This window comes from Klebsiella variicola, from assembly GCF_000828055.2.
In the GTDB taxonomy this organism is placed as follows: Bacteria; Pseudomonadota; Gammaproteobacteria; order Enterobacterales; family Enterobacteriaceae; genus Klebsiella; species Klebsiella variicola.
The window spans coordinates 2785310-3240757 of sequence record NZ_CP010523.2; the positions used below are offsets into that span (position 1 = coordinate 2785310).

Consider the following 455448-nt stretch of genomic DNA (forward strand, 5'->3'; position numbering starts at 1 on the left):
CATCCCGGCGCTGGCCGCGCTGGTATGGTCTCTGATGATCTTCCGCCGCTGGCCGGTATCGCTGGAAGACCATCAACCGCACCACTCCTGAGTTACCGCGATAAAAAAGCCTGCCGGCATGGCTACCGGCAGGCTGTTGTCTCTCATCCCATCCGGGGCGATCAGGGGTGCCAGGTCGAAATGATCTCCAGCACGCCATTAATAATAAACTGCACGCCCATACAGACCAGCAGGAAGCCCATCAGCCGCGAAATGGCCTCGATGCCGCCTTTGCCTACCAGACGCATAATCGCGCCGGAACTGCGCAGACAAGCCCACAGAATCACCCCTAACAGCAAAAAGATGATCGGCGGCGCCGCCAGTACCACCCACTCCGGGAAGTCCACGCCGTGCTTAACGGTCGAGGCGGAGCTAATAATCATCGCGATGGTTCCCGGACCGGCGGTGCTTGGCATCGCCAGCGGCACAAAGGCGATATTGGCGGTCGGTTCATCCTGCAGTTCTTCCGATTTGATCTTCGCTTCCATCGAATCGTGGGCTTTTTGCTGGGGGAACAGCATGCGGAAACCGATAAAGGCCACAATCAATCCCCCGGCGATACGCAGCCCAGGTATTGATATGCCGAATGTATTCATCACCACCTGACCGGCATACCACGACACCATCAGAATGGCGAACACATACACCGATGCCATCAACGCCTGCTTGTTCCGCTCGGCGTTGTTCATATTGCCCGCCAGGCCGAGGAACAGCGCCACGGTTGTGAGTGGGTTTGCCAGCGGTAAAAGCACCGCCAGGCCAAGCCCTATTGCTTTAAACAAATCGAACATAGTTAATTAAAGTCCCGTTAATATTCATTTTTTAAGTATTGTTTCGTTCCGTGAGTATACCGGCTTCGACACTTTCGCCGCCAGCCTGCTGATAAACCACTTCCGCTAAAAATTAACAAGCGTTAGCAAAACCACAAACAGTGACCCACGTCAGATTTTTTTATTTTAGCAAATCGTGGCATCGGCCAATTCATAATGTTGACTTATGATTGCCTGGGCAATAGTATCACCTGCAACTAATTACTTGCCTGGGCAACCATCATGAAAAGTACCAGCGACCTGTTTAATGAAATGATCCCGTTGGGCCGCTTGATCCAGATGGTTAACCAGAAAAAAGATCGCCTGCTCAACGACTACCTCTCACCCATGGATATTACCGCGACCCAGTTTCGCGTGCTCTGTTCCATTCGTTGCGAGGTATGTATTACCCCCGTTGAGCTGAAAACCGTGCTTTCCGTCGACCCGGGCGCGATGACGCGTATGCTCGACCGCCTGGCGTGCAAAGGCTGGATTGAACGGTTACCCAACCCCGCTGACAAGCGCGGCGTGCTGGTGCAGTTGACACCGGACGGCGCAGCCCTTTGCGAGCAGTGTCATCAGGTTGTGGGTCAGAAGTTACACCAGGAGTTAACAAAAAATCTGTCGGCGGACGAAGTCGTCGCGCTTGAGCAACTACTCAAGAAGGTCCTGCCGTAAAATAAGAAGAGGTAAGATGATGTCCAGACGTAATAATGACGCCATCACTATCCATAGTATTTTGTCGTGGATCGAGGATAACCTGGAATCGCCCCTGTCGCTGGAAAAAGTGTCTGAGCGTTCAGGTTACTCCAAGTGGCACCTGCAACGTATGTTTAAGAAAGAGACCGGCCATTCCCTCGGCCAGTACATCCGCAGCCGCAAGCTGACGGAGATTGCGCAAAAGCTCAAGCAGAGCAATGAGCCCATTTTGTACCTGGCGGAACGCTACGGTTTCGAGTCGCAGCAGACCCTGACGCGAACGTTCAAGAACTATTTCGATGTTCCGCCCCACAAGTATCGCATAACGAATGTACCTGGCGAATCCCGCTATCTGCATCCGCTAAATAACTGATGTTAATCGCCTGTATTATCAAAGACGTATTGAGGAAATCATGAAACTATTCGCTGCCGCAGCTATCGTACTCCTGTCGCTGGTCTCCAGCCTCAGCTATGCGGAGCAAAACACCACGCCGGTGCGTCAAAACCAGCGTGATACAATGATTATCCCTTCGGAACATAACGATTCGCCATTTGATTTCAATCATATGGCGGCTGGCAGTGATAAATCCGACGAACTGGGCGTGCCGTACTATCAGCAGCACGACCTGTGATGCCATTACACGCATAATTGTGTAGCCCCTTCTTCGGGGCTTTTTTTATCCGCGCGCCATACCCGGCCGCACCAGACGTAAGCCGAAGACGTTAATATAGAGCCCGGCCATAATCAGTACCGCCCCGGTGAGCTGCAGTCCGCTCAGCGTCTCCCCCAGCAACAGCGCAGCGCTGGCCATCCCCACCACCGGCACCAGCAGCGACAGCGGCGCCACCCGCCAGGTCTCATAGCGCCCCAGCAGCGATCCCCAGATACCATAGCCGACGATAGTGGCGATAAACGCCAGATAGAGCAGCGACAGTATCGTCAGCAGATCGATGTGTTGCAGGCTAGCCAGCATGGTCTGCGGGCCATCAATCAGCCATGAGGCCAGCATAAACGGCAGCACCGGGATCAACGCGCTCCACACCACCAGCGACATAATGGGCGGCCGGGCGGCATGCGACATGATTTTCTTGTTGAAGATATTACCGCAGGCCCAGCTGAGCGCCGCCGCCAGGGTCAGCATAAAGCCCACCAGCGGCACATGCTCCCCGCCAAGGCTGCCCTCCACCAGCACCAGCACGCCAAAGATCGCCAGGGCGATCCCCGCCAGCTGCTTGCCCTGCAGACGTTCGCCAAAGACGAAGGCGCCGAGAATGATGGTGAAGAAGGCTTGCGCCTGCAGCACCAGCGATGCCAGCCCGGCAGGCATACCCAGGCCGATAGCGCAGAACAGAAAGGCAAACTGACCAAAGCTAATGGTCAGGCCATAACCCAGCAGCAGGCGCAGCGGGATGGCAGGCCGGGACACAAACAGCAGCGCCGGGAAGGCGACCAACATAAAGCGCAGCCCCGCCAGCATCAGCGGCGGCATATTGTGTAATCCCAGCTTAATCACCACAAAGTTAAGCCCCCACACCACCACTACCAGCAGCGCCAGCAGTCCATCTTTCCTCGTCATACCCTGCCTCTGTCGTTATTAGAATTTTTGTGAACAAAATCAAAGTAACCAAAAAGCGGCCGTCGGGATAGATCATTATTTTTGGCAGGCCAGGAAGTGCGCCCGGCGACCGGGCTGACCTGTACAAGGCGTAATGAGCGTGTTATTTGTGATCGAAGACATAAAATTATAACAACATGACAGGCAAGGAAATCATGATCACCACTCTCAGGCGCTCCACCATCGCGCTGCTGGCATCGTCGTTACTGCTAACTATTGGCCGAGGGGCCACACTGCCGTTTATGACTATCTACCTCACCCGACGTTATCAGCTGGATGTCGATGTGATTGGCTACGCGTTGTCGCTGGCGCTGGTGGTCGGCGTGCTGTTCAGCATGGGCTTTGGCATCCTCGCGGATAAGTTCGACAAAAAGCGCTATATGGTGTGGTCAGTGCTGGTGTTTATTCTGGGATTTAGCGCGATACCGCTGGTCAATAACGCTATCCTGGTGGTGATCTTCTTTGCGTTGATCAACTGCGCCTACTCGGTGTTTTCCACCGTGCTAAAAGCCTGGTTCGCCGACCGACTGACGCCGGAGAAAAAAGCGCGTATCTTCTCGCTGAACTATACCATCCTCAATATCGGCTGGACCGTCGGGCCGCCCATCGGCACACTGCTGGTGATGCACAGCATCAATTTGCCGTTCTGGCTGGCGGCCGCCTGCGCCGCCTTTCCATTGGTGTTTATTCAGCTGTTTCTCCAGCGGGAGGTGGTCGTGGCCCAGCCGGGCGCTGTCGCCTGGTCTCCCTCGGTGTTGCTGCATGACCGGGCGCTGCTGTGGTTTACCTGTTCCGGGCTGCTGGCCTCCTTCGTCAGCGGCGCTTTCGCCTCCTGTCTCTCGCAGTATGTGCTGGTGGTCGCCAGCAGTGACTTCGCCGAGAAAGTGGTGGCCGTGGTGCTGCCGGTTAACGCCGCGGTGGTGGTCGCTTTGCAGTACGCGGTTGGCCGGCGGCTGAGCGCCAGAAATATTCGCCCGCTGATGACCTTCGGCACCGTCTGCTTTGTTATCGGCCTCGTGGGCTTTATGTTCTCTGGCGCCAGCCTGTGGGCGTGGGGGATCTCGGCGGTGATCTTCACCCTCGGGGAAGTGATTTATGCCCCCGGGGAGTATATGCTGATTGACCATATTGCCCCGCCGGGGATGAAGGCTAGCTACTTCTCCGCCCAGTCGCTGGGGTGGCTGGGCGCGGCATTCAACCCGATGTTCACCGGGATGATCCTCACCCATCTGCCACACTGGTCGCTTTTTGTCATTCTTATCGTGGCGATTGTCGCCGCCTGGCTGATGATTTTCCGCGGGATGAATGCCCGTCCCTGGCAGCCGGATTGTCCGCTGGCTAACGCCTGACACCAGCTGGCATGCGGCTGTCGGGTTGATGTCGGGCCGTTGTCGGGTCGCTGTCGTGGTGGCTGGCGGCCCGGTTCACCATACTCCATCACAGGTTTACATCCGCAGAACGTCATGGAGCATACGAATATGAACAGCAACAATCAGGTCAAACAATTACGGCTACAGCGCGCCTGGTCCCAGGAGCAGCTGGCCGAAATGGCGGGTCTCAGCGTCCGCACGATCCAGCGCATTGAGAATGGCGAACGCCCGGGGCTGGAGACCCTCAGCGCCCTCGCCGCGGTCTTTGAGGTCACGGTGGCCGAGATCGGCGGCGAAGCCTCGCGGGAGGGTGCGCCGGGCCCGGAAGCCTCGCTGGATCTGCGCATAGAGGAAGCCAAAGCGCGGGTGCATCAGGAGAGCCGCTTTTTCCGTTCGCTGTCGGTGGCGCTGGTGGTTTGCGTGCTGCTGGCGGTGCTTAACCGCTTCACTAATCCGCAGTACTACTGGTCCGGCTGGGTCGCCCTGATCTGGGGCGCCCTGCTGGTGGTGAGAGGATTACGCCTGTTCGTGTTCGGCGAATGGATCAAAAACTGGCGCCAGGCGCGCCTGCAGCGGCTGTTGCGCAAATAGCCCGCAAACCGGCGGCGCGCACGCCGCCGGCCTGGTCAGATGGTCACCATGGCGCGCACGCCGTCGCTCTCCATATCACCGCCCTTGCCCTGCTGGACGATGGCGCCGCGCGACATCACCAGGTAGTGGTCCGCCAGCCCGGCGGCAAAGTCATAGAACTGCTCCACCAGCAGGATTGCCATATCCCCGCGGCTCGCCAGCTGGCGGATCACCTCGCCAATCTCTTTGATAACCGAAGGCTGGATCCCCTCGGTGGGTTCATCGAGGATCAGCAGCTGCGGACGGCTGGCCAGCGCGCGGCCAATCGCCAGCTGTTGCTGTTGACCGCCGGATAAGTCACCGCCCCGCCGCTGCTTCATGGTCTTGAGCACCGGGAAAAGCTGGTAGATCTCCTCCGGCACCTGCTGCGCTTCGCGGGCGGGAAAGCGCGACAGCCCCATCAGCAGGTTTTCTTCCACCGTCAGGCGCGGAAATATCTCGCGCCCCTGGGGGACGTAGGCGACCCCGGCCTGCACCCGCTGGTGCGGTTTGCGATGGGTGATGTTCTGATCCTGCCAGCGTACCTCACCGCTGCGCGCCGGGATCAGCCCCATCAGGCATTTCAGCAGCGTGGTCTTACCGACGCCATTGCGCCCCAGCAGGCAGGTGACTTCGCCCTGACGGGCGGAAAAATCCACCCCACGCAAAATATGGCTGCCGCCGTAGTATTGATGTAGCTGACTCACCTGTAACATTGGCGCTCCTTAACGTCCCAGATAAACTTCAATGACCTGCTCATTGGCCTGCACCTCCCGCAGCGATCCCTCCGCCAGCACCTGGCCCTGATGCAGGACCGTCACCCGGTCGGCGATGGTCTCGACAAATCCCATGTCGTGCTCCACCACCATCAGGGAGTGCTGTCCAGCCAGGGTACGAAACAGCTCCGCCGTATACTCCGTTTCCGCATCGGTCATGCCGGCCGCCGGCTCATCAAGCAGCAGCAGATGCGGCTCCTGCACCAGCAGCATGCCGATCTCAAGGAACTGTTTCTGGCCATGGGACAGCAGACCGGCCTGGCGGTAGCGCTCGCCGTCGAGACGCAGCAGGCGCAGTACCTCATTCAGCCGATCGTCCTGTTCGCTGCTCAGCCGGGCGCGCAGGCTGGCCCACACCGATTTATCTCCCTTCATCGCCAGGGCGAGATTTTCCGCCACCGTCAGCGCTTCGAAGACCGTCGGCTTCTGAAACTTGCGCCCGATGCCCTGGCGGGCGATGGCCACCGGGTCAAGAGTGGTCAGATCCACCGACTGGTCATAGAGCGCTTTGCCGCTTTGCGGCCGGGTCTTGCCGGTGATCACGTCCATCAGGGTAGTCTTGCCCGCCCCGTTGGGGCCGATCACGCAGCGCAGTTCGCCGACGCCTATCGCCAGCGACAGATCCGTCAGCGCCCGGAAACCGTCAAAGCTGACGTTGATATTCTCCAGCTGCAGCACCGGATCGGTTTGTTCGCGAAAGCGATCGCCGGGCAGCTGACGGGTAAACAGTCCTTCATCCGGTTGCATTAGCGGTCTCCTCGACGCAGCAGGCCCATCACTCCGCGGGGTAAAAACAGGGTCACGATGATGAAGATGAGGCCCAGAAACAGCTGCCAGTACTCTGGCATCGCCACGGTGAAAATGCTTTTCGCGCCGTTGACCAGACCGGCGCCAAGCACCGGGCCGATCAGCGTGCCGCGGCCGCCGAGCGCCACCCAGATGGCGGCCTCGATGGAGTTGGTCGGCGACATTTCGCTGGGGTTGATGATCCCGACTTGCGGGACATATAACGCCCCCGCCAGACCGCAGAGCACCGCCGACAGCGTCCATACCAGCAGCTTGAAGCCGCGCGGGTCGTACCCGCAGAACATCAGCCGGTTTTCGGCGTCACGTACCGCGGTGAGGATCCGGCCAAACTTACTCTGCGCCAGCGCCGAGCCCAGCCACAGGGTCAGCAACAGCAGCAAAACCGTGGCCATAAACAGGGTGGCGCGGGTGCCGGTGGCGGTGACCGGAAAACCCAGCAGCGTGGTAAAACCGGTGAAGCCGTTGTTGCCGCCAAACCCGGTCTCGTTGCGAAAGAACAGCAGCATACCGGCATAGGTCAGGGCCTGGGTCATGATCGAGAAATAGACCCCTTTGATCTTCGAGCGAAAGGCAAACCAGCCGAAAACCAGGGCCAGCAGACCGGGAACCAGCACCACCAGCGCCATCGCCCAGGCGAAATGCTGCGTGCCCCACCAGAACCAGGGCAGCTCGCTCCAGGAGAGAAAAGACATAAACGCCGGCAGACCGTCGCCCGCCGCCTGGCGCATCAGGTACATCCCCATGGCGTACCCGCCGAGGGCAAAGAAGATCCCGTGCCCCAGCGACAGCATGCCCGCATAGCCCCAGACCAGATCCAGCGCCACCGCCACAATGGCGTAGCAGAGGATTTTGCCGCTCAGCGTCAGCAGCCAGCTCGGCACCGCCAGCGGATGCGAGGCCGGCAGCAGCGCCAGGAATGGCATACTCAGCAGCCCCAGCACCAGCAGGATCCCCAGCCAGCGCAGAGGCCGCGGCGCGCGCTGCGCCAGCGTTAAGGTGATTGGTTGGCTCATCAGTCAATAACCCTCCCTTTCAGCGCGAACAGACCCTGCGGGCGTTTCTGAATAAACAGAATAATCATCACCAGGATCAGGATTTTGCCCAGCACCGCGCCCATTTGGGGTTCGAGAATTTTGTTGAAAATGCCCAGTCCAAAGGCCGCCGCCACGCTGCCGGCCAGCTGGCCGACGCCGCCCAGCACCACCACCAGAAACGAGTCGATGATGTATCCCTGACCCAGTTCAGGCCCGACGTTGCCAAGCTGCGACAGCGCCACGCCGCCCAGCCCGGCAATACCGGAGCCGAGGCCAAAGGCCAGCATATCCACCCGCCCGGTAGGCACGCCGCAGCAGGCGGCCATCGCCCGGTTCTGCGTCACGGCGCGGACGTTCATCCCCAGACGGGTACGGTTCAGGATGAGCCAGGTAAAACACAGCACCAGCAGGACGAACGCCAGCACCGCCAGCCGGTTCCACGGCAGGATCAGGTTCGGCAGGACCTGCACGCCGCCGGAGAGCCAGGCCGGGTTTGCCACCTCCACGTTCTGCGCGCCAAACAGCATCCTCACCAGCTGGATAAGCATCAGGCTGATCCCCCAGGTGGCGAGCAGCGTTTCCAGCGGCCGACCATACAGATGACGAATAATGGTGCGCTCCAGCGCCATGCCGATCCCGGCGGTCACCAGAAACGCCACCGGCAGCGCGACCAGCGGATAAAAGGCCAGCCATTGCGGCGCGAGCTGCGCCAGCGCCTGCTGTACCAGCCAGCAGCTGTAGGCGCCGATCATTAACATCTCACCGTGGGCCATGTTAATCACCCCCAGCAGGCCATAGGTGATCGCCAGCCCCAGCGCGGCCAGCAACAGCACCGATCCCAGCGACAGCCCCATAAAGGCCTGACCCAGCAGATCGCCGAGCAGCAGACGATGTTTGATCTTTTGCAGGCTGTCGCTGGCCGCCTCGCGCACCGCCGCATCCGGCTCATGCTGGGCATCGGTAAAGGGGATCAGCAGCGCCTGGGTTTCCGGGTCCGCGGAATGGCCGAGCAGCGTCACGGCGGCCAGCCGCGCGCTGGCCTCAGGCTGAGTGAGCTGCAGGCGCGCCAGCGCCACCTCCAGCAGACCCCGCACATTATCATCGGTTTCCGCCTGCAGCCGCTGTTGCAGCAGCGCGGCCATGGCCGGGGTCGCTTCCCGCTGTAGCGTTCGTGCGGCGGAAGCTCTCTCCGTGACGTTGTCACTTAAAATAAGGTGGCTGGCCAGCGCGCCAGCAGCCAGATTGCGTAGCCGGTTGGTCAGACGGACCGGTCGGGTTTCGCCCTGCGGCGCGGCGGCAGCGCCCAATGGCTGTAATCCGCCCTGTCGGGTGCGGAAAGCATGTTTTCCGTCGTCCATCACCAGGCTCTCGGTGGTCAACGCCCGCAGCAGCGGCAGACGATCCGCCTGCGGCGCTGCCGCCCACTGGGTCAACAGCTGCGCCTGCTGGCTGCGGCTGGCGGCAACAAAGTCGTCCGCCTCCGCGGCCTGCGCCCGCCATGGCAGCAGGATCAACAGTAGCGCCAACACATTCATGAGACGCAATGCGTTCATGTCGTTCTCCTCTGGTCAGCAGCCGACGGGCGCTATGCTCCAGCCCCGTCGGCCCTGGCGCTTACTGGCTGACGGTTTTCACCGGATGGTCAGGTTTCTTATCGTTACCGGGGATCCACGGACTCCACGGCTGCGCGCGGACGGGTTTATCGGTTTGCCAGACCACGTTGAACTGACCGTTGCCTTCAATTTCACCGATCATCACCGGCTTATGCAGATGATGGTTAGTGGCATCCATGGTCAGGGTAAAACCGGACGGCGCGTTGAAGGTCTGCCCGGCCATCGCCTCGCGCACTTTATCGACATCGGTGGTGCCCGCTTTGGTCACCGCCTGCGCCCACATATGCAGACCCACCCAGGTCGCTTCCATCGGATCGTTGGTTACCACCGTATCGGCATTCGGCAGCTTGTGCGCTTTGGCGTACGCGCGATAGTCGGCGACGAAGGCTTTGTTGGTCGGATTATCGACGGACTCAAAGTAGTTCCATGCCGCGAGGTTGCCGACCAGCGGTTTGGTATCGATGCCGCGCAGCTCCTCTTCCCCCACCGAGAAGGCCACCACCGGCACATCGGTCGCTTTCAGACCCTGGTTAGCCAACTCTTTGTAGAACGGCACGTTGGAATCGCCATTGATGGTGGAGACCACTGCCGTTTTGCCACCGGCGGAGAATTTTTTGATATTGGCGACGATGGTCTGGTAATCGCTGTAGCCGAACGGGGTGTAGACCTCCTCGATATCTTTGTCCTGGATCCCTTTGGCATGCAGGAAGGCGCGGAGGATCTTGTTGGTGGTGCGCGGATAGACGTAGTCCGTCCCCAGCAGGAAGAAACGTTTGGCGCCGCCGCCATCCTCACTTAGCAGGTATTCCACCGCCGGGATAGCCTGCTGGTTAGGCGCCGCGCCGGTATAGAAGACGTTGGGGGACATCTCTTCCCCTTCATACTGCACCGGGTAGAACAGCAGGCCGTTCAGCTCCTCAAACACCGGCAGCACCGATTTACGTGAGACCGATGTCCAGCAGCCAAACACCACCGCCACTTTATCCTGGGCCAGCAGCTGGCGTGCCTTCTCGGCAAACAGCGGCCAGTTGGAGGCCGGGTCGACCACCACCGGCTCCAGCTTCTTGCCCAGTACCCCGCCTTTGGCGTTGATGTCGTCGATGGCCATCAGCGCGACGTCCTTCAGCGGCGTTTCGGAAATCGCCATCGTTCCCGAGAGCGAATGCATGATCCCGACTTTGATGGTGTCGGCGGCATAGGCCTGGAATGAAAGACCCATAGCCATTACAGAGGCGGAGAGTGCAAAAGCTTTTAATAACGTTCTACGTTGCATGATTCACTCCTGAGTAGCGCAAAAATAAAGAATTAACAGCTAACCAGAGGTGATAAGGCAAAAACGGTGCCAGGTTGTGAAAACAGCAGGATGCGGGACAGGTGGGCGGCGGAGACGGTGGGGACGGCAGCGTTGCCTCATCACGGTGCAACGCTGCGCTAAGAAAGTTATTACCAGACGTCGGCGGCGATCGACGTCACCAGTCGGACTTTTTGCCACTGCTGGTCTTCGCTGAGGGCATTGCCCTCTTCCGTAGAGGCGAAACCGCACTGCGGACTCAGGCAAATCTGCTCGAGCGGCACATACTGCGCGGCCTCAGCGAGACGCGCTTTCACCCCCTGCGGATTCTCCAGCTCGCCATTTTTGGTGGTGATCAGTCCGAGAACCACCTGCTGATGGCCAGGACGAATAAAGCGCAGCGGCGCGAAATCCCCGGAGCGGTCGTTGTCGTACTCAAGGAAGAAGGCATCGACATTGACGCCGCCAAACAGCACCTCGGCCACCGGCTCGTAACCGCCTTCCGAGATCCAGGTTGAACGGAAGTTACCCCGACAGACGTGCAGGCCCACCGTCAGATCGGCCGGCTTACCTTCCAGCGCCTGGTTCAGCACCCGGGCATAAATGCGCGCCAGCGCATCCGGATCGTCGCCGCGCTCGCGTACCTGCTGACGCTGGGCATCGGAGCACAGGTAGGCCCACACGGTATCGTCCAGCTGCAGATAGCGGCAGCCGGCGTCATAAAACGCGCGGATCGCGTCGCGCCAGGTGGTGGCCAGATCGTCGAAGTAGTCGCTAAGATCCGGGTAAACGGTGGCATCAATATCTTTCCGCCCGCCGCGGAAGTGCAGCACGCTCGGGCTGGGAATGGTCATCTTCGGCTGCGCGTCGCCGCTGATGCTTTTCAGATAGCGGAAGTCCTCCAGCATCGGGTGGTCGCCAAACGCCAGCTTGCCGGTGACGCGAACGCCGTGCGCTTTGGTCTGCACGCCGTTAAACTGGATCCCCTGCTCGGCATCGTAACGTTCAACGCCCTGCAGGCCATCGAAGAAATCGAAATGCCACCATGCGCGCCGAAACTCACCGTCGGTGACCACATGCAGGCCGCAGTCGCATTGCTGCTGAACCAGATGACGGATCGCGTTATTCTCAATTTCGCGTAGCTGACCGGCGTCGATAATCCCCTCAGCCAGCTGCTGACGCGCCTGTTTAATGCTGTCCGGGCGCAAAAAACTGCCGACGATGTCTGCGCGGAACGGGGCCTGTTGACGTTGCATGCTGTCTCCTTAGCGGTGGGCGCGTTAGTTGCCCACCGTGATAGTTCATTATTTGAATTCTTAGACTTCTGGATGGCTATATGTCCAGATACTGGCATGCAGAGTGGTGGGTCGCAAACGAGAATATTTCATGGTGCATGAAATATTTTCATTTACCGGAAACAAACGCATAGCCCTCATCTTCCCAGCCGGTGAGTCCGCCGAGCATCATTTTCACCGGCCGCCCGAGCTCAGCTAGCTTCAGCGCGGCAACGTCAGCACCGTTGCAGTGCGGCCCGGCGCAGTAGACCACAAAGAGGGTCTCCGCCGGCCAGGCGGCCATTCGCTCGGCGGTGATCTGGCTGTGCGGGAGATGCTCCGCGCCTGGCAAGTGACGTCTGGCGAAGGCTTCCTCGCTGCCGACCACGTGCAGCAGGACAAAGTCGACCTCGCCGGCACGCTGGGCGCTGTGCACATCGGCGCAGTCGGTCTCAAGATGCAGCTTATGGCGGAACCAGCGGATAGCCTCAGCGGAAGCGGCAGGGGGAAATTGGGTTACTACACTCATGGCGTCTTCTCCTTGTCTGTGATAACACTACTTTACTGACGCCCATCACCCTGATCTGCCGACAACCATGACAGAAAACGCTAACATCCTGACAACCCCTTCTGTGACACCGTCACGTCATCAGGTGGTCGCCCTCGCCTACGATGGCCTGTGCACCTTTGAGTTTGGCGTAGCCGTGGAGATCTTCGGCCTGCCGCGCCCGGAAATGGGCGACAACTGGTACCACTTTGCCGTCGCCGCCGTCGATGAAGGGCCGCTGTGCGCTACCGGCGGCATCCGCCTGATGACTGACGGCGGCCCTGAACTTCTCGCCCAGGCGGATACGATTGTGGTCCCCGGCTGGCGCGGTGTCGACGCCCCGGTCCCCGAGGCGCTGTGCGCCGCCCTCGTTGCCGCCCACGCCCGCGGATGCCGGATTATTTCCATCTGTTCCGGGGTGTTCGTTCTCGCCGCCGCCGGGCTGCTCAATGGCCGCCAGGCAACGACCCACTGGCGCTACACCGCGGCGCTGCAGTCGCGTTTCCCGCAGATCCAGGTGGTGGAAGATGTGCTCTACCTGGGCGATGCTTTGCTGATGACTTCCGCCGGCAGCGCGGCGGGGATCGACCTTTGTCTGCATCTGGTGCGCGAGGATTTCGGCAGCGAAGCCGCCAACGTCGTCGCCCGCCGCCTGGTGGTCTCTCCCCATCGCGACGGCGGTCAGACGCAGCAGGTCCTGCGCCCGGTAGCCCGCAGCCGGGAGAGCCAGCGCCTTGGGCAGCTGTTTGACTATCTGCACCAGCATCTTGCCGCCAGCCATACCGTCGCTTCCCTCGCCCAGCGCGCCGGCATGGGACCACGCACTTTCCTGCGCCGCTTTGAGGAGGCCACCGGTAAAACACCCGCCCGCTGGCTGCTGGACGAGCGGCTGCTGCGCGCCCGCCAGCACCTGACGGAGAGCACGATGTCCATCGATCAGATCGCTGAGCGCTGCGGGTTTGCCAGCGCCGGCACCCTGCGTCACCATTTTCGCCAGCACTTCGCGCTCAGTCCGCTGCAGTACCGGAAACAGTTTGCTACTTCTCCGATTGCAAAATCGTCGCGGCAACGGACAATAGACGGCCACAGTAAACGGGTCGCCAGGAGGGTCGATGATGAAGAAAGAGTGTCGGGTAGTGATCTATAAAGAGGGGCTGCTGGGCAGCCTGTTTTTTGGCGAAGCCAAGGCTGACCCTGACAAGATGAGCCAGTTTCTCAGCAGCTATACCCGTGAGGGATGGGAAGTGAAAACCATGTCGGTGGAGCGCCGCCGCACCGCCCTGTTCTGGTCGCGGGAAGCGTATCTTTTCGTGCTCGAACGCCCCCTCTGACAGCCTGCGCCTGGTTTACCCGCTTAAGCCAGGCGTTCCTGAGCGCCTGCTTTCAGGGCCGACGGATATAGCCCTGCTCCTGCATGTTGTGCATGCCCTCTTCGCTGGCGCAGACCATGCCAGTGGTCAGCATGGCAAAACCAAAGCGCTGATAAAACGTAATTTTATCGGCGACCGCATAGATAAAAATTTTGCCAAAGGGAAGCAACTGCTCCCGGATGGCCAGCATCAGCTGTTGCCCGTAACCCTGCCCCTGACGTTCGGGGACGATCGCCACATCCGCCAGATAGCTGCTCCAGGTGCAATCGCTGATGGCTCGCGCCACGGCAATCAACTGGCCGTTCTCATAGCCAAACCAGCAGAAGGTGCTCTGGCGGAACGCCTGCTCCAGTTGCTGAACATCGCGCTCATTCAATCCGGCCTCGGCGATAATGGTTCGCACCCGCTGCCAGTCCACCCGCGCGATCGCCTCTTTACCCTCTATCACCATCATACCCTTGCCTCCCGTCGTCTCCCGGATGGAGCCCCGGAAGCAAGATCTAGCATGCCGCGGCAGGATATGCCAGGCGGAAAGGCGAACGGAAGAAAACGGTAGAGGCGGGCGACGGCAAAAAAAAACCGCCATATGACTGGCGGTAAATCAATGCTTGCATGGATAGATTGTGTTTTGCATTTTTCGCAGACAGATAATCCTGACCTCTCTACGTTTGATGACGAGGTTAACAGAGTCAACCTCAATAAAGCCTCAACGGCCTGCGCTAAAGTTTTTCCACCAGCGCTTTCAACTGCGCGAGGGTCTGCTGCTGATCCTCCGCGACGGCGGCGGGCCAGGCCGACTGGCGCACAATAAGCCGGGTCGGCAGCAGCTCGCGGATCCGCAGCTGCGGGGCCGCCATCAGGGCAATCAGCCGTTCCACCGCCCGCTTGCCCAGTAGATCGAAGTCCTGCGCCACCGTAGTGAGCGGCGGCTGGAAATAGAGGCTGTCGGCAGTGTCGTCATAGCCGGTCACCGATACCGCCCGGCTACCGCTGCGATTAAGCTGGGCCAGCGCGCTGAGCACGCCGAGCGCCATTTGATCGTTCGCCACCACAATGGCGCTGATTCGCGGCTGCAGATGCAGTAGCTCGAACGTTTTTTGCCAGCCGCTGGCGGCGCTCCAGTCGCCGAACACCGTTGTTGAGCGAGCGATATTCAGACTGTGCAGCGCCTCGCGCCAGCTGGCGAGGCGCAGACGGGCGGAAACCGAACTTTCCGGCCCCGCCAGCAGGCCGAATTCGCGATGCCCCAGCTCCCACAGGTGGCGTACACAGGCTCCGCAGCCGTCGCGGTGGTCGAAGCGCACGCAGCAGACATCGGCCTCCGGGGAGACGTCAAGAAACAGGCAGGCCATATCCGGGTTCTCTTGCACCAGCCGCTCGGCGGTGGCGCTCTCCAGGGGCAGACTGACGATCACCCCGCGAATATGCTGGGCGCGCAGCTCATCCAGCCGCGCCTGCAGCGCGACAAAATCGGCCTGCGCCGGCATCGCTATCGCCACTTCCAGCTGATGCAGGCTGGCATGGCTTTTTATCGCGGCGGCGATCTGCGAGGGGGCATGCAGCGTCAGCGAGGCGGTAATCAGCCCGATGGAGGGCGCTGCCTTGCCGGCAAGCAACTGCGCCGAGCGGTTAGGCACGTAGTGCAGCGTCTGCATCGCGCGGATCACGTGCTCCCGGGTGCGGGCTGACACCACCTCAGGACGGTTCAGCACCCGGGAGACGGTCTGTTGGGAGACACCCGCCGCGCGGGCGACGTCCTCAAGGGTTGCGGTACGACGCGGCATCTTTTCTCCTCAGCGATAACAATGTCGTGCGCTAACATTTTATGTTTAACGCGCGACAAAAAACAGCGTTTTGCCCTCGCTTTCGTGATCGTCTGTTCATTTCATTTCCAGCGTGATTGCTGGAAAAAACAAATTACCCGATAACGTTAATCATCCTGTTTAGCGAACGACATTTTCTGACTTACCGGGGATTAAAATGCAAATTAGCGATACCGGCCACAGCCACATGCCCAACTTTGACGCCGTCCTCGCCCGTGAAGACTGGCAGAACCAGACCATTACCCACCTTAACCGCCTGCCGGCGCATCCCGCTTTCGCCAGCTGGCGCGATGAGCTTGCCGCCCGGGATAACCATCTCTCCACACGCCGTCGTCAGCTGGACGGCGAGTGGCAGTTCGTTTATGCCCGCAGCCCGTTTGCCGTCGATGCGCAGTGGCTGACGCAGGATCTGCCGGACAGCCGCGGCACGCCAGTGCCTTCCAACTGGCAGATGGAGGGCTATGACGCGCCGATCTACACCAACGTCCGCTATCCCATCGATACCACGCCACCGCGGGTGCCGGAGGATAACCCGACCGGCTGTTATTCCCTGCACTTTACGGTTGAGGACACATGGCGCGAGAACGGGCAAACGCAGATTATTTTCGATGGCGTCAACTCGGCGTTTCATCTGTGGTGCAATGGCGTCTGGGTCGGCTATTCGCAGGACAGTCGCCTGCCGGCAGCGTTCGATCTCAGCCCCTTCCTGCGCCCGGGCGACAACCGCCTGTGCGTGATGGTCATGCGCTGGAGCGCCGGCAGCTGGCTGGAAGACCAGGATATGTGGCGGATGAGCGGCATTTTCCGCTCGGTGTGGCTGCTGAATAAGCCGCAGCAACGGCTATGCGACGTGCAGTTGACGCCAGCCCTCGACGCCCTCTACCGCGATGGCACTCTGCAGGTCCAGGCGACCGTCGAAGCGACAGAGGCGGCCCTTGCCGGGCTCAGCGTCGGGGTTAGCCTGTGGCGTGGCGAGGAGCAGGTCGCCGCCGGGCGGCAGCCGTTAGGCACCCCGGCGGTGGATGAACGCGGCCACTACGCGGAACGGGTCTATTTTGCTCTGGCGGTGACGGCGCCGGCGCACTGGAGCGCGGAAACTCCAAACTGTTATCGCGCCGTGGTCACCCTGTGGCGCGGCGACGAACTGCTGGAGGCCGAAGCATGGGACATCGGTTTTCGCCGCATCGAGATTGTCGATGGCCTGCTGCGTCTCAACGGCAAACCGCTGCTGATCCGCGGCGTTAACCGCCATGAGCATCATCATTTGCGCGGTCAGGTGGTCACCGAGGCGGATATGGTGCAGGACATTCTGTTGATGAAGCAGAACAACTTTAACGCCGTGCGCTGCTCGCACTACCCCAACGCGCCGCGCTGGTATGAACTCTGCAACCGCTACGGTCTGTACGTGGTCGATGAAGCTAATATTGAAACCCACGGGATGGTGCCGATGAATCGGCTGTCCGACGATCCGGCGTGGCTGCCAGCCTTCAGCGCCCGCGTCACCCGGATGGTACAGAGCAACCGCAACCATCCGTGCATTATCATCTGGTCGCTGGGCAACGAGTCCGGCGGCGGCGGCAACCACGAAGCGCTGTACCACTGGCTGAAACGCAACGACCCGAGCCGTCCGGTGCAGTACGAGGGCGGCGGAGCGGATACCACCGCCACCGATATTATCTGTCCGATGTACGCCCGCGTCGAACGCGACCAGCCGATCCCGGCGGTACCGAAATGGGGGATCAAAAAATGGATCAGCCTGCCCGGCGAGCAGCGGCCGCTGATCCTTTGCGAATATGCCCACGCGATGGGCAACAGCCTCGGCAACTTCGCCGATTACTGGCAGGCCTTCCGCGAGTATCCGCGGTTGCAGGGCGGGTTTATCTGGGACTGGGCCGACCAGGCGATCCGCAAAATCTTTGACGACGGCAGCGTCGGCTGGGCCTATGGCGGCGACTTTGGCGATAAGCCTAACGATCGCCAGTTCTGTATGAACGGTCTGGTGTTTCCCGATCGCACGCCGCATCCGTCGCTGGTGGAGGCGAAGCACGCCCAGCAATATTTTCAGTTCACGCTGCTGTCGACCGCGCCGCTGCGGGTGCGCATCACCAGCGAATACCTGTTCCGTCCAACCGATAACGAAGTGGTGCGCTGGCAGGTGCAGTCGGCCGGTGAAACCCTGTATCACGGCAACCTGACCCTGGCGCTGCCCCCTGAGGGCAGCGACGAGATAACGCTGCTCGACAGCCTGATCCTGCCTGAAGGCGCCCGCGCGGTGTGGCTGACGCTGGAGGTGACCCAGCCCCGGGCGACCGCCTGGTCAGAAGCGGATCACCGCGTCGCCTGGCAACAGTTTCCCCTGCCCGCCCCGCTGGCGCTGCCGGCGCCCACCGTGCCTGCCGGCGCTCCGGATCTTATCGTCAGCGACGAGGTCTGGCAGATCCGCGTCGGTTCGCAATGCTGGACCATCGATCGCCGGACGGGTCTGCTGAGCCGCTGGTCGGTTGGCGGTCAGGAGCAGCTGTTGACCCCCCTGCGTGACCAGTTTATTCGCGCGCCGCTCGACAACGACATCGGGGTCAGCGAAGTAGAGCGCATCGACCCCAACGCCTGGGTGGAGCGCTGGAAAAGCGCCGGCCTGTACGATCTTGAGGCGCACTGCGTCCAGTGCGATGCGCAGCGCCTGGCAAATGAAACCCTCGTCGACTGTCGCTGGCACTATCTGCGCGGCGAAGAGGTAGTGATTGTCAGCCACTGGCGCATGCACTTCACCGCGGACGGTACGCTGCGGCTGGCGGTGGACGGCGAACGGGCAGAAACCCTGCCGCCGCTGCCGCGGGTCGGGCTGCACTTCCAGGTGGCGGATCAGCAGGCGCCGGTGAGCTGGCTGGGGCTGGGGCCGCATGAGAACTACCCCGACCGGCGGAGCAGCGCCTGCTTCGCCCGCTGGGAGCAGCCGCTGGCGGCGATGACGACGCCCTACATCTTCCCGACGGAAAACGGCCTGCGCTGTGATACCCAGGCGCTGGACTGGGGACGCTGGCACGTCAGCGGTCATTTCCACTTCTCCGTTCAGCCGTGGAGTACCCGTCAGCTGATGGAGACCGACCACTGGCACAAGATGCAGGCCGAAGACGGCGTGTGGATCACCCTCGACGGCCTGCATATGGGGGTGGGCGGCGATGACTCCTGGACCCCCAGCGTGCTACCGCAGTGGCTCCTGAGCCAAACGCGCTGGCAGTACGAGGTCTCATTGCGTTGCCTTTAATCCGTGGGGGCGACAGCCCCCACCCTACAAACAGAATAACAAGGGATCATGGTGATGAAATTCTCTGAACTGGCGCCACGAGAACGGCATAATTTTGTCTATTTCCTGCTGTTCTTTTTCTTTTACTATTTCATTATGTCGGCCTACTTTCCGTTTTTTCCGGTATGGCTGGCGGACGTTAACCATTTAACCAAGACGGAAACCGGGATCGTTTTCTCGTCTATTTCGTTATTCGCCATTATTTTTCAGCCGGTGTTTGGCCTGATGTCGGATAAGCTCGGCCTGCGCAAACATCTGCTGTGGACTATTACGGTGCTGTTAATTCTGTTCGCACCGTTCTTTATTTTCGTTTTTTCACCGCTGCTGCAAATGAATATTATCGCCGGGGCGCTGGCGGGCGGGATCTATCTGGGGATTGTTTTCTCCAGCGGCTCCGGGGCGGTGGAAGCCTATATCGAACGCGTCAGCCGGGCCAACCGCTTTGAATATGGCAAAGTGCGGGTCGCAGGCTGCGTCGGCTGGGCGCTGTGCGCCTCGATAACCGGCGTGCTGTTCGGCATCGATCCCAACATCACCTTCTGGATCGCCTCCGGTTTTGCGCTGGTGCTCGGTCTGCTGCTCTGGTTGTCGCGACCGGAAAGCAGCAACAGCGCCGAGGTTATCGAGGCGCTGGGCGCCAATCGCCAGGCCTTTTCGCTGCGCACGGCGGCAGAGCTGCTGCGTATGCCGCGCTTCTGGGGCTTTATCGTCTATGTGATCGGCGTCGCCAGCGTCTATGACGTGTTTGACCAGCAGTTCGCCAACTTTTTCAAAAGCTTTTTCGCCAGCCCGCAGCGCGGGACCGAAGTGTTTGGCTTTGTTACCACTGGCGGCGAGCTGCTCAACGCGCTAATTATGTTCTGCGCCCCGGCCATCGTTAACCGCATCGGCGCCAAAAACGCCCTGCTGACCGCGGGGATGATCATGTCGGTGCGTATTCTCGGGTCGTCTTTTGCTTCATCGGCGGTGGAGGTGGTGATCCTCAAGATGCTGCATATGTTTGAGATCCCCTTCCTGCTGGTCGGGACCTTTAAATATATCTCCTCCGCCTTTAACCCGCGGCTCTCGGCCACCCTGTTTCTGATCGGCTTTAACCTGTCGAAACAGCTTTCCGGGGTGGTGCTTTCCGCCTGGGTCGGCCGGATGTACGACACCGTCGGCTTCCATCAGGCTTATCTGATCCTCGGGTGTATCACCCTGAGCTTCACCCTGCTCTCGTTCTTTACCTTACGGGGCGGGAAAAATCTGCTGCCAGCAGCGGGGACGCAGACCCCCGCCTGACTCCGGCTCCCGTCAGGGGCGACGGGACTCACTCGACAATCCGCGTCTCCCCGCCGCGATTCTCCAGGGCATACCGCTGACAAGGCGCCCCGGCGGCAATCAGCTCCGCCAGCTCTGCCGAGTGGCTGGTCAGCCAGATCTGGCTGTAGCGCGAGGCCTCGATAATCAGCCGGGCCAGCGCGGGCAACATGTCGCGATGCAGGCTGTTCTCCGGTTCATTGATCGCCAGAAAGGCCGGCGGGCGCGGGCTGAGCAGCGCAACGGCGAGGCACAGAAAGCGCAGCGTACCGTCAGACATCTCCGCCGCCAGCAGCGGGCGGCGGATCCCCTCGCGACGCATTTTCAGGGCGAAACGTGACTGCTCGTTTTCACAGTAAAACTGGCAGCCAGGAAAGGCGTCGGCGAGGATCTCGTGCAAAATCTCTTCCGCGCCAATTTCGACAATGGTCTGAAAGGCGGCCGCCAGATTATGGCCATCGCTGTCGAGCACTGGCGAACGGTATCCCACGGCCGGCTGACGCAGCGGCGAATGGCGGCCGATGGCGAACTCATGGTAAAACCGCCAGCGGCGCAGGGTCTCCCGCACCCGCGACACCTCGGGAAAACGATGCGGTTCGCCGAGCTGACCGAACACCGACTCGTTTTCATAGATGCTCTCAGTGAACGTACTTTTCTCCCCCGTCACATCGACGAGAAACGCCGCCTGATTCTTACGCTGCAGTACGCGGGAGGAAGGCCGGCGGGAGTAGCCGGCCAGCCAGATGTTCTCTTCTTTAACGATGGGATCGAGCATGAACTGCGTCGGATAGGGCAATTTTTCCGGGAAACCTATCTGCAGCTCATAATCGAAGCTGTCGGTCCGGCAGGCGATCTGCAGACGGCGGGGATGACGATCAACGGGCGAACGCTCCCCGGACCACATCATATTCTCCAGACCGCCCTCTTCGCTGATAAACCCCGACAGCCTGCCGTCAGCGGCGGCGGTCAGCAGGTGGATAGCGTTATAAATATTGGATTTGCCGCAGCCGTTGGGGCCGAAGACAATGTTCAGCGGCCCGAGCTCCAGCGCGATATCCCTGACCGAGCGAAAGTTTTGAATACGGATGTACTGAATCATCATGGGTCCTGCCCTGGAAATAGAAGGCTGCCACAGTAGCAGAGCGGCGCCAGGGATACCCTCTCACGCCCTCATTCGGGCAGGGTTTAACAGAACATTTTTTTCATTCCACGGGTCAGGGCGACCCGCGTCAGCTTGTCGCTATCCTGATGGGCTTCACTGAAGACGCCAAAATAATAGCGTTCATCGTCAATGGTTTGACTGACAATACGATAGCTCAGCGGTTGCCCGGATGGGGCACCGTACTGAGCAGGCGTCACCGAGACCTCGGTCGCGTCATCGGCGACGCTGACCAACAGCCCGTCGGCCTTACCTCCCACCAGCATGACCTTAATTATCGGGTGCACCAGTTCCTCCCGGGATGGCGTATATCATTGGCGAACCGCGGAGTCCGGCGGGCATTGTCGTCAACAAACGGCGCCAGCCTGAGTGCGGCATTACGTACTTTCTTATAGTTCATCGCGGCCTTGAGTCAAAAAATAGCGTGCTGAGGCTGGGCTAAATATTGATTATTCGAAATAAAAGATGACAAATGATGAAGGAAAAAAGAGGAATTGTGAATCAGCAAAACGCCGGGTTATTCTTATTTGTCGCTCCTTTGCTCGCCTTTATCGGCCCTCACTCAAGGAAGTATTGCGGTTATGCGTTATGTTCGCCTGTGTGTTATCTCCCTGTTAGCCACCCTGCCACTGGCGGTAGACGCCGGTCCACAGCCGCTTGAGCAGATTAAACAAAGCGAAAGCCAGCTGTCGGGCCGCGTGGGGATGGTGGAAATGGATCTGGCCAGCGGCCGCACGCTGGCGGCCTGGCGCGCCGATGAACGCTTTCCCATGGTGAGCACCTTTAAAGTGCTGCTGTGCGGCGCGGTGCTGGCGCGGGTGGATGCAGGGGTCGAACAACTGGATCGGCGGATCCACTACCGCCAGCAGGATCTGGTGGACTACTCCCCGGTCAGCGAAAAACACCTTACCGACGGGATGACGGTCGGCGAACTCTGCGCCGCCGCCATCACCCTGAGCGATAACAGCGCTGGCAATCTGCTGCTGGCCACCGTCGGCGGCCCCGCGGGATTAACTGCCTTTCTGCGCCAGATCGGTGACAACGTCACCCGTCTTGACCGCTGGGAAACGGCACTGAATGAGGCGCTTCCCGGCGACGCACGCGACACCACCACCCCGGCCAGCATGGCCGCCACGCTGCGCAAACTACTGACCGCGCAGCATCTGAGCGCCCGTTCGCAACAGCAACTCCTGCAGTGGATGGTGGACGATCGGGTTGCCGGCCCGCTGATCCGCGCCGTGCTGCCGCCGGGCTGGTTTATCGCCGACAAGACCGGGGCTGGCGAACGGGGTGCGCGCGGCATTGTCGCCCTGCTCGGCCCGGACGGCAAACCGGAGCGCATTGTGGTGATCTATCTGCGGGATACCCCGGCGAGCATGGCCGAGCGTAATCAACATATCGCCGGGATCGGCGCAGCGCTGATCGAGCACTGGCAACGCTAACCCGGCGGTACCGTGCGTTAGCCGGCCCGCAGCACCTCGCAGGCGTGCCGGGCGATATGACTGGCGGCGGCATCGGACAGATGCCGATCGGTAATAATAGTGCTGAACCGGGTCAAGGGTAACGCCATAAACGTGGCCACCTGATTGTATTTCGAACTGTCGCACAGCAGGATGCTTCTCGCGCTGACCTGGCTGACGGTCTCCTTGACGGTAACCTTGTTCTCATCAGGGGTGAAAATACCGCGGCTGTCCCAGCCGCTGGCGGAGATAAAGGCCGTATCGATAGCCAGGTGGCGTAACGTTCGCGCCGCCGATTCGCCCACGCAGGAGCGATTCTCCCGGCACAGCGTGCCGCCGGTGTGGATCACGCCGCACTGGCTGGCATCGATCAGCAGTTGGGTTATCTCAAAATCATTGGTCACCACCTGCAGATCATCCCGGTCGAGGATCGCCCGCGCCAGCGCCAGGGTAGTGGTCCCGGCATCGAGATAGATACAGCTGTTTTTGGCGATGTGACTCGCCGCCAGCGCGCCAATCGCCTGTTTCTCCTCGCTCTGCAGCGTGCTTTTCACCAGATGACTGGGTTCCGTGGCCAGCCTGCTGACGGCGCGCACGCCGCCTGAGACGCTGACCAGCAGCCCCTGTTCCTCCAGTTTACTGACGTCCCGACGGATGGTCATATGGGACACGCCGAGGATCTCCGTCAGCTCATTGATGCTTACCGCCCCACGCTGCTCCACCAGGGCTAAAATACGCTGATGTCGTTCTATTGGAATCACCGCTCTCCCCTTACCATTTTTTCACACCAGGCGTCACCACTCGGGCTGCGGACCTGGCGACACCCTGTGTTGTTATCGCGCTTTGCCGCTGTTTTTACGCTATTTTAGGGCAAGAATCGCCGTTGTGCAGCCTCTTTCCGCCTGTGAATTTTTTATATTCATGTAGGTTATTCGTGATAGCTCTCACATAAATTCACATGATAACGCTTTATTCTATCATTAAATCACATTAATTAACGAATATTCACAAGGAGACCATCATGGCTGCACACACTAACGTCTGCGTGATTGGACTGGGTTCAATGGGCATGGGCGCCGCCCGCGCCTGCCTGCAGGCGGGCCTGAACACCTGGGGCGTTGACATCAACCCCGACAACTGTCGCGCACTGCTGGCGGCGGGCGCCAAAGGCGCGGGCCCCAGCGCGGTGCCTTTCGCCGCTGACCTGGATGCGGTCGTCTTGCTGGTGGTCAATGCCGCCCAGGTGCGGGGGATCCTGTTCGGCGAAACCGGCCTCGCCGCCCATCTGAAGCCCGGCACCGTCGTGATGGTGTCGTCCACCATCGCCTCCGCTGATGCCCAGGCGATAGCCGTGGCGCTGGCGGAATACCAGCTATTGATGCTTGACGCGCCGGTATCGGGCGGCGCAGTGAAAGCGGCCGCTGGCGACATGACGGTGATGGCCTCCGGAAGCGATGCCGCCTTTGCCCGCCTCGCGCCGGTACTGGACGCCGTGGCCGGCAAAGTCTACCGCATCGGCAGCGACATCGGCCTTGGCTCGACGGTAAAGATTATTCATCAGCTGCTGGCTGGGGTGCATATCGCTGTTGCCGCCGAAGCGATGGCGCTTGCCGCCCGCGCCGGGATCCCGCTGGAGACGATGTACGACGTGGTGACGCACGCGGCGGGTAATTCCTGGATGTTTGAGAATCGCATGCAGCACGTCCTGGATGGCGATTACTCGCCAAAATCCGCCGTCGATATTTTTGTCAAAGATCTCGGTCTGGTGAATGACACCGCCCGGGCGCTGACCTTCCCGCTGCCGCTCGCCACCACCGCGCTAAATATGTTCACCTCCGCCAGCAATGCCGGATTCGGCCGGGAAGATGACAGCGCGGTGATCAAGATTTTCAACGGCATCACCCTACCGGGCCACAAACAGTGAGGAGAGACAACATGCAGCTTGGTGTCATTGCCGATGACTTCACCGGCGCCACGGATATCGCCAGCTTCCTCGTGCGCAACGGCATGCCGACGGTGCAACTGAATGGCGTGCCGACCCGCGATCTTCCGCTGACCAGCGAGGCGGTGGTCATCAGCCTGAAAACCCGCTCCTGCGCGGTGGAAATGGCCGTCAGCCAGTCGCTGGCCGCGCTGCGCTGGCTGCAGGCCCAGGGCTGTCAGCAATTCTACTTCAAGTACTGTTCCACGTTCGACAGCACCGCGCAGGGCAACATTGGCCCGGTGCTGGATGCTCTGCTGGCCGAGCTGGGTGAAACGCGGACGGTGATTTCCCCGGCGTTGCCGGTGAACGGCCGCACGGTCTATCAGGGGTATCTGTTTGTCGGCGAGCAACTGCTGAATGAGTCCGGGATGCGCCACCATCCGGTGACGCCGATGGAGGATGCGCACCTGGGCCGCTTAATTGAGCGCCAGGGGCGCGGAAAAGCCGCGCTGATTGCCTGGCCGATTGTCGCCCGGGGGCCGGAGGCCGTCGCCACCGCGCTGGCGACAATCAGCGATCCGGCGGTGCGCTATGTGGTGCTCGACGCCCTCAGTGAACAGGATTTGCTCACCCAGGGCGTGGCGCTGCGAGAGATGAAGCTGGTCTCCGGCGGTTCCGGTCTCGCCATCGGCCTCGCCCGCGACTGGGCGCAGCGCCATGGCGCCCGGGGTGAAAGCGCTCAGGCGGGCATGCCGCTGGCCGGCCCGGCGGTGGTGCTCTCGGGCTCCTGCTCGGTGATGACCAACAGCCAGGTGGCGGCCTATCGTGAACAGGCCCCCGCCCGCGCCGTCGACTTAAGCGCCTGCTTTACCGATCTGGAGAGCTATGTCGCGACGCTGACAGACTGGGTGGACGCGCAGCGCGATGCGCCGCTGGCGCCGATGATCTATGCCACCACCGAGCCGCAAACGCTGCAGCGGATCCAGGCGCAGTATGGCGACAAGGCCAGCAGCGAACGGGTGGAACAGCTGTTTGCCGCCCTTGCCGCCGCCCTGAAGGCGAAAGGATTTACCCGGTTTATTGTGGCCGGAGGGGAAACATCGAGCATTGTGGCGCAGACGCTGGGGGTCGAGGCGTTCCATATTGGGCCGACCATCTCCCCCGGGGTGCCCTGGGTGCGTGACACCCGCCAGCCGCTCTCCCTGGCGCTGAAGTCAGGTAACTTCGGCGATATCCACTTCTTTGCCCGTGCCCAGCAGGAGTTTCGTCATGACTGAGCAACAGCTGCGAGATGAAATGGTGCAGATTGGCGCCTCGTTGTTTAGCCGCGGCTATGCCACCGGCTCCGCCGGCAATCTGTCGCTGCTGCTGCCGGACGGCAACCTGCTGGCGACGCCGACCGGCTCCTGCCTCGGCGAACTGCAGGCACAGCGGTTGTCGGTGGTGACGCTGCAAGGTGAATGGATCTCCGGCGACAAACCGTCGAAAGAGGTCACTTTTCACCGGGCGGTCTATTTGCACAACCCGGCCTGCAAGGCGATCGTCCACCTGCACAGCCACTATCTGACCGCGCTCTCCTGCCTGCAGGGGCTCGATCCGCACAACTGTATTCGTCCCTTTACCCCCTATGTGGTGATGCGTGTCGGCGACGTCCCGGTGGTTCCCTACTACCGGCCGGGCGATGACCGTATTGCCCAGGCGCTGGCCGGTCTGGCGCCCCGCTATAACGCCTTTTTACTGGCCAACCACGGTCCGGTGGTCACCGGCTCATCGCTGCGCGAAGCCACCAACAATACCGAAGAGCTGGAAGAGACCGCGCGGCTGATATTTACCCTCGGCAACCGTGAGATCCGCTACCTGACCACTGACGAAGTGGATGAACTGAGATAAAACCATGCCAAAATTTGCTGCTAATTTAACCATGCTGTTTACCGAACTGCCGTTCCTGGACCGGTTCGCCGCCGCTGCCCGCGCGGGTTTTGAAGCCGTGGAGTTTCTGTTTCCCTATGAGTATGACGCCGGGGAAATTAAACAGCGCCTGCAGGAAAACCAGCTGCAGCTGGTGCTGTTCAATACCCCACCTGGCGACGTCAACGCCGGAGAATGGGGGCTCGCCGCGGTGCCAGGCAGAAGCGCCGAGGCCCGCCAGCAGATCCAGCTGGCGCTGGAGTATGCCTGCCAGCTGGATTGCCCGCAGGTACATATCATGGCCGGCGTGGTACAGCCGGGGATGGATCGCGCAGCCTGCGAGGCCGTGCTTATCGATAATCTGCGCTACGCGGCGGAGTGCTTTGCCCGCCACGACAAGCGGATACTCATCGAAGCGCTGAATCCTCAGACCAAACCGGGCTATCTCTACCACAGCCAATATCAAACGCTGGAGATGGTGAAACGGGTCGACAGGCCAAACGTCGCGGTGCAGTTAGATCTGTTTCACGCGCAGAAGGTGGACGGCAATTTAAGCCATCTCATTACCGAATATGCCGGCCAGTATCGCCATATTCAGATTGCCTCCCTGCCCGACCGTCATGAACCGGATGAGGGCGAAATAAACTATCCGTGGCTCTATGCGCTACTGGATAAAACCGGTTATGACGGCTGGATCGGCTGCGAATATATCCCCCGAGCAGACACGCTTTCCGGGCTAGGGTGGTTCTCGCCCTACCGGAAAAAATAAACGCCGTTTTCTAAAAAAATAACTCTCTGTACACCTGTTAATACCCGAGGCAAACCTATGTCGACATCGGCGCTGTTACTTATTGCGTTAGCCAGCGTAGTGCTGTTGCTCCTGTTGGTGATCAAGGCGAAAGCGCATCCTTTTGTGGCGCTCCTGATCGTCAGCCTGCTGGTGGCATTCGCCACCGGTATTCCGGCAGATAAAATTATTACCACCATTGAAAAAGGCATGGGCGGCCTGCTTGGTCACATCGCCAGCATTATTATTCTGGGCTCAATGCTGGGGGTGCTGATTGAAATGTCCGGCGGCGCCGAATCGCTGGCGAAAACGTTGACCGGCGTACTGGGCGCAAAACGGACCATTGCCGCCTTAACCATCGTGGCTTTTATTCTCGGCACGCCGGTCTTTTTTGAAGTCGGCTTTATCATCATCATTCCGTTAATTTACGGCTTCAGCAAAGTCGCCCACGTGTCGCCGCTGAAGTTTGGCCTGCCGATGGCCGGAGTGATGTTAACCGTGCACGTCGCGCTGCCCACCCACCCTGGCGCAGCGGCCGCGGCAGGCATTCTGCATAGCGATGTGGGCTGGCTGATGCTGGCGGGGATTGGAGTATCGATAGTCGTTGGTATCGTGGGTTATTTTGTCGCCCGGTTTATCAATCGGCGCCATTATCATCTGTCGATTAACGTGCTGGAACAGCAGCAAACAGCTGAAGTGCCAGACCTCTCCGTTAACGCGCAGCAGACCCGTCTGCCGCCGCCGAATGCGCTGGTTATCGGTGGACTGATCGTGGTGCCCATTATGCTGATTGTTTCCGGGACGCTGTGTCAGGCACTGCTGCTGCCGGAAAACGCGGTTCGCCAGCTGATGACCGTCATTGGTACTCCACCGGTCGCCCTGTTGATCTCCCTGGGCCTGGCCAGCTGGACGCTGGGCATCCGTCGGCGGATGAGCCTGAAAAAGCTGGGCGAAGTCACCGGCAGCGCGATCCCCTCGTCGGCGGACGTGATCCTCGTCGCCGGCGCCGGCGGCGCCTTTGGCGGCGTACTGGTCGCCTCCGGCATCGGCAATGCCTTAGCCGAGGCGCTGGAGACAATTCATCTGCCGCTGATGCCCGCCGCCTTCCTGCTCTCGCTGGTACTCCGGGCCTCGCAGGGATCGGCCACCGTGGCGATCCTCACCACCTCCGGTCTGCTGTCTCAGGCGGTCATCGGGCTGGATCCGATTCAGCTGGTGCTGGTAACGCTGGCGACTTGCTTCGGCTCGCTCGGGTTATCGCACGTCAACGATGCCGGGTTCTGGGTCGTCACGCGCTATCTCGGGCTCTCAGTGCCGGACGGGTTAAAAACCTGGACCGTATTGACGACCATCATGGGGGTGACGGGCTTTCTGATCACCTGGCTGCTGTGGTTTGTGTTGTGATATTCGTGAAAGGTGGCCACCGGGCCACCTTTATTTGTCATCTGTCAGTTAGCCGGGCGCTGGCCGCGCTGTCACCTCACCAGACAGCGTCACCGGAATAAAATAGCGTACGCGATAGCGCCTTTCCGCCGCTGGCCCACCTTCCGTATGACGCTCGAGAAAGCATTCAATGTCGACTCCCTCCCGGCGGCTTGCTCCCAGCGCTGGCAGCAACTCCATATACAGATCGCTGGATAAACGGGCGTAACGCGCCCAACTGCCATAGAATTCAACGCCAACATACAGCCCAGGCCTTGTCGTCAACGTGCTGTTCGTCGTCAGCGCGGGCAGCGCCCCTCGCTCCCGATGACAACCGACAAAAGCGTTAACCTCGACGTTAAGCTCATTGTTACTCGCCGCATAATAATCGGATAACACAGAGAGACGGCCACCGCCGGCGGTAAAAAAACGGTCAACCTTTTGTCTGACAGCCGTCTTCGACGTGCTTTGCAATACCATATCCGACAGGCGCAGCTCATACTTCATTGGAGAGCCACGATAGACCCTCTCGGGCAGTGAACAGAAACGGGCCTGAGGCAGGCTCTCACCCTCCGGGTCGAATTTCTTTAACAGCAAAGCCGTGTCCCAGTGCACGGCGCAACGGTATTCCCGTGGCGAGAGCGAGAAGCGCTTCTTAAACTCCCGGGAAAAAGTCTGCGGCGAGTCATAGCTTAACTGCCAGGCAATGGCGGCGATCGGTTGCCGTGTTAATCGCAGACTCACCGCCGCGATGGTCAACCGCCGCAGCCGGATATACTGCCCGATGGGTAACTGACCATACTGATAAAACACCTCATAGACAAACCGGCGCGAATACCCCATATACTGCGCCAGGTCATCGATAGACGGGTTACAGTAGATATTATCTTCCAGCCACGCCAGCATTTTTAAATAGAGCATCTGCTTCATAGATACCGCATACTTCCTGTAGTCTTATCCTCCTCTAATTTTAACAACAGGCGGCGGACAGCACTAAGCTTTTTATGCACGGCAAAAATAAAAAAATAATTATCAGTGAAAAACCTAACAGACATATGTTTAACGTTTTGTTTATTAGGAACTTTCGTATGCTCACCTGCCGTTATCCCACTTTCTCCAGCGAATATTGCATTAGTGTAAAACATCCCTTAGATTATCTCGTCTAAAAATAATCGGCGTATTGCCATTATATGTTTTAATTTATCCTGATATCATTTTAATACCCAACAGGGAAGTTATATGACGAATTTTTTGTTCAATATAAAAAATCACTATCTGCGGGTTGCGATTGCCGAACTGGTTAATGAAACGATGCAGGCGTGCGAGCGATCGCATTATCAGTTTTCTCAGCAATGGAAGCCGGCGTCGATTGCACAAGCCGATGTCATATTCACGGAAATGGTGGCGGGAGAATGGTACTTATGCCATGAACTTTTACAGCACGCTACAGAGAATTATCAACTTTTTATTTTCCTGAATGATGAAGAGGTTACCGTCATCGATCACTTACCCAACTGTTTTAAGCATGCGGTATTTATACACCCGCACACCGCCGTTCATCTTCTTAAGGAGGTGATAGGTCATGCAATTCAACGTCCCTTAACGGAACAGCATGGCTCTCCCTTTAATCGTCTGCGTCGCTGCATAAATTGTCCCTGTAAGTCATTGAGCGACGCGCAAACCAAAGTCATCTACGCGTTCAGCATTGGCCTGAGCCCGCATGAAGTTGCCACTGTACTTAAAATTAGTCACAAAACGATCCATTCGCATAAAAAGAACATTATGAATAAGTTCCATTTAAAGAGTCGACAGCAATTCAACAATCTTGTCCAGATACTCGCCAGACGTTAACCTCATAAAATATTATTATGCTAACTCATTATCTTCTGGAACGGAAGACATAACGTCTTTTGCGCCTCTCTTTAATATAGGAAATACCGCTCCACAAAGAAATAATGGGGCAAAAAATCAAACATAAAACAATAAGCAAATCACCCATGACAACCTCGAAAAATAAAAAGAATTTGATTGGCATAGATAATATTGACCTCATATTATCCATGCAAGCTCATTTCTTTTTTTCCAGAACACGTCATAGCGTGGTAGGATAATTCCTGACAGCCATTATTTAATCGCTAAGTTCAGTCTCCGCCCCCGAGTTTTAGAAGAAATGTATGGCCTGTTATTGTCTTTTAGCAACGATATTGAGAAAAAGATAGCTAAACATCCGATTCCCTGTAGAGTGAAAGGAATCACCATGTGAATCTCCCGTTCCGCGTAGCGGACATCACGGTTGGTTGAATGTCAGAAAAACGGGCCTCCTCCTTGTGGACAAAGCCAAACCTCCCTTTTTACGCTCTGTACAGGCCATCGCGCTCTGCCACAGCGAACGGAATGACTATGCTAACCACCCTGATTTACCGCAGCCAGGTTGATCCAGCCCGGCCACTGACCGATCTTGACGCCCTTATTCATCGCGCCAGCGGAAAAAATATGCCCCTCGGGATAACCGGGATTCTGCTGTTTAATGGTCAGCAGTTTTTCCAGGTACTGGAAGGAAATGAGGAGATCCTCGAGTCGTTATTCAGCAAAATACAGTTCGACCCACGACATCGCGATGTGGTGGAGCTGATGCGCGACTACTCGGCCTATCGCCGTTTTCGGGACGTCGGTATGCGGATGGTGGATCTCCGCTATCATGAGAATGATGCTGCGGTAGAAGAGATCCTGCGCTTCAGCACCTTTGGTGAAAGTGAGCCGATCAATGACCGCATGTTCAGACTGATTAGCGCCTTTATCGCCGACGGCGGGCGCTATTGCCTGCCCGAGTCTCTGCAGCCTTCTCGCTGGTCGATGACTCCCGCAGTGGGCAATGCCTCGCCGCGCAACCTGACGGATCAGCCCTGCCAGTTCGCCCTGCAGGCCATCGTCGAGCCGGCCAAAAGGCGGGTCTCTTCCTTTGAAGCCCTGATCCGCAGCCCAACCGGCGGCTCACCCGTGGAAATGTTTGCCGCCATTGCAGCGGAAGATCGCTACCGTTTCGACCTTGAGAGCAAAGCGTTCGCCTTCTCTCTCGCCGCCCGCCTTCCACTCGGCAAACAGCAGCTGGCGGTCAATCTGCTGCCGGGCTCGCTGTATAACCATCCTGACGCCGTTGGCTGGCTGATGGACAACCTGCTGGCGGCAGGTCTCAGGCCAGAACAGGTCTTGATCGAGGTGACTGAGACGGAGGTTATCTCCTGTTTCGACCAGTTCCGCAAAGTACTCAAAGCGCTGCGCGTGGCCGGCATGAAACTGGCCATCGACGATTTTGGCGCCGGTTACTCCGGTCTGTCGCTCCTGACCCGCTTTCAGCCTGATAAAATCAAAGTGGATGCGGAGCTGGTGCGCGATATTCATATTAGCGGCACCAAACAGGCGATTGTCGCCTCGGTCGTGCGCTGCTGTGAAGATCTCGGCATCACCGTGGTCGCCGAGGGCGTCGAAACCATTGAGGAGTGGTGCTGGCTGCAGTCGGTAGGCATTCGCCTGTTTCAGGGATTTCTCTTTTCCCGACCCTGCCTTAACGGCATCGGGGAGATCTGCTGGCCGGTAGCGCGCCAGGCAACGGACCTGTAAGGACGCGCACCCGGGCATCGTCATTGCCAGTGGGCAAGCTTTTCGCTCAGTGCCGCCAGGGCATATCGTACCGCTTTCGCCACCACGGTCTCACAGTCGCCGGCAAAGCACATCCGTTTGGTTTCAGTCTGGCCGCGAAAATTCCAGGCAAACCATACCGTGCCGGCGGGGGTACCATCTTCCCCGCCCTCCGGTCCCGCGTAGCCGCTGATGGCGATGGCGATATCGGCGTCAGCCATTGCCAGAATACCGGTCGACATCTCCTGGACGCACGCTTCGCTGACGGCGCTGTGTACCGCCAGGGTTTCCGCACGAACCTGCAGCACGTTTCGTTTGGCTTCATCGCTGAAAGTGACGACGCCGGTATCATAAAACGCCGCGGTATCCGCCTGAGCACAGAGCGCCGCCGCCAGATTGCCCCCGGTGCAGGACTCTGCCGTGGTTAGCCGCCAGCCCCGCGCAACCAGCATCTGAGCCACTTCCGCCGTTAGCGCTGAGGTCGGTTTTGCATCGTAACTCATCTCGTCTGTCATTCAGACCCCTCACAAAATATCAAAGGAATAACAGCAGCATCGCGCCAGTTAAAAGAATAGCATATCGATTTCTCTCGTCGGCAGTAGACCGATCGCGTCAGTTCGGGTGGAAAAATAAAGGCCCGCTGCGCGGGCCTTAGCGAATACTCGTCTGAACTGTCGCCGAATCAGACCTTGTGTTCAATCACCCGGCCGTGACTCTCAATGGCAATTTTGCGCGGTTTTTCGCTTTCCGGGATCTCCTGATGGATAGTCACCTTTAAGATCCCACTATCCAGCTGTGCCTGATTAATCTGGGCATGTTCAGGAAGCGAGAAACTCAGCTGGAAATCAGCGCGGCGGATGCCTTTATATATCCAGCGCTGGCTACCGTCGGTCCCGGGATCAGTTTCTCCACGTTTGCCGGTAATATGCAGATTACCGCCGACGGTCTCTATTTCCAGTTCCTCATCTTTCCAGCCGGGCACGCTGACGCTGAGCAGGAAATTACTGTCATCTATTTTCTGCAAATCATAGGCCGGCAAGGCGCCCACCGGCGTATCGCCAGTTAACTGGCTGAAAAGACGGTCAATGCGGTTGAAACGATCGGCAAAAAGCGAATCAGCGAAAACAGGGAGTGCTGACAAGGTTTTGAGTGCCATAATTAACCTCCTGAATATCCATTCAAAAGCTCAACATAAAGGCAAGCATTGCTTGTCCGCTATATAAAATAATATCTGCAGTGCATTTTTCAAGAGCGAAAATAAAATTTTTTATCACTCGCCACAGGAAAAAATAACCAGGCCGGGTGGCAGAGTGACCCCCGCCCGACGGCGGGGGCAGTGGCGCTTCTGAGTCCCATAACTGATGCTGTTTAACATTCAATAAACAGAAGCGACATGTATATATAACTTGTTCAAAAGGATGTCAACGCCCGGACCGCGCCACCATCCCCACCGTCCGTTTTGCCCTTTACGACTGCAGTGATAAGCGCGTTCCTCACCAGCGGCTCGCTCCGCCGCCCGAGGCGCGCTGACAAGCCATTACCTTGCTGGCATCAGCCGGCAAACCCTGACGGAAAAATAGTCAGCCCTGCAAGGAACCTTTCTGGCCGTCCCGTGCCTAATAACCTGCATACGCACTTTCTGAGGCACCACCATGACCGGTATTTTTATCTCCACCACCCTGTTCGCCCTCTTCGCGTCGATGTTGCTCGGCCTGGGGATGGTCTGGAAAGGCATTTCCAACAACCCCGATAACTGATTCTTTTGTACGCCGTTGCTGTTCACCCTCCGCAGCGGCGGGACAATACCTCGCTTCCTTTTTGTCAAAGACAACTCCTGGCTTCGCTCAGGCGCGATCTCATCGAGGATCCGCGCCTGCACAACGTATTTTTGAAATAGCAATTCACACAGTGAATAAATTACTTTGATTAATATATTTGAGACCAGAATTAACGCATGCAATATAAGCAATTTAAGCAGTTTGTGCCAAATTGCCGACAACTTCTATGCGACCCATATACGTAACTCACTGATTTTAAAAATCTTATATCATCCGCACAGCAATAAGTCCAATTTTGGACTTATTGCTTTTGTTTGTTATTAGAAATATCCTAAGCCCATATTCGCAAAACAAATTTGCTTCAAAGAATTTTATCAACCTTAATCCATTTCGCGTTCATCATCACTATGCCTGATTTTTTAATTAACACTGAAAATATTTATCTGAAACGGGGAATTTGCGAGCTACTGATCGAGATCGCAATCGAAGAAAATATCTGTACGCCCTTTTCCCTTCACGAATATTCATCTGACATCATTAGCCAGACTGATGTGCTTTTTACGGAAATGGAAACCGGTGAACATTACCTGTGTCACCCGTACTTCAAGAAGATACCGCAACAGACGCCTGTCTTTGTTTTTGTCCCCAGCGACAGCTGTGCCCGGGTTGACCGTTTGCCGCTTTGTCTGCGTGATGCCTGTTTTATCAGTATCAACGCCGATCTCCGCAGCATTAAAAAGCAAATTGCAAACCGTCTGACGGCATTAAGTAAACCCGTCTCTGGGGTGGCGGAAAAAGACAGCAGACGCTGCCTTAAATGCCCGCGACTAACATTGACCAAATCGCAGCTTTATATTATCGATGCGATAAAAACGGGAATGAACAATCAACAGATAGCGCAAGAGCTGGGCATCAGCCATAAGACGGTTTTTTCACACAAAATAAACATCATGAAAAAATTCCAGATTGATACTAAGCAAGAGCTGGCGCGATTCTCGGCCATCGCTCTTGCGCTATCCTCAATAGCAACCCATTAACGCCGGGTTTTGTTAAAACGCATCTTAAGCTTCCTTCTGTCTTTAACATATGACAGACCACAAAATAATGATGTTAACAATAACACCACCGCCAGGGCTAATAGCAGAAAATTACTCATACACGACCTTTTCAGAGATAAAGATGATTATCAAATAATACGGGGTATAAGTTTTCAAAAACAACTATCCCTCAGCCATTTCAGATTAAGGTAAGACCTTGTGCGATAATTCTGAAAATGAATAAAGCTGAAGAAATTATTTTTATTATTACGCGCGCATTTAGCTAATAAAAAGCACATCGCTGCACGGGGTAAACCGGGCGTGACGCGCAGCGGTTACTCCCATAATACCAGCATAAAATTGGGGGCGGATGTCTAAGAGTATCTTCGTGGGCATGCCAGCAGGTTTTGCCGGAAAGATCGCCCAAGGCGACCGCGTCATTACCCGTCGCCAGGGTTAACCTAAACGTTATGTACAGCCACTGATCTGGCTTAACCACTCGTTTAACGTCAATGAATAAAGCAGGCTTGGCGGCGCATCTTTTATATCAGCAATATCGTTAATGTACCTCATCCCGGCTTTCTCGAGAACTTTCTGCGAAGCCAGATGGTTAGCCCGGACAACCGCTGACATCTCCGCAAGTTTAAGCACCTCGAAGCCATATCTCATCGCGCCAATCGCAAACTCGGTGGCCAGGCCTTTTCCCCATGCCTCAGTAGAAAACCGATATCCAAGATTGTTAATGGTGACATCGTTATAACTGCGTAGACTGACGCCACCAAAGCCAATGATGTGTTCAGGGGTATTGCGCATTGATATTGCCCAGTTTCCGAATCCGTGCGTTTGCCAGTGCGCGAGCCAGCGCCGCAGGACAACTTCCGCATAGTCTATATTCGGGTACGGTCCTGCGGGGTTGAAGGTATTGGTCGCGGGATCGCCATAAATTCGGTACAGATCGTCGACATCGGAAGCCATGACCGGGCGAAGATGCAAACGATGGGTATCAATGTGCAAACTTACCTCCTGACGGGGAATATTACCGATGATGCTTCGAGGATTTCTGCCTGCCCATTGAAGCACAAATCTCCATACCGGGGAACCGGTTAGCCAGCGTTGAGAAGCATTTGAAAAATTATGCTGCCGATGATGAAAATAGGATATGTTAATTCTATGATGGATTAACGCTTTTGCTGGCTCCACGCCCAGCATTACTGAGTGAACACAGGACTGTAAATGATCGATGACATCCGCTACCTGATAGTATTTGCCAAAATTGTAGAACGAGGTTCTATCTCAGGTGGCGCCGCAGCGTTAGGCCTGACGACCGCAACAGCAAGCACACATTTATCCAGACTCGAGAAAAACCTCAATAGTGCCTTGCTGTACAGAAATACGCGAAAAATTTCTCTAACCCAGGATGGCATCAGTTTGCTGGAGACCGCCAGATCGATGCTGGAGCTGTATGAAAAGGGCGTCATTGAATTTAAACAACGCTCTATCTCTACCGTCGGCAAGCTGCGCATTTCCCTCCCTGCTGTTTTTTTAAACGGTCCATTCACCCGCCATCTGGCGAATTTTATTAAAGAAAATCCGGATATTTCCCTGAGTATTTCTTATAGTGATCTGCGCGAGGACATCATCGCCGATAGCATTGATGTCGCCTTCCGTATTGGCGAACTCCCGGACAGTTCACTCAAAGCAAGACACCTATTTGTTCTACCACGACAACTGGTGGCGTCTAAGGACTTGCTCATGCAGCACCACCCCATTAAGCATCCCGTTGAGCTGGGATCCCTGCCGTGGATTGGGTTAACAATGAGAGAGAACATTCGAGAGTTCAGGCATAAAAATGGCGAACTGGCGGTCATTAAATATGCTCCTATGGTATGCGTTGATAACATTGAAGCTGCCTATGTCCTTGCCAAACAGAACATAGGGCTTGCCGTACCTCCCCGTTTCCTCTGCGAAAATGATGTTAAACTCGGGGAGATGCATGAAGTACTTCCTGACTGGTCATTAGAGCCGCTAAAAGTTTATGCCATTTGGCCCGCCAATATATCAACCAGCAGCGCCGCCTATAAACTAATTAATTACATTTATAACGCTATGGAACAACATAAGCTTTGAACAGCTAAAATCATTGTGGGTAAAGCATATAACATGCGATAACGCATAAAAACCCGCCCATCAATAAATTAAAGATACGCATTTGTGCCCTTCCCTGAAGAAATGTTGACATTTTATCACCGAATATTGCCCAAATTGATAATGATATATAACAGATAAAAAAGTAAATAATAATGAATAGTATTAGGGGCAGACTGGTTGATGGCTCAGAAAACAAGGTAGTTCCAGAGGTACAGGCAGCCCAGGCTTTTGGGTTGAACCATTGCATTAACACTCCCTGAACAAATCCGGGTGCATTTCCCTTTTTTAATGACCAATCAGGTTGCGATGTGGCAATTTTATAGCCCTGATACAGTATAAAAATAGAGCCGAGAACATTCAGGTATTTAAAAAATGATGGGTGCGAGGCAATGACTGTGTATAACCCAAAACTAACAAAGATAAGCAACAGGGTGAAACCCAGAGTCGCACCGGATACGAAGGCGAATGTTTTTCTAAAGCCATGCATAACACCTGAAGAGATAATGACCATATTGACTGGCCCGGGCGAAAACGACAGAGCCAGAGAATACAGAAACATAGTAGCCATCAAAACCATTTTTTCGTCCACGTTGCCAATGAAAGATATCGTTGTAGCGAGATCTATATAACAAGTTATTTCGCTATATTTAAAGACTACCCCGATATGGACGTTAGATTAAATAGCTCATTCTCTAAAGGTGTGTTTGATAATTTAGCAATTTTACAGCAGTACCTGCCCGGCTATGCGCCCAATCCCCATCGAAAAAAGCATGGCCAGCGTGCTCCAGAACGTAATTCTGCTGATAGCTCTGACAGGCGGTGCGTTACTCACCACGGAAGAGAAATAGCCAAGAGCAGCCAGTGAACAGAGAGTGGATAGGAAAATCGCGATAACAGTCAGTTTTGCTGGCGATAGCACTGCAACGATCAAGGGTAACCCCGCCCCGGCTGAAAAACTCACGGCCGAAAAAATGGCCGCCTGCAAAGGTCGCGCAGAATGAGTATCCGTTAATCCCAACTCTTCGCGGGCATGGGCCTCGAGGGCATCTTTAGCCATCAGTTGCTCTGCAACCTGGCGGGCAAGCGCAGGCTCCACTCCGCGTTGGATATAAAGAGACGTCAGCTCCCGTACCTCTCCCTGATAATCTGCGTCCAGCTCACTTTTTTCCTCGGCAAGCGCGGCGGTTTCCGTATCCGCCTGGGATGATACCGAAACATATTCCCCTGTTGCCATCGACATGGCTCCCGCAACCAGCCCGGCGACACCGGCCAGCAACACGCCCGAAGGGCTGGTATTTGCAGACGCCACGCCGAGCACCAGGCTGGCGGTTGAGACAATCCCGTCATTCGCTCCCAGGACCGCCGCCCTTAACCAACCGACGCTTTCAATGCTGTGTCGTTCAAGATGCATGCCTTTTTCCTTTTAATACGCACTCTCATCGGGATTAGCGAGAGACCAGAACCTTATCCAACAACGGGATGTTTCTTTTGACTGCGAAAGGTGAGGAAGATATGCAGCAACCCCATCGCACCATGCGCCCAGAAATAGGTTTCAATGAACACCGTCAGAAATTTATGCAAATGCAGGCCCGCTTCTGCCAGCGCCGTTGACGTCCCTGGCGCGGTGTCCAGTACAAACCAGAGCCCTCCACAGAGTGCGACCGCCAACAAAGCAAGTACGCCAAGCCCCTGGATCATCGCCGCTATGCCACCGGCATGTGCTTCAGGAAGACGAAATGTCATTAGCATTTTAATGTCTTCAACTACACCGCGAAAATCAAGGGACGACCAGGCAAAATAGTAACGAAACCCACGTTGTTTAAGCATCCATACCAGCATCACTACACCAAGAACCATCAGCGCGAATCCAGAGATAACATGGAACCATGTCACGACTCCGGTCAGAGTTACGTCGCGAAGCGCCTCACTTTCGGTGAGATTAGAGCTAATGATCTGCAGCAGAATCAGGGTGGCGACAATAATATGCAGCATGCGGAAAAAAGGGGTGTCTTTGTGCGGAAGCGCATTGCGAAGTTGTTCGTTCATCATTTGGCCATTTTATAAGGGGATCGGCCACATCAGTATTGCGTCTGTTTGTTAACGCAACCTTAACGCCTTGATGTTGAAGTGCACTGAATGATGTATGAATAAAAGGCAAACCATACCGGCTATCTCAGCAGCTAATAGCATCCATGGACTTACTCGTGAAACTGATGCGCCTGTCTCCTCCGCCTTATTTCCTCGTGGAGCGACAGAAGAAGACGCTGCCTCAATGGGTAAACATTATCGTGGTTCGTTTGGCACTGGCTCATGTTGATCCTGGTGCTTCAGGCAAAGCTACCCAGACTCATCTGGGTTGGTTACCAGAAGGACCTGGTTTGCCAGAAGACTTACGTAATATGAATAAAGGCTAAACAGACCATTTTCAACCAAAAGACTTAACCTTCAACACACGAATTAATAATCGTCCTGTTGAAGGGTCCCTCCTGTGAACGCACACAGCGTGTGCTTTAAAAACAGGCATATAGCTTTTCCTGAATAAAGGGAGAAACACAAGCAACAGAATTCCTGCGCCAAATGCAGCCAAGCCATGTAACCAGTCAATCATAGTCAGCGGAATGATGAACAGGCAGTAGTGCAAAACACAGAATACCGTCGTGCATGTCTTCGCCCATCCAGGGACTAAAACATTTGGATCCACTTCGTAAAATTTACTCTTTCTGAGAATGTCCTCAGAGGCTATCCGCATGCCTACGAACCAGAACAAAGGCAGGTACGTCGCTGAAAATAGAGACAGCACAATAATATTCCAATCAGACACTCGCGCACTTCCTTATTCATTGCTTCCCTGGATAAAAATCATTAGCGCGAATATATCATTTTAACGATATAACCCACGCTATAGACGGCTTTATTTCATCTGGCATAATACACTACGATGAGAAACATACCGAGCAATCTTATGCAAAGTCAAGATTAAAAAGGGACGCACGTTCTTAATCATGACATCTAAACCTTCATCTGCCATATCCATCGATTTATCGCTCAGCACCAGGTCTACTGCCATATCAGTCCATTCAATAAGAAACTGAGCAGTAACAGGCGAAAGCGCATGGACCCCAAAGGAGACTGGGCAACCTACTCTCAGTTTTCCACGTGGCTTCTGGTGAAGAGCAAATGCCTGTGACTCGCTATCTTCAATATCAGCTAATATCCGGCGGCAACTCTGATAATAAACCTGACCAAAATCGGTCAGACTTTGCCGACGCGTTGTGCGATTAAGTAAGCGAACGCCGAGATGTTCCTCTAACGCTTTGATATGCAGCCCAACCATGGTTCCGCTGATTCGCATCTCTTCAGCAACAGCGCTAAAGCTGCCCCTGTCCACGACGCGGACAAACACCGCCATACTTTCCAGTTTATTCACTATTATCAAGCCTGGCTTGTTAAAGATAAAAACATAACGCTGTTTATCAAATTTCACCAGCGGGTTTTAATCTGTTTTCACTTAGTGCAGGAGGGTTAAAAATGATGACCAATACAGAGCTCCGTGAGCGAGGAATGAGATTGTTTAATGAGCTGTATGGAAATGGCGCAGGAGAAGAACTACGAAAGGACATGGCCGATTTGTGCCCTGATTTTACTGATATCTCGATCGAATGGGCTATGGGAGGCATCCTTGCACGCCCGGGGCTGGACGCTAAAACTCGGGAGCTGGTTGTCATTGCTTCCTGCGTCACTCTGGGTCATACGGTTCCACAATTGAGGGCACACGCTCAGGCAGCGCTAAATGCAGGGGCAACCAGAGAAGAAATCATCGAGGTTGTCCTGCAATTACTGTTTTATGCAGGAGGTGCCGCGGTGCGCAATGCACTCGTCAATATACGCGATATTATAAATGCTGAGTTAAACGTCGAAGCGAAAATGTCCTGAAGACAATCGCTGTTTGCCATTCTAGCCATCCCATTTGACAAGCGTGCTGGCTCGGGTCATTGCCTGGCGCGTTTTTTGGATTGTCTGCATCACATTCCTAACCAGGCGTCACTGATTAAGGGAATGGGATGGCTAACTCGATTTCAGAGACGGTATCTCATCACTACATGCTGTCAGATACAAGGAAAGCGGGGAGGCAGAACCTGTCTTCGTCCAGTGCTAAAAATCCCACGCTATTAAAGGGATTTGTCTAAACGGTAGAATTTAAATCAACAACATACATGGCCATTTAATGATGCAAGTGATACTTGTTCGACACGCGGAAACAGAGTGGAATATAAAAGGAATAATTCAGGGACAGAGTGACAGTGCGTTAACCCCCCGCGGGGAGCGCCAAACATCAGCTTTACTTGCCGCGTTTGCAGCGAGTGATTACCGGGTAGACTACGTTTACACGTCTCCGCTTGGTCGTGCCTGGCAAATGGGACAGCGCCTGGCTGACCGTTTTCGTTGCCCATTGATAGCTGAGCCGGCCCTCAAAGAACAGGCCTTTGGCCAGTTCGAAGGTATGTTAACGTCACAGCTCATGCAACAACGTCCCCACGATGCGCATGCGTTATTCACACTTGATGCCGAGTATTGCCCACCAGAGGGGGAGTCATTAGCACAAGCAACCCGACGAGTAACAGGTTTCATACACAACCTACAAGAAACCACAGAATATCAGCGCATCTGTATTGTCACGCACGGGCAAGTCAGCCAGGGCGTGCTGGCGGTGCTTAAAGAAGGGACTATTGATAATTTTTCGCGGTACGCTCACCCTAATGCAAGTTACTCGGTGTTCGATTTCCGGGATGGGAAATGCCTGGCAATCAGATGGGGAATTGCCACACACCTGCTTCAACTCGAACGCCAGAACGCTTAATTTCATATGCCTCTCTGCGGCAAACAAGTGATACCCTGGAAGGTATGAACCCGCTTCAGGAATGCTTATGAAACCAACCCTTAATCAGTTGATTAACTTTTGCACTGTTGCTGAAACCGGAAACATTGGCAAAGCCGCCAGTAAACTTAATATTTCGCAGCCTCCCTTAAGCCGGCAAATAGCCCAGCTGGAAACTATCCTCGGTGCAAAGCTATTTAACCGGGCCGCAAAAGGGGTCAGTTTAACCCTTGCCGGGGAGCAATTTCTGCTGGACTGCCGCGCGATGCTGGCAATGCTGGAGCAGGCCTGTAATAACGTACGGGCAATAGAATCAGGACAGAAAGGGGTTCTGAAATTAGGCGCAACAATGTATGCCAGCTATAGCGTTGTGCCGCATGTTGCGATGCAGCACAGGAATACCTGTTCCGACGTGGAATTGCATTTTCAGGAGAGGGTCCCCTCTGATTTACACGCCGCATTACAGGATGGCAGATTGGACGCGGCAATCAGCTTCTCCGAGACGGCCACGCCGGGGATTCATTCACTGGTGCTCTTGCGTGAGCCGCTCATTGCCGCCCTTCCTGCCAACCACCCCCAGGTTCAACGCGAGCATTTCAGGCTTGAATCACTCTGTGATGACCCGTTCATCACGGTTCCGCGCGAGAGCGCGCCGATGCTCTATGATTCCATCCTTCATCAGTGCCTCAAAGCTGGATTTAGTCCGCAAATAGGTCTGGAAGCCTCCGTGCAGCAGACTGTGATGAATTTTGTGGCCCATGGTGTTGGTGTCGCGCTTATTCCCGCCAGTATGGAGAATGCTCAATTACGCGGTGTGGTTTACCGGAAGCTGGAAAATCCGAATATGGTGGAGAATATGCTGATGTGGTCGGCAAAGAACACTAATCCGGCTTTACCGGGTTTTGTGAACCTGTGCCGCAGTATCAGGGATAAACTGGATGCGGCACAGTCCGGACGGATTAACGATTAACTTTTACTGATGATGATTTCGATCACGTTAGGCTTGCCACTCGCCAGTGCGGCCTCAACGGCCGGGCCGATATCGCCGGCACGGATAACTTTTCTGGTCTCCAGCCCCATCGAGGCACCCAGTGCCTGATAATCCACTGCCGGATTAACCAAATCCATTGCGATGAAGCGATCTGTTTGGGCCGACGTATAATCCGCCTGAGAACGCATGAAGTTTTTCAATACGTTATATTCCGTATTATTCATGACAATAAAGGTGACTGGCAGTTTTTCATGTGCGGCCGTCCAGAGAGCCTGAGGGGAGTACATCGCCGCGCCGTCTCCCACAAAGCACACCACAGGCGCTTTTCCCAAACCGAGTGAATAGCCGACAGCCGCGGGCATTCCCCATCCCAGGCCACCGCCGCGTAAAAAGGCATATTGATCCGCGCGGTGACTGTTGAGAGATTTGCGAAGCGAACCGCTGGTGGCAATCGCCTCGTCAACAATGGCCACATCTGGTCCGATCGCCCTTGCTGCCTCAAACGCCGCCACCAGCGGCGTAATTACCGTAGCAGATTGTTGTTCCTGAACCTGCCCGAGCAGACTTTCTTTGCTCAATTTAAACTCATAAACCGCCTTTTCAAAACGGCGTTGATAATCACGGCGATGGTTTGCCGTGGCTTTCTCCAGTTCAGGTAGTAGCACCTTTAACGATGATTTAATATCGCCAACCACTGAGAGTTCACTACTGTAGGTGCGTCCCAGGTCGCCTGCATCAGCTGATAACTGGAACACTTTACACTGGTCCGGCACTGCCTGACCTTCGGTATAAAGAATAGTGATAAGCGACTTACCGCCAAGGGCAAAAATAGCATCGTACTGGCTTAATGCTCGGTTAATTTCCGTCGCTTTCGTGGACAGATTGCCCCGCCAGAGAGGGTGTGCTGTTGGGTAGGGGATCCGGTTCGGCCATGTTGAACCGTACACGTCAGCGGCAAGCATCTCAGCAAGAGCAACAACCTCATTGGCCGCTTCACTTTGATAGATTTCGTCGCCGGCAATCAGTGCGACGCTACCCGGAGTAAATGCCGCCAGCTTACTCGCCAGCAAAGGTAACGAACCCGCGACTGCATTGCGGTCGATAGTAGAAGGCGCGCCGATGCCGATAGCACTCATCGCCTCCATCACATCCATCGGAAGCGACAGGAAAACGGAGCCTTTCGGTGCAGCGTCAGAATCGTGGAAAGCCCGGCGAACTAATACCGGTAGCTGGTCAACGTGGGTAACCTCCTGTGACCATTTTGCGAACGTTTTACCCATACCGACCAGATCACCCAACAATAATGGGTCGGTTGTCGTGTGGCGTGAATCCTGCTGCCCCGCCGTCACCACCAGTGGTGTCTGTGAGCATTTTGCATTCAACAGATTTCCCATGCCGTGGCCTAAACCACCGGCGGTATGCAGATTCAGAAAGCCTGGTTTTTTTGCTGCCTGCGCATAACCGTCCGCCATGGCGACTGCACTCGCTTCCTGCAGAGCTAACACGTACTGAATTGACGGTTTTCTTAACAGCGCATCCATAAACGGCAGTTCGGTGGTACCTGGATTACCAAACACATATTCCACCCCTTCACTTTCCAGAACTTCTAACAATACATCACCGCCGCGGCGTGCATTGGCATTCTGGACTTTAGTTATTGCGTAACTCATAGAATGATCACCTCTGTCTGGGTATTCGTTCGCCCTGTCTGGCGGGTGATTCAATCTTAATAACAGGTATAACACCCTTTCCAATACTATATTGATGCCCAGTCATACCCTTTTAGGTATGGGAAGTCATTCGCTGTCCGCCAGGAGATGGAAAGCTATGACGGACTGAGACACTGACACTCAATCAAAGCCAGCCACATTATCGAAACCCTCTCTGATGTTTGCTATTCGCTGAATCTCGCCGCCGCAGTGCGAGCATAATGTCGGATTTTCTTTAGCCATCTACTCTGGCTCACCTGGTGCTGGAACCCCTTCTGGCGGGCATCAGACAAGATGACAGCGCAATATCACAACGATCGCGGTTTGACTCGATGAACGTGGAAGATGTCGTGACGTGAGAAATGGAGCTCTATCACCCTGCAATTTTTCAGCATTGAAGGATTCATGTTGGCGAGGAATTTTGCTGCGGTTTTGGGAAAGAAAAAATCGAAATAACCGGGCATCGCGCCCGGTTATCGTGTCAGTCCGAAATGGCCCTACGCATTCAACCCGCGATTTTTCAGCATCGGCTCAATCTGTGGATCGTGCCCGCGCCACTGGCGATAAAGTTCAGCTAAATCAGTGCTATTGCCGCGCGACAGAATCGCTTCCCGGAAGCGCTGACCGTTCTCACGGGTCAAACCGCCGTGCTCCACGAACCACTGATAGCCGTCGTCGGCCAGCATCTGGGTCCACAGATAGGCGTAATAGCCTGCCGCATAGCCGCCGCCAAAGATATGGGAGAAATAGCTGCTGCAATAGCGCGGCGGAACGGCCGCCAGATCCAGGTGTTCTTCCTGCAATATCTTCTGCTCAAACCCATCCACGTCCTCCGGTATCGCCGAGGTCGACAGGCTATGCCAGCGCATATCGAGTAACGCAGCAGCCAACAGCTCGCTCATGTCGTAACCTTTATTGAAGGTTGCCGCACGCAACATATTGTCGCGTAGCGCCTCCGGCATCGGCTCCCCGGACTGGTAGTGCTTCGCGTAGTGGGCAAACACCTGCGGCTGGCTGGCCCAGTGTTCGAAGATCTGCGAAGGAAATTCAACAAAATCGCGCGGGGTATTGGTTCCGGAGAGACTGGCGTAACGCTGGCTGGCGAACAGCCCATGCAGGGTATGGCCAAACTCATGGAACAGAGTGATCACCTCATCCCACGACAACAGCGCGCTCTGCCCTGCCTTCGGCCGGGCGTAGTTGCAGACATTGTAGATAACCGGTCGCTGCTCCCGCAGGGTAGACTGTTCGACAAACACATCCATCCAGGCGCCGCCGCTTTTTGAGTCGCGTGCGTAGTAGTCACCGTAAAACAGCGCCATCCCTTCGCCGTTGTGATCGAAGATCTCCCAGACCCGAACATCCGGGTGATAGACGGGGATATCGAAGCGCTCGACAAAGCGGAGGCCAAAGAGCTGCGTGGCCGTCCAGAAGACGCCATCCTGCAGCACGCGCTCGAGAGCAAAATAGGGTTTAAGCTGCGCATCATCAATGGCAAAGGCAGCTCGCCGCACCTGTTCGCTGTAATAGAGCCAGTCCCATGCTGCGGCGTGAAACGTCCCGCCCTCGTTGTCAATCACCTGCTGGATGTCAGCCAGCTCTCGTTCCGCCCGCGCCCGCGCTGCCGGCGCGATCCGGCGCATAAAAGTTAATGCCTCCGCCGGAGAGGCGGCCATTTGATCGGTCAGCGCCCAGCTGGCGTAATCGGCCGCGCCCAGCAGTTCCCCCTGCTGCGCGCGGATCGCCGCCAGTCGCAGCACCAGGCGACGTGTATCATGCTCATCGCCCTGCTGATTGCGCGTCCAGCCGGCGGCAAAGAGATTCTCCCGCGTCTGTCGGTCGCGCAAAGAGAGCAGCGGCGGCTGCTGGGTGGTATTGGTCAGCGTCAGCAGCCAGCGGTCACTGAGCCCTTTTTCCCGCGCCGCGTCGGCGGCCGCCGCTATCTCCTCATCCGCCAGGCCATCCAGTTGATGTCGGTAATCAACCACCAGTCCACCGTTTTTGGCCGCCCCCAGCAACCGCTGCTGGAACTGACTTTGCAGGGTCGCCGCTTCGGTGTTCAGCGTGCGCAGCACCGCCTTCTGCGCTGGCGCCAGCGTCGCCCCGGCATGGACAAAACGTTGCCAGGTGAGGGTCAGGAGACGATGAGATTCGCTGTCTAACGCCAGCGCGTCACGCTGCTCATAGACGCTGTTCACTCGCTGAAATAAGGCCTCGTTAAGCCAGATGTCATTCCCCAGCTCGGCGAGCTCAGCGGAAAATTCTTCATCCAGAGACTGAATGAACGGGTTGGTGTGGGCGCCAGCCATGGCGAAAAAGACCCGCGTCACTCGCGCCAGCAGCTGTCCGCTCTGTTCAAGGGCCTCAAGAGTGTTGGCAAAATTCGCCGGCTCCGGGTTGTCGATTATCGCGCGGATCTCCGCGCGCTGCTGCCGGACACCCTCATCAAACGCCGGGCGATAGTGGCAGTCCTGGATGAGATCAAACGGGGGTGCCTGGTAAGGCAGCAAACTGACGCTAAAAAAAGGATTTTGTTCAGACATCTTTCTCTCCTGCACAGGCTAATCCTGTAAGATTAGGCTTCTCCTTAAGGGGTCGCAATGATTTCCGTTACCGGTCGCCGTCTGTGCGTGCTATGGTATGAAAACACAAAAAGCGTTGAGGAACAGTAAGATGATTATCATGGTTACCGGTGCCACCGCCGGTTTTGGTGAAAGTATTACTCGCCGTTTCGTCGCTAACGGCCATAAAGTGATTGCCACCGGACGTCGTGAAGAGCGCCTGAAGACGCTGAAAGACGACCTCGGTGACAATCTTTATATCGCCCAGCTTGACGTCCGTAACCGCGCCGCCATTGAGACGCTGATTGCCGATCTGCCCGCCGAGTGGCAGGCGATTGACGTCCTGGTGAATAACGCCGGTCTGGCGCTGGGTCTGGAGCCGGCGCACCGCGCCAGCGTGGAAGACTGGGAAGATATGATCGACACCAATAATAAAGGGCTGGTGTACATGACCCGCGCGGTCCTGCCGGGTATGGTGGAGCGCAATCGCGGGCATATCATTAACATCGGCTCCACGGCAGGTAGCTGGCCTTATGCCGGGGGCAACGTCTATGGGGCGACCAAAGCCTTCGTCCGTCAGTTCAGCCTGAATCTTCGTACCGACCTGCACGGCACCGCGGTGCGCGTCACCGACATCGAGCCGGGTTTGGTGGGAGGCACCGAGTTCTCCAACGTCCGCTTTAAAGGTGATGACGCCAAGGCCGGGAAAACTTATGAGAACACCGAAGCCCTGACGCCGGAAGATGTGACCGAGGCGGTCTGGTGGGTGGCCACCCTGCCGAAGCACGTCAACATCAACACCCTGGAGATGATGCCGGTGAGCCAGAGTTTTGCCGGACTCAGCGTTCACCGCCAGGGCTAACCGTCAGCCACCCGGCCTGCGGGCCGGGTATGGGCGGAACCGCAAAAAACGCGTAAAATAGTGCGCATAATCCCTTAAAAAGTAACCATCAATGGCCGCAGAATCGCAACTGAATCCGACGCAACCCGTTAATCAGCAAATTTATCGCATCCTCCGCCGGGATATCGTTCACTGCCTGATCCCGCCTGGCACACCGCTGTCTGAGAAAGAAGTCTCCGTGCGTTTCGATGTGTCGCGTCAGCCGGTGCGCGAGGCCTTCATCAAGCTGGCGGAAAATGGGCTTATCCAGATACGTCCCCAGCGCGGCAGCTACGTCAATAAAATTTCCTTGTCGCAGGTGCGCAATGGTTGCTTTGTCCGCCAGGCGATTGAATGCGCGGTGGTCCGCCGCGCCGCCGGCATGATTAACGATGAGCAGGTTTATCAGCTGGAGCAGAATCTCCATCAGCAGCGTATTGCCGTCGACAGACAACAATCAAACGACTTTTTCCTGCTTGATGATGAGTTTCACCAGAAGCTGTCGATCATTGCCGATTGTCAGTTGGCGTGGGATACGGTGGAAAATATTAAAGCCGCCATCGACCGCGTGCGCTACATGAGCCTGGACCATATCACCTCACCGGAGATGCTCCTGCGTCAGCACCATGAGATTTTCACCGCGCTGGAAAAACGCGACGCGGAGGCAGTAGAGCAGGCAATGAATGTCCATCTACATGAAATCAGCGAGTCCGTGTTACTGATCCGCCAGGAGAACCGCGACTGGTTTAGCGAAGATTAATGGTCAGACGGCTGCCCAGCGTGGCTGACGCAGCCGTCGTCATTGAGGGGATTAACGGACGACCAGCACCGGCGTTTTGGCGTAGCGCAGAATCGACTCGGCGTTGGAGCCCAGCAGATGGGTGGAGATGCCCGGTTTGCGGGAACCAACCACTATCACATCGAACTCTTCGTTATTACTGATAGCCAGAATTTCGTCGCGCACGTTACCAAAGACCACCCGGGTATGGATCCGCGACATCGGAATGTCGAACAGTCGCGCCACCTCGCGCATCTTTTTCTCCGACTCTTCTTTCATATAGGCTTCAAATTTACGAATATCCGCCGTAAAGCCGCGTAATAGTGAACGACTGCTGTTCGGCAGAACGTTGAGCAATGTGATTTCACCGTTTTCTGCAGTGGCGAGGAATTCCGCGTGACGCACAGCTTTATCGCTTAAATCCATTTCAAAGACATCAACAGGCAATAAAATTTTTTTATACATGGCCCGTACTCCTTTTCCAGAGAAAGTTCTTTTTCAATGACTTAACTATGCCATTATGGCAGTAAATTACCAGCCATTATTCGGAAAAATAACAGCTAATTATCTTTAGTAAATCAGGGAAATATAGAGTTATGTATAGACATTGCGTTCGATCATCTTTTCAGCGCGCTAAAACCGATCGACAGCAAAAAAGAAATATCAGCGGAAGGTGGCAGAGATAACAAAATATCCGGTGTCGACGACGAGGCCGACACCGGAAGCGGATTATTGCTCGGCAGCCCACGCGGCGACAGTGGCTTTGGCCCCCAGCCGCTGCAGCGCCAGATAGGCGCGGGTCACCGCCGAGACGAAACGGGGCTCCTGCGGCAACGCCAGGCCGAAGATCGCCTCAATACCCAGCAGCGCTTTCACCCGCGCTTCACCCTCGGCGCTGGCCGCCACCGCCTGTTGGATAACCGGCAACAGCGGATCGCAAATCTCAATCGCCTGGCCGGCATCGTCAACGCCGCCGACATAGCGCATCCAGCCCGCCACACCGAGCGCCAGCAGCGTGAAATCTTGCTGGTGCGCCAGATGCCAGCGTACGGAGTCCAGCATGCGCTGCGGCAACTTCTGGCTGCCGTCCATGGCTATCTGCCAGGTACGGTGCTTCAGCGCCGGATTGCAGTAGCGGTCAATTAGCAGACTGGCATAGCGCGGAAGATCCACCCCCTGCACTTTCAGCGTCGGCGCCTGTTCGTCCAGCATCAGCGCCAGCGCCGCGCGGCGGTAGTTGTCATCCTGCATACAGTCGTTGATGTGCTGATAACCGGCCAGATAGCCCAGGTACGCCAGGAACGAGTGGCTACCGTTGAGCATCCTCAGCTTCATCTCTTCAAAAGGCACTACATCGGCGACCAGTTCCGCTCCCGCTTTTTCCCACTGCGGACGGCCGGCAACAAAGTTATCCTCAATCACCCACTGACGGAAAGGTTCGCAGGCCACCCCGGCCGGGTCGCGCACGCCGGTCAGTTGCTCAATTTTATCGAGGGTTTCCGCGGTAACGGCCGGGACAATGCGGTCCACCATGGTCGATGGGAAGGTGACGTTCTGTTCAATCCAGGCCGCCAGCTCCGCGTCCAGCGCCCGGGCGTAGGCGCAGACAACATTGCGCATGACGTGACCGTTTTCCGGCATGTTGTCGCAGGACATCACGGTAAAAGCCGGCAAGCCTGCCGCCCGACGGCGAGCCAGAGCCTCCACCACCACGCCCGGCGCCGATTTTGGCTGGTGTGGGTTGTGCAGATCGGCGACGATCAGCGGGTGATCGAGCTGCAGCTCGCCGCTGGCCGGCGAATGACAATAACCTTTCTCGGTAATGGTCAGGGAGACAATGGCTACCTGTGGCTCACACATCGCCGCCAGCACCGCGTCGAGGCCATCAACCTGGGCGTGCAGCGCCTGCTTCACCACCCCAACCACGCGTGCGGTCCAGGCGTCGGCGGACATTTCGGCCACAGTGTACAGCCGATCCTGCTGGCGGAGGTCGGCGATCTGCTGCTCGCCGCCGATGAGATTGACTTCGGTATAGCCCCAGTCGCTGCCATGTTCACTGGCAAGAATATCGGCATATACCGCCTGATGGGCGCGGTGGAATGCGCCAAAACCAAGGTGCACGATACGGGGGATCAGCGCGCTGCGATCGTAGCCTGGCAGCATGGCGTTGGCGGTTAAAAGGGTGTTTTCCATGATGACTCTCGTTGTTATGTGTCTCATCAACCATTCTCGGGGAGAACTCTCGAGGAGAATGCCTTTGTGTCTCAACCATCGCACGCAATTGGTATAACATCTTTGATTTCTGTCAACTACCATACAAGAAGATATGGCCGGTTCGCTGTCGGGAGTGAACCGTCACAAAATCATCGCTGATAGAATGGGAAACAGGCGCCGCGAGGAAATAAAAGAAGTCGACGAATGACACACCAGCCACGCGTCCCTGCGGGCCTGTCGCTTAACCGGGAGTCCGGTCTGGCAGTTAGTCGATACGGGTTTTAACGATAAAGAAGTAGCACAACGCCCCGGTGAAGGTCACGCCGGCGGCGATCACCAGCGCCAGATTAAAAGAATGAGTGGTATCCACCACCCACCCGGTGACGATCGGCGCAAAGGAGGCAAACACAAAGCTGCCAAAGTTCTGGATCGCTGCCACCGAAGCCACTTTATGCTCTGCCACCAATACCTGCACCAGCCCCCAGGCCGACGTCCCGGCAAAATGGACGCAAAACAGCGCCATGGAGATAAAAGCCACCGCCTGGGTCGGCGTGGAGGATTGCACCACCAGCAGGGTGCCCAGGGCCGACAGCACCAGACCGATCACGATCGCCGTTTTCCGGGTTTTCGCCAGATCGTAACCTCTGCGCGCCAGGGCATCGACCACCAGGCCATTGACCCACATCCCCACCGCCGCCGCAAGGAACGGGATCGCCGCCACCCAGCCGGTACGGGCCAGGCTTAATCCCTGCTGTGCCTGCAAATAGCCGGGCAACCAGGCGATATACAGCCAGCCGGTGTAGTTCACACCGGAAAAGCCCAGAATCATCCCCCAGGTGGTGCGCCGTTTAAACAGAGCCAGCCATTCGCTAAATTTCAGCGCCGGGCGGGCCACCTCCTCGCTGGCCAGATACTGCTGCTCCTCTTCCTGAAGGGTGAAGTGCCGGCGATTTCGGTAGCCCACATACCAGCACAGACCGACCACGATACCGGCTAAGCCAATCACCACAAACATCGTTCGCCAGCCCCAGGCCAGTTGCATAATAACCAGAGCCGGTGGCGCAATGGCCTGCCCCAGCACCGTCGAGGAGTTAAATATCCCCACCGCCGTACCGCGCTCTCTTTGCGCATACCAGTCATTGATTGATTTCACACCGGCGGGCATAAATGGCGCTTCACCAATCCCGAGGCCAATGCGCAGCAGAATAAAATGCGAGAACGAATTGACCATCCCGGTCAGGGCCTGCATTGCGGACCAGAAAATCAGTCCGGCGCCGAGCACAATGCGCGGTCCAACGCGATCCAGCAATATTCCCGACGGCAATTGTGCGAAGCCGTAGGAGAGCGAAAAGGCGGAGAGCAGCACCCCAAACTCGGTGGCGCTGAGTCCCAGGTCGGCGCGTATCGCCTCCCCGGCGACGCTCAGCGAAGAGCGGTCAAGAAAGTTGACGATACCGGCGATAAACAGCAGCGTCAGGGTGATCTTCTGCACCCGACGGATACGCAGCGGCGTCGCCCCCGTCCGGGCGGCAAGTGTCTCGATAGCCATCGTTGTTCCTTACAGAGTCATAACAAAAGAGAATGTCTGATAAGTAAGGCAACAGGTCGACTACCATACAAGAATTAAGGTTTAAAAAAGTGGCAGCGATCACACAAGGCGAGCTCAGGCCCGCCCCCAGCCCGCTACGATGATCAGCATGCCGCACAGGGCGATGATCGCCCCGGCCCAGTCGTAATGGCTGAGCTTGACGCCATCCACGACCCGCAGCCAGAGTAAGGCGGTACAGACGTACACCCCACCGTAGGCGGCATAGACCCGCCCGCTGGCGGCAGGATGGAGCGTCAGGAGCCAGACGAACAGCGCCAGCGCCAGGCCGGTGGGGATCAACAGCAGCGGCGTGGCCCCGCGCTTTAACCATAGCCACGGCAGATAGCAGCCGATGATTTCGCACAGGGCGGTGGCAAAGAACAGGAGCGTTGTTTTGAGCATTAAAAGATTCGTAAATGAGACAAAGCGTTGAACTATTCTACGCGATAATAGCCCTTTCCCTAGGCTGTTTTGTCGGCTATGCCCGGCAAAAGAGCTGTAGTAAACTTAACCTGAGGGTTAACCCATCACTTAAAGGAAATCGTGATGAACATGACACTGAACAAACGCTGGTGCCTGACCGCCATTCTGGCGTTGAGCGCCGTGGTCTATACCTCCAGCTCCTTCGCCGCCACCGACCGGCTGGTGATTGAATCTGGCGACAGCGCGCAAAGCCGTCAGCAGGCGTCGATGGAAAAAGAGCAATGGAACGACACCCGCAGCCTGCGCCAGAAGGTCAATAAGCGGGCGGAAAAAGAGTGGGACAAAACCGATGTCGCCTTCGACGCGCAGGATAACTGCCAGAAGAGCGCCAACGTCAATGCCTACTGGGAGCCGAACACTCTGCGCTGCCTTGACCGCCGCACCGGCCGGGCAATCAATCCCTGATCCGCTTCCTGTCAACGCTGGCGCCTGCGGGCGCCGCCTTTCATAACGCGCTGTTCAGCTTTAACCACAGGATTACCCATGACCGACGCGCTACACGTCAAACTCCGCCCCCTAGAACGGGAAGATTTGCGCTTTGTCCACCAGCTCGATAACAACGCCAGCGTCATGCGCTACTGGTTTGAAGAGCCGTACGAGGCCTTCGTTGAGCTCTCCGATCTGTACGACAAACATATCCACGATCAAAGCGAGCGTCGCTTTGTCATCGAATGCAATGGCGATAAAGCCGGGCTGGTAGAGCTGGTTGAAATCAACCATGTTCATCGGCGGGCCGAGTTCCAGATCATTATCTCACCGGACTTCCAGGGAAAAGGCCTTGCCACTCGCGCGGCGCGGCTGGCCATGGACTACGGTTTTACGGTTCTTAATCTGTATAAGCTGTATTTGATTGTCGATAAAGAGAATGAAAAAGCGATCCATATTTACCGCAAGCTTGGCTTTATCGTCGAGGGTGAACTCATCCATGAGTTTTTCATTAACGGCGAGTACCGCAACACCATTCGCATGTGTCTGTTCCAGCACCAGTATCTGGCCGAACACAAAATCCCAGGACCGGCCCTGCTGAAGCCGACGGCTCAGTAATAATCAATGCGGTTCTTGATGGTGTAATGGCGTGTCAGCGGCGGCTGCACGCTTTCATCAATCACCTGCAGCTCACAGCTCAGCGGATTGTCGTGGCGATCGTAGTCGCAGGTCTGGCGTACCGTGCCCAGCGTGCGTTCGTTGAAGGTGCTGATGGCGGTATAGTCCATTTTCTTGCGCGGATCTTTCGACGGCGTGGAAGCGACGGTAAATTGCTCTTCTTTGGCGGTGGTGGTTTTTCCCAGCGGATAGCCATCGCTGTCATAGCGGTAGGTGGCGGTGGTCTCTTTGCCGCGGGCGCGAATAATAAAACCGTTATCATCCGTCTCCCAGCTCACCCCCGTGGCGGGCATCTCTGCCAGCTGACACTTGCCCTGCAGGCGCAGTCGCTTCTCGTGGGTGCGCCCATCGACGTAATAGTTGGCATCCAGCAGCAGCGTGGCGCCGGTATTGTTCTCCACATCTTCCAGGGTCAGCAGATCGAAACATCCCTCTTTTGACAGCTGAGCGCTCACCTTCTTGACCACCACATCGTGTTCATCCAATAGCGTCTGGCTAAAATCTTTCACCGGCCCGCGCAGCGGATCGAACTCAAACTCATTGGAAAAACTCGCCATCTCCGGGGTGAAGGCTTCCGGGGCGCTTTGGCGGTCGCACGCCGTCAGCAGCAGCGCTGCCGGGATCAGCCAATACAATCTTTTCACAGGCGATTCCTTTTGTGTACATCAGATCATATTAGCAAATACAATTGTTTACACCAGTTCTGCTATGCTTAATTCTGGATAACATCGATAAGGAGTGTAAGATGAAACTATCCCTCTGGACAGGCGCTGCGCTACTGCTGTGCTCCACGGCCGTGCTGGCGGCCCCCGACTCTTGTGAACGGGTCAAAAGCGACATCCAGCAGAAGATCATCAACAATGGCGTACCGGAAACCGCCTTCAGCCTGGCCATTGTGCCAAACGATCAGGCAGACCAGCCCGGGGTTCAGGTGGTCGGTCATTGCGCCAATGACACCTTCAAAATCACCTATACGCGTAACAGCGACAGTCCCGCCGAAAACGACGCTCAGTAAGCCCACTTCGGTTTCAAATGAAAGATCTTATCCCTGCATTGACCAGGGATAAGATCTGCTGGCTACCCATAACGTATTATCGCTCACCCCTGCGTCTGTTAATGACGTGGCGGCCCTTCTCCGCACAGCATAACTATCATGGAGTGAGCAATGTCGAATCAGGAATCCCCCGGCGGCGTCTCCCGACGCGCGCTACTCAAATCCACAGCCCTCAGCTCTCTGGCGCTGGCCGCCGGCGGGCTTACCCTGCCCTTTACACTGCGCAGCGCCGCGGCAGCAGTACAACAGGCTACCGGCGACAACACCCGCATTGTCTGGGGCGCCTGTTCGGTCAACTGCGGTAGCCGCTGCGCCCTGCGGCTGCACGTGCGGGATGATGAAGTGGTTTACGTCGAAACGGATAATACCGGCGACGACCGCTACGGCGACCACCAGGTCCGCGCCTGCCTGCGCGGGCGCTCTATTCGTCGGCGCATCAATCATCCGGATCGCCTTAACTATCCCATGAAGCGCATCGGCAAGCGCGGGGAAGGCAAATTTGAACGCATCAGCTGGCAGGAGGCGCTGGATATCCTCGCTGACCGTCTGAAAAGCACCGTTGCCCAGTATGGCAATGAAGCCGTGTACATTAACTACTCTTCGGGGATCGTCGGCGGCAACATCACCCGTTCGTCGCCTTCAGCGTCGCCGGTAGCGCGGCTGATGAACTGCTACGGCGGCTCGCTTAACCAGTACGGTACCTACAGCACCGCACAGATTGCCTGCGCGATGCCCTATACCTACGGCAGCAACGACGGCAACAGTACTTCGGATATTGAAAACAGCAAGCTGGTGGTGATGTTCGGCAATAACCCAGCGGAAACCCGGATGAGTGGCGGCGGCATTACCTGGTATCTGGAGCAGGCTCGCGAGCGCTCTAACGCGCGGATGATCGTTATCGACCCGCGCTACACCGATACCGCCGCCGGTCGGGAAGATGAGTGGATCCCTATTCGTCCCGGCACAGACGCCGCGCTGGTCGCCGGTATCGCCTGGGTGCTGATAAACGAGGATCTCGTCGACCAGCCATTCCTCGACAAATACTGCGTTGGCTACGATGAGAAAACGCTGCCGGTCGGGGCACCGGCAAACGGCCACTACAAAGCGTATATTCTTGGCGAGGGTGACGACGGCGTCGCCAAAACGCCGCAGTGGGCCTCGCGTATTACCGGCATCCCCGCCGATCGCATCATTAAGCTGGCGCGCGAAATCGGCATGAGTAAACCGGCTTATATTTGCCAGGGCTGGGGACCGCAGCGCCAGGCCAACGGCGAACTCTCCGCCCGCGCGATCGCCATGCTGCCGATCTTAACCGGCAACGTGGGCATCAACGGCGGCAACAGCGGCGCCCGCGAATCAACCTACACCATCACTATCGAACGTCTGCCGGTGCTGGAAAATCCGGTGAAGACCGCCATCTCCTGCTTCACCTGGACCGACGCCATCGCTCGAGGCCCGGAGATGACCGCCACCCGCGACGGCGTGCGCGGCAAAGAGAAGCTGGATGTGCCGATCAAGTTCCTGTGGAACTACGCGGGCAACACCATCATCAACCAGCACTCCGACATCAATAAGACCCACGAGATCCTGCAGGACGAAAGCAAGTGCGAGACCATTGTGGTTATCGACAACTTTATGACCTCGTCGGCGAAATACGCCGACCTGCTGCTGCCCGATCTGATGACCGTTGAGCAGGAAGATATTATTCCCAACGACTACGCCGGCAATATGGGCTATCTCATTTTTATCCAGCCTGCTACCTCGGCGAAGTTCGAACGCAAACCGATTTACTGGATCTTAAGTGAAGTGGCGAAACGGCTCGGCGACGACGTGCATCAACGTTTTACCGAGGGGCGCACGCAGGCGCAGTGGCTGCAGCATCTGTATGCCAAAATGATGGCGAAAGACCCCGCGCTACCTGGCTACGACGACCTGAAACAGATGGGCATCTACAAGCGTAAAGATCCGAACGGCCACTTCGTCGCCTATCGCGACTTCCGCCGCGATCCTGAAGCGCATCCGCTCAAAACCCCGTCCGGAAAAATTGAAATCTACTCCAGCCGGCTCGCCGAGATTGCCGCCCACTGGCAGCTGGAGAAAGACGAAGTTATCAGCCCGCTACCGGTCTACGCCTCCACATTTGAAGGCTGGGACGATCCGCTGCGCAGCCAGTATCCGCTGCAGCTGTTTGGTTTCCACTATAAAGCGCGCACCCACTCCAGCTACGGCAACGTCGATGTATTACAAGCGGCCTGTCGCCAGGAAGTGTGGCTCAATCCGCTTGACGCGGAAAAACGCGGGATTAAAAACGGCGATATGGTGCGCGTCTTTAATCAGCGCGGCGAAGTCCGTCTTCCGGCGAAAGTGACGCCACGCATCATGCCGGGCGTGTCGGCGATGGGCCAGGGCGCCTGGCACGACGCGAATATGGCCGGAGACCGGATCGACCATGGCGCCTGCATGAATACGCTGACCACCCACCGCCCATCGCCGCTGGCGAAGGGGAATCCACAGCATACCAACCTGGTCGACATCGAAAAGGTTTAAGGAGTAAACCATGAGCACGCAATATGGATTCTTTATCGATTCCGCTCGCTGTACCGGGTGTAAAACCTGCGAACTGGCCTGTAAGGACTACAAGAATCTCACCCCGGAGGTCAGCTTCCGCCGCATCTATGAGTATGCCGGCGGCGACTGGCAGGAGGACAACGGCGTCTGGCAGCAGAATGTGTTCGCCTACTACCTCTCCATCGCCTGTAACCACTGCGAAGATCCGGCCTGCACCAAGGTCTGCCCAAGTGGGGCGATGCACAAGCGCGACGATGGTTTTGTGGTGGTCAACGAAGCGGTGTGCATTGGCTGCCGCTACTGCCATATGGCCTGCCCGTACGGCGCCCCGCAGTACAACGCCGACAAAGGCCACATGACCAAGTGCGACGGCTGTCACGAGCGCGTCGCCGAGGGGAAAAAGCCGATCTGCGTCGAGTCCTGCCCGCTGCGCGCGCTCGATTTCGGGCCGATTGCCGAGCTGCGCGCCAAGCACGGCCAGCTGGCCGCAGTGGCCCCGCTGCCGTCGGCGCACTTTACCAGGCCGAGTATCGTGATCAAACCTAACGCCAATGCCCGTCCGTGTGGCGATACCACCGGTTATCTGGCAAATCCAAAGGAGGTGTGAGATGGGAAGCGGATGGCATGAATGGCCGCTGGTGCTGTTTACGGTACTGGGGCAATGCGTGGTCGGCGCGACCCTCGTCAGCGGGCTGGGCTGGCTATCGCTGACAGACCAGCGCGAAGCGCAGCAGCGGCTGGTGCGCAGCATGTTTTTTATCTGGCTGCTGATGGGTATTGGTTTTCTGGCTTCGGTGATGCATCTCGGTTCGCCGCTGCGCGCGTTTAACTCGCTGAACCGCGTCGGCGCCTCGGCGCTGAGCAATGAAATCGCCAGCGGCGCCTTGTTCTTCGCCGTGGGAGGATTCTGGTGGCTGCTGGCGGTAGTGGGCAAAATGCCAGCGGCGCTGGGTAAAGTCTGGCTGGTGATCGCCATGCTGTTGGGGCTGCTGTTTGTTCTGGCGATGACCCGGGTTTACCAAATCGATACCGTGCCAACATGGTACAATGGCTACACTACCAGCGCGTTCTTCCTGACGGTGCTCCTCAGCGGGCCGCTGTTCGCCGCCCTGCTGCTGCGGCTGGCGAAAGTCGACTTTAACGGCTGGTTTTTTGCCGGACTCAGCGTGGCCGCGCTGGCGATCGGCGCCGCCGTTATCATCATGCAAAGCGCCGGACTCAGTACCATTCACAGTTCAGTCCAGCAGGCAGCCACCCTGCTGCCAGATTACGGCACACTCCAGGCGTTACGCCTGATACTGCTGGCTCTCGGTCTTGGCTGCTGGTTGTGTCCGCTGATCCGCCGCCAACCGCCGCGCGCTACGGCGCTGCTGATCGGCCTGCTGCTGGTCTTGATCGCGGAATGTATTGGTCGCGGCCTGTTTTATGGTCTGCATATGACCGTCGGTATGGCGGTTGCCGGTTAATGAGACGGCGCGCTGGCGCGCGCCGCAGAAAGGAATAAGTAATGATGCCGATCCCAAACCGCGACGCTGTCGCGTTAAGCGCTCGCACCCTGGGCGCGCTGTTCTCTTATGCGCCGAATAGCGCGCACATTGCGCCGCTGGTCGCCGCCTTCCAGGACGGCAGCTGGCAGCAACAGTGGCCCTTCCCGGTAACCGCCCCGCTGGCGTCAGCCTTTGCCGCGTCGACGGAAGAGTCATTACCGGAAGCCTGGCAACGCCTGTTTATCGGCCCGTGGGCCCTGCCGGCGCCGCCATGGGGATCCGTCTGGCTGGATAAAGAGTCAGTGCTGTTTGGCGATTCCACGCTGGCCCTGCGCGAGTGGATGCGCACGAACGGCATCGCACTGGACGCCGAGCGTAACGAACCGGAAGATCATTTCGGCACCCTGCTGCTGCTGGCGGCATGGCTGTGCGAGACGGAGCAGGATGCGTTGTTTGCCCAGCTGCTGGCCTGGCACCTGCTGCCGTGGTCCGGGCGCTTCCTGAGCGTCTTTGTCGACCATGCCGCCCACCCCTTCTACCAGGCGCTGGGTCAGCTGGCGCAGGCAACGCTGGCGCAGTGGCAGGAGAATCTGCCGATCGCCGTGGCGGAAAAAGCGCTCTATCGTTAACCCTTCACCGCGCCGGTATCCGGCGCGGTTTTATTTCGTCGCTTCCCAGCCCCTCACCCGCACTTATCGCTTTTGCATCTAAGGTTATTCCCTATCACAATAAGGCCATGTTTTCCGAACCTCGCCGTAACTGATGCACCGTCTTCATCCCTATCCTGATGTCCAGGTGATGTTTCGCCGCCTGCTGATCGCCACGCTGATTGGCCTTCTCGCCGCCCTGGCGGTGGCGCTGTTTCGCCATGCGATGGTGGTGCTGGAAACGCTGTTTCTTGGCAATGACAGCGGGAGCCTGGTCAACGCGGCGCAGTCGCTGCCGACGTGGCGGCGGCTGATTACCCCGGCGCTGGGCGGCCTAGCGGCAGGGACACTTCTCTGGCTGTGGCAGCGACGCAGCATCGCGCGCCCGCATGCCGCCACCGATTATATGGAAGCCCTGGAGACCGGCGACGGTTGCTTCGATACGCCGGCAAGCCTGGTGAAATCGCTGGCGTCATTGCTGGTCGTGGTCACCGGCAGCGCGATTGGCCGGGAAGGCGCCATGATCCTGCTGGCCGCGCTGGCGGCGTCGCTGTTCGCCCGCCGCTTCACGCCGCAGACTGAATGGAAGCTGTGGGTCGCCTGCGGCGCCGCTGCCGGGATGGCCAGCGCCTATCATGCCCCGCTGGCCGGCAGCCTGTTTATTGCTGAAATTCTCTTTGGCACGCTGATGCTGGCCTCGCTCGGGCCGGTCGTTATCTCGGCGGTGATCGCCCTGCTGTTGACGCAGTTTCTCAACGGCGGCGCCACGCCGCTGTACCACGTCGTCCTGCAGCAGAACCTCAGCGCGCTGCACTATGGTTTAATGTTGGCGACTGGCCTGCTGGCCGGGCTGTGCGGCCCGCTGTTTATCTGGCTGATGGACTACAGCCACCGCGGGTTCGTCAAACTGAAACTGACGCCGCCGTGGCAGCTGGCGCTGGGGGGGCTGATTGTCGGCGGCTTATCGCTCATCACCCCGGCGGTGTGGGGCAACGGCTACAGCGTGGTGCAAAGCTATTTGCAGATGCCGCCGTCCGGCGTACTGCTGGCCGGCGTTTTCCTGTGCAAACTGCTGGCGGTGCTGGCCAGCAGCGGCTCCGGCGCGCCGGGCGGGGTCTTTACCCCCACGCTGTTTGTCGGCCTGGCGATGGGCATGCTGTTTGCCAGCGTCAGCGGGCTATGGCTACCGGGGAATGAAGAGATGGCTATGATGATCGGTCTGACCGGCATGGCGGCGTTTCTGGCTGCCACCACCCATGCGCCAATCATGTCGACCCTGATGATTTGTGAGATGACCGGGCAGTATGCGCTGCTGCCCGGCCTGCTGATCACCTGCGTGGTGGCGTCGGTGCTGTCGCGGACGTTACGCCGGGATTCGATCTATCGCCATCACGTTGCCGAGCATGTCTAAGTCGACGTAGCGGCTCAGCTCACGCTGTTCGGCGCGCGGCAGGTACGGCAGCTCGCCAATCAGCGGCGCCGGCAGCTTCTTACTGAGGACATCGATGATTTCAGCGTAGTGCGCGAGACCGGGGTTGATGCGGTTGGCCACCCAGCCGATCAGCGGCAGCCCGTCATTGGCGATCGCCTGGGCCGTCAGCAGCGCATGGTTGATACACCCCTCCTGGATCCCCACCACCATCAGCACCGGGAGCTGCTCCTGTACCACCCATTCGGAGAGCGGTCGCAGGTCGTTCATCAGGCTGCGCCAGCCGCCGGTGCCTTCAACCACCACGTGATCGACCTGACCGGCCAGTCGCTGCAAACCATCCGACAGCAAACCGTAGTTGATCGGGCAGCTGTGCGCCACGCTGCTTTCGTCTTCACTTAACGCTATGGGATTGACAGCCTCATACGGCAACGCCAGCGTGGAGACGCTCTGCAGCACCAGCGCGTCTTTGTTACGCAAACCGTCTGGCGTCTCTTTGCTGCCCTTCGCCACAGGCTTGTACCCGGCCACGCTTTTGCCTCTGGCAGCAAGTGCCTGCAACAGCGCACGGGAAACCACTGTCTTCCCGACAGAGGTGTCTGTACCTGTAATAAAGAAACGCTTAAACATCACTAACCCCACAGTTTTGTCGATGAAATATACGGGAGAGAAATAATCAACAGTGGGCAAAGTCTACGTGATGCCGCCAGAGGTCGGCTTGAGATAGCGCAATTTTTGGTGTGACTATGAAAAAATGTTAACCCTGTAACAGTCGTATGAGTAAGGATCCGTTATAGAGCGCATCCTTGACCAGCGCCGCGCCAGCCATCGTGCCACGATTAGAAAACTGGGTGCTTTCAACCGCGATATGCTGGCTGTAGGCCGGGAGCGATTGTTGCCGAATGCAGCTGGAAATTGCCGGAAAAAGGATATCTGCCGCCAGATTAAACGGCGAGCCAATCAGAATTTTCTGCGGGTTAAACAGATTGACCATGATCGCCAGAATCCGCCCGACGTGGTTACCCACGCCGCTGATAATGTCTCTGGCCAGCAGATCGCCCTGCAGCGCGGCCTGGCACAGCCACTCCACGCTCAGCGGACGCTGGTGCAGCAGCGAGCTCATCGACTGGGCCATGCGCATCTGCGCCAGCTCCAGCACGCTCTCTACGCTGGCAATGGTTTCCAGACAGCCATGGTTGCCGCAGTAGCAGCGCTTGCCGTAGGGATCGACCTGAGTATGGCCGATCTCCACCAGGCTGCTGCTGCCAGCATGCAGCAGGCGTCCGTCGGTGATAACCCCGGCGCCGACGTTATGATCGATGACCACCTGAATGACATCCCGGGCGCCGCGCGAGGCGCCGAACAACGATTCCGCCATAGTCCAGGCGCTGATGTCATGCTGAATGTAGACCGGCACCCCGGTATGGTTGGCCAGCACATCGCCCAGCGGCACATCTTTGACATCCTCATAAAACGGCATGCGATGAATAATGCCATTTTCGGTATCAATAATACCCGGCATCGTCATGGCGATGGAGGTGAGCCGTTCCAGCTTCTTCTGGTGGCGAATAAAGAACCGATCGATATGATCAATAATACGGGTCAGAAACGGCGTGCTGTCGGTGAGGGCCAGCTCCAGCTGATCCTCCACCACCAGCTGACTGCTTAAATCACGCAGCGAAAGGTGGATTTCGCCGCGGCTGATGCGCACCGCAAGATAGTGCCAGGCCTCGGTTTCTACCATCAACCCCACCGCCGGGCGGCCACGGCTGCCGGGCTCCTGGATCTCCGTCTCCTGCACCAGATGCGCTTCCAGCATCTCGCGGACAATCTTGGTGATGCTGGCGGGAGCCAGTTGCGCAAATCGGGAGAGGTCGATACGCGATACCGGGCCGAGCTGATCAATCAGGCGATACACGGCGCCCGCATTGGTCTGCTTAATTTGATCGATATGGCCTGGTTGACTATCCGCTACCACCATTGACTCCCTTTATTTTCGCGCTTCGAAATAAACTTTCGGCTATGGTGAAGCACTTCGATGGTGAACGTCAAATTTTTACTTAGCCTTGTGATTTACCGCACATTTCCAGCCTCTTTTCGCCTCAATTGTGCTCGGTTCTCCAGGCCAGCAGCGACTCGCGAAAGCGTTTTGCCAGCGCTCCCTGTTCATGATGTTTCGACCACACCAGCCACATCTCCGACACCGCATCCTGTTCGTCGATCGGCAGCCAGCGCATTTCACTGAGCTGTACGCGCTGAAAGGAGGCCGGCAGGATAGACACCCCCAGTCCGGCGGCCACCAGACCAATAATGGTCATCGCCTCCCCCACCTCCTGGGCAATCACCGGCGTATGACCGTAACGACGCAGCAAGCCGAGGATATCGTCATACAGGCCGGTACCCACGTGCGGGTCGAAAAAGACGAAGGGTTCGCGCGCCAGCGCCGCCAGGCTGACCGAGGGCTGGCGGGCCAGCGGATGGTCGGCCGGGACCATCGCCAGCAACGGCTCGCGCAGCACCCGCTCCCACGCCAGGGTGTCCGGCAGTTGGGTATTGCGCAGGAGCCCCAGATCGAGAGCCCCCTCGCTCAGTGGCACAATCTGTTCGCGAGTGTTGGTCTCGCGGGTCAAAATATGCACATCCGGGTAGCGCTGACGAAACATCGACAACGTATCGGATACCGCCTTGATAAAGGGGGCCGAGGAGGTAAAGCCGATACGCAGTTCGCCGGTTTCACCGTGATGCAGACGCGCAGCGCGGGCGGCCGCGTCATCCACCTGGGCAAGAATTTGTCGGCTATCGGCGAGAAACTGCTTTCCGGCCGCCGTCAGACTGACGCTGCGATTGGTGCGCGCGAACAGGCGGGCGCCGGTCTGCTGCTCGAGGATCTGAATTTGCTGGCTTAACGGCGGTTGAGAAATATTCAGTCGCGCTGCGGCCCGGCCAAAATGTAATTCCTCCGCGACGGCGACAAAATAGCGCAGATGACGCAACTCGATATTCATATTTAAAACGTCTTATTTGAGATTATTAATATATTAGACAGAATATTTACATTTTCATACCCTAAAAATGTGAGCTGAATGGTCACAACATTCTGTTGGTAAGCAGCAACTTCTACGCAAGGAATTCTCTGTGAGTCGTACAACAACCGTTGACACCGTGCCGGCGGGCGAGGTCAGCGTCGCTGGTGCATCCCGCCCGGATCAGTTTATTAAGCGCGGCACCCCGCAATTTATGCGCGTCACCCTCGCGCTGTTCTCCGCCGGTTTGGCCACTTTTGCTCTGCTCTACTGCGTGCAACCGATCCTGCCGGTGCTGTCGAACGAGTTCGGCGTCTCCCCGGCCAGCAGCAGTATTTCACTCTCCATTTCCACGGCGATGCTTGCGGTGGGCCTGTTGTTTACCGGCCCGCTATCCGACGCCATCGGGCGCAAGCCGGTGATGGTCACCGCCCTGCTGCTGGCCGCCTGCTGCTCGCTGCTGTCGACCATGATGACCAGCTGGCACGGCATCCTCATTATGCGTGCCCTGATCGGCCTGTCGCTGAGCGGCGTGGCGGCGGTCGGCATGACCTACCTGAGTGAGGAGATCCACCCCAGTTTCGTCGCCTTTTCGATGGGGTTATATATCAGCGGCAACTCCATCGGCGGCATGAGCGGCCGCTTGCTGACCGGGGTCTTTACCGATTTCTTCGGCTGGCGCGTGGCGCTGGCGGTGATCAGTGGCTTCGCGCTGGCCGCGGCCATCATGTTCTGGCGCATTCTGCCCGAGTCGCGCCATTTCCGCTCGACCTCGCTGCGACCGAAAAACTTGCTGATCAACTTTCGTCTGCACTGGCGCGACCGCGGTCTGCCGCTGCTGTTCGTCGAAGGTTTTCTGCTGATGGGCGCTTTTGTCACCCTGTTTAACTATATTGGCTACCGGCTGATGATGTCGCCATGGTCGCTAAGCCAGGCGGTGGTAGGCCTGCTGTCGGTAGCTTATCTCACCGGGACCTGGAGTTCACCGAAGGCAGGGGCCATGACCGTACGCTTTGGCCGCGGACCGGTGATGCTCGGCTTTACTGCTGTCATGCTCTGCGGCCTGCTGCTGACGCTCTTTTCTTCCCTGTGGCTTATTTTCATCGGTATGCTGCTGTTTTCCGCTGGCTTCTTCGCCGCGCATTCCGTCGCCAGCAGCTGGATTGGCCCACGCGCCCGCCGCGCCCGCGGTCAGGCGTCATCGCTGTATCTGTTCAGCTATTATTTGGGTTCAAGTCTTGCCGGGACGTTAGGCGGGGTATTCTGGCATCACTACGGCTGGAACGGCGTCGGTGGGTTTATCGCGCTGCTGCTCCTTGCCGCGCTGTTGACCGGCACCTGCTTACATCAACGACTGAAATAGTCGCGTGTGACGTGGCCTGCGGGCCACGTTTCACCACATGCCCATAATGGAAGACAAGCCCATCAACTCTCTGACGGCATCAACGGACAGCAGTGCAATAAACAGCCAGGTGAACGGATTCATAACCCCCCCCCGAACCTCCAGACCTGTGTAATCGATCACAGTTTAGTACCGATATGTTACCGTTTTCTGTCACACCGATCACAGAGGTGAGCTTATTCTCCCGCCATGTGTCTTTCCCTTCCCCTGTGCGCAACGCTCGACCCGCCGGGCGTATCAGGATAGTGTAGATGGATACCGATAACCTGTTCATTCACCTGTCACGGACCGAACGCCACTATGACTGAAAATACGCCTTATCAGCAGCTTACTCGTACCTTTCAGCGCCTGTCGCGCTTTTCGCATCTCTCCGCCATCGCTGGCTGGGATATGTTTGCGATGATGCCCCCAGGTGGCAGCGCCGCCCGGAGCGAAGCGCTGGCGGAGCTCGGCGTGCTGCAGCATCAGATCCTGACCGATAAAAAAGTGGGCCAATGGCTGCAGGAGGCCCGCCAGCAGGACCTCAACGACGTCGAGCAGGCCAATCTGCGGGAGATGCAGCGTCAGTACGATCAGGCCGCGCTGTTACCGGAGAGCCTGGTGGAGGCAAAATCCCTTGCTGGCAGCCGCTGTGAGCATGCCTGGCGCAGCCAGCGTCCCGCTAACGACTGGGCTGGCTTTGCCGACAATCTTCGCGAGGTGGTCAAGCTGAGCCGTCAGGAAGCGCAGATCCGCGCCGATGCCAGAGGCGGCTCACGCTACGACGCGCTGCTCGATATTTTCGAACCAGATATGACCAGCGCCCGGCTGGATAGCCTGTTTGCCGACCTCAAGTCCTGGCTGCCTTCCCTGCTGCGGCAAGCGGTCGCTAAGCAAGCGACGCAGACATTACTCGCCCCGCAGGGGCCTTTCCCGATTGCCGCTCAGCGCGAGCTGGGCCTGCAGGCCATGCGCATCCTCGGCTTTGACTTCGACGGCGGGCGCCTCGACATCAGCGCTCACCCGTTCTGCGGCGGCGTCCCCCAGGATGTGCGCATCACCACCCGCTACAACGAAAACGACCTGCTCAGCGCCCTGTTCGGCGTGATCCACGAAACCGGCCACGCCCGCTATGAACAGAATCTGCCTCGCCCGTGGGTCGACCAGCCGGTAGGACTCGCTCGCTCCACCGCTATCCACGAGTCGCAGAGCCTGTTTTTTGAAATGCAGCTGGGACGTAGCGAGCCTTTCCTCAACCGCCTGTTACCGGCGGTGCGTGAGCGTTTTGGCGATCAACCAGCCTTTAGCAGCGACAACTTTGTCGCCTGGAATCAGCGGGTGAAACCGGGCTTTATTCGCGTCGATGCCGATGAGGTCAGCTACCCGGCGCATGTGATCCTGCGTTATGAAATTGAACGCGCGCTGATTGACGGCGAGATTGAAGTAGATGATATCCCGGCGCTGTGGGACGAGAAGATGCAGCACTGGCTGGGGCTGTCGACCACCGGCAACTACCGGGACGGCTGCATGCAGGATATTCACTGGACCGACGGCGGATTCGGCTATTTCCCTTCCTATACGCTGGGTGCGATGTATGCCGCCCAGCTGATGGCCGCCGCCCGGCGCGCGCTGCCGACGTTAGACCGCGATATTGCGGAGGGCGATTTCAGCGCCCTGTTCGACTGGCTGCGGCAGAATATCTGGCAGCATGGCAGCCGCTTCTCCACCTCGCAGCTGATCCAGCAGGCCACCGGCGAGGATCTCAACAGCCGCTACTTCCGCGAACACCTTACCGCCCGCTATCTGTGATCGTACGCGCCGGGCTACCCGGCGCGTCCTTCCACTCCCCACGGCCAGGCGTGTTGTACATTCGGTTACACGCCGATACCAAACACTCACGGAAAGCTCGAAAAGACAAGCATATAGTGATTTCACCGGCCCCGCAGTGGGGTTGAAATTAAGAAAACTTTTCGAGGATATCAGAATGAAAAAAGTATTAGCTCTGGTCGTTGCCGCTGCTATGGGTCTCTCTTCTGCCGCTTTCGCTGCTGACGCAGTAAGCACCACTCAGGCACCGGCTGCTACCCACAGCACTGCTGCCAAGACCACCCATCACAAAAAACACCACAAAGCCGCGGCAAAACCAGCTGCAGAGCAGAAAGCTCAGGCTGCCAAAAAACACAAAAAAGCAGAAGCTAAACCAGCCGCTGCCCAGAAAGCCCAGGCCGCTAAAAAACACAAAAAAGTAGAAGCTAAACCCGCTGCTCCGCAGAAAGCTCAGGCGGCTAAAAAGCACCACAAAGCTGCGGCTAAACCGGTAGCACAGAAAGCGCAGGCTGCAAAAAAACACCACAAAACCACTAAACACCAGGCCGCTAAACCTGCTGCACAGCCGGCAGCATAATTCCTCCCGGTGAACTAACCTTCTTAATAATCGGCGCTGTTTCAGCGCCGTTTTTTCTGGAGAGCACTATGCTGCGGCGCTATCGTTTCGAGCTCATCCTGATCCTGTTAATCATTTGCGCAGTGGTTGCTACCCGCTTTTTCCTCTATTAATCATTTCCGCCACGCTCTCATTTACTGCTTCTGCTGGCTTTGCAGAATAATAAATACCGTACGGCGATCGCTGACGACACCTTCCCGCGTCTCATTACCCTGAAATTCCTGCGGCACAAAAAATGCCCGGCGCCCGAAGACGCCAGACACTGTAGTCATAAACTAGCGCGCGCCGGCCACCTCGCGGTGACCAGACGCTTCACAGTACGCGCACCGCTTCCATCACCAGATAACCGGTCGCGCCCCAGATAGCGACTGAGACCAGGGAAACATAAACCAGTGCGCGAATACCTTTTTTAGACATATACCCTCCCAACGTCGGGGAAATAGAATTCAGGCTATCATCGCCGGTATTACCTCTCTATTTACTCAACGGCGGAGTGACGGTAACAACGTTTTCGGTGAGAAAATGTTTCGCATTGAAAATAATTACGAGAGGCGTAAAGAAGTGCGAATTCTGGTGAAGTTTTGGCGGGTAAGCGCATTATTTTTCAGCGAATCGCTGGCAAACCAGGAATAATCTCAATGCCAGACTGATGAATTATTCGCCGGGTTCAGTACGTTCTGATACACGAATTTTGTTGCGTCGGACGTCGCTTTCTGCGGAAATAGCTAAAGCAATCAGCTGGCATTAACCGTTTGAAATCAGACGGTTTTGCCAGCGGCAGTGTCAGCCCGCCTCGCCTGATGGCAGCGGTTTGGTCTGATTAGAATTATTGTTTACTTTCAAAAACTTAAATCTCCTGCTACTGTCAATAGACATCATAGCCTCCCCAGAGAGTGATATGCGTAGAGACGTTCTGTTATTGCTGTGTTCATTTTATCTGTTACCTCTGGGCGCACATGCCGATGATAGCGGACTGAGCGCCAAAGATATTAAGACGCTGTTTTTCGGCCATGATGACCGAAAAGCGGTGAGCCACCCCGAGGAAAGCCCGTGGGATGCGATCGGCCAACTGGAAACCGCCAGCGGCAATCTGTGCACAGCGACGCTTATCTCCCCTCACCTGGCGCTGACCGCTGGCCACTGTCTGTTGACGCCTCCGCGCGGCAAACCGGACAAAGCGGTTGCTCTGCGCTTTATTTCGCGCAAGGGCGGCTGGGTATATGAAATTCACGGCATTGAAGGGCGAGTGGATCCGGCCTTAGGTAAGCGCCTGAAGGCCGATGGCGATGGCTGGATCGTGCCCTCCGCCGCGGCGCCGTCAGATTTTGGCCTGATCGTACTGCGCTATGCTCCCTCGGGCATCACGCCGATCCCACTCTTCCCGGGTAGCAAGGCCGATCTCACCGCTGCGCTGAAGGCAGCGGACCGTAAAGTGACCCAATCGGGATATCCGGAGGATCATCTGGATAATCTGTACAGCCATCAGGATTGCATCGTGACCGGCTGGGCGCAAAACAGCGTGCTGTCGCATCAGTGCGATACGCTGCCAGGTGACAGCGGGTCGCCGCTGCTGTTGAAAACGGAGGACGGCTGGCAAGTGATCGCCGTGCAAAGCTCCGCTCCCGGTCCGCAGGATCGCTGGCGGGCTGACAACCGCGCCATTTCGGTTACCGGCTTTCGCGATAAGCTGGAAGCACTGGCCGGAGAGTAATCACCCCTGCGACTGACGCCGCTGCAGCAGATCGGCGATCGGCATCGGTTTACTGAAATAGTACCCCTGAAGCCGGTCGCAGCCGGCCCGCCGCAGCAGCGTCAGCTGCTGCAGATCCTCAACCCCCTCCGCCACGACCGTCATCCCCAGCGCGCGGGCAATGCGCACCGTCCCGCGCACCATCTCCGCCGCCTGTTCATCGCTGTCCACCCGCCCGGCGAGAGATTTGTCGATCTTCAGGCTATCAAAGCGAAAGCGGCGTAAATAGCCAATACTTGAGTAGCCAGTGCCAAAATCGTCCAGCGCCACGGCAATACCCTGGGCCTTCAGATTCTCCACCACCGCCTGCGAACGTTCCGGATTTTCCAGCACATAGCTCTCCGTCACCTCCACCTGCAGGCGCGACGGCGGAAAGCGGCAGGCCGCGACGGTCTTCATCACCCGGTTTTCAAAAGCCGGGTCGCGAAATTGCGCCGGCGAGATGTTCACCGACAAAAGGAGATCGTCCACCGGCTGCAGGTCGCTGCAGGCGCGTTGCAGAACGAACTGCCCGAGGGCATCAATCAGGCCGCTGCTCTCGGCGATGGCAATAAACGCATCCGGCGCCAGCGCCCCCTGCGGGCGTCGCGGCCAGCGCAGTAGCGCCTCCACGCCGGTCATCGCCAGGGTATCGGCATCGACCACCGGCTGATACCAGACCTCAAATTCATCCTGCTCCAGCCCCTGGCGGATGCCGTTCTCAATCATCAGTTGATGACGCCGCACAGCATCCAGCGCATCGTCATACCAGGCCGTCCGCCCCTTCCCGCTCTTCTTGGCGTGGTACATGGCGATGTCGGCCCGGCGAAACAGCTCGGTACTGGAACATTCCGCCGGGGCGCCGCTGGCGATGCCAATGCTGGCGCCGATATAAATTTTGCGTTTGCTGAGCGTCACTGGCGCTTTCAGCAGCTCCAGCGCTGCCCAGGCGAACGCCGCCGCCCGGTCAATCGCCTTTGCGCCGCTCACCGCCATGGCGAACTCATCCCCGCCCATCCGCGCCAGCATGGCCCCCGTCGGTACCCGCGTCTGTAGGGCGCTGGCGATATGGCGGATCAGGGCGTCGCCGACATCATGACCATAGTTATCATTGACGTCCTTAAAACCATCCAGATCGATAAACACCACGCACTGAATATCGTGTTTCCCCGTCTCGCATACCTGGCTTAACCGCAGCAGAAGCGCTCGCCGGTTAGGCAGACGGCTCAGCCAGTCAATCATGGCTATCTCCCGCGCCTGACGCTCCCCGCGCGCCAGCTTATACATGCCCAAACTGCTAAAAAGGATAAACAGCAGGATCAGGCTGGCCGCCACCCCGGCGATCAGTCCCATGCTGCCTGACGAGGCCTGCGCCGCTTCAGCGCCAGGCAGGCGCGGCTGCCAGGCCAGGTATCCCAGCACCTCATCCGCCTGCGTTCGCAGCGGAATACGGTAGGCGCCAGGACCCTCGGCGAGATGCAGATGACGAATCTGAAAGGTGTCACCCAGGCGCTCCAGCAGTTGGGGGTTGATATGCCGGGTTATCACCAGATAGCGCCGCGTCGCATCAAATACCTGAAGCCGACCTGTCGTTGGGCGTATCAGGCCGATGCCGACAAAGGCGATCCCGGCCTCCGTGCGCGTGATGCCGGCAAAGGCATTTTTTCCCTCACGCAATGCCTGTGCGTGAGAGCGGATCAGACTGGTCAGGCCAGACCCTAGAAATGAGAGGTCAGTCCGGGGCAGCACCTGGCTCTGAAAGGCGCCCCACAGGATACGATAATGTTCATCGAGGACAAAGGTGCCATCGTACAGGTTATTGATTTTGAAGCCTGATCCCCAGGAATCGTACAGCCATTTCTGATCGAGTGACGGGGCGTAGGTCTGCGTTACCGCGTCATCCCAGATGGCATTGTCCAGCACCAGCGACAGCACCCGATTGACCGAGGTCTGTACCGCCCCTTCCACCGACAGCACCGAACGCTGCTGATCGATTTCATTAGATTTGCTGGCAATCAGGTGTTGTGAGAGATACAGCAGAGAAATGACCGACGCGGTAAGTCCAAGGCCGGCGAGGAATATCATTATTGACAACGTCCTGGCGGAAGGAATTTTCCGCCAGCCGAAAGCAGTGAACATGCGCAGTCCTCATCGTCACCAGGCACACTATCAGCGAGGGGCTGATCTTGAGTTAAGCATACTACAGAGGACCTGTTTTGCCGCCTGGCTTTGCAGGCGGCGAGACGTCAGGCGAGTTTAATTAACACCATGCCGGCCACCAGCAGGATGAGCCCCGCCCAGCCTTTGTTATTCAGGCGCTGACCAAACAGCACCCAGCCGGCGGCGATGGTCGCCGCGATACCGAAGCCGCCCCACAGCGCATAGGCGACCGAGAGATCGATCCCTTTAACCGCCTGCGACAGGGCGCTGAACGCGCCCAGCACCGCCGCCAGGGACAGGATGCCGTAGACTTTGCGGCGGAAGCCATCGGAAAACTTCAAAAAGACGTTGGCAATGATTTCAAGCACGATGGCGACGGCCAGCCACGCGGCGTGGATCCACTCAAACTGCTGCATGGGCCACCTCCTGCTTTGACGACGCTTTTTTCTGGGTGCCGGACTTAATTAAGACGATCCCCACCACCAGGGTGGTCAGGCCGGCGATCTTCAGCGGCGACAGGCTTTCATCAAACAACAGCACGCTAAACACGGTAATCAGCAAAATGCCGATCCCTTCCCATAGCGCGTAGGCCACACCCAGGGCAATTTTTTTAACCGCAAAGGCAAGAAAAATATATGACAGAGCAATCATGGCCAGCATTAAAATAAAACCGGTATGACCACCGCTCACGCTCGCCCATTTCATCGACAAGGTGCCGGTAATTTCAGCAACAATAGCTAAAGCTAATAAAACCCAATAAAACATGATCCCTTCTCCTGCTTGAGAATATAATCCATTACCGTTTACGCGAGGCGTAAACAGGAAAATTTCTGACGTAGATTTCGCTGTGCGCTTGGCGCCAGCTCAGGCAGAGAGAAGGTGACTATAGCGCCGAATGCCAGTGCTGCTCGCCGGCAAAACGGGAAAAAGAGAGAGAGACTGCGGGGTGGTTTAAAATATACATCCTGAACTGATTGTCCATAAAATTACAATTATCCGCGGTGTTGCTTCTCGTCCGTTGCGGATGAAAATTGTCCTCATTAGTTATACACAGATAAATTTGTAGCATAGTGCTACATTTAATTCAAAGAATTTGCAATTCTTTACGCCGCCGTTTTGCTTCAATGCGTTTTTTCTGCAAAAAAACGTCATTATGCTAATGTAACGCAACCTGTTAATAGGCAAGGAAGATTGAGGTCGGGACCTATGGCTAAACCCATTATTACACTTAACGGATTAAAGATGGTCATCATGCTGGGCATGCTGGTGATCATCCTTACCGGCATTCGCTTTGCGGCGGACATTATTGTCCCCTTTATTCTCGCCCTCTTTCTGGCGGTGATCATTAATCCGTTGGTACAACTGCTGGTCCGCTGCCGGGTCCCGCGCGTGCTGGCGATCTCGATGCTGATTGGCCTCATCGTCATGCTGGCCATTGTGCTGCTGGCCTCGCTGGGGACCTCGCTTAACGAGCTGGCGCGCACCTTACCGCAATATCGCAACTATCTCTACGAGCCGATGCAAACCATCGCCCCCTGGCTGCAGCGCATGGGGTTCACCGTCTCGGTGGTGGAGCTGAATAAATACATCGACCCTAACGCGGTGATGACGCTGGTCACCAGCCTGCTCACTCAGCTGTCGAACGCGATGTCCTCGATTTTTCTGCTGCTGCTGACGGTGGTATTTATGCTGCTGGAGGTCCCCCAGCTTCCCGCCAAGCTGCAACAGCTCATGTCCCGTCCGGTTGAAGGGATGGGCGCCATTCAGCGGGCCATCGACAGCGTGTCGCATTATCTGGTGCTGAAAACCGCGATTAGCCTGGTGACCGGCCTGGTGGTCTGGGGCATGCTAGTGCTGCTGGACGTGCGCTTCGCCTTCATGTGGGGACTGCTGGCCTTCGCACTCAACTATATTCCCAATATTGGCTCCGTGCTGGCGGCCATCCCGCCGATCCTGCAGGTACTGGTGTTTGGCGGGCTGTACGAGGCGCTGGTGGTCCTGGCCGGCTACCTGATCGTCAACCTGGTGTTCGGCAACATTCTGGAGCCACGGGTGATGGGACGTGGCCTGGGGCTCTCCACGCTGGTAGTGTTTCTGTCCTTGATCTTCTGGGGCTGGCTATTGGGCCCGGTCGGCATGCTGCTGTCGGTGCCACTGACGATTATCGCCAAAATTGCCCTCGAGCAGACCAGCGGCGGTCAGAGTATTGCTTTCTTATTAAGTGATGTCAGCAAAGAATAACCCCTTCTCACGGCCGGCCGAGTGCCGGCCGGCTTGCTCACCTGCGCTCTTCCCTTAGACCACTACGCCTTTCGTATTATTGATCCCTATCACAAACGGTAAGACCCAATCGTTACTCTAAAGCTAACAATTAGCCGCCGTGCTTAATTGATGCGCAGCGCCGCACATCGCACACTAACTTCCACCAGGACAAACAAAACGATTTGTCGAATCAGGAGGTTAACAATGAATGCTGAACAAACGACGGCGCGGGTCTGGAACCGTCGCCGGACGGAAAAACAGCGGCGGCTGGCCGAAGCGAAGATCGCCGGCAAAGTCATCCCCACTGACCAGCTGGTCAGCGTACTGGAAAATCTGCTCGCCCCGGGCGATCGGGTGGTGCTGGAAGGCAACAACCAGAAACAGGCTGATTTCCTCTCCCGCATGCTCGCCGAGGTCAATCCGCAAAAAATTCACGACCTGCATATGATTATGCCCAGCGTCGGGCGCAGCGAGCATCTGGACCTGTTTGAAAAAGGCATTGCCCGTAAACTGGATTTCTCTTTCTCCGGCACCCAGAGCCTGCGCATTTCGCAGCTGCTGGAAGATGGCCTGCTCGAAATCGGCGCCATCCACACCTATATCGAACTCTACTCCCGCCTGTACGTTGATCTGTCGCCAAACGTCGCGCTGATCGCGGGCTATAAAGCCGACCGCAAAGGCAACCTGTACACCGGGCCAAGTACTGAAGATACCCCGGCGCTGGTCGAAGCCGCCGCCTTCCACGATGGCATTGTGATAGCCCAGGTCAACGAACTGGTGGACGACGAATGCGATCTGCCGCGCGTGGATATTCCCGGCTCGTGGATTGATTACGTGGTGGTCGCCGACAAACCGTTCTTCATTGAACCGCTGTTCACCCGCGACCCGCGCCTGATTAAGCAAGAACACATTCTGATGGCGATGATGGCGATCAAAGGCATCTACGCGGAGCATCAGGTGCAGTCGCTTAACCACGGTATCGGCTTTAATACCGCTGCTATTGAACTGCTGCTGCCCACCTACGGCGAACAGCTCGGCCTGAAAGGCAAAATCTGTAAACACTGGACGCTGAATCCGCATCCGACCTTAATCCCGGCCATCGAGAGCGGCTGGGTGGAGAGCGTGCACTGTTTCGGCGGCGAACTGGGGATGGAAGAGTACATCCGCGCCCGCCCGGATATCTTCTTTACCGGCCCGGATGGCTCAATGCGCTCTAACCGCGCCTTCTGCCAGCTGGCAGGTCAGTACGCGGTAGATATGTTTATCGGTTCGACCCTGCAGGTTGATGGCCTGGCTAACTCCTCCACCGTCACCCGCGGCCGCCTATCCGGCTTCGGCGGCGCGCCGAACATGGGCCACGACCCGCACGGTCGCCGCCACGCCACCCCGGCCTGGCTCAATATGATCACTGAACCAGACCCGATGCAGCGTGGGAAAAAACTGGTGGTGCAGATGGTCGAAACCTTCCAGGCCGGCGTGAAACCGACCTTCGTTGAAACCCTCGACGCGGTTGAGGTGGCGAAAACCTCCGGCATGCCGCTGGCGCCGGTGATGATTTATGGCGATGACGTGACTCACGTGCTGACCGAAGAAGGTATCGCTTACCTGTACCGCGCGGAGAGCCTTGAAGAGCGCCGGGCGATGGTCGCCGCGGTGGCCGGGATCACCGATATTGGCCTCGGGGTGGACGCCAAACGCGTCGCCGCCCTGCGCCAGAGCGGCAAAGTGGTCTACCCGGAAGATATCGGCATTCGCCGTAGCGATGCCACCCGCTCGCTACTGGCGGCCGGCAGCGTCGCCGACCTGGTGGAGTGGTCCGACGGACTGTACAACCCACCGGCAAAATTCCGGAGCTGGTAATGAAAAATCTCTCCCCCCTGCACGCAGAAAGCCGCGTCAGCTGGCTGGCGCATACCGCCAGCGCGTGTCTGATTGACGAAGCCCGTCTGAGTCCGAAACCGGGCCTGGTCGATAGTCGCGGCAACGGCGCGCATCAGGATCTCAATCTGGACCTGATGGAACGCTCCGCCCGCAGTCTGCAGCCGACCTTTCACGCGCTGGCGCAGCAAAGCTGGCAGCGTCCGGCGGATATCGCCCTGCGCGAAACCGTCGGCCGCCTCGGTCGCGAAGGTGAAGCGCAGATGATGATGGCGACGGGTGGAGTTAACACCCACCGCGGCGCTATCTGGGCGCTGGGCCTGCTGGTCAGCGCGGTGGCGATGTTGGGTGGAGAGGGTCAATCACAGGCGATCGCCGCCGCCGCCGCCACCCTCGCCCGCCTGCCTGACGGCTTCGCGCCGAAAAGCTTTAGTAAGGGGCTGCGCGCCAGCCGCCGCTGGCAGGTGCCGGGCGCACGCGAGGAAGCGCAGCGCGGATTTCCGCATGTTACCACCCTGGCGCTGCCGCAACTGCGGCAGAGCCGGGCGCGAGGCGCCAGCGAGCCGCAGGCGCGCCTTGATGCGCTGATGGCCATCATGACCTCGCTGAGCGATACCTGTGTGCTGTCGCGCGCCGGCATGAACGGCCTGCACGCCATGCAGCAAGGCGCTCGCGAGGTTCTGGCGGCGGGCGGTTGCGCCAGCGTCGCCGGTCGCGCCGCGCTGGCGCGCCTTGATGCGCAGATGCTGGCGCACAACGCCTCGCCGGGTGGCGCGGCCGATCTCCTTGCCGCCACCCTGTTTCTCGACCGGGTTGCCGGCTAACGCATTCAGAGGATGTTATGGAACAGATTACATTGTCATTTCCTGCCAACCGCGCCCTCAGCGGCAAAGCATTGGCAGGGGTCGTAGGTTCAGGCGATATGGAAGTGCTTTATACCGCCGCACAGAGCGCCACGCTCAACGTACAGATCACTACCTCCGTGGATAACAGCCAGGCGCGCTGGCAGGCGCTGTTCGACAGGCTGAACCTGATCAACGGTCTGCCCGCCGGGCAGTTGATTATCCACGACTTCGGCGCCACGCCGGGCGTCGCTCGTATTCGTATTGAACAAGTCTTTGAGGAGGCCGCTCATGCGTAACGATCGCAGCTTTATCGAACTGCGCGCTCGCGAACACGCCCACGCCCTGCTGGACGACGGCAGCTATCGCGAACTGCTGGATCCGTTTGAAGGCATTATGTCGCCGTGGCTCGGCGCGCAGGGCATCGTCCCGCAGTCCGACGACGGTATGGTGGTCGCCAAAGGCACGATCAACGGCCAACCTGCGGTGGTGATTGCCATCGAAGGCACCTTCCAGGGCGGCAGTATGGGCGAAGTCTCCGGCGCCAAAATGGCCGCCGCACTGGAGCTGGCGGCGGAAGATAACCGCAACGGTATCCCGACCCAGGCGGTACTGTGCCTCGAAACCGGCGGCGTACGTCTGCAGGAGGCCAACCTCGGTCTGGCCGCCATCGCCGATATTCATGCCGCGATTGTCGACCTGCGCCGCTACACCCCGGTGGTCGGCATTATTACCGGTACCGTCGGCTGCTTCGGCGGCATGTCCATCGCCGCGGCGCTGTGCAGCTACCTTATCGTCACCCGTGAAGCCCGTCTCGGCCTCAACGGCCCGCAGGTTATCGAGCAGGAAGCCGGCATTGAAGAGTACGACTCCCGCAACCGGCCGTTTATCTGGAGCATGACCGGGGGTGAAATTCGCGCCGCCAGCGGACTGGTCGACGCGCTGGTTAACGATGGCGTTAACGCCGTTAAAACCGCAATGAACGAGGCGATCGCCAAAGGCGTACCGGCCCAGCACCGTAGCGACAACTATGACGATTATCTGCGTCGCTTGAGCCAGTTCGATACCCGCCAGCAGGCGGATACCGCGCAGATTAAACAGCTTTTTGCCCGGGAGGATAAATAATGAGTCAGTTCCCAAACCGCGCCGCGCTGTGGCTGAATAAACTGGCGCCCGACGCGCCGCTGATGAGTGGTCTGTGCCCTTCGGTGCAGGTCGCAGATGGCCAGATTGATGGTGAAAGCGTCCGCTTTATCGCCGTGGTGCCTGACGCCAACAACCACTACCCGCGCGCCGCCGGCGGCGAAGTCGGCTTGCTGGAAGGCTGGACGCTGGCGAAAGTGGTCAACGAAACCATCGCCGCTGACGCCGACCAGCCTGTGAAACGGCCGATCGTCGCGGTAATTGATGTCCCGAGCCAGGCCTATGGCCGCCGCGAAGAAGCTTTCGGCATCCATCAGGCGCTGGCCGGGGCGGCAGGCGCCTACGCCAAAGCCCGTCTTGCCGGCCACCCGGTGATTGGCCTGATTGTCGGAAAAGCGATGTCCGGGGCGTTTCTGGCCCACGGCTACCAGGCCAACCGCCTGATCGCCTTTAACGATAGCGGTGTGCTGGTCCACGCGATGGGTAAAGAATCGGCAGCGCGCATTACGCTGCGTACCGTGGAGGCGCTGGAGAAACTGGCGGCGACAATCCCGCCGATGGCCTACGACGTCAGCAACTATGCGACGCTCGGCCTGCTCTCCGCCCTTCTGGATATTAATAATCCGGATGCGCCAGACGAAGGCGATCTGTCGCTGGTCAGCCGTACCCTGCGCGACGCCATCGCTGACGCGCGCAAAGATACCTCGCTGAAGTGCCGCCTGGGCGCGGAAAACCGCCGTAGCTCACAATTGGTTCGCGATCGCATGCGCGCCAGCTGGTAAGACGTTCGTACGTAAGTAGTAGAAGAAAACCTGCCGGAAGCTGTCCCCCGGAGCGCGGAATACACGCTCCGGGAAGGGACGGCTTTTAGAAAAAATAACAATCGCGCCAGTACTCTATTTTATTTACAGGTGATTTATGACTTATGTGATTATTCATGCTCTTGCCCCGATTTTCGTCATTATGCTGCTGGGCTTCTGGGCCGGTAAGGCCGGGATGGTAGATAATAAAAATGTCTCCCTGCTCAATATCTTTGTAATGGATTTTGCCTTACCCGCCACGCTGTTTAGCGCCACGGTACAAACGCCGTGGGCCGGTATCGTCGCCCAGTCGCCGCTGGTGCTGGTGCTGACCGGCGCGATGTGGATCACCTATGCCGCGATCTACTTCCTCGCCACCAGCGTGTTCAAACGCACGCCGCAGGATGCCGCGGTGCTGACCCTCACCGTCGCCCTGCCAAACTATGCCGCGTTGGGTCTGCCGATCCTCGGCAGCGTGCTGGGTGAAGGCGCGTCAACCTCGCTGTCGGTGGCGGTCTCTATCGCCTGCGGCTCGGTACTGATGACCCCGTTCTGCCTGCTGATTCTGGAACGTGAAAAAGCCCGCGCCGCAGGTGAAAACAGCGGTTCTACGTTGGCGATGTTGCCGGTGCTGATGTGGCGTTCGGTGAAAAAACCGATCGTCTGGGGCCCACTGCTTGGGGTGGTGCTTTCCGCGATCGGCATAAAAATGCCGGAAATGCTGCTGGCCTCCATTAAACCGCTGGGCCTGGCCGCCACCGCCGCCGCGCTGTTCCTCACCGGGGTGATCCTGTCGGCACGTAAACTGCAGCTCAATGCGCTGATCGCCACTTCCACCATCGTGAAACTGCTGGTGCAGCCGTTTATTGCCTGGGGTCTGGTGATGCTGCTGGGTCTGCACGGCTCTATCGCCATTACCGCGATCCTGATGATTGCCCTGGCCGCCGGCTTCTTCGGCGTGGTCTTCGGCAACCGCTTCGGCGTCCAGTCTCCTGATGCTGAAGCCGTGCTGCTGTTAAGCTCGGTTCTGTGTATCCTGTCGCTACCGCTGTTTATCTCTTTGACTTCAGGACTGTAAACCATGTCATCAACGCCGCGTCCCCACGATTTACTCTGGTTAAACCACGCCAGCGCCCTGGAGGCTATTGCCGAGCCGTGGGTGGCTCAGCAGTGGCGAGCCGCGCTGCCGGTGGTGGTGAGACGCGACGTTGATAACCAGGCCCGCATCCCGGTGGGGGTGCGGGGCATGAAGCGCGAGCAGCGCGCCGCCGGCTGGGTCCAGGCGCACAATATCGTGCGCTGCGTTACGCCGGAAATGCTGGTGGAGCGCGAGCGTCTGCTGGGCTCCCCTTTTGTTTCACAGCCGCCGGTTCAGGCGGCTATCGCCCTTACCTTACACCCCTGGTCCTGGCGCTGGGGCGTCACCGGCAGCACCGGCTATGCGCTGGCCACTGAGATCCCGGTACTCCATGCGGCAAGCGATCTGGATCTGCTGATCCGCGCGCCGCAGCCGCTGGATCGCGAGGCGCTGCGCGAGTGGCTGGCCCGTGTGGCCCAACTGCCGTGCCGCGCCGATACCCAGGTAGAAACGCCCTACGGCGCCTTCGCCCTTAATGAGTGGCTGCGCGATGGCCGTGCGCTGCTGAAAACATCCCATGGCGCACGCTTAACCGCGACGCCGTGGCACAGGGAGGAATGATGAAGATTTTATTTACTTTTCCCGGTCAGGGCGGCCAGCGCCCCGGCATGCTGGCGGCCCTCCCCGATCGCGAGGCTATCTTCACCCAGGCGCGCGCCGTGCTGGGGGATGAAGTCGCTACTCTCGATAGCGCCGACGCGCTAAAACACACCCGTGCGGTACAGCTCTGTCTGCTGATCGCCGGGGTCGCCTGGGCGCGCGAGCTACAGCGCCAGGGCGTGGATCCGCAGATGGTCAGCGGCCTCTCTATCGGCGCGTTTCCGGCCGCGGTGATTGCCGGCGCGCTCGATTTCGCCAGCGCGTTGCGGCTGGTGGCGCTGCGCGGCGATTTAATGGAGCAGGCTTATCCCGAAGGTTACGGGCTGACGGCGATTATGGGGCTGACCCGCCCGCGGGTTGAGGCGCTGATGCAGGGCCACGAGGTTTATCTCGCCAACCTCAACGCCGAAACGCAGATCGTGATCGCCGGGCGCGATGAGGCCATGGCCGAGGTGGCGCAGCTGGCGCTGCGGGCTGGCGCCAGTAAAGCCCAGCGGCTGGCGGTCAGCGTACCCTCGCACTGCGCACTGCTGGATAAACCCGCCGCAGCGCTGGCAAAAGCCTTTGCCGACGTCACCTTAACGCGCCCTCAGCGCGCCTATTTAAGCGGCTCGACGGCGCGCGTGCTGTGGGATCCACAGCGGATCGCTGACGATCTGGCGATGAACATGGCGCGCACCGTGCACTGGCAGGAGGCGATGATCGCCGCCGATGAACGCGACGCCAGGCTGGCAATCGAGATGCCGCCCGGCGGGGTGCTCACCTGCCTGACCCGCCAGGCGGGCTGGCGCGGCGAGACCATTTCGCTGGAGCGCAGCGGCGTAGATGTCGCCCGCCATCTGGCGCAGCGGCTTAGCGATTAATACTGCGGGCGTACATCCGCCCTTCCGCCGCCAGCGCCAGCAGGTCGGCATCGCGCTCGCGATGGTGCGAATAGACGATAGAGATCAGCTGGCGCATCTGATAGGGTTCCGCCAGCTTTAACAGCTGCACATCGTTTTCATAGACTTTCTTCATGCGTCCCGGCAGCAGCGCGAAGCCGACGCCTGCCTGCACCAGACTTATCATCGAAAAGATATCATTCACCCGGGTCACAATTTCCGGCTCAAAACCGGCCACCTGAAAGGCCTCCTGAAACCCGGCATAAGTCGCAAACCCTTCCGCCAGCGAAACAAACTTACGATCGGCATAATCGCGCAGGTCAGCGAGCTGAGTGGTATTCAGCTGTTCCGTCGCCGGCGCGGCGAGGAAGATATCATCTTCAAACAGCGGCACCACGTCGAAGGCCGAATGATTGTACTCGCCTTCATTGGTGGCGATTAAGATAGCATCCAGCGCATCGTCCTCCAGCATATCCAGCAGCATCTGGTTAGAGCCCATGGTCAGATCCAGCTCCAGCTCCGGGCGACGCAGCTTCATCCCCATAATGATGCGCGGAACGGTTTCCAGGGTCAGCGAATAGAGGGTACCGATGCGCAACCGTCCCTGACCGACGCCGGCGACTTTACGCGTCGCCTCAAGCCCACGGCTCATCAGACTCATCACATCCTGGCAGTATTCAAGCAGCGTCCACGCCGCCTGCAGCGGCAGCAGGTTGCGCCCTTTGTGGATAAACAGCGGGCAGCCGACCCCCTCTTCGAGCGTATGCAGCGCGCGGTGCACGCTAACGCTGCTGAGCTTCATGGCTTCGGCGGTTCTGGCGATATTGCCCTTCGCCATAAACATCATAAAGACCGATAGCTTGCGGAAGGTGATCTCCTGGTTGATATCGTCTTTCATAGCCCTTCCACACTCCTGGTTATCGTTTTTCTGTAGTAATTCAAGGCAGTATAACAATAACCCTCACGTCCGTTTTGACCGCAATCGCTAATTATCGTCAATATCCCCCGCGTAGTCGGTTCGCTTACTCGCCAGCCGGGAAATCGACTTGTCTCTATGAGCTCAATTCATTAATCAACGCGCCGATGGAGCCACGCCAAAAGCAGGCTGGCGAGCGTAAAAGCGGCCATGATCCACGCCATCGTCCACGGCGTACCGTCGTGGAGCCATGCCAGCAACAGCGAAGAGATAATGCCGCTGCCATACTGCAGCGAGCCGATCAGCGCCGAAGCGGAACCGGCATATTCACCGGCCTCATCCAGCGCCGCGGCGGTTGAGGTGGCGGCAATCACCCCATTCATTGAGAAGAACAGGAAAATACTCACCACAATCAGCGCCACGCCGCCGATATGCAGACGCACGCCGGCTGCCAGCACGACGACGGCAATCGCCGATACCGCCAGCGCCGCCTTCAACAGCGAACCTAACGCATGGCGCTGCACCAGACGACGATTGACCACGCTCATCAGCATAACCCCAACGATATTGACCGCGAACAACCAGCCGTAGTGCTGCGGCGCAATGCCGTAATAGCGAATATAGACATCCGGCGAACCGGTGATAAAAGCGTAAGCCGCGACGTAAAAGAAAGTCAGACTGAGGGTATAACGCATAAACGTCCGGTTTTTTACCAACGCGGCGTAATTGCGAAACGCGCTAAGCGGCGATCCTTTCTGCCGACGCTCTGGCGGCAGAGTTTCCGGCAGCCAGCACAAGGCGATAAACATCAGAGCGCCAATCACCACCAGCAGCCAGAAAATAGTGTGCCAGCTGGTGAATTTAATCATCTGCCCGCCGATCAGCGGCCCGGCAATCGGCGCAATCGCCATCACGATAGTCAGCGTCGAGAGCATCTGCGCGGCGCGAGTACGAGCAAACAGATCGCGAACCATCGCCCGCGCCAGCATCGGCCCAGTGCAGGCGCCAAGCGCCTGAAACACGCGCCAGAAAACAATCTGATCGATGGTGGTCGACAGCGCGCAGCCGGCGGAGCCGATAATAAATAGCACCATGCCGATGAACAGCGGCGTGCGACGCCCCAGCCGGTCGCTTATTGGCCCCCACACCAGTTGCGCCAGTGCAAAGCCAATCAGAAATCCGGTGATCGTCAGTTCGGCATCGCCGTGCAGTTGCGCGGCCATCATCGGCATGGCCGGCAGATAGATATCGGTGGAGAGCGAAGTAAAGGCCATCAGGCCGCTTAAAATCAAAATAAAAAGCGCCCCGCTGGTGGCGCGCTGATGCGATGAAGTCATTATGGTATCCGTTAAGGAGAGGAAAGCGGTGAAGTGCCTGGCTATTTTAGCCGGTTTCGGGGCAACGGATAATCCCCGGAAATCATAACAGGGTGATGAGCATCATTCATAAATAGCGGCAGGGAAAAGTGGATGGAAAAAAGGGAAGACCGTGGTCTTCCCTTTTGTTCACTGCACGAATGTGCTTTTACAGCGCCATATCATGCTGCGGCGAGGCGTCGCGCGGCGGCTCTGCCGGTTTGGCGGTCGCGGTTGGCGCAGCCGCTGGCATCTGGATCACCGGCGGCTTAGTCAGCTGCAGCGCCGCGGCGGTGTCATCCCATACCTGCTGGGTTAGCGCCACGTTACCGTTCAGCTTCTGACCGTAGCTCGGCACGATAGCGTGAATACGGCTCTGCCACTCCGGCGAGTTAAACTGCTGCGGGAACATCTGCTTGAGTACGTTCAGGGTGATCGGCGCGGCGGTGGAAGCCCCCGGCGACGCCCCGAGCAGCGCAGAAATCGTTTTCTGCTGATCGACCACCACTTCGGTACCCAGCTTCAGAACGCCGCCCTTCTCCGCGTCTTTCTTGATGATCTGCACGCGCTGACCGGCCTGGATCAATTTCCAGTCTTCTTTACGCGCGTCCGGGTAGTACTCTTTCAGCGCAGCAAAACGGTCATCATCACTGAGCATCACCTGGCTGACGAGATATTTCACCAGATCGAAGTTGTCGAGACCGACGTGGGTCATCGGCAGCACGTTATCGGTGGTGGTGGTGCTGAGCAGGTCAAAGAACGAACCATTTTTCAGGAACTTGGTCGAGAAGGTGGCGAATGGCCCGAACAGCACCACGCGCTTACCGTCGAGGTAACGAGCGTCAAGGTGCGGCACCGACATCGGCGGCGCGCCGACCGAAGCCTGACCGTAGACTTTCTCCAGATGCTGCGCGGTGACCGCCGGGTTCTCGGTCATCAGGAACGAGCCGCCCACCGGGAAACCGGCATAGTTATCCGCTTCCGGAATACCGGTTTTCTGCAGCAGCTTCAGCGCGCCGCCGCCGGCACCGATAAAGACGTATTTGGCGTCAATAGTCTGCGCGTCCCCGCTCTGCACGTTCTTAATCGTCACGTGCCAGGAGTTGTCGGCATTGCGTTTGAAATCGGTCACCTCGGAGGAGGTTTGCAGGGTGAAGTGGTTATTTTTCTTCAGGCTGCCGATCAGCTGGCGGGTAATTTCGCCGTAGTTGACATCGGTACCCACCGGCGTCCAGGTGGCGGCCACTTTCTGCTGCGGATCGCGACCTTCCATCACCAGCGGCGCCCACTGTTTAATTTGCGCGTGATCGGTGGAGAATTTCATCCCCTGGAATAAGGTAGTCTGCTGCAGCGCGTTATAACGTTTTTGCAGGTAATCCACATTATCGCCCCACACGAAACTCATATGCGGTGTGGAGTTAATAAAGGAGTGCGGGTCGTGCAAAATACCGCGTTTCACCTGTGCCGACCAGAACTGACGGGAAATCATAAACTGTTCGTTAATATCCAGCGCTTTGCTGACGTCAATCGACCCGTCCGCTCGTTCCGGGGTATAGTTCAGCTCCATATTCGCTGAGTGGCCGGTACCGGCGTTATTCCAGCCGTTGGAAGATTCCAGGGCAACGCCGTCCAGTTTCTCCACCATGGTCAGGTTCCAGTCCGGCTGCAGCGCCTGCAGCCAGGTGCCGAGCGAGGCGCTCATGATCCCGCCGCCAATCAGCAGGAAGTCGGTTTTTTTCGAGGTATCCGCTTCAGCATGCGTCGCCGCGCTGACGAACATCGCTAATGCGGTAAAGGAAATAATCGTTTTTTTCATTGCAGGCATAATAGAATTATCACGTAGCACACGGTAATAAGAGGCAGCATATTAACGCACTTTTACTTTATTTTAAAATATCATTTACACTCTGGCATTTTTAATCAAATAATTATTTAACTTAAAAAAGCAAAGCGAGACATCAAAATGATACCTGGTGAAAAATAACATCGAAAATTCAGCCTGATTGCTGAGAAAAATAAAAAAGAGAGTTTTTTTAGTTAATAAAGTCCAGGCGCGTACGACAATCGCGCGCGCCTGGCAGAGGGGTTAATGGGCGGGAGTGGTCGTGCTGCTGCGCTGTGCTTCGCGCAGGGCGAGACGCAGGTGATTATGATGTTGCGTCAGCAGCTCGCGCGCGTGCCAGGCATCCAGCCCGCTGAGCAGCATCAGGATCGCGGTGCGGCAGTGCTGATGGCAGCTGGCCAGTGCCGCTTTTGCTTCACTGCGCGTGCAGTCGGTGGCCGCCATGACAATCGCTATCTGCCGCTCCGCCCAGTGCGAATTGTCAGCCTGCACGTCCACCCGCAGATTGCTGTACACCCGACCGTCACGGATGGCGAGCCCGGTCGTCAGCATGTTGACGATCTGCCGCTGGGCCAGTTGAGCCTTCGGATTGGCTAAGCCTGCCACCGCTTCCGGCCCGGTCTGTGGGGCAATAATGATATCCGCCAGTTGCGCCGCCTCGCTGGCCGCCTGCTGAGTGACGACAGCGATAGGGGCCCCCAGCGACCAGGCGTGGCGCATCGCGCCCCACACCCACGGCGTCTTGCCGCTGACGGTCAACGCCAGCAGCATATCGTGGTTGGAAAAGTCCAGCGACTGCAGTTCAAAGGCGCCCAGGTCATAATTATTTGCTGCGGTTTCCCGCTCGGCCATCGCCGCCGTCTGCCCACCGGCAATCAGTCCCACCAGCGCGTGTTTGCCTTCCGGCGAATAGTCGCTGACCGCCTCGATGGCCGTCCGGCCTGACGCTCCAGCGCCGATAATGACCAGGCGCCCTCCCCGGCCCATCGTCGCGGTGGCGACATCAATCAGCCGGGCGATGTCCGGCAGGCAGGCGCCGACCGCCTCCGATATCTGCTTATCATCCTGATGCAGCATCGCCAGCATGTCTGCCGTGGCGAGACGATCGATGTGAGTGGTATCCGGGTGACGGCGGGCCTGCATTGCAGCGGTTAGCGAACTGTTCATAACAACCTCCATTTACAACAGAAAAAGCGCATCTCGGCGACATCAGCGGCCTGATGCATATCCTTATATTCATCAGGCCTATTTAACCTCTGCCGCCACTATAAGTGGAATGTTCTGTGCTTTACCGCCGTCGGGGTCACAGTTTACCCTCCCGACCGCCCCGTCAGGGGGCGATTGCCGGTTATCTGAGCAATCCTGTCTTACGTCTCATCTTCGCCGCCCGCTGGCATGGCCAGTCAGAAGGATTGCTGGCAGAGCATGTGAAACGGTTTACGTATCGGCTAAACCGCCTCGATTGGCTTTGATTACACGGCTTTATGAAAACCGTCCTATCGGCGATAATATGCCTTCACTGAATCTATCCGGGATCGTCATGAAGGCATCAGAGCAGCAGCCTCGCGTTCGCCAACGCGCCTTACCGTTAAAGCTGAGCACCGCCGTATCCTTGATGATCGGCAGCGTCATCGGCGCCGTGCTCCTGCTGGTGTATGCCTTGTGGTATATGCAGATCAGCAATGCCACCCGCGACGGTCTGAAAGAGACCGCGCTGGCGGTGGCGCGCACCATGGCTGATATGCCGCAGGTGAAGCGCGGACTGGAGGCGCCCCCGCAGCAGCAGATCATTCAGCCGCTGGCGCAGGCCATCACCCGGCGCAACGACCTGCTGTACGCTATCGTCACCGATATGCACGGTATTCGCTATTCGCATCCGGATACCTCTATCATCGGTAAGCGGTTTATCGGCCGGGATATCCTGCCCACGCTGCAGGGAAAAGAGAACGTTGCCATTAACCACGGCGTGCTGGCCCCGGCGCTGCGGGTATTCACCCCGGTGTTCAACGACCAGCGCCAGCAAATTGGCGTGGTGGTGGTCGGCATTTCGCTGAGTAAAGTGGACGAACAGATCGCCAACAGCCGCTGGGACGTGCTCCTGACAATCCTGTTCAGCGCGCTGGTCTGCGCGCTGGGCACCTGGAGCCTGGTGCGCGGCCTGAAGCGCGTCCTGCTGGGGCTGGAGCCGCAGGAGATTTCCACCCAGTTTCAACAGCGTCAGGCCATGCTTCACGCCCTGAAGGAGGGCGTCGTTGCCGTCGATGCCCACGGCGAAGTCAATTTGATCAACCCGGCGGCGCAGGAGATCCTCTTTTCCGGCCCGGACAAAACCCTCGCCCACACGCCGCTACTGGCCGACCTGCAGACCGTCTTGCAGAGCGGCGAGCCGATGTACGACCGCGAACTGGGATGCAATGGCCTGTTGCTGATCGGCAATACGGTGCCCATTCGCAACCAGGAAGCGGTGGTCGGCGCCATCTGTACCTTCCGCGATAAGACCGAGGTGAGCCAGCTGCTGCAGCGGCTGGACGGCATGATGAGCTATGTGGATGCCCTGCGCACCACCTCTCATGAATTTATGAATAAACTGCACGTGATCCTCGGCCTGCTGAATATGAAAAGCTATGGCAAACTCGAGGAATACGTGCTGCAGACCGCCCACCGCTATCAGGCGGACATCGGCGACATTCAGCACCGCATTAAATCCCCGGTGGTGGCGGGCTTCCTGATAAGTAAAATTCAGCGCGCCACCGAGTGCGGCTTTACGCTGACGCTGGCGGAAGAGAGCCAGGTGCCGGATTGCCCGAATGAGAAGCAGGTCACGGTGCTGGTGACGGTGCTGGGCAATCTTATCGAGAACGCGCTGGACGCCATGAGCGGCCAGGCGGAGGGTGAGATCGGCCTGCTGCTGCACTACCAGGACGGCTGGCTAAGCGGTGAAGTGAGCGATGACGGACCGGGGATCCCGGAAAATAATATCGACGCTATCTTTAACAAAGGTTTCTCCACCAAAGGCGAGAATCGTGGCGTCGGGCTGTTTCTCGCCAACCAGCAGCTGCGCGAACTGGGCGGCACCCTCGCCGTCGAGTCGGAACCCGGCGTATTTACCCAATTTTTTGTTCATCTCCCCTGGGATAGTAAAAGGAAACGTGCGTGATAAATGTGTTGATTGTTGACGATGATGCGATGGTGGCCGAACTGAATCGCCTGTACGTGGCAAGAGTTCCCGGCTTTCGTTGCAGCGGGAGCGCTTCGACGCTCAGTCAGGCCCAGGAGATGATTAACGATAAGCAGCGGGAGATCGATCTGGTGCTGCTGGATGTCTACATGCAACAGGACAGCGGGCTGGATCTACTGCCGACCATCCGCGAGTCGGGGCGCGCTATCGATGTCATCATGATCACCTCGGCGGCAGACGCCGCCACGGTGCAGACCGCGATGCATTACGGGGTGGTTGATTACCTGATCAAACCTTTCCAGTTTCCGCGCTTTGAAGAGGCGCTCACCACCTGGCGGGAGAAGCGTAAACTGATGACCGGCCAGCCGTATTACGAACAGGCCGACGTCGACCGTCTGCTGCACGGCGGCGCGCCGGAGGCCAGCGACGCGCGCAAGCTGCCCAAGGGGCTAACCGCGCAAACGCTGCGTACGCTCTGCCAGTGGATTGACGCCCATCCGGACGTTGAATTCTCTACCGATGAGCTGGCGGCGGCCGTAAATATCTCCCGCGTCTCGTGCCGCAAATATCTGATTTGGCTGGCGCAGATCAATATCCTCTACACCACTATCCACTACGGCGCTACCGGGCGACCGGTCTATCGCTACCGCCTGGTCGCCGAACAGTACAGTTTGCTTAAGCAGTACAGTCAATAACCTGATAGCCGCTGTCCAGCGGCGAAAAACGCAGCCGCTGCCGCGATGAGAGAATGATGTCGCGATTTTTGGTGACGAAAATCGCGTCGATATCCTCACGCTGACGCAGCGCTGCGCAGCCCTTCTCTACGCCGAGGCCGAACAGCAGCGTAGTCCAGATATCGCCGTCTAAAGAATCCGTGGAAATCACCGTCACGCTGTCGAGTTCGTTATCCAGCGGATAACCGCTGCGCGGGTCGAGAATATGGTGCCAGCGTTTGCCGTCCTGCTCAAAATAACGTTCATAGGTTCCGGAAGTGACCACCGACTGCCCGTTGATCGTCAGGGAGCCAATCAGCGCCTGCGCGTCGGCAAACGGTTTTTTCAGGCCAATGGTCCATTCGCCGAGGGTATGCACATTGCCGCCGAGATTGATCAGCGCCTTCGCCACCTGCTGCTGACGGAGATAATCGCGCACGCGGTCAGCGATATAGCCTTTGGCGATCGCCCCAAGATCCAACTCCATCCCCGGCTGCTGGAGAAACACACTACAGGTAGTCTCATCGAGGATCACCTCCTGTGGGCGGGTCAGCGCCAGTCGGGCTCTGATATCAGCCGCGTCAGGCACGCTGTGCCCGTGAAAGCCAATTCGCCACAGCTTCACCAGCGGGCCGATGGCAAGATTAAAGGCGCTGTCGCGCACCATGCTGGCGGCTTTGGCGCACTGAATCAGCTGAAAGACCGGGCGACTGACCGTGACCGGATGGCGTCCGGCGGCATGGTTGATATCCATCACCTGCGACTCGGCACGGTTAACGGTAAGCAGATCTTCGTAGCGTTTAATTAACTGAAATACGCGGGAGGCCAGTGCCTCATCGTGGGAATAAAGTTTGAGCAGAATGGGGGACCCCATCAGGACGGCGGAGTAGCTATAGACACGGTTATCGGACATCGGGCTCTCCTTCAGAAGGGATAAGCCGGGCGGCAAAAGCACCAGCCCGGCATCAGCAATTACCTGTTATCCTCTGGCACGTTTCGCCGCCTGGTGGCCCGCGAGGGTACCGAAGATGATGATATCCGCGACCGCGTTACCGCCGATGCGGTTGCCGCCGTGGATCCCACCCACCACTTCACCGGCGGCGTAGGCGCCGCGGATCGGCTGCTGGTCAACGTTCAGCACTTCGCCATCGGTGTTAATGGTCACGCCGCCCATGGTGTGGTGCACCCCGGGGGCGATGCGAATGGCATGGAACGGGCCTTCGTTAATCGGCGCGCGCAGCGCGGTGGTCCGGCCAAACTGTTCATCATGCTGTTTTTCCACTGCCCCGTTGTAACACTCGAGGGTGGCGAGGAAGGCATGGTAATCCATCCCCAGTTTCTCCGCCAGTTCACGCGGGGAGCTGGCGCTGGTGACGAAGCCTTTGGCGATGTACTCATCGGCAGCTTTGTTTTTCGCCCGCACATGCTCGTCAAAGACAATGTACGCATAGTGTTCCGGCAGGGCGATAATCGCCGCCGAGACTTTATCGCGGGTCTCCATTTCGTTAAAGAAGCGGTTCCCCTGCTGGTTAACAAGAATAGCGCCGCCGCCGCGAATCGATTCGGAAATCAGGTACGAAGTCTGCTGTTCGACGGTGGGGTGAATCTGAATTTCGCCCATATCCACGGTGCCAGCGCCGATGCGTTCCAGCAGCGCGATACCGCTCCCGGTCGCCCCTTTGTGGTTGGTGGTCACGAAACCGTCGAGGTCCGGACGATACTTCACCACCATCGCGCTGTTGGCGCTGAAGCCGCCGGTGGCCACTACGATGCTTTTGGTCTGCACTTCGATGACTTCTTTTTCGTCGTTGACCAGACGTACACCGCTCACCTCATCCCCGCTCATCAGGATCTCTTCCACCGAGGTATCCAGCAGGACGTCGATGCCGCGTTTGGTGATGTTGCGCACCAGGCCGCTAATCAGATAGCCGCCGACCGCTGATCCGTCGCGCGGACGGTGGGTACGGTCAATGCTCATCCCGCCGGTGGTGGTGATGTCGTTGAGCATAATGCCGCGGTCCGCCAGCCACTCAATGGCTTGCGGCGCATTCTCCACGAAGCGACGCAGCAGCTGCGGGTTGTTTTTGTTGTGGCCGCCCTTCAGGGTTTCCTGATAGAACAACTCTTTACTGTCCTGAATACCTTTGACCCGCTGGAAGCGAGTTTCCGCGGCGTTCATCCCGGCGGAAGCCTTGATGGTGTTGCCGCCAATGGTCGGCATTTTTTCGACGATCAGGACGCTGGCGCCTTCGTCGTGAGCCTGAATGGCTGCCGCCAGGCCGGCGCCGCCGCTGCCGACCACCACCACGTCATAACTTTTCGGCGCGGCGTCATTGCCGCCCTCTTCCGCTGCCAGCGCTTTGCTGGATTTCAGCATCGCTTTAGCGACCGCTTTTTTCACCGCTTCGCTCTGGCTGGTAGCACCGGAAATGGCGTCCACGTGCGGGGTGTTGGCGGTCAGAATACGTTCGCGGATCTCTTCGAAGCTGGTGGTGAACTCGACGGTCTGCACCGGGCTCGCCGCCAGTTCAATATCGGCAATATGATCATTTTCGAGGCTAACGTTGATCACCAGTTCATTGGCGTCATCCTGAACGGTTTCAACAAACATCCCCGGCTTAAATTTAGCGTCGCCCATGCTCATGTCGCGGATCATCGCTTCCACCAGCGAGAAGCGCCACAGCGGTTCCGGAATATGAAGCGCCTCGCGCTGGGTGCTGTCGATAAACAGCTCCAGCTCTTCACCGGCGGCGATACGAGCCGCCCAGTCCGGATAGGCGATGCAGGCGCGGCCCACGGCGATCAGGTCATAACCGTGATCGAGGCCCAGCTCGGCATCAGCAACGTTCACCACCCCGCCGACGCCCATCACCGGCACCTGGGCGAGGGTTTCAGAGCGCATCGCGCAGTATTTCTCGATCAGCGGTGTTGGATCGCTGGTATCGACGATAGAGGGACGCAGGGTCGCGCCCACCGAGAAGTGCAGATAATCGACACCGCGGGCAGCCAGCTTTTCCAGCAGATACATGGTGTCGTCGAAGCGGATCCCCGGGACCTCCATCTCTTCCGGCGAGAAGCGATAGCCGATGATAAAGGCATCGTCAGCGTACTGGCGGGCCATTTTGTGGGTGATGTCGAGGACCGCCAGCGGGAAACGGGCGCGATTGTCGCGGCTACCGCCCCACTCGTCGTCGCGCTGGTTGGAGTTCGGCGAATAGAACTGCTGGATAAGGTAGGTGTTGGCGCCGTGAATTTCGACGCCGTCGAAGCCGGCGAGAATGGCGCGACGGACGCCGTCGCCAAACTTGGCGATCATCCCTTCCACTTCTTCTCCGCTCAGCGCCCGCGGCATCGCGGCGCCCTCACGCGGCGCGGCAATAGCGCTTGGCGCCACCGGCTGGCGCCCCCCGATCAGCTGCGGGTCGACCATGCGTCCGCCGTGATAGATCTGCAGAATCGCTTTTGAACCTTGCGCTTTGATCGCCTCGGCGATTTTCGCCAGGCCGGCAATTTTTTCATCATTATCGATGCCGATCGCGCCCGGGAAGGCCAGGCCGTAGTCATCAATAAAGCAGCACTCGACAATAATGGTGCCGATGCTGCCGGCGCGAGCGCGATAGTACTCCACCAGCTCGCTGGTGACAGTCCCATCGAAATAACCGGTGCAGGTGGTCATCGGCGCCATGAGCAAACGGTTTTTCAGCTCCGTACCATTTGGTAAAGTAAATGGCTGCAGAATTCGTTCGTTACTGGTCATAAGTTACGCTCCAGATTTTAAAATATTAAAAACTCAGAATGGGGTGACGGAATCATTAATGGTTTTGGTTTTTTAATTCCTGTTGTCATGCCAATAATATAGCGTGTTTTTTAGTTACTAAATCAATTACGTTAGTTATAAAACTATTTAACCCCAACAATAACATCGCTACCTCTATTGTATTATTAAAATAATAAATAGCATTTACATAATACAAATGCACGATAACATTTCAGATACTTATGTTAACATTAAAAACGATCGCAAATTTCAATAAAACCATTTATTTTCATGCAGTTACGAAAATAATGGATAAATTCAGCATTAAATGTTCATTTTTATTTTAACATTTATCGATATTTTAGCCAAATTAACACCTCATCATATAGGGTTATACTGATAATAAAAAAATAGTGAAATCACCTGCTTTTCTTGATCTCGATCAATTGCAACGGCCATTGAAAGCGCAATATATAAATAACCAACAAATTTAATTTAACGCCCAGACAAACGCGTTAAATAAACGCCCTGACGATACTCAGAAACGAAAAATAAAAACTAAAGTAACTTTTGTAATTAAAGAAATCACTGAGCATGTCGCTGGCGTAAACGCTATTTTCAACAACTTGCAGATACTCATTATGAAAGAGAAAAAGACAACCATACCGCCTGCCGGTGCAGTCAATCCAACGACTGCGACTAAAAAACGTCTCCTGATGATGGCGCTGCCGATTATCGTTGCCGTACTGTTATTGTTCGTTCCGGTCCCGGACGGCCTGCCGCCGTACGCCTGGCACTACTTCGCCATCTTCGTCGGGGTGATCGTCGGGTTAATTTTTGAACCGCTGCCTGGCGCCGTTATCGGCATCACCGGCGTGGTGGTGATCGCCCTCTGTAGCCAGTGGCTGTTGTTCAGCCCGGAACAGATGGCCGCCCCGAGCTTCAAGCTGGCCGGCGCCTCCTTTAAATGGGCGGTGAGCGGCTTCGGCAACTCCACGGTCTGGCTTATCTTCGGCGCCTTTATGTTCGCCGCCGGCTACGATAAAACCCAGTTTGGCCGCCGCCTGGCGCTGATCCTGGTGAAATATCTTGGCCGTCGCAGCCTGACGCTGGGCTACGCCATCACCTTCGCTGACCTGTTGCTGGCGCCGTTTACGCCGTCTAACACCGCACGCAGCGGCGGTACCATCTACCCGATTATTGCCAACCTGCCGCCGCTGTACGGTTCAAAACCAAACGACCCGAGCGCGCGTAAAATCGGTTCCTATCTGATGTGGGTGGCGATCACCGCCGCCTGTATCACCAGCTCGATGTTCCTGTCAGCGCTGGCACCGAACCTGCTGGCCCTGGCGCTGGTAAAAAGCATCGTCGGCATCAACATCTCGTGGGGGACCTGGTTCATCGCCTTCCTGCCGCTCGGTGTCCTGCTGATCCTGACTATGCCGCTGCTGGCTTACTGGTTCTATCCGCCGGAAGTGAAAATCAATAACGAAGTGCCGCTGTGGGCCGCGCGTGAGCTGGAAAAACTGGGCAAACTGTCGCGCAATGAAATTCTGCTGCTGGTGTTCGTCTGCTTCGCGCTGATGATGTGGATCTTCGCCGCCGACTGGATTGAACCGGCGCTGGCCGCCCTGCTGGTTATCGTGCTGATGCTGTGGACCGGCGTGCTCTCCTGGAGCGACATCACCAACAACAAAGCGGCGTGGAACACCTTTGTCTGGTTTGCCACCCTGGTGGCGCTGGCCGACGGCCTCTCCTCCACCGGTTTCATCGCCTGGCTGGGTAAAGAGGGCGGCGCGCTGATGGGCGGTATCTCCCCAGGCGTGGCGACCATCGTCCTGCTGCTGGCGTTCTACCTGCTGCACTACCTGTTTGCCAGCACCACCGCGCACACCACTGCCCTGCTGCCGGCCATGCTGACTATTGCGGCCACCATTCCGGGTATGAATATGGAAGTGTTCGTCCTGCTGATGGTCACCTCGCTGGGCGTGATGGGGATTATCACCCCGTACGGTACTGGCCCAAGCCCAATCTACTACGGCAGCGGCTACCTGCCGACCAAAGACTACTGGCGCCTCGGCACCATCTTTGGCGCCATCTTCCTGGCCGCCCTGCTGCTGATTGGCTATCCGTGGATGTCCATGATGTTCTGATTCATAACCGCCGGGACCACCCCGGCGGTTTTTATCTTTATGGAGTAAGTGACTATGTCGACTAAACCGTTTGTTTATCAGGATCCGTTCCCGCTGGCGCACGACGATACCGAATACTATCTGCTCAGCAAAGAGCACGTCTCTGTCGCCGAATTTGACGGCCAGCCGGTTCTGAAAGTAGAGCCGCAGGCGCTGACCCTGCTCGCCCAGCAGGCCTTCCACGACGCCGCCTTTATGCTGCGCGTCTCCCATCAGCAGCAGGTCGCCTCGATTCTGCTCGACCCGGAAGCTAGCGAAAACGACAAATACGTGGCGCTGCAGTTCCTGCGCAACTCCGAAATCGCCGCCAAAGGTATTCTGCCGACCTGTCAGGATACCGGCACCGCTATCATCATGGGTAAAAAAGGCCAGCGCGTCTGGACCGGCGGTGGCGATGAAGCCGCCCTGGCGCAGGGCGTTTACAACACCTATACCGAAGATAACCTGCGTTACTCACAGAACGCGCCGCTGGATATGTATAAAGAGGTCAACACCGGCACCAACCTGCCGGCGCAGATCGATCTCTACAGCGTCGACGGTGACGAATATAAATTCCTGTGCATGGCGAAAGGCGGCGGTTCCGCCAATAAAACCTATCTCTATCAGGAAACCAAAGCGCTGATCACTCCGGCGAAGCTGAAAAACTATCTGGTCGAGAAGATGCGTACCCTCGGGACCGCCGCCTGCCCGCCATACCATATCGCGTTTGTGATCGGCGGCACCTCGGCAGAAGCGACGCTGAAGACCGTGAAGCTGGCCTCCACCCGCTACTACGACGGCCTGCCGACCGAAGGCAACGAGCACGGTCAGGCGTTTCGCGACGTCCAGCTGGAGCAGGAGCTGCTGCAGGAAGCGCAGAACCTCGGCCTCGGCGCGCAGTTTGGCGGGAAATACTTCGCTCACGATATCCGGGTGATCCGTCTGCCGCGTCACGGCGCCTCCTGCCCGATCGGCATGGGCGTCTCCTGCTCCGCCGACCGCAACATCAAAGCGAAAATCAACCGCGACGGCATCTGGATCGAGAAGCTGGAGAGCAATCCGGGGAAATATATCCCTGAACATCTGCGTCAGCAGGGTGAAGGCAATGTCGTCAGCATCAACCTGAATCAGCCGATGAGCGAAATCCTGGCGCAACTGTCGGCGCACCCGGTCTCCACCCGCCTGAGCCTCAACGGCACCATCATCGTGGCCCGCGACATCGCCCACGCCAAGCTAAAAGAGCTTATTGATAACGGCGAGGCGCTGCCGCAGTACGTCAAAGATCACCCGATCTACTACGCGGGCCCGGCGAAGACGCCGACCGGTTATGCCTCCGGCTCCCTCGGTCCGACTACCGCAGGCCGCATGGACTCTTATGTCGATCTGCTGCAGTCGCACGGCGCGAGCATGGTAATGCTGGCGAAAGGCAACCGCAGCCAGCAGGTGACCGATGCCTGCCATAAACACGGCGGCTTCTACCTCGGCAGCATTGGCGGCCCGGCAGCAGTGCTCGCCCAGCAGAGCATTAAGAGCCTCGAGTGCGTGGCCTATCCGGAACTGGGGATGGAAGCTATCTGGAAAATCGAAGTGGAAGATTTCCCGGCGTTTATTCTGGTTGATGATAAAGGTAACGACTTCTTCCAGCAGATCCAGAATAAGCAGTGTGCCGGCTGTCAACAGCACGGCTAACGCTCACTTCTGACGCTGATATCAGGCCGTCGCCGTTTGGGCGACGGCTTTTTTTATGCCCACGCCGCGCCAGCTTGAATTCATTTCGCGCCAGGCTATGCTCAACTACAAGCCGTCCGTTGTTTGCTGAAAAATAACAATAATTCTCTTTCTCAGGTGCCTCTATGAACAGGATGAGCGTGGTGATCCTCTGGGCGCTGGCGCTGCTGGTGCTAAAGCCGGCGCTGGCTGCCGAACCGCGACAGCAGCCGACCGCCCGCGAGCAGGCACGCACAGTCACGATTTTCCATCAACCTGTCGTCATGTTGCAGGCTACTTTCGGCCAGACCACGCCCGAAGAGCGCGTCCTGCGTACCCGCAGCGCCTTACGCGCCTTTACTGAAGACGATATTCGCCAACCGCTGCGGGTCGTTGCGGTCAACCGCTATGGTCAGCCGGGCCGGCTGTTTCTGATGAACGGCAAACCGGTGCTGCTGCTGAGCCAGGCGGATCTCGATGAGGGCGATGATTTAACCCTCGACCAGGCGGCCCAGCGGGTGCTGGCGCGAATGGAGGCCCAGCGCACCAGCCTGCAGGAACAGTTCAACGACCGTTATCTGCTGCTTTCAGCCGGCAAAGCGCTGGCCGGAGGGCTGCTGCTGGCGCTGTTTTACTACGGCGCCTTCCGCGCCTGGCGGCGGGTGCGGCGCTTTTTCCTGCTGCGGATCCTTGAAAAACGCAGCGCCATCCCGCAGCACTGGCGGCGCTATCTCGGCAATATTGAAGTTCGACTCTATGCTGTGCTGGTCATTCTCGTCGGCATGCTGGCCAGTTATCTCTGGCTGAGCTGGGCCTTCAGCCTGTTTCCCTGGACACGGGTGTGGAGTGAATCGCTGGGTGACTGGTCGCTGGGCGTGATCCGCGATCTCTCCCTGTCGATTGTCGCCTCCCTGCCGGGGCTGATGATCGTGGTGCTTATTTTCCTGATCACCTGGCTCATCATTCGCCTGGTGAAAGTGGCTCTCGACCAGGTCGCCGCCGGCCGCATTCAGGTGCCGGGCATCCATCCGGAAACCGTCAGCGCCACCCGCCGGTTGATCTCGGTGGTCATCTGGCTGTTTGCCCTGTCCGCCGCCTACCCGTTCCTCCCCGGCGCCAACTCCCTCGCCTTCAAAGGCATTAGCGTGTTCTTCGGCCTGATGCTGACTCTCGGGTCGACCGGGGTGATGACCCATGCGATGAGCGGCCTGGTGCTGATCTACTCCCGGGCGCTGCGCAAAGGCGACTGGATCCGCCTCGCCGACAATGAGGGACAGGTCAGCGAGATTGGCGTGCTGGCGACCAAGATCCTCACCCGTGAGAATTACATTGTCACCGTCCCGAACGCCGTGGTGGTGAGCGGGAAAATTATTAATCTCAGCGCCGAGAGCACCGACGGCGGGTTCAATCTCACCACCAGCGTCACCATCGGCTACGATACGCCGTGGCGTCAGGTGCATGCGCTGCTGGAGCTGGCGGCAAGACGCACCCCTGGGGTGGATCAACAAATCGCCCCGATAGTTCGCAAGCTGGGGTTGCTTGACTGGTACACCGCGTATGAGCTGCAGGTGCGCTTGCTCCCCACAACTAAGCTGCCGGATGGCCGCAACGCGTTGCATAGCAGTATTATTGATGTGTTTAACGAATTCGGCGTGCAGATTATGTCGCCGAACTTTGTGATGCAGCCCAAGGCGGCGGTGGTGGTGCCGCAGGAGGCCTGGTACGCCGCCCCAGCCGTCGCGCCGCAGGAGCCTGAGAAATAAGGGCTAATATAGCGGCATTTCCGCCGGGTGGCGGCTTCACCGCTGAGCAAGAACAGCCAGCGCAGAGCCGCGTTTGTGCCGGGCGGTGGCTAACGCCTTGCCCGGCCTACGGATCGTGCGACCTGTCACTCATTTACCCACTTGCGCGACTGAAACTGCCGATGCTGGCGGCCTCAAAATCGCTGAGACGTTCCCGGAAGGCCGGGGCAGCCCGCATGGATGCGGGCTGAGGGCCGTGTCTTGCAGGGACGCTGCCTCGGCCCGACCCGCAGCCTGCAGGGATAAGTCGAAGGGACCGCGCAGCGGCGATTTTGCTGGCCGGAGCCCGGGGGTACAGGGGGCGGCGGCGACTGGCCGCCCCCTGTGCGCTCCCTGCGCCATAAGAGACATAACGCAGAAGATCAACCGGGAGCGCAATCTGCCCGGAATTAACATAGAGGTTGTCGCCCAGCCAAACGTTGTGGCTCTGCCAAACATAGTGCGAACAGGGACATTTCCGGTTGTGCCGTGATTTCGCCGGGTGGCGGCTACGCCTTACCCGGCCTGGGGTTCGTGCGACCTGTCACTCATTTACCCACTTGCGCGACTGAAACTGCCGGTGCTGGCGGCCTCAAAATCGCTGAGACGTTCCCGGAAGGCCGGGGCAGCCCGCATGGATGCGGGCTGAGGGCCGTGTTTTGCACGGACGCTGCCTCGGCCCGACCCGCAGCCTGCAGGGATAAGTCGAAGGCACCACGCAGTGGCGATTTTGCTGGCCGGAGCCCGGGGGTACAGGGGGCGGCGGCGACTGGCCGCCCCCTGTGCGCTCCCCGCGCCATAAGAGACATAACGCAGAAGATCAACCGGGAGCGCAATCTGCCCGGAATTAACATAGAAGTTGCAGCCCTGCCAAACATAGTGCGAACAGGGACATTTCCGGTTGTGCCGTTATTTCGCCGGGTGGCGGCTGCGCCTTACCCGGCCTACAACGACTGCCGGGCAATCCGACTCGGACGACGACTCAACCCTGAGCGGCGTCGATGTCGTCAAACACCTGCTGCGCCAGATGCATCGTGGCATTCGCCGCCGGCAGCCCACAGTACAGCGCAGAGTGCATGATCAACTCTTTCAGCTCATCGCGGGTGACCCCGTTGTTAAACGACGCGCGCAGATGCATCTTCAGCTCCGCCTCGCGATTGAGAGCAATCAGCATGGCAATGGTGATCATGCTGCGGGTGTGGTGGTCGAGCCCCGGACGGGTCCAGGTCTCACCCCAGGCGTAGCGGGTGATAAAGTCCTGAAACTCGTCATTCAACGGCGTCAGATGCTGCAGGGTACGGTCGACGTGGGCGTCGCCCAATACTTTGCGCCGTACCGTCATTCCGTCCTGATAGCGCTGTTTATCCTCCATGGCGTTCCCCCTGGAAAAAGCTTAGCAGCGCCGAAGTAAAGCTTTTCGGCGCCTCAATGTTTGACAGATGCGATGCCGCCAGCACCACCACCTGGGAAGAGGGGATCTGCTGCTGCAGGAAACTGGCGTCACTGACCGTAGTGACAGGGTCACTTTCACCGGCGATAATTAATGTCGGCAGCGGGATCTGCCCCACTTCGCCCCGCAGGTCGGCGGCGGCCAGCGCCTCGCAGCAGGCGGCATAGCCTTCGACGTCGGTATGGGTTAACTGGTGGCATAGCGCCTCCACCACCTCCGGCGCCTTCTGGCGAAACGCATGAGTGAACCAGCGATCCGCCGCCCCGGCAGCCACCACCGCCATTCCCTCCTGGCGTACCGCCCGCGCCCGCGACAGCCAGCTGGCCTGATCGCCAATGCGCGCCGCGGTGTTGGCAACGGCCAGACCATAAAAACGTTCTGGCGCAAAGCGTCCCAGCCACAGGCCGGTCAGACCGCCCATCGAGATCCCGCAGAACCAGGCGCGGTCGATATTCAGGTGATCGAGCAGCGCAATCACATCTTCCCCCAGCTGGGCGAGGGTCACTTTGCCATTTTTCGTCGTATTACCGTGACCGTGGGTGTCATAGCGCAGCACCCGAAAATGGGCGGTTAACGCCTCGATCTGCGGCTGCCACATCGCCCGGGTGGTGCCCAGCGAGTTGGAGAGGACGATAACCGGCGCGCCCTCCGGCCCGTCGAGTTGATAATCAAGATTCATCACGTTGCTCCTGATAACGCGCCAGTACCTGGCGCACAAAGCGTTCGGCGCTGCCGGTCGCCGTTGCCGGGTCCAGCAGCGTGGTTAAGCGTTCACGAGAGAGATACTGACTGACCTGTGGGTCAGCCGCGAGCAGATCGACCAGCGGAGAGTGACGGTCCAGCGCCTGACGGCACAGCGCCTCGATATGATGATGCGCCTCGGCTTTGCCGATGAATTCCGCCAGCGCCAGGGTCACCGCCTCGGCCATGATCAGCCCGTGGGTGATATCGAGATCGGCACGCATTTTCTGCGGGAAGACCTGCATATCGCGCACCAGCGCTTCACTTTGCGCCAGCGCCCCGCCCACCAGAGTAATCAGATCCGGCAGCGTCTCCCACTCCGCCTGCCAGCCGCCCAGCGCCCGCTCGTGCTGCTGGAGCTGGCTGGCGTAGAGGGTCGCCATCAGCCCCGGCGTACGCTGGGCGGCGGTCAGGATCGCCGCGCAGGCCACCGGATTGCGCTTATGCGGCATCGTCGATGAGCCGCCGCGGCCTTCCGCCACCGGCTCGCCGACCTCAGCCACTTCGGTCTGCATCAGCAGGGAGAAGTCGTTAGCGAATTTCCCCAGGGTACCGCAGACACCGGCAAACCAGGCGCCCGCCTCCAGCAGCCGATCGCGCTGGCTGTGCCACGGGGTATCCGGCAGCGACAGACCGAGGATCTGCGCCAGCGCCTGGCCAACCGCCGGCCCTTTCTCTTTTAGCGCGTCCAGAGTGCCCGCGGCGCCGCCAAACTGCAGCACCAGCAGCCGCGGACGCATCTCGCGCAGCCGCTGCTGCCAGCGCAGGAGCGCGTCGAGGGTGCCCGCCAGCTTCAGGCCAAAGGTCACCGGCAGCGCATGCTGCATCCAGGTCCGACCCGGCATGACAGTATCGCGATAACGATCCGCCTGGAGAGCCAGGGCAGCCAACAGCTGCTCAAGCAAGGTCTCAGCGGCATCCAGCGCCCCGCGCAGCTGGAGCACCAGTCCGGTGTCGATGGCGTCCTGACTGGTGGCTCCCCAGTGGACGTAGCGCGCAGCCTCGGGATCTCGCGCTTTTACCTGTACCGTCAGCTGTTTCACCAGCGGGATCGCCAGGTTACCGGCCCCCACCGCCGCCTCGCCCAGCGCGGCAAAATCGATGGTCTCGTGGCGGCAGGCCGCGACAATCGGCCCGACCGCTTCCGGCGGCACCATCCCGCAGACGGCCTGCGCCTGCGCCAGCGCCGCTTCAAAATCCAGCATGCCCTGCACCCGCTGCGCGTCGCTGAACCAGTCGGTCAGCGGACTGCTGCGCAGCATTGGGGTCAACAAACTCATTCTGGCTCCTTAAACACGTTCAATAATCAGGGCGATCCCCTGTCCGACGCCGATGCACATGGTGCACAGGGCGTAGCGGCCGCCGGTCCGTTTCAGCTGATAAGACGCGGTCATCGCCAGCCGGCCGCCGGAGGCACCGAGCGGGTGGCCCAGCGCGATCGCCCCGCCGTTAGGGTTCACGTGGGCGGCATCATCCGGTAAGCCCAGATCACGGGTCACCGCCAGCGCCTGAGCGGCGAAGGCTTCATTCAGTTCGATGACATCCATCTGGGCTAATGTCAGGCCGGTCTGCGCCAGCACCTTACGCACCGCGGGCGCCGGGCCAAAGCCCATGATCCGCGGCGCAACACCCGCCGTCGCCACGCCGACCACCCGGGCCAGCGGTTGAAGATCGTGAGCCGCCAGCGCCGTCTCGCTGGCCAGCAGCAGCGCACAGGCGCCATCGTTAACGCCGGAGGCGTTACCGGCGGTGACGCTGCCGTCGGCGCGCACCACGCCGCGCAGTTTAGCCAGCGCCTCCAGCGAGGTACTGCGCGGGTGCTCATCGCGGCTAAACAGCAGTGGCTCGCCTTTACGCTGCGGCACCTGGATGGCGATCAGCTCATCGGCAAAACGCCCCGCCTCCTGCGCCGCGGCGGTACGCAGTTGACTGCGTAAGGCGAACGCGTCCTGATCGGCACGGGAAATGGCAAACTCATCGGCGACGTTTTCCGCCGTCTCCGGCATGGAATGCACGCCGTACAGGGCTTTCATCTGCGGGTTAATAAAGCGCCAGCCGATGGTGGTATCCTCCATCTGCATGCTGCGGCTAAAGGCGCTCTCTGCTTTCCCCATCACAAACGGCGCGCGGGACATGCTCTCCACGCCACCGGCGATCATCAGCTGCGTCTCGCCGCTTTTAATCGCCCGCGCCGCGACGCCGATCGCATCGAGGCTGGAACCGCACAGGCGGTTGATGGTGCTCCCGGGCACGCTCTCCGGCAGCCCGGCCAGCAGCAGCGCCATCCGCGCCACGTTGCGGTTATCTTCCCCGGCCTGGTTGGCGCAGCCAAAGATCACATCGTCAATGCGCGAGGGATCCAGTCCCGGGTTACGCTCCAGCAGGGCTTTTAATGGCAGCGCCGCGAGGTCGTCGGCGCGCATCGTCGCCAGGGTACCACCGAAACGGCCAAAGGGTGTACGTACCGCATCACAGATAAATGCCTGATTCATCATAGGTTCCTTACGCGCTTTCCGCCAGTTGTTCAAAGGTCAGCGCCACCGGAGTGATGCGCTGCAGCTCTTCAAAAGAGAGACCGTTAAAGATTTCACGTACCACCGGGCCGCGGTCGGTGATGTCGATCACCGCCAGGTCGGTATAGATCCGGCTGACGCAGCCGACGCCGGTCAGCGGGTAGCTGCACTGCGCCACCAGCTTGCACTCGCCGTCACGGGTCAGGTGGTCCATCATCACGAACACCTGGCGGGCGCCGATGGCCAGATCCATCGCCCCGCCAACGGCCGGGATCGCATCCGGCGCACCGGTGCTCCAGTTCGCGAGGTCGCCGCTGGCGGAGACCTGATAGGCCCCCAGCACGCAGATATCGAGATGGCCGCCGCGCATCATGGCGAAGGAGTCGCCGTGGTGGAAATAGCAGCCGCCCTGCAGGAGGGTGACATACTCTTTACCGGCATTGATCAGCTCGGGATCTTCTTCCCCGGGCTGCGGTTTCGGCCCCATCCCCAACAGGCCGTTTTCGCTGTGCAGGAACACTTCTTTGTCGGCGGGCAGGTAATTGGCAATGCGGGTCGGCAGGCCGATGCCGAGGTTGACGTAAGCGCCTTCGGGAATATCGCGGGCCACGCGCTGGGCCATTTCGTCACGGGTCAGTTTTTGCATCTCGGGCTCCTCAGGCGCGTTGTGCGGCAGTCAGGTTTTCCAGCGAGAAGACACGCTGGACGAAAATGCCGGGGGTGATGATGTGTTCCGGGTCGAGGTCGCCCAGCGGCACCAGCTGCGAGACCTCGACGATGGTGGTTTTCGCCGCCGTCGCCATGATCGGGCCAAAGTTGCGCGCCGCCTTGCGATAGACCAGGTTGCCCCAGCGGTCGCCCTGATGGGCCTTAATCAGCGCGAAATCGGCTTTAATCGGATATTCCAGTACGTAATGGCGACCATCGATTTCCCGCGTCTCCTTGCCTTCCGCCAGCGGTGTGCCGTAGCCGGTGGGGGTAAACACTGCCCCCAGCCCGGCGCCAGCCGCCTGGATCCGCGCCGCGAGGTTACCCTGCGGCACCAGCTCCAGCTCCACTTTGCCGCGGCGATAGAGGTCATCGAAAATCTGGGAATCCACCTGGCGCGGGAAGGAGCAGATCATCTTGCGTACTCGCCCGGCTTTCAGCAGCGCCGCGAGACCCACTTCCCCGTTGCCGGCGTTGTTATTAATGATGGTCAGGTCGCGGGCGCCCTGGTCAATCAGGGCGTCAATCAGAAAGGTCGGCTGGCCGGCGGGACCAAAGCCGCCGATCATAATAGTCGCCCCGTCGTGGATCCCGGCGATGGCCTCGCTCAGCGTCGATACGCTTTTATCAATCATCAGGTCGCTCCAGTGATGTGCGGTAATCGCACTTTTATTCGTTGTTCGCACAAAATGTGACCCGCTTAACGATGTCGGTCAAGGGCGATAATCGAAATATGGTGCGATAATCGAACATCGGTTATCTTTAGCGAAAGAATGTGATCGATGGCAAATATGGGGAACAGAAATGGACAAGCATCCAGACGATTTACTGACCGGCGACGGCGATCCGTTTAAGGGCGATCCTAACTTTATGGCCTCCCTGGCGCGCGGCCTGGAGGTGATTCAGGCGTTCACGCCGCAGCGGCCCCTGCTGTCTATCTCGCAGATCAGCCAGAAGACCGGCATTCCGCGCGCGGCGGTGCGCCGCTGCCTGTATACCCTGAGCAAGCTGGGGTTCGTGTATGCCGAAGACGGTAAGAATTTCCAGCTGCGACCGCGGATCCTGGCGCTGGGCCACGCCTGGCTGGCCTCGACGCCGCTGGCGCGTTCGGCGCAGCCGGTGCTGCGACATCTGAGCGAAATGCTCAACGAGTCCTGCTCCATCGCCACCCTCGACGGGGACGATATTCTGTATATCGCCCGCGCCTCCAGCTCGCGGATTATGACCATCGACCTGGATATCGGCAGCCGCCTTCCGGCCTGGGCGACCTCGATGGGCCGGGTGCTGCTCAGCCATCAGCCGGAGGAGAAGCTCAACGACATGCTGGCTCGGGTGACCATGATCCGCTACACCCCGCAGACGGTGGATTCGGTGGCGAAGCTGCGCACCGAACTGAAACGGGTGCATCAGCAGGGGTATGCCCTCAACGACCAGGAGCTGGAGATGGGCCTGCGCTCCCTCGCGGTACCGCTGTTTAACGCTCAGGGGCAGGTCCAGGCGGCGCTGAACGTTGGGGTGCATGCGGGCCAGATGTCGGCCCGCGAGATGATCGATCGCGTGCTGCCGGAGCTGCAAAAAGCCGCCCGCGAGCTGACGCTGCTTCTGCGCTAACGACTGCGCTTGGCGTGCTGCTCCCAGGTCTCCTGCTTCGCCTCGGCCGATTTACGCAGCGCGACATAGCAGGCGCCGCTGCCGCCATGATGTGGAAGCGCGGCGCAGAAGGCCTGCACCTCCGGCAGCTCTTCCAGCCAGCGCGCCAGATAGCTGCGGATAATATTGGCGTGGGACTGGTCGTCGCGGCCTTTGCCGTGAACGATCAGCACATTACGTAACCCCTCTTTCTGCGCCTGCACCATAAAGGCGAAGAGCATCTGTCGGCACTGTTCCACCGGCTGGCGCAGCAGGGAGAGGCTCGCCTGCTGGCTGTATTTCCCCCGCCGCAGCTTATCCAGCACGCCGCTCTGCAGCCCTTCACGCTTAAACTCCAGCGGCGTGGCGAGCGGCACGATATCGAGATAGCCGGTGGTGAGAAAATTATCCAGTTGCAGGGTATCGACGCGCTGCGGGGCCCGGCTGTTGCGCCCGGGATGCCAGTGCACGTCATTTTTACGTTTCAGAGGCTGGACATCTTCCATGGCGTCAAGAAACAGGGATTTGTCATCAAGGTTCATGGGCTCTCCTCCAGCGGCTGTCGCCAGCTACTATAGCCGCCCGGCGCTCCCCCCTCAACGCGTTTAGCCGCGTTCGCTGGCAAAGTGAGCGCGACGGCGATTAAGGAAACAATTGTCGGCTCTGGCGGCGAAACAGCGTGATTAACGACGCCGTTAATGGCGTCTGCCGGGTATCGCGCCGCTGGATCAGATAATAGGTGGCCGTCGGCAAGACGTCGCGGACAGGGATCATCACCAGCTTGTCCGCCATCAGCGGATCGTTGCCGAGCTCCACCGGCAGGATGCTGAGAAAATCACTTTTCACCACCAGGCTAATGCACGACGAGAAGGTTTCGCAAACAATATCTACCTTAGGCGCTAACCCGGCCTGATTAAGCCGGTCCTGCAGCTGTTTAAAGTAGCTGCCGCGCGGCGTCGGCATGGTCCAGTGGTGATCCATCAACTCCCCCAGCGAGGTGGCCTGCGCCGCAGGATGTCCTGCGCGGGCGAACACCGCGAACGGTTTCTCAAACAGTTTCTCAAAGCTGAACTCATGGTCGTACGGCCCGGGGTAATAGGTATTGATGGTGAAATCCAGCTCTCCCTGGCGCAGCTCATTGATCATCGCCAGCAGCTGGCCCTCCATGATCCGCACCTTTACCTGCGGATGCTGCTGATGAAAGCGACAGATCACCGACGGCATCAGCGACCGGGCGACGCTGGCGCCAAGGCCAATATTAATTTGCCCGGCCTGCTCGCCCTGACGCTGCAGCAGTTCGTCCTGCGCCGCCCGCAGCTCCTCAAGGATCAAGCTCGCATGTTGGTAAAAGCTTTCGCCGTTTTCGGTCAGCGCCACCCCCTGACTGCGGCGCACGAACAGCTGGGCGGAAAGCCCCTCCTCCAGCTCTTTAATCGCTTTGGTCAGGGCCGGCTGCGAGACCGCCAGCGCCCGGCTGGCGCCGCGAATACTCCCTTCCCGGGCCACTTCGACGAAGGCGCGGATATGATGAAATTTAATCTGAAATGCCATGCTTTAGGTGATAACCATTGTTTATCAGACAGAAGAAAATCACATCTACTGTAATCCATCAGGCTATGGCAGGTTAAGTGGGATACGGCCTGTAAAACGTAAGTGATAAACAAAAGCTATCACATCGTGAACGCCGTCACATTTTTTACTTATGACAGGATGAGCTATGCCGCAACTTGATGAATACCTCCACCAGCTGGCGCCGGCCATGATCCAATGGCGCCGTGATTTTCACCTGCACGCGGAATCCGGCTGGCTGGAATTCCGCACTGCCAGCAAGGTGACGGAGATCCTCGACGGGCTCGGCTATCAGCTGGCGCTGGGGCGCGATGTCATCGATGCCGATAGCCGGATGGGGCTGCCGGACGAGGATACCCTGGCCCAGGCTTTCGAGCGCGCCCGCGAACAGGGCGCGCCGGAGCGCTGGCTGCCGGCGTTTGAAGGCGGTTTCGCCGGCGTGGTCGCCACGCTCGACACCGGACGTCCCGGCCCAACCCTGGCCTTCCGCGTCGATATGGATGCCCTTGACCTCAATGAACAGCACGACGACAGCCACCGCCCTCATCGCGACCATTTCGCCTCCTGCAACGCCGGTATGATGCACGCCTGCGGCCATGATGGCCATACCGCCATCGGGCTGGGCCTGGCGCATGTCCTGAAGCAGTATGCCGCGCAGCTCAACGGGGTGATCAAACTGATTTTCCAGCCCGCTGAAGAGGGCACCCGCGGCGCCCGGGCGATGGTGGCCGCCGGCGTGGTGGATGACGTGGATTATTTCACGGCGATCCATATCGGGACCGGTGTGCCGGCAGGTACCGTCGTCTGCGGTGGCGACAACTTTATGGCCACTACTAAATTCGACGTGCAGTTCAGCGGCGTGGCCGCCCACGCCGGCGGCAAGCCGGAGGAGGGGCGCAACGCGCTGCTGGCCGCCGCCCAGGCCGCTCTTGGCCTGCACGCCATCCCGCCGCACAGCGCCGGCGCCTCGCGGGTCAACGTCGGGGTGATGCAGGCGGGCACCGGGCGCAACGTGGTGCCCTCTTCCGCGCTGTTAAAAGTGGAAACCCGCGGTGAAAGCGAAGCCATTAACCAGTACGTGTTCGAGCGGGCGCAGCACGTCATCGCCGGGGCGGCGGCGATGTACGAAGCCCGCTACGAACTACGCATGATGGGTGCTGCGACCGCCAGCGCGCCGTCGCCGGCGTGGGTGGACTATCTGCGCGAACAGGCCGCCCGTGTGCCCGGCGTGCAACAGGCGGTGGATCGTATCGCCGCCCCGGCGGGCTCGGAAGACGCCACCCTGATGATGGCCCGGGTCCAGGCGCGCGGCGGCCTCGCCTCGTACATGATCTTCGGCACCCAACTGAGCGCCGGTCACCACAATGAGAAGTTTGACTTCGACGAGAGCGTCATGGCGCTAGCGGTAGAAACTCTGGCGCGTATCGCGCTTAACTTTCCCTGGCAGCGGGGGGTGTAATGGAAGCCATTTTTCAGTTTGTGGACGAGATGATTGAGACGCGACGCGAGGCGTACTGCGCCATCGCCGATGACATCTGGGATCACCCGGAGACCCGCTTTGAGGAGTACTGGTCCGCCCAACGCCTGGCGGATGCGCTGGAGGCAGAAGGTTTCCAGCTCACTCGCGATGCGGGTGGGATCCCGAATGCCTTTATCGCCAGCGTCGGCGAAGGCCAACCGGTGATTGCCCTGCTCGGCGAATTTGACGCCCTGGCGGGCCTCAGCCAGCAGGCGCACTGCGCGGAACCGACACCCTCGACACCGGGAGCCAACGGCCACGGCTGCGGGCACAATCTGCTCGGTACGGCGGCATTCGCCGCGGCGGTCGCCGCCAAAGCCTGGCTGCAACAGCATGGCGGCGCGGGCACGCTGCGCTTCTATGGTTGTCCCGGCGAGGAAGGCGGATCGGGAAAAACCTTTATGGTGCGCGAAGGGTTGTTTGATGATGTCGATGCGGCGCTGACCTGGCATCCGGAAGCCTGGGCCGGGATGTTCAGCACCCGCACCCTCGCCAATATTCAGGCGGCATGGCGTTTTACCGGCACCGCCGCCCACGCTGCGAATTCGCCGCACCTGGGCCGGAGCGCGCTGGATGCCGTCACTCTGATGACCACCGGCAGCAACTTCCTCAATGAACATATCATCGAGAAGGCGCGGGTCCATTATGCCATTACCGATACCGGCGGTGTCTCGCCCAACGTGGTGCAGGCTCAGGCGGAAGTGCTGTATCTGATCCGTGCGCCGGAGATGGCCGACGCGGAGGAGATCTTCGCCCGCATCGAGAAGATTGCTCAGGGGGCCGCGCTGATGACCGAGACCCAGGTCAGCTGCCGCTTTGAAAAAGCCTGCTCCAGCTATCTCCCCAACCGCACGCTTGAGGCGGCGATGTATCAGGCGGTCTGTCATTACGGTACCCCCGCCTGGAGCGACGAGGAGCGCGCTTTTGCCGCGGCGATACGCGCCACCCTCAGCGCCAACGATATTAACAACAGCCTGAACAATATTGCCGGCACCAGTGGGGAGGAAGGCAAAACGTTCGCTCGTCGCCACCGCGACACGCTGCTGATTGATGAGGTGGCGCCCTGGGCGGCCACGGATAACGTCCTCGCCGGCTCCACTGACGTCGGCGATGTCAGCTGGAAAGCGCCGGTGGCTCAGTGCTTCAGCCCGTGCTTCGCGGTGGGAACCCCGCTGCACAGCTGGCAGCTGGTGAGTCAGGGCAGAACCTCCATCGCCCATAAAGGGATGTTGCTGGCGGGGAAAGTGCTCGCGGCGACCGCGATCCGTTTATTCAGCGACAGCGCCCTGCTGGCGGCCAGCCAGCAAGAACTCAGGCAGGTACTGGCCGAACGCCCCTATCGTTGCCCGATCCCGGCGGAGGTGAGTCCGACCGTTTTACGATAACCACTTAAGACAGGCTACTCCTGGCCAACGCTGACCGGCATCGCGGCACGCACCGACCATAATAACCGCCGGCAGTACGGGAGCAGGCCTGCCCAACACAACAACGACAACAGAGGAACGCCCATGAGTATGTCATCCATACCGTCGTCTTCCCCCGGCGGAAAGCGCTATGGCTGGGTAGAGAAGATCGGTAACAAAGTCCCGCACCCGTTTTTGCTGTTTATCTATCTTATCGTGGCGCTGATCGCGGCCACGGCGATACTTTCCGCCTTCAACGTCGGGGTGCAGAACCCTACGGATGGTTCACGGGTGGTGGTCAAAAATCTGCTCAGCGTGGAAGGGTTGCACTGGTTTTTGCCCAACGTCATTAAAAACTTCAGCGGTTTCGCGCCGCTGGGGGCGATCCTCGCCCTGGTGCTGGGCGCTGGCTTCGCCGAGCGGGTGGGTCTGTTACCCGCGCTAATGGTGAAGATGGCCTCTCACGTCAGCGCCCGCTATGCCAGCTATATGGTGCTGTTTATCGCCTTCTTCAGCCATATCTCTTCCGACGCGGCGCTGGTAATTATGCCGCCGCTGGGCGCGCTGATGTTCCTCGCCGTCGGTCGGCATCCTGTCGCCGGCCTGTTGGCGGCGATTGCCGGCGTGGGCTGCGGCTTTACCGCCAATTTACTGATTGTCACCACCGACGTACTGCTCTCAGGGATCAGCACCGAGGCGGCAAAATCCATCGATGCCTCTTTGCACGTCAGCGTGATCGACAACTGGTACTTTATGGCGACCTCGGTGATCGTTCTGACGCTCGTCGGCGGACTGATCACCGATAAGCTGGTGGAGCCTCGGCTGGGGCAGTGGCAAGGCAGTCGTGATGAAAAGCTGCAGACGCTGACGCCCGAGGAGCGTTTCGGCCTGCGCATCGCCGGCGTGGCAACGCTGGTATTCGTGGCGGTCGTCGCCCTGATGGTGGTCCCCGAGAACGGTATTCTTCGCGACCCGGTTCAACATACGGTCATGCCCTCGCCGTTTATCAAAGGCATCGTGCCGCTGATTATCTTTTTCTTCTTTGTCGTGTCGCTGGCATACGGCATCGCCACCGGCAAAATTCGCCGCCAGGCCGACCTGCCGCAGCTGATGATTGAGCCGATGAAAGAGATGGCCGGGTTTATCGTGATGGTCTTCCCGCTGGCGCAGTTCGTGGCGATGTTCAACTGGAGCAACATGGGCAAGTTTATGGCCGTCGGTCTGACGGACCTGCTGGAGAGCGCCGGGATGAACGGCGTCCCGGCGTTTGTCGGGCTCGCGCTGCTGTCGGCTTTTCTGTGTATGTTTATCGCCAGCGGCTCGGCCATCTGGTCGATTCTGGCGCCGATCTTCGTGCCGATGTTTATGCTGCTGGGCTTTCACCCGGCCTTTGCGCAGATCCTCTTTCGCATCGCCGATTCATCGGTGCTGCCGCTGGCGCCGGTGTCGCCGTTTGTGCCGCTGTTTCTCGGCTTCCTACAGCGCTACCGACCGGATGCCCGCCTCGGCACCTACTACTCGCTGGTGCTCCCTTACCCGCTGATTTTTCTCGCCGTCTGGCTGCTGTTGCTGGTGGGATGGTATCTGGTGGGACTGCCGATCGGCCCTGGCATCTATCCGCGGCTGTCTTAACCCGCCGATGCGCCAGGGACGGCCGCCTTAGCTTAACGCGATATCTTCACTTTGAATTTGCGGGTCGCTTCCCCGGCTCCGGCGAATATGCCGAAAAGCGCGCGATACCCTCGCTCAAGCAACAGCGACATACCATGAATAACCAGACCGCTGAAGATCAGTACGATTACGCCAGTCAGTATATATTGCATAGCTCCACCTCTGAGTTATTAACCGCGCCGCGCCGACGCGGTAGCACTTTCCCGAGCGCGCACAGCGGCGCGGAGGACCTACGTCGTCAGCTTAAAAGTAGCAAAAACCCTGTCCGGTAACCCGCCAGGATCGATCCAAAAATAAATCATCGTGGCGATCGCAGAATGCCTCCACGGCGGATAGCCCGCCGTGCTATTTGGCGATGCGGTTTTACCTTTTGGGAGTATAGTTGACTGTCGTCAGCGCGTGGTATCGTGTGCCCCTCATGTACGATGGTGGATGACAGAAACGATGTTGACCTTGCTGCAGGATAAAATGGATACCCCGCTGGGGCCGCTGTGGGTACTTTGCGACGAACAGTTTAATTTGCGCGCCGTCGAGTGGGACGAGCACCGCGATCGGATGGAAACCCTGCTCGACGTTCACTATCGACGGGAAGGCTATCAGCGCGTCGACTGCCGCAACCCAGGCGGCCTCAGCAGTAAGCTGAACGACTATTTCGCCGGCGATCTGGCGATTATCGATACCCTGGCTACCGCCACCGCCGGCACCCCGTTCCAGCGCCAGGTCTGGCAGGCGTTACGCGATATCCCCTGCGGCCAGGTGATGCACTATGGCCAACTGGCCGAGGCGCTCGGACGCCCCGGCGCCGCTCGCGCCGTGGGGGCCGCCAATGGCGCCAATCCGGTGAGTATCGTGGTGCCCTGTCATCGGGTCATCGGGCGTAACGGCACCCTGACCGGCTATGCCGGGGGCGTGCAGCGAAAAGAGTGGTTATTGCGCCATGAAGGGTATCTTTTACTTTGACTGAAAATGCCTTTTCTGGAATCTTCAGGTAATTTTACAATCAAATATAGCGAAATAATCTATTGCTTATCAATCAGATATACAGCCATTTTGATTTACCCTGCTGATATTACGTGTTTCCGGGTCTGAAGACTTACCTGCTGATCAAAAAGATGTTAAAATTGACCAATATCAATTAAGGCCTGAGCAGACATATGATCCCTGAGAAGCGAATTATTCGACGCATTCAGTCTGGCGGTTGTGCTATCCATTGTCAGGATTGCAGTATCAGCCAGCTCTGCATCCCCTTTACTCTGAACGAGCATGAGCTTGATCAGCTGGATAATATTATCGAGCGGAAAAAGCCAATCCAGAAAGGTCAAACCTTGTTCAAAGCCGGTGATGAGCTGAAGTCGTTGTACGCTATTCGCTCCGGGACCATCAAAAGCTACACCATCACTGAGCAAGGTGATGAGCAGATCACCGGCTTCCATCTGGCGGGCGATCTGGTGGGCTTCGACGCCATCGGCACCGGTCTGCACCCGAGCTTTGCGCAGGCGCTGGAAACCTCGATGGTCTGCGAAATCCCCTTTGAAACCCTTGACGATCTTTCCGGAAAAATGCCGAATCTGCGTCAGCAGATGATGCGCCTGATGAGCGGTGAGATTAAAGGCGACCAGGATATGATCCTGCTGCTTTCCAAAAAGAATGCCGAAGAGCGTCTGGCGGCGTTTATCTATAACCTCTCTCGTCGTTTCGCCCAGCGCGGTTTCTCACCGCGTGAGTTCCGCCTGACCATGACCCGCGGCGATATTGGCAACTATCTCGGCCTCACTGTCGAAACCATCAGCCGTCTGCTGGGGCGTTTCCAGAAAAGCGGCATGCTGGCAGTGAAAGGCAAATACATCACTATTGAAAACAGCGATCTGCTGGCCCAGCTGGCCGGTCAGGCTCGCAACGTCGCTTAATCTCTGCGCACCACCTGGTCACGATCGGCAATTTTTTAAGATTTGTTGATCTGACCAGGCTCCTCCCCTGTTTCAATTCATCCATATAGGTTATCTTTTTAGTAACTGACGGTAGCTGCAGTTGTAAGGAGACCCTGTATGGCGAAGTATCAGAGCATGCTGGTAGTAATCGATCCTAACCAGGACGACCAGCCGGCACTTAGGCGCGCGGTGTACCTGCACCAACGGATTGGTGGACGCATCAAAGCCTTTTTGCCGATCTATGATTTTTCTTATGAAATGACCACCCTGCTGTCGCCGGACGAACGCACGGCGATGCGTCAGGGCGTTATTGCCCAACGTACAGCCTGGATACGCGAGCAGGCGAAATTCTATATTGAATCGGGTGTGCCGATCGACGTAAAAGTGGTGTGGCACAACCGCCCCTTCGAAGCCATTATTCAGGAAGTTATTAGCGAGAAACACGACCTGCTGTTGAAGATGGCCCACCAGCACGACAAACTGGAGGCAGTGATCTTCACACCCACCGACTGGCATCTGTTGCGTAAGTGCCCCTGCCCGGTGTGGATGGTAAAAGACCAACCGTGGCCGGAAGGTGGCAAAGCGCTGGTCGCGGTCAATCTCGCCAGCGAAGAGAATTATCACAACACCCTGAACGAAAAGCTGGTTCGGGAAACGCTGTCTCTGGCGCAAGAAGTTAACCATACCGAAGTACATCTCATCGGCGCCTACCCGGTGACCCCCATCAATATCGCGATTGAGCTTCCGGATTTTGATCCCAGCGTCTACAACGACGCCATTCGCGGTCAGCACCTGCTGGCGATGAAAGCGCTGCGGCAGAAGTTTGGCATCGATGAGAAATTCACCCACGTGGAAAAAGGCCTGCCTGAGGAGGTGATCCCGGATCTCGCCGAGCATCTGCAGGCGGGGATCGTGGTGCTGGGAACGGTCGGACGTACCGGCCTGTCAGCGGCGTTCCTCGGCAATACCGCGGAACAGGTGGTCGATCATCTGCGCTGTGACCTGCTGGTACTCAAACCGGAGGCCTACCAGACGCCGGTGGAACTGGACGACGACGACGACGATTAACCCTCTTCTCGTACCGCTCATCTTCCCCCGCCTCGCGGGGGATTTTTTTTGCTTGCTGCCAGTCAGGCACAAAAAAAGGGCCGCTGGCGGCCCCTGTCACTGTCCAGCGAGAATGGCTTAGTGGATACCCAGACGCCAGGCCAGATCGATCTCTTCTTTCAGCTCCAGCGATGAGAGCGCCATCAGGTCAGCAAACTCCAGCTCCAGCAGTTTCAGCTTTTTCAGATACTGCGCTGGGGTCATGACGGTAGTGTCGCGGCGTAAGAATTCGATGGCCATCTGCGTTGGGGTTAACTCGGTATCCATAATATCCTCTGTCTGATGTAATAACCGGGACATTATATCATCTCTCACCGCTTATTTTATGAACAATTCCAGGTACCGCCCCGTATATAAAAAAGCCGTCTCACAGGAGACGGCTTATAAACAAACGTTGTAAAACAAGCGTGCTACATTACAGCGCTTTCAGGATCGCATCGACGCTGGCTTTCGCATCCCCAAACAGCATATGGGTGTTCTCTTTGAAGAACAGCGGGTTCTGTACGCCGGCGTAGCCAGTGTTCATCGAACGCTTAAAGACCACCACGTTCTGCGCTTTCCAGACTTCCAACACTGGCATACCCGCGATAGGGCTCTTCGGGTCGTCCTGCGCCGCCGGGTTGACGGTGTCGTTGGCGCCAATCACCAGCACGGTGTCGGTATCGCTGAAATCATCGTTGATCTCATCCATCTCCAGCACGATGTCGTAAGGCACTTTGGCTTCCGCCAGCAGCACGTTCATATGCCCCGGCAGACGCCCGGCCACCGGGTGAATACCAAAGCGTACTTTGATACCCCGCGCCCGCAGCTTCTCGGTAATTTCTGCCACCGGATACTGCGCCTGGGCCACCGCCATACCGTAGCCAGGGGTGATGATCACCGACTGCGAGTTTTTCAGCATCTCCGCTGTCTCTTCCGCGCTAATCTCGCGATGTTCGCCCACTTCTTCATCGCCGCCGCTGGAAGACCCATCGGTGCCGAAGCCGCCAGCAATCACGCTGATAAAGGAGCGGTTCATCGCCTTACACATAATGTAAGAGAGGATGGCACCGGAAGAACCCACCAGCGCGCCGGTGACGATCAGCAGGTCATTGCTCAGCATAAAGCCCGCTGCCGCTGCCGCCCAGCCCGAGTAGGAGTTGAGCATGGAAACCACCACCGGCATATCCGCGCCGCCGATAGAAGCCACCAGGTGCCAGCCGAAGGCCAGCGCGATCGCGGTCATCACCAGCAGGCACAGGACCTGGGTACCAGTGCTGTCGGCGCGAACAAAAATCACCATCAGCACGAAGGAGACCACCAGCGCCGCCAGGTTCAGCTTATGGCGATTCGGCAGCATCAGCGGCTTCGAGGAAATTTTGCCGCGCAGTTTACCAAACGCCACCACCGAACCGGTGAAGGTGACTGCACCGATGAAGATGCCGAGGAACACTTCGGTCAAATGGATATTGACCAGAATCTGCTCCATCCCGGTTTCATGCTGCAGGTAGCTGTTAAAACCCACCAGCACCGCCGCCAGGCCCACGAAGCTGTGCAGGATAGCCACCAGCTCCGGCATCTCGGTCATCTCGACCTTCTTCGCCAGACGAATACCGATCGCCCCGCCGATCACCATCGCGAGGATGATCCAACCGACGTTGCCGGCGTCCGGCCCCAGAATCGTGGCGATCAGGGCGATAGCCATCCCGGCGATGCCGAAATAGTTGCCCTGCTGCGACGTTTCGTGTTTCGACAGACCCGCCAGGCTGAAAATAAACAGGATTGCGGCAACAATGTATGCAGCTGTAACTAATCCACCAGACATGTGCTACCCCTTATCCTTTGCGAAACATTTTCAGCATGCGCTGAGTCACGGTAAAACCACCGAAAATATTAATGCTGGCGATCAGTACCGCGATAAAGCTCAGGAAGCTGACCCAGCCCCCGTGGCCTATCTGCAACAACGCACCAACAACGATAATGCCCGAAATCGCGTTCGTCACCGACATCAGCGGCGTATGCAGCGCATGTGAGACGTTCCATACCACGTAGTAACCTACTACGCAGGCCAGCGCGAAGACGGTGAAATGGCCAAGAAACTCTTTTGGCGCGACGTTTGCCAGCCAGCCGAAGAGGATAATCGCCAGCGCTATCAGGGCATATTTACGCCATGGGGACACCGGTTTTGCCGCTTCTTTCGGCGCTTCCACTTTTTTCGCTGCAGCCTGCGGCTGAGCGGAGACCTGAATCGGCGGCGCCGGCCAGGTGATTTCGCCTTCGCGCACTACGGTCACGCCGCGCACCACCACGTCATCGAAATCGATAACAATGTTGCCATCTTTCTCTTTGCACAGCAGCTTCAGCAGGTTAACCAGGTTGGTACCGTAGAGCTGGGAAGACTGGGTCGGCAGACGGCCCGGCAGATCGGTGTAACCGATAATTTTCACGCCATTGCCGGTGGTGACCACTTCGCCGGGCACGGTGTACTCACAGTTGCCGCCATTTTGCGAGGCGAGGTCGACCACCACGCTGCCCGACTTCATGGAGTCGACCATCTCGCGGGTGATCAGTTTCGGTGCCGGTTTACCCGGAATTAACGCCGTGGTGACGATGATATCGACATCTTTCGCCTGGGCGGCGAACAGCGCCATTTCGGCCTTAATAAAGGCCTCAGACATCACCTTGGCGTAGCCGTCGCCGCTGCCGGCTTCCTCTTTAAAGTCCAGCTCGAGGAACTCGGCGCCCATACTCTGCACCTGCTCCTTCACTTCCGGACGAGTATCGAAGGCGCGGACGATAGCGCCCAGGCTGTTGGCGGCGCCAATCGCAGCCAGACCGGCCACCCCGGCGCCGATGACCATCACCTTCGCGGGCGGAACTTTGCCTGCCGCCGTAATCTGTCCGGTAAAGAAACGGCCGAATTCATGGGCCGCTTCCACGATTGCACGGTAGCCGGCAATGTTTGCCATTGAACTGAGCGCATCCAGCGACTGGGCGCGAGAAATACGCGGCACCGAATCCATCGCCATCACGTTGATATTACGGGCCGCCAGTTTTTCCATCAGCTGCGGGTTTTGCGCAGGCCAGATAAAACTTATCAGCGTGGTTCCCGGATTCAGCAGTGCAATTTCATCGTCATTTGGAGCATTGACCTTGAGGATGATGTCAGACTGCCAGACCTCGTTGCCCGCGACGATCTCAGCCCCTGCCTGGGTAAAGGCGGCATCGTCAAAGCTGGCCAGTTTCCCGGCCCCGCTTTCTACCGCGACGCTAAAGCCGAGTTTAAGCAATTGCTCAACGGTCTTCGGCGTGGCGGCGGCCCGAGTCTCCTGGGCTAGCCTCTCTTGTGGTACACCAATACGCATAGTTTTCCCTTCCATCGGTTTTTGATGATGGTTTACTTTTCTGACCAACAACGACAAGACGGCGAAATCTTCCTCGCCATCTTCCGCTGTCTGCAAAATGAAACAGTAACAAACTTTTTATAACCTACTGAAAATAGCGATTGTGATCTACAGCGATAAAACAGAAATTTTGATTTTATTGCTTATTGTCAGCACAGATGGTTTCGGGCAGCAATATTTACCTGAATTTCTCACTCAGGCCTGATAATCCGCTTATCCAGCGTGATAAAACGCCATTTATCGCCATTGAGATCATTGTATTAACATTACGTTAACTAATAAAAGTGGTATCGATTATCGTTTTTGCTGGTCAAGCGGCTGTTTTTTCAACATATCGAAAAATGTTATCTTTCCGTAGTATACGATCCGGGCGGCAAGCAAAAAATGACGCAGACAGTCACAACGATTAAATGCAATAATCAAACGTTTTCAGTCAACAACAACACCAGTATATGGTTTGCGCAAGGCAAAGGATTATTTTTATGAAGCTTAAAAACACCCTCCTGGCGTCTGCTCTCCTGACAACCGCTACGTTGTCTGCCCATGCAGCGACCGAGTTGACCCCGGAGCAGGCGGCTGCGCTGAAGCCCTACGATCGCGTTGTCGTCACCGGCCGGTTTAATGCCATTGGCGACGCGGTACAGGCGGTATCGCGTAAAGCCGACAAAGACGGCGCGGCCTCATTCTATGTTGTCGACACGTCGGACTACGGCAATGGCGGCAACTGGCGCGTCACGGCTGACCTCTATAAAGACAACGCGCCGCAAGCGGATGCGCCGAAAAATCGCATCATCAATGGCGTGGTAGAACTGCCGAAAGATCAGGCCGTGACGCTGATGCCTTACGACACTGTCACCGTTCAGGGCTTCTATCGCAGCCAGCCGGAAGTCAATGATGCCATCACCAAAGCGGCAAAAGCGAAAGGCGCCTATGCGTTCTTTATCGTGCGCCAGGTGGATGCCAACCAGGGCGGCAACCAGCGCATTACCGCTTATATCTATAAAAAAGATGCTGAAAAACGCGTGCTGCAGAGCCCGGACGCCATCCCGGCAGACTCTGACGCCGGTCGCGCGGCGCTGGCCAAAGGCGGTGAAGCCGCGAAAAACGTGGAAATCCCGGGCGTCGCCACCACCGCGGCTGTGGGCTCAGGCACTGGCGTCGGTCGTTTCTTCGAGACCCAGTCTTCCAAAGGCGGGCGTTACACTGTCACGCTGCCGGACGGCACAAAAGTGGAAGAAGTGAACAAAGTGACCGCGGCGCAAATGGTGCCGTTCGATAATATCCAGTTCACCGGCAACTACGGCAACATGACGGAAATCTCCTATCAGACGGCGAAACGCGCGGCGAAGAAAGGGGCGAAGTACTACCACATCACCCGTCAGTGGCAGGAACGCGGCGGCAACATCACCATCAGCGCTGATTTGTACAAATAATCACTGCTGACTGGCTAAAAAGGCGGCGCAATGCCGCCTTTTCATTTTTTTTCATCCCCCGCCATTGCATGGCTCCCGGACACTCCGTAAAATCCCGCGCCTTAGCGCAATCCTCCATTTTTATGCGATTTCGCAAAATAAATATTCTGGAACAGCCATTTTCACCTCGGGAATGCAATGGAAAAGAAACTGGGCCTGAGCGCCCTGACCGCCCTGGTCCTTAGCTCAATGCTCGGCGCTGGCGTATTCAGTTTGCCGCAAAATATGGCTGCCGTAGCCAGCCCCTCCGCTTTGCTTATCGGCTGGGCCATCACCGGCGTCGGGATCCTGTTCCTCGCCTTCGCCATGCTGCTGTTAACCCGCATTCGCCCCGACCTCGACGGCGGGATCTTCACCTACGCCCGCGAAGGGTTCGGTGAGCTGATTGGCTTCTGTTCCGCCTGGGGATACTGGCTCTGCGCGGTGATCGCCAACGTCTCCTATCTGGTCATCGTCTTTTCGGCGCTCAGTTTCTTCACCGATACCCCTGAGCTGCGCCTGTTTGGCGATGGCAACACCTGGCAGTCTATCGCTGGCGCTTCGGTTTTGCTGTGGGTTGTCCATTTTCTGGTCCTGCGCGGCGTGCAGACGGCGGCGGGGATTAACCTGGTGGCCACCCTCGCCAAACTCCTGCCGCTGGGCGCGTTTATCGCGCTCGCCGCCCTGGCCTTCCAGCTGGATACGTTCCGCCTCGATTTCCGCGGACTGGCGCTGGGAATCCCCGTGTGGGAGCAGGTTAAAAACACCATGCTGATCACCCTGTGGGTGTTTATTGGCGTGGAAGGTGCCGTCGTGGTTTCTGCCCGCGCCCGACACAAGCGCGATGTCGGTCGCGCAACGCTGCTGGCGGTGCTCTCCGCCCTCACGGTCTATCTGCTGGTCACCCTGCTGTCGCTGGGCGTGGTGCCGCGCAGCGAACTGGCCGGTATGCGTAACCCGTCGATGGCGGGACTGATGGTCAACATGATGGGTTCGTGGGGAGAAATCGTGATTGCGGCGGGCCTGATCGTGTCGGTGTGTGGCGCCTACCTGAGCTGGACGATTATGGCTGCGGAAGTGCCTTTCCTGGCCGCCACGCATAAAGCCTTCCCGCGCCTGTTTGCCCGCCAGAACAGCAACAATGCCCCGTCCGCCTCGCTGTGGCTGACCAATATCAGCGTTCAGGTATCGCTGGTGCTGATCTGGTTGACCGGGTCGGACTACGGCACCCTGCTGACCATCGCCTCAGAGATGATCCTCGTTCCCTATCTGCTGGTCGGCGCCTTTCTGCTGAAAATCGCCACTCGCCCGCTGCACAAAGCGGTGGGTATCGGCGCCTGCATTTATGGCTTATGGTTATTATACGCGTCGGGACCTGTGCATTTGCTGTTGTCGGTGGTACTTTACGCTCCGGGTCTTCTGGTCTTTTTGTACGCTCGACGTACGCACCAGCACGATCGTTCGCTCAAACGCCGCGAATTGGCGCTAATTGGTTTATTGCTGGTTGCCGCTGTGCCGGCAACGTGGATGCTGGTGGGGTAAGCGCTCGCCCTGCCGCAGAACGCATAGGAGATACCCATGGCTGAACAACAGCCCCGCCCGGTTCTGATCACAGGAGGAGGCCGCCGCATCGGTCTCGCGCTGGCACACCATTTTCTGCTGCAACACCAGCCGGTCATCGTCAGCTATCGCACGCCCTATCCGGCAATCGATGGCCTGCGCGACGCGGGCGCCCTCTGTCTGCAGGCCGATTTCAGCAGCGATGACGGCATACTGACCTTCGCCGAAGCGGTCAAATCGCACACCAGCGGCCTGCGCGCCATCATCCACAACGCCAGCGACTGGATGGCGGAGAAGCCGGGAGTTGCGCTGAGCACAGTGATCAACCGCATGATGCAGATCCACGTCCATGCCCCCTACCTGCTCAACCACGCGCTGGAGGATCTGCTGCGCGGCCACGGCCATGCCGCCAGTGATATTATCCATATTACCGATTACGTCGTGGAGCGCGGCAGCGATAAACATATCGCCTACGCCGCCAGCAAAGCCGCGCTGGACAATATGACCCGCTCCTTCGCCCGCAAGCTGGCGCCGGAGATCAAGGTCAACGCCATCGCCCCGTCGCTGATTATGTTTAATGAGGGTGACGACGAAGCCTATCGTCAGCAGGCGCTGGATAAATCGCTGATGAAAATCGCCCCAGGCGAAAAAGAGATTAGCGACCTTATCGACTATCTGTTTACCAGCCGCTACGTCACCGGCCGGTCCTTCGCCGTCGACGGCGGCCGCCCGCTGCGCTAGTGGAAGTGGTTCCAGCCCAGGATTAACAGCCAGGCGCATAGCCCCCAGCATCCCACCGCGCCTGCCAGCGCCAACGGCAGGCGCATGATCCCGGTGAAGTACCACAGCGATACCAAATAGACAAAATAGGGAATAATCGACCACATGCCGAACACGATGGTGGCGCGCAGGGCTTCAATACCGCGCTCGCTGGCGACGATATAGTGGGCGATGAGCGCAAAGGTAGGAAACAGCGGGATCAGCCCGGCGAGAGCGTAATTTTTCGTTTTTGCCAGCACGCCAATCAGCACCACCACCAGCGCACCCAGCAGCCCTTTGATTAACAGCCCCATGTCCTTATGCCTTAACAATGAATCAACAAGTTAGCGCAGCATAGCGGAAATAGCGCTGTTTATAAAAGAGTAATGGCGGGTAAAATAGACGCAGTGTATGTTACTTCTTTTACTGATGTGCAATAGACATGAATAAAATCGTTTTTGTTGAGGATGACCCTGAGGTTGGGGCGCTGATCGCCGCCTATCTCGGCAAGCATGATATGGAGGTGGTGGTCGAGCCTCGCGGCGACCGCGCAGAGGACGTGATCGCGCGGGAGAAACCGGACCTCGTGCTGCTGGACATTATGCTGCCCGGCAAAGACGGGATGACGCTCTGCCGCGATCTGCGCGGGCAATGGCAAGGGCCCATTGTCCTGCTGACCTCACTCGACAGCGACATGAACCATATCCTCTCCCTGGAGATGGGCGCCAGCGATTATATCCTGAAAACCACACCGCCAGCGGTGCTTCTCGCGCGACTGCGTCTGCATTTACGCCAGCATATCGCTCCGGCGGGCGCCGGCGCCGGTACCCCGGCAACGCTCACGCCGCACAAAACCATCTCCTTTGGTTCGCTGACCATTGACCCGGTCAACCGCCAGGTGCTGCTCGGCGGAGAAAGCGTCGCATTGTCGACGGCCGATTTCGATCTGCTGTGGGAGCTGGCCACCCACGCCGGGCAAATTATGGACCGCGACGCGCTGCTGAAAAATTTACGCGGCGTCACCTACGACGGGATGGATCGCAGCGTTGACGTGGCTATCTCCCGCCTGCGCAAAAAACTGCTCGACAACGCCACGGAGCCCTATCGTATTAAGACCGTTCGCAACAAAGGCTACCTGTTCGCCCCACACGCCTGGGACAACTAAGCTCCTCCCGCGGCCCTGCGAGGGGCCCGTTTTATGGCGCACTCCCCGACAGTAACCACCTCAACTTTTACTGCTTAGGGCAACTGCGCGGGTTTCCCTCTGCGCGCCCGCTGCCCGCTGCGAATTAGTCATATTGCGTAAATCAATAGATTTAGCCGTACAGTTCCCCATCACATAAGCCTTCAATATGATTGTGCTCAAGGACTTACTGTTATCAGAGTGGCATAAAGCCTGAAAACACAGGACTTTTGCATGATGAAATACGTTGTACTTTTGGCACTCTCACTCTTCACTTCACTCTCTGGTTGGGCTTTTTCCCTCGACAACGCCGATATTCGACTCCTCTGTCCACAGCGCGGGCAAATCGAGGTGATCCTCCACCGCTATGAACATACCCAGCAATCCTGGGGACAGCATCACTTTGAAACGGGAGGCGGCCACGTTCGCCAGGGACCGCTGCTGGTGATCCCGTTTGCCAACCTCGATCAGATGATTTACCACCAGACCACCGGCGAATTTGCTTACTGGTATGCCAAAACGGAAAAGCTGGTGCGCTGTCGTCTGCTGAGTCTGACGACCCTCTATCCGGTGGATATTCCCTACTTTCGCGAGTAGCGATACCCCGCTCAACGCTCCAGGGTAATGCAGGTCTGGTGGTTATAATTAATTTGTGACAACGTCACTAATTCAGATATTCCCGGCCGATATCATCCCGGATGACGCGACCTATACCGGGTATACCGGCGCCACAAAGATGGCAAAGCGCAACACGCCGGGCCCCCAAAGATGGTCGTTTTACAATAAATTTTCATTGTTCTAGTGTGAGTTAACTCAACACTCACGCGGTACGGGAGAGACAATGGGACGGTTCTCAGGTAAGAAAATTGTGATTACAGGGGCGAGCAGCGGTATTGGTCTGGCGGGGGCAATGCGCATTATTGATGAAGGGGGCGAAGTGATGCTGACCGGACGCCATCAGCAAAAACTGGCGTCGTTACGCACATTGCTGCCCGAGCGCGCCTGGTTTCTTCAGAACGATGGCGCGAAACCTGAGGCGGCGCATGCCCTCGCCGAGTCTGTAGAATCATTTGGCATGCTGGATGGCCTGTGGCTGAACGCCGGGCAGCTCGCCTTTTCTACGGTGGAAAATACCACCGAAACGCAGTTCGATACCATCATGGCCAACAACGTCCGTTCCCAGTATGTGGTGGATGGCGGACTGCTGCGCTTATAAGGGCTCCGTCATTATTTATGCGTAAGGGATGTTGTCAGTGAGGGTGAACCCTGCTTTGATAGCGCATTAAACCGGGCGTGAAACGTAGAAGTGATTTTGCGGTATATTCTGCCGTGACAAACGCCCTGGACTGCGGTCTGGTTTCGTTCCTGCATCACCGCTTTAGCGGAAAGACACATACCACACCGCGCCATGAAGGCAAAAGATAGGTAATTAACATTCTGATTTAAGTGAGATTTAATGAAAAAGCTGTTTGTGCAGTTCTATCTTTTGCTCTTCGTTTGTTTTCTGGTAATGACCATGCTGGTCGGTCTGGTCTATAAATTTACCGCTGAGCGCGCCGGACGACAGTCGCTGGACGATTTGATGAAAAGTTCGCTGTATCTGATGCGCAGCGAGCTGCGGGAAATTCCGCCGCGCGACTGGAGCAAGACGCTCAAAGAGCTGGATCTGAACCTGTCGTTCGATCTGCACATCGAACCAATGAGCAAATTTAAGCTGTCGGAAAGCTCGATGCAGCACCTGCGCGCCGGCGATATTGTCGCGCTGGATGACCAGTACACCTTTATTCAGCGCATTCCCCGCAGCCATTATGTGCTGTCGGTGGGCCCGGTGCCTTATCTCTATTTTCTGCATGAAATGCGCCTGCTGGACGTGGCGCTGATGGCGTTTATTGCTATCTCGCTGGCCTTTCCGGTGTTTATCTGGATGCGTCCGCACTGGCAGGACATGTTGCGCATTGAAACCGCTGCCCAGCGCTTTGGCGAGGGCCACTTCAGCGAGCGCATTCATTTTGACAGCATGTCCAGCTTTGAACGGCTCGGCGTGGCCTTTAACCAAATGGCCGATAACATTAACGCCCTCATTGCCAGCAAGAAGCAGTTGATTGACGGTATCGCCCATGAGCTCAGGACGCCGCTGGTCCGCCTGCGCTACCGTCTGGAGATGAGCGAAAACCTCACCGAGGCGGAATCGCAAGCGCTGAACCGCGATATCGGCCAGCTGGAGGCGCTGATTGAAGAGCTCCTGACCTACGCCCGCCTCGACCGCCCGCAGACGGAACTCAGCCTGACGACGCCTGACTTTCCCGCCTGGATCAGCGATCACGTCGAGGATATCCAGATGGTCAACCCGCAGCGCGAGGTCGCTCTGGCGACGCTGACCCACGGCAACTACGGCGCGCTGGATATGCGGCTGATGGAGCGGGTACTGGATAATCTGGTGAATAACGCCCTGCGCTACAGCACCCAGCGGGTGGCGGTCAGCCTGACCCTGCAGGGTCCGCGCGCGTCGCTGCAGGTCGAGGATGACGGCCCGGGAATCGCTCCCGAAGAGCGCGAGCGGGTGTTTGAGCCCTTTGTCCGTCTTGACCCCAGCCGCGATCGGGCGACAGGAGGTTGTGGCCTCGGCCTGGCGATTGTGCACAGTATTGCCCAGGCGATGGGCGGTGACGTGCGCTGTGAGGCCAGCCCTCTCGGCGGCGCCCGCTTCTGCTTTAGCTGGCCGGTTTATCATCAGTTGCCCGATTTTACCTCTGCCTGAATAAAACTTGCGCAGCGGCCGCGCGCTGCGTATGCTGTAAAAATCAAATAGTATGTTGTAACTAAGGTGAAATGATGGCCAGCTACGATCTTGTTGAACGTCTGAATGATACCTTTCGCCAGATCGAGCTGGAGCTGCAGACGCTCCAGCAGACATTAAGCAGCTGTCGGCTGCTGGCGGCCCGGGTATTTGAACTGCCGGCGGTCAGTAAGGATGCCGAGCACGATCCGCTGGCGAACATACCGGTGGTGCAGCACAGCGGCAAGGCGGCGCTGGCCCTCGCCCTGCGCCACTACAGCCATCTGTTTATCCAGCAGCAGTCGGAAAACCGCAGCAGCAAGGCCGCCGTCCGTCTGCCAGGGGCTATCTGCCTGCAGGTCACCGCCGCGGAGCAGCAGGATCTGCTGGCGCGCATTCAGCATATTAACGCCCTGAAGGCTACCTTCGAGAAAATCGTCACCGTCGATTCTGGCCTGCCCCCTACTGCCCGTTTTGAATGGGTGCATCGCCACCTGCCGGGCTTGATCACCCTCAGCGCCTACCGCACGCTGACGCCCCTTATCGACCCGAGCACCATCCGCTTCGGCTGGGCTAATAAACACGTGATCAAGAACCTGACCCGCGACCAGGTATTGATGATGCTGGAGAAAAGCCTGCAATCACCGCGGGCGGTGCCGCCGTGGACCCGTGAGCAGTGGCAGAGCAAGCTTGAGAGGGAGTATCAGGACATCGCCGCCCTGCCGCAGCGGGCGCGGCTGAAAATCAAACGGCCGGTGAAAGTGCAGCCGATTGCCCGCGTCTGGTACGCCAGCGAGCAGAAACAGGTGCAGTACGCCTGCCCCAGCCCGCTGATCGCGCTGATATCCGGCAGCCAGGGGGTCAGCGTCCCGGATATCGGCGAATTGCTGAACTATGACGCCGACAATGTCCAGTACCGCTACAAACCGGAGGCGCAGTCGCTGAGATTACTTATCCCGCGCCTGCACCTCTGGCTGGCTAGCGAGTAGCCAGGCTGCCAACCATCTCCTCAGGGCGCACCCAGCTGTCGAATTCGGCTTCCGTCAGGTAGCCCAGCGCCAGCGCCGAGGCTTTGAGGGTCAGCCCCTCATGGTGCGCTTTTTTAGCGATTTCCGCCGCCTTGTCGTAGCCGATATGGGTATTCAGCGCAGTGACCAGCATCAGCGACTCATTGAGCAGCTGGCTGATCCGCTCGCGATTCGGTTCAATACCCACCGCACAGTGCTCGTTAAAACTTGCCATGCCGTCCGCCAGCAGACGCACCGACTGCAGGAAGTTGTGGATGACCATCGGGCGATAGACGTTAAGCTCAAAGTTGCCGGAGGCGCCACCGATATTCACCGCCACGTCGTTGCCCATCACCTGGCAGCAGACCATGGTCAGGGCTTCGCACTGGGTTGGGTTAACCTTGCCGGGCATAATCGATGACCCTGGCTCGTTTTCCGGGATGGCGATTTCGCCAATGCCGCAGCGGGGGCCGGAGGCCAGCCAGCGGACATCGTTAGCGATTTTCATCAGGGACGCCGCCAGGCCTTTCAGCGCGCCGTGGGCATGGACCAGGGCATCCACAGTGGCCAACGCTTCGAATTTGTTTGGTGCGGTGACAAATGGTTGTCCGCTGAGCGACGCCAGCTCGGCCGCCACCCGCACGGCATACTCCGGATGGGTATTCAGCCCGGTTCCTACCGCCGTCCCGCCCAGCGCCAGCTCGGCAAGATGCGGCTGACTGGCTTCGATGTGCTTCAGGCTATGGTCCAGCATCGCCACCCAGCCGGAGATCTCCTGGCCTAACGTGAGCGGCGTGGCGTCCTGCAGATGGGTGCGGCCGATCTTGACGATATCCCTGAAGGCTACCGCTTTTTCATTGAGCGTCGCCCGCAGCGCCTGCAGCGACGGGATCACTTTTTCCCGCAGGGCAATCAGCGCCGCGACGTGCATGGCGGTGGGGAACACGTCATTTGAGCTCTGGCTCTTATTCACATCGTCATTGGGATGAATTTTTCGCGCCATCCCCCGTTCACCGCCCAGCAGTTCACTGGCGCGGTTGGCCAGCACCTCGTTCATATTCATATTGCTTTGGGTGCCGGAGCCGGTCTGCCAGATAGCCAGCGGGAACTCCTGCGCGTGCTTTCCGGCGAGGACTTCGTCAGCGGCAGCGACGATCGCCCCGGCTTTCTCCGCCGTCAGCAACCCGAGATCCTGATTAACCTTCGCCGCCGCCCGCTTGGTCAGCGCCAGGGCGTAAATCAGCTCCCCGGGCATTTTTTCGCTTGATATGCGGAAATGCTCCAGCGAGCGTTGGGTCTGGGCGCCCCAGAGCTTATCGGCCGGGACGTCGATGGCGCCCATCGAGTCTTTTTCACTGCGATGCGTTGTCATTACTTTCTCCTTGGATTCAAAGTGCGTCATAGCGACAAAGCTCACCTGCTTAAAAGACTAAGTATTGGCCAGATTTATAAGTTGTTTTGGTGGTTCGTGCCGCGAAGCGACATAAAAAAGCCGCCCGAAGGGCGGCCCAGACCGCTGACAAAATGCAATCGTCGGGATTGCCCGGCGGCGCTGCGCTTGCGCGGGCCTACAGAGAATTGCCTAACTGTTTAATATTGCTGTTTTTCGCAGGCCGGGTAAGGCGAAAGCCGCCACCCGGCAGAAAGGCGATCACAATAACGAAAACCGGTTTGTCATCGGCCAGAGCCGCCCCGAAGGGCGGTCTGGGTTACTTCACGCAGCGGGCGCACTGCGACGTCTGGATCTGCTGGAAGAAGTCATTGCCTTTATCATCGACGAGGATAAACGCCGGGAAATCTTCCACTTCAATTTTCCAGATAGCCTCCATACCCAGCTCCGGATACGCCACGCACTCGAGGCTACGGATGCTCTGCTGGGCCAGTACCGCCGCCGGGCCGCCGATACTGCCGAGGTAGAAGCCGCCGTGTTTGTGGCACGCGTCGGTGACCTGCTGGCTGCGGTTGCCTTTCGCCAGCATGATCTTGCTCGCGCCGTGCGACTGCAGCAGATCAACATAAGAATCCATGCGCCCTGCGGTGGTCGGTCCCAGAGAGCCGGAGGCGTAACCGTCCGGTGTCTTGGCCGGACCGGCATAGTAGATCGGGTGATCTTTGACGTACTGCGGCAGTGCTTCACCGCTGTCGATAAGCTCCTTCAGCTTGGCGTGGGCAATATCGCGGGCCACGATAATAGTGCCGCTCAGCGACAAACGGGTGGACACCGGGTACTGCGACAGCAGCGCCAGGATCTCGCTCATCGGCTGGTTAAGATTCACCTTCACCGCTTCGCCTTCCCCGGCCTGGCGCAGATGCTCAGGGATATATTTCCCCGGATTGCTCTCCAGCTTCTCGATCCAGATGCCGTCGCGGTTGATTTTGGCTTTGATGTTGCGGTCGGCGGAACAGGAGACGCCCATCCCTACCGGGCAGGAAGCGCCGTGACGCGGCAGACGGATCACCCGGATATCGTGGGCGAAGTATTTCCCGCCGAACTGCGCGCCGAGGCCAAGGTTCTGCGCTTCCAGCAGCAGCTCCTGCTCCAGCTGAATGTCGCGGAACGCCTGGCCATGCTCGTTACCTTCGGTCGGCAGGCCATCGTAGTATTTGGTGGAGGCCAGCTTGACGGTTTTCAGCGTCGCTTCCGCCGAAGTCCCGCCGATCACAAAGGCGATATGGTACGGCGGACAAGCGGCGGTCCCGAGGGTGCGCATCTTCTCAACCAGATAGTTTTTCAGCTTCGCCGGGGTGATCAGCGCTTTGGTTTCCTGGTACAGATAGGTTTTGTTCGCCGAACCGCCGCCCTTGGCGATGCAGAGGAATTTGTACTCATCGCCATCGGTAGCATAAAGATCGATCTGCGCCGGCAGGTTGGTACCGGTGTTAACCTCTTTATACATATCCAGCGGCGCGTTCTGCGAGTAGCGCAGGTTGTCCTGGATATAGGTGTTGTACACACCCTGCGCCAGAGCGGCTTCATCACCGCCGCCGGTCCACACGCGCTGGCCTTTTTTACCCATGATGATCGCGGTGCCGGTGTCCTGGCAGGTGGGCAGAATGCCTTTGGCGGCGATATCCGAGTTGCGCAGGAACTGCAGGGCGACGTATTTGTCGTTTTCGCTGGCTTCCGGGTCGTTAAGGATATCCGCCACCTGCTGCTGATGCGCCGGGCGAAGCATAAAGGAGGCGTCGTGGAAAGCATGCTGCGCCAGAAGGGTTAGCGCCTGAGGGTCGACTTTTAGCACTTCCTGGCCGGCAAATTCGGCGACGGAGACGTAATCACTGCTGAGGAGATAATACTCGGTGTCATCCTTTTTGAGGGGAAAAGGATCCTGGTAAACAAACGGTTTATTCGACATTGTACTCTCACTTACTGCTTTGGCTGATTATGTTTCAGGCAGGGACTCCATGTGCCTGTAGAAAAGCGAGTCGATCAATCTTACACAATTTTTTAACAAAAACTGAGACAGGGACGACTTTTTCTTTCAGCAGTTGCTTCTCCACGGTTTACTGGTTTAATAGAGCAATAATTTTTACTTTGATTGATACAGGGAATGAGAATGCAAAAGCTGATCAACGCCGTACAGAACTACGCATGGGGAAGCCACACCGCTTTAACTGAACTGTATGGCATTGCCAACCCGGACAACCTGCCGATGGCGGAGCTGTGGATGGGGGCGCATCCGAAGAGCAGCTCGCAGATCCTGGCGGCCGACGGCCAGCCGCGTTCGCTGCGCGAGGTGATTGACGCGGATAAAACCGCCCTGCTCGGCGACAAGGTTGCCGCCCGCTTTGGTGAGCTGCCGTTCCTGTTTAAAGTGCTGTGCGCCGCTCAGCCGCTCTCTATTCAGGTCCATCCCAACAAGCAGGCCTCGGAAGAAGGTTTCGCCCGCGAGAACGCCGCCGGCATCCCGCTCTCCGCCGCCGAGCGTAACTATAAAGATCCAAACCACAAGCCGGAGCTGGTTTTTGCCCTGACGCCGTTCCTGGCGATGAATGCGTTTCGCGAGTTCAGCGAGATTGTCACCCTGCTGCAGCCGGTGGCTAGCGCGCATCCGGCGATTGGCGCCTTCCTGCAGCAGCCGGACGCGACTCACCTGAGCCAGCTGTTTGCCAGCCTGCTCAATATGCAGGGTGAGGAAAAAGCCAAGGCGCTGCAGGTGCTGCGCGACGTACTGGCCCGTGAACAGGGCGAACCGTGGCAGACTATCCGTCTGATCGCTGAATTCTATCCGGACGACAGCGGCCTCTTCTCGCCGCTGCTGCTGAACGTGGTGAAGCTGAACCCTGGCGAAGCCATGTTCCTGTTCGCCGAAACGCCGCATGCCTATCTGCAGGGGGTGGCGCTGGAGGTGATGGCCAACTCGGATAACGTACTGCGTGCCGGTCTGACGCCGAAATACATTGATATTCCTGAGCTGGTCGCTAACGTCAAGTTCGAAGCCAAACCGGCGGGTGAGCTGTTGACCCAGCCGCAGCAGCACGGCGCAGAGCTGGACTTCCCGATCCCGGTGGAAGATTTTGCCTTCTCGCTGCACGACCTCTCCGCCGAGGCCAGCGATCTGGCTCAGGCGAGCGCGGCGATTATTTTCTGCGTCGACGGCGAAGCCGTACTGCACAAAGGTGACCAGAGCCTGACGCTCAAGCCGGGCGAGTCGGCTTTCGTGGCCGCCAACGAATCACCGGTGCAGGTCAGCGGACGCGGCCGCGTGGCGCGCGTGTTCAATAAGCTCCAGTAAGTGACTGACCTTTCAGGTCGCGCTTACTGAATGATGACAACTCAGCCAGGCGGTCTCTCCGCCTGGCTTCATTTATGGACAAATGCTATGAAAAAATCGCTGGTCGCAGCAGGCATCATCGTGGCGCTGGGCGTGGTATGGACAGGCGGCGCCTGGTACACCGGCAAACAGCTGGAAGGCCGGATCGCCGATATGGTGCAGCAGGCTAACGCGCAGCTACGCAGCAGCGCGCCGGAATCAGGTCTGGAGCTGAGCTATCAGAATTACCAGCGCGGGCTGTTCAGCAGCCATCTGCAGCTGGTGGTTAAGCCGATCGCCGGTCAGGCCAACAGCTGGCTGGCCACCGGACAGAGCGTGGTACTTGACGAGGTGGTCGATCATGGACCCTTCCCGCTGGCCTCATTAAAAACCTTTAATCTGGCGCCGGCGATGGCCTCGGTCCACACCACGCTGGTGAAAAATGATGCCAGCCAGGCGCTGTTCGAGATCGCCAAAGGCAACACTCCCTTTACCGTCGATACACGCATCGCCTACAGCGGCGACAGCCAGTCGGCGATCGTGCTCAATGCCCTCGACTATGCCAAAGGTGATGAGAAAGTCACCTTCAGCGGCGGTCAGTTCCAGCTCGACGCCGACCGCGACGGCAAAAACATCAGCCTGAAGGGCCAGGCCGGCAGCGGGCAGATCGATGCGCTCAACGAATATAATCAGAAGGTACAGCTGCGCTTCGTCAACCTGACCACCGACGGCGCCACCGAACTGGCCAGCTTCAACGAACGTATCGGCCAGCAAAAAATGACCCTCGATAAACTGGCCATCAGCGTCGAAGGCAAAGAGCTGGCGCTGGTTGACGGGATGGCGCTGGACGGCGGCTCGACGCTGACCCAGGACGGCAAAGGCGTGAACAGCCAGGTGAACTACACCGTGAACAGCCTCAAGCTGCAGGGGCAGGATATGGGCAGCGGCAAACTGACGCTGAAAGTGGATAATGTCGACGGTCAGGCGTGGCACCAGTTTAGTCAGCAGTACAGCGCACAGTCTCAGGCGCTGCTGGCAAAACCGGAACTGGCGCAAAACCCGGAACTGTACCAGCAGGCGTTAACCGAAACCCTGTTCAATGCGCTGCCGATCCTGCTTAAAGGCAACCCATCGGTGACCATCTCTCCGCTGAGCTGGCGCAATGCCAAAGGGGAAAGTACCCTGAATCTGTCGGTTCTGCTGAAGGATCCGGCTCAGGTGACCACCCCACCGCAGACCCTGGCGGACAGTCTGGATCGCGTGGTGCAGTCCCTTGACGGCAAGGTGGTGATCCCGGTGGATATGGCGACGGAGTTGATGACCAAAATCGCCGGTCTGGAAGGTTACCAGCCAGCCGATGCGGCCAAACTCGCCGATCAGCAGGTCAAAGGCCTGGCGGCGATGGGCCAGATGTTCCGCATCACCACCATGGAAGATAACGCCATCAGCAGCAGCCTGCAGTACGCTAACGGCCAGGTGACGCTGAACGGACAGAAAATGCCGCTGGAGGATTTTGCCGCGATGTTTGGTCTGGAAGCGCCTGCTCAACCGGACGCGGCGCCGCAGGAAGGACAGCCGCAACAGGATGACGCCGCTCCTCAGCAGGACGACGCCGCCCCGCAGCCGTAACTTATCGTCTCAGGAGACGGCCATCGCGCGCCGTCTCCCTCACTTCCGTGTCACCAGCCGCGGCGGCATAATCTGGTTTCGCGCCTCGCCGGTGCCTTCCTCCAGCCGTCGCAGCATCGACTCTGCCAGGGTTTTCCCCATCTCGCGCGCCGGGGTCGTTACCCAGGTGAGCGGCAGGTCATCCAGCGCCGCCTCCGGCACGTCGGCGAAGGCCGCCAGCGCCACCCGCTGTTCGAAATAGCTCTCGACGCCATCCTCTCCGCTCTGCCTTCCGGCCCGCAGTAAACCAAACCACGCGCCGGTGGCCACCACGTTGTTGTAGCACAGCACCGCGGTGATGGTCGGGTTCTGGCGCAACAGCCCCGCCATCGCCTCCGCCGCCTGCTTCTGGCTCGACTCGCACTCCAGCACCCATTCGCTGTGAAACGGCAGACCGTATTTCAGCAAGGTGGCGCAATAGCCGCCGACCCGCTCGGCGCGCGTCAGCGACGAGCTCTGCCCGCCAAGCCAGGCGATCCGCTGATGGCCGCGGCGGATAAGATGCTCGGTCACCAGCTGCGCCGCCTGCATGTTGTCCGGGCGGATTAGGTCGACATCGTCAAGGTAGCTGGCGCGGGAAGCAAACACCAGCGGCACGCCGGCCTGCGCGGCCCGCTCGCGCAGTTCGCTCCCGCGATCGATCGACCCGGCGATGATCACCCCGTCGACCCCCTGCGCCGCGAGGGTATCAAACCGCTGATCTATCTTCTCGCCGCTGCGCCCGCCCTGGGTGAGGAACACCATTTTCCCCTGCCTTTCCAGGGCGTCGGTGAGGCCGGCGGTTAATTCGGCGTAAAACGGCTTTGACAGATCGCTAACGATAAGGCCAATCACCCCGCTCTGCCCGCCACGCAGCGAGGCGGCCTGGCGGTTGCGCACAAATCCCAGTTGTTCGATGGCCTGATTAACTCGCTCGCCGGTGGCGCTGGAGATGCGCCCTTTACCGCTCAGCACCAGCGAGACGGTGCTCACGGAGACCCCGGCGGCCTGCGCCACATCATTGATGGTGATCTTTTTTGCGATAGCCATAACGTGCTGGCTGACTCCCTTGCCTGTCGATAAAACGTTTTATCATTGTGCGATCTTTATAAACCTTATTATCGCTTGATTATGTGATTTTTATCGCACTAAAAAGTGGTAAAACGTTTTATCTTGCCGTGGCGTTAGTTCTTCCCGACCACTTGAGAATCAGGAACCGTGTTATGACGGCGAAAACAGCACCAAAAATCACTTTATGGGAGTTTTTCCAGCAGCTCGGAAAAACCTTTATGCTGCCCGTAGCGTTGCTCTCGTTTTGTGGGATCATGCTGGGGATCGGCAGCTCATTAAGCAGTCACGATGTTTTGACGCTGCTGCCGTGGCTGGATATGCCGCTGCTGCAGGCCATCTTTATCTGGATGAGCAAAGTCGGCTCCTTTGCCTTCAGCTTCCTGCCGGTCATGTTCTGTATCGCCATCCCGCTGGGACTGGCGCGGGAGAACAAAGGCGTCGCCGCCTTCGCCGGCTTTGTCGGCTACGCGGTCATGAACCTGGCGGTCAACTTCTGGCTGACGGCGAAAGGCATTCTGCCCACCACCGACGCCGCGATCCTGAAGGCCAACAATATCCAGAACATCATCGGTATTCCGTCGATCGATACCGGGATCCTCGGCGCGGTTATCGCCGGGATTATCGTCTGGCTGCTGCATGAACGCTTCCATAACATTCGCCTGCCGGACGCCCTGGCCTTCTTCGGCGGCACCCGCTTCGTGCCGATCATCACCACCGTGGTGCTGGGTCTGGTCGGGCTGGCTATCCCGCTGGTGTGGCCAGTCTTCGCCATGGGGATCAACGCCCTCGGGAAGATGATCAACAGCGCCGGGGATTTTGGCCCGATGATCTTCGGCACCGGCGAGCGACTGCTGCTGCCGTTTGGCCTGCACCACATCCTGGTGGCGCTGATCCGCTTCACTGAAGCCGGCGGTACCCTCGACGTCTGCGGCCACAGCGTCAGCGGCGCGCTGACCATCTTCCAGGCGCAGCTAAGCTGCCCAACCACCCACGGCTTCTCCGAAAGCGCCACCCGCTTCCTGTCGCAGGGTAAAATGCCGGCCTTCCTCGGCGGCCTGCCGGGAGCCGCGCTGGCGATGTACCACTGCGCCCGACCGGAAAACCGGCATAAAATTAAAGGCCTGCTGATCTCAGGGGTCATCGCCTGCGTGGTCGGCGGAACCACCGAGCCGCTGGAGTTCCTGTTCCTGTTCGTCGCGCCGGTGCTGTATGTCATCCACGCGCTGCTGACCGGTCTCGGCTTTACCATCATGGCGGTGCTCGGGGTGACCATCGGCAACACCGACGGCAATATCATTGACTTCGTGGTGTTTGGCATCCTGCATGGCCTGGCGACCAAGTGGTATCTGGTGCCGGTGGTGGCGGCTATCTGGTTCGCGGTCTACTATGCCATCTTCCGCTTCGCCATTACCCGCTTCAATCTGAAAACGCCGGGCCGCGATATCGACACCGCCGCCAGCGTGGAGAAAGCCGTCGCCGGTACCATCGGCAAATCCGGCTATAACGTGCCGGCGATTCTGGCGGCGCTCGGCGGCGCCGAGAACATTGTTTCGCTGGATAACTGCATTACTCGTCTGCGTCTGTCGGTACACGATATGAGCAAAGTGGACGCCGCCGCGCTGAAAGCCCATCGCGCCATCGGGGTGGTTCAGCTCAATCAGCATAACCTGCAGGTGGTTATTGGCCCGCAGGTGCAGTCAGTAAAAGATGAAATGGCCGTATTGATGAATACTGTTCAGGCCTGACCCCACTGGTCCCCCTTCCGCGCGGAGGGGGACATTCGCTAAGGAAGTTCCGATGTTTGATTTTGCCACCCCCATCGACCGCCACGGTACCTGGTGCACACAGTGGGACTATGTCGCCGACCGGTTTGGCGCCGCCGACCTGCTGCCGTTCACCATCTCCGATATGGATTTCGCCACCGCGCCCTGCATTCTCGACGCCGTCAGCCAGCGGCTGGCCCACGGGGTGTTCGGCTACAGTCGCTGGCGGAACGAGGCGTTTCTCGGGGCGATTGCCCACTGGTACGCCAGCCGGTTTAACAGCGTCATCGATCCGCAAACGGTGGTCTACGGGCCGTCGGTTATCTACATGGTGGCGGAAACCATCCGCCAGTGGTCGAGCGAAGGCGACGGCGTCGTCGTCCATACCCCTGCCTACGATGCATTCTATAAGACCATCACCGCTAACCGCCGGGAGATTGCCCCGGTGCCATTGACCCTGACGAATAATCAATGGCACTGCGATATGGCCCGCCTGGAAGCCGTGCTGGCGGAACCGAAGAATACCCTGCTGCTGCTGTGCAGCCCGCACAACCCAACGGGGAAAGTCTGGCGTCGCGAGGAGCTCCAAACCATGGCGGCCCTGTGTCAAAAACATGGCGTCAGGGTGATTAGCGACGAAATTCATATGGACATGGCCTGGGGCGAACACCGCCATATCCCGTGGAGCGAGGTCGCTCAGGGGCCATGGGCGCTGTTCACCTCCGGTTCGAAGAGCTTTAATATTCCGGCCTTTACCGGGGCCTATGGCTTTATCCCCGAGGCGAACGCGCGCGACAGCTACCTGCAGGCGCTGAAGGCCCGCGACGGGCTCTCTTCTCCCTCCGTGCCGGCGCTGGTCGCCCATATCGCCGCCTACCGCGACGGGGCTCCCTGGCTCGACGCCTTGCGTGACTATCTGCAGGCGAATATGCGCTATGTCGCCGCTACGCTTAACAATGCCTTCCCCGCACTCTGCTGGCAGCCGCCGGAGGCCACCTACCTGGCGTGGATCGACCTGCGCCCCCTGAACATCGACGACCACGCGCTACAGCAGGCGCTGATCGCCGAACAGAAGGTGGCGATTATGCCGGGTTATACCTATGGTCCTGAGGGCAACGGCTTTCTGCGCCTCAACGTCGGCTGCCCGCGCGAGAAGCTGGAACGCGGTGTCGAAGGACTGATTGCCGCCCTGCGCAGCCTCAGCTGATTCGACGCGCAATCTACAGGTCATCGCGCCGGCGGAATGCCAGGTAGCCGGCGCCGAGGGTAAAGATGGCGACTATCACCACCAGCAGAATAAACCCGTGGTGGTTGCTCGCCAGCGGGATCCCGCCGACGTTCATGCCGAAGAAACCGGCGACGATGTTAATCGGCAGCGCGAGAACGGTGATCACCGTCAGGGTGTAGAGGGTGCGGTTGCTCTGCTCCAGCTGGCGGGCGCCAATCTCCTCCTGCAGCAGACTGATACGCTCGATCAGGCCGGACAGGTCGTTGAGCACCACGCTAAACTCTTCGGTGAACTGACGAAACGCCTGCACCACTGCACGATCCATCCACGCCGGCGGCCGGTTAAGCAGACGGAACATCGCCGCCGGCTCCGGCGCCAGCAGCCGCTGAAAACGCAAAAGCATCCGCCGCAGCCGTGCCAGATCGGCCCGGTTGCGCTGCACGTGATTGCTCAGGAGACGCTCTTCAATAAGGTCGACATGGCGGCTGGCCTGGCGGACGACCTGCTCCAGCACCTCCTCCTGCTCCTCCAGCAGAAAAGCCAGCAGCTCGGTAGAGGTATTCACCCTGAGCGTCTGCAGACGCGGCAGCATCCATTCGATAAACCGCAACGGTTTGAAGCGCGCCGTCACCACCAGCTTAGGGCTACAGTAGAGCCACAGCGTGGCGGTTTCCGCACTGGTATCCTGCGGACGAAACAGCACATCGTTGAGCACAGCGAACAGATTCTCCCCCTGTCGCTCAATGCGGGTGGTGTGCGAGCCGCTGCGGATCTCCTCGAAGAAAAAGTCCGCCACCGGAAAGTGGCTGGTTAACCATTTTTCGGCGGTGGCATGATTGAGATTCAGGTGTAACCAGATAAACGCCTTGTCATCGGCGAGCGCCTGATAACGGGCGCACACCTCGCCAGAGGCGATGGGCTGCGGGGGGCGCTGTTCATGAAACAGATAACCATGCACCAGACCGGAAACTTCACTATCAAAATCGGGCTTTAACATCTTCGCGGTGACGTCTTGACTCATGGCTCCCTCAGGACACGCACTGGCACTGTTGATGCCCGAATAGCGCCATCTTTCGCTATTTTCCTCGGGCTGGCAAGGTTAATAATCTGGTCATAAAACAGTAACCTGAATGACATATTGCCGTCAGTGTCGCGCGCCACGCAGGCGATGCGATCGGCGCGAATAGAGGGGACTTGTGGCCCTTTTCGCTCCGGAGTTATTAAAATAAATTTGATTATCCTCAAAACTTTTTTAGGAAAAAAAGCGTATTACTTTAGCCGCTTAATCATTGCTTACCCTGGTTTATTGAGGAGGAGACCATGAAAACCTATGACCGTAATCGTAACGCTATTGCTACCGGCAGCATGGTAATGATCGCCGGTAACGGCACAACAGGCGTGATTAAAGCTATCCATGGTGAAGGGAAAACCGCCGAGCAGCTTCGCCGGGCGGACTGCGTTGAAATCGACGGCTGCGAGGGCCGCTTTTGCCCGTTAGATCTGATCCGTCTCGGCTTCCATTAATTCCTGCCGCCAGGTCATCAGTAGCAGGCCACCTGAGGCGGCCTGCTCTTTTCCCGGATAATAAAGCGGCTAGCGAAAGCTCCACTGAATACTCATCACAAAGATCGCCGGCACAATAATGCCGCCTTCCACACCGAAATAATCGGTGAAGTTATATTGCAGACCATGATAGAGGTAGGGCGAAAAACCGACGCCGGTGATTTTTTTGGCGGTGCGGTAGGTGCCGGAATCCCCACAGTGGCTGAAGGCGTCAAAGAAAAATTCCCCGGTATAGGCATACACCCCTTTCAGCACCCAGCCGGTATCGTTTTTCAGCCAGTCGCGGCGCACGCCGAGGGTCAAACAGCGATCGTCAAAGCTGTTTTTCATCGTTCCGACCAGCACGCTGTATTTTGAATCCTGAGAAAACTTGCGCTCCACCGAGAAAAAATTGTTATTGAAATGCTCGTTATATTGTCCGTGGTTACCGGTCATATGATAAACATAGGAGCCGGTATTCATCGAATAGAGGTTTAATTCCCCGGCCTGCGCCGACGGCATGGCAACCACCAGTAGCCCTGATAACAAAATCCATAATTTATTTAACATTCAGCAACCTACACCACACCCGTAAAAAAGAACCCGGCATACTAGCACCGCTAAACTAAACCGAAGGGCAATCAGATAACCGACGCTGGTCGCGGCAGAAAACATGACCCTATCTGCACTATAGCAGCGGCGCTCCCGCTTCGTTAGCGCTTGCAGCTATACTGCAGACACATTCATCTTATTGATTAAGGACTGCTGTGTTAGCCACTCTCCTCGTTGCGCTGGTCGCTATTATTCATCTCGCCATCCTGGTGCTGGAGATGTTTCTCTGGGAAGCCCCCGCCGGGCGCCGGGCCTTTAACCTCAGCGCCGATTTCGCCCGGGAGACCCGGGTGCTGGCGGCCAACCAGGGGTTGTATAACGGTTTTCTGGCCGCCGGCCTGGCGTGGGGGCTGTGGCTGGGGGCGCCGGGGGTGCAGGTGGTTATCTTTTTCCTGGCCTGCGTGCTGGTCGCCGGGATTTTCGGCGCGCTAACCGCCAGCCGCAAAATTCTCTATATTCAGGCGCTGCCCGCACTGCTGGCGCTGCTTGCCGTGGTGGCGCAAGCGTAGGGCCTTGATCCAAAACAGAGAAAGCAGGCGCTGAGGCGGGTACTATTTGCCCCCTTCGGTCGGTCATCGACCTTTAATACCTTCTGAGTTCAGAGGCATTTTTATGACATGGCAATCCTTCAAACAGGCCTGGCTTATCCGGTTCTGGTCCCCTGTCCCGGCGGTCATCGCGGCGGGCATCCTCTCCACCTACTATTTTGGCATCACCGGCACCTTCTGGGCGGTGACCGGCGAATTCACCCGCTGGGGTGGTCAACTGCTGCAACTGCTGGGCGTCCACAGCGAACAGTGGGGCTATTACCAGCTGATTCATCTCGAAGGGACGCCGCTGACCCGCATCGATGGCAGGATGATCATCGGCATGTTCGGCGGCTGCCTGGCCGCCGCGCTATGGGCCAATAACGTCAAACTGCGCTTTCCACGCAGCCGGATCCGCATTGTGCAGGCCGTGGCAGGCGGCATCATCGCCGGGTTCGGCGCACGTCTGGCGATGGGCTGCAATCTGGCGGCTTTTTTCACCGGTATTCCGCAGTTCTCCCTGCACGCCTGGCTGTTTGCCATCGCCACCGCCATCGGCTCCTGGTTTGGCGCCCGCTTCACGCTGCTGCCCCTTTTTCGCATTCCGGTAAAAATGCAAAAGGTGTCCGCCGCCTCGCCGTTAACCCAAAAACCGCAGCAGGCGCGCCGCCGTTTCCGGCTGGGGATGGTGATCTTTTTCGCCATGATCGGCTGGGGCCTGCTCACCGCCGCAGACCACCCGGCGCTCGGTCTGGCGATGCTGTTCGGCATCGGCTTCGGTCTGCTTATCGAGCGCGCGCAGATCTGCTTTACCTCCGCCTTTCGCGATATGTGGATCACCGGCCGGACGGTGATGGCGAAGGCGATTATCTTCGGCATGGCGGCGAGCGCCATCGGTATCTTTAGCTATGTGCAATTGGGGATGGCGCCGAAAATTATGTGGGCCGGTCCCAATGCGGCGATTGGCGGGCTGCTGTTTGGCTTTGGCATCGTGCTGGCCGGCGGCTGTGAAACCGGCTGGATGTATCGTGCGGTGGAGGGCCAGGTTCACTACTGGTGGGTTGGGCTGGGCAATGTCATTGGCTCAACGCTGCTCGCCTGGTGCTGGGACGATATCGCCGCTCCGCTCGCCACCCACTGGCAAAAAATCAACCTGCTGAACGCCTTCGGTCCCTTCGGCGGGCTGCTGGCGACCTATCTGCTGCTGCTGATCGCCCTGCTGCTGGTGATCGCCTGGGAAAGACATTTTTTCCGCCGCCAGTCGACGGCGGTCCGGACCGTGAAGGAGAGCGCATGAAAAACATCATCCCTGATTATCGCCTGGATATGGTCGGCGAACCCTGTCCCTATCCGGCCGTGGCCACTCTGGAAGCGATGCCCTCCCTGCAAAAAGGCGAGATCCTGGAAGTGGTCAGCGACTGTCCGCAGTCGATCAATAACATTCCACTCGATGTCAGGAACCACGGCTATACGGTGCTGGATATTCAGCAGGATGGCCCAACCATTCGCTATCTGATCCAGAAATAGCCGCGGCTCATGACCCCGCCGGCGACGAACATCGCCGGCGCTAATTTCGCCCCTTCCCGTCTTACCACACCTTCTGCCTGCCTCGAGGATCCCCTGCGAACCTTTGCAATAGCTTGTAACACTTGAAACGGTGTTCCAGTTACATAATAACCATTAATATAACGCGCCTATATTATTAAAATACGAATAAGTAAACGTGTGAATGGTTTATGCCGACAGACGCCGAAACCATGCGCAGCAACAACACAACAAGGATTGAAATGGAACTGCTGGCAAGGCTGGGTCACTTTTTCGAACAGGTTCGCGCGGATGCCGATTTTACCACCTTCGCCAGTGAACTCCGCCGGCATCAGGTCTCCTACTACATCTATTTTGTCTCCACCGGCAATATGAATTTCGTGATGGCAAACGACGAGGTGATTTCGATAAAAAGCGCCCGCGGCCTGCTACGCGTGCGCAGCGCCCCCAGCCATCGACTGACCTCGGCCGCGGTCATCCGCCATTTTGCCGGCGCCATCAACTTTGAACAGTACTGCAAGGATCTCGCCAGCGCCGGCGTGTTTAAGTGGATTGTTGATCTGGAAGAGGAGACCCGGCACTACTGGTCGAAGGATAATACGCTGCTGTATAAAGAGAGCCTGATGCCCCCCTGAGCGGGTCCCAGGGGGAGGCGTGGTTATCTGCTCGCCCCTCAGTCGCGGGTCTGCACCCAGAAAGCGTGGATCAGGCCAGGAATATAGCCCAGCAGGGTCAGAATAATGTTGAGAATAAACGCCCAGCCGAAGCCTTTCCCCAGCAGTACGCCCAGCGGCGGCAGAATAATAGTGAAAACGATTCTCCAGAATCCCATAACCTCTCCCTTCGTCTAACGTCAATATTTTACTAAGCTATTCAATAGTTAAGCATAGACGCTTTTCACCGCTTCGCCAGCAGGCGGCCCCCTCATCTCCGGTAACAAAAATTATTCCCTGCCGTCAGCGCTAAAAAAGGCCGGGAAAACATCCACTTTTTTCCTCCCCGGCCCGCAAGCGCTGGCATACCGCACAGATTGTCAGTTGACCAATCAGGGGGACAGGACTAAGCCTGGAGGAGTTTTATCACATCGAGTCGTTTTACCAACCGGAGAATGTCCATGAGTAAACTTGGGATTAATGGATTTGGTCGTATCGGACGTTTGGTGTTACGCCGTTTATTAGAAGTCGACAGCAGCCTGGAAGTGGTGGCTATCAACGACCTCACCTCGCCAAAGGTGCTGGCCTACCTGTTAAAGCATGATTCAAACTACAGCCCCTTCCCGTGGAGCGTCGACTTTACAGAAGATGCGCTGATCGTCAACGGCAAAACCATTACGGTGTATGCCGAAAAAGAGGCGCAGCATATTCCATGGCAGGCGGCAGGCGCCGAGGTGATTGTGGAGTGTACCGGATTCTACACCTCGGCCGAGAAATCGCAGGCCCATCTCCAGGCCGGCGCGCGCAAAGTGCTGATTTCCGCCCCCGCTGGCGAGATGAAAACCATCGTCTACAACGTCAACGATGACACCCTGACCCCGGATGACACAATCATCTCCGTGGCCTCCTGCACCACCAACTGCCTGGCGCCGATGGCCAAAGTCCTCCAGGATGCCTTCGGCATCACCGTGGGCACCATGACCACCATCCATGCTTATACCGGCACCCAGTCGCTGGTGGACGGGCCGCGCGGCAAAGATCTGCGCGCCTCCAGAGCGGCGGCAGAAAACGTCATCCCGCACACCACAGGTGCGGCAAAGGCCATCGGCCTGGTGATCCCCGCCCTGAGCGGTAAACTGAAGGGCCATGCCCAGCGTGTGCCGACAAAAACGGGTTCGGTGACAGAGCTGGTGTCGGTGCTGGAGAAAAAAGTGACTGCGGATGAGGTCAATCAGGCGATGAAGCAGGCGGCTGAGGGCAATGAATCCTTCGGCTACACCGAAGAAGAGATTGTCTCTTCCGACATTATCGGCAGCCATTTCGGCTCGATCTACGATGCCACCCAGCTGGAGATTGTGGAGGCCGGCGGCGTACAGCTGGTGAAAACCGTCGCCTGGTATGATAACGAATACGGCTTCGTCACCCAGTTGATCCGCGTGCTGGAGAAATTCGCCCGCTAAGCGAACGGCGGGCCGCCTGAGCTGCCCGCCGGCTCGGAGTTAAGTACCTCAGGCCTGCAGATAGACCACCTGGGTCTGCAGGTACTCATTCAGCCCGTGGCGACCATCAGCGCCGCCGATCCCCGATTTGCGCCAGCCGGCGTGGAAACCCTGCATCGCCTCAAAGTTTTCCCGGTTGATATAGGTTTCGCCGAACTTCAGTCCCTTAATCGCCTTCATCGCCACGTTCAGATCGCGGGTATAGATCGAGGAGGTCAGGCCATAGTCGCTGTCATTGGCCATCGCCAGCGCCTCATCAAGGGTCGAAAACGCCACCACCGGCAGCACCGGCCCGAAGGTTTCCTCGTGGATAATGTCCATCTCCTGACGCACATCCAGCAGCAGGGTCGGCGGATAAAAATAGCCTTTGCCCTCCAGCGGCTGGCCGCCCAGCGCCACCCGCGCCCCCTGCGCCACCGCCTTCGCCACTTTACCCGCCACCTGGTCCCGCGCCGCCGCGTTGATCAGCGGCCCCATCGCGATGTCATCCCGCGTCGCCGGGTCGCCAAACTGCACGGCCTTCATCGCCTCGCCGAGGCGGTTGACGAAGCGGTCGTAAATGCCCTGCTGAACATAGACCCGCTCGACGCAGTTACACACCTGCCCGGTGTTAATCACCCGCGAGTCCACCACCGCTTTCACCGCCAGCTCCAGATCCGCATCATCCATCACAATGGCTGGCGCTTTGCCGCCGAGTTCGAGGCACACTTTGGTGATATTTTTCGCCGCAGCGGCCATGATTTTCTCTCCTGCCGCCACGCTACCGGTCATGCTGACCATCGCCACCTTTGGATTGCCAGCCAGCTCCTGACCAACGGTTTCTCCGCGGCCGAGCACCAGGTTAAAGACCCCTTTCGGCAACCCAACCTGATGGACGATCTCGGCAAAGGCGATGGCATTATTGGGCGTAAATTCGCTGGGCTTAATGACGATGGTATTCCCGGTGATCAGGGCCGGCGCCAGCTTGCGGGCGATAAGAAAGAACGGGAAGTTCCACGGCAGGATCCCGGTGGTCACCCCCAGCGCGCGTTTAAAGACGAGGATATTCTCCCCAGGGCGATCGCTCTGCACGATCTCGCCTTCGTAACGGCGCGCCCATTCGGCCATATAGTCGAGATAGTCCGCGGTGAATGCGACTTCCACCGCAGCCAGCTGCTGGATCTTGCCGCCTTCAGCCACGATCAGCCCGGCAATCTCTTCAGCACGCTGGCGGATACCAGCGGCAATTTTGCGTAACCAACCCGCACGCTCAATGGCCGGCAGCGCTTCCCAGGCGGGCTGGGCGCGCTCAGCCGCGTCAATCGCCAGCCGCGCCTCTTCAGCAGTCCCGTCCGGGATCCGCGACAGCAGCGCTTCGGTCGCCGGGTTAAGCACGTCGATCCAGCCGTCGCCGCGACCGGAAACGAACTGGCCATCAATATACATTTGGTGTTGAACGGGTGCTGTCATGGCTGCTCCTGTAGTGCGTTTGTATTTAACAAGTGATTTTTTTGTTAAATATCGGGCGGATAAGCCGTGGCTTCGCAGCACGTTGGCGCCGTTCTGTGAGCTGATTCATAAAACCGGGCCAAAAATGCCCGGTTGAGGTTACATTCCAATAACACAAATTGCCCGTTTGCGATAAATCTGCCGCAAACGGGCAGTTTTCAGCTGAGGGTGCGGGCCTGCAGCGCCCCGGCAAGCTGGCCGTCCTCCCGCAGCTGTCGCCAGGCATCGAGGATCTCCGGCGGGAAGGTGACGTGGCTGATGAAGTCTTTCCCCCGCGGACCGTATCCTTCAGGCGTATCCTGCAGGCGCGGCAGCTCGCCCAGCAGCAGCGCCAGGTAGCGGGCGACCGGCCACAGCCCCGCCCCGCCGCCCGCGAACCCCAGTTGACCATCGGTCTGCTCCAGCACCGGCGAGCAGCCGGGAAAGCTCAGCCACTGTGGCGGTGTCGCCACCCCCTGCCAGACGCGGGCGAAGGTGGCCATGGTTCGCCGCTGCATGGTGGGGTCCTGAATGACGATCCCGCGACGATGAGGGATCCCCCCGTTCTCCAGCGTGGTCCGGGTAAAACGGGCGTTCTCGCCGCAGTTGGTCGACTGGTCCTCCACCACCAGCCGCGAGCGCGGAATGTGCCAGTAGTCATGAGCAATATCGGCCAGAATATGCGCTTCCGGACGCCCCACCACCGGCAACATACGGTAACGGGTATCCTGGCGCACCGCCTCGTAGAGATAGTTCGTAGAATGTCCCACGCCGCCGCTGATCAGCAGCGGGACGTCCCGTTCCGCCGCCAGCCGGCAGGCGGCGTCGATGGTCGGGATCACGGCGTTGCCGGCCAGCACCACCACGTCCACCTGCGGCAGCGCGGGCAGCGTCGCCAGATCGTCCTGCGCCAGCCAGGCGCCGACCTGGTTAGCCGCCGCCAGCGTCGCCGCCGACAGCCGGGGAAATTGTTCTGCCATTCTGTCTCCTTAATTCCCTCTCAGCCGATCGGAGAGGATGCTTTCGCCATCATAAACGCCGCCTCGCGGGAGGCAAAGCGGCGTTAATTTGTAACCATTTTGAAATAACAAGAAACATCTAAAAACAGGCGGGTTGCACCTGAACAACTCACTATGAAAATAACAAAAAACAGCAAAATCAGGTGGAAAATAAAAAATAGCGTCGCGGTTACACCAGTCCAAACCGCGTCATAACGCCCAGCTTGCCAGCGATGAACTTGCCAATTGTAACCTTCAACCCTAAGTTGCTTAACAATTACACAACCTTTTCACACCAGGTTGCACCCTGTTTACGCAGAGTGACACCTGACCTATTTACCGTGGCGGGAGAACGTTTCGTAATGAGCAATCCACAAGACAACACTGCATCCATTCTGCAGAAAAACAAGAAGGTCCTGATCGCCAGCCTGACAGGCAGCGCCATCGAATGGTTCGATTATTTTCTCTATGGCACCGCCGCCGCGCTGGTGTTCAACAAAATCTTCTTTCCGATGGTCGACCCGGTCATCGGCCTGATCCTCTCCTGGCTCTCCTTCTCGCTGACGTTTTTTATCCGCCCCATCGGCGGCGTCATTTTCGCTCATATCGGCGATCGCATCGGCCGCAAGAAGACGCTGGTGCTGACCCTGTCGCTGATGGGCAGCGCCACGGTGGCGATCGGCCTGCTTCCCACCTATGAGATGGTGGGCCTCTGGGCGCCCGCCCTGCTGATAACCCTGCGCATTATTCAGGGCATGGGTATCGGCGGTGAATGGGGCGGTGCGCTGCTGCTGGCCTACGAATACGCGCCGGAGAAGCGGAAAGGCTTTTTCGGCAGCATTCCCCAGGCCGGCGTGACCATCGGCATGCTGATGGCGACGTTTATCGTCTCGCTGATGACCCTGTTTGACGAGGCGCAGTTTCTCGCCTGGGGCTGGCGCATACCGTTCCTGCTCAGCTCCGTTCTCGTTTTTCTCGGCCTGTGGATCCGCAAAGATATCGACGAAACGCCCGCCTTTAAGCAGGTGAAAAAATCCGGCCAGGTGGCGAAGGCCCCGCTGCGCGAAACGCTCAAGCACCACTGGCGGGAAGTGCTGATTGCCGCCGGTCTGAAAGTGGTGGAGACCGCCCCTTTCTATATCTTCTCCACCTTTGTGGTCAGCTATGCCACCACCACCCTGAGCTACCAGAAGTCGCAGGCGCTGGAATCCGTGACCCTGGGCGCGCTGGTGGCCACCGTGATGATCCCGCTGATGGGGCTGCTGTCAGATAAGGTGGGGCGGCAAAAGATGTATACCCTGAGCGTGGTGCTGCTGGGGCTGTTTATCGTTCCGTGGTTCCTGCTGCTCGACACCGGCACCAGCTGGGGCATCATGCTGGCGACGGTCGTTGCCTTCGGCATCCTGTGGGCGCCGGTAACTGCGGTGCTCGGCACCTTGTGCTCTGAGATTTTCAGCGCCAATGTGCGCTATACCGGGATCACCCTCGGCTACCAGCTGGGCGCCGCGCTGGCCGGGGGCACCGCGCCGCTTATCGCCACCGGTCTGCTGGCAAAATATGACGGGGACTGGCGGCCGGTGGCCGTTTATCTGGGCGTTACGGTGGTGATTTCGCTGATGGCAATTTTCTGCGCCAGCCGGATGAAGTCCGCGCCGGGTGCAGCCCCTTCCCGGGCGGAAAGCGCCTAACCGCAGCCGTCTGGGCAGGTAGCGTGCCGACTATCCCGCCCGGCGGCGTTGCGCTTGCGCGTGCCTGGGGGGGATCACGCCGCGGGGGAAACCGCTCATCCCAGGCTCAGTAAGTCAGTAGGCCCGGTAAGGCGTCAGCCGCCACCGGGCAGAAACAGACGTAACGTCTTCACCTCCTGCTTAGCCGGCCAGGTTGGCCGGCGAGTGTCAGGCGCTCTGGTTATCCAGTGTCGGTTGCCCCTCACGCCGCTGCTTCAGCTTCCAGAAGCCCCACAGGGCAATAAACCACAGCGGAGAAGCCAACAGCGCCAGCAGCGTGTCCGGGTCAAAGATCATGATGAAGATGGCGAAGGCGAAGAACAGCAGGCTCACCCAGCTCATCACCACCCCGGCAGGCATCTTAAAGATCGACCCGGCGTGCAGGTCCGGACGCTGACGGCGATAGACCAGATAGGCCACGAGGATCATCCCCCAGCTGAACACCACCATAATCGCCGCCAGGGTCGAGACGATGGTGAACAAGGTCATCACGTTCGGCACCAGGAACAGCAGCAGCGTGCCGATCAGCATGCAGAAGCAGGAGAACAGCAGGCTACGCACCGGGATGCGGGTATTGCGCGACAGGATGCGAAACTGCCAGTGCGCATGCTTCTCCACCGACAGGCCGTACAGCATGCGGGTGCTGGAGAAGACGCCGCTGTTGGCCGAGGACATCGCCGAGGTCAGCGCCACGAAGTTAATCACCGCCGCGGCGGCAGGCAGCCCGGCCTTGGCAAACAGCGTCACGAACGGACTGGTCTCCGCCGATACCCCCGGCCAGGAGGCGACGGCGATAATCACCACCATCGACAGCAGATAGAAGATGATAATCCGCAGCGGCAGAGCATTGATCGCCTTGGGCAAAATGCGCTGCGGATCGCGGGTCTCCGCCGTCATGGTGCCCAGCAGCTCAATGCCGGTAAAGGAGAAGATCGCTATCTGGAAGCCGGCGAAAAAACCGGTGATACCGTGAGGCATAAAAGCCGTCGGGTCGGTAAGATGGCTGAGAGAAGCCGTCACGCCGTCCGGAGAAGTCCAGCCAGTGGCAATCATCCAGCCGCCGGTGCCGATCAGGGCGATAATGGTGATCACCTTGATCAGGGCGAACCAGAACTCCGCCTCGCCAAACATTTTCACCGACAGCAGGTTAAGCAGGAACAGGATCGCCAGCATGCTGAGGGCCGGCATCCATGCCGACAGTTCCGGGAACCAGTACTGCATATAGCTCCCGCAGACCACCACGTCGGCAATGCAGGTCACTACCCAGCTTAGCCAGTAGGTCCAGCCGAGGTAAAAGCTGGCCTGCGGCCCGAGATACTCGCCGACAAAGTCGGCAAACGAGCGGTAGTCATGGCGGGTGAGCAGCAGCTCCCCCATCGCCCGCATCACCATATAGGTAAAGAACCCGACCAGCACATAGATCACCAGAATCGAGGTGCCGGCGACGGCGATGTTGCGCCCCGCCCCCATAAACAGCCCGGTGCCGATGGCGCCCCCGAGGGCAATCATTTGAATGTGGCGGGCGCCGAGCCCGCGTTTAAGCTGTGACGCGCCCTCACCTCCGGCGGCAGGAGACGCCTGATGTTGATGTTCAGTCATGGTGTTTCCTCAGGCTGGTTGTGGGAGGCGAAGAGCCGCGGCGCGCAGCAGCAGCCCGGCGCGCTGACCGGTGGCGACCCCGGCATTGGGAAAGAGGATATAGGGGGCCCGGGCCTGCACCACCCACCGTTTCTCCGCCTGGCGAGCGATTTCGTATCCCGCCGGGAGCGCGGTGAAGTTCTCAACGTTGGCCGCGAGATTAAGCGTAAATTCCCCCTCGCGCTTGATGATGCTCTCCTCGACCAGGAAGTAGTCCACTGGCGCTTTGTCGCGCGGCGGTAGCGGCGCGTCAGAAATCCAGGCCCGGATCGCCGCGTCGGTAGCGGCGAACAGGCTGAGATCGTTGGCGCCGAACGGCATCACTTTCCCCAGCTCCAGGGTGGCGCTTTGCGCGGCGAACTTTTCGCAGGTGAAATGGGTGAAGGTGCCGCCCGCTTCGGTATGCCGCACGATGGCATCCATCCCGCTGGCCTGCAACAGCTGGTAGAAGCCAGGCGAAAAATCCCCGGCGTGGGCCGGGAGCAGCGCAAACTGGCGATACAGCGACCCGCGAATGGCGGTATGCATATCGAGATGGCTACGGTTGACCGGACCCGCCGCATCGGCGGCGCGATAGAAGGCCTGCACCGCTTGCTCCAGCGCAAAAGCCCGCCGCGACTCATTCCCCGGGGTGACCGCCAGATGGCGGCCGCCGAACAGGCGATTCAGGTCGTTGTGCAGATAGCGGCGTGCGGCGCGGATCGCCGGCAGGTTACCAAAGACGATCAGCAGCGCCTGAGTGAGCGGCTGCCGCCCCTGGCTCAGATCGTGGGTCAACTGCAGCAGCAGCTCCGTCGGCGCGGTCTCATTGCCATGCACGCCCGCGGAGAGGATCGTCGCCTGGCGCCACGGCGCCGTCGGCAGCAACTGCAGGATCCCCTCCCCCAGCCAGCGGGCCTCGATGCCCGCCGGGAAGCTCCACTCCTGCAGGCGGCAGTGCAGTAAATCGTTAACCAGGTGCTCCATCTGCCGCTCCTTAACGCTGAAAATCATAGACCGCGCCCAGACGCAGGATCTGCGTCAGCTCATCCAGCGCCTGATAAACCTCGCGCAGCAGCTGCGGGTCCGCCAGATCGCGGGCGTGCAGCCGGTCGCGATAGTGTTTTTCCACCCATGCCGTCAGCTGCTGATAACGCTCGTCGTTCATCAGACTGTGGGCGTTGACCGCCTGGCGTTCAGCCTCGTTGAGCACTACCCGCAGCCGCAGACAGGCCGGGCCGCCGCCGTTGCGCATGCTTTCCCGCAGGTCAAAGACCGCCACTTCATCGATCGGCGATGCGCTGTCGGCGGCGAGGTCGCTCAGATAGCGCCAGACGTTTTCCCGCTGGCGGCACTCCTCCGGCACCACGATCAGCATCTTGCCGTCAGGTTTACTCAGCAGCTGGCTGTTGAACAGGTAAGAGGCCACCGCGTCATCGAGCGACACCCGCTCGTCCGGCACTTCCACGCTGGTGAACGGGATATCCAGACTGTCGCTTTTAGCCCGTAGCGTCGCCAGCACCGTCGCCTGATCGACAAACGCCTGCTGATGGTGGAACAGCACATGGCGATTGCTGACCGCGATGACGTCGTTGTGAAACACGCCGCGATCGATAGCCTGCGGCGCCTGCTGGGCAAACACCGTGTAGCGCGGATCCAGCTGATGCAGGCGGGCCACCGCCTCGCTGGCCTCGAGGGTCTGCCGCGCCGGATACTTCACCGGGGCGATCCCGCCGCTGGCGCGTCGACCGTAGACAAAAAACTGCACCCCCTGTCGGTCATACTCCCGGCAGAAGCGGTTATGGTTGGCTGCCCCTTCATCGCCGAGGTCGCCATGCTGCGGCAGCGCCGCATGGTGGGCGAAGTAGCGCGGATCGGCGAACGTGGCGCCCAGGATCGCCGAGGTGGTGGGCGCCTCCTGCATACGGTGCAGCTTATTGTTCAGGTTGGCGACGGTGAAATGGACTTTGCCATCGGCGCTGTCCGCCGACGGTGAGACGGTCGCCGCATTGGCGGTCCACATCGACGAGGCGGAGCTGAAGGCGGAGAGCAGCTGCGGCGCCGCGTGGGCCGCCTGCCGGATGACCTGCTCATCGCTGCCCTGGAAACCGACTTCGCGCAGCAGACGTAGATTCGGACGCGGCTGCGGCGGCAGAATGCCCTGCACGAATCCGCGATCGGCAAGGGCTTTCATTTTATACAGCCCCTGCAGCGCCGCCTTTTTAGGGTTAGAGAGACCATCGCGGTTATTTTGCGAGGCTTCATTGCCGACGGAGAGTCCGGCGTAGTGGTGCGTCGGGCCGACCAGGCCATCAAAGTTTGCTTCAAAACCAGACATATGTCCTCACAGGATCCGTTATCAGAATGGCAGGCCCGGCGATACCGTCGCCGGGAGCGTCAGCGTATCGCTGACCAGAGAGGCCATCGGCCAGGCACAGTAATCAGCGGCGTACCACGCTGCCGCGCGATGGTTGCCGGAGGCGCCCACCCCGCCAAACGGCGCTTTACTCGAGGCGCCTGTCAGCGGCTTGTTCCAGTTGACGATCCCGGCCCGCGCCTCATCCGCCAGCTGTTCAAACTGCGCCGCATCGCTGGAGATCAGCCCGACGGCCAGGCCATAGCGGGTCTGGTTGGCGAGGCGAATGGCCTCCGGGAAATCGTCATAACGGATAACCGTCAGCAGCGGGCCAAAGTATTCTTCATCCGGCACCTCGATACCGGTGACGTCGACGATCCCCGGCGTCAGCACCGTGGAGTGCGGGTCGGGCTGGCGCATGCGCAGCAGCACCTTGCCGCCGAGCCCCTCCAGTTTTTGCTGCGCCGCCAGCATGTTCTGCGCGGCGTCGAGAGAAATCACTCCGCCCATAAACGGCGCGGGCTGGTCATCCCACTTGCCAGCGCGGATCTGCGCGCTGGCCGCGACCAGCCGCTGCAGCAGCGCATCCCCCTGCTCGCCGCGCGGCACGATCAGCCGGCGCGCGCAGGTGCAGCGCTGCCCGGCGGAGATAAACGCCGACTGGATAATCACATGCAGCGCCGCATCGACATCGGCCACGTCGGCGACGATCAGCGCGTTGTTGCCGCCCATCTCGAGGGCCAGCATCTTCTCCGGCTGGCCGCCGAAATAGCGATGGAAGTGGAAACCCGCCGCCGCGCTGCCGGTGAACAGTACGCCGTCGATATCACGATTTTCCAGCAGCGCCTGGCCGGTGGCTTTTCCGCCCTGCAGCAGATTGATCACCCCGTCGGGGACGCCCGCCTGCTGCCACAGCTGGACGGTCATTTCGGCGGTGGCCGGCGTCAGCTCGCTGGGTTTAAACACGATGGTATTCCCGGCGATCAGCGCCGGAATAATATGCCCGTTGGGCAGGTGGCCCGGGAAGTTGTAGGGGCCAAAGACCGCCATCACGCCGTGCGGTTTGTGGCGCAGCTGTGCTTTTCCGTCCGGCAGCGTCGACTCATGAAAGCCCGTCCGCTGGTGATAGGCCTCGATGGAGATCGCGGCCTTGCCGATCATCGCCTGTACTTCGGTGCGGGTCTCCCACAGCGGCTTGCTGGTCTCGCGGGAAATCAGGGTCGCCAGCGCCTCTTTATGTGTCTCCAGCAGCGCGGCAAAACGCTCCACCACGGCAATACGCTCGGCCAGCGGCCGGTGCGACCAGGGGTAAAATGCCGCGCGCGCCGCGGCGCAGGCCGCCTGGACGTCGTCGGCACCCGCGCTGGCCGCCTGCCACAGCAGCGACTGATCCTCCGGGGCCAGTTTGCTCATCGTTGCCCCACTGCCCGCCTGCCACTGCCCGGCTATAAACTGTGCTTTTACCGCCATGATCTGTTTTCCTCTGGATTCAGGGTTACCGTATAAACGCGGTCGGTTTCACTGACCTGCAGCGCGTCCAGCGCGGCGGCGTCCAGTGAGACCTGCTCTTCGTGGGCCACCAGCAGCGCCCGGAAATTGTCGAACTGACCGTTGGCGACGAGCGTCGGCGCCGGCAGGGCGCCCATCAGCTGCCGGGCCGGCAGGCACTGGCTGTCGCGGACGGCGCGGATCTGATCGGTGTTCGCCTCCAGCACCGGTCCGGCATCGAAAATATCCACCGAGCCGCGCCAGCTGAATCCCTCTTTCTCGAGGATCGCCCGCGCCGGGGCGGTATTGGGATGCACCTGACCGATGACCTCGCGGGCCGCTTCCGGCAGCAGTGAGATATAGATCGGGTAAGCCGGCATCAGTTCGGCAATAAAGGTTTTCATGCCGGTGCCGGTCAGCCGGTCAGCATCGGCAAACGGGATGTCGAAGAAGTGATGGCCCAGCGCATCCCAGAACGGCGACTGCCCCTGCTCATCGCTGCAGCCGCGCAGTTCGGCAAACAGGTACGGGGAAAACCACTCGCGGAAGGCGGCGATAAATAAAAAGCGCGCCTTGGAGAGCAGCAGACCATTGCGGTTGCGCTGATAGGCCGGGTCGAGAAACAGCGTACACAGTTCGCTGTGCCCGGTGTGGTCATAGCTGAGATTAAGCAGCTCCTGAGGCTTATAGACTCCCAGCGCTTTCGAGGCGCGAACCGTTTTCTGAATGCGAAAATTGTAAAACGGCTCGTCCAGGCCTACCGCGACCTCAATGGCGCTCACCCCCACCACCCGCGCCAGCGCGGTGTCTTCCAGTACAAACAGGAAACCCTGCTGGCCGCGCGGCAGTTCGCCGGCGAAGGTCTCGATACTGCGCCGGATCCGGGCCGCCAGGCGCTCGACGTCATGCGGTAAGGAGGTCATGCCGACCCCCGCCCGCGCGGCAAGGCGGACGATGTCGTCGAGATCGTTTTCCCGTACGGGACGAAATAGCATCACAGGCCGTCCTCCCGGTTAGCGGGTTAAGCGGGCAACGGCGCGATCAAGGCGCACGAAGGCTTCCGCAATATCCGCCAGCGGGATATTGAGCGCCGGCGCGAAGCGCAGCACGTCCGGGCCGGCAATCAGGGCGATCAGCCCCTCTTCCGCCGCCAGGTTGGTCAACGTTTTGGCCTTGCCGCGCAGCGGCCCCGCCAGCTCAGCGCCGATCAGCAGACCGGTGCCCCGCACGGCGCTGAACGCATCGTAACGGGCAGAGATCGCATTCAACTGGTCAACAATCAGCGCATGGCGCTCGCCAACGCCCGCCAGCAGCGGCGCATCGAGATGGGCCAGCACGGCGTTAGCGACGGTCGCCGCCAGCGGGTTGCCGCCGAAGGTGGTGCCATGGGTGCCGGGCTGGAAGACCTGCGCCCAGGCCTCTTTCGCCAGCATCGCGCCGATTGGGAAGCCGCCCCCCAGCCCTTTGGCGCTGGTGAGGATGTCCGGGACGACGTTGTAGTGCTGGTAGGCGTAGAGATGGCCGGTACGGCCCGCCCCGGTCTGCACCTCATCGAATATCAGGGTCGCGTGATGGCGATCGCAGAGGGTGCGCAGCGCCTGGAGGAACGCCGGGTCAGCGGGTATCACGCCGCCTTCGCCGATGATCGGCTCGACGATCACCGCACAGGTGCGCGAAGAGATGGCCGCGGTGACCGCCTCGATGTCGTTATAGGGCAGATGGGTAATGCCCTGCGGCAGCGGAGCATAATCGCTGGAATATTTCGGCTGGCCGCCGACGGAGACGGTGAACAGCGTCCGGCCATGGAAGGCATGGTTGAAGGCGATGATTTCGCTTTTTTCACCACCAAACTTATCGTGAGCGTATTTCCGCGCCAGTTTGAGAGCGGCCTCGTTGGCTTCGGCGCCGGAGTTGCAGAAAAACACCTTATCGGCAAAGGTCGACTGCACGAGGGTTTTCGCCAGCTGCAGCACCGGCTCGTTGGTATAGCCATTGCCGATATGCCACAGTTTCGCCAGTTGATCCTGCAGGGCCTGAGCCAGCGCCGGATGGGCATGGCCTAAGGCATTCACCGCAATGCCGCCCGCCATATCGATATACTCTTTCCCCTGCTGGTCCCAGACGCGGGAACCCGCCGCCCTGACCGGAATAAACGGCGCGGGGGCAAAACAGGGAACCAGGTAAGCGTCAAAATCTTCGCGAGTCATAGTGCCTGACATCATTCATCTCCGGAACGTAAGACGACGGAAAACGCTCCCGCCGCGTTGGACAATCGACATTAACCCTGACCCTCGGCTTATTTTGGACACGAGCGCGCCCGCTGTGATGGCAAAAATATTCACCACAGGAAAAATAAGCCCTATTTATTTTGTGGGTATTTGTTAATTCATGGTTAACGTCATGTTGTTGTGTGGGCTAATGCTGGCCTGTGAACAATAAGATTGTCAATACGGGTGGAAGCAATTTATTCACTTTTTGAAGATCATCAAGATAATGAAAAACATAGAAAAAATATTTTTCTATGCACTTAAGTGAATAAAAAGTGAATTAAAATGCACAGCTTGCAGGTGGTTGGCGTGCGTAGTTATTCACTTAAAAAATAAAAAATCTAACAAAAATTTAAAAATCGGAATTGCCGTCAAATACCGCTTTATAAAATTGGTGATACCATTCATTGCACAGAGTTTACTGCTGTAGCTATTCCACGGTTTTACACGACATAAATAACACTGAGAAACAGGACTCTTATGGAAAAGTTATCTTACGCATCTGAAAGTAGTACATCTCCATGGACCACCTACCTGCGCCAGATCGACCGTGTCGCGCCTTATCTCGGCGATCTTGCCTACTGGGTGGAAACCCTGCGCCATCCGAAGCGTGCGCTGATCGTCGACATTCCTGTGCAAATGGACGACGGCACCATCCGCCACTTCGAGGGCTATCGCGTTCAGCACAATCTGTCGCGTGGACCGGGTAAAGGTGGTGTTCGCTACCATCCGGATGTCGATCTTAACGAAGTCATGGCACTTTCTGCCTGGATGACCATTAAGTGCGCCGCGGTCAATATTCCTTACGGCGGGGCCAAAGGCGGCATTCGCGTCGACCCCTTCTCACTGTCAGAAGGTGAACTGGAGCGTCTGACCCGCCGCTACACCAGCGAAATCGGCATTATTATCGGGCCGCAGAAAGATATTCCGGCGCCGGACGTCGGCACCAACGGTAAAGTGATGGCATGGATGATGGACACCTACTCCATGAACCATGGCACCACCATTACCGGCGTGGTCACCGGCAAACCGATCCACCTCGGCGGCTCCCTCGGCCGTGAAAAGGCCACCGGGCGTGGCGTATTTGTCACCGGCCGGGAAGTGGCTCGTCGCGCCGGTATCGAAATTGAAGGCGCCAAAGTCGCGCTGCAGGGCTTTGGTAACGTCGGTAGCGAAGCAGCCCGCCTGTTCGCCGGCGTCGGCGCCCGCGTGGTGGTCATTCAGGATCATACCGCGACCCTGTATAACGAAGGCGGGATTGATATGGCCGCCCTCACCGCCTGGCAGGCGGAGAAAAAGCAGATTGCCGGTTTCCCTGGCGCCCAGGAGATCGATAAAGACGCCTTCTGGACCACCCCGATGGACATTCTGATCCCGGCGGCACTGGAAGGGCAAATCACCCGCGAGCGCGCGGAGAAGCTGACCTGCAAACTGGTGCTGGAAGGGGCCAACGGCCCAACCTATCCGGAAGCGGACGACGTGCTGGCCGAGCGCGGCGTGATCGTAGTGCCGGACGTTATCTGTAACGCCGGTGGGGTGACCGTCAGCTATTTTGAGTGGGTGCAGGATATGGCCAGCTTCTTCTGGAGCGAAGAAGAGATCAACGCCAAGATGGACCGCATCATGACCGACGCCATTATTCACGTCTGCGATAAAGCCGCCGAGAAAGCGTGTACGCTGCGTACCGCCGCCTATATCGTGGCCTGCGAACGCATCCTGATGGCGCGTAAAGACCGCGGCATCTACCCGGGCTGATCCCCGTCAGGGTGTGAATCAGGGGGTGGCGTAGCGCCGCCCCCTTTTTTTCGCTATCGTGCCGTCAACCGCCGTTAGACCACAGCACCGGCCATCCCCGACGCTGCGACTCCGCCAGCAGCGCCGCGCACGGATTGACCGCGCAGGGGTTGCCAACCAGCGCGAGCAGCGGCAGATCCGAGATATGGTCCCCAAAGGCATAGCACGCCGCCAGCGGCTGGCCCCGTTCCTGCGCGTAGCGTTGAGCATGCAACGCCTTATGTTCGCCAATGGCGGTCCGCCAGAGTTCCCCGGTATAGTGTTCGTCAACCACCACCGGCTCTGAACACAGGGCATGCTCCACCCCCAGTGCCGCCATCGCCGGCCAGAGAATGTCGGTCATCGATCCGGAGACAAACACCACGTCATCCCCGCGCGCCTGATGTTGCCGGAGGATCGCCACCACCTCACGGTGAAAACCGTACCCACCTTCGCGATACAGTGCCTCAGCAACCGCCCGTACCTGGGCGCGCGGCTCATGGCGAAACAGCGAATAGTAGTAGCGATTGATTGCCTCCCGCGATTGACCCGCTTTGCTAAGCGCCTGGAGCTGGCGGACAATCGCCGCGGTCGTCAAACCGCACTGCAGCGGATATTCCTCGGCATAGCGGTGCAGAAACAGGAACATACTTTTGCCGGTAATCAGCGTTTCATCCACGTCAAAAAAGGCGATGCTCATCCCCGTCCCCCTGCTCAATACTGACCAGATAATGTTGATGGCAGAGCGCCGCCTGCTCACACTCCTTACGAGTAATGTAGTTCAGGTCATAGACGCTGAAGCTAAAGCCGACTTCCGCTTTGCGGGTGCCGGTCTGGTCAAAACCGACCGAACACTCGCAGGTAAAGCGGCCGTGGGCTGAGCTTTTGCGCGACACCACATTCAGCACAATGGTCACCGGCAGCGGGAAAACAAAGCTGGAAAAAGCTACCTGCAGCGAGCTCAGCGTGAAGTACTTCTCGTCCATCGCCACGCCCGCCTCCGCCAGCAGAAATTTCTCCGAGGTGGCGATGATGGTTTGCCGCGCCGCCTCGATCAGCACCATCCCCTGGATGTGTTGCCCGGTCTGGTGGTCGCAGAGCAGTTCCGAGGCGTCCTGCAGGATCAGACGCGCGCAATAGCTATCTTCATCGCGTTTTTCCGGCGAGGTGATGAGGATGTTCTCTTTTTTACGTTTATGCACCAGCCGCTGATGATCGCGGTTGTTTTGATAATAGAGATCCTGCAGATTGACGATCTGGCGGATTTTATCCGGATAGTGCTGACGAATAATGCAGACCGTGCGGGAGATGTCGTCGAGCTGCACGCCCTGACCAATGACGATTTTATCGACGCCGGCGAGCTCGCCGCTCCAGACAAAACGCTCAAACTCGTTGACGGTCAGCACGTTCTGATGCCGCCGGGCAAAATCGGTAAATTTCTCACCCACCACAATTAATTTTTCCATGGCGCTTGTCTCCTCAGATCGCTTTCACAATTAACGCAATACCCATCCCGCCGCCGATACACAGCGAGGCCAGGCCGGTCGGTTTATTCTCCCGGCGCAGCGCGTGCAGAAGGCTCACGACAATCCGGGTTCCGGAACTGCCGAGCGGGTGCCCGAGGGCAATCGCGCCGCCGTTGACGTTCAGGCGGGCGGCTATCTCCTCCGCCGTCATCTGATGCTCGCGGGCCAGCCCCTTGACCACCCCCAGCACCTGCGCGGCAAAGGCTTCGTTAATTTCCAGTCGCGCCATATCGCTGAGCTGAAACCGCCCGCGGCGCAGGGCGCACGTCATGGCCGGCAGCGGCCCAAGCCCCATCATCGCCGGGTCGACGCCGCCCTCGCCGAAGGAGACTATCTCAGCCAGCGGCCGCAGGCCGTACTGCGCAACGGCGCGCGCCGAGGCGAGGATCACTGACGCCGCGCCGTCGTTCAGCCCCGAGGCGTTGCCCGCCGTGACGCTCCCGTCGCGACGAAAAGCCGGTTTCAGCGCCGCCAGCTGGTCGGCGCTAAGATCATGGCGGATCTGCTCATCCTCGCGGACCACGCTGACGCCCCGTTTCGCGCTGACCGTCACCGGCACTATCTCCTCGGCAAAATGGCCGGCGCGGCTGGCGGCGGAGGCTTTTTGATGGCTGTCGAGGGCGTACTGGTCCTGTTCTGCGCGCGAGATCTGTTCATGCGCGGCGATGGCCTCCGCCGTTTCCCCCATCGGAATATGCAACAGCGGATCGGTTAAGCCATCGCTCTGGATCAGATCCTCACTGCTGAACGCGCCCAATTTCACGCCGCCCCTTATCTCTCCCCTCAGCAAAAACGGCGCCTGGCTCATGTTTTCCATCCCGCCAGCGACGACCAGGTCGGCATAACCGCTCTGGATATGGATCGCCCCCTCGGTAATACTTTTCATGCCGCTACCGCAGATCATATTCAGGGTGTAAGCCGGCTTTTGCACCGGGATCCCCGCCCGCAGCGCGACCTGACGCGCCGGCCCCATCCCCTGCCCGGCAGAGAGGACGCTGCCGCAGATCACTTCGTCAATCCACGCCGGGTCAATCCCGGCCTGCTGCAGGTTGTGGCGGACGGTGAGCGCGGCCAGTTCCACCGCAGAGACCGTTTTCAGGGCGCCAAGAAAACGCCCCACCGGCGTACGGCAGGCCGCGACGATATACACTTTATTCATGATTATTCCATTACGTAGAGCGAGGAAAGATACTGCGATGTCCCGGCTTCGCTGCCGGTAAAGCCCACATAGCCATCGGGATTGATCACCGCATAGTCATCGCGGCCAATCTGTAGCGCCTCGAGAAACGCCTCGTCCGCCGGGTCAAGGGCGCAGAATATAAACCAGCCGCCAGGTTTCAGGCGGGATAAGGGAGGACAGTCGACGCGCGCGGAAAAGACCACGACCTTACCGCTGGCGAAGGCGTCATAACTGTTGCGAAACCTCGCCTGCGGCGAGGTAAAGACGTACCACGGAACATGGTGGCCCATCAGGCCGTTCGGGTGAGCGCACTGCGGCGCGGCAAAGCCGGCGTACTGCAGCGGCAGCTGGTGGCGATAATAGTGACGATTGCAAAACTCCGGAAAGTAGACCGCGTCGATATGATTTTTCGGCACCAGACCGGCAATCAGGCCGGTATCGTGATCGGTGGCATGCAGCACGCCGCTCACCGCGGCGAAGCGCTCGGTGCGATAGGATGCCAGCAGCCGGTCGCTGGCGACGCCATGCAGGTAAAAGGCCAGCTTCCAGGCCAGGTTAATCGCATCCTGAATACCGGTATTCATCCCCTGCCCGCCAATCGGACTGAACAGATGGAAAGCATCGCCTGCCAGCATGATATTGTGCTGCAGATTGTCATCGGCGATCCGGTTATAGAAGTTGGCGCTGGAGGACCAGGTCAGCGCCTGCGCCGGAGGAACCTCGGGGCAGAAGCGCGCCAGCGCCACGTTGATCTCCTGCAGATCCGGCACCGGACGCGGCGACGGTAATCGACCGGCTCTTTTAATCACGATCCTGACCTGATTGTCCGGCATGGGCAGAAAGATCAGAAAGCCCAGCTCGTCAATATAGTAAGAGGTTCCCGGGAGCGTCGCCGCGCTGGCGAACTGCACGTCCGCCATTACAAAATGCAGCGGGTAATCATGGCCGCTAAAGCCAATCCCGGCCAGCTCCCGGACGGTGCTGGCCGCGCCGTCGGCGCCGATAATATAGTCATAAGTAGCGGAACAGGCCCGGCGGGCATCGTCGAGCAGAGAGACGTGATAGCGCCCTTCCTCCCGCCGCCAGGAGACCAGCTGATGTCCGCGTTTCACCAGTTGACCGGCCTCGGCCAGCGCCGTTTCAAGGATCTTCTCCGTCCGCGGCTGCGGGATACTGACATGGAAGGGATAGCAGGTGGGGAGATGGCGGTTATCAATATGCAGAAACTTGCGGTTTTTATACCAGGCGTAAATTGACTGAACCTGCTTGCCCTGGGCGGTCAGCTCCCCGGCAAGGGCTAAGCCGTGGAAGGCTTTAATCGTCGCCGGACTGACGCTCAGCGCTTTGGACCAGGTGGTGCTGTGTGTATTTTTATCAATAATATCAAAATCAATTCCATACTTATTCAGATAGCAGCCAATGATTAACCCTACCGGGCCGGCGCCAACAATGAGTACTTTTTTCACGATCGAGCCTCTCTGTATGCCCCCAGGGGGGCATACGCGTGTTGCCTGGGTGCAGGGTGAGTTAGGGGTAGATATCGTCGGCCAGACGGCGATCGCCGGCGACATTGCAGATATGCCAGTAGGGATAAGGCTTCTCTTTTTCGCTCACGCTGTTGAGGATCGCCGCCTCCTCGTCGCTCAGCGTCCAGTTCAGTGCCGCCAGGTTATCCTCCAGCTGGGCGAGTTTGGTCGCGCCGATCACCAGCGATGTGATCCCCGGGCGGGTACGCAACCAGTTGAGCGCCACCTGCGCCACGCTGGCGTTGCGCTGACGGGCAATCTCCTGCATCACTTCCAGAGTCTGCCAGGCTTGTTCGCGATTGGCGATCGGCGCCGACTCAAACGGGGTGGCGTTCGCCAGCCGACTGCCCTCAGGAAACGCCTGATTGCGAGGGTATTTACCGGTGAGGAAGCCCCCGGCCAGCGGGCTCCAGACGGTGATGCCGACGTTCTGATCGACGCTGAGCGGGATAATCTCATGCTCCAGTTCTCGCGCGGCGATATTGTAATAGCCCTGATAGACGCAGAATTTTTCCAGTCCGAGGCGCTCTGAGATCCCCAGCGCCTTCGCCAGCTGCCAGGCCGCGTAGTTGGAGACCCCGATGTAGCGAATTTTCCCGGCGCGAATCAACGCATCCAGCGTCCGCAGGGTATCCTCCAGCGCGGTGCGCGGATCGAACCCGTGGAGATGATAGATATCGATATAATCCGTTTTCAGCCGCTGCAGGCTGGCGTCGACGGCATTAATAATATGGTAGCGCGACGCCCCCAGCGCGTTCGGATTGGGGTCGGTCTGCCAGCGTCCTTTGGTGCCGATAATCACCTGCTGGCGTTTCCCCTTCAGCGCGTTACCGAGCAGCTCTTCGCCCTGGCCGTTTTTATAACAGTCCGCGGTATCAAAAAAGTTAATCCCGGCGTCCAGCGCTTTGTACACCAGATCGTATGCCGTATGCTCAGGCACCACGCCGAATTCCGACCAGTTGCGTCCCGGCGCGCCGAGAAAGGCCCCTTTTTCACCAAACGTCATGGCGCCAAAACAGAGCTCCGACACCGACAGCCCGGTGGAACCTAAATACCGATACTTCATGCTTGACTTCCTTTTAAAGGTGACAACGTCACACTAGCGATAACAAATCCGCTGGCGGTCAGGCATGCACCGGCCAGGGGAATATGCGAGAGGGAGACGCCGGCGGTGAGCAACAGCCCACCAAACCAGGCGCCAGCGGCATTGCCGAGGTTAAAGGCGGCGATATTGCACGAGGAGACCATGCTTTTGCCGGTCTCACTGCTGTCCAGCGCCTGCATCTGCAGCGGCGGAATGGTGGAGAACATCGCCGCCCCCAGCAGAAACACCGCCGCGCAGGCGCCGGGTAGCGTCTGAATGGCGAACGGAAAGAGGCACAGGACGACGATAAGCAAGGCCAGGGTCAGCAGCAGTGCCCGGCGGACCCCACCGTCGGTCAGGCGGCCGCCGAGGTGATTCCCGGCGACCATCCCGACGCCAAACAGCACCAGCACCGGTGGAATGAGATGTTCGCTCATCCCGGTGACGGTTTTCAGCATGGGCGCAATGTAGGTAAAGGCGGCGAAGACGCCGGAAAACCCGAGCGCGGTGATCAGCAGGCTGCGCAGCACCGTCGGATGGCGCAGCACCTTCAGCTCGTCGCGGATCCGACTCTGCACCGCCGGTTGGGCCTGACGGCCGGGCACCAGGGCAATGACTGCCAGGGCGGAAAGAATGCCAATCAGCGTGACCATAAAGAAGGTGTAGCGCCAGCCAAGGTATTGCCCTACCCAGGCGCCGAGGGGCACGCCCAGAATATTGGCCAGGGTGGCGCCGAGAAAGACGGCGGAGACCGCCGAAGCCCGTTTATCCACCGGCGCCAGCTCCGCGGCATAAACCGAACTGATGCCGAAGAATGAGGCGTGGGCTAAGGCGGTTATTACCCGAAAAATAATGAGCATGGTCATATTACCGGCAATACCACAACCTAAATTACCGATGGAAAATAAGATCATCAGAAATAACAACGCCGGTTTTTTGGGGTAGCGGCTTAATAGCGGTGTGAGGAGCGGCGCGCCAATCACCACCCCACAGGCATAAGCGGTAATAGACCAGGCGGCAAGCGTAATGGATATATGAAAATCATGGGCCACATCGAGTAATAATCCCATAATCACAAATTCGGTGGTACCAATACCAAATGAGCCCACGGAAAGCGCATAAACTGCCGCAGGCAATCCCGCCGAACGGGAAACAGCAATAGTCATAAGTAACCTCATCTCCCGCCAGGACGGCGGGAGAATAGTATTCAGGGAGTTATTTTTCGATTAAGTTAAAGTCGCCCTGGTTATAGCGTAAGCCAGTGACGTTATCGGGAGTGAAAATATCTTCGATGGTGAGAATATCCTCAGGTGAGAGGGTAATATTCGCGGCTCCGGCATTATCGCGCAGATGGGCAATTTTCCTCGCCCCCGGAATAGGCACAATATCCTCGCCTTTGCTCATGACCCAGGCAAGGGCAATCTGCGCAAGAGTCGCGTCATAGCGCGTGGCCACCTGCTGCAGGCGCTCAAGCAGCAGCTGGTTTTTGCGCATGGTCTCGGCCTGGAAGCGCGGCAGATTACGACGGAAATCATCCTCAGCGAAGACGCCAGGATCGGTGATTTTTCCCGTCAGGAAGCCGCGCCCCAGCGGGCTGTATGGGACAAAGCCCACCCCCAGCTCGCGGCAGGCGTTGAGAATACCGGCCTCCGGCTCGCGGGTCCACAGCGAGTATTCCGTCTGCACGGCGGTAATCGGATGCACCTTGCAGGCCCGGCGCAGCGTCTGGGCTGAGACTTCCGACAGTCCGATATGACGAATTTTCCCCTCTTTAACCAGGTCGGCCATGGTGCCCACCACGTCTTCCACCGGCACCGCCGGATCGACGCGGTGCTGATAGAGCAGATCGATGGTCTCGATATTCAGCCGCTTCAGCGACCCTTCCACTGACTCGCGAATATGTTCCGGACGGCTGTCGACGCCGGCCATGCGTTCCAGTCCCTGGCCGGTCGGCAAAATACGAAAACCAAACTTGGTGGCAATCTGCACCTTATCGCGGATACCTTTTATCGCTTTCCCGACAAGAACTTCATTATCGAAAGGACCATACACTTCGGCAGAATCCAGGAAGGTCACGCCCATGTCCACCGCGGCATGAATCGTATTAATCGCCTGCGACTCCTCGGCGCCGCCGTAGGCGAAACTCATTCCCATACACCCGAGACCCAATGCGGAAACCTGGAACTTCTCTTTTCCGAGATAACGTGTTTTCACCTTATTTTCCTTACGTGCTGAATGTTATTAAATATATACTTCCCTTTTACATTGATAACAATTAATCTATTCCGAACGCGGTGTTAGCTGGAAATTAACAATGAAAACCTTGCCGGATTTGCAACAAATTGAAATATTAATACTCATAGTGAAACATGGCAGTTTTCGCCAGGCCGCCAGGGCATTAAATCTTTCACCACCGGCTCTCACCAGCGCTATTAATCATCTGGAAGAAAAGTTAGGCGTACGCCTGCTGAATCGCTCGACGCGCAGTTTGTCATTAACTGCCGTGGGTGAGGAATTTCTTAATAATATGACGCCGGTGGTCAATGATTATCGCCGGGTGGTTGACAGCCTGAATTATCATCGCCTGACGCCGGAAGGCGTGGTGAAAGTCAATTTACCGCGTATTGTTCTTGACCTGTTTTTTCAACACTATTTTATTGCCTTTAAAACCGCCTATCCCGATGTAACGCTCGAACTGTATACCACCGATCGGAAAGTCAATATTATTGAGTCCGGTTTTGACGCCGGTATTCGCTATTCGCAGGATGTGCCCAAAGATATGATTGCCATCCCCTTTGGCGAGAAGCTGTCGCTGATCCCGGTGGCCAGCCCGGCCTATATCCGCGAGGCCGGCGAGCCCGACACCCCGCAGTCGCTGGTCAATTTCCGCTGCATCAACCGCTGTTTTCCCAGCGGTGAAAAGTACCGTTGGGAGTTTATTAGCCCCAGCGGTGAGCCAAGCGAAGTCGCGGTCAGAGGCGATCTGGTCGTTGATTCCGATACGGCGATGATCCAGGCGGCGGAGAGCGGATTAGGCATCGCCTTTGTCTATCAGTCGCTGGTGACGCAGCAGTTGAGCGCGGGCAGCCTGGTCCGTTTGTTACCCGACTACCACTATCCTGCCGACCATTTCTGCGTCTACTACCCGAGCCGGAAACATATACCGGTGCCGCTACGGGCCTTTATCACCTGGGTCATGGCGCAGAATAAGAGCATCCTCAGTGAGTAGAGGGTTCGCGGGTTAACCCATCGCTATTAGCCACAATAAACGCACATACCGTTAACCAATTTTTTTCCTTCGCCTTGAATTATGGCGGTCGCCCGACATAAACTCGTTAGAGCTCTAACGATATTGACAGACGACCTATGGACAATCGACAGCTTAACTTCTCCCATCTTTTATACCTCACCGCCCATCACTGGCGGCTGGCGGTCAACCGTCGGCTAAAGGACCTTGGCCTGAGCCAGGCCAGTTGGGTGGCGGTCGCGGCCATTGCCCGCCAGCCACAGCCGCTGTCGCAAAGCGAACTGGCGCAGGAGCTGGGGGTAGAGAGTCCGACCATTGTGCCGCTGATCAACCGGCTGGTCGCCCTCGGCCTGGTGGAGCGTGTCACCACCGCCAGCGATAAACGTAAGCGGCTGCTGGTCGCCACCGAGCAGGGAATGGCGCTGTATGAGCAGGTCAAAACGGTGGCGGACGATCTGCGTGAAGAGATCCTGACGGCGATTACCCCGCAGGAGCGGGAGCAAACTCAGCGGGTGCTGGAAAAACTGCTGCGCGAAGTGGAGAAGAAATAATGCCCCGTCGCCAGGATAACCCCTATGCCCCGCATGACTGGGCGCCGCATGAAAAACCAGCCCTGCTTGGCTCGCCCTCGACGCCGCTGCACAGTCCGCAGAAACGTCTCGCCTATGGCGTGGTCGGCCTGCTGGTGTGCCTCACCGGCGCGCTGGGCAACGCGGTGGTCACCGCCAACCTGCAGCTGCTGCAGGGCACCTTCGCCGCCTGGTCGACCGAGATCGCCTGGCTGCCGGCGGTGTACGTCATGACCAACGTCTCCATCAACCTGCTGCTGGTGAAATTTCGCCAGCAGTTTGGGCTGCGCGCCTTTACCGAAGGCTTTCTGGTGCTCTATGTGCTGGTCACCTTTTTCCACCTGTTCGTCAACGATCTCAGCTCGGCGATGATGGTCCGCGCCGCCCACGGCATGGTGGCCGCGGCGCTCAGCTCGCTGGGGATCTACTACCAGGTGCAGGCCTGGCCCGCACGCCACCGCCTGAAAGGGCTAACCATCGGCATCACCGGCTCGTCGCTGGCCATTCCGCTGGCGCGTCTCTTTTCCACCGAACTGCTGCAGATCGATGAATGGCGCGGCCTTTACTTCTTTGAACTGGGGCTGGCGCTGGTGTCGCTGGCCTGCGTCATCGCGCTGAAACTGCCGCCGAGCGATCGTAAAAAGGTGTTCGAGAAGAAGGATTTTATCACCTTCTTTCTGCTGGCGCCCGGCATGGCGCTGGTGTGCGCCGTGCTGTCGCTGGGGCGGCTCGAGTGGTGGTTTGAAGCGCCGTGGATCGGCTGGTCGCTGGCGGCAGCGGTGGTGCTGATCGTCGCCGCTATCGCCTTTGAGCATAACCGCAGCAATCCCCTGCTCAATACCAAGTGGCTCTCCAGCGGCAGCATCGTACGCCTCGGCCTGATTATGCTGCTGATCCGCATCGTGCTGGCGGAGCAAAACACCGGGGTCATCGGCTGGTTGCAGTACGTTGGTCTGCAAAACGAACAGATGACTAACCTCGCATGGTCAATTTTCGCCGGCATTCTGTGCGGGATCATCGCCAGTTGTCTGACGCTCAACCCGCAGAAGCTCTACTGGCCGACCGCCACCGCCCTGGCGCTGATCATGGTAGCCTCGCTGCTCGACAGCCAGTCCAACGCCCTCACCCGTCCGGAACAATTAATGTTCAGCCAGTTTTTACTCGGCTTCGGCAGCGCCTTCTTTCTGGCCCCGGCGATGCTCGCCGGCATTGGCGGCGTGTTTGCCGATCCGCGCAACCTGGTCAGCTTCTCGGTGCTATTCGGCATGAGCCAGAACATCGGCGGTCTGCTGGGGTCGGCGATCCTCGGCACCTTCCAGACCTGGCGGGAAAAATTTCACTCCAGCCAGCTGGCGGACCAGATCACCACCCTGAACCCGCTGATCGTCGAGCGGCTGCAGCAGTATAGCCAGATGTATCAGAGCCAGATCGGCGACAGCACCCTGCTTAACGTTCAGGCCACCACCCTGCTGCAAAACGCCGCGACGCTGCAGGCCAATATTCTCGCCTGGAATGACACCTATCTGCTGACGGCGGCCATCTCCGCCGGCACATTAGTGTGGGTTTTCTGGCGCTTAATTCGCTTACGACTGACCGCCCGTATCGCCTTAAAACGCGCCACCGGCAGCAAATAATTATCATCATTTCATCTCTGGAGTCGTTATGAGTCAGCAGGATGCGGCCAAACAACAGGCCAACACCCGGAACAACATTCGCGTGGTCTCCATTTTTACCGCCGCAGCGATAGGCCTCGTCGGCGTATTAGTGATCCTCTACGCCTGGCAACTGCCGCCGTTCACCCGGCATAGCCAGTTTACCGATAACGCCTATGTGCGCGGGCAGACCACCTTTATCAGCCCGCAGGTCAACGGCTACATCACCGCCGTCAACGTCAAAGATTTCGCAATTGTCCAGCCGGGCGAGGTGCTGTTCCAGATAGACGATCGCATCTATAAGCAGCGGGTGCATCAGGCCCAGGCTACCCTGGCGATGAAGGAGGCCGCGCTGCGCAACAATCTGCAGCAGCGCAAAAGCGCCGAGGCGACGATCGCCAAAAATGAAGCCGCGCTGCAAAACGCCCGCGCGCAGAATCTGAAAATCCAGGCCGATTTAAAACGGGTACAGGAGCTGACTGCCGATGGTTCGCTGTCGATCCGCGAGCGTGATTCGGCGCGCGCCAGCGCGGCGCAAGGGGCTGCGGATATTGAACAGGCGAAAGCGGCGCTGGAGATGTCGCGCCAGGACCGTGAATCGACCATCGTCAATCGCGATTCGCTGGAAGCCGACGTGGCCAGCGCCAAAGCCGCCCTCGAGCTGGCGCAGATCGACCTGCAGAATACGCAGATCATCGCCCCCACCGGCGGCCAGCTGGGGCAGATCTCGGTACGTCTTGGCGCCTACGTCAGCGCCGGAACCCATCTGACCTCGCTGGTCCCGCCCCAGCACTGGGTGATCGCCAACCTGAAAGAGACCCAGCTTGCCGAGGTGCGTATCGGCCAGCCGGTCACCTTCACCGTCGACGCGCTTAACGGTGAGCGTTTCCATGGCAAGGTGCAGAGCATCTCCCCGGCGACCGGGGTGGAATTCAGCGCCATCTCACCGGACAACGCCACCGGCAACTTCGTCAAGATCGCCCAGCGGATCCCGGTGCGCATTACGGTCAACGACGGGCAGAAGTACAGCGAACACCTGCGTCCCGGTATGTCGGTGCAGGTGACCATTGATACCCGCGCGGAGAAACAGCCATGATCCGCCCGGTCACCCTTGCCGTCATCCTCGCGCTGGTCGGCTGTCAATCCGCCGACGTGCAGCGCGCGCAGCCGACCCTGACCATCCCTGCCGCCTGGCGGGCCGACGTTGGCCCGGCCAGCCCGGTGGAAGGCGTCTGGTGGCGCAATTTTCATGACAGCACGCTCAATCAGTATGTCGACCGGGCGCTGCGCTATAACAGCGATGTGCTGATCGCCCGGGAGCGGGTGAATGAGTATCAGGCGCGGGCCTATGCCGCCGACAGCAGCCTTTTCCCCTCGCTGGACGCCAGCCTGAGCGGTACCCGCGCCCGCGCGCAGTCCGCCGCCACCGGCCTGCCGATCCACAGCACGCTGTACAAAGGCGGCCTGACCGCCAGCTATGATGTTGATATCTGGGGCGCCAACCGCAGCGCGGCCAGCGCCGCCGGAGCCAGCCTCGAGGCGCAAAAAGCCGCTGCAGCCGCGGCCAATCTAAGCGTCGCCAGCTCGGTGGCCGTCGGCTACGTGACCCTGCTGTCGCTGGATGAGCAGCTGCGGGTTACCCAGCAGACGCTGAAATCACGGGAAGACGCGTGGCGCCTGGCCAAACGTCAGTTTGAAACCGGGTATACTTCACGCCTTGAGCTGATGCAGGCAGATTCGGAGCTGCGCTCAACGCGGGCGCAGATCCCGCCGCTACAGCACCAGATTGCGCAGCAGGAAAATGCGCTCAGCGTGCTGCTGGGTGATAACCCCGGCGCGGTAAAACGCGGCGAGTTCGCCCAGCTCACTCCGCTGCGTCTGCCGTCGCAACTGCCGTCCACCTTACTCAACCGCCGCCCGGATATCGTACAGGCTCAGCGTCAGCTGGTGGCCGCCGATGCCACCCTGGCCTCGTCGCAGGCGCAGCTGCTGCCGTCTATCAACCTCACCGCTACCGGCAGCATGCAGGATCGTACACTGCCGGACCTGCTGGACAACCCGCTGCGGCTGTGGAGCGTCGGCGGCAGTATTCTGGCGCCGCTGCTTAACCGCCAGGCGTTAAATGCCCAGGTGGATGTCTCCATGGCCCAGCGCAACCAGGCGCTCTATAGCTACGAGAAAACGGTGCGCGGCGCGTTCAAAGAGGTGAATGACAGCCTTGACGCCATTAGCCGCTACGGCGAACAGCTGGCCGAACTGCAGGGGCAGGTGGCGGTGGCGGAGGAAACATTGCGCATTGCGCAGAATCGCTACCGTAACGGCTACTCTTCGTATCTGGATGTGCTCGATGCCCAGCGAACGCTGTTCTCCACCCAGCTTAGCGTAGTGCAGGTGAAGAACAACCTGCTGCTGGCGCAGATCGATCTTTACCGGGCGCTGGGAGGCGGCTGGATGAACGCGTGAATCCCCTGTGCGCGCCGGTCCACAACCGTGGAGAGCGCAGAAACCCATATTCAGGCCGGTGTAGCGCAGCGCTACCCGGCAACAACCACCAGGGAGTCAATCTATGCAACAACAGTGGTCTGCCGTCGATAATTTCATGATTTCTTCGCTTATTCCTGAAGATGACATACTGAGTCAGGTACTGGAAAACAACAAACGCGCCGGGCTACCTGAACATGATGTTGCGGCCAATCAGGGGCAACTTCTGGCGCTGTTGGTGCGCATAACGCAGGCGCGGCGGATCCTGGAAATTGGCACGCTCGGCGCCTATAGCGCTATCTGGATGGCGCGCGCGCTGCCCGCCGACGGAAAGCTGATTACCCTCGAGACCGATCCTGGCCATGCCGGGGTGGCGCGCCAGAATATCCGCCTTGCGGGGCTAAACGAGCGCATTGAACTCATTGAAGGACCGGCGCTGAACACGCTGGAAAATTTCGCGAATGTGCAGCCGTTCGACCTGATCTTTATTGATGCCGATAAACCTAATAATCCTCGCTATCTGGAGTGGGCGCTGCACTATTCGCGCCCCGGGACGCTGATCGTGGGCGATAACGTGGTGCGCGATGGCGAAGTGATTAACGGACAAAGCGATGATGCGCGCGTGCAGGGCGTGCGTCGGTTTATCGAAATGATCGGGGATAACCCGCGGCTCACTGCCACCGCGCTGCAGACGGTGGGCATCAAGGGATGGGATGGGTTTACGCTGGCGCTGGTGAATGGGTAAGATCCGGGCGGCCTGATGCCCTCATCCCGGCCCTCTCCCCCAGGGAGAGGGAGAAAACCCGCGCCGGGACGCGTCACCAGCGGCATTCGTCCGCTGACGATCATTGGGGATAATACGTATACTGATAGTGCAGAGACGCGTCGCTTTTTCCGCCGTATCCTTCATGCTCGCCATATTCCCCGGTACAGTTCCCCTCGGGGTCCCAGCCTAAACAGCGCGACTGGTGTTTTGTACTATACGTGGTGGTTCTTTCCTCGGATAACCACCGCCCTTTTTCATCCCAACGCAGCGTCGTGGTCGCATCCGAGTCGGCAATGCGGCTTAAATGCCCTTCCGCGTAGCGATAATTGACAGCAAGCATGGCCATCATGCCGCCATTGACCGTTTTACGCACCAGCCGGTGGCGGTCGTCATAGTGATAGGTGGTCGTGCTCATGGCTTTGGGCGGTTGCTGCGACACGAGTAGATTCTCTGAACGTACAATGCGCCCGAGATTATCGGTGTAGAACTGCTCACGCATGACCATTTTTCTGATATTTCCCGCCGCGCTCCGGGTCTGTCGGATATATTCCCGCATCCATCCTTTATCATTTCGCCAGTGAACATTATCTCTGACTATCGTGGAGTCATTCGCGGTATTAAAAGTTTTTGCTCGCTCGTAACTTTCCAGCCGGCGGCACCGGGCAAAACGCAGCGTGCCTGCGTCGTTATTTTGGCTACCGTCAATTTTTACGCTCTGCACATCGCCATTGAGCGGTGGAAGATAGGTCAAAATATAAAAATTGGCATCGTTGATCGCCCGCTGGGTTTCATCACAGGAAAAAGCGTCAACGAAAGGCTTACACGCCGTAATAACAAGAATGGCCGACACCAGCATAAATAGTCTGTACATAGCCATCATCGTAAAAATAGACTCCGAGTCCTGTTTATCCGGCAAAGCGAGGCTAAACATACGCCAATAAAGCAGGTTCCCCAAGCCACCGGGTTGATTTTCAGAATCCGTTAATTTTACGTCCGGGAGAACCGGTATGGGCCACATCCGGGGCGGGAAGATTATCGGGTGCGGCGTACTGATGAGTATCAGCCTCAGGATATGCCCCCGCCCGGCAAGCACAGCGCCACCGGGCGGGGGGAAGGAAGGGATTACGGCGTGATCTGCTCCATCGCCTGCAGGACGCGTTTGTCCGAGATAGGATACGGGGTGCCCAGCTGCTGGGCGAAGAAGCTCACGCGCAATTCCTCGATCATCCAGCGGATCTCCCGGACATCGTCGTCCTCACGGCGGTTCGGCGGCAGCTTATTCAGCCACTGCTGCCACGCCTGCTGCACGCTCTCAATTTTCAGCATCTGTGCGCGATCGCGGTGCGGATCGATAGCCATCTTCTCGAGACGCTTTTCAATCGCCTGCAGATAACGCAGCGTATCGCCAAGACGGCGGAAACCGTTGCCGGTGACAAAACCGCGATACACCAGACCCGCCATCTGCGCTTTGATATCCGACAGCCCCAGCGCCATGGTCATATCCACGCGGCCTTTCAGCCGTTTGTTGATATTGAACACCGCGGTGAGGATCTGCTCGACCTGTTTAGCGATCTCCACCACCGTGTCGTTGAGCTCGGCTCGCACTTTATCGTGCAATTGACTGAAGCCCTCTTCCGTCCACACCGGACCACCCGCCTCGTCGATAAGCTTATCAACGCCGCAGGAGATGCAATCGTCAATCAGATCCAGCACTTTACCGTACGGGTTAAAATAGAGCCCAAGCTTGGCTTTGTTCGGCAGTTTTTCGTGCAGATACTTAATTGGCGACGGGATGTTGAGCAGCAGCAGGCGGCGCAGACCACGCCACATGGCCTGCTGCTGTTCCTGTGGATTATCAAACAGCTTGATAGCCACGCTGTCGCGCTCGTCCACCAGCGCCGGCCAGGCTTTCACCTTATAGTTGCCGCGTTTCTGTTCGTAACTTTCCGCCAGCGTACCAAAGCTCCAGATATGCAGCCCGCTCTGCTCGATGCCGTCATCGGCCACCGCCGACAGCGTCTCCTGAACTTTGCCCTTCAGCGCGTCTTTCAACGCCTGCAGCGAGCGCCCTTCCTGAAGCTTCTTGTTTTTGTCATCCACCACCCGGAAGGTGATTTTCAGGTGATCGGGCACCTGATCCCACAGCCAGGCCTCGCGGTCGATGGTCACGCCGGTCATCTTACGCAGCTCACGCTCCAGCGAATCAAGCAGCGGCAGCTCAAGCGGCGTCGCCCGGCCGAGAAACGCTTCCGCATAGTTAGGGGCCGGGACGAAATTGCGCCGCACCGGCTTCGGCAGCGATTTTATCAGCGCGATAATCAGCTCGCGACGCAGGCCGGGGATCTGCCACTCAAATCCGGCCTCCTCCACCTGGTTCAGCAGCGGCAGCGGAATATGCACCGTCACGCCATCGGCATCGGCGCCCGGTTCAAACTGGTAGCTAAGCCGCAGCTTGAGGTTGCCCTGATGCCAGAAGTTCGGATAGTCCAGCTTGCTGACCTGCTCCGCCCCTTCTTTAATCAGCATGCTCTTTTCAAAATTGAGCAAGTCTGGCGTTTCGCGGCTGGCCTGCTTCCACCAGGCATCAAAATGACGGGCGGAGATGACGTCGTGGCTAATGCGCTGGTCGTAGAACTCGAACAGGGTTTCGTCATCCACCAGGATGTCGCGGCGGCGCGATTTATGCTCCAGCTCTTCGATTTCCGCCCGCAGCTTCAGGTTTTCCCGGAAGAAGGCATGCCGCGTCTGCCAGTCGCCCTCCACCAGCGCGTGGCGGATAAACAGTTCGCGGCACAGCGCCGGGTCGATCTGGCTGTAGTTGACCTTGCGTGCGCCAACGATCGGCAGGCCGTAGACGGTGACCTTCTCCGTCGCCATCACCGCGCCCTGCGCCCGCTCCCAGTGCGGTTCGCTGTATGAGCGCTTGATCAGGTGCTGCGCGACCGGCTCAACCCACTCCGGCTCAATGCGGGCGGCGATGCGCCCCCACAGCCGGCTGGTTTCCACCAGTTCCGCCACCATCGTCCATTTTGGCGGCTTTTTAAACAAACCGGAACCCGGGAAGATGGAGAAGCGGGCGTTGCGCGCGCCGGTAAACTCCTGCTTATCGGCATCCTTCATGCCGATGTGCGACAGCAAACCGGTCAGCAACGCGGTATGGATCTCGCGATATTCCGCCGGCTCGCTGTTGATCGGCAGGCCGAGCTCTTTCACCACCTGGCGCAACTGGGTGTAGATGTCCTGCCACTCGCGCACGCGCAGATAGTTAAGAAAATCGACCCGGCACTGGCGGCGGAACTGATTCGACGACAGCGCCTTCTGCTGCTCGCCAAGGTAGTTCCACAGATTGACGAAGGCGAGGAAATCGGACTCTTTATCGTGGAAACGGCGGTGCTTCTCATCGGAGGCCTGCTGTTTGTCCATCGGCCGCTCGCGCGGGTCCTGAATCGACAGCGCGGAGGTGATGATCATCGCTTCCCGCACGCAGCCGTGCTTCTGCGCCTCCAGCACCATGCGCGCCAGACGGGGATCCACCGGCAGTTGGCTGAGCTGGCGGCCCATCGGCGTCAGCTTATAGGCGGTGGCCTGCTCATCGGTGGTGATGGCGCCCAGCTCTTCCAGCAGGCGCACGCCGTCCTGGATATTGCGCTTATCCGGCGCTTCGACAAACGGGAAGGCGGCGATATCGCCTAAGCCCAGGGCGGTCATCTGCAGGATGACCGACGCCAGGTTGGTACGCAGAATTTCCGGGTCAGTAAACTCCGGGCGCGACAGGAAATCGTCTTCCGAATAAAGACGAATACAGATCCCTTCCGAAACGCGGCCGCAGCGGCCCTTACGCTGGTTGGCGGACGCCTGGGAAACCGGCTCGATCGGCAGGCGCTGCACCTTGGTGCGGTAGCTGTAACGGCTGATACGCGCAGTACCGGGATCGATAACGTATTTAATGCCCGGCACGGTCAGCGAAGTTTCCGCCACGTTGGTCGCCAGCACGATGCGTCGTCCGCTGTGCGGCTGGAAGACGCGGTTCTGCTCGCTGTTGGACAGGCGGGCATACAGCGGCAGCACTTCAGTATGGCGCAGATCCAGCTTATTCAGCGCATCAGCGGTATCGCGAATTTCCCGCTCACCGCTCATAAAGATCAGAATATCGCCGGGCCCTTCGCGCCCCAGTTCGTCAACCGCATCAAAAATCGCCTGTAATTGATCGCGCTCGGTGTCGTCCGCCTCTTCCACTATCGGCCGGTAGCGGACTTCCACCGGGTAAGTCCGCCCGGAGACTTCGATAATGGGCGCATGATTGAAATGCTTTGAGAAACGTTCCGGGTCGATGGTCGCCGAGGTAATGATGATTTTCAGGTCCGGGCGGCGCGGCAGGAGCTCTTTCAGATAGCCGAGCAGAAAATCAATGTTCAGACTGCGCTCGTGCGCTTCATCGATAATGATGGTGTCGTACTGCATCAGCAGGCGATCCTGCTGGATCTCCGCCAGCAGAATACCGTCGGTCATCAGCTTGACCATGGTGTTGTCGCTGACGTGATCGCTAAAGCGGACTTTATAGCCGATGCAACCGCCCGGCTCCGTTTGCAGCTCCTCGGCGATACGGTTGGCGACGGTTCGCGCGGCCAGACGACGCGGCTGGGTATGGCCGATCAGCCCTTTCAGCCCGCGGCCCAGCTCCATGCAGATTTTTGGCAGCTGGGTGGTTTTACCCGAACCGGTCTCTCCGGCGACGATCACCACCTGGTGATCGCGCACCGCCTCGAGAATCTCTTGTTTTTTCTGGCTAACCGGCAGGTTTTCAGGATAGGTGATGGCCGGACGCGCCGCTTCGCGCAGCAGGACTTTACCGGCTGCCTGGCTTATCTCCTGCGCCATCTCCTGGAGGATGGCCTGTTGCGATTCAGGATTTTTAACCTTCTTCACGCCGTGCAGACGGCGGGCGAAGCGCGTTTTGTCGCGCAGCATCAGGCCGTCGAGCTGTTGATAAAGCTGGGGGAAGGTGATTTTTTGTTGTTCTGTCATAGCGTTATCGGGCAGAGCTCTGCCGGGAAAATCTCTTTTGATGTATTGCCTTAGAGTACCACATCTGTGTCATCCGTGCCTTGTTCAAAAAATCTGAACATAGGATTCGATATATTGCGCTATCTCTGTGGCGCGATTGTGAATACAGTGTCAACAAGCACCAGGGCATTGACCCGTCAATCACATTAAAAAAGGAAACACCCATGAGCAAAGTATTAGTTCTGAAATCCAGTATTCTGGCAGGGTACTCACAATCTGGTCAGCTTTCCGACTATTTTGTTGAACAATGGCAGGAAAAACACCCGGGCGACGAGATCACCGTGCGTGACCTGGCCGCTAATCCGATCCCGGTTCTGGATGGTGAACTGGTTGGCGCCCTGCGTCCGAGCGACGCGCCGCTGACTCCGCGTCAGCAGGAAGCGCTGGCCCTTTCCGACGAGCTGATCGCCGAACTGAAAGGCAATGATGTGATTGTTATCGCTGCGCCGATGTACAACTTCAACATCCCGACGCAGCTGAAAAACTATTTTGACCTGGTGGCTCGCGCCGGCGTCACCTTCCGCTACACCGAGAAAGGGCCGGAAGGTCTGGTGACCGGTAAACGTGCAGTCGTCGTGACCAGCCGCGGCGGTATCCATAAAGATACCCCGACCGACCTGGTCACCCCGTACCTGTCCACCTTCCTCGGCTTCATCGGCATCACCGACGTGAACTTCGTGTTCGCCGAAGGTATCGCTTACGGCCCGGAAGTGGCGGCCAAAGCGCAGTCCGATGCCAAAGCGGCCATCGACAGCGTGGTTGCAGCCTAAGATTTCCACTCCCGCCGCCCGGCGGGAGTGTTTTTTCCCCTCGCCCATCCCCCTTTTACGAGCCGCCTCGTAAATTCACACATCATTCCAACGCCTTAAGCCACCAGCCTGTACCATGGCTGTCGCCGCGCGAATCTGGCTCACTCCCGGTCGCTGACGGCAACCGTTGTCATGGTCAAAAACAGGAGTGCGTACTATGTACACTCGATGGTGTACATGGTACCTTAGCAAGGAGCGTTTTCGTGTGTCATGCCATTGAATTTATCGAAACGTCGCTATTTACCCGCCAGATAAAACAGCTGGCCAGCGATGAAGATCTGAGGGCACTGCAGAGGCAACTCATAGGCAATCCGGATTTCGGCGATCTTATCCAGGATACCGGCGGGTTACGGAAAATAAGAATGGCGACAGGCTCACAGGGAAAAAGCGGCGGCGTGCGGGTGATTTATTTTCTGGCAACCCGCGAGATCATCTATCTCGTCTTAGCCTACCCCAAGCACACCAAAGAGAGCCTGAGCGCAGCGGAAAAAAACGAACTCAGGAAACTGACCCGGCGACTAAAAAATGAGGTTTGAAATGGGTTACTTCAACGAACTTAAAGCGTCCCTGGAAGAGGCTGTTGAGATCAAAGACGGCAACAAGGCCCCAGCCCGAGCGACGCGCTATGAAGTTGCTGATGTGAAAGCCATCCGCACTCAGCTTAATGTTTCGCAGGCGGAGATGGCAAAAGCGCTGGGTACCAGCGTGGATACTATCAAAAGTTGGGAGTCCAGGCGGCGCAACCCGACAGGCCTGGCAGCAAAAGTACTGGCGGTTATCCAGGCCAACCCGGCGTTCTTTCGTGAACTGGCTGAGCACTAATCCACCGAGCCCCTCCGGGTTGCCCTGGAAAGTTAGCGCTGCGTTTTTGGCCGCAGGTTTTCATCAAATTCCAGTCGCTTACGCCCTGCTTCCACTTCCCGTAATGGCTCCACCTGATGCAGCGTCTGCTTACAGCGCTCCACCAGCACCTGGTATTCACGGGTACCCTGTTTTTTCCACGCCAGCTCCTGTTCGCTCAGGGTGCGAATCGCTTTTGCCGGGCTGCCGATAATCAGATGGTTGGCGGGCATCTCGGCGTTGGCTTTGACAAAGGCCGAAGCGCCGACAATGCTGTTTTCGCCAATGACCGCCCCGTCGATAATCACCGCGCTCATGCCCACCAGCGCGTTGCGTCCAATCACGCAGCCGTGCAGAATAGCGCCGTGACCGATGTGGCCATCCTCTTCCACCACCGTATCCTGGCCGGGGAATCCATGCATGACGCAGTTGTCCTGAATATTGGCGCCGTCTTTGACCACGATGCGGCCAAAATCGCCGCGCAGACTGGCGTTGGGCCCAACATAGACCCCTTTGCCGAGGATCACGTCGCCAATCAGCACGGCGGTTGGGTGGACGTAGCTCTCCTCCGGCACCACTGGCGTCAGTCCATCAATCTGATAAATCGGCATGCAACCTCCTTATGCGCCCGGCAAACCGCCAAAGCGCTGATAATAGAGCGGGCCCGGCGCCGGAAGCTCGCCCACCGAGCTTTCCCCTTTCTCGCTGACGAACGCCAGCGCGCCGGGATTCACGCGTTGATAAATATTGATACACAGCTGGCGGGCGGTTTGCCCCGCCCAGTGCGCCGGCAGCAGCTCCTCCGGCAGCAGCGGATCTTTGAGCACCACCCGGCGATAAAAATGGATCAGCAGCAGCTGGATCTGGAAACAGCGCTCAGGCGTCAGCTCGGCCGGGTCGCAGTCGCGCAGCAGCGGCAGTAACGGTCGGAATAGCGAGATGAAAGATTCATACATCTCGTTTTGTTCAGTGAGATGCCAGCACTCCTCCACGCGGCTGCGCAGCGCCGCACGGGAGAGCGCCAGCGGCGAATGGGCTTCAAAACAGATGACGTTTTCGGCGACGCCCGCTTCGTGGAGCAGCGACTGGACATCGGCCAGTTTTTGCGACGGCGAGGCCAGCAGGCTGGGCGCCAGCGCGCCAAAGCCCTGCCACAGCAGCTGCTTTTTGACGTCGGCGAGCACATTTTTCTCCAGGCCTTCCGAAAGCAGCAGCAGCCAGGTACCGTCCCATTCCGGGGCACTGGCGCGATAAATTTTATGTTCCGCGCGCCGGGTCAGGCGCAGCCCTTTATCGCTCAGGCGATAGAAGCTGCGCCGGCCGATACGGACGACATCGAGCCACTCTTCTTTATTGAGGCGAAATAGCGCGGTGCGGACAAAGCGCTCGCCGAAGCCTAATCCTTCCAGCAGCGCCGCAACGCTGCCCAGCCACACTTCCCCACCGCGCTGCAATAAAGCGTCGCCATACAGCGAGGCAATTAATGACGTGCCGCTGATCGGCATCGCCGTCACCGCTTGTTGAATAAAGGCGTCGAGTTTACTCATCTGATTCATTCTGTTGTTATTTTTTTCCTTTATGAATCATAGCACAGGAAATTCCCGGCTTACGGCGTAAAGGCCTCAGCCGGGTAACCGGGGAGAGAATTAACCGCTGACCACCGCTTTACGCAGGTCGAATACCCGACAGGCTTTCCCTTCAGAGCGAGGAATGGTGCCGCAGTTGACGATAGTAATATCGGTGGAGATCCCGACCATCGACTTAATGCGGTGACGCAACTGATGGCAAATCTGGCAGCGTTGTTCATGACTTAACGCCAGCCCGCTCTCTTTCAGCTCAACGCGTACCGCCAGCGAATCAAGATGACCGCGGCGATTGACCTCTAACTGATAGTGCGGCGCCAGGTGTTCAAACTTGAGGATCTCCTCTTCCAGCTGCGAGGGGAAGACGTTAACCCCGCGGATAATCAGCATATCGTCGCTGCGCCCGCTGATGCGATCCATGCGGCGCATGGTCCGCGCGGTTCCTGGCAGCAGGCGCGTCAGATCGCGGGTACGATAGCGGATCACCGGCAGCGCTTCTTTGGTCAACGTGGTAAACAGCAGTTCGCCATGCTCGCCATCTTCCAGCGGCGTACCGTCGTCCGGGTTGACGATTTCCGGGAAGAAGTGGTCTTCCCAGATGGTCGGGCCGTCAACGGTTTCCAGACATTCCATCGCTACGCCCGGCCCCATGACTTCCGACAAACCGTAAATATCCAGGGCGGTGATCCCCAGGCGGCGCTCGATCTCCGCGCGCATCGCCAGCGTCCACGGCTCGGCGCCAAACACGCCGACGCGTAACGAGCAGCCGCGGGCGTCACCGCCCATCTGGCGCTCAAGCTCTTCAATCAGATTCAGGCAGTAGGACGGCGTCACCATGATCATATCCGGCTGAAAATCGCGGATCAGCTGCGCCTGTTTTTCGGTCTGTCCGCCGGACATTGGGATCACCGTCGCGCCTAAACGCTCCGCGCCGTAGTGCGCGCCAAGGCCGCCGGTAAACAGGCCGTAGCCGTAGGCGACGTGAATTTTATCTTTCGCCGTGCCGCCGGCGGCGCGCAGCGAACGGGCGACGATATTGGCCCAGTTATCAATATCGTTCTGCGTGTAGCCCACCACCGTCGGTTTGCCGGTGGTGCCGGAAGAGGCGTGAATGCGCACCACCTGCTCCATCGGCACCGCGAAGGTATCGAAGGGATAGTTGTCGCGCAGATCTTGTTTGGTGGTACAGGGGAATTTTTGCAGATCGTTTAATTCCCGAAAGTCGTCAGGGTGCACGCCGGCGGCGTCGAATTTGCGGCGATACATCGGCACATTGTCATACGCATGCTTCAGCGTCCATTTCAGTCGCTGGGTTTGCAGGGCCTGCAGTTCGTCACGCGATGCGGTTTCAATCGGATCTAATTTTGTAGTAGTTATCATTGTAGGGTACTCGCAGGTAAATTAGCTCACACTCGCTCGAGGATCATGGCAATGCCCTGACCCACGCCAATACACATCGTACACAGCGCATAGCGCCCGCCCCGGCGTTGCAGCTCAAGGCTGGCGCTCAGCGCTAACCGCGCGCCGCTCATGCCCAGCGGATGGCCTAACGCGATGGCGCCGCCGTTGGGATTCACATGCGCCGCATCATCCGGCACGCCGAGCTGTCTGAGCACCCCCAGCGCCTGCGCGGCGAAGGCCTCATTCAGCTCAATCAAATCCATATCGTTAATATTGAGTCCGGCCCGCTCCAGCACTTTACGCACCGCCGGTACCGGCCCCAGCCCCATCAGGCGCGGTTCAACACCCGCCGTCGCCATCGCCACGATACGCGCGCGCGGCGTGAGCCCCTGTACGCTGGCCTGCTGTTCACTGGCGATAATCAGCGCCGCTGCGCCATCGTTAACGCCAGAAGCATTTCCAGCCGTAATGACTCCGCCTTTACGGAACGGCGCTTTTAATAGCGCGAGTTGCTCAAGCGTGGTTTCCGGGCGGGGATGCTCATCATCGCGTACCGCGCTGACCGCCCCTTTCTTGCCGATGATCTGCACCGGCACGATCTCCTGCGCCAGAATGCCGTCACGCTGGGCCTGCGCCGTACGCTGCTGGCTGCGCCAGGCGAAAGCGTCCTGATCGATCCGGCTGATATTTAACAATTCAGCTACATTCTCGGCCGTTTCCGGCATGCTGTCAGTTCCGAAGTGTTGCGCCATGAGCGGGTTCACAAAACGCCAGCCAATCGTGGTATCGAAGAGTTCCGCCTGACGCTGATAAGGCGCGCTGGCTTTTCCCATCACGAACGGCGCGCGAGACATCGATTCCACGCCGCCGGCAATCAACAGATCGGCATCGCCGGCTTTGATCGCCCTGGCGGCAAAACCGATTGCATCCAGACCCGATCCGCACAAGCGGTTAATCGTGGTGCCCGGCACGGTATGCGGATAACCTGCCAACAACGTCGCCATATGCGTTACGTTGCGGTTATCTTCACCGGCCTGGTTAGCACAACCGAAAATCACATCATCAATTGCTGCCGGGTCGAGCCCGGGGTTACGGCTCAGCAACTCACGTAGCGGGATCGCCGCCAGGTCGTCGGCGCGGACGCCGGCCAGCGCGCCGCCGTAGCGGCCAATCGGCGTGCGGATCCCGTCACAAATAAAGGCGTCGCGCATTACACGTCTCCTGTGATTGTGCCGCCGATGCGGTGCGATTTGCCGCGGAACAGGGCCACAATCTTTTGCTGTTGATTAACAATTTCGATGTCGTAGACGCCGGTCAGCTTGCCCTGCTGTTTGACTCGGGCGGTGGCGACCAGCCGGTCGCCGGCAAACGCCGGACGAAGAAAATCAATGTTTGCCGCCGAAGCCACCGCCGCCAGCCCCTGGCTGTTACAGGCGTAGGCGAAAGCGGTATCGGCGAGCGTAAATAGCTGACCGCCGTGACAGGTTTGATGACCGTTAAGCATGTCCGCCGAGACGGTCATGCTCATCTGCGCAAAGCCGTCGTCCATTTCGATAAGTTCGATCCCCATCTTTCTGGCGCAGGTATCTTTTTCGTACATCACGCGCGCGTTGCGCCACGCATCATTGCTCATGGTGCTTCTCCATCAGCGCCTTCTGGCGCAACAGGGAACAGGGACGATAGCGCTCCTCGCCATAATGGTGTTGCAGGTTCTCCAGCAGTTGCAGCACCCGTCGCCAGCCAAGGCGTTCTCCCCATGCCAGCGGGCCGTGCGGATAATTGACGCCAAGGCGCATCGCGGTATCGATATCCTGCGGGCTGGCGACGCCTTTTTGCAGCGCATCCAGCGCTTCGTTAATCAGCATCGCCACCGTGCGCCACACCAGCAGGCCGGGATAATCGGCAATATGCAGGACTTTCTTGCCCTGCTGTTGGAAGTAATGCACGGCCTTATCAGTGGCCGCAGGCGCGTTGGTCGCCGCTGCGGCCAGCACCACCGTATCGCTGGCGCACAGGTCATACACCACCACCGGGCGGTGATGCTTAACGCTTAGCGCCAGCGCGGTCTCACCTTCGGTCTCCAGCAACAGCAGTTCGTCCAGCTCAGTGACACTGTCACTTATCGTCATCACGGATTGAGCGCCATTGGCAACCGGCGGCAACGCCGCGTCCGGCAGTGTCTCAGCGGGCCAGCGATAGACGCCGTAACCGCTCTTTTTACCCAGCCGCCCGGCCAGCGCCAGCTCTTGCTGGAGGAGCGATGGCAGGTAGCGGCGGTCCTGCCAGAAGGCGTTAAACACCGAACAGGTCACGGCGAAATTGACGTCCTGGCCAATCAGATCAGTCAGCGCCAGGGGTCCCATCGGAAAACCGCCGCCGTCACGCAAAGCGGCATCGATAACCTCCGGGGCGGCAACCTGCTCTTCCAGCGCGCGCCAGGCCTCGGCGTAGAACGGACGCGCTACGCGGTTAACGATAAAACCGGGCGTTGAGCGGCAGCGTACCGGCTGTTTCCCCCAGCCGCTTACGCACTGGCACAGCTGCTCTACTACCTCAGCAGACGTCTCCAGGCCGCTGACCACCTCGACCAGCTTCATCACCGGCGCCGGATTAAAAAAGTGCAGCCCGGCCACCCGCTCCGGGTTTTTGACCCCGGCGGCGATGGCGGTAATCGAAATAGACGAAGTGTTACTGGTCAACAACGTTGACGGCGCGCAGATCTCCGCCAGCTGCGCGAACAGCGCCGTTTTGACCTCCAGCCGTTCAGAGGCCGCTTCAATCACTAAATCCGCGTCGGCAAGCGCGGCTAAATCGTGAGCCGGATGCAGGCGCGCCAGCAGCGCGTCGGCCTGCTCTGACGCCAGTTTGCCGCGCTCGACCCGTGAGGCGAGACGCCTGGCAATGCCGTCGATCGCCCGGGCAATGGCCTGATGATCGATGTCGTAAATCAGCACCGGATGTCCGGCGGCGGCAGCCACTTCGGCGATGCCGGCCCCCATGGTGCCGCTGCCGATCACCGCCACGTTGGCTAAGGATGTTGTCATGGCCTATTTCCCGCTGAACTGTGGTGGCCGTTTGGCCAGAAACGCGCTGACCCCTTCGCGGTAATCATCGCTGCGTCCGGCCAGGCGCTGATAATCGCGCTCCAGATCCAGCTGCGCATCGAGACTGTTGGTTTCAGAAGCCAGCAGCGCCTTTTTAATCAGCCCAAGACCAAACGTCGGCTGCGCCGCCAGATGGCGCGCCAGCTGCAGACTGGTATCCGCCAGTTCTGAATCGTCCACCAGTTGCCAGATCATTCCCCACTGCGCGGCCTGTTCCGCGCTGAGGCTATCCCCCAACAGCGCCAGCCCCATCGCGCGCGCGCGGCCGGCCACCCGCGGCAGGAACCAGCTACCGCCGCAGTCCGGCACCAGGCCGAGCTTGCTGAACGCCATCACAAATTTCGCCGAACGCGCGGCCAGCACGATATCGCAGCCCAGCGCCAGGGTGGCGCCAGCGCCGGCGGCAACGCCGTTGACCGCGCAGATAACCGGCTTCGGCAGCGCCGCCAGACGGCGCACTAACGGGTTGTAAAAGCGTTCTACCGACAGGCCGAGATCCGGCGGTGGGCCGCTGGGGTCGACATTGCGATCGTTCAAATCCTGGCCGGCGCAAAAGCCGCGACCGGCGCCGGTGATCAGCAGGCAGCGCACGCCATCATCGCGCTCGGCCTGCTTCAGACATTCCGCCAGCTGGTGATGCATCAGATCGTTAAAACTGTTGAGACGGTCCGGGCGATTGAGGGTAATGGTCATGACGCCCTGTTCCACTGCGCTGAGAATGAAAGCTTCCACGATTAGCGTCCTTTAAAGTCCGGTGTACGTTTTTGTAAGAAGGCGTCGATGCCTTCGCGGCGGTCCTCGGTGGCGCTCAGCAGGCTAAACAGCTGGCGCTCCTGTTGCAGACCGGCCTGCAGGCTGACTTCCTGCGACAGGCGCAGCGACTGTTTTGCCGCCCGGAGCGCCAGCGGCGAGTGGCGGGCAATGGTGGTTGCCAGTTTCAGGGCATACTCATCGGTTAACGCCGCCGGATGGATATCACTGACCAGCCCGGCCTGCTGCGCCTGGCGGGCGTCAATACTCTCGCCGCTCAGCACCATTCGGCTGGCCAGCGCCTTGCCTACGCTGCGGATCAGCCGCTGGGTGCCGCCCGCGCCCGGCATAATGCCGAGGGTAATTTCCGGCAGGCCAAAACGGGCGTTGTCGCCGGCGATAATCAGGTCGCACAGCAGGGCCAGCTCGCAGCCGGCGCCAAGCGCGTAGCCGTTGACCGAAGCGATGAGCGGTTTAGTGAAAGCATCAATTCGCGCCCACAACCGTGGGCGAATATCATCCAGGGTGGCAGGCAGATCTTTCTCCGCCATCTCATTGAGGTCGGCCCCGGCGGCAAAAAAACGCGGGTTGCCGCTGATAACGCAGACGCCGACGCTGTCATCAACTGCCGCGGCCTCCAGCGCCTCGGCAATCTGGGTTAAGAGGGCATTGTTCAGCGCGTTGCGGGCCTGCGGGCGGTTTAGCGTCAACTGAAGCACCCGGCCATGACGGTGGATCAGCAGGTCACTCATGCCATCCCCCGCGCGTCAAAGTCGACCACCACATCGCCGCTGGTCGGCAACGACTGGCAGCTCAGGACATATCCCGCCGCCAGCTCATCTGCTTCCAGGCTGTAATTGGCGGCCATCGCCACTTCACCGCGTAGCACTTTGCATTTACAGGTGGCGCATACCCCGCCCTTACAGGCGAACGGCAGATCGGCGCCCTGACGCAATGCGGCATCCAGGATGCTGTCGTCTTCGGCGCTGAGGGCGATAAGCCGATCGCGCCCGTCCTGGCGGATGGTCACCGTGCGCCCTTCCGCCTGCACGCCGGCGGCCCGCTTCACATTGCCGCCTGGGGTATTAAAGCGTTCGAGATGAATCGATTTCTCCGCTACGCCAAGTTCACGTAACGCCGCTTCCGCCTTATCCATCATCGCCGCCGGGCCGCAGATAAAAGCCTCGTCGAAACGGCTAAAATCCAGCAGATGGTCAGCGAGCTGGCGCAGTTTGTCGCCGTCAATGCGCCCCTGTAGCAGATCGCTGTCCATCGACTCCTGGCTAAACAGGTGTATCACCTGCAGGCGCTGCGGATAGCGGTCTTTTAAATCGGCCAGCGCCTGGCGGAACATCATGCTATGGCTGCTGCGGTTGCCGTAGATCAGCGTAAAGCGGCTTTGCGGCTCGGTCGCCAGCGTTGCGCTAATGATCGCCATCATCGGCGTGATCCCGGAACCGGCGGCAATCGCCAGATACTCACCCTGCCGTTCGGCCTGCGGTTGATAACCGAAATGCCCCTGCGGCACCATCACCTCCAGCTCCATACCCTGCTGGATATCGTGCTGGGCGTAGCGCGAGAAGCGCCCGCCGTCGATGGCTTTGACCGCGACGCTAATTTCGCCTGGCGTGCGGCTGCGACAAATGGAGTAACAGCGGCGCAGTTCTTCGCCGCCCAGACGGGCTTTTAGCGTCAGATGCTGGCCCGGGCGAAAGCAGTACTCCGCCTGCAGGGCTTGCGGGATCGCAAAAGTGATGGTCACCGCATCGCGGGTTTCCGGCTCGACTCTCGCCACCTTAAGCGAATGGAACGTCGTCATGGCAACCTCAAATACATTTAAAGTAATCAAAAGGTTCGCGGCAGCTGTCGCAGCGATAGAGCGCTTTGCAGGCCGTGGAACCGAATTCGCTAATCAGCGAGGTATGGGTGCTGCCGCAGCGCGGACAGCTCACCTCAGCGGGCATGTCCGCATGGCAGGCGTGCCCCTGGGGCGGGCTGATGCCATACTGGCGCAGGCGATCGCGGGCATCCTGACTCATCCAGTCGGTGGTCCACGGCGGATCCAGCTGCAGGACGATATGTACCGGCTGAAAACCATGCTCGCTCATGACCGCGCGGATCTCCCCCAGCAGATGCTCCGTCGCCGGACAGCCCGAATAGGTCGGGGTAAAGCCAATCACCCACCCGTCGCCGTGGCGCGCGACGCTGCGCACCATACCGAGGTCGGTGATGGTGAGTACCGGCACTTCCGGATCCGGGATCACGCTTAATAATCCCCAGATGGTACGAACTTCAGCAGGAGCGATATCGGCAAGACGTTGCATAGTCACCTCACTTACCACTGCAGTCCGGGATGCGAACGCTGCAGATATTGCATCTCCGCCAGCAGCGGGCCGAGATGTTCACTGTGCAGCCCCTGTTTGCCGCCGCTGCGGAAGGCCGCTTCCTGCGGGATCTGTAAGCCGGAGTCGAGCAGCGCCGTGTGTACCGCGCTTTGCCATTCGGCCTGAAGCTCGCGCGGATCAACCGCAATGCCCTGCTCAACCAGGCTGAGATCCACTTCATCGGCAAGGAACAGTTCGCCGGTGAAGCGCCACAGATTGTCGACCGCCTGCTGCATTTTGCGATTTGATAACTCGGTGCCGTTACCCAGACGCTCCAGCCAGCCGCGGCTAAAGCGCTGGTGGTAACGCACCTCTTTCAGCCCTTTGGCGGCAATGGCCGCCAGCTGCGTGTCGCGGCTGTTCACCAGCTGGCTGTACAGGGCGACGTGCCAGACATCGATAAAGAACTGGCGGGCGATGGTGTCGGCAAAATTGCCGTTTGGCTGCTCCACCAGCAGCAGGTTGCTGTACTGGCGTTCATCGCGGCCAAAGGCCAGCGTATCTTCGTCGCCGCAGCCGTTAAGCTCGGCGGCATAGCTTAAAAAATTGCGCGCCTGGCCGAGCAGGTCGAGGCCGATGTTGGCCAGCGCAAGATCGATCTCGAGCTCGGGAGCATGGCCGCACCAGGCGCCTAAACGCTGGGCCAGAACCAGACCATTGTCGCCAAGCCGCAGGGCGTAGGTGGCTACGGGGTTAGGGGTATTCATCGCCGCCTCACATGTGTTCCATGCCATCCGGCACGGTATAGAAAGTCGGATGACGGTAGACTTTGCTTTCCGCCGGGTCGAAGAATTCGCCGCGCTCTTCCGGCTGCGAAGCAACGATTTCGCTGGCCTTCACCACCCAAATTGAGCAGCCTTCGCTGCGGCGGGTATAAGCATCGCGGGCATTCTCCAGCGCCATTTGATCATCAGCGGCGTGCAGACTGCCGACGTGACGATGGGATAACCCCTGTTTGCTGCGAACGAACACTTCATATAACGGCCAGTAAACTTTGCTCATGTTGTCTCTCCTCATGCCGCGCTGCGGGCCTGCTGTTTTTGCGCATGGGCCAGCGCGGCCTCGCGCACCCACTCGCCCTCTTCCCAGGCCTTACGCTTGGCGGCCAGCCGCTCGTGATTGCAAATCCCACGGCCGCTAATCACCTCGTTAAATTCCTGCCAGTCGATTTCGCCGAAGCGGTAGTGGCCGCTGGCTTCATCAAACTGCAAATCCGGGTCCGGGACGGTCATACCGAGGATCTCTACCTGCGGCACGGTGTTATCGACGAAGCGCTGACGTAGCTCGTCGTTGGAGTGCAGTTTGATTTTCCACGCCATGCTGCGGGCGCTGTTCGGCGAGTTGTCATCGTTGGGGCCAAACATCATCAGCGCCGGCCACCAGAAACGGTTAATGGCGTCCTGCAGCATCTGCCGCTGCGCGTCATTGCCCTGCGCCAGCGCCATGCAGGCTTCAAAACCCTGACGCTGGTGAAAGCTCTCTTCTTTGCAGATTTTGACCATCGCCCGGGCATAGGGGCCATAGGAGGTCCGGCACAGCGCCACCTGGTTGACGATGGCCGCGCCATCGACCAGCCAGCCGATCACGCCGATATCCGCCCAGCTCAGGGTCGGGTAGTTAAAAATGGAGGAATATTTCATCTGCCCGTCGAGCATTTTCTGATACAGGTCTTCCCGCGCGCAGCCCAGCGTTTCCGCGGCGCTATAAAGATACAGCCCATGCCCGGCCTCATCCTGTACCTTAGCCAGCAGGATCGCTTTGCGGCGCAGCGTCGGCGCGCGGGTGATCCAGTTGCCTTCCGGCAGCATGCCGACGATTTCCGAGTGCGCGTGCTGGCCTATCTGCCGAATCAAGGTCTTACGGTAGGCATCCGGCATCCAGTCCTGCGGTTCGATGGCCGTTTCCTGCGCGATGCGCTGGTCAAAGCGTTGTTCTTCTGTCACGTCATCACCTTTATGATTCCGATATTCACAACAAAAAAATTTATGTGAATCACTTTGTTTATTGAAGGTTACATATTGGTTAAATAAAACCACAAATTTTGTTTGTTCTTTTTGTGATGCTAACCGCAAAACCTTTTGTAAACAGCCGATAAATCAGTAGTATAAACGCAACGCCCCATCGACCGCCGATCACAATGTTAATAAATTATTAAATACAGGCTTGATTTTTATGATTCATAAAAGAACTATTTATAGATATCACACGTAACACATTTGGAGATTTGCGATGCAGCAGTTAGCCAGTTACTTATCCGGCGCCTGGCAGACCGGCCGGGGCCGCGCCCGTACTATCCATCACGCCATTACCGGGGCGGCGCTGTGGGAGGTGACCAGTGAAGGCCTGGATATGGCGCAGGCGCGCCGCTTCGCGATTGAGCGCGGCGGTAAAGCTCTGCAAGTCATGACCTTTATTGAACGCAGCGCGATGTTAAAAGCGGTAGCAAAACGGCTACTGGAGAAGAAAGACGAGTTCTACGCCATCTCCGCGCAAACCGGCGCGACCCGCGCCGATAGCTGGGTGGATATTGAAGGCGGCATCGGCACCCTTTTCACCTATGCCGGGCTCGGTAGTCGCGAATTGCCGGACGATATCCTGTGGCCGGAGGACGAGCTGATCCCGCTCTCCAAACAAGGGGGTTTTGCCGCGCGTCACGTGCTGACCTCGAAATCAGGCGTCGCCGTCCATATCAACGCCTTCAACTTCCCCTGTTGGGGAATGCTGGAAAAACTGGCGCCGACCTGGCTTGCCGGCATGCCGGCGATCATTAAACCGGCCACCGCTACCGCCCAGCTTACCCAGGCGATGGTGAAAGCGATTGTCGACAGCGGCCTGGTGCCGGAAGGCGCCATCAGCCTGATTTGCGGCGGCGCGGGCGATCTTCTCGACCATCTCGATAGCCAGGACGTGGTGACCTTTACCGGCTCAGCCGCCACCGGCCAGCAGCTACGGACCCACCCTAACCTGGTGGCCAAATCGATTCCCTTTACCATGGAAGCGGATTCGCTCAACTGCTGCGTATTAGGTGAAGACGTCACGCCAGAGCAACCGGAATTCGCGCTGTTTATTCGGGAAGTGGTCCGCGAGATGACGGCGAAAGCCGGGCAAAAATGTACCGCTATCCGCAGAATCATCGTACCACTGGCTCAGATTAATGCGGTTAGCGATGCACTGATCTCCCGCCTGCATAAAGTAACCGTCGGTGACCCTGCGCAGGAGGGCATTAAGATGGGGGCCCTGGTTAATCGCGAACAGCGTCAGGATGTGCAGGATAACGTCAATAAACTGATCGCCGCCGGCTGCGAAGCGCTGCTCGGCGGACAGGCAGATCTTAATGCTGATGGCGCGTTCTTCCCGCCGACCCTGCTGTACTGCCCGCAGCCGGATGAAACACCAGCGGTTCACGCCATTGAAGCCTTTGGCCCGGTAGCGACGCTGATGCCGTATCGCGACCGCCAGCATGCGCTGACGCTGGCGCGAGCCGGCGGCGGTAGCCTGGCCGGTACGCTGGTCACCGCCAGCGGCGAGCTGGCGCGCGAGTTTATCCTTGGCGCCGCGCGCGCCCATGGCCGAATTCAGATCCTTAACGAGGAGTCCTCGGCAGAGTCGACCGGCCACGGCTCGCCGCTGCCGCAGCTGGTACACGGCGGCCCTGGCCGCGCGGGCGGCGGAGAAGAGCTTGGCGGGCTGCGCTCGGTGAAACACTATATGCAGCGTACCGCGGTCCAGGGCAGCCCAACGATGCTGGCGACCATAAGCCAGCAGTGGGTGCGCGGCGCTCAGGTTAGCGAAGACCGCATTCACCCGTTCCGTAAATACTTCGAAGAGATCCAGCCTGGCGATAGCTTATTAACCCCGCGGAGAACCCTCACCGAAGCGGATATCGTTAATTTCGCCTGCCTGAGCGGCGATCATTTCTACGCGCACATGGACAAAATCGCCGCCGCCGAGTCGATTTTCGGCGAGCGGGTGGTCCACGGTTATTTCCTGATCTCCGCTGCGGCCGGGCTGTTCGTCGATGCCGGCGTCGGGCCGGTTATCGCCAACTACGGCATGGAAAACCTGCGCTTTATTGAGCCGGTCAAACCGGGAGACACCATTCAGGTTCGCCTGACCTGTAAGCGGAAAACGGTTAAGCGTCAGCGTAGCGCCGATGAGAAAGCCACCGGTGTGGTGGAATGGGCTGTCGAGATTTTCAACCAGCACCAGCAGGCGGTGGCGCTGTATTCCATTCTGACCCTGGTGGCGCGCCAGCAAGGGGATTTTCCGGCGTAATAGCGGAAAATAGACCGCTGGCGCTCTGTTGGCCGATCCTTGAGCCATTGATCCTGCAATCGGTTTGCAACGGTTTCGCCCCGGGAAGTCCTTTATGTTATCTGTGGCTTCAGCGCACATTGCGCTCCCGATTAATCGTCTGCGTTATGTCACTCATGGCGCAGGGAGCGCACAGGGGGCGGCCAGTCGCCGCCGCCCCCTGTACCCCCGGGCTCCGGCCAGCAAAATCGCCACTGCGTGGTGCCTTCGACTTTTCCCTGCAGGCTGCGGGTCGGGCCGAGGCAGCGTCCCTGCAAAACACGGCCCTCAGCCCGCATCCATGCGGGCTGCCCCGGCCTTCCGGGAACGTCTCAGCGATTTTGAGGCCGCCAGCACCGGTAGTTTCAGCGGCCCCAGCGCCAGCGATGATTTGGATCTGTAGGGGCTGTAGGCCCGGTAAGGCGTCAGCCGCCACCCGGCAAAAAAATCAGCGCACGTTCTCAATGCCTCTGCGGAGGCATTTTTTACGCCCGTCTGGCAAAACTGACAAACAAGCTGGCAAAAGCAAACAAACGCCCCGGCGCCGCTGGCTGGTAGCTTAAGGGTGACAAAGCCGACATTCGCAGCGGCAAGAGACAACACAACAATAAGATGAGGTCACAATGGCAAACGGCTTGAAATTTTCTCCTCGTAAAACCGCGCTGGCGCTGGCCGTGGCGGTGGTTTGCGCCTGGCAATCACCGGTCTTCGCCCACGGCAGCGAAGCCCACATGGTACCGCTGGATAAAACGCTGCAGGCGTTCGGCGCCGATGTGCAGTGGGATGACTACGCGCAGATGTTTACCCTGATAAAAGACGGCGCTTACGTTAAAGTGAAGCCCGGCGCCAAAACCGCGATCGTCAACGGTAAAACCCTTGACCTGCAGGTGCCGGTGGTGATGAAGGAAGGAAAAGCCTGGGTCTCCGATACCTTTATCAACGATGTCTTCCAGTCCGGTCTCGATCAGACCTTCCAGGTGGAAAAGCGCCCTCACCCGTTAAACTCGCTCTCGGCGGCGGAAATCAGTGAAGCGGTGGCCATTGTTAAAGCCGCGCCGGAATTCCAGCCCAATACCCGCTTTACCGAAATTTCCCTGCACGAGCCGGATAAAGCGGCGGTGTGGGCCTTTGCCCTGCAGGGTACGCCGGTCGATTCACCGCGCACCGCCGATGTGGTGATGCTGGATGGCAAACACGTGATTGAAGCCGTCGTCGATCTGCAAAACAAAAAAATCCTCTCCTGGACGCCAGTTAAAGGCGCCCACGGGATGGTACTGCTCGATGATTTTGTCAGCGTGCAGAACATCATCAACGCCAGCAGCGAATTCGCTGAGGTGCTGAAAAAGCACGGTATTACCGATCCCAGTAAAGTGGTCACCACCCCGCTCACCGTCGGCTATTTTGATGGCAAAGATGGCCTGCAGCAGGATGCGCGTCTGCTGAAGGTGGTCAGTTATCTCGATACCGGCGACGGCAACTACTGGGCGCACCCGATTGAAAACCTGGTGGCGGTGGTCGACCTTGAAGCGAAGAAAATTATCAAAATTGAGGAAGGCCCGGTGATCCCGGTACCGATGGAGCCCCGTCCGTATGATGGCCGCGACCGCAACGCCCCGGCGGTGAAACCGCTGGAGATAACCGAACCGGAAGGCAAAAACTACACAATCACCGGGGATACCATTCACTGGCAAAACTGGGATTTCCACCTGCGCCTGAACTCACGCGTCGGGCCAATTCTCTCGACGGTGACCTACAACGATAACGGCAAAAAACGCCAGGTGATGTATGAAGGTTCCCTCGGTGGGATGATCGTTCCCTACGGCGACCCGGACGTCGGCTGGTATTTCAAAGCCTACCTCGACTCCGGCGATTACGGCATGGGCACCCTGACCTCGCCGATTGTCCGCGGCAAGGATGCGCCATCGAATGCGGTGCTGCTGGATGAAACCATCGCCGATTACACCGGCAAACCGACCACGATTCCAGGCGCGGTCGCCATATTCGAACGCTATGCCGGGCCGGAATATAAGCACCTGGAGATGGGCAAGCCCAACGTCAGTACCGAACGCCGGGAACTGGTGGTACGCTGGATCAGTACCGTCGGGAACTATGATTATATCTTTGACTGGGTGTTCCACGACAACGGCACCATCGGTATCGACGCCGGCGCCACCGGGATTGAAGCCGTCAAAGGCGTGATGGCGAAGACCATGCACGACCCCAGCGCCAAAGAGGATACCCGCTACGGGACGCTGATCGACCATAATATTGTCGGCACCACCCACCAGCACATCTATAACTTCCGCCTCGACCTCGACGTGGACGGCGAAAACAACACCCTGGTGGCGATGGATCCTGAAGTGAAGCCCAACACCGCCGGTGGCCCGCGCACCAGTACCATGCAGGTGAATCAGTACACCATTGACAGCGAGCAGAAAGCGGCGCAGAAATTCGACCCGGGAACCATTCGCCTGCTGAGCAACACCAGCAAAGAGAACCGCATGGGCAACCCGGTCTCTTATCAGATCATCCCGTATGCCGGCGGTACGCATCCGGCGGCGACCGGCGCGAAGTTCGCCCCGGACGAGTGGATCTACCATCGCCTGAGCTTTATGGATAAACAGCTGTGGGTGACGCGCTACCACCCGACAGAGCGTTATCCGGAAGGGAAATACCCGAACCGTTCCGCCCAGGATACCGGCTTAGGGCAGTACGCAAAGGATGATGAGTCGCTGACTAACCACGATGACGTCGTGTGGATCACCACCGGCACCACTCACGTGGCGCGCGCCGAAGAGTGGCCGATCATGCCGACCGAGTGGGCGCACGCCCTGCTGAAGCCGTGGAACTTCTTTGACGAAACCCCAACCCTTGGCGAGAAGAAAAAGTAATCTTAGCCCGCGGTGAAATCGAGCAGGATTTTACCGCCTCTTCCCGGCTGGTCGGCGGCGGCAATCGCCTCCCGCCAGTCGTTCAACGCTATGCGCTGGGCCGGCGGCTGGGTGGTCGTTGGCAAGCGCAGCCAAATCTCGTCAAACGCCGCCCGCCACGCCGCCACGCTGAGTGTCGGCAACGCCTCCCGCAGATGAAACTTACGCACCGTCGCGCTACCGCGCGTCTGGGTCAGCGGCCGCCCGGATAACAGCCCATAGGAGATCAGGGTCGACGATGCGGGCAGCACCGACAGCAGCGTATTCGCCAGTTCGCCGCCCACCGCGTCAAACACCAGATCGCTGTGTTGGCTGACCTTCTCCATCAGCGCCCGGTCGGTATCGAGGATCGGATAGATCCCGGCCTGTTCCAGGCGCGCCCGGTGCTGCGGCGAGCGAATAATCCCGCTCACCGAGCGGGCGCCCATCGCCAGCGCCCACTGTCCCAGCAGGCTGGCGCAGGAGGACGATGCCGCGGTCAGCACAAGGTGTTTTCCGGCAACCGGCCAGCGCTTGAGCATCAGCATAGCCGTCAGCGGATTGATATACCCGCGGGCAGCCAGCAGATCGTCAACCGCTGGCGGCACCGGCACCAGCCAGGTCTCATCCAGATCGATAAACCGCTGCCAGGTGCCGCCCCCGCGAAGAGGTAGCACCCGCTGTCCCGCGGACAGCCGGCTGCCGTATGGCGCGGCGACCACCTCGCCAAGGCCTTCATAACCAGCGACGGCCGGCAGTCGGGTGCGGTGGCGATAGGCGCCGGTCACGGGGATCAGATCCGAGGGATTCACCGGGGCATAGCGCATCCTGACCCGCACCCGTCCGCCCGCCAGCGGCGCCAGCGGCAGGCGTTTCAGGGTCAGCACGGCGGCCGGCGGCCCGTAGCGGTCATAAACAATGGCGTCGTTGAACATCGACAGGCTCCAGACAGCGAAAGGCGGGATCATAGCAGATCCCGCCGCCAGTGGCTCACGCCCGCGGCCAAACCTGGGGGAACAGCGGGGAATCCAGCGGGTCGCCGTCCCGCAGGGTCAGCTCGGGGAACGGTGGCGACGTCACGCCGCCGCGATCGGCAAACGCGGCGTCATCCCCCACCCAACGGGCGGAGAAGACCCGTCGCGCCCGCGCGCCGGGGTTGCCGCGGGCGCCATGGACGGTGCGGAAATGGAAGGCCACCGCATCCCCCGGCTCCAGCGCCCAGCTGACGATATCGTATTCGTCCTCATGGGCGTCGATATCCGGCAGGGTGCTGAACCGGGTGTGCTCGTAAAGCTTAGTGCCATTGAAACGGGTAGGACTGAACTCCTCCTCCCAGCGATGCGACCCGCGAATGCAGCGCAGCGAGGTGGCCTCCGCCACCGGGTCCAGCGGGATCCAGAAGCTGACGTTCTGTCTGCCGGAGACGCAATAGTAAGGCTGGTCATGATGCCAGGGAGTCACCGTGCTGCCTCCGGCCGGTTTGACCAGCGTATGTTCATGGAAAAATTTCGCCGTCTGCGACTGCATCAGCGCCGCCGCGATCTCGGCGGCCGCTGACTGAAAGACAAACTCGCTAAACGCCGGGATCCGCGACCAGTTGCAGTAGTCCTGAAAAAAAGGCGGCGAACCATCTTTGGGGATCACCGTGCGCGCATGACCATACTCGCTGGGGCTGGCCATCAGCGCCGTGACCCCCTCGGCGAGGCGATCGACCCAGGGGGTAAAGACGCCTTTTAATAACACCGCGCCATCCGCCTGCCAGCGGTCGATGGTCGCTTGATCGATGTGGGGAGAGTGTTGATTGTGCATCGCTTGGGTTCCTGTGTTGAGGGATCAGGTGAGCGGTTCCGCCGGTTCGGCACGCATCCACGCGCAAAGCTGTCTCAGCATCGTCATACAGCGCTCGGTCTGCGCGATGCTGATGTACTCATCGGCCTTATGGCCCTGGGCCATGCTGCCCGGTCCGCAGACCAGGGTCGCGACGCCCATCTCATCGAACAGCCCTCCTTCGGTGCCGAACGCCACGGTGGAGAAGCGATCGCTGCCGCACCACTGTGACAGCCAGCGGGCGAAGTCGGACTGCGGATCGCTGAGCAGCGGCGGATAGTGGCTTAACAGCTGGAACTGGATGTCGCTCCCGCTGCCTACCCGGCGCATCTCCGGCAGCAGCTGGCGGCGGGCGTAGGCCGCCAGCGCCTCGGTGACCGCTTCGGGACGCATCCCCGGCAGGTAGCGGATCTCAAAATCAAAGCGGCAGGACTGCGGAACAATATTCAGCGCGGCCCCACCCTGAATAGTGCCCACCTGCAGCGTGCTGAAGGGCGGCGAAAAGCGGCTGTCCTGCTGCCGGGCCAGACGCACGCCCAGCCGATCCAGGTGGTTGATCAGCCTGGCCGCGTAGCGGATGGCGTTCACCCCCTGCGGGGCATAGGCCGAATGGCAGGCCTGCCCCTCGATGCAGCAGCGCATGGCCAGTTTGCCTTTATGACCGAACACCGGCTGCATCTCTGTCGGCTCGCCGATGAGGCACAGCGCCGGTTTCTCCGGCGAGGCCTGCAGAAAATCCACCAGGCTGCGCACGCCGAGACAGCCGACCTCTTCGTCATAGGAGAAGGCCAGATGCAGTGGCATGCGCAGCGGCGCCGCCAGAAAGTCATCCACTGCCGCCAGCACGCAGGCGAGAAACCCCTTCATATCGGCGCTGCCGCGGCCATAGTAGCGGCCATCGCGCTCGGTGAGGCTGAAAGGCGGAACGCTCCAGGCCTGGCCGTCCACCGGGACCACGTCGGTGTGGCCCGAGAGCATCACCCCACCGCCGCCGGACGGCCCCAGCCGGGCGTAGAGATTGGCCTTACCGCCCGACGGGTCATAAAAGCGGCGGGACGCCACGCCGCGGGCAGCGAGAAAATCGGCGATCCAGTCGATCATCGCCAGGTTCGAATGGCGGCTGGTGGTGTCAAAAGCCAGCAGCGCGGCGAGGATGTTATTCATCGCCGGGGACGCCATAGGCGGGCGCATCGCGAGGGTCGAGCGCCCGGGTAATATAGGCGTCCATTTGCGGCTCCCAGGCCAGCCACAGTTGCTCAAGGGCCGCCAGCGGATCCGTCTCCGCCCAGTCAATACGCAGATCGACCACCGGCCACGGGTAATCGTCCACCACCTTCACCGCCGCCGAGTGGACCGGGCCGGCCTCGCCCCCGGCGGCAATCCCCGCGCGCAGCCCGGCCAGCAGCCGGCTGGCCAGTTCACCGCTCGCCGTCTCGAAGGCGGCCACCATCGCGGCGATCACCTCGTGACTGGCCAGCATGTTGCCCGCCGCCACGCAGTTATCTCCCGCCAGGGTGCCACCGATCCCGAGAGTATGTTCCCCGCTGAACGCCGCCACTTCACCGTTGGCATCAATCGCCGCGACCTGGCGATATTCGCGGAAGCGGTCCTCCGCCAGGGCCAGGTTCAGAGCCTGCTCAACGGAGGCCCCCGCCTCAAGCGCACCAAGAATATGCGGCCCCAGCGACGGTAAGGTTATGTTCTGACTGGCGACTGCGCCGACGCCGGGCAATAGCCACGGACAGCGCGATCCCACGGCCATGCTCGACGAACTAATGGCAATGCCCAACTGACCTGATTCCGGGCAGCGGGCGCTAATAGAGAGAGTCATTCTGCTGCCTCCCCCTGCCAGTCGTCAGGGATCACCGCCGTAACGTCAATCTCCATCAGCCACTGCGGCTGCGCGAGGGCCGACACCACCACCCCGGTGGAGATGGGAAAGACGCCTTTTAACCATTTGCCCACCTCCTGATAGACCGGCTCGCGATAGCGGGGATCGATCAGATAAGTGGTGGTCTTGACGATATGCGAGAGGTCGCTTCCCGCCTCTTTCAGCAACTGTTCAACATTCTTCATTGCCTGCTCCGCCTGCGCCCGCGGGTCGCCGAGGCCAATCAGATTGCCGGCGAAATCGGTGCCAACCTGGCCGCGAACGTAGACGGTATTGCCGGCCCGCACCGCCTGGCACAGATCGTTGTTCAGCGCCTGGTTCGGGTAGGTCTCTTTGGTGTTAAACATGCGAATACGGGTATGAGTTGGCATCAAAGCACTCCTTAAGGAAAACGGTTAACAGGACGGCTGGTAACGCTGGTACTGGCGCTGAATGGCGATCTGGTCGGCAATATATTTGGCATCGTGCCAGACGCCCCAGATAAAGGTGGACCCGCGCCGCGAGAGCCAAGGCAGGCCGAGGAAATAGACGCCCGGCTCCGTCGATACGCCGCGGTGATGCTGTGGCCGCTGTGCGTCATCGAAGGCGTTGACCTTCAGCCAGCGATAGTCGGTGGTGTAGCCCGTCGCCCAGATGATGGTGCCGATCCCGGCCTCAGCCAGATTGAGACTGAGCAGCGGGTCGGTAACGCAGGCCGGATCGGGCAGAAATTCTCGGGCGGAGGGCTCTTCGGGCAGGTCCATACCGTTGCGGGCCACCCACGCGTCCGCGGCGTCGAGCAGCGCAAGGTAGGAGGCATCGCCGCGGCGGATATTCTCCGCCAGGTCGTGGTGAAACAGTGCTTTGTCACCGTCAAAGCCGCGGGTCTGCCCCACTAACGTGACCCCCTGATGCGCCAGCTGGCGAAAATCGACGGTATGGCCGCCGCGCGCGCCGCTCACCGCGATAGTGACATGCTCTTTACCCGGCGCATTGGCCGCGGCATCCCACATTCCCAGCACCCCGAGCCACCAGCAAAAATCGCGCTGACGATAGCGACGCGGCGGGCGGTCGTGCGCTCCCACCGACAGCCACACCGCGCGTCCGGCTCGCTGTAGCTCATCGGCAATCTGCACGCCGGAGGAGCCTGCGCCAATCACCAGCACACCGCCCTCCGGTAGCTGCTGCGGGTTAAAATAGTGCGCGGAGTGGAGCTGCTGAATAGCCTGACTCTGTGGGGCGATGGCCGGGATCACTGGCCGCTGAAACGGCCCGGTGGCCGCTACGATCCGCTGCGCTTCAATCACCCCCTGCGAGGTGTCGATACGAAAGCCCGGCCGTCCGACGAGGCGTTCGGCGCTGAAAACCTCCACCCCGGTACGGATCGGCGCATTGAAGCTGCGGGCATAGGCGGCAAAATAGTCTGCCACCTGCTCTTTGCCGACAAAGCTGTCTGCCGGGCAGTCCGGGAACACCATGCCCGGGAACCGATCGTGCCAGGCCGGGCCGTTGGCGACCAGCGAATCCCAGCGTCCGCTGCGCCAGGCCTGGGCAATACACTGCTTTTCCAGCACCAGGTGGGGGATATCCAGCCGGGTCAGATGCTCGCTCATGGCGACGCCCGCCTGCCCCGCGCCCACCACCAGGGTATCGATCTCGGTAATCTGTTCAGTCATTTCGCTATCCTTCAAGCACAGTTGCCGACGACGTCGCCGGAATTGACGGCTTTCAGGTTATTTAACTGTGACGAATTGGTAAAATATTATAAAACGATCGACTGAATAGAATTTTACGAGGCTGAGTGACGACAAAAAATAATGCCTGCCGGATCGACAGGCGTTATTTCAGGCGTGAGTTGGGGTTAATTCGATGCTGCGACAATAATCCATAAACAGTTGCGTCGGCCGCGTGGGCTCATTATTCGCGAGATGCGCCATAATTAAGGTCGAGGCGGGCATCTCGTCGGCAATATCCCGCTGCACCACTCTTTCGCCATCGTAGGTCATATCGCAGCAGGGCCGGGTGACCAGCACCGAAAAACCCAACCCCTGACCCACCATACAGCGCACCATTTCAATGGAGGGGGAACTGTAAGCCACTTCCGGGTGATAACCCTTTTCCTTAAAGATGGAGATAAAATAATTTTTACTGGGGACCGCATCGAGGAGGATCATCGGCTCGCGGCTCAGCTCCTGCAGCGTCACCTGCGCCTTCTGCGCCAGCGGATGCGCGGCGGGCAGCAGCGCGTAGGGTTTATGCGGGGCATTGAGCCGCTCTTTATTGATCGAATGGCCGAGCTCCAGATCGTAAACCAGCGCGAGGTCGAAGCGGCCGCGGTGCAGGCCATGCATCAGCTCATGCTGTTCGCCGTCGTACAGATGCAGGGTGATTTCCGGATAGCATTTCTTAAACCCGGCCACCAGCTTCGGCATATACAGCGGAGCCACCGATTCGAAGCAACCGATGGAGATCATGCCAGAAACCAGCTCTTTATCCGCTCGCGAATTCTGTTCGAACTCCCAGGACAGGCGCAGCAGCTCTTTCGCTTTATCGTAGATCCGCCGACCGCTGGAGGTGAGCGAAACGCCCTGCGCATGGTGGCGAATAAACAGCTGCTGGTCGAAGGTGCTCTCCAGATTCTTGATGGCAATCGAAATCGACGGCTGCGCAATGTGCAGCTGGCGGGAGGCCTCGGCGATACTCTCCGTCTCCACCACGGTGACGAAATATTTGAGCTGCTTCAGGGTAAATCGGTTCATAGCATCACCATTGATAAAATATGGTCCGGCGCACACGGGGAATAGTTTTCCTCTAAGTCCCAAGCAATCCGCGTGCCACCCCAGGAAAAGAGCGGCGCATTGCCCGACAAGGGGCGACAATATTTATTATTGCTCTACGCCCGCGTGGTTTATTTCCACCATTGCACCATCATGCGCCACGCTGCACGCCAGACTGGCAGCGTCTGCCCCAGTTTCGCGCAAAATAACCTGTCTGCGCAAAATAGCGTTATTGAATTACAGTCATTGTTTTTAAATTGTTTACGCAAAGTATCTTAACAATCACTTTAAATTCCATATCGTTAATATCGCTGTATAGTTTTTTTAAACTTAAAGGCCAAAAATTTACTAATTGCCTCTGAAAGCATCCTGCCAGCATAGTGTATTCGCACGATGAATACCGGTGGCTCCCCATTACGGCACAGCCAAGCCACTTTCATTTTTGATAATTATGACGAGTGAAATAGCCCATGACGTTTAACTGGAACTACATGTTAAGCCTGCTCAGCGATGCCGATTTTTGGTGGGCCACCTGGACCGTCATTAAATTAAGTCTGCTGACCTGGGGCTGCAGTATTGTGCTCGGATTTATTCTGGCGCTGGCCAAACAGTCGCCGCGCGGCTGGTTATCCACCCCAGCCCGGCTGTATATCTGGTTATTTCGCAGTATGCCGCTGCTGGTCCTGCTGATTTTTGTCTACAACATGCCGCAGGCGCTGCCCTCCTTCGCCCCGGTGCTGAACGATCCCTTCTGGGCCGGCCTGCTGGCGATGGTCCTCAGCGAAGCGGCTTATATCGCCGAGATCCACCGCGGCGGATTGCTCTCCATCCCTCGCGGGCAGAGCGAAGCCGCACGGGCCCTGGGGTTGCGCTACGCCGGGATCCAGTGGCGGGTGATCATCCCCCAGGCGCTGCGCGTCGCCCTGCCGGCGCTGGCCAATGAATATATCGCCATCGTGAAGCTCAGTTCGCTGGTGTCGGTGATCTCCCTGACCGAAATATTGATGGTCGGCCAGCAGCTCTACTCGCAGAACTTTCTGGTCATGGAGACGATGACGGCCGTGGCGTTTTATTACATCTTTATCGTCACGGTGTTCGATTTTCTGCTGAAACGGCTGGAGAACTACCTTGACGTAACCCAGCGCAATACCGCTCGTCCGGTAGATGCCGAGATGCAGCGGCTGGCCAGCGCCCGCCGCCCGGCGATGGCGCGCAGCGTCGCCCAGAGTCATGAGCCGGCGCTGCAGGCCTCTAAGCTGCATAAGGCCTACAACAACGTCGAAGTGCTGGGGGCGGTGAGCCTGCAGATCCAGCCCGGCGAGGTGGTCTCGGTCATCGGTCCGTCAGGCTCGGGGAAAACCACCCTCATTCGCCTGCTGAACGGTCTTGAGCAGATCGATAACGGCGAAATTCAGATTAACGGCCAACCCTTTATTCACCTCGACCGCCAGGGGCAGCAGAAGCCGCGCTTTATGGAGAATGCCGAACATCGCCTGAACATCGGCATGGTGTTCCAGAGCTTTAACCTGTTCCCGCATCTGACCGTGTTCGGCAATCTGCTGCTGGCCCCGCGCTATCACCATCTGGCAAGTGACGCGGAGCTCCGCCAGCACGCCTGCGAACTGCTGCACAAAGTGGGCATGCTGGAGCACGCCTGGAAGTATCCGCACCAGCTCTCCGGCGGACAGCAGCAGCGGGTGGCGATCGCCCGCGCCCTGATGATGCGTCCGCAGATCATGCTGTTCGATGAGCCCACCTCGGCGCTGGATCCGGAAAAAGTGAATGAAGTGCTGCAGGTTATCGAATCCCTGGCCCACGAAGGCATCACCATGGTCATCGTCACCCACGAGATGAACTTCGCCTTCAAAGTGTCCGACCGGATCGTGTTTATGGAGAAAGGCCGGGTGGTGTGCGATGACACGCCGCAGGCGATGCGTAGCGGGCAACACCCGCGGGTCGAGGCCTTTCTCAAAGATGTTTCTCTGGCTTAACTATCGGAACGTGAAGAGGAAAAACTATGATTGCGCAGTGGCAAATTGATCAGTTTCATCAGCAGGGTTTTCTGGTGGTCGAAGAGGTGCTTTCCAGCGCCGACATCGCCGCCCTGCAGAGCGATTTCGACGGCTGGGTCGAGGAGAGCCGCGGTCACGCGACGGTGTGGGGAGAAACCCTCGACGGGCGGCCACGCTTCGATATCGAGCGCGATCATGCTCCTGACCATCCGTCGCTGCGCCGGGTCGCCTCCCCGACGGAGATCTCCGAGGCCTATCGCCATACTGCGCTGAACTCGCGGATGGCGACCATCGCCGCGCAATTGATCGGCGGCAGCGGCACCCGCTTTCATCACAGTAAAATTAACTCCAAGCTGCCGCACACCGCCACCGAGGTGAAATGGCATCAGGATTTCCTTTTCACCCCACACAGCAATGACGACATCATCACCGCCCTGCTGATGGTCAGCGAGGTGACGCCAGAGAATGGCCCGCTCAACGTGGTGCCGGGCAGTCATCAGGGGCCGCTGTGGTCCCACTGGCAGGAGGGGCGCTTCACGGGGGCGGTGGATGATGAGGTGGTGGCGACGCACTGCCAGCAGCCGCAGGCCTGTTTTGGCCCGGCGGGCTCAGTCTGCTTTATGCATACCCGCCTGCTGCACGCCTCCAGCCCCAACGAGACCGCCCTGCCGCGCACCCTGTTCATCAGCGTCTACGCCGCGGAGGATGCGCTACCCTACGGCGAAAACCCGCTGCCGAGCCGCCATGCCGGCCACCTGGTCGCGGGAGAAGAGAGCGGTCTGGTGCGCAGCACCAATAACCAGCTTCGTCTGCCGCAGAAGCCGCGCGGCGCTTCGTTTTTTGTTCAGCAGGCCGGCGCCGATCGCGCCAGCATGTAATTTGCCCATACTCCGGAGGTTTTATGACACGCATTTTCGCACCACGCCCGCTGCCCCTGCTGCTCTGCGCAGCGGCTGCTCTGACATCCTTTAGCGCACTGGCCTTTCAGCAAAGCGGTAAGATCACCGCCGGTTCGGACATGACCTTTTTTCCTTACGAGTACATGGAAAACAATAAGCCAGCCGGTTTTGACATCGAGCTGCTCGATGGTCTGGCGAAGACTATGGGCCGTGAAGCAGTGAATATCGATACCCGCTTCCCCAACCTGATCCCCGGGCTGCAGGGCGGGCGCTTCGATATCACCAACTCGTCGATGTACATTACCGCCGAACGCCTGAAGGTGATCGATATGGTGCCGTACCTGAAAAGTGGGGAAGCGATCCTCGCCCGCAAAGGCGGCGACTACCAGCCTAAGACCCCGGAAGACTTCTGCGGGCATAAAATCGGCTCGATGGGCGCCACCTCGTGGCTGGCGCAATTGCAGAAGCTTTCCGCCGACTACTGCGTGAAGAAGGGGTTGAAGCCGATTGCGCTGAGCGTTTATACCACCGACCCGCAGACCACCCAGGCGCTGTTGTCGCGCGCGGTGGATGCGCAGATCACCGACGCCGCCGTGGCGCGCGGGGTGGTGGAAAAACTGGGTGACCGGGTGGTTATCTCCTCTGATACGCTGATCTATCCGGTGCTGAACGGCTTTGGCGTTAAAAAAGGCAATACTGAGGTGAAAACCGCCCTCGAAGAGGCGCTGAAAAAATACAGCGCGACGCCGGAATATGCCGCCCTGCTGAAGAAATATCACTTCCAGGCGCCGACGGCGGACGATCTGCAGACCCTGATGCCGAAAGCGGAGTAATGCCCATGCGCGATTCCGATGAAGAGCAGATCCGCATCGACCTGGCGGCCACCTTTCGCATCATTGCCCATCTTGGCATGCATGAGGCGGTGGCCAACCATTTCAGCGCCGCGCTCTCCGCCGACGGGAAAACGTTTTTACTCAACCCGAAGTGGAAACACTTTTCGCGCATCCGCGCCAGCGATCTGCTGGTGCTGAACGCCGATGATGAAGGTTGCGCCGCGCGCCCTGACGTCGATGCCACCGCGTGGGCTATTCACGGGCAGATCCATCAGCGGCTCCCGGACGTGCGGGTGGTTCTGCATCTGCACCCGGTGTACACCACCAGCCTCGCCTGTCTGGCGACGCCGCAGATCCTGCCCATCGACCAGAACACGGCCCGCTATTTTAACCGGGTCGCCGTCGATACCCTGTACGGCGGGATGGCGGACACCGCGGCAGAAGGCGCCCGGCTGGCGGGCCTGCTGGCGGACAAACGCCGCCTGCTGATGGGGAATCACGGGGTGCTGGTGACCGCCCCGACCATCGGCGAGGCGTTCGATGATATCTGGACCCTGGAGCGCGCCTGTCAGATCCTGATCACCGCCTGGTCCACCGGCCAGCCTCTGAAGGTTCTGTCAGACGCGGTAGCGGAAAAAACGGCCCAGGACTGGGAGAAGATTGCCGATTTCTCGCGGCAGCATTTTGCCGAAATGAAGCAGTTAATGATCGACCTCGATCCCTCCCTGGTGGACTAACCCCGCGCCTGCCCGGGTCAGCCCGGGCCGTCGCTGGCTGCCGCCAGCAGCGGCACGATGATATCGCTGAGCGGTGTCGGAATGCCGTGCTGACGCCCGCGACGCTGCACCACGCCGTTACGAATATCCCACTCCAGCGGTCGGCCATTCAGGCGATCGATCAGAATAGAGGTGCTTAAGTCGGCAGGCGCCCGGTGAAAGCCGGCGATAATCTCCTCCGGCACGCTGTCGCCCAGGGCGGCCCCTTCCGCCCGCGCTACCTGCAGACATTCGCGCAAATAAGCCAGTCCGAGGGCAGTGATGTCTTCCCGGGCAAACATCCCGGCGCGGCGTCCGGTCAGCACCATCAGTCCGGCTACGGCGTTCTGCAACAGTTTACGCCAGGCCACGGTGGTAAAATCCGCCGCCAGGTCCACCGCGCAGCGGGTCCCCGCCAGCGCCTGCTGCACTCGCTCTGCCCCCGGCAGATCCGGGAGGGTCAGGCGCGGCGTGGCGCGCAGCCAGACAGAGGCATCGGCATCGCGCTGCGCCGGAAACCAGACCACCGAGGGCAACACCGTCGCGCCGCCGGTCAGGGGGGCAAACTGCTGGCGCTGCTCAACGCCGTTTTGCAGCACGCACACCACGGTGTCCGTGGAACACAGGGCCGTCAGCCAGGAGGCGATGGCCTCCGTCTGGGTAGTTTTCACCGCGACAAAGACCAGGTCGAAGGGGGCGGCTATCGCCGTTGGGTCGGTGTGCACCGGGCCGGGCACCACGATCTCGCCCTCGTCAGTGCGCAGCACCAGCGCCGAATGGGCGGTACGCCCGCAGACCATCGGCGCCCTCCCCACCTCAAACAGGGCGGCGGCGATAGTCGTGCCGATGGCGCCGGGACCAATAAGTGCAACCTTAGGAAATGCTGTCATGCCGAAGACCTCCTGGTGATTCACCGCCCTGGTTGGGCAAAGATTGCCCTCCACAGTAGCGAGAAAGACCGGAGGTCGGCAAGCGGCGCGTCGGGAAAAGCCATTCGCTTTCCCCGACAGCGGTCTAGTAACGCACGCAGACGGATTTGGTTTCGCACCAGCCGTCGAGCCAGTCAGGGCCGAAATCGCGGCCGGTACCAGACTGCTTCATGCCGCCGAAAGGCAGGTTGGCGTCAATCAGGGTATGGCTGTTGACCCATACCGTCCCAGCCTGCAGACGGTCGGTGTAGTTCAGGGCCTGGGTCAGATCGCGGGTCCAGACGCTGGCGGTCAGGCCATAATCGCTGTCGTTGGCCAGACGCAGCGCCTCCTCGCCGTCGGCCACCCGCACCAGGTTCACCACCGGGCCAAACACCTCCTCACGGGTGAGGCGCAGCCCGGCGTCGGGGTTAACCACCAGCGTCGGCGGAATATAATACCCCCCCGCATCCGGTCCGGCGCTGCCGCTGATGAGCTCTGCCTTCTGCTGGCGAGCCTCTTCGAGGTAGGCCGCCACCTTGTCGCAGTGGGCCCGGGAGACCACCGGGTTGATCTGCGCCGTCTCCTGCATCCCCGGCCCCACCTGCAGCGATTTTACCGCCTGCTCGAAACCGCTGACCAGGGTGTCAAACAGCGGCGCTTCGATGTAGATCCGCGAGCTGGCGGCGCAGACCTGCCCCTGATTGAGGAAGCTACCGGTCATCAGCCCCTCAATAACCCACTGGGGATCGGCATCTTTGAGCACAATCGCCGGGTTCTTGCCGCCCAGCTCCAGCGTCACGCGAGTCAGGCGGTCGGCGGCCACGCGGGCGATCTGTTTCCCGGTCGCCGTCGAGCCGGTAAAGCTGACCTTCGCTACCTGCGGATGGGCGGTCAGCGCCGCGCCGCAGCCCGCGCCGCTGCCGGTGACCACGTTGAATACCCCGTCAGGTATTCCCGCCAGGGTCGCCAGCTCCGCCACCCGCAGCAGGGTCAGCGGGGTGGTTTCAGAAGGTTTGATGACGATCGAACAGCCTGCCGCCAGGGCCGGCATGACCTTCCACATGCCGATCATCAGCGGGAAATTCCACGGGACGATGCCCGCCACCACCCCGACCGGCTCTTTTTTGGTCCACGCCTGGTAACGCGCCCCTTGCGGGAACGGGATCGACACGTCCAGCGTCCGGCCGCTGATCTTGGTGGTCAGCCCCGCGGTGTAGCGCATCCAGTTCAGGGTGCAGCCGACCTCAAAGGCGCGAGAGATCGCAATGGATTTGCCCTGCTCAAGGGTTTCCAGTTGCGCCAGCTCTTCGCCGTGCTGCTCCACCAGGTCGGCAAAACGCAGCAGGATGCGTTCACGGTCGGCCGGGGTGCGCCCGGCCCAGCGGCGATCGACAAAAGCGCGCCAGGCGGACATTACCGCCCGGTCAACATCCGCCGGGCTGGCGTCGGCGGTGGTGGCAATCGCCTGCCCGGTGGCCGGATCCCAGACGGTTAACCGGTTTTCGCTCTGCGCGGCGCAGGGAGCGCCGTCGATATACAGGCCATGCTGACGGTCTAAAAACTGCTGGACGCTGGCAAGCAGCGCTATCTGAGAGGTGGACATACCCTTTCCTTATTCTTCGCGGATAGTGCTTTCAGTCTATGTCCGGTTGGCGGCTGGCGCTTTTTTCTCTGTGACATTCGTTTGCGCCGCTGTGACAGTCGCCGCAAATCCGCGGCTTACCCTGGCAGAAATGTGCCGCAGGTAATAGTTCTTTCATATACCCGCCATCGCGGCCTTGCCTGAGGCGGCATAAATGCAACAATGCGGAAACATTGTTATTACAGGAGAAGGGCGAATGATGACCACGGCAGAGGGGGGGCTGGCGTACCAGCGCTGGCTGGCGACGATCAATCAGGTCTGCGGCCATTTCGCCGCCCGGCCGCTGGAGGGGCGCTTCCACGGCGAGATTGACGCCCGCTACGCCGGTAACCTCAAGGTCAGCACGGTCACCGCCGCCGGCGTTAATCTCTACCGCACACACAATGAGATAAAACGCGATAACGACGCCTGGTTCTACACCGTATTTCAGCTTGCCGGCGAAGCCATCATCGAACAGGACGATCGCCAGGTGACGCTGGCGGCAGGCGATATCACGTTAATCGACGCCGCCCGCCCCTGCTCGATTGTCTGGCAGCAGACCTCGCGTCAGGCCTCCCTGCTGCTGCCGCGCCAGCGGGTGGCGCCATCAGGCAACATCGCCACCGCCTGCCGGCTGGACAAATCCCTGCCAATGGTGCAGCTCAGCCAGCGACTGCTGCTGGAAAGCATGGGCGGCACGGCGCTCTCCGCCAGCGAGAGTGAAGCGGCGCTGGAGGCGATCGCCTGCCTGTTACGCCCGGTGCTGCATCAGCGCGAGCCTGCCCCTTCCCGGCGGGAAAAGCAGTTTCAAAAGATTATTGCCTTAATCGATGCGTCCATTCAGTCGGAGCATTTGCGCCCGGAGTGGCTGGCCAGCGAGGCGGGGATGTCGGTACGCAGCCTGTACCGGCTGTTTGCCGACAAAGGGCTGGTGGTGGCGCAGTATATTAAGAACCGGCGGTTGGATCTGTGCGCCCGGGCGCTACAGAATGCCCATGACGACGAAAAGCTGGCGGGGATCGGCTACCGCTGGGGCTTCAGCGACCACAGCCATTTCTCCACCGCCTTTAAGCAGCGCTTTGGCGTCTCGCCGGGCGAATACCGCAAGCGCTGCCGCTGATCATTTACGCCGCCACTGGCCGTTCAGCCCCTGGACGTACTCCCCGGGCTGAGCCCGGGCCACCAGCTTCTGCCCGGCCATTTTCGCCACTTCATCTACCGGCAGATTGTTGTCATCCGCCAGCTGCTGGTAGCTTTCGCTGCGCGCGGCGTTGATCTGCTTCACCAGCGCTAAGGTCTCTTTATCCTGGCGCAGCGGCGCCAGATAGCCATTCAGCGTTTCCCCCACCCGCCCCTGCTGCCGCGCTTCGCTCAGGGTCAACGCCAGCGCGGGCGCGCTGAGTAAGGTCAGCGCCAGCGCTGCGCTTAACAGTCGTTTTCTCATCGTCGCCTCAGAACAGATCGCTGCGGGATTTCAGCAGATTTTCCACATCCTTATCGACCTTGATATGGATCTCATGCTCAATTTTGACATTCATATTAATGGTGATGGGCTCTTTCGATGCCGCAATTTCGATACGCGGCGTACAGCCGGCGAGCAGCATCGGCGCCACCATGGCCAGTAGCAACTTCTTCATTTAGGTTCCTTACATGTCTTACCGTCCGTACAGCGCCGCACGGGCAGCATGGCATTCTGTTCGAGCCACGCCTGTAAATTGTCGCCGAAGCGTAAACTGCGCCACAGGTCGAAAATATTCTCTTCATGAGCGTAGTTTAAATGCACGGTACTGCTTTTCCCGTCCACCCGGCTGGTACCGTTGATGGTGGCCTTAAGCGTCAATACGCCCAGATTGTCGAGGTTAATCCGCGTCCACGAGCGGGAGATCTCCATATAGCGCAGCCAGTTAATCGCCGCCCCGGCGGAGACATTGTCCGCCACCAGCGCATCGGCAGTGTCTTTATCCAGCCGCAGGGTCATCGGCCCGTCATTACGCAGCCAGCCGTCGTGGATGATCCATTGGTTGTTTTCCAGCCACAGCGGCAGCGCGCCGCTCACCGCCCCGGACATGGCGAACTGCTTCACCTTGACGGCGCTGGTGAGTTCGCTGCTGGAGATATGTTGCAGACGGATCAGCGCCGGGTCGCGCTGCGGCATGCGCAGCTGCAGCAGGGTCAGTTTTCCGCCTAACAGATCGACGCTGACGTCGCTGAGCTGCAGCGGATTGGCCTCACTCCACGGCCAGGTGCCCTGCAGGTCCGCCGTCAGATTGCGCGCGGTAACCTGGTTGACGATTTCGCCAATACGCAGGGAGACCGGACGGCGGGTGCCCAGCTGCCAGTGTCCGTCGCTGAAACGGAATGGCAGCACGAAGTCGACGCCGTTAATCTGGTTATCCGGCATCCAGGCGCTGCCGCCCTTCAGCACGCCGTGGCCGCCCGCCTCAAATCCCTGCCCGGCTGCTGCCGAAAAGGCCACCTGCGCATAGAGACTCCCTTCCCGCAGATTCATCTTCCAGTCCGGTGGCACCAGCGGCTGGAACACCGTCAGCGACTGTTTTGGCCACCACGCCTGGCCGCGCAGCCGTTCGCCGTCCCAACGCCCGGTCAGCCGCACCGGGCCAATGGCATCGGCGTGCAGGGCGCCGGTGAACTGGAACCACGTCGGGTCCCGGCCGTCGAGGGCAAATTTCAGCGTTGACGCCGGGAGATAGCTGCCGCCGGAGAAGGTGGTTTTGGCCGCGTCCAGCGACAGCGCGCCGGTCAACCGCGGGTGCTGGGCATCACGCAGCCAGCGGATCGGCTGCTCGAGCGTCAGACGCGGCGTACTGACCCGCATCGTGCCGTACTCGAGCTTATCGAAGCCGGTGGAGAGGCTGCTCAGGGTAATAGCATTGTCGCGCCACTCCCCGCTGCCCTTCACATCCCAGCGCGCCTGCATCGGGGTGAAGTGTCCCTCACCCCAGTAGCGCCATTGCCAGCGGCCGCTGTCAGGCAGAAAATCGCTCGCCTGACCGTCCAGATGCAGCGTAAAGTCGCCCATCTGCTGCTCATGGGCGCGGAGGATCGCCTGCAGGCGGCCATCGACGCCCTGCTGGGTCACTTTCACCCCAGCCAGCGGCCAGCGAATTTCATCAATATTCAGCGCATCGATCACTCGTCCGCGCGAACGCAGCAGCGCCCCGGGATGAAACGCCAGCTGCGGGCTGACCAGCGACCCGCTGAGCTGCGCCGGCAGCGCCGCGTAGAAGATCATCTCCCCCAGCTTGGCCTCGCCGGTGAGCCGCAGCGGCATGTCGCTGTTATCCATGCTTAGCTTGCCCGGACCGATATTCAGCACCGCGTTGCCTTTGCCGGCATGCCCCTCGGTGAGGACATTTAAGCGACCGCTGACGGTCATCTGCTCGGTCCCCTGCTGCCAGTTACCCACCGACAATGCGACGCGCCCGCTGAGCGGGTAGTTCTGGTAGCGGGTGCGCCAGCGGCCGTCGCTGATGGTGATCCGCTCCGGGGTGATCTCCCACGGCAGGTCCAGGATCGGCTCTACCTCGCCGCGCGGCGTCACCAGCAGCTGGCCGCGATTGTGCTGCCACTCGAGCTCGGCATCGATCCATTCCGCGGTTTGTGGAAATTCAAAGGTGCCCTGCATCTGGCCGTCGACCGGCAGACCATCCGGTACCAGCGGCAGGTGGAAGGTTCCCACCAGCTTCACCGGCGGCTGATCGTCAGTCAGCCGGGCGCTGAACTGGCTGACGGTGAGGGCCTGGCCGCGCAGGCGCGCCTGCAGACTCAGTTCCTTACCGGCAAAGCCGATGTCCTGCTGCACTGGCGTCAACGACATCACCAGCCGCCCCTGCCATTTCTCCCACGGCGACAGCCGCAGGTTATCAATCGTTAACCAACTGTAGGGCAACATCGATTGCCATTCGGCGAGGGTGCGCGGCGATCCCGGCGTGGGCTCGCTGGCCGGCAGTTTGCTCAGACAAGCGCTGTTGATGTCCAGCTGGCCAATATGCAGCCGCCAGCGGCTGGGACGCGAAAGGCGGGTATCGGTCACCCGGGCGAGTTCACAGTCGCCCACCAGATAGCGCAGGTCGGGGATCAGCAGAGCCGACCGCGTCAGACGCGGGCTCTCCTGCAACGAGATACGAGTGCCCACAGGCAGCCAGATGCCCGCCAGCGTCGGCACCCAGTGGGTCAGCGTCAACAGCAGCGTTAGCGGCAATAACACCAGCACTAACACCAGCGCGATGGCGGCTTTATATTTACCCTTCATGGGCAGTTAATATCCTGATTCAACATAAGTAAAAGCCGAATGGCGCCCATTGTGACACGTTCGACCAGTGAGTGAAAGTTTGCGACCTGTTAAAGCATAGTTGCCAGCCGGTATCGCGGCGCGGCGATCGGCCGTCATCATTTAGCTTTTGTTTAAGCAGCGCCTGCCACACTCCAGCCAGACAGAAATGGCTTGCGGGAGAGACCGTGTCGTTAATTATCTCGCTCTTTGAGAGCGCACAGGGCCACTATCCATTGGTATTACTAATGGTTTTCCTGCTCACCTTCACTAAATCCTGCGCGCTGGTGTCGCTGGCGATCCCGGGCACCTCCGGCCTGCTGCTGTTGGGGACATTCGCTTCCGCCAGTCTCGGTCATTTCCTGTTAATGTGGTCCAGCGCCAGCCTCGGCGCCATCGGCGGATTCTGGCTCTCGTGGTGGTTAGGCGTTCGCTATCGTCACCGCCTCACACAGTTACGCTGGCTCACCGCCGAGCGGCTGGCCCGCAGCCGACTCTTTTTTCAGCGCCGCGGGCTGTGGGCGGTCTTTTTCAGTCGCTTCCTCTCTCCCCTGCGCGCCACCCTGCCCCTGGTCAGCGGCGCCAGCGGCCTGCCGCTGTGGTCGTTTCAGCTGGCTAACGTCAGCTCCGGTCTGCTGTGGCCGTTTCTGCTGCTCTCCCCCGGCGCTTTAAGCCTCAGTTTGTGGTGAAAAAACTTTGTCTTTCAAAGAGATTCCGCAAATCCGCGATATGCTCTAGAATTAGCATAAGCACCTGCCAATTAAACTATTTTTTAATAATTGTATGATTATTTTAAATATGCTACCGTGACGTTATAATCACTGGAGAAAAGTCTTATGAAAATCGCGGTTTACAGTACGAAGCAGTACGATAAAAAGTACCTGCAGCACGTGAATGATACCTACGGCTTTGAACTGGAATTCTTCGACTTCCTGCTGACAGCGAAGACCGCTAAAACCGCCAACGGTTGCGAAGCGGTGTGTATCTTCGTCAATGACGACGGCAGCCGCCCGGTGCTGGAAGAGCTGAAGGCCCACGGCGTGAAGTATATCGCTCTGCGCTGCGCCGGATTTAACAACGTCGACCTCGAGGCGGCAAAAGAGCTTGGCCTGCGCGTGGTCCGCGTCCCGGCGTACTCGCCGGAAGCCGTCGCTGAGCATGCGATCGGTATGATGATGTCGCTCAACCGTCGCATCCACCGCGCCTATCAGCGTACCCGTGATGCCAACTTCTCCCTCGAAGGCCTCACCGGTTTCACCATGTATGGTAAAACCGCCGGGGTGATCGGCACCGGGAAAATTGGCGTGGCGATGCTGCGGATCCTCAAAGGTTTCGGCATGCGCCTGCTGGCGTTCGACCCGTACCCAAGCGCCGCCGCGCTGGAGCTGGGGGTGGAATATGTCGACCTCGCTACACTGTACAAGGAGTCGGACGTGATCTCCCTGCACTGCCCGCTGACCGACGAAAACTACCATCTGCTCAATCGCGAGGCGTTTGACCAGATGAAGGACGGGGTGATGGTGATTAACACCAGCCGCGGCGCGCTGATCGACTCCCAGGCGGCCATCGACGCCCTGAAGCACCAGAAAATTGGCGCGCTGGGGCTGGATGTTTATGAGAACGAACGCGATCTGTTCTTTGAAGACAAATCCAACGATGTGATCCAGGACGACGTTTTCCGCCGCCTCTCCGCCTGTCACAACGTGCTGTTCACCGGCCACCAGGCGTTCCTCACCGCTGAGGCGCTGATCAGCATTTCGGAGACCACCCTGGGCAACCTGCAGCAGGTCGCCAACGGCGAAACCTGCCCGAACGCCATCGTCTGATTCCTTTCCCTTTTGTGCTCCTCTCCCGGGGGGGAGCACATTCAGATAATCCCCACAGATCCCCGCTGCGATACCGTTACACTGGCTTGGTTTTATTAGTAATGTGAATGTTTTGGAGTGAAAATGAACAAATTGGCGGCGCTACTGGCGGCAGGTATGCTGTTGTCCGGCTGTGTCTATAACAGTAAGGTGTCCACCGGCGCGGAACAGCTGCAGCATCATCGCTTCGTGCTGACCAGCGTCAACGGCCAGGCGGTCAACGCCGGCGACCGGCCGCTGGAGCTGAGCTTCGGCGAGAAGATGGCTATTACGGGCAAGATGTATGTTTCGGGCAATATGTGCAACGGTTTTAGCGGGGAAGGCAAGGTGTCGGACGGCGAGCTGAAGGTGAAGTCGCTGGCGATGACCCGGATGCTGTGCCACGATGCCCAGCTTAATACCCTTGACGCGACGATCGGCAAGATGTTGCGCGAAGGCGCGCAGGTCGATCTGACGGAAAACCAGTTGACGCTGGCGACCGCCGACCAGACGCTGGTCTATAAGCTCGCCGACCTGATGCATTAGCCGGCCTTGAGGTGCCGCTGACGCTGCCCCGCGATGGGGCCGCCGTTAGTAGCCGCAGCTGCCGCCCGCCAGCGCCTGCTCGCTGCAGCGTTTGCCGTTCGGCAGCGCGCACATGCCAATCGCCGAACCATCGAGCTGACGAGCCACCGATAACGAGCCGCCTATCATGGCGCAGTTGGCCTGACCGGCGTCGCTCATCGCCGCCCGCATGCCTGGCGTGACGTGCGCCGCCGTGGCCTGCTGAACGGGTTCACTACTGCACGCCGACAGCAACAGCGCCGCACAACCAACTAATATCGCAGCTCGCATTCTCTCTCCCCTCGGAAACGTCTTAAAAAAGCAAACCCCAGAATAATAGGCAGCGTGGCGGGCGGCGTCGAGGGGGGAAGTACGTATTTATGCGCCTCATTAACATTTTCTAGCAAATTTTCGCCGAAAGCTTGATCTGCTCCGGCCTGGTCGCCGGGCGCACGTGACTCGACACTCGGCAGGAAGCCATTTTCTCCGCGAACCATGCAAAATATTGATCTGGTCACGGGTGGCCGGCGCATTGAGGACACAAATGCAAAAATGGCCGCGCCAACGGTTTGCTAAACTACCCCTTATATAATTACAGGGCGCGTCGCGGTTTCACGTGTCCATTCTTTTGCGCAATGTAAGGGTGTCTTCATATGATTACGATTGATGGTAATGGCGCGGTCGCTTCCGTCGCGTTTCGCACCAGTGAAGTTATCGCCATCTACCCGATCACGCCCAGTTCAACGATGGCGGAACAGGCCGACGCCTGGGCCGGCAATGGGCTGAAAAACGTCTGGGGCGATGTTCCCCGCGTGGTCGAAATGCAGTCGGAGGCAGGCGCCATTGGCGCCGTACATGGCGCGCTGCAGACCGGCGCCCTCTCCACCTCCTTTACCTCATCGCAGGGTCTGCTGCTGATGATCCCCACGCTGTACAAACTGGCCGGCCAGCTGATGCCGTTTGTGCTGCACGTCGCCGCCCGCACCGTCGCCACCCACGCGCTATCGATCTTCGGCGATCATTCCGACGTCATGGCCGTGCGGCAGACCGGTTGCGCCATGCTGTGCGCCAGCAGCGTCCAGGAGGCGCAGGATTTTGCGCTGATCTCGCATATCGCCACCCTGCAAAGCCGGGTGCCGTTTATTCATTTCTTTGATGGTTTCCGCACCTCGCACGAAATCAACAAAATCGCCCCGCTGGCGGATGACACCATTCGCGCCCTGCTACCGCAGGATAAAATCGCCGAGCATCGCCAGCGCGCGCTCAATCCGGAACACCCGGTGATCCGCGGAACCTCGGCCAACCCCGACACTTACTTCCAGTCCCGGGAGGCCACCAATCCGTGGTACGACGCGGTCTATAACCATGTTGAGACGGCGATGAACGACTTCGCCGCCGCCACCGGCCGTCAGTACAAACCGTTTGAGTTTTACGGCCACCCGCAGGCAGAGCGCGTGATCGTCATTATGGGTTCGGCCATCGGTACCTGCGAAGAGGTGGTTGATGAACTGCTGAGCCGCGGCGAGAAAGTCGGCGTGCTGAAAGTGCGCCTCTATCGCCCATTCTCCGCCGCCCACCTGCTGGCAGCGCTGCCGGAAAGCGCCCGGGCGGTAGCGGTGCTCGATCGCACCAAAGAGCCTGGCGCGCTTGCCGAGCCGCTGTATCTCGATGTGATGACCGCCCTGGCGGAAGCCTTTAACCGCGGCGAGCGCGAGACGCTGCCGCGCACCATCGGCGGCCGCTATGGCCTCTCCTCCAAGGAGTTCGGCCCGGAATGCGTGCTGGCGGTATTTAGTGAACTGCAGTCCGCTCAGCCGAAGCCACGCTTTACCGTCGGTATCTATGATGACGTGACCAATCTGTCGCTGCCGCTGGGAGAAAATACCCTGCCAGCAGAGGCCAAGCTCGAGGCCCTGTTCTACGGTCTCGGCAGCGATGGCAGCGTGTCAGCCACCAAAAACAACATCAAAATCATCGGCAACTCGACCCCGTGGTTCTCGCAGGGCTATTTTGTCTATGACTCGAAGAAAGCGGGCGGCCTCACCGTCTCGCATCTGCGCGTCAGCGAAAAACCGATTCGTTCTTCGTATCTGATTTCGCAGGCTGATTTCGTCGGCTGCCACCAGCTACAGTTTATCGATAAATACCAGATGGCCGAGCGGCTGAAGCCCGGCGGTATTTTCCTGCTTAACACGCCTTACGGCGCCGATGAGGTCTGGTCTCGCTTGCCGCAGGAAGTCCAGGCCACTCTGAATCAGAAAAAAGCGCGTTTTTACGTGGTCAACGCGGCGAAAATCGCCCGCGAGTGCAGCCTCGGCGCGCGCATTAATACCGTGATGCAGATGGCGTTCTTCCATCTCACCCGCATCCTGCCGGGCGACAGCGCGCTGGCGGAACTGCAGGCGGCGATCGCCAAAAGCTACAGCAGCAAAGGCCAGGAGCTGGTGGAACGCAACTGGCAGGCGCTGGCCCTGGCCCGGGAATCGCTGGCGGAAGTGCCGCTCCAGCCAGTGAACGCCAGCAGTCCGAACCGCCCGCCGGTCGTCTCCGACGCCGCGCCGGATTTCGTCAAAACAGTCACCGCCGCGATGCTGGCCGGCCTCGGCGATGCGCTGCCGGTCTCCGCCCTGCCGCCGGACGGCACCTGGCCCATGGGCACCACGCGCTGGGAGAAACGCAATATCGCCGAAGAGATCCCCATCTGGAAGGAAGCGCTGTGTACGCAGTGCAACCACTGCGTCGCCGCCTGCCCGCACTCGGCGATCCGCGCCAAAGTGGTCGCGCCGGAAGAGATGGAGAACGCCCCTGCCAGTCTGCACTCGCTGGACGTCAAATCCCGCGATATGCGCGGACAAAAATACGTTCTGCAGGTCGCCCCGGAAGACTGCACCGGCTGCAACCTGTGCGTTGAAGTGTGCCCGGCGAAAGATCGCCAGAACCCGGAGATCAAGGCCATCAATATGATGTCGCGCCTGGAGCATGTGGAAGAGGAGAAGGTCAATTACGATTACTTCCTCAACCTGCCGGAAATCGACCGCACAAAACTGGAGCGGATAGATATTCGTACCTCGCAGCTGATCAGCCCGCTGTTTGAATACTCCGGTGCCTGCTCCGGCTGTGGCGAAACGCCGTATATCAAACTGCTGACCCAGCTGTATGGCGATCGGATGTTGATTGCCAATGCTACCGGCTGCTCCTCCATTTACGGCGGCAACCTGCCCTCGACGCCGTATACGACCGACGCCAACGGCCGCGGCCCGGCATGGGCCAACTCGCTGTTTGAGGATAACGCTGAATTCGGGCTCGGCTTCCGCTTAACCGTCGACCAGCACCGTCAGCGCGTGATGCGCCTGCTGAGCGAATTTGCCGACAAACTGCCGGCAGAGTTGAACGCGGCGTTACATGCCGAGGCGACGCCGGAAGTACGCCGCGAACAGGTGGCGGCCCTGCGCCAGGCGCTGGCCGGCGTGGACGGCGCTGAAGAGCTGCTGACCGATGCTGACGCGCTGGTGGAGAAATCCGTCTGGCTGATCGGTGGCGACGGCTGGGCCTACGATATTGGCTTCGGCGGTCTGGATCATGTGCTGAGCCTGACGGAAAACGTCAACATTCTGGTGCTGGATACCCAGTGTTACTCCAACACCGGCGGCCAGGCGTCAAAAGCCACCCCGCTGGGGGCGGTCACTAAGTTTGGCGAACACGGTAAACGCAAGGCGCGCAAAGATCTGGGCGTCAGCATGATGATGTACGGTCATGTCTATGTGGCGCAGATTTCGCTGGGCGCGCAGCTGAACCAGACGGTGAAAGCGATTCAGGAAGCGGAAGCCTATCCGGGACCGTCGCTGATCATCGCCTACAGTCCTTGCGAAGAGCACGGCTACGATCTGGCGCTCAGCCACGATCAGATGCGTCAGCTGACCGCCACTGGATTCTGGCCGCTCTACCGCTTCGACCCGCGTCGCGCTGACGAAGGCAAACTGCCGCTGGCGCTGGATTCTCGTCCGCCGTCCGACGCGCTGGCCGAGACGCTGCTCAACGAGCAACGCTTCCGTCGCCTGAACGCCCAGCAGCCGGAGGTGGCGGAGCAGTTGTGGAAAGACGCCGCCGCCGATCTGCAGAAACGGTATGACTTCCTCGCCCAGCTGGCCGGCAAAGCGGAGAAATCACCGAGCGAAAGCTAAGGTTATTTTCCATCCTGCAGCCATAAAAAAAGCCCGAACATGTTGTTCGGGCTTGTCGTTTTACCGATAAACAAAATCATTCCGCAGAATGAGACGGCAACAATAAATAATTGGCATGACAATAAAGGCATATAACGTGCGAATAATACGTGATTACCCTGGGCATGTATAATTTTTATTTTGTATATTATCCACGGATATATTCAGCATAATTATCACCATTTCTTTGGTATTATTTATTTTAGATTTTACTTATATCGTAACAATTGAGTCTTACCATATCTCAGACCGCTCCTTTAGCATGAGTTCACTTCCTTCCCGGAAGCTAAAACATAAAAACAGTTAAAGGAATTTCTTCATGAAAAGAAAAGTACTGGCCCTCGTTATTCCGGCTTTATTAGCCGCCGGTGCCGTCCATGCGGCGGAAATTTATAATAAAGACGGAAATAAATTAGATCTCTATGGCAAGGTAGACGGTCTGCACTATTTCTCCAGCGACTCGAAAAAAGACGGCGATCAAACTTATTTGCGTTTCGGCTTTAAAGGCGAAACCCAGATCAACGATATGCTTACCGGCTATGGTCAGTGGGAATATAACGTTCAGGCCAACAACACCGAGAGCTCCAGCGATCAGGCGTGGACCCGTCTGGCATTCGCGGGTATCAAAGTCGGCGATTACGGCTCCTTCGACTACGGTCGTAACTACGGCGTGCTGTACGACGTCGAAGGCTGGACCGATATGCTGCCGGAGTTCGGCGGCGACTCCTACACCTATGCGGATAACTTTATGGCAGGCCGCGCCAACGGCGTCGCGACCTACCGCAACAGCGATTTCTTTGGCCTGGTGGAGGGTCTGAACTTTGCCCTGCAGTATCAGGGTAAAAACGAAGGTCAGAACGCGCAGGATATCAACGTCGGCACCAATAACCGCAGCAGCGACAGCGATGTTCGCTTCGACAATGGCGATGGCTTCGGTCTCTCCACCTCTTATGACTTCGGCATGGGCATCAGCGCGGCAGCGGCCTACACCTCTTCTGACCGTACCAACGATCAGATGACCCAGACCAACGCCCGCGGCGATAAAGCCGAAGCCTGGACCGCCGGCCTGAAGTACGACGCCAACGATATCTACCTGGCGACCATGTACTCAGAAACCCGCAATATGACCCCGTACGGCAATGACGGCGTGGCCAACAAAACGCAAAACTTCGAAGTCACCGCGCAGTATCAGTTCGACTTCGGCCTGCGTCCGGCCATCTCCTACCTGCAGTCCAAAGGCAAAGATCTCTATAATAACGGCCGCTACGCCGATAAAGATCTGGTCAAATATATGGACGTTGGCGCTACCTATTACTTCAACCGTAATATGTCTACCTACGTTGATTACAAAATCAACCTGCTGGATGACAACGACAGCTTCTACAAAGACAACGGTATCTCTACCGACAACATCGTCGCCCTGGGCCTGGTTTACCAGTTCTGATGCGCCAGCCCGCCGGTTCCGGCGGGCTTCTTCCTCCCGCCGTACAGTAGATAAAACAAAACAATATATCCCGCTGGTTAAAATAGCCGTCCATTTAGTGATATAGTCGTGCTCAGTCAGTGCTTGCCCGAGGACGTCCACCATGCATCATCACCCGGTAAAATCATCCCGAATTATCTCTGTCGCCTACGATGACGCCTCCGCCACACTGGAAATCTATTTTTATCACCAGCCGCCGTTGCAATATACCGGCGTGCCACCGCGTATTTTCCGCGATTTTTTACAGGTGGTGTCAAAAGGACGATTTTATGACGGCGTGATCAAAGGGAAATTCCCCGAACGCAAGCCACGTTAATGTCAAAGTGTGACCACGGTCATGATACAAAACGTGCTCTAATGCCGTACAATGTGAGGGGATACTTAAACAGGAGGTTTTTATGAGCAGAATGATTCTTGTCCCTATCGATATCTCTGATAAAGAATTTACTGAACGCATTATCAGTCACGTTGAATCGGAAGCACGGATTGACGACGCCGAGGTCCATTTCCTCTCCGTGATCCCTTCCCTGCCCTATTATGCCTCACTGGGAATGGCTTACACCGCTGAACTGCCGGGTATGGATGAGCTGCGCGAAGGAACGGAAACGCAGCTTAAAGAGATCGCCAAACAATTTTCCATCCCGGAAGATCGGATGCATTTTCACGTCGCCGAAGGGTCGCCAAAAGATAAGATCCTCGCGCTGGCCAAGTCGCTACCCGCCGACCTGGTGATCATCGCGTCGCACCGGCCAGATATCACCACCTATCTGCTGGGCTCCAACGCCGCCGCGGTGGTCCGCCACGCCGAGTGCTCAGTCCTGGTGGTGCGTTAACGCCACAGCCCGCCGCCCGGCGGGCTTTTTATTTCCGCTTACACCGCCTCCGCCTGCCTGCCCGCAGCGGAAAGTGCCGGAAAGATGCTGACATTCTGCCCCTGAATCCGTACCATACACGCCACGGTTGTCTGTCAGACCTCATTAATTGCTACGCGCCAGCGCCACGTTGTCCAGGCTGGCAGAACGCGTGCTCTTCTGATGCCACACTATGAATTGAGCCACTATTACATGCTGCAAAATCAAGAAATCAGTAAAAAAGAAAAATACAACATCGATAAGCTGCAGAAACGTCTGCGCCGCAACGTCGGTGAGGCGATTGCCGACTTCAATATGATTGAAGAGGGCGACCGCATTATGGTTTGTCTTTCTGGCGGCAAGGACAGCTATACCATGCTGGAGATCCTGCGTAATCTGCAGAAAAGCGCGCCCATCTCCTTCTCGCTGGTGGCGGTGAACCTCGATCAGAAACAGCCTGGGTTCCCGGAGCATATTCTGCCGGCGTATCTTGAGCAGCTGGGCGTGGAATACAAGATTGTCGAAGAGAATACCTACGGCATCGTCAAAGAGAAGATCCCGGAAGGGAAAACCACCTGCTCGCTGTGCTCTCGCCTGCGTCGCGGTATCCTCTACCGTACCGCCACCGAGCTCGGGGCGACCAAGATCGCCCTCGGCCATCATCGCGATGACATCCTGCAGACGCTGTTCCTGAATATGTTCTACGGCGGAAAAATGAAAGGGATGCCGCCGAAGCTAATGAGCGACGACGGCAAACACATCGTCATCCGCCCGCTGGCGTACTGCCGCGAAAAGGACATCGAGCGCTTCTCCCAGGCCAAAGGCTTCCCGATTATTCCGTGCAACCTGTGCGGTTCGCAGCCAAATCTGCAGCGTCAGGTGATCGCCGATATGCTCCGCGACTGGGATAAGCGTTATCCTGGGCGCATTGAAACCATGTTCAGCGCGATGCAGAACGTGGTGCCTTCACATCTGAGCGATGTCAATCTGTTTGATTTTAAAGGCATCACCCACGGCTCCGAGGTGGTGGACGGTGGCGATCTGGCGTTTGACCGGGAAGAGATTCCCCTGCAACCTGCCGGCTGGCAGCCGGAAGAAGAAGACGCCCGTCTCGATGAACTGCGTCTGAACGTGGTGGAAGTGAAGTAACCCTCACGCGTCTCAGGCAGCCGCCTGAGACGCACTAACCTGCCCTTACTTCAGCAGTCGAACGCGGCAGGCTTTGCCCTTAATCTTGCCATTTTGTAACTGCTTATACGCCTTCTGCGCCATATTCTGGCGGATCGCCACATAGACATGAGCCGGATGGACGGTAATTTTACCGATATCGGCGCCATCAAAACCCATATCCCCGGTCAGGGCTCCCAGCACATCTCCCGGGCGCATTTTCGCCTTTTTACCGCCGTCGATACACAGCGTGGCCATCTCCGCCGTCAGCGGCGCGATGGTGGTGTTGCCCGTCGGCGCCGGCAGCCAGTTCAGGGAGAGCTGCAGCATGTCGGCCAGGATCGTGGCGCGCTGCGCCTCTTCCGGCGCACAGAAGCTGATGGCCAGCCCTTGTTCGCCGGCGCGGGCGGTACGGCCGATGCGGTGAACATGCACCTCCGGATCCCAGGCCAGCTCGAAGTTCACCACCAGCGCGAGGGATTTGATGTCGAGGCCGCGGGCGGCGACGTCGGTCGCCACCAGAACCCGGACGCTGCCGTTGGCGAAGCGCACCAGCGTCTGATCGCGGTCGCGCTGCTCGAGATCACCGTGCAGCGACAAGGCGCTCTGCCCGGCGGCGTTGAGCGCATCGCAGACCGCCTGGCAATCGCGTTTGGTGTTGCAGAACACCACACAGGAGGCGGGTTGATGCTGGCTGAGCAGGCGCTGCAGCAGGGCAATCTTACCGTGGCGGGAAACTTCAAAGAACTGCTGCTCAATCGCCGGGAGCGCATCGACAGTGTCGATCTCAATTGTCTGCGGATTGCGCTGTACCCGGCCGCTGATCGCCGCGATTGCCGCGGGCCAGGTGGCGGAAAACAGCAGGGTCTGCCGGTCAGCCGGCGCGAAGCGGATCACCTCGTCGATGGCGTCGCTGAAGCCCATATCGAGCATGCGGTCCGCTTCATCCATCACCAGGGTCTGCAACGCGTCAAGGGAGACGGTCCCCTTCTGCAGATGATCGAGCAGACGGCCCGGGGTGGCGACGATGATATGCGGGGCGTGCTGGAGTGAATCTCGCTGGGCGCCAAAGGGCTGCCCGCCGCAGAGCACCAGAATCTTGATGTTCGGCAGGCAGCGCGCCAGGCGACGCAGCTCACCGGCAACCTGATCGGCCAGCTCGCGGGTCGGACACAGGACCAGCGACTGGGTTTCAAAGCGCGCCGGATCGATATGCTGCAGCAGACCCAGCCCAAATGCGGCCGTTTTTCCGCTGCCGGTTTTTGCCTGCACGCGCACATCTTTCCCCGCAAGGATCGCCGGCAGGGCGGCGGCCTGAACCGGGGTCATCGACAGATAACCCAGCTCATTAAGGTTGGCTAATTGGGCGGCAGGTAAAACAGTCAGGGTAGAAAAAGCGGTCACAATGTATTCTCGTATTAAAGGACGGACAATCTGCAGGCGCGTATCCTCGCAGATCTCCGCGCCTGATGCGACAATTTAATCGGCTCTTCGTCAGGCGGCGGATCGGGCTGCGGCTGCGGACGCGGTCGTGGGTCGGGTAAAGGAGCCGGATCGTTCGGCTCGGGTGAGATGGGGATAGACTGGGCTGTCAGCCCTGAAGCGTAATGCATAGAGGCCTCCCGGAGAGTAATACGGGCGTACCCGCAGGCTTAACGGCCTGAAGACCGTCGGGTGTCTTAGTAAGCGTAGAAGCTGGTCCGGAGAGCGCAAAAAAAAAGCCGACTCAACAAAGTCGGCGTCGTACGAATCAATTGTGCTATGCAGTAATTCAAAAAAGGAAGTAAGACAATATGGAGCGCAACGCCCATCGCTTGACGTTGCATTCACCTGCGAGAGAGATATTGCCCTGAATGGGTAGGTGGTTTATTGATTTCGCTCAAACATTGCCGGGTTTTCCCGGCAATGCGGCCGCTAAAAGGCGATTCTTTACAACCATTTACTGCGATGTAACCACCACGCAACACCACCGATGACAACAACTAACATCAGGCAGAAGAGGCTAAACCCCAGATGCCAGCTGTTTCCCGGGATCCCGCCAAGGTTGACGCCGAACAGGCCGGTTAAAAAGGTGCTGGGCAGAAACACCATCGCCATCAACGACATCGTGTAGGTCCGCCGCGCCAGCGACTCCTGCATAATCTGGGCGATCTCGTCGCTCATGATCGCCGTCCGGGCGATACAGCTGTCGATCTCATCCAGACCGCGCCCCAGCCGCTCAGCGATATCCTGCATCCGCCGCCGCTGATCGTCACTCATCCACGGCAGCCGCTCGCTGGCCAGTCGGGCGTAAACGTCGCGCTGCGGCGCCATATAGCGTCGCATCACAATCAGTTGCTTACGCAGCAGCGCGAGAAAACCGCGCGGTGGCACCTGTTGGTCAAGCAGGTCATCTTCCAGGTCGATAATGCGGTCGTGCAGCTGTTCGATAAACTCGCTGGCATGATCGGTCAGCGCATCGCAGACTTCCACCAGCCAGCTGCCGCCGTCCGTCGGGCCATTGCCCTCCTTCAGGTCACCCAGCACATCGTCCAGCGCCAGCACCTTGCGCTGACGGGTGGAGACGATCAGCCGCTCGTCCATATACAGACGCATCGCCACCAGCTGGTCGGGACGCTCATCGGTACTGCCGTTAATACAGCGCAGGGTGATCAGCGCCCCGTCGCCGATCCGCGTCACCCGTGGCCGGGTGCTCTCTCCCGCCAGGGCGTCACGCACGTTATTGGGCAGCAACGGGGTGGCCGCCAGCCAGTCGGCGCTGTCGCTGTGGGTATAATTCAGATGCAGCCAGCAGGGCTTGTCTTTGTCGATAATATCGTTATCGGTGAGCGGCTTCACGCCCCCCTGCCCGTCGAGCACCCACGCGAAGATCGCGTCCGGTATTTGCAACTCCGAGCCTTTAATCGCGTCCACTCAACCTCCGTTAATCCATACCTGTCACATTGCGCGCACTCTCTAAAGGTACGCGAAAGCGCGCTTTTTCGCTTTTTATTGCCCGGTAAGTAGGGCTAATAGCTTCATTAAAAAGCGCTTTCGCCCCGGGTCGCGCTGCACTCCTCATTTAACGTTAAAGCGTAGTGAAATCAAGTTCTTCCCGTTTTGCCGATCTCAATGCGTCTTTTTGCGGTTTATTTTGCCACTCATTGCTGTATTATGCTGTTTATTGCGTTAATTTGCGGAATCGCTTGCCATGCATAAGCTCGCCAGACAAAAACACATCCTCGACAGGCTGAGTGAAAACGGCCAGCTAAGCATCAGCGAACTGGTCGAAGGGCTACAGGTCTCCGCCGATACCATTCGCCGGGATCTGAGCGAGCTGGAAAAACAGGGTGTCCTGCAGAAAAGCCACGGCGGCGCCATCGCTCTTAACGTCCCGGCGATGACGCGCCAGGGTCGAAACGCCTTGCTCCCCCAGACCAAGCAGCGCCTGGGTCAGCAGGTCGCCGCGCGCATCCCCCTCGGCTCGACGCTGTTTCTCGACGCCGGAAGCACGGTGCTGGCGGTCGCCGCCCAGCTTAAAGGGCCAATGACCGTGATCACGCCTTCGCTGGATATCGCCCAGCTGTTTAGCGACCGTGCGGATATCCAGCTGATCCTGCTCGGCGGCCAGTGGGATAGTGAACAGCGACTGTTCGCCGGCAGCGCTACGCTGTCGCTTGTCGCCCGCTACCGCGCCGACATCGCCATTCTCGGCGCCTGCGCGCTTCATGCCGGGCTGGGGCTGAGCGCCAGCCAGGAGGCCGATGCTGACGTGAAGCGCGCCATGCTGGCCGCCAGCGCAGAGCACTGGCTGGTGGCAGACCATACCAAAGTCAACCATTGCGAGCCGTGGCTGGTGGCCGGGCTCAGCGATATTCACCATCTTTTTCTTGATCGTCCCTGGGCTGAGCTGGGGGATGACCCCGCCCTCTCTGTACACATTGCTGACGCTTAACCGCGTGGAGAACCTGATGAGTAACAACACAATAAATATCGCCCTGATTGGCTATGGCTTCGTCGGTAAGACCTTCCACGCGCCGCTTATCCGTTCAGTGCCGGGTCTGAATCTGGCGTTCGTCGCCTCGCGCGATGAAGAGAAAGTCAAACGCGACCTGCCGGATGTCACGGTCATCGCTTCCCCGGAGGCAGCGGTTCAGCATCCGGATGTCGATCTGGTGGTCATCGCCTCCCCCAACGCCACCCACGCGCCGCTGGCCCGCCTGGCGCTGAACGCCGGCAAGCATGTGGTGGTGGACAAACCTTTTACCCTCGATATGCAGGAAGCCCGGGAGCTGATCGCCCTGGCTGAGGAGAGACAGCGCCTGCTCTCCGTCTTCCATAACCGCCGCTGGGACAGCGACTACCTGGGGATCCGTCAGGTCATTGAGCAGGGCGCCATCGGCACGGTGAAACACTTCGAGTCGCATTTTGACCGCTTCCGTCCGGAAGTCCGCGTCCGCTGGCGTGAGCAGAACGTCCCGGGCAGTGGTTTATGGTTCGATCTGGGGCCCCACCTGATCGACCAGGCGCTGCAGCTGTTTGGTTTGCCGCAGTCGGTACAAGGCAATATCGCCACCCTGCGCAACGGCGCGGAGATCAACGACTGGGCGCATGTGGTATTAAACTACCCGGCGCATAAAGCGATCCTGCACTGCAGCATGCTGGTCGCGGGCGGCTCCTCGCGCTTCACCGTGCACGGCGATAAAGGCAGCGTGATCAAAGCGCGGGCCGACCAGCAGGAGAGCCAGTTGCTGGCGGGCGTGGAGCCGGGAAGTGCCGGCTGGGGTCAGGATGATGACAAGCTGGTGATCTATGACGCCTCGCTGCAGACCCACTCTCAGGCCACCCCGCAGGGCGATCAGCGCCAGTACTATATGCAGATCCGCGACGCGCTGAACGGTCAGATCGCCAATCCGGTGCCGCCGATTGAAGCGCTGGCGGTAATGGCCGTTCTGGAAGCGGCGGTGCGCGCTGCAGAAAGCGGCATGGTGCAGACCCTGGACCTGACCGACGACGAGCGCCACGCGCTGCGCTAATCCTGCCTGCTCTCCGGTTATCTGCGCATCCCGCAGGTAACCGGTTCTTCCAATCCACTTCAGAAAAAATCACTACTCGTCCGCAATATAACCATCCTTTATCCTGCTTTATAGCGCAAAGCACCGCTGGAAATTTCAGCCAATTGGGAGGAGGATAGAGAGCAGTTCGATCGTGATGAGAAAAGGGTTGCTGACGCTGTGGACGCCGCGACCGCATTAATGGACAGGAGAAGCTCATGTACTACACGTTAGGAGATACCACTCTCCATTTTTATCGCTATCAGTGCAAATTTTACGTCGCCCACTGGGACGGGGGTAACGTGATGGACGAAAAATTTAAACCGTTTATCGAACAGATCACTGAGAAGACCGGGCTGGATGCGAAACGCGTCGAGACCGCCGCGCGCGATTATTTTACCAACGTGGATTAACATGCAACCTGGTGTTGTAGGGCGTGGGTGCAGGCTGGCGCGATGAACGCGCATGCTAACCCACGCTTTCGCCGCCAGGTGTTTCTCTCCTGGCGGCTTCCCTTCCCCGTCGGCCTTAAACCGTGGACAGTTTGGCCAGAATGGCGGCGAAGGCGTCATTAACGTTATCGCCGGCGAGCAGTTTTTTACGCAACGTGAAGCTTCTGCCGCTGGAACGGATCCGTAGCCGAACTTTCGCATCATTATTCCCGCGCTCAGCCAGCACAACGTCACCTAACGGAATAACGTAGGTATCGGCATAGAGCCCCGGTGTAAATATCATCGACTCGCCGCTCACGCCAATCACCACCCGATTCTGCAGACGATAGCCATTGCACAGCGCAACAATGCCGGCGGCAATAAATACCCCGCCAATACCCATGCCAATCATTAAGATAATAATGCCGGCGATGAGCGCCAGCGCCCCCTGCGGATAAAAACCGGATGCATTAAAGGTTAATAGCTGGTGATTATCGTCGCGGCCCATCGCCCCGGTTGTTGACCGCCACGGGGTAAAACCGGCGTTAATCCGCGTTTGAAAGCTGAACATACAGCCAACCAGAAAGATCATGCTGGCGGGCACCATCACGATACCGCCAATAAACGCCAGCACGATGGCCAGATAAGGATAGCGGCCCGACAACATAATACTGACGGCCTGAACCACCACGGCGATAAACAGAGCGAGCACCAGCCAGGACCACATGCTGTCCGCCCGATGATGAAAGTTCAGCTGTCCATCATCGAGTAATAAATTTCGCGCGACAAAACAGATAATAATATTGACGAACAGGCCTATCCAGACCAGTTTATGAACATGTTTCATCCCATACTCCATTATGTATTTTACTATTCCATTCGGTGGCATTATAAAATAAACCTGAATGCCGTCGGGATATTACCAAAGCGCCACGCAAGATCAATAAAAAGCATGTTCATGTCATCTATTCCCAGATTAACATGTCCGGTTATCATTTATAGGAATTATAAAATCCACTAGAAGTATTGACGTTATTTTCACGATGAGAATATCACCCTGCCGCCCGGCAGGGTGTTGGCGATTAACCTTCTTTCATCGCCACCAGCGCCGGGGCGCTTTTCTTCCGCAGCAGATAGCCTGCGGCGAGGATGAGCAGCCATACCGGGATCAGGCAGACGGAGATGCGGATGTCGGGAGTCAGATACATCACCACGAGGATCCCGGCGAGAAACAGCAGGCACAGCCAGTTAGTCAGGGGATAGCCGAGGCTTTGGAAGGCCGTTACCTTCCCGGCCCGCTGCATAGCGCGACGAAACTTGAGATGGGTGATGCAGATCATCGCCCAGTTAATCACCAGGGCCGCCACCACCAGCGCCATCAGCAGGCCAAACGCTTTACCAGGCATCACATAGTTAATCACCACGCAAAGCGCCGTGGCGACGGCAGATACCGCCAGCGCGGTCAACGGGATCCCCCGGCGGTTAACCCGCAGCAGCGCCCGCGGAGCATTGCCCTGCTGAGCCAGGCCGAACAGCATCCGGCTGTTGCAGTACACACAGCTGTTGTAGACCGACAGCGCGGCGGTGAGCACCACCAGATTGAGAGCGTTGGCCACAATATTGCTGTCAATGGCATGAAAGATCAGCACAAAGGGGCTACCCCCCTCCACGACGTTACGCCAGGGATAGAGTGACAGCAGGACCGCCAGCGACCCCACATAAAACAGCAGAATACGGTAGATCACCTGGTTGGTGGCTTTGGGAATGGTTTTATGCGGTTCGTCGGCTTCCGCCGCGGTGATCCCCACCAGCTCAAGCCCGCCGAAGGAGAACATGATTACCGCCATCGCCATTACTAAGCCCGTGATACCGTTAGGGAAAAATCCCCCGTCCTGCCACAGGTTGGCCACCGTCGCCGCCGGGCCGCCGTGGCCGCTAAATAACAGATAGCTGCCAAAGGCGATCATGCTGATGATGGCGGCCACTTTGACAATCGAGAACCAAAACTCCAGCTCGCCATACACTTTGACATTCGTCAGGTTGATGGCGTTGATCGCCACGAAGAAGATCGCCGCCGACAGCCAGGCGGGTACTTCCGGCCACCAGTACTGAATATAGATCCCCACCGCCGTCAGCTCCGCCATGCTCACCAGCACATACAACACCCAGTAATTCCAGCCGGACATAAACCCGGCGAAAGGCCCCCAGTAGCGGTTGGCGAAATGGCTGAACGACCCCGCCACCGGCTCCTCTACCACCATCTCGCCAAGTTGTCGCATGATGAAGAAGGCGATCGCTCCGGCGATGGCGTAGCCCAGCAGGACCGAGGGGCCTGCCATACGGATCGTCTGCGCGATACCTAAAAACAGTCCGGTGCCGACCGCGCCCCCGAGGGCGATCAACTGGATGTGGCGGTTTTTTAACCCACGTTTTAACTGATGCTCTTGCTGCGTTGTCATCTCTGACCTGCCCCTGTCTGTAAAAAAGTCACCTTCGGCGATAGCAACTTTCAGGCCAGGGCGCAGCATCCCGCCATAAGAGCAAGAGCAATATATTGAATTTTATTAAAATATTATTTATCCGTCTGCTCTGTGGAGTAAGCCATGCGCCGCCACGCCAAACATAACGCGCAATAAACCGCCTGAAATCGCACAGTTCATGAGAAAAATAGCCTCCTCATGCATAAAGCTGACCCGTTTTGGTGCGCCGGCGTCGCCGCCCTGTCGTCAGACTTCACGGCGGGCAAAAAGCTGTTAGGCTGTTAACCACTCTGACGTTCCATTAGTGGCCACCATGTACAACATCGACGACTATGATTTGAAAATTCTCACCCTGCTGCAGGCCAATGGCCGTTTGACCAATCAGGAACTGAGCGATCTCATCGGCCTGTCCGCCTCCCAGTGTTCACGGCGCCGCATCGCCCTTGAACAGGCGCAGCTTATCCTCGGCTATCACGCGCGGCTGGCGCCGGATGCTGCCGGACAGGAAATGCTGGGTCTGATAGAAGTGCGCTTGCTGAATCACACCCCGCAATGCGTGGAGAGCTTTCACCAGATGCTCAGTGAAGTGGACGCCATCCTGGACGCCTGGAAAACCACCGGCGACGCCGATTATCTGCTGCGGGTGACGGTCCCGGACCTGCCCGGTCTGAGCCATTTGATCAGCCATATTCTGGCGCAAAACAAAGGGGTCGCCCACCTGAAAACCGCGGTGATACTCAACCGCCTTAAAGAGAATGGCCAACTGATGCCGGGCCCGGATCGGCTGCGCTGAATCAGGGCATGATGCCCTGCGCTGGTGCAAACGCAGGGTTAGTTAATGCATCACAGTGTGATAATTTGCACGGTTTGCGCAATGGATTGCAGAAAATCGCATGACTTGTGCAATTTTCTCTTTTCGGCATAACAATACGTTAGGCTGAATAGCGTCTGTTTTTTCCGCAAACGATCGCCAGGCCCTCTCCTCTGGTGCGATTTTTGCAAATAAGGACTTATCCTTGTTAACGAAAAGATAGTGCTTATTTATGGATAATATCCTTTCCCCTGAAAAACTGACCCACACCTGGCTGGAGGATACCCTGGCGCTGCTGTTCGGCACGCTGATGATCTCCTTTGGCATTATTTTATTTCGCCAGGCCGGCGCCCTGACCGGCGGAACGGCAGGTATGGCCTTTCTGATCCACTATGCCACCCACCTGCCGTTTGGCGTGGTCTTCTTCGTCATTAACCTGCCTTTCTATTGGCTCTCCGTCCGGCGGATGGGCGCCGCCTTCACGCTGAAAACCTTCTGCGCGGTCGGACTGGTGTCCCTGTTCTCTGACCTGCACGGTTACTTTATCCATGTCGATCGCCTGAACCCCTATTACGCCACTCTCTTCGGCAACATCATGGTCGGCATTGGCTTTGTGGTGCTGTTTCGCCATAAAGCGAGCCTCGGCGGCGTTAATATTCTGGCCCTCTATCTGCAGGACAAAAGCGGCATTCGCGCCGGTAAATTCCAGATGGTGGTTGACGCCTGCATCGTCACCGCCTCGCTATGGGTAGTAAGCCTGCCGATGCTGCTGGTCTCTATCCTCGGCGCCGTGATTTTGAATTCGATTATCGCCATGAACCACCGTCCCGGACGCTACGCGGTGTAATGGCTTCACCTTTGACGGTCATTTCAGGAGTAACCACTGTGTTTCAGAACGTTGACGCCTATGCGGGCGATCCTATCCTGTCGCTGATGGAAGCCTTTCAACAGGATCCCCGGGCAGACAAAGTTAACCTCAGCATCGGGCTGTACTATAACGAGCAGGCCATTATTCCCCAGCTGGAGGCGGTCCGTCAGGCCGCTTACCGGCTGCAGAGTCAGCAGCAAAAGGCCAGCCTTTATCTGCCGATGGAGGGGCTGGCGCCCTATCGCCGTGCGGTCCAGACCCTGCTGTTTGGCGACAATCATCCGGCGTTGCGTGCCGGACGCATCGCCACCATCCAGACGCTGGGGGGCTCCGGCGCGCTGAAGGTGGGCGCTGATTTCCTCAAGCGCTACTTCCCCGACTCCGCGGTCTGGGTCAGCGATCCAACCTGGGAGAACCACGTTGCCATCTTTGCCGGCGCCGGCTTTGAGGTACATACCTATCCCTGGTTCGACAGCGCCACCCGCGGGGTGAATTTCCCCGCTATGCTCGCCGCCCTCCAGCAACTGCCGCCGCGCAGCATTGTGCTGCTTCACCCTTGCTGCCATAACCCGACGGGGGCCGATCTCACCCGCGAGCAGTGGGATCGCGTGATTGAGGTGCTGATCGCCCGGGAGCTGATCCCATTCCTTGATATCGCCTACCAGGGCTTCGGCCGCGGACTGGACGAGGATGCCTATGCCATTCGCGCCATCGCCAGCGCCGGGCTGACGGCGCTGGTCAGCAACTCGTTTTCCAAGATATTTTCGCTGTATGGCGAGCGGGTTGGCGGCCTGTCAGTGGTCTGTGACAATGCCGATATCGCCGGGCGCGTGCTGGGCCAGCTGAAAGCCACCGTGCGGCGCAACTACTCCAGCCCGCCGGGGTTTGGCGCCCAGGTGGTATCGCAGGTGCTCAACGCTCCCGCGCTGAACGCCTTGTGGCAGGAAGAAGTGGAAGCCATGCGCACCCGCATCAGCGCCATGCGCGTCGCGCTGGTGACGGCCCTGCAGGCCGCCCAGCCGGAGGGTGATTTTTCCTATCTGCTGACCCAGCGCGGCATGTTCAGTTATACTGGCTTTAGCACCCGGCAGGTGGACATCCTGCGTGAAGAGCACGGCATTTACCTGATCGCCAGCGGTCGGGTCTGCGTGGCCGGGCTCAACCACGGGAATATTGCGCGAGTCGCCCATGCCTTTGCCGCGGTCTCCACGCGCTAAGCCGCTGTCCCGCGAACCGCGGTTACCCCGCGGCGGGACGACGGTTATTCGCGACGCAGTCGGCGAGCCAGGCGTGTGCCCAGCGTCTGAATGAGCTGGACAATCACAATCAGCACCAGGGCGGTGGTGAGGGTGGCAAAGGCGTCGAAGCGCTGATAGCCATAGGTGATCGCCAGGTCGCCAATTCCGCCGCCGCCCACCGTTCCTGCCATGGCGGTCGCACCAAGCAGGCCGATGGTCGCCGTGGTAAGGGCCAGAATCAGCGACGCTGCCGCCTCCGGCAGCATAAAATGCCAGACCGTCTGCAGGGGGGTCGCGCCCATCGCATCCGCGGCTTCGAGGATCCCCTCATCCACCTCCAGCAGTGAGCTCTCCACCAGCCGGGCAATGTAGGGGGCGACAAAAACGATCAGCGGCACGATGGCCCCCGCGGTGCCGATAGTGGTGCCCACCAGCAGTCGGGTAAAGGGCAGGATCACAATCAGCAAAATGATAAACGGCAGCGAACGCAGCACGTTAATCAGCGGATTCAGCGCCTGATGCACCACCGGGTTGGCCACGATGCCGCCGGGACGGCAAACCACCAGCACAATCCCTAACGGTACGCCGATCAGCGCGCCAAAGCCCAGCGAGACGGCGACCATAATCAGCGTGTCATGCAGCGCCAGCAGAAACTGATCGCCGGTAATGGCGGTATCAATAAGATCAAACATGGGTGATTTTCACTCCTGCATCGGCCAGATGGGTGATGGCGCGGTCGGTTTCGTCAGGCTCGCCGAGGAGTTGCACAATCATAAATCCCAGAATCCGGCCCTGAACTTCAGACATGCTGGCAAACAGGATATTCACCTCGACAGCATACTCGCGGATCAGGTGGTTAATGATCGGCTGCTGCGCCGTCGCGCCGATAAATTCGAGGCGTATAGCCCGGGCGCCGTTATCGCGCTGCAGGAGCGACGCCACCCGCTGCGGCAGACGATCGTGCACCACCGACTGCACGAAACTGGCCGTTACCGGATGCTGCGGCTGGGCAAAGAGGTCGAAAACCGTCCCCTGCTCAACGATACGGCCCGCCTGCATCACCGCCACCTTGTGACAGATTTTCTGGATCACCGACATCTCATGGGTGATCAGTACGATGGTGATGCCATAGCGGCGATTAATCTCCTGCAAGAGCAGTAAGATCTGCACCGTGGTGTGGGGATCGAGCGCCGAGGTGGCTTCATCGCACAGCAGCACCGACGGGTTGGTGGCCAGTGCCCGGGCAATACCGACCCGCTGCTTTTGTCCACCCGACAGCTCATTAGGGTAGCTGTGGATTTTGTCGCTCAGATCGACGAACGCCAGCAGTTCCGCCACCCGCGCCTGGATAAAGGCCTTGTCGCGGCCTTGTAAAATCAGCGGGATGGCGATGTTATGGAAAACGGTTTTCGAATTCAGCAGATTAAAATTCTGAAAGATCATGCCGATATCTTTTTTGATGGCCTGCAGGCGCTGGCCGCTGCAGGCCTGTAGCGGCTCGCCGTTTAACAGCACCTCGCCCTCGCCAGGCGTTTCCAGACGATTAATCAGCCGTAATAAGGTGCTTTTTCCTGCCCCGCTGTAGCCAATAATGCCGAAAATATCGCCTCGTTCAATGCTGAGATTAATATCCTGCAAGGCCAGAACCGGATGTCCTTTCCTGAAAAAGCTTTTACTGACGTGGCGAAACTCTATCATCGCGCTATTCATTTTAAATAATCAGGGAGCAGGTAACCATCATACTGCGGATGGCTGAGAATATATTTTTTGAAATCGGCAGAGTGGTAGCCATCGATAATATCTTTGGCAAACTGCGCCTTCTGATTTTTACCGGCGACGGTCACGACATTAATAAAATGGCTGGTGGCTGCCTCCAGCTTTAATGCCGAGGTCAGGGACATACCGCTGGAGACGGCGAAATTGCCCTGAATCAGGCCATAGTCGACATCCGGCAGAGCGCGAACCTGCTGGGCATTATCCATCTCTTTAAGGACAATTTTGTACGGATTGTCAACGATATTGCGCTGCGAAAAAGTGGCGGGGTCGCTGTCCGGTTTGACTTTCACCCAGCCCAGACTCTGGAGCACCAGCACCGCGCGATATTCGTTCGACGGCTGGTTCGGTACCGACACGACGGTCCCTGCCGCCGGAGTGCCCAGGGTGGTCAGTTTACCGCCGTACAGCCCCATCGGCGGCGTGGGGACCTGCACAATGCCCACGTTATCGATCCCCAGCCGCTCATTGATCGCTTTCAGATATACCGGATGCTGCATAATATTCGCTTCGATATCCCCGCGGGCTACTGCATCATTCACCTGAATACCGTCGCTGAAATCCTTATATTCGATTTTATATCCTTTACTCAATAAATAGGGCGCGACGCCTTTCTCAAATTGCTCTTTATACGGCCCGGGGTTAAAGCCGACGCGAATAAGATGTTCGTCGGCGGCGGCATAAAAAGAGGTGGCCGACAACAGGGCGAGAGTCATCCCGAGCGCAACTGACTTGTTCATAAGGTATTTTCCTGGAAGGTTGGCGATATTGAGCGATTAAATCACAGCCGACTGTGGGTTGTAAGCCAGAACGCCGGATTTCATTTTGCTAATTCCTCATTAACTTTTGCTATATCGACATATCCTAAAAACAAGAATCCTTTGCGTTTTTTGTTATTTAGCCAGGCGCAATAAATCCCTTAAAGATGGCTAATTATTCGTGACTTAAACCGGGAATGTTATGCCTGATTTTACTGCTTCGCCGCTGGTGGACGCGCTGGAAGAGAATCTGTTCAGCCTGCTGGAAAAACTGGCCGCGGAGGTTAACACCGAAGCGCTACCGCTGATCGATCTTTCCAGCGGCAGTCCGGATCAACCCACCCCGCCGGAAGTGATTGACTCGCTGCAGAGCGCCATTCATCGTCGTGAAAACCATGGCTACCCGTCGTTCTGGGGCAAACCACAGGTACGCGAGGCGATCGCCCAGTTCTATCGCCGGCAGTATGATGTGGAACTCGATCCGCACAGCGAAGTCGCCGTGTTTCAGGGTTCGCATATCGGCATTGGCGGCATCCCGCGGGCGCTGCTCAGCCCCGGTCAATATCTGATCTCCACCGATCCCTGCTATCCGATTTACCGCTCGGCGGCGCTGCAGTCCCAGGCCGCGTTTTATGGCCTGCCGCTCAGGGCGGAGAACCATTTCCTCCCGGATTTTAACGACCTCCCCCGGGAGGTGGCTGACAAGGCCGGGCTGGTGGTGCTTAACTACCCGCATAATCCAACCGGCGCCCTCGCCACGCCGGCGCTGTTCGCCAGCGCTCTGCAATTTGCCCGTCGTCACCAGGTGCCGATCCTCCATGATTTTGCCTATGCGGCCATCGGCAGCGCAGCCAGCGATGCGCCGCTGAGCCTCTTCTCCCAGCCCGACGCGAAAGCATGGGGAGTGGAAACCTATACTTTTTCCAAGACCTTTAATATGGCCGGCTGGCGCTTCGGCTTCGCGGTCGGCAACGCCTCGATTATCCGGGCGTTTAAAAAGCTGCACACCCATAGCTACAGCACGGTGTTTGGCGCGATTCAGGATGCGGCGATCGCCGCGCTCAACCTGCCGGCCGAACGGATTGCGCAGCTGACGGCGGTCTATCATCAACGTCGGGAGTGGGTTCTGCGTCGACTGGCTGCGCTGCGCTGGCCGGCGCGTGCCGCACAAGGCACTTTCTTCCTCTGGCTCGGCGTGCCGCCCGGCTACCGTTCGCAGGAGTTTGCCCGCCTGCTGCTGCAGGAAGCGCATATTCTGGTGGCGCCGGGCACTGGTTTTGGCGAAGGGGGTGAAGGGTTTATTCGCATCAGCCTCACGGCAGGCGACGACGCGCTGAGCAACGCGCTGGACCGTCTTGCGCGGCTGGCGCTGTTTTAGTCCGTCGCCGGGAGAAGTGAAAACACGTAACCCTGGCCGCCGGGGGTTACTCCGCTGACGAGTCCATCACCGACAGCACAATTTTGCCCTGCAGACGACCTTGCACCGCTCGCTCGTGCGCCATCTGCGCCTGCGCAAGGGGGAAAACGCTGTCAATCGCCACCCGGATGACCCCGGCGTCCAGCAGGTCGGCAAGCCGGGCGAGCTGCGCGCCGCTGGAGCGTACCTGGGTGGTCGAGACCGTCACTCCGCGCTGTCGCGCCTCTTCCGCCCCGGCAAAACCGAGCGGAAAGACCGGGTACAGCGCGCCGCCGGGCCGCAGGGTACGCAGAAAACGGCCGCTGGCCGGCCCGCCCGGCGCATCAATGACCAGATCCAGGTCACGCACCGCCTCCTCAACGGCAGTGGTCGTATAGTCGATAAAAGCATCGGCGCCGAGCTGACGCAAAAAGGCTTCATGGCGCCCCGCGGCGACGGCAATCACCTCAGCGCCCTGCCACTTCGCCAGCTGTACGGTGAAATGACCAACGCCGCCCGCCGCGCCGTTGACCAGGACGCGTTTACCCGCCAGCGGCGCAGGCCGATGCGGCCCCGGCTGCAGCGGATTCGCCACCTCATGCCCGGGATCGATCATGAACTGCCAGGCGGTGAGGAGTGACATCGGCACCGCGGCGGCCTGCTGATGGCTCAGGGTTAGGGGCTTGCGGGCCAGATCGCTGACCGGTACGCTAACGTACTCGGCGTAAGCGCGGCTGCCCCCTGCCGCCCCTTCGGGAAAACGCGCCATGGCGTACACTTCGTCGCCGACCGCCACCTCCCGGACGTCATCCGCCCGCGCCACCACCACCCCGGAGAGATCGGTCCCGAGGATCAAGGGAAAGCGGACCTCGGGCCGCCATTCCGGGGGCAGCTGTTGATAGCCATCGCGCAGATAGCTGTCCGGTGGGTTCACGCCCACCGCGTGCACCTGCACCAGCACCTCGCCAGCCTGCAACACCGGCAGTGGCGCATCGTCATAGCTCAGGACTTCCGGCCCGCCAAAGGCGTGCTGTTGAACAGCCTTCATCATCTGCGTCGACATCGCTTTCTCCTCATATGGAAATGCGTTATATTTAACGGAGCACTGTTCCGAATATATGGAGCAGTGCTCCGATTGTCAAGGAACGCCAATGAGAGCTGATGCCAGAAAAAATTATGATCTGTTAATCGACGTGGCCCGGGACGTCTTCGTGGAGCAAGGCGCCGAGGCCTCGCTGCGCGATATCGCCCGCCGGGCGGGCGTCGGAATGGGAACCCTCTACCGCCACTTTCCCAACCGCGACAGCCTGCTGGAAGCCCTGCTCCGCAGCCGCTTTGCGGCGCTAACCGCCCGGGCTGAGTCGCTTCTGCTCGCCGCCGATCCTGCCGCGGCGCTGCTGGAGTGGCTGGCCGAGAGCGTGGCGTTTACCCATCAGCATCGCGGGATCATCGCCCCGCTGATGAGCGCCATCGACGATCCTGAGTCCGCCCTGCACAGCGCCTGCGTTGCCCTGCGCGCCGCCGGTACGTCGCTGCTGACCCGCGCGCAGCAGGCCGGGCAGGCACGGCCAGATCTCAGCGGAGACGAACTGTTCGATCTGATTGCCGCGCTTGCCTGGCTACGGGAGCAGCCCTCCCATGCCCCGCGCGCAGAGCGGATTTTAGCGGTGCTGGCCGACGCGATCCTGACTGCCGCCTAGCGGCGGCCAGCCACCGACGAGACAGCACGCCTCGAGAGTGACCGGTACGCCCGCCTTTAACGATTAAACGCCCAGTTGGCCCCGCTGGTCAGCGCCCGCTCGAAGGCGGGACGGCCAGGGCCGGACAGCCAGCCGGCGAAGGTGTGCAGCTGCGGGTGCAGCTGGCGCATGGCGTCGAGGTCGGCGTGCCCGGCCAGCCGCCCGTCGTCCACCAGCCCGGTCAGCTTGTGCAGAAAAGGGCTGGCGGCCAGCACCTCATCGGAAAATCGCGAATAGGGGATCGGCCGTCCCGCCGCCGCGGAGAATAACGCCTCCAGTTGACGGCCGGTCACGCTGTCGCTGGCGATCTCAAACGTCTTGCCGGCAAACCGCGCTGGCGCGGCAAAAACTGCCGCGACTAGATGGCCGATATCCTCCACCGCCAGCACCTGCATCCTCCCCTCCGGCAGCATAAAAAAATGAAAATGACCTTCATCAAGGCCAAAACCGGGCATCACCAACAGCTCCATAAAGGTGGCGGGACGCACGATGGTCGCCGCCAGCGGCAGGCGGCGGATATGCCGTTCAATTTCCGCTTTGGTGTCATAATGCGCTACGCCGGTGGGCGTCTCCCCCGCCGCGCTGCCGGAGCTGTACACCAGATGCTTCACCCCGCACTCGACGGCGAGATCGGCGATGGTTATCCCGTAGCGTACCTCCTGCTCATCGGTCACCGTCCCTCCCGGCGAACTGGGCTGGACGCTGAAGACGCCGTCGACCCCGGCCATTGCCGATCGCATTGCCGCCCGGTCTTCAAAGGTACCCACCACCAGCTCGGCTCCCCGTGCCGCCAGCGCAGCGGCCCCGGCGGAGAAAGGATCCCTGACCAGCGCCCGAACCCGCCAGCCGCGGTGCAGCAGCGCCCGCGCCACCGAGCCGCCCTGCTGACCGGTCGCGCCAAAAACCAACACGCTTTGCGCATTATTCATCACTGTTTCCCCTTATCTGCAGCTTGTTGCCCGGCCTCTCGCCAGCGATAGTCACCTTGCTTATCCTCCTCCAGCCAGCCGCAGGAAGACCCGGCAAAATGCCCGGTGAACCATTGAGCATGATGGCTTGCCCCCCACGCCATCATCTCCCGTCGGGAGGCTTCCGCCTGTCGGGGATCGCCGCAGAACGCTGAATTCCACTGCGGATGGGCAAACTGGAGCGGGGAATGAAGGAGATCGCCGGAGAAACAGGCGTAATCATCTCCGGCGGCGAGGATCAGCGCGGCATGGTCCGGACTGTGGCCGGGGGTGGGCACAAAGGCGATCCGCCCGCCGACCCGCGGCCGGGCCGCCACATCGACGGTTTCCAGCAGGCCGGCCTCGATCACCGGCAGCAGGCTGTCGAGCCACAGCGCCCGGTAGCGTTCGCTGTTTTTCACCCGCGTCAGCTCTTTTGCCGAGCACAGGTAGCGGGCGTTGGGGAACAGCGGCACCCAGCGATCGTCCTGCCAGACGGTATTCCATCCGACATGGTCGGTATGCAGGTGGGTCAGTAGCACCAGGGTCACGTCCTCCGGGTTCACTCCCGCGGCGCGGAGATTCTCCAGATACGGCGTGTTAAGTTGATGATAGAGCGGATTGCCGCCGCGCTCCCGACCGTTGCCGGTGGCGGTATCGATAACAATCAGATCGTGGGGAGTCTGCACCACCCAGCTGTGGATCGACAGCGCAATCGGCTGAATAACGGCCTCCGCCTCCGCTACCGGGAACGCCTGTGGATAGAGCGCCGCCGGCTGCAGGGTAATCTCGCGCTCCGGCACTTTGAAAATCAGGCTATCGCCTGTCTGGTAAGTTTGCATCACACCCTCCGCGCGCATTGCGCTGGTTGATTTATCGGGGTGAGATTCACTATGCTGCCGGGATAACCCACATTCAAATTGATTATCATAATGAAGAAAATCATTGAAAATGATTTTAGTCGTATCGATCTGAATCTGTTGACGGTCTTGATGGTGCTGTACCGCGAAGCGAGCGTCACCCGCACCGCAGAGGTGTTGCACCTTGGCCAGCCGGCTATCAGCGGGGCGCTGAAGCGGCTGCGCGAGATGTTTGACGACCCGCTGTTCGTGCGCAGCGCCAGAGGCATGCTGCCGACGCCGCGGGCGCAAGCGCTGATGACCGACCTGCAGCCGCTGATGGAAAACCTGCATTCGGCGATGTTTGGCGCCGGGGAGTTCGTCCCGGCGCGCGCACAGCAGCTTTTTCGCATCGGCCTCAGCGACTGGAGCGAACACTGGCTGATGCCCCAGCTGTTACCCGGGCTGATGCAGGAGGCGCCCGGGGTCTCACTGCAGTCGATAGCCGCCGACCCCTTCCAGGTTCGCCAGCTGCTGGAGGAGGAGCGCATTGATGTCGCGGTGTCTGTCAACAAACAGAGCCGCGGGGAGGTGGTCAGCGAGCCAGTGATGACCATGGGAGTCACCACTCTGTGGTCGCCGCAGCAGATCCCCTGTCGCGGGCCGCTGTCGGTGAGCGACTTTGTCGCCTGGGAACATGTGATGGTGGCCTATCGTGAAACCGGCCACGGGGAAATAGACCGCCAGCTCGCCAGCCAGGGACTCGCGCGGCGCGTGCGCTTTGCCACGCAGAATTTCTCCACCTTTCCCCTGCTGCTGACCACCCTGCCGCTGTTCGCCACCGTCCCGCAGGGGCTGGCGCAGCGCTGGCAGGCGCAGTACGCGTTGCGTGCGGACGCTCCGCCGGTAGCGTATCCGGAATTTACGCTGTGCATTTTGCGGCACAAACGCCGGGCGCAGGATCCGGCGCTGAACTGGCTGGTGGCGAAGTTAAAACAGGCCATGCGCGGTCAATAACCGGGCCGATGCCCCGGGATCAGGCCTCGCTGAGCGGGGGTTGCAGAACGCGCCTGCTCCAGTCATAAAACGCGCGCACCGCCGGCGGCAGATAGCGGTTTTGCGGATAGACCAGCGACAAGGGAAGATCAGAAGCGGCCTGCTCCAGACAGGCGACCAGCGCGCCGCTCTGCAGATAAGGTTGCGCCAGATAGCTGGCGACGCGGATCAGGCCCAGCCCCTGAATGCCCGCCTGAATGTAGGCATCGGTATCGTCGACCACCAGCGTCTCCTGCATACGGATCGCGCAGTCGCCGTCATCGAGGGAGAAAAGCCAGTCGATGGTCCGCCCGGTACGGTGGTTCAGGTAGCCCACCGCCCGGTGGTGGTGCAGATCGTCGATGCTCTGCGGCCGGCCGTGGGCCGCGAGCCAGGCCGGCGAGGCGAGGACCATCCAGCGGTAGCGAGCCAGAGGACGCGCCACCAGGGTGGTGGAATCTTCGATCCGCCCGGTACGGATCACGCAGTCGAATCCCTCCTGAATAATATCTTCCACGTTGTCGCTTGAGCAGAGGATCAGCTCCAGGTCGGGATACTGCTGCAAAAACTCGCCGATCCTCGGCAGAATGCAGTGGCGGGCAAGGGATTGCGGCATCCCTACCTTGAACCGCCCGGCGGGCTGAGCCGAGCGCCCGGGAAAGGAAGCTTCCATCGCCGCCATCTCGGCCAGCAGCCTTTTACACTCCTCATAATACCGGCGACCCTCCGCCGTCACGCTGAGCTTGCGGGTGGTGCGCTGGAGAAGCTGCGCCCCGAGCCAGGCTTCCAGCTCCTTCACCACCCGCGATACCGTGGAGCGCGGCTGCCCGAGCACCTCCGCCGCACGGGCGAAGCTGTGGGCATCCACAACCGCAACATACAACTGCATGGCATCCAGTCTGTCCATTTCGTACTCCCCCGGCAATTATTATCCCATTATTACGAACAGTCTAACCCGAAATCCTGTTCTTATCGAATGATGCCCGCCCCCCTACACTGAGCCTGTAGCCAGTCAGTACAAGGCTTAACTGAGCAAGGAGTCAAAATGAAAACTGATAATCTTAATCATGAGGAAAAGGTATTGGTGCTGGGAGCAGGACAACTGGGCGCCGCCGTTCTCGATGCGTTGGTGCCTGCGGTGATCCAGCGCCAGGGCACGGTCTCGGTTATCGTCTCGCCGGCGGCCAGGGATGAAGCCGGCCAGCTGCGGTCGGCAAACCATCAGGCGCTGGCCGACGCCGGAGCCACCTTCCTCGCCGTCGACATCGCCGGTAGCGCCATGGAGACGCTGGCCGATCAGTTTCGCGGATTCACCACCGTGATTAACTGCATGGGGTTTGTCGCCGGTCCGGGGACACAGCTGAAAATTACCCGCGCGGTGCTGGCGGCCGGGGTACCCCGCTATTTTCCCTGGCAGTTTGGCGTCAATTACGATGTGGTCGGCAAAGGCAGCGGTCAGCCGGTCTGGGACGAGCAGTACGATGTCCGGACCCTGCTGCGCGCGCAGCGGGCCACGGAGTGGGTCATTGTCTCCACCGGGATGTTTACCAGCTTTCTCTTCGAATCAGACTTCGATGTAGTGAATTTATCCAACCGAACCCTTCACGCCCTTGGCAGCTGGGATACCCAGGTGACCGTCACCTCACCGGCGGATATTGGCCGCCTGACCACGGCGATTTATCTGCATCAGCCGCGGATCGTCAACGAGGTGGTGTTTGTTGCCGGCGAAACGACCTCTTACCGGCAGCTGGCAGATACCGTGGAGCGCGTAACGCAGCAGACGTTCAGCAAAGCCCTCCACACCCTGCCCGCCCTGCTGGAGCAGCTACGGACAGACCCGGATGACGCCATGCTGCGCTATCGCGCCGCCTTCGCCCGGGGGGATGGCGTGTGGTGGCCGATGGGCGACACCTGGAATGCCCGCCACCAGCTGCCGACCCAGGACATTGCCGGCTGGCTGCAGACCGCGCGCTGATTTTCTCTCACAGGACAGAATGACGATGAACAAGTTAATTCCACTGATCGTATTGAGTTGTCTGCTGCCTCTGGCGGCAAATGCCAGAACCATCACCGCCACCGGCGATACCCTGGACCATGCGGAGAGCAAAATCCGCCAGCAGGCCGCCCGCGAGGGCGCGACTACCTATCGCATCACTGAAGCGCGAATGGGCAACAAAGTGCATATCACGGCGAAAATCGCGGACTAAACGACCGGCGTCAGGCTCAGGGATGAGCTGCCGCCTGCCCGCGCGCCAGGTCAGGCGCTCATTTTTTCCCGTCGACGATCGCGGCCCGGCGGCGCGCCGTACAGGCGAGCGTATTCCCGGGTGAACTGCGACACGCTGATATAGCCCACCTCCCCGGCAGCCTGGGCAATGCTCATCCCTTCCGCCAACATCAGGCGGCGGGCGTGGATCAGGCGTAACTGCTTCTGAAATTGCAGCGGCGACAGCGTGGTCATGGCGCGGAAATGACGGTGAAAGACAGAGACGCTCATCCCGGCGGCGTCGGCCAGGGCGTCGACGCTGACTGGCTGCATAAAATCCCGGCGCAGCATCGCCACCGCCCGGCGGATCCGCGCCGAATAGCTGTCTACGGCGCCCAGCGCCCGAATGGCCGGCCCATGGACACTCTGCAACAGCCAGTAATGCAGCTCCCGCCGCAGACCTTCCCCCAGCACCGCCAGCGCCCCCGGTTGTTCAAACAGCCTTGCCAGCCGGTAAGCGGCATCCGTCACATCGGCGTTCATCGGTTCGATACCAACGCGGGGCGCCTCATCCGGCCCTGACGGCCCGGCCTCCTGCAGCTCGCGCAGGATAGCCAGGTCCAGCTCCAGCACCAGCGCGTAATAGGGAAAACGCTGACTGGCCTCGGTGATCTGGCTGGTGGTGGGGACATCCGCGGCAATCACCATCGCCTCGCCCGGGCCATAGTCAAAGCTCGCCAGGCCGGTGGTCACGCTCTTGCGCCCCTGGAGCAGCATGGCCACCAGCGGCCTGGCGATGGCCGCCTGCAGGTCGCCAGGATGCAGGGCCCGCACCAGGGTGATGCCGGGAACCGGGGTAACCGCCACCCCGCTGCTATCGACATGAGCATCGGCAAACCGGCGGCAGAGATCGAACAGGGCGTCGCGCATAAGATCCTTTCAGGCAAGTTTTAAAGCCTGAGTATGCGCTATTTCCCGGGAAAAGGGAGTGAACGGAGAGAAATGGGCAAAAAATAACAAGGATTGGGCAACCCGGTCTGACGCGCGGCCCCTATTGTAGAGCCTCAACATACCAGAGAGGACCGAACATGACTAAGATTGCACTTATTACCGGCGCCAACCGCGGCCTTGGCCGTCAGACTGCACTGGATATCGCCCGCCAGGGTGGGGATGTCATCGTCACCTGCCGCGGCAATCTCGAACAGGCGGAAGAGGTGGTCGCCGACATCCGCGCCCTGGGGCGCAAGGCCATCGCCCTGCCGCTGGATATGGCGCAAACCGCCAGCTTCCCGGCCTTCGCCGACAGCCTCGGCAGCGCGCTGGCCAGCGTCTGGGGGCGGGCCACTTTCGACCACCTGATCAATAACGCAGGGCACGGCGAATTCGCCCCGCTGGCCGAAACGCGCGAAGCGCAGTTCGACGGGCTGTTTAACGTCCACGTTAAGGGGGTATTTTTCCTCGTACAAACCCTGCTGCCGCTGCTGGCAGACGGCGGACGGATCGTTAACTTCTCCTCCGGGCTGACCCGCGTCTCCTATCCTGGCTTCTCCGCCTACGCTGCGGCCAAAGCGGCCGTGGAGATGCTGAGCGTGTACATGGCCCGCGAGCTGGGCGGGCGCGGCATCACCGTCAATACCATCGCCCCCGGGGCTATCGCCACCGATTTTGGCGGCGGGCTGGTGCGGGACGACGCGGGGGTTAACGCGCAGTTTGCCGCCATGACGGCGCTGGGACGGGTGGGCGTTCCTGAGGATATTGGGCCAATGATCGCCAGCCTGCTGCGCGACGATAACCGCTGGGTGACCGCCCAGCGGATCGAGGTGTCGGGCGGACAAACCATCTGACGACTCAGGCTGGCAGGATGTGCTCCAGCGCCAGGCCTGCCAGCCGCACGGTCTCCAGGAGACGCGGCAGACTATCCCCTTCCCGCGCTTTCGCCGACAGGCCAAGCATCAGCGTATCCATATAGTCAGTCACCCGCAGCGCGTCCTGCGGGCGATGGCGGGCGATATACTGCTGGATTTTGGCTCTTGCCGCGGCATGCCATTCGCCAGCCGCCCCTCGGGCGTCGGCATCCTGGCAATGTACCCCCTCCAGCACCAGACAGCCGGCGGCGGCCGGATCGGCCACATAGCGGCGAGCCGCCTCCTGCAGCACGGCGATGAGCGACGCCGCCACCGGCTGGTCGTCTCGCAGCAGGGCGTCGATGGGAATGGCCCCGGTCTGGCTGTAGCGCTGCAGGACGCGGGTATACAGCCCGAGCTTGCTGCCGAAAGCGGCATAAAAACTCGGGGGATTGATACCGAAAGCCTGGGTCAGATCAGCCACGCTCACCGCGTCATAGCCTCGCGCGTGAAAGAGGCGTTGCGCCGTTTCAATGGCCTGTTCCGCATCAAACTGGCGAGGACGTCCCGGAGTACGCCCTGATTTTGTAGTAGTCACTATATTAATCCTTGACAGCCTGTTTTGCCGCAGCATATTGTAATCGTCACTACAATATCATGAGGTACGGGATATGACAGCCTTTCACAACAAATCAGTGCTGGTTTTAGGCGGGAGTCGGGGAATTGGCGCGGCGATTGTCAGGCGTTTTGTCGCCGATGGCGCATCGGTGGTGTTTAGCTATTCCGGTTCGCCGGAAGCGGCCGAGCGGCTGGCGGCGGAGACCGGCAGCACGGCGGTGCAGGCGGATAGCGCCGATCGTGATGCGGTGATAAGCCTGGTCCGCGACAGCGGCCCGCTGGACGTGTTAGTGGTCAATGCCGGGATCGCCATTTTCGGCGATGCCCTCGAGCAGGACAGCGATGCCATCGATCGCCTGTTCCGCATCAATATTCATGCCCCCTACCATGCCTCCGTGGAAGCGGCGCGCCGCATGCCGGAAGGCGGGCGCATTATTGTCATCGGTTCGGTCAATGGCGATCGCATGCCGGTGCCGGGAATGGCGGCCTATGCGGTCAGCAAATCGGCCCTGCAGGGGCTGGCGCGTGGCCTGGCGCGGGATTTTGGCCCGCGCGGCATCACGGTCAACGTCGTCCAGCCCGGCCCTGTTGATACCGACGCCAACCCGGAGAACGGTCCGATGAAAGAGCTGATGCACAGCTTTATGGCCATTAAGCGCCACGGCCGCCCGGAAGAGGTGGCGGGAATGGTGGCGTGGCTGGCCGGTCCGGAGGCGTCGTTTGTCACGGGCGCCATGCACACCATCGACGGCGCGTTTGGCGCCTGATATCCCCGGGCGGCGATGCGCGCTTTGCACCGCCGCCGCGGGAACGTCATCGCCTGTCAGGGATCTTCAGGCCAGGCTGTCGACCGCCATAAAAAAGCGATCTTCGGTAAGCATCAGCCGCGCTTGCGGGGACTGGTGCGCCTTGCGGATCATCCAGCCCTCCTCCGGGGCCAGGCTAAGATAAAACACCTCCCGGGAGCCCGTACCGCCGGGTGTCTCGAGACTCAGCGTCACGATCCCCTTTTCCACACCATCCAACAGCTGCTGCGGCACGATATTGACGCTGCGCTCGCCGTTTTGCAGGCGGATGGTCGGGATATCGTAGCGGCAGATACCGCTGTTGAGACTGTAGCCAAGAGTGCTCAGGTCGTGGAGGTGGCGGGTCGACATCACCACCTCGATACCGGTTCCATCAAACCACTGACTTACCTGCTGAGCCAGCGCCGCCATTTGCTGGCGAAACCTGGCGATATCCGCGGCGGCCGACCCGTCGAGGGCCGCTGTCCGCCGCGGATTTTGCTGTTGCTGCAGTTTCTTAAAAAAACGTTCCCTCGCTGTCACGTTATCTCCCTGTACTGTGGTGAAGATGGTTATCGCCCGTTCGCTGGTTACGAAGATTGAGGGCGAACTGGCGCGATGGCCCCGCCGCAAATGTTTGTTTTCGACGTTACTTCGCCGCTTCAGGCCTGAGCCGTAGCTGGTTGCGTTCGGCAGTAAAAATGCGCGGCTTGTACGGATCCAATTCCTCACGCCCCAGCACCTGCTTCCAGGTATTTCTTTCGGTGTCCGGATGGCGGAACAGGCCGACAACCGCCACGAACGTCGCCTCCGCTTCCAGCGGCATATTCAGACTGGCATCCCCTCCGGGACTGATCACCACATCGCGACTGGCGAGGAGATCGGCGGCGAGCAGAATATCCCCCTCCTCCAGCAGCTGCTGGTAAACCAGCCGGTCAAAGGTCTGGCGATCTTTAAGCTGATAGATGCGCACCACCACCGGTTCAGAGAGCGAGTGATTCTCTCTGGCATCGGTGTTGAGCGCTTCACGCGCGGTAAAGTCCAGATGCAGCGTAGTAATTTTCTTATAAAAAACGGCGTTGAAGGCATTTTTGGTCCCCTCCGAGACGCGCTGGGTGAGCCCGCACCCGCTCAGACAAAGCGCAAGCAGGGGCAGCAGGCAGGCGGTTTTAGTCAAACTTGTACGTAACACGTCGGTTTCCTTGTAGAAAGGTGGCAGGCTGCAGGCCCGTATAGGTACCCAGCTCGGTGGTAAAGGTCTGAGGAATATCGTCCTGACTCTCGCCCTCCCCCACACCCAGCACGCCGTTCATACCGAGCCAGAACGGCTCGTCCCCCAGCGGCGGGGCAGCCAGCAGTCGGGTCGGCGCGGTCAGGGTGATGTTGGCCCGGAATCGCCAGCCGAGGTATACCCGCAGCAGGATGAGAAAGTCCCGAAACAGCGGGCCGTCAGGCTTCCAGCCCTGCGCCTCCGCGGGATTGTCGGTGGTAAGGGCGACGAGGAGCTGGCTGCTGGCGTCCATCGCTTCGTCACCCAGCGGCGTGTTGCCGTCCAGTAAGAAGTCATCATCGCCGTAAAACCCCAGCGGCTGGCTGATCGCCACCGGACGCAGACTGTACGGGCTCACCCTGACGGTGGTCTCCGGGGCCAGCAGGGTGACCAGCGCCTGGATCCCCTGCTGGGTTTGGCCAGGCTGCCGCAGCACGCCAGTTAGCGCCAGAAAGCGCGACGCCGGCGAAGCGATATGCTGCGTCGTGCCGGGGATGCCCAACCCCGCCAGGCCCAGCAGCGACTGCGAGAGACGATCGGTGCCGCCAGGCTCAAAGGTGGCGGGCCAGGAGTATTTCCGCCAGATGCGGTAAAACTGCGTCATGATCCGGTGGCTGAAGATATCCAGTAAGCCCTGCAGCGCTTCATGCCCTTCCCTGCGCTGGGCGATATCATCGAGATATGCCGTCGGGAGCGGCGAATCGACACCGTACAACCCCATAAAGGTGGTGCGAATGACCGGCGGCCTGCTGTCATCGGCCTCATCGTATTCCACGGCTTTCAGTTCGCTGGCGGGAAATCCCATTCCCGGATGCGGGTAAAAACGCACCGGATCGTCAGTTGGATGGCTGGTTCCCCCCATCAGCGGTTGGCCGGGACGCCGCTTTTCCAGAAGCTGGCAGAAGCGGTAAAAATTGATCCGCGGCAGGTCGGCTTCCAGCCGCGGGTTCAGCCGGGAATGCGTCGGCTGTGCTTCTCTTCCCATTCCAGTCGTTCTCCGGTTGGTTGCAGAATGATAATCAGGCGGTTGAACAAGTAGATGTCGGTGTAGAGCGCAAAGAAGCGGCTAAGCATCTCGCCAAACAGGCATATGTCGCCTCGTCCGGCAAAGCCGTGACTGTCGAGGGTGACTTCAATCTGCACGCCGCGCACCAGATGGCCCTGCGCAAAGCGCTCTGTTGCGCGGTGATTCACGTCGAGGATGGCTTCCAGACGCCGACGATTCATCTCGCTGTCGGTCCATTCATACAGCGCCAGGGTGCCGCGCAGGACTTCAGCGTTGTCCATCAGGGAAAGAAAACTGCTGCCCAGATGGCTCAGCACCCGCCAGTGAAAGCGGTCCTGGGCCGGGGGATAGCACGGCAGCGTTGGTGCGCAGAGGTTACGCACCGCGACGCTGGCGGAAGTGGTTTTCATCACCGTATCGAGCACGGTGCTCTGCAGCGCGCGACGCGGCAGCTGGCCGTTGGTTCCGGTGAGGGTCAGCGACAGGCTTTCGTCTTCCGGTACGGTATGATTGTCGAAGGCTTCTCCGCCGACGATAAGCCAGGTGTTGTACAGCCCGGAGGGGCCACGGCGCACCCGGGTATGATAGTAATAGTCCGCCGCGTCATGACGCATCATGCCGCCTTTGTGGCGAAAACTTGAGAACGGCGCGTAAACCTGCTGGTGCGAGGAGATCACGGAATCGACGGTGTAAATTTCGGTGTGGCCGTCCTGCACGCGCATCGGGCGCAGCGGGTATTCGGTCTGCAGGGAATTGATGGTCAGCGGATCGGACTCCAGCGGAAACAGGTTGATCACTGGCACGCAGTGCAGGCGCAGCTGCTTTTCGCTGAAGCGGAAGTCATGTTCCCAGCGTTCCGCCAGCACGACGTCGATTTCAAACCACGCCAGTCCGGCCGGAAAAGCCACCGTCTCCAGCCCGCGCAGATCGATGAACATGAACTTTTCGCGGAAGGTAAAATACTCCAGCAGCAGCTGGTAACCGCGAAAACTGCGGCCATCTTCAGGCCAGAGGCTGTCCTCCTCGCCAAATCCCAGCGCGCTGAAATACCCGTCCAGCGGCCTTCTGTCCACCTCATCGGACATGCGCAGCCACATCCGGGCCACATTGAGGGTAAAGGCCTCGTGCATGGCGCAGGCCAGCGGTGCATCGGCGTTGCAGTAGAGCGGGATATGACTGAGATCGACCCGGCTCCAGTCCGTCAGCTGGCTGCAGGTAAAGCGCAGCGTGATCACCGACCGGCCATCCGTATCGGTGGCCAGCCGGGCGTGCTCAAGAGATAACGGCTGCAGAGCGATCGCTTTGGTGGTGGTGTACCGGCAGCGCGTGCCCTTTTCACCGATCGGCCGGGAAAGCACTTCAAAGCCTTTGGCCATCGTCATCGGCTCTTTCATTTCCGGCCAGTCGGGGGTGAACTCCACGACCGACATCGAGGGAATGGTACGTAAATAATGTGGCCACAGCAGACTGACCACGCCTTCGGTCAGCTCAGGCAGATCGTCATCGAGCTTCTCGCGCATGCGCCCCATCAGGAAGGCAAAACCTTCAAACAGGCGCTCGACAAAGGGGTCGCGGGCGCCCGCTTTGTCGAGATTGAGCATTGCCGCCTGCTCAGGATGAGCACGGGCAAACTCTTCACCCGCTTCCAGCAGGTAGCGCATTTCAGCGTCGTAATAACGCAGGGTTAAATCGTCCATAAATCACCAGAAGAAGTAATATCTTTCAGATATGCAGAGAACCGCAGGTGCAGGGAGTGCAATGTGAATGATGCGTGAATTATGCGCACAGCACCGCAGCGCGAGCGGGATCCAGAGCGATAAGCCCGGCAAGCAATGACTCCATTTCTGGCAGCAAGCGATTTTTTTCTGCCTCACTGCGCCCGGCCTTGCCTCTGAGCAGCCGGAGTCGGCGGGCTTTGACCTCAAAGATAAGCTCCGGCTTCCATTGTTCGAGCGTCATTTCCCGGGCGCGGCTGTCGAGTTCCGCCAGCAGATGCAGCGCCATTTCATTTTTTCCGTACTGCTCGCTGACCCGCGCCATCAATAAGCGCATCAGCCACCGATTGCGGCTGGTGGTATAGCCCGGCTGCGCCTGTAACCAGTTCAGCGCCGACTCAATACCTTCATCGTCCGCGCGGGTGAGCACTTCTGGCTCCAGCGACAGCACCTCATCAGCGCTGGTCGCCGCCATTACCGGCTCATCTTGCCATCCGGCCATCTCATCCAGAACACGCTCGTTAAGCCAGTTGAGCGTTACTTCATCGGCGAATGGCGTACCATCGTTAAACGCCAGGGTTTCCAGCCCCGGCAGACGAGCCAGCAGCCCTTTCATATCCCGGCACAGGATATCGGCACGTACACTGTCAGCATCCAGTTTCAGCAGCGCCTGCCAGGCGTACCACTGCACATCCAGCCACAGATGGTTGACGCCTTGCGCCAACAGCGTGTCCGTATGCTCCAGCAGTTCCGACCAGCTTTTCTGTAAATACAACCGCTTAAGATGGGCTTTACTCTCAGGCTTGGGAGGCAATAGCCGTGTCCGGCCGGAGGCATCCAGCGGCGGTAACTCCGTTAACGTATCCCAACGCACACTCTTCATCAGATGATGACCTGCCAGCCATCCGCCGGGACACTCACGCAGATATTTCGCCAACACCTTAGCCTGATCGAGCAAATCACGACCTGACGTGACGGTATGCATTACCGGCGCGGTGTCTGCATGTTGGGGTAGCAGATCGTGTTCTTCGCGGCTGGTCTGCGGCACCAGACTGTGGGCTCCGCCGCTTTGCACCAGGCGATTCTCCAGTATCTGATATAGCCCGGAAAGATCGGGGCGAGATGCTTCAGCCAATCCGGCAAAAGAGGCTTCCGTCAGCAATAACGCCCCGATAATGACCTGCATAGTGGTCATGTCGACTTCCGGATAAAGAGACAGACTGTCCGACATCCGGCGACTGCCAAGCCATTCCAGTGCCGATTTACAGCTACGTTCACGCTGGGGATGGAGCATAGCCCCAAACCGCTCAAGCATTGCCGCCAGCAGCGTAACGCCCTCCGCCAGACCGGTTTCGCCATCCCGCTGCAGACGCGCCCACACGTAAAAGGTGATCACGCGCAGATCCTTGCAGGTCTGAGTCAGCAGTTTTTCTGCCAGCTGGCAAATCAGCTCGGTATCGACACCGGAGATCTTATTGACCTCCTCGCGGATACGCTGAAAATCATCGTCATAGCCCGGATCGCTCCCGGTGGGCTGGGTGTCACTGATTGGCGCAAGCCAGGACTGCCACTGCGCCTGGCGTGACCGGGCCTGCTGGCGCAGTACGCTTTCATCCAACTGACTGGCGGCAACCAAATTTTGTAAAATACTCATAATTCCATCTCATCCATGTCACTATTCCCTACCCCCGTCGTCAGGGCCTGTGCGCTCTCAGCCGCATCGACACTAAAAATCTGATCCGGCAGGGTCAATCCGCGCAGCGCCAGAAGCGCCAGCGGGCCGCTCCCAAGCTGGGAGCGCAATACCCACTGCAGGGTGCGGCCATCCGGAGCGGTGAAGCTCATCATCCACTGGCTGCGTTCGAGTTGCTGGCGTTTACCCTGCTCCAGCCAGCGAATAAAGCCCCAGGTACCGCTGTAGTCACCAAACAGACGCGTGCCCGCATTGACGGTGGTCCAGGTCAGCAGAGTGCCGGGTTTATACGTCTCCCCCGGCCAGCGGAAAGTCTGCCAGTCGGCAATCTGATTGAAATAGCGCAGCTTTTGGCCGTCTATCGTCAGCTGTGTCTCCACAACCTCCGGGGCAGGCCTGGCCTGTAACTCAAAGCTGATCCCCTGGCTGCCGTCGGTAAAAAGAATGTCGGACAGCTGGCTTAGCTGGTTGATGGCGCGCAGAAAGGCCGGATTAAAGACCAGGCCGTGGCTGTTGACCTTATCCGGCACCCACTGACTGCCTTCTTTATGCAGGACACCGTTCAGCTCCGTCGTGAGAAAACGTTCGATCCGCCCGCTGTCCTTGCGCACAAACTCAGCCAGCATCGGCAGCGAGGCGTCACTTTTGCTGGCGGCAAACGGAAAGCGTCCGTCAAAGGCGGTGTGCCAGTTGGCGACCACCGATCGGCGCCATTTGTCATTCAGACTGGCCGCCGACGGCAGAAGCACGGTTTCCCAGGCCTGCGTCAGCGGCTGCACAAACAGAGTATTACCGAAGCCACTCCACTCTTCGCCAAGACTCGCCGAAATCAGGCTGCCATACTGTTGCGTGTCGGTCAGGTCGACGCTTTTCCCCTGGAAGACGGTCTGCGCCAGGGTTTGCATCATCTCCTGCGGATCGGAGGCATTCGCAACCTGCTGCAGGCGCAGGCGCACGCGGGTGATACGTGTCAGATAGGTTTGCAGGCTCAGGGTGCTATCGGCCGACATGACGTTGCTGCCCGTGTTTTTCCCCATCAGCTGGAGCAGTGGGCCGAACGTGTCATCCAGAGGCCCCTGCGGGCCGGTTGCCGACTGGTCGATGACCGGCTTGTCTTTCCCGCCCACCAGGTCTTTGGCCGATTTAATAAGGCTGTCCGACAGCCCCTCCCTTTGTTGCCCCGCCTGCCCCTGCCAGGCAAGGGTATTCATCAGGGCAATCAGCGGCGACTGGCGGACATCGCTTATTAGCGTGAGCTGGTCGGTAACATCGGCGATATTGGTCGTCGGGTTGAGTCGCAGACTGTTGAGAAAATTCAGCCAGCTGCCAGCGAAATCGGTGAAGTAGCGTCGGGTCAGACGCGCTTTCAGCGCCTCCGGCGACAGGTCTGTCGACACCGTTTTGCGCGAATCGCTCAGCACCCAGTCGATTTCCTCCCGGCGCGAGCTGGCTGCCTTATCAATGGCCTGCTGAATGCCGCCTTCCCATGCCTGGCGGGTAAACATCCCCGGGACCACTTCATCGGTGGTAAACAGGCGGCGCGCGTCGGTGTCACTGGTCATGTCTTCCAGCGACACATCGGCAAAATTACGACGCACGGATTTGAGCATGTTCTCATATAAGGTGCTTTCGGCATTGCGGCGACCTAGCTGCTGCAACAGAACCTGACGGCTCTGACTCACCCGTTGCGCATCCGGGATGATCTTCCACTCTGGCCGCTCGGGCAGCAGGGAGAGATAAAAGGCCCACAAATCCGGCGCCAGACTTTGCCACAGACCGGTCGAGATCCCCATTCGCGTCGGCTGGACCGCTTTCATGGTCTGCGCGAAAAATGCGCCATCGGCTTTATCCGGACGAGCCATCATCAGCCAGGCTTTCAGCTGGTCATAGCCCGGTTTCGCCAGCTGGGCTCGTTGGTCGCTATTGGGGGCGGAGTTGACCAGCGCGCTGAGCGCCTGCTGCAACGCGGCATTGGCCGGGTCACGTATCAGGCGATGATTTGCCACACCGTACCAGGGCAGGACGGCGTTTAATAGCTGCTGATGATGGTCCAGACCAAAGCGCCGATACCAGGGAGCGCCCTTCTGCCCATCGTGCACGAGACGGCCGGCCTCATTGCGCAGGGCATGGAGGGCCGTCAGTTGATAGTCAGAAACAGAGGGGTGGGCCACCAGGTCGCGGGCTTTTCCCGCGACTGTAGCAATCTGGCTGTAATTAAGGGCAAAGGAGAGCAGCAGTCCCGCTGCCCACAGGCCGAGGATGGCCAGCAGACCGCACGCCAGGCCCCGCTCCCATGCCATTCCCACGTGATGCCCGCGTAAACGGCGGCAGTCATCGACGATCCCCTGCCAGGTCGCGGGCAGCGTCAGGAGATGAGGCTGGTTCGCAGGCAGGGCATCAGCTTCCTGATACGGATCTACGGTACGAGGCTCTGGCAGGCTAAACATCAGGCCACGCAGCGCAAGCCGCTGCCGCGAGGCGGTCAGCCACGGCGCCAGCTGCCAGCGCCATTGCGCGATCCCCCCGTCGATAAGCCGCTGCCCCAGACGCAGCAGAAAGTCGTGGCGGGTATCTGCTGCGATCTGGCGCATCCCCTGCTCCCGCAGCGTGGGCAACATCTGCGCAAGCTGACGGGCGACATCGTCCTCGGTAGCGCGTAACGGGAAGCTAACGCCTACCGCCTGCACCGCGCGGTCAGCCTGCGGCCACTCACTATCGCACAGTTTCCACAGCCAGACCGGGGCGGCATAGCGCAGCAGTTCGCTGATTTTTTCCAGCCCACGCAGATCGCTCTCGCTTATCTGCGGCGTCAGGGTCAGAGACGACGGCATCACCCGCACAATCCCGTCCAGAGGACGGCCACGGCGCAGCTTGCGCAGCGCGGCGTATTTTTCTTGGTCGGGCTCTGTGATCAGGTTACCGCCGTAAATCAGCACAGTGCGGTTACCTTCAAGCCACTGCTGCTGACGCAGACCAGGCGCCAGTTGTTCGATTGCTGCATCGTCCCCGGTAACCAGCAGCAGGCGGACTTTGCGGCGCCAGCGCAGGCGGTAACGTGCGTGAAGGTGCTTTTTCAGCGGGGCATAAAGGGCTTCGCGCCCGGCGGGCCTGGTGGGTTGCCGCACAGGCGCTGCTGAAGGCTTAACCTTATCTTTTATCAGCAGTCGAAAGGCCATAAACCCCAGTACCAGCAGGCTGAGTGCCATCCCCCAGATAATAAAGCCCGTGGCGATAAGCGGGCGCAGCGTTTCCCACTGCGTGGCACGATCCATCGCCCACAGCCACCATGCCAGCCCGCCCAGGAGCACCAGAAGCGTGACCGCAGCAATACAGACGATAACCGTAGCCGCCACAGAGATAGCGGCAGGTTTATTGACGTTGTCCATCAGGTTTTACAATTCCAATTGCGAGGGTATTCAAGGGATCGCGGGCTAGCCAGCCACACGGTTGTTGGTAGTGCGCGGCGTAGATCGCCGCCAGCGACAGAACGGTCAAGCCTTCCATCTCGCCGATGTCTCCCCAACAGGCATCCTGGCGATATAGGTTAATATCCCAACCGCTATGCGCCAGCGCTTCCAGTCCCGGCTGAAAAAACAGCGCACAGGCTTCCGGGGGGCCGCTCAGTTCGTTCTGCTCCAGCACACGAGCGGCTACAGCAGTCAGGGCCTCCCCTTTTTCTGCGCAATAGGTTTCCCCCCTGGTCAGGTGCACCGGACCGTCCCGTCCGGCGAGCCACAGTACCGCAGACTCTCCGGCGGGTTGCACCGCCCCCGTCCGGGCGACAACCACCTGACATCCGGCGATAAGCACAGTGTCATCGGGGTCAGCTTCCGCCAGAGTGTGTGCTATCTCCGCGAGGCTGGCCTCCCCACGCCAGGCATACGGGCGTGAGGGTAGTGTCATCTGCGCAACAGTGAGGGTCATCTGTGCACGAAACGCCTGCCAGGCGAGCTCCGTTCCCTGCCAGTAGCAACGCAGCGGCGGCGTAAGCGTTCTTTCACTGCGCTGTCGTTGCCATTCCATCACCAGTAGTTCCGCCAGCCGTTTTTCGCGGGCGATAGCCTCAGAAACTGAAAGGTATGGCGCTCGCAGCGCCCTGCCGCCGCCCTCGTTCTCTTCCTCTGGCGGACGCTGGTGACGGCTTAGCACCCGCAGCCAGTCAGTGGTCGTTTTGCCCATGGGCCCCAGCAACAGACCTTCCTGTAACCCGATCGGCTGCCGATGCTCCGCCCACCATTGCTGTTGTTCGTATGCTACCAGTTGGTCATAGAACCTGGCGTTATGCACGCTCATGCGGTAGTACAGCAGCCGGATCAACCAGCCGGTACCCGCCAGCACCAGAGCCAACAGGATCCCGGTGGCGGCCAGGGCGCTTTTTCCTTCTGCCGAGGGAAGTAAAGCGCTGACCCCGCCGCTAAGCAGGACCAGCAGGGCCGAAGCCGATAGCCACCTGGCCGTACCAGGCGGTCGCGCGTCTCCGTACGGGGGATACTCCGGTACCGGCCTCACTGATCAACCCCGCAGTCTGGGTTAGAGCTGACCAGCGTGCAGCCGCAGGCGCAGCGATGACCGTGCAGCGCAACCGGCTGGCCATCAATCGTGGTTCGTGCGCTGCCTTCAGCAATGGTCGTCATACCGTGTTTGTTACACTTGACCGGGTCGCCCTTGCAGGCGAATCCCAGACCAAAACACTGATAATGCCCCATCAGCACCCTGCCCCCATACTCCCGCAGGGTATCGCCTTTGCGAATGACTTTATTCATCGGATCCTCCTTATCCGCGTTCAGACCGTTGTCGTCAGAACGTCCTCCAGCCAGCTGGCCGGCAGCGCGGCTTGCCCCCGCGCCAGCTGCTCTTCCGCTTTCCGCGCCTTTTGCTGTGCGACAACGGTTCCCGGCTCGTGGGTAAATGCCCGCAGCTGCGCCCCTCCGGGCAGCTCCGGCAGCGCTTCCCCGGTTATCTTGTCCAGCACCGCCACCTCCAGCGAGCGCACGGCGCCTGTCGCGGCCAGCCCGGCCAGCTTGCCGGTCAGGCGCTTTTGCCGGAAACTGAGCACGACACCCGCGGTCACGGTCGCAAAACCCACCAGGTCTCCGGCGAGCACCAGCGGCGAGAGCGGTTTACTGCAGCGCTCGCTGAAGTAAATCATCCGGTAGCGGAAGTAGCCGGTCCACATCTCGCGCGTGCCGAGCGCGGCATACATAAACCAGGCGCGTGAATCATGCACCTGATCATCAAACAGCGCCCTCACCAGCCCGGCAGGCTGCTCCGCGTTGCTGGCCTCGCCGGCATCGGGAAAGAGGACGGCCACCCGGGCCTCTCCGTCACGCTTCATGCGCCGGTATTCCTGCGCTTCATCATCGGTATTGAGGACGAAAATCACCGGCTGCAGCACGGTATCCAGCACCAGCTGCGCCAGGTTATCCGGAATACGGTAACCGTCGTGGTAATCCTTTCCGAACTCCTTCGCCGCGTCGAACAGCTGGGTTTGATCCATCTTTGGGTCAAAATCCTTCACGCCCGGCTGCAGAACCAGCTCATCCATCCTGTCAGGAGGCTGGTTTGCTATCTGGTTCTGGCGAGCCCTGAGCACCGCCGCCTGTTTTTCATCACGAACCTCTTCTGCCGCCTTACGCGCGGCAGGCAGCGCGTCGGTATTCGTGGCGCGCTGATAGAAGGGCGTTTTCAGCATCGAGCCTCTGGCATAGCGGTCGATGCGCCAGGCGGTGATCCAGGCCATCTGCTCAGCAATGACGGTTTCCAGACTGCCGCCGGCGGCAGGTGGTTCGTAGTGAGAGGTTGCTTCGGGATTGAACGTTTTCGGCGTGGTTTGACCCAGAGTGAGTTCGCGCCAGGCGTTGAAGCGGTTGACTAGTTTTTCATTAATTCCGTATTGCTCAATAAGTTCAGGATGCATAGCACGCCATGCATCTTTTTTAAGATCGACAGGCAGCGTGTCAACAGGAACTTTCAGAGGGGCCCCAGCCTGGAAGCTGGCAGAGTAAAGATCATTTAAAACTATCTGCGAAAGCAATAGACGGTCATCACTACCATTCGCTTTCCCCTGATCCCCCGGCGGATATCCTCCACCAATATCCGAGTGCATCCCCGGGTAAACCACCTCTCTGGCACAGGGCGGGTATTTGCCGTTTGCCCGCCGCACCGAGTCCAGCGGAAAGCAGAGACGCTGCTCATGCCCGGAGACCAGGTGAACACATTTTTTTATCAGCCCGCCATAGGTTTCATCATCCGGCAGCTCCATCGTGCCGTCTGCCCAGGACATATGCCCGTCGGCAACCGGCACCACATGCGCCACCCCGACGGAGGCCACCGTATCCAGCAGCCCGAGAAACTCCACGCTGACGGGCAGCTGCATCCCGCCTGTCTGCAGGCACTGCGGCGGTTTTTCACCTTCCGCCGCCGGCGGGGGCAGCAGTTCGCTCAGCCAGCGCACAAAGGTGCGCGCCGCTGCCGCGCCGCGGGAAAAACCATAGACATACAGCTTGATGCCTGTCAGTTTCGGCTTGCCCGGCTCAGGCTGAATCAGCATCGGCATCAGTTTCGGGGCAAGACCATTCAGCAAGCGAGTGAACTCTTCATAGCGGTTATGGCTGCCGCCAAACCACAGCCGGTTCCAGCTGGTGCTCATTTCTTTCAGTGAACGACGACTCTCTGCGGTGGTCAGCCATTTTTCGGTGGCACTAAACATCAGCACATCGATTATGCGCAGCAGCGCCCAGTTAATCCGATCCTCCCCCTTAACTGCCCCCACCAGACCCATGGTGGAATAGTCCGGGTCATTCACTTCCGGGAAGGGGGTGCCCACGCCGGGCATATAGAATTTAAAATATTTCCCGTCTCCCCCGCCGTCATCATCAAACAGCTTGCTCTGATCGTCAGACGGCACCCCGCCAGCCGTTCCCGTTCCAATAGTCGCCCGAAACAGCCGGGCGATATTGGTCGGATGTTTCGGCTTCGCGATAAAAAAGTCATGATTTAAGTTATTGCCGGTACCGTCGAAAAACAGACTGATGTGCAGCGTCTTGCAGCACGGCGGCTCCACGCGCCGTCCGGCAGCCAGGCACAGTTCCTGGTGATAGCGCCGCTCGTCGCTGTTCTGCTGATGGCAGTTCTGCCCAACCTGCAGCGCCCGGCCCGGCAGACGTCCCTGCGGCGGAAACGGCGGCGGGACCCAGGCGGCATGAATTTCGGTTATTTCGGACATACGGCAGGCTCCTTCATCCTGACGGGCTCTTTTATCGGATAGTTCGCATTTCTCGGTGACCAGCAGCTGGTGGTCACCTTCACGTCATCGCAGGGTAAAAAGTGCACCGTAATGCCGCACACATCCTGGCCGTTATAGTCGGGCAGCGGAACGGTTTTGCTGTGCTGCCTCTTTTGGGCATCAATCCCTTTTTTCCAGGCAAGGTATTTCGCCTCATCAGCAAACCCCGGGAAACCCGCGGATGAACCCTGCCCGGTTTCCCATTCAACGCGCACCGTCATACCCGGCGTCCAGCGGGCGGGCACGCTGAAGCAGCAGCCGCCTCCGCCCCCCTGAAACGGGCCTATTGAATCGATGCCCGACTGGCCATTGATACTGAAGTGGTTGATTGCCCATTTTGTGTGGTTGATGGCTTTTATTGTTCCACCACCGCCGCCTCCGGCCTGTGCGGCAGGCTGCGCGCAGCCGGTTAACAGCAGCAGACCCGCCAGCAGCGGGCTGATTAATGCAAATTTCATCGGACTCTCCCTGTCGGTTTGAGGGTGATTAAGTGAGGGTGATGCCAGCCTGAATAAACGAAGGCGAGCTACTTCGGACAGACGGCCGGCTCCTTCATCCTGACGGGCTCTTTTATCGGATAGTTCACATTTCTCGGTGACCAGCAGCTGGTAGTCACCTTCACGTCATCGCAGGGTAAAAAGTGCACCGTAATGCCGCACACATCCTGGCCGTTATAGTCGGGCAGCGGGACGGTTTTACTGTGCTGCCTCTTTTGGGCATCAATCCCTTTTTTCCAGGCAAGGTATTTCGCCTCATCAGCAAACCCCGGGAAACCCGCGGATGAACCCTGCCCGGTTTCCCAGTCAACGCGCACCGTCATACCCGGCGTCCAGCGGGCGGGCACGCTGAAGCAGCAGCCGCCTCCGCCCCCCTGAAACGGGCCTATTGAATCGATACCCGACTGGCCATTGATACTGAAGTGGTTAATTGCCCATTTTGTGTGGTTGATGGCGTCAATGGTGCCGCCACCGCCGCCTCCGGCCTGTGCGGCAGGCTGTGCGCAGCCGGTTAACAGCAGCAGACCCGCCAGCAGCGGGCTGATTAATGCAGATTTCATCGGACTCTCCCTGTTCATCGGATCCTCCTTATCCGCGTTCAGACCGTTGTCGTCAGAACGTCCTCCAGCCAGCTGGCCGGCAGCGCGGCTTGCCCCCGCGCCAGTTGCTGTTCCGCTTTCCGCGCCTTTTGCTGTGCGACAACGGTTCCCGGCTCGTGGGTAAATGCCCGCAGCTGCTCCCCTCCGGGCAGCTCCGGCAGCGCTTCCCCGGTTATCTTGTCCAGCACCGCCACCTCCAGCGAGCGCACGGCGCCTGTCGCGGCCAGCCCGGCCAGCTTGCCGGTCAGGCGCTTTTGCCGGAAACTGAGCACGACACCCGCGGTCACGGTCGCAAAACCCACCAGGTCTCCGGCGAGCACCAGCGGCGAGAGCGGTTTACTGCAGCGCTCGCTGAAGTAAATCATCCGGTAGCGGAAGTAACCGGTCCACATCTCGCGCGTGCCGAGCGCGGCATACATAAACCAGGCGCGTGAGTCATGTATCTGGTCATCAAACAGCGCCCTCACCAGCCCGGCAGGCTGTTCCGCGTTGCTGGCCTCCCCGGCATCGGGAAAGAGGACGGCCACCCGGGCTTCTCCGTCACGCTTCATGCGCCGGTATTCCTGCGCTTCATCATCGGTATTGAGAACGAAAATCACCGGCTGCAGCACGGTATCCAGCACCAGCTGCGCCAGGTTATCCGGAATACGGTAACCGTCGTGGTAATCCTTTCCGAACTCCTTCGCCGCGTCGAACAGCTGGGTTTGATCCATCTTTGGGTCAAAATCCTTCACACCCGGCTGCAGAACCAGTTCATCCATCCTGTCAGGAGGCTGGTTTGCTATCTGGTTCTGGCGAGCCCTGAGCACCGCCGCCTGTTTTTCATCACGAATCTCTTCTGCCGCCTTACGCGCGGCAGGCAGCGCTTCGGTATTCGTGGCGCGCTGATAGAAGGGCGTTTTCAGCATCGAGCCTCTGGCATAGCGGTCGATGCGCCAGGCGGTGATCCAGGCCATCTGCTCAGCAATGACGGTTTCCAGACTGCCGCCGGCGGCAGGTGGTTCGTAGTGAGAGGCTGCTTCGGGATCGAACGTTTTCGGCGTGGTTTGGCCCAGAGTGAGTTCGCGCCAGGCGTTGAAGCGGTTGATAAGTTCAGGTGAAACAGCAAACTCCAATTGCATTGTTGGATCCATAGCCCTCCAGTTAGCATTTTTCAAATTTTCTGGGAGCGATGGTTCTGGAACCTTTAATGGAGCACCTGCTTGAAATGCATTGGCATACATGTCATGAAGCGAGATCTGCGATAACAAAAATCGATCAAATTCATCGTTGCCTTTTCCTTGATCCCCCGGCGGATACCCTCCACCGATATCCGAATGCATCCCCGGGTAAACCACCTCTCTGGCACAGGGCGGGTATTTGCCGTTTGCCCGCCGCACCGAGTCCAGCGGAAAGCAGAGACGCTGCTCATGCCCGGAGACCAGGTGAACACATTTTTTTATCAGCCCGCCATAGGTTTCATCATCCGGAAGCTCCATCGTGCCGTCTGCCCAGGACATATGCCCGTCGGCAACCGGCACCACATGCGCCACCCCGACGGAGGCCACCGTATCCAGCAGCCCGAGAAACTCCACGCTGACGGGCAGCTGCATCCCGCCTGTCTGCAGGCACTGCGGCGGTTTTTCACCTTCCGCCGCCGGCGGGGGCAGCAGTTCGCTCAGCCAGCGCACAAAGGTGCGCGCCGCTGCCGCGCCGCGGGAAAAACCATAGACATACAGATTGATGCCTGTCAGTTTCGGCTTGCCCGGCTCAGGCTGAATAATCAGGGGCTTCAAATCAGAGGCCAAATCATTCAGCAAACGAGTGAACTCTTCATAGCGGTTGTGGCTGCCGCCAAACCACAGCCGGTTCCAGCTGGTACCCATTTTTTTGAGGGATTCACGGCTGGCTCCTTCGGACAGCTTTATGCTGTTGTTTTCCTTGTCCTTACTCAGGCGCATTAGCACATCAATAATCCGCAGCAGCGCCCAGTTAATCCGCTCCTCACCCTTAACTGCCCCCACCAGACCCATGGTGGAATAGTCCGGGTCATTCACTTCCGGGAACGGGGTGCCCACACCGGGAATATAAAACTTGAAGTATTTTCCGCCACTGTCTTTTACCCCATCCAGCGGCATCTTTTTGGTATCAGTGACGCCGCCGGCGGTGCCGTCGCCAATGGTGGCACGAAACAAACGCGCGATATTGGTCGGGTGCTTCGGGTTCGCGATAAAAAAGTCATGATTTAAGTTATTGCCGGTACCGTCGAAAAACAGGCTGATGTGCAGTGTCTTGCAGCACGGCGGCTCCACGCGCCGTCCGGCAGCCAGGCACAGTTCCTGGTGATAGCGCCGCTCGTCGCTGTTCTGCTGATGGCAGTTCTGCCCAACCTGCAGCGCCCGGCCCGGCAGACGTCCCTGCGGCGGAAACGGCGGCGGGACCCAGGCGGCATGGGTTTCGGTTATTTCGGACATACGGCGGGCTCCTTCATCCTGACGGGCTCTTTTATCGGGTACGAAAGACTGCCGTAGGTGTAACAGCTGGTGGTCACCTTCACGTCATCGCAGGGTAAAAAGTGCACCGTAATGCCGCACACATCCTGGCCGTTATAGTCGGGCAGCGGGACAGTTTTGCTGTGCTGCCGATGACTGGCTTTTATTTTCTTTTCCCATTCAAGATATTTATTCCAGTTTTCATATCCCGGGAAATCATCAGTTGAAGCTTCCCCACTTTCCCAGTCAATGCGTACCGTCATACCCGGCGTCCAGCGGGCGGGCACGCTGAAGCAGCAGCCGCCACCGCCACCCTGAAACGGGCCTATAATGTCGATCCCCGACTGGCCGTTGACACTGAAGTGGTTTATTGCCCATTTTGTGTGGTTGATGGCATCAATGGTGCCGCCGCCGGCCCGGGCGGCTGGCTGTGCGCAGCCAGTTAACAGCAGCAGACCCGCCAGCAGCGGGCTGATTAATGCAGACTTCATCGGACTCTCCCTGTCGGTTTGAGGGTGATTAAGTGAGGGTGATGCCATCCTGGGGAAACGGAGGCGAGCTACTCCGGACATACGGCGAGCTCCTTCATCCTGACAGGCTCTTTTATCGGGTACGACGGACTGCCGTAGGTGTAACAGCTGGTGGTCACCTTCACGTCATCGCAGGGTAAAAAGTGCACTGTAATGCCGCACACATCCTGGCCGTTATAGTCGGGCAGCGGAACGGTTTGGCTGTGCTGGCGTTTTTGGGCATCAATGTCTGCTATCCAGGCTTTATATTTAGCCCTGTCGGCAAACCCCGGGAAACCCGCGGATGAACCCTGCCCGGTTTCCCAGTCAACGCGCACCGTCATACCCGGCGTCCAGCGGGCGGGCACGCTGAAGCAGCAGCCGCCCCCGCCCCCCTGGAACGGGCCTATTGAATCGATGCCCGACTGGCCGTTGATACTGAAGTGGTTGATCGCCCATTTTGTGTGGTTGATGGCTTTTATTGTTCCGCCACCACCGCCTCCAGCCTGTGCGGCAGGCTGTGCGCAGCCGGTTAACAGCAGCAGACCCGCCAGCAGCGGGCTGATTAATGCAGATTTCATCGGACTCTCCCTGTCGGTTTGAGGGTAATGAAGAGAGGGGTGTACTCAGCCAGACCAGGCTTTTCATTCTGAAGGTCTCTCACTGGTTTTTACGTCCGCAAACCACTTCTTCATTACCCAGTCTTCACGAGCGTCATCCAGAAGAAGACCCTGGCGTGTCGCCTCCACCATGCCCTGGTAACAGGCCGAAAACAGTGACTGTCTTGAGTCAAACATGCCCGCAGGCGGAGCACAGTGCGACAACATGACGATGACATCGCTGATACACATCAGATGCTCAAGCTGGCGATCGCTGAGTTCTATTTTGGGCGCATTTTCATCGCGTTCCGGCGGGAGACCACTGCCTTTGATGCCTTTCGCCTGGCCGTCAAAATCCTGCCACGCCCAGAACAGGGCCGGACGCATCAATGGCTCTTGCTGCTCTTCACTGAGAATGTGTGTAAACAACAGCGGAAATACCCGGGTATCGTAAAAGCGTAAAATTCCGCTGCGCCCTTCCTGCAGAATATCCATACACTGCGTGAGCCAGTTCGCCAGCGCCGAAAAGGGCCAGTATGTGCAGAACAGGAGCAGCGGCGCCTGGATGGCAAGTTGCTGGCTGATATCCTGTAACCAGCGCATTTGCTCATGATCATCAAGCGTAAAGCGCGCCACCAGCGGAGCATCATCGACAATAAATGCTTCCGGAAGTCCATGAAAAAGCGACTGCCACTCAACTGACAGCGAATTCAGCGCCGGAATAACGGAAAAATCCACCCCCGCCTGATCGATAATGACATGCAGATAATCCGTTTCGAAAGCCCGACAGGTTCCGGCGACCTCTTCAATCCATTGTCTGGTCATCTATGCCTCCCGCGGCACGAAGCCCTGCGCCAGCGCCTGGGCTTTTTTAAGGCACTCTTTACACACCGATGCCGGTAGCTCAGGCAAGGGAAACGCCTCGCTGACCGGCCCCTGCAAATCATGCTGTCCCTTAAGGCTAATCACCCCCGGTCCGTGGATCTGTACCTCTCCCTGCGGGGTAAGACGGATATATGCGCCGCCGCAACCCAGGGTGATGCCATTTTTAGCCGTCAACTGCAGATGCCCCTGGGTTGACTGGACGGTGATATCTTTTAGCGCGGTCAGCGACAGAATCTCGCCGTGCGACTCTACTTCCAGCGGACCTTTGGCGGAGACCAGCCTCATCCCCTCCTGTTGCGCCAGCAGTGAAATAGCCTGGCTGGCATTCAGAGAACAGCGCTGTGCCGTGGTGATGTTGACCTCCCCCAGGCTCTGCAGATACAGCCCGTTACCGCTGTGCAGGAGGGTTGTTTCCGGCGTGACTGCGGCAATCCCCTGCGGGGCCGACATCAGCAATGTCGGCTGTTTAAGATCGCTGGTGCCTGTGGTCAGTGCGCTTAATGGGCCGGTGTCTGGGATAACATTATGATGGGTTTGCGTAATGCTTCCCCATTCCGTGACCTGATTCACCGCACCTTTCAGCAAACTGACCGCCGTCTCCATCGCCAGCACCTGCCCCTGAGCCTGCGCCTGCCCGTCAGCGCTGATAAATATCCCTTTCTGTGCCCGGATAGCTCCCCAGCTGTCGGTTCTTAGCTCAAAACCGTCCCCGCGCTGCTGCTTTTCAGCATCCACGAGATGGCCGAGGTTCAGCTGGCTCTTGCCGCCATACTCCGTCGACACCTTGATATGTTCTTTCCCGCGCTCATCGTCGAGGCGGATTTTGTTGTTGGCCGGGGTGCGCAGGACGTTACGTTTGTCATTGCGGATGGTGACGTGGTCGCCGTGCGCCGAGTCGTGGAGGACGCCCGCGATATACGGCCGGTCAGGGTTACCATCCTCAAAGCCAATCGCCACCTCCGTCCCCGCCAGCAGCGGCAGGTGCAGACCGTAGGTGTCTCCGGCATACGGCCGCGACTGGCGGACCCACAGGCTCTCGAACCCGGTTTCCCAGCGCGCCCGGTCAAACAGCATATTCACCCGGTAGCGCCCGTGTTTGTCGATATGCCCGTAGGTGTCGTTTTCCCGGGTGCTGGTCACGCGGGCCGGCAGCGTCCCGGCCATCACCGGACGCGCGCCGGGCTCAGGCCGGTAGCCGACGTCCGGGCTGTCCGGTATGCCGGCAAACTCCACCGCAAAGTCGGCATCGCGCCGGGCGTGGCTGTGCATCGCCGTGACGAGCACGCCATCAGCAAACTCCCCGGCCACCTCCTCTCCGCCGGTGACCTTCAGCACCTGTCCCGGGCAGAGCGTCGGGCAGCTGGTGGTGGCCTGCATCCGGGTCTGGCCGTTCAGATAACGCTCATGCCGAAGCCGGGCGTAAAACGCCCCGGACTCCGGCGCCGGATGGCGGTCATGGACATTCCCCGCGGTCAGGTAGTTATCTCCCCAGTGGTAAGCCTCACCAAAGGTGGTGGTCTCCCCGCGGGTGACATCCACCTGCGCGTTCATGTCCGCCGTCGCCTCGCGGTAGTTGTAGTCGCGGGTACTGACCTGCTGCTCCACAACGCGGTGGCCACATGCCATCTCCCACACCGCGTCCACCCCGGCCGACTGCTGCCCTGACGGCGGGACCGAAGGCAACGTCAGCCCCTTCTCATAGCCCTGCTGACTGTCGCAGAACTCAGCGACGTCGATGTGCAGCCGCGTGTCGGCGGTAAAGCGAAACCAGATCCCCACCTCACCCAGCAGCCGGGTGATAAAGCGCAGGTCATCCTCGCCGTACTGCATCACCTGCTCGCGGCGCGGATACGTTTTTGTCAGCGAGAACAGAAAATCCTGACCGCGCAGGCCGTGGCGCTCGCGGAGGATTTTTTCCACAATCTGCGGAACGGACTGGTCCTGGTAAATGGCGTTCTGGTGCGAGCGGTTAAGCAGCGCCAGGCGCGGCTGAAGCGTCAGCGCGTAGTGCGTTTCATCCCTGGAGGTACTGAGCCGTTCAAACCCCGTCACCACGCCCTGGATCACCCGCACGGGTTGCTGAACATTGATGCCGAAGCCCTGAGCCACCGGCGCCTGCAGCGTCAGGGAGGCTGCCTTCATCAGCATCATCTCTTTGCTGATGGCATGGTCTGCGCTGGTGAATTCGATACGGTAGCGGAACGGCTGGCTCAGGGCTTCATCGCCCTCGAAGGCCAGCACATCAAGCCCGGCTTCACATCCCTTCACCGAAAGCAGGTGGTGGTTATGGCTGAACAACAACGATTTCACGCTACTCATCGGATATTGTCCCCTCGTCAAACGCCATCATGACGCCTTCCTCTTCGTGATACCCCAGCGTCACCTGGCGCGGTTTCTGCCCCGCCGCCATATGGCTCAATAGCTGCTGACTCAGTGCCGGCAGGATCTGCTGATTGAGCAGACTGTCGACGTTACGGGCGCCGGTATCCGGCAGCAGGCTGGCCTCGGTCAGCGCGTCGAACAGGCTCTCGCTGAGGGTGGTGGTGATTCCGTAATGGCAAGCCAGACGCTGACTTACCTGCCCGAGCTTCATGCCGACAATGGCGCGCAGCGCTCCCGCCGGCAGCGGACGGTAAATCACCGTCTGGAAGCGGGCCAGCAGCGCCGGCTGGAAGTGGCCGCGCAGCACCGGGCGCAGCAGCTCGTGCAGGTCTGATTCGCTGGCCTGCGGCTGTTCATCCAGCAGCTGCATCAGGAGGTCGCTACCGAGGTTTGCGGTCATCAGGATCACGGTGTTGCGAAAGTCGATTTCACGCCCCTCGCCGTCGCGCATTACCCCCCGGTCGAAGACCTGGTAGAACAGGTTCATCACATCGCGATGGGCCTTTTCCACCTCATCGAGCAGCACCACGCTGTAGGGGCGTTTGCGCACCGCCTCGGTCAGGATCCCGCCCTGGCCGTAGCCGACGTAGCCGGGCGGAGAACCCTTCAGCTGGCTGACGGTGTGCGGCTCCTGGTACTCGGAGAGATTGATGGTCATCAGCGCTTTCTCGCCGCCGAACAGCGCATCGGCGAGGGCGAGCGCCGTTTCCGTTTTGCCGGTGCCGCTCGGCCCGACCAGCAGGAACACCCCTTGCGGACCGTTCTCCGGCGTCAGGCCGGTTTTCGCGGCGCGCAGGCGCCGGGCAATAGCGCTCAGGGCCGCCTCCTGGCCAACCACCCGTTTGCCGAGACTCTCTTCCAGACTCAGCAGCTCCGTCTGCTCATCTTTCATTAGCGAGGAGAGCGGCACGCCGGTCCAGTCGGCAATCACCGTCGCCACGGTGCGGACGTCGACGTCCAGCCCGAGCAGCGGATTGCCCTGCTGGACGGCAATAAGCGCGTTTTGCAGGTCGCTAATTTCCGCCTGGCGGGAGATATCGCGGCGACAGGCCAGCAGCGCCTCCGTCAGCTGCAGCTCCTGACCATACTGAGTTTCAAGGGTATCCAGCGCCAGAATAAGGCGGATCTCCTCCTGCTCAATGGCCGCCAGCCGTTCGCCGCGGGCGCTGTTGCCCAGCGCAATATCTTCCAGCAGCGCCTGTTTCTCCATCGCCAGCGCGGTGAGCTGTGCCTTCATGCGGGTCAGCGGCTCAGGCACGGTATCGAGACTCATACGCAGGCGGGCGGAAGCGGTGTCGAGTAAATCCACTGCCTTGTCCGGCAGCTGGCGGCCGGTGAGATAGCGTCGTGACAGCGTCACGGCGGCGCGCACCGCATCATCCGTGATATGCACGCCGTGGTGGTCGGCATAGCGGGACTTCAGGCCGCGCAGCATCAGGCAGGCGGTGTCGTCGTCCGGCTCATCCACCTTGACCATCTGAAAGCGGCGCTCCAGCGCGGCGTCGCGCTCGAAGTACTGCTTGTATTCACTCCAGGTGGTGGCGGCGATGGTCCGCAGCTCGCCCCGGGCCAGCGCCGGCTTCAGCAGGTTGGCGGCATCCGCGCCGCCCGCCTGATTACCCGCGCCGATGATCGTGTGCGCCTCGTCGATAAACAGCAGCACCGGCGAAGGCGACTGCTGTACCGCCTCAATGATATTTTTCAGCCGCTGCTCGAACTCGCCTTTGACCCCGGCGCCGGCCTGCAGCAGACCGAGGTCGAGGGTGCGCACCGACACCGGCTTCAGCGCGTCGGGGACGTTGCCTTCGGCAATGCGCAGCGCCAGGCCTTCCACCAGCGCGGTCTTGCCCACGCCCGGCTCACCGACGAGGATCGGGTTGTTTTTACGCCGACGGGAGAGAATATCCACCATCTGGCGGATTTCCGTGTCGCGTCCGAACACCGGGTCAATCTGGCCATCTCTGGCTTTGGCGGTGACGTCGAGAGTGAATTTGTCCAGCGCGTTCTGCAGCGCCGGGTTGAGCCCATCCGCATTCAGTTCGCTGCCCGCAGGACGCCCCACAAATTCCACGTCCCCGCCATGGCGCTGCGCCAGCGCCGCTTCCTGCTGCGCTGGCGGACGTTCGTCAGACAGGGCATCCAGCAAGGGGCGCAGGCGTTCCAGCTGACGCTGGCCCAGCGTTAACAGCGGCCACAGGCCATCGCACTGGATCAGATTCTGTTTTTCAACCAGCGCCATCAGCAGGTGAACACTGCGGATCTGCGCTTCGCCGCTGAGCGAGGCAATCAGCCAGGCCTCCTGCATCAGCCTCAGGGTATGGTCAGAGAGCTGGGGACGATGACGTACCGAGCGCGGCTGTTTATCCAGCCAGCTCAGCAGATCCTGCCACAGCGCATCCATATCCCATTCATAACGCCGCGCCAGCACCGTCAGATCGCCTTCCCCCTGTTCCAGCAGTTTAAGCAGCCAGTGCTCGGGCAGGATCTCGGCATGCGCCCGGGTCTGGCACAGGGAGGCCGCCCCCTCCATTGCGCGGGCACAGCAGGGATTAAGACGGCGTAACAGGCTGGCTGGATTTTCCATGAGATCCTCTCTTATTGGTTCCGGACACGCTACCGCCCGTCGCTGTTCCCGAACAGGAACCCACAGCGCACAGGGTCAGGCAGGCAGATTGTGTTTTTCTTTGCTGAGAACCCGTATCTCAGGCGCTCAGCAAAAAACGGCGGGCAGAGAAACGCTGCCCGCATCAGGCGATCGCCCGCAATAAACCCCGGTCGCAGCGATAACGATGCGGCCGGGATGAGCGAACGTCGCCTGCGCGCCAGCGGCGCGAAATATGACGGGCAATTACGCTGTGGCGCGTTCGTTCCAGCTATCGGAGTGAATGATGTTGCCGTCTTTATAGGTCCAGGTGATCTTCTCGTAGCGCAGCTCAATCTGTTCCAGATGGTTGTGCTTCTCGTAGGCAGGGTTTTTGATGTCGTGCATCAGGGGATTCACTTTCACCACCTTGACGTTCTCAAGTTTGGTATTGAAATACTCCACTTCCTGGCCGGCATCGTTGATTCTGTACCACTTGAACTCAGCGGATTTCAGGGTCTGGCCGGTGGTCACTGCCTTGTACAGGTACGGGCTGGAGGAGTCGATCTCCTTGGTGAACAGGAACGGCGTATGGATACGCGTGCCGGTCAGTTTGCCGGTGTTGTTATCGGTCGGGATGTACAGGTTGTGCTCCTGAGCCACCACTTCGATACTGCCTTCACGATCCTGAACGTCGACAGACCCTTTAATGTCCGCGCCGCCGTCGTCTTTCAGCCAAAGATAAACAGGAATTGCCATGGAATTACTCTCCATTGTGTAGTGAAGCGCCATCATCCTGGGATGACGCAGAGGGTTGGTCCGGTAACCGGCAGGCGTCTACCTGCGGCACCAGACTGATTTCGACACGACGGTTCAGCGCACGGCCCTCCGGCGTATCGTTTGTTGCAATTGGTCGGCTTTCGCCATAGCCCTGAACGGCAAAGCAGCTGTCCGGCACGTCGCCGGTATCGCGCATCCAGTCGCGGACCGATTCCGCACGTTTCAGCGACAATAGCTGGTTGGCTTTTTCCTCACCGACGCTGTCGGTGTGGCCCGCCACCACGATCAGCCACCCGGGCCTGGCCTTAATGTCCATCAGCGAGTTGACCAGCCGCTTTGTCGAACCAGGCTTCAGTACCCATTTCCCGGTATCGAATAGCGACATGCTGTCAAGGCGGATGACGTCCGGCGCGACGCGCTGCACCGGCCTGGGTGGCGGAGGCGGCACGTAACCGCGAATCGCCTCCAGCAACGGCAGGCGAATCTGCTCCCCGCGATACAAGCCCAGACTCAGGCGCAGCGGGACGCCGTTACGCGCCCAGCTATCGAGCAGCGCGGCATCTTCACGCAGCACCCTGACAGCGCTGGCTTTTGGCCGATAATCATCCATCGCAATCCGCTCATAACGGGCAATATCGACGCCCACGCGCTGCAGCAGTTGTCGATTGTTCCAGCCACTGCTGAGCAGCGCGGCGACAGCGGCGAGGGTGAAAATCGCAAGCGCCGCGCGCCAGGCCCTGCCTCGTGGCGTGAGTCCCCGTCCCGCCGGTAACTGCGGCAGGATGAATTCCGGCAACGCTGAAGCGTCCTCGGTGTCGCTCTCATCTGGCTGCCAGCCAGCTACCCGCGACAGGCCGCTATGTCGGGATAACCACGTCGTCCAGGCCGACGACGCCAGACTTCCAGGCAGCGAGGGCCCGAGCCCCCACAGCACGGCCGCTGGGGTCAGAGGCGGCAGGTCGGTATTTTCTTCCGTCAACACGGCATGGACGTGCTGTTCAAACCAGCCCATCAGGCTGTTCATCAGCACCTGCTGCTCCAGCGCGGCCGCCCCGCCGGCGCTTACCCAGGCCGGTACGGAACAGGGGGCGCAGGAGGGCTGCCAGACTTTCACCGCTTCGCCCGGCATCGCCGCCTGCCACAACAGGTCGCGACTCATCGCGCTGCCCACCTGCCCCTGCAGCGCCAGCGGTACGGCATACCCCGTCTGCTGACGCAGCTGGCTGAGTTGCCAGCGCAGGGCCAGCAGAGCGCTGGTCAGCGCATCGCTTTGCACATGCCGCTGCGGGCAGACGCAGAGCAGCACCGACAGCTGAGGCCCCCATTCCGGCCGCTGGCTCAATACCTGGCGCGCGACCTGCTGCAGCTCCTCCGTCTTTTCCACGCGGATCCAGCAGCCCTGTTTGACGACTCGCACCGGTGACGCTGGCGGCCAGACACTCGGCAGGTCGCCGCAAACGAGGACCACCGGCTGGCGATAAGCGCCCTCCGGGAGAGGGGCCAGGGTTGATGCGACGTTACGTCCGGTACGACGACTGGCGATGCGCCAGATCCCGATGATCAGGGCCAGCGTGACCAGCAGAATGAGCCACGCCCCCCAGCGGGGAACCGGCAAAAATAGCAGGCACACCAGCGCACTCAGCAGGCTGGTCCACAGCGCCAGCCCACGCTGCTGCGCGGGGCTCATTTCACCGTCCCCGGTAACAGGGTCAGCAGCAGGTGATCGAGCCAGTGGTTCAGCCCCCACCACAGGACGAGTACCACCATCACGCTCAGGCCAATTCGCACGGGCCAGGAGGCCAGCCAGCCGCTTATCCCCAGTCCGGCGCGATTCTCTACCAGTACGGGAGCGGTTGACGGGCATTGAAAAGGTGGGACATGCTCACTGAGCGCGTTGATCAGCTTCAGGCGCTCGGGATCGTTGAGGGAGCGAAAGCTGCCAACAAAACCCAGCAGCATCACCCGCTGAAAACAGGTGACCACGGCCAGGTCTGGCGCCGGTTCACGCAGCACATCACGCATCCGATCGCACAGCGTATCACCGGCATCCATGGTGCCGAGGAAGTGCCCCTGCAGCGGAATGTCATACCACTGCAGGCAGGCCTCATCCTCCACGCCGCGCCCTTTCACGGCTTCATCGAGCAGCGCGCACTGGGCGGTGAGAATATGCTGACAGCTGGCGTCATCAAGCCCGCTCGCCTTCAGCTCATGTTGCACGCGCTCGACATCAGCAATACAGCGCTGCCATAGCGTGTACCCTTCCTCATCGCGGAACTGCGGGCCGTGGCGCAGGCTGATAACCTGCAGCCAGGTGTTCTGCAGCAGCGCATCAATATCAATGGACGCGGCGTTACCGCGTTTAGGCTCATTCACGTTCGTAGTACCGCAAAAAGTTCAAGTTCAGGCTCACCGAGCATCCCCGGGACGTAAAACATACAGGTGCCGCTCTGCAGCATTTCCGTCGCCAGAGGGTGGGACACATCGAGGCTGAAATACTGATTTTCCAGACGCAGCGGGATCGCCGCCGGCACATGACGCAATGGCGTGAGGGGCACCCCTGTCCGCGAGGAGTTGACGATGGCTTTGACATGATCCGGACTGCCCACTTTGCACTGTCGCGGAAACTGCTCCTGCAGTCGGGCGACCGGTACCGAAGAACGAACCGACAGGTAGTAGTCAGCCCCTTCCCGCAGCCGGGCATCGTGCAGACGCGCCTGCCAGAAGTGCAGCCGGGCATCATGCTCCAGCGCAATCGCCACCACCCGCGACGGCAGGCTCGCCTCCAGCAGGTCGCTCAGTAAATCAAACAGCGGCGGAAAAACCGCGTTCAGCTGGTCATGCTGATAGATCGGGACGGCATTCGCCTGATGGGTAAGCGAAAAGGTCAGCAGGCTGCCAGCCAGGCGCGCCAGCTCCGGATAGAGGCGTTCCGGCGGGCTCTGTTGGTCACGCAGAAAGTACCCCAGCACCGGCTCGGCGCTGTTCAGCGCGTTCAGCAACCAGAACAGAGAGACATCGGCCACGGCAAAATCAGCCATCCGTTCATTGCTCTCGCGACGCATGGCCATCAGGCGCGTCAGACGAGCCCGAAGCTGAGTAAGCAGTTGTTCAAGCTGCGTCGCCAGCCAGCGGCTGCCCTGGATCTGCAGCAGCGGCGGGAGAAACGTCTCGTCGATAAGCCAGGCCCCCTGCGAGTCCCGCTGCAGGCGAACAAGCGGGCAGGTCAGGTAATCGCTGTTGTCCTGATGGGCGAAGCGGAGGGTCAGCTCCGGCTGCATGACGGCAATCTGCCGGGTATCATCCCCGAACTGGTTGCGGACATCACGCCAGCGCTGCCGGAAGCGCACCGGCCTTTCGGCCACCTCCTCCGGCTTCAGACAGTTGCCGCCATTCGCCTGCATCAGGGGCAGCGCCAGCACGATCACCGCCTCGCCGGACGCGCCGTCCAGTGACAGCGCGGACGGCAGCGCATCGGCATTGTCCGTATCAATCATCGTGCCATCCTGGAACCGGACCTGCAGCCTGTGAGCCTGCAGGCGGCCCAGTTTGAGCATCTCTGGTTCGAAGGTCGCCTCCATCACTCCCCAGGGGTGGTTAAGCCCCATCCGGGCAATCACTTCCGCAGTCCAGGCTGCATACGCAGCCTGCTGTTGAAAATGCTGGGGCGACACCATAATGCCCCGGCCCCACAACGGACGTTCCGTTTTCATCATCGTCCGAACCTACGCCTTCGCCTTTGGCATCTGGCTAACCAGCGACAGATTGACGTCCATCCCCTCGACCTGGAAGTGCGGCACCGCGTACAGCTTCACGCGGAAGAAGCCCGGGTTATCCTCAATATCTTCCACCACCACGCTGGCATCGCGCAGCGGATGGGAGGCCTGCAGCTCGTCGCCGGGGTCGGTCATTTCAGTCACCAGGCTCCGCACCCAGGTGTTCAGCTCCAGCTCCAGCAGCCGCCGGTCCTTGGTGGTGCCGATATTCTCGCGCTGGATCATCTTCAGGTAGTGCGCGATGCGCGACAGCAGGAAGATATAAGGCAGACGCGCGTTGATGCGGCTGTTGGCGGTGGCGTCAGCGGTATCGTACAGCGCCGGTTTCTGCGCGGAGTTGGCCGAGAAGAAACAGGCGTAATCGCGATTTTTGTAGTACGACAGCGGGATAAAGCCCAGGCTGGCGAACTCAAACTCCCGCGTTTCCGGGATCATCACCTCGGAAGGAATTTTCACCTGGTTGCCGGTGCCCAGATCGTACAGATGGATGGGCAGATCTTTCACCGCGCCGCCGGCCTGCGGACCGCGAATTTGCACGCACCAGCCGTTATTGACAAAGCTCTTCACCATATTGGAAGCGAAGGAGAACGCCGCGCTGGTCCACAGATACTTTTCGTGGTCCGGACCTTTCACCTGCTCGACATAGTTGAAGCTGCGCACCGGCACGGTGTCGGGACCGTACGGCAGACGACCCAGCACGCGCGGCATCACCAGGCCGATGTAGCGGGCATCGTCGGTTTCACGAAATGATTTCCAGCGGATATATTCCGCGCGATCGAAGTAGTTGCCGATATCCTTAATAGCAGCCACCTCTTCCATGGTCTCTTTCAGGAAGAAGGCCGGGCCGACGGCGCCGATAAACGGCATATGGGCGGCCGCAGAGACGCGGGAGATATTGCGCAGGAGCGCCACATCCTGCGGGCTGGCGTCGAACTCATAGGCCGAGATCACCGAGCCGATCGGCTCGCCGCCGGGAGTGTCATACTCCGCGGTATAGGTGTGCCAGTAGAGGCCGCTCTGGATAAGCTCCGGCGCGTCCTCAAAGTCCTGGCGCAGATCGTCTTTGGCGACGTCCAGGATCTCCGTTTTGACGTTCTGCCGATAGTCGGTGTTGTCCACCAGCTGTTTGAGGCCGCGCCACAGGGATTCGACCTGCTGAAACTCCTGATGGTGCATCACCGCGTCCAGCTGACGGCTTATCTGGAAATCCAGTTCGGCGATATGGTGGTCAATCAGCGTTTTGTCGAGCTTTTCCACCCGCTGACCGGACTGACGGATGCGATCCATAAACACCTGCATCGCCGCGGTGAGACGCTCCGCCGCCGGCGCTTCGGAGAGCGCGGCATCGTCCAGAAAGTCGTTGATATCCCCGAGGTGAGACGCCGGGGCGAGATTAATTTTTTCAAACAGCGAGGCGTAAACGCCCTCGCCCGCCCTATTTTCCTGCAGCGTGGTTTGCCCCTGAACAGGGGCGTTTTCTGTGGTAACAGACATTAGCATTTTCCCGGTTAATCCATTAACAGACTTGCCCCGCCATTATTTCGGGGCAAGCGCACTCATTTCGTCGCGTAATTCCTGGGACAGCGCCGGATCTTTCAGGATTGCCTCAAGCTCTTTTCTGAAAGTGGCGTTATCAAGCAGATTGGATTTGAGATCGCGTAATAAATTACGCATCGCCAGCATGGCGCGGAGTTGCGGTATTTGCCGGGCAACCTGCTCCGGTTCAAAATCTTTGATGTCGGTAAAACGCAGTCTGACATTCTCCTCTTCACCATTACCGGCCAGCGTATTCGGCACCGAGAGGTTAACTTCCGGGCTAAATTCCGAAAGTACGCTGTTAAAGTTATTTTTATTGACGTTGATTTTTTCTCTTTCCGATAAAGGCCGGTTTTCCTTACCATGACTAAAATCGCCAATGGTAAGCAACTTCAGCGGTAGCTCGACCTTCTTCTGCGCGCCGCCGGTATGAAGAGATAATTTGAGATTAATGCGCGCCCTGGGGACTTCATTCTGGAACGTATCAGCCATAGCAGTTCCTTTCCTTAAGGAATAATTATTGAAGAGTTGACGATAAAAACCGGATGATAATAGAGCAAAAACAGATTATCGATCAACTTAACAAGAATATTTCTTTAATGCATTCACAAGGCAAACAAGTTTATTTTAATAGTAACAACAATGAATGACTTACAGCCAAATATAAAGTCCAAAGCCAACACCCTCAATTAACATTGAACACATGAATATTCACATCACATATCATCAAGGCGATAAAAAAATAGATTAAATGAATATGATAGCGGCAATTCCCGTGAATGATATTGTCATGAGATAATTGATATTATCGTTAGCAGATCAAGCACGCATTTAAGCCACTTCTCCTGTTTTCGTCCACGCTGAACCGTCAGCAGCCCTGGCACACAGGCCTGCGGAACCCGCGATATTTTCCACCACAGACAGCCGTCAGTAGCTGAAAAAGGCTATTTCCCCGGGTGACTGACCACACGGCGATGTCGGCAAAAGTTGTCGTTACCAGAAAAAACATGACCCCGATAGCAAGATGCACACGCTACCGTCTTCGGCATCCTGAGGGGGTCGCATTCTGCGGATCGCCAGGCTATATCTAAGACACCTTTCTCCCACAACGAGTAAAAATGATGAGCAAGAAGATCCTGATGCTGGTCGGCGATTATGCCGAAGATTACGAAACGATGGTCCCTTTTCAGGCACTGCAGATGATTGGCCACCAGGTCGATGCCGTCTGCCCGGATAAAGCCGCTGGCGACTATGTCATGACCGCGATCCATGACTTTGACGGCGCCCAGACTTATAGCGAAAAGCCGGGGCACCGCTTCACCCTGAACGCCAATTTTGCCGCGGTGAAGGCCGAGGACTATGACGCGCTAGTGATCCCCGGTGGCCGGGCGCCGGAGTATCTGCGCCTGAACGAGGAGGTTATTAAACTGGTACAGGCATTCGACGCCGCGCGTAAACCTATCGCCGCCGTCTGCCACGGCCCGCAACTGCTGGCCGCCGCTGGTATTCTCCAGGGCCGCACTTGCAGCGCTTATCCCGCCTGTGCCCCGGAAGTGCGCCTGAGCGGTGGGCACTATGCGGATATTGGTATCGACCAGGCGCATGTTGACGGCAATCTGGTCACCGCCCCCGCCTGGCCGGCCCACCCGCAGTGGCTGGCGAAATTCGCCGCCCTGCTGGCGGAATAACGGCCTGTAGAGAAAGCGTTTTCTCTGGCGAAGGGAATTGGCCATCGCCGCGCTGGTGCTCTCCTTCCCACCGGCACGGCGCTGTTTGATCAGCCGTTCCCGCAGCAGCTTAACCTGACTCAACTCAGCAAAACGTTGGCCGGATAGTCCCCTCGCTTCAGATCCGCATTCCCCCGGAAACCTCAATGCGCTGGGCATTCACCCAGCGATGATCATCGGATAACAGCGAGGCGATCATCGGCCCGATATCCTCTGGCACCCCCGGTCGTCCCAGCGCCGTCATGTTCGCCACCGCCTGAGCGACCTGCGGGTTATCCCGCACCACCCCGCCGCTGAAATCGGTGGCGATGGCGCCGGGCGCCACGCAGTTCACCGTAATTGCGCGACTGCCCAGCTCAAACGCCATATAGCGGGTCAGGGTTTCCACCGCGGACTTCATGATCGCATAGGGCGCCCGGTTCGCCATCACGATACGGGTTAGCCCGGACGAGACATTCACTATCCGTCCGCCATCGGCCAGCAGCGGCAACAGTTTTTGGCTGAGGAAAAAAACGCCCTTCACGTGGATACGATACAGCGCATCGAATTCCGCTTCCGTGGCGTTAAGAAAACCCATGCCGCTGGCATTGCCGGCATTATTGACCAGGTAATGAAACCGATCGGCCCCCAGCTCCGCCAGCGCCTCCTGAAAGGCGCTGACAAATCCGTCAAAGGTATCGGTTTCGCCGGCGCTGAAGGGCAACGCAATCGCCCGGGCGCCCAGTGCTTCAACACGTTTAACCACCTCGTTCGCCTCGGCAAAATACGCGTTATAGGTCAATACCACATTCACGCCGCGCTGAGCCAGCGCTTCAACGGTCGCGCGCCCCAGGCCGCGGCTGCCGCCTGTCACCAGGGCAATTTTTGCGCTATTGTTCATGTTTCCCCCTTTTCTCTCTGCTGAAAACATGAGCGATTATAGGCTTCTGCATGCCGACGATAAGATCGCATTGCCCGACAGGATTGTTTTGCCAGCTGGAACAATGTCATGGATAAACTGGATACCCTGACCCTGTTCGTGCGCATCGTCGAACGAGGTTCGTTCAGCGCCGCCGCCGCGGATCTGGGTTTTTCCCGGCCGGTGGCGACCGCGGCCATTAAGGCGCTGGAGGCCAGTCTCGGGGCGCGGCTGCTGCAGCGCACCACCCGGCACGTACGACCGACGGCGGAGGGCTAGCTGTATTATCAGCGCTGCGTGGCTATTCTGGCGGCCCTTGAGGAGGCCAACCGCAGCGCCGGGGGGAGCATTGCCGGTATTATCCGCGTGGACGTGGCGGGCAATCTGGCGCGAACCCTGCTGCTGCCCGCGCTGCCACAGTTTCTCGCCCGCTATCCTGCCATGACGCTGCAGATCGGTGAAAGCGAGCGCGACGTCGATCTGGTTCGCGAAGGGGTCGACTGCGTCATTCGCGGCGGCCATCTCCCCGACAGCGAGATGATTTGCCGGCCGCTCGCCAGGCTGCAGGAAATCACCTGCGCCAGTCCGGCCTACCTCGTCCGGTACGGTACCCCGCATACGATTGAAGGACTGACGGGCCACGTGATGATCGGGTTTGTTTCATCGCGCACGCAACGTACCTTGCCGCTGAGCTTTACCCAGGATGGCCGCCAGAGCGAGGTCAGTTTGCCCTGTCGGCTGCTGACCTCCGATGCCGACGTTGGCGCCGAAGCGGCAAGGCTTGGCTTTGGCCTGTATCAGGCCCCCTTGCCCCGCCTTGAGGCCGATCTGGCGTCGGGCGCGTTAACGGAAGTGCTGGCCGATTTTCGCCCTGCGCCGCTCCCGCTCTCCCTGCTCTATCCCAGTAATCGGCAGCTCTCTGCCCGGGTACAGGTATTTATCGACTGGGTGACGGCGCTGATGAAGCCTCCCCTGGCGCAGCAGGCATCCGGAAGGCTAAAATAATATTTGCTATTATTTGCGGCTCGTGCGTTAATCGTTAAGTCGATTTACCAGACGAAAAGTTATTATCTAAGTACGCGTTCTCATCTCCAGGCGTTATCCCTGATACCACCTTCCTTTGAGCAGTCCCGTTAGTATTTTGCTTTTTCTGTAAACAGGCTCTGTCAGATCCCTGTTGGCTCGTTAATAAAGCCCTCCGACTGACGCAATACCCGGCTTACCACTAACAAAAATCAGCCGCGTTAATTTTCCTGAAAACGACCTTTGTCTTTTCAACAGAACATTACCCATACAAGGTTTACATTATGATTGAACATATCCATTTTAGATGCCCATGCTGCCATGGCTCCCAGTACAGAACGTCCCAGTTTGATGTGACGGAAAAAAATCCCTTTGGTGCGAAATGCATTTTCTGCAAATCGGCGATGATGACATTTGATGCTATCCGCCCTCGTCATCTGGGCGCGCAGTCTACTGCGCAGGCACAACAATAAGTATGCGCGGGTAAAGCATGCCTGTTATCCGCCAGGCGGATGACGTCTTTTTCTCAACCGCCGTTTTTGTCGGCTGAATAATTAACAGCGGGATCAGGCAACGCTTTTATCAGGGTGGTAATATTTTTCCCTGCATTCATTTCAACGTCAAAAAAGTCCACCGCACGCAGAATAAGCCGCAAGCCTCTACCGCTTTCCGCTAACGGATCGACATCGAAATGCTCATTACCACGCGCCAGCGCCAGGCGCTCGGCGGGAAAGGTTTCCCCCGAGTCGGTAAAGCGCAGCGTCACCCGTCGGTCCGCGACCCTAAACTCCACACCAAAACGACTTTCCCGATCCTCATGCAGCGCATAGCGAATAATATTCGTTGCCGTTTCACAAGCGGCGAGATCGAGCGCGAAACGCCACTCCTCCCCGACAGGCAGCGAAGCCATTTGCTGGGCAAGCCACTCCGCCAGCGGTGAAAGCGAGGTGAGTTCGGCAGGAAACATCATGTTGCTATTCACGGGCACGTCACTCATTTAACTGCGCAAGTGCCGAGGTGCGATCCTCGCAAATGCGGAAAATACGATCCATACGGGTCAGCGTGAACATATTGCGGATGCCAGGATTCAGCGCGCACAGCGTCATCTCCCCTTTCCCGTTCATCATCTTCATCAGAGAAACCAGGGTTCCCAGACCGCTACTGTCGATAAAATCAATTTCGCTGAAATCAACAATCAGATCGCCGGGCGCTTCGCCTATCTCCTGGGCGATTGCCGATTTAAAGGCTACTGCGACGGAAGCATCCAGCCGACGCACCGCCGGCGTCAGGATCGTCACCGAGGCCTGCCGTTCGGTTTCAATTTTCATCACTGTCCCCTGTACGTTCAATAATCAAGAGTGAAACATCATCGGCCATCGCCTGGGTCTCCTGCGCGTCGCCATTGCGCCAGTGGATCAAGTGCCGGGCAAACCGCGGCAGCAGCGCGGGCAGCGGCTGCGTCACACTGTCCTGCAGCCACGCTTGTAAACGCGCTTCGCCAAACTGTTCACCGCTCCGGTTTTCACATTCGGTGATACCGTCGCTGAACAGGCAAAGCCGCTCTCCTGGCGCCAGCGAGAAACTGACATCTGCCCATGAGAGATGGTTTATCAACCCCACCGGCGCCCCACCGCTACCGGCCGAGCGCACACTTCCATCAACGGTGACGATAAACGGCGTGGGATGCCCGGCCTGACACAGTTTCCCCTCACCGGTTGTGAGGTCGATGACGCCATAGATCAGGGTGAAATAGCTGACAATCTCTGCCTCGTCGCTACAAAAACGACCATTCAGGATCTGCACTACCTCGGCAGGTGATGCCGGCTGGTTATCAGCAGAGAAAAGAAAACGCTCAACCGCCCTGCCATGTAGAAACTGGCGGGCGACGGCAAGCGACATCATCGCCGCCCCCACGCCGTGCCCGGAGACATCCACGCAGTAAAATCCGAGATGCTCCCCCAGCGGGAAAACATTAAAAATATCCCCCGATACCCAGGCCGACGGCAGGAAAATCCAGTCGGAGAAAAAACCCTGATAGCACAGCTGATGAGCCGGGAGAACCGACTGCTGAATGCGCGCCGCCAGCTCCAGATCCTGTTCAATCTGCCGCAGCGCTTCACTTAGCCGCGTATTGCGCGCGGCGAGGTCGGCTTCAAGGGAGAGGATCCGCGCCCCGGCGTGCAGTCGCGCCCGCAGTTCACTCTGCTCCACCGGCTTACTGAGAAAATCATCGGCCCCTGCCGCAAACCCTTGCGTTAAATCGCCCGGATTTTCGCGAGCGGTGAGCAATATCAGATAAACGTAGTGACCAAACTGGCGACGGCGAACTTCCCGGCACAGCGTCAGGCCATTCATCTCCGGCATTTCCCAGTCGCTAATCACCAGGCTGACGGGCTGGTTTTCGAGGATCGCCAGCGCGGCGACGCCGTTTTCCGCCTCACTGACGATATAGCCCCACTGCGTCAACATTCGGCTCAAGAGCCGACGATAAACCAGCGAATCTTCAACAATCAGGACGTGCTGTGCCGACATCGCGCCTCCTAAATCGGCAAGAACCAGATAAGGCTGATCGTGCCTTCACGAAACTTGCCGCTGCCGCTGTCGTGCCCCGGATAGCGGGTACCGGCATAGTTGGCATACTGCACAGAGAACGATCCTGGCGTATAGCCCGCGTAACCGAAGCTGTAGCTGTAGTCGCCATTCCACGGTTGCTGCTGGCTGCTGTCGGGGTACCAGAACGCCGTCGCACGGATAAAGAAATGTTGCTTAAAGGTATATCCGCACCCCCCGAGCAGTACGTTTTTGTTTTTGCGTATATCGTCACTCTCCAGATCGTAATAACGCGGCACCCAACTGTAGCCCACCTGGCACATGATGGCGTCGCCTTTGTTGATCAGCAGCGTATTCTCCATGGGCTTCGGCAGGGAAAATTTATATGCCAGAGTGATGGCTCCCTGCTCAAAATAGGTGTGACGCTTGCTGCCTGAGGTCCAGAAGTGGTTATCGCCATAGTTACTGTAAACCAGGCTGACGGTATTGGCATGCCAGTCGTCGTAGCCAAAACTATAGCGAAAATCGGCGGTATAGCGGCTGGTATCAGTCACCGGTAAACGGGATGTCACGTTGGCGAACCAGAAGCTGTAAGGCGAGTATTGCAGGCTGAGGTTCAGCGTCTGATTATATTTTTTCTTCTGTTCTGCGCTGTCTGAGCTGTTGGGGACGGTCATCCACTGCTCTTTTAAACCCGAACTAAAGCTCAGCGCTCCCGAAAACACCTTGTCATTCCCGGAAAAAAGCCGTCCCCAGCGGCTGGTAAACACGCCGGCCTGCACCGGTTCACCATTTTTATCACGCAGCGGTTGTGCGTCGTTATTCTCTGCTCCTTCCGCACCTGCGATGGCGCACCATAGCGCGCAGGCCAGCATATACTTCTCCCGCATTTGCCCTTCCTTAGTTAGGTATCCAGCGTGCGGCGACGCGGTATTTGGCCATCAGCCACAGTACGCCCAGCGCGGCGGCATGGATCAAGGTGTTCACTATCCACGCCTGGTGCCACAGATCGAAGGTGACCAACTGGCTTACGGCGAGCACGATATAAACATGCAAAATGAAGGTGTAGAGCGAACGCTGCCCGAGCGGGATCAGGAACCAGCCAGCCAGCCAGTTCAGGGGACGCCAACACCAGGTCAATAACAGATAAATAGTGACCATCAGACTGATATCATTGAGGATCCGTACCGGCCCGAGGCCGTTTTTCGCCGCCCAGGTATGATAAAAGGCGTTAAACTCCGCCGGAGGGATCACGTGCATCAGCAGCGCGGGCGGCATAAAAGGATTGGTATGGTTCTGGGCGACAAACGCAAGGATAAGCGCGATGAACACCAGCGCCGCGACGGCGACTTTGCCGGGTGGCGTGCGGGCGAAAGAGATCAGTTCCGCTTTGTACCAGCCGCAGCACATTCCCAGCACAAAGATAAATTGCCAGGCCAGCAGGGGAAAGGCGAATTCAAATTCGCAGGGCGTCACCCGTACCGGCCAGCGTTGCCAGCAGCCGTAGATCAGCAGCGAGACGCCCAGTAAGGGGTAGACGTGACCCTTTTGCAGCATTCCCAGAAACAACGGGCTGAGTAACAACAGAAAAATATAGAGACCGAGGATCTGCGTTTGGTGTGGGCCAATCTGCAGATAGAGGATAATGTTAAACCACGTCTCTTTTATTTGCGGGGTGAGTGGATAGAGCGACCAGCTGGTCCCGGAAAAACGATCGGTAAAGTGAGTGACTTCAAAGGCATTAATAAACGGAAAATATCTCAGCAAAAGAAAAGAGACAATAATAATAATATTAACCTGATATATTTTCCATGCGCGCAGATAAAGTCCCCAGCCCACCGTCAGTAATACAGCTTTTTGTAATCTGACACGATTTAGCATCCCTAACATAAAGCCCGACAGGATCACAAAACCCTCGGCGCCAGTGGTCAAACCAAAACGCTCCCAGCTGAAAATATTAAATATCGACATCACTTCCGTATGCGCCACCACCATCATAACGAGAGCAATGCCGCGCATAAAGTCGATACGCAGGTCGCGTTCACCCGCCAGAGAATAACGCCAGACTATTGATTTATCAGTTTCTTTTTGCGAAATCGCTGAGGCAACCTGGCTCATGGAGGATCCTGTCGTCTACCCTGCAACATTTATTACAAATTATTTAGATAGTGTAGAATGCGCTATCTTGCAATGCCCTTTTTATAAATTCCCCCTGCATGCATCACACTATGTTAAGCTATCCAGGCACTTCTCAATTCACGCTGTTGAAATTTTTACGCCGCCATCTACACTCATTTTACTGTTATTTACCTGCCATAATGCGTCCTGCTGAATGCACCAGGTCGATAACAGACCTGTCACTCAAACTCAGCGCGGAATCAGGATATCCTTGCTATGGATTTTTATTTTTCCCGTTTTGAACATCGTCGACCGCCTGAGCCGCTCAGCACTCCGAGCTGGGTAAGAATGATCTGGCAGGTATTCGCTGTGGCCGCCCTGGTTCTTGGTGCCAATTATATTTACTGGCGCTGGACCGCGTCCTTAAACACTGACGCACTGTGGTATGCAATCCCTCTGGTGCTGGCGGAAACCCTGGCGTGGATTGGCACAGTTCTGTTCACCATTAATTTATGGCAGGAAAAAGATCCTCCGCCAGGCGTCCCCCCGACGGAGATCAACGACTGTCTGCGAGCGGATGAAGCGGTGGAGTCGAGGCCGATTAAAGTCGATCTGTTTATCGCCACCTATTCCGAAGACGTGGAACTGGTCAGGCTGTCGATCCGTGACGCCATGCAGATGACCTATCCCGGTCCGCTCGACTATAAGGTGCATGTCCTTGACGACGGGCGTCGCCCGGAAATGAAGGCGGTCTGCGAGCAGGAGGGGGCGAACTACATCACCCGTCAGAGTAATATCGGCTATAAAGCCGGTAACCTGCGCAACGGGCTGGAACATACCGATGGCGACTTTCTGATCATCTGTGATGCCGATACCCGCGTTTTCCCAACCCTGCTGAGCCACACGCTCGGCTACTTTCGCGATCCGGACGTCGCCTGGGTGCAGACCCCGCAGTGGTTTTTCGATCTCCCTGAGGGGGAGGATCTGGCATGCTGGCTGCGGCGTAAAGCTGGCGGCGCAGGCTACGGGGTGGGCTGGCTGGCGCAGAAAATCGTCGGTCCGGTGACCATCGGTCGCGATCCGTTTTTCAACGATCCGCGCATGTTTTACGACGTGATTTTACGGCGCCGTAACTGGGCTAACGCCGCGTTCTGCTGTGGTGCCGCCTCCGTTCACCGACGGGAAGCGGTGATGCAGGCGGCACTGCGCAGCTACGTCTGGAGCGTTGACGCCGAGATCGACCGTCATACGCGGGATATTCGCGACCCGGTAACGCGGGAAGCGCTGCAGGACGCCATGCGCCCCCACGTGGCCTTTGATACTGAACTGACGCCCTATAAGTTCCACGTCTCAGAAGATATTTATACCTCCATCCTGCTGCACGGCGACGCTGCTCGCCGCTGGCGCTCAGTAATGCACCCGCGGATCGAGTCCAAAATGCTCTCTCCGCAGGATATGCTGACGTGGATGATCCAGCGCTTTAAGTATGCCGCCGGATCGCTGGATATCCTGTTCCATGACAACATCTTCAGCCGACGCCGCTTTAAACTCTCGCTGCCGCAAACGCTGATGTACGCGACCACCTTCTGGTCCTATCTGGCCTGCGTGTGGAACACCGTGTTCCTGATCTCGCCTGTTATCTATCTCTTCACCGGCATTCCCCCAGTGTCGGCGTGGTCTACCCCTTTCTATCTGCACTTTTTACCCTTTTTTATTGCCTCCGAACTGGCCTTTATGTTCGGCACCTGGGGCATTTCTGCCTGGGACGGCCGGGCCTCTTACCTCTCCTTTTTCTCGATGAATCTGCGGGCGCTGGACACCGTTTTGCGCGGGGAGCAGATCAAATTTCACGTTACGCCGAAAGAGCGACAGACGGGCCGTTTTCTCTATCTCGTCAAGCCGCAAATTGCCATCGTTTTGCTCACCCTGACAGGGCTGATATGGGGCGGCATTCAGGTGGCGCGCGGTGAGGTTGACGACCCCTCCGGGTACGTCATCAACATTTTCTGGGGCGCGGTGAATATTGCCGCCATGCTGCCGTTGATTTTCGCCGCCATGTGGACGCCCCCCGAAGAGCAGGAGGCGAGCCGATGAGGATCCGCGACGCCCTGCTCTCCGCCCGCAGCTATCTCACCATCCTCATTGGCTTCCTGCTGGGTTTTGCGATTGTCGTATGGGTGGAAAAACAAATGCCTGCGCGCGTCGAGAGCAGCGGTGGGATGACGTTGAGCCAGGATTTTCCGCCGCTCCCTGCCCCGCGCGAGCTGACCTTTGACGAGGCGATCTGGGCGCGAGTGGCCTGGCAGTATTATGTGAATAATACTCAGCCAAACGGTCTGGCCAATGCGCACGATGACGAACCCTGGCTTAGCCTGTGGAGCGTCGGCAGCTATCTTTTCGCCGTGGTCGCCGCAGAGCAGCTGCATATTGTGACCGCCGCCGAAGGCGATGAGCGCATTGCCGCCGCCCTGTTTACGCTCGGTCAACTGCCCCTCAACGCCCAGGGATTGCCCGCCGCTCAGTACCATGCCGACACGCTGCAGATCCTCGGCAACCCGGACTCCTCCGCCATCGGTATGGGACGCCTGCTCACCGCCCTGCAAACGCTGCTCTGGCGCTATCCTCAGCACGCCGCCGCGGTGCGGGATCTGTTTAATCAGTGGCGGGTCGGCGCGCTCATCAGCAACAGCCCCGCCAGCCAGGCCGCGGCGCCGCTGCACCACTGGGCGCTGGCGGCGGATGAACCGCGGGACAGCTTTGGCTACCGGCTGTATGCCAGCCATACGCTGCGGCTGATCGACAGCGCCGCGGGGCTGGCGGTGACCAACCCGCCGCAGGGGCAGCAGATGATCGACATCGACGGCATCATGGTGCCCGACGAGGGGCTGCGCACGCCGTGGGGGCGGCAACCTTCGCTGATCAGCCTGCCGTACCTGCTCACCGGGCTTGAGCTGGGCTTTGACGCGCAGAGTGCGGAGATCGCCTGGCGCATCATGCAAATCCAGCAGCGCCGTCATAGCCTGAGGGTCAGCAAGCCGCCGATCAGCACCGACTACGCCGAGCCCGCGCCGGATTATGCCAGCGCGCTGGCGGACCGGCAGCCGCAGAGCGCCTTCGCCCCGCGCAGTGCCACCCCGGAGCAAACGGCGATCACCTCTACCCGCACCGCCTTTGCCTGGTACGCCCTGTTCCGCAATAGCTGGAGCGAAGCGCTGCGCCAGCAGGTCCAGACGCTGCAGGTCCCGGGCAAGGGCTGGCAGCGTGGGTTAAATCTCAACCGCAGCGTCAACGACGTTGTTGACGGCGATACCAACGCGATCGTGCTGGAAAGCCTGGCCTACATTTCCCGGGGGCAGATGCTGTGTCTGGCCTGCCTGAGCCCTGCCCCTCTACCCTCGTCCTCAGCAGGAGCAACGCCATGAAGCTGACCTATTTTTCCCGTTTTCCCCTGCTGGCCGGACTCATGGCGCTGTGGCTCTCACTCTCCGGCGCGCAGGCCACGACCGGTCTGCCGGCTGCGGAATACGCCCCGCGTAGCGGGGAGCTGACGCCGAGGGAGATGACTATCGCCAGAAATGCCTGGCAATATTTCGTCGCCAACTTTCAGCCCACCACCGGGCTGGTCAATGCGGTAAACAAATACCCCTCGACCACCATGTGGGACAGCGCCTCCTATCTGGCCGCCATGACCGCGGCCCGTGAGCTGGGAATTATTGACAAGGCGGAGTTCGACCGTCGGATGCTGAAGTTTCTCGCCACGCTGAATAAGCTCGATTTATTCCGTAACGAATTACCTAACAAAGCCTATAACACCGTGAGCGGACAAAAGGTGAACTACCAGAATAAACCGGGTGAAATCGGCTATTCGGCGCTGGATATCGGCAGAATGCTGGTCTGGCTGAAGGTGATCAAGGAGCGCTATCCGGAATACAGCAACAGCATCGATAACGTGGTGCTGGGGTGGGATTTCAGCCATGTGGTCGACCCCTGCGGCACGCTGTATGGGGCTTATCTGGAAAACGGCCAGCCCAAATACGTTCAGGAAGGACGCCTCGGCTACGAGGAGTACGGCGCGGCGGGCTTTCAACTGTGGGGATTTAATACCTGTCAGGCCAGCCGGCCCCAGCCTTATGAGCTGGCGGAAATTTACTGCGTGATGGTCCCCTATGATTCTCGCGACCCGCGGCAAACCAGCCAGCATAACTATGTGGTCAGTGAATCTTACGTGCTGTATGGCATGGAGTTTGGCTTTGATAATCCTGCTGACCGGAACGATAGCCCGCGCGAGTACTCCCATCCATGGATGAAAAACTTTGCCGACCGGGTCTACCAGGCCCAGGAGAATCGCTACGCCATCACTGGGATCCTCACCGCTCGCTCCGAGCATCAGCTCGATAAATCCCCGTACTTTGTCTATGACACCGTGTTCAGCGACGGTTTTAACTGGAACACCATAACCGACAAAGGCCAGTTCGTACCGAACAGCGCCGCGGTGTCGCTCAAAGCGGCGATGGGGATGTGGGTGCTGTGGAACTCGCCCTATACCGATCGTTTGCTGGACGCCATTGAAAATGCGAACGAAGCGGGAAAAGGCTATTACGAGGGACTGTATGAAAACGGCGACGGGCCAATCAATGAGTTCACCGCCAACAATAACGGCATCATGCTGGAAGCGCTGCTGTTTAAAAAAGAAGGCAAACTGCTGCAGTTTTCCAGCGACAATCCGAAAAACCGCGATTTCGCGCCGTCGCTGTGGGACAAAAAGCTGGTGGATCTCTTTGAGCCCAATAACGGCCCGCGCAACCGCCCCTTCCTGAGCAATACCCCTGCCGTCAAGACATGGTGCGAACAGACCGGAACCACGCAGCGCACCCAACCCGCCTGCCAGGCCTGCCAGTGCGCCGCCTGCAAGGCTGACGAGCCCGTTAAACTTCCGCCGGTGACCGCGCAATGCTTAAAACCCTAGCTCGCTGGCTGACCGTCGCCATCCTCCTGCTGCTTATCGCCCTGGCGCTGTTCAGTCGCGAAGGCGCGGGGTGGCGCTGGCTGACCAAAGGCGGCTGGCACACCACCGCCCGTATCAGCAGCCTGACGCCGCAGGAGCGGACGTGGGCGCAGATCGCCTGGCGGTACGTCGAGAACAATACCCAGCCGCAAACCGGCCTGGTCAACGGCAGCGACAAACAGCCGCGCGCGACGCTGTGGCAGATGGGCGACACCCTTATCGCCCTGCTCGCCGCCAGAGAGCTGGGGTTGGTAAAGGAAGCGGAATTCGACGCCCGCCTGACGCCCCTGCTCGGCACCCTCAATCGCCTGACGCTGACCGACGGCGGTTCGCCGGGCAGGCTATACTCCACTCAGACGGCGACCCCTGTCGACTTCAGCGGCAAACCGGCGGCCAGCGGCTGGTCAGCAAAAGATATGGCCCGACTCATGCTCGCCCTGCGGCTCACCGCCGAACGCGCGCCGCAGTACGGCGAGTACATTGATAAAATTATCCTGCGCTGGAACTTCTGTCCGGTGATCGATAAAGACGGAGAGCTGTGGTCCGCCTCACTGCAGAACGGCCAGCGGACGATCCGCGAGGAGCTTCGGCTGGGAGACAGTGAATACGCCGCCAGCGCGTTTCGCCTGTGGGGATTCCCGGCCGGCAAGGCCTTCTCTCCCCCAGCGCGGAATGTGATTATGTATCAGCGTCGCCTCGCCGTTGACGACCGCGACCCGCGAACCACCTGGCAACCCGTGGTGCTCTCCACTCTGCCCGCCATGCTACCGGGACTGGAGTTCGGCTGGCAGCCGCCCGGCGTGCCGGAAGAGGTACAAAAAGCCATGCGCGAACGGGCGGAAGGGATATGGCTCAGCCAGAAAACGCGCTGGACACAGGATAAAGTGCTAACCGCCCGGGCCGATTTTTCGCTTACCCAGGCGCCCTGGCACGTGGAAGACACCGTCTGGGGGAATGGCTACGCCTGGAATACGCTCGGGGACGACGGGAAGTACTACCCCCGGCTGGCGCAGGTGACCACCAAAGCGGTCTTTGTCTTGTGGACGCTGTGGGAAACCGAGTATACCGATGCGCTGATGGCGGTCACTACCCATCTTAACGACTCGCAGCGCGGCTGGTTTGAAGGACGGGTCGAGGCCACCGGCGACGTCAACGCCACCCTCACCCTCTCCACTAACGCTATGGTGCTGGAGGCGCTGTTTTACAAACACAACGCCGGGCCGTTGTTCAAAAACGGCCTCGCGGATGACAACAGCTACTTTGCCCACCGCGCGACGGACGAATTTAACCCGCCCCGCCGCTGCCTGCCGGGCGAACGGGTCATTAGGAGCGCACCATGAAGTTTTATCGCGATCTTTTTGAAGCCAGTCTGAATCGTGTCGTACCGGAGCACGACAAACAGCGCTTCTTCCAGGCCTTCTACAGCACCTTTATCCATATGTCACCGGAAACCGAGCAGCACTTCTCCCAACGCTCCGGCGAGGAAGGCCAGCAGATGATCTTTAAAAGCTTTTTCGCCATGCTGGCGGTCAACGGCGACCTCTTCGTACCCGATTTTCTGGAACGGCTGGCACGCGAGCAGAGCGAGGAAGGCCTGCGTCTACCGCCGCGGTTTTTTGCCCTCTGGCGGGAAGCGATGCTCAAAACCGTCCGCGCCAGCGATCCACTGTGCGATGAAGAGATCCTCACTGCATGGGCAATGGCGATCGCCCCTGGTCTTGAGTATCTGCGCCGCCAGGCGGAGCTCCACTATCAAACTGTTGGCCAGTAATCATGCATGCCGCTAACCGTACCGACCTCAACCTCCTGCCCTCAGCGGTGATGATCTACGATGATCGCGAACGGCTGCAGGCCTGGAATGATAAGGTGGCGCTGTTTTATCCAACGATCGCACCCTGGCTCGCCGTCGGCGCCACTCTTGAGAGCCTGGCCGAGAAGTTTATCGATGCCGGATATAACATCGACCCAGGCCGGCAACAGACGCTGCGCGAGGCGATTATCCGCAACTGCCGCCAGACGAACCACTGCGAGGTCCGCCAGTCGGGCAACCGCCGGATTTACATTCAGCATCAGCGGCTGGCGGATGGCGGGATTGTCAGCCTGCATACCGACATCACCGAGCTTGACGAGGCCCGGCGCTCACGTCACCAGCTTCATGACGACTTTTTATTCACCGCGGAGTCGATCCAGATCGGTATCTGGGACTGGCAGGTCTCCCACGACAACCTGCAGGTGAATGACACCCTGCTGGCGATGGTCGGCCAGTCGCGGGCCCAGTGGCGCTATCCGCTGCGTTTTATGCTCAATCTGGTCCACGAGGACGATCGCACTACCCTGCAACAGGCGATGATCGCCTCGCAAAACGAGCATATGCCGGTTTTTGAATGTGAACTTCGTGTCCAGCACCCGACGCAGGGCTGGCGCTGGATGCTGCTCTCAGGGCAGATCGTCACCCTCAACATGCAGCAGCAGGCAGAGCGGGTGATCGGCACCTTGCAGGATATTACCCGGCGCAAAGCCGCAGAGCTGCTGGCCATTGAGGCGGCGAAGGAGGCCCGCGAGGCGAACGAAGCGAAAAGCGCCTTCCTCGCCAATATGAGCCACGAAATCCGCACCCCGATGAACGGCATTCTCGGCATGACGCAGCTCTGCCTCGATACGCCGCTGACCGCGGAGCAGCGGGAGTACCTTTCGCTGGTGATGAGCTCAGCCCAGTCGCTGCTGCACATTATTAACGACATTCTTGATTTCTCACGCATTGAGTCGGGCAAGATGCAGGTGGACGAAGAGCCGCTGGAGATCCGCCCCTTTATCCAGTCGCTGATCCGCCCGCATATGCCTGCCGCCAGCGAAAAGGGCATTGAGCTGCTGGTGGACATCTCACCTGCGGTACCGGAGGTGCTGACCGTCGATGGCCCCCGGCTGCGGCAAATCCTGACTAACCTGTTGGGTAATGCGCTGAAGTTCACACATCAGGGGGAGGTTCTGCTGGCGATTGCGCCGGCCGACGACGAAAGCCGCTGGCGCTTTCGCATACGCGATACCGGCATCGGCATCGCCCCGGAGAAGCAAAAGGCGATCTTCGAGGCCTTCAGCCAGGCCGATAGCTCTACCACCCGCCGCTACGGCGGCACCGGGCTGGGGTTAACCATTTCGGCCCGCCTGGTCAGCCTGATGGGCGGCGAGCTGATGGTGGAGAGCCAGCCCGGGGCGGGCAGCGAATTTGCCTTCACCCTGCCGCTGGAAGGCCTGCACGCCGCGGCCTCCGGTAGCGCTCCGCTGAGCCGCTTCAACAACCAGCGGGTGCTGGTGGTTGACGACAACAGCACCAACCTGCGCCTGCTCGACACCATGCTTCGCCAGATGGGGCTGATGCCAAGCTGCGTGGACAACGCCGGCGAGGCGCTACGCCGGGCCGCCGAAGGGCCGCCCTGGCCGCTGATCCTGCTCGACGCGCAGATGCCGGATATGGACGGCGTATCCCTGGCGCTGGAGCTCTCCGCCCTGCCCGAGGCCCGGCAGAGCCAGATCATTATGCTCAGCTCCATGAGCCGCCATTTTGACGCCAATATGCTTAAGCGCATCGGTATCGCCCACTATCTGCATAAACCGGTGGCGCAGCGCGAACTGCATCAGGTTATCGCCGGTATTCTCCTTCCCACGCCGGTGGTGGCGACAGCGCCAGCCCCCGTTGCGGAACCGGTCAGGGACCAGACCGGGCTGCATATCCTGCTGGCTGAGGACAACCTGGTTAATCAAAAGGTCGCCAGACGGCTGCTGGAGCAGTTGGGTCACCGCTGCGAGGTGGTGAGCAACGGCCGGGAGGCGCTGGAGCGCTGGCGCGCAGCCTGCTGGGATCTCCTGCTGATCGATCTGCAAATGCCGGAGATGGACGGTGAAACCGCCATCCGTCTGCTGCGCGAAGAGACGCCGGCGCTGGGCAGGCAACATCAGCCCGCGATGGCCATGACCGCCCATGCCATGCAGGGCGATAGAGAGCGCTGTCTGGCGATGGGCTTCGACGGCTATATCGCCAAACCAGTGAGTCTTGAGGCGCTACGGGAAGCCATCGCCCGCGTCGGCGCAGCGGAAGATAGCGATTTGGAGGAAGAGAAAGGCCTGCCGGACGAGGCCCACCTGCTAAAACAGTGCGCAGACGATCCTGAGCTGGTCGAGGAGCTGCTGGGACTCTTCGCTGAAGGGCTTGATGCTGCGATCATCGCCCTCACCCACGCCATTGATACTAATGACCGGGAGACGTGGCGCCGTATCGCCCACAAACTGCGCGGCGAGGCGGTCACCCTCGGCTTTCAACGCCTTGCCGGGGTGCTCCAGCAAATGGAGAGCCGGGCGACGTCGCCCGGCCAGACCGTGCCAGATGACCTGCGCGACGCGCTGGCCGAGGCAACCACAGGCTGCCACCGGTGGCTACATCGCAGATCGCAGGAGGTCCTCCGTGATCGTTAAACGCCTTCTGCTGCTGATGGTTTGCCTGCCGCTGGCGCATGCCGGTTCTGCGCCGGTGACCTGGTCACTGGCCGGACAATGGCGGGTGCATGACGCTAACGACAGCGCCTTCGACGGCGCGCAGGCTTCGGATGGCGACTGGCGCACGCTGCGAGTACCGGCAAACTGGTACAGCGCTGGATACGATCATCAGGGCGCCCTGTGGTATCGCCATCAGTTTACCCTGCATGGCCTGTCGCCGGATGCCATGGCTACCCTGGTGTTTGACGGCGTCGATTACTTTGCCGAGGTGGCGCTCAACGGCAAGACGCTGGCCCGACACGAGGGCTATTTTCAGCGCTTCCCGGTGGACATCAGCGGGGCCGTACGCCGCCATAATCAGCTCGCCGTGCGGGTCGACAGCCCCTATGAAGACCCGCAAAAGATCTGGCCGCTGCACAAAACGCTGATGAAAGGGATCCTGAATCAGCACGACACCCGCCCGGGCGGCGCCTGGTCGGTTCAGGGGCAGGATGCCAACTCCGGGGGGATCTGGGCGCCAGTGAAGCTCCATCTGAGCCGCGGCGTCACCATCGACGAGGTGATCCTGCGCCCGGACTGGCAACAGGGGCTGGAGCAGCCCATGCTGCGTGCCGAAATCCGCTATCGGGCTGTGACGCCCGGCCCCGTCACGCTACGCCTGACGGCTACCCCGGACAATTTTTCCGGCCCACGTTTTCACCAGGCCTTCGCGGTCACTCTGGAGAAAACCGCAGGCGTCCTGCACGTCTCGCTACCCATGCCGTCCGCGAAGCTCTGGTGGCCCGTGGGCGCAGGCAAGCCGAACCTCTACCGGGTGCGCGCCACCCTAACGGATAACCGGGGGATGATGGATACCGCCGTCACCCGCACCGGATTACGTAAGGTGGAAGCGCTGGCGGATAATCAGGGCTGGCGCATCAACGACAGACGGCTGTTCATTAAGGGCAGCAACTATATTGGCTCCCCATGGCTAAGCACCATGACGCGGAAAAAGTACCGTCGGGATTTCAGGCTTGTCACGGCGATGAACGCCAACGCCATCCGCGTTCACGGCCACGTGGCGGGGCGCGCGCTGTATGAGGTGGCCGATGAGATGGGACTGATGATCTGGCAGGATGTCCCCCTGCAATGGGGTTACGATGACAGCGCCGCCTTCGCCGAGAACGCTGTGCGCCAGACCCGGGCGATGATGGACCAGTTCGGCAATTCACCGGCGATTATTGTCTGGGGCGGCCACAACGAGCCGCCGTGGAACTCGCCGTGGATGGAAAAACGCTTCCCCGACTGGCATAAAACCTTAAACCAGACCCTAACACAGCGGGTAGGCGATGCGCTGGCGGAAGACACCTCCCGCATTGTGCATCGTTTTTCCGCCGTCGAAGAACACTACTGGGCGGGGTGGTATTTCGGCACCCTGCGCGACCTGCTCGCCCCGGCGAAGACCGGGATTATTACCGAGTTTGGCGCCCAGGCGCTGCCCCGGCTCTCCACCCTGAAGACCATTATCCCGGCTCATCTGCTGTGGCCGAAAACGACCGCCGCTGACGACCCCGGCTGGGTGCGATGGAAGTACCATAATTTTCAGCCTTTCCAGACCTTTAAATTTGCCGGTATTCCACGAGGCAACAATATTCAGGAGATGATTGAAAACACCCAGGCATATCAGGCCAGACTGGTGGCGCTGGCGGCGGAGAGCTATCGCCGCCAGCGTTATCAGCCGGTGACCGCCCTGTTCCACTTTATGTTTGTCGAGACATGGCCCTCCATCAACTGGGGGGTGGTGGATTATCTGCGCCAGCCGAAGGCCGGTTACTATGCCCTGCAGCGCGCCTATCAGCCGATCCTGCCGTCCATCGAGCCGGTGACCGCCAGCTGGCGTCAGGGAAGCCCGGCGACGGTGCGCCTGTGGGCGGTTAACGATACCTGGGCAGCCTGCGAGGATTGCCGCCTGACCTGGCAGGTCAGGCAAAATGGCCAGATGCTCGCTCAGGGAGAAACCTCGCTGACCCTGCCGCCCGACGCTGGCCAAATGGTCAGGGAGTTGACCGTCACCCCCGCCGGCCCGCAGCCCGTGACGATCGACTACCGCATTGACAACCGTCGCGGCAAACGCGTGGGCGCTAATCAGCATACCGAGCCCGTCGCCGCGGCGCAGGCGGGGAGATGAAGATGGAGCCAATCGGTGCCGCGGTCAGTCGTGGATTTTCACCCCCAGACAGCCACGAACGAATTCAGGATTAAAGTGTTTTACCGCTTCGCCGACATAGCCTAAATCCAGGGCGCCGATTTGCGCCATTTCGCTCGCGGTGAGCGAGAAATCCCAGATGGCAAAGTTCTCTTCAATACGCTCCTGGCGGGTGGATTTAGGGATCACCGTGACGCCACGCTGCACGTTCCAGCGCAGGATAACCTGCGCAATGGTTTTTTGATGGGCATCGGCAATCCCCTGCAGCATCGCCTCTTGATACGGATTATGTCTGCCACCGCCTAACGGCGCCCACGCTTCCGGCTGAACGTGATAATGCTTCATGGTTTCCAGCGCCGCAGGCTGCGCGAAATAAGGATGCAGTTCAACCTGGTTCACCATCGGCCTGATTCTGACGGTTTCGCAGAAGTTAGCTAACACATGGGGGTAGAAATTGGAGACGCCAATCGCTTTCAGCTTCCCGGCTTCATACGCGTCTTCCAGCGCACGCCAGGCGCTGAAATAATCGCCCATCGCCTGATGCAACAGATAGAGATCGAAATATTCCAGCCCGGATTTTTTTAAGGACGCGGCAATCCCGGCTTTCGCCATCCCGGTGTTGGCCATGTCCTGGACCCACAGTTTGGAGGTTATAAACAGCGCCTCACGGGTACACAGACCTTCGGCGATGGCTTCGCGAACGGCTTCACCCACCGCATCTTCATTATCGTAGACGGCAGCGGTATCGATAAGGCGGTAGCCGGTACGAATGGCGTTCAGCACTGACTGCTTACACTCTGCTTTATCGGTCACCTTAAAAACGCCAAAACCCAGCATCGGCATTTTAAGGTTGTTACTTAATACAGAATATTCCACGGTAAAGCTCCCCTCTTGTTAAAACATCATGGTAAGACAAGAACGCGGTCACGATTAGCCTGTCATTCCTGATTTGACTTATGCATTCAATTCATTAATCGCAGTGCGCTGAGATGATCTGATTTTGACAGAGAGCAGAAAAGTCCCCCCTGCCGCGCCCAGCAATAACAGACCGCTCAGTGCAAACGTGCTGTGCCATCCCAGACTATCAAACACCAGGCCGCCTGCCGTTGACCCGAGGGCAATCGATAGCTGGATCACAGCAACCATAAGACCACCGCCCGCCTCCGCATCTTCGGGCAGCGTCCGCGCAATCCATGTCCACCAGCCGGTGGGCGCCGCCGTCGCCAGCAGGCCCCACAGGCTTAACAGTACGGTGACAGCACCGGTATGGTGCCCGGCCAGCAAAAGCGCTCCGACAATCGCAGCCATAATCAAAGGGATAGCCACCAGAGTCAGATAAAACCGGGCGTGCAGAACGGTCGAAATGAGCAGCGTGCCGACAAAACCAGCGACGCCAATCGCCAGTAATATCAGGGGCAGACCAGAAGAACTGACCCGGGTCACCGTCTCCAGAAACGGTCGCACATAGGTAAATAAGGTAAACTGCCCCATAAAGAACAGCCCGCAGGCCAGCAATCCAAGGGATACCGTCGAGCGGCGGAGCAGACGCAGCACGGTTCCCTGCCGCTGTGGTGCGCGCTGGCTTTTCATCGACGGCAGGCTAACGCATTGCCAGATGAAGGCTACCATCGCCAGCGGAACAAGACATAAAAAGGCACCGCGCCAGCCGACGGTGGCCCCCAGGTAGCTGCCCAGCGGCGCTGCCACAACGGTGGCCAGCGCGTTACCGCCGTTAAAGATGGCCAGTGCGCGGGGGACCTGGCGTTGCGGCACCAGCCGAATGGCCGTTGCCGCCGACATCGACCAGAAGCCGCCGATGACGATCCCGATGAGCGCTCTGCCCAGCATATAAACCGGGAAACTGGACGCCAGGGCAATCATCAATCCTGAGGCCGCCATCAACGCCGTGAGCCCCAGCAACAGCCATTTACGGTCCAGCGACCCGGTAAGACGGGAAATCGTCAGGCTGGTCAATACCGCCAGTGCGCCAGAAAGCGCGATCCCCTGGCCTGCTAATCCCTCGGTAATGTGTAAATCACCCGCGATGGGTGTCAACAGACTGACCGGCATAAACTCTGAGGCAATGAGCACAAATACGCAGAGCGTCATCGCCAGGACGCCGCTCCAGTATGCGCGGGTGTTATGTAATCCAGACATTATTTATCTCCGACAAAACAAAGCCGCCTGCAGGCGGCTTTGGGGATGTCTCCGGCACAGGAGAGCTATTGCAGGTTGGTTTTGAAAAATTGAGTGAATGTAGCAAAGGGAATTTTGCCCGCGACGTTGTCATAGAGATCGACGTGGTTTGCGCCAGGGACAATCACCAGCGCTTTCTCTTTACTGCCGATCGCCTTAAAGGCATCTTCGGCAAAATAGCGTGAATGGGCTTGTTCGCCGGTCACAATAAGCGTCGGAATAGTCACTTCGCTGGCGTAACTCAGCAGCGGCATATTCATAAACGACAGCGGCATCGTCGCATTCCAAGCCCCGGTTGAATTAACCGAACGCGCATGGAAACCTCGCGGCATACGGTAATAATCGAAGAACTCTTTCAGGACCGGATTGGGGTTGGCGGGCAAGGTTTCCGGCAAAATACGATCGGCAGCGCTGACGTTGCCTTTCTCATCAACATATATGTCATGCCCACCGGGGGCGGAAGTGCCGTTTGCCGCATCCTTCCAGCGCTGCGCGTTCAAGTACTGCAGTACCGCTCGGCGGTCGGCTGTCGTGTAGCGGTCTTTGCCATCGCCTACCCCATGACCCATCGCGCGGCTCATGTCATACATGACGCTGGTCGCCACCGCTTTGACGCGGGTATCCATCGCCGCGTCGTTTAGGGCCATACCGCCCCAGCCGCAAATGCCGAGCAAACCGATACGGTTGCGATCCACCTCTTTTTGCAGGCCCAGAAAGTCCACCGCGGCACTGAAATCCTCGGTATTGATATCCGGTGAGGCCATGTTGCGTGGGTAGCCACCGCTTTCGCCCGTATAGGATGGGTCAAACGCCAGGGTGACAAACCCCTGTTCGGCCAGCGTCTGGGCATACAGGCCGCTGGACTGCTCTTTTACCGCGCCGAAGGGACCGCTCACGGCAATAGCTGCCAGTTTGCGCTCACCGCGATCCTTCGGCAGGTAGAGATCGCCAACTAAGGTTATCCCGTAGCGGTTCTGGAAGGTCACCTTACGGTGATCCACTTTCAAACTCTCAGCAAACGTTTTATCCCATTTTTCAATCAGTGAAACAGGCGCATTCGGGTTAATTGTCTCAGCATAGCTCATCGTTGTCACTCCAGTTAATGAGGCGCAAAGCAGCATGGCGGGTATCGCGGCTGTCAGTTTTTTGGTGAAAACCGTCATCAAAATTCCCCTAAATAAACGTGATCAATGCAAGTCTCCAGTAGACAATGCAGCTGTGCTTTATTGTCGTGCGCTTAGTGTAGCCAGCAGTAATGGTTCTTATTAGGGGGTGAAAAATGCTAAGATTAATACCATATTGTTCTAAATGGCATGCAGGTGACGAGGCGGGAGAATGGCGAAACGGGAAAACTATAATGACCTTTATCTGTTTATGCAGGTGGTGCGGGAAGGCAGTTTTACCGCCGCAGCGCAACGACTTGGCCTGGCGCAGTCCGGGGTAAGCCGTGCGGTTCGCGAACTCGAAGAGCGGCTGGGCGTTCAGCTTCTGGTGCGCACCACCCGCCGGTTGTCGCTCACTCAGGCGGGTGAGCAGCTCTATCACAATGTCGAATCCGGTTTCGACGCCTTAGATATGGGACTCGCCACGCTGGCCCACTATCGTCAAACGCCCTCCGGTACGGTACGCATCAATGCCAGCCAGCATGCCATTGATAAAGTCCTGCTGCCGAAGCTGGCAGTATTTAAACACCGCTATCCCGATATCAGACTGGAACTGATCAGCGAAAGCCGGTTTGTCGATATTATTGCGGAGCGATTCGATGCGGGCGTGCGTCTGGGCCCGGAAGTCGGGAGTGGTATGATTGCGGTACGCATTTCGCCCGATATGGAGATGGCTGTTGTCGGTACCCCGGAACATTTTCGCCGCTACGGCTTTCCACAAACGCCCGCCGATTTAGTCGCCCACCCCTGCATCGCTTATCAGTTCGGCGACGGCAGCCTTTACGCCTGGGAACTTAATGTGGATGGCAAAAAAATCACCCACCCGCCTCAGGGACAGTGGGCTTTCGCCGATAGCTATATGGAGGCCAAAGCGGCGAGGCTCGGTCTGGGGCTGGCCTATGTCCCGGAAGAGCTGATTACCGACGATCTAGCCCAGGGCACACTTATCCGGGTGCTCCAGCGTTATAGCCAGCGTCTGGAAGGTTCATTTCTCTATTACCCGCACCGCAATGTGTCGCCCGCGCTGAGAGCGGTCATTGATACATTGCGAATGTAGCTGAGGTTGCCTGCAGGCAGCAGGCAACTGGTAGTGGCCGGTGACTGGCGCTGTGCTCAGCATTTTCACTCATTTCCGACCCAGGCCACACAGGCCAGGCTGATGCCGCTGGCGGAACATAAACTCCTGCTCTGCACCGTACTGCAACGTCCGTTCGCGGCCCCGCCGTTGCATTATCCAGCGGAGACTGTTGGGGGACTGACCGGGATATTTATCCTGCAGCATTGCCAACAGCGTCGTTGGCATAAGCGCTGGTCTCGCCTTCAGCCGGCTAATACATGCTGTCCCCTGCTGCTTCAGGAGGATCTTTGTGCGTCCGCCAGTGACGTACAGCGGCTTTTGACCCCCTGTTTTTTATCGAACCGGCTGCCGGCGCGGACAGAGGCACAGGGGGCAGGATATCAGCCGAAGTCTACAGACAGAGCGTCACGCTGCTCGTAAAGAAAAACAGGGGTAAACCGGATAGTAAAGGCAAGCCTGAGCAGCAAGATAATGCTGCTGTTTAAGATGACGTATCAGCCCGCGTCCTTCAGGGATAAATTCCTTGCCGTCGCGTTCCAGGTCTGTTCCCCTTCCTGCGTATTTGCAAGCCGACCTAACAATCCCGTATCGGCAGTGATGAAAACATGGCTGAGAATGACAAGATGCTGTTGTGCACGTAAACGCCACTTCAGACGCATGTTCCTGCACCACTCATTCCAGTTCCAGACACGAATTGCTAGCATTTCCTGGCTGAAAGTATAGACCGCGATGGCTGCCGAAATTCCCGCAAAGGTCTTGATCGTCAGTGGTAACCAAGCCCCACTGCTCAATGAAAGTAACCCTGTCGTTAGTGATTTCAGCACCGCAATAAGCAGCCCAGTGAAAAGTCCGAGAATAATAATCAACAGACAGATCCACGGTGACCAGGATGGTGCCTGATCTTTTTCAGGCACTTCCGGCAGAGACCATCCCATCAGCCAACCTCCATATCCGGCATGCTTGCGATGACACTCGCACCACACTGTGTCTTGCAGCCATGCAATACAATCCCACGCCCGTTTTCTTCATACGCAGAAACATCGCATTCAATAATTTTATTCGTACTGTGTTTCGGGCAACTTACGGTATCATTCAAAAGTGCGGCATTATTACCGAATATATCGAAGCTGGATGAGGCTGATGTGACTTTGCCACCGTGCGAAGTCACGTCCCCTAAAACGACGACAAACTTCCCCATTTGTTAATCCTTTATTTAGGTGAGGAATACCCCCAGTAAAACGAATAACTGGAGACTTATTTTTATCAACTTCAGGTAAATCTCGAAACACTAGAGGTTCAGAATTTATTTTATCGTCAGAAAGATATTTGTTGGCCTCCAGTTTATAATCTGTCCCGTTTAATCCAAGCCTCTTATTCAGGCCTTCGCAAAGTTTATTCTCCGCAATTGAAAACCACTCTCCTGTCGAGTTTACACCGTGTACAAGTATAATAATACCAGGCAAATGTGGTGGTAAATCACAATCGCCTCTGATCTGGCAATTTTTATGAGATGGAAATGAGTACCAGGACGGATGCCAATTATCATCAAATTTACATTCAAGTTCCCGGATGGGTTCAGAATCACTGTTCATTTTTTACCACCTCCTTTTTCCCATTTGACTCATTGGTATATGTGATGATTTTAGCTTCAATGCTTTTATTACATAGATATTTAGCATCGATACTTTTCGTTGAAAGTTTCGGAAAATCAATCCTGTGACTATAAACCTCATCCTCAATCCTGATTCGAATATCTGACAATTCATTTGCCATCAAATTACTCTCCTCATGAGTTTTAGGAGGTGTTAATTTTCTGATATAGTCGAATATATGAAATGTGGGTCCATAATCATTTGCATAAGGCATTTTTTTTCTTATCAGTTCTTTTCTCACTAACTCATGAACTTTTTTCTGCCAATCATCATAAACACTGATTAATTTTCCGTCTGAAAATCTTAATTTATTCACTGAATGAAGATCGCGAAGACCTATAGGGTGAGAAAATACACTCTCTGTTTGAGACTCATCTTTTAAATAAACCCCATCATTAGCCACTACCACTTTAAGCTTACTGAACCGTTCAGGGGTACTGTACTCCTCAGCTATAATTTTATAGATAAAGGTTTTTCCATGATCTGCTGAAAAGAAGAAAAACAAAGGACAACCTCGCTCTGACCTTCCACTACCACAATATTGTCTGGTAGATGCGCCGGGGAGTGCCAGATAACCATTATCTGCCCCATTAATAACAGAGCCTTTATAAGCTACTAAATTATTTCCCCGGCGATAGGAAAAATCATAAAATTCAATATCCCATCCCAGGTGTGTTTTTATTCCCCGCTGAGAGTCATTGTAATATACCTGTCCACCCTTATCACAGGATATGTAGTTTTCCAGCGTCAAGTATCGATTTTTATCTATGCGATAAATAATTTGTGGCGGAGCATCCGTTTCAACTTTCCGCGACACTTCAACCTTTTGAGAGCCACTCATTCCTCCCAGGCCCACTCCAAAACTGGCCCCCATACTGGCCCCTGCCAGGAACTGCAAGCCTTTATAAATGACATAGAGGAGCACACCGACAATGGCTATAATTGTAAGCACTTTTCTGTCTGACTGATTCCATCTCATCTTAATTCGCCTTAACCAAGCTGATAATCATATTGTCGATAACATCAGATGAATTGAGTGACGTCGCTCCAGAATCATCTGTCACACCGGAAATAACAGAACCATCTGGCATAGTGATTTTGTATGCCCTGCCAGGCATGGGTTCTTTTGTTAGCGCATTTCTGATTATAAATTTCTCATCAAATGTTGAAGGCTCAAACGACTTCATCACCCCCTGCATATTGCCAGTGCCCGCTTTCCTGATGCCCGTATTCTTAAACAGCAGTTTGCCCGGTCCACCAATCTCAACATTCCCGCCTTTGATTTTGATATAGCAGCCTCCACAGACCAGCGTCAGTTCATCCTGTGCCGTAACGACCAGTTTCTTGCCACTCGAAATATGCGTGTCCTGTGTCGACCAAGTGGTGATATTTTCACCCTGAGCCTGAATATCAATATCGTTTTGCGAGCTGAACGGTTTTGCCCCTTCACGGCTGTACAGGCTGAGTTGTTTACCGGCCGCCAGCGTAAAGTCCTTCTGCACACCGACATCTAGCTGTTTACCCGCCGTCAGCGTCATATTATTACTGGCTGATAGCTGCATATCTTCGCCGCTCACTAGTACCATGCCTCTCCCGCCGTGTTTTCCTGTAGCGTGGTTTGCCCCTGGACAGGGCTGTTTTCTGTGGTAACAGACATTAGCATTTTCCCGGTTAATCCATTAACAGACGCGCCCCCGGTTATTTCGGGGCAAGCGCACTCATTTCGCCGCGTAATTCCTGGGACAGCGGCGGATCTTTCAGGATTGTCTCGAGCTCTTTTCTGAAAGTGGCGTTATCGAGCAGATTGGATTTGAGATCGCGTAATAAGTTACGCGTCGCCAGGATGGCGCGGAGCTGCGGAATTTTCCGGGCAATCTGCTCCGGTTCAAAATCTTTGATATCGGTAAAACGCAGTCTGACGTTCTCCTCTTCACCATTGCCGGCCAGCGTATTTGGCACCGAGAGGTTTACTTCCGGGCTAAATTCCGAAAGTACGCTGTTAAAACTATTTTTATTGACGTGGATTTTTTCTCTTTCCGATAAAGGCCGGTTCTCCTTCCCATGACTAAAATCGCCGATGGTAAGCAGCTTGAGTGGTAGTTCAACCTTCTTTTGCGCTCCGCCGGTATGAAGTGATAATTTGAGATTAATACGCGCTTTGGGCACTTCGTTCTGGAACGTATCAGCCATAGCAGTTCCTTTCCTTGAGGAAGGATCATTGAATATTAGCAGGAATAAAACGGGATGATGATAAAACAAAAGTAGATTACCGATCAACTTAACAGGTTAAGAATTTAATTTATTCACCAAGTCAACAATTCAATTCAAAAGATAGAGCATCATGAATATTCAATACCGGAACCTATATCACCCACCAATGATTATTTTGATAAATAATGTAAGATAAATATGTACACCTGATATCCCTGCAACGAAAAAAAATAAAATGCATCACTGAATAAATTTTACACCAGCGTCGCGATGGAGCAATCACATTTATCACTGTAGCGGGATAAATTATTCAGAGGACAACTATCAGGGAACCATCATGTTCGCTGTTTGCGCTCAACGTACATGGCCGGGAGCCTGACGCATGCTCCTCCCTCTCCTACGCCGCTGCGCATCGTTGCCACATGACGCTATTTTCCGCCGCGCTGGCGTCAGCGTCCCTGGCATCACGGCCGGTTCGCATTCTGCGGATCGCCGGGCTATATCCAGGACAGCTTTCTCGCACAACGAGTCAATGTCCTCATGCGGATGGTTTCAATGCCAGTAACAGCTCCTTCGACACTGATCCCTTTTTTATCAACTTCAGGGGGTCAGCCATGGCAACCTCAACGCCCCCTGCGCCGTACTTTACCCTGCAAATTAACGGTCTGGACTATCTCCGCCGCATCCGCGACGTGCACCCTAAAAAAGGCGACAGCTTCCTTGCGTGCGCCATCGCGGCACTGAACGGTCCTACCACCAAACCGGAATATCGCTATTTTGATATTCGGGTTTCAGGCGATGAGGCGTAACATCTGATCCGCCGCTACAATGATGCCGTTGACGCCGGGAAAAAAGTGCTGATTGGCTTTAGTCTCGGCGATTTGTGGACCGATATTTATACCCATACCAAAGGGAAATATTCCAGGAAGCAGGATGTAAGCCCGAAGGCCTGGCTATCTTTATCCACTGGATTAAAATCGATGGCCAGGAGGGTTATCAGGCGAAGTCCAAATCATCTGAACAGGCTGAAGACACGTCGCCGGAAGCTCCAGCATCGATGGCATATCCAGATTCAACGTCCAATATGTGTTGACAGTCAGGCTCCTTTGGAAGCGGGATTTTTTAATATATCTTCTGCACTTTCAATAGGATAACGGGTATAACCACCATCTTTCTTACACACCACAGCAGTCACATGAACAGAATTGTTTTCAATATATATCGCTCTATAATTATTTGGTGTGTCCATCAGATATCTGGCTTCTCTACCTAATTCAGGAATAATCCAGTATTTATCATTACATTGAAAAGAGCTTCTGGTATCATAACGGTAAACTTCTTTCGCCACAGCATTAAACAATCCACCAGCGCTAATGAAATAGGAAGTATAACCGATAATTAAAAAAACACCTGACAGACAAAGAATTGAAGTATGCACCATCGAAGGTATTTTAATTTTTTAACCCGCGATGAATCAGTTACCGCCCCTATAGCCATACAACTAAAATAGGAAGCAATCACAAAAAATGGGATAGAAAATAAGATTGAAAAAGCCCACCCAACATAAGAAATTTTAGCAACACTAATATCAAAGACTTCATTTACAAAACCATTCGTTAACATCTTCGAAATAAACAATATGATTGAACACAGAATTAAAAGAGCTCGATTTATTTTTTTAACAGTATTTTCTCGTAGCCTTGACATGCATAAAAAATAATAATTACAAAACAGTAATGAGAAAAAAATTGCCGGAACACCAAGCAAGAAAATACCATAATTGAAACCAACACCTGAAATCGCCGTCGCCGCGGCGATAAAAAATATTACGATTAACGTGCTTGAATCACTAATGATTCCTTTCAGTTTACCTCTTCGTCCAGGAAATACACCTCTGAGGCGTTTTCTCTCTGTACTCGCAAAAGTAACAGAAGAAAAACACCCGATAATATACCCGGATACCATCACCATGCTGATAAATGTTATGATAATGAGTAGACTAGTCCCCGTATGATTTCTGGCATACACCAAGCTGAACATAATGACTGGGCACCAAATAAAACTTATCCAGAACACAACAGGGACTGAACGAAAAAACTTTCCCATCATTAATTTCCGGCCTTTCCATATAACAATTCAGGTAGTTATAACAGGTCTATCTCCTACATGTCTATCAATCAGACAACAGATGAGTAAAAAGGCTGTGTTAGTCACCACACGGTTAAAAACGACTGCCCACTGCCCCCTATTTTCGGCCGTCCGAGAGTCACGCTACTTGCAGGATGAACTCCATTTTCTGCCGGACGCCTCGCCATGAAGAATGACGCTCTGTGTTTACTGTATGTTTTCGCCCTGTTTATTAGCGACTGCGCTCTACGCCAGAAACCGTTGCCTGTTTCCGCCAATACCGGTGTAGCCCCCTTTACGCCGCAATTTACCGAGCGCCAGCAGCGCTACACTCTAGTAGAACTCAAACCGAAACCGGCCGGATGAGCCTGCTGCTACAGCCCGTCGAAATTAACCTTCCCGATACGGTTGGCGCCGCAATGCGCCAGACGGGCTTTAGTCTGTGTACCGCCGCCGAACGTTCATCGCTCTATATGCTTCCGCTGCCCGCCACCCACCGACACAGCAGGCGAATACCGCTGCGCGACGCCCTACAGAAGGAAAAACTGGCGCGGCAAGACGCGCCAGCTCTGGGTTTATACGTGGTTACCTTGCGTTATCAGGAAACCAGTGCCGGTTAGTGCTTCACGATATACATGGTACGACTGTAGGCCACATCTTCCGGGTTGGTGATCGGGTAGCCTTTCAGCCACGGCTTAATCAGCCGGCCGTTAGTGTACTGGTAGATCGGCGCAATCGGCGCTTTGACCATAATGATCTTCTCCGCCGCGTTGTAATCGTCGTTACGCGCTTTGGCCGAATTCTCCACCGCCGCCTGGGCGAGGATTTTGTCGTACGCCGGATCGTTAAAGCGCGAGATATTTCCGCTGTGGGTGGAGGTCAGCAGCGACAGGAAGGTGGACGGCTCGTTGTAGTCCCCTACCCACGAAGCGCGGATCACGTCGAAATTGCCGGTGTTACGGCTGTCGATATAGGTTTTCCACTCCTGGTTTTGCAACTTCACTTCCACGCCGAGGTTTTTCTTCCACATCGACGCCACCGCGATGGCAATCTTCTGGTGATTCTCAGAGGTGTTATACAGCAGCGTCAGCTTCAGCGGACGATTCGGGCCATAGCCGGCGGCAGCCAGCAGGGCTTTCGCCTGGGCATTAAGTTCGGCCTGACTCATACTCTCAAACTGCGACGGCTGGGGGGTGAAGCCCGCCGTCACGTCCGGCGTGAAACGCCAGGCCGGTTTTTCCCCGGTTCCCAGTACTTTCTCCGCCATCACCCGGCGATCGATGGTCATGCTCAGCGCCAGTCGCACCCGCTCGTCCGCCGTCGGCCCCTTTTGGGTATTGAAAGCGTAATAGTAGGTACCCAGCTGCGGCGGGGTATATACCTGCCCCGGAATATCCTTCAGTAGCTTCTGATACATATTTTTCGGGAAAGATTCGGTGATATCGATATCGCCAGCGAGATAGCGCTTGGTGGCGGCGGACTCCTGGTTGATCGGCACAAAGGTGACCTGCTGGATCACCGTTTTGGCGTTATCCCAGTAGTGCGTGTTCGGCACCACCACCAGCTTTTCATTGACCACGCGATCTTTCAGAACATAGGCGCCGTTGCCCACCAGGCTGCCGGGCCGCGTCCAGTTCGCGCCGCTGTCGACATTCGCCTTCTGTACCGGGTAGAAGGCAAAGCTGGCGGTCAGGTTGCTGAACCACGGCAGTGGTTTATCCAGCTGCACCCGCAGAGTGTGGGCATCGACGGCGGTAACCCCCAGGGTCTCCGGCGCGGCTTTGCCGTCGATAATGTTCTGCGCGTTGGCGATCCCCGCCAGCGCCGCGAACCAGGCGAACGGCGAAGTGGTTTTCGGATCCACCAGACGCTGCCAGCTATAGACGAAATCCTCGGCGGTAACCGGCGTGCCGTCGGACCAGCGCGCGTCATCGCGCAGGGTAAAGGTCCAGACGCGGTTATCGTTGCTCTGCCAGCGGGTCGCCACGCCTGGAACCAGGTTGCCTTTCGCATCCTGATTGACTAAACCTTCAAACAGATCGCGGATCACCTGGATTTCCGGCAGGCCCACCGCTTTGGCGGGATCTAACGAGGCGGGTTCATCTTTGATATGGCGTACTAACAGCTGTTTTTCCGCCAGTACCGTGCCCGGCGGTACGTCCGCCGCCCAGGCTAAAGAAGATACGCTGGCTAACCACAGCGCGCCGCATGTCAAAGCGACAGGATACTTCATAAGATCCCCTTTAAAATGAAAAAAATACCGCCAACAGAGCGATAATTATTTGTTTCATCACCTGAAATTGCAAACGACATATGATAGAAAGTTGATGTGTCGTCGGATTTCACGCCTCAGGGAATGGGTTTGATCCCGACACGCTTTTCGCCAACACTGAATAATAACGACACACAGGAAGCCCTATGTCTATTTCACGCCCTCGCCCCCAGCGCGGCGACTTTCCGCCGGGAACCCGGCAGTACGGCAGCTCGGAACTGGGCGCGCCGCTGCTGTGGTTTCCTGCGCCGCAGGCCGACAGCCGTAGCGGCCTGATTATTGCCGGCACCCACGGTGATGAAAATTCGTCGATTGTGACCCTCTCCTGCGCCCTGCGCACTCTGAAACCCGAGCTGCGCCGTCACCACGTGGTGCTAACGGTCAACCCTGACGGCTGTCAGCTCGGGCTGCGTGCCAATGCCCGCGGCGTTGACCTCAACCGTAACTTTCCGGCCGCTAACTGGAAACAAGGGGAAACGGTTTATCGCTGGAACAGCGCGGCAGAGGAGCGCGACGTGGTGCTGTTGACCGGCGAGCAGCCGGGTTCGGAGCGGGAGACCCAGGCCCTGTGTCAGTTGATCCACCAGATCCATCCGGCGTGGGTGGTCTCCTTTCACGATCCGCTGGCCTGTATCGAAGACCCGGGCCACAGCCCGCTGGGGCACTGGCTGGCCGACGCCTTCTCCCTGCCGCTGGTGGGCAGCGTGGGCTACGACACGCCGGGCTCCTTTGGCAGCTGGTGCGCGGATATCGGGCTCCCCTGCATCACCGCCGAGTTCCCACCGGTCTCCGCCGACGAGGCAACGGAGCGTTACCTGCCGGCGATGACCGATCTGCTGCGCTGGCAGGCTTAAAGATGAAGCACGCCGGTGCTGAACCGCAGCGCCGGCTCAACGTCCACCGCCAGCCATGTCGGGCCGTCGAGGTCAGCGAAGCGCGCCATCGGCGCCAGGGGGAGTGCGGCGGCGATCCCGCGCGAGGTGCAGAGCATACAGCCCAGCATCCGCGCATACCCCTGCCGTTCCGCCTCCCCGGCCAGAGCCAGCGCTTCGGTCAGACCGCCCGTTTTATCCAGTTTGATATTGACCATCTCATAGCGCCCGCGCAGCCGCGGCAGGCTCTCCCGGGTATGGCAGCTCTCGTCGGCGCAAATCGGCAGCGGATGAACGAAGTTTTCCAGCGCCGAGTCGTCATCGGCGGGGAGCGGCTGCTCAAGCATCGCCACACCGAGGTCCGCCAGCAGCTGACAGCGCGCCGCCAGCCCCTCGCTGTGCCAGGATTCATTGGCGTCGACAATCAGCGTAGCCTCCGGCGCCGCCTGGCGGATAGCGATTAGCCGCTCGCTGATCAGTCGATCGTCGAGCTTCACTTTCAACAGCTGAGCCCCTGCCTGCCACAGCGCCGCGGCGCTGGCCGCCATCTGATCCGCCGTACCAATGACCACCGTTTGGGCGGTGATCACCCGGTTGGGCAACGCCACGCCCAGCAACTGGGACAAGGTTTTGCCTTCGCGCCGCGCCTGCAGATCCCACAGCGCGCAGTCAACGGCATTGCGCGCGGCGCCTGCCGGCAGCAGCCGCTGCAGCTGTTCGCGGGTGAGGCCCGCTTCCAGCTGCTCGCCGATCGCCATTACCTGGGCCATGACCGAAGCGATGCTCTCGCCATAGCGGGGATAAGGTGTGCATTCGCCCACCCCTTTCACACCGTCCTCCTCCAGTTCCACCACCACCACTTTTGCCTCGCTGCGGCTGCCGCGGGCGATCACAAAAGGGGTATGTAGCGGCCAGGCTTCCTCATACACTCGCACGTTGCGCATTCCCTTGTCCTCTCTGGTCAATGTTAAATAGGGTTTGCCGTGTAGCTGGCGGATGTCATACACTACTCGTGACGTTAACTATATGTAAACAGGAAGATAACCATGTCACAAACCGTGCATTTCCAGGGCAACCCCGTTTCTGTTCAGGGCACCATTCCGCAGGCAGGCGCTAAAGCGCAGCCGTTTACGCTGGTCGCCAAAGATCTCTCTGACGTCGCGCTGAGCCAGTACGCCGGCAAACGTAAAGTACTAAATATTTTCCCGAGCATTGATACCGGCGTGTGTGCCGCATCAGTGCGTAAATTCAACCAGCTGGCCGCTGAACTGGACAACACCGTGGTGCTGTGCATTTCCGCTGATCTGCCGTTCGCCCAGTCCCGCTTCTGCGGCGCGGAAGGCCTGAGCAACGTGGTGACCCTTTCCACGCTGCGCGGCGCGTCGTTCCTCGCTGACTACGGCGTCGCCATCGCTGCCGGTCCGCTGGCTGGCCTGGCCGCTCGCGCCGTGGTCGTTATCGATGAAAACGATCAGGTCGTCTACAGCCAGCTGGTGAATGAAATCACCGAAGAGCCGGACTACGACGCCGCGCTGGCCGCCCTGAAAGCCTGATAACAGATTGCCCGGGCGCATCACGCCCGCGGACATTCTATGTACTCAGCCCCCGCTCTGCGGGGGCTTTTTTATTGCCGTGGCGCATAGCGGGAGATAGCCCGCGCCATCGCCGGGCCGGTCAGTAAAATGGTAAACAGCCGCAACGTCTGTAGCGCCATAATGAACGACATATCCGCCCGGGTGCCGGCGGCGATAATCGCCACCGTGTCCAGGCCGCCAGGGCTGGTGGCCAGATAGGCGGTCATAAAGTCCATCTGCAGAATGTGGGTCAGGGCAAGGGCCATCAGGGCGCACATCAGGATCAGCCCAAGAATAGAGGCGATAATCTGCGGCAGCGTCTTCAGCGCCAGCAGAAAAATGGCTTTATTAAACTGCAGCCCCACCGTCCAGCCCAGCACCGCATAGGCCATCGCCAGCAGCCACTCCGGCAGCTCCAGCATCATCCAGCCGCTGCCCTGGACCAGCGCGCCGAGCAGCATCGGCAACAGCATGGCCCCGGAGGGGATGCGCAGCCGCATGCCCAGCCAACAGGCTAGCGCCGTCAGCAGCAGCGTGAAAGGGAAATTCAGGGTCAACGATGGAAACCAGACAATATCCTGAGTCATTTCCTGCGCTTCATTGCCCAACGCATAGCGCACCACCAGCGCCGCCGCGCCGACGACAAACAGCACCCGCAGATACTGCATCAGCGCCACCAGCCGCACATCGGCCCCGTACTCCTGGGCCATCACCACCATTGCCGACGCGCCGCCGGGAGAGCTTCCCCAGGCGCCGGTGGCGCCCGGCAGCGCGCTGTAGCGAACCAGCAACCAGCCGGTGAGGCCGCTAATCGCCAGGGTGGTCAACAGGATCGCCAGCACCAGCGCCCAGTTGTTGAACAGCACGCCAAAAACAGAGGGATTAATCGCCCGGGCGATCATGCAGCCGACGATGGCCTGCGCCGCCAGATAACAGGGACGAGGGATGCTCAGCTTCACCCCGCGCAGGCTCAAAATGAGACCGGCGATCAGCGGCCCCAGCAGTAGCGCTGCCGGCAAATGAAGGCGTAACAGCAGCGAGGAAAAGAGAACAGAGAGCAGCAGCAATGTCAGCCAGTGCCCGATCGCGCGACGCGACGCCAAGATGCACCACCCCGGAAAAAGGATTAAAAAACCAGTATATACAGGTTTGGCCCGCTTTGCAGGCCGAATGCCGGCGACGTGGGTCGCCGGCCTGGCGGGATTATTCGTCGCCCTTTTTCTGACTCAGACCATATTCACGCAGTTTATTGGCGATGGCGGTATGCGACACCCCCAGCCGCTTCGCCAGCTTACGGGTGCTGGGGTAGCTGCGATAGAGCTGGGTCAGCACCGAGCGCTCAAAGCGCCGGGTGATGTCGTCCAGCGACCCTTCCATGGCCTCCTCGCCCACCGGCAGCGACGCGACGTCATGGTCCGGCAGCAGAATGTCCTGTGGACGCAGCTCAAATCCCTCCAGTTGGGTCAGCGCGCGATAGACAGCATTCTTCAACTGGCGAACGTTGCCGGGCCAGCTGTAGCGGGTGAGCACCGTACTGAGATCGGCGGAGAGCTTCGGCCGCGGGACGCCCTGCTCATCAGCAAAGCGGGCCACGAACAGCTCCGTCAGCGGCATAATGTCCTGCGGGCAGTCGCGCAGCGGCGGCAGATACAGCGTCAGGACGTTGAGGCGATAGTAGAGATCTTCGCGGAACAGCCCTTTCTGCACCAGTTCGACCAGGTTTTTCTGCGTCGCGCAGATCACCCGCACATCGACGTGCACTTCATGATCCTCGCCAACTCGGCGGAAGGTGCCGTCGTTGAGGAAGCGCAGCAGCTTAGTCTGCATTCGCGGCGACATCTCGCCAATTTCATCCAGCAGCACCGAGCCGCCGTTGGCCTGCTCGAAGAAGCCCTTCTTACCCTGCAGCGCGTCGCCAAACAGCTCGCTCTCGACCGCGTCCTCGGGAATGGAGCCGCAGTTGAGCGCCAGATAAGGTTTGCCCGCCCGCGGGCTGGCCAGATGGCAGGCATGGGCCAGCAGATCTTTGCCGGTACCTGTGTCGCCGACAATCAGCAGCGGCGCGCTGAGCATCGCCAGCTTGCGCGCTTGCTCCACCACGTGGCGCATTTTCGGCCCCACCGCGAGGATCTGGCTGAAGGCGCTAGTGTCCTGGCTGGTCATGGTCTGCAGCTGGCGTCCCATGCGCACGGTTGAGCGCAGCATCGCTACGGCGCCGGTCAGCACCCGTTCGTTATGCTCCCCTTCCAGATAGACCGGGGTCACTTCCAGCAGATAGTTCTGTCCATTCACCACCACATGCTCCGCATGCGTCTCCTGCGGGCTGCTCTCCAGCCAGCGCTGAACGTTAAAATCGGCGATCAACTGGGCCACCGGATGGTTGCGCAGCTTCGCCTGGCTTTGGCCAAACAGCAGGCAGCTGGCGGGGTTGGCCAGTTCCACCCTGCCTTTGGTATCCAGCGACAGCACCGGCTCCGGCATCGCCACCAGCAGCGCGCTGAGCGCCAGGTGTTCACGCTCAGACGGCATCCACGGCACGGTGCGCACGTCTGTCACGCCGGCGATACGGCGGATCTCTGCCATCAGGCTGCTGAACGTGGCGAACTCCAGTTCGGCAAAATTGAGGTAAATTCGGCCTATAGGGTCAATATCGATACCACGTAGATCAATGCCGCGCAGCACCAGCAAATCGAGCAATTCACGAGTCAGACCGAGACGGTCTTCACAAAAGACTTCAAGACGCATGGGAGTGTTCACCCTAAAAGTGCCAATGACGGGAGAATAATAGGACAGGAATGAGTTTTCGGGAAGCTAACTGTCAACAATTATTGACAGCATGGCGGAAAAATGGGCGTTGTGCCGTAAAGTCAGGCGGTCAGTGGTTAAATGAACGCCTGGGCGAGCCGGGATCCAACCTGCCCGGTAGGCCGGGCAAGGCGAAGCCGCCGCCCGGCAATGTCTCTGAGCGGAGGTTACTTCTCCGGACTGGTTTTGCTTTTCTGCAGGGTCTCTTTCAGCTGCCCAATCAGCTCGCGACGAAAATCGCCGAGCCGCGGTTTATCATCGGCAATCCACGGTAGCGGGCGGCACAGCTCCATCGCCTTGATCCCGAGGCGGGCGGTCAGCAGTCCGGCACCGATGCCCTGTGCGGCGCGCGCCGACAGCCGGGCCGCCAGATCCTGCGACATCCAGTCCATCCCCACCTCGCGCACCAGTTCGCTGGCGCCAGCGAAAGCGATATTCAGCAACACCAGGCGAAACAGTCGCAGACGACTGTAATACCCGAGCTCAATGCCGTACAACGTGGCAATTCGGTTGATCAGCCGCAGGTTACGCCAGGCGATAAACGCCATATCCACCAGCGCCAGCGGGCTGACGGCAATCATCAGCGTCGACTCCGCCGCAGAACGGCTGATTTCCCGCCGCGCCTGGGCATCCAGCACCGGCTGCACCAGCTGCGCATAAAGGCTCACCACTTCCCGGTCGCTTTGCGTTTCGTGGATCGCGGCATACCAGCGCTGCAGCGCCGGATGCGACTGATCCAGACCCGCCTGCTGCGCCAGCTTTTCACAAAAGGCTTTCGCTTTACCGACCGCGTGACTGTGCAGCATATCGCGCGCTTCATCGCGTTCGTGGGCGCGCTGGCGCAGTCGCCACAGACGGCGCCACTCGGTGGCCACCGATCCGACGCCGGCCCCGACGATCAGCGCCCCGGCGACGCAGCCGCCCAGCGCAATCCAGTCCTGGGTCTGCCAGGCGTTAGCCGTCCACTGCACGCCTTGCGCCACGACGCTGACGCCGAAGATCGCCAGTCCGGCGCTGACCATCCGCCGCCACAGGCTGCGTTTGGGTCGCAGGACCGACTCCACCACCGCTTCCGCCGCTCCCTCTTCCTCTTCGCCGGTCACCAGCCGCGCTGGCGCGAAGTTGTCCGCCTCAAGGCGGTCAAAGGCGCGCGCGCTTTTCAGCGGCGGAATTTTTTCCGCTTGCAGCGGACCATCAAAATCAATCCGCGGTTTTAACGGTTCGCTCATCGCAGTTTATCTCCAATCAAAAATTCCAGCGCCGCGTCGAGGCGAATGTGCGGCAAAGGCCGATCGACATCCATGACCTGCGGACGAAAGTTTTCAAACTGAAATCCCTGCTGCTGCCAGAAGGCCTGGCCCGGCAGACGCGCCGGCACCTCGCCGGGATAGATGGTCAACGGCTGGCCGTCGCTCAGCCGATCGCCGCGCAGGGCGGGAATTTTCTCGCCATTCACCTCAATCAGCCCGCTCTGGGTCGCCTGAATGGACGCCAGCCCCAGGCAATCCATACTGATCCCCTCAAAGGCGGCGTTCTGCCACGCGTCCTGAATCAACTGCTGCAGGAGCGACACCATATTGCTGTGCTGATCGACCGTGACGTGGTCAGCTTTGGTGGCGGCAAACAGCAGCTTGTCGATAACCGGCGAAAACAACCGGCGAAACAAGGTGCGCTGCCCGTAATGGAAACTTTGCATCAGCTGGGTCAATGCCAGACGCATATCGTTAAAGGCCTGCGGCCCGCTGTTGAGCGGCTGCAGACAGTCCACCAGCACAATCTGCCGGTCGAAGCGCAGGAAGTGCTCTTTGTAGAACCCCTTCACCACCCTTTCGCAATAGTATTTGTAGCGTTCGCGCAGCATGCCGGCGTTGCTGTGTTTATCGGCCTGCGCCAGCTTGGCTTCGCCGATGGCGTCGACGTCGGGCCACGGGAAAAACTGCAGCGCCGGCGCGCCCGCCATTTCACCGGGCAGGACAAAGCGCCCGGGCTGGATAAAGTGCAACCCTTCGCGCTTACAGGCGTGCAGATAGTCCGTCCAGGCAGCGGCGATATCTGCCAGACGGGCCTCATCGGCAGGGGCCAGCGGATCCAGCCCGGCGCACAACTGCCGCCAGCGGGCCGACCACTCCGCACGCTGTCCCTGCAGGAGCCCGGTCATCTGTCGTGACCAGCTCAGATAATCCTGTGCCAGCATCGGCAGGTCGAGCAGCCACTCGCCCGGATAGTCGACGATCTCCAGATACAGCGTGGAGGTATCTTTAAAATGGCGCAGCAGGGAGTCATTCGAACGGTAGCGCAGCGCGAGACGGATCTCGCTCACCCCGCGCGTCGGGGTTGGCCACATGGGGGGCTGGCCGAACAGCTGGGCCAGCCCTTCGTCGTAGGTGAATCGGGGAATGCCAAAGTCCCGCTGCGGCACGCGCTTGACGCCGAGCAGCCGCTCTTCGCGTGCGGCGCTCAGCAGGGGCAGGCGGGCGCCCGTGTGGATATTTAATAGTTGATTGACCAGCGCGGTGATAAACGCCGTTTTACCGCTCCGGCTCAGGCCGGTCACCGCCAGACGTAAATGCCGGTCAACCCCGCGGTTGACCAGCGCATTCAATTCAGTTTTCAGTCGCTTCATCGCCAGTCCGTTATGCCCTGAAGGTATGTCTCGTCATCATAAGCTATCTGCCGGGGATAAGCAGGACAACGTTAATCCTTTTGCGCCTTCCCCACGGCGGCATTATTTCATCCCGCGCGTGACGCGGTTGGCCAGCCGGCTGAGCAGCGGCTCCAGCGCCACCGCCAGCAGCATTTTCAGCGGCCGACGCGCGACCGATTTAACCGCCCAGCCGGCAACGCCCGCCGGGCCGTAACGCAGCGCGGTCAGCAGCGCCAGCTTACCGACGATTTTCAGACCGGGCTTCACCTGCTGCCCGGCGCGTTGCCATTTGCTATTCATGCGTTGCCTCACTCGTTAAAAACAGGATTTACAGCTGGCGAAAGCGGCTGCGCAGCGTAAAGGTGTCGGAGGTCACATACCGCTCCATTTCACGCAGGCGCTGTTCACCGGAGGCCAGTTCGGCATCCACGGCGGCCAGCAGATCGCCATTGCTCGGCGCCTTGTGACCGTACAGTTCACTGTCCGGCATCGGATCCAGAGCAAAAGTCAAAATGATGTAGGCCACCAGGACAAAGAAAAAGAGGCCGAAAATCATCGCCAGCACGGTAATCAGACGCACCAGCTTCACCGGGACATCAAGATGCTGAGCAATGCCCGCGCAAACGCCCTTCACCATCCCGCGCTGCGGGATACGCCACAGTTTTTTATTCAGATCCAGTCCGGCCATTATTTGTCTCTCCAGTTCGGATGTTCAGCATCCAGGATCGCTTCCAGCGCCTGAATACGTTCGCGCATCCGCTTCGCGTCATCGGTCAACTGCAGCAGCCGTTGCTGCTCATTTTGCGTCAGACTGCCGTTGGCGCCGCGATTGTTGTAGTGCAGCCACAGCCAGACCGGCAGAACAAACAGCACAAACAGCGTCAGCGGAATGGCGAGAAAAAGCATGCTCATGTGTACTCCTTACAGGGGGTGAGCCGCGGCGCAACGCCGCGCCGCGCAATCATACTTACTGGTTGGACTGATTCATTTTGGCTTTCAACGCCGCCAGCTGCTCGCTGATTTCATCGTCCGCTTTCAGTTCGGCAAACTGCTGATCCAGCGTCTGCTGCTTGCCAAAGCGGTGGCTCTCCGCTTCCGCTTCCATCTGATCGATGCGACGCTCAAAGGATTCAAAGCGGGCCATCGCCTCATCCAGTTTACCGCTGTCCAGCTGGCGACGCACATCGCGGGACGAACTCGCCGCCTGATGGCGCAGCGCCAGCGCCTGCTGACGAGCGCGGGTTTCGCTGAGTTTGTTCTCCAGCTCGCCAATCTCTTTCTTCATGCGCGCCAGCGTTTCATCCACCAGCTGCACTTCATGATCAAGTTGAGCGATAAGGTCGGTCAGCTTCTGCTTTTCGATCAGCGCCGCCCGGGCCAGATCCTCTTTCTCTTTACGCAGCGCCAGCTCGGCTTTTTCCTGCCATTCCGCCTGCTGGGCGACCGCCTGCTCAATACGACGGGTCAGCTGTTTCTTTTCCGCCAGCGCGCGGGCCGACGTGGAACGCACTTCCACCAGCGTGTCTTCCATCTCCTGGATCATCAGACGCACCAGCTTTTGCGGGTCCTCCGCTTTCTCCAGCAGGGAGTTGATGTTGGCGTTCACGATGTCGGCAAAACGAGAAAAAATACCCATAATTTCAATCCTCATAGTTCTGGTTTCAGGCATTCACCTGTGGCTTAGCTAATACAAATGACGTGCCAACTTTTTATCTTATTGATTTTAAACAGAGTGGTTGCGAATTGTGCAGGGCATTGCTACAGTCACCTGGTTAATCACACTACTTAATGGCGAAATTAATCATGGCGCAGTACAAGGATAATCTGCTGGGCGAGGCCAACAGCTTTCTCGAGGTGCTGGAACAGGTTTCCCGGCTGGCCCCGCTGGATAAACCGGTGCTGGTCATCGGCGAGCGCGGCACCGGGAAAGAGCTTATCGCTAACCGTCTCCACTACCTCTCCAGCCGCTGGCAGGGACCGTTTATCTCGCTGAACTGCGCGGCGCTGAACGACAATTTGCTCGATTCGGAACTATTCGGCCACGAAGCCGGGGCCTTCACCGGGGCCAGCAAGCGCCATCCCGGGCGCTTCGAGCGCGCCGACGGCGGGACGTTATTTCTTGATGAGCTGGCGACGGCGCCGATGCTGGTGCAGGAGAAGCTGTTAAGAGTGATTGAATATGGCGAGCTGGAGCGCGTGGGCGGCAGCCAGCCGCTGCAGGTCAACGTCCGGCTGGTGTGCGCCACCAACGCTGACCTGCCGCGGATGGTGGAAGAAGGCCATTTTCGCGCCGACCTGCTCGACCGTCTGGCCTTCGACGTGGTGCAGCTTCCGCCGCTACGTGAACGGCAGAGCGACATCATGCTGCTCGCCAACCAATTTGCCATTCAGATGTGCCGCGAGCTCGGTTTGCCGCTGTTTCCCGGCTTCAGCGAACGTGCCACCGCAACGCTGCTCGGCTACCGCTGGCCGGGGAATATTCGTGAACTGAAGAATGTCGTCGAGCGCTCGGTCTATCGCCACGGCGACAGCGAGCACGAGCTGGACGCCATTATCCTCAACCCTTTCCGTCAGACCGCGGCCTCCGTGCCGGAGGCCGCGTCCGGGGACGAGCTGCCCGCTCTGCCGCTGGATTTGCGCGATTTTCAGCTCCAGCAGGAAAAACGCCTGCTGCAGCGGAGTCTGCAGCAGGCGAAGTATCATCAGAAGCAGGCGGCGGAGCTGCTGGGGTTAACCTATCACCAGCTCCGCGCGCTACTGAAAAAACATCAGCTGTGAGAGGCGCGCGGCAGCAGCAGCGCGCTCACCGCCATCGCCCCCAGGCATAAGACGGCGTTAAACCACAGGGCATACTGGGCGGCATGGGCCATGCCCAGCGGCAAAAACAGCGCGAAAAGTGACGCCGTCACGGCAATACCCATCGCCCCGCCCAGCGAGCTGCCCATCTTGTAGATCCCCGAGGCGACGCCGATTTTGTTCTCCGGCGCGTTGGCCACCGCCGTATCCGTTGAGGGTGTGGCGTAGCAGCCCAGCCCGAGGCCAAACAGCACGTTGCTGGCGAACACCACCCCGATATACAGCGCCTTATCGAGAAAAGTGCAGGATATCAGGCCGATGGCAATCGCGGTCAGCACCGGCCCGGCCATCATCGGCAGCCGGGCGCCATAGCGCTGCAGCAGCTTCTCGCCCACCCGGATCATCGCCAGGACGGTCACCAGATAGCCGAGGGTCATCATCCCGCTCTCCAGCGGCGTCAGGTGGTGCCCCTGCTGCAGCCAGATGCTGGCGATCATCATGGTGCCAATCGCCCCATTGAGCAGAAAGTTCGACAGCACTGCCGCGCCGTAGGCCCGGTTACGAAACAGCGCAAAATCAATCAGCGCCGCCTCGCCTTTGCGCATGCCGTTGCGGATAAATACCGCCCCCGCCGCCAGCGCCCCGACCAGCATGGTCAACGACAGCGGACTGCTCCATCCCCAGCCATGGCCCTTGCTGATAAACAAATTCACCAGCACCAGCGCGGCAATCAGGCTCAGCAGACCGCCGACGTCCAGCTTATGCTGGCTGGCGCTGGCGCTGCGGCTCTCCGGCGTGCCGCGCAGCAAAAACAGCGCCAGCAGAGCGACGGCAATGGAGAAGACGAAGATCCAGCGCCAGCCGAGCCCGGTGGCAATGGCTCCGCCAACGAAGGAACAGAGACCGCTGCCGCCCCACGAGCCGATGACCCAGAAGCTGACCGCCCGCTGCCGCGCACGCCCCTCATACCAGGTCTTAATCAGCGCCAGCGTCGCCGGCATAATGCACGCCGCCGACAGCCCCTGCAGCACCCGGCCGGCCAGGAACAGCCCCGGCCCCTGAGCGACCACCAGCATGGCGCTGCCGACGATACTCAGCCCCAGTCCGAGGGTGGTCATCCGCATCCGGCCAAACTTGTCCGCCAGGCCGCCGCTGGCGACCACGAAACAGCCGCTGAACAGCGCGCTGAGACTGACGGCCAGGGTTAAGGTTTCAAGGGAGATATCAAGACTGCTTTTCATCGCCGGCACCACGTTAATCACCGACTGGGCAAACAGCCAGAAGGTTAAAACGCTTAGCACAATCCCCACCAGCAGGCGATCGCTGCCGACAAAGGGGGTGTCGCTCACGGTGACAGTGCTCATCGCATGGCCCTCCTGTTTCCGGTGATTAACGCAAATAGTGTTCCGCCAGACCGCACCACAGCGCCGCCCCGGTCAGCAACAGCGCGTCGTTGAAGTCATAGCCCGGGTTATGGACCATGCAGCGATCCGGCTCATCGCCAGCGCCGATGGTGAAATAACTGCCATGCGGGTGCTGTTCCAGCATGAAGGCAAAATCTTCACTGCCCATAAACGGCTTCACCTCGCCCACCTGCTCTGCGCCAAACAGCGATGTCGCCACCTCCCGCACCATCGCGTTGGCCGCCGGATCGTTACGCAATACCGGGCTGCCGTTGACGTGCGTCAGCGTGGCCGTGGCGTTGAAGCTCTCCGCCTGAGCCACGGCGATATCATGGATCCGCTGCAGCACGGTCTCGCGCACCTGCTCATTGAGGGTGCGCACCGTGAGCTTCATCAGCACGTGATCGTTAATGATATTGGGCGCGTGTCCGGCCTGGATGCTGCCGACGGTGACCACCGCCGGTTCGAACGGGGTGATATTCCGCGAGACGATCGACTGCAGCGCGAGGGTGATATGGCAGGCGACCAGCGTGGCATCCACGGTATGCTCCGGTACCGCGCCGTGGCCGCCAACGCCTTTCACCTCAATATGCAGCGTATCGGAGGAGGCCATCATCGCCCCGTCGCGCAGGCCGATCTTGCCCAGCGGCTGACCCGGCATATTGTGCAAGCCGAAGATGGCATCGCAGGGGAACCGGTCAAACAGACCGTCCTCGACCATCACTCGCCCGCCGTACAACAGCTCTTCCGCGGGCTGGAAAATCAGCTGCAGCGTCCCGGTAAACTGGCGGGTGCGCGCCAGATATTCAGCCGCGTAGAGCAGCGTGGTGGTGTGCCCGTCATGGCCGCAGCCGTGGAAACGCCCGTCAACCTGGCTTGCCCACGGCTTCCCGCTCCGCTCCTGCATCGGCAGGGCATCCATATCCGCCCGCAGGCCGAGGCGTTTTTTTCCGTGGCCGACGCGCAGCGTGCCCACCACTCCGGTGCCCGCCAGGCCGCGGTGAACCTCGTATCCCCACTCGCCAAGCAGTCGAGCGACCTCATTGCTGGTTTGATGTTCTTCAAAGCCGATCTCCGGCTGCTGGTGGAACTGGCGACGCAGGGCAATAAATTGCGCCTCGTTGACCTGCAAGGCTTCAAGCAACGGATGTGTCATTTTTGTTATTCCTGTGTTGTGTTTGCACGACACTTTCGAGTTTATGCGGGTGAAACAGCTTTCAGGTGCGCTTTTTTGTTTTATATTGACGAGAAATCAATGACTGTTTTTCATACATATCAGTTATGACAAAAAATAACGGGTTGTTTTTTGTCTGCGGAGGAGTGTCACGTGGAGCAGCATTCAGGCGACTTTAGCGTCACCGTGCGCGATGTACGTCAGTTGAACCAGACAGAAGGCGATCTGCTGACGCTGCTATGGGTGCTGGAGGGGAGCGTAAATCTGACGGAGGCGGAAGGTGTGCCGCAGCCGCTCGCCGCCGACGAGCTGGCGATCGTTAACCGCAACCGTCGCTGGAGTCTGCGCAGCGCCGGTACCAACGCAGTGATGATCCTGACCCTTTCCGCCAGCTGGCTGACCCGCCTTGACAGCGCTTTTTTTGCTGTCGACTATCAGATAACGCCGCGCACCCGGGATGCGGAGGACGGCCTGCGCCGCCTGATGCGCCAGCTGCTGGTGAGCGGCCTGGTCAAGCATCCCGGCCATTACCGACTGGAGGCCAACCGCTGGCTGAGTGAGATAGCGCTCCTGCTGGCCACGCGCTTCAGCCAGCCCATCGCCTCCACGCCGCGCCGCGGAGCGGAGAACTGGAGCCGGCGAATAGCCAGCGTGGTGGCGCGGATCGACGCCAACTATCAGCGCCGCTTCTCGTTGCAGGAGGTGGCGGCAGCGGAATTTGTCTCCGAGGCCTGGCTGTCACGCTTATTTCACAAAGAAGTCGGGGTGAGTTTTGTTCAGTACCTCACCGCGCTGCGCCTGCGCCACGCCGCCGATCAGTTGTTGACCACCCGCAAACCCGCCCAGCAAATCGCCCGCGAACAGGGGTTCGCCAGTACCCGTATGATGAGCGATCTGTTTAAGCGCCAGCACGGCGTGACGCCGCGCCAGTATCGTGAACAGCATCCCCGGGAGCTTGCCCGACCGCGTCCGCCGCAGGCCGACCGCTGGCAGCTGGTCGCTGTCGACCGGCTCTATGCTCGCCTCAATGAACCGGAACCACGCGACCGGGAAAGTCCCCCGCTGCCGATCAATCCGCCGCAGACCCGGGAGATCAACCTGCACGATCGCCCGGCGCGCGCCGCTGTGCTGCGCCATACCCGGATGGTGGTGACCGTGCGCGAGCTGGACGACCTGCTACGGGAGGATGTGCGCCGGGAACTGGAGCAGCTGCACCGCGCCCTGCCGGTGTATGCCATCGATATCAACGATCCCTTTCTCAGCAGCCGGCTGTTCGGCACCGGCTGGGACGATCCGCAGATGGCCGGCTACGCCTGCTGGTATAACCTGCAGCAGATTTTTAGCTGGCTGGCGGCGATGGGCTGGAACGTGATCCTCCACACCGGCGTCACCACCCGCAGCGACCTGCTGCAGCGGTTTCTGCTGCTCGCCGCCAACCATTTTCCGCCGGCCACGCTCAACAGCTGGCGCTTTGTCTGGCACTGGTCGCCGCAGGCCAGCGAAGCGACCCGCCAGGCGGCCTGGCGCCAGCAGCGCGAGGTTCTTCACCGCCTGCTGCCGCAGCCGCAGCTGGGGATCTGGCACCGCTTTGCTCCCAGCGATCCCGGTAACGATCCGTTGTTTCACTCACCGCTGCTGGCGGAGGCGGATTTTCTCGCCTGCCAGGCAGATGCCAACGAACAACTGGATCTGGCGCAGGCAGACAGCAGCCGCCTGGCCTCCAGCGAACATTATCCGCTGCACAAGCTGCGGCAGATCCACAGCGCCCTGCGCCAGCGACAGCTTAACCTGCCGCTGTGGCTGCTCTCCTGGAATACCCTGACCGGCGATACGCGGGATACCAACGGCCGCTTTTTTCGCGGCGCGCTGTTGATGGATAATCTGCTGGGGGTGGCGGACCAGGTCTGGCTGGCGGGCTTCTGGTTAAATTCAGGCCTCCAGGGCGAAGCCCGCGCTAACGGGAAGCTCGATACCTCCAGCCTGGCGCTGCACTATCTGCACGGGCTGCCTCGCCCGGTTTACTGGGTACTGTGGCTCTGGCGGCGGCTGCGCGGCGAGATCCTGTTTCAGGATAAAAACCTGCTGTTGCTTCACCACCAGGGGCACTACCAGCTGCTGCTGCGCAATACGGTGGTCTACAATCCCTGGCTCTCCAGCGAAGCGGCCTTTATCCAGCGTTTCAGCCAGCCCTACAGCGTGCGGCTGCAGGGCCTGGAGGGCGGCTGGCGCGTCAAACAGCACCTGTTCGATCAGCATCATGGCGCGTTATTCCCGCTGGTCGACGCCTTTCGCAGCCGCAGCGGCCCCGACGATGAGGATTACCAGTGGTTGATGCATCGGGCTCGTCCGGCGCTCAGTGTGGAAGATGCCCGGCTTGACGGACACTGGCTGCGGGTCGACTCGCTGGAAAGCAACGCTTTGGCGCTGTACGAATTTACGCCTCAGCGCGCTCCCGGCGAGGATCCCGCCCCCGCAAGCAATCCGTGAATTTTGCGCTGGCTCTCCGTCGTCGCCGGGTTGAAAACCAGCAGCGACAGATCGGGGCGGCCTTCCACGGCAAAAGAGGTGAACTCCAGATCGAGCGGGCCCATCTGCGGATGGTGAATGCGCTTATAGCCTTCTCCGTGGCCGGCGACGTCATGGCTTTGCCAGAAACGGGCGAACTCAACGCTCTGCTGCGTGAGTTCAGCGATCAACTGGTCAGTTTCCGTCGTCGCCCCCATCCGGGTGACGTCGGCGCGAAAAGCGTTGACGATAAGCTGCCCCACCGTCTGCCAGTCCTCCAGCGTGCAGCGGGCTTCAGGTCGGGTAAACAGGCGACGCAGTACGTTGCGCTCCGCCAGCGGTAGCTGGCTGTAGTCGGTCAGCACCCTGGCCGCCGCGGCGTTCCAGGCGATGACGTCCCAGCTGGCGGTGCGGATAATCGCCGGAATAGTAAAAGCGTCAAGCACCCGCTGCAGCCGCGGCGTCATATCATCTGTCACCGTCAGACGCGTCTGCGGCGGATGGCCAAAGGCGAGAATAAACAGATGCTCGCGCTCCGGGGTGGTCAGCCGCAGACCGCAGGCGATCCGCTCCAGCACCTCGCGGGAGGGCGCCCCGCCGCGCCCCTGTTCAAGCCAGGTATACCAGGTCGGGCTGATACTGGCGAGCTGCGCGACCTCTTCGCGGCGCAGCCCCGGCGTGCGCCGGCGTCCCGCCGGGAAGCCAAACGTCGCCGGATCGAGGCGCTGGCGCCGGGCGCGGAGAAAATCGCCTAAAGCATGGTTGTCAGAAGTGTTCATCATCTGCCTGTGGGTTCTGCCTGTTAGAATTTATACCCCGATAATGTCTCTACTTTTATAGTATGACATCGCAGGTAGGATACGCCTGAAACCCGTTCAGGAGATCCATGATGCGTATATTTCTTACCGGCGCGAGCGGATTTATCGGCTCACGTATTCTTCCGGCCCTGCAGGCGTCGGGCCATCAGGTTATCGGCCTCGCGCGCAGCGACACCGCAGCGCAGACCCTGAAAGCGGCAGGCGTCGAGGTGCACCGCGGCACGCTGGACGCCCCGGACTCGCTACTGGCTGGCGTCGAGGGCGCTGACGCGGTGATCCATACCGCCTTCGACCACGACTTCAGCCGCTTTGCCGCCAACTGCGAGAAAGACCGCCAGGCGATCCTGACCATGGGTCGGGCGTTGCAAGGCAGCGCGCGGCCGCTGGTCATCACCTCCGGCACATTGATGGGCGACGACGGGAGCGGCGTCCCGGCCCGGGAGTCGTTCTTCAACTCAGGGCACCCCAGCCCGCGCACCGCCTCTGAGCTCGCCGGTCAGCAACTGCTGGAGGCGGGAGTGGATGTTCGGGTGGTTCGCCTGCCGCAGGTACATGACACCGTGCGCCAAGGGCTACTGACCAGCTATATCGAACGCGCGGTCGCCAACGGGGCGGTGGCCCTGCGCGGCGAGGGAAGCAACCGCTGGTCCGCCGCCCATGTCAATGACGTCGCGCGACTGTACGTTAGCGCCCTGCTGCAGGGCGCGGCCGGCGAGCGCTACCATGCGGTGGACGAAGAGGGGATCGCGTTACGCGATATTGCTACGGTAATTGCTCAGGGATTAAACCTGCCGCTGACCCACCTGGATGAGTCGCAGGTCGACGCCTGGTTCGGCTGGTTTGCGCCGTTTACCGCCCTTGACCTGCGCGCCAGCTCAGCATGGACCCGTGAGCGATTGCAGTGGCAGCCGGTTGGCCCCGGGCTGCTGGAGGACCTGCGGAATATGGATTACCAAAAAGTGACGTTGTCACGATAAGCGAGCGAAACCCTCTGTTTAATTTTCTGACGGGCTCGCCCTCTGCCCGTCAGTCCCTCTGCTTTCTCCCCGCTATACTGAATATATCTCCCCGGCGTCAGCGTCTGTTTCATCGTCTGGCAAACCGCGGCCAAACAGACCTGACTGGCGATATCGGCGATAAAAAGTTACCATGTTTCAATATACAGACTCGGTTCCGCTACTATTTTAATCAATTGACTGAATACTATACGCTCCCGGTAACCGCATTATCCCTCAGGCTTGTTGAAGGCGGTGGTGAATGTCTATAAATCTTAATAAGATAGAGTTCAACTCTATAATCAAACAGAAAATATGCGCCTGAAATTGTCATCTCTCCTGGCAGCCGTTTCCCTGCTGTGTGGGCAGGCCTTTGCCGCCCCTGTGCTCCCTGACCGCGCCGATATCCGCGACAGCGGTTTCGTCTATTGCGTCAGCGGCCAGGTGAATACCTTTAATCCGCAGAAAGTCAGCAGCGGCCTGATTGTCGATACGCTGGCCGCTCAGATCTACGATCGTCTGCTTGACGTCGATCCCTATACCTACCGGCTGGTCCCCGAGCTGGCGGAGAGCTGGGAAGTCCTTGATAACGGCGCCACCTACCGCTTCCACCTGCGCCGCCATGTCCCGTTTCAACGCACGGCATGGTTTACCCCGACGCGGGACTTCAACGCGGATGATGTGATTTTTACCTTTGGTCGTATTTTTAACCGCGACCATCCGTGGCACAACGTCAACGGCAGCAGCTTCCCTTACTTCGACAGTCTGCAGTTTGCTGACAGCGTGGAGAGTGTGCGTAAGCTGGATAATCAGACCGTGGAGTTTCGCCTCAAGCGGCCGGACGCCTCGTTCCTCTGGCATCTGGCCACTCACTATGCGTCAATTACCTCTGCCGAATATGCCGCCCGCTTAACGCAAGACGACCGCCAGGAGCAGCTGGATCGCCAGCCGGTCGGTACCGGTCCGTTCCAGTTGTCCGAGTACCGCTCCGGGCAATATATCCGTCTGCAGCGTCACCCCGACTACTGGCGCGGCAAACCGTTGATGCCGCAGGTGGTGGTGGACCTCGGCTCCGGTGGTACCGGCCGACTGTCGAAACTGCTCACCGGGGAATGCGACGTGCTGGCCTGGCCCGCCGCCAGCCAGCTGACGATCCTGCGCGACGATCCGCGCCTGCGCCTGACGCTGCGCCCGGGAATGAACATTGCCTGGCTGGCCTTCAACACCGCCAAGCCGCCGCTGGACAACCCTGAGGTGCGGCATGCGCTGGCGCTGGCTATTAACAACCAGCGCCTGATGCAGTCCATCTACTACGGCACCGCAGAGACGGCGGCATCCATGCTACCGCGCGCCTCGTGGGCCTACGATAACGACGCTAAAATTACTGAGTACAATCCCCAGGAAGCCCGCGCCCGCCTGAAGGCCCTGGGGCTGGAAAATCTGACCCTCAAGCTGTGGGTGCCCACCAGCTCTCAGGCATGGAACCCCAGCCCGCTGAAAACGGCGGAGCTGATCCAGGCGGATATGGCGCAGATTGGCGTCAAGGTGATCATCATGCCGGTGGAGGGGCGCTTCCAGGAGGCGCGGCTGATGGACATGAACCATGACCTGACGCTCTCCGGCTGGGCGACGGACAGTAACGATCCGGACAGTTTTTTCCGGCCGCTGCTGAGCTGCGCGGCGATCGCCTCACAAACCAACTTTGCCCACTGGTGCAACCGGGAATTTGATGACGTGCTGCAAAAAGCGCTGCTTTCGCAACAGCTCTCCTCGCGGATGGACGCTTACAAAGAGGCACAGCGGATCCTCGCCCGCGAACTGCCGGTCCTGCCGCTGGCCTCCTCGCTGCGTTTGCAGGCCTATCGCTATGATATGAAAGGCCTCGTGCTGAGCCCCTTCGGTAACGCTTCGTTCGCTGGCGTATCGCGGGAGAAAACCGAAGAGGTGAAAAAACCATGATTATTTTTACCCTGCGTCGTCTGCTGTTGCTGCTGGTCACCCTCTTTTTTCTGACCTTTATCGGCTTCAGCCTGAGTTATTTCACCCCTCATGCGCCGCTACAGGGCGCCTCCCTGTGGAATGCGTGGCTGTTCTGGTTTCAAGGGGTGCTGCACTGGGATTTTGGCGTCTCCAGCATTAACGGCCAGTTGATTTCTGAGCAGCTGCGCGAGGTGTTCCCGGCGACCATGGAGCTGTGCATCCTCGCCTTCGGCTTTGCCCTGCTGATTGGCATTCCGGTGGGCATGATCGCCGGCGTAATGCGCAACAAATGGCCTGATACCCTGATCAGCGCCGTCGCGCTGGTTGGTTTCTCGATCCCGGTGTTCTGGCTGGCGCTGCTCCTGACCCTCTTCTTCTCGCTGACTCTTGGCTGGTTTCCGGTCTCTGGCCGCTTCGATCTGCTGTATGAGGTGAAAACCGTCACCGGTTTTGCGCTGATTGACGCATGGATCTCGGACTCGCCATGGCGCCATGAGATGATCGTCAGCGCCGCACGGCATATGGTGCTGCCGGTGCTGACCCTGGCGGTGGCGCCCACCACCGAGGTGATCCGCCTGATGCGCATCAGCACCAGCGAAGTGTATGACACCAACTATGTCAAAGCGGCTGCCACCCGCGGCGTGTCGCGACGCAAAATTTTACTGCGCCATGTACTGCACAACGCCCTGCCGCCGGTGATCCCGCGCCTCGGCCTGCAGTTTTCCACCATGCTCACCCTGGCGATGATCACCGAGATGGTGTTCAGCTGGCCCGGACTGGGACGCTGGCTGATCAACGCGATCCGCCAGCAGGACTATGCGGCGATTTCCGCCGGCGTCATGGTGATTGGCGCACTGGTCATTATCGTCAACGTGATTTCCGATATCCTCGGTGCCATGGCTAACCCGCTGAAACATAAGGAATGGTATGCCCTACGATAGCAGCTACAAAATAAATGATTTTATCAATTAAAAACAATTGGTTAAATTTTAAAATCGTGCGATTTTACTGACTTTAATACACAATTTTGTACACTTTATTTTTACGTCCACTCCGACAGTCCTTGGTTAGAAAACTGTCGGAGTAACTTCTTCCGCTCCGTGTTAAGGTGATACATATGGAACTAATCACTCGTCTTGTTTACATCGATACCTCTGCTTATGAACGAAAGCATTTTCAATTTGGTCTATACATTCTTGAAAAACTACAATCTTTCGCATCGAATGGTAAGGTTCATGTGCTTATAACTGACATAACGCGAAAAGAAATCGAAGCACACATCCGGAAAAAGGTTGAAGAGGCTCTAAGAGAGCTAGAAAAGTACAAAAAACAATACGCACCTATATTGAGGACATCAAAAGGAAGTATTGGAGACGGTTTGTTTATCAAGCCTAACTTAGAAGAAGTCACAATCGAAGCTCTTGAAAGTTTTTCAAATTTCTTAGCAAGTGAAGGTGTTGAGGAAATAACCGTAAATAACGTTAGTCCATTATTGGTTTTCGAAAAATACTTTTCTAATGCTCCACCATTTGATCAACCAGGCAAAAAAAAAGAGTTCCCTGATGCATTCACTCTTGAAGCGGTAAACAATATAGCTGTCAAACGTAATCATAAAGTTTATATTGTAAGCGAAGACAATGATTTAATTTCAGCATGTGAGCACAACCCAAATTTCCTACATCTCATTAGTATTCAAAGTCTTATCGACATGCTTATTCGCAATGATGAACAGTTAGATGATGTGGTTTCTTTCGCTGATGGGATCTTTAATAAACTGCACCCAGCCATTATTGACTCCATTCGACAGTATATCAATGAAATAGAATTTATAGCTGAAGGTTCGGAATACCAAGAAATTGAAATTGATCAAGTTGAAATAAAAGATATAAAGTTAACATCCTCTAATCTTACAGATGTATCAAAAGAATCTGCAATTTACGACTTATCTGCAATGGTTACAATTGAAGCAGTGTTTCGTTTTCCTGATTACGAACGTTCACCTTGGGACCCTGAAGATAAAGCTTATGCTTTCGTATTTGAATCAACGGCTCTCTTTAGCTTTAATGAATCAATAAGCTTAAATGTTGAAATAGGGTTTCATGATGGAATAAGAGAGAATGCAGAAATTCAAAGTTTTATCTTGGATGAAGATTATATTATTTTAGACACAGAAAATGGAACATTAATTAGTCAGGCTGATAATTATTTTGATGACGACCATGAATAATAAATAATTTTCATTGGTAAGCAGTTTATAATGAACGTCACTAAACTGCTAACAACTACATCGTCCAGAGCCTCACCTTCTATGCTTTCAGTATGACTACTGGCGATGAACATGTGTGGACGATTTGCCCAACCACAGACACGCGAAGAATACTTGGCTAATATTGCAGAACAAACTGAACGTGACCTCACCTACGATCTAGAACCAATTGGCCCTACAACATGGCGCCAAGGACAAAGGTTTTGCTCATGAGCGAATGTGATGAACAACAGCATCTCGAACCCATTCACTGGGGCTATGCACTGGGATGGTGGGATAAACCACCGCTGATTAATGCACGAGTTGAGACCGCTGCGGCCGATCAGGGGCTTGTCGATATTCATGACCACCGGCCGCTGGTCCTGGTACCAGAAGCGGCCAAGGAATGGATGAGGCAGGATATCGGAGGGAAAGAGGTGGAGAAAATAATTGCTGATGGTGCTGTGCCAGCGGACCATTTCACCTGGCATCCCGTCTCCCGTGCGGTGGGGAACGTTAAGAATCAGGCGCCGGAATTAATTGAAGCTATTGAGCGCCTATAAATTCATAATGTCCGCAATGTGTCAAGCGGACATTTGTATACGCGACAATTTTGAATTTTCTAAGTAAAACTGGACTTCCTACGGAGTATGGAGGCCTCTAGAAATAATCATTTTAAAGTCCGTTAACATTTGGTAATATGTATTCGATAGCTATCTTTATTTCCTATCTCCACTACGGTTCTGAGATAGGAAAGTTGATATGGATGTCGTAATGATGACGACACCAATGGTGTTCTGTTTGTCGCTGATAAAAGCTGAGGTCTCATGATTAATGTATTTATATCCTATGCAAGAGAAGATGTTTTAATTGCAAAAAAACTAACCGAAGAGCTTAGTCGATATGATTACAATGTATTTTTGGACCAACAATCGATTCGGCTTGGGTCTCATTGGCAAGAGGATATACTAAAGCATTTAAAAAACGCTGATGTATTTATCGCACTTGTTACTGAACATAGCGATAAGTCTTACTATTTTAATATAGAGGTTACTGGTGCTATATCCTATGTTGCTAATAGCAATCGGGATAAGCTTGTTTTGCCAGTGGTACTGGATAAAGAAGCTCTTAATGATAGTGATCTTGGGGCGTTCCAGGCATTATTCGCACGTTCTGATGATATGACAAACCTCGTTAATGAAATTGTAAATGCTATCAGCCGCTTCGAAGGAGCCCGAGTAGCTCAGGAAGAGAGAAAAGAAATTCGAGCAAAAGTTCTTAAAGATGAATCAGCCGATTATATAAGTGAAACAATTGAGGATCTTAAGGCGCGCGAAAAAGATGGTCGTCAATTATCTTCAAGATGGCATTTTGCTGGATATGGGGCATTAGTAGCTTCTGTCATTTTCGTATTAATTCTTTGGTTTTTAGCTGAGCGTTCATTTGTAGAATCACCTCTTGATACTACTAGACTGATTTTCGATGCTATTAAAGGTGTAACAGTTGTAGCGTTACTTTTGGGCTTGGCAAGGTATTCATTTTTAATGGCAAAAACGCATCAATTAGAAGCTTTGAAGAATGCCGATCGACTGCACGCAATTTCGTTCGGGAAGTTCTATATGCGCGTTTTTTCTACGCAAATATCTCAAACTGAATTGAAAGAAGTATTCCAACATTGGAATACTTCAGGGGCTTCAGATTTGTCGCATCTTGATGTAGATAAAATTGATTCACGATTTATTGAACTCTTTGGGAAAATCTCTGAAAAATTTGATATTAAAAATAAATCTTAACTAAAGATTCTACTTATCAAGACTAGCAATCAAGTTAAGTCCGTTCCTCGCTCAAGCTGTGTGAAAACGTTTGTGATTGCAGAAACAGCCAAGAGCAGAGCTGAAAAACGCACTCATACGTAAAATCTGACGCTGCTTGAGCAGTCGAACGGTTCTAGATTTTGCATAGCCTCACGCACTTCGGTGCTCGGTCTGAGTTTTCACTCGGTCTGCGCTCTGAACGGACTCCTGTAGGAGTAGAATCGGCGATAGTACAATGCAATACTGATGGGCTGAATCACCTGACTTTGAGCAAGTCACTATATCTCGTGGTGTACCGAGGCGAAAGCATTTCTCGCTTCATCTGCCAGGCAGTCTGGATCCCTTGTCCTGCAAAATACAGCGTTCCCCTTCCGTCCTTTGCGTTGAGTTGGTCGAGAACGTCCATTAGCTTGTCGCTGTTCTTCCGTGGTGCGTTATCATCGAAGAGATTAAGTTGCGCTACGCCCTGGCTGTAGAAATCTCCAAGCATTACACCTGCTTTCTGATAACGATGTCCGTCTCGCCAGATTGCATCGAGGCATTTCGTCGCCGCGGTGATGATGTCCCGGCTGTCCTGGGTCGGCGTTAGCAGCTTTACCGATATGCTGTTTCCGTAATAGGGTTCATTCAGAGCAAAGGGGCTGGTTTTGACGAATGCAGAGATAAAGCGGCAGTACTGATGCTCGCCACGGAGTTTCTCCGCGGCACGGGATGCGTATAAGCATATCGCCTGGCGCATCTCTTCGTAGGTGGAAATCCGCTCCCCAAAGCTGCGACTACAGACAATCTCCTGCTTTACCGGCGCGAACTCCTCCAGACCGAGACAGGGTTCCCCGCGTAGCTCCCGCACGGTTCGCTCCAGAACCACATTAAAATGCTTTCGGATAAAACGGATATCGGTATCCGCCAGTTGAAGTACCGTTTTAATCCCCATGGCCTCCAGTTTTTTACTGATGCGGCGCCCGACGCCCCAGACCTCATCCACCGGAAGCAAAGCCATCAACTTCCTCTGCCTTTCCAGATTAGACAGATCCACCACTCCTCCGGTCTGTCGCTGCCACTGTTTCGCAGCGTGATTGGCCAGCTTTGCCAGGGTTTTAGTCTGGGCTATGCCGACGCCGACCGTGAGGTGCGTCCTGCGCAGAACCGTCTCGCGAATTTCCCTGCCAAAGTCGGTAAGGTCGCGACAATTCCGAACTCCTGTAAGGTCGCAAAATGCCTCATCAATACTGTAAATTTCGCAGCGTGGAGAGAGTTCCTCCAGTGTTGTCATCACTCGGTTGGACATATCGGCATAAAGCTCATAGTTGCTGCTAAACGCGATAATACCGTGCCGGCGAAACATGTCCTTTTGCTTGAAATAAGGCTCACCCATTTTGACGAAGGGCTTCGCCTCTGGCGAACGGGCGATCACACAGCCGTCGTTGTTTGACAGAACGACCACCGGACGCCCTTTCAGGTCAGGACGAAATACGGTCTCGCACGATGCGTAAAATGAGTTCACATCGCAAAGTGCAAACATCTCAGCCAGCCGATTTGATGATGTAAGTTACGACCCCGAACACATCGAGAGTATCCTCGCTACCGACGACTATTGGCGAATATGCAGGGTTCATTGGGTTAAGCTGAACCCGTGGATGCAGCTGCAGCTTCTTAACGGTAAATTCCCCATCCACAGCAGCAATAACGATATCGCCATGAACTGCTGTCCTTGAGCTATCCACAACCAGAAGATCCCCTTCCCCTATACCGGCGTCTTTCATGCTGTCACCGGCGGCTTTGACAAAATACGTCGCACTGGGGTGATTGATTAGTAACTCATTCAGGTCTATGCGTTGCTCAACGTAATCCTGTGCAGGGCTTGGAAAACCACATTGCACAATGTCACTGTACAACGGGATCAGCATGATCTCACGTAACTCAACGGGCGTGTAAAACTGCATAATTGACTCGCTCAGATTGATACTGTTTTTATATACAGTAGTTTTAACAGAGCGACAGATCAATATAGGTTCTGGCTATCAATTTATGTCATTGCCGTAACACATTGATGTAACGAGTAAGGTAAGTCTTAAAGTGTTTTCAGACCTTAGCTGTTTGATGGTTTTGCGAACAATGCGAGGTTAAAATTTTTCAGCTATGGCAATGCTTTCATAGCAAATTGCTCACCTGCGATCTCTTGCATACGGTACGCAGGTGAGCAAACTTAACCGGCTGGAAAATATTTATAAATCGTCTTCACTCCCACTCCTATCACATCGGCTACCTGCTGCCTGGTAGCGCCGTTCTCCAGCATTCTGCGGCACCGCTCCACAACCTCAGTGGTCATTACCCGGCGGCGTCCGCCTACTCTCCCCTGCTCCCTCGCTGCGGCTAAACCGGCTCGGGTACGCTCGACGATCAGCTCGCGCTCCATTTCCGCCAGGGCGCTCATGACGTGGAAGAAAAAGCGGCCTGCTGGCGTACTGGTATCGATGCTGTCGGTCAGGCTGCGGAAATTCACCCCGCGCGCCTGCAGCTCCGACACGAGCGTAATCAGATCGCGTACGCTGCGGCCCAGCCGATCCAGCTTCCAGACCACCAGCACATCACCCGGGCGGAGCCGCCGCAGCGCTCGCTTTAACCCTGGCCGCCGGGAATTTTTCCCGCTGGCCATATCCTCAAAAACCAGCTCACATTCTGCACGGATCAGCGCGTTTTTCTGTAAATCGAGGTTTTGATCCCCGGTTGATACCCTCGCATAGCCAATCAGCACTATCTAACTCCTTGAAATAGCTGATTGTAAAAAGCCGCGGCCATTCGCTCAAACCCTCGTTTGGGCGAACGCCTTTTTTGGAGCAAAAAACATGGCCTTTAACCCGGAGCTGGGGAGCACGTCTCCCGCTGTGTTGCTCGATAACGCCGAGCGTCTGGATAAGCTGGTCAATGGGTCCGAGCTGACTGAGCCGGATCGCGCTGGCGTTGAGCTGGATACCTGGCGCGGAATGATGGCGAAAAATGATCAGGTTACTGAAGACGCCCGCAAAAGTATTACTGCGCTGGGATTACCCTATTCGACATTATCGGAAGCACAGGCAGCCGTGAACAATGGTCAGATACCGGTGAACTCAGTTTGCTATGTCCGCAGCACTGACGACGCAGTAGCAATTGAGTATTTAAATGAAGCCGGAACACTGGTACCCACCGGGAATGTGTTGCCCTCAGAAGAAACCATCGACAAAAAGCTCAATCAGCGACTCGTCCCGGGTCAATACCTGTCGACATGGTTTCCTGTTTTTTTCGACAGAAACGGAAATGTTTACGCGTGGTTTGATGGCGGACGTTGGGACGTTGCTGATTTTGGCGCTAATGCACGAACAATCATTGAATCAGTACCTAACGCCTGGGCACAAAAATTTCTCCCCCAGGGAGACTACTCTCCAAATTACTTTCCGTTTGTTCACGACAGAAATGGAAATGTTTATGCATGGTTCCATAACGGTATGTATGACGGTTATGGATTTGGGCCAAATATTGAAAAGTATATCTTAAATCTTGTCGGTGGGGCTTCTGCAAAATCAGACAGTTCATTTATTGAAGGAGACCAGTATAAGTTCAACTTTAAAAAAGGTCGTGTTTTCAGTGGGCAGGCAGCGAGTGTTAATACCGCATTTTTTGGTGACTCATGGAACGAAAAAAACACGATTCCACAATCATTAATTAATGTTCTTGGTGGGATATATAAAGACCCGGCCTGGATAAGTTGCTCTAACCGCGCTGATGGTGTCATGGCTGGCATATCGCCTGTCGTTGCAACAAACTTTACGAAATATGATGGAGGGAGTAATAACACGAACCCGCCACCGTATGGATGCGGACCTGATGGGAATGGGTATTACAATAACAATACTGTTGGGTCTCTGGCCTGGACCGGTATTACAGCAACCGATCTTTCAGTTTTCTATTATGATGGTTCCGGTTCGTTTACCATCACAATTGATGGCGGCACACCTATAACAGTCAATGGTGCGAACACCGGAGCAGCTAAAAAGCACGATATCAGTGGGCTATCCGCAACAGCCCATAGCGTAACGATTCAGAGCCTGGGAAGTGGGGTTGTATCCATTTTGGGGATGTATGGAAAGAACAGCGCTGTGCGTTCCGGCGTAACGGTTTCAAGGATGGGGAATGGCGGGGCTATAGGAAGTGATTTCTTTAATTTTTCTGAGTGGATCAAACCTGTTGCACAGTATCTCGATATTGATTTGTTGTTCGTCATCCTTGGTACAAACGATTTCAGGTTAAGCAAGGGGACAACGCAATATAAAAATGGTCTGGTGGAAATAATTACAAAGTTTCGGGAAGCTACGCCCGGTATCTGTATTTGCCTGGTGTCACCGGGTCGCTGTAATGCAACTGGTACTCCAGCTCTGTCAGAGTACGATGCTGTCATGCGTGAACTGGCTGTTGAGTATAACGTCAACTTCATTAGTGGATATCAGCTATTCCCGAAAACGTACGATAACAGCAATGGGGCCTGGGAGGATGGTTTGCACCTGAGCTCTCTTGGCGCATATATATTGACAAATAAAATCAAAAACGAATTTTTTCAGGAGTAATTATGCCTATTACAGCCATTTTACTTGATATGAACGGTCCCGTCATACCGGGGATGAAAACCCTTGATGACTTTACTATTTCAAACTGGTTCGTCGGGCTCCCGGATGTCAGTGCAACACCACTCTCGGGTTATTATTTTGGAGAGCCAGCGCCAGATATCACTTATAACTCCTATAACAAAAACGCTCCGGCCGTCATCAATGGTTCTCTGAATAATGCTGACGGTTATATCTCTGTTAACAATACTGACTATCTGGATACAAGCCAGAAAGCACCTCTGACGCTGACAATCTGTGGTGTGGCTAAACGGAATGCCGGCGGGGCCTCGCTGAATGCCCATATGATCGCAGATTTTTCAGGAAGCGGTTCAGTAGCGAGTGGCTTTTCAATTGGCTTCACGAACGTGAGCGGAAATCTCTTTTGTGTAGGCCAGAATAATGGCCAGTCCTCCGCAGGGTATGCCTATGCAGCATTCCCGGCATCAATTGCCGTAGGTGATCTGTTCGCGTTTGCTGCCTCGATAACCCAGGGGACAGTAACCGTTGATATTTACAACCCGCAGACCGGGGCACTGATATCATCATCAGCTGCTTTCCCTGGTACCCGAGTGGCCGGAACAAATAATGTCCTGCTGGGGAGGAAAACTGATAACAACAACGAAACAACGACCAAGTATATCAAGTCGGTTTTGTTGATGGAGGGCGTGCTTACTTCAGCAGAGAAGGTTTCTGTTTCACAGTTCTTATTATCTATGGATTAAAAAACTCCCCCGGAGGCACGCCGGGGGAAAGGTGATAAATGACATTATTGCTGTGTGCGTCTTTGCGCACGGTGTATCTTCCAAGAAAATTCCTGGTGTTTCCAGATTTTTCTTGCCCGGCTGAGTGCAGCAGGTTTAAGGCAGCGACAATGGACTGGTATCTAACCTACCAGTTTCTGAAGGGCTGCAAGCCGATCGGTTATCAGTGAGGAAATACGCACGGGGCCCGCGTCCGCATTGAGGTGGATGCGGGACGGATTTGTATCCCCCTCGGTTAACAAAAAACTGGTGCTATTGAATTTTGTCCAGCCACAGTCAGCGTTAAGGTCTATTAGGGGGAATCCATATCGCAATGCTACGGCGCGTATCGCCGCCGCATAGTCAGAAACCCGCCCATAGCCATTTGTTTCACCGTCAACCCATGCCGCTGAGCGTGGAGAATCATAGTCCCCATTGAACGGTGTGGCCCACAGGATAGGTTTTGTTGGGGACCGCGCACGTAACTTCTGAGCGATGATGTTCAGCGCACCATAAACAGTTGTGTTTACTGTGTCGGTGATAGTTCCAATCGGAATATTTTGCGCCCAGTCATTTGTCCCCCACGGGCCACAAATCCACGCCGCTGCTGATGTGTCCAGGGCATTAATTCGCACATCGTCACACATGCTGATTTGCGTTGACGAGCTATCCGGTTTGGCTATTTTCGAACCACCGACCCCGTGATTCAGAAAAGTGCAGCCCAGTTCTGCCGCGACAAGAGGTTGCCATTTGTTATAAGCAACGTTGCTGTCACCCATCACATCGATGACTTTTCCAGACCACGGACTGACCGTGCTACCACCGGGAACGACTACATATTTTTTGGCAATAATGGGGACGGCTATACGGGTGGTGATCCCGATTTTGGCGGTGCCGGAAGGAGGTGTCAGCTCGTAATCGGTGTAGTCCACCGATTCTGTAGTACCGTTCCCTTCGGTGCCGATAACCGTCCCGGCACTGTTCATATACACCGCGAGCGAAACTCCACTGCCGTTAACCCTCGCTGTGACTTTCCAGCGGTCTCCTGCTGTGTAATTAAAAATTGCACAGTCAAATGCAGCATTTGCCACCACACTGCCATCAGCACGGTTTATATATGCTCCTGAGGTAATCGTGACGTCCTGTTTAATAAAATCATATACAAGAGAGTCCTCTATTGTTTGTACCCTGACATCCAGAGAATCGATCGATGCCAGTACTGTGGCCGTCTCAACGACAGCAAGTTTTTTAACAGCAATTTCCGCAGAATTACGACCGGTTATACCGATCTGTGTTGTCCCGGCAGGAATGTTAAGACGATAATTTGTATACTGCTGCGGGGTTGCCGTTCCCCGCCCTTCAACACCCAATACCATCCCGGCGCTGTTCATGTACACGGCCAGAGCAGTCGCCGATCCTGTCACAAGGGCTGTCACCAGCCAGCCATCCCCGTCGGAATGCGGAATGATTGCGCAGTTCAGCGCAGAGTTATCAGTGATGGCCCCTGTAGTTGGGTTGATAAATTTCCCGACTTGCCAGGCAGCTGCATAAGCATAACCAACAGAGATAGCCCCCTGGAGCGCATCGACGCGTGATGTTAACCCCGAAATACCGGATGATATGACGGCTGACAGATAAGTTTTATCCGGCGTGGCGCGAACAAAATCAGGCTGAATAGCCCCCAACGCAGCAGCATAAGCACCGACCTTAAATATCCCTGCCGTAGTATTTTCAACCCGGATCCTGACGTAGGATGCGCCGGATGGAATGACATCTGTGATAACCGGCGTATTTATACCGGCGGCCAGAGCAAGCTGTGATTTAGACGAAATAACAGCGCCCGCGGTGGACATCCAGAAAATATGGAACTTAGCACCGGCATCCTGGAACCACGCCAGTACGGAAAAGGTTAACTTATCACCAACCCTTACAGGCAGGCGGGCAAGGTCATAATATTTATCTGCAGACCATACGCCGGAATACTGTGCCACTGGAGTCGGTAACGGAATATTGGCATCAGTAGTGCTGAAAGTGACCACTGCTCCGCGATACCAGTCCCACGCACCGAATTTAGGATCATTTGCTGAATATTCATTCAGAGCATCAAACAGAATGTTCGCCCCGCGTAGCGAAGAATAAGATGGCATTTTCCGCCCGGTAGGCTGCAGCGTACCGGAGTTATTGATCACTTCTACAGCTAAAGCGCTGTCATCCGGGCTGCGGTAATACGTGGTCGACCCCACCGGAATATTCGCGATGTCCGCCTGTGCCGCCGCCAGTGTCATGTACTGGCGACTCAGCGGGATTAGATTTTGATGGATTCCACGCCATGAGTACAGCGGATCACCTGCGCGGTCGGGAACGGTGGCCGCATCTCCATTGACCAGCTTATCCAGACGCTCAGCGTTATCAAGCAGCACAGCGGGAGACGTGCTCCCCAGCTCCGGGTTAAAGGCCATGTTTTTTGCTCCAAAAAAGGCGTTCGCGCAAACGAGGGTTTGAGCGAAAGATAAAGTTGAAAGGGTTTTTTTTGGTATTAAGCAGCGTCGCCGGGGTATGTGGCGTCGTCGTACTGGTAGAACGATTCGAGGTATTCTTTAGCGGTGACCTGACAGGTTCCGTCTGACTGCGGAGCGATCTCCTCTACAATGGCGTCGTAGACGTGGCGCGTTGAGCCGCAGAACACCAGGCGGATCGGCTCGATGGTTGCCGACGACAGGTCAACCCGCATGGGATCATCAAACTCGCTCAGGTGCGGGACTGACAGCTGAAAATCACCCACCCTGCTCGCCACCATCAGCCCGGATGCAGAGCCATCCTGATAGCGGATCAGCGCGCGGGGATTTTCGAAAGACCAGTCCAGCGGCTCCGTAACGGTGAACGTTGTCACGCCACCAGCCGTTGTCATCGCCTCCACCAGACAGGAAATCGTGTTGTTACCCGGAATATCATCCGTGAGCACGATGCGATCTCCCGTGTTGTAGCAAAGCGCGTCCAGCTCGGTTGTGGTCTGGAACGTCACCCGCTGCTGCAGGTATTTCATCAGGCGACGCATCCCGATTTGGTAGGCGTGATCCTGATTGAGTACCCCATCGAGTTTGTAGTTTTCGATTTTCACCGGCGTGGGATTATCAGGCGTCCGGCATTTAACGGTCTCCTCTGCCCAGGTGACGCCATTGATGTACGTCACGTCGACGCCATCAAAATCATCGTCGGACGGTACGGTAAATCCGCTCTGCAGCTCCTCCACCATCTCATGCGGGGTGATCACGCCGGTCCAGGGCTTAACCCCTTCCCTGTTTACGGTAGCCAGACCATCACTCAGCAGAAAACGTGACTTCCCGGCATTGGCTATCTTCTGCAGCATTTCCAGCGCTGAGATACTGTCGCCCGTGGCAAAATCGAAATTTTCGCCCCGTGGCGTCCAGTATGCGGATTCCAGCGCGTTGATGGTGTCGACATCCATCTCCAGCCCCAGCGAGTTTCCGACATGCAGCAGAGCACCCGAGATAGTTCTGGCCGTTCCTGAGTCATAGGCGCGCGTGGCCACAACGTTTACACGTCGGTCCGACTGCGCCGCCAGCTTCCCGCCAGTCTCGACGGTCACCGCCATCAGCGACACGCCGGGATAGGATGAAGGGCGCGTCAGCAGTCGCCCGCGCAGTGCCTGCCAGTACATACTGTCTCGCGCGTTGTTTGATCCCTGCTCATTGCGCCGACGGCAGCGAACCTCTACCAGCCCCGGAGAGCTGAGGGTGATCCGCTCAGTGAAACCTAACCCGTTGACGTTTTTCAGCGCATACTCGCCCTGGTGACTCAACCACCCCGATCCGGAACCGTAGACGCGATACTGTATCTCCCACTCCACGTGGCGGATCCGTTTTTTGCCCTTACTGTCAAAGCCACAGATGCCGTTCGGGAAGGAGAAATTCACCTCGAATGCATCCACCACTTCATTCTCAGGGCAAACCAGGAACGGCCCCAGCCAGCTCAGCGTGTCGTTAAGACCAGTGGCCTCATAGTCGATCATCGTCCGGGCGGAGAATCCCGGCCATGACTCATCAACGGCACCGGAAACCAGGCGCGCAACCGTCGCCGTCGTGCCGTCGGCAGAGACAATCCGGTACTCATTCCCGCGGTGAGCAAGTGAAAGCCGTTGCACCCCCTCAGGCATGCCGGAAAAGGCTGTTCCCGTGGCGCTGTTATAGGCAAGCGTCACATTCGCCGTTACCGCCGGGCTGCCGCCGGTTGATGCCGTGCCGGAGGTGTAAACCGGGGCATCACCGAAAACAGCTGCAGGCAGCGAAGAGGACGTGATCGCCCCACCCGCGAACGGACTGGCCGACTCGGTTATCAGTACAGTTCCGCCGTTATCCTGCGCAACCAGGCCGGAGCCAGTGAGTCCCTCAGTGATGGCCGCCAGCAGTCCCGACATAGAGACGTAGTTAGCCACCAGCGACACCGGGTAGGTAACCCCCTGCCAGGTGATCGTGAACGTGCTGGAGCTGGTCGAAAAGTCGTAGGTGGTCGGGGCCGCACTGGCCTGTACTTTTGCCGCACTTCCCCCGGTGCCGGGCACCGCAGCCTGACCTGGGGTATATGACGCGATAAACAGATCGTAATCGACAGAGTTAAACCCCAGCGTCACCGGCATACCAACCAACGGCGCGATCTCCGTCAGCAGCGGGCTGGCGATAACGCTGTATCCGGCCGCCGAAGTGATCTGGTAGTTAGCCGGGGCTTTCAGTTCGACCACGGCGCCAGCGACCCAGCTGGGCGGCAGCGCGTTATCGTCATTATCGTCATCATCATCCGTATCCAGCCCGGTAAACGTCACGCTCGATCCGGAGACGGTCATGCTGTCTGCGATAATGTCGTCTGCGTCCGGCGACGTCTGGGCCATATCCAGCCCGGTGCCGGATGACGTCCCGCCCACTTCGGTGGAGTTGACCCAGTTTTCGCTGCGCTCATCACCGGAAACGTCCGCGCCTGGCGGGTAATGGGTGCTGCTGAATCCCGGTAGCGTTGAAGCCGGCGTACTGCCAACCCGGATATCGCCATTGGTATAAATCAGATCACCGATACCGAGACACAGCAGCATCTGGACGCGCATTTTCGTAGGATCGGCGGCATCAAACCGGGTAACCGGCTGCACCACATAATCAGGGTAGATACGCACCCGGCCAAACACCTCACGAATGGCATCACCGAGTTTTGCCGTATTTGCCTTTGCCGGGTTCAGGTCGAGACTCCGCCCTGTGGATGAGGTATAGCCGCCCGTATCGATGTTGCTCATCATAAACAGCGAATAGGCTGCTGCGGCAACGGAGATACCGACACCTATCCACGCAATGGTCGCGGCCTCCAGCCCGAAGGGGACCGGATAAAGCCGGACATCACTATCAGGGCGAATCACACACTTAGCCCACTCGCCTGGCGGAATTAACAGCCCCTCAACCTCAACGGTCAGCGGTGGAACATCCAGATCCTCGTAGCCTTCAACATTTGCCACCAGCCAGCTGCGAATGCTGGTTACACCATGCTCATGCGTTTCGAGTGGCTCACCGGGAAGCCGGGACGGGTAAAAACGAATGGTCATTGCCAGAACTCCACTTTGACAAATCGCCGCTTAAACCGCGGCAACGGCAGAAAGGTGACGTTCGTTCCCGGATTGCATTCCGCCACATGCAGCAGACCATCGATACTGACCACGATCCCTACGTGGGTGACAGTCGACCCGGAATAACAGGCCACCCCGGCCCCTTCGCAGGGTTCGCAGCGCTCAAGGGTAAGCATCATCCGGCGCGCTTCCCGGTCGAGGCCGCCGTCGTCTTTGGTTACCCCGGCAAAATCGGGCCAGACGGGTAAATTCAGGTCGCGGCGTATCTCATTCACAATGCCGAAACAGTCGAGTTGCGGGTATACGCGCCCGCCCTTCAGCCAGATGACTGAACGGTATTTATCAGGGTTAAACATTGGGGTTCCTTAGCTGATATAACGCAGTCCGGGGAATACAGGTAGCGTGTAGCGGTAACGCGGCCAGGCGGTATCAAGGATATTCATATAACCTGCGGTAATCTGCACCTCTGTCGCCGTCCAGGAGCCCGACTTGATTTTCAGCGTATACGGCACTTCCGCAGGGGCCGCTAAATCCGTGGAGATATAACGCCGGTACGTCAGCGATGCAGGCAATCTGTTAGCCAGGGCATTGCGGATCGCCGTGGACACAACACCATCGATATTGCACAGGGCAAATTTCAAATCTTGCGTACCGTCCGCATTGCGCGCCGGCAGCGCAATGTCTATCGCACAGGCTGAAAACGTTACGGTATCGCCGTTCTCCGTCGTTGCCGTGATGTTCTCGTAACCCTGGCAAAGGTAGTGAACATCAGAGCCAATGGTGATCTGCAGCGTTTCAATGATCACCTCCGGTCCGCTGCTGGCGTAGAGGCGTTTAATCTGCGTCATGCTTCGGCCACTCCTTATTCAGCGCAATATCCAGCAGTGAGCTGCCGACGATCCATTCCGGGTAATTACCCCATGGGGCAGGAGCAAGGGGGCGTTCCCATAATTCAAGCGTCGCTGTGTACTTCCAGTAAATCGGGGCCACCAGTACCGGTCCCTGATAAATATCTGTAAAGCGGCATTTGTAAAACTTAATGCCTGCCGGCGTCTGCAGCTTCATCATGAACCATGCAGCCCCGTCAGATAACGCATCACGGAACCAGGACTCAAACGCCAGGCCCTGCGCATCGGTTTCCATAAACCAGGTGATGCTGGCCTGCGTCGGCGTGGACGTAAAAGCTCGCCTTTGCCTCGCGCGACCGGTGGTTAACTGGGTTCGTTTTAACGGGCTTACAGGCTGAAATCCGTATCCTTCCTGTAATGGCATAGGGAGGCTGTCATGTGGGTAGTAGATATCAGTCATGCAGTCTCCCGGTAAAGTATCTCGAATAAAATTTCACCATTAACCTCAGGAGGGTATTCATTTCAGAATAAAGCACTATGGAATCGAAGAAATCTCTGATTTTTTGGTTAAAATTAACGAAGATAAAAATCTTATTAAATCGAAACAAACACACAAGGCGATATATTTATCAACTCACCTCAAGAGCTAAAAGAAATCAAAAAAAAACAGCATTATCAATATATTAATTTTATTGACTTTAATATGAGCTTACATTGTTTCGGCACAGCCCCATATCAAAATAAAAAATGGCGATGCGCCGACAGGCAATATACGTCAATGTGACTGCTTGTTTAAAAGCAACTCCTGAAGAAGAAGCGCAATAGAAACAAAGATCAAAACCCCACAAAAAACAATTTTTGCAAAATCATAGTTAAACACGGTTGTAAGCGTATCATTATTATATAAGTGATTATGCCTATAGGAATAAGTTGTGTAGATATCATCGCATATTTCAAGAATTCCACCGACTATCAAAACAAGCCAAAGAAATGAAAACTTCACTCGGACCTCCTTACGTTTACGTCTCCTATTGAAGATAAGCCCGCCAATAAAAAGAGGAATCATAAAAGCTATAAAGTCTTTAAATGTAAATGTTAACAACGCTTCCATTAATAAGATCCTTGTGTTTTCTTGCACCTACTCAGATTGTTAGACTTACCTACCTAATCAAGTCTCAGCTAATGCAGTTTAGCTTACCTAGGACCGTGTCGTGTATAGTTTCCTTTTAGAGCGTTGCCAAAAGCCCCTTGTGGCATGGTAACCTCCTTTGTGAGTTCACCTTTTAACTGCCTGGAAAGCAGTCGATTATTCTGATTGAGTGTAGCGCTCAACTGCTCCGGAGTAATACCCTGGAGATGAAACTCCTGATTAATCGGCGCGTGTACAGTTGTTTGCCTACGGTTATCGCTGTTAACGTTCTGAACACCAGTACCAAACCCTGTACGCCCCAGAGTTGCATCAAGCGGTTGGCCATTTCGAAGTGCCTCAAGCTGAGACACGCCGATCCGGTTCGTTGACGCCTGGTCAAAGACGTACTCTCCTTTGTGAACAATACCTGCGGGCTGATACTTGCTACCGGGGCCGGTGTAACCGCCGGAGGCGAAGCCAACTCCTGAAACAGCCTGGATATTTGAGACGATACTGGCAGTCTGCGCAGCGATTGAGGCCATAGCGATGATGTTGGCCGGATAAGGCGCGCTTACTGCCCCACTTGCTATAGCCTGCTGGATTTTCACCATAGAGTCAGCGATAGCGAATGCCTTGCTCGCAGCAAAAGCAACCTTGTAGATTGCCGATTGCTCACCAAACCCCGTTCGCATGATGTCGGCGGTACTGTCAAACAAAGACTGCGTGGCCGCAGATATGATGGTGTTTTTCTGAGCCTCGATGACCTGATTTGCATCCGCTGCACGCTGACGAATCGACGTCATTCTGGCCTCACCCTCGGCAGTTATTTCGCCGGCCTTCGCATAAGCTTCCTCCTGAGCTGCCAGCCAGCGCTGGAGCTCCTGCTGCGCCTGGTCATATTCATTGATTTGCCCCTGCATCCCCTCAAAAGTTCCAGAAAGTCGCCCTCCTGTGGGTGTCAGGTTTCCTACAACATTACGAACCGTCGAGGGCAGTTGCATATCGGTGTTTTGATAAATATCTGCCCGCGTTTTTTCATATTCACCGGGTTTAAGTTGCCCCGTTGCTTTGGCCTTCTCCAGCAGTTCAAGACGGGTTTTAAGCAGATCGTTGGTCCGCTCATCCTTCGTCTTTACCTGTTCCTGCATCTTCCGGTAATCGTCCAGGGTTTTTACGGAATTTTGCAGTGCCTCCTGCTGCTTATACGCCTGGAGGATTTCATCTGAACGGGAAAGAATCGACTTCTGGTCAGCGGTGAGCTGCGTTTTAGATTTGAGGTCAGCAATCTGCTGCTCGAACTTGATACGAGCCTGTGTCGCGCTGTTAAGCTTGTCACTGGCATCCAGCTGGGACTGCATGGCAGCAGTCTGCTGGTTTATCTGATCAAGCAGCCGGGTTGCTGCGTCCTCGGTATATGTTTTACTCTTTGGCGTCTTGGGTGGTTTCGGATCTTTGTACATCTCGTTAATACGAGAAACATTTTTTGAATATTGCTCTGCAGTAATTGCGCCTGCCTTCAGGAACTCGCTTTGCTGCTTAATGGCTTTATTGCGCTTATCCGCATTGCTCAGATATTGCTGGTTAACGCGATCTGCTTCCTGCTGCGTTTTAATTCTTTGCTGTTCAGCTTTGTCATGACTACTGATTATTTCAGTTAAAACGCCTTCTGTTGTGATTTGAGATTGCAGATTATTTAGCTCATCTTCGAGTTCAGCCTTTCTTCCACCAAAAAAATAGCTTCCGCCTGCAGCCTTATCTATCCAATCTAATTCCTTACGAATTTGAGAGATCCGCTCGGTGCCGGTTTGCTCGCGACCTATATCAAGCATGGCATCCCATGCTCCTTTAGCCGTTTAGCAAGCGAGTCCCAAGCACGTTCAAGAATCCCCAAATTCTGATGAATATCGTTCGCGCGCTGCTGCATGGCATTGGCGTAAGCATCAGTAGCCACCCGTGCAGCATCCTGCTGATTACCTTCATCCTGCAGTGCTTTAATCTGGTTGTAGGTTGCCAGTGTCAGAAAGTGGTACTGGTCGTTAAGTTTGGTAATGGCCGCAACCGGGTCAGCAGCAATGTCGTTGAAATCACCCACCAGCTTTTCAGTGGCGATGCCTGTGGCTTCACTGATTTCAACCACGGCAGTTGTTACTCGTTCCAATGACTCTGCAGCCACTTTCCCGGATGAAACTATCTGGTTAAGTGTGGCTGCGGTCACGCCAGTAGTTGAGTTGGCAACTACTGAAACCCGAGCGGCCATATCTGCTAGTTGCCCGGTGGTTTTACCAACAAGATTACCGTTAAGGGTCAATGATTTATAGAACTCGTCCTGCTCCTGAGAGCCTTTGTAATAGGCCAGCCCAAGAACACCGACAGCCGCGGCAGCCAGAGTGACAGGATTAATCAACCCCAGCACATACCCGCCAACACCTTTAATCGCGGGGCCAATACCGCCGAACATATCTTTCAACTGCCCGCCCTGCTGCATAAGCACCATAAACGGCGACTGACCCGTAGATAAGCCGACGATAATGTCAGTCATCTGCGCCGGGATCATGCGCATGGCAAAGGCAGTCTGTGCGGCAGATTGTCCGGTTTTGCTAAGGTCGTCGCGAAATCCAGTTAGCCTGTTTCGTGTTTCCTCGATTTTCTTTGAATAAAGATCGAATGTATCGGTATCTACCATCCCCTTTGATTTGAATTTCGCAAGATCTTGCTGTTGTTTATCCAGTTTATTCAGAGCTGCGTTTACCGGGTCAATTCGATCTAAGAGTTCAGAAGAGAATGTTTTTCTTCATCAGTAGCCTTTGTCACTTTCCCTGCACTGGTAACAGCACGTTCGCCTGCCTGCGTCATTTTTACCAGTGCAGTTGCGAGATTGTCAGCCTGCTTTTCTGCCCCGGAGCTATCAATCACAATGGCCAGGCGGGAGGTTTGTTCTGTCATTTAGCTATCTCCGGGCAATAAAAAACCCCGCCGTAGCGAGGTTTTTTTACGAATACAATATGTTGATAGTTATATTATCGAAACGGGTTCACTGGTAATACTCAGGTCTGTTCAATATCACTTCCACAGTGTTTACATTTAATGGCCTCTTTGCGGATAGGCTCGGCGCAGAAAGGACATTTTTTATACTCACCAGACTCACCATTAAGCACTGCTCGGCGTTCAGATGTAGACGATGATAAGACAATAAGAAGACCAAGAATCGGCGCAATAAATGCAGTAAAACCAGCGATAACGCCGTTTCCATTTGTGATATTTGATGCTAAAACGACCAAGCCGAAGCCTATAGCACACATACCAATAAGATAAAGGAACGCAATACCTAACCCATTTCGTTTTGCAGCAATAACTGCTACAACAATAACTGCTAGCCCAAAAAGCATAAAACCTAAAAGCGGTTCCACATCCCCATCCCCATCCCCATCATTAACATTTTGCTCACAGGTTAGCAACAGGAATAGATGGAGACAATGAAATGACTACTTCAATTTTTGCCTGTTCTTTTCTGCTCTTCGGCCCACTCAGCCCTCCAGGCATCATCGAGAGCCAGTATCGCCGCGTCAAACTCAATGCGGTCGATCAGGATGGTGCGCGATGCCAGGTAAAGCTCAATATCGTTTCAGGGATAGAGGGAGCGGCACTCCGGCCATGCCGGCATACTTTCTGCCGCGCGATATCATGGCGTAAGCGTTGAAGGATCTCCCCAGTGACTGCATCGATTTCGGGCTCTTGGAATGGGCGGGAGATTTTAGTTTTCTCCCTGCGCCACTTTGCTTTGTCACCCTGTTCGCCGGCGAATTCCTTTAGCCACTTTTTGGGCCTCTATGGCTTTTTTTACGGTTTCCTGAGTCTGCTGCTCCTTACCCTGAGCAATATTCGCCGCCTCAGCCAGAATAAGCCAGTACAGAGAGGGGTTTTTGCTTCAGTAACGCAACACCACGCTCCGGTGTATACGCTACGGCCGTCTCCGTACCATCCACCAGCTCCCCCACGCCTTCCCAGTCTTTCAGAAGAAAGCGCGCGCAATTGTCGATGAGAAGATCATCAACCGAGTCAATCTCGCCCACACTGGCGAGATCGAAAGCATCCGTACCGACCTGGTAGCTCGCGTCCATTTTTGTCGATATGGCGCCGCACCAGCGCATTGCGTGAAGCGGTATTGTGGATTCTCGCTTACTGGCCACCAGCAGACGGAGTTTAAATAGCGCCTTCGTCTTCCGGCGTGAAATTTCTTTTTACTTCCTGCTGGCTTTTTGTAAGGGAAAAACCAGCGTTCTCCGTTCAAATCAATTTGAGAAGAAATAATCAGCATAAAGACTCCCAAAAAAGCCCGATCCGCGATGAATGCAGAACGGGCCAGGTAAATTAAGGCACGGTAACGGTGATTTCAGACGTTGCGGTAAAGGTGCGGGCCTTACCGGTGATGATTGCAGTACCGGCTTGCGTTACGTGTGACTTTCGCTGTTTTCTGCCCGGTAGAAACCACGCTGGCGATAGTCGGATCCGATGTCGTCCACTGGACGGCATCAGTTGAATCAACTGGCGTAAGCGTGGCGGTTTAACGTCACAGTAGATCCCACTGCTCCAGTTGAAGTGGCTGGCGCAACACTGATTGCCGTCGCCGGCACTTTGGGAACGCGGGTGATAGTTGGCGGAGTATTGGCCGCGGTGATATCCAGCTGAACCTGAACAATGTCAGTGCTCCCCGCATCCGGCCAGTCGCCAGAGATCTGCACTTCCGGGAAATCGAAGGTATAGGCGCCTTCAGCATTCTCCAGGGTGAAGCTAAACGGCACCGTTTCGCCGGTGAACGTTTTTTTGTAAACCTCCCAGGCTGCCTTTGACCATGACAGCGTGATTTGACCTGACGGGGTAAAGGTTGTCGGAATGTTGGCGCCGGCGAACGCCGAACCGGTACCGATGCAGCGCTGAGTCTGCATATTGTTGTTGAACTGAATGTTAAAGGTGTCGACGCAGAAGCCTGTCCCGCCATCAACACCATTCAGCCGGATGTTCGTGACCTCCTTGAAGGAGTAACGCAGCGCCCCCGCTAAATCCACTGGCGTGGTGAAATAGCTGGTATCGTCCCCCTTCGTCTCCCAGTCCAGCCCTGCAAATGTAATGGTTGCAGTGATATCACCATCGGCCGGGATTTCCATCTGGAAGGTGCCAACCTGACAACCGCGGGCAATCTGGGCGATCCCCACATCACTGGCAAAAGTCGCCACGGAGAACGTAATGCGACCATTACCCATCGTCAGCACGTTATTTACCCATTCGGAACCGAAGCAGCTGGCAAGAAAATCATCATGCTGGTTCCAGCGAAACCGCGTGCCGACATCGCCGCCGACATCCACTGTGCCGCGTGAAACACCCTGCGCCATGCGGTCACCAGCGATTTCGTCATTATCATTGGTGTTCTGCGTTGGTTTCAGACCAAATGAAGAACGACGCAGCAGGTTCCACGCCCCTGCTGTAGGCGTGATTCCTGGTGTTGTCTCGCGAATAAACGCGGCTACTACTTTTGCACCTGAGCTCACAGGAGCCTCCTGTTTTTTGTGCGCTACAGAGCGCGATAAGGAATTTGAAGATTGAGCTGTAACCAGCCATCGGTCTCACCCGCCGGCACAGCAGAAACAGCGAAATAACTCAGCTTTCCGTCGTCCTTAAACTCGAATAGCTCCGTTAGCTGGTCGGCCGTTCGGGAGATAAGCAACGTCCCGGATCCGACCGGAACAAACAGCTGAATGATGAGTAAGCCCGTCCTGTGGACGACTGGCCCATCCCCGATCTCGGTTGCGCCAGCCTGTCCTGCAATGTTGGTGAGGCGGGCCCAGATATCGCGGTTGCTGGGGTCAAATACAGGACCATTGGGATAATCCACCGCATCAGAGGCAATAGCGGTCTGTGCCGCCATTCGGGAAATGACAGCGTTTCTGATTTCTGTAAGGGTCATTTGTAGGCCTGAATCACACCATTAAACGAGACGGCATAGACGCCTGTCGGCGCTTGCGTTGAGTGGCCATTCTCCAGAGGCACGGAGTAAGGCAGGTTCGACTGGATGTAAATCACCGAGTAGGCTGGCGCCTGGTCAATAATATTTTTGCCATTAAGAAACGTCATTGTCCCACGCGGATCCGGCTCGGTCGGGACGGAGTGATCGGGTTCGCCGATGCTGACAAAATGCGATGCCCTGAAGGTTCCTGCGCGATACTCAGCCGGCCGCCTGATATCCATGCTGTCATTAACACGGACTTTCTTTCTGAGACGGCCTGTCTTTGTCAGGTTGGCAGGATCGGCATAAAGAGATTCGTTCCATTCCCCAACAGCTTTGTTGTATTGAACCGCGGTCGCGTTGATGGCCCACAGCTCCGGGTTTCCTACCGGCGACCGCTGAACGATTTCATTCAGCAGCTGAATGGCGATTGTCCGCTGGCGTAGTTTGACATCTTCGGCCACCAGCCCGGCGAATGCCGCCGGGTCAATGTTCCAGCCCTTAGCCATATCACGCCCTCCGCAGTTGAATGGAGTACGCAGCGCCAGCAGAGTCGGCAGAAGCGGTGATGACCTCGTAGCGCTGAAGCTCACCCGTAATCGGATCCGGTGCGGTGATGATATGCCCGACGGCCGGCTTATCAGTCACCTCGTTAACCAGGGCGGTTAGCTTCACATCACCATGCAGAATGTTAACGCCATCGATACGGCGCAGTTTATAGCGCGCCAGCACTCCACGCCCCGAGTAAGTCACCTGTGTTTCAGTGCCGGTTTCCGTTACCGGGTCCCATGCACCCCGAACGGTGTATGACCCAGTGAAATCCTTAACGGCATCCTGCAGGTCTGTATCGAAGGCTGCGGCGACTTCAGTTTGGAGTTCGTCACGAATGCCCATTGCACCCACCAATAGGCTGCTGAGGTTTAACGATCACTGTACCGTGGAGTTTGCGGGTATAAATTTCGCCGTTGCGCTTAACCCGCAGCGGGAGCGGAGCAAACTCAACAACGCCCTTTGCCGGGTTTGCATAAACGACATGTCTGATCGGGTTTCCATTCACAAACACATCGCGAGGACCGAGCCCGTCACCGGCATAATGCACATCCGGATTTTGCATGTTACCCCCTTACCGCCGCTCAATATGAGCATGAATAAAGTCAGTTTTAAGCGACTCCATAGCACCAACCATCACATAGGGGCGCCCACCGTTATGCCAGCAATCAATCGCGTTACCCTCATCATCAAGCAGTATCACTGCGACGCTGTGGCAGCCGCCGTTTTTGGCTCGCTCCAGAGCCTGTTTCAGCAGGCGAATAACCTGGTCGTTATCAATGTTGTGATGGCTGGGCTTTTGGAATGGGACCACCTTCAAATCGGACATATCACGCCCTCACAAAGAACGTCTGGAAAGGGTTAATCATCCGCGGTTTGAGCATATCCAGCGCCAGTTGCAAATCAGGATCGAGTAATTCAGTGCTGGTGGTTGAAAGCTCGGCAAAAGTGCGGGAAACCTTCACATCGTCGGCCTCAACGCTTTTGCTCGTCACCACGCCGGAATCTGTTTTTTGCTGATACAGATTGCCTGCAGCGGCTACGGAAGCGATAAACGCTCCGGCCTGCTTAACTTCTTCGGGGATATCCTCCGGCTCGATATCCTGAAGGTTCAGCGCCGTCATCCAGGTATTTGCCTGTAGCACGGCTTTACCCTTTTTGTCGGCGGCAGCCCAGGTATCCCCCAGCAACTCGTCAACATCCTGGATTGTTATATAAACGGTCATCGGATCCTCACCAAAAGAAACGGGGCTTTCGCCCCGTCAGTTAACCACCCGCTGGAGCAGTGAACGCGATCGCTTCAGTTGTTTTCACCACGTCGTCAACGGTAGCCGTCACCGTGAAGGAGCCAGCCGTATCAGAGGTGAGTTTCACGGTCGAGCCACCAGCAGACCCTGTCTGTGACGTCGAAGCACTTAGCGTGCCGCCAGTAGACGTCCACGCCACAGCTGCCCCGGAGACTCCGGCACCATTTCTGGTGTACTTGAGCGAAACGGTCACCGCGTCGGTACTGTCAGCAGTTGCGGAAGTTTTATCCACTGACAGGGTTACTCCCCCGCAGGGGCTTCCAGCTTAATCAGTACGCCTGCAGTGGATTTGTTACTGGTGAAATGTTTCTTCCAGTTCGCGCCAGTGCCGATTTTGGTCAGGTCAGGGTTAGCGCCCTTCGTCTCATCCCAGCTGTAACCCAGCAGTTCAACGTTAACCGTACCCTCTGCGCGATAACCCACTGCGAGGTTTTCCTGGTTGTTGATGTCGTAAGAACGGAAGCCCGGAGCCTGTGATTCCGTTACAGATACCGCACCAGCCACCAGACCAAGAATCGCGTCAACCGGCATGGTGTCAGTTACCAGCACCGGTTTACCCAGCGTACCTGGCTGTCCGCCATAAACAACCACGCCAGCTTCTTCGTAAATTTTGTTATCGATAGCCTGATCAACAATGTCGAAATAGGTCGTGGAATGCATAACGAACAGCGCAACACGGTTAAATTTATCGCCGTATTTACGCAGGCCACGGGTCAGCGTTTTCTTACCATCAGTGGCAATATCCGCTGATACAGTCATGTCAGCATTTGCGCCAATAGCTGCAACAAGGCCCTGTAGGGCATACTTGATATACCCTTCAAGCGTTGCATCAGCGACGTCGACGCCGATCACCTCGGAGAATTCGCTAACGTCGCGACCCCGACGTTTAAACGCCTCCTCCGTGGTTTCATACGGGCCGTATTTCCACGGCGCCTTGACGCTGACAGATTCGCCAGCACCGATTTTTTTACCCGTTACCGGGTCGGTAGAGTTAACGTCGCGTGATTCGATAGAGCCACCAACTTTATAGAAGGTGCGCTTGCGAAAATCACCCTCGATCAGTTCGTTGTCGAGAATGATTGCGCCGTTTGAAGCGGCGTTGAAGACTTCCAGATTATCCTGGCGACGTTCAAGAAACGCAGTCTGCGCGAGGTCATCATAGATAATCAGGTCGTTGTTTACGGTCGTAGACATTGATTAGTCCTTACTTAGGCAATTTGAGATAGGCCTGCTGGCCATGTTTGCGGATGTAGTCCGCTTTGTCGCTTGAGCTCATTTCTGAACGTTTCAGACTACCGCCACCGCCACCGGGTTTATGACCACCAGCCCCAGAGCCTTCGGCGCGCGGGAACAGGTGCGGGGCCGTCTCTTTCAGAGATTGAGCCCACTCAACCGGGGTGAGCGGAGTTTTTCCGTCTTTACCGAACAGAACATCGCCATTTGCATCAACTGCTACGGCCTCGCCTTCGTCGTTGAGCTGGAATGTGCCTTTAGCACGAAGAATCAGATCGTCGGATGCTTCTGGCAGCGCGCCAGCCTTAAGCGCTGCGCTGCGGATAGCATCACCCAGGACACGATCACGGAATTTGTTGGAGAACGCTTCCGCCTTTTCAGCGCGTTCATTAGCGGCTTTGATTTGCTTATCAACATCAGCACGTAGCCGCTCAGTGCGTTTATCCAGTACCTCGTCAATTTTCCCGGCGGCGATCAGTTGCGCCTCTTCATCATCAGAGAAACGCTGGAGAATAGTTTTCACCGCGTCAGGATCGATACCTTCAAAACGCTTAAGCGACTCAGTGGACTCTTTGAGCTTACCGAGTAACTCACTATTTTTATTTTTCAGGCCTGAAACCTGAGCACTGACCTGCTCATCGATCAGCTTTTGGATTTCCGGCGTAATCTCGGGCGCACCACTACCGGATCCACCGCCATCACCACCTTCACCACCAGCTGCCGAATAATATTTAATGAGCATGTTACGAATAAGCATGTTGTCCCCTTGGGATAGTTACTGTGGGCCTGGCCCAATAAAAAAGGCCGCCCGAAGGCAGCCTGATTGAATAAGATATGTTGGTTAAAGCCTGGCGTTTCTGAATGCCTGATCATCCTTTGAGCGCAACTGGTCCAGCGTCAGCCACTCGCCTCTGTCGTTGTAGAACTCATCGGGAGACATGCCGCCATCACGAATCAGCCTGGCGCGCGTTTCTCCGACAATCTCAGCTTGTCGCGTGAACGACTGCCGGGAGAACCAGTCCTGGTAATTCGTATCAGCCGGAACCTGTCCATCCATGCTGGCGCGCGAGCTATCCTTGATTTCGCCGACTTTGATACCCAACTCCTCGGACGATTTCAGGATGTAAGTTTCAGTGCTCCGACAGCAAAAGTGGATTTTTCCAGGCCCCTGCAAATAAGGCACCTTGTGCCCTATCGGTTTATTATCCAGCGTGTACTTGAGACGGTCGCGGATCCGACAATCCTTTGATGTCCGGTTATCCAAAGTAGATAACCACTGCTTACCCTTCAGAATGTCGTCGTTCGCCGACGCAAAGCTTTGCCTGGCTGTCGATGCAAGATGCCCTACTGCCGTTTTTGCAATGCTGGCTGCATTGGCCCGGCTCATCTGCAGCGCGCCATCCTGGTAACCACGATTAGCATGGCCACGGACCTTTTTTGCGATTTGCTCCTGCGTATCGCCCAGCAGGAATCCCTGCCGCACCGTATTGGATATGCGCGCCATCCGATCAGCTTCGAGGTTGCTGGCCCATTCACTCAGCAAACGTCCCTGGAATGGACGCCCCATCGCCGCGGCATAAACCGCATCCGGGGAGATGCCCACCAGCGGATGAAGAGCAAGAACATCGTCGGGAATAGCAAACTGGAAGAGGCTCATCTGAAAAGTGGCTTCGTGCTTCGCCAGTTCCTGCAACTCGGCAGTAAGAGCTGCATACATCGACTGTATCGCATCCTTGTTTATTGCCCTGACGCTTACCAGTAACGCTTCCAGCCTAGAAAGGGTAAAGCTCTCGGCGTCCAGCGTATCAATAGCCACCAGCAACCTTGCGGTAAGTTCGGCGTCGCTGTCATTCAGGACTTTTATCATCCTGTTGGCAACGCCGGTACTGTAGCGACTCACCCATATAGCGTGGGCTATGGATTCATCCTGCAGTTTGTCATTCGCCGTTGCCATTATTGCCACCAATCAGGTTAGGCGCGCCGTTACGAATAGCGTCAATGACAGTTTCAGGGTCATCAGCGGGATCTATCAGGTCAAGCCTCTGCAGAGCTCTGACCATATCCGTGTCGCGAATCGCACCGTACTGCCAGGCATTGACGATTGCCGTTACCATGCCGGATTCTGCGACTTTGGCGATAAACTCCTGATTGATGCTGTAACGGTATTCCTCGCCTTTTATGCCGAGATATCTGGCGCACCAGCCGAGCGCCAGCGTATAGGCCTCCGAGACATTGGAAACGCAAATGCCGAGCACCGATGTGGATGCGGTTTGCTCGCCGCTGGATTGCGTGGCGGTTTTAACCGCGCCGTTCTGCTCGATAAGCCGGGCGCCAAGCTGAACAGAATAATCACGCTTACTGTCCATCGCCTCTTTAGCCAGGGTGTTTGGTTGCGCCTGAGCATAGGTAAAACTCCCCTCCTTCGGTAGCAGGAATGGAGAACGAGAACCGACACGAATTCCCTTATCCTGCAGCCAGTCACGCCAGGCGGTATCAAGCCCGGAAATCACCGGCTGAACCTGACCGCAGAAAAATACGCTGTCTTCGTAATCCGCCGAATTTCGATAATGACCAAGGTTAATTTCAACGAGGGCGGCTAATGGCGACTCGTCGATGCTGGGATCGTTATTTTGTGCACCAACGAAGGTAAAGGGGATCTCATCCCAAAAATCCTCACCTTTAGGCTTCGGGTGATACTCAGAATCGACGGAAAAAGACCCTGCATCGGCCGACTTTCGCCACACCCTGCAGATAAACTTGCCGTCCTCCAGGGCAAGTTCCCGATACTGGATTTCATCCTTGTACGCAAAACCATCTTCCTTTTCCATGCATTCGCGTAAAACCACCAGCACCAGTTGATCGCGTCCATTGATGCGTTTGGTGCGCCAGTTAATGATGCTTTCCGCCTGATAACGAAGGATGATCGCCTCGTCGGTCTCAGCTGCATAATCCGTATAAAGCCCCTCGCGCGCGGCCTCCAGAATATTTTCTGTAACCTGCTGGGACTGCTGATAAATGCTGGCACCAGCACCATCGGCGTTATCACGAAGATAATTCAGTTTATCCGGCGCGGTCATGGTCGGGTCTTTTCTGAATGCCAGCCCCAGTAACCCCACCTTTGTATTGCCCGTTATCGCGTAGAAAACGGCGCGCTGAATGTAATCAGCATTGCGCTTTTTATTGCGTGCAGACTTATCGGACGGATCCAGAAAAGGGAGGTATTCATTCCCGGCGGTCTTTACAGCATCAGCCCCTTTGCACACGTCACGAATTTTTTTCCACACGGGCATCGCCGCCCTGACCTCAGGGCGAACATAAGTAATATCGTTATTGGCCATCAGAATGTCGTGTCCAGTGAAATAGAGAATGCAGGTCGAACGATTGGGAATTGCTTCACAATGAAGTAACCGGCGCCATCGTTGGGGTGATCGTTATCGCTCTTTTTATCCGGCTCGCCGTTTTTATCCCACACCTGTTGTTCCAGGCAGTCGGCATAGACCGGGCAACGGGCCACATTCACCTTGTACCGGCGATCGCCATTACCATTGCAGAACATGGCGTTCATGGAGTTGATGCGGTCCTTTACCGGCGGGTTAGCATCATCAACGATGACGTTAAATCCAGCCTGTCGGAGCTGCTCAATATCTGTTTTGCTGGCGTTGTTTGATTTCCTGGAGTCACCAGAGGCATCCGGGTAAATATAAATCTCGCGGACCTTGCGGTAGTCACCGTCGGCATACAGCCAGAAACGTTCCTTGATGATGCGTATCATGTCTGGCGTATCGTAAGCGTTGATAATCTCTGTTACCGCGTGTGGTAAGCCGAGCCGCAATACATGGACGATCCCGGCCATCTTCCCGACGTTGAAATCCATCCCGATATACAGCGCTTCACCTGGCTGCTCTTCCTCACTGGAATTATTCAGCACTCTGTCGAACTGATGATAAATGGTGCCGCTGGTCAGGTTAGTAAACTGGCCGTTCAGATATGCCTTGATCAATTCCGGCGGGTAACTCGCCAGAAGCGAAGGAATATAGTCATCCGGCAGGTTCTTTTCGTTGTCGAATGTCGAAGCCTGTACCAGACCATACATCGACCTCAGTCCAGGCTTTTCCCTCACAGCCTTAACAAACTGGTTATAGACGAACTTAAATCCTTCAGGTGTGGTAGTCACGTCAATGCCATTACGCAGACCATCAACCTTATAACGCATACGCGCGATTATTTTTCGCCACGCCTGACGCGCCTTATCCGCTTTCAGAACGTCGAGTTCATCCACCAGCGCATTGCCTATTTTAAAGCCTACTATCGTGTCGGGCTTTTCCATCGACCGACAAATTGTCGTGCCGCGGTACTGGCGCCCATTGTAGAAATGGACCTCTTTGTTGCTTTCAACGATTTTGACTTTCAGTCCCCAGTCGTGAGCAACTTCTTCCACCGTGGGGTAGAAAATATCGCGGATCTGAGGATAAGTCGGGGCAAAGTAGCCCTGGTTTATTTTGGGGAACTCCCAGAACCCTTTGCATATTCCACCGCAGCCAACCCATGTCTTACCGGATCCAAAACCAGCTACATAGGCTTTGAACTTCTGCTGCATAGCCAGAAAACGAGCCTGGGGAACGTTAAGCGTCGGAGCTATCGCCATCCTCTTCCCTCAATCGCGCATCGACTACGTTGATATTGATCGCAACTGGCGTTGGTTCGTCATCTTCCGGGTCAGCGGCCAGCTCTTTACGGAGCTTGTCGATCTCCAGCTGCCGGCGCTCGATTTCAATCTGCTGTAGACGCTGGGCGAATTCACTATCAGCCAGGCCGAGACGCTTCATTACCGCTTCGAACATTCGTTCGCGGCTGATAGCGGTTATCTCAACGCCGTTCTTTCCGAGCTTCACGCCGGAATAGGCAAGCGCAGCATCTGGCGCCAGCTTGCGCGTATCGGCGAAGAAAGGCTGTCCTATGCCATCGCCGCTGCAGCGAGGACATTTCGGGTTAGGTGCGCTGGTGTGGTCGTAACCGTAGCCGCCATCATCCAAAGGCTCTCGACGTTTTCGCTCAAGTGCCTCGAGGCGTTTCTCTTCGTACTCTACGGCATCGCGCCACTGATACTGATGACCGAAGCCCCAGCAGTAACGGCAGCTCCCGCGGCGATACTGAGAAAGCTGATTGGCATCGAAGGTTGCCAGGCGCCACATCTGCTCAAGCACTTCATCAGCGCTACCGAGCGTGCGCACAATCGACGCTTTCTGCTGCTGCGCAATGGCCTGCGCAACTGAAGTTTTCTGAAGCAGCTGATAACCAATTTGTTCAGCAGTCTTCTTGCTATATCCGGCACGGATGGCGGCCTGTGTGGCGTTGTTGTCCTTCAAGTATTCCGCGACAAATAAGCGTTGTTGAGCAGTAAGACCATCATCGTCCACCAGCTCTTCTGCGCATTTTTCCTTTTGTGCAGTGCGCACTTTTTTCTGCGCACTTTTTTGCGCAGTTTGCGCAGAAGGCTTCTTGATATATCGACGGGCGGTAGCGTAGTTCAGTCCCTGCGCTTTACACCAATCCTTCGGTGATACGCCGGTTGCGGCATGGTCGGACAGGAACCGTTGCTGAAGCTCGCCCCAGTCCGGTTTTGCCATTAGTACCTCTAGTTTTCATTCGATTTAAGAACGATAATGTTGAGAGGTTTTTTTGTTCTCAACGAAAAAGTACTTTTATGCAGGAGATTGATTTATGAGCAAAGAGAGCGGGTTGATGGAGGTTTTCATATCACGGCCTAATTGGCTACCTGAAGAATTAAAAGATGCTTTAGGAAAATTTGACGACACACTCCCAGATTTAATGATGTACGGCAATACAATTGGGATTAGTCAACCATGCTTACAAACACCCTTTGATGATATTGTTGAGCTAATGACTCGATGTGAATGTGTAATTATATTCGCCTTACCCCAGATATACATAACTGCTGGCTCCATTAAAGAAAATAAAGTTAATAACGTTGTTTTACCTACTGAATGGAATCAGATAGAGACAGCCATCGCTCTATCATTAAAAAAGCCAACCCTTGTCTTACTCCACAAAGATGTACAAGCCAGAGGCTTATTAGAACGAGGGGCTGCCAATGTTTTTATTCACACTGTCGACACATCAAAAAACGACTGGATTGATAGTGTCAAACCTATACTGGAGCACTTAAAAGAGAAAGCTTATAGAGCAAAAAAATGAGCTACCGACACTTAATAGTACAACAGGGAACTCGATTTGCTTGTCGAAGACACTGCGTGCGGATGCAGCTCTGCTAACAGGCAGGCATACTATCAATGAAATACTATTTTCCAGCTTAAACTGTTCGAATGCTGCAGGGTTATGGATTCGGCCCTCTTCGGAGAGGATGTTCTGATTTACCCATTCGCCGATTTCGGTAGCAGGGATCAGCCGGGTATACGGCAGCCAGTTTTCGCTAGTGAAGTTGACGGGAGGGAATGGTCGGCGATCTTCAGTTTCTGCCATGCAGAACATTCCTCTGGAATGCTCGACGTTGTCCAACACGTTAGACAGCCTGTCATAATTAGTGGCGAGGATAAGAGGGGAAAGAAGGCTGGTTCGGGCAAAGACTCATCGCGACAGGTATTAGTGGCGAGTATAGAAGAGGAATCGTCCTCTTCTCTTTCTCAAAGGAGGCTACATGCACAAACCACTCATCAAACTCTTTCTGATTAAACTATTGTTTTCTGAGTTTTTTCAGCGATTCACATTGAGCCTAGCTCACTATTATCTGACCGGCTATCCTCTATACTTCTAATCCCCGCCTTATCCAGATTGCACCGACCCAGCGCAGAGTAAAGCTTCGCGTTTAACTCCAGACTAGCCTGCCACGTGAACGGAACCTCCATTCCGGGGATCGGTGTGTCTTCTCTAAGGTCAGCCCTTATCGGGACAACAGCGACTGCCTGATGCAGATAACCTGCTGAACACATACCAGACAAAGCTCGGTCTTTTCATTCTGGGTTAGTGAAGTTCTCAGGAGATTCTGGCCTTAACCGAATACTCATAAGTATATATCAATATAACTCTTTGAATTTAATTATATTTTAAAACAATTGATGATGGGTGTTATTTACACATGCCAAATAGTGGCTCGGTCTTAATTATTTGCATAATCTCTTCATGAGCTTCATGATTGCTAATCTCCGAATCCCTATATCTTTTATATATATCTGAAATATTGTTAAGGATTCGTGATGCATGACCTCTAGTCCTTACATCATGCATCATAAGGGTAGAAACATATAGGTTTTGGTGCTCATCGAAAACATTCTTTGCCCTAGCCATATGAGAGTCGTTTTCCTTAACCTTCATATATTGTGGCGCGAAAATAAGTGAGTTGTGATACCTAAAAGCTGCAACCCTAAAGTTCTTTAACTCCTTCGCCTCTTCCTGCTTACGCCAGACATTGATAGCCAGAAAACCAACAATAGCAGCCGTTAAAGTAGCCATTGCTGACACCCAAGCTCCAATCATCGACCAAAAACCCCATTCAGCTGCATCCCGTTCCGCTATCAATGATTCATATGAAATGTATTCTGCGTTCATGATCACCCCATGCAATTTAGGATGATTGTATCGAAAAACATTATCGAAGCCACTCAATGAATGGATCCTGTAACGCTTTGCCACTATCCGAAGTGGCCACGCTCATGCCCTTGAGTTGCTGTCGCATCATCGCCGCTTATAACCGGTGCGCGTTTGGCGCTCGCGCCGCTTTACCGGAGCTTGTTTTGATATAAGAACCTTGACCCGTCACTACACAGGCTCGCTCTATGGCGACTCAGGCCAGCATCATGACTGCTGCATTGCCTTTCGGCTACGGTTTATCCGCTTATTGCTTCATTGCTTTATCCTCGGATGGGGTTAGTTGGTGATTTATCCCTTAGTGGGATTAACAGTCAGAATCTGTCCGGGCAACTGCGCGGCATGCCCACATACAGGCTTCCTGCATTTTGGTGCGGGCGATTGCCAGGCTACGCATAGCTTCATCAATCTCCCGAGCCTGCTCAGCGCTTAACATTGCTGGGCCATTACGGACAGCCAACAATTCACCTCGCTCGGTATCAAGCAAACTACAGAAGTGGCGGCTGACGCCTTTAAGGCGGTTCATTCGCTCAATGTCGCCAGCGGTTAATGTGCGGTAGCCCTTTACTGTGCTGCCGTCCTGCGGTTTTGCTTCACTCATTTCATACCCTTTTCGGTTGTACCTGGTTTGCTTTTACTAGCTCGTAGGTGGATATTGTTGGGAAGGAAAGCATGGAGATAACCAAATGAAACAGATACTATTTACATGGTTTGCTTTTACAAATACCTATGCCTGCATTACCGCCAGCATTAATGTGAACAACTCGCTAATGCTTAATTCAGCTGTGCCGTGGATTGTTGGGGTTTCTCTTGGAGTAATCACCAATTACTTATTGGCTAAAACACTGAAGGAAAGCGGATTTCTGTAGCCCTGCAGGTTGCTGGCCAGGTTACTTCTTAACGCTGTCAGGCATGGCTAACCAGTTCAACCAAGTCTTTGAAGTCCTGGCACATATCCAGTCGATGACCATGATCGTCGACAAAGTTGTAGCTGTTGAATAGTTTTACGATCTCCTCGGGACTCTTCCCACTCAAAAGAGGAAACCGTTTTGAATCGTCAACCTGTTTCATCTTCAAATCTCCATTCAGTTGGTTACGACCACGCCACTTCAACTCTGGAAATTGCATTCCATAGCGGTGGCATTTATCAATACGCAAGGGTTCCATCTACCGTATACACAGCACTAATGAATGCGTCGTCAAAAGGCCAGTATTTTGATGCCCACATCAAAAAAGCTGGCTACCCTTACCGCAAAGTTGGGTGAGTAATCTAAGCGAGGCTTGGCCTCGCTTTTTTATCTGAGGCATTGCGTATGAATATAGTCCTGCAGGGCTCTCAGGGCTGTTTGGTCGCTGATGATTCCGGACCGGATACCGAGAACGTTTCGTCCAGCAACTGCAGAGAGTTCGACGGTGGCATCATCGCCCATGCTGGCGGCGCCGGCGGTTTGGGTTGGGGCTGACACTGGACACTTGCCTTTGACGAGCACCCGACCACCATTATCAAGCTTACGCTGCAGAGCATCATTTTCAGCTTTTGCATCGGCTAATTCCTTCGTGTATTTGGCATCGAGCGCTGCAACATCGCGCTGCCGAGTTGTCATGTCGGTGATGGTCTCGTTCACAAGGTTTAGCGCTTTAACCTTCTCGTCACGCTGCCTTTTGAACTCGGTGGCGTTGTCGTGGTAGTGACTGGTCAGCCAGCCGAGGCTGACTAACAGGCAGATCACAACAGCGCTGATAATGGCGGTTAATCGGCTCATTTCACACCTTCCAGACAGAGCTGTTTCTCTGCTGCGCGACGAGTCACAAGGCCGGGAATAACTTTCCCACCACCGTACGCCCAGCGAGGGAACTGGTTACATGCCTGCGTAACATGACCTTTCACGAGTAGCGCAAACAATGTCGATTTCTGCATATTGGCGCAGCCTGCGTTAAAGGTGATCGACGTTACCGCTGAAAATGTGTTGTCGCTCAGCCGTCGGCCATTGCCATAGGTATTTACGCAACGCTCGGCCTCAAGGATGTTTCTTTCCCAGTCAGCGGCGATCTGCTTGTCAGTTTTGCGCACACCGGGTTTAACTCCGTGTGTGTTTCCGATGCCATCGGTTAGCACAGCTGCCGGGCAGACATAGGGATCACGCCGACAACCTTCAGCGTTGCCAATCAGATCGAGCCCACGCTCGTTGGTACGCACGTGACCAGCATTAAGCACTATTGCGATAATCGCTGCCACAGAACAAACCGCGCCGGTGGTACCGGCTCTTTTAGTCAACTGCGCCATCGTTGTTTATCCTGTTCATTGATTCTGTGATCACTTCAGCAGACGATGGGCGCTCACGAACTGGTTTCTGCTGCACGCCATGGAGATAATCAGCCAGCAACTGCGTTCGCTTACTGTCTTCGTTTCGCTCTTTCCGCGCATCCATTCTCCCCAACACAAACGACGCGAGAGAAATCACCACGCCGATGAAACCAAAGAGGATATAAACCATGTCCTGAGTAGTGATCCCCAGCATTGAGGCAACAGCAGCCAACCACGCAAAGAAATGGGTAACGATATTCTCGTTCTGATTGTTCATTTTCATAGTCTCCACCTCCGGGCTAACGGGGTGCTGTTTGAATTAGGGGGGCAGGCCCATCGGGCTAATTGAACAACGAGACTTATCGATAATGATTCCCGTGGGCCTGAAAAAAGTAAGGCTACGCAAAGCGCAGCCTTCAAACGATGTTTTCCTTTGCTTACTTAAACGCCTTATTCATGGCGTAAAAAAGCCCGCCTGAAGGCGGGCAGAAAGTAGGCATTCTAGGTAGTAACGAATCGAAGGCACTCCTAATAGTCCGAGCTACCGATTTACCAGGAAGCATTCACTTTTGCCGTTACGTTCTATAAACATAGAAGGGCAACCGCAAAAGTAAACCTGCCATAAATCTTAAATATGTTTAGTGGCAATGTGGTGCCGGGTGCCTCCCGATGAGCATGCCCCAGTCGGCATGGCCCGCGCTGCATTTACAGGTTTCTGTAACTGACTGGTCGCCCCTCCGCATAGGGGGATTCACCACATCAATACGTTATGCTGCAAACATAGCCAGCGTCAATACAACGACTGTGAAAGACGCCGATATTACGGCTGCCATCACAGCGAACAGCACTGTCGAACAGCTACCAATCGCAGGCATAAAAAACCCGCATTTTATGCGGGTCTGGCTTTTACAGCCTGGATTATCTGAATGCTGAATTCAGAGAAACCTCAGCATCAGGTTCGTGCGTAATTCTGTTTCTGAGATCCCGGCGAATTATCTCAATTGACCAGAACCACACCAGATGTCCAAATATTTCAGAAACGTTTTCATACCATGGTAGTTCGAACAACGGTGGGGTTAGGCCCATAAGCGGGAACGAAATCATATGGACAAACAGTTGTGCGAGTGCACCTGCAAGCAAACCCTGCCACAGCTTGATTTTTGGAAACACCTCAGCAACTACACAATACCCAACCGCAAACACGATGGAGAATATGATATGCGTTACACCCACCCAGTTAAACACATGTCCGGCGAAGGTATAGACAGCCGCATTTGGATCGGCTAACCCTAACCAGTCACGCAGAAAAATATAAGGAGGGTTAAGGAAGTTTCTGGAACAATCAATTTGCCCGGCAGTTCGAATTAATGACTCTGGTCCACAGGCACTGGTAAACATGTCGACAGGGCTACGAGGTGGTAATGGTACTTCAGCACCCCATTTAACAAATGCAGAAACCACCCCAGAAATAAGCCCGATAAACAATGCAACGCCATAATGCCGTCTGCGAGGTTCGGTTCGCACAAAAATATCTTTTAACGCCATAAGACCATCACCTATAAAGAATATTTACAGTTTCTTAATATTCCTTAAGATTGGCGCATGGCATTTTGATTCAGATCACACTTTATAGCCGATTTCAGGCATTTGTTTTCAAAAACACAAAACCCTGCAGTAGCAGGGTTTATATGAATGATTCGTTCAGGCGTTTTATTCCACGATTCAAAATATACACGACAACTTCGGACAAAATCAAGTATCGTGCGCTTAAAATGCAAAATAATGGGACCATTTACTCAATCAGCTGTTGCTCGTTGAAATTCTTTATCTGCCTTCTCCTCTTCCTTCCAGCATTGGTCCACCAGCGCATCGCAGAAAGGTTTCCAGTTGCGTGTCCATGTTCTGATGTGCAGGTCTGGGATAAGCGTCAGAATCGCTTTATAAGCAGCAGTAGACGGCATCGTTGAAAAACCATTCCCCGAACAGCGCTCACAGATTTTATATACCGGAGCTCCCTGCTCTTTTGTCGCTTTGCGGTCGAGAACCTGGCCTGTACCACCGCAGCGGCAGCGTGCGTTTATCTTTCCCTTACCGTCACAAGCTTCACATTGAGCGCTTATGCTGGCTGTTACTTCAGTCCACTTATCCCAGTCGGAAGGACGGACAGCACGGGATTTTTTCGCCCAATATGGAGCTTTGCCCCACGGGTTAGAGACTTTGCGTTCCGTAGTGGTTGTTTCAATTTTCCCGGTGCCATTGCATACCCTGCAGGCTCCCGTTGTTTCCGCGGACCGGGAATACTCCGCAAAAGCAAACTTCGCCAAAATCAGGCAGCAGTGCCCCAGCTCTTTACCCGCGGTTTTGCGTACGTTCTTCGGTGCGGTTTCAATCGCATACCGCGCTAGCGCCTGGACGGCCAACTGCTCATCCGCCTTGCTGATGCCAGCCTTTCCGAAGAAAGCGGCCAGGCCGAAGCGCGCACGACTGCTGGTGGTACCGATAGCCGCCATAACATCTGTTCCGGTCAGGCGATTTGGTGTTGTGCTTTTCACGTCGTCGCTGATGTGCATACCCTGAGGGCTGAAATGTTTTAAGGATGCTTCGAGTTTCATGCTTTCAGTAACCCCTCTTGTTTCCATATAGCCAAAGTTCTGAGCACGCCTTCTGCATGCATCAGGCGCAGTTCGTCGCGGGTGTAATCGGTGGTTCTCTTTCTGCCATCAATGAGATCGTGGCAAGCACTGCAGGCAATTGCCCCTTGGGTATCGTCCGGCTTGCATCCAGTTCCGCAGGTTCCCGCCAGACGGTAATGCGCCAGTACGCTGGTTTCCGGATTGCCATTACAGTGCCCGGGAATACGTACTGTGCATTCGCGGCCTCGGGCCGCTTTACGTAGGTTCGCCATACTCACCCCCACATCCTGTTGCGCCAGCGAGAGTCTGGCCGCGGCGGTTTTTTGTCCTCCACCAGCTGCGCGCTGACGGTCCATGTCATAAAGTCAGGGTTTAAGCTTCGTTCGACCTTTACGCCCCGCTGACGATATCTCGCTACCAATTCTTCGGCCTGCTGCGTTGTGCATTCGAGATGGTGAAACCATGAGTATTTCATCGGCATCACCCCGCAAAGCTTAAAAGCTGGTTTGCGGCGTTCTCAGCTTCCTGCAGGCTGTTGAACGAACGAGAGAGGATCCACCGCCAGAGAACATCGAGCGATGCTTTGTACAGTTCCTGGAATTCGCATTCGTCCATGCTGGCGAAAGAAATGCTGCGAGGGTGTTTTTTCAGTGTGCCATCCGGCAGCTGAATGGCGTCATAGTGGCCGGCTTCAACGATGACCCACGCCCGGTAAGCATCGAAAGATTTGCAAATACTGATATAGCCGGATCGCTTCTCGGCTATTCGGTCGAGATATTGCCCGGCGGCATCAAGTAACGCCGATTCACTCCCGCCATATGCAGCAAGGTATTTGGCGTAACCTGTGATAAGCCTGCGCTCGTTAGACGAGATCGCCCCGCCGGTAGGTTCCCAATATTCAAAGCCGAGATTGAGTAAAGCAAAATAGCGGCGGTGAAACGCCGGATTGCGGACAAGCTTAAAGTCGGCCTCCAGAACGGAACCGAGCTTGCATTTTGATTGCAAGAAATCGCTGGTCTCCTGCGTGGCAGGGATCAGTAAACCTTGTGACTGCTTTATTAAGTGCAATTGCGCCATGGTTTCTCTCCGTGGCGCAGTAGGTCAACGGTTGTTCAGGCCGTTGATTTCATATTATCAGAAGGCGGGATAACCCGGTAGCCGAGGCGATGCAGAAAACTGGTCATTGCGTTGAGATTAAATACTCCCTCGTCCTCAAGCAGTGGTCGCATAGAAGTAACACCATTTGCCGTGTATACCAGAACCCGGCCTGCTGTCCTGATGCTGCCAACAACTTCACCTGTAGAACGTTTAACCAGATCGTAGTACTCATTACTCTCATTGCGCATCCCTACCTCCCGGAAGCAAAACCATATACTGTGTTTTTATACAGTATAAATTAATGTTAAATCACTTACATGTGAAAATTTCACGGTAGCGGAAGATATGATGGCAGATGAAGATCGTCCTACAAGCCCCTATTTTCAAAGGAGATAATCAAAATCGAAACTTTGGTGCTTTTGTTTATTTTTACCGGTTGACGGAGGTAAAAGCTTTGCACGTTGGCCAAAAGCATATTTTGTGTGTTGTACAAGTCCCTATTTGATCAATGCAGTGATGAAATAGCAAAATATGATATTTAGTTAAAGTAACCGAAGGTTTTGCAGCATTAAAATCCAAATTATTTGGAAATATCCATATGACATATTGCACCGTCCTTCTGACAAAAGATGGGTAATGGTTAATAACAAGGAACAAGAGTTAATAAACACGGATGCAGGTTTGGTTAATTAGGTGGAACTTCTGGTGTTCTGCCTGCCATCCTCCTGATAGTGTGCGCCAGGACGAAAGCGACTCCTTATCGCAGGCAAGGCGGAAGCGAAGCTTAAGAAATCGTCGTGGTAGTTGTTGTCGCACGCGTTACTTCCAGAAAGCTAAAGTGCTTTATGTAGAGCGCAGAAGTCACCGGAGTTGTTCAAGCTCCGATGACATGGTTATGGCTGGTTGATAACGTAAAATCAATTTAATGGCTTCGGTTTATAAAGCTTGATCGCTTCCTCAAGTGATTCCTGTTTTATCTCGCTCTGGTGGGCAACCAGATAGTTTTCTCCTTCGTACGGATACACTGTTAAAGAATATTTTTCATTCTCTAAAACTATGGACCGTATTTCAGGAGGGATTCTTCCAACATATGGCTGGCAAGTAACGTAAGAATCGAATTCGCCGCGAAAAACTAAAATTTGTCGCTCCATTACTCTCCTTATTTTTTATTCAATTCTACCATTTCGATGTAGCGCGCATCGCTCGCTCGCGGAAGTTGTAAGCTCTGCTCGCGGTAGTAGCTAACTCGCTCCATGAGGTACTCGCGCAAGCGCTGGTACCGCTAGTTCTATCTTGCTGTGTTTTTCCCCCAGAGTCTAGTTCCACTAGTATCCCAGAAATCTGCCTGGCAACCCAACCTTGACACCTCCCGATGACCACCACAAACAGCCTTGGCAAAAACACTAGTGTCCTTTTTATGGCACAACCTAATCACGCCCCAGGACCGTGATAACCGTAGTTCCAGTGCAAGTTTGGCGGTGGCAGTTATTCCCTTTCTGACCATCGCCCTTTTTACAGCAGGACGACATTGCGATGACTTCATGCTGTAAATCCTGTGACACCCAGCCAAGGACGGCACTTTCCATCGTCCCTGTTTCGCCCGGTTCGTCAGGGCATTTTTTTGCCTGGTGACTGAGTGCTACCATAACGGTATACTGCCATAAAAAACATATGGGATTATCATGTTAGAATCACTTAAAGAATTCACGACATCGACATTCAACACAGCAATGAATCGCGTTAAAAACCCTGCATTCGGTGCCTTCGCAATTTCATGGTGCGCATTTAACTGGAAGCAAATACTTTATTTGTTTTTTGCTGATAATGGGATTTACTACAAAATAGAATACATTTCACAAAATAGCAACTGGTGGAACGTAATTGTATTCCCTGCATTGTCGTCACTTATTTTATGCTTTGCACTCCCGTGGATTAATAATGCTATAACAAAATTGCAAAGCAAACCTCTTGATAATGCAGATTCAATCGATAACTTCAAACAGGCTAGAATGATTCAACGCGCTACAAGATTACAGCGATTGAAAGCCAAGCATGACGTGACCTATGAAAAAGTTAAAACTGGTGACGAGAAAAAAATTCAAAAAATGAAAGAAGAAATTACAGAATCACAATCAAGAATGGGAGAAATAACAAAGGAGAGAGATGAACTTTCCCTACATCTTTCACAAGAAAAAGCTAAACTCAATCATGCTCTGGGGGAAAATAGCGCATACCAGGAAAGATATAAATCAATGGAAAATGAACTCAATAAGGTTAATGATGAAAACCGCGAATTAGAATCACTCCTTGATTATAATATGCAATTTACACTTGGTAGTTCAACAGTCCCTGATGCAGTCAAAGCGCACCTAATAGAGGTTCATAATAGGGCTATAGAATTAGGGTTAATCGGGACAAGAAAAAAATAAAAAATAAATCCCGCCCACGGGTCATACTAGCTGCTCACGTTGGGCGGTTTTCCTCCGTCATTGAGTTTTCCAGTAGGTTTCCATCCCCTGCGCCTTCTCAAGCGCCTCTACCAGCTCTATGGTCTCCGCTGGGGAAAGATGCTCACCACATTCAGCGTTTTTTGGCTGTCTGCGCCAGTTCGGTGATTTCAATCATGGCTGGCCTCCTCGTGCAGCTGCGCGGCAATGCACGAAAAAAATGACTCCCACGTATGACTGTTAAGAGCTGATGCAAATGCCGCGTTAAGAATTGCAGCATCACAGCCGTCATCGGTATAGAGCGCGATTTTTTTCTTCAGACGCGCTTTGGCTTCCTGCAGTTGCATACCCCGGCAGGCGCGCGGGATATACTCAGCAATTTGAGCGATACATTTTTCGTTCTGTTTAAACATGCTTCACCCCGATAGGCTTGATGGTGTCCAGCAGCAGCCGGCGGCGCGTATTTTCTGCAAAGTGACGGCGCCCGGTTTCTTTGTGGTAAAACTCGTTTTTGCCAACGACCCACATCCGCTCTGTCTGGTGAAGTTTTTTTACCTGCGGACCGTCTTTTGTGATCACGGTGCCGGTATGGGTTTTCACAATTGTCATAAGGCCTCCCGTGATGACGATGCCGGCGTACAGGTAAAAATCATTTCCTGAATATCGAGGAAACGCTGGAATACAGGACAACCAAGCAGGCTGTAATTCATCCCTGACGCTGCCTTTGGCACCATCCCTAACCGTTTCATGTCAAAATCGATGACGGCGCGCTGATCACGGAACAATCCCAAACGACCATGCCGGACAACCTCGCCGGTCGCTTCTGCTTCGGAAAAATACCGCTGGACAGTAGCGCGGCTCAGACCCAGTTTGTTCATTGCCTCGGCGGTCGTGAGGCGCCCCTGATGCCTGGTGATCCGAATCACTGCGCGGACGTACTCTCTGCGCTCAATTGCTGACAATGCTCTAGCCATACATACCTCACTTAACGACACGCAAATGGCGCACGTTTTTGCGATAGCTGTCCCATTCAAAATTCACCCACATACCGCCGTCCATCTGGAGACGGTCAAGGATCCGCATACCCAGTGTTTCCTTCAGCGATTCATAGTTCAGGTTGGTTAGGATGCCGACAGGTCGCATGGAGGACAGCCGGCGATCGATAACCTGATTCAGGATGACTTTTTCACCGCTGCTTCCGCGCTGAATACCCACCTCATCCAGAATAAGCAGGTCCACATGGCACAAGTCGTCCAGCAAGGACGCCTCTGACTGCCCGCCGTCATAACATTCCCGAACACGCAGCATGAGATCCGGAATGGTTACCACCAGCACAGAGCGGCCACCAGCCAGCAGGTGATTTCCGATTGCTGCCGCCAGATGGTTTTTCCCGGTGCCCGGCGCTCCGCTGAATACGAAACTCGCAAACCCAGAGCCGAAATGCTGCGCATAACTTTTCGCCATCGAGAGCGCCCGACGCTGGCCTTCCGACTCAACCTGATAGTTCGCGAATGTGCAGCCGCGGTGCAGATCCTGAATTCCTGCACGTCCAAAGATGTTCTCTGCACGTGCGCGCTGGTTTTGTTTTTCCAGTCCCTCACAGCGCTTACGGCCTTCTTCGGCTTGCCAGGCACGCCATTCATCAACGCTGCCGAATTTTGGCTGAACACCAGGGGGAATGAGTTTTTTCAGTCGTTCCAGTGCATTCCCGGTACCAATCATGTTTTTCATCGCTACCCCCTGAATCCCGATGGGATGGTTTTGTCAGGTTCCGAAATCTGATTGGGATCTCGTGCGCCTGGCGCCTGCTGAATCGCCCACGGCTCGCTGAAATGCATACCAGGGCCAAAAAACGTTTTCGCCTGTTTCACGTACTGCGTGTTCAGGATTCCCTCGGCTTTAACGAAAGCCGCGTAACGTTCCACGCCGGAGAGGATTTCCGCCGTAGTGGTTCCATCCCTGATTCGGGCATTCCAGGCTTTGAAGGCATCGGATTTGCTGTTACCACCTGCCCGCCGGGGATAAACCGACCAAACCTGCTCGAACTCATTCGGGTATATTTTTTGGGGTTCAGGTATTTCGCGTTCGTCCTGGTTCTGATCGTCTGGAGGTGTGGCGGAGCCATGCCCCGAACTATCTTCTTCCTGATCCTGTTCCTGCTCCTGATCCTGTTCCTGGTTAAGGAACGGTTCGAGAACCCTTTCGGAACCCTTTAGTTTTGCGATACCAATGTGGGATATTGCCGAGGCTAAAACCCGCGCCAGCTCTGGCTTCACCGTAGATTTGTCCGGGACCTGATCAAACAAACGAAGTGCTGCAATTCCCTGGTTTGGGTTTTCAACTGAATTCCAGGTTAGAAAGTTACGAATTAGCACCCATTTCGATGACGAATCACGCGTTGCGAAACCGTTAGCCGATAGCTCATCAAACCCTTTCGAAACCCTTTCAGGAGTCCAGGCTAAGTCTTCCGAAACGTATCCATCAGGCAGCCGGAAACACCCAATCATGTTCGTGTGTTGCCCGGTGAGCAGATACAGTGCCAGCAACCTGGCATCATCCGATACCCGGCGCATTCCATCGCTTATCCAAAATGATGTATGCACCTTGCCGTAATCACGCATAGAGACCCCGTTGTTGCTTAAACTGGTGTGTTTTCATCACCAAGCACCCACAGCAAAGCCGCTGCGTATTCGCCGCTGGCGGTTTGAAGTTGCAGGGTGATTTCCTTACGGGATTTGAGACGCGGCTTTGTGTCGCCGAGGACAGCGCGCTGACGGCGAGCTTTCTCGTGGCCAGTTACACCCTCTGCCGCTGCCTCTAACTGTTTGACCGTTTCCCGTTGCTTTTCCGGTGGCATATCGACCAGCTGACGCGCTTGAGTGACAGTGACTTTTCCAGCCTCAACCGCCGCCTGGACGGCCTGCGTTGCATCCAGTAGAGCCACGGTTGCCTGTACCGTTTTTACGCTGCAGCCAAAAAGCAGGGCAATGTCATTTTCGTCATGACCGTATTCCATTTGCTGAGCCATTTTTTTGGCCCGGCCCAGTGGGGTGTCTGGTTGCGTTATCTCGTTTTCGCTGACCATGTATTTGGCCATTTGAATTGCTGAGCCGCGCTTAGCTATACCTGGTACCGGCCAGGGTTCCAGCCCTGCCCGTTTTCTCCTGGCGTTTGCTTCCTTAGCGTTCTTTACGCGCTGCCGACCTGCCACCACGCAGGTTTTCCCTGTCTCCGGGTCCTTCCACACGATAATCGGTTCGAGTACCCCAAGTTCCATGATGTTGAGGATCACAGCTTCACTAAGCGGTAGGTGTACTCTTTCGTCGTACAGCGGGTGTGTTGTATCGGTAACCAGATGCAAACTTTCCGGTTCGAAAAACAGAACATTGCTTTTGCCGCTGGCGCCGTATGCGTCGATAGAATTTTTAGCCATGGGCGCCCCCGTTATTGAAATTCAGTTGGTTCGTGTTCATAATTTCCCCTGTGAATTGATCCAGTTAATTCGCAACGAAAGCCGTAGGTGTTGCAGCACCGCGGCTTTCACCTTTTTTGATATTCCCCATTACAGAGCTCCCAGCATTGAAGTGACAATGGCCATCAGTGGCGCTGTTAACTCCGGGTCTATGCGGAACATCTCGACTATTCCCTCGCTCAGTTCTTTCAGCTTCTGATGGCGTGGTGCCCCCATAGCAACGGCAACCTTCGCTTCGCTGGTTTCTTTCTCCAGACGAGCCAGTCGGGACATAAAACTCTCTTCGGGCAATAAGCGGTGACGGTACTCCAGCGGAAGAACGGCCATGATTGCCGGAGTAAGAAGACGAACGTACTCGCGATAGCGCTCAGACTCGGCCGGGTTGTCCAGGTAGCGAAAAAGCTTCTGTCGGGCTCGGCTTATGTCTTCAGGAAAGTCGATCTCCTCGCCACCCTGGTTCCGCCACTCATCGATGATATGTGCCGACACAACATCCTGACCTTCAGCCGCTGCCCAGGCGCGAACGGCGGAGCGAATGTTGTCGTGCTCTGCCATTATCGGCTGATTTCGCTTTATCAAAGCGCCAGTCTTGAATCCGGTATTTTGTTGAAAGGACATGATATGCATGGTCAGCCTTCCTGTTTCGGCAGGCCGTCTGTTGGATTTGGATAGAGATCTGGGCGCAATTCGTGGGGAGTTACGCCTGTTATGTTGAAAATAGGGAAGATGTAGCTTGGCGGGACGATCCCATGATTCCGATTCTTCCAGTGACTAACGGACATACTAGTTACACCAAGCGCAATACTTAGTTTCCTAGCTGAACCAGCGGCTTTTATTGCTTTATCTAGTGCGGACATGAGTTTCTCCTGTTTAACAACAAGAGTAAACCACAGATTTATACTCTATGCAAATTCTGGATTTATTGTGTGTATAAACCAAATATTTACAATGATTCTATGAGAAAAGAAGAACCCAACCTCGTTCTGGTAGAACGCCTTACCGAGATCACTGATCGCGGCGTTACCAAGGCAGACATGGCACGAATAGCTGGAGTCACCCCTCAGGCCGTGAACGGCTGGTTCAAGAAAGGCGTGATTAGTAAGAAATCAGCACTAGCAATAGCCGACGCTGTTGGTATTTCTGTCGCCTGGCTACTCGGAGAAGACGTTGGTGAGAAAGACGGACTTAAGCCGGATGAACAGCGTCTACTAGAGCTCTATCGCCAACTGCCAGAAGAAGAACAGCAGAACATATTGCGGATTGTGTCGTTGCGGCTGAAGGAACTCGATGAGCTGTATGCAAAGTATATGGGGCGAAGGATAAAGGGTGATGCAGAGTAGACGGGTTACAAACAGAACTACCAGGGGAGTGAAGTGATAAATTCTACTGCTAAAATTGCATATGCTTATGTTTCTAGAGATCATCACTCCATCCATGAAGATAGCTTTTTAGCTCCAACACCGTATCTTTTTTTACCGGATAACGAGACGATACTTCACGTTACTATTGAATTCGGTCTTATCGGTCTAAGTGATGATCATTTTTACTCTTTATTTACAAGATTCTACGACTCGCAAGGAATTGAGGTTGGCTACCCTAACGACATAACCGAACCTAATAAGTATGCGACTTTTTTTGCTAAAACTGGTGAGTTTGCTCTTTCCACCTCTTCGACCGAAAGATTCAGGGTCGAAGGTAACGGTTACTACAGAGTTGCGATCACATTGTATGAGTATGGTTCTGAATACAAAGATAAAGATTTAACAACTTTATGTGATTCGGCAAACATTGCGCACACATATGATATTTATGTGGCAGTAGCGTCAGAATGGAGTGAGTAATGGGTTCCATTATAAAAATAACGAAATATAGCAAAGCTTCTCACCTTGCAGATCGAGACACAAGCCCTCATCATAATGATCATGATGGCGGCGATGGAGGTGGTGGTATGCTTGAAGTTCGAGTTGCTAAATTAGAAGCCAACGTTGAAGATATTAAGGCTAATCTGGCTGAAGCGAGGTCAGACATAAGAAATCTGGTTGGTACAACCTCCGCTACCAAGACAGATGTTTCGACAATTTTACAAAAACTCGTTGATATTGATGAAAAATTAGCCAAAAAGGCTGGAGAGGATTTTGTTAATTCACAGGTTAGCGGCTTGAAAGTATGGATGCTTGGTATCCTCTTGCTTTCTATAGCCATGCCTGTGATTACACTCCTAGTAAATCTCTACATGAAAAAACCTTAACCAGGTCAAAGAGACGAGTTTTCATACCCATATTAATCCATATACTCATTCCTACAGCGCCAATCTCCCAACTCCCGACCATAGTGTCGGTTTTTTTTGCCTGCGATTCACTGGCTATCTCTCAAAAACGCTTATGCAAACCTGTGATTTACACTACATATAAACCCATTATTGACATAATAGTAAACCAGTGATTTAATCAGGCTTACCAAGACGCACCGCGAACCACCCAGGCATGGAGCCCACGAAGTAGCTGCCGGCGGCATACGAATCACCGGATGAGGTGGAGAGATTAACGCGCAGTAGGTTCAAACGTTCCGCTGGCCGGCGACAAGGCAGAGGTTGAAATGAGTAAGCACGGCATCAGAGCCATGGTCATTTCGGCAGTAATTGGACTCTTCATCTGGATTGCGCTCTTCAGCGCGCTGCGGGAGTTATTTCTATGATTGATTTCGCACGCAAACCCGCTCGTCAGCAGGCTGTTCGTTTAAGTCCGCTGTCAGCTTTCATCCGCCGGGTGTGCTACATGCTCGCGCAAAAAGGAGACCCTTCATGAGCACGATGTTTGCCCTGGTTCTCACCGTCAGCATGCTGACGGGCGGTAATCAGGATGTCCTGCTCGGCGTTTACGACAGTGAGAATGACTGCAAGGCAGCTGCAGAAGAGCAACACGTGAAAGCCGAATGTTATCCGCTGAAAGGTGTACTGGACGAGCATCCGGCAGGGTTCACGGTGCAAATGTAGGGGGAAGAATGCAGAAGAAATTCGGTTACTGCTGTAAAGCAATCGAGGGAAAACCAGTGGTAAGCACCCTGTTGTACCTCCAGGGGAACCAGCTCGCACGGAAAGAAAAAGAGTATTGCTCAGAACGTTGCGCCTCTCACGACCAGATGGCTCACGAGGGCTAACGTAAACCCGCCGAAGCGGGCTGTACGTCCGGTGCCACCGACCAAAGTTACACCGGAAATTACCAAAACCAATGACCACCCTGAATGGGCGCTACCAATGGCCCGGGGGATTCTACATCCAAAATAGAGGCTATCACATGGAATATTTTTATCTGATAAAAGCGACTCAAAAATCGGGTAAAGCTGATGCCGTAATCTGGCGCACTAATAAATCAGAAGCTCGCGCCCTTCTACAGCTGGACGTCGATCTGGAAGACGCTGGGATCGAAACAGGCCGCGGTAAGGATTATCAAAAACCAATTCGCACCGATTTCCCGGTTTTCAATGACCTGCCGGCGGAAGGTGTTCTCGATTACTCATGGTGCGAGCGCTACCAGCTCGGCGATGATAGTCGCACCTGGGCTCTGAAGCCAGGTCAGGCGCCTGCGGATCATCACATCGATGATGCCGGAGTATCCGCTGAGCCCGTTAGTGGCGTGCTGGTTGATGCCAATACTACTGGCGACGCGGCACAAGGTGAGACCGTGGAAACTTTCGGTAGCGATGAATACCAGGACGATTCGAGCGCGCTTTTTAACGTGGCAGAACTCCCCTTTCGCGCTCAGCTGCTGGCGCAGTATATGGCCGAAGAACGTCACGTTTATCATATCAGCATGCCTCACCGGCAGGAGCTGTCAGCTCTTGAAATGGACACTGATAACGCAGCCGTCCAGGATCTGATTCTGGCCGCCGAGAATGTCCCTGAAATCAAAAAATACGATATGCCGGCGCTCTGGAAATTCACCAGCGCCAATAAAAAAGTCTTCCCGGAAGGGAAACGGCATGAGCTCGGTAAGCGTATCCAGTTTGCTAAGCTGTGGTTCGCCACGAACGCGATCGACCGCGGCATTCTCACCAGGGAATGGGCTGCCGGTAACTGCATTTCTTCGGTTTTGAAAACCGATGCAGTTACGAATGCTGGCGGCGGTAATAAAACCGATCGCAACCCTGACTACACCCATACCCTTGATACGCTCGATGTAGAAATAGCCCTGGCCACAATGCCAATGGATTTCGATATCTACAATTTCCCGGCATCAATTCACCGCCGGGCCAAAGAGATCGTCCAGAAGAAAGAAAGTCCGTTCAAGGAATGGTCTGCAGCGCTGCGCAAGGTTGCAGGCATCCTGGATTATTCCCGCGCCGCCATTTTTGCCCTTATTCGTGGCGCCACCAGCGATATTCATCATTTCCCGGTAAGTCTGCAGACCTATATCAATGCGAACCTGACCGAGCATAAGTATGACGCCCCTTCTGCTGAGACGCTTGAAAAAGCTGGTCATGTTTCATCTGACGCCGTCACTCTGGACGCTGTGAAAAAGGCTATCGATGGAGATGAAGGTGTGCCTGACCTGGAAACTCTCCCAACTGATTTTCAGGTAATTGGCACCGAACTGGTGAAAGAAGCTCAAAAGAAACGCCCTGACGCTAATCAGGTTCTGGCCGCCGAACGTGGCGAATATGTCGAAGGCATCAGTGACCCCACGGATCCGAAGTGGATAACCGAAGACCTGACCAAACCCAAACAGCCTGAAGTTTCAAACATGGGCAATGGTGTTTTTTCGATTGATGGTCTGATGGATAGCAAGCCAGCACCAGCACCAGCACCAGCACCAGCACCAGCACCAGCATTTTCTATCGTGGACCAGGCGCGCCAGCGCGCTGCAGAAGAAAAATTACATCCAGCTAATTCCGGGGAAACCACCAGCGATGTGCAGATGGAAACGGCTCAGCCGGTCAAAAACGAAAATGATAATGCGGTATCAGCAGGCGAAGGCGCTGATGAGCCTCCTGCGCAAACAACTGCCGTGAACATGAGCAAAATACTGGCTGAACGCTGCCCGGATCTTACCGCCGAAGTGCTGAAAAGCCAGGTTTCCGAGAGTGCTCATAGCGATGAAGAGGAAGTGGCTGAACAAGCAGCGCCAGCATGGCCGGAGTATTTCGAGCCTGGTCGATATGAAGGCGTGCCAAATGAGATCTACCACGCCGCTAACGGTATCAGCTCCACGATGGTTAAAGATGCACGGGTATCGCTGATGTATTTCGAGGCGCGCCACGTATCCAAAACCATCCAGAAGGTGCGCTCTCCTGTTTTGGATATGGGCAATCTGGTGCATGCACTGGCGCTGCAGCCTGATCAGCTGGAAAAAGAATTCAGTATCGAGCCGGAAATTCCGGAAGGCGCCTTCACCACGACGGCGACGATCCGCGCATTTATCGATGAATACAACAACGGGCTTCCGGTTTTGCTCAGCGCAGAGGACATCAAGAGATTCCTGGAGGAATACAACGCGAACCTGCCCGCCCAGGTTCCCTTGGGTACATCAGTTGAAGAAACCGGCCAAGGTTATATGTCTTTACCTGCTGAGTTCCAGCGCATTGAAGACGGTCAGAAGCAAACCGCCACCGCAATGAAGGCCTGCATCAAAGAATACAACGCCACCCTGCCCGCCCAGGTGAAAACCAGCGGTGGCCGCGATGTCTTACTGGAACAGCTGGCGCTTATTAATCCTGACATGGTTGCTCAGGAAGCACAGAAGGCGCAGCCCCTGAAAGTCTCTGGCACAAAGGCCGATCTGATTCAAGCCGTGAAATCGGTAAAACCGGATGCCGTGTTTGCCGACGAGCTGCTGGATGCATGGCGCGAGAACCCGGAAGGAAAAGTGCTGGTTACCCGCCAGCAGCTGGCTACGGCACTGGCCATTCAGAAAGCACTGTTGAATCACCCTACCGCCGGCAAGTTGTTGACGCACCCGAGCCGTGCCGTCGAGGTGAGCTATTTCGGCATTGATGAGGAAACCGGGCTGGAAGTTCGCGTGCGCCCTGACCTTGAAATAGACATGGGCGGCCTGCGCATTGGTGCGGACCTGAAAACCATCAGTATGTGGAACATTAAGCAGGAAGGCCTGCGCGCGAAGCTGCACCGGGAAATCATCGAGCGCGATTACCACCTGAGCGCGGCTATGTACTGCGAAACCGCAGCCCTTGACCAGTTCTTCTGGATATTCGTCAACAAAGACGAGAACTACCACTGGATCGCCATCATCGAGGCATCCGAAGAACTGCTGGAACTCGGCATGCTGGAATATCGCAAAGCAATGCGTGCCATCGCGAACGGTTTCGACACTGGCAAATGGCCGGCGCCGATTACCGAAGACTACACCGAAGAACTTAACGATTTTGATATGCGCCGTCTCGAAGCGCTGCGCGTACAGGCATAAGGGGGAACAGTCATGGAAAACACTAACATTGTTACAGCCGAACAGCAGGCACCAAACACCATTTCAGCTAGCAACGCGATCTTTAACGTTCAGGCTCTCGGTCAGTTAACTGCTTTCGCAAACCTTATGGCTGATTCACAAGTGACTGTGCCAGCTCACCTTGCAGGTAAGCCAGCCGATTGCATGGCCATCGTTATGCAGGCTATGCAGTGGGGCATGAATCCCTATGCAGTCGCGCAAAAAACGCATCTGGTAAACGGTGTGCTCGGATATGAAGCCCAGCTCGTCAACGCGGTAATCGCCAGTTCCAGCGCTATTAACGGTCGATTTCATTATCGCTACGGCGGCGACTGGGAACGTTGCACAAGGACGCAGGAAATTACCAGGGAAAAACACGGTAAAAATGGGAAATACAGCGTTACAGAACGGGTGCGCGGCTGGACTGATGAAGACGAAATCGGGTTATTCGTCCAGGTCGGCGCGATTCTGCGCGGTGAATCAGAAATCACCTGGGGGGAGCCACTTTATCTCTCTGGAGTCGTCACACGTAATTCTCCTTTGTGGGTTTCTAACCCGAAACAGCAGATCGCTTATCTGGGCGTCAAATACTGGGCACGGCTGTATTGCCCGGAAGTCATCCTGGGTGTTTACAGCCCGGATGAAGTTGAACAAAGGACCGAGCGAGAAATAAACCCGGCGCCGGCGCAAAGAATGTCTGTCGCAGAGATCACCAGCGGAACAGACATCACCACCAGCGCGCAGGATTCAGCTCTCAATATTGATTCCCTGGCAGATGATTTCCGTGACCGCATTGAGCGCGCCGAATCGGTCGATGCAGCAAAAGCCATCAGGGCGGATCTGGATAAAGAGAAAGCTGTGTTGGGCACTGTTCTTTTCACCGAACTGAAAGGTAAAGCCGTGCAGCGTTATTTCATGGTAGACGCCCGAAACAAAGTTGAGGCCGCGATCAACTCTCTACCTAATCCCGGAGAACCGGAAGCCGTCGAACTGTTCGCTAAAGCTGAAGGCATTCTCAACGGCGCGAAACGCCACCTCGGTGATGAACTGTATGACCAGTTCCGCATCGCCCTGGACGACATGAAACCGGAATACGTGGGTTAACCAGATTGGGAGGGGAAACTCTCCCGATAAAGGAATGTATATGCGATTGATTAACCGAAGCAGACACTCCCCTCTGGGCCGCCAAGCGTGCGATGCGGCACTGGCAAAACACGTTGAGCTTTATGGAGCCTACGGGCGACAGAAAACAAAGAGAACTTATACGGTGGTGGTTCAAGGCTCAAAGATCACTGTAGAAGTTGTTAACAGAAAAAGTAGCTATGTGGCCACAGCCATGAGCTGCGCGCGCCGGCTACACCATCTGCCTGGACAATGTAACTAAGGGGTTTTTATGACTAATACATCTCATAAATCAGATGAAATTTTGATAACCGATGACGTTCTGTCCAGATACAAAATATCGCGCAGCACACTTTATTTCTGGAGCACCCCATCCCGGATGCCCTCTTACTTTGCTCAGCCATTCCCGCAGCCTAAAATAAATGGCAGCCCTAAAAGGTGGAGACTTTCAGACTTGTTGGCCTGGGAAGATAACGTGGGGATCAAACCAGAGGCTGACCAACCAGCTTCTCAAGGTGATCCTGCCAAACAGCAAGCCAGTGACGCTGATCATCCAGATAATCATGCAGGTTATAACGTGCCATGACACCTGCCATATGATGGCCAAGCAGTTTTTCCACAACATGTGGCGGCGCACCTAATTCAGAAAGGCGTGTCGCCACTGTTCGCCTGAGGTCATGGAGAGACCAGGGCTTCATGCCTGTTTTAGCTATAATCTGAGCAGAAAACAGAGCGACGTTTGGTTGTAGTGGCGGTCTGTCATCTTCTGGCCCTCTGTAGCGTGACAGTGTCACAACGTGTTTTGAAACTGACGTTTCCTTCTCTGCTAACATCATTCTTACTACTGCCTCGGGAAGTGCCCTTCTGACCGATTTCCCGGTTTTATAATCGCTTGCCGGAATGGTCCACGTTTGCTCATGAAAATCGAACCACTCCCATCTTGCTGTCCTGATCTCCGTACTCCGGCAGCCAGTCATGATGAGAAACTTCATTATCAGCTGTTGTCTGTACTTCAATTTAGGAAGGATATTCCAAACTGTTTTGATTTCCTCATCACTCAATCTGCGATCTTTGACGGATGCTGTGAGACCTACGTCAGAGCGCCTAAGGCTCTCAATTGGGTTCACATTAATTACCCCTCGATTGGAGCAAAAACGGAACGTACGCTGCATCAGCCCAAGCATCTGACCAGTGACAACTCTTCGCCCCATGCCATCAAAAAGGTTAAGCCAGTGCGCTTTAGTGGTCTGATCAACAATCATGTTCCCCAGCACAGGCGCTATATGGTTATTGAAGTCCCGTCGGTTAACCTTGATTTTCACAAGACCTTCGGGGATGCAGTAATACTTTTCCCAGTAACCGAAAGCCTCTTTAACGGTGAGCGCTTCGACTTTTTTCTGTTTCTCCAGAACTGTTTGCCGTCTCGGATCGAGTCCTTCTGTCAACCAGGCCCTGAACTGCTGTCTACGTTCGCGAGCTTGAGATAAGGAGGTGGTGGGATAATCGCCAATCGTTAGCTGAGCGGCTTTCCCGTTCCATCTGTAGCGGTAAAAGAATGTTATACTGCCGGAAGTAGACAACCGGACATTCAGACCATGGGCGTCCGATATGACCTCGATCTGGTCTCTCTTTTTGCCAAGAGCTTTTCTTAATTTTGTGTCGGTAAGCAATGTGTACACTCCGGAAGATGATATACACATCAGTGTACACATTTTGGTTAAATTGATAACCTTCAAATCAATGCAGAACACACAAAATTAAAGCACTCAATGCTGGCAAGGTGTTGGTATTAGCGGGATTTTTGAAAAGACTTAAAGCATGACTAACAAACTTAAAACGGATTCATATGCCCTACGATAGCGTTTATCTGGAAAAGCGTCCGCCCGGCGCGCTGCGCACCGTATGGCGTAAATTCTATGGTGACACCACGGCGATGATCGGCCTGTACGGCTGCGCGGGCCTGTTGCTGCTCTGCGTCTTCGGCGGCTGGTTCGCCCCCTATGGTATTGATCAGCAGTTCCTTGGCTATCAGTTGCTGCCGCCGTCCTGGTCGCGCTATGGCGAAGTGTCCTTCTTCCTGGGAACCGATGACCTGGGCCGCGATGTGCTGAGCCGGCTGCTGAGCGGCGCGGCGCCGACCGTCGGCGGGGCTTTTGTCGTCACCCTCGGTGCGACGCTGTTTGGCCTGGTGCTGGGCGTGATTGCCGGGTCGACTCACGGCCTGCGCTCGGCAGTGATGAACCATATCCTGGATACCCTGCTCTCTATTCCCTCGCTGCTGCTGGCGATTATCGTCGTCGCCTTTGCCGGGCCGCACCTCAGCCATGCGATGTTCGCCGTCTGGCTGGCGCTGCTCCCGCGCATGGTACGTTCAGTCTACAGCCTGGTCCACGATGAGCTGGAGAAAGAGTACATCATCGCCGCCCGCCTCGATGGAGCCTCGACGCTGAACATTCTGCTGTTCGCCATCCTGCCCAATATTGCCTCTGGCCTGGTGACCGAGATCACCCGCGCCCTGTCGATGGCCATTCTGGATATTGCCGCGCTGGGCTTTCTTGATCTCGGCGCCCAGCTGCCTTCGCCGGAATGGGGAGCCATGCTGGGCGATGCGCTGGAGCTTATCTATGTCGCACCGTGGACTGTGATGCTGCCCGGGGCCGCGATTATGCTCAGCGTACTGCTGGTCAACCTGCTGGGCGACGGTATTCGCCGGGCGATCATTGCCGGGGTACAATAATGCCGTTACTCGATATTCGTCACTTAACTATCGAATTTAGAACCAACGAAGGTTGGGTGAAAGCCGTCGATCGCGTCAGTCTGACCCTGACTGAAGGCGAGATCCGCGGCCTGGTGGGCGAATCCGGCTCCGGGAAAAGCCTTATTGCCAAAGCTATCTGCGGGGTGACCAAAGACAACTGGCGGGTCACCGCCGACCGCATGCGCTTCGATGACATCGACCTGCTGCGACTGTCGAACCGCGAGCGGCGGAAACTGATCGGCCATAACGTGTCGATGATTTTTCAGGAGCCGCAGTCCTGTCTTGATCCCTCTGAGCGCATCGGCCAACAGCTGATTCAGAGTATCCCCGGCTGGACCTACAAGGGGCGCTGGTGGCAACGGCTGGGCTGGCGTAAGCGCCGGGCCATCGAGCTGTTGCACCGCGTCGGCATTAAAGATCACAAAGATGCCATGCGCAGTTTCCCCTATCAGTTGACCGAGGGCGAGTGCCAGAAGGTGATGATTGCCATCGCCCTGGCCAACCAGCCGCGCCTACTGATCGCCGATGAACCGACCAACGCCATGGAGCCAACGACTCAGGCGCAGATTATCCGCCTGCTGACGCGGCTCAATCAGAACAACAACACCACCATTTTGCTGATCAGCCACGATCTGCAGATGCTCAGCAAATGGGCGGATAAAATCAACGTCATGTACTGCGGGCAGACGGTGGAGAGCGGGCCCAGCGAAGAGCTGGTCACCCTGCCGCATCACCCCTATACCCAGGCGTTAATCCGCGCGATCCCGGATTTTGGCAGCGCCATGCCGCATAAAAGCCGCCTCAACACCCTGCCAGGGGCGATCCCTCTGCTGGAGCAGCTGCCCATCGGCTGCCGTCTGGGGCCGCGCTGCCCTTACGCCCAGCGCGAGTGTATCGAAACGCCGCGTCTTACCGGGGCGCGCAACCATCTGTACGCCTGTCATTTCCCGCTGAACATGGAGAAAGAGTGAAATGGTCGAAACATTGCTGGAAGTTCGCCAACTCAGTAAGACCTTTCGCTACCGCACCGGCTGGTTTCACCGCCAGACGGTGGAGGCCGTCAAGCCGCTGAGTTTTACCCTGCGTGAACGCCAGACGCTGGCGATTATCGGCGAGAACGGCTCCGGGAAATCCACCCTCGCCAAGATGCTGGCGGGCATGGTGGAACCCACCAGCGGCGAGCTGTTGATCGACGACCATCCGCTGACTTTCGGGGACTACTCCTACCGCAGCCAGAAGATTCGTATGATCTTTCAGGATCCGTCGACCTCACTGAACCCGCGCCAGCGCATCTCGCAGATCCTCGATTTTCCACTGCGGCTGAATACCGACCTCGACGCCGAGGCGCGGCAAAAGCAGATTATCGACACGCTGCGCATGGTCGGTCTGCTGCCGGACCACGTCAGCTATTACCCCCATATGTTGGCGCCCGGGCAGAAGCAGCGTCTCGGCCTCGCCAGGGCGCTGATCCTGCGCCCGAAGGTCATCGTCTGCGATGAGGCGTTGGCCTCGCTGGATATGTCGATGCGCTCCCAGCTCATCAATCTGATGCTGGAGCTGCAGGAGAAACAGGGCATCTCCTATATCTATGTCACTCAGCACCTGGGAATGATGAAGCACATCAGCGATCAAGTGCTGGTGATGCATAACGGCGAAGTGGTCGAGCGCGGCAGCACTGCCGATGTGCTGGCCTCACCGCTGCACGACCTGACCCGACGCCTGATCGCCGGCCACTTCGGTGAAGCTCTCACCGCTGATGCCTGGCGCAAAGACGGGAAATAGCCCCGTCTCACTTATCTCGCTGGTGACGTCATGCCGGCGCGTGGCCAGCGTTCCGCTTGAGGATAGCCACTGCGCTGGCGATGTCCGGTGCCAGCCAGCGATCCTCCTCCCAGCCAGGCACGCTTTGGCGCAGCAGATCGCGCGCCCGACGCGTACCCGCCGCCAGCGTCTGCGGCTCGTGAAAATCGAGCCCCTGGGCCGCGAGTAAATATTCGATACCCAGGATCTGATAGAGGTTGCCGAGCAGGCGCTGTAGTTTCAGCGCAGCACTGGTACCCAGGCTTAAATGATCCTCCTGCAAAGCGGAGGTAACAAAATTATCCAGCACCGCCGGCTGCGCCAGCTGCTTATTTTCCGCGCACAGCGACGCGGCGACGTACTGGGCAATCATCATGCCTGAATTCACCCCGGGTCGGGCGACCAGAAACGCTGGCAAGCCGCTCACCAGAGGATTCACCAGCCGGTCAAGACGTCGTTCGGCGATAGCGCCCAGCTCAGCCATGGCAATAGCCAGCAAATCGCAGGCCATTGCCACCGATTCACCATGGGGATGCGCCTGGGACACCACCCGCCACTGCTCAAGGGTGCCCAGGATTAGAGGATTATCGGTACAGGCGTTAAGTTCGATATTTATCTGCGTCTGCGCATGGCTAAACTGATCGCGGCAGGCGCCATGCACCTGAGGCATCGAGCGGAGACTCAGCGCATCCTGGGTGCGAAGACCTTCGCTTTCGGCCAGCAGACGGCTGCCCGCCAGCAGCTCACGCAGCCGCTGGCCGCTGGTCTGGATCCCGGGACTGGCTTTCAGCGCCAGGATCTCGGCATCAAACGCCACAAGCTGGCCGCGCAGCGCTTCAAAGCTCATCGCCCCGGTCACATCGGCCCAGTTCATTAAGCGCTCGGCGTCGTCTAAGGCCAGGCAGGCCAGGCCGGTCATGCACGGCGTACCGTTGACCAGACTGAGCCCCTCTTTCGCTCCCGGCGCGATGGGCTGCAGATTCAGCTGCGACAGGACCTCTGCCGCAGACCACGTTCGTCCTTGCCATAGCACATCGCCGACTCCCATCAGGGCCAGGCCAATGTGAGCCATATGCGTTAAATAGCCAACCGACCCCTGAGAGGGCACCTGGGGGGTGACGCCATGCTGCAAGAACATCAGCAGTTGCTGCACTATCCCGGCGGAAATACCGGATTTACCGTGGCTGAAATTGGCCACCGCGGCGCACATAATGGCCCGGGTTGGGGCGACCTCCAGCAGCGGCCCCACCCCGCAGGCATGACTGAGCAGCGTATTGCGCGACAGCTGGTGTAACTGCGCTTCCGGCAGCGTAATGTTGCACAGCGCCCCCAGCCCGGTGTTGATCCCATAGGCCACCTGACCGGCGCTAACGATATGCTGGACAATCGCCCGCCCCTGCTCGATACGCGCCCAGGCGCTTTCGCTGAGGCTCAAGATCGCCTCGCCCCGGGCGACACAAGCCACCTCCTGCCAGCGTATCGGTGCATCGCCCCACTGGATCATATTCATACGACCTGTCCTGGCTGTTGATGGCTGGAGATAAATTGCTTAAAGCGCGCGGAACCCTGAGTGCCAAATAGCGCCTCAGGCGCACCGTCGCAGTCAATCGTCCCCTGGTGCATAAATACCACCCGGTTGGAGACATGGCGGGCGAATCCCAGCTCGTGGGTGACCACCAGCATCGTCCGCCCCTCTTCCGCCAGGCTGCGCATGACCTTTAACACCTCGCCGACCAGTTCGGGATCCAGCGCTGAGGTGGGTTCATCAAAGAGCATGACGTCTGGCTCCATCGCCAGCGCGCGGGCTATTGCCACGCGCTGCTGTTGGCCGCCGGAGAGCTGTGCCGGATAGAAATCCTTTCGGTTCAACATCCCCACCCGCTCCAGCAGCTGCTCCGCCTGTTCAATGCAGGTCCGTTTATCCCGTTTGAGCACATAATGCGGCCCCTCAATGACATTCTGCAGGACCGTCATATGCGACCACAGGTTAAAACTTTGAAAGACCATCCCCAGCCGCGAACGCAGGCGCTCTATCTGCCGGGGATTCGCCGCCAGCCGATGCCCGCGGGCGTGGTGCTTCATTTCAATCGTCTCGCCACCGACGCTGACCACCCCGGCATCGGGCGTTTCCAGCAGATTAATGCAGCGCAGCAGCGTACTTTTACCGGAGCCGCTGGCGCCGAGGATCGAAATGACATCGCCCTGCCGGGCCTGGATGGTGATCCCCTTCAGGACATCCAGGGAGCCAAAGGACTTATGAATATCGCTGACCGATAAGGTCACCGGACGTGAATCGAGCATCTTACTCTCCTTTGGTTATCGGCTTGAGCGACACGGTCGCCGGGTTTTGCCGGGTATGCGGCGTTAATCGCCGTTCTAGCAGGGCGTACAGCTGCACAATAATGAAATTAAGCAGCAAATAGATGGCCGCCGCGCAGAGGAATACCTCCATCGTCCGGTAGGTACGCTGAATAATCTGTTGCGCCACCCCGGTGACGTCCCAGACGGTCACCAGGCTTGCCAGCGCCGTCGACTTGACCAGCAGAATGGCCTCCGTGGAGTAGGCTGGCAGTGCATAACGTAGCATCACCGGGGCAATGATCCGCCGCAACAACAGCCAGCGCGACATGCCGCAAGCCTGACCAGCTTCAATCTGACCCGGCGGTATCGCCAGCAACCCGCCGCGAAGAATTTCCGCGGTGTAGGCCGCTGTACAGAGCGCCAGCGCCAGAACGGCGCAGATAAAGGGTTCGCGCAGCAGCGGCCACAGGAAACTGTGACGGATCACCCCAAACTGACCCAGCCCGTAATAAATGAGAAACAGCTGGATCAGCAATGGCGAACCGCGAAAGATCAGGATATAGCCTTTGGCGAAACCGCTAGCCAGCGGCCAGTGGCTCATTCGCAGCGCTAAAACGCCGAGGGCCAGTACGCCGCCGAGGATAAAAGAGCAAATAAAGAGCCCCAGCGTCACCGGCAGCGCCGCGCCGAGCTTCAATAACGTCTCACCGAGGAAGGCAAAATCGATAAACATACGGGCTCCTTACGCCTGCGCGGCGCTGCGACGCAGCCAGGCGCGGTTGAGATGGCTCTCCGCCCGGGTAAACGCGCGGTTAGAGAGCAGCGTCAGGATCAGATAACAGCCGCCGCCGATCAGATAGAACAGGAAATAATCGCGGGTCGAGCCAGCGGCAATCTGGCTGGCGCGCATCAGCTCAACGATGCCGGTCACCGATACCAGCGCCGAATCTTTGAGGCTCATTTGCCACACGTTGGATAACCCAGGCAGCGAATAACGGATAATCTGCGGCAACAGAATGCGCTGCAGGATCCGCCAGCGCGGCATGCCGATAGCGGTAGCCGCCTCCACTTCACCGGGCATCAGCGCCAGGCGAGCAGCACGGTAGACTTCCGCCTGATACGAGGAGGAGATCAAACCAATCGCCAGGGCGCCAATCAGAAAGGGCGGAACCTCAATAAAACCGTCAGCGCTAAACAGTCGCCCCACCCATGAAATCATCCCTGAGCCGCCAAAATAGAACAGGTAGATCACCAGTAACTCAGGGATACCGCGGAATACTACCGACCAGGCGGCGCCAAACCAGCGCGCTGGCGCATGCCGGGACAGCTTTGCGGCGGCAATGACGCCGCCTACCCCGGCACCGACGGCCAGCGCGGCGAGCGACAGCAGCAACGTGGTCAGCGTGGCACTGAGGATCAGCGTCCCCCACCCGTTTTCACCAAAACTCAGAAGATTCAACATGAGAGCCTCACTCAGGGGGTAACGTCGCTTTTAAACCATTTCTCGCTCAGTTTTTTTACCGTCCCATCGGCCAGCGCCGCCTGAATGGCGCTATCCAGTTTCGCTTTGAGATCGGGATCAGTGAGGCGCACGCCCATCGCCTCACCGCCTCCCCAGATCGGCCCGCTCATCAGCGGACCGCTCAATGCCAGATTGTTATTCTCCGGTCGCGACAGGGTGGTGTTGGCAAAGGTAATATCATCAAACACCGCATCGATGCGCTCAGCCTGCAGGTCGAGGATCGCATCCGCTGAGTTGTTATATTCCCTGATGTCAGCGATATCCTTGAAATACTTATCAATAAACGGGGTGTACACGGTGCCGGAAGCGATGCCGATAGTTTTCCCTTTCAACGCCGCGCGCAGAGGCGCAATCGCCGCCTGAATCTCTTTCTCATCATCATGAAGCTTGACCGTCGGAGACGGAGGGAGCAGCGACCCTTTTACCGCAATGAAAGAGGCCGGCGTGGCAGCGTAGGCCTGGGTAAACGCCACGACCTTCGATCGCTCCGGGGTGACGACAATAGCGTCCATGATCACGTCATATTTTCCGGCGTTAAGTCCGGCAATCATGCCATCCCAGTTCTGTACCACCAGCTTGCATTCGATCTGCATCCGCTGGCATAAATTCGCCATGAGCTCAGGTTCGAAGCCGCTCAACTTCCCTCCGGGAAGCGTCAGGTTCCAGGGTTCATAGCCGCCTTCCGTAGCGATGGTGATTGATTTCCACTCTTTAGCGTATGTTGAGCCACCAGACAGCAGTAGCCCCGAAAACAGGGTGACCAGGCAGGCCTGGCGGAAAGTAATACGCTGTTGCATTTTCATTCTCCCGATCGCGTTTTGTCATGATGGCTCTGGTCACTGCGATAAGATAATTCGTAGATGACTGCTCATGTATATACAAGCATTGACAAACCCACACACGCGCTCGATGATGGATTTGTGAGCCCTGTTGTAAATAATTTGTAAGCATGTTGCGACACGCTTGTAACAAAAACCATCCACCCTCTGAATTCCGCCGAGCAGACCATGATCTTTTTTTTTGATATCGCCACCTTACCCATCACGCCGTGGAAGAACGGTGCCGGTGCCACCCGGGAAATTATCGCCGTTCCTTCCACAGACGCCCCCTTTCTCTGGCGAGCCAGCATCGCCACTCTGCAGGCGGATGGTCCTTTTTCCCCCTTCCCCGGCGTCGATCGGGTGATCACCCTGCTGGCGGGACAACCGCTACGACTGTGCGGCGAGGACATCGACCATCCGCTGACGCTCTGGCAGCCGTGGGCGTTCCCCGGCGAATGGGCGCTGTCCAGCGTCGGGATCGTTGAGCCAGGGCTGGACTTCAATATCATGACCCAGCGCGGACGTGCCTCGGCGAGAGTAAAGGTGATAAACGACCAGCAACGCCCTGCTACTGAGGGAGTCGCTTATGTTCTTCAGGGCGAGTGGGATCTGGCCGGGCAGCGAAGCGCGGCCGGCAGCGGTCTCTGCTGGCGCGGTGAATCCCCTGGCGAGCTGCAGCCCCTCAGTGCCAACGGGTGTCTGCTGCTGGCGGAGATCGCGCTCAAATAATCATCAGAAGAGAGAGTATACTGGAGCTATCGCGATACGCTTTTGCTCCGCACGCCGCGGGCGCGGCTGAAAAATATCGTGACACAAGGGGTCGTCAGTGGGATATAATTCCCGGCTAAATTTGAGTTATTTTGAAATAACAATGTTAACGTTATGATTGTTAAAGTAAAAATAAGCAATAACGATAAGGATTAAAGCTATGGGTTTTCTTTCCGGTAAGCGCATTTTGATCACTGGCGTCGCCAGCAAACTGTCCATCGCCTACGGTATTGCGCAAGCAATGCACCGCGAAGGCGCGGAACTGGCATTCACCTATCAGAATGAAAAACTGAAAGGTCGCGTAGAAGAATTTGCTGCCGCGCTGGGTTCTGACATTGTGCTGCCGTGCGACGTTGCTGAAGATGAGAGCATCACCGCGCTGTTCACCGAGCTGGAAAAAGTCTGGCCGAAATTCGATGGTTTCGTCCACTCTATCGGTTTTGCCCCGGCTGACCAGTTAGACGGCGACTACGTTGACGTTGTCACCCGCGACGGCTTTAAAATCGCGCACGACATCAGCGCCTACAGCTTCGTGGCGATGGCCAAAGCCTGCCGCAGCATGCTGAACCCGGGCTCTGCTCTGCTGACGCTCTCCTACCTGGGCGCAGAGCGCGCGATCCCGAACTACAACGTAATGGGTCTGGCCAAAGCCTCTCTGGAAGCTAACGTCCGCTATATGGCTAACGCCATGGGTCCGGAAGGCGTTCGCGTCAACGCCATCTCTGCCGGTCCGATCCGTACGCTGGCTGCTTCTGGCATTAAAGATTTCCGTAAAATGCTGGCGCACTGCGAAGCGGTCACCCCGATCCGTCGCACCGTCACCATTGAAGATGTGGGCAACAGCGCAGCCTTCCTGTGCTCTAACCTGTCCGCGGGTATCTCCGGTGAAGTCGTTCACGTTGACGGCGGGTTCAATATCGCCGCCATGAACGAGCTGGAACTGAAGTAAGTTCTTTCCCTCCTCACCCCGGTGAGGAGGGTTCTTCCTTCCCCCCATCCCTTACGCTCCCCCTGTTATTCCAATCGGCTATTTGTTAGCACGTATCAATATTTTCTCCTGCTTCCGGGTTACGCCAGGATAGTTCTGCATAAACGATCCGCGGAACGGCGGTTCGCCACATACCGAACAAGGAAAGCCCATGGAGCCACGCCGCGTGAATGGCAAAAACCACTGGTATCACGAAACCCAGTCAACAATCTGCCCGGTGGATGTTCTACCGCTTGTCCCTGAAGCCGCCCATGTTGAAGACCGCTTTTTGCTGGACCTGACGCTGCCGGAAGCCTGGCTACACATCCACGCAGGCTGGCTGCACCCCGCTCGCCAGCTGGCAGAGCGGTTGTTTCCCGACCAGGTGGCGGTGAGTCGCCTGCAGACCTTTACCGCCTACGATCGCCTGAGCACCGCGCTGACTGTCGCCCAGGTTTATGGTGTCCAGCGGTTGTGTAACCACTATGCCGCCCGCCTGGCTCCCCTCCCTGGCCCTGACTCTTCGCGCGAGAGCAACCGTCGCCTGGCGCAGATCACTCAGTATGCTCGTCAGCTCGCCAGTTCGCCCTCCGTCATTAACGCCCTCTCGCGCAGCCAGCTGGACGAAGTGGGTTTAACCAGCCGGGATATTATCCTGATCAACCAGATTATCGGTTTCGTGGGCTTCCAGGCCCGGGCGATTGCCGTCCTGCAGGCGGCGCTGGGCTATCCGGTGCGCTGGATCCCCGGCATGCCTCAGCAAGAGGAGGCCCCTGCCGAACTGTTCACCGCGCCACCAGGAGAGTGGCAGAGCGACCTTGAGGATCCCGATCTGCAGTATGCCGATGATGAGCGCCAGCGGCGCATCGCCGGCTGGCAGTCGCTGCCCGGTCTGGGTGAGCTGGCCCCACTGCTGGCCTGCGACCCACCGTTGTTCACGCCTCTGGAGACCTTGATCCGCCAGCTCAGCACGGATGATACCTTTGGCCCGCAGGTCGCCTTACTCGCGGCGCGCACCAATGGCAGCCCCACCTGTTTTGACGCCTGGCTCCCCCACTGGCAGGGTGAAGAGGAGTTCGCCAGTCATCTGCGGGAGGGCGACCAGGCCCTCCATCACTGGCTCCAGCAGCATCCTCAGTCCCGGTCTCTCGTGACCGCGGTGCAGCTGTTAACCCGCTCGCCGGACCGGTTTAGCGCCGCCCAGTTAACGCCCCTCGCGGAATATGGACTCTCTGCGGAACAAGCGATCGATCTGTTGACCTGGAGCGGGCTGTGCGGATGGATGAATCGTCTGAAAATCGCCCTCGGCAATGTGCGTCAGCAGACGTAAATTGCTGAAACAGCGCTTGCTGCGGCAGGCATATTCGCGTAAAAATGTCAGCCGCTCTTTTAGCCACGAAAATACCTAATTATGTTTCAGGATAACCCGCTGCTAGCGCAGCTTAAACAGCAACTGCATTCCCAGACGCCGCGCGCGGAAGGGGTCGTTAAGGGCACGGAAAAGGGCTTTGGCTTCCTCGAAGTGGACGCTCAGAAGAGCTACTTCATTCCGCCGCCGCAGATGAAAAAAGTGATGCATGGCGACCGTATCGTCGCGGTGATCCATTCTGAAAAAGATCGCGAAAGCGCCGAACCAGAAACCCTGGTTGAGCCGTTCCTGACCCGTTTCGTCGGTAAAGTCCAGAAGAAAGACGATCGCCTCGCTATCGTTCCTGACCATCCGCTGCTGAAAGATGCCATTCCCTGCCGCGCCGCCCGTGGCGTTGAGCATGATTTCAAACAGGGTGACTGGGCCGTCGCCGAGATGCGCCGTCATCCGTTAAAAGGCGACCGCGGGTTTTACGCGGAGCTGACCCAGTTCATCACCTTCAGCGACGATCACTTCGTCCCCTGGTGGGTAACCCTGGCGCGCCATAACCTCGAAAAAGAAGCGCCGGACGGCGTGGCCACGGAAATGCTCGATGAAGGGCTGACGCGCCGCGATTTAACCGCTCTCGACTTCGTCACTATCGACAGCGCCAGCACCGAAGATATGGACGATGCGTTGTACGTCGAATCCACTGCTGATGGCAAACTGCTGCTGACGGTCGCCATTGCTGACCCGACCGCCTGGATTGCCGAAGGTAGCAAGCTGGATAAGGCCGCAAAAGTGCGCGCCTTTACCAACTATCTGCCGGGCTTCAATATTCCAATGCTGCCGCGCGAGCTGTCAGACGACCTGTGCTCCCTGCGCGCTAACGAAGTGCGCCCGGTGCTGGCCTGCCAGATGACTCTGGCGGCCGATGGCACCATCGAAGACAACATCGAGTTCTTTGCCGCCACCATCGAGTCGAAAGCCAAGCTGGCCTATGACGATGTCTCTGACTGGCTGGAAGGCCGCGGCAGCTGGCAGCCGGGCAGCGACGCGATCGCGCAGCAAATTACACTGTTGAAGGACGTGTGCCAGCGTCGTAGCGAATGGCGTCAGACCCATGCGCTGGTGTTCAAAGACCGTCCGGACTACCGTTTCGTTCTTGGCGAAAAAGGCGAAGTGCTGGATATCGTCGCGGAACCACGTCGCATTGCCAACCGTATTGTCGAAGAGTCGATGATCGCCGCCAACATCTGTGCCGCCCGCGTTCTGCGCGACAAGCTCGGCTTCGGCGTTTATAACGTCCATACCGGCTTCGACCCGGCGAATACCGAACAGCTGGCGGCGCTGCTGAAAACCCACGACGTGCACGTCGACCCGACGGAGGTGCTGACGCTGGAAGGGTTCTGCAAGCTACGCCGGGAACTGGACGCCCAGCCGACCGGATTCCTCGACAGCCGCATCCGCCGCTTCCAGTCGTTTGCGGAAATCAGCACCGAGCCGGGCCCGCACTTTGGCCTCGGCCTTGAGGCCTATGCCACCTGGACCTCGCCGATCCGTAAATATGGCGACATGATCAACCACCGTCTGCTGAAGGCCATCATCAAAGGCGAGACCATTGCGCGCCCGCAGGATGATGCCACCGTACAGATGGCGGAGCGCCGTCGTCTTAACCGGATGGCAGAGCGCGACGTCGCCGACTGGCTGTATGCCCGTTTCCTCAACGATAAAGCCGGGACCGATACCCGTTTTGCGGCGGAGATCATCGACATCAGCCGCGGCGGGATGCGCGTGCGCCTGGTGGACAATGGCGCGGTCGCCTTTATTCCGGCCCCCTTCCTCCACGCCGTTCGCGACGAACTGGTGTGCAGCCAGGAGAACGGCACCGTGCAGATCAAGGGCGAGGTGGTCTACAAAGTGACTGACGTTATCGATGTCACCATCGCCGAAGTCCGCATGGAAACCCGCAGCATTATTGCGCGTCCGGCAGTCTGACGCCTCTTCACAGCGGTTCCTCCGGGAACCGCTGCTTCTTTCCTCTCCATCCTGCTATTTCCGTCGCACCGATTAAGGTTGTGCGTTTTTTTCGCTTCTCTTTTTCATCCATTTTTAGCATCATTGATTTCATTCGTTTTTGTTACCAGGATAATGCCATGTCAGATGTGAATGCCCACCTGCTCGCCCAACGTATCGATACCGTGCTGGATATTCTGGTTGCCGGTGATTACCACTCTGCGATCCATAATCTGGAAATCCTCAAAGCGGAGCTGCTGGCACTGGCGGCGGACGATGCTGAGCAAAAAAACCAGCCCAAGGCTCCCTGGGAAATCTGATTATCGCCCATGCCGCAACCGGTGACTCATACCGGTTGCTCGCCATATAGCCCCCTAACAGTGATGTTGCTATGAACGCCCGACAACAAAGTATTTTGCAAGTGGTCATTGATAAAGGCCGGATGAGCGTCGCCGATCTGGCGAAGATGACCGGTGTCTCAGAGGTCACCATTCGCCAGGATCTGAATCTGCTGGAAAAGCAGAGCTATTTGCGCCGCACCCATGGCTATGCAGTCCCACTGGACAGTGAAGATGTTGAAACCCGCATGATGACCCATTTCGCCATTAAACGTGAACTGGCCAGCCGGGCGGCGGCGCTGGTGAGCGCCGGCGAAACGGTATTCATCGAAAACGGCAGCAGCAACGCCCTGCTGGCGCGCACCCTCGCCGAACGCGGCGATATCACCATCATAACCGTCAGCAGCTATATCGCCCATCTGCTGAAAGAGACGCCGGGAGAGGTGATCCTGCTGGGCGGGATTTACCAGAAACGCAGTGAAAGCATGGTGGGCCCGCTGACCCGCCAGTTCATCCAGCAGGTGCATTTCAGCAAAGCCTTCATCGGGATCGATGGCTGGCAGGCAGAAACCGGCTTTACCGGTCGCGATATGATGCGTGCGGATGTGGTTAACGCCGTGCTGGAAAAGCACTGTGAAGCGATTATTCTCAGCGACAGCTCGAAATTCAGCGCGGTTCATCCCTATCCCCTCGGTCCCGCCGGGCGCTTTAACCGCGTTATTACCGACGATCGCCTGCCGGCCGCCTGCCGCGACCAGTTACTGCACAGCGGCCTGACCGTCGATATCGTGCCATACGTCTGATCTTTACCCGCCCCGAGCCATGCCAATGCGCCATTCGGGGCGATATTACGCTCTGAGAGTATTCCGAGCCGCTAATTAAGATTTTTTACCTGACGATACATTTAAAAAAAAGTAAAATTATTATTAGCGATATAACAGGAAGTGACTATCACCTGCGTGATTTTCGTGACACCTGCGCACCCTAACTTCATGGAATTGCCCTAAAGCTGCTATTTCAGGCTATGCTTAAAGGAGCGTAGTATCCATGAATAGATTATTCAGGAGAAAAAATGATGACTTCAACGAGCAAAAAAATGGCTGCCGTCGTTCTGGCTGTCACTGTAGCAATGTCTCTGAGCGCTTGTTCTAACATGTCTAAACGCGACCGTAACACCGCTATCGGTGCTGGCGCCGGCGCCATCGGTGGTGCGGTGTTAACTGACGGTAGCGCACTCGGAACCCTGGGTGGCGCGGCGGTCGGTGGTATTATTGGTCACCAGGTTGGCAAATAATATAATTACCTGACGAAATAAAAGAATAATTCACACGAATTGACTTACGCACGTTAAATCATTCAAGGCCGCGGCATTCACCGCGGCCTTGTTATTTCAGCATTACTTTAATTATTGCCGAAATAGCACTCAGCCACCGGCTAACTTAACCTTCATTCCTTTCGCCTCGAGCAGCGATTTGAGCAAATCCCGTTTGTCACCCTGGATCTCGATCACGCCATCTTTCACCGCACCGCCGCAGCCACATTTCTTTTTCAGCTCTGCAGCCAGGGCGTTCAGCGCGGCATCGTCAGCATCGATGCCGCTAATCAGGCACACGCCTTTGCCCTTGCGACCGCTGGTCTGGCGCTGAATACGAACAATACCATCGCCTTTAGGCCGCACCGGCGCCGGTTTCGCTTCGTCGATACGCCCGGTTTCCGTGGAGTAGACCAGGCGGCTATTGGAATCGCTCATTATGCCTCCTTTGACAACGAGACGTTGATTGCCCGCAGCGTTGCGGCAGGATCGGCCGACTGAGTGACCGGGCGACCAATAACCATATAATCCACCCCCGCCGCCTGGGCCTGCTCGGGGGTCATAATCCGCCGCTGATCCCCAGCCTCGCTCCCCTGCGGACGGATCCCCGGGGTCACCAGCTTAAACGCCTGCCCCAGCTCCTGTTTGAAGCGCACCGCCTCCTGAGCTGAGCACACGACCCCGTCAAGACCACAGCGTTGGGTCAGCGCTGCCAGCTTCGCCGCGTAATCAGCCGGGGATAAGGTAATGCCCAGATCCTGCAGGTCGCTGGCCTCCATGCTGGTGAGTACGGTGACAGCGATCAGCAGCGGAGCCTCTTTACCAAACGGCAGCAGCGCTTCACGCGCGGCGGTCATCATCCGCGCGCCGCCGGAGGCATGGACATTCACCATCCATACGCCGAGTTCGGCCGCCGCCGCCACCGCGCGGGCCGTGGTATTGGGGATATCGTGAAACTTAAGGTCAAGGAACACCTCAAACCCGCGCTGGTGCAGATCGCGAACAAACTGCGGGCCCAACAGGGTGAACATCTCTTTGCCCACCTTCAGGCGGCAGTCTCGCGGGTCGATGCGGTCGACAAATGCCAGCGCTTTATCGCGATTATCATAGTCGAGCGCAACCACAACGGGAGAGGATGTGACAGCGCGGGAAGATGTGATAGCTGTAGACGTCATGACCAGACCTTAGTGTTGATGGGCGCCAGGGCGGCGCAAAAAAGGTAAACGGGCAGCATTCTACCTGTGATGCTAACAAAATAACAGACTGCTGTAGTAGCGCTGGCCGGACGATGGCGCTGCCGGGGCCGCGTCTGGAGAGGAGAAAAACGATGAGTATGTTGTAACTAATGGAGGGATTTTTTTTGACTTTATTGGCCGTCGAGACCGCGAATGGGTTTGATGGTGGCCCACGAGCGGCAGGATGGGCAGTGCCAGTAGAGCGTATGAGCAGTAAAGCCGCATTTCTGGCAGCGATAGCGCGGTTTGCTGCGCACCTGCTCGCCGACCATGTTTCTTAGCACCCCGAGGCTTTCTTTCGCGCGCCCTTCTTCCGCTTCGTTGAGATGGTAGTCCATCAGCTTATGGAAGACGCGCATGGTCGGGTGACGTTCCAGCTGCCGGGTAACGTAGTTTTGCGCGGCTTCGACCCCTTCCCGTTGCTCGAGGATCTGCGCCAGCATCAGTTCAGCGGTGGCCCCGGTGTTCTCATCCACACAACGGCGCAGGAAAACCTCCCACTCTTCGGCTTTACCCAGTTGCTGGTAGCAGGTCTGCAGCATCTCCAGCGTCTCACCGACCAGCTCTTTATCCTGATCAATAACCCGCTCAAGGCTCTCTACCGCTTTGGCGTAATCACCCTTTTCCATCCATACCCGGCCCATCATTATTGAGACCCGGGCGCTGTTGCGGTCTGCTGCGGCGCCTTTCTTCAGCAGCGCCATCGCTTTATCCAGATCGTTGGCCGCCATCTGCTGCAGGGCCAGCTCACACCAGAAATTGGCGATTTCGCCACGATGTTTCTCTTTACCCAGCTTCACCAGCCGTTCAGCGACTTCGATCGCTGACTGCCAGTCGCTGGTCGCCTGGTAGATCTGCAGCAGCTGCTGCAGAGCGCTCAGGCGGAAATCGGTCTCATCCACCAGCTGTTTGAACATATCTTCCGCACGATCGTACAACCCGGCGGCCATATAGTCGCGCCCCAGCTGCTGGACGGCCAGCAGGCGCTGATCGTAGGTTAACGATGCGCTTTCCATCAGGCTCTGATGAATACGGATCGCGCGGTCAACCTCGCCGCGCGAGCGGAACAGGTTACCGAGCGTCAGGTGGGCCTCAACGGTGCCGGTATCCTCTTTCAACATATCAAGGAACAGATCGACGGCTTTATCCTGCTGGTTGCTGAGCAGGAAGTTAACCCCCGCCACGTAATCCCGTGACAGGCGGTTCGCATCGTCCTGTTTGGACTGTTGTGCACTTCTGCGCCCCATGTACCAGCCGTAGGCGGCGGCAACGGGTAAAAGCAGAAACAACAACTCCAGCATAAGAGGTTATTCCTTCACGGCAGGCACGCCTGCGTCGACAGCGACCGGGCTGACGGGGGCAATCTGGTGCTCAAGGCGCTTAATTTTCCGCTCCGCGCGCACCAGCGAGACACGCACCCGCAGCCAGAACAAGCCGCAGATCAGCCAGCCAATGGCAAAGCCTGCGGCGAACAGCACCGCCAGCAGTGTCGAAATGCGGAATTCACCCTGCGCGAGTAAATAGTTGAACGTGACCTGTTGGTCATTCTGCGCCCCCAGCGTCACTGAAATGACGAAGATTGCTAGCACCAGTAAGAAAATGAGTAAATATTTCACATGACTTCCCGTTATGTGGGTTGCGCGAAAAAAAGCCCGCTTTCAGCCCTATAAAGTATCATTTTCGCCGCAGCGGTGGAATGAAAAAGCATGGCAACTGTACAGGATATGCGGTCGGATGCCGCTAAAATCAACATTATTCTGCTTCGGGCATCCGTTTTTTAATATCCTGCGCCTCTTCTCCCGGCGGCGAGAGCGGCCCGCACAGGCGCTGCGTCAACCAGCAGGCCACCGTGACCAACAGCCAGGAGATCAGCGTGGCGACAATGAGATCCAGCGGCCAGTGCATGCCCAGCGCCAGGCGACTGCCCATCACCGCCGTCGCCCATACCAGCAGCACGGCGACCGTGCCCCAACGCCGACGCGGCCACAGCAGCCCGGCGGCCAGCAGCGCCCAGCTGGCGGCGAACATCGTGTGACCCGACGGGAAAGCAAAGCCTGTCTCTTTCTGCCAGTGCTTGCGTAAAAACGGCGGAATGTCCTGCGCCTGCGCCAGCTGGGCATGCACCAGTTTAGCGCGTTCTTTACGCTTCAACGCATAGAATTGCGTCACCGGCACCTGTCTTGAGTTTTCCAGCCAGATGACAAAGGGTCTCGGCTCCTGAACCCGCGCTTTGACCCAGGATTTAACCCCCTGTCCCACCAGGATGGCGGCGGCAAGAATCAGGAACAGGATCAGTGCCGCGCGCAGCCGGTAGCGAAGACACCAGAGAAACCAGCCGCACAGTGCAACATGCGTGATAATTCCCCACGGCTGCGTCACCGTTTCCGTCACCCACCAGAGGGTTTTCAACATAGCAACCGGCAGTCCTGGCTGCCACAGCCAACCAGACAGCCAGACCGTAACAGGCATAACAAGCAGCAGCGCTGCCGCGAGAGCGGTTCGTCGGGCAATCAACAGCATTTTCTCTCCTTCTCCTTGTAGATGAACATCATAGCGGAAAGTAGTTCGTTTGTGCGCTTTCCACGCGGCTAACCGTTCGCGATTAGGAGAACGTCCCGGCCTTGTGGCAAAATAGCGGCAAACAGAAAGCACATTCAGGTGCTGACAGAATCTGGAGAATCACATGCAGCTTAAACGTGTGGCAGAAGCCAAACTGCCAACCCCATGGGGCGATTTCCTGATGGTGGGTTTTGAAGAACTGGCAACCGGACAAGATCATGTCGCGCTGGTGTATGGCGATATCTCGGGGCAGTCGCCGGTCCTGGCCCGCGTCCATTCAGAGTGTTTGACGGGCGATGCCCTGTTTAGCCTGCGCTGTGATTGCGGCTTTCAGCTGGAAGCGGCCCTGTCGCATATCGCCGAAGAAGGTCGGGGGATCCTGCTCTATCACCGCCAGGAAGGACGCAACATTGGTTTATTGAATAAAATCCGCGCCTACGCGCTGCAGGATCAGGGCTACGACACCGTTGAGGCGAACCATCAGCTGGGCTTCGCCGCCGATGAGCGCGACTTCACCCTGTGCGCCGATATGTTCAAACTGCTCAACGTTGAGCAGGTTCGGTTATTAACCAATAACCCGAAAAAAGTGGAAATTCTTACCGAAGCCGGGATCAACATTGTGGAGCGGGTACCGCTGATCGTCGGGCGTAACCCGAAAAATGCTCACTACCTGGATACTAAAGCCGCCAAAATGGGCCATTTGCTGAACAGCAAGCCGGCGGAATAAACCGATTGAATAAAAGAGAAAGGGCCAGCGATGCTGGCCCTTTGTTTTACAGCATATTGCGGATAACGTAGTGCAGGATGCCGTCGTTGCGGTAGTAGGTGAGCTCGGTCGCGGTGTCGATACGGCACCGACAAGGGATCACTTCCTGCGAGCCGTCAGGGCGAGTCAGGGTCACCGGCACCGTAGCGCCAGGCTGAAGCGACTGCAGATTGCTGATATCAATCCGCTCTTCCCCGGTCAACTGCAGCGTTTTACGGGTGACGCCCTGCGGGAACTCCAGCGGCAAAATCCCCATCCCGATCAGGTTGGAACGGTGGATACGTTCGAAGGACTCGGCGATCACCACCCGGATCCCCAGCAGGCGCGGCCCCTTCGCCGCCCAGTCGCGGCTGGAACCTGAGCCATACTCCTTACCGGCAATCACCGCCAGCGGTATGCCTTCCGCTTTATACTGCATCGCCGCATCGTAGATCGCCACCGGTTCGCGGTCCGGCAGATGTCGGGTCATACCGCCTTCCACTCCCGGTACCATTTCGTTACGAATACGGATATTGGCGAAGGTGCCGCGCATCATCACCTCATGGTTACCGCGACGGGAACCATAGGAGTTAAAGTCGCGCCGGGCAACCCCATGCTCCTGCAGATAGCGGCCTGCCGGGCTATCGGCTTTGATGCTCCCCGCCGGCGAAATGTGGTCAGTGGTCACTGAATCGCCCAGCATGGCGAGGATCCGCGCGCCATGAATATCCTCTACCGGCAGCGGTTCGACGCCCATCTCGTCAAAGAACGGCGACAGGCGAATATAAGTCGAGTCCTCCTGCCAGTCATAGGTATCTGACGCCTCCACCTTGATTGCTTTCCACTCCTCGGTACCGGAAAACACTTCCGCGTACTCTTTGCGGAACATCTCAGTGGAGACCTGTTCCACCGCACGGGCAATCTCCTCCCCGCTCGGCCAGATATCTTTCAGATAAACCGGTTCGCCATCGCTGCCCTGCCCCAACGGCTCGCGGGTGAGATCGATATTCATGTTCCCCGCCAGGGCGTAAGCGACGACCAGCGGCGGCGAGGCCAGCCAGTTGGTTTTCACCAGCGGATGGATACGCCCTTCGAAGTTACGGTTACCGGAAAGCACCGCCCCGACGGTCAGATCGCCCTTTTTGATCGCCTCTTCAATAGGTTCCGGCAACGGACCGGAGTTACCGATACAGGTGGTACAGCCATATCCCACCAGATTGAAGCCGAGCTGGTCGAGGTAAGGCGTCAGGCCGGCATGAGCCAGATAATCCGACACCACTTTCGAGCCTGGCGCCAGGGAAGCTTTTACCCACGGCTGCGGCTGCAGGCCACGCTCGACGGCTTTTTTCGCCAGCAGACCGGCGGCCATCAGCACGCTGGGGTTGGAGGTATTGGTACAGGAAGTAATAGCCGCAATGGCCACGGCGCCGTCCGGTAGCGAATAGTGATGCCCGTTCAGCGTATAATCCACCGGCTGGCGCTGACGCTGAGGATGGTTAACTTCCAGCTCGCCGCTGGCAGCAAAGGCTTTCGGCACATCGCCGAGCGCCACGCGATCCTGCGGCCGTTTCGGCCCGGCAAGGCTTGCCTCAACGCTGCCCATGTCCAGCGCCAGGGTGCTGGTAAAGACCGGCTCATCGCCCGGCTGGCGCCACATGCCCTGCGCTTTGGCATAGGCTTCCACCAGTGCGACCTGTTCTTCGCTACGGCCGCTCAGACGCATATAGCTAAGCGTCACATCATCGATCGGGAAGAAACCACAGGTGGCGCCATATTCCGGGGCCATATTGGCGATAGTGGCGCGATCGGCCAGGGGTAAGGTATCCAGGCCATCGCCGTAGAATTCAACAAACTTGCCGACGACACCGTGCTGGCGCAGCATCTGGGTGACCGTCAGCACCAGATCGGTGGCGGTGATGCCTTCGCGCAGTTTGCCGCTGAGCTTAAAGCCCACGACATCCGGGATCAGCATCGACACCGGCTGACCCAGCATGGCGGCTTCCGCTTCAATCCCGCCCACGCCCCAGCCCAGTACGCCGAGACCGTTAATCATGGTGGTATGAGAGTCGGTGCCCACCAGGGTATCCGGCCACGCCATCCACTTCCCATTCACCTCTTCGCTCCAGACGGCCCGACCGAGGTATTCCAGGTTGACCTGGTGACAAATACCGGTGCCCGGCGGCACTACGCTGAAGCGGCTGAAGGCCTGTTGTCCCCAGCGTAGAAAAGCGTAACGTTCGTGGTTACGCTCCATTTCCAGACGGACGTTATCTTCGAAGGCCTCGTCATCGCCGAAACGGTCGACGGTGACCGAGTGGTCGATCACCAGATCGACGGGCGACAGCGGATTCACTTTCGCGGTGTCGCCGCCCAGGCGCTTCACCGCCTCGCGCATGGCGGCCAGATCCACGACTGCCGGCACGCCGGTAAAGTCCTGCATCAGGACGCGCGCGGGACGGTAAGCGATCTCCCGGTCGGCATGGGCCTGTTGCAGCCAGCCGGCCAGGGCACGAATATCTTCTTCTGTCACCGAGTCACCGTCCTGCCAGCGCAGCAGGTTCTCCATCAGCACCTTCAGCGACTTAGGCAGTCGACTGAGATCGCCCAGCTGTTTCTCTGCCAGCGGCAGACTGTAGTAATGCCAGGTTTTCTCGTTGACCAGCAGCGTGTCCTTACTGGCTTCTCGTAGGGTTGACGACATAGCTCCTCCTTTATCTCAGGGATGGCATACCCTGATTCTCCTCAGGGTCTCCATTAAAGATAACACATACCGAGCATAACACTTTGATAACAACCCAAATTGCTAAATGCGCCGAGGTCGACAGTGATTAATAGGGAATTATCCTGGAATCGGAGAAATAGCACCAAAATAGTGCAGAAGCGATGATAAAGACGATATTGTATTAGTACACGAGGACAAAAAAAGAGCTAATCGGCCAGCTGGCTATGATTAGCTCTTGTGAGTGATTTCAGATTGGATGAATCCAGCGGCAAAATATATTCTCCCTGTATTGCCGGTCACTGATTTTATATTACAGTTTCCTTTCACTGTCATAAAAATGACATGTATCTACAACGATGACCTACAGCTTTAGCTGACAATCCAGATGTTGCAGATGGTAAGCGCGATGATGCTCCAGAACATCGCCAGCCCTACCAACACTACGCCCCATACGCGACTACGCAGAACGGGATCGATTTCGGTTTTGTCATTCTCGTATGACATCGCCAGTTTCATGTAATCGATATTACTTATCATATTGTCACCACCAATTGCTCAAATCATCAGGTACAGATAAATCTTAATTATGGATAAAAGATTAATCCAGTGAATTTAGGCCTGATGGAATATATTTAACCGGTTATTTGATCGCGGCGGGCATAATGACAAACGTGTTGCCATAAATTATTAATTTTGTGATTGGTTCGAGGTTTAAGATGTTAAATTAGGACCATGATAGTCAATGGCACTCCCCACAGGGAATGCCATTATTTTTTTAAGGGTTATTTTTCCGGGAGTTTTATATCTTTAAACATCGCTTCAATATCTTCATTCGACCGCAAAGCCACCGCGGTATCCACGACATCCCGGGTCAGATGGGGTGCAAAACGTTGAATAAAATCATACATGTAGCTTCGTAAGAAGGTGCTACGGCGGAAACCAATTTTGGTGGTGCTGTGGCTGAATATGCCGTTCGCATCCAGCTTCACCAGGTCCGGGTCAGAGACCGGATCGACTGCCATGCTGGCGATCACCCCGACCCCAAGCCCCAGGCGAACATAGGTTTTGATCACGTCGGCGTCAGTGGCGGTGAAGACAATGCGCGGCGTCAGACCCGCTCGGTTAAACGCGGTATCCAGTTCCGAACGGCCGGTAAAGCCAAAGGTATAGGTCACCAGCGGGTACTGCGCCAGCTCTTCAATGGAAACCGAGCCCTTCGCGGCCAGAGGATGCTCAGGCGTCACCACAATCGACCGGTTCCAGTGATAGCATGGCAACATCACCAGATCGTCATACAGATGCAGCGCCTCGGTGGCGATGGCGAAGTCGGCGTTGCCTTTCGATACGGCTTCTGCAATCTGGGTTGGCGAGCCCTGATGCATATGCAGCGACACGCGCGGGTAGCGTTCAATAAAGCCCTTGATGACCCCCGGTAACGCATAGCGCGCCTGAGTATGGGTCGTCGCCACATATAACGACCCTTTATCAGGCCAGGTATGCTCCCCGGCGACAGATTTAATCGCATCGACTTTCGATAATACCTCGCGGGCGATACGGATGATCTCCTGCCCGGCAGGTGTCACCTGAGTTAAATGTTTGCCGCTGCGGGCGAAAATCTGGATGCCCAGCTCATCTTCCAGCATGCGGACCTGCTTACTGATGCCCGGCTGGGAGGTATAAAGCCCTTCGGCGGTGGATGAAACATTCAGGTTATGGTTCACCACCTCAACGATGTAGCGAAGCTGTTGTAGTTTCATGCTGATATCCGTTTGCGCGTAAAATGAAGCCGCTTAATACACTTTACGTTCAGGCAACTTGTCGACCGTGAGGCCAGCCTCCCGGCAGTTGGCCGTAGTGGCGCCGCAACGCATCCTGAAAGCGATGATGTATAAGACGTTTTAATAATAAAAAAGGGATTAGCTATAACCACTATATCATTTATATCAACAGTGTATAGATACTAACGAAAAATAATATAGGTGGTTATAAGGGGAAGAAAAGATCATCCAGAAGGGGAAACGACGCGGCAGAGACATCCACTGCCTCTGCCGGTCGTTAGTGCAGGAAAAGCGCGCTTTTCCTGCCTGATACTGCACGATTACTTTTTGGCTTCAGTCCATTTACCGTCAATAAAGAAGGCTGACCAGCCGGTCGCTTTGCCCTCTTTTTCGGAAGCCACATACTGCTGTTTCGTTTTACGGCTAAAGCGCACCAGCGTTTTATTACCTTCCGGATCCTGCTGCGGCGCATCGGCGAGATAGCGCAGTTTTTCCGGCAGACGATCGCGGAAGCGGTACAGCTCTTCCACCAGCGGCGCACGCGTTTCCCGTGATTTCGGGAAGGTGTTGGCCGCCAGGAAGACACCCGCCGCCCCGTCGCGCAACACAAAGTACGCGTCAGACTTCTCGCACGGCAGCTCCGGCAGCGGCACCGGATCTTCCTTCGGCGGAGCCACTTCGCCGTTGCGCAGGATCTTACGCGTGTTCTTACACTCGTCGTTGGTACAGGCCATGTACTTGCCGAAACGCCCCATTTTCAGGTGCATTTCAGAACCGCACTTCTCGCACTCCACTACCGGACCGTCATAGCCCTTGATGCGGAACTCGCCTTCTTCAATCTCATAGCCGTCACAGGTCGGGTTATTACCACACACGTGCAGTTTACGCTTAGGATCGATAAGGTAGCTGTCCATTGCGGTCCCGCACTTCTGACAGCGACGTTTGGCACGCAGCGCGTTGGTTTCCGCGTCATCGCCTTCCAGCACGTTGAGGACTTCGTTTTCCGGCACCAGGTTGATGGTGGTTTTGCAACGCTCTTTCGGCGGCAGAGCATAGCCCGAACAGCCGAGGAAAACACCGGTGCTGGCGGTACGGATGCCCATTTTACGTCCACAGGTCGGGCAGTCGATGCTGGTAAGCACCATCGGGTTCGGCTGCATGCCGCCCTCTTCCGGATCTTTCTCTGCGGTCTCCAGCTGAGTGGTAAAATCGCCGAAGAAGTGGTTCAGCACCTCTTTCCATTCGGCCTGGTGGTTGGCTACCTGGTCGAGACGATCTTCCATCTGCGCGGTGAAGTCGTAGTTCATCAGATCGCGGAAGTTTTCTTCCAGCCGATCGGTGACGATTTCGCCCATTTTCTCCGCGTAAAAACGACGGTTTTCCACCCGCACGTAGCCGCGATCCTGAATGGTCGAGATGATCGAAGCGTAGGTGGAAGGACGGCCGATGCCGCGTTTTTCCAGCTCTTTGACCAGTGAAGCTTCGCTGAAGCGCGCCGGCGGCTTGGTAAAGTGCTGCGCAGGCGTCAGCTCCACCAGGCTCAGGCGGTCGCCCTGTTTGACCACCGGTAGCGTCCGGTCTTCATCGCCCTTGCGCAGCGCCGGCATGACTTTGGTCCAGCCGTCGAAACGTAAGGTACGACCGCGTGCTTTCAGTTTGAAATCGCCCGCCGCCACGGTCAGCGTGGTGGAATCGTATTGCGCCGGCGTCATCTGACAGGCGACAAACTGGCGCCAGATCAGCTGATAGAGCTTCTGCGCATCGGCTTCCATATCTTTCAGCGTTTCCGCCAGCACGCTCACATCAGAAGGACGAATCGCTTCGTGCGCTTCCTGCGAGTTTTCTTTGCTGGCGTACTGGTTAGCGCTCTCCGGCAGATATTTTTTGCCAAAGTTGTCGCTGATATAACCGCGAACCATGTTCAGCGCGTCCTGACTCAGGTTGGTGGAGTCGGTACGCATATAGGTGATGTGCCCCGCCTCATAGAGACGTTGAGCCATCATCATGGTCTTTTTCACGCCGAAGCCGAGACGGGTGCTGGCCGCCTGCTGCAGCGTGGAGGTGATGAACGGCGCGCCCGGCTTGCTGCTGGTCGGCTTGTCTTCTCGCTCCAGCACGCTGTAGCTGGCTTTTTCCAGCAGCGATACCGCCGCCATGGTCTCATCACGGCTGACCGGACGGAACGGCTTATCGTCTTTATGGGTCACCTGCAGAGGCAGCGCGTCGCCGCCTGGCGTGGTGGTGCTGGCATCAACTTCCCAGTACTCTTCCGGGACGAAGGCTTTGATTTCACGCTCACGTTCCACCACCAGGCGGACCGCAACGGACTGCACGCGCCCGGCAGAAAGACCACGGGCAATTTTCTTCCACAGCAGCGGCGAGACCATATAGCCCACCACGCGGTCCATAAAGCGGCGCGCCTGCTGGGCGTTAACCCGATCGATATTCAGTTCGCCCGGCTTTTCGAAGGCCTGACGAATAGCGTTTTTGGTGATCTCATTGAACACCACGCGGCTGTAACGCTGTTCATCGCCGCCGATCACTTCCCGCAGGTGCCAGGCAATGGCTTCCCCTTCGCGGTCAAGGTCGGTTGCGAGATAGATGTGGTCAGCTTTTTCCGCCAACTGTTTGAGTTCTGAAACTACCTTTTCTTTACCCGGAAGTACTTCATAGTGCGCATTCCAGTCATGCCATGGGTCCACGCCCATGCGGTTAACCAGAGCACCACGTTCGTCCTTTTTAGGCTTTTTAGCCCCTTTGGTGGCGGTAGAGTCGGTGCTCTTTTTGGAAGCTGATCCACTGGTCGGCAAATCGCGGATATGACCGACGCTGGATTTCACCACGTAGTCATTACCCAGATACTTATTGATCGTTTTGGCTTTTGCCGGGGACTCAACGATAACGAGAGCTTTACCCATATTCACCTTTACCTAATTTGATTCATCCAGGAATACATCGCACATTCATACACCCTCCACTGGCGACTGCCTCATATGTTGCGGCACCGTCGGTGAATATCAACCCTGAACACCCGCTTCATCTCCGTAAAACCAGGCGTTTGAGTTTGCTGACTTTTTTGCGTCAGGTGACATAGCACGAAGAATTTTTGGCCGAATGTCAAGCAAATCTGTTGCCAGATCGCCGAAAGCGTCACACTGTACCTGATAAAATTCGTTACGCAACTTTATTAGCATGCAAAAGCGAAACCTGCCAGTAAACGGCTGTTTCTCCACTGGTTACGATTACCCCTGTTTTGTCCATGGAAAATTTGCCCCACGCCGCCGCGCGGCGTAAACTACGCGCGGAGAAAAAGAGGAGTCCGTTATGCAAGGTACAACCCAACCTATCGATCGCCAGACGCTGCTCGAAAAAGCCAACAAACTTATTCGCGAACATGAGGATACGTTAGCCGGTATCGAAGCCACCGACGTCGTTCAGCGCAACAATGTCCTGGTGTTTAGCGGTGAGTTTTATCTTGACGAGCAGGGTTTACCGACGCCGAAGAGTACGGCGGTATTTAACATGTTTAAGTACCTCGCCCACGAGCTGTCGGACAAGTATCACCTGGTCGATTAAGGCCGGTGGAAACGATAACGCGAGGCCCTGGCCTCGCGTTATGTTGTTTACATCAGCGGTTTCTGACCGCGCTGCCACCAGCGCAGCAGAAGTCGATCGGCGCTCTCCGCGGCGCTACCGGTGAAGCGGTCGAGCATTTTCTTACGCTGTTGATAACGCACCCCGATCACCTCGTGGCTCTCCATGAGCCCCAGCAACAGCTCATCGCTGGTTTCAACCGCATCCACCAGCCCTTTTTCCAGCGCCTGCACCCCGTACCAGTGCTCGCCGGTAGCTACCTGCTCAATATCAAGTCCCGGACGCATCCGATGGACGAAATCCTTGAACAGATGGTGCGTCTCATTGAGATCCTCACGGAACTTGCGCCGCCCTTCTTCGGTATTTTCGCCCAGCATAGTAAGCGTCCGTTTGTACTGCCCGGCGGTATGCAGTTCGATATCAATATCTTTGTTCTTAAGGAAGCGATGGAGGTTAGGGATCTGCGCCACCACGCCAATGGAGCCAAGGATCGCAAACGGCGCCGACACAATTTTGTTGGCCACGCAAGCCATCATATAGCCGCCGCTGGCCGCCACTTTGTCAACCGCCACCGTCAGCGGGATCTGTTTGTCGCGCAACCGCTGCAGCTGAGAGGCTGCCAGCCCGTAACCGTGCACCACCCCGCCGGGGCTTTCCAGACGAATCACCACCTGGTCACGCGCTTTCGCCGCCGCCAGTACCGCCGTGATCTCTTCCCGCAGGCTGTTGACCTCATGGGCATCCATACTGCCTTTGAAATCCAGCACCCAGGCGCGCGGCTTGCCTTCCGGCTCCACGTTACCCAGCTTCGCCCGCGCTTTCGCGGCCTTCGCCTCTTGTTTTTGCTTTTTCTTCTGCGCTTTATGCCACTGTTTCTGCTGCGGGCCGTCAAGCAGCGCCACCGCCAGCGATTCCTTCATCTCTTTGTAATGCTCGCTAAGATTGGTCACCCGCAGTTCGCCGCGCTGCTTCTTACGCTGGGCCAGGTTGACGATAATAGCGGCAATCACCGCGATAGCGACGACAACCGTCGCGATCTTGGCTAAAAATAAGCCGTACTGAGCAAGTAATTCCACGTTTTCACCTTGTGTAAAGCACTGACGTTGCTGCACAGTGTACATCAGCCCCTGGCGAGAAGTCTTTGTGCTTTGTGTCTTGTGCGCAGCGGATTCCGTTTTTTTTCAGCGAGACTGAAATCGTTGCAAGATATTAATTTTCTGAATACTTTCCGCTTCGCCGATTGCAATGGCGAGCACTTTCAGGCATAACAGCGCAAAAGTGAGATACCAAAGATGAAGCGCGATCGGGAACCGATCGCCCAAGGAGTCGCCGTGCATTATCAACCGCAACGCCACTTGCTGAAAGATCGCATCATCCTGGTCACCGGCGCCAGTGACGGGATTGGTCGTGAAGCGGCCCTGACCTACGCGCGCTATAGCGCCAGCGTGATTCTGCTTGGCCGCAACGACGAAAAACTGCGCGCCGTCGCCCAGGAGATTGAACGCGAGGGCGGCCTTCCCGCCCGCTGGTTTACCCTCGACCTGCTAACCTGCACGCCGCAGGCGTGCCAGCAGCTGGCGCAGCAGATAAGTATGCACTATCCCCGTCTTGACGGCGTGCTGCACAACGCCGGCCTGCTCGGCGACATCTGCCCCATGGACGAGCAGAAGCCGGAGGTCTGGCAGCAGGTGATGCAGGTGAACGTCAATGGCACTTTTATGCTGACCCAGGCGCTTCTTCCTTTATTACTCCGTTCGGATGCGGGCTCGCTGGTCTTCACCTCGTCCAGCGTTGGCCGTCAGGGCCGCGCCAACTGGGGCGCCTATGCGGTCTCCAAATTCGCCACCGAAGGGATGATGCAGGTGCTGGCCGACGAGTACCAAAGCCGTCATCTGCGGGTGAACTGCATCAACCCCGGCGGCACCCGCACCGGGATGCGCGCCAGCGCCTTCCCGACGGAAGATCCGCTAAAACTGAAGACCCCCGCTGACATTATGCCCGTCTATCTGTGGCTGATGGGTGACGACAGTCGCCGCAAGACGGGAATGACCTTTGACGCCCAACCGGGCCGTAAGCCAGGAATTGCCCAATGAGTGATGAACGCTACCGCGAACGCCAGCAGCGGCTGAAAGATAAAGTTGACGCCCGGGTGGCGGCAGCCCAGGACGAACGCGGCATTGTGATGGTCTTTACCGGCAACGGCAAAGGCAAAACCACCGCCGCCTTTGGCACCGCGACCCGCGCCGTCGGCCACGGCAAAAAAGTCGGCGTGATCCAGTTTATTAAGGGGACCTGGCCTAACGGTGAGCGTAACCTGCTGGAACCCCACGGCGTCGAATTTCAGGTGATGGCGACAGGCTTCACCTGGAACACCCAGGATCGCGACAGCGACACCGCCGCCTGTCTGGCGGTCTGGGAGCATGCCCGCCGTATGCTGGCTGACGACCAGCTCGATCTGGTGCTGCTGGATGAGCTGACTTACATGGTGGCGTACGATTACCTGCCGCTGGAGTCGGTGCTAAGCGCCCTGCGTGAGCGTCCTGCCCATCAGTCGGTGATCATTACCGGCCGCGGCTGCCATCGCGATATTATTGAACTGGCGGATACCGTCAGCGAACTGCGTCCTGTCAAGCATGCGTTTGATGCCGGGATCAAAGCGCAGATGGGAATTGACTACTGAGGGCCTGATACGGCGAAAGGCAGGACGCGTTCCGGCGGCAATCCACCGGAACGCACAACATTAACCGTTGGTCTTATTGCGAGTACTGGAACGACGATTGCTGTTGTTACCCTGGCGCGGGTTAGCGCTGGTCTGGCTGTGACGCTTCACCGCCCGACGGATCTGATTGGCTTTCATCCGGCGACGGTCTTTCTCGACGGCAACTTTAGAACTGGTTTCCGGCGTCAGCTCCACCAGCTCGCGCAGGTAGTTGGTCTGCGCCAGGTCCAGTTCGGTATAGCCGCCGCGCGGCAGGCCTTTCGGCAGCAGAATATCGCCATAGCGCACGCGGATCAGACGGCTGACCTGCACGCCGACCGCTTCCCACAGGCGACGCACTTCGCGGTTACGCCCTTCGGTCAGGGTGACGTTGTACCACTGGTTAATCCCTTCACCGCCGGTGAATTTGATGGTTTTAAATGCTGCCGGACCATCTTCTAACTGCACGCCACGAGACAGCTGACGCAGCTTATCATCATCCACCTGGCCGAAAACGCGAACGGCGTACTCACGCTCGACTTCACGGCTCGGATGCATCAGGCGGTTGGCCAGTTCGCCATCGGTGGTGAACAGCAGCAGGCCACAGGTGTTCACGTCCAGACGGCCAACGGCAATCCAGCGCGCGCCGCGCAGTTTTGGCAGGCGATCAAACACCGTCGGGCGCCCTTCCGGATCGTTGCGGGTGCACAGCTCGCCTTCCGGCTTATAGTAAGCCAGCACGCGACAGATCTGCTCAGCAGACTCTTTCACCGAGATCAGATGACCATCGATACGAATTTTTAAACCGGGGACGATTTCCACACGATCGCCGAGGGTGGCGATTTTTCCGTCGACGCTGACGCGGCCAGCTTCGATTTTCGCTTCAATTTCACGGCGGGAGCCGTGGCCGGCGCGGGCCAGCACTTTTTGCAGTTTCTCGCTCATTGAGCTTCCTTAAGGTGTCGCCTTCCCAGGCGTCTGGTATGCTTTATGAAACAATGAGGCCTGTATGAACAACTCATTGTTACGTATATACTTTTTACGTAAAGTCTCGCTGGCATGCGCAAAACATTCACCGCGAGCCCGTAATCGTGGCCGAACATACTACACTAACTTCGTCGGGAAAGCTTCTGTTCGCCGCATCGCGCCTTGAGTATGGAACAGATTTTCCTCATTCTCCTGTGCGCCTTCACACATAGAGATCTTTACCGGACAGTGATCCTCCTCACTGCGCGCCCTCCTCAATAACAGCCGGGCGCTGGCCGAGCAGCCAGTCGCGAAAACAGCGGTTGGCAGGCGCCAGCAGCGCGGTCTCGTGGTAAACCAGATGATAGGCCAGCGGACAGGCGATGGGCTGCGCCAGAGGATTAACCAGCCGCCCCTGCGTCAGCGCAGGCGCTATGAATGAACGTCGCAGTAATGCCATCCCCATACCAGCGAACGCCGCCTCCGTCACGCCGTTGGAATCAGTGAACACCGGACCGCGGCGCGCGCGGTCCGGCTCCAGCCCCACGGCCTCACACCACAGCGCCCAGTCTTCACGATGCTCATCGTGCAGCAGCGGATACTGCAGCAGATCGCCCGCACCGGCGAGGGACCGGCGCGGAGCAATCAGTTGCGGACTACAGACCGGGATAAGGTCGTCATCCAGCAGGCGGTAAGCCTGCAGTTCCGGCCAGCCGCCGACACCATGACGCACGGCAAAATCGATCCCTTCACTCAGCAAATCTACTCGCCGGTTGGTGGTGCCGATCTGGATCTCAATCTTTGGATAACGTCGTTCAAAATCAGCCAGCCGCGGCAGCAGCCACTGAATGGCGAAGCCGCTGGTACAGCTGAGCGTCACCTTTTCTGGCCCCGCGGGCACCTGCAGGCGCTGGGTGGCGGCGGCTATCTGGAGAAAGGCGGGCTGAACGGCCCGCAGGTAGATCTCCCCCACCTCCGTTAACTGTAACTGTCGGGGAGTACGAATAAAAAGCGGGGTATTCAGCGCTTCCTCGAGGCGGGCAATTTGCTGGCTGACGGCGCTTGCCGTAACGCAAAGCTCACTGGCGGCCTGCTTCAGACTAAGCAGCCGTGCCGCCGCTTCAAAGCAGCGCAGCGCATTCAGCGGTGGAAGTTTCATCGACATGGCATCTCAGTTAAGAATAACTTAATCATGTAAGCATAACGCGTTTGTCGGACGCTGCACGTGAGTTCTACAGTTGACTTCCTTCGTGAATACAAGGAGTCAATCATGCGTGTTATCGACTATGGCCGCCTGCTGCTGCTCGCCGCTCTCTGGGGCGCCAGTTTTTTGTTTATGCGCATCACCACCCCGGCCTTCGGGGCGATGACCAGCGCTTTTCTTCGCGTACTGTTTGCCGCTATCGCGCTCGGGCTGTTACTCGGCGTGCAGGGTAAATGGAGCGGGTATCAGGGAAAATTCATATCCACTCTGAAGCTGGGGGTCATTAATTCAGGCCTTCCTTTTCTGATGTACTGCCTTGCCGCACAGTGGCTGCCGGCAGGGTACTCCGCCACGCTCAACGCCACGGCGCCGATGATGGGAATGCTTATCGGCGCGTTATGCTTTGCAGAACCGTTAACCCTGCGCAAAGGCGGCGGCGCGTTACTGGGCGCCATTGGCGTGGCAGTCATTGCGCGCCCAACCTCCAGCCTCAGCGCCGCCCTCCTGCTGCCAGGGATCGGGGCCTGCCTGATCGCGACCGCTTGTTACGGTCTGGCCGGCTTTCTGACCCGCCGCTGGATCCAGCAGCGGGGCGGCCTTGAGGCTGAGCGCGTTGCGTTGGGCAGCCAGGTCGGCGCCACGCTGTTTCTGTTGCCTTTCTTTCTCTGGTCAGGCTGGTATGGTCCGGTCATAGACTGGCGGCAGAGCCTGCCGTGGATAGCGATAGTCATGCTGGGCGTGGTCTGTACGGCAGCAGGGTATATTCTCTATTTTCGCCTGATTGCTGATATAGGACCGCTGCGTTCGCTGTCCGTGACCTTTTTGATCCCACCTTTTGCGGCGCTGTGGGGCTATTTGTGCCTCGGAGAGACCATACAAAAAGGGCTGATTCTCGGCGCACTGCTGATCGGTCTGGCGCTGTGGTTGATTGTCGTGCCGTCAGGAAGGAAACGCGGGGTGCCGGGCGGAGCATGAACCACCGCCCGACGATGACGATCAGAGGAAAGGCTTCACGTCGCCGACGCCTTCGCGCAGCACCACCGGGGTATCTTCCGTCAGGTCGATAACCGTGGTCGGCTGCTGCCCGAGGAAACCGCCGTGAATGATGAGGTCCACCACTTTCTCCAGACGATCTTTGATCTCTTCCGGGTCGGACTCGGTAAAGTCGCTGCCGGGCAGCATCAGCGACGTGGACAGCATCGGTTCGCCTAAAGTTTCGAGCAACGCCTGAGCAATAGGGTTAGACGGGACGCGCATGCCGATGGTTTTACGTTTCTCCTGCAGCAGCCGGCGCGGCACTTCTTTGGTCCCCTTGAGGATAAAGGTGTAGTTGCCCGGCGTGTTGTTTTTCATCAGACGAAACGCCACGTTGTCGACAAAAGCGTAGGTTGACAGCTCGGACAAATCGCGGCACATCAGGGTAAAGTTGTGGCCGTCCGGCAACTGACGGATACGGCAGATCCGCTCCATCGCGCCCTTGTCTTCAATTTTGCAGCCCAGGGCGTAGCCGGAGTCGGTAGGATAAACGATCACCCCGCCCTTACGCACAATCTCCACCGCCTGGTTAATCAACCGCGCCTGCGGGTTATCCGGATGGATATAAAAAAACTGGCTCATACTTCCCTCTCAATTTTTATTTGGCGGCCGCTTCCCAGCTGTGCCAGACGCCTTCCACGCCGGCAGGAAGCCAGAGCTTACGGCCAAGCTCGATCCACGCACAGGGCTGATGAAAATCGGAGCCCTGTGACGCCAGCAGACCAAACTGCACGGCCAGGGTGGCCAGCTGGGCGCGTTCATGGGGCGCCTGCTGACACTGGGCCACTTCCATGGCATCACCGCCCTGCTCGCTAAAGTGGGCCAACAGCCGCTTCAACCACTTGGCGGAGAGATCGTAGCGCCCGGGATGGGCTATCACCGCCTTGCCGCCAGAATGATGAATGACATCAATCGCTTGTTTTATTGTACACCACTGCGGCGGCACGTAACCGGTTTTCCCGCGGGCAAGGTATTTTTTGAAGACCTCCGCCATGTTTTTCGCATGGCCGGCCTCCACCAGAAAACGGGCAAAATGGCCGCGGGTGACGGCGCCACCGTCCGCCAGCCGCAGCGCCCCTTCCCAGGCGCCAGGGATGCGCGCCTTCTCCAGACGCTCGGCAATCATCTGGCCCCGCAGCTGGCGTCGCGCTTTCTGCTCCTCCAGCAGCGCGGTCATCGTCGGGTGCGCAATATCAATATTCAGACCCACGATATGTATTTCGTGATTCTCCCAGAGCGTCGAAATCTCGACGCCGTTTACCAGCGTTAAGGGTAATCCGGCACGGGCGATCTCTTCCCGGGCGGCCGGGATCGCCGCCACGCTGTCATGGTCGGTGATCGCCAGGGTGCCTACGCGCATCTCATGGGCACGATGGACCAGTTCCTGCGGAGTCAGCCGCCCGTCAGAGGCGGTGGTATGGCTGTGCAGATCGTAAATCACTGCGTATTGGCTGTCGCTCAAAAGGACTCCTGCTGGACATCAACGTAAATAAGCGCATTATCATACCGACAGGCAGAGAAAATCTGCAAACAAGGGTTGACTTTATTCCATTGAACTAGTTAACTAGTACGCAAGTTCACATGAAGGGGTATCACGATGAAAATGCACTTTATCACTCTGCACAGCTGGTGGCGCACCTCCTGATAACGGGCGGCGTGATCGCGTTTTGCATTCAGCATACAGATACCCGGCCCGCCAATGAGCGGGCTTTTTATTGGACAAAAAATAATACGAACAGGCGAGAACAATAATGCAAACATCCAAACCGGCACTCGAGCTTCTCACCAGCGACGCCATCTACCGGGAGAACCCGACGGCGTTATTCCACCAACTGTGTGGCGCCCGTCCGGCCACGCTGCTGCTGGAATCCGCTGATATCGACAGCAAAGATGACTTAAAAAGCCTGCTGCTGGTCGACAGCGCGCTGCGCATCACCGCTCTTGGTGACACTGTCACTATTCAGGCACTTTCCGCTAACGGCGCCGCGCTGCTGGAACTGCTGGACGGCGCGCTGCCCTCCGGGATCGCCAATCAGCGCCAGCCCAACGGCCGCATCCTGACCTTCCCCGCGGTCAGCACCCTGCTCGATGAAGACGCCCGCCTCTGCTCACTGTCGGTGTTTGACGCCTTCCGTCTCCTGCAGGAGCTGGTGACCGTCCCGGCCAACGAGCGTGAAGCGATGTTCTTCGGCGGCCTGTTCGCCTATGACCTGGTCGCCGGCTTTGAAGATCTTCCACCGCTGCAGAGCGACACCGCCTGCCCGGACTACTGCTTCTATCTGGCTGAAACTCTGCTGGTCATCGACCATCAGACCAAGCATACCCGCATTCAGGCCAGCCTGTTCACCCCGCTGGAGAGTGAAAAACAGCGCCTGGAGCAGCGCCTGAGCCAGCTGCGTCAGCAACTGAACGAGCCGCCGGCGCCGCTGCCGGTTACCACTGTGGCCGAAATGCAGTGCGACGTTGACCAGAGCGATGAAGAGTACGGTGCGGTGGTGCGCAAAATGCAGCGCGCGATCCGCGCCGGGGAAATCTTCCAGGTGGTTCCTTCCCGTCGCTTCTCGCTGCCCTGCCCGTCGCCGCTGGCCGCTTATGATGTGCTGAAGAAGAGCAACCCCAGCCCGTACATGTTCTTTATGCAGGACAACGATTTCACCCTGTTCGGCGCCTCGCCGGAGAGTTCGCTGAAATATGACGCCGTCAGCCGTCAGATTGAGATCTACCCTATCGCCGGCACCCGGCCACGCGGCCGCCGCGCCGACGGTTCGCTGGATCGCGATCTTGACAGCCGCATCGAACTGGAAATGCGCACCGACCATAAAGAGCTTTCCGAACACCTGATGCTGGTGGATCTGGCGCGTAATGACCTGGCCCGCATCTGTACCCCGGGCAGCCGCTATGTCGCCGATTTAACGAAGGTTGACCGTTACTCCTTCGTGATGCATCTGGTCTCCCGCGTGGTCGGCGAACTGCGTCAGGACCTCGATGTGCTGCACGCCTACCGCGCCTGCATGAACATGGGCACCCTCAGCGGCGCACCGAAGGTCCGCGCCATGCAGCTGATTGCCGCCGCCGAAGGTAAACGCCGCGGCAGCTACGGCGGCGCGGTGGGCTATTTCACCGCCCACGGCGACCTCGACACCTGCATCGTCATCCGTTCCGCCTACGTGCAGGAGGGTATCGCTACCGTCCAGGCCGGAGCCGGCATTGTGCTCGACTCGGTTCCCCAGTCGGAAGCGGATGAGACCCGAAATAAAGCCCGCGCGGTGCTGCGCGCCATTGCCCAGGCCCATCACGCGAAGGAGATTTTCTGATGGCTGACATTCTGCTGCTCGATAATATCGATTCTTTCACCTATAACCTGGCAGACCAGCTGCGGGCCAATGGTCATAACGTGGTGATTTACCGTAACTCCGTCCCGGCGCAGGCGCTGATTGAGCGTCTGGGCACCATGGACAACCCGGTGCTGATGCTCTCCCCGGGCCCGGGTACGCCGAGCGAAGCTGGCTGCATGCCGGAACTGCTGACCCGTATGCGTGGCAAGCTGCCGATCATCGGCATCTGCCTCGGTCATCAGGCCATTGTCGAAGCCTACGGCGGCTATGTCGGCCAGGCGGGCGAGATCCTCCATGGCAAAGCATCCAGCATTGAGCACGACGGCCAGGCCATGTTTGCCGGTCTGGCTAACCCACTGCCGGTGGCGCGTTACCACTCGCTGGTTGGCAGCAATATTCCCGCCGGGCTGACGATTAACGCCAATTTCAACGGTATGGTGATGGCGGTGCGTCACGATGCGGACCGGGTGTGCGGCTTCCAGTTCCATCCGGAATCGATCCTTACCACTCAGGGCGCACGGCTGCTGGAGCAGACCCTGGCCTGGGCGCTGCAGAAGCTGGAGCACACTAACACCCTCCAGCCGATCCTTGAGAAGCTGTACCAGGCGGAAACCCTGAGCCAGCAGGAGAGCCACCAGCTGTTCTCCGCCGTCGTGCGCGGTGAAGTGAAGCCTGAGCAACTGGCCGCCGCGCTGGTCAGTATGAAAGTGCGCGGCGAGCAGCCGCAGGAAATTGCCGGCGCCGCCACCGCGCTGCTGGAAAACGCCGCGCCGTTCCCGCGCCCGGACTACCTGTTTGCCGACATCGTCGGCACCGGTGGCGACGGCAGCAACAGCATCAATATCTCCACCGCCAGCGCCTTTGTCGCTGCGGCCTGTGGATTGAAAGTGGCGAAACACGGTAACCGCAGCGTCTCCAGTAAATCAGGCTCTTCTGACCTGCTGGCGGCCTTCGGCATCAATCTCGATATGAACGCCGATAAATCCCGCGCGGCGCTCGATGAGCTGGGGGTTTGTTTCCTGTTCGCGCCGAAATACCACACCGGTTTCCGCCACGCGATGCCGGTCCGTCAGCAGCTGAAGACCCGCACCCTGTTTAACGTGCTGGGGCCGCTGATCAACCCGGCGCATCCGCCGCTGGCGCTGATTGGCGTCTACAGCCCGGAACTGGTGTTGCCGATCGCCGAGACCCTGCGCGTGCTGGGCTATCAGCGCGCGGCGGTGGTGCACAGCGGTGGGATGGATGAAGTCTCGCTGCATGCGCCCACGGTGGTGGCCGAACTGCATAACGGGGAAATCAAAAGCTATCAGCTGACCGCTGACGACTTCGGCCTGACGCCTTACCATCAGGCGCAGCTGGCGGGCGGCACGCCGGAAGAAAATCGTGACATTCTGACGCGCTTGCTACAAGGTAAAGGTGAAGCCGCTCACGAAGCCGCCGTCGCCGCCAACGTCGCCATGTTGATGCGTTTACACGGGCATGAAGATCTGAAAGCTAACGCTCAGCAGGTACTGGATGTGCTGCACAGCGGCGCGGCCTATGACAGAGTGACCGCCTTAGCGGCAAGAGGGTAAAGAATGCAGACCGTTTTAGCAAAAATCGTTGCCGACAAAGCGATTTGGGTAGAAGCCCGCAAACAACAACAACCGTTAGCCAGTTTTCAGAATGAAGTGGTCCCGACGCAGCGCAATTTCTATGACGCGCTGGCCGGCACCCGCACCGCGTTTATTCTCGAGTGCAAAAAGGCCTCGCCGTCGAAGGGGTTGATTCGCGAAGATTTCGATCCGGCGGCGATCGCCAGCATCTACAAACACTACGCCTCGGCGATCTCAGTGCTGTGTGATGAGAAATATTTCCAGGGCAGTTTCGATTTTCTGCCGATCGTCAGCAAGGTCGCGCCGCAGCCGATCCTGTGTAAGGACTTCACCATCGACCCTTACCAGATCTACCTGGCGCGCTACTATCAGGCCGATGCCTGCCTGCTGATGCTCTCGGTGCTCGACGATGAGCAGTACCGCCAGCTCTCCGCGGTGGCGCACAGCCTGAATATGGGTGTGCTGACCGAAGTCAGCAATGAAGAGGAGCTGGAGCGCGCCATCGCCCTGAAGGCGAAGGTGGTGGGCATTAACAACCGCGACCTGCGCGATATGTCGATTGACCTTAACCGCACCCGTCAGCTGGCGGCGCGTCTCGGCCCGGATGTCACGGTGATCAGCGAATCCGGCATCCATACCTATGCTGAAGTGCGCGAGCTGAGCCACTTCGCCAACGGCTTCCTGATCGGCTCCGCCCTGATGGAACAGGCGGATCTGGAAGCGGCGGTTAAACGTGTGCTGCTCGGCGAGAATAAAGTGTGCGGCCTGACGCGCCCGCAGGATGCCCAGGTGGCCTGGGAGTCCGGCGCCATCTACGGTGGCCTGATTTTCGTCCCGACTTCGCCGCGGGCGGTGAATGACGCCCAGGCCAAAGCGGTGATCGCCGCTGCGCCGCTGCAGTACGTCGGCGTGTTTCGCAATGCGCCGCTGGACGAGGTGGTCGCCCGCGCGCAGGCTCTGGGGCTGGCCGCCGTCCAGCTGCACGGTGATGAGGACCAGGCCTATATCGACGCGCTGCGCGACGCCCTCGCGGACAACGTCCGTATCTGGAAAGCGCTGAGCGTTGGTGAAACCCTCCCGGCCCGTACTCTCCGCCATGTCGACAAGTACCTGTTCGACAACGGCCAGGGCGGCAGCGGCCAGCGCTTTGACTGGAGCCTGCTGCAGGGCCAGGATCTGCGCAACGTCATGCTGGCGGGTGGCCTGGGTGCCGATAACTGTGTGGAAGCGGCCAAAAGCGGCTGTGCCGGACTCGATTTCAATTCAGGCGTAGAGTCGCAACCCGGGATGAAAGACGCCAGCAAGCTGGCCTCCGTATTCCAGACGCTGCGCGCATATTAAGGAGCAATAATGAGCACTTTACTGAACCCCTACTTCGGCGAATTCGGCGGCATGTATGTGCCGCAGATCCTGATGCCCGCCCTGCGCCAGCTGGAAGAAGCCTTTGTCAGCGCGCAGAAGGACCCGGCCTTTCAGGCGGAATTCACTGACCTGCTGAAAAACTACGCCGGACGTCCGACGGCCCTGACCAAATGCCGGAATCTGACCGAAGGTACTCGCACCACCCTGTACCTGAAACGCGAAGATCTGCTGCACGGCGGCGCGCACAAAACCAACCAGGTGCTGGGCCAGGCCCTGCTGGCCAAACGGATGGGTAAAACCGAAATTATCGCCGAGACCGGCGCCGGTCAGCACGGGGTCGCCTCAGCGCTGGCCAGCGCCCTGCTCGGCCTGAAATGCCGTATCTACATGGGGGCCAAGGACGTCGAGCGCCAGTCGCCGAACGTCTTCCGTATGCGCCTGATGGGTGCCGAGGTGATCCCGGTGCACAGCGGCTCCGCCACGCTGAAAGATGCCTGTAATGAGGCGCTGCGCGACTGGTCTGGTAGCTACGAGAAGGCGCACTATATGCTGGGCACCGCCGCCGGTCCGCATCCGTTCCCGACCATTGTACGTGAATTCCAGCGCATGATTGGCGAAGAGACTAAAGCGCAGATCCTCGAAAAAGAGGGACGTCTGCCGGACGCGGTGATCGCCTGCGTTGGCGGTGGGTCAAACGCCATCGGCATGTTTGCCGACTTTATTGATGAAACCAACGTCGGCCTGATCGGCGTGGAACCGGCCGGGCACGGTATCGAAAGCGGCGAGCACGGCGCGCCGCTGAAGCATGGCCGCGTGGGGATCTACTTCGGTATGAAGTCGCCGATGATGCAAACCGCCGACGGCCAGATCGAAGAGTCTTACTCCATTTCCGCCGGGCTGGACTTCCCGTCCGTTGGGCCGCAGCACGCGTTTCTGAACAGCACCGGTCGCGCTGACTATGTGTCGATCACCGACGACGAAGCGCTGGACGCGTTTAAAGCGCTCTCCCGCCACGAAGGGATTATCCCGGCGCTGGAGTCCTCTCACGCTCTGGCCCACGCGCTGAAGATGATGCGCGAGAACCCGGAAAAAGAGCAGCTGCTGGTGGTTAACCTCTCCGGTCGCGGCGACAAAGACATTTTCACCGTACATGACATCCTGAAAGCGCGAGGGGAAATCTGATGGAACGCTATGAGACGCTGTTTGCCCAACTGAAAAATCGCCAGGAAGGCGCCTTCGTTCCCTTTGTCACCCTCGGCGATCCGGGACCGGAGCAGTCGCTCAAAATTATCGATGCGCTGATCGAAGGCGGCGCCGATGCCCTTGAGCTGGGGATCCCTTTCTCCGACCCGCTGGCGGACGGCCCGACCATTCAGGGCGCGGCCCTGCGCGCCTTCGCCGCGGGAGTGACCCCGGCGCAGTGCTTTGAGATGCTGGCGGCGATCCGCCAGAAGCATCCGACCATCCCAATCGGCCTGCTGATGTACGCCAACCTCGTCTTCAGCCCGGGCATCGATGCGTTCTATGCCCAGTGCGCCCGCGTCGGCGTCGACTCGGTGCTGGTGGCCGACGTGCCGGTGGAAGAGTCCGCCCCGTTCCGCCAGGCGGCGATGCGCCATAACATCGCGCCGATTTTCATCTGCCCGCCCAATGCGGATGACGATTTACTGCGCCAGATTGCTTCTTATGGCCGCGGCTACACCTATCTGCTGTCGCGCGCCGGAGTGACGGGTGCGGAAAATCGCGCCGCACTGCCGCTGCACCACCTGGTGGAGAAGCTGGCGGAATATCACGCCGCGCCGCCGCTGCAGGGCTTTGGTATCTCCGCGCCGGAGCAGGTGAGCGCCGCCATTGACGCCGGGGCCGCCGGGGCTATCTCCGGTTCCGCCATCGTCAAAATCATCGAACGCCACCTCGATGAGCCGCAGACCATGCTCGACGAACTGAAAGCCTTCGTCCAGAGCCTGAAGGCGGCGACCAAAACCGCCTGATCGTTAGCCGCCTGGTATTGCGCCAGGCGGCGATTTCCTCGCGTTACCTTCCCCTCCATGTCATCTTGCACGCCAACACATCAGACGGAACGATGATCGACACCTTGGCGCCAGGCGATGCGCTTTAACGTGGAAATGGATGGCGGGCGGATGCCGAAGATTTGAACTATGTTGAAAGGGAAAAATATCGCTCTCCCTGGCACAGGAGAGCGATACAGTCAGGCAATCAATATTGCCCGAATATCATTGACGTTGGTTAACGTCGGGCCGGTGATCAGCAAATCATTAAGCGCGTGAAAATAGCAGTAACTATCATGGCCATCCAGATATTGCACTGCATTAAGACCGCTCAGCTTGCCGCGCGCAAGCGTATCCGGGAAGACGATCGCACCTGCGGCATCTTCTGTGCCATCAATACCATCGCTATCTCCCGCCATGGCCCAGATACCGTGTTCCCCCTGGAGCGCACAGGCCAGACTGAGTAAAAACTCGGTATTGCGGCCCCCTTTTCCAGGCGGAGTGTTGTTTACTGTCACCGTGGTTTCGCCACCTGACAACAGTACAGCAGGCCCTGAAATCGGGTGACCATACTGCTTCGCCGATTTCGCCATACCGGCCATGACCACCGCCACTTCCCTGCTTTCACCTTCTATCGCATCCCCCAAAATAAGGGGGGTGAGCCCATGTTGTCGTGCGGCCAGCCCCGCCGCCGCTAACGCCATCGCCGGCGTGGCGATAAGCCTGACCTCGCCTGTCGCGGCGTTTTCCACCGGGCCGGCCGGCTGGTTTAGCCGTTCGCTAACGGGCTTCGGGATCGCAATGCCATACCGCTGCAGTACCCGGAGCGCATCACGTGGTGCGCTGTTATCGGCAACGGTGGGGCCAGACGCTACGTCCGTCGGATCATCGCCAGGCACATCGCTGATAATCAGTGATACGATGCGCGCTGGTTGCGCCATGGTCGCCAGCTTTCCGCCTTTCACCGCTGAGAGATGACGACGTACCAGATTCATCTCTTTGATGCTGGCCCCGCTATGGAGCAGGGCCCGGGTGATGGTCTGCTTATCTGCCAGCGTTAACCCCGGGGCGGGCAGCGCCATCAGCGCCGATCCTCCCCCTGAAATCAATGCCAGCACCAGATCATCGGCAGTTAAACCGCGCAGCGTCTCCACAATCAGCATTGCGGCAACCTCGCTCATGGCATCTGATACGGGATGAGCCGCCTCAATAATGCGGATGCGGCCCGCAGGAACCGCGTAACCGTAACGCGTCACCACCACGCCCGACACCGCCACATCCGGCCAGGCCGCATCCACGGCAGCCGCCATTGCCGCGGACGCTTTACCCGCACCGATCACCACACAACGGCCGCGAGGTTTTTCCGGCAGGTTAGCCAGGGTCACCGGCCCGGCGCGGGCACTGTTGACCGCATGTTGAAAGATATCCTGCAGGATCTCTGCAGCCTGTTCGTTATTCATGGTTATGCGGTCTCGGCAATGTCAGCTTTAGCGTCAATGTAGTGCACCACGGCGCGTGTCACCTCCGCGGTATTGGCTGAGCCACCGACATCTGGCGTCAGAATGCCTTTTTCACACACATACTCAATGCTTTCCATAATCAGCGCAGCGGCATGGCGTTCGCCCAGATGTTCAAGCATCTGTACCGCGGTCCAGAAAGTGGCAATGGGGTTCGCAATCCCTTTGCCGGTGATATCGAATGCGGAACCATGGATCGGTTCGAACATGGAAGGGAAGCGGCGTTCAGGATCAATATTCGCGGTCGGCGCTACGCCCAGACTACCCGCCAGCGCGCCAGCCAGATCGGAAAGGATATCGGCGTGCAGATTGGTGGCAACGATGGTATCCAGGGTCTGGGGATGCAACGTCATACGGTGCGTCATGGCATCGACCAACATTTTGTCCCACTGCACATCCGGGAATTCCTGCGCCACTTCAGCGGCAATCTCATCCCACATCACCATACCATGGCGCTGGGCGTTGGATTTGGTCACCACGGTCAGCAGCTTACGTGGACGGGACTGCGCCAGTCTGAAGGCATAGCGCATAATGCGTGTCACCCCAACACGGGTAAAGATTGCCACTTCGGTACCGACTTCTTCAGGTAAACCACGGTGCGTACGGCCGCCGTTACCAGAATATTCACCTTCGGAGTTTTCGCGCACGATGACCCAGTCAAGATCGCCAGGCCCGCGGTTGCGCAGCGGTGAGGTGACGCCCGGCAGAATTTTGGTGGGTCGCACATTGGCGTACTGGTCAAAGCCCTGGCAAATAGGCAGCCGCAGGCCCCAGAGTGTGATGTGGTCAGGGACATCCGGTGCCCCCACCGCGCCGAAGTAAATGGCATCGAATGCTTTCAGCATGTTCAGTCCTTCTTCCGGCATCATCACGCCATGTTTTTTGTAATAGTCTGACCCCCAGTCAAAGGTCTCTATATCAAATTTCAGTTGCGGATCGTGGCGCGTCAGCGCGTGCAAGACTTCAATACCTGCCGAAATGACTTCCGGTCCGATACCGTCCGCAGGGATGGCAGCAATTTTGTAGTGACGCATCGTTACTTCTCCAGTTAATGAGTATGAGGATGTGGAAGCTCTGCCGTCGGTGATTTGTTCGCTCTGGCAGAAAGAATCACGACCACGAGGGCCGAGAGCGCCAGCAATCCGGCGACAAAATACAGGCCCCAGCTGTAGCTACCGGTTTGCTCGCGGATCACGCCAATCATCATCGGGCCGACGAAACCGCCGAGGTTGCCGATGGAGTTGATAGCGGCAATGCCAGCGGCCGCAGCCGGGCCGCTGAGGAACAGGGTTGGCATGCTCCACAGAGGGGGTTTTGATGCGCTAATCCCCACAGTGACCAGCGTTAAGGCAAGCATCACGGTAAACAATGTGCTGACGTTACCGGCGTATATCAGCCCGGCAACCGCCAGCAGGCAGGCGCCAATGACGTGCCAGCTGCGCTCTTTGGTTCGATCGGAATGACGCGCCCAGAGGATCATGGCGATGACGCCGATCACCGCCGGAAAAGCGTTCAGGAAACCAATCTCCAGCGAGGAAGCACCGAAACTGCGAATAATCTGCGGGGACCAGATGCCAAGCGTATACAGCCCGGCGGAGGTACCGAAATAGACCAGCGCCAGCGCCAGGACGCGTATATCCGCCAGTCCCCGCCATGCGCTGGAATGGCTCTGTTTTGCCGCCCGCGCCCGCTCCTCGGCATGCATGGTGTTTTCCAGCCAGGCACGCTCTTGATCAGTCAGCCATTTGGCCTTGGCCGGACGATCCGTCAGGAAGAACAGAACCACAACACCGAGCACCAGCGCCGGCAAAGCTTCCAGTACAAACATCCACTGCCAGCCGGCGTAGCCAAGGAAGCCATGCATCTCCAGCAGTGCGGCCGAAACCGGCGATCCCAGTGCTGTCGACAGGGGAGCTGCGGCCATAAAGATGGCAGTGACCTGCGCACGCCTGGCGGCAGGAAACCAGTAGCTGAGATAGAGAATGATACCCGGGAAGAAACCGGCTTCCGCCACGCCGAGCAGAAAACGCAGAATGTAGAAGCTCGTCGTGCCCTGCACAAAAGCCATGCAGCCAGAGACGAACCCCCAGGTGATCATGACGCGGGCGATCCAGATACGGGCACCCACTTTATGGAGAATTAAGTTTGACGGCACCTCAAACAGAAAGTAACCCAGGAAGAAAATGCCGGCGCCCAGCCCAAAAACGGTGGGTGAAAACCCCAGGTCCTGGTTCATGGTCAGGGCGGCAAAGCCAATATTGACGCGGTCAAGGAAGGCAATGAAGTACAGCAGCATGATGAAAGGAATAATGCGCAGGGTAACTTTGCGCATCACCTTCTTTTCGAGGTCGTTATTCATGACGGGATGCTCCATAGTGATGTAGGGTTGTTATCGTTTTGTAATAATCCCAGTATGAAGTTTTGAACCGCTTTATCATCGGCACAGCTTTATATAAATAATTTGTATAATCAGGTTTTGGTGAAAAAATGGATATAAATCAGCTACGTTGCTTTGTGGTATTAGGTGATGAGCTTCACTTTGGCCGGGCTGCCCGTAAACTCGAAATGATGCCTGCGTCACTGAGTCGCTTCATCAAACTGCTGGAAGATGATTTGGGGATCAGGCTACTGAATCGATCGACCCGCAACGTGTCGCTAACACCTGAAGGCGCCGCCTTTTTAAATGAGGCCAAAACGGTCATTGCTGATTTCGATGCGCTACGGCAGCGATTCCGGAAAAATAGCCTGTTGCAGAAAAGAACGTTGCGGATCGGGGCTATCGACAGCGCAGCCAAAGGATTACTTCCTGAATTGCTTAATCTTTTCGTCAGGCGTTTTCCTGAAGCAGATATTCATCTTACAGAAGATAAATCTCACAAACTTATCCCCCGACTCATTTCAGGGTGGCTGGATGTGGTTTTTGTGCGCCCGCCGGAACACATTGATGCCATGCTGACAACGCGATTTATCGCCAATGAAACTTGCGTGCTCGCCGTGCCCACTAACCACCGGCTGGTCAGTTATGATGAAGTCAGTATCGATGACTTTCGGCACGAGCCTGTTATCTTGCCGGAAAGACGCACCCGGCGTCACAGCCATGACCTGACAATGAATATTTTCAAGGAAGGTGGCAGCATGCCTGTTATCGCGCAGTATGCTGAAGAGAAGCAGACTATCCTGAGTTTTGTTGCCGCAGGACTCGGCATTGCTCTGGTGCCTGCGTCCTATAAAGACATGAATGCGGACGGCGTGAAATACCTTGCGCTCACGCCCAAAAAACATATCGAAGGCCTTCCCCTCAGCGCGATGTGGCATCAGGGAAATAACAATATCTATGTACGATCCCTGCTGGAGATACTTTCCGACAACATCGACGAGCTGACCCGTGATTTGTGACGAACAAGATGATTGTTGCGCCAGGGCGGCAGCACGCGAGAATTTAGCTCGGTTGCTGCAAACTGTCGGCGTATTTGCGCGTTAAGCGAAACAGCGCTTGCACCTCCTCTTCCGGCCACTGCGCCAGCACCTGATTCATTAACCGCCGCCGCGCTACCGCAATACTGTCGATCATCTGTTGTCCGCTGGCGCTAAGCGTCACTTCGCTGATCCGTCGGTCATGACGGTTAGATTGCTTACAGGCGAGTCCCTGGGCTTCCAGTTTTTTCACCTGGCGGCTGACGGTGGTGTAATCGCGCCCTAAATGATCCGCCAGCTCAACAACTCCCACCGGGCCATGGCGTCCTACCGCCACCAGCAGCGGAAACAGCATCTGTTCCAGCTGGACGCCGGCCGCCTGGAGGATTTGCTCGTCGCGCAGCGGCTGGTTCATCACGCTGATGATATCCAGTAGCGCGCCGTGAAAGTCGGTAATGTCGTAGTCATTATGTGCATCTTGCATATATTAATTTTCCGCGTATAGTGCTGCAAACAATATGTGTATTTTACACATAATTCCCGACAGGAGATAATTTATGAAAGCAGCCGTGGTTTTTGACCTCGCAGAAGGCCCGGTTTGGGCCGATTTTATCGACCCGCAGCCCGCGCCCGGCCAGACGATCATTGACGTCCGCGCCGCCGCGCTGAGCCATGTGGTTAAGGCCCGCGCATCCGGACGCCATTACAGCTTCGACGGCAATCTGCCCTTTGTGCCCGGTATCGATGGCGTCGGCACCACACCTCAGGGCCAGCGCGTCTATTTCGCCTTCCCCACCGTCCCCTTCGGCAGTATGGCGCAGCAGGCGCCGGTTGCCCTGCAGAGTTGCCTGCCGGTGCCGGATGCGCTCGATGATGTTAGCGCCGCGGCGATGGCCAATCCCGGCATGTCCGCGTGGGCGTCTCTGGTGACTCGCGCCCAGATCCAGGCCGGTGAAACGGTGCTGATTAACGGCGCCACCGGCAGCGCCGGTCAGTTGGCGGTGCAGATTGCCCGCTATCTGGGAGCGAAAAGAATCATTGCAACCGGACGGAATGCGCAGACGCTGGCGGCGCTGGACGCCGATGAGTGTATTCAGTTAACCGCTGATGATAAAACCTTGAGCGGGCAATTTTCAGCGACCAGCGCTGCGCAGATTGACGTGGTCATCGATTACCTGTGGGGACACAGCGCGGAAGTGTTATTGCCGGCCCTGGCGAAATATACCCCAGCCGGCAGACCGGTGCGCTATGTGCAGGTGGGGTCCCTGGCTGGCGCCGATATCGCGTTAAATGGCGCAGTTCTGCGTTCCGCACCGCTCGTGCTGATGGGCAGCGGTATCGGTAGCCTGTCGATGCCGCAGCTGCTGGCGGCGACAGGTGAAATGCTGCAGGCGGCGGTGCCGGGTAAATTCACCATCGCCACCACCCCGCGGCCGCTGCAGGAGATCGCGGCGGCCTGGCCGCGGGACGACAGTCAGAAGCGTACGGTTTTCACCCTCGGATAAAAAATCGCTTCCGCACAAAAGATGGGGTTGATATCTTAAATGAGAAATATTATCTTTCTCATTACTGAATAGTTGAGTAAATAACTCAGGTATTCAGTACGACATTGCTCACATTGCTTCCAGTATTTTTGCCCGCACTTGTGCGGGCTTTTTTTTACTGGCGACACACCTCACGCACCAGTTGCCGCAGCCAGCAGTGGCCCGGCGCCTGCTCCAGACGACATACGGCGCGGCATTGTTCTCCGTCACGCGGCGGGAGAACGCTCGCTGGTCGTCCCTCCAATAACGCGGTCGCGGAACAGTGCCTGCAGAGGGATCGGTGGGCCGCTATTTTTCATTACACCAATTTCCAGAACGGCGTTCTCCTCGCGCAGAAGGAGGGCATCTTTTATGCCAAAAACCACGAAGCGCCGGGTTAGCCCTGGCGCCTGTCACCTCGCGGCGCGGCCTGTCATCGGCCTCTTCCAGCCGCTCTTTTGCTTCATCCCCGCCCTTTTCGTTCAAAATTTATGAACTATGTAAATCGCGATGAAGAAATATGTTTAAACGTCAACATTTCTATGTAAATATTAAGGCGAATGATAACTATTCTTTTTATCATTTATAGAATCACACCGGGTCAGCGCAAGCCAGACGACGAAAAACGTCGCTTTTGCGCGGTGTGGTATGTGCTCATAACAAAAAATAAGCCTGCATTTATCATGGAAAAAAACGCTTCTCTGCCGTTTGGCAGTTTCAACTCATTGGCATTGTTTACGGGTCTGTGTCTGGGGGCCTCACCGGCAACGGGCACCGCAGCGGAAAAATCAGTCAAAAATAGTGAAGAGACGCTGGTGGTGGAAGCCACTCCGCCCTCACTCTACTCTCCCGGCGCCTCCGCCGATCCCAAGTTCAATAAACCGCTGGTCGATACCACCCGCACCATCACCGTGATCCCGGAACAGGTGATTAAAGATCAGGGCGTCACCAACCTGACTGACGCCCTCAAAAACGTCCCCGGCGTCGGGGCGTTTTATGCCGGCGAGAATGGCAGTTCAACCACCGGGGATGCCATCTACATGCGCGGCGTGGATACCTCTAACAGCATCTATGTGGACGGCATCCGCGACATCGGCAGTGTGACGCGCGATACCTTCAATACCCAGCAGGTGGAAGTCATCAAAGGACCCGCCGGCACGGACTATGGCCGCAGCGCGCCCTCCGGATCGATCAATATGATCAGCAAGCAGCCGCGCCTTGACTCCGGGATCGACGGTTCGGCCAGCATCGGCAGCGCCTGGTCGCGTCGGGGAACGCTCGACCTGAACCAGGCGTTTAGCGACAACGCCGCGTTCCGTCTGAACCTGATGGGGGAAAAAACTCATGACGCCGGTCGGGACCGCATTGAAAACGAACGCTATGGCATCGCGCCATCGCTGGCCTTCGGACTCGATACCCCAACTCGTCTGTATCTGAACTATCTGCACGTCCGGCAGAACAACACCCCGGATGGCGGGATCCCCACCGTCGGCCTGCCGGGCTATTCGGCACCTTCGCCGAAATATGCCGCGCTCAATTCCGCCGGGAAGGTGGATACCAACAATTTCTATGGCACCGACTCCGATTATGATAAATCCACCACCGACAGCGGCACCCTGCGCTTCGAACACGATCTGACGGACAATACCACCGTGCGCAATACCACCCGTTGGTCGCGGGTGAAACAGGAGTATCTTTTGACCGCGGTGATGGGCGGCGCGAGCAATATCACCGCCCCCGATATCAATGACGTCAACACCTGGAGCTGGTCGCGTCTGGTTAATACCAAAGATGTCAGCAACCGCATTCTGACCAACCAGACCAATATCACCTCGACCTTCAATACCGGCTCGATAGGCCATGACGTCAGCGCCGGCGTGGAGTTTACCCGGGAAAACCAGACCAACTATGGCGTTAACGCCATGACCGCGCCGGCGGTGAATCTCTACCATCCGGTGAGCAACCTGTCGATTGGCGGGCTGGACAGAAACGGGGCGAACGCCAACGGCCAGACCGATACCTTCGGGATTTATGCCTTCGATACGCTGACGCTGACCGAACGGATTGAGGTCAACGGCGGGCTACGTCTCGACAATTATCATACTAAATATGACAGCGCCACCGCCTGCGGCGGCAGCGGACGCGGGGCTATCGCCTGCCCGCCCGGCCAGTCGACGGGCAGCCCGGTCACCACCGTGGATACCGCCAAATCCGGCAATCTGGTTAACTGGAAAGCCGGGGCACTGTACCGCTTAACCGAGCAGGGCAATGTCTACGTCAACTACGCCATCTCACAGCAGCCGCCGGGGGGCAGCAGTTTCGCCCTGGCCGCCAGCGGTAGCGGCAACAGCGCCAACCGAACCGACTTTAAGCCACAGAAGGCGAAATCCAGCGAGCTGGGCACCAAGTGGCAAATCTTCAACAACCGTCTGCTGCTCAGCGCGGCGTTATTCCGTACCGATATTGAAAACGAAGTGGCCGCCAACGATGACGGAACCTGGTCGCAGTACGGCAAAAAGCGCGTGGAGGGGTATGAGCTCTCCGCGACCGGAAACCTGACCCCGGACTGGACGATCATCGCCGGCTACACGCAGCAGCATGCGACGGTGACGGAGGGGCAGAATGTGGCGCAGGATGGTTCTTCCGCGCTGGCCTACACTCCGAAACATGCCTTTACGCTGTGGACGCAGTATCAGGCCACCAGCGATTTGTCCGTCGGCGGCGGTGTGCGCTATGTCGGAAGCCTGCGCCGGGGCAGCGATGGCGCGGTCGGTACCCCGGATCACACCGAGGGCTACTGGGTCGCCGACGCCAAACTGGGCTATCGGGTCAACAGCAACCTCGATCTGCAGCTCAATATGTACAACCTGTTTGATACCGATTACGTGGCCTCCATCAACAAGAGCGGCTATCGCTATCATCCGGGCGAACCCCGTACCTTTATGCTGACGGCGAACGTCCACTTCTGAGTCTGTGCGTGGGGCCGTTGCGCCCCACCTTTTAGAGAGAACACCGCGATGATGTATCACATTCCTGACGTGCTATCGGCAGACCAGGTGGCGGAATTTACCCGGCAGCTGGCGCAGGCCGAGTGGGTCGACGGACGGGTTACGGTGGGCAGCCAGGGGGCGGCCGTCAAACAGAACCAACAGATCGATACCCGTACGCCGCTGTATGCCCGCCTGCAAGCCGCCGTGCTCGACGCGCTGCGCGGCCACCCGCAGTTTTTTTCCGCCGCGCTGCCGCGGACGATTTCCGCACCGTTGTTTAACCGCTATGGGCCAGGGGAGACCTACGGTTTTCATGTCGATGGCGCCGTTCGCCAGAACGGCGAGGCGGGCTGGATGCGCACTGACCTGTCAGCGACGCTGTTTCTTTGCGAGCCGGAGAGCTATGAGGGCGGTGAACTGGTGATTGAAGACACCTATGGCCAGCACCGGGTGAAGCTCCCGGCCGGGCATCTGGTGCTCTATCCCGCCAGCAGCCTGCACTGCGTCACCCCGGTTACCCGCGGCGTACGTCAGGCCTCTTTCCTGTGGATCCAGTCGATGGTCCGCGACGATAAGCAGCGCGCGATGCTTTACGACCTGGACCGCACCATCCAGTCTCTGAAGGCCCGCTTTGGCGACGGAGAAGAGGTCCTCTCCCTGCTCAACATGTATCACAACCTGCTGCGCCAGTGGACGGAAGTGTGATCCGCTATCGATGGCGAAGGCTTGCGGCAGACAGGTGTGACGTGACAATGAACTGGCCATCCGTTGGCCAGTTTTCAGCAGGATTTAAAATCGATAACCCGCGGAGAACATAAACACCCACGGATCCAGACGGGTGCTGACTTTCTGGTCCACGCCGCCGGCTTTGAATTTCACATCGGTGTCGATATCCATGTACCACACCGACATATTCAGCAGCCAGTCACGGTTAATCAGATAATCGAGGCCGACCTGCCCCGCCGCGCCCCAGGAGTCCTTCAGGCTCAGATCGGAAAGCCCGGCCGCCTTGCCGGTATCGTTAAAGTCTTCATTAAAGAAGGTGGTGTAGTTAATACCCGCCCCCACGTACGGGCGCACCTTGCTTTGCGCATCGCCAAAGTACCACTGCGCCATCAGGGTGGGCGGCAACTGATGGACGGTGGCGATAGTCCCGGTTGGCCCGGTGCCGACCTTATGGCGGAACGGCGTTGCCGCCAGCAGCTCCACGCCGATGTTATCGGTGGCCATATAGGTAAAGGTTAAACCCAGTTGGGTATTGTTACTGACGTTGAAACTGCCAAGGCTGCCTAACACATTGTCAGAGCCCTCCGTCGGTCGGACGGTGGCGGTCCCGGCACGAATGAAAAATTCACCCGCTTCATGCGCCCAGACGCTGCCGGTGGAAAGCGTGCTAAGAATTAATGCCGCCGCTGCTAACTTCTTCATATCCACTTCCTCATTATGGTTTTTCAGCGCGGCCAAATATACCTATAACGAGTTACGTTTGATCTGTTTTAGATCACACTAAAACCTTAGATTTAACATTTATTGATCCAGATTAATTTTTGCTACCGATCGAAACACCCTGAATCCTTCTCACATCAATTTTCACTTTCCGTGAAAAAAATATTTCTCCCCCTCTTGCCGCCGCAAAAGCGGCTGGATAAGTTAACTGCCGACAATCTGTGTTGATGCGTTTTTTTCAGGTGTAATTATGAGTGAAATCAACCCGTGCATGACGTGCGGTGCCTGTTGTGCGTATTTTCGTGTCTCTTTCTACTGGGCGGAAGCCGACGACGCGGGTGGCCTGGTGCCTTCCGCGCTGACCGAGCCGCTGACCCCTTTCCTGCGCTGCATGAGCGGCACCAACCAGCGTCAGAGCCGCTGCGCGGCGCTGTCAGGCGACATCGGTGACGCCGTCCACTGCACTATTTATGAAAACCGTCCCTCACCGTGCCGCGAATTCGCCATGTCCGGTGAGAATGGTGAGGAAAATGACGCCTGCAACCGGGCGCGGGCGCACTATGGCCTACCGCCATTGCGGCCTCTTTACAAAGATATACCTGCCCTGAATGGTGCAGAGAGTGCTACGACGGAACGATTTGCGGTACAATCGCCGGCTAGTTAACACCTGCGACACTCAAGGAGAATGCATGTCTATCACGGCGAAGTCCGTCTACCGTGACACCGGGAATTTTTTTCGTAATCAGTTCATTACCATTTTGCTGATTGCGCTGTTGTGCGCGTTTATTACGGTAGTACTTGGCCATGCCTTTTCACCCAGTGACGAGCAGCTGTCGATACTCAGCGAAGGCGATAACCTCGCCGGTAGCGCCGGGCTGTTTGAGCTGGTGCAGAACATGACGCCGGAGCAGCAGCAGGTTCTGCTGCGCGCCTCGGCGGCATCAACCTTCTCGGGTCTGGTGGGCAATGCGATCCTCGCCGGCGGCGTTCTGCTGCTGATCCAGCTGGTCTCCGCCGGTCATCGCGTTAGCGCCCTGCGTGCCATCGGCGCCTCAGCCCCGGTGCTGCCGAAGCTGCTGCTGTTGATCCTCTTCACTACCTTCCTGGTGCAGATGGGGATGATGCTGGTCCTGGTGCCCGGCGTGCTGCTGGCCATCGTGCTGGCCTTTGCGCCGATCATGCTGGTGCAGGACAAAATGGGTATCCTCAGCGCCATGCGCAGCAGCATGCGTCTGGCGTGGGCCAATCTGCGGCTGGTGGCGCCGGCTATCATTGGCTGGCTGGTGGCAAAAACCCTGCTGTTACTGTTCGCTTCCAGCTTTGCTGTCCTGACGCCAAACGTCGGCGCGGTGGTCATCAATACCATCAGCAACCTGATATCCGCCCTGTTGCTGATCTATTTATTCCGCGTGTATATGCTTATCCGCAACTAATCTTAACCAGGATCGGGGTCTTCCCCGGTCCGTCCTGAAAGACGGGATCGATGTATGAAGCAGTTTCTGGATTTTTTACCGCTGGTGGTCTTCTTTGCCTTCTATAAGCTTTACGATATCTACGCCGCCACCACCGCGCTGATCGTCGCGACCGCTATCGTGCTGATCTACAGCTGGGTACGCTACCGTAAAGTCGAAAAAATGGCGCTGATCACCTTTGTGCTGGTGGCCGTCTTCGGCGGGTTAACTCTCTTCTTCCACAATGATGAGTTTATTAAATGGAAGGTGACGGTGATCTATGCCCTGTTCGCTGGCGCGCTGCTGTTCAGCCAGTGGGTGATGAAAAAGCCGTTGATCCAGCGCATGCTGGGCAAAGAGCTGGCCCTGCCGCAGCAGGTCTGGTCGCGGCTTAACCTGGCCTGGGCGGTGTTCTTTATCCTTTGCGGGCTGGCCAATATCTATATCGCCTTCTGGCTGCCGCAGAATATCTGGGTGAACTTCAAGGTCTTTGGCTTAACCGCCCTCACGCTGGTCTTTACCCTGCTGAGCGGGATCTACATCTACCGCCATATGCCGCAGGACGACCACCACTAACGCCTCCGCCGGCGCGCCATCGCGCGCCGCGCTCGCCCCCTATAATCTCACTGCGCTGGCAAACATTCCCTGCAGCCACACAACCTCAGCGCATACGCTGACAACTTTCCGGTCACACTGTGCAGGCTCTCTTCACGATTTCTCTCAACTGCATAAAAAGTTGCGGTAATTGTGAGGATTTTATGGAGATTCATCTCGTTACATTGTAATGATAATGGTTATCATTAATATTCTCGATCTCATTTTGCATTACTTTAAAAAGGATATTTACATGAGATCGCCGCAATATTCTGTCCCCACGACCCTGGCGCTGGTCATATCCAGTCTCCTCGCTCCTAACGCCTTTGCTGAAGAATCAGAACAAGATACCGAAACGATGATTGTGCGCAGTACGGCGGAAGAGGTGCTTAAGCAACAGCCCGGGGTGTCGATTATCACGGCAGATGATATTGCTAAGCAGCCGCCGGTCAACGATCTCTCAGACATCATCCGTAAAATGCCCGGGGTGAACTTGACCGGCAACAGCGCCAGCGGCAGTCGGGGCAACAACCGCCAGATTGATATCCGCGGCATGGGGCCGGAGAACACCCTGATCCTGATAGATGGGGTACCGGTCACGTCACGTAACGCGGTTCGCTATAGCTGGCGCGGCGAACGCGATACCCGGGGCGACAGCAACTGGGTACCTGCAGAGATGGTCGAAAGGATTGAAGTTCTCCGCGGTCCGGCAGCCGCGCGCTATGGTTCCGGCGCGGCGGGCGGAGTGGTCAATATCATTACCAAACGCCCGACCAACAACTGGCACGGTTCGCTGTCTTTCTTTACCAACCAGCCGGAAAACAACAAGGAAGGCACGACCAATCGCGCTAACTTCAATCTCAGCGGCCCACTGGCCGGGGAAGCGCTGACGATGCGCCTGTATGGCAATATCAATAAAACGGAACCCGACGCCTGGGATATTAACCATGCGCAAAACGGCTCTTACGCTGCGGGGCGCGAAGGGGTACGCAATAAAGATATTAACGCCTTGCTGTCATGGAAAATGACCCCGCAACAGATCCTCGATTTCAGCTACGCCTATAGTCGCCAGGGGAATATCTATGCTGGTGATACCCAGTACAGCAACGGCAATCTTAGCCCGAACGGGCTGGTGGACTCCCTGTACGGCCACGAAACTAATCGCCTCTATCGCCAGTCCTGGGGACTGACCTACAACGGTCTATGGGATTGGGGCCAGTCCAAAGCCGGTGTTTACTACGAGAAAACCAACAATACCCGCCTGCAGGAAGGCTCCACCGGCCGCGTCGAGGGCATGATCAACAGTGAGGATTATGCCACCAGCCGTCTGGAATCCTGGCGTACTACCTCGGAATTCAATGTGCCTTTCTTCTGGCTGGCGGACCAGACGCTGACGCTGGGAATGGAATGGAACCATGATCAGCTCGACGACCCGGCATCAATGCAGGCCACTAACAGCAACGGCGAGACTATCCCTGGGACCTCGGGCGACCCTACGCAACGTAGTACCAAAAACAGCGCCACCCTCACCGGTATCTATCTGGAAGATAATATCGAAGCCGTGCCTGGCACCAACCTGATCCCCGGCATCCGCTTCGATTATCATAATCAGTTTGGCAGCAACTGGAGCCCAAGCCTCAATCTGTCTCAGGCGCTGAGCGATATGTTCACGCTGAAGGCCGGTATCGCGCGCGTGTTTAAAGCGCCTAACCTCTATCAATCCAGTGAAGGCTATTTGCTCTCCACCCGCGGCAACGGTTGTCCGAACACTATAGCTGAAGGCAGCTGCTATCTGCTGGGCAACCCTGACCTCGATCCGGAGATCAGTATTAACAAAGAGATCGGTATCGAATTCAACCTTAATGGTTACGCTGCCGGAGTCACCTGGTTTCGCAACGATTACAAAAACAAAATCGTCTCCGGAACAGAGGTACTGGGCTATACCTCCAGCGGCAATAATATTTTGCAGTGGCAGAACGGCGGCAAAGCCGTGGTCGAGGGGCTGGAAGGAAATCTGCTGATCCCGGTGCTGAGAGATGTCCTCAGCTGGCGGACCAATGCCACCTGGATGCTCAAATCTGAAAGTAAAGAGACTGGCAACCCGCTGTCGGTTATCCCGAAATATACCGTTAACACGATGCTCGACTGGCAGGTAAACGACGCCCTGTCTGCGAATGTGAACTGGACGCTTTATGGCCGTCAGAAGCCGCGTCAGTATGCGGAGATCCGCAACGAAACCGGGACCCTTGCCACCACCGAGGTTGGCGCCTATTCCATCGTGGGTATTGGTACTCAGTATCAGCTAAACCGGGATATTCGCCTGAATGCCGGAATAAGTAATCTATTTGATAAACAACTGTATCGCGAAAACGCCGGCGCCTCGACCTACAATGAGCCTGGCCGCGCGTATTATGCCGGCGTTACCCTCTCCTTCTGAAGTGCCGCGCCCGCCTCTGCGGGCGCTTTCCCCTATTCTCTCCGCCCCGTTTTCATAGTAGCATCCCGCTGATCGTCTTTGACCACAACAGAGTAGAGCATGACAACTACAGATCTTGCCCCGAAGGGCGAAATGGTTTTACGCACCCTGGCGATGCCGGCGGATACCAATGCCAACGGGGATATTTTTGGCGGCTGGCTGATGTCGCAGATGGATATCGGGGGCGCCATCATGGCCAAAGAGATCGCTCAGGGTCGCGTGGTGACCGTGCGCGTGGATGGGATGACCTTTTTACGCCCGGTCGCCGTCGGCGACGTGGTGTGCTGCTACGCCCGCTGCGTGAAGCGCGGCAACACCTCAGTGACGATTAACATCGAAGTGTGGGTGAAAAAAGTCTCTTCTGAACCGATTGGCCAGCGCTATAAGGCGACGGAAGCGCTGTTTATCTACGTTGCCGTCGATAATCAGGGTAAACCGCGGGCTCTGCCGGCAGAATAATATGGTGCCCGGCTAACCGGGCACCTGGCTTACAGAAAGCCCAGCAGCGAGAAGAAGAAGTAGCCGATAATAATCACGATCACCGGCAGCACATACAGCGGGAAATATTGCACCAGGATGGTATGGCGCGGTACCACGATCCGCTCAGCGAGCTGCTCACGGGATAACCCTTCTGCGCCTTTGGCCTGCTCGAGGATCAGCTGATCCTCAATCCCCTCGCGAAGAAATTTCGCCTGCCTCGCCATCCGCGCGCCGGAGGCCTGCAGCGCCATGCCGACAAAAACCAGAATGAAGATGATCCAGAAGCCGATGTTCAGGCTGTGGTGGAAATCCGGCAGCGGCGAGTTGTACCAGAAAAAGTTCAGGAACGGCGTGTTAAAGCGCATCATCTCAATCATGACATGCGCAAAATCCATCATTACCGCGTCAATGCCGGGTTTCTTTTCACTGTGCTCATACATAAATTTGAGGACAGAAATCAGCGTCGACAGCACGGCGGGAATAAAGATGACCCATCCCAAAATGCGTTTGATAACCGCTATGCGTCCAGCTTGTTGGTACGTCATGAGTTCCCCTTGTTAAAGACGCGTTGGTGATTCGCCTGCCGCCTGTTGCGTGGCGCAGGCGCTCCTCGCTGACCCGAATGTGTCGGGTATAAGTCTATCTTCCACGGCGAATTTCGCCCAATAACGCGCGGTATGATATACCATGAATGCCGATTCGTTTATCTGATTACGCAACAGGAGAAGGACATATGTCAGCGAAGCGCCGCATTGAGGCCGCGATTTTTGATATGGACGGGTTGCTGATTGACTCTGAGCCGCTCTGGGATCAGGCGGAGGTCGAGGTCATGGAAAGCCTGGGGGTGGATACCCGCCGCCGCGATGAACTGCCCGACCTGCTTGGTCTGCGAATCGACCTTGTGGTGGATCTGTGGTATGCCCAGCAGCCGTGGCACGGCGTCGATCGCGCAGAAGCCACCGCGCGCATTATCCGCCGGGCCATCGAGCTGGTGGAAGCCTCACGCCCGCTGCTACCGGGCGTACGCGAGGCGGTGGCCCTGTGTAAAGCGCAGGGCTTGAAGGTGGGCCTGGCCTCGGCCTCGCCGCTGGTGATGCTGGAGAAAGTGCTCAACATGTTCGAACTGCGCGACCAGTTTGATGCGCTCGCCTCCGCGGAACATCTGCCCTGGAGCAAACCGCACCCGCAGGTATACCTCAACTGCGCCGCTGCCCTGGGAGTCGACCCGCAGCGCTGCGTCGCGCTGGAGGATTCGGTCAACGGCATGATCGCCAGCAAAGCCGCGCGCATGCGCGCTATCGTGGTACCGGAAGCGGAGAACAGCCGCGACCCGCGCTTCGTGCTGGCGGACGTCAAGCTCCCGTCACTGCAGGCCCTGACTGCCGAAGCCCTGCTCGGGTAAGGACGCTGGCGGGTGACGCGATCGCTGTCACGCCGCCGGCAATAAAATCAAAACATCGTTTCATTTTTATTGTAATTTTGTTTTCCTGCCTCTATGCTGGTCACAGGTGGCGTCATCGTACGCCTGAAGATCAGCTGACAGAGGTGAATATGGTAATGAACGCCTTCGACCTGACGGGTAAGGTCGCCATCGTGACCGGTTGCGATACCGGACTGGGACAGGGAATGACGCTGGGCCTGGCGCAGGCCGGGTGCGATATCGTCGGCATCAACCGTAAAATTCCCCATGACACGGCAGCACAGGTTCAGGCGCTGGGTCGCCGCTTTCATGCCATTCAGGCGGATCTCAGCCTTCAGGATGAGATGAGCGTGCTGGTCGACCAGGCGGTCGCGGCGATGGGTCGGGTCGATATTCTGGTCAATAACGCCGGGATTATCCGCCGCCATGATGCCCTGACCTTCACGGAAAGCGACTGGGACGCGGTGATCGATCTGAATCTAAAAGCGGTTTTCTTTCTCAGCCAGGCGGTCGCCAGGCAGTTCATTCGCCAGGGCGATGGCGGCAAAATCATTAACATCGCCTCGATGCTCTCGTTTCAGGGTGGGATCCGCGTCCCCTCCTACACCGCCTCGAAAAGCGGCGTGCTGGGTTTGACCCGTCTGCTGGCCAACGAATGGGCCGGCCAACGCATCAACGTCAACGCCATTGCGCCAGGATATATGGCCACCAATAACACCCAGGCGCTGCGCGAAGATGAAGAACGTAACCAGGCGATCCTCGAGCGCATTCCCGCCGGTCGCTGGGGAGAACCCAAAGACCTGCAGGGGCCGGTGGTGTTTCTCGCCTCGGCCGCCGCCGACTATATTAACGGCTATACCCTGGCCGTCGATGGCGGATGGCTGGCACGCTGAGAATTTGTGACAAAGAGTTACACCGTCACCTCTTCCGTACACTGTATAAAAACCCTATACTGTATGAATCGACAGTTTAGGGTGTGTTATCATGACGGCGGAAGGCCATCTCTTCTTTTCAATCGCCTGCGCAGTATTTGCCAAAAACGCAGAGTTAACGCCGGTGCTGGCGCAGGGCGACTGGTGGCATATTGTGCCCTCTGCGGTATTGACCTGCCTGCTGCCGGACATCGATCACCCTAAGTCATTTCTCGGCCAACGACTGAGCTGGATCTCAAAGCCCGTGGCGCGGGCCTTTGGCCACCGCGGCTTCACCCATAGCCTGCTGGCCGTCTTTGGCGCGCTGACGCTATTCTACCTCAAGGTGCCTGACAGCTGGATTGTCCCGGCGGACGCCCTCCAGGGCCTGGTGCTGGGCTATCTCAGCCACATCCTCGCCGATATGCTCACCCCCGCCGGGGTGCCGCTGCTGTGGCCCTGCCGCTGGCGCTTCCGGCTGCCGATCCTCGCGCCGCGCAAGGGTAACCAACTGGAGCGCGCTTTATGCATGGCGCTGTTCGTCTATGCCGTCTGGATGCCGCAGACGCTGGCGGACAACAGCGCAATACGCTGGTCTTCCGGAGTGATCAATTCCCTGCAAATCACCTTCAATCGCTTCATTAGTCATCAGAGTGGCCGATAAACCGCCGGAAAACACCATTTGGTTATAACCCATTCCATTTGAATATAAGTCCTTGATAACGCCTTCTGCTAACCTTGCCGTCATAAGAGCTGGTTATCCACCAGCCCAGGTTATAAAAATATCAGGAGAACGGGGATGAACTTTCCATTAATAGCGAACGTAGTCGTGTTCGCCGTATTACTGTTTGCGCTGGGGCAAACTCGCCATAAACAGTGGAGCCTGGCCAGGAAAGTGCTGGTTGGTCTGGCCATTGGTGTGGTCTTTGGTCTGGCGCTGCAGCTGATCTACGGGTCTGACAGCCAGGTGCTGAAGGATTCCATCCAGTGGTTCAATATCGTCGGTAATGGCTATGTCCAGCTGCTGCAAATGATTGTGATGCCGCTGGTCTTCGCCTCGATCCTGAGCGCGGTGGCCAGGCTGCATAATGCCTCTCAGCTGGGAAAAATCAGCTTCCTGAGCATCGGCACTCTGCTGTTCACCACGCTTATCGCTGCGCTGGTTGGCGTGCTGGTGACCAATATGTTCGGCCTCACCGCCGAGGGTCTGGTTCAGGGCAGCGCAGAAACAGCCCGTCTGAACGCCATCCAGAGCAACTATGTGGGAAAAGTGGCCGATCTCAGCGTACCGCAGCTGATCCTTTCCTTTGTGCCGAAGAACCCATTTGCTGACCTGACCGGGGCTAACCCGACCTCCATCATCAGTATCGTCATTTTCTCGGCATTCCTCGGCGTGGCAGCGCTTAAGCTGCTGAAAGAGGATGTGGAAAAAGGCCAGCGCGTGCTGACGGCCATCGATACCCTGCAGGGCTGGGTGATGAAGCTGGTTCGTCTGGTGATGCAGCTGACCCCTTACGGCGTACTGGCCCTGATGACCAAAGTGGTTGCCGGGTCGAATCTGCAGGACATCATCAAACTTGGCGGCTTCGTGGTAGCTTCGTACATTGCGCTGGGCATTATGTTTGTCGTCCACGGCCTGCTGCTGGCGATTAACGGCATCAGCCCGCTGAAGTACTTCCGTAAAGTCTGGCCGGTGATCACCTTCGCCTTCACCAGCCGCTCCAGCGCCGCGTCGATTCCGCTGAACGTGGAAGCGCAGACCCGACGCCTGGGCGTACCGGAGTCAATTGCCAGCTTCTCCGCCTCCTTTGGCGCCACCATCGGTCAGAACGGCTGCGCCGGTATCTACCCGGCCATGCTGGCAGTCATGGTCGCGCCGACCGTGGGCATTAACCCGCTGGATCCGATGTGGATTGCCACCCTCGTGGGCATCGTCACCGTCAGCTCGGCGGGCGTCGCCGGGGTGGGCGGCGGGGCCACCTTCGCCGCGCTAATCGTTCTGCCGGCGATGGGCCTGCCGGTGACCCTGGTAGCGCTGCTGATCTCCGTCGAACCGCTGATCGACATGGGGCGTACCGCGCTGAACGTTAACGGCTCAATGACCGCCGGGACCCTGACCAGCCAGTGGCTGCGCCAGACCGACAAGTCGATTTTCGATAGCGAAGAAGAGGCCGAGCTGGCGCATCGCTAAACGGTAAGCACAAAAAAACCGCTGATTATCAGCGGTTTTTTTATTTCTGCAGCAGACTCAGGCTTCAATCTCACCTTCCTGACGCACCTGGTTAGCCCAGCGCTGGGCCGACTCCGGCACGCTGAACGCTGGCGAGCGGCGAAAATGCTCCCCCATCAGCAGAAAGGCGACATACTTCCCGCGCAAAATCCAGACATCGCGAAAATGGTCCATTTTCACGGCATGTTCCGGAGGCGCAGGCTCCACGCGCGGCACGTAGCTAATGACAGGGCGATTTTGTTGGCGCAATGGTTTCATAACAAATGGATTCACTAAACAGAGCGGGAAACAGAAACCTCTATCATAGCCGATTGTGGGCCCGTTCGTCGCCCCCCTGCCGCCGATGCGCATTTTAGGATAACTCCCTGCCCCTGCGCCGAGCGCAGGCAGCGTAATGTTCTATAGTTAGAAGGGTTTTGGTTTATCAACGACCACTTTTAGCAATGAAAGCAGGAGACGAGTAATGTCTGATAAGCACCCAAACCCTCACCACCAGCAGGCACCGGTCCACGACAGCGAAGAAGCGAAACCGGGGCTCGACTCGCTGGCGCCGGATGACCAGGAGTGGCGCCCCACGCCGAAACCCACCGCCCCAGGCGCCGAACCGACCGCCCCTGGTAGCCTGAAAGCGCCTGATACCCACAGCAGCAAACTTGACGCCCTGGAGCCGCAGCGTAAAGGCGGAGAAGACTATCCGCTGACCACCAACCAGGGCGTACGTATTGCCGACGATCAGAATTCGCTACGCGCCGGCGCCCGCGGCCCAACGCTGCTGGAAGATTTCATTCTGCGGGAGAAGATTACCCACTTTGACCATGAGCGAATTCCGGAGCGTATCGTTCATGCCCGCGGCTCTGCCGCCCACGGTTACTTCCAGCCCTACAAAAGCCTGACAGCGTTGACCAAAGCCGATTTTCTCTCGGCAGCCGATAAGATCACCCCGGTCTTTGTGCGCTTCTCCACCGTGCAGGGCGGCGCGGGGTCGGCGGACACCGTCCGCGATATTCGCGGCTTCGCTACCAAGTTTTACACTGACGAAGGGATTTTTGACCTGGTCGGCAACAACACACCGGTCTTCTTCATCCAGGACGCGATAAAGTTCCCCGATTTTGTCCACGCCGTGAAGCCTGAGCCCCACTGGGCCATCCCGCAGGGACAGAGCGCCCACGATACTTTCTGGGACTATGTCTCCCTGCAACCGGAAACGCTGCACAATGTGATGTGGGCGATGTCGGATCGCGGCATCCCGCGCAGCTATCGCACCATGGAAGGCTTTGGGATCCACACTTTCCGTCTGATCAACGCCGAGGGCAAAGCCACCTTCGTTCGCTTCCACTGGAAACCCGTCGCCGGCAAGGCGTCGCTGGTGTGGGATGAAGCGCAGAAGCTGACCGGTCGCGACCCCGATTTTCATCGCCGCGACCTGTGGGAGGCCATCGAAGCCGGGGACTACCCGGAATTTGAGCTTGGCCTGCAGCTCATCCCCGAGGAGAACGAGTTTGATTTTGACTTCGATCTGCTCGATCCCACCAAGCTGATCCCCGAGGCGCTGGTGCCGGTCTTACGGGTTGGCAAGATGGTCCTCAACCGCAATCCGGACAACTTCTTTGCCGAAAACGAACAGGCGGCCTTTCATCCCGGGCATATCGTACCGGGCATTGATTTCAGCAACGATCCGCTGCTGCAGGGGCGCCTCTTCTCTTACACCGACACGCAAATTAGCCGCCTGGGTGGGCCGAACTTCCATGAAATCCCCATCAACCGTCCAACCTGCCCGTATCACAATTTCCAGCGCGACGGGATGCACCGGATGGACATTGACACCAATCCGGCCAACTATGAGCCCAACTCCATTAACGACAACTGGCCGCGCGAGACGCCGCCAGCGGCCAAACGCGGCGGCTTTGAGTCCCTCGCCGAGCGCGTCGACGGCGAAAAAATCCGCCAGCGCAGCCCTTCGTTCGGCGAATATTACGCCCAGCCGCGTCTGTTCTGGCTGAGCCAGACGCCGATTGAGCAGCAGCATATTATCGATGGTTTCAGCTTTGAACTCAGCAAAGTGGTCCGCACCTGGATCCGCGAGCGGGTGGTCGATCATCTGGCCCACATTGATACTAAGCTGGCGGAAGCGGTCGGGGCGAACTTAGGTATCGAACTGAGCGACGATCAGCGTAACATTACCCTGCCTTCCCCGGTCAACGGCGTGGAGAAAGACCCCAGCCTCAGCCTCTACGCCGACGCCGAAGGGGATGTGAAAGGCCGTGTAGTGGCCGTCCTGCTCAACGAACGCACCTTGGCGCAGGATCTGGTCCATCTCCTGCAGGCGCTGCAGGCCCAGGGCGTGCACAGCAAGCTGCTCTACTCGCGGATGGGCGAAGTCATCGCCGACGATGGCTCTCCCCTGCCGATCGCCGGCACCTTCGCCGGTTCCCCATCGCTGACGGTGGATGCGGTAGTGGTGCCTGGCGGCGACCTCAGCGCCCTGAGCCAGAGCGGCGACGCGCGCTATTACCTGCTGGAAGCCTATAAGCATCTGAAGCCGATCCTGCTGGCAGGGGATGCGCGACAGCTGACGTCCGTTCTGCAGGTCCCAGCCCAGGGTGAAGAGGGGGTCATCGTCACCGATGCTCTCGACACGCCAGCGGCGGACACACTGCTCGCCCTGATGACGGCGCATCGCGTGTGGTCGAGAAGTCCAAAAATCGCCGCTATTCCGGCGTAGTAAAAAGCCCGGCACACGGTGCCGGGCTTGATTCACTTTCCCTTTCCCCCATCGGGCTTACACGTCGCGGTAGGTTCCCAGACGATAACCCCGGTCGGCTACCGCCGCTTTCAGCGCGGCAGACGTCAGCACATCAAGCTCACCCAGCCGCGGGTAGCAGTAGGCGCTGCCCATAATGGTCTGATCGACAAAAGCCGGATGACACATCACCTCCAGGGAACGCTCCCCGCGGGCGATTGAGGCATCCAGCGTCTGCAGAAACAGTTCCTCAGAGACAGCTTCGCCGTAAAACTCGCTGCTGAAGCCTGCGCTGCTGCGCGCCGCCTGTTGATCGAGCCCACTCTGCGCCGCCACCTGGCGGTCAATACGTAACGCGATACCCTTCTCGCGGGCAAAGGCCGCCACGATGGGATAGATCGGGGCGATCATATGCACATGGTGGTGGCTGTCGAGATGCGTCGGCTCATGACCGAAGAGATCGACAAAACGACGGTACTGACACGCCAGCTCGTGGGCGATCTCCTCCAGCGGCAGGCGACCTTCTTCTGCCTGCTGCCAGATCCATTTGCCCAGCCGGCCTTCGCGGGTTAATCCCGGCATGGCCGACAGCGGCTCGCCCAGCGTCAGCACAAAGTGCATGCCGACCGCCAGCTCCGGGGTACTGCGGCTTAGCTGGGCGGCGTGGTCAATGGCCGCGCCGTTGACCAGCGCCGTGGTCGATGTCACCACGCCGTTGCGGCAGGCCTCGATAATGCCGTAGTTCTGCCCTTTACTGAGGCCGAAGTCGTCGGCATTGACGATCAATACGCGTTCCATTGGCCGCTCCTGTTAAGATTTCAGTTTTTCGATAGTCGCCGCAAAGTTCGGCAGCCATTTTTCATGCGCCAGAATCATCTCCCGCGCCAGCTGCTCGGCGTCACGATCGGAATGGATCAGCGGGCTTAAGTTCAGCGCCAGCAGCACATCATTCAGCTCGCCGCTGATCGCCGCCTGGCTGGCCGCCACTTCGAACCCCTTGATGGTGTAGATAAGCCCCAGTACCTTCTCATCGAAATGGGTGATGCGCGGCGTCGGCTTCGCGCCGTCGCGACCTAAGGTGCAGCTCATCTCGACCGCCCAGTCCGCCGGGATATTATCCACGTGGCCATGATGCGGGATATTCACATAGTGCTCAGTCTGCTTGTCGTTATAGATAGCGTTGATCACTTCGCAAGCGGCATCGGAGTAGTAGGCGCCGCCGCGCTGCTCCAGCTCCTTCGGCTTGACCTTGAGATCCGGATTTTTATACAGCTCGAACAGCTGTTTCTCCACCTTCTGCACCACCTGGGCGCGCGCGCCGCCCTTATAGTACTCGCCCATCTCAATCGCCAGCATCTCTTTTGGCTTAAAGTAGTAGAGCAGATAGGAGCATGGGATCAGGCGCAGGGAGCGGATCAGCCCCTCGCTAAACGGCAGGTCGAAAATATTTTTCACCGAGTTCGCGGTCAGGCGGCCAGAGGCCACGCCGTCCAGCAGTTCATCGAAGCGCGAGACGCCGTTAACCAGCACGTCGCGGACGAACACCAGATGATTCAGACCGAACAGGTCGATATTCAGCTCATCGCTCGGGCTGAGCTGCAGCACGTCGGTGATGAACATCTTCATGCCGATAGGAATGTTGCACACGCCGATAAAGCGTTTGAAACTGGTGTGGCGATAGACCGCCTCGGTGACCATGCCCGCCGGGTTGGTGAAGTTGATGATCCACGCGTCCGGGCAAATCTCCTGCACATCTTTTACGATATCAAAAATCACCGGGATGGTGCGCAGCCCTTTAAACAGCCCACCCGCCCCGTTGGTCTCCTGGCCCAGGTAGCCGTGGCTCAGCGGAATACGCTCATCTTTTTCACGCGCCTTCAGCTGGCCCACGCGCAGCTGGGTGGTGACAAAATCCGCGCCCTGCAGCGCCGCACGGCGATCCAGCGTTTTATAGACCTTCATCGGCACGCCGGCTTTTTCCACCATCCGCTCGCACAGCGCATGGATAATATCGAGCTTCTCCTGGCCCTCTTCCACATCCACCAGCCACAGTTCAGTGACCGGCAGTTCATGGTAACGTTTCAGAAAGCCTTCCAGTAATTCCGGGGTATAGCTGCTGCCGCCGCCAATAGTGACTACTTTTAATTTCTGGCTCATCTTTTTCTCCCTTGGGCGCTACGCCTGGACGCAGGCCGCTCTCCGCAACAATGCGGACAGTTAATTTGAATGATTTACGGTATAAACCTGGCGGATAAAACCGCGCGGGTTTAATTAATACTGGTCAAATGTTTGCGATAACTGCTCGGCGTAAACGACGTCAGTTTTTTAAAGGTTTTAATAAACAGGCTCGGGCTACTGTACCCGGATTCATACGCAATATCCGTCACCGAATAGTTGGTAATTTCCAGCTGCTTTTTGGCAAAGTTAATACGGATATCATTAATTATCTGCATCGGCGTTTTACCATAATAGCGCTGGGTCGCCCGGGTTAAATATTCCTGCGTTTTTCCCGAGAGACGAACCATATTCTCGAGCGCGCCCTCACCGAATTTCAGCTTATCGTGCATGGCCTCAACGGTATTTTTTAGCCATTGCGGAATAACATCGGCAACCGGCTCTTCGCGATAGTGGCGTAAACGGTTAATGACATAAAAGGAAACCAGCTCGATAAATTCGTCAAATTCCGTTTCGCGAAAATTGAGTGAGGCGATAACCGACTCAACGTAGCCGAGAAAAGCGCTCTGCACGGCGTAAACCTGTGAGGCCACCAGGCCAAACGGCAGCAGCGGCAGATAATGTTTCTCAAAGAAGCGTCTGCTGATGCCGACGTTAAGGATGCGCGTCGCCCCAAATTCGTAAAAGCTCTGGTGGTGCGACCCCATCGGGATAAAGACGAAATCCCCGCGCTCCAGCAGCACCCGTTTGCCATTGATCTCCTGGTAATAGCGCCCGGTTAATACCACGGTAAATTCGTAGTAATCATGCTGGTGAAGCCCGCTCACGCTTTCCGTTTTGTTATAGATGACCACATGAAAGTTCTTCCCGTTGAACAGCTGTTGTTCTCTGGCGGTACTGATCTCGGTGGTCATCATCCTGGGCTGCCTCATCGTCGCGATGGCCTATTGTACCTTCTCGTGCAGCTCAATCAATTCGGCGACCAGCTCACGGGCCAGCATCGAGGTCATCAGATGGTCCTGAGCATGCACCAGCACCAGGCTGACCTTCATTTTTCCTTCGCCTTCATCGCTTTCGATAAGCTGGGTCTGCACGCGATGCGCCTCGCTCAGCGCCTGGCGCGACTGCTCCATCATCGCTTTCGCCGCGGCAAAATCGCCCTGCTTCGCCTGCTTCAGCGCGCCATAGGCCAGGCTGCGGGCCTGTCCGGAGTTGATAATCAACCCCATCACCACCTCTTCGAGGTCATTTTCCGGGGTTTCTACCGCGTCGATGTTGTCCAGATCAAACATAATATTTCCCTCATTTATCAGGCGGTACGGGGCACTGCCCGTACCGCGCGGTATCAGAATTTCAGTGCGTTAGCGATGTCTTCTTCGCTCTCTTCCTGCTCGATGACGGTCTGCGCTTTATTCGACAGCACCACAAACGGCAGGTAGACCAGAGTCGCGACGCCAAGGTTGAACAGGGCTACCAGCAGGGCGGCCACGCTGCCGTTACTGTTAAAGAACGCTCCCAGACCGGTCGGCATGGTCCACGGCGCCAGGTTGGTCACCGGAGGGATAATCCCCAGGCTATAAGCCGCCAGCGTAATGGCTGCCAGAATCGGCTGGACCAGCACGAAGGGGATAAACATCACCGGGTTCATAATGATCGGCAGACCAAACAGAATCGGTTCGTTAATCTGGAAGATGCCTGACGGCAGTGCCAGCTTCGCCACCTGACGATGGTCAGCGCGACGGGAAGCGATAAAGATGGCGATAATCAGACCCAACGTTGCCCCGGAGCCACCCAGCAGGATATAGGAGTCGAGCATCGGCTTGGCCCAGAAGTGGAACTGTTTGCCTGCTTCGATAGCCGCATCAACCGAGCCGTACTGGTTGTACAGCGCGATGTTTTCCAGCGCCCACGGGGTCATGATGCCGTTATCCAGCGCCGTCAGCGCCAGGGAACCGTGCACACCGAAGAACCACAGCAGGGAGTTAAAGATAACGTATGCCCAGCCGACCACGCTGCCCATCGCCGCCAGCGGCGTGGAGATCGAGTCCATGATTATCTGGTGGAAGTTGCTGCCGTAGCTCGACAGGGCCCACGAGATAATGCCGAAGATGGAGAGGATCAAGAAGCCCGGGATCAGCGCGGAGAAAGAGCGCGATACTGACCCTGGCACGCTGTCCGGCAGTCTGATCACCCAGTTACGACGGATCACGAAGGTGAACAGTTCCGCGACAACCAGACCGATAATCATCCCGGAGATGATGTTCTGCCCGCCCAGCCAGTTGGCGCCCACCGCATAGGCTTCGCCCACGCTATACGGGGTCACGGTCATGAAGGCCGCCACCGCCAGCAGGCCCGCGGCCATCGGGTCAACTTTGCGCTCTTCCGCCAGCGCGGAGCCGATAAAGAACGGCGCCATCAGCGACATAATGCCGAGGGTACCGTTATAGACGTTCCCGCCGATAGCCTTAAAGCCGTTTAAGGTTTCAATGGTGGAGGCATCCAGTCGAATGCCCATGGAATAAAAGAAAGAGCCTTCGCCGAAGCTCAGAAAAACGTTGTTAATTAATACAAACATGGCCCCGGCGAGGGTCAACGGCATTAACTTAATAAATCCGTTTTTAATCGCATTAATATGCGGCTGCTTTCCTATTTTCACTGCAAAAGGAAGGAGTACCTTTTCAAGCGAGTCGATCACTTTACTCATAGTCAATACCCTTAAAAGCCGCAATAAACTATTACGGCGATGATGTATGAAATTACTCTTTGACGGGAAAATAAACTCTTTATTTTTTGACGTCCGGCAACAGGGTGCCGCCAGGCGTCAAAATACATCGAGTTTTAAAAGTTAAAATTATTGTGCTGCAGCTTTCTTAATGGCCGCGACGGCGGCTTTCAATACACCTAAACCATCCACCTTGCCATACAGAAGAGAATCGATGACTTCTACCGGTTTATTCGGCAGCAGGCGCTGAATTTCCGGTAACATATACGCAATTTGTGGTCCTAATAATACCACGTCGGCTTCCGGTCCCTTTTCACCTGCCAGGGTTTCGGGATAGGCTTCAATAATGACCGGGACTTCGTATTTTTCTGCCTGCGCGCGCATTTTGGAGACCAGCAGTGATGTAGACATGCCTGCCGAGCAGAAGAGATAAATGTGTTTCTTTTCCATGAACGCTTCCTCAATGTGTGAGACCAGGGCCTTCAGCAACCGCTGAGAGCCGGTAAGACTGGTAACATCCGGTTAATTCTGTTTATGGGTTGAGTATACGGCAAGCTGAGCCGCCAGGATAATTCGCTGTTGAACAGAATTGTCTCTCATTGACCTCTGGTTTTGACTACCCTCACATTTTCACCCAAATAATTCGCGCAATTAAATAAGCATCAGTACTCACAAAAAAGCCCGACCAGTGGTCGGGCTTACGTAGGGCTCAGTAAACAGTAGGAAGCTTACTTGGCGTTGCGCGGGTCAGTATCATACTCGGCGCAGGTCTGGTAGCCGGAGTTAATCACATGGCCGGTGTCGTCGAGGGCCACAAAGTAGGTCTCTACTTTACCATCCCGTTGACCGAGGATGTAGGTCTGGCAGGTGCCGCGGGCATGAACCATGGTCACTTCCGTTGAAGGTTTCCCAGCGATCTGCATCACCTGCTGACGCGACATCCCTTTCTTCACATCTTTCACCACCGGCTGGGTAAACTGGTCTTTGGTACGATCGTAAGCGGTACAGCCCGCCAGTAAGGTTAACGCGACGGTGACGCCCAGTATTCCTGCTAAGCTTTTGTTCATTTTGGTTCCTCTT

At 57.7% G+C, this 455448-nt stretch carries 441 protein-coding genes, 16 pseudogenes and 1 other annotated feature (1 of these 458 running past the window's edge); of the genes and pseudogenes, 193 read left to right on the forward strand and 264 right to left on the reverse strand.

Annotated features, from left to right (window positions below):
• Window positions 1-91, forward strand: the final stretch of a protein-coding gene (locus tag SP68_RS13140) for a sugar transporter (RefSeq protein WP_008804962.1). 1109 nt of this gene lie to the left of the window's left edge; the window shows 91 of its 1200 coding nt (coding positions 1110-1200); its start codon lies off the left edge, out of view; its stop codon occupies window positions 89-91.
• Window positions 92-161: 70 nt separating this feature from the next.
• On the opposite strand, the gene SP68_RS13145 is transcribed toward SP68_RS13140, so the two are convergent.
• The gene (locus tag SP68_RS13145) at window positions 162-830 is read right to left on the reverse strand and encodes a MarC family NAAT transporter (RefSeq protein ID WP_002904403.1); all 669 of its coding nucleotides are present in this window, start codon (window positions 828-830) and stop codon (window positions 162-164) included.
• A gap of 261 nt (window positions 831-1091) precedes the next feature.
• On the opposite strand from SP68_RS13145, the gene marR reads away from it, so the two are divergent.
• Genes marR through marB form a run of 3 tightly spaced genes read left to right on the forward strand, consistent with a single transcriptional unit; the run spans window position 1092 to window position 2179 of the window.
• On the forward strand, window positions 1092-1526 hold the full coding sequence (gene marR / locus SP68_RS13150; RefSeq protein ID WP_008804963.1) for a multiple antibiotic resistance transcriptional regulator MarR: 435 nt from the start codon (window positions 1092-1094) through the stop codon (window positions 1524-1526).
• 19 nt (window positions 1527-1545) lie between these two features.
• Complete coding sequence (gene marA, locus SP68_RS13155) at window positions 1546-1920, forward strand: MDR efflux pump AcrAB transcriptional activator MarA (protein WP_002904397.1); 375 nt, start codon at window positions 1546-1548, stop codon at window positions 1918-1920.
• Window positions 1921-1960: 40 nt separating this feature from the next.
• On the forward strand, window positions 1961-2179 hold the full coding sequence (marB, locus tag SP68_RS13160; RefSeq protein WP_008804964.1) for a multiple antibiotic resistance protein MarB: 219 nt from the start codon (window positions 1961-1963) through the stop codon (window positions 2177-2179).
• Window positions 2180-2224: 45 nt separating this feature from the next.
• On the opposite strand, the gene eamA is transcribed toward marB, so the two are convergent.
• Window positions 2225-3124 carry an O-acetylserine/cysteine exporter gene (gene eamA / locus SP68_RS13165; protein WP_008804965.1) on the reverse strand — a complete coding sequence of 300 codons (900 nt, stop codon included), beginning with the start codon at window positions 3122-3124 and terminating at the stop codon, window positions 2225-2227.
• Window positions 3125-3318: 194 nt separating this feature from the next.
• On the opposite strand from eamA, the gene ydeE reads away from it, so the two are divergent.
• The gene (ydeE, locus tag SP68_RS13170) at window positions 3319-4512 is read left to right on the forward strand and encodes an efflux MFS transporter YdeE (protein ID WP_040968495.1); all 1194 of its coding nucleotides are present in this window, start codon (window positions 3319-3321) and stop codon (window positions 4510-4512) included.
• A gap of 129 nt (window positions 4513-4641) precedes the next feature.
• The gene (locus SP68_RS13175; protein WP_012541779.1) at window positions 4642-5124 is read left to right on the forward strand and encodes a helix-turn-helix domain-containing protein; all 483 of its coding nucleotides are present in this window, start codon (window positions 4642-4644) and stop codon (window positions 5122-5124) included.
• 35 nt (window positions 5125-5159) lie between these two features.
• Here SP68_RS13175 and urtE read toward each other — a convergent pair whose 3' ends face one another.
• From urtE to SP68_RS13210, 7 genes are all read right to left on the reverse strand, one after another.
• Window positions 5160-5858, reverse strand: a complete 699-nt coding sequence (gene urtE / locus SP68_RS13180; protein WP_008804968.1) for an urea ABC transporter ATP-binding subunit UrtE — start codon at window positions 5856-5858, stop codon at window positions 5160-5162.
• A gap of 9 nt (window positions 5859-5867) precedes the next feature.
• A complete protein-coding gene (gene urtD / locus SP68_RS13185; RefSeq protein WP_002904321.1) occupies window positions 5868-6665 on the reverse strand; it encodes an urea ABC transporter ATP-binding protein UrtD in 798 nt (265 codons plus the stop codon).
• Window positions 6665-7738: an urea ABC transporter permease subunit UrtC gene (urtC, locus tag SP68_RS13190; RefSeq protein ID WP_008804969.1), complete on the reverse strand. Its 1074-nt coding sequence runs from the start codon at window positions 7736-7738 to the stop codon at window positions 6665-6667. The genes urtD and urtC overlap by 1 nt, the downstream gene beginning before the upstream one ends.
• Window positions 7738-9312 (reverse strand): urea ABC transporter permease subunit UrtB, encoded by a 1575-nt coding sequence (gene urtB / locus SP68_RS13195; protein WP_040968494.1) that lies wholly within the window; start codon window positions 9310-9312, stop codon window positions 7738-7740. The genes urtC and urtB overlap by 1 nt, the downstream gene beginning before the upstream one ends.
• Before the next feature lie 61 nt (window positions 9313-9373).
• Window positions 9374-10645 carry an urea ABC transporter substrate-binding protein gene (gene urtA / locus SP68_RS13200; RefSeq protein ID WP_012968272.1) on the reverse strand — a complete coding sequence of 424 codons (1272 nt, stop codon included), beginning with the start codon at window positions 10643-10645 and terminating at the stop codon, window positions 9374-9376.
• Between the two features lie 170 nt (window positions 10646-10815).
• Entirely contained in the window at window positions 10816-11919 is a 1104-nt protein-coding gene (locus tag SP68_RS13205) for a cobalamin-independent methionine synthase II family protein (protein WP_012541782.1), read from the reverse strand.
• Between the two features lie 148 nt (window positions 11920-12067).
• Window positions 12068-12466, reverse strand: a complete 399-nt coding sequence (locus SP68_RS13210) for a rhodanese-like domain-containing protein (protein ID WP_008804973.1) — start codon at window positions 12464-12466, stop codon at window positions 12068-12070.
• 67 nt (window positions 12467-12533) lie between these two features.
• Between SP68_RS13210 and ftrA the strand changes: the two genes are divergently transcribed.
• Together ftrA and SP68_RS13220 are read left to right on the forward strand one after the other, a co-directional pair.
• Window positions 12534-13631, forward strand: a complete 1098-nt coding sequence (ftrA, locus tag SP68_RS13215) for a transcriptional regulator FtrA (protein ID WP_008804974.1) — start codon at window positions 12534-12536, stop codon at window positions 13629-13631.
• Complete coding sequence (locus tag SP68_RS13220) at window positions 13600-13815, forward strand: DUF4177 domain-containing protein (protein ID WP_004205985.1); 216 nt, start codon at window positions 13600-13602, stop codon at window positions 13813-13815. The genes ftrA and SP68_RS13220 overlap by 32 nt, the downstream gene beginning before the upstream one ends.
• 52 nt (window positions 13816-13867) lie before the next feature.
• Here SP68_RS13220 and SP68_RS13225 read toward each other — a convergent pair whose 3' ends face one another.
• Complete coding sequence (locus tag SP68_RS13225; RefSeq protein WP_012968274.1) at window positions 13868-14308, reverse strand: GNAT family N-acetyltransferase; 441 nt, start codon at window positions 14306-14308, stop codon at window positions 13868-13870.
• A gap of 64 nt (window positions 14309-14372) precedes the next feature.
• Here SP68_RS13225 and SP68_RS29020 point away from each other — a divergent pair.
• A pseudogene (locus tag SP68_RS29020) lies at window positions 14373-14566 on the forward strand (hypothetical protein); the annotation flags it as partial.
• 7 nt (window positions 14567-14573) lie between these two features.
• On the opposite strand, the gene SP68_RS13230 reads toward SP68_RS29020, so the two are convergent.
• On the reverse strand, window positions 14574-15638 hold the full coding sequence (locus tag SP68_RS13230) for a LacI family DNA-binding transcriptional regulator (protein ID WP_040968493.1): 1065 nt from the start codon (window positions 15636-15638) through the stop codon (window positions 14574-14576).
• Window positions 15639-15834: 196 nt separating this feature from the next.
• Here SP68_RS13230 and SP68_RS13235 point away from each other — a divergent pair, with 196 nt between their 5' ends.
• Both SP68_RS13235 and SP68_RS13240 read left to right on the forward strand, forming a co-directional pair.
• Entirely contained in the window at window positions 15835-18942 is a 3108-nt protein-coding gene (locus SP68_RS13235; RefSeq protein WP_040968492.1) for a beta-galactosidase, read from the forward strand.
• A gap of 54 nt (window positions 18943-18996) precedes the next feature.
• Complete coding sequence (locus SP68_RS13240; protein ID WP_008804978.1) at window positions 18997-20262, forward strand: MFS transporter; 1266 nt, start codon at window positions 18997-18999, stop codon at window positions 20260-20262.
• A gap of 28 nt (window positions 20263-20290) precedes the next feature.
• Here SP68_RS13240 and SP68_RS13245 read toward each other — a convergent pair whose 3' ends face one another.
• On the reverse strand, window positions 20291-21379 hold the full coding sequence (locus SP68_RS13245) for an AAA family ATPase (RefSeq protein ID WP_012541789.1): 1089 nt from the start codon (window positions 21377-21379) through the stop codon (window positions 20291-20293).
• Window positions 21380-21465: 86 nt separating this feature from the next.
• Window positions 21466-21726: a hypothetical protein gene (locus SP68_RS13250; RefSeq protein ID WP_008804980.1), complete on the reverse strand. Its 261-nt coding sequence runs from the start codon at window positions 21724-21726 to the stop codon at window positions 21466-21468.
• 294 nt (window positions 21727-22020) lie between these two features.
• On the opposite strand from SP68_RS13250, the gene SP68_RS13255 reads away from it, so the two are divergent.
• A complete protein-coding gene (locus SP68_RS13255; protein ID WP_039103359.1) occupies window positions 22021-22881 on the forward strand; it encodes a class A beta-lactamase LEN-17 in 861 nt (286 codons plus the stop codon).
• A 17-nt stretch (window positions 22882-22898) separates the two neighbouring features.
• On the opposite strand, the gene SP68_RS13260 is transcribed toward SP68_RS13255, so the two are convergent.
• Window positions 22899-23660 carry a DeoR/GlpR family DNA-binding transcription regulator gene (locus SP68_RS13260; RefSeq protein ID WP_040968491.1) on the reverse strand — a complete coding sequence of 254 codons (762 nt, stop codon included), beginning with the start codon at window positions 23658-23660 and terminating at the stop codon, window positions 22899-22901.
• Between the two features lie 260 nt (window positions 23661-23920).
• Here SP68_RS13260 and ltnD point away from each other — a divergent pair, with 260 nt between their 5' ends.
• From ltnD to SP68_RS13285, 5 genes are read left to right on the forward strand one after another with little or no spacing between them, the layout of a single operon-like run.
• Complete coding sequence (gene ltnD / locus SP68_RS13265) at window positions 23921-24823, forward strand: L-threonate dehydrogenase (RefSeq protein ID WP_008804983.1); 903 nt, start codon at window positions 23921-23923, stop codon at window positions 24821-24823.
• Window positions 24824-24834: 11 nt separating this feature from the next.
• Entirely contained in the window at window positions 24835-26100 is a 1266-nt protein-coding gene (otnK, locus tag SP68_RS13270) for a 3-oxo-tetronate kinase (protein WP_016160981.1), read from the forward strand.
• Entirely contained in the window at window positions 26093-26713 is a 621-nt protein-coding gene (gene otnC, locus SP68_RS13275; RefSeq protein ID WP_012541792.1) for a 3-oxo-tetronate 4-phosphate decarboxylase, read from the forward strand. The genes otnK and otnC overlap by 8 nt, the downstream gene beginning before the upstream one ends.
• Window positions 26714-26717: 4 nt before the next feature.
• Window positions 26718-27500 (forward strand): HPr family phosphocarrier protein, encoded by a 783-nt coding sequence (locus tag SP68_RS13280; RefSeq protein WP_040968490.1) that lies wholly within the window; start codon window positions 26718-26720, stop codon window positions 27498-27500.
• Window positions 27501-27557: 57 nt separating this feature from the next.
• A complete protein-coding gene (locus SP68_RS13285) occupies window positions 27558-28922 on the forward strand; it encodes a GntP family transporter (RefSeq protein ID WP_008804987.1) in 1365 nt (454 codons plus the stop codon).
• A gap of 48 nt (window positions 28923-28970) precedes the next feature.
• On the opposite strand, the gene SP68_RS13290 is transcribed toward SP68_RS13285, so the two are convergent.
• Window positions 28971-29870 (reverse strand): helix-turn-helix domain-containing protein, encoded by a 900-nt coding sequence (locus SP68_RS13290; RefSeq protein WP_008804988.1) that lies wholly within the window; start codon window positions 29868-29870, stop codon window positions 28971-28973.
• Between the two features lie 309 nt (window positions 29871-30179).
• Here SP68_RS13290 and kbvR point away from each other — a divergent pair, with 309 nt between their 5' ends.
• A complete protein-coding gene (gene kbvR / locus SP68_RS13295; RefSeq protein ID WP_008804989.1) occupies window positions 30180-30791 on the forward strand; it encodes a LuxR family transcriptional regulator KbvR in 612 nt (203 codons plus the stop codon).
• Window positions 30792-30819: 28 nt separating this feature from the next.
• On the opposite strand, the gene SP68_RS26455 is transcribed toward kbvR, so the two are convergent.
• Window positions 30820-31002 (reverse strand): small membrane protein, encoded by a 183-nt coding sequence (locus tag SP68_RS26455; protein ID WP_071787621.1) that lies wholly within the window; start codon window positions 31000-31002, stop codon window positions 30820-30822.
• 338 nt (window positions 31003-31340) lie between these two features.
• Between SP68_RS26455 and SP68_RS13300 the strand changes: the two genes are divergently transcribed.
• On the forward strand, window positions 31341-32558 hold the full coding sequence (locus SP68_RS13300) for a diguanylate phosphodiesterase (protein WP_023322569.1): 1218 nt from the start codon (window positions 31341-31343) through the stop codon (window positions 32556-32558).
• Window positions 32559-32578: 20 nt separating this feature from the next.
• On the opposite strand, the gene SP68_RS13305 is transcribed toward SP68_RS13300, so the two are convergent.
• The 3 genes and pseudogenes from SP68_RS13305 to SP68_RS28350 all read right to left on the reverse strand — a co-directional run.
• Window positions 32579-33091, reverse strand: coding sequence for a 2-oxo-tetronate isomerase (locus SP68_RS13305; protein ID WP_012968286.1), 513 nt, complete (start codon window positions 33089-33091; stop codon window positions 32579-32581).
• Between the two features lie 167 nt (window positions 33092-33258).
• Window positions 33259-33732, reverse strand: a complete 474-nt coding sequence (locus SP68_RS13310) for an Hsp20 family protein (protein WP_040968489.1) — start codon at window positions 33730-33732, stop codon at window positions 33259-33261.
• A 453-nt stretch (window positions 33733-34185) separates the two neighbouring features.
• Window positions 34186-34278: pseudogene (locus SP68_RS28350) on the reverse strand (hypothetical protein); the annotation flags it as partial.
• On the opposite strand from SP68_RS28350, the gene SP68_RS28995 reads away from it, so the two are divergent.
• Both SP68_RS28995 and SP68_RS13315 read left to right on the forward strand, forming a co-directional pair.
• Window positions 34238-34333, forward strand: a complete 96-nt coding sequence (locus tag SP68_RS28995; protein ID WP_272481883.1) for a YnaM/YnfT family protein — start codon at window positions 34238-34240, stop codon at window positions 34331-34333. The pseudogene SP68_RS28350 and the gene SP68_RS28995 overlap by 41 nt on opposite strands.
• Window positions 34334-34761: 428 nt before the next feature.
• A complete protein-coding gene (locus tag SP68_RS13315; RefSeq protein ID WP_040968488.1) occupies window positions 34762-35391 on the forward strand; it encodes a helix-turn-helix transcriptional regulator in 630 nt (209 codons plus the stop codon).
• On the opposite strand, the gene SP68_RS29095 is transcribed toward SP68_RS13315, so the two are convergent.
• Window positions 35388-35510, reverse strand: a complete 123-nt coding sequence (locus SP68_RS29095; protein WP_012541799.1) for a small membrane protein — start codon at window positions 35508-35510, stop codon at window positions 35388-35390. The genes SP68_RS13315 and SP68_RS29095 overlap by 4 nt on opposite strands.
• Before the next feature lie 349 nt (window positions 35511-35859).
• A complete protein-coding gene (locus SP68_RS13320) occupies window positions 35860-36405 on the reverse strand; it encodes a GNAT family N-acetyltransferase (RefSeq protein ID WP_038422502.1) in 546 nt (181 codons plus the stop codon).
• Window positions 36406-36624: 219 nt separating this feature from the next.
• Between SP68_RS13320 and SP68_RS13325 the strand changes: the two genes are divergently transcribed.
• Window positions 36625-37518 (forward strand): LysR family transcriptional regulator, encoded by an 894-nt coding sequence (locus SP68_RS13325; protein WP_012968291.1) that lies wholly within the window; start codon window positions 36625-36627, stop codon window positions 37516-37518.
• Window positions 37519-37528: 10 nt separating this feature from the next.
• On the opposite strand, the gene SP68_RS13330 is transcribed toward SP68_RS13325, so the two are convergent.
• From SP68_RS13330 to SP68_RS13340, 3 genes are all read right to left on the reverse strand, one after another.
• A complete protein-coding gene (locus tag SP68_RS13330) occupies window positions 37529-38116 on the reverse strand; it encodes a LysE family translocator (RefSeq protein WP_012968292.1) in 588 nt (195 codons plus the stop codon).
• A 144-nt stretch (window positions 38117-38260) separates the two neighbouring features.
• Window positions 38261-38950, reverse strand: a complete 690-nt coding sequence (locus SP68_RS13335; RefSeq protein WP_012541806.1) for a VIT1/CCC1 transporter family protein — start codon at window positions 38948-38950, stop codon at window positions 38261-38263.
• 53 nt (window positions 38951-39003) lie between these two features.
• Window positions 39004-39585 (reverse strand): cytochrome b/b6 domain-containing protein, encoded by a 582-nt coding sequence (locus SP68_RS13340; protein ID WP_040975916.1) that lies wholly within the window; start codon window positions 39583-39585, stop codon window positions 39004-39006.
• Window positions 39586-39743: 158 nt separating this feature from the next.
• On the opposite strand from SP68_RS13340, the gene SP68_RS27850 reads away from it, so the two are divergent.
• Window positions 39744-39953, forward strand: a complete 210-nt coding sequence (locus SP68_RS27850; RefSeq protein WP_124038053.1) for a hypothetical protein — start codon at window positions 39744-39746, stop codon at window positions 39951-39953.
• Window positions 39954-39964: 11 nt separating this feature from the next.
• On the opposite strand, the gene SP68_RS13345 is transcribed toward SP68_RS27850, so the two are convergent.
• Entirely contained in the window at window positions 39965-40360 is a 396-nt protein-coding gene (locus SP68_RS13345; protein WP_040968487.1) for a hypothetical protein, read from the reverse strand.
• A 102-nt stretch (window positions 40361-40462) separates the two neighbouring features.
• Window positions 40463-40966 (reverse strand): annotated as a pseudogene (locus SP68_RS13350) (LysR family transcriptional regulator); the annotation flags it as partial.
• 101 nt (window positions 40967-41067) lie between these two features.
• On the opposite strand from SP68_RS13350, the gene SP68_RS13355 reads away from it, so the two are divergent.
• The 3 genes from SP68_RS13355 to SP68_RS13365 all read left to right on the forward strand — a co-directional run bounded on the left by SP68_RS13355 (window position 41068) and on the right by SP68_RS13365 (window position 43385).
• Window positions 41068-41472: a carboxymuconolactone decarboxylase family protein gene (locus tag SP68_RS13355; protein ID WP_023297568.1), complete on the forward strand. Its 405-nt coding sequence runs from the start codon at window positions 41068-41070 to the stop codon at window positions 41470-41472.
• Window positions 41473-41764: 292 nt separating this feature from the next.
• On the forward strand, window positions 41765-42397 hold the full coding sequence (locus SP68_RS13360) for a histidine phosphatase family protein (RefSeq protein WP_040968486.1): 633 nt from the start codon (window positions 41765-41767) through the stop codon (window positions 42395-42397).
• Between the two features lie 67 nt (window positions 42398-42464).
• A complete protein-coding gene (locus SP68_RS13365; RefSeq protein WP_040968485.1) occupies window positions 42465-43385 on the forward strand; it encodes a LysR family transcriptional regulator in 921 nt (306 codons plus the stop codon).
• Here SP68_RS13365 and SP68_RS13370 read toward each other — a convergent pair.
• Both SP68_RS13370 and dcp read right to left on the reverse strand, forming a co-directional pair.
• Window positions 43382-45076, reverse strand: coding sequence for a thiamine pyrophosphate-binding protein (locus SP68_RS13370; protein WP_040968484.1), 1695 nt, complete (start codon window positions 45074-45076; stop codon window positions 43382-43384). The two genes, SP68_RS13365 and SP68_RS13370, sit on opposite strands and share 4 nt — an antisense overlap.
• A 536-nt stretch (window positions 45077-45612) precedes the next feature.
• Entirely contained in the window at window positions 45613-47658 is a 2046-nt protein-coding gene (gene dcp / locus SP68_RS13375; RefSeq protein ID WP_040968483.1) for a peptidyl-dipeptidase Dcp, read from the reverse strand.
• 130 nt (window positions 47659-47788) lie between these two features.
• On the opposite strand from dcp, the gene ydfG reads away from it, so the two are divergent.
• Window positions 47789-48538, forward strand: coding sequence for a bifunctional NADP-dependent 3-hydroxy acid dehydrogenase/3-hydroxypropionate dehydrogenase YdfG (ydfG, locus tag SP68_RS13380; RefSeq protein ID WP_008805005.1), 750 nt, complete (start codon window positions 47789-47791; stop codon window positions 48536-48538).
• 91 nt (window positions 48539-48629) lie between these two features.
• Complete coding sequence (locus SP68_RS13385) at window positions 48630-49316, forward strand: GntR family transcriptional regulator (protein ID WP_008805006.1); 687 nt, start codon at window positions 48630-48632, stop codon at window positions 49314-49316.
• Between the two features lie 51 nt (window positions 49317-49367).
• Here the strand turns inward: SP68_RS13385 and SP68_RS13390 are convergent, their stop codons facing one another.
• The 4 genes from SP68_RS13390 to SP68_RS13405 all read right to left on the reverse strand — a co-directional run bounded on the left by SP68_RS13390 (window position 49368) and on the right by SP68_RS13405 (window position 53574).
• Complete coding sequence (locus SP68_RS13390; protein WP_008805007.1) at window positions 49368-49799, reverse strand: universal stress protein; 432 nt, start codon at window positions 49797-49799, stop codon at window positions 49368-49370.
• A gap of 264 nt (window positions 49800-50063) precedes the next feature.
• Complete coding sequence (locus SP68_RS13395) at window positions 50064-51527, reverse strand: mannitol dehydrogenase family protein (RefSeq protein WP_040968482.1); 1464 nt, start codon at window positions 51525-51527, stop codon at window positions 50064-50066.
• Window positions 51528-51813: 286 nt separating this feature from the next.
• Window positions 51814-53097: an MFS transporter gene (locus SP68_RS13400; protein ID WP_023322553.1), complete on the reverse strand. Its 1284-nt coding sequence runs from the start codon at window positions 53095-53097 to the stop codon at window positions 51814-51816.
• A 114-nt stretch (window positions 53098-53211) separates the two neighbouring features.
• A complete protein-coding gene (locus tag SP68_RS13405; RefSeq protein WP_162493261.1) occupies window positions 53212-53574 on the reverse strand; it encodes a YnfA family protein in 363 nt (120 codons plus the stop codon).
• A gap of 108 nt (window positions 53575-53682) precedes the next feature.
• Here SP68_RS13405 and SP68_RS13410 point away from each other — a divergent pair, with 108 nt between their 5' ends.
• Both SP68_RS13410 and speG read left to right on the forward strand, forming a co-directional pair.
• Window positions 53683-54024: a DUF1283 family protein gene (locus SP68_RS13410; protein WP_004206035.1), complete on the forward strand. Its 342-nt coding sequence runs from the start codon at window positions 53683-53685 to the stop codon at window positions 54022-54024.
• A 78-nt stretch (window positions 54025-54102) separates the two neighbouring features.
• The gene (gene speG, locus SP68_RS13415) at window positions 54103-54663 is read left to right on the forward strand and encodes a spermidine N1-acetyltransferase (RefSeq protein ID WP_040968481.1); all 561 of its coding nucleotides are present in this window, start codon (window positions 54103-54105) and stop codon (window positions 54661-54663) included.
• On the opposite strand, the gene SP68_RS13420 is transcribed toward speG, so the two are convergent.
• Complete coding sequence (locus SP68_RS13420; protein ID WP_008805013.1) at window positions 54657-55367, reverse strand: YnfC family lipoprotein; 711 nt, start codon at window positions 55365-55367, stop codon at window positions 54657-54659. The genes speG and SP68_RS13420 overlap by 7 nt on opposite strands.
• 101 nt (window positions 55368-55468) lie before the next feature.
• Here SP68_RS13420 and SP68_RS13425 point away from each other — a divergent pair, with 101 nt between their 5' ends.
• The 6 genes from SP68_RS13425 to clcB all read left to right on the forward strand — a co-directional run bounded on the left by SP68_RS13425 (window position 55469) and on the right by clcB (window position 61890).
• Window positions 55469-55738, forward strand: a complete 270-nt coding sequence (locus SP68_RS13425; protein WP_023297556.1) for a DUF1161 domain-containing protein — start codon at window positions 55469-55471, stop codon at window positions 55736-55738.
• Between the two features lie 150 nt (window positions 55739-55888).
• Complete coding sequence (gene ynfE / locus SP68_RS13430; RefSeq protein WP_032739849.1) at window positions 55889-58324, forward strand: selenate/tellurate reductase subunit YnfE; 2436 nt, start codon at window positions 55889-55891, stop codon at window positions 58322-58324.
• Between the two features lie 10 nt (window positions 58325-58334).
• The gene (locus SP68_RS13435; protein WP_008805016.1) at window positions 58335-58952 is read left to right on the forward strand and encodes a DMSO/selenate family reductase complex B subunit; all 618 of its coding nucleotides are present in this window, start codon (window positions 58335-58337) and stop codon (window positions 58950-58952) included.
• A 1-nt stretch (window position 58953) separates the two neighbouring features.
• Window positions 58954-59811: a dimethyl sulfoxide reductase anchor subunit family protein gene (locus SP68_RS13440; protein ID WP_040968480.1), complete on the forward strand. Its 858-nt coding sequence runs from the start codon at window positions 58954-58956 to the stop codon at window positions 59809-59811.
• A gap of 41 nt (window positions 59812-59852) precedes the next feature.
• Window positions 59853-60461 (forward strand): Tat proofreading chaperone DmsD, encoded by a 609-nt coding sequence (gene dmsD, locus SP68_RS13445; protein WP_008805018.1) that lies wholly within the window; start codon window positions 59853-59855, stop codon window positions 60459-60461.
• 133 nt (window positions 60462-60594) lie between these two features.
• Window positions 60595-61890 carry a voltage-gated ClC-type chloride channel ClcB gene (clcB, locus tag SP68_RS13450; protein ID WP_040968479.1) on the forward strand — a complete coding sequence of 432 codons (1296 nt, stop codon included), beginning with the start codon at window positions 60595-60597 and terminating at the stop codon, window positions 61888-61890.
• On the opposite strand, the gene bioD is transcribed toward clcB, so the two are convergent.
• The 3 genes from bioD to SP68_RS13465 all read right to left on the reverse strand — a co-directional run bounded on the left by bioD (window position 61843) and on the right by SP68_RS13465 (window position 64913).
• On the reverse strand, window positions 61843-62538 hold the full coding sequence (gene bioD, locus SP68_RS13455) for a dethiobiotin synthase (RefSeq protein WP_012541855.1): 696 nt from the start codon (window positions 62536-62538) through the stop codon (window positions 61843-61845). The genes clcB and bioD overlap by 48 nt on opposite strands.
• A gap of 127 nt (window positions 62539-62665) precedes the next feature.
• Window positions 62666-63886 (reverse strand): sugar metabolism global transcriptional regulator Mlc, encoded by a 1221-nt coding sequence (mlc, locus tag SP68_RS13460; RefSeq protein WP_032691385.1) that lies wholly within the window; start codon window positions 63884-63886, stop codon window positions 62666-62668.
• Between the two features lie 124 nt (window positions 63887-64010).
• A complete protein-coding gene (locus tag SP68_RS13465) occupies window positions 64011-64913 on the reverse strand; it encodes a LysR family transcriptional regulator (protein WP_023297552.1) in 903 nt (300 codons plus the stop codon).
• Between the two features lie 130 nt (window positions 64914-65043).
• Between SP68_RS13465 and SP68_RS13470 the strand changes: the two genes are divergently transcribed.
• Window positions 65044-66294, forward strand: a complete 1251-nt coding sequence (locus tag SP68_RS13470) for an MFS transporter (RefSeq protein WP_008805023.1) — start codon at window positions 65044-65046, stop codon at window positions 66292-66294.
• A gap of 30 nt (window positions 66295-66324) precedes the next feature.
• On the opposite strand, the gene SP68_RS28765 is transcribed toward SP68_RS13470, so the two are convergent.
• On the reverse strand, window positions 66325-66417 hold the full coding sequence (locus SP68_RS28765; protein ID WP_004206050.1) for a KPN_01571 family protein: 93 nt from the start codon (window positions 66415-66417) through the stop codon (window positions 66325-66327).
• A 216-nt stretch (window positions 66418-66633) separates the two neighbouring features.
• Between SP68_RS28765 and SP68_RS13475 the strand changes: the two genes are divergently transcribed.
• The 3 genes from SP68_RS13475 to ydgU all read left to right on the forward strand — a co-directional run bounded on the left by SP68_RS13475 (window position 66634) and on the right by ydgU (window position 68868).
• The gene (locus SP68_RS13475) at window positions 66634-68121 is read left to right on the forward strand and encodes a carboxypeptidase M32 (protein ID WP_032730277.1); all 1488 of its coding nucleotides are present in this window, start codon (window positions 66634-66636) and stop codon (window positions 68119-68121) included.
• A gap of 175 nt (window positions 68122-68296) precedes the next feature.
• Complete coding sequence (asr, locus tag SP68_RS26465; protein WP_043875352.1) at window positions 68297-68716, forward strand: acid resistance repetitive basic protein Asr; 420 nt, start codon at window positions 68297-68299, stop codon at window positions 68714-68716.
• A gap of 68 nt (window positions 68717-68784) precedes the next feature.
• On the forward strand, window positions 68785-68868 hold the full coding sequence (gene ydgU, locus SP68_RS29210) for a small membrane protein YdgU (protein WP_049245797.1): 84 nt from the start codon (window positions 68785-68787) through the stop codon (window positions 68866-68868).
• A 21-nt stretch (window positions 68869-68889) separates the two neighbouring features.
• Here the strand turns inward: ydgU and SP68_RS28355 are convergent, their stop codons facing one another.
• Window positions 68890-69027, reverse strand: coding sequence for a hypothetical protein (locus SP68_RS28355; protein ID WP_153690771.1), 138 nt, complete (start codon window positions 69025-69027; stop codon window positions 68890-68892).
• 626 nt (window positions 69028-69653) lie between these two features.
• Here SP68_RS28355 and SP68_RS13485 point away from each other — a divergent pair.
• Complete coding sequence (locus tag SP68_RS13485; protein ID WP_012968314.1) at window positions 69654-70466, forward strand: trypsin-like serine peptidase; 813 nt, start codon at window positions 69654-69656, stop codon at window positions 70464-70466.
• Here the strand turns inward: SP68_RS13485 and SP68_RS13490 are convergent, their stop codons facing one another.
• The 4 genes from SP68_RS13490 to SP68_RS29215 all read right to left on the reverse strand — a co-directional run bounded on the left by SP68_RS13490 (window position 70467) and on the right by SP68_RS29215 (window position 73713).
• On the reverse strand, window positions 70467-72623 hold the full coding sequence (locus SP68_RS13490; RefSeq protein WP_040968478.1) for a putative bifunctional diguanylate cyclase/phosphodiesterase: 2157 nt from the start codon (window positions 72621-72623) through the stop codon (window positions 70467-70469).
• A gap of 107 nt (window positions 72624-72730) precedes the next feature.
• Window positions 72731-73060, reverse strand: coding sequence for a multidrug efflux SMR transporter subunit KpnF (gene kpnF / locus SP68_RS13495; RefSeq protein WP_008805028.1), 330 nt, complete (start codon window positions 73058-73060; stop codon window positions 72731-72733).
• Window positions 73047-73409 (reverse strand): multidrug efflux SMR transporter subunit KpnE, encoded by a 363-nt coding sequence (gene kpnE / locus SP68_RS13500; RefSeq protein ID WP_040968477.1) that lies wholly within the window; start codon window positions 73407-73409, stop codon window positions 73047-73049. Before kpnE ends, kpnF begins: the two co-directional genes overlap by 14 nt.
• Window positions 73410-73527: 118 nt before the next feature.
• Window positions 73528-73713 carry a protein YdgV gene (locus tag SP68_RS29215; protein ID WP_071885071.1) on the reverse strand — a complete coding sequence of 62 codons (186 nt, stop codon included), beginning with the start codon at window positions 73711-73713 and terminating at the stop codon, window positions 73528-73530.
• A 137-nt stretch (window positions 73714-73850) separates the two neighbouring features.
• On the opposite strand from SP68_RS29215, the gene SP68_RS13505 reads away from it, so the two are divergent.
• The 9 genes from SP68_RS13505 (at window position 73851) to mdcH (ending at window position 82170) form a co-directional block, all read left to right on the forward strand.
• Window positions 73851-74885, forward strand: coding sequence for an AI-2E family transporter (locus SP68_RS13505; RefSeq protein WP_008805030.1), 1035 nt, complete (start codon window positions 73851-73853; stop codon window positions 74883-74885).
• Window positions 74886-75110: 225 nt separating this feature from the next.
• On the forward strand, window positions 75111-76766 hold the full coding sequence (gene mdcA, locus SP68_RS13510; RefSeq protein ID WP_008805031.1) for a malonate decarboxylase subunit alpha: 1656 nt from the start codon (window positions 75111-75113) through the stop codon (window positions 76764-76766).
• Entirely contained in the window at window positions 76766-77608 is an 843-nt protein-coding gene (locus tag SP68_RS13515; RefSeq protein ID WP_032754281.1) for a triphosphoribosyl-dephospho-CoA synthase, read from the forward strand. The genes mdcA and SP68_RS13515 overlap by 1 nt, the downstream gene beginning before the upstream one ends.
• Before the next feature lie 17 nt (window positions 77609-77625).
• Window positions 77626-77925 (forward strand): malonate decarboxylase acyl carrier protein, encoded by a 300-nt coding sequence (gene mdcC / locus SP68_RS13520; RefSeq protein WP_012541865.1) that lies wholly within the window; start codon window positions 77626-77628, stop codon window positions 77923-77925.
• Entirely contained in the window at window positions 77918-78751 is an 834-nt protein-coding gene (locus SP68_RS13525; RefSeq protein ID WP_040968476.1) for a biotin-independent malonate decarboxylase subunit beta, read from the forward strand. The genes mdcC and SP68_RS13525 overlap by 8 nt, the downstream gene beginning before the upstream one ends.
• Window positions 78751-79551, forward strand: a complete 801-nt coding sequence (mdcE, locus tag SP68_RS13530; RefSeq protein ID WP_012968318.1) for a biotin-independent malonate decarboxylase subunit gamma — start codon at window positions 78751-78753, stop codon at window positions 79549-79551. The genes SP68_RS13525 and mdcE overlap by 1 nt, the downstream gene beginning before the upstream one ends.
• A 136-nt stretch (window positions 79552-79687) precedes the next feature.
• Window positions 79688-80647, forward strand: coding sequence for an AEC family transporter (locus SP68_RS13535; RefSeq protein ID WP_012541868.1), 960 nt, complete (start codon window positions 79688-79690; stop codon window positions 80645-80647).
• Window positions 80648-80650: 3 nt separating this feature from the next.
• Window positions 80651-81268 (forward strand): malonate decarboxylase holo-ACP synthase, encoded by a 618-nt coding sequence (locus SP68_RS13540; protein WP_040968475.1) that lies wholly within the window; start codon window positions 80651-80653, stop codon window positions 81266-81268.
• Entirely contained in the window at window positions 81268-82170 is a 903-nt protein-coding gene (gene mdcH / locus SP68_RS13545) for a malonate decarboxylase subunit epsilon (protein ID WP_023340079.1), read from the forward strand. Before SP68_RS13540 ends, mdcH begins: the two co-directional genes overlap by 1 nt.
• On the opposite strand, the gene SP68_RS13550 is transcribed toward mdcH, so the two are convergent.
• The 4 genes from SP68_RS13550 to SP68_RS13565 form a co-directional block, all read right to left on the reverse strand.
• Window positions 82160-83086 (reverse strand): LysR family transcriptional regulator, encoded by a 927-nt coding sequence (locus SP68_RS13550; RefSeq protein ID WP_040968474.1) that lies wholly within the window; start codon window positions 83084-83086, stop codon window positions 82160-82162. The genes mdcH and SP68_RS13550 overlap by 11 nt on opposite strands.
• A gap of 170 nt (window positions 83087-83256) precedes the next feature.
• A complete protein-coding gene (locus SP68_RS13555; protein WP_040968473.1) occupies window positions 83257-84441 on the reverse strand; it encodes a multidrug effflux MFS transporter in 1185 nt (394 codons plus the stop codon).
• 187 nt (window positions 84442-84628) lie between these two features.
• Window positions 84629-86239, reverse strand: coding sequence for a malate dehydrogenase (quinone) (gene mqo, locus SP68_RS13560; RefSeq protein WP_224226274.1), 1611 nt, complete (start codon window positions 86237-86239; stop codon window positions 84629-84631).
• A gap of 306 nt (window positions 86240-86545) precedes the next feature.
• Window positions 86546-87469, reverse strand: a complete 924-nt coding sequence (locus SP68_RS13565) for an N-acetylmuramic acid 6-phosphate etherase (RefSeq protein WP_008805041.1) — start codon at window positions 87467-87469, stop codon at window positions 86546-86548.
• A 373-nt stretch (window positions 87470-87842) separates the two neighbouring features.
• Here SP68_RS13565 and SP68_RS13570 point away from each other — a divergent pair, with 373 nt between their 5' ends.
• Window positions 87843-89459 (forward strand): sensor histidine kinase, encoded by a 1617-nt coding sequence (locus tag SP68_RS13570; protein ID WP_040968472.1) that lies wholly within the window; start codon window positions 87843-87845, stop codon window positions 89457-89459.
• Window positions 89456-90175 (forward strand): two-component system response regulator DcuR, encoded by a 720-nt coding sequence (dcuR, locus tag SP68_RS13575; RefSeq protein WP_008805043.1) that lies wholly within the window; start codon window positions 89456-89458, stop codon window positions 90173-90175. Before SP68_RS13570 ends, dcuR begins: the two co-directional genes overlap by 4 nt.
• Here the strand turns inward: dcuR and SP68_RS13580 are convergent.
• Both SP68_RS13580 and SP68_RS13585 read right to left on the reverse strand, forming a co-directional pair.
• On the reverse strand, window positions 90156-91106 hold the full coding sequence (locus SP68_RS13580) for an FAD:protein FMN transferase (RefSeq protein ID WP_022066053.1): 951 nt from the start codon (window positions 91104-91106) through the stop codon (window positions 90156-90158). The genes dcuR and SP68_RS13580 overlap by 20 nt on opposite strands.
• 66 nt (window positions 91107-91172) lie before the next feature.
• Entirely contained in the window at window positions 91173-93950 is a 2778-nt protein-coding gene (locus SP68_RS13585) for a flavocytochrome c (RefSeq protein WP_012541875.1), read from the reverse strand.
• A gap of 641 nt (window positions 93951-94591) precedes the next feature.
• Here SP68_RS13585 and SP68_RS13590 point away from each other — a divergent pair.
• The 3 genes from SP68_RS13590 (at window position 94592) to SP68_RS13600 (ending at window position 99591) form a co-directional block, all read left to right on the forward strand.
• Window positions 94592-96103 carry an anion permease gene (locus SP68_RS13590; RefSeq protein ID WP_012968326.1) on the forward strand — a complete coding sequence of 504 codons (1512 nt, stop codon included), beginning with the start codon at window positions 94592-94594 and terminating at the stop codon, window positions 96101-96103.
• Window positions 96104-96157: 54 nt separating this feature from the next.
• Window positions 96158-97810: a class I fumarate hydratase FumA gene (gene fumA / locus SP68_RS13595; RefSeq protein ID WP_040968471.1), complete on the forward strand. Its 1653-nt coding sequence runs from the start codon at window positions 96158-96160 to the stop codon at window positions 97808-97810.
• A 164-nt stretch (window positions 97811-97974) separates the two neighbouring features.
• Window positions 97975-99591, forward strand: coding sequence for a mechanosensitive ion channel family protein (locus tag SP68_RS13600; RefSeq protein ID WP_012968328.1), 1617 nt, complete (start codon window positions 97975-97977; stop codon window positions 99589-99591).
• A 1000-nt stretch (window positions 99592-100591) separates the two neighbouring features.
• Here SP68_RS13600 and pcaC read toward each other — a convergent pair.
• The 6 genes from pcaC to SP68_RS13630 are packed head-to-tail and all read right to left on the reverse strand — an operon-like array spanning window position 100592 to window position 105656.
• The gene (gene pcaC, locus SP68_RS13605) at window positions 100592-100981 is read right to left on the reverse strand and encodes a 4-carboxymuconolactone decarboxylase (protein ID WP_008805049.1); all 390 of its coding nucleotides are present in this window, start codon (window positions 100979-100981) and stop codon (window positions 100592-100594) included.
• Window positions 100971-101738: a 3-oxoadipate enol-lactonase gene (gene pcaD / locus SP68_RS13610; RefSeq protein WP_016160947.1), complete on the reverse strand. Its 768-nt coding sequence runs from the start codon at window positions 101736-101738 to the stop codon at window positions 100971-100973. Before pcaD ends, pcaC begins: the two co-directional genes overlap by 11 nt.
• Window positions 101728-103080 carry a 3-carboxy-cis,cis-muconate cycloisomerase gene (locus tag SP68_RS13615; RefSeq protein WP_012968331.1) on the reverse strand — a complete coding sequence of 451 codons (1353 nt, stop codon included), beginning with the start codon at window positions 103078-103080 and terminating at the stop codon, window positions 101728-101730. Before SP68_RS13615 ends, pcaD begins: the two co-directional genes overlap by 11 nt.
• 9 nt (window positions 103081-103089) lie before the next feature.
• Window positions 103090-104292, reverse strand: a complete 1203-nt coding sequence (gene pcaF / locus SP68_RS13620; protein ID WP_040968470.1) for a 3-oxoadipyl-CoA thiolase — start codon at window positions 104290-104292, stop codon at window positions 103090-103092.
• 10 nt (window positions 104293-104302) lie between these two features.
• Window positions 104303-104959 carry a 3-oxoacid CoA-transferase subunit B gene (locus tag SP68_RS13625; protein WP_012541879.1) on the reverse strand — a complete coding sequence of 219 codons (657 nt, stop codon included), beginning with the start codon at window positions 104957-104959 and terminating at the stop codon, window positions 104303-104305.
• Between the two features lie 10 nt (window positions 104960-104969).
• Window positions 104970-105656: a 3-oxoacid CoA-transferase subunit A gene (locus SP68_RS13630; RefSeq protein ID WP_008805054.1), complete on the reverse strand. Its 687-nt coding sequence runs from the start codon at window positions 105654-105656 to the stop codon at window positions 104970-104972.
• Between the two features lie 169 nt (window positions 105657-105825).
• On the opposite strand from SP68_RS13630, the gene SP68_RS13635 reads away from it, so the two are divergent.
• Window positions 105826-106632 (forward strand): IclR family transcriptional regulator domain-containing protein, encoded by an 807-nt coding sequence (locus SP68_RS13635; RefSeq protein ID WP_012541880.1) that lies wholly within the window; start codon window positions 105826-105828, stop codon window positions 106630-106632.
• Here SP68_RS13635 and smrA read toward each other — a convergent pair.
• Both smrA and SP68_RS13645 read right to left on the reverse strand, forming a co-directional pair.
• A complete protein-coding gene (gene smrA, locus SP68_RS13640; protein ID WP_008805056.1) occupies window positions 106629-107192 on the reverse strand; it encodes a DNA endonuclease SmrA in 564 nt (187 codons plus the stop codon). The genes SP68_RS13635 and smrA overlap by 4 nt on opposite strands.
• Window positions 107193-107292: 100 nt before the next feature.
• Entirely contained in the window at window positions 107293-108201 is a 909-nt protein-coding gene (locus SP68_RS13645; protein ID WP_008805057.1) for a LysR family transcriptional regulator, read from the reverse strand.
• Between the two features lie 166 nt (window positions 108202-108367).
• Here SP68_RS13645 and SP68_RS13650 point away from each other — a divergent pair, with 166 nt between their 5' ends.
• The 3 genes from SP68_RS13650 (at window position 108368) to abgT (ending at window position 112773) form a co-directional block, all read left to right on the forward strand.
• Window positions 108368-109678 carry a M20 family metallo-hydrolase gene (locus SP68_RS13650; RefSeq protein WP_040968469.1) on the forward strand — a complete coding sequence of 437 codons (1311 nt, stop codon included), beginning with the start codon at window positions 108368-108370 and terminating at the stop codon, window positions 109676-109678.
• Window positions 109678-111123, forward strand: coding sequence for a M20 family metallopeptidase (locus tag SP68_RS13655; protein WP_040968468.1), 1446 nt, complete (start codon window positions 109678-109680; stop codon window positions 111121-111123). The genes SP68_RS13650 and SP68_RS13655 overlap by 1 nt, the downstream gene beginning before the upstream one ends.
• 123 nt (window positions 111124-111246) lie before the next feature.
• Entirely contained in the window at window positions 111247-112773 is a 1527-nt protein-coding gene (abgT, locus tag SP68_RS13660) for a p-aminobenzoyl-glutamate transporter (protein WP_040968467.1), read from the forward strand.
• A 32-nt stretch (window positions 112774-112805) separates the two neighbouring features.
• Here the strand turns inward: abgT and SP68_RS13665 are convergent, their stop codons facing one another.
• Window positions 112806-112964, reverse strand: coding sequence for a hypothetical protein (locus tag SP68_RS13665; RefSeq protein WP_002903398.1), 159 nt, complete (start codon window positions 112962-112964; stop codon window positions 112806-112808).
• 292 nt (window positions 112965-113256) lie between these two features.
• On the opposite strand from SP68_RS13665, the gene ogt reads away from it, so the two are divergent.
• From ogt to uspE, 3 genes are all read left to right on the forward strand, one after another.
• Window positions 113257-113772, forward strand: coding sequence for a methylated-DNA--[protein]-cysteine S-methyltransferase (gene ogt / locus SP68_RS13670; protein ID WP_012541887.1), 516 nt, complete (start codon window positions 113257-113259; stop codon window positions 113770-113772).
• A gap of 194 nt (window positions 113773-113966) precedes the next feature.
• Window positions 113967-114719, forward strand: coding sequence for a fumarate/nitrate reduction transcriptional regulator Fnr (fnr, locus tag SP68_RS13675; protein ID WP_002903394.1), 753 nt, complete (start codon window positions 113967-113969; stop codon window positions 114717-114719).
• 138 nt (window positions 114720-114857) lie between these two features.
• Entirely contained in the window at window positions 114858-115808 is a 951-nt protein-coding gene (gene uspE / locus SP68_RS13680; protein WP_008805063.1) for a universal stress protein UspE, read from the forward strand.
• A 117-nt stretch (window positions 115809-115925) separates the two neighbouring features.
• Here uspE and SP68_RS13685 read toward each other — a convergent pair whose 3' ends face one another.
• The 3 genes from SP68_RS13685 to pntA form a co-directional block, all read right to left on the reverse strand.
• Window positions 115926-116114 (reverse strand): YdiH family protein, encoded by a 189-nt coding sequence (locus SP68_RS13685; protein WP_004887037.1) that lies wholly within the window; start codon window positions 116112-116114, stop codon window positions 115926-115928.
• Window positions 116115-116262: 148 nt separating this feature from the next.
• Complete coding sequence (pntB, locus tag SP68_RS13690; protein WP_012541888.1) at window positions 116263-117651, reverse strand: Re/Si-specific NAD(P)(+) transhydrogenase subunit beta; 1389 nt, start codon at window positions 117649-117651, stop codon at window positions 116263-116265.
• A gap of 10 nt (window positions 117652-117661) precedes the next feature.
• Window positions 117662-119191 carry a Re/Si-specific NAD(P)(+) transhydrogenase subunit alpha gene (gene pntA, locus SP68_RS13695; RefSeq protein WP_040968466.1) on the reverse strand — a complete coding sequence of 510 codons (1530 nt, stop codon included), beginning with the start codon at window positions 119189-119191 and terminating at the stop codon, window positions 117662-117664.
• A 521-nt stretch (window positions 119192-119712) separates the two neighbouring features.
• Between pntA and ydgH the strand changes: the two genes are divergently transcribed.
• From ydgH to folM, 3 genes are all read left to right on the forward strand, one after another.
• Window positions 119713-120663 carry a DUF1471 family protein YdgH gene (gene ydgH / locus SP68_RS13700; protein WP_008805066.1) on the forward strand — a complete coding sequence of 317 codons (951 nt, stop codon included), beginning with the start codon at window positions 119713-119715 and terminating at the stop codon, window positions 120661-120663.
• A 177-nt stretch (window positions 120664-120840) separates the two neighbouring features.
• A complete protein-coding gene (locus SP68_RS13705; protein WP_012541893.1) occupies window positions 120841-122223 on the forward strand; it encodes an amino acid permease in 1383 nt (460 codons plus the stop codon).
• A gap of 36 nt (window positions 122224-122259) precedes the next feature.
• A complete protein-coding gene (gene folM / locus SP68_RS13710) occupies window positions 122260-122982 on the forward strand; it encodes a dihydromonapterin reductase (RefSeq protein WP_012541894.1) in 723 nt (240 codons plus the stop codon).
• Here folM and SP68_RS13715 read toward each other — a convergent pair.
• Window positions 122979-123314 carry a GlpM family protein gene (locus SP68_RS13715; RefSeq protein ID WP_008805069.1) on the reverse strand — a complete coding sequence of 112 codons (336 nt, stop codon included), beginning with the start codon at window positions 123312-123314 and terminating at the stop codon, window positions 122979-122981. The two genes, folM and SP68_RS13715, sit on opposite strands and share 4 nt — an antisense overlap.
• Window positions 123315-123442: 128 nt before the next feature.
• Between SP68_RS13715 and rstA the strand changes: the two genes are divergently transcribed.
• The 5 genes from rstA to tus all read left to right on the forward strand — a co-directional run bounded on the left by rstA (window position 123443) and on the right by tus (window position 127948).
• A complete protein-coding gene (rstA, locus tag SP68_RS13720; protein ID WP_023322533.1) occupies window positions 123443-124165 on the forward strand; it encodes a two-component system response regulator RstA in 723 nt (240 codons plus the stop codon).
• Between the two features lie 252 nt (window positions 124166-124417).
• Window positions 124418-124780 carry a hypothetical protein gene (locus SP68_RS13725; RefSeq protein WP_008805071.1) on the forward strand — a complete coding sequence of 121 codons (363 nt, stop codon included), beginning with the start codon at window positions 124418-124420 and terminating at the stop codon, window positions 124778-124780.
• A gap of 244 nt (window positions 124781-125024) precedes the next feature.
• Window positions 125025-125399, forward strand: a complete 375-nt coding sequence (locus SP68_RS13730) for an SDR family NAD(P)-dependent oxidoreductase (protein WP_012968337.1) — start codon at window positions 125025-125027, stop codon at window positions 125397-125399.
• Window positions 125400-125639: 240 nt separating this feature from the next.
• Window positions 125640-126941 (forward strand): two-component system sensor histidine kinase RstB, encoded by a 1302-nt coding sequence (gene rstB / locus SP68_RS13735; protein ID WP_008805073.1) that lies wholly within the window; start codon window positions 125640-125642, stop codon window positions 126939-126941.
• Between the two features lie 74 nt (window positions 126942-127015).
• Window positions 127016-127948, forward strand: a complete 933-nt coding sequence (tus, locus tag SP68_RS13740; RefSeq protein WP_016160939.1) for a DNA replication terminus site-binding protein — start codon at window positions 127016-127018, stop codon at window positions 127946-127948.
• On the opposite strand, the gene fumC is transcribed toward tus, so the two are convergent.
• Together fumC and fumA (SP68_RS13750) are read right to left on the reverse strand one after the other, a co-directional pair.
• Window positions 127938-129338: a class II fumarate hydratase gene (gene fumC / locus SP68_RS13745; protein WP_012541897.1), complete on the reverse strand. Its 1401-nt coding sequence runs from the start codon at window positions 129336-129338 to the stop codon at window positions 127938-127940. The two genes, tus and fumC, sit on opposite strands and share 11 nt — an antisense overlap.
• A gap of 337 nt (window positions 129339-129675) precedes the next feature.
• Complete coding sequence (gene fumA / locus SP68_RS13750; protein WP_012968340.1) at window positions 129676-131322, reverse strand: class I fumarate hydratase FumA; 1647 nt, start codon at window positions 131320-131322, stop codon at window positions 129676-129678.
• 201 nt (window positions 131323-131523) lie between these two features.
• Between fumA (SP68_RS13750) and manA the strand changes: the two genes are divergently transcribed.
• Together manA and SP68_RS13760 are read left to right on the forward strand one after the other, a co-directional pair.
• Window positions 131524-132702 (forward strand): mannose-6-phosphate isomerase, encoded by a 1179-nt coding sequence (manA, locus tag SP68_RS13755; RefSeq protein ID WP_008805077.1) that lies wholly within the window; start codon window positions 131524-131526, stop codon window positions 132700-132702.
• 87 nt (window positions 132703-132789) lie between these two features.
• Window positions 132790-134349, forward strand: a complete 1560-nt coding sequence (locus SP68_RS13760) for a YdgA family protein (protein WP_012541899.1) — start codon at window positions 132790-132792, stop codon at window positions 134347-134349.
• Window positions 134350-134388: 39 nt separating this feature from the next.
• On the opposite strand, the gene SP68_RS13765 is transcribed toward SP68_RS13760, so the two are convergent.
• Window positions 134389-135417 carry a Mal regulon transcriptional regulator MalI gene (locus SP68_RS13765; RefSeq protein ID WP_008805079.1) on the reverse strand — a complete coding sequence of 343 codons (1029 nt, stop codon included), beginning with the start codon at window positions 135415-135417 and terminating at the stop codon, window positions 134389-134391.
• Window positions 135418-135590: 173 nt separating this feature from the next.
• On the opposite strand from SP68_RS13765, the gene malX reads away from it, so the two are divergent.
• Window positions 135591-137183, forward strand: coding sequence for a maltose/glucose-specific PTS transporter subunit IIBC (malX, locus tag SP68_RS13770; protein WP_012541901.1), 1593 nt, complete (start codon window positions 135591-135593; stop codon window positions 137181-137183).
• A 52-nt stretch (window positions 137184-137235) separates the two neighbouring features.
• The gene (locus tag SP68_RS13775; protein WP_022066008.1) at window positions 137236-138408 is read left to right on the forward strand and encodes a MalY/PatB family protein; all 1173 of its coding nucleotides are present in this window, start codon (window positions 137236-137238) and stop codon (window positions 138406-138408) included.
• Window positions 138409-138421: 13 nt separating this feature from the next.
• Here the strand turns inward: SP68_RS13775 and SP68_RS13780 are convergent, their stop codons facing one another.
• Window positions 138422-139450: a CorA family divalent cation transporter gene (locus tag SP68_RS13780; protein WP_008805082.1), complete on the reverse strand. Its 1029-nt coding sequence runs from the start codon at window positions 139448-139450 to the stop codon at window positions 138422-138424.
• A gap of 299 nt (window positions 139451-139749) precedes the next feature.
• On the opposite strand from SP68_RS13780, the gene ydfZ reads away from it, so the two are divergent.
• On the forward strand, window positions 139750-139953 hold the full coding sequence (ydfZ, locus tag SP68_RS13785; RefSeq protein WP_004151566.1) for a putative selenium delivery protein YdfZ: 204 nt from the start codon (window positions 139750-139752) through the stop codon (window positions 139951-139953).
• A gap of 69 nt (window positions 139954-140022) precedes the next feature.
• On the opposite strand, the gene SP68_RS13790 is transcribed toward ydfZ, so the two are convergent.
• Window positions 140023-140502: a hypothetical protein gene (locus SP68_RS13790; protein WP_162493319.1), complete on the reverse strand. Its 480-nt coding sequence runs from the start codon at window positions 140500-140502 to the stop codon at window positions 140023-140025.
• 236 nt (window positions 140503-140738) lie between these two features.
• Here SP68_RS13790 and SP68_RS13795 point away from each other — a divergent pair, with 236 nt between their 5' ends.
• From SP68_RS13795 to SP68_RS13810, 4 genes are all read left to right on the forward strand, one after another.
• A complete protein-coding gene (locus SP68_RS13795) occupies window positions 140739-141092 on the forward strand; it encodes a DUF1304 domain-containing protein (protein WP_022066007.1) in 354 nt (117 codons plus the stop codon).
• A 103-nt stretch (window positions 141093-141195) separates the two neighbouring features.
• A complete protein-coding gene (yedE, locus tag SP68_RS13800; RefSeq protein WP_012541906.1) occupies window positions 141196-142407 on the forward strand; it encodes a selenium metabolism membrane protein YedE/FdhT in 1212 nt (403 codons plus the stop codon).
• Window positions 142404-142637, forward strand: a complete 234-nt coding sequence (gene yedF / locus SP68_RS13805; protein ID WP_022066006.1) for a sulfurtransferase-like selenium metabolism protein YedF — start codon at window positions 142404-142406, stop codon at window positions 142635-142637. Before yedE ends, yedF begins: the two co-directional genes overlap by 4 nt.
• 260 nt (window positions 142638-142897) lie before the next feature.
• A complete protein-coding gene (locus SP68_RS13810; RefSeq protein ID WP_008805086.1) occupies window positions 142898-143290 on the forward strand; it encodes a DUF1398 domain-containing protein in 393 nt (130 codons plus the stop codon).
• Window positions 143291-143328: 38 nt separating this feature from the next.
• On the opposite strand, the gene SP68_RS13815 is transcribed toward SP68_RS13810, so the two are convergent.
• A complete protein-coding gene (locus tag SP68_RS13815; protein WP_002903230.1) occupies window positions 143329-143487 on the reverse strand; it encodes a YqaE/Pmp3 family membrane protein in 159 nt (52 codons plus the stop codon).
• Window positions 143488-143769: 282 nt separating this feature from the next.
• Between SP68_RS13815 and gap the strand changes: the two genes are divergently transcribed.
• A complete protein-coding gene (gene gap, locus SP68_RS13820; protein ID WP_040968465.1) occupies window positions 143770-144768 on the forward strand; it encodes a type I glyceraldehyde-3-phosphate dehydrogenase in 999 nt (332 codons plus the stop codon).
• A gap of 48 nt (window positions 144769-144816) precedes the next feature.
• On the opposite strand, the gene aldA is transcribed toward gap, so the two are convergent.
• Complete coding sequence (gene aldA / locus SP68_RS13825; protein ID WP_022066005.1) at window positions 144817-146256, reverse strand: aldehyde dehydrogenase; 1440 nt, start codon at window positions 146254-146256, stop codon at window positions 144817-144819.
• Between aldA and SP68_RS28365 the strand changes: the two genes are divergently transcribed.
• Entirely contained in the window at window positions 146255-146392 is a 138-nt protein-coding gene (locus tag SP68_RS28365; protein ID WP_012541908.1) for a hypothetical protein, read from the forward strand. The genes aldA and SP68_RS28365 overlap by 2 nt on opposite strands.
• 61 nt (window positions 146393-146453) lie before the next feature.
• On the opposite strand, the gene SP68_RS13830 is transcribed toward SP68_RS28365, so the two are convergent.
• Window positions 146454-147254, reverse strand: a complete 801-nt coding sequence (locus SP68_RS13830) for a YdcF family protein (RefSeq protein WP_040968464.1) — start codon at window positions 147252-147254, stop codon at window positions 146454-146456.
• Window positions 147255-147634: 380 nt separating this feature from the next.
• Between SP68_RS13830 and SP68_RS13835 the strand changes: the two genes are divergently transcribed.
• Window positions 147635-148960: an MFS transporter gene (locus SP68_RS13835; RefSeq protein ID WP_040968463.1), complete on the forward strand. Its 1326-nt coding sequence runs from the start codon at window positions 147635-147637 to the stop codon at window positions 148958-148960.
• A gap of 207 nt (window positions 148961-149167) precedes the next feature.
• On the opposite strand, the gene SP68_RS13840 is transcribed toward SP68_RS13835, so the two are convergent.
• Genes SP68_RS13840 through SP68_RS13865 form a run of 6 tightly spaced genes read right to left on the reverse strand, consistent with a single transcriptional unit; the run spans window position 149168 to window position 156679 of the window.
• Window positions 149168-150598, reverse strand: coding sequence for an amino acid permease (locus SP68_RS13840; protein WP_040968462.1), 1431 nt, complete (start codon window positions 150596-150598; stop codon window positions 149168-149170).
• A gap of 9 nt (window positions 150599-150607) precedes the next feature.
• On the reverse strand, window positions 150608-151603 hold the full coding sequence (gene astE / locus SP68_RS13845) for a succinylglutamate desuccinylase (protein ID WP_008805092.1): 996 nt from the start codon (window positions 151601-151603) through the stop codon (window positions 150608-150610).
• Window positions 151604-151613: 10 nt separating this feature from the next.
• Entirely contained in the window at window positions 151614-152954 is a 1341-nt protein-coding gene (gene astB / locus SP68_RS13850) for an N-succinylarginine dihydrolase (protein ID WP_004148240.1), read from the reverse strand.
• Window positions 152955-152975: 21 nt separating this feature from the next.
• Complete coding sequence (gene astD / locus SP68_RS13855; RefSeq protein WP_040968461.1) at window positions 152976-154442, reverse strand: succinylglutamate-semialdehyde dehydrogenase; 1467 nt, start codon at window positions 154440-154442, stop codon at window positions 152976-152978.
• Window positions 154433-155455, reverse strand: coding sequence for an arginine N-succinyltransferase (gene astA / locus SP68_RS13860; RefSeq protein ID WP_162499973.1), 1023 nt, complete (start codon window positions 155453-155455; stop codon window positions 154433-154435). The genes astD and astA overlap by 10 nt, the downstream gene beginning before the upstream one ends.
• Before the next feature lie 18 nt (window positions 155456-155473).
• Entirely contained in the window at window positions 155474-156679 is a 1206-nt protein-coding gene (locus SP68_RS13865; RefSeq protein ID WP_012968351.1) for a bifunctional succinylornithine transaminase/acetylornithine transaminase, read from the reverse strand.
• Window positions 156680-156848: 169 nt separating this feature from the next.
• On the opposite strand from SP68_RS13865, the pseudogene SP68_RS28370 reads away from it, so the two are divergent.
• Window positions 156849-156995: pseudogene (locus SP68_RS28370) on the forward strand (hypothetical protein).
• Window positions 156996-157207: 212 nt separating this feature from the next.
• On the forward strand, window positions 157208-158482 hold the full coding sequence (locus SP68_RS13870) for a Glu/Leu/Phe/Val family dehydrogenase (protein WP_008805096.1): 1275 nt from the start codon (window positions 157208-157210) through the stop codon (window positions 158480-158482).
• Between the two features lie 64 nt (window positions 158483-158546).
• Here the strand turns inward: SP68_RS13870 and SP68_RS13875 are convergent, their stop codons facing one another.
• From SP68_RS13875 to SP68_RS13905, 7 genes are all read right to left on the reverse strand, one after another.
• A complete protein-coding gene (locus tag SP68_RS13875) occupies window positions 158547-159200 on the reverse strand; it encodes an HAD family hydrolase (RefSeq protein ID WP_040968459.1) in 654 nt (217 codons plus the stop codon).
• Window positions 159181-159966, reverse strand: coding sequence for an AfsA-related hotdog domain-containing protein (locus tag SP68_RS13880; protein WP_012541915.1), 786 nt, complete (start codon window positions 159964-159966; stop codon window positions 159181-159183). The genes SP68_RS13875 and SP68_RS13880 overlap by 20 nt, the downstream gene beginning before the upstream one ends.
• A gap of 13 nt (window positions 159967-159979) precedes the next feature.
• Window positions 159980-161185, reverse strand: coding sequence for an acetyl-CoA C-acyltransferase (locus tag SP68_RS13885; protein ID WP_040968458.1), 1206 nt, complete (start codon window positions 161183-161185; stop codon window positions 159980-159982).
• Window positions 161186-161187: 2 nt separating this feature from the next.
• Window positions 161188-162672, reverse strand: coding sequence for an FAD-dependent oxidoreductase (locus SP68_RS13890; RefSeq protein WP_040968457.1), 1485 nt, complete (start codon window positions 162670-162672; stop codon window positions 161188-161190).
• Window positions 162673-162733: 61 nt separating this feature from the next.
• Window positions 162734-163798, reverse strand: coding sequence for an aldo/keto reductase (locus tag SP68_RS13895; protein ID WP_008805101.1), 1065 nt, complete (start codon window positions 163796-163798; stop codon window positions 162734-162736).
• Entirely contained in the window at window positions 163795-164982 is a 1188-nt protein-coding gene (locus SP68_RS13900; protein WP_008805102.1) for an MFS transporter, read from the reverse strand. The genes SP68_RS13895 and SP68_RS13900 overlap by 4 nt, the downstream gene beginning before the upstream one ends.
• Window positions 164983-165031: 49 nt before the next feature.
• Window positions 165032-166030 (reverse strand): aldo/keto reductase, encoded by a 999-nt coding sequence (locus SP68_RS13905; RefSeq protein WP_008805103.1) that lies wholly within the window; start codon window positions 166028-166030, stop codon window positions 165032-165034.
• Between the two features lie 100 nt (window positions 166031-166130).
• Here SP68_RS13905 and SP68_RS13910 point away from each other — a divergent pair, with 100 nt between their 5' ends.
• The 6 genes and pseudogenes from SP68_RS13910 (at window position 166131) to SP68_RS13935 (ending at window position 172510) form a co-directional block, all read left to right on the forward strand.
• Window positions 166131-167045: a LysR family transcriptional regulator gene (locus tag SP68_RS13910; protein WP_022065672.1), complete on the forward strand. Its 915-nt coding sequence runs from the start codon at window positions 166131-166133 to the stop codon at window positions 167043-167045.
• Window positions 167046-167182: 137 nt separating this feature from the next.
• On the forward strand, window positions 167183-167614 hold the full coding sequence (locus tag SP68_RS13915) for a MarR family winged helix-turn-helix transcriptional regulator (RefSeq protein ID WP_008805105.1): 432 nt from the start codon (window positions 167183-167185) through the stop codon (window positions 167612-167614).
• A pseudogene (locus SP68_RS13920) lies at window positions 167614-169266 on the forward strand (efflux MFS transporter permease). The gene SP68_RS13915 and the pseudogene SP68_RS13920 overlap by 1 nt, the downstream one beginning before the upstream one ends.
• Before the next feature lie 28 nt (window positions 169267-169294).
• Complete coding sequence (locus tag SP68_RS13925) at window positions 169295-170380, forward strand: HlyD family secretion protein (protein WP_008805107.1); 1086 nt, start codon at window positions 169295-169297, stop codon at window positions 170378-170380.
• Window positions 170377-171747, forward strand: coding sequence for an efflux transporter outer membrane subunit (locus SP68_RS13930; protein WP_040968456.1), 1371 nt, complete (start codon window positions 170377-170379; stop codon window positions 171745-171747). The genes SP68_RS13925 and SP68_RS13930 overlap by 4 nt, the downstream gene beginning before the upstream one ends.
• Window positions 171748-171850: 103 nt before the next feature.
• A complete protein-coding gene (locus SP68_RS13935; RefSeq protein ID WP_040968455.1) occupies window positions 171851-172510 on the forward strand; it encodes an O-methyltransferase in 660 nt (219 codons plus the stop codon).
• Between the two features lie 100 nt (window positions 172511-172610).
• On the opposite strand, the gene SP68_RS13940 is transcribed toward SP68_RS13935, so the two are convergent.
• Both SP68_RS13940 and hrpA read right to left on the reverse strand, forming a co-directional pair.
• Window positions 172611-173402, reverse strand: coding sequence for a hypothetical protein (locus SP68_RS13940; protein WP_224224388.1), 792 nt, complete (start codon window positions 173400-173402; stop codon window positions 172611-172613).
• 251 nt (window positions 173403-173653) lie between these two features.
• The gene (gene hrpA / locus SP68_RS13945) at window positions 173654-177499 is read right to left on the reverse strand and encodes an ATP-dependent RNA helicase HrpA (protein ID WP_236946317.1); all 3846 of its coding nucleotides are present in this window, start codon (window positions 177497-177499) and stop codon (window positions 173654-173656) included.
• Between the two features lie 260 nt (window positions 177500-177759).
• On the opposite strand from hrpA, the gene azoR reads away from it, so the two are divergent.
• The 3 genes from azoR to nadS all read left to right on the forward strand — a co-directional run bounded on the left by azoR (window position 177760) and on the right by nadS (window position 179226).
• Window positions 177760-178365 (forward strand): FMN-dependent NADH-azoreductase, encoded by a 606-nt coding sequence (gene azoR / locus SP68_RS13950; protein WP_002902889.1) that lies wholly within the window; start codon window positions 177760-177762, stop codon window positions 178363-178365.
• A gap of 242 nt (window positions 178366-178607) precedes the next feature.
• Window positions 178608-178940: a type II toxin-antitoxin system RelE/ParE family toxin gene (locus tag SP68_RS13955; RefSeq protein WP_008805112.1), complete on the forward strand. Its 333-nt coding sequence runs from the start codon at window positions 178608-178610 to the stop codon at window positions 178938-178940.
• Between the two features lies 1 nt (window position 178941).
• Complete coding sequence (gene nadS / locus SP68_RS13960; protein ID WP_012541926.1) at window positions 178942-179226, forward strand: NadS family protein; 285 nt, start codon at window positions 178942-178944, stop codon at window positions 179224-179226.
• A gap of 32 nt (window positions 179227-179258) precedes the next feature.
• Here nadS and paaY read toward each other — a convergent pair whose 3' ends face one another.
• The 13 genes from paaY to paaA all read right to left on the reverse strand — a co-directional run bounded on the left by paaY (window position 179259) and on the right by paaA (window position 190409).
• A complete protein-coding gene (gene paaY, locus SP68_RS13965; protein WP_008805114.1) occupies window positions 179259-179855 on the reverse strand; it encodes a phenylacetic acid degradation protein PaaY in 597 nt (198 codons plus the stop codon).
• A 9-nt stretch (window positions 179856-179864) separates the two neighbouring features.
• The gene (paaX, locus tag SP68_RS13970) at window positions 179865-180791 is read right to left on the reverse strand and encodes a phenylacetic acid degradation operon negative regulatory protein PaaX (protein WP_162493262.1); all 927 of its coding nucleotides are present in this window, start codon (window positions 180789-180791) and stop codon (window positions 179865-179867) included.
• A 99-nt stretch (window positions 180792-180890) separates the two neighbouring features.
• Complete coding sequence (gene paaK, locus SP68_RS13975) at window positions 180891-182207, reverse strand: phenylacetate--CoA ligase PaaK (protein ID WP_022064756.1); 1317 nt, start codon at window positions 182205-182207, stop codon at window positions 180891-180893.
• A 26-nt stretch (window positions 182208-182233) separates the two neighbouring features.
• Window positions 182234-183439: a 3-oxoadipyl-CoA thiolase gene (gene pcaF / locus SP68_RS13980; RefSeq protein ID WP_022064755.1), complete on the reverse strand. Its 1206-nt coding sequence runs from the start codon at window positions 183437-183439 to the stop codon at window positions 182234-182236.
• Complete coding sequence (paaI, locus tag SP68_RS13985; protein WP_012541929.1) at window positions 183439-183861, reverse strand: hydroxyphenylacetyl-CoA thioesterase PaaI; 423 nt, start codon at window positions 183859-183861, stop codon at window positions 183439-183441. Before paaI ends, pcaF (SP68_RS13980) begins: the two co-directional genes overlap by 1 nt.
• Complete coding sequence (locus tag SP68_RS13990; protein ID WP_032730989.1) at window positions 183851-185272, reverse strand: 3-hydroxyacyl-CoA dehydrogenase; 1422 nt, start codon at window positions 185270-185272, stop codon at window positions 183851-183853. The genes paaI and SP68_RS13990 overlap by 11 nt, the downstream gene beginning before the upstream one ends.
• Window positions 185273-185275: 3 nt before the next feature.
• Window positions 185276-186064: a 2-(1,2-epoxy-1,2-dihydrophenyl)acetyl-CoA isomerase PaaG gene (gene paaG / locus SP68_RS13995; RefSeq protein WP_023297510.1), complete on the reverse strand. Its 789-nt coding sequence runs from the start codon at window positions 186062-186064 to the stop codon at window positions 185276-185278.
• A 2-nt stretch (window positions 186065-186066) separates the two neighbouring features.
• Entirely contained in the window at window positions 186067-186834 is a 768-nt protein-coding gene (gene paaF, locus SP68_RS14000; RefSeq protein ID WP_040968453.1) for a 2,3-dehydroadipyl-CoA hydratase PaaF, read from the reverse strand.
• Complete coding sequence (paaE, locus tag SP68_RS14005; protein ID WP_040968452.1) at window positions 186831-187901, reverse strand: 1,2-phenylacetyl-CoA epoxidase subunit PaaE; 1071 nt, start codon at window positions 187899-187901, stop codon at window positions 186831-186833. Before paaE ends, paaF begins: the two co-directional genes overlap by 4 nt.
• A 7-nt stretch (window positions 187902-187908) precedes the next feature.
• The gene (gene paaD, locus SP68_RS14010; protein ID WP_032730218.1) at window positions 187909-188406 is read right to left on the reverse strand and encodes a 1,2-phenylacetyl-CoA epoxidase subunit PaaD; all 498 of its coding nucleotides are present in this window, start codon (window positions 188404-188406) and stop codon (window positions 187909-187911) included.
• Window positions 188407-188417: 11 nt separating this feature from the next.
• Window positions 188418-189173: a 1,2-phenylacetyl-CoA epoxidase subunit PaaC gene (gene paaC / locus SP68_RS14015; protein WP_022065987.1), complete on the reverse strand. Its 756-nt coding sequence runs from the start codon at window positions 189171-189173 to the stop codon at window positions 188418-188420.
• Window positions 189174-189180: 7 nt separating this feature from the next.
• On the reverse strand, window positions 189181-189468 hold the full coding sequence (gene paaB / locus SP68_RS14020) for a 1,2-phenylacetyl-CoA epoxidase subunit PaaB (RefSeq protein WP_004224492.1): 288 nt from the start codon (window positions 189466-189468) through the stop codon (window positions 189181-189183).
• Window positions 189469-189479: 11 nt separating this feature from the next.
• Window positions 189480-190409 (reverse strand): 1,2-phenylacetyl-CoA epoxidase subunit PaaA, encoded by a 930-nt coding sequence (gene paaA / locus SP68_RS14025; RefSeq protein ID WP_004176377.1) that lies wholly within the window; start codon window positions 190407-190409, stop codon window positions 189480-189482.
• A gap of 286 nt (window positions 190410-190695) precedes the next feature.
• Here paaA and paaZ point away from each other — a divergent pair, with 286 nt between their 5' ends.
• Together paaZ and tynA are read left to right on the forward strand one after the other, a co-directional pair.
• Window positions 190696-192741, forward strand: coding sequence for a phenylacetic acid degradation bifunctional protein PaaZ (gene paaZ / locus SP68_RS14030; protein ID WP_040968451.1), 2046 nt, complete (start codon window positions 190696-190698; stop codon window positions 192739-192741).
• Window positions 192742-193382: 641 nt separating this feature from the next.
• Window positions 193383-195650, forward strand: coding sequence for a primary-amine oxidase (tynA, locus tag SP68_RS14035; RefSeq protein ID WP_040968450.1), 2268 nt, complete (start codon window positions 193383-193385; stop codon window positions 195648-195650).
• 2 nt (window positions 195651-195652) lie between these two features.
• Here tynA and SP68_RS14040 read toward each other — a convergent pair whose 3' ends face one another.
• From SP68_RS14040 to SP68_RS14070, 7 genes are all read right to left on the reverse strand, one after another.
• Window positions 195653-196636: a zinc-dependent alcohol dehydrogenase family protein gene (locus SP68_RS14040; RefSeq protein ID WP_162499974.1), complete on the reverse strand. Its 984-nt coding sequence runs from the start codon at window positions 196634-196636 to the stop codon at window positions 195653-195655.
• A 22-nt stretch (window positions 196637-196658) separates the two neighbouring features.
• Entirely contained in the window at window positions 196659-197477 is an 819-nt protein-coding gene (locus tag SP68_RS14045) for a phytanoyl-CoA dioxygenase family protein (protein WP_012541938.1), read from the reverse strand.
• 24 nt (window positions 197478-197501) lie between these two features.
• Window positions 197502-198674: an acetylornithine deacetylase gene (gene argE / locus SP68_RS14050; RefSeq protein WP_124038086.1), complete on the reverse strand. Its 1173-nt coding sequence runs from the start codon at window positions 198672-198674 to the stop codon at window positions 197502-197504.
• Entirely contained in the window at window positions 198652-199326 is a 675-nt protein-coding gene (locus tag SP68_RS14055) for a DUF1028 domain-containing protein (protein WP_008805132.1), read from the reverse strand. The genes argE and SP68_RS14055 overlap by 23 nt, the downstream gene beginning before the upstream one ends.
• Window positions 199323-199757 (reverse strand): RidA family protein, encoded by a 435-nt coding sequence (locus SP68_RS14060; RefSeq protein ID WP_004190423.1) that lies wholly within the window; start codon window positions 199755-199757, stop codon window positions 199323-199325. The genes SP68_RS14055 and SP68_RS14060 overlap by 4 nt, the downstream gene beginning before the upstream one ends.
• 24 nt (window positions 199758-199781) lie before the next feature.
• On the reverse strand, window positions 199782-201041 hold the full coding sequence (locus SP68_RS14065) for a flavin-containing monooxygenase (RefSeq protein WP_040968448.1): 1260 nt from the start codon (window positions 201039-201041) through the stop codon (window positions 199782-199784).
• A gap of 168 nt (window positions 201042-201209) precedes the next feature.
• Window positions 201210-202124, reverse strand: a complete 915-nt coding sequence (locus SP68_RS14070; RefSeq protein ID WP_004190428.1) for a LysR substrate-binding domain-containing protein — start codon at window positions 202122-202124, stop codon at window positions 201210-201212.
• 488 nt (window positions 202125-202612) lie between these two features.
• On the opposite strand from SP68_RS14070, the gene SP68_RS14075 reads away from it, so the two are divergent.
• Genes SP68_RS14075 through SP68_RS14090 form a run of 4 tightly spaced genes read left to right on the forward strand, consistent with a single transcriptional unit; the run spans window position 202613 to window position 206623 of the window.
• A complete protein-coding gene (locus SP68_RS14075; RefSeq protein WP_004224471.1) occupies window positions 202613-204133 on the forward strand; it encodes an amino acid ABC transporter permease/ATP-binding protein in 1521 nt (506 codons plus the stop codon).
• A 26-nt stretch (window positions 204134-204159) separates the two neighbouring features.
• Window positions 204160-205032 (forward strand): phytanoyl-CoA dioxygenase family protein, encoded by an 873-nt coding sequence (locus SP68_RS14080; RefSeq protein ID WP_008805134.1) that lies wholly within the window; start codon window positions 204160-204162, stop codon window positions 205030-205032.
• Window positions 205033-205055: 23 nt separating this feature from the next.
• The gene (locus tag SP68_RS14085; RefSeq protein WP_022065436.1) at window positions 205056-205886 is read left to right on the forward strand and encodes an ABC transporter substrate-binding protein; all 831 of its coding nucleotides are present in this window, start codon (window positions 205056-205058) and stop codon (window positions 205884-205886) included.
• 5 nt (window positions 205887-205891) lie between these two features.
• Entirely contained in the window at window positions 205892-206623 is a 732-nt protein-coding gene (locus SP68_RS14090; RefSeq protein ID WP_004224462.1) for a class II aldolase and adducin N-terminal domain-containing protein, read from the forward strand.
• 17 nt (window positions 206624-206640) lie between these two features.
• On the opposite strand, the gene SP68_RS14095 is transcribed toward SP68_RS14090, so the two are convergent.
• Window positions 206641-207531, reverse strand: coding sequence for an oxidoreductase (locus SP68_RS14095; protein WP_012541944.1), 891 nt, complete (start codon window positions 207529-207531; stop codon window positions 206641-206643).
• A gap of 124 nt (window positions 207532-207655) precedes the next feature.
• Window positions 207656-209155, reverse strand: a complete 1500-nt coding sequence (locus SP68_RS14100; protein ID WP_040968447.1) for an aldehyde dehydrogenase family protein — start codon at window positions 209153-209155, stop codon at window positions 207656-207658.
• 235 nt (window positions 209156-209390) lie between these two features.
• On the opposite strand from SP68_RS14100, the gene feaR reads away from it, so the two are divergent.
• Window positions 209391-210293 carry a transcriptional regulator FeaR gene (gene feaR, locus SP68_RS14105; protein ID WP_040968446.1) on the forward strand — a complete coding sequence of 301 codons (903 nt, stop codon included), beginning with the start codon at window positions 209391-209393 and terminating at the stop codon, window positions 210291-210293.
• On the opposite strand, the gene SP68_RS14110 is transcribed toward feaR, so the two are convergent.
• The 3 genes from SP68_RS14110 to SP68_RS14120 are packed head-to-tail and all read right to left on the reverse strand — an operon-like array spanning window position 210294 to window position 213446.
• Window positions 210294-210617, reverse strand: coding sequence for a YdbL family probable chaperone protein (locus SP68_RS14110; protein WP_012541948.1), 324 nt, complete (start codon window positions 210615-210617; stop codon window positions 210294-210296). It lies immediately after the preceding gene.
• Window positions 210618-210624: 7 nt separating this feature from the next.
• A complete protein-coding gene (locus SP68_RS14115) occupies window positions 210625-210810 on the reverse strand; it encodes a YnbE family lipoprotein (RefSeq protein ID WP_012541949.1) in 186 nt (61 codons plus the stop codon).
• On the reverse strand, window positions 210807-213446 hold the full coding sequence (locus tag SP68_RS14120; RefSeq protein WP_022066057.1) for a YdbH family protein: 2640 nt from the start codon (window positions 213444-213446) through the stop codon (window positions 210807-210809). Before SP68_RS14120 ends, SP68_RS14115 begins: the two co-directional genes overlap by 4 nt.
• A 206-nt stretch (window positions 213447-213652) precedes the next feature.
• Between SP68_RS14120 and SP68_RS14125 the strand changes: the two genes are divergently transcribed.
• The 3 genes from SP68_RS14125 to hslJ all read left to right on the forward strand — a co-directional run bounded on the left by SP68_RS14125 (window position 213653) and on the right by hslJ (window position 215854).
• Window positions 213653-214153, forward strand: a complete 501-nt coding sequence (locus SP68_RS14125) for a DedA family protein (RefSeq protein ID WP_008805142.1) — start codon at window positions 213653-213655, stop codon at window positions 214151-214153.
• A 147-nt stretch (window positions 214154-214300) separates the two neighbouring features.
• Window positions 214301-215290, forward strand: a complete 990-nt coding sequence (locus SP68_RS14130) for a 2-hydroxyacid dehydrogenase (RefSeq protein WP_008805143.1) — start codon at window positions 214301-214303, stop codon at window positions 215288-215290.
• Window positions 215291-215413: 123 nt separating this feature from the next.
• Window positions 215414-215854 carry a heat shock protein HslJ gene (gene hslJ / locus SP68_RS14135; RefSeq protein WP_008805144.1) on the forward strand — a complete coding sequence of 147 codons (441 nt, stop codon included), beginning with the start codon at window positions 215414-215416 and terminating at the stop codon, window positions 215852-215854.
• A gap of 45 nt (window positions 215855-215899) precedes the next feature.
• Here hslJ and SP68_RS14140 read toward each other — a convergent pair whose 3' ends face one another.
• Window positions 215900-216163: a putative hemolysin gene (locus SP68_RS14140; RefSeq protein WP_008805145.1), complete on the reverse strand. Its 264-nt coding sequence runs from the start codon at window positions 216161-216163 to the stop codon at window positions 215900-215902.
• A 362-nt stretch (window positions 216164-216525) separates the two neighbouring features.
• Here SP68_RS14140 and nifJ point away from each other — a divergent pair, with 362 nt between their 5' ends.
• The 5 genes from nifJ to ttcA all read left to right on the forward strand — a co-directional run bounded on the left by nifJ (window position 216526) and on the right by ttcA (window position 223575).
• Window positions 216526-220053, forward strand: coding sequence for a pyruvate:ferredoxin (flavodoxin) oxidoreductase (gene nifJ, locus SP68_RS14145; protein WP_040968445.1), 3528 nt, complete (start codon window positions 216526-216528; stop codon window positions 220051-220053).
• Between the two features lie 358 nt (window positions 220054-220411).
• Window positions 220412-221536 carry a porin OmpK37 gene (gene ompK37 / locus SP68_RS14150; RefSeq protein ID WP_022066059.1) on the forward strand — a complete coding sequence of 375 codons (1125 nt, stop codon included), beginning with the start codon at window positions 220412-220414 and terminating at the stop codon, window positions 221534-221536.
• 142 nt (window positions 221537-221678) lie between these two features.
• A complete protein-coding gene (locus SP68_RS14155; protein WP_008805148.1) occupies window positions 221679-221891 on the forward strand; it encodes a KTSC domain-containing protein in 213 nt (70 codons plus the stop codon).
• A gap of 82 nt (window positions 221892-221973) precedes the next feature.
• Window positions 221974-222408: a universal stress protein UspF gene (uspF, locus tag SP68_RS14160; RefSeq protein ID WP_008805149.1), complete on the forward strand. Its 435-nt coding sequence runs from the start codon at window positions 221974-221976 to the stop codon at window positions 222406-222408.
• 231 nt (window positions 222409-222639) lie between these two features.
• On the forward strand, window positions 222640-223575 hold the full coding sequence (gene ttcA / locus SP68_RS14165) for a tRNA 2-thiocytidine(32) synthetase TtcA (protein WP_008805150.1): 936 nt from the start codon (window positions 222640-222642) through the stop codon (window positions 223573-223575).
• A gap of 45 nt (window positions 223576-223620) precedes the next feature.
• Here the strand turns inward: ttcA and dbpA are convergent, their stop codons facing one another.
• From dbpA to zntB, 3 genes are all read right to left on the reverse strand, one after another.
• Window positions 223621-224997 (reverse strand): ATP-dependent RNA helicase DbpA, encoded by a 1377-nt coding sequence (dbpA, locus tag SP68_RS14170; RefSeq protein WP_040968444.1) that lies wholly within the window; start codon window positions 224995-224997, stop codon window positions 223621-223623.
• A gap of 14 nt (window positions 224998-225011) precedes the next feature.
• On the reverse strand, window positions 225012-225206 hold the full coding sequence (gene ynaL, locus SP68_RS28990) for a proline-rich small protein YnaL (RefSeq protein ID WP_049245597.1): 195 nt from the start codon (window positions 225204-225206) through the stop codon (window positions 225012-225014).
• Between the two features lie 316 nt (window positions 225207-225522).
• Entirely contained in the window at window positions 225523-226506 is a 984-nt protein-coding gene (zntB, locus tag SP68_RS14175) for a zinc transporter ZntB (RefSeq protein WP_008805152.1), read from the reverse strand.
• 277 nt (window positions 226507-226783) lie between these two features.
• On the opposite strand from zntB, the gene SP68_RS14180 reads away from it, so the two are divergent.
• The 3 genes from SP68_RS14180 to SP68_RS14190 all read left to right on the forward strand — a co-directional run bounded on the left by SP68_RS14180 (window position 226784) and on the right by SP68_RS14190 (window position 229039).
• On the forward strand, window positions 226784-227527 hold the full coding sequence (locus SP68_RS14180; protein WP_008805153.1) for a DeoR/GlpR family DNA-binding transcription regulator: 744 nt from the start codon (window positions 226784-226786) through the stop codon (window positions 227525-227527).
• Window positions 227490-228608, forward strand: a complete 1119-nt coding sequence (locus tag SP68_RS14185) for an oxidoreductase (protein WP_071891566.1) — start codon at window positions 227490-227492, stop codon at window positions 228606-228608. The genes SP68_RS14180 and SP68_RS14185 overlap by 38 nt, the downstream gene beginning before the upstream one ends.
• Window positions 228609-228844: 236 nt before the next feature.
• The gene (locus SP68_RS14190; RefSeq protein ID WP_008805155.1) at window positions 228845-229039 is read left to right on the forward strand and encodes a hypothetical protein; all 195 of its coding nucleotides are present in this window, start codon (window positions 228845-228847) and stop codon (window positions 229037-229039) included.
• A 115-nt stretch (window positions 229040-229154) separates the two neighbouring features.
• Here SP68_RS14190 and SP68_RS14195 read toward each other — a convergent pair whose 3' ends face one another.
• On the reverse strand, window positions 229155-229904 hold the full coding sequence (locus SP68_RS14195; protein ID WP_040968442.1) for a hypothetical protein: 750 nt from the start codon (window positions 229902-229904) through the stop codon (window positions 229155-229157).
• A gap of 235 nt (window positions 229905-230139) precedes the next feature.
• Entirely contained in the window at window positions 230140-231516 is a 1377-nt protein-coding gene (locus SP68_RS14200) for an amino acid permease (RefSeq protein ID WP_008805157.1), read from the reverse strand.
• A 334-nt stretch (window positions 231517-231850) separates the two neighbouring features.
• Between SP68_RS14200 and SP68_RS14205 the strand changes: the two genes are divergently transcribed.
• The 3 genes from SP68_RS14205 (at window position 231851) to SP68_RS14215 (ending at window position 234433) form a co-directional block, all read left to right on the forward strand.
• Entirely contained in the window at window positions 231851-232330 is a 480-nt protein-coding gene (locus SP68_RS14205; protein WP_040968441.1) for an Lrp/AsnC family transcriptional regulator, read from the forward strand.
• Window positions 232331-232580: 250 nt separating this feature from the next.
• A complete protein-coding gene (locus tag SP68_RS14210; RefSeq protein ID WP_002902402.1) occupies window positions 232581-233195 on the forward strand; it encodes a YitT family protein in 615 nt (204 codons plus the stop codon).
• 38 nt (window positions 233196-233233) lie between these two features.
• Window positions 233234-234433: an amino acid aminotransferase gene (locus tag SP68_RS14215; protein ID WP_040968440.1), complete on the forward strand. Its 1200-nt coding sequence runs from the start codon at window positions 233234-233236 to the stop codon at window positions 234431-234433.
• Between the two features lie 44 nt (window positions 234434-234477).
• Here the strand turns inward: SP68_RS14215 and SP68_RS14220 are convergent, their stop codons facing one another.
• Genes SP68_RS14220 through SP68_RS14230 form a run of 3 tightly spaced genes read right to left on the reverse strand, consistent with a single transcriptional unit; the run spans window position 234478 to window position 236967 of the window.
• Window positions 234478-235146, reverse strand: a complete 669-nt coding sequence (locus SP68_RS14220) for a methionine ABC transporter permease (protein WP_004892563.1) — start codon at window positions 235144-235146, stop codon at window positions 234478-234480.
• On the reverse strand, window positions 235139-236152 hold the full coding sequence (locus SP68_RS14225; protein WP_032733457.1) for a methionine ABC transporter ATP-binding protein: 1014 nt from the start codon (window positions 236150-236152) through the stop codon (window positions 235139-235141). The genes SP68_RS14220 and SP68_RS14225 overlap by 8 nt, the downstream gene beginning before the upstream one ends.
• Window positions 236153-236160: 8 nt before the next feature.
• Window positions 236161-236967, reverse strand: coding sequence for a MetQ/NlpA family ABC transporter substrate-binding protein (locus SP68_RS14230; protein ID WP_012968382.1), 807 nt, complete (start codon window positions 236965-236967; stop codon window positions 236161-236163).
• A gap of 220 nt (window positions 236968-237187) precedes the next feature.
• On the opposite strand from SP68_RS14230, the gene SP68_RS14235 reads away from it, so the two are divergent.
• Window positions 237188-238363, forward strand: coding sequence for an aminotransferase class I/II-fold pyridoxal phosphate-dependent enzyme (locus SP68_RS14235; protein WP_040968439.1), 1176 nt, complete (start codon window positions 237188-237190; stop codon window positions 238361-238363).
• A gap of 46 nt (window positions 238364-238409) precedes the next feature.
• On the opposite strand, the gene SP68_RS14240 is transcribed toward SP68_RS14235, so the two are convergent.
• Complete coding sequence (locus SP68_RS14240; RefSeq protein WP_040968438.1) at window positions 238410-239444, reverse strand: NADP-dependent oxidoreductase; 1035 nt, start codon at window positions 239442-239444, stop codon at window positions 238410-238412.
• A gap of 88 nt (window positions 239445-239532) precedes the next feature.
• Between SP68_RS14240 and SP68_RS14245 the strand changes: the two genes are divergently transcribed.
• Window positions 239533-240081: a TetR/AcrR family transcriptional regulator gene (locus SP68_RS14245; protein ID WP_038422425.1), complete on the forward strand. Its 549-nt coding sequence runs from the start codon at window positions 239533-239535 to the stop codon at window positions 240079-240081.
• A gap of 56 nt (window positions 240082-240137) precedes the next feature.
• Here the strand turns inward: SP68_RS14245 and SP68_RS14250 are convergent, their stop codons facing one another.
• Together SP68_RS14250 and SP68_RS14255 are read right to left on the reverse strand one after the other, a co-directional pair.
• Entirely contained in the window at window positions 240138-241049 is a 912-nt protein-coding gene (locus SP68_RS14250; protein ID WP_039103219.1) for an NmrA/HSCARG family protein, read from the reverse strand.
• Window positions 241042-241912: pseudogene (locus tag SP68_RS14255) on the reverse strand (MBL fold metallo-hydrolase). The gene SP68_RS14250 and the pseudogene SP68_RS14255 overlap by 8 nt, the downstream one beginning before the upstream one ends.
• 87 nt (window positions 241913-241999) lie before the next feature.
• On the opposite strand from SP68_RS14255, the gene SP68_RS14260 reads away from it, so the two are divergent.
• The gene (locus SP68_RS14260) at window positions 242000-242923 is read left to right on the forward strand and encodes a LysR family transcriptional regulator (RefSeq protein ID WP_040968436.1); all 924 of its coding nucleotides are present in this window, start codon (window positions 242000-242002) and stop codon (window positions 242921-242923) included.
• Between the two features lie 19 nt (window positions 242924-242942).
• Here the strand turns inward: SP68_RS14260 and SP68_RS14265 are convergent, their stop codons facing one another.
• Window positions 242943-243848: a LysR family transcriptional regulator gene (locus SP68_RS14265; protein ID WP_040968435.1), complete on the reverse strand. Its 906-nt coding sequence runs from the start codon at window positions 243846-243848 to the stop codon at window positions 242943-242945.
• Window positions 243849-243986: 138 nt separating this feature from the next.
• On the opposite strand from SP68_RS14265, the gene SP68_RS14270 reads away from it, so the two are divergent.
• The gene (locus SP68_RS14270) at window positions 243987-244916 is read left to right on the forward strand and encodes an aromatic alcohol reductase (protein WP_022066350.1); all 930 of its coding nucleotides are present in this window, start codon (window positions 243987-243989) and stop codon (window positions 244914-244916) included.
• 25 nt (window positions 244917-244941) lie between these two features.
• Window positions 244942-245148: a YdgH/BhsA/McbA family protein gene (locus SP68_RS14275; RefSeq protein WP_004179576.1), complete on the forward strand. Its 207-nt coding sequence runs from the start codon at window positions 244942-244944 to the stop codon at window positions 245146-245148.
• Between the two features lie 50 nt (window positions 245149-245198).
• Here SP68_RS14275 and SP68_RS14280 read toward each other — a convergent pair whose 3' ends face one another.
• Complete coding sequence (locus tag SP68_RS14280) at window positions 245199-246077, reverse strand: AraC family transcriptional regulator (RefSeq protein WP_012968392.1); 879 nt, start codon at window positions 246075-246077, stop codon at window positions 245199-245201.
• Window positions 246078-246235: 158 nt separating this feature from the next.
• Between SP68_RS14280 and SP68_RS14285 the strand changes: the two genes are divergently transcribed.
• The gene (locus tag SP68_RS14285) at window positions 246236-246991 is read left to right on the forward strand and encodes an SDR family NAD(P)-dependent oxidoreductase (RefSeq protein ID WP_022066352.1); all 756 of its coding nucleotides are present in this window, start codon (window positions 246236-246238) and stop codon (window positions 246989-246991) included.
• Window positions 246992-246995: 4 nt separating this feature from the next.
• Here the strand turns inward: SP68_RS14285 and SP68_RS14290 are convergent, their stop codons facing one another.
• Window positions 246996-247589 carry a TetR/AcrR family transcriptional regulator gene (locus SP68_RS14290; protein WP_008805172.1) on the reverse strand — a complete coding sequence of 198 codons (594 nt, stop codon included), beginning with the start codon at window positions 247587-247589 and terminating at the stop codon, window positions 246996-246998.
• Between the two features lie 73 nt (window positions 247590-247662).
• Here SP68_RS14290 and bdcA point away from each other — a divergent pair, with 73 nt between their 5' ends.
• The gene (gene bdcA / locus SP68_RS14295) at window positions 247663-248376 is read left to right on the forward strand and encodes an SDR family oxidoreductase (protein ID WP_008805173.1); all 714 of its coding nucleotides are present in this window, start codon (window positions 247663-247665) and stop codon (window positions 248374-248376) included.
• Window positions 248377-248442: 66 nt separating this feature from the next.
• Here bdcA and SP68_RS14300 read toward each other — a convergent pair whose 3' ends face one another.
• The 23 genes from SP68_RS14300 to tssB (SP68_RS14410) form a co-directional block, all read right to left on the reverse strand.
• Window positions 248443-248937 (reverse strand): hypothetical protein, encoded by a 495-nt coding sequence (locus tag SP68_RS14300; protein WP_040968434.1) that lies wholly within the window; start codon window positions 248935-248937, stop codon window positions 248443-248445.
• A 106-nt stretch (window positions 248938-249043) separates the two neighbouring features.
• Window positions 249044-249586 (reverse strand): type VI secretion system lipoprotein TssJ, encoded by a 543-nt coding sequence (gene tssJ, locus SP68_RS14305; protein ID WP_040968433.1) that lies wholly within the window; start codon window positions 249584-249586, stop codon window positions 249044-249046.
• The gene (gene tssG / locus SP68_RS14310; protein WP_040968432.1) at window positions 249564-250649 is read right to left on the reverse strand and encodes a type VI secretion system baseplate subunit TssG; all 1086 of its coding nucleotides are present in this window, start codon (window positions 250647-250649) and stop codon (window positions 249564-249566) included. Before tssG ends, tssJ begins: the two co-directional genes overlap by 23 nt.
• Window positions 250613-252367, reverse strand: a complete 1755-nt coding sequence (tssF, locus tag SP68_RS14315) for a type VI secretion system baseplate subunit TssF (protein ID WP_040968431.1) — start codon at window positions 252365-252367, stop codon at window positions 250613-250615. Before tssF ends, tssG begins: the two co-directional genes overlap by 37 nt.
• A gap of 79 nt (window positions 252368-252446) precedes the next feature.
• Window positions 252447-254039 (reverse strand): type VI secretion system protein TssA, encoded by a 1593-nt coding sequence (gene tssA / locus SP68_RS14320; RefSeq protein WP_040968430.1) that lies wholly within the window; start codon window positions 254037-254039, stop codon window positions 252447-252449.
• Complete coding sequence (locus SP68_RS14325; RefSeq protein ID WP_032730174.1) at window positions 254036-257464, reverse strand: ImcF-related family protein; 3429 nt, start codon at window positions 257462-257464, stop codon at window positions 254036-254038. The genes tssA and SP68_RS14325 overlap by 4 nt, the downstream gene beginning before the upstream one ends.
• Window positions 257448-258587, reverse strand: a complete 1140-nt coding sequence (locus tag SP68_RS14330) for a hypothetical protein (protein ID WP_012968402.1) — start codon at window positions 258585-258587, stop codon at window positions 257448-257450. The genes SP68_RS14325 and SP68_RS14330 overlap by 17 nt, the downstream gene beginning before the upstream one ends.
• Window positions 258584-258841, reverse strand: coding sequence for a PAAR domain-containing protein (locus SP68_RS14335; RefSeq protein ID WP_002902252.1), 258 nt, complete (start codon window positions 258839-258841; stop codon window positions 258584-258586). The genes SP68_RS14330 and SP68_RS14335 overlap by 4 nt, the downstream gene beginning before the upstream one ends.
• Before the next feature lie 20 nt (window positions 258842-258861).
• Complete coding sequence (locus tag SP68_RS28725; protein WP_040968429.1) at window positions 258862-261303, reverse strand: T6SS phospholipase effector Tle1-like catalytic domain-containing protein; 2442 nt, start codon at window positions 261301-261303, stop codon at window positions 258862-258864.
• On the reverse strand, window positions 261291-261821 hold the full coding sequence (gene tli1 / locus SP68_RS14345) for a T6SS immunity phospholipase A1-binding lipoprotein Tli1-KP (RefSeq protein WP_040968428.1): 531 nt from the start codon (window positions 261819-261821) through the stop codon (window positions 261291-261293). Before tli1 (SP68_RS14345) ends, SP68_RS28725 begins: the two co-directional genes overlap by 13 nt.
• 68 nt (window positions 261822-261889) lie before the next feature.
• On the reverse strand, window positions 261890-262420 hold the full coding sequence (tli1, locus tag SP68_RS14350) for a T6SS immunity phospholipase A1-binding lipoprotein Tli1-KP (RefSeq protein ID WP_040968427.1): 531 nt from the start codon (window positions 262418-262420) through the stop codon (window positions 261890-261892).
• A gap of 38 nt (window positions 262421-262458) precedes the next feature.
• Window positions 262459-264912 (reverse strand): T6SS phospholipase effector Tle1-like catalytic domain-containing protein, encoded by a 2454-nt coding sequence (locus SP68_RS28730; protein ID WP_040968426.1) that lies wholly within the window; start codon window positions 264910-264912, stop codon window positions 262459-262461.
• Window positions 264900-265421: a T6SS immunity phospholipase A1-binding lipoprotein Tli1-KP gene (tli1, locus tag SP68_RS14360; protein WP_012968404.1), complete on the reverse strand. Its 522-nt coding sequence runs from the start codon at window positions 265419-265421 to the stop codon at window positions 264900-264902. Before tli1 (SP68_RS14360) ends, SP68_RS28730 begins: the two co-directional genes overlap by 13 nt.
• 68 nt (window positions 265422-265489) lie before the next feature.
• A complete protein-coding gene (gene tli1, locus SP68_RS14365; protein WP_040968425.1) occupies window positions 265490-266020 on the reverse strand; it encodes a T6SS immunity phospholipase A1-binding lipoprotein Tli1-KP in 531 nt (176 codons plus the stop codon).
• 63 nt (window positions 266021-266083) lie between these two features.
• Window positions 266084-266863: a DUF4123 domain-containing protein gene (locus tag SP68_RS14370; protein WP_012541978.1), complete on the reverse strand. Its 780-nt coding sequence runs from the start codon at window positions 266861-266863 to the stop codon at window positions 266084-266086.
• Complete coding sequence (locus tag SP68_RS14375; protein WP_162499980.1) at window positions 266864-269233, reverse strand: type VI secretion system Vgr family protein; 2370 nt, start codon at window positions 269231-269233, stop codon at window positions 266864-266866.
• A 1-nt stretch (window position 269234) separates the two neighbouring features.
• Window positions 269235-271889, reverse strand: a complete 2655-nt coding sequence (tssH, locus tag SP68_RS14380) for a type VI secretion system ATPase TssH (protein WP_040968423.1) — start codon at window positions 271887-271889, stop codon at window positions 269235-269237.
• A 264-nt stretch (window positions 271890-272153) separates the two neighbouring features.
• A complete protein-coding gene (gene hcp, locus SP68_RS14385) occupies window positions 272154-272645 on the reverse strand; it encodes a type VI secretion system effector Hcp (protein ID WP_002902160.1) in 492 nt (163 codons plus the stop codon).
• Window positions 272646-272649: 4 nt separating this feature from the next.
• Window positions 272650-274353: an OmpA family protein gene (locus SP68_RS14390; RefSeq protein WP_040968422.1), complete on the reverse strand. Its 1704-nt coding sequence runs from the start codon at window positions 274351-274353 to the stop codon at window positions 272650-272652.
• Window positions 274350-275039 carry a type VI secretion system protein TssL, short form gene (tssL, locus tag SP68_RS14395; RefSeq protein WP_040968421.1) on the reverse strand — a complete coding sequence of 230 codons (690 nt, stop codon included), beginning with the start codon at window positions 275037-275039 and terminating at the stop codon, window positions 274350-274352. The genes SP68_RS14390 and tssL overlap by 4 nt, the downstream gene beginning before the upstream one ends.
• On the reverse strand, window positions 275036-276379 hold the full coding sequence (tssK, locus tag SP68_RS14400) for a type VI secretion system baseplate subunit TssK (protein WP_162499976.1): 1344 nt from the start codon (window positions 276377-276379) through the stop codon (window positions 275036-275038). Before tssK ends, tssL begins: the two co-directional genes overlap by 4 nt.
• A gap of 9 nt (window positions 276380-276388) precedes the next feature.
• The gene (tssC, locus tag SP68_RS14405; RefSeq protein WP_012541984.1) at window positions 276389-277933 is read right to left on the reverse strand and encodes a type VI secretion system contractile sheath large subunit; all 1545 of its coding nucleotides are present in this window, start codon (window positions 277931-277933) and stop codon (window positions 276389-276391) included.
• A gap of 42 nt (window positions 277934-277975) precedes the next feature.
• On the reverse strand, window positions 277976-278467 hold the full coding sequence (gene tssB, locus SP68_RS14410) for a type VI secretion system contractile sheath small subunit (protein WP_004176434.1): 492 nt from the start codon (window positions 278465-278467) through the stop codon (window positions 277976-277978).
• Window positions 278468-279096: 629 nt separating this feature from the next.
• Between tssB (SP68_RS14410) and SP68_RS14415 the strand changes: the two genes are divergently transcribed.
• Window positions 279097-279663: a DJ-1/PfpI family protein gene (locus SP68_RS14415; RefSeq protein WP_008805196.1), complete on the forward strand. Its 567-nt coding sequence runs from the start codon at window positions 279097-279099 to the stop codon at window positions 279661-279663.
• A 157-nt stretch (window positions 279664-279820) separates the two neighbouring features.
• On the opposite strand, the gene SP68_RS14420 is transcribed toward SP68_RS14415, so the two are convergent.
• Window positions 279821-280582 carry an SDR family NAD(P)-dependent oxidoreductase gene (locus SP68_RS14420; RefSeq protein WP_040968420.1) on the reverse strand — a complete coding sequence of 254 codons (762 nt, stop codon included), beginning with the start codon at window positions 280580-280582 and terminating at the stop codon, window positions 279821-279823.
• Between the two features lie 108 nt (window positions 280583-280690).
• Here SP68_RS14420 and SP68_RS14425 point away from each other — a divergent pair.
• Window positions 280691-281605 (forward strand): annotated as a pseudogene (locus SP68_RS14425) (LysR family transcriptional regulator).
• A 302-nt stretch (window positions 281606-281907) separates the two neighbouring features.
• Window positions 281908-282096 carry a cold shock small protein YmcF gene (ymcF, locus tag SP68_RS26515; RefSeq protein WP_008805199.1) on the forward strand — a complete coding sequence of 63 codons (189 nt, stop codon included), beginning with the start codon at window positions 281908-281910 and terminating at the stop codon, window positions 282094-282096.
• Between the two features lie 53 nt (window positions 282097-282149).
• Here ymcF and SP68_RS14430 read toward each other — a convergent pair whose 3' ends face one another.
• Genes SP68_RS14430 through opgC form a run of 5 tightly spaced genes read right to left on the reverse strand, consistent with a single transcriptional unit; the run spans window position 282150 to window position 286291 of the window.
• On the reverse strand, window positions 282150-282620 hold the full coding sequence (locus tag SP68_RS14430; protein ID WP_039103190.1) for an ATP-binding protein: 471 nt from the start codon (window positions 282618-282620) through the stop codon (window positions 282150-282152).
• A complete protein-coding gene (locus SP68_RS14435; protein WP_012541991.1) occupies window positions 282613-282951 on the reverse strand; it encodes an STAS domain-containing protein in 339 nt (112 codons plus the stop codon). The genes SP68_RS14430 and SP68_RS14435 overlap by 8 nt, the downstream gene beginning before the upstream one ends.
• Window positions 282941-284155: a PP2C family protein-serine/threonine phosphatase gene (locus SP68_RS14440; RefSeq protein ID WP_023340013.1), complete on the reverse strand. Its 1215-nt coding sequence runs from the start codon at window positions 284153-284155 to the stop codon at window positions 282941-282943. Before SP68_RS14440 ends, SP68_RS14435 begins: the two co-directional genes overlap by 11 nt.
• Before the next feature lie 8 nt (window positions 284156-284163).
• Window positions 284164-285063, reverse strand: coding sequence for a hypothetical protein (locus SP68_RS14445; protein WP_040968419.1), 900 nt, complete (start codon window positions 285061-285063; stop codon window positions 284164-284166).
• Between the two features lie 10 nt (window positions 285064-285073).
• Complete coding sequence (gene opgC / locus SP68_RS14450; RefSeq protein WP_040968418.1) at window positions 285074-286291, reverse strand: OpgC domain-containing protein; 1218 nt, start codon at window positions 286289-286291, stop codon at window positions 285074-285076.
• Window positions 286292-286567: 276 nt separating this feature from the next.
• On the opposite strand from opgC, the gene SP68_RS14455 reads away from it, so the two are divergent.
• From SP68_RS14455 to SP68_RS14485, 7 genes are read left to right on the forward strand one after another with little or no spacing between them, the layout of a single operon-like run.
• A complete protein-coding gene (locus SP68_RS14455) occupies window positions 286568-288385 on the forward strand; it encodes a glycosyltransferase (RefSeq protein ID WP_040968417.1) in 1818 nt (605 codons plus the stop codon).
• Window positions 288382-289713 (forward strand): DUF3131 domain-containing protein, encoded by a 1332-nt coding sequence (locus SP68_RS14460; protein WP_032700987.1) that lies wholly within the window; start codon window positions 288382-288384, stop codon window positions 289711-289713. The genes SP68_RS14455 and SP68_RS14460 overlap by 4 nt, the downstream gene beginning before the upstream one ends.
• Window positions 289710-291257: a DUF3131 domain-containing protein gene (locus SP68_RS14465; RefSeq protein WP_039103186.1), complete on the forward strand. Its 1548-nt coding sequence runs from the start codon at window positions 289710-289712 to the stop codon at window positions 291255-291257. The genes SP68_RS14460 and SP68_RS14465 overlap by 4 nt, the downstream gene beginning before the upstream one ends.
• Window positions 291242-292636: a DUF3131 domain-containing protein gene (locus tag SP68_RS14470; protein WP_008805207.1), complete on the forward strand. Its 1395-nt coding sequence runs from the start codon at window positions 291242-291244 to the stop codon at window positions 292634-292636. Before SP68_RS14465 ends, SP68_RS14470 begins: the two co-directional genes overlap by 16 nt.
• The gene (locus tag SP68_RS14475; protein ID WP_008805208.1) at window positions 292633-293067 is read left to right on the forward strand and encodes a globin family protein; all 435 of its coding nucleotides are present in this window, start codon (window positions 292633-292635) and stop codon (window positions 293065-293067) included. Before SP68_RS14470 ends, SP68_RS14475 begins: the two co-directional genes overlap by 4 nt.
• A gap of 2 nt (window positions 293068-293069) precedes the next feature.
• Window positions 293070-295763 (forward strand): hybrid sensor histidine kinase/response regulator, encoded by a 2694-nt coding sequence (locus SP68_RS14480; protein ID WP_040968416.1) that lies wholly within the window; start codon window positions 293070-293072, stop codon window positions 295761-295763.
• A complete protein-coding gene (locus SP68_RS14485; protein ID WP_040968415.1) occupies window positions 295753-297951 on the forward strand; it encodes a glycoside hydrolase family 2 protein in 2199 nt (732 codons plus the stop codon). Before SP68_RS14480 ends, SP68_RS14485 begins: the two co-directional genes overlap by 11 nt.
• 24 nt (window positions 297952-297975) lie before the next feature.
• Here the strand turns inward: SP68_RS14485 and SP68_RS14490 are convergent, their stop codons facing one another.
• From SP68_RS14490 to SP68_RS14500, 3 genes are all read right to left on the reverse strand, one after another.
• A complete protein-coding gene (locus SP68_RS14490) occupies window positions 297976-298845 on the reverse strand; it encodes an aldo/keto reductase (protein ID WP_040968414.1) in 870 nt (289 codons plus the stop codon).
• A gap of 78 nt (window positions 298846-298923) precedes the next feature.
• A complete protein-coding gene (locus SP68_RS14495; protein ID WP_032754168.1) occupies window positions 298924-300126 on the reverse strand; it encodes an MFS transporter in 1203 nt (400 codons plus the stop codon).
• 65 nt (window positions 300127-300191) lie between these two features.
• Window positions 300192-301328 (reverse strand): alpha/beta hydrolase, encoded by a 1137-nt coding sequence (locus SP68_RS14500; protein ID WP_040968413.1) that lies wholly within the window; start codon window positions 301326-301328, stop codon window positions 300192-300194.
• Window positions 301329-301500: 172 nt separating this feature from the next.
• Between SP68_RS14500 and SP68_RS14505 the strand changes: the two genes are divergently transcribed.
• Window positions 301501-302385 (forward strand): LysR family transcriptional regulator, encoded by an 885-nt coding sequence (locus SP68_RS14505; RefSeq protein WP_008805214.1) that lies wholly within the window; start codon window positions 301501-301503, stop codon window positions 302383-302385.
• Between the two features lie 81 nt (window positions 302386-302466).
• Here the strand turns inward: SP68_RS14505 and SP68_RS14510 are convergent.
• The 8 genes and pseudogenes from SP68_RS14510 to tssB (SP68_RS14535) form a co-directional block, all read right to left on the reverse strand.
• Window positions 302467-302768: pseudogene (locus tag SP68_RS14510) on the reverse strand (IS21 family transposase); the annotation flags it as partial.
• A 132-nt stretch (window positions 302769-302900) separates the two neighbouring features.
• Window positions 302901-303341 (reverse strand): hypothetical protein, encoded by a 441-nt coding sequence (locus SP68_RS14515; RefSeq protein WP_022066392.1) that lies wholly within the window; start codon window positions 303339-303341, stop codon window positions 302901-302903.
• Window positions 303341-303604 (reverse strand): PAAR domain-containing protein, encoded by a 264-nt coding sequence (locus SP68_RS14520; protein WP_040968412.1) that lies wholly within the window; start codon window positions 303602-303604, stop codon window positions 303341-303343. The genes SP68_RS14515 and SP68_RS14520 overlap by 1 nt, the downstream gene beginning before the upstream one ends.
• The gene (locus SP68_RS27420; protein WP_022066391.1) at window positions 303516-303998 is read right to left on the reverse strand and encodes a T6SS effector phospholipase Tle3 domain-containing protein; all 483 of its coding nucleotides are present in this window, start codon (window positions 303996-303998) and stop codon (window positions 303516-303518) included. The genes SP68_RS14520 and SP68_RS27420 overlap by 89 nt, the downstream gene beginning before the upstream one ends.
• A complete protein-coding gene (locus tag SP68_RS14525) occupies window positions 303988-305037 on the reverse strand; it encodes a T6SS immunity protein Tli3 family protein (protein ID WP_022066390.1) in 1050 nt (349 codons plus the stop codon). The genes SP68_RS27420 and SP68_RS14525 overlap by 11 nt, the downstream gene beginning before the upstream one ends.
• A gap of 1 nt (window position 305038) precedes the next feature.
• Window positions 305039-305650, reverse strand: a pseudogene (locus SP68_RS14530) (DUF2345 domain-containing protein); the annotation flags it as partial.
• Window positions 305638-305715: pseudogene (locus tag SP68_RS29100) on the reverse strand (hypothetical protein); the annotation flags it as partial. The pseudogenes SP68_RS29100 and SP68_RS14530, both read right to left, overlap by 13 nt.
• Window positions 305716-305756: 41 nt before the next feature.
• Window positions 305757-306248 carry a type VI secretion system contractile sheath small subunit gene (gene tssB, locus SP68_RS14535; RefSeq protein WP_040968410.1) on the reverse strand — a complete coding sequence of 164 codons (492 nt, stop codon included), beginning with the start codon at window positions 306246-306248 and terminating at the stop codon, window positions 305757-305759.
• 635 nt (window positions 306249-306883) lie between these two features.
• On the opposite strand from tssB (SP68_RS14535), the pseudogene SP68_RS14540 reads away from it, so the two are divergent.
• A pseudogene (locus SP68_RS14540) lies at window positions 306884-307423 on the forward strand (DUF3577 domain-containing protein).
• Here SP68_RS14540 and SP68_RS28905 read toward each other — a convergent pair.
• On the reverse strand, window positions 307366-307617 hold the full coding sequence (locus SP68_RS28905; RefSeq protein WP_136398297.1) for a hypothetical protein: 252 nt from the start codon (window positions 307615-307617) through the stop codon (window positions 307366-307368). The pseudogene SP68_RS14540 and the gene SP68_RS28905 overlap by 58 nt on opposite strands.
• Window positions 307618-307667: 50 nt before the next feature.
• Complete coding sequence (locus SP68_RS26520; RefSeq protein WP_022066383.1) at window positions 307668-308378, reverse strand: hypothetical protein; 711 nt, start codon at window positions 308376-308378, stop codon at window positions 307668-307670.
• Window positions 308379-308582: 204 nt separating this feature from the next.
• Here SP68_RS26520 and SP68_RS14545 point away from each other — a divergent pair, with 204 nt between their 5' ends.
• Window positions 308583-308762 (forward strand): hypothetical protein, encoded by a 180-nt coding sequence (locus tag SP68_RS14545; RefSeq protein WP_022066382.1) that lies wholly within the window; start codon window positions 308583-308585, stop codon window positions 308760-308762.
• The gene (locus SP68_RS14550; protein ID WP_022066381.1) at window positions 308759-309016 is read left to right on the forward strand and encodes a hypothetical protein; all 258 of its coding nucleotides are present in this window, start codon (window positions 308759-308761) and stop codon (window positions 309014-309016) included. The genes SP68_RS14545 and SP68_RS14550 overlap by 4 nt, the downstream gene beginning before the upstream one ends.
• Here the strand turns inward: SP68_RS14550 and SP68_RS14555 are convergent.
• Both SP68_RS14555 and SP68_RS28400 read right to left on the reverse strand, forming a co-directional pair.
• Window positions 309013-310629, reverse strand: coding sequence for a peptide ABC transporter substrate-binding protein (locus SP68_RS14555; RefSeq protein WP_022066380.1), 1617 nt, complete (start codon window positions 310627-310629; stop codon window positions 309013-309015). The two genes, SP68_RS14550 and SP68_RS14555, sit on opposite strands and share 4 nt — an antisense overlap.
• Window positions 310626-310742, reverse strand: a complete 117-nt coding sequence (locus SP68_RS28400) for a hypothetical protein (protein WP_162499977.1) — start codon at window positions 310740-310742, stop codon at window positions 310626-310628. The genes SP68_RS14555 and SP68_RS28400 overlap by 4 nt, the downstream gene beginning before the upstream one ends.
• Window positions 310743-310814: 72 nt before the next feature.
• Here SP68_RS28400 and mpaA point away from each other — a divergent pair, with 72 nt between their 5' ends.
• Window positions 310815-311522 carry a murein tripeptide amidase MpaA gene (gene mpaA / locus SP68_RS14560; protein ID WP_008805227.1) on the forward strand — a complete coding sequence of 236 codons (708 nt, stop codon included), beginning with the start codon at window positions 310815-310817 and terminating at the stop codon, window positions 311520-311522.
• Here mpaA and ycjG read toward each other — a convergent pair.
• Window positions 311519-312484, reverse strand: coding sequence for an L-Ala-D/L-Glu epimerase (gene ycjG, locus SP68_RS14565; RefSeq protein ID WP_008805228.1), 966 nt, complete (start codon window positions 312482-312484; stop codon window positions 311519-311521). The genes mpaA and ycjG overlap by 4 nt on opposite strands.
• A gap of 102 nt (window positions 312485-312586) precedes the next feature.
• On the opposite strand from ycjG, the gene tpx reads away from it, so the two are divergent.
• Complete coding sequence (gene tpx / locus SP68_RS14570) at window positions 312587-313093, forward strand: thiol peroxidase (protein ID WP_008805229.1); 507 nt, start codon at window positions 312587-312589, stop codon at window positions 313091-313093.
• A 71-nt stretch (window positions 313094-313164) separates the two neighbouring features.
• Here the strand turns inward: tpx and SP68_RS14575 are convergent, their stop codons facing one another.
• From SP68_RS14575 to pspA, 8 genes are all read right to left on the reverse strand, one after another.
• Window positions 313165-314217 (reverse strand): AbrB family transcriptional regulator, encoded by a 1053-nt coding sequence (locus SP68_RS14575; RefSeq protein WP_008805230.1) that lies wholly within the window; start codon window positions 314215-314217, stop codon window positions 313165-313167.
• A 100-nt stretch (window positions 314218-314317) separates the two neighbouring features.
• Window positions 314318-315859, reverse strand: coding sequence for a transcriptional regulator TyrR (gene tyrR, locus SP68_RS14580; RefSeq protein ID WP_012542019.1), 1542 nt, complete (start codon window positions 315857-315859; stop codon window positions 314318-314320).
• Window positions 315860-316086: 227 nt separating this feature from the next.
• Window positions 316087-317148: a YcjF family protein gene (locus SP68_RS14585; protein WP_022064700.1), complete on the reverse strand. Its 1062-nt coding sequence runs from the start codon at window positions 317146-317148 to the stop codon at window positions 316087-316089.
• Window positions 317145-318542, reverse strand: a complete 1398-nt coding sequence (locus SP68_RS14590; protein WP_040968409.1) for a YcjX family GTP-binding protein — start codon at window positions 318540-318542, stop codon at window positions 317145-317147. The genes SP68_RS14585 and SP68_RS14590 overlap by 4 nt, the downstream gene beginning before the upstream one ends.
• A gap of 102 nt (window positions 318543-318644) precedes the next feature.
• Window positions 318645-318863, reverse strand: coding sequence for a phage shock protein PspD (gene pspD, locus SP68_RS14595; RefSeq protein ID WP_002901915.1), 219 nt, complete (start codon window positions 318861-318863; stop codon window positions 318645-318647).
• A gap of 28 nt (window positions 318864-318891) precedes the next feature.
• Window positions 318892-319251: an envelope stress response membrane protein PspC gene (gene pspC, locus SP68_RS14600; RefSeq protein ID WP_004203911.1), complete on the reverse strand. Its 360-nt coding sequence runs from the start codon at window positions 319249-319251 to the stop codon at window positions 318892-318894.
• A complete protein-coding gene (pspB, locus tag SP68_RS14605) occupies window positions 319251-319475 on the reverse strand; it encodes an envelope stress response membrane protein PspB (RefSeq protein ID WP_002901911.1) in 225 nt (74 codons plus the stop codon). The genes pspC and pspB overlap by 1 nt, the downstream gene beginning before the upstream one ends.
• Before the next feature lie 55 nt (window positions 319476-319530).
• A complete protein-coding gene (gene pspA / locus SP68_RS14610) occupies window positions 319531-320199 on the reverse strand; it encodes a phage shock protein PspA (RefSeq protein WP_004203910.1) in 669 nt (222 codons plus the stop codon).
• A gap of 152 nt (window positions 320200-320351) precedes the next feature.
• Here pspA and pspF point away from each other — a divergent pair, with 152 nt between their 5' ends.
• On the forward strand, window positions 320352-321341 hold the full coding sequence (gene pspF, locus SP68_RS14615; RefSeq protein ID WP_162499978.1) for a phage shock protein operon transcriptional activator: 990 nt from the start codon (window positions 320352-320354) through the stop codon (window positions 321339-321341).
• Here pspF and SP68_RS14620 read toward each other — a convergent pair.
• Both SP68_RS14620 and SP68_RS14625 read right to left on the reverse strand, forming a co-directional pair.
• Window positions 321332-322723: an MFS transporter gene (locus tag SP68_RS14620; protein WP_008805235.1), complete on the reverse strand. Its 1392-nt coding sequence runs from the start codon at window positions 322721-322723 to the stop codon at window positions 321332-321334. The genes pspF and SP68_RS14620 overlap by 10 nt on opposite strands.
• A gap of 25 nt (window positions 322724-322748) precedes the next feature.
• Entirely contained in the window at window positions 322749-323918 is a 1170-nt protein-coding gene (locus tag SP68_RS14625; RefSeq protein WP_008805236.1) for a M20 aminoacylase family protein, read from the reverse strand.
• Window positions 323919-324089: 171 nt separating this feature from the next.
• Between SP68_RS14625 and SP68_RS14630 the strand changes: the two genes are divergently transcribed.
• Window positions 324090-326423 (forward strand): helix-turn-helix domain-containing protein, encoded by a 2334-nt coding sequence (locus SP68_RS14630; protein WP_022065869.1) that lies wholly within the window; start codon window positions 324090-324092, stop codon window positions 326421-326423.
• Here SP68_RS14630 and SP68_RS14635 read toward each other — a convergent pair.
• Window positions 326378-327220, reverse strand: coding sequence for a helix-turn-helix transcriptional regulator (locus SP68_RS14635; protein ID WP_008805238.1), 843 nt, complete (start codon window positions 327218-327220; stop codon window positions 326378-326380). The two genes, SP68_RS14630 and SP68_RS14635, sit on opposite strands and share 46 nt — an antisense overlap.
• Window positions 327221-327327: 107 nt before the next feature.
• Between SP68_RS14635 and SP68_RS14640 the strand changes: the two genes are divergently transcribed.
• The 6 genes and pseudogenes from SP68_RS14640 (at window position 327328) to SP68_RS14665 (ending at window position 334272) form a co-directional block, all read left to right on the forward strand.
• Window positions 327328-328236, forward strand: a complete 909-nt coding sequence (locus tag SP68_RS14640; RefSeq protein WP_162499979.1) for an SDR family oxidoreductase — start codon at window positions 327328-327330, stop codon at window positions 328234-328236.
• A gap of 333 nt (window positions 328237-328569) precedes the next feature.
• Complete coding sequence (gene sapA / locus SP68_RS14645; protein ID WP_008805240.1) at window positions 328570-330213, forward strand: ABC transporter substrate-binding protein SapA; 1644 nt, start codon at window positions 328570-328572, stop codon at window positions 330211-330213.
• On the forward strand, window positions 330210-331175 hold the full coding sequence (sapB, locus tag SP68_RS14650) for a putrescine export ABC transporter permease SapB (protein ID WP_008805241.1): 966 nt from the start codon (window positions 330210-330212) through the stop codon (window positions 331173-331175). The genes sapA and sapB overlap by 4 nt, the downstream gene beginning before the upstream one ends.
• A 176-nt stretch (window positions 331176-331351) precedes the next feature.
• A complete protein-coding gene (locus SP68_RS28405; RefSeq protein WP_159193580.1) occupies window positions 331352-332461 on the forward strand; it encodes a PIN domain-containing protein in 1110 nt (369 codons plus the stop codon).
• Between the two features lie 111 nt (window positions 332462-332572).
• Window positions 332573-333042 (forward strand): annotated as a pseudogene (locus tag SP68_RS14660) (SOS response-associated peptidase family protein).
• Window positions 333043-333306: 264 nt separating this feature from the next.
• Entirely contained in the window at window positions 333307-334272 is a 966-nt protein-coding gene (locus SP68_RS14665) for a toll/interleukin-1 receptor domain-containing protein (protein WP_040968408.1), read from the forward strand.
• A gap of 277 nt (window positions 334273-334549) precedes the next feature.
• On the opposite strand, the gene SP68_RS14670 is transcribed toward SP68_RS14665, so the two are convergent.
• From SP68_RS14670 to SP68_RS14680, 3 genes are all read right to left on the reverse strand, one after another.
• Entirely contained in the window at window positions 334550-335815 is a 1266-nt protein-coding gene (locus SP68_RS14670) for a Y-family DNA polymerase (RefSeq protein WP_040968407.1), read from the reverse strand.
• Window position 335816: 1 nt separating this feature from the next.
• Window positions 335817-336236, reverse strand: a complete 420-nt coding sequence (locus SP68_RS14675; protein ID WP_040968406.1) for a translesion error-prone DNA polymerase V autoproteolytic subunit — start codon at window positions 336234-336236, stop codon at window positions 335817-335819.
• Window positions 336237-336499: 263 nt separating this feature from the next.
• Window positions 336500-337048, reverse strand: coding sequence for a recombinase family protein (locus tag SP68_RS14680; protein ID WP_040968405.1), 549 nt, complete (start codon window positions 337046-337048; stop codon window positions 336500-336502).
• A gap of 91 nt (window positions 337049-337139) precedes the next feature.
• Here SP68_RS14680 and SP68_RS14685 point away from each other — a divergent pair, with 91 nt between their 5' ends.
• Entirely contained in the window at window positions 337140-338891 is a 1752-nt protein-coding gene (locus tag SP68_RS14685; RefSeq protein WP_040968404.1) for an SGNH/GDSL hydrolase family protein, read from the forward strand.
• Between the two features lie 2 nt (window positions 338892-338893).
• Complete coding sequence (locus SP68_RS14690) at window positions 338894-339652, forward strand: hypothetical protein (RefSeq protein ID WP_040968403.1); 759 nt, start codon at window positions 338894-338896, stop codon at window positions 339650-339652.
• Window positions 339653-339813: 161 nt separating this feature from the next.
• On the opposite strand, the gene SP68_RS14695 is transcribed toward SP68_RS14690, so the two are convergent.
• The 23 genes and pseudogenes from SP68_RS14695 to SP68_RS14795 form a co-directional block, all read right to left on the reverse strand.
• The gene (locus SP68_RS14695; protein ID WP_052470371.1) at window positions 339814-342129 is read right to left on the reverse strand and encodes an SGNH/GDSL hydrolase family protein; all 2316 of its coding nucleotides are present in this window, start codon (window positions 342127-342129) and stop codon (window positions 339814-339816) included.
• Between the two features lie 77 nt (window positions 342130-342206).
• Window positions 342207-345269 (reverse strand): host specificity factor TipJ family phage tail protein, encoded by a 3063-nt coding sequence (locus SP68_RS14700; protein ID WP_040968402.1) that lies wholly within the window; start codon window positions 345267-345269, stop codon window positions 342207-342209.
• Window positions 345266-345646: a hypothetical protein gene (locus tag SP68_RS14705; RefSeq protein ID WP_040968401.1), complete on the reverse strand. Its 381-nt coding sequence runs from the start codon at window positions 345644-345646 to the stop codon at window positions 345266-345268. Before SP68_RS14705 ends, SP68_RS14700 begins: the two co-directional genes overlap by 4 nt.
• Before the next feature lie 9 nt (window positions 345647-345655).
• A complete protein-coding gene (locus SP68_RS14710) occupies window positions 345656-346138 on the reverse strand; it encodes a DUF1833 family protein (RefSeq protein ID WP_040968400.1) in 483 nt (160 codons plus the stop codon).
• Window positions 346125-346598 carry a hypothetical protein gene (locus SP68_RS14715; RefSeq protein ID WP_023159427.1) on the reverse strand — a complete coding sequence of 158 codons (474 nt, stop codon included), beginning with the start codon at window positions 346596-346598 and terminating at the stop codon, window positions 346125-346127. Before SP68_RS14715 ends, SP68_RS14710 begins: the two co-directional genes overlap by 14 nt.
• Before the next feature lie 315 nt (window positions 346599-346913).
• Window positions 346914-347249: a hypothetical protein gene (locus SP68_RS14720; RefSeq protein WP_015958316.1), complete on the reverse strand. Its 336-nt coding sequence runs from the start codon at window positions 347247-347249 to the stop codon at window positions 346914-346916.
• Between the two features lie 83 nt (window positions 347250-347332).
• Window positions 347333-350210: pseudogene (locus SP68_RS14725) on the reverse strand (phage tail length tape measure family protein).
• A 101-nt stretch (window positions 350211-350311) separates the two neighbouring features.
• A complete protein-coding gene (locus SP68_RS26525) occupies window positions 350312-350674 on the reverse strand; it encodes a zinc ribbon domain-containing protein (protein WP_071786201.1) in 363 nt (120 codons plus the stop codon).
• 374 nt (window positions 350675-351048) lie between these two features.
• Window positions 351049-351582 (reverse strand): annotated as a pseudogene (locus SP68_RS14730) (hypothetical protein).
• A 223-nt stretch (window positions 351583-351805) separates the two neighbouring features.
• Window positions 351806-352810, reverse strand: a complete 1005-nt coding sequence (locus SP68_RS14735; protein WP_065949054.1) for a phage tail tube protein — start codon at window positions 352808-352810, stop codon at window positions 351806-351808.
• A gap of 23 nt (window positions 352811-352833) precedes the next feature.
• Complete coding sequence (locus tag SP68_RS14740) at window positions 352834-353226, reverse strand: phage tail terminator-like protein (protein WP_004190640.1); 393 nt, start codon at window positions 353224-353226, stop codon at window positions 352834-352836.
• Window positions 353223-353774: a hypothetical protein gene (locus SP68_RS14745; RefSeq protein WP_012967909.1), complete on the reverse strand. Its 552-nt coding sequence runs from the start codon at window positions 353772-353774 to the stop codon at window positions 353223-353225. Before SP68_RS14745 ends, SP68_RS14740 begins: the two co-directional genes overlap by 4 nt.
• Window position 353775: 1 nt before the next feature.
• On the reverse strand, window positions 353776-354159 hold the full coding sequence (locus tag SP68_RS14750; RefSeq protein ID WP_032410241.1) for a hypothetical protein: 384 nt from the start codon (window positions 354157-354159) through the stop codon (window positions 353776-353778).
• Window positions 354146-354379 carry a hypothetical protein gene (locus SP68_RS14755; protein WP_040975900.1) on the reverse strand — a complete coding sequence of 78 codons (234 nt, stop codon included), beginning with the start codon at window positions 354377-354379 and terminating at the stop codon, window positions 354146-354148. Before SP68_RS14755 ends, SP68_RS14750 begins: the two co-directional genes overlap by 14 nt.
• A gap of 9 nt (window positions 354380-354388) precedes the next feature.
• The gene (locus SP68_RS14760; protein ID WP_040975898.1) at window positions 354389-354643 is read right to left on the reverse strand and encodes a hypothetical protein; all 255 of its coding nucleotides are present in this window, start codon (window positions 354641-354643) and stop codon (window positions 354389-354391) included.
• Between the two features lies 1 nt (window position 354644).
• Window positions 354645-355040 carry a hypothetical protein gene (locus SP68_RS14765; RefSeq protein ID WP_040975896.1) on the reverse strand — a complete coding sequence of 132 codons (396 nt, stop codon included), beginning with the start codon at window positions 355038-355040 and terminating at the stop codon, window positions 354645-354647.
• A 40-nt stretch (window positions 355041-355080) separates the two neighbouring features.
• Window positions 355081-355353: an Ig-like domain-containing protein gene (locus SP68_RS29105; protein ID WP_158280597.1), complete on the reverse strand. Its 273-nt coding sequence runs from the start codon at window positions 355351-355353 to the stop codon at window positions 355081-355083.
• 8 nt (window positions 355354-355361) lie between these two features.
• On the reverse strand, window positions 355362-356315 hold the full coding sequence (locus SP68_RS14770; protein WP_040975894.1) for a major capsid protein: 954 nt from the start codon (window positions 356313-356315) through the stop codon (window positions 355362-355364).
• A gap of 10 nt (window positions 356316-356325) precedes the next feature.
• Window positions 356326-357111, reverse strand: coding sequence for a hypothetical protein (locus SP68_RS14775; RefSeq protein WP_040975892.1), 786 nt, complete (start codon window positions 357109-357111; stop codon window positions 356326-356328).
• A gap of 84 nt (window positions 357112-357195) precedes the next feature.
• On the reverse strand, window positions 357196-358308 hold the full coding sequence (locus tag SP68_RS14780; RefSeq protein WP_040975890.1) for a phage minor head protein: 1113 nt from the start codon (window positions 358306-358308) through the stop codon (window positions 357196-357198).
• Entirely contained in the window at window positions 358292-359692 is a 1401-nt protein-coding gene (locus tag SP68_RS14785) for a DUF4055 domain-containing protein (RefSeq protein WP_040975888.1), read from the reverse strand. Before SP68_RS14785 ends, SP68_RS14780 begins: the two co-directional genes overlap by 17 nt.
• Complete coding sequence (locus SP68_RS14790) at window positions 359692-360999, reverse strand: terminase large subunit domain-containing protein (RefSeq protein WP_040975887.1); 1308 nt, start codon at window positions 360997-360999, stop codon at window positions 359692-359694. Before SP68_RS14790 ends, SP68_RS14785 begins: the two co-directional genes overlap by 1 nt.
• Window positions 360977-361981, reverse strand: coding sequence for a terminase small subunit (locus SP68_RS14795; RefSeq protein WP_040975885.1), 1005 nt, complete (start codon window positions 361979-361981; stop codon window positions 360977-360979). Before SP68_RS14795 ends, SP68_RS14790 begins: the two co-directional genes overlap by 23 nt.
• A 94-nt stretch (window positions 361982-362075) precedes the next feature.
• On the opposite strand from SP68_RS14795, the gene SP68_RS27860 reads away from it, so the two are divergent.
• The gene (locus SP68_RS27860) at window positions 362076-362570 is read left to right on the forward strand and encodes a hypothetical protein (protein ID WP_015958303.1); all 495 of its coding nucleotides are present in this window, start codon (window positions 362076-362078) and stop codon (window positions 362568-362570) included.
• Between the two features lie 135 nt (window positions 362571-362705).
• On the opposite strand, the pseudogene SP68_RS28910 reads toward SP68_RS27860, so the two are convergent.
• From SP68_RS28910 to SP68_RS14810, 4 genes and pseudogenes are all read right to left on the reverse strand, one after another.
• Window positions 362706-362855, reverse strand: a pseudogene (locus SP68_RS28910) (putative metallopeptidase); the annotation flags it as partial.
• Between the two features lie 239 nt (window positions 362856-363094).
• Window positions 363095-363322 (reverse strand): Rz1-like lysis system protein LysC, encoded by a 228-nt coding sequence (lysC, locus tag SP68_RS29110; protein WP_071891573.1) that lies wholly within the window; start codon window positions 363320-363322, stop codon window positions 363095-363097.
• A gap of 136 nt (window positions 363323-363458) precedes the next feature.
• On the reverse strand, window positions 363459-363938 hold the full coding sequence (locus SP68_RS14805; RefSeq protein WP_040975882.1) for a hypothetical protein: 480 nt from the start codon (window positions 363936-363938) through the stop codon (window positions 363459-363461).
• Between the two features lie 346 nt (window positions 363939-364284).
• On the reverse strand, window positions 364285-364578 hold the full coding sequence (locus SP68_RS14810; RefSeq protein ID WP_040975880.1) for an Acb2/Tad1 domain-containing protein: 294 nt from the start codon (window positions 364576-364578) through the stop codon (window positions 364285-364287).
• Between the two features lie 85 nt (window positions 364579-364663).
• Between SP68_RS14810 and SP68_RS26540 the strand changes: the two genes are divergently transcribed.
• Window positions 364664-364846 carry a hypothetical protein gene (locus SP68_RS26540; protein ID WP_071891575.1) on the forward strand — a complete coding sequence of 61 codons (183 nt, stop codon included), beginning with the start codon at window positions 364664-364666 and terminating at the stop codon, window positions 364844-364846.
• 37 nt (window positions 364847-364883) lie between these two features.
• Here SP68_RS26540 and SP68_RS28415 read toward each other — a convergent pair whose 3' ends face one another.
• Window positions 364884-365048, reverse strand: a complete 165-nt coding sequence (locus tag SP68_RS28415) for a hypothetical protein (RefSeq protein WP_162848989.1) — start codon at window positions 365046-365048, stop codon at window positions 364884-364886.
• Between SP68_RS28415 and SP68_RS26545 the strand changes: the two genes are divergently transcribed.
• The gene (locus SP68_RS26545; RefSeq protein ID WP_071891615.1) at window positions 365027-365242 is read left to right on the forward strand and encodes a KTSC domain-containing protein; all 216 of its coding nucleotides are present in this window, start codon (window positions 365027-365029) and stop codon (window positions 365240-365242) included. The two genes, SP68_RS28415 and SP68_RS26545, sit on opposite strands and share 22 nt — an antisense overlap.
• 30 nt (window positions 365243-365272) lie before the next feature.
• Here SP68_RS26545 and SP68_RS14820 read toward each other — a convergent pair whose 3' ends face one another.
• From SP68_RS14820 to SP68_RS14845, 10 genes are all read right to left on the reverse strand, one after another.
• Complete coding sequence (locus tag SP68_RS14820; RefSeq protein ID WP_040975876.1) at window positions 365273-365740, reverse strand: lysis protein; 468 nt, start codon at window positions 365738-365740, stop codon at window positions 365273-365275.
• A complete protein-coding gene (locus SP68_RS14825) occupies window positions 365737-366261 on the reverse strand; it encodes a lysozyme (protein ID WP_040975874.1) in 525 nt (174 codons plus the stop codon). The genes SP68_RS14820 and SP68_RS14825 overlap by 4 nt, the downstream gene beginning before the upstream one ends.
• Window positions 366245-366565, reverse strand: coding sequence for a hypothetical protein (locus SP68_RS14830; RefSeq protein ID WP_052470379.1), 321 nt, complete (start codon window positions 366563-366565; stop codon window positions 366245-366247). The genes SP68_RS14825 and SP68_RS14830 overlap by 17 nt, the downstream gene beginning before the upstream one ends.
• A 635-nt stretch (window positions 366566-367200) precedes the next feature.
• A complete protein-coding gene (locus SP68_RS26550; protein WP_071891578.1) occupies window positions 367201-367827 on the reverse strand; it encodes a YagU family protein in 627 nt (208 codons plus the stop codon).
• 251 nt (window positions 367828-368078) lie between these two features.
• The gene (locus tag SP68_RS14835; RefSeq protein ID WP_032732960.1) at window positions 368079-368894 is read right to left on the reverse strand and encodes an antitermination protein; all 816 of its coding nucleotides are present in this window, start codon (window positions 368892-368894) and stop codon (window positions 368079-368081) included.
• A complete protein-coding gene (locus tag SP68_RS26555) occupies window positions 368891-369187 on the reverse strand; it encodes a DUF1364 domain-containing protein (RefSeq protein WP_038421389.1) in 297 nt (98 codons plus the stop codon). The genes SP68_RS14835 and SP68_RS26555 overlap by 4 nt, the downstream gene beginning before the upstream one ends.
• A gap of 2 nt (window positions 369188-369189) precedes the next feature.
• Window positions 369190-369396, reverse strand: coding sequence for a hypothetical protein (locus SP68_RS28915; protein WP_071891579.1), 207 nt, complete (start codon window positions 369394-369396; stop codon window positions 369190-369192).
• Window positions 369396-369992 carry a DUF1367 family protein gene (locus tag SP68_RS14840; protein ID WP_040975872.1) on the reverse strand — a complete coding sequence of 199 codons (597 nt, stop codon included), beginning with the start codon at window positions 369990-369992 and terminating at the stop codon, window positions 369396-369398. Before SP68_RS14840 ends, SP68_RS28915 begins: the two co-directional genes overlap by 1 nt.
• A 35-nt stretch (window positions 369993-370027) precedes the next feature.
• Window positions 370028-370261 (reverse strand): hypothetical protein, encoded by a 234-nt coding sequence (locus SP68_RS26565; RefSeq protein ID WP_071891583.1) that lies wholly within the window; start codon window positions 370259-370261, stop codon window positions 370028-370030.
• Between the two features lie 669 nt (window positions 370262-370930).
• Window positions 370931-371164 (reverse strand): hypothetical protein, encoded by a 234-nt coding sequence (locus SP68_RS14845; RefSeq protein WP_032754145.1) that lies wholly within the window; start codon window positions 371162-371164, stop codon window positions 370931-370933.
• Between the two features lie 531 nt (window positions 371165-371695).
• Between SP68_RS14845 and SP68_RS14850 the strand changes: the two genes are divergently transcribed.
• The gene (locus SP68_RS14850) at window positions 371696-372442 is read left to right on the forward strand and encodes a hypothetical protein (protein WP_052470378.1); all 747 of its coding nucleotides are present in this window, start codon (window positions 371696-371698) and stop codon (window positions 372440-372442) included.
• A gap of 188 nt (window positions 372443-372630) precedes the next feature.
• Here the strand turns inward: SP68_RS14850 and SP68_RS14855 are convergent, their stop codons facing one another.
• The 8 genes from SP68_RS14855 to SP68_RS26575 form a co-directional block, all read right to left on the reverse strand.
• A complete protein-coding gene (locus tag SP68_RS14855) occupies window positions 372631-372873 on the reverse strand; it encodes a hypothetical protein (protein ID WP_040975869.1) in 243 nt (80 codons plus the stop codon).
• A complete protein-coding gene (locus SP68_RS14860; RefSeq protein WP_040975867.1) occupies window positions 372866-373069 on the reverse strand; it encodes a hypothetical protein in 204 nt (67 codons plus the stop codon). The genes SP68_RS14855 and SP68_RS14860 overlap by 8 nt, the downstream gene beginning before the upstream one ends.
• Window positions 373066-373434, reverse strand: a complete 369-nt coding sequence (locus SP68_RS14865) for a DUF977 family protein (protein WP_040975865.1) — start codon at window positions 373432-373434, stop codon at window positions 373066-373068. Before SP68_RS14865 ends, SP68_RS14860 begins: the two co-directional genes overlap by 4 nt.
• Before the next feature lie 7 nt (window positions 373435-373441).
• Entirely contained in the window at window positions 373442-374191 is a 750-nt protein-coding gene (locus SP68_RS14870) for an ATP-binding protein (protein ID WP_040975863.1), read from the reverse strand.
• A 2-nt stretch (window positions 374192-374193) separates the two neighbouring features.
• Window positions 374194-375081 (reverse strand): hypothetical protein, encoded by an 888-nt coding sequence (locus SP68_RS14875; RefSeq protein ID WP_174545384.1) that lies wholly within the window; start codon window positions 375079-375081, stop codon window positions 374194-374196.
• 17 nt (window positions 375082-375098) lie between these two features.
• Entirely contained in the window at window positions 375099-375893 is a 795-nt protein-coding gene (locus SP68_RS14880; RefSeq protein WP_040975861.1) for a ParB/RepB/Spo0J family partition protein, read from the reverse strand.
• 129 nt (window positions 375894-376022) lie between these two features.
• Window positions 376023-376559, reverse strand: coding sequence for a toxin YdaT domain-containing protein (locus SP68_RS14885; protein ID WP_040975860.1), 537 nt, complete (start codon window positions 376557-376559; stop codon window positions 376023-376025).
• 2 nt (window positions 376560-376561) lie between these two features.
• A complete protein-coding gene (locus SP68_RS26575; protein ID WP_071891584.1) occupies window positions 376562-376789 on the reverse strand; it encodes a transcriptional regulator in 228 nt (75 codons plus the stop codon).
• 69 nt (window positions 376790-376858) lie between these two features.
• Here SP68_RS26575 and SP68_RS14890 point away from each other — a divergent pair, with 69 nt between their 5' ends.
• The 8 genes and pseudogenes from SP68_RS14890 (at window position 376859) to SP68_RS26585 (ending at window position 383753) form a co-directional block, all read left to right on the forward strand.
• Window positions 376859-377272: a helix-turn-helix domain-containing protein gene (locus SP68_RS14890; protein WP_040975858.1), complete on the forward strand. Its 414-nt coding sequence runs from the start codon at window positions 376859-376861 to the stop codon at window positions 377270-377272.
• Window positions 377273-377305: 33 nt separating this feature from the next.
• Window positions 377306-377773, forward strand: coding sequence for a hypothetical protein (locus SP68_RS27870; RefSeq protein ID WP_077139161.1), 468 nt, complete (start codon window positions 377306-377308; stop codon window positions 377771-377773).
• Window positions 377773-378180: a hypothetical protein gene (locus tag SP68_RS14895; RefSeq protein WP_224224394.1), complete on the forward strand. Its 408-nt coding sequence runs from the start codon at window positions 377773-377775 to the stop codon at window positions 378178-378180. Before SP68_RS27870 ends, SP68_RS14895 begins: the two co-directional genes overlap by 1 nt.
• Before the next feature lie 552 nt (window positions 378181-378732).
• The gene (locus SP68_RS14900) at window positions 378733-378924 is read left to right on the forward strand and encodes a YdfD/YebW family protein (RefSeq protein ID WP_040217592.1); all 192 of its coding nucleotides are present in this window, start codon (window positions 378733-378735) and stop codon (window positions 378922-378924) included.
• A gap of 8 nt (window positions 378925-378932) precedes the next feature.
• Window positions 378933-379088, forward strand: a complete 156-nt coding sequence (locus SP68_RS28925; protein WP_071891587.1) for a YdaE family protein — start codon at window positions 378933-378935, stop codon at window positions 379086-379088.
• Window positions 379089-379225: 137 nt separating this feature from the next.
• Window positions 379226-382351, forward strand: a complete 3126-nt coding sequence (locus tag SP68_RS14905) for a RecE family exodeoxyribonuclease (RefSeq protein ID WP_040975854.1) — start codon at window positions 379226-379228, stop codon at window positions 382349-382351.
• A pseudogene (locus tag SP68_RS14910) lies at window positions 382314-383473 on the forward strand (RecT family recombinase). The gene SP68_RS14905 and the pseudogene SP68_RS14910 overlap by 38 nt, the downstream one beginning before the upstream one ends.
• 40 nt (window positions 383474-383513) lie before the next feature.
• Window positions 383514-383753: a DUF4060 family protein gene (locus SP68_RS26585; RefSeq protein WP_022631172.1), complete on the forward strand. Its 240-nt coding sequence runs from the start codon at window positions 383514-383516 to the stop codon at window positions 383751-383753.
• 220 nt (window positions 383754-383973) lie between these two features.
• Here the strand turns inward: SP68_RS26585 and SP68_RS14915 are convergent, their stop codons facing one another.
• Entirely contained in the window at window positions 383974-385191 is a 1218-nt protein-coding gene (locus SP68_RS14915; RefSeq protein ID WP_040975850.1) for a tyrosine-type recombinase/integrase, read from the reverse strand.
• A 146-nt stretch (window positions 385192-385337) separates the two neighbouring features.
• Between SP68_RS14915 and sapC the strand changes: the two genes are divergently transcribed.
• Genes sapC through sapF form a run of 3 tightly spaced genes read left to right on the forward strand, consistent with a single transcriptional unit; the run spans window position 385338 to window position 388031 of the window.
• Window positions 385338-386228: a putrescine export ABC transporter permease SapC gene (gene sapC, locus SP68_RS14920; protein ID WP_008807805.1), complete on the forward strand. Its 891-nt coding sequence runs from the start codon at window positions 385338-385340 to the stop codon at window positions 386226-386228.
• Complete coding sequence (sapD, locus tag SP68_RS14925) at window positions 386228-387220, forward strand: putrescine export ABC transporter ATP-binding protein SapD (protein ID WP_008807804.1); 993 nt, start codon at window positions 386228-386230, stop codon at window positions 387218-387220. The genes sapC and sapD overlap by 1 nt, the downstream gene beginning before the upstream one ends.
• 1 nt (window position 387221) lies before the next feature.
• On the forward strand, window positions 387222-388031 hold the full coding sequence (gene sapF, locus SP68_RS14930) for a putrescine export ABC transporter ATP-binding protein SapF (RefSeq protein WP_004140269.1): 810 nt from the start codon (window positions 387222-387224) through the stop codon (window positions 388029-388031).
• Window positions 388032-388059: 28 nt separating this feature from the next.
• Here the strand turns inward: sapF and SP68_RS14935 are convergent, their stop codons facing one another.
• The 5 genes from SP68_RS14935 to SP68_RS14955 are packed head-to-tail and all read right to left on the reverse strand — an operon-like array spanning window position 388060 to window position 392669.
• Entirely contained in the window at window positions 388060-389559 is a 1500-nt protein-coding gene (locus tag SP68_RS14935; protein ID WP_022065867.1) for an HAL/PAL/TAL family ammonia-lyase, read from the reverse strand.
• Window positions 389556-390350 (reverse strand): ABC transporter ATP-binding protein, encoded by a 795-nt coding sequence (locus SP68_RS14940; RefSeq protein WP_008807802.1) that lies wholly within the window; start codon window positions 390348-390350, stop codon window positions 389556-389558. Before SP68_RS14940 ends, SP68_RS14935 begins: the two co-directional genes overlap by 4 nt.
• 1 nt (window position 390351) lies before the next feature.
• Window positions 390352-391083: an ABC transporter permease gene (locus SP68_RS14945; protein WP_012968438.1), complete on the reverse strand. Its 732-nt coding sequence runs from the start codon at window positions 391081-391083 to the stop codon at window positions 390352-390354.
• A gap of 9 nt (window positions 391084-391092) precedes the next feature.
• Window positions 391093-391812, reverse strand: coding sequence for an ABC transporter permease (locus SP68_RS14950; RefSeq protein ID WP_022065866.1), 720 nt, complete (start codon window positions 391810-391812; stop codon window positions 391093-391095).
• A gap of 11 nt (window positions 391813-391823) precedes the next feature.
• Complete coding sequence (locus tag SP68_RS14955) at window positions 391824-392669, reverse strand: transporter substrate-binding domain-containing protein (RefSeq protein WP_012542041.1); 846 nt, start codon at window positions 392667-392669, stop codon at window positions 391824-391826.
• A 210-nt stretch (window positions 392670-392879) separates the two neighbouring features.
• On the opposite strand from SP68_RS14955, the gene SP68_RS14960 reads away from it, so the two are divergent.
• From SP68_RS14960 to osmB, 7 genes are all read left to right on the forward strand, one after another.
• On the forward strand, window positions 392880-393422 hold the full coding sequence (locus tag SP68_RS14960) for a HutD/Ves family protein (RefSeq protein WP_008807798.1): 543 nt from the start codon (window positions 392880-392882) through the stop codon (window positions 393420-393422).
• Between the two features lie 199 nt (window positions 393423-393621).
• Window positions 393622-394410 carry an enoyl-ACP reductase FabI gene (gene fabI / locus SP68_RS14965; protein ID WP_008807797.1) on the forward strand — a complete coding sequence of 263 codons (789 nt, stop codon included), beginning with the start codon at window positions 393622-393624 and terminating at the stop codon, window positions 394408-394410.
• A 190-nt stretch (window positions 394411-394600) separates the two neighbouring features.
• Window positions 394601-395758, forward strand: a complete 1158-nt coding sequence (locus SP68_RS14970; RefSeq protein WP_012542042.1) for a carboxymuconolactone decarboxylase family protein — start codon at window positions 394601-394603, stop codon at window positions 395756-395758.
• Between the two features lie 81 nt (window positions 395759-395839).
• The gene (locus SP68_RS14975) at window positions 395840-397774 is read left to right on the forward strand and encodes an exoribonuclease II (RefSeq protein WP_040975845.1); all 1935 of its coding nucleotides are present in this window, start codon (window positions 395840-395842) and stop codon (window positions 397772-397774) included.
• Between the two features lie 158 nt (window positions 397775-397932).
• Window positions 397933-398112, forward strand: a complete 180-nt coding sequence (gene yciZ, locus SP68_RS14980; protein WP_012542045.1) for a protein YciZ/DeoL — start codon at window positions 397933-397935, stop codon at window positions 398110-398112.
• Window positions 398113-398183: 71 nt separating this feature from the next.
• Window positions 398184-398933 carry a DNA-binding transcriptional regulator YciT gene (gene yciT / locus SP68_RS14985; RefSeq protein WP_008807793.1) on the forward strand — a complete coding sequence of 250 codons (750 nt, stop codon included), beginning with the start codon at window positions 398184-398186 and terminating at the stop codon, window positions 398931-398933.
• Window positions 398934-399205: 272 nt separating this feature from the next.
• Window positions 399206-399424 carry an osmotically-inducible lipoprotein OsmB gene (osmB, locus tag SP68_RS14990; RefSeq protein ID WP_002901783.1) on the forward strand — a complete coding sequence of 73 codons (219 nt, stop codon included), beginning with the start codon at window positions 399206-399208 and terminating at the stop codon, window positions 399422-399424.
• A 129-nt stretch (window positions 399425-399553) separates the two neighbouring features.
• Here osmB and yciH read toward each other — a convergent pair whose 3' ends face one another.
• From yciH to pgpB, 5 genes are all read right to left on the reverse strand, one after another.
• Entirely contained in the window at window positions 399554-399880 is a 327-nt protein-coding gene (yciH, locus tag SP68_RS14995; protein ID WP_008807792.1) for a stress response translation initiation inhibitor YciH, read from the reverse strand.
• On the reverse strand, window positions 399880-400617 hold the full coding sequence (gene pyrF / locus SP68_RS15000) for an orotidine-5'-phosphate decarboxylase (protein ID WP_022065864.1): 738 nt from the start codon (window positions 400615-400617) through the stop codon (window positions 399880-399882). Before pyrF ends, yciH begins: the two co-directional genes overlap by 1 nt.
• Window positions 400618-400808: 191 nt before the next feature.
• Window positions 400809-401978: a lipopolysaccharide assembly protein LapB gene (gene lapB, locus SP68_RS15005; RefSeq protein ID WP_008807790.1), complete on the reverse strand. Its 1170-nt coding sequence runs from the start codon at window positions 401976-401978 to the stop codon at window positions 400809-400811.
• Between the two features lie 6 nt (window positions 401979-401984).
• Window positions 401985-402293: a LapA family protein gene (locus SP68_RS15010; protein WP_040975843.1), complete on the reverse strand. Its 309-nt coding sequence runs from the start codon at window positions 402291-402293 to the stop codon at window positions 401985-401987.
• 136 nt (window positions 402294-402429) lie between these two features.
• Entirely contained in the window at window positions 402430-403197 is a 768-nt protein-coding gene (gene pgpB / locus SP68_RS15015) for a phosphatidylglycerophosphatase B (protein WP_008807789.1), read from the reverse strand.
• 163 nt (window positions 403198-403360) lie between these two features.
• Here pgpB and ribA point away from each other — a divergent pair, with 163 nt between their 5' ends.
• Entirely contained in the window at window positions 403361-403963 is a 603-nt protein-coding gene (gene ribA, locus SP68_RS15020; RefSeq protein WP_008807788.1) for a GTP cyclohydrolase II, read from the forward strand.
• A 46-nt stretch (window positions 403964-404009) separates the two neighbouring features.
• Here the strand turns inward: ribA and acnA are convergent, their stop codons facing one another.
• From acnA to topA, 4 genes are all read right to left on the reverse strand, one after another.
• Window positions 404010-406682 (reverse strand): aconitate hydratase AcnA, encoded by a 2673-nt coding sequence (gene acnA / locus SP68_RS15025; RefSeq protein ID WP_022065863.1) that lies wholly within the window; start codon window positions 406680-406682, stop codon window positions 404010-404012.
• Window positions 406683-407072: 390 nt separating this feature from the next.
• Complete coding sequence (locus tag SP68_RS26595; RefSeq protein WP_002901776.1) at window positions 407073-407240, reverse strand: YmiA family putative membrane protein; 168 nt, start codon at window positions 407238-407240, stop codon at window positions 407073-407075.
• A gap of 245 nt (window positions 407241-407485) precedes the next feature.
• Complete coding sequence (gene cysB, locus SP68_RS15030; RefSeq protein WP_008807786.1) at window positions 407486-408460, reverse strand: HTH-type transcriptional regulator CysB; 975 nt, start codon at window positions 408458-408460, stop codon at window positions 407486-407488.
• A 341-nt stretch (window positions 408461-408801) separates the two neighbouring features.
• Complete coding sequence (gene topA / locus SP68_RS15035) at window positions 408802-411399, reverse strand: type I DNA topoisomerase (protein ID WP_008807785.1); 2598 nt, start codon at window positions 411397-411399, stop codon at window positions 408802-408804.
• A 406-nt stretch (window positions 411400-411805) separates the two neighbouring features.
• Here topA and SP68_RS15040 point away from each other — a divergent pair, with 406 nt between their 5' ends.
• The gene (locus SP68_RS15040; RefSeq protein ID WP_002901761.1) at window positions 411806-412057 is read left to right on the forward strand and encodes a YciN family protein; all 252 of its coding nucleotides are present in this window, start codon (window positions 411806-411808) and stop codon (window positions 412055-412057) included.
• A gap of 47 nt (window positions 412058-412104) precedes the next feature.
• On the opposite strand, the gene sohB is transcribed toward SP68_RS15040, so the two are convergent.
• Entirely contained in the window at window positions 412105-413151 is a 1047-nt protein-coding gene (gene sohB, locus SP68_RS15045) for a protease SohB (protein ID WP_008807783.1), read from the reverse strand.
• Window positions 413152-413406: 255 nt separating this feature from the next.
• Here sohB and SP68_RS15055 point away from each other — a divergent pair, with 255 nt between their 5' ends.
• Complete coding sequence (locus SP68_RS15055; RefSeq protein WP_008807782.1) at window positions 413407-414168, forward strand: YciK family oxidoreductase; 762 nt, start codon at window positions 413407-413409, stop codon at window positions 414166-414168.
• Window positions 414165-414755: a cob(I)yrinic acid a,c-diamide adenosyltransferase gene (cobO, locus tag SP68_RS15060; protein WP_002901749.1), complete on the forward strand. Its 591-nt coding sequence runs from the start codon at window positions 414165-414167 to the stop codon at window positions 414753-414755. Before SP68_RS15055 ends, cobO begins: the two co-directional genes overlap by 4 nt.
• A 60-nt stretch (window positions 414756-414815) precedes the next feature.
• On the opposite strand, the gene rluB is transcribed toward cobO, so the two are convergent.
• On the reverse strand, window positions 414816-415718 hold the full coding sequence (gene rluB, locus SP68_RS15065) for a 23S rRNA pseudouridine(2605) synthase RluB (RefSeq protein ID WP_008807781.1): 903 nt from the start codon (window positions 415716-415718) through the stop codon (window positions 414816-414818).
• 280 nt (window positions 415719-415998) lie between these two features.
• Window positions 415999-416898: a transcriptional regulator GcvA gene (gcvA, locus tag SP68_RS15070; RefSeq protein ID WP_040976072.1), complete on the reverse strand. Its 900-nt coding sequence runs from the start codon at window positions 416896-416898 to the stop codon at window positions 415999-416001.
• Between the two features lie 111 nt (window positions 416899-417009).
• Between gcvA and SP68_RS15075 the strand changes: the two genes are divergently transcribed.
• Window positions 417010-417918 (forward strand): DMT family transporter, encoded by a 909-nt coding sequence (locus SP68_RS15075; RefSeq protein ID WP_022065858.1) that lies wholly within the window; start codon window positions 417010-417012, stop codon window positions 417916-417918.
• A 21-nt stretch (window positions 417919-417939) separates the two neighbouring features.
• On the opposite strand, the gene SP68_RS15080 is transcribed toward SP68_RS15075, so the two are convergent.
• Both SP68_RS15080 and rnm read right to left on the reverse strand, forming a co-directional pair.
• Window positions 417940-418560: an L-threonylcarbamoyladenylate synthase gene (locus tag SP68_RS15080; RefSeq protein WP_008807778.1), complete on the reverse strand. Its 621-nt coding sequence runs from the start codon at window positions 418558-418560 to the stop codon at window positions 417940-417942.
• Window positions 418561-418576: 16 nt separating this feature from the next.
• On the reverse strand, window positions 418577-419440 hold the full coding sequence (gene rnm / locus SP68_RS15085; protein ID WP_012542055.1) for an RNase RNM: 864 nt from the start codon (window positions 419438-419440) through the stop codon (window positions 418577-418579).
• Window positions 419441-419599: 159 nt separating this feature from the next.
• Window positions 419600-419695, forward strand: a sequence feature (Trp leader region).
• 34 nt (window positions 419696-419729) lie between these two features.
• Here rnm and SP68_RS15090 point away from each other — a divergent pair.
• Genes SP68_RS15090 through trpA form a run of 5 tightly spaced genes read left to right on the forward strand, consistent with a single transcriptional unit; the run spans window position 419730 to window position 426261 of the window.
• Entirely contained in the window at window positions 419730-421292 is a 1563-nt protein-coding gene (locus tag SP68_RS15090; RefSeq protein WP_012542057.1) for an anthranilate synthase component 1, read from the forward strand.
• Entirely contained in the window at window positions 421292-422887 is a 1596-nt protein-coding gene (gene trpD, locus SP68_RS15095; protein WP_004148109.1) for a bifunctional anthranilate synthase glutamate amidotransferase component TrpG/anthranilate phosphoribosyltransferase TrpD, read from the forward strand. Before SP68_RS15090 ends, trpD begins: the two co-directional genes overlap by 1 nt.
• A 3-nt stretch (window positions 422888-422890) precedes the next feature.
• Complete coding sequence (gene trpCF / locus SP68_RS15100) at window positions 422891-424249, forward strand: bifunctional indole-3-glycerol-phosphate synthase TrpC/phosphoribosylanthranilate isomerase TrpF (RefSeq protein WP_012968448.1); 1359 nt, start codon at window positions 422891-422893, stop codon at window positions 424247-424249.
• 9 nt (window positions 424250-424258) lie between these two features.
• Window positions 424259-425452, forward strand: a complete 1194-nt coding sequence (trpB, locus tag SP68_RS15105) for a tryptophan synthase subunit beta (RefSeq protein ID WP_012542059.1) — start codon at window positions 424259-424261, stop codon at window positions 425450-425452.
• The gene (gene trpA / locus SP68_RS15110) at window positions 425452-426261 is read left to right on the forward strand and encodes a tryptophan synthase subunit alpha (RefSeq protein WP_002901728.1); all 810 of its coding nucleotides are present in this window, start codon (window positions 425452-425454) and stop codon (window positions 426259-426261) included. Before trpB ends, trpA begins: the two co-directional genes overlap by 1 nt.
• Window positions 426262-426479: 218 nt before the next feature.
• Here the strand turns inward: trpA and SP68_RS15115 are convergent, their stop codons facing one another.
• From SP68_RS15115 to SP68_RS15125, 3 genes are read right to left on the reverse strand one after another with little or no spacing between them, the layout of a single operon-like run.
• On the reverse strand, window positions 426480-427739 hold the full coding sequence (locus SP68_RS15115; RefSeq protein WP_022065857.1) for a glycerate kinase type-2 family protein: 1260 nt from the start codon (window positions 427737-427739) through the stop codon (window positions 426480-426482).
• Between the two features lie 2 nt (window positions 427740-427741).
• Window positions 427742-428830: a tartrate dehydrogenase gene (locus SP68_RS15120; protein WP_002901724.1), complete on the reverse strand. Its 1089-nt coding sequence runs from the start codon at window positions 428828-428830 to the stop codon at window positions 427742-427744.
• A 14-nt stretch (window positions 428831-428844) separates the two neighbouring features.
• Window positions 428845-430155, reverse strand: coding sequence for an MFS transporter (locus SP68_RS15125; protein WP_022065856.1), 1311 nt, complete (start codon window positions 430153-430155; stop codon window positions 428845-428847).
• Between the two features lie 128 nt (window positions 430156-430283).
• Between SP68_RS15125 and SP68_RS15130 the strand changes: the two genes are divergently transcribed.
• Window positions 430284-431192 (forward strand): LysR family transcriptional regulator, encoded by a 909-nt coding sequence (locus SP68_RS15130; RefSeq protein ID WP_012542062.1) that lies wholly within the window; start codon window positions 430284-430286, stop codon window positions 431190-431192.
• Window positions 431193-431235: 43 nt separating this feature from the next.
• Here SP68_RS15130 and SP68_RS15135 read toward each other — a convergent pair whose 3' ends face one another.
• Window positions 431236-431694 (reverse strand): MarR family winged helix-turn-helix transcriptional regulator, encoded by a 459-nt coding sequence (locus SP68_RS15135; RefSeq protein WP_040975836.1) that lies wholly within the window; start codon window positions 431692-431694, stop codon window positions 431236-431238.
• 73 nt (window positions 431695-431767) lie between these two features.
• On the opposite strand from SP68_RS15135, the gene SP68_RS15140 reads away from it, so the two are divergent.
• The 3 genes from SP68_RS15140 (at window position 431768) to ybiX (ending at window position 436428) form a co-directional block, all read left to right on the forward strand.
• Entirely contained in the window at window positions 431768-432715 is a 948-nt protein-coding gene (locus SP68_RS15140; protein WP_022065854.1) for a quinone oxidoreductase family protein, read from the forward strand.
• Window positions 432716-433416: 701 nt separating this feature from the next.
• The gene (locus SP68_RS15145; RefSeq protein ID WP_040975834.1) at window positions 433417-435702 is read left to right on the forward strand and encodes a catecholate siderophore receptor Fiu; all 2286 of its coding nucleotides are present in this window, start codon (window positions 433417-433419) and stop codon (window positions 435700-435702) included.
• Between the two features lie 48 nt (window positions 435703-435750).
• Window positions 435751-436428 (forward strand): PKHD-type hydroxylase YbiX, encoded by a 678-nt coding sequence (gene ybiX / locus SP68_RS15150; protein WP_008807765.1) that lies wholly within the window; start codon window positions 435751-435753, stop codon window positions 436426-436428.
• Between the two features lie 84 nt (window positions 436429-436512).
• Here ybiX and ompW read toward each other — a convergent pair whose 3' ends face one another.
• Window positions 436513-437151, reverse strand: coding sequence for an outer membrane protein OmpW (gene ompW, locus SP68_RS15155; protein WP_012542066.1), 639 nt, complete (start codon window positions 437149-437151; stop codon window positions 436513-436515).
• Window positions 437152-437419: 268 nt separating this feature from the next.
• Between ompW and SP68_RS15160 the strand changes: the two genes are divergently transcribed.
• The 5 genes from SP68_RS15160 (at window position 437420) to yciA (ending at window position 442149) form a co-directional block, all read left to right on the forward strand.
• Window positions 437420-437833, forward strand: a complete 414-nt coding sequence (locus SP68_RS15160) for a YkgJ family cysteine cluster protein (protein ID WP_022065851.1) — start codon at window positions 437420-437422, stop codon at window positions 437831-437833.
• 25 nt (window positions 437834-437858) lie between these two features.
• Entirely contained in the window at window positions 437859-438602 is a 744-nt protein-coding gene (locus tag SP68_RS15165) for a YciC family protein (protein ID WP_008807762.1), read from the forward strand.
• Between the two features lie 54 nt (window positions 438603-438656).
• The gene (locus tag SP68_RS15170; protein ID WP_008807761.1) at window positions 438657-439196 is read left to right on the forward strand and encodes a septation protein A; all 540 of its coding nucleotides are present in this window, start codon (window positions 438657-438659) and stop codon (window positions 439194-439196) included.
• A gap of 271 nt (window positions 439197-439467) precedes the next feature.
• Entirely contained in the window at window positions 439468-441651 is a 2184-nt protein-coding gene (locus SP68_RS15175; RefSeq protein WP_032730986.1) for a TonB-dependent siderophore receptor, read from the forward strand.
• 99 nt (window positions 441652-441750) lie between these two features.
• Window positions 441751-442149 carry an acyl-CoA thioester hydrolase YciA gene (gene yciA / locus SP68_RS15180; RefSeq protein WP_008807759.1) on the forward strand — a complete coding sequence of 133 codons (399 nt, stop codon included), beginning with the start codon at window positions 441751-441753 and terminating at the stop codon, window positions 442147-442149.
• Window positions 442150-442178: 29 nt separating this feature from the next.
• Here the strand turns inward: yciA and SP68_RS15185 are convergent, their stop codons facing one another.
• On the reverse strand, window positions 442179-442715 hold the full coding sequence (locus SP68_RS15185; RefSeq protein ID WP_008807758.1) for a YniB family protein: 537 nt from the start codon (window positions 442713-442715) through the stop codon (window positions 442179-442181).
• A 188-nt stretch (window positions 442716-442903) separates the two neighbouring features.
• Here SP68_RS15185 and hxpB point away from each other — a divergent pair, with 188 nt between their 5' ends.
• The 4 genes from hxpB to SP68_RS15205 all read left to right on the forward strand — a co-directional run bounded on the left by hxpB (window position 442904) and on the right by SP68_RS15205 (window position 446692).
• Entirely contained in the window at window positions 442904-443572 is a 669-nt protein-coding gene (hxpB, locus tag SP68_RS15190) for a hexitol phosphatase HxpB (RefSeq protein ID WP_012968454.1), read from the forward strand.
• 149 nt (window positions 443573-443721) lie between these two features.
• The gene (gene kduD / locus SP68_RS15195) at window positions 443722-444483 is read left to right on the forward strand and encodes a 2-dehydro-3-deoxy-D-gluconate 5-dehydrogenase KduD (RefSeq protein WP_022065120.1); all 762 of its coding nucleotides are present in this window, start codon (window positions 443722-443724) and stop codon (window positions 444481-444483) included.
• 91 nt (window positions 444484-444574) lie between these two features.
• On the forward strand, window positions 444575-445165 hold the full coding sequence (locus tag SP68_RS15200) for a metal-dependent hydrolase (protein ID WP_002901611.1): 591 nt from the start codon (window positions 444575-444577) through the stop codon (window positions 445163-445165).
• A gap of 135 nt (window positions 445166-445300) precedes the next feature.
• Entirely contained in the window at window positions 445301-446692 is a 1392-nt protein-coding gene (locus tag SP68_RS15205; protein ID WP_008807755.1) for an L-cystine transporter, read from the forward strand.
• Window positions 446693-446749: 57 nt separating this feature from the next.
• On the opposite strand, the gene cedA is transcribed toward SP68_RS15205, so the two are convergent.
• Window positions 446750-446989 (reverse strand): cell division activator CedA, encoded by a 240-nt coding sequence (cedA, locus tag SP68_RS15210; RefSeq protein WP_004151919.1) that lies wholly within the window; start codon window positions 446987-446989, stop codon window positions 446750-446752.
• A 205-nt stretch (window positions 446990-447194) separates the two neighbouring features.
• Between cedA and katE the strand changes: the two genes are divergently transcribed.
• A complete protein-coding gene (gene katE / locus SP68_RS15215) occupies window positions 447195-449453 on the forward strand; it encodes a catalase HPII (protein WP_022065121.1) in 2259 nt (752 codons plus the stop codon).
• 57 nt (window positions 449454-449510) lie between these two features.
• On the opposite strand, the gene chbG is transcribed toward katE, so the two are convergent.
• From chbG to osmE, 8 genes are all read right to left on the reverse strand, one after another.
• Window positions 449511-450269: a chitin disaccharide deacetylase gene (gene chbG, locus SP68_RS15220; protein WP_012542072.1), complete on the reverse strand. Its 759-nt coding sequence runs from the start codon at window positions 450267-450269 to the stop codon at window positions 449511-449513.
• Window positions 450270-450281: 12 nt separating this feature from the next.
• Complete coding sequence (locus tag SP68_RS15225; protein ID WP_008807751.1) at window positions 450282-451628, reverse strand: 6-phospho-beta-glucosidase; 1347 nt, start codon at window positions 451626-451628, stop codon at window positions 450282-450284.
• A gap of 110 nt (window positions 451629-451738) precedes the next feature.
• Window positions 451739-452563, reverse strand: coding sequence for a transcriptional regulator ChbR (gene chbR, locus SP68_RS15230; protein WP_012968458.1), 825 nt, complete (start codon window positions 452561-452563; stop codon window positions 451739-451741).
• A gap of 27 nt (window positions 452564-452590) precedes the next feature.
• Window positions 452591-452938 (reverse strand): PTS N,N'-diacetylchitobiose transporter subunit IIA, encoded by a 348-nt coding sequence (chbA, locus tag SP68_RS15235; protein WP_004140356.1) that lies wholly within the window; start codon window positions 452936-452938, stop codon window positions 452591-452593.
• Window positions 452939-452991: 53 nt separating this feature from the next.
• Window positions 452992-454350, reverse strand: coding sequence for a PTS N,N'-diacetylchitobiose transporter subunit IIC (gene chbC / locus SP68_RS15240; RefSeq protein WP_008807749.1), 1359 nt, complete (start codon window positions 454348-454350; stop codon window positions 452992-452994).
• An 11-nt stretch (window positions 454351-454361) separates the two neighbouring features.
• Window positions 454362-454478 (reverse strand): hypothetical protein, encoded by a 117-nt coding sequence (locus SP68_RS28425; protein ID WP_012542074.1) that lies wholly within the window; start codon window positions 454476-454478, stop codon window positions 454362-454364.
• Between the two features lie 19 nt (window positions 454479-454497).
• Window positions 454498-454818 (reverse strand): PTS N,N'-diacetylchitobiose transporter subunit IIB, encoded by a 321-nt coding sequence (gene chbB / locus SP68_RS15245; RefSeq protein WP_002901547.1) that lies wholly within the window; start codon window positions 454816-454818, stop codon window positions 454498-454500.
• A 278-nt stretch (window positions 454819-455096) separates the two neighbouring features.
• Complete coding sequence (gene osmE, locus SP68_RS15250; protein ID WP_008807747.1) at window positions 455097-455435, reverse strand: osmotically-inducible lipoprotein OsmE; 339 nt, start codon at window positions 455433-455435, stop codon at window positions 455097-455099.
• Window positions 455436-455448: the final 13 nt, after the last annotated feature.

Bases quoted from the DNA above. Each gene is read 5' to 3' on its own strand.
- SP68_RS14110 (WP_012541948.1), bottom strand. From the start codon at position 210,617: ATGAGAAAACGACTGTTAAGCGCAGCGCTGGCGCTGACCTTACTCAGC.
- sapD (WP_008807804.1), top strand. From the start codon at position 386,228: ATGCCGTTACTCGATATTCGTCACTTAACTATCGAATTTAGAACCAAC.
- SP68_RS29215 (WP_071885071.1), bottom strand. From the start codon at position 73,713: ATGCTACAAATTTATCTGTGTATAACTAATGAGGACAATTTTCATCCG.
- tssB (WP_040968410.1), bottom strand. From the start codon at position 306,248: ATGGCTGATACGTTCCAGAACGAAGTGCCCAAAGCGCGTATTAATCTC.
- tssK (WP_162499976.1), bottom strand. From the start codon at position 276,379: ATGATGAAAACGGAACGTCCGTTGTGGGGCCGGGGCATTATGGTGTCG.
- SP68_RS26595 (WP_002901776.1), bottom strand. From the start codon at position 407,240: ATGATAAGTAATATCGATTACATGAAACTGGCGATGTCATACGAGAAT.
- paaD (WP_032730218.1), bottom strand. From the start codon at position 188,406: ATGCAACGTCTTGCCGATATCGCTCCTGCTGAAGTTCGTACCATCTGG.
- ynaL (WP_049245597.1), bottom strand. From the start codon at position 225,206: ATGCATTACGCTTCAGGGCTGACAGCCCAGTCTATCCCCATCTCACCC.
- SP68_RS14500 (WP_040968413.1), bottom strand. From the start codon at position 301,328: ATGACGGTTTTCACCAAAAAACTGACAGCCGCGATACCCGCCATGCTG.
- SP68_RS13335 (WP_012541806.1), bottom strand. From the start codon at position 38,950: ATGCATCTTGAACGACACAGCATTGAAAGCGTCGGTTGGTTAAGGGCG.
- SP68_RS14975 (WP_040975845.1), top strand. From the start codon at position 395,840: ATGTTTCAGGATAACCCGCTGCTAGCGCAGCTTAAACAGCAACTGCAT.
- yciA (WP_008807759.1), top strand. From the start codon at position 441,751: ATGACAACTACAGATCTTGCCCCGAAGGGCGAAATGGTTTTACGCACC.
- ltnD (WP_008804983.1), top strand. From the start codon at position 23,921: ATGGCTGCACACACTAACGTCTGCGTGATTGGACTGGGTTCAATGGGC.
- SP68_RS14795 (WP_040975885.1), bottom strand. From the start codon at position 361,981: ATGGCAAAACCGGACTGGGGCGAGCTTCAGCAACGGTTCCTGTCCGAC.
- SP68_RS13230 (WP_040968493.1), bottom strand. From the start codon at position 15,638: ATGCCGCGTCGTACCGCAACCCTTGAGGACGTCGCCCGCGCGGCGGGT.
- SP68_RS13485 (WP_012968314.1), top strand. From the start codon at position 69,654: ATGCGTAGAGACGTTCTGTTATTGCTGTGTTCATTTTATCTGTTACCT.
- SP68_RS14460 (WP_032700987.1), top strand. From the start codon at position 288,382: ATGAGGATCCGCGACGCCCTGCTCTCCGCCCGCAGCTATCTCACCATC.
- SP68_RS14270 (WP_022066350.1), top strand. From the start codon at position 243,987: ATGAAAACTGATAATCTTAATCATGAGGAAAAGGTATTGGTGCTGGGA.
- SP68_RS14455 (WP_040968417.1), top strand. From the start codon at position 286,568: ATGGATTTTTATTTTTCCCGTTTTGAACATCGTCGACCGCCTGAGCCG.
- SP68_RS15075 (WP_022065858.1), top strand. From the start codon at position 417,010: ATGCGTGTTATCGACTATGGCCGCCTGCTGCTGCTCGCCGCTCTCTGG.
- chbA (WP_004140356.1), bottom strand. From the start codon at position 452,938: ATGTTTGATCTGGACAACATCGACGCGGTAGAAACCCCGGAAAATGAC.
- SP68_RS14770 (WP_040975894.1), bottom strand. From the start codon at position 356,315: ATGTCTACGACCGTAAACAACGACCTGATTATCTATGATGACCTCGCG.
- cobO (WP_002901749.1), top strand. From the start codon at position 414,165: ATGAGTGATGAACGCTACCGCGAACGCCAGCAGCGGCTGAAAGATAAA.
- uspE (WP_008805063.1), top strand. From the start codon at position 114,858: ATGGCGAAGTATCAGAGCATGCTGGTAGTAATCGATCCTAACCAGGAC.
- astB (WP_004148240.1), bottom strand. From the start codon at position 152,954: ATGTCTGGTTTTGAAGCAAACTTTGATGGCCTGGTCGGCCCGACGCAC.
- SP68_RS14710 (WP_040968400.1), bottom strand. From the start codon at position 346,138: ATGACGCAGATTAAACGCCTCTACGCCAGCAGCGGACCGGAGGTGATC.
- mdcH (WP_023340079.1), top strand. From the start codon at position 81,268: ATGAAGATTTTATTTACTTTTCCCGGTCAGGGCGGCCAGCGCCCCGGC.
- SP68_RS26555 (WP_038421389.1), bottom strand. From the start codon at position 369,187: ATGGCGAACCTACGTAAAGCGGCCCGAGGCCGCGAATGCACAGTACGT.
- hcp (WP_002902160.1), bottom strand. From the start codon at position 272,645: ATGGCAATTCCTGTTTATCTTTGGCTGAAAGACGACGGCGGCGCGGAC.
- SP68_RS13355 (WP_023297568.1), top strand. From the start codon at position 41,068: ATGATGACCAATACAGAGCTCCGTGAGCGAGGAATGAGATTGTTTAAT.
- SP68_RS13245 (WP_012541789.1), bottom strand. From the start codon at position 21,379: ATGATTCAGTACATCCGTATTCAAAACTTTCGCTCGGTCAGGGATATC.
- SP68_RS14095 (WP_012541944.1), bottom strand. From the start codon at position 207,531: ATGACAGCATTTCCTAAGGTTGCACTTATTGGTCCCGGCGCCATCGGC.
- SP68_RS13330 (WP_012968292.1), bottom strand. From the start codon at position 38,116: ATGGTTTTGATGGCTACTATGTTTCTGTATTCTCTGGCTCTGTCGTTT.
- kpnE (WP_040968477.1), bottom strand. From the start codon at position 73,409: ATGTTTTATTGGGTTTTATTAGCTTTAGCTATTGTTGCTGAAATTACC.
- SP68_RS15165 (WP_008807762.1), top strand. From the start codon at position 437,859: ATGTCTATCACGGCGAAGTCCGTCTACCGTGACACCGGGAATTTTTTT.
- ydgH (WP_008805066.1), top strand. From the start codon at position 119,713: ATGAAGCTTAAAAACACCCTCCTGGCGTCTGCTCTCCTGACAACCGCT.
- sapA (WP_008805240.1), top strand. From the start codon at position 328,570: ATGCGCCTGAAATTGTCATCTCTCCTGGCAGCCGTTTCCCTGCTGTGT.
- urtE (WP_008804968.1), bottom strand. From the start codon at position 5,858: ATGTTACAGGTGAGTCAGCTACATCAATACTACGGCGGCAGCCATATT.
- SP68_RS14520 (WP_040968412.1), bottom strand. From the start codon at position 303,604: ATGGGGAAGTTTGTCGTCGTTTTAGGGGACGTGACTTCGCACGGTGGC.
- SP68_RS15140 (WP_022065854.1), top strand. From the start codon at position 431,768: ATGAAAGCAGCCGTGGTTTTTGACCTCGCAGAAGGCCCGGTTTGGGCC.
- yciZ (WP_012542045.1), top strand. From the start codon at position 397,933: ATGTCAGATGTGAATGCCCACCTGCTCGCCCAACGTATCGATACCGTG.
- lysC (WP_071891573.1), bottom strand. From the start codon at position 363,322: ATGTGTTCAGCAGGTTATCTGCATCAGGCAGTCGCTGTTGTCCCGATA.
- SP68_RS14155 (WP_008805148.1), top strand. From the start codon at position 221,679: ATGCATCATCACCCGGTAAAATCATCCCGAATTATCTCTGTCGCCTAC.
- SP68_RS14285 (WP_022066352.1), top strand. From the start codon at position 246,236: ATGACTAAGATTGCACTTATTACCGGCGCCAACCGCGGCCTTGGCCGT.
- SP68_RS14820 (WP_040975876.1), bottom strand. From the start codon at position 365,740: ATGAGCCGATTAACCGCCATTATCAGCGCTGTTGTGATCTGCCTGTTA.
- fumC (WP_012541897.1), bottom strand. From the start codon at position 129,338: ATGACAACGCATCGCAGTGAAAAAGACTCGATGGGCGCCATCGACGTC.
- SP68_RS14875 (WP_174545384.1), bottom strand. From the start codon at position 375,081: ATGCGTGATTACGGCAAGGTGCATACATCATTTTGGATAAGCGATGGA.
- SP68_RS26565 (WP_071891583.1), bottom strand. From the start codon at position 370,261: ATGCGCAATGAGAGTAATGAGTACTACGATCTGGTTAAACGTTCTACA.
- SP68_RS13340 (WP_040975916.1), bottom strand. From the start codon at position 39,585: ATGAACGAACAACTTCGCAATGCGCTTCCGCACAAAGACACCCCTTTT.
- SP68_RS14280 (WP_012968392.1), bottom strand. From the start codon at position 246,077: ATGCGCGACGCCCTGTTCGATCTCTGCCGCCGGTTTGCCGATGCTCAT.
- SP68_RS13705 (WP_012541893.1), top strand. From the start codon at position 120,841: ATGGAAAAGAAACTGGGCCTGAGCGCCCTGACCGCCCTGGTCCTTAGC.
- paaE (WP_040968452.1), bottom strand. From the start codon at position 187,901: ATGACGACGTTCCATTCGCTTAAGGTGGCGAGAGTCGAGCCGGAAACC.
- SP68_RS28725 (WP_040968429.1), bottom strand. From the start codon at position 261,303: ATGTCCGAAATAACCGAAATTCATGCCGCCTGGGTCCCGCCGCCGTTT.
- astD (WP_040968461.1), bottom strand. From the start codon at position 154,442: ATGGCGGTAAAAGCACAGTTTATAGCCGGGCAGTGGCAGGCGGGCAGT.
- malX (WP_012541901.1), top strand. From the start codon at position 135,591: ATGACGGCGAAAACAGCACCAAAAATCACTTTATGGGAGTTTTTCCAG.
- SP68_RS14860 (WP_040975867.1), bottom strand. From the start codon at position 373,069: ATGACAATTGTGAAAACCCATACCGGCACCGTGATCACAAAAGACGGT.
- SP68_RS14205 (WP_040968441.1), top strand. From the start codon at position 231,851: ATGTACAACATCGACGACTATGATTTGAAAATTCTCACCCTGCTGCAG.
- SP68_RS27860 (WP_015958303.1), top strand. From the start codon at position 362,076: ATGAGCAAAGAGAGCGGGTTGATGGAGGTTTTCATATCACGGCCTAAT.
- SP68_RS13310 (WP_040968489.1), bottom strand. From the start codon at position 33,732: ATGGCACTCAAAACCTTGTCAGCACTCCCTGTTTTCGCTGATTCGCTT.
- topA (WP_008807785.1), bottom strand. From the start codon at position 411,399: ATGGGTAAAGCTCTCGTTATCGTTGAGTCCCCGGCAAAAGCCAAAACG.
- SP68_RS14585 (WP_022064700.1), bottom strand. From the start codon at position 317,148: ATGAGCGAACCGTTAAAACCGCGGATTGATTTTGATGGTCCGCTGCAA.
- SP68_RS15080 (WP_008807778.1), bottom strand. From the start codon at position 418,560: ATGAGCCAGTTTTTTTATATCCATCCGGATAACCCGCAGGCGCGGTTG.
- SP68_RS14245 (WP_038422425.1), top strand. From the start codon at position 239,533: ATGAGAGCTGATGCCAGAAAAAATTATGATCTGTTAATCGACGTGGCC.
- paaX (WP_162493262.1), bottom strand. From the start codon at position 180,791: ATGAGTAAACTCGACGCCTTTATTCAACAAGCGGTGACGGCGATGCCG.
- SP68_RS15120 (WP_002901724.1), bottom strand. From the start codon at position 428,830: ATGCGTCACTACAAAATTGCTGCCATCCCTGCGGACGGTATCGGACCG.
- tssC (WP_012541984.1), bottom strand. From the start codon at position 277,933: ATGTCTGTTACCACAGAAAACGCCCCTGTTCAGGGGCAAACCACGCTG.
- SP68_RS14790 (WP_040975887.1), bottom strand. From the start codon at position 360,999: ATGGCGATAGCTCCGACGCTTAACGTTCCCCAGGCTCGTTTTCTGGCT.
- tyrR (WP_012542019.1), bottom strand. From the start codon at position 315,859: ATGCGTCTTGAAGTCTTTTGTGAAGACCGTCTCGGTCTGACTCGTGAA.
- SP68_RS14140 (WP_008805145.1), bottom strand. From the start codon at position 216,163: ATGCGAGCTGCGATATTAGTTGGTTGTGCGGCGCTGTTGCTGTCGGCG.
- paaZ (WP_040968451.1), top strand. From the start codon at position 190,696: ATGCAGCAGTTAGCCAGTTACTTATCCGGCGCCTGGCAGACCGGCCGG.
- paaI (WP_012541929.1), bottom strand. From the start codon at position 183,861: ATGAGCAATGATGCGTGGCGCAACGCGCGCGTGATGTACGAAAAAGAT.
- SP68_RS26455 (WP_071787621.1), bottom strand. From the start codon at position 31,002: ATGGATAATATGAGGTCAATATTATCTATGCCAATCAAATTCTTTTTA.
- SP68_RS15225 (WP_008807751.1), bottom strand. From the start codon at position 451,628: ATGAGCCAGAAATTAAAAGTAGTCACTATTGGCGGCGGCAGCAGCTAT.
- SP68_RS13465 (WP_023297552.1), bottom strand. From the start codon at position 64,913: ATGAATATCGAGTTGCGTCATCTGCGCTATTTTGTCGCCGTCGCGGAG.
- SP68_RS13910 (WP_022065672.1), top strand. From the start codon at position 166,131: ATGAAAACCTTGCCGGATTTGCAACAAATTGAAATATTAATACTCATA.
- SP68_RS13525 (WP_040968476.1), top strand. From the start codon at position 77,918: ATGCGTAACGATCGCAGCTTTATCGAACTGCGCGCTCGCGAACACGCC.
- SP68_RS14100 (WP_040968447.1), bottom strand. From the start codon at position 209,155: ATGTCCACCTCTCAGATAGCGCTGCTTGCCAGCGTCCAGCAGTTTTTA.
- tssG (WP_040968432.1), bottom strand. From the start codon at position 250,649: ATGGGAAGAGAAGCACAGCCGACGCATTCCCGGCTGAACCCGCGGCTG.
- SP68_RS13255 (WP_039103359.1), top strand. From the start codon at position 22,021: ATGCGTTATGTTCGCCTGTGTGTTATCTCCCTGTTAGCCACCCTGCCA.
- SP68_RS14955 (WP_012542041.1), bottom strand. From the start codon at position 392,669: ATGCAACAGCGTATTACTTTCCGCCAGGCCTGCCTGGTCACCCTGTTT.
- yciT (WP_008807793.1), top strand. From the start codon at position 398,184: ATGAACGCCCGACAACAAAGTATTTTGCAAGTGGTCATTGATAAAGGC.
- SP68_RS14745 (WP_012967909.1), bottom strand. From the start codon at position 353,774: ATGGCTAAGGGCTGGAACATTGACCCGGCGGCATTCGCCGGGCTGGTG.
- paaB (WP_004224492.1), bottom strand. From the start codon at position 189,468: ATGAGCAAAGTTTACTGGCCGTTATATGAAGTGTTCGTTCGCAGCAAA.
- SP68_RS13475 (WP_032730277.1), top strand. From the start codon at position 66,634: ATGACTGAAAATACGCCTTATCAGCAGCTTACTCGTACCTTTCAGCGC.
- SP68_RS14525 (WP_022066390.1), bottom strand. From the start codon at position 305,037: ATGAGATGGAATCAGTCAGACAGAAAAGTGCTTACAATTATAGCCATT.
- chbG (WP_012542072.1), bottom strand. From the start codon at position 450,269: ATGGAACGCGTATTGATCGTCAATGCCGACGACTTCGGCCTCAGTAAA.
- SP68_RS15040 (WP_002901761.1), top strand. From the start codon at position 411,806: ATGCAAGGTACAACCCAACCTATCGATCGCCAGACGCTGCTCGAAAAA.
- SP68_RS13885 (WP_040968458.1), bottom strand. From the start codon at position 161,185: ATGAATAAAGTGTATATCGTCGCGGCCTGCCGTACGCCGGTGGGGCGT.
- SP68_RS27420 (WP_022066391.1), bottom strand. From the start codon at position 303,998: ATGAACAGTGATTCTGAACCCATCCGGGAACTTGAATGTAAATTTGAT.
- SP68_RS14480 (WP_040968416.1), top strand. From the start codon at position 293,070: ATGCATGCCGCTAACCGTACCGACCTCAACCTCCTGCCCTCAGCGGTG.
- SP68_RS13370 (WP_040968484.1), bottom strand. From the start codon at position 45,076: ATGAGTTACGCAATAACTAAAGTCCAGAATGCCAATGCACGCCGCGGC.
- SP68_RS28425 (WP_012542074.1), bottom strand. From the start codon at position 454,478: ATGTATTTTGACGCCTGGCGGCACCCTGTTGCCGGACGTCAAAAAATA.
- SP68_RS13325 (WP_012968291.1), top strand. From the start codon at position 36,625: ATGATCGATGACATCCGCTACCTGATAGTATTTGCCAAAATTGTAGAA.
- SP68_RS14720 (WP_015958316.1), bottom strand. From the start codon at position 347,249: ATGGAAGCGTTGTTAACATTTACATTTAAAGACTTTATAGCTTTTATG.
- pyrF (WP_022065864.1), bottom strand. From the start codon at position 400,617: ATGACGTCTACAGCTATCACATCTTCCCGCGCTGTCACATCCTCTCCC.
- otnK (WP_016160981.1), top strand. From the start codon at position 24,835: ATGCAGCTTGGTGTCATTGCCGATGACTTCACCGGCGCCACGGATATC.
- SP68_RS14950 (WP_022065866.1), bottom strand. From the start codon at position 391,812: ATGTTGAATCTTCTGAGTTTTGGTGAAAACGGGTGGGGGACGCTGATC.
- mpaA (WP_008805227.1), top strand. From the start codon at position 310,815: ATGTCTATTTCACGCCCTCGCCCCCAGCGCGGCGACTTTCCGCCGGGA.
- SP68_RS14670 (WP_040968407.1), bottom strand. From the start codon at position 335,815: ATGTTTGCACTTTGCGATGTGAACTCATTTTACGCATCGTGCGAGACC.
- pcaF (WP_022064755.1), bottom strand. From the start codon at position 183,439: ATGCGCGACGCCTTTATTTGTGACGGGATCCGCACGCCGATTGGCCGC.
- SP68_RS14840 (WP_040975872.1), bottom strand. From the start codon at position 369,992: ATGGCGCAATTGCACTTAATAAAGCAGTCACAAGGTTTACTGATCCCT.
- SP68_RS14335 (WP_002902252.1), bottom strand. From the start codon at position 258,841: ATGAATAAAGTCATTCGCAAAGGCGATACCCTGCGGGAGTATGGGGGC.
- SP68_RS14685 (WP_040968404.1), top strand. From the start codon at position 337,140: ATGGCCTTTAACCCGGAGCTGGGGAGCACGTCTCCCGCTGTGTTGCTC.
- SP68_RS14555 (WP_022066380.1), bottom strand. From the start codon at position 310,629: ATGAAGTATCCTGTCGCTTTGACATGCGGCGCGCTGTGGTTAGCCAGC.
- urtC (WP_008804969.1), bottom strand. From the start codon at position 7,738: ATGAGCCAACCAATCACCTTAACGCTGGCGCAGCGCGCGCCGCGGCCT.
- SP68_RS13440 (WP_040968480.1), top strand. From the start codon at position 58,954: ATGGGAAGCGGATGGCATGAATGGCCGCTGGTGCTGTTTACGGTACTG.
- SP68_RS14700 (WP_040968402.1), bottom strand. From the start codon at position 345,269: ATGACCATTCGTTTTTACCCGTCCCGGCTTCCCGGTGAGCCACTCGAA.
- SP68_RS14750 (WP_032410241.1), bottom strand. From the start codon at position 354,159: ATGGGCATTCGTGACGAACTCCAAACTGAAGTCGCCGCAGCCTTCGAT.
- SP68_RS14810 (WP_040975880.1), bottom strand. From the start codon at position 364,578: ATGAGTGAAGCAAAACCGCAGGACGGCAGCACAGTAAAGGGCTACCGC.
- SP68_RS14880 (WP_040975861.1), bottom strand. From the start codon at position 375,893: ATGGCTAAAAATTCTATCGACGCATACGGCGCCAGCGGCAAAAGCAAT.
- SP68_RS14885 (WP_040975860.1), bottom strand. From the start codon at position 376,559: ATGCATATCATGTCCTTTCAACAAAATACCGGATTCAAGACTGGCGCT.
- asr (WP_043875352.1), top strand. From the start codon at position 68,297: ATGAAAAAAGTATTAGCTCTGGTCGTTGCCGCTGCTATGGGTCTCTCT.
- urtD (WP_002904321.1), bottom strand. From the start codon at position 6,665: ATGCAACCGGATGAAGGACTGTTTACCCGTCAGCTGCCCGGCGATCGC.
- speG (WP_040968481.1), top strand. From the start codon at position 54,103: ATGACCGACGCGCTACACGTCAAACTCCGCCCCCTAGAACGGGAAGAT.
- kpnF (WP_008805028.1), bottom strand. From the start codon at position 73,060: ATGCAGCAGTTTGAGTGGATCCACGCCGCGTGGCTGGCCGTCGCCATC.
- SP68_RS14905 (WP_040975854.1), top strand. From the start codon at position 379,226: ATGGAATATTTTTATCTGATAAAAGCGACTCAAAAATCGGGTAAAGCT.
- SP68_RS14915 (WP_040975850.1), bottom strand. From the start codon at position 385,191: ATGTGTATATCATCTTCCGGAGTGTACACATTGCTTACCGACACAAAA.
- SP68_RS13550 (WP_040968474.1), bottom strand. From the start codon at position 83,086: ATGAAAGACGATATCAACCAGGAGATCACCTTCCGCAAGCTATCGGTC.
- SP68_RS13505 (WP_008805030.1), top strand. From the start codon at position 73,851: ATGGCTAAACCCATTATTACACTTAACGGATTAAAGATGGTCATCATG.
- osmB (WP_002901783.1), top strand. From the start codon at position 399,206: ATGACTTCAACGAGCAAAAAAATGGCTGCCGTCGTTCTGGCTGTCACT.
- ttcA (WP_008805150.1), top strand. From the start codon at position 222,640: ATGCTGCAAAATCAAGAAATCAGTAAAAAAGAAAAATACAACATCGAT.
- SP68_RS13400 (WP_023322553.1), bottom strand. From the start codon at position 53,097: ATGGCTATCGAGACACTTGCCGCCCGGACGGGGGCGACGCCGCTGCGT.
- SP68_RS13935 (WP_040968455.1), top strand. From the start codon at position 171,851: ATGCAACAACAGTGGTCTGCCGTCGATAATTTCATGATTTCTTCGCTT.
- mdcE (WP_012968318.1), top strand. From the start codon at position 78,751: ATGAGTCAGTTCCCAAACCGCGCCGCGCTGTGGCTGAATAAACTGGCG.
- sapB (WP_008805241.1), top strand. From the start codon at position 330,210: ATGATTATTTTTACCCTGCGTCGTCTGCTGTTGCTGCTGGTCACCCTC.
- SP68_RS14625 (WP_008805236.1), bottom strand. From the start codon at position 323,918: ATGACACATCCGTTGCTTGAAGCCTTGCAGGTCAACGAGGCGCAATTT.
- SP68_RS14230 (WP_012968382.1), bottom strand. From the start codon at position 236,967: ATGAACAAGTCAGTTGCGCTCGGGATGACTCTCGCCCTGTTGTCGGCC.
- SP68_RS14545 (WP_022066382.1), top strand. From the start codon at position 308,583: ATGAAGAATGACGCTCTGTGTTTACTGTATGTTTTCGCCCTGTTTATT.
- SP68_RS14740 (WP_004190640.1), bottom strand. From the start codon at position 353,226: ATGACCCTTACAGAAATCAGAAACGCTGTCATTTCCCGAATGGCGGCA.
- tpx (WP_008805229.1), top strand. From the start codon at position 312,587: ATGTCACAAACCGTGCATTTCCAGGGCAACCCCGTTTCTGTTCAGGGC.
- pcaC (WP_008805049.1), bottom strand. From the start codon at position 100,981: ATGGAGGATAAACAGCGCTATCAGGACGGAATGACGGTACGGCGCAAA.
- SP68_RS13280 (WP_040968490.1), top strand. From the start codon at position 26,718: ATGCCAAAATTTGCTGCTAATTTAACCATGCTGTTTACCGAACTGCCG.
- SP68_RS14550 (WP_022066381.1), top strand. From the start codon at position 308,759: ATGAGCCTGCTGCTACAGCCCGTCGAAATTAACCTTCCCGATACGGTT.
- paaK (WP_022064756.1), bottom strand. From the start codon at position 182,207: ATGATAACTACTACAAAATTAGATCCGATTGAAACCGCATCGCGTGAC.
- uspF (WP_008805149.1), top strand. From the start codon at position 221,974: ATGAGCAGAATGATTCTTGTCCCTATCGATATCTCTGATAAAGAATTT.
- fabI (WP_008807797.1), top strand. From the start codon at position 393,622: ATGGGTTTTCTTTCCGGTAAGCGCATTTTGATCACTGGCGTCGCCAGC.
- nadS (WP_012541926.1), top strand. From the start codon at position 178,942: ATGGGTTACTTCAACGAACTTAAAGCGTCCCTGGAAGAGGCTGTTGAG.
- ompW (WP_012542066.1), bottom strand. From the start codon at position 437,151: ATGAAGAAGTTAGCAGCGGCGGCATTAATTCTTAGCACGCTTTCCACC.
- clcB (WP_040968479.1), top strand. From the start codon at position 60,595: ATGCACCGTCTTCATCCCTATCCTGATGTCCAGGTGATGTTTCGCCGC.
- SP68_RS14055 (WP_008805132.1), bottom strand. From the start codon at position 199,326: ATGACTCTCTCTATTAGCGCCCGCTGCCCGGAATCAGGTCAGTTGGGC.
- trpB (WP_012542059.1), top strand. From the start codon at position 424,259: ATGAGCACTTTACTGAACCCCTACTTCGGCGAATTCGGCGGCATGTAT.
- SP68_RS13930 (WP_040968456.1), top strand. From the start codon at position 170,377: ATGATCCGCCCGGTCACCCTTGCCGTCATCCTCGCGCTGGTCGGCTGT.
- ydeE (WP_040968495.1), top strand. From the start codon at position 3,319: ATGATCACCACTCTCAGGCGCTCCACCATCGCGCTGCTGGCATCGTCG.
- kduD (WP_022065120.1), top strand. From the start codon at position 443,722: ATGGTAATGAACGCCTTCGACCTGACGGGTAAGGTCGCCATCGTGACC.
- SP68_RS13615 (WP_012968331.1), bottom strand. From the start codon at position 103,080: ATGAGTTTGTTGACCCCAATGCTGCGCAGCAGTCCGCTGACCGACTGG.
- SP68_RS15185 (WP_008807758.1), bottom strand. From the start codon at position 442,715: ATGACGTACCAACAAGCTGGACGCATAGCGGTTATCAAACGCATTTTG.
- tli1 (WP_012968404.1), bottom strand. From the start codon at position 265,421: ATGAAGTCTGCATTAATCAGCCCGCTGCTGGCGGGTCTGCTGCTGTTA.
- SP68_RS14785 (WP_040975888.1), bottom strand. From the start codon at position 359,692: ATGGCCAATAACGATATTACTTATGTTCGCCCTGAGGTCAGGGCGGCG.
- tli1 (WP_040968427.1), bottom strand. From the start codon at position 262,420: ATGAAATCTGCATTAATCAGCCCGCTGCTGGCGGGTCTGCTGCTGTTA.
- SP68_RS14190 (WP_008805155.1), top strand. From the start codon at position 228,845: ATGTACTACACGTTAGGAGATACCACTCTCCATTTTTATCGCTATCAG.
- SP68_RS13365 (WP_040968485.1), top strand. From the start codon at position 42,465: ATGAAACCAACCCTTAATCAGTTGATTAACTTTTGCACTGTTGCTGAA.
- pgpB (WP_008807789.1), bottom strand. From the start codon at position 403,197: ATGCTGTTGATTGCCCGACGAACCGCTCTCGCGGCAGCGCTGCTGCTT.
- SP68_RS14590 (WP_040968409.1), bottom strand. From the start codon at position 318,542: ATGAAGCGACTGAAAACTGAATTGAATGCGCTGGTCAACCGCGGGGTT.
- azoR (WP_002902889.1), top strand. From the start codon at position 177,760: ATGAGCAAAGTATTAGTTCTGAAATCCAGTATTCTGGCAGGGTACTCA.
- abgT (WP_040968467.1), top strand. From the start codon at position 111,247: ATGAGTATGTCATCCATACCGTCGTCTTCCCCCGGCGGAAAGCGCTAT.
- SP68_RS13780 (WP_008805082.1), bottom strand. From the start codon at position 139,450: ATGAGTCAAGACGTCACCGCGAAGATGTTAAAGCCCGATTTTGATAGT.
- ydfG (WP_008805005.1), top strand. From the start codon at position 47,789: ATGATTATCATGGTTACCGGTGCCACCGCCGGTTTTGGTGAAAGTATT.
- urtA (WP_012968272.1), bottom strand. From the start codon at position 10,645: ATGCAACGTAGAACGTTATTAAAAGCTTTTGCACTCTCCGCCTCTGTA.
- SP68_RS13810 (WP_008805086.1), top strand. From the start codon at position 142,898: ATGGAACTGCTGGCAAGGCTGGGTCACTTTTTCGAACAGGTTCGCGCG.
- tus (WP_016160939.1), top strand. From the start codon at position 127,016: ATGGCCAGCTACGATCTTGTTGAACGTCTGAATGATACCTTTCGCCAG.
- SP68_RS14845 (WP_032754145.1), bottom strand. From the start codon at position 371,164: ATGGAGCGACAAATTTTAGTTTTTCGCGGCGAATTCGATTCTTACGTT.
- SP68_RS13870 (WP_008805096.1), top strand. From the start codon at position 157,208: ATGGAAAAGTTATCTTACGCATCTGAAAGTAGTACATCTCCATGGACC.
- SP68_RS14515 (WP_022066392.1), bottom strand. From the start codon at position 303,341: ATGGGATGGTCTCTGCCGGAAGTGCCTGAAAAAGATCAGGCACCATCC.
- SP68_RS13490 (WP_040968478.1), bottom strand. From the start codon at position 72,623: ATGTTCACTGCTTTCGGCTGGCGGAAAATTCCTTCCGCCAGGACGTTG.
- marA (WP_002904397.1), top strand. From the start codon at position 1,546: ATGTCCAGACGTAATAATGACGCCATCACTATCCATAGTATTTTGTCG.
- SP68_RS14935 (WP_022065867.1), bottom strand. From the start codon at position 389,559: ATGAATATGATCCAGTGGGGCGATGCACCGATACGCTGGCAGGAGGTG.
- SP68_RS13775 (WP_022066008.1), top strand. From the start codon at position 137,236: ATGTTTGATTTTGCCACCCCCATCGACCGCCACGGTACCTGGTGCACA.
- SP68_RS28730 (WP_040968426.1), bottom strand. From the start codon at position 264,912: ATGTCCGAAATAACCGAAACCCATGCCGCCTGGGTCCCGCCGCCGTTT.
- SP68_RS14120 (WP_022066057.1), bottom strand. From the start codon at position 213,446: ATGAAGGGTAAATATAAAGCCGCCATCGCGCTGGTGTTAGTGCTGGTG.
- astA (WP_162499973.1), bottom strand. From the start codon at position 155,455: ATGCTATTTCGTCCCGTACGGGAAAACGATCTCGACGACATCGTCCGC.
- SP68_RS14830 (WP_052470379.1), bottom strand. From the start codon at position 366,565: ATGAAAATGAACAATCAGAACGAGAATATCGTTACCCATTTCTTTGCG.
- fumA (WP_012968340.1), bottom strand. From the start codon at position 131,322: ATGTCGAATAAACCGTTTGTTTACCAGGATCCTTTTCCCCTCAAAAAG.
- rluB (WP_008807781.1), bottom strand. From the start codon at position 415,718: ATGAGCGAGAAACTGCAAAAAGTGCTGGCCCGCGCCGGCCACGGCTCC.
- SP68_RS14780 (WP_040975890.1), bottom strand. From the start codon at position 358,308: ATGGCAACGGCGAATGACAAACTGCAGGATGAATCCATAGCCCACGCT.
- pspD (WP_002901915.1), bottom strand. From the start codon at position 318,863: ATGAATAGCAAATGGCAACGCGCCGGGCAGCAGGTGAAGCCCGGTCTG.
- SP68_RS26540 (WP_071891575.1), top strand. From the start codon at position 364,664: ATGAAACAGATACTATTTACATGGTTTGCTTTTACAAATACCTATGCC.
- SP68_RS14200 (WP_008805157.1), bottom strand. From the start codon at position 231,516: ATGACAACGCAGCAAGAGCATCAGTTAAAACGTGGGTTAAAAAACCGC.
- SP68_RS15175 (WP_032730986.1), top strand. From the start codon at position 439,468: ATGAGATCGCCGCAATATTCTGTCCCCACGACCCTGGCGCTGGTCATA.
- SP68_RS13685 (WP_004887037.1), bottom strand. From the start codon at position 116,114: ATGGATACCGAGTTAACCCCAACGCAGATGGCCATCGAATTCTTACGC.
- smrA (WP_008805056.1), bottom strand. From the start codon at position 107,192: ATGAACCTTGATGACAAATCCCTGTTTCTTGACGCCATGGAAGATGTC.
- SP68_RS14855 (WP_040975869.1), bottom strand. From the start codon at position 372,873: ATGTTTAAACAGAACGAAAAATGTATCGCTCAAATTGCTGAGTATATC.
- SP68_RS13835 (WP_040968463.1), top strand. From the start codon at position 147,635: ATGAGCAATCCACAAGACAACACTGCATCCATTCTGCAGAAAAACAAG.
- pspF (WP_162499978.1), top strand. From the start codon at position 320,352: ATGGCGAAATTAATCATGGCGCAGTACAAGGATAATCTGCTGGGCGAG.
- pspA (WP_004203910.1), bottom strand. From the start codon at position 320,199: ATGGGTATTTTTTCTCGTTTTGCCGACATCGTGAACGCCAACATCAAC.
- SP68_RS14865 (WP_040975865.1), bottom strand. From the start codon at position 373,434: ATGGCTAGAGCATTGTCAGCAATTGAGCGCAGAGAGTACGTCCGCGCA.
- SP68_RS15125 (WP_022065856.1), bottom strand. From the start codon at position 430,155: ATGAATAACGACCTCGAAAAGAAGGTGATGCGCAAAGTTACCCTGCGC.
- yciH (WP_008807792.1), bottom strand. From the start codon at position 399,880: ATGAGCGATTCCAATAGCCGCCTGGTCTACTCCACGGAAACCGGGCGT.
- SP68_RS13655 (WP_040968468.1), top strand. From the start codon at position 109,678: ATGGAAGCCATTTTTCAGTTTGTGGACGAGATGATTGAGACGCGACGC.
- SP68_RS14430 (WP_039103190.1), bottom strand. From the start codon at position 282,620: ATGAGTGACGTGCCCGTGAATAGCAACATGATGTTTCCTGCCGAACTC.
- nifJ (WP_040968445.1), top strand. From the start codon at position 216,526: ATGATTACGATTGATGGTAATGGCGCGGTCGCTTCCGTCGCGTTTCGC.
- SP68_RS13630 (WP_008805054.1), bottom strand. From the start codon at position 105,656: ATGATTGATAAAAGCGTATCGACGCTGAGCGAGGCCATCGCCGGGATC.
- ogt (WP_012541887.1), top strand. From the start codon at position 113,257: ATGTTGACCTTGCTGCAGGATAAAATGGATACCCCGCTGGGGCCGCTG.
- SP68_RS13425 (WP_023297556.1), top strand. From the start codon at position 55,469: ATGAAACTATCCCTCTGGACAGGCGCTGCGCTACTGCTGTGCTCCACG.
- SP68_RS14805 (WP_040975882.1), bottom strand. From the start codon at position 363,938: ATGAACGCAGAATACATTTCATATGAATCATTGATAGCGGAACGGGAT.
- SP68_RS14475 (WP_008805208.1), top strand. From the start codon at position 292,633: ATGAAGTTTTATCGCGATCTTTTTGAAGCCAGTCTGAATCGTGTCGTA.
- SP68_RS13925 (WP_008805107.1), top strand. From the start codon at position 169,295: ATGAGTCAGCAGGATGCGGCCAAACAACAGGCCAACACCCGGAACAAC.
- SP68_RS13235 (WP_040968492.1), top strand. From the start codon at position 15,835: ATGCAAATTAGCGATACCGGCCACAGCCACATGCCCAACTTTGACGCC.
- SP68_RS13435 (WP_008805016.1), top strand. From the start codon at position 58,335: ATGAGCACGCAATATGGATTCTTTATCGATTCCGCTCGCTGTACCGGG.
- SP68_RS14240 (WP_040968438.1), bottom strand. From the start codon at position 239,444: ATGTCGACGCAGATGATGAAGGCTGTTCAACAGCACGCCTTTGGCGGG.
- SP68_RS15090 (WP_012542057.1), top strand. From the start codon at position 419,730: ATGCAAACATCCAAACCGGCACTCGAGCTTCTCACCAGCGACGCCATC.
- SP68_RS14675 (WP_040968406.1), bottom strand. From the start codon at position 336,236: ATGCAGTTTTACACGCCCGTTGAGTTACGTGAGATCATGCTGATCCCG.
- marR (WP_008804963.1), top strand. From the start codon at position 1,092: ATGAAAAGTACCAGCGACCTGTTTAATGAAATGATCCCGTTGGGCCGC.
- SP68_RS14115 (WP_012541949.1), bottom strand. From the start codon at position 210,810: ATGAAGAAGTTGCTACTGGCCATGGTGGCGCCGATGCTGCTCGCCGGC.
- SP68_RS14260 (WP_040968436.1), top strand. From the start codon at position 242,000: ATGAAGAAAATCATTGAAAATGATTTTAGTCGTATCGATCTGAATCTG.
- SP68_RS13570 (WP_040968472.1), top strand. From the start codon at position 87,843: ATGAAGGCATCAGAGCAGCAGCCTCGCGTTCGCCAACGCGCCTTACCG.
- mqo (WP_224226274.1), bottom strand. From the start codon at position 86,239: ATGTTCGTCAGCGCGGCGACGCATGCTGAAGCGGATACCTCGAAAAAA.
- chbR (WP_012968458.1), bottom strand. From the start codon at position 452,563: ATGATGACCACCGAGATCAGTACCGCCAGAGAACAACAGCTGTTCAAC.
- tssF (WP_040968431.1), bottom strand. From the start codon at position 252,367: ATGGACGATTTAACCCTGCGTTATTACGACGCTGAAATGCGCTACCTG.
- SP68_RS13590 (WP_012968326.1), top strand. From the start codon at position 94,592: ATGAAAGAGAAAAAGACAACCATACCGCCTGCCGGTGCAGTCAATCCA.
- ompK37 (WP_022066059.1), top strand. From the start codon at position 220,412: ATGAAAAGAAAAGTACTGGCCCTCGTTATTCCGGCTTTATTAGCCGCC.
- SP68_RS28365 (WP_012541908.1), top strand. From the start codon at position 146,255: ATGGCTGCTCCTGTAGTGCGTTTGTATTTAACAAGTGATTTTTTTGTT.
- SP68_RS14185 (WP_071891566.1), top strand. From the start codon at position 227,490: ATGACCCCGCCCTCTCTGTACACATTGCTGACGCTTAACCGCGTGGAG.
- ybiX (WP_008807765.1), top strand. From the start codon at position 435,751: ATGATGTATCACATTCCTGACGTGCTATCGGCAGACCAGGTGGCGGAA.
- urtB (WP_040968494.1), bottom strand. From the start codon at position 9,312: ATGAACGCATTGCGTCTCATGAATGTGTTGGCGCTACTGTTGATCCTG.
- SP68_RS15135 (WP_040975836.1), bottom strand. From the start codon at position 431,694: ATGCAAGATGCACATAATGACTACGACATTACCGACTTTCACGGCGCG.
- SP68_RS14130 (WP_008805143.1), top strand. From the start codon at position 214,301: ATGAAAATCGCGGTTTACAGTACGAAGCAGTACGATAAAAAGTACCTG.
- SP68_RS14760 (WP_040975898.1), bottom strand. From the start codon at position 354,643: ATGTCCGATTTGAAGGTGGTCCCATTCCAAAAGCCCAGCCATCACAAC.
- manA (WP_008805077.1), top strand. From the start codon at position 131,524: ATGCAAAAGCTGATCAACGCCGTACAGAACTACGCATGGGGAAGCCAC.
- yedE (WP_012541906.1), top strand. From the start codon at position 141,196: ATGACATGGCAATCCTTCAAACAGGCCTGGCTTATCCGGTTCTGGTCC.
- gap (WP_040968465.1), top strand. From the start codon at position 143,770: ATGAGTAAACTTGGGATTAATGGATTTGGTCGTATCGGACGTTTGGTG.
- SP68_RS14225 (WP_032733457.1), bottom strand. From the start codon at position 236,152: ATGATAGAGTTTCGCCACGTCAGTAAAAGCTTTTTCAGGAAAGGACAT.
- SP68_RS14640 (WP_162499979.1), top strand. From the start codon at position 327,328: ATGATGCGTATATTTCTTACCGGCGCGAGCGGATTTATCGGCTCACGT.
- fumA (WP_040968471.1), top strand. From the start codon at position 96,158: ATGTCGACTAAACCGTTTGTTTATCAGGATCCGTTCCCGCTGGCGCAC.
- SP68_RS15115 (WP_022065857.1), bottom strand. From the start codon at position 427,739: ATGAATAACGAACAGGCTGCAGAGATCCTGCAGGATATCTTTCAACAT.
- argE (WP_124038086.1), bottom strand. From the start codon at position 198,674: ATGGCGTCCCCGGCGATGAATAACATCCTCGCCGCGCTGCTGGCTTTT.
- tssH (WP_040968423.1), bottom strand. From the start codon at position 271,889: ATGGAAAATCCAGCCAGCCTGTTACGCCGTCTTAATCCCTGCTGTGCC.
- SP68_RS13915 (WP_008805105.1), top strand. From the start codon at position 167,183: ATGGACAATCGACAGCTTAACTTCTCCCATCTTTTATACCTCACCGCC.
- pcaF (WP_040968470.1), bottom strand. From the start codon at position 104,292: ATGAATCAGGCATTTATCTGTGATGCGGTACGTACACCCTTTGGCCGT.
- SP68_RS28405 (WP_159193580.1), top strand. From the start codon at position 331,352: ATGGAACTAATCACTCGTCTTGTTTACATCGATACCTCTGCTTATGAA.
- mdcA (WP_008805031.1), top strand. From the start codon at position 75,111: ATGAATGCTGAACAAACGACGGCGCGGGTCTGGAACCGTCGCCGGACG.
- SP68_RS13625 (WP_012541879.1), bottom strand. From the start codon at position 104,959: ATGCAAAAACTGACCCGTGACGAAATGGCCCAGCGCGTGGCCCGCGAT.
- SP68_RS14080 (WP_008805134.1), top strand. From the start codon at position 204,160: ATGATTGCGCAGTGGCAAATTGATCAGTTTCATCAGCAGGGTTTTCTG.
- SP68_RS13900 (WP_008805102.1), bottom strand. From the start codon at position 164,982: ATGACTATTGCTGTTTCCCGTTCGGCGGGATTGCCTGCGGCAGTTTAT.
- hrpA (WP_236946317.1), bottom strand. From the start codon at position 177,499: ATGCTGCGCGACAAAACGCGCTTCGCCCGCCGTCTGCACGGCGTGAAG.
- SP68_RS26585 (WP_022631172.1), top strand. From the start codon at position 383,514: ATGCGATTGATTAACCGAAGCAGACACTCCCCTCTGGGCCGCCAAGCG.
- SP68_RS13285 (WP_008804987.1), top strand. From the start codon at position 27,558: ATGTCGACATCGGCGCTGTTACTTATTGCGTTAGCCAGCGTAGTGCTG.
- SP68_RS13240 (WP_008804978.1), top strand. From the start codon at position 18,997: ATGAAATTCTCTGAACTGGCGCCACGAGAACGGCATAATTTTGTCTAT.
- SP68_RS13395 (WP_040968482.1), bottom strand. From the start codon at position 51,527: ATGGAAAACACCCTTTTAACCGCCAACGCCATGCTGCCAGGCTACGAT.
- ftrA (WP_008804974.1), top strand. From the start codon at position 12,534: ATGACAGAAAACGCTAACATCCTGACAACCCCTTCTGTGACACCGTCA.
- SP68_RS26520 (WP_022066383.1), bottom strand. From the start codon at position 308,378: ATGATGGGAAAGTTTTTTCGTTCAGTCCCTGTTGTGTTCTGGATAAGT.
- SP68_RS14180 (WP_008805153.1), top strand. From the start codon at position 226,784: ATGCATAAGCTCGCCAGACAAAAACACATCCTCGACAGGCTGAGTGAA.
- SP68_RS14970 (WP_012542042.1), top strand. From the start codon at position 394,601: ATGGAGCCACGCCGCGTGAATGGCAAAAACCACTGGTATCACGAAACC.
- SP68_RS13730 (WP_012968337.1), top strand. From the start codon at position 125,025: ATGGGACGGTTCTCAGGTAAGAAAATTGTGATTACAGGGGCGAGCAGC.
- yedF (WP_022066006.1), top strand. From the start codon at position 142,404: ATGAAAAACATCATCCCTGATTATCGCCTGGATATGGTCGGCGAACCC.
- SP68_RS13315 (WP_040968488.1), top strand. From the start codon at position 34,762: ATGCCTGATTTTTTAATTAACACTGAAAATATTTATCTGAAACGGGGA.
- ynfE (WP_032739849.1), top strand. From the start codon at position 55,889: ATGTCGAATCAGGAATCCCCCGGCGGCGTCTCCCGACGCGCGCTACTC.
- rstB (WP_008805073.1), top strand. From the start codon at position 125,640: ATGAAAAAGCTGTTTGTGCAGTTCTATCTTTTGCTCTTCGTTTGTTTT.
- SP68_RS15200 (WP_002901611.1), top strand. From the start codon at position 444,575: ATGACGGCGGAAGGCCATCTCTTCTTTTCAATCGCCTGCGCAGTATTT.
- SP68_RS13565 (WP_008805041.1), bottom strand. From the start codon at position 87,469: ATGAACAGTTCGCTAACCGCTGCAATGCAGGCCCGCCGTCACCCGGAT.
- SP68_RS14435 (WP_012541991.1), bottom strand. From the start codon at position 282,951: ATGAAAATTGAAACCGAACGGCAGGCCTCGGTGACGATCCTGACGCCG.
- mdcC (WP_012541865.1), top strand. From the start codon at position 77,626: ATGGAACAGATTACATTGTCATTTCCTGCCAACCGCGCCCTCAGCGGC.
- folM (WP_012541894.1), top strand. From the start codon at position 122,260: ATGGCTGAACAACAGCCCCGCCCGGTTCTGATCACAGGAGGAGGCCGC.
- tli1 (WP_040968428.1), bottom strand. From the start codon at position 261,821: ATGAAATTTGCATTAATCAGCCCGCTGCTGGCGGGTCTGCTGCTGTTA.
- bioD (WP_012541855.1), bottom strand. From the start codon at position 62,538: ATGTTTAAGCGTTTCTTTATTACAGGTACAGACACCTCTGTCGGGAAG.
- ydfZ (WP_004151566.1), top strand. From the start codon at position 139,750: ATGAAAACCTATGACCGTAATCGTAACGCTATTGCTACCGGCAGCATG.
- SP68_RS14900 (WP_040217592.1), top strand. From the start codon at position 378,733: ATGAGCACGATGTTTGCCCTGGTTCTCACCGTCAGCATGCTGACGGGC.
- SP68_RS28415 (WP_162848989.1), bottom strand. From the start codon at position 365,048: ATGAAACAGGTTGACGATTCAAAACGGTTTCCTCTTTTGAGTGGGAAG.
- sapC (WP_008807805.1), top strand. From the start codon at position 385,338: ATGCCCTACGATAGCGTTTATCTGGAAAAGCGTCCGCCCGGCGCGCTG.
- pntA (WP_040968466.1), bottom strand. From the start codon at position 119,191: ATGCGTATTGGTGTACCACAAGAGAGGCTAGCCCAGGAGACTCGGGCC.
- SP68_RS28765 (WP_004206050.1), bottom strand. From the start codon at position 66,417: ATGAATCCGTTCACCTGGCTGTTTATTGCACTGCTGTCCGTTGATGCC.
- SP68_RS14620 (WP_008805235.1), bottom strand. From the start codon at position 322,723: ATGAGCACTGTCACCGTGAGCGACACCCCCTTTGTCGGCAGCGATCGC.
- SP68_RS13815 (WP_002903230.1), bottom strand. From the start codon at position 143,487: ATGGGATTCTGGAGAATCGTTTTCACTATTATTCTGCCGCCGCTGGGC.
- pntB (WP_012541888.1), bottom strand. From the start codon at position 117,651: ATGTCTGGTGGATTAGTTACAGCTGCATACATTGTTGCCGCAATCCTG.
- SP68_RS14765 (WP_040975896.1), bottom strand. From the start codon at position 355,040: ATGACCGTTTATATAACAATCCAGGATGTTGACGAGTTGCTGGGGGAT.
- SP68_RS14440 (WP_023340013.1), bottom strand. From the start codon at position 284,155: ATGTCGGCACAGCACGTCCTGATTGTTGAAGATTCGCTGGTTTATCGT.
- cedA (WP_004151919.1), bottom strand. From the start codon at position 446,989: ATGAAACCATTGCGCCAACAAAATCGCCCTGTCATTAGCTACGTGCCG.
- SP68_RS14695 (WP_052470371.1), bottom strand. From the start codon at position 342,129: ATGGCCTTTAACCCGGAGCTGGGGAGCACGTCTCCCGCTGTGCTGCTT.
- pspC (WP_004203911.1), bottom strand. From the start codon at position 319,251: ATGGCCGGACTGGATCTGAATAAAAAACTGTGGCGTATCCCGCAGCGC.
- SP68_RS13225 (WP_012968274.1), bottom strand. From the start codon at position 14,308: ATGATGGTGATAGAGGGTAAAGAGGCGATCGCGCGGGTGGACTGGCAG.
- SP68_RS13600 (WP_012968328.1), top strand. From the start codon at position 97,975: ATGAACAGGATGAGCGTGGTGATCCTCTGGGCGCTGGCGCTGCTGGTG.
- SP68_RS13765 (WP_008805079.1), bottom strand. From the start codon at position 135,417: ATGGCTATCGCAAAAAAGATCACCATCAATGATGTGGCGCAGGCCGCC.
- SP68_RS13555 (WP_040968473.1), bottom strand. From the start codon at position 84,441: ATGACTTCATCGCATCAGCGCGCCACCAGCGGGGCGCTTTTTATTTTG.
- SP68_RS13760 (WP_012541899.1), top strand. From the start codon at position 132,790: ATGAAAAAATCGCTGGTCGCAGCAGGCATCATCGTGGCGCTGGGCGTG.
- ydgU (WP_049245797.1), top strand. From the start codon at position 68,785: ATGCTGCGGCGCTATCGTTTCGAGCTCATCCTGATCCTGTTAATCATT.
- SP68_RS13635 (WP_012541880.1), top strand. From the start codon at position 105,826: ATGGACAAGCATCCAGACGATTTACTGACCGGCGACGGCGATCCGTTT.
- astE (WP_008805092.1), bottom strand. From the start codon at position 151,603: ATGGAGCACCTGGTTAACGATTTACTGCACTGCCGCCTGCAGGAGTGG.
- ymcF (WP_008805199.1), top strand. From the start codon at position 281,908: ATGATTGAACATATCCATTTTAGATGCCCATGCTGCCATGGCTCCCAG.
- SP68_RS15170 (WP_008807761.1), top strand. From the start codon at position 438,657: ATGAAGCAGTTTCTGGATTTTTTACCGCTGGTGGTCTTCTTTGCCTTC.
- SP68_RS14210 (WP_002902402.1), top strand. From the start codon at position 232,581: ATGGATAATATCCTTTCCCCTGAAAAACTGACCCACACCTGGCTGGAG.
- tssB (WP_004176434.1), bottom strand. From the start codon at position 278,467: ATGGCTGATACGTTCCAGAATGAAGTCCCCAGGGCGCGCATTAATCTC.
- SP68_RS14870 (WP_040975863.1), bottom strand. From the start codon at position 374,191: ATGAAAAACATGATTGGTACCGGGAATGCACTGGAACGACTGAAAAAA.
- feaR (WP_040968446.1), top strand. From the start codon at position 209,391: ATGATGACCACGGCAGAGGGGGGGCTGGCGTACCAGCGCTGGCTGGCG.
- opgC (WP_040968418.1), bottom strand. From the start codon at position 286,291: ATGAGCCAGGTTGCCTCAGCGATTTCGCAAAAAGAAACTGATAAATCA.
- gcvA (WP_040976072.1), bottom strand. From the start codon at position 416,898: ATGAAACTTCCACCGCTGAATGCGCTGCGCTGCTTTGAAGCGGCGGCA.
- SP68_RS13175 (WP_012541779.1), top strand. From the start codon at position 4,642: ATGAACAGCAACAATCAGGTCAAACAATTACGGCTACAGCGCGCCTGG.
- hxpB (WP_012968454.1), top strand. From the start codon at position 442,904: ATGTCAGCGAAGCGCCGCATTGAGGCCGCGATTTTTGATATGGACGGG.
- SP68_RS28925 (WP_071891587.1), top strand. From the start codon at position 378,933: ATGCAGAAGAAATTCGGTTACTGCTGTAAAGCAATCGAGGGAAAACCA.
- SP68_RS13665 (WP_002903398.1), bottom strand. From the start codon at position 112,964: ATGCAATATATACTGACTGGCGTAATCGTACTGATCTTCAGCGGTCTG.
- SP68_RS13360 (WP_040968486.1), top strand. From the start codon at position 41,765: ATGATGCAAGTGATACTTGTTCGACACGCGGAAACAGAGTGGAATATA.
- SP68_RS13580 (WP_022066053.1), bottom strand. From the start codon at position 91,106: ATGTCCGATAACCGTGTCTATAGCTACTCCGCCGTCCTGATGGGGTCC.
- SP68_RS13515 (WP_032754281.1), top strand. From the start codon at position 76,766: ATGAAAAATCTCTCCCCCCTGCACGCAGAAAGCCGCGTCAGCTGGCTG.
- SP68_RS13990 (WP_032730989.1), bottom strand. From the start codon at position 185,272: ATGACAACATCCTTAGCCAACGTGGCGGTGATCGGCAGCGGCACCATG.
- trpA (WP_002901728.1), top strand. From the start codon at position 425,452: ATGGAACGCTATGAGACGCTGTTTGCCCAACTGAAAAATCGCCAGGAA.
- SP68_RS15205 (WP_008807755.1), top strand. From the start codon at position 445,301: ATGAACTTTCCATTAATAGCGAACGTAGTCGTGTTCGCCGTATTACTG.
- SP68_RS14470 (WP_008805207.1), top strand. From the start codon at position 291,242: ATGCTTAAAACCCTAGCTCGCTGGCTGACCGTCGCCATCCTCCTGCTG.
- SP68_RS14275 (WP_004179576.1), top strand. From the start codon at position 244,942: ATGAACAAGTTAATTCCACTGATCGTATTGAGTTGTCTGCTGCCTCTG.
- lapB (WP_008807790.1), bottom strand. From the start codon at position 401,978: ATGCTGGAGTTGTTGTTTCTGCTTTTACCCGTTGCCGCCGCCTACGGC.
- trpCF (WP_012968448.1), top strand. From the start codon at position 422,891: ATGCAGACCGTTTTAGCAAAAATCGTTGCCGACAAAGCGATTTGGGTA.
- SP68_RS14635 (WP_008805238.1), bottom strand. From the start codon at position 327,220: ATGAACACTTCTGACAACCATGCTTTAGGCGATTTTCTCCGCGCCCGG.
- sapF (WP_004140269.1), top strand. From the start codon at position 387,222: ATGGTCGAAACATTGCTGGAAGTTCGCCAACTCAGTAAGACCTTTCGC.
- SP68_RS13585 (WP_012541875.1), bottom strand. From the start codon at position 93,950: ATGACCAGTAACGAACGAATTCTGCAGCCATTTACTTTACCAAATGGT.
- pspB (WP_002901911.1), bottom strand. From the start codon at position 319,475: ATGAGCATGCTTTTTCTCGCCATTCCGCTGACGCTGTTTGTGCTGTTT.
- SP68_RS14250 (WP_039103219.1), bottom strand. From the start codon at position 241,049: ATGAATAATGCGCAAAGCGTGTTGGTTTTTGGCGCGACCGGTCAGCAG.
- SP68_RS13865 (WP_012968351.1), bottom strand. From the start codon at position 156,679: ATGTCAGGCACTATGACTCGCGAAGATTTTGACGCTTACCTGGTTCCC.
- SP68_RS14220 (WP_004892563.1), bottom strand. From the start codon at position 235,146: ATGTTTGATCTTATTGATACCGCCATTACCGGCGATCAGTTTCTGCTG.
- SP68_RS26550 (WP_071891578.1), bottom strand. From the start codon at position 367,827: ATGGCGTTAAAAGATATTTTTGTGCGAACCGAACCTCGCAGACGGCAT.
- SP68_RS14850 (WP_052470378.1), top strand. From the start codon at position 371,696: ATGTTAGAATCACTTAAAGAATTCACGACATCGACATTCAACACAGCA.
- dmsD (WP_008805018.1), top strand. From the start codon at position 59,853: ATGATGCCGATCCCAAACCGCGACGCTGTCGCGTTAAGCGCTCGCACC.
- ribA (WP_008807788.1), top strand. From the start codon at position 403,361: ATGCAGCTTAAACGTGTGGCAGAAGCCAAACTGCCAACCCCATGGGGC.
- SP68_RS14445 (WP_040968419.1), bottom strand. From the start codon at position 285,063: ATGCGGGAGAAGTATATGCTGGCCTGCGCGCTATGGTGCGCCATCGCA.
- SP68_RS13535 (WP_012541868.1), top strand. From the start codon at position 79,688: ATGACTTATGTGATTATTCATGCTCTTGCCCCGATTTTCGTCATTATG.
- SP68_RS13940 (WP_224224388.1), bottom strand. From the start codon at position 173,402: ATGTACAGACTATTTATGCTGGTGTCGGCCATTCTTGTTATTACGGCG.
- SP68_RS14495 (WP_032754168.1), bottom strand. From the start codon at position 300,126: ATGTCTGGATTACATAACACCCGCGCATACTGGAGCGGCGTCCTGGCG.
- acnA (WP_022065863.1), bottom strand. From the start codon at position 406,682: ATGTCGTCAACCCTACGAGAAGCCAGTAAGGACACGCTGCTGGTCAAC.
- SP68_RS14325 (WP_032730174.1), bottom strand. From the start codon at position 257,464: ATGGACAACGTCAATAAACCTGCCGCTATCTCTGTGGCGGCTACGGTT.
- bdcA (WP_008805173.1), top strand. From the start codon at position 247,663: ATGACAGCCTTTCACAACAAATCAGTGCTGGTTTTAGGCGGGAGTCGG.
- pcaD (WP_016160947.1), bottom strand. From the start codon at position 101,738: ATGAATCTTGATTATCAACTCGACGGGCCGGAGGGCGCGCCGGTTATC.
- SP68_RS14265 (WP_040968435.1), bottom strand. From the start codon at position 243,848: ATGGACAGACTGGATGCCATGCAGTTGTATGTTGCGGTTGTGGATGCC.
- chbB (WP_002901547.1), bottom strand. From the start codon at position 454,818: ATGGAAAAGAAACACATTTATCTCTTCTGCTCGGCAGGCATGTCTACA.
- SP68_RS14235 (WP_040968439.1), top strand. From the start codon at position 237,188: ATGCCTGATTTTACTGCTTCGCCGCTGGTGGACGCGCTGGAAGAGAAT.
- SP68_RS13220 (WP_004205985.1), top strand. From the start codon at position 13,600: ATGAAGAAAGAGTGTCGGGTAGTGATCTATAAAGAGGGGCTGCTGGGC.
- SP68_RS13300 (WP_023322569.1), top strand. From the start codon at position 31,341: ATGCTAACCACCCTGATTTACCGCAGCCAGGTTGATCCAGCCCGGCCA.
- eamA (WP_008804965.1), bottom strand. From the start codon at position 3,124: ATGACGAGGAAAGATGGACTGCTGGCGCTGCTGGTAGTGGTGGTGTGG.
- marB (WP_008804964.1), top strand. From the start codon at position 1,961: ATGAAACTATTCGCTGCCGCAGCTATCGTACTCCTGTCGCTGGTCTCC.
- SP68_RS14825 (WP_040975874.1), bottom strand. From the start codon at position 366,261: ATGGCGCAGTTGACTAAAAGAGCCGGTACCACCGGCGCGGTTTGTTCT.
- paaY (WP_008805114.1), bottom strand. From the start codon at position 179,855: ATGCCGATTTATCAGATTGATGGACTGACGCCAGTGGTGCCGGAGGAG.
- SP68_RS14465 (WP_039103186.1), top strand. From the start codon at position 289,710: ATGAAGCTGACCTATTTTTCCCGTTTTCCCCTGCTGGCCGGACTCATG.
- tynA (WP_040968450.1), top strand. From the start codon at position 193,383: ATGGCAAACGGCTTGAAATTTTCTCCTCGTAAAACCGCGCTGGCGCTG.
- otnC (WP_012541792.1), top strand. From the start codon at position 26,093: ATGACTGAGCAACAGCTGCGAGATGAAATGGTGCAGATTGGCGCCTCG.
- SP68_RS14835 (WP_032732960.1), bottom strand. From the start codon at position 368,894: ATGAAACTCGAAGCATCCTTAAAACATTTCAGCCCTCAGGGTATGCAC.
- SP68_RS28915 (WP_071891579.1), bottom strand. From the start codon at position 369,396: ATGCCGATGAAATACTCATGGTTTCACCATCTCGAATGCACAACGCAG.
- SP68_RS14940 (WP_008807802.1), bottom strand. From the start codon at position 390,350: ATGCTCGATTCACGTCCGGTGACCTTATCGGTCAGCGATATTCATAAG.
- rstA (WP_023322533.1), top strand. From the start codon at position 123,443: ATGAATAAAATCGTTTTTGTTGAGGATGACCCTGAGGTTGGGGCGCTG.
- SP68_RS14705 (WP_040968401.1), bottom strand. From the start codon at position 345,646: ATGTTTAACCCTGATAAATACCGTTCAGTCATCTGGCTGAAGGGCGGG.
- SP68_RS14370 (WP_012541978.1), bottom strand. From the start codon at position 266,863: ATGACCAGACAATGGATTGAAGAGGTCGCCGGAACCTGTCGGGCTTTC.
- tli1 (WP_040968425.1), bottom strand. From the start codon at position 266,020: ATGAAATCTGCATTAATCAGCCCGCTGCTGGCGGGTCTGCTGCTGTTA.
- hslJ (WP_008805144.1), top strand. From the start codon at position 215,414: ATGAACAAATTGGCGGCGCTACTGGCGGCAGGTATGCTGTTGTCCGGC.
- aldA (WP_022066005.1), bottom strand. From the start codon at position 146,256: ATGACAGCACCCGTTCAACACCAAATGTATATTGATGGCCAGTTCGTT.
- SP68_RS14895 (WP_224224394.1), top strand. From the start codon at position 377,773: ATGGGTTCCATTATAAAAATAACGAAATATAGCAAAGCTTCTCACCTT.
- SP68_RS14945 (WP_012968438.1), bottom strand. From the start codon at position 391,083: ATGTTTATCGATTTTGCCTTCCTCGGTGAGACGTTATTGAAGCTCGGC.
- SP68_RS14775 (WP_040975892.1), bottom strand. From the start codon at position 357,111: ATGCTTATTCGTAACATGCTCATTAAATATTATTCGGCAGCTGGTGGT.
- SP68_RS14060 (WP_004190423.1), bottom strand. From the start codon at position 199,757: ATGCCAACTCATACCCGTATTCGCATGTTTAACACCAAAGAGACCTAC.
- SP68_RS14065 (WP_040968448.1), bottom strand. From the start codon at position 201,041: ATGACTGAACAGATTACCGAGATCGATACCCTGGTGGTGGGCGCGGGG.
- SP68_RS14420 (WP_040968420.1), bottom strand. From the start codon at position 280,582: ATGAACAATAGCGCAAAAATTGCCCTGGTGACAGGCGGCAGCCGCGGC.
- SP68_RS15130 (WP_012542062.1), top strand. From the start codon at position 430,284: ATGGATATAAATCAGCTACGTTGCTTTGTGGTATTAGGTGATGAGCTT.
- SP68_RS13725 (WP_008805071.1), top strand. From the start codon at position 124,418: ATGATGAAATACGTTGTACTTTTGGCACTCTCACTCTTCACTTCACTC.
- SP68_RS13895 (WP_008805101.1), bottom strand. From the start codon at position 163,798: ATGAAGTATCGGTATTTAGGTTCCACCGGGCTGTCGGTGTCGGAGCTC.
- SP68_RS14040 (WP_162499974.1), bottom strand. From the start codon at position 196,636: ATGATCCCGCCTTTCGCTGTCTGGAGCCTGTCGATGTTCAACGACGCC.
- SP68_RS28355 (WP_153690771.1), bottom strand. From the start codon at position 69,027: ATGACTACAGTGTCTGGCGTCTTCGGGCGCCGGGCATTTTTTGTGCCG.
- SP68_RS13875 (WP_040968459.1), bottom strand. From the start codon at position 159,200: ATGAGCATCGCCTTTTTTGACGTGGATGAAACGCTGATTACCGGCAAA.
- SP68_RS29095 (WP_012541799.1), bottom strand. From the start codon at position 35,510: ATGAGTAATTTTCTGCTATTAGCCCTGGCGGTGGTGTTATTGTTAACA.
- SP68_RS14960 (WP_008807798.1), top strand. From the start codon at position 392,880: ATGATCTTTTTTTTTGATATCGCCACCTTACCCATCACGCCGTGGAAG.
- dcp (WP_040968483.1), bottom strand. From the start codon at position 47,658: ATGTCTGAACAAAATCCTTTTTTTAGCGTCAGTTTGCTGCCTTACCAG.
- SP68_RS13210 (WP_008804973.1), bottom strand. From the start codon at position 12,466: ATGAGTGTAGTAACCCAATTTCCCCCTGCCGCTTCCGCTGAGGCTATC.
- SP68_RS15160 (WP_022065851.1), top strand. From the start codon at position 437,420: ATGAGTGAAATCAACCCGTGCATGACGTGCGGTGCCTGTTGTGCGTAT.
- fnr (WP_002903394.1), top strand. From the start codon at position 113,967: ATGATCCCTGAGAAGCGAATTATTCGACGCATTCAGTCTGGCGGTTGT.
- SP68_RS13650 (WP_040968469.1), top strand. From the start codon at position 108,368: ATGCCGCAACTTGATGAATACCTCCACCAGCTGGCGCCGGCCATGATC.
- osmE (WP_008807747.1), bottom strand. From the start codon at position 455,435: ATGAACAAAAGCTTAGCAGGAATACTGGGCGTCACCGTCGCGTTAACC.
- SP68_RS14070 (WP_004190428.1), bottom strand. From the start codon at position 202,124: ATGAACCGATTTACCCTGAAGCAGCTCAAATATTTCGTCACCGTGGTG.
- SP68_RS13715 (WP_008805069.1), bottom strand. From the start codon at position 123,314: ATGGGGCTGTTAATCAAAGGGCTGCTGGGTGCGCTGGTGGTGGTGCTG.
- SP68_RS14195 (WP_040968442.1), bottom strand. From the start codon at position 229,904: ATGAAACATGTTCATAAACTGGTCTGGATAGGCCTGTTCGTCAATATT.
- SP68_RS15145 (WP_040975834.1), top strand. From the start codon at position 433,417: ATGGAAAAAAACGCTTCTCTGCCGTTTGGCAGTTTCAACTCATTGGCA.
- SP68_RS14045 (WP_012541938.1), bottom strand. From the start codon at position 197,477: ATGCACAATCAACACTCTCCCCACATCGATCAAGCGACCATCGACCGC.
- SP68_RS13830 (WP_040968464.1), bottom strand. From the start codon at position 147,254: ATGGCAGAACAATTTCCCCGGCTGTCGGCGGCGACGCTGGCGGCGGCT.
- SP68_RS13645 (WP_008805057.1), bottom strand. From the start codon at position 108,201: ATGGCATTTCAGATTAAATTTCATCATATCCGCGCCTTCGTCGAAGTG.
- chbC (WP_008807749.1), bottom strand. From the start codon at position 454,350: ATGAGTAAAGTGATCGACTCGCTTGAAAAGGTACTCCTTCCTTTTGCA.
- SP68_RS14075 (WP_004224471.1), top strand. From the start codon at position 202,613: ATGACGTTTAACTGGAACTACATGTTAAGCCTGCTCAGCGATGCCGAT.
- SP68_RS13880 (WP_012541915.1), bottom strand. From the start codon at position 159,966: ATGGAAAAATTAATTGTGGTGGGTGAGAAATTTACCGATTTTGCCCGG.
- SP68_RS14690 (WP_040968403.1), top strand. From the start codon at position 338,894: ATGCCTATTACAGCCATTTTACTTGATATGAACGGTCCCGTCATACCG.
- SP68_RS14755 (WP_040975900.1), bottom strand. From the start codon at position 354,379: ATGCAAAATCCGGATGTGCATTATGCCGGTGACGGGCTCGGTCCTCGC.
- katE (WP_022065121.1), top strand. From the start codon at position 447,195: ATGTCTGATAAGCACCCAAACCCTCACCACCAGCAGGCACCGGTCCAC.
- SP68_RS26575 (WP_071891584.1), bottom strand. From the start codon at position 376,789: ATGTCCGCACTAGATAAAGCAATAAAAGCCGCTGGTTCAGCTAGGAAA.
- SP68_RS13390 (WP_008805007.1), bottom strand. From the start codon at position 49,799: ATGTATAAAAAAATTTTATTGCCTGTTGATGTCTTTGAAATGGATTTA.
- SP68_RS13385 (WP_008805006.1), top strand. From the start codon at position 48,630: ATGGCCGCAGAATCGCAACTGAATCCGACGCAACCCGTTAATCAGCAA.
- SP68_RS13205 (WP_012541782.1), bottom strand. From the start codon at position 11,919: ATGCAACGTCAACAGGCCCCGTTCCGCGCAGACATCGTCGGCAGTTTT.
- trpD (WP_004148109.1), top strand. From the start codon at position 421,292: ATGGCTGACATTCTGCTGCTCGATAATATCGATTCTTTCACCTATAAC.
- SP68_RS14415 (WP_008805196.1), top strand. From the start codon at position 279,097: ATGAGCAAGAAGATCCTGATGCTGGTCGGCGATTATGCCGAAGATTAC.
- SP68_RS14085 (WP_022065436.1), top strand. From the start codon at position 205,056: ATGACACGCATTTTCGCACCACGCCCGCTGCCCCTGCTGCTCTGCGCA.
- SP68_RS13145 (WP_002904403.1), bottom strand. From the start codon at position 830: ATGTTCGATTTGTTTAAAGCAATAGGGCTTGGCCTGGCGGTGCTTTTA.
- SP68_RS13540 (WP_040968475.1), top strand. From the start codon at position 80,651: ATGTCATCAACGCCGCGTCCCCACGATTTACTCTGGTTAAACCACGCC.
- SP68_RS13840 (WP_040968462.1), bottom strand. From the start codon at position 150,598: ATGACTGAACATCAACATCAGGCGTCTCCTGCCGCCGGAGGTGAGGGC.
- paaF (WP_040968453.1), bottom strand. From the start codon at position 186,834: ATGAGTGACCTGCTGATCCACCGTCATGGCCGGGTGCTTCAGTTGACG.
- SP68_RS14715 (WP_023159427.1), bottom strand. From the start codon at position 346,598: ATGACTGATATCTACTACCCACATGACAGCCTCCCTATGCCATTACAG.
- SP68_RS14390 (WP_040968422.1), bottom strand. From the start codon at position 274,353: ATGAGCCCCGCGCAGCAGCGTGGGCTGGCGCTGTGGACCAGCCTGCTG.
- SP68_RS14665 (WP_040968408.1), top strand. From the start codon at position 333,307: ATGATTAATGTATTTATATCCTATGCAAGAGAAGATGTTTTAATTGCA.
- cysB (WP_008807786.1), bottom strand. From the start codon at position 408,460: ATGAAACTACAACAGCTTCGCTACATCGTTGAGGTGGTGAACCATAAC.
- SP68_RS13410 (WP_004206035.1), top strand. From the start codon at position 53,683: ATGAACATGACACTGAACAAACGCTGGTGCCTGACCGCCATTCTGGCG.
- kbvR (WP_008804989.1), top strand. From the start codon at position 30,180: ATGACGAATTTTTTGTTCAATATAAAAAATCACTATCTGCGGGTTGCG.
- SP68_RS13305 (WP_012968286.1), bottom strand. From the start codon at position 33,091: ATGACAGACGAGATGAGTTACGATGCAAAACCGACCTCAGCGCTAACG.
- paaC (WP_022065987.1), bottom strand. From the start codon at position 189,173: ATGAATACCCCTAACCCCGTAGCCACCTACGCCCTGCGGCTTGGCGAC.
- ycjG (WP_008805228.1), bottom strand. From the start codon at position 312,484: ATGCGCAACGTGCGAGTGTATGAGGAAGCCTGGCCGCTACATACCCCT.
- SP68_RS14505 (WP_008805214.1), top strand. From the start codon at position 301,501: ATGGCGAAACGGGAAAACTATAATGACCTTTATCTGTTTATGCAGGTG.
- SP68_RS13290 (WP_008804988.1), bottom strand. From the start codon at position 29,870: ATGAAGCAGATGCTCTATTTAAAAATGCTGGCGTGGCTGGAAGATAAT.
- SP68_RS14090 (WP_004224462.1), top strand. From the start codon at position 205,892: ATGCGCGATTCCGATGAAGAGCAGATCCGCATCGACCTGGCGGCCACC.
- tssA (WP_040968430.1), bottom strand. From the start codon at position 254,039: ATGAGTATTTTACAAAATTTGGTTGCCGCCAGTCAGTTGGATGAAAGC.